The organism is Mycobacterium sp. DBP42 (assembly GCF_005924235.1).
In the GTDB taxonomy this organism is placed as follows: domain Bacteria; phylum Actinomycetota; class Actinomycetes; order Mycobacteriales; family Mycobacteriaceae; genus Mycobacterium; species Mycobacterium syngnathidarum.
The window spans coordinates 1-448,670 of sequence record NZ_VCMY01000001.1; the positions used below are offsets into that span (position 1 = coordinate 1).

Annotated in this window: 435 protein-coding genes, 7 tRNA genes, 1 other RNA gene, 8 pseudogenes and 2 riboswitches (1 of these 453 running past the window's edge); of the genes and pseudogenes, 243 read left to right on the forward strand and 208 right to left on the reverse strand. The window is 66.8% G+C overall.

All coding sequences use genetic code 11. The features are described 5' to 3' along the window. Nucleotides 1–215: MspA family porin (locus tag E0T84_RS00005; protein WP_171054845.1), on the forward strand; the 215-nt coding region annotated here is incomplete at its 5' end. Between the two features lie 97 nt (nt 216–312). Next, the gene (locus E0T84_RS00010; RefSeq protein WP_070187580.1) at nt 313–732 is read left to right on the forward strand and encodes a pyridoxamine 5'-phosphate oxidase family protein; all 420 of its coding nucleotides are present in this window, start codon (nt 313–315) and stop codon (nt 730–732) included. A gap of 4 nt (nt 733–736) precedes the next feature. Here E0T84_RS00010 and E0T84_RS00015 read toward each other — a convergent pair whose 3' ends face one another. From E0T84_RS00015 to E0T84_RS00035, 5 genes are read right to left on the reverse strand one after another with little or no spacing between them, the layout of a single operon-like run. After that, nucleotides 737–1,567, reverse strand: coding sequence for an ABC transporter permease (locus tag E0T84_RS00015; protein ID WP_070187535.1), 831 nt, complete (start codon nt 1,565–1,567; stop codon nt 737–739). Beyond that, nucleotides 1,564–2,460 (reverse strand): glycosyltransferase, encoded by an 897-nt coding sequence (locus E0T84_RS00020; RefSeq protein ID WP_371725678.1) that lies wholly within the window; start codon nt 2,458–2,460, stop codon nt 1,564–1,566. Before E0T84_RS00020 ends, E0T84_RS00015 begins: the two co-directional genes overlap by 4 nt. Beyond that, complete coding sequence (locus E0T84_RS00025; RefSeq protein WP_138743441.1) at nt 2,450–3,247, reverse strand: ABC transporter ATP-binding protein; 798 nt, start codon at nt 3,245–3,247, stop codon at nt 2,450–2,452. The genes E0T84_RS00020 and E0T84_RS00025 overlap by 11 nt, the downstream gene beginning before the upstream one ends. A 6-nt stretch (nt 3,248–3,253) precedes the next feature. Further along, on the reverse strand, nt 3,254–3,769 hold the full coding sequence (locus tag E0T84_RS00030) for a bacterial proteasome activator family protein (RefSeq protein ID WP_070187538.1): 516 nt from the start codon (nt 3,767–3,769) through the stop codon (nt 3,254–3,256). Beyond that, nucleotides 3,747–5,750: a DUF6541 family protein gene (locus tag E0T84_RS00035; protein WP_075909213.1), complete on the reverse strand. Its 2,004-nt coding sequence runs from the start codon at nt 5,748–5,750 to the stop codon at nt 3,747–3,749. The genes E0T84_RS00030 and E0T84_RS00035 overlap by 23 nt, the downstream gene beginning before the upstream one ends. A gap of 123 nt (nt 5,751–5,873) precedes the next feature. Here E0T84_RS00035 and E0T84_RS00040 point away from each other — a divergent pair, with 123 nt between their 5' ends. Further along, nucleotides 5,874–7,070 carry a cysteine desulfurase-like protein gene (locus E0T84_RS00040; RefSeq protein WP_070187540.1) on the forward strand — a complete coding sequence of 399 codons (1,197 nt, stop codon included), beginning with the start codon at nt 5,874–5,876 and terminating at the stop codon, nt 7,068–7,070. 18 nt (nt 7,071–7,088) lie between these two features. Here the strand turns inward: E0T84_RS00040 and E0T84_RS00045 are convergent, their stop codons facing one another. After that, nucleotides 7,089–8,066, reverse strand: coding sequence for an NAD(P)H-quinone oxidoreductase (locus E0T84_RS00045; RefSeq protein WP_070946097.1), 978 nt, complete (start codon nt 8,064–8,066; stop codon nt 7,089–7,091). Between the two features lie 67 nt (nt 8,067–8,133). Here E0T84_RS00045 and E0T84_RS00050 point away from each other — a divergent pair, with 67 nt between their 5' ends. Further along, complete coding sequence (locus E0T84_RS00050) at nt 8,134–8,646, forward strand: MarR family winged helix-turn-helix transcriptional regulator (RefSeq protein WP_070187541.1); 513 nt, start codon at nt 8,134–8,136, stop codon at nt 8,644–8,646. 19 nt (nt 8,647–8,665) lie between these two features. Next, a tRNA-Ser gene (locus tag E0T84_RS00055) sits at nt 8,666–8,755 on the forward strand. A 21-nt stretch (nt 8,756–8,776) separates the two neighbouring features. Here E0T84_RS00055 and E0T84_RS00060 read toward each other — a convergent pair. The 3 genes and pseudogenes from E0T84_RS00060 to E0T84_RS00065 form a co-directional block, all read right to left on the reverse strand. Then, the gene (locus E0T84_RS00060) at nt 8,777–9,769 is read right to left on the reverse strand and encodes a DDE-type integrase/transposase/recombinase (RefSeq protein WP_249383525.1); all 993 of its coding nucleotides are present in this window, start codon (nt 9,767–9,769) and stop codon (nt 8,777–8,779) included. Between the two features lie 103 nt (nt 9,770–9,872). Beyond that, nucleotides 9,873–9,974, reverse strand: a pseudogene (locus tag E0T84_RS32650) (hypothetical protein); the annotation flags it as partial. 130 nt (nt 9,975–10,104) lie between these two features. Next, nucleotides 10,105–10,452 (reverse strand): DUF2200 domain-containing protein, encoded by a 348-nt coding sequence (locus E0T84_RS00065; protein WP_070187546.1) that lies wholly within the window; start codon nt 10,450–10,452, stop codon nt 10,105–10,107. Nucleotides 10,453–10,504: 52 nt separating this feature from the next. Here E0T84_RS00065 and E0T84_RS00070 point away from each other — a divergent pair, with 52 nt between their 5' ends. After that, the gene (locus E0T84_RS00070) at nt 10,505–10,996 is read left to right on the forward strand and encodes a hypothetical protein (RefSeq protein ID WP_131823411.1); all 492 of its coding nucleotides are present in this window, start codon (nt 10,505–10,507) and stop codon (nt 10,994–10,996) included. Between the two features lie 194 nt (nt 10,997–11,190). Here the strand turns inward: E0T84_RS00070 and E0T84_RS32135 are convergent, their stop codons facing one another. Further along, the gene (locus tag E0T84_RS32135) at nt 11,191–11,394 is read right to left on the reverse strand and encodes a hypothetical protein (RefSeq protein ID WP_234998403.1); all 204 of its coding nucleotides are present in this window, start codon (nt 11,392–11,394) and stop codon (nt 11,191–11,193) included. A 140-nt stretch (nt 11,395–11,534) separates the two neighbouring features. Next, on the reverse strand, nt 11,535–12,560 hold the full coding sequence (locus E0T84_RS00080; RefSeq protein ID WP_070946045.1) for a linear amide C-N hydrolase: 1,026 nt from the start codon (nt 12,558–12,560) through the stop codon (nt 11,535–11,537). A gap of 176 nt (nt 12,561–12,736) precedes the next feature. On the opposite strand from E0T84_RS00080, the gene E0T84_RS00085 reads away from it, so the two are divergent. Together E0T84_RS00085 and E0T84_RS00090 are read left to right on the forward strand one after the other, a co-directional pair. Further along, nucleotides 12,737–13,654, forward strand: a complete 918-nt coding sequence (locus tag E0T84_RS00085) for an acyl-ACP desaturase (RefSeq protein ID WP_120770968.1) — start codon at nt 12,737–12,739, stop codon at nt 13,652–13,654. Nucleotides 13,655–13,815: 161 nt separating this feature from the next. Further along, nucleotides 13,816–14,499: a cutinase family protein gene (locus E0T84_RS00090; protein WP_171054859.1), complete on the forward strand. Its 684-nt coding sequence runs from the start codon at nt 13,816–13,818 to the stop codon at nt 14,497–14,499. On the opposite strand, the gene E0T84_RS00095 is transcribed toward E0T84_RS00090, so the two are convergent. Next, nucleotides 14,496–15,899, reverse strand: coding sequence for a PLP-dependent aminotransferase family protein (locus E0T84_RS00095; protein ID WP_070946048.1), 1,404 nt, complete (start codon nt 15,897–15,899; stop codon nt 14,496–14,498). The two genes, E0T84_RS00090 and E0T84_RS00095, sit on opposite strands and share 4 nt — an antisense overlap. 46 nt (nt 15,900–15,945) lie before the next feature. On the opposite strand from E0T84_RS00095, the gene E0T84_RS00100 reads away from it, so the two are divergent. Then, nucleotides 15,946–16,368, forward strand: a complete 423-nt coding sequence (locus E0T84_RS00100) for a hypothetical protein (RefSeq protein ID WP_070946049.1) — start codon at nt 15,946–15,948, stop codon at nt 16,366–16,368. Beyond that, entirely contained in the window at nt 16,369–17,277 is a 909-nt protein-coding gene (locus E0T84_RS00105) for an NAD(P)-dependent oxidoreductase (protein WP_070187553.1), read from the forward strand. Here the strand turns inward: E0T84_RS00105 and E0T84_RS00110 are convergent. Next, complete coding sequence (locus tag E0T84_RS00110; protein ID WP_070187554.1) at nt 17,264–18,079, reverse strand: crotonase/enoyl-CoA hydratase family protein; 816 nt, start codon at nt 18,077–18,079, stop codon at nt 17,264–17,266. The genes E0T84_RS00105 and E0T84_RS00110 overlap by 14 nt on opposite strands. A gap of 19 nt (nt 18,080–18,098) precedes the next feature. Between E0T84_RS00110 and E0T84_RS00115 the strand changes: the two genes are divergently transcribed. After that, nucleotides 18,099–18,644, forward strand: a complete 546-nt coding sequence (locus E0T84_RS00115; RefSeq protein ID WP_138743442.1) for a TIGR03086 family metal-binding protein — start codon at nt 18,099–18,101, stop codon at nt 18,642–18,644. Here the strand turns inward: E0T84_RS00115 and E0T84_RS00120 are convergent. Beyond that, on the reverse strand, nt 18,641–19,102 hold the full coding sequence (locus E0T84_RS00120; protein WP_070187556.1) for a DUF4334 domain-containing protein: 462 nt from the start codon (nt 19,100–19,102) through the stop codon (nt 18,641–18,643). The two genes, E0T84_RS00115 and E0T84_RS00120, sit on opposite strands and share 4 nt — an antisense overlap. Beyond that, nucleotides 19,099–20,169 (reverse strand): histidinol-phosphate transaminase, encoded by a 1,071-nt coding sequence (gene hisC / locus E0T84_RS00125; RefSeq protein WP_070946051.1) that lies wholly within the window; start codon nt 20,167–20,169, stop codon nt 19,099–19,101. Before hisC ends, E0T84_RS00120 begins: the two co-directional genes overlap by 4 nt. Nucleotides 20,170–20,257: 88 nt before the next feature. Between hisC and E0T84_RS00130 the strand changes: the two genes are divergently transcribed. Beyond that, nucleotides 20,258–20,349 (forward strand) — tRNA-Ser (locus E0T84_RS00130). A gap of 37 nt (nt 20,350–20,386) precedes the next feature. Then, a tRNA-Arg gene (locus tag E0T84_RS00135) sits at nt 20,387–20,459 on the forward strand. 81 nt (nt 20,460–20,540) lie between these two features. Here the strand turns inward: E0T84_RS00135 and E0T84_RS00140 are convergent. Beyond that, nucleotides 20,541–20,954, reverse strand: a complete 414-nt coding sequence (locus E0T84_RS00140; protein WP_110765075.1) for a hypothetical protein — start codon at nt 20,952–20,954, stop codon at nt 20,541–20,543. A gap of 101 nt (nt 20,955–21,055) precedes the next feature. Next, nucleotides 21,056–21,412 (reverse strand): Fe-S protein, encoded by a 357-nt coding sequence (locus E0T84_RS00145; RefSeq protein WP_070187559.1) that lies wholly within the window; start codon nt 21,410–21,412, stop codon nt 21,056–21,058. 93 nt (nt 21,413–21,505) lie between these two features. Between E0T84_RS00145 and E0T84_RS00150 the strand changes: the two genes are divergently transcribed. After that, nucleotides 21,506–22,006, forward strand: coding sequence for a metallophosphoesterase (locus E0T84_RS00150; protein WP_070187560.1), 501 nt, complete (start codon nt 21,506–21,508; stop codon nt 22,004–22,006). Nucleotides 22,007–22,014: 8 nt separating this feature from the next. Here E0T84_RS00150 and E0T84_RS00155 read toward each other — a convergent pair whose 3' ends face one another. Beyond that, nucleotides 22,015–22,353, reverse strand: coding sequence for a helix-turn-helix domain-containing protein (locus E0T84_RS00155; protein WP_070187561.1), 339 nt, complete (start codon nt 22,351–22,353; stop codon nt 22,015–22,017). A gap of 103 nt (nt 22,354–22,456) precedes the next feature. Between E0T84_RS00155 and E0T84_RS00160 the strand changes: the two genes are divergently transcribed. The 6 genes from E0T84_RS00160 to E0T84_RS00185 all read left to right on the forward strand — a co-directional run bounded on the left by E0T84_RS00160 (nt 22,457) and on the right by E0T84_RS00185 (nt 29,561). Next, entirely contained in the window at nt 22,457–23,332 is an 876-nt protein-coding gene (locus E0T84_RS00160; protein WP_083284327.1) for an NAD(P)-dependent oxidoreductase, read from the forward strand. After that, complete coding sequence (locus tag E0T84_RS00165; RefSeq protein ID WP_070187562.1) at nt 23,329–24,198, forward strand: NAD(P)-dependent oxidoreductase; 870 nt, start codon at nt 23,329–23,331, stop codon at nt 24,196–24,198. The genes E0T84_RS00160 and E0T84_RS00165 overlap by 4 nt, the downstream gene beginning before the upstream one ends. An 18-nt stretch (nt 24,199–24,216) precedes the next feature. Further along, entirely contained in the window at nt 24,217–26,094 is a 1,878-nt protein-coding gene (locus E0T84_RS00170) for an alkyl/aryl-sulfatase (RefSeq protein ID WP_070187563.1), read from the forward strand. An 89-nt stretch (nt 26,095–26,183) separates the two neighbouring features. Next, on the forward strand, nt 26,184–27,320 hold the full coding sequence (locus E0T84_RS00175) for a TIGR03364 family FAD-dependent oxidoreductase (protein ID WP_138743443.1): 1,137 nt from the start codon (nt 26,184–26,186) through the stop codon (nt 27,318–27,320). A 26-nt stretch (nt 27,321–27,346) separates the two neighbouring features. Next, a complete protein-coding gene (locus E0T84_RS00180; protein WP_070187565.1) occupies nt 27,347–28,045 on the forward strand; it encodes a phosphonatase-like hydrolase in 699 nt (232 codons plus the stop codon). Nucleotides 28,046–28,226: 181 nt separating this feature from the next. After that, nucleotides 28,227–29,561, forward strand: coding sequence for an MFS transporter (locus E0T84_RS00185; RefSeq protein WP_070187566.1), 1,335 nt, complete (start codon nt 28,227–28,229; stop codon nt 29,559–29,561). A gap of 51 nt (nt 29,562–29,612) precedes the next feature. Here E0T84_RS00185 and E0T84_RS00190 read toward each other — a convergent pair whose 3' ends face one another. Together E0T84_RS00190 and E0T84_RS00195 are read right to left on the reverse strand one after the other, a co-directional pair. Continuing rightward, the gene (locus E0T84_RS00190; RefSeq protein WP_070187567.1) at nt 29,613–30,353 is read right to left on the reverse strand and encodes a GntR family transcriptional regulator; all 741 of its coding nucleotides are present in this window, start codon (nt 30,351–30,353) and stop codon (nt 29,613–29,615) included. A gap of 66 nt (nt 30,354–30,419) precedes the next feature. After that, entirely contained in the window at nt 30,420–31,175 is a 756-nt protein-coding gene (locus tag E0T84_RS00195) for an SDR family NAD(P)-dependent oxidoreductase (RefSeq protein ID WP_070187583.1), read from the reverse strand. Between the two features lie 48 nt (nt 31,176–31,223). Between E0T84_RS00195 and E0T84_RS00200 the strand changes: the two genes are divergently transcribed. Together E0T84_RS00200 and E0T84_RS00205 are read left to right on the forward strand one after the other, a co-directional pair. Next, entirely contained in the window at nt 31,224–31,832 is a 609-nt protein-coding gene (locus E0T84_RS00200; protein WP_070187568.1) for a histidine phosphatase family protein, read from the forward strand. A gap of 9 nt (nt 31,833–31,841) precedes the next feature. Beyond that, entirely contained in the window at nt 31,842–32,873 is a 1,032-nt protein-coding gene (locus E0T84_RS00205) for a phosphotransferase family protein (RefSeq protein WP_138743444.1), read from the forward strand. Between the two features lie 4 nt (nt 32,874–32,877). Here the strand turns inward: E0T84_RS00205 and E0T84_RS00210 are convergent, their stop codons facing one another. Further along, the gene (locus E0T84_RS00210; RefSeq protein WP_070187584.1) at nt 32,878–33,273 is read right to left on the reverse strand and encodes a lipopolysaccharide assembly LapA domain-containing protein; all 396 of its coding nucleotides are present in this window, start codon (nt 33,271–33,273) and stop codon (nt 32,878–32,880) included. Between the two features lie 154 nt (nt 33,274–33,427). On the opposite strand from E0T84_RS00210, the gene E0T84_RS00215 reads away from it, so the two are divergent. The 5 genes from E0T84_RS00215 to E0T84_RS00235 are packed head-to-tail and all read left to right on the forward strand — an operon-like array spanning nt 33,428 to nt 37,494. Beyond that, nucleotides 33,428–34,342: an ABC transporter substrate-binding protein gene (locus tag E0T84_RS00215; protein ID WP_070187585.1), complete on the forward strand. Its 915-nt coding sequence runs from the start codon at nt 33,428–33,430 to the stop codon at nt 34,340–34,342. Next, a complete protein-coding gene (locus E0T84_RS00220; RefSeq protein ID WP_070187570.1) occupies nt 34,339–35,451 on the forward strand; it encodes an ABC transporter ATP-binding protein in 1,113 nt (370 codons plus the stop codon). Before E0T84_RS00215 ends, E0T84_RS00220 begins: the two co-directional genes overlap by 4 nt. Continuing rightward, nucleotides 35,451–36,119, forward strand: a complete 669-nt coding sequence (locus tag E0T84_RS00225) for an ABC transporter permease (RefSeq protein WP_070187571.1) — start codon at nt 35,451–35,453, stop codon at nt 36,117–36,119. The genes E0T84_RS00220 and E0T84_RS00225 overlap by 1 nt, the downstream gene beginning before the upstream one ends. Further along, complete coding sequence (locus E0T84_RS00230) at nt 36,116–36,910, forward strand: ABC transporter permease (RefSeq protein WP_070187572.1); 795 nt, start codon at nt 36,116–36,118, stop codon at nt 36,908–36,910. The genes E0T84_RS00225 and E0T84_RS00230 overlap by 4 nt, the downstream gene beginning before the upstream one ends. Beyond that, entirely contained in the window at nt 36,907–37,494 is a 588-nt protein-coding gene (locus E0T84_RS00235) for a putative glycolipid-binding domain-containing protein (protein WP_070187573.1), read from the forward strand. Before E0T84_RS00230 ends, E0T84_RS00235 begins: the two co-directional genes overlap by 4 nt. Here the strand turns inward: E0T84_RS00235 and E0T84_RS00240 are convergent. Next, nucleotides 37,457–38,401 carry a prephenate dehydrogenase gene (locus E0T84_RS00240; RefSeq protein ID WP_070187586.1) on the reverse strand — a complete coding sequence of 315 codons (945 nt, stop codon included), beginning with the start codon at nt 38,399–38,401 and terminating at the stop codon, nt 37,457–37,459. The two genes, E0T84_RS00235 and E0T84_RS00240, sit on opposite strands and share 38 nt — an antisense overlap. A 98-nt stretch (nt 38,402–38,499) precedes the next feature. Between E0T84_RS00240 and E0T84_RS00245 the strand changes: the two genes are divergently transcribed. The 3 genes from E0T84_RS00245 to E0T84_RS00255 all read left to right on the forward strand — a co-directional run bounded on the left by E0T84_RS00245 (nt 38,500) and on the right by E0T84_RS00255 (nt 39,650). Beyond that, nucleotides 38,500–39,006, forward strand: a complete 507-nt coding sequence (locus E0T84_RS00245; protein ID WP_070187574.1) for a tRNA adenosine deaminase-associated protein — start codon at nt 38,500–38,502, stop codon at nt 39,004–39,006. Further along, a complete protein-coding gene (locus tag E0T84_RS00250; RefSeq protein ID WP_070187575.1) occupies nt 39,003–39,467 on the forward strand; it encodes a nucleoside deaminase in 465 nt (154 codons plus the stop codon). Before E0T84_RS00245 ends, E0T84_RS00250 begins: the two co-directional genes overlap by 4 nt. Before the next feature lie 92 nt (nt 39,468–39,559). Beyond that, nucleotides 39,560–39,650 (forward strand) — tRNA-Ser (locus E0T84_RS00255). Between the two features lie 15 nt (nt 39,651–39,665). On the opposite strand, the gene E0T84_RS00260 is transcribed toward E0T84_RS00255, so the two are convergent. The 6 genes from E0T84_RS00260 to E0T84_RS00285 are packed head-to-tail and all read right to left on the reverse strand — an operon-like array spanning nt 39,666 to nt 45,611. Then, the gene (locus tag E0T84_RS00260) at nt 39,666–40,211 is read right to left on the reverse strand and encodes a DoxX family protein (protein ID WP_070946059.1); all 546 of its coding nucleotides are present in this window, start codon (nt 40,209–40,211) and stop codon (nt 39,666–39,668) included. Beyond that, nucleotides 40,208–41,629 (reverse strand): Dyp-type peroxidase, encoded by a 1,422-nt coding sequence (locus E0T84_RS00265; protein WP_070946060.1) that lies wholly within the window; start codon nt 41,627–41,629, stop codon nt 40,208–40,210. Before E0T84_RS00265 ends, E0T84_RS00260 begins: the two co-directional genes overlap by 4 nt. Further along, nucleotides 41,614–42,975 (reverse strand): hypothetical protein, encoded by a 1,362-nt coding sequence (locus tag E0T84_RS00270; RefSeq protein WP_138743445.1) that lies wholly within the window; start codon nt 42,973–42,975, stop codon nt 41,614–41,616. The genes E0T84_RS00265 and E0T84_RS00270 overlap by 16 nt, the downstream gene beginning before the upstream one ends. Nucleotides 42,976–42,980: 5 nt before the next feature. Continuing rightward, a complete protein-coding gene (locus E0T84_RS00275) occupies nt 42,981–43,430 on the reverse strand; it encodes a hypothetical protein (protein WP_070946062.1) in 450 nt (149 codons plus the stop codon). Next, nucleotides 43,427–45,247: a peroxidase family protein gene (locus E0T84_RS00280; protein WP_138743446.1), complete on the reverse strand. Its 1,821-nt coding sequence runs from the start codon at nt 45,245–45,247 to the stop codon at nt 43,427–43,429. The genes E0T84_RS00275 and E0T84_RS00280 overlap by 4 nt, the downstream gene beginning before the upstream one ends. Next, nucleotides 45,207–45,611 carry a hypothetical protein gene (locus E0T84_RS00285; protein ID WP_070946064.1) on the reverse strand — a complete coding sequence of 135 codons (405 nt, stop codon included), beginning with the start codon at nt 45,609–45,611 and terminating at the stop codon, nt 45,207–45,209. The genes E0T84_RS00280 and E0T84_RS00285 overlap by 41 nt, the downstream gene beginning before the upstream one ends. A gap of 101 nt (nt 45,612–45,712) precedes the next feature. Here E0T84_RS00285 and E0T84_RS00290 point away from each other — a divergent pair, with 101 nt between their 5' ends. The 4 genes from E0T84_RS00290 to E0T84_RS00305 all read left to right on the forward strand — a co-directional run bounded on the left by E0T84_RS00290 (nt 45,713) and on the right by E0T84_RS00305 (nt 51,402). Further along, the gene (locus E0T84_RS00290; protein ID WP_171054860.1) at nt 45,713–47,068 is read left to right on the forward strand and encodes a wax ester/triacylglycerol synthase family O-acyltransferase; all 1,356 of its coding nucleotides are present in this window, start codon (nt 45,713–45,715) and stop codon (nt 47,066–47,068) included. 88 nt (nt 47,069–47,156) lie between these two features. Beyond that, a complete protein-coding gene (locus E0T84_RS00295; protein ID WP_138743664.1) occupies nt 47,157–49,376 on the forward strand; it encodes a propanediol/glycerol family dehydratase large subunit in 2,220 nt (739 codons plus the stop codon). Continuing rightward, nucleotides 49,373–49,705 carry a diol dehydratase small subunit gene (locus E0T84_RS00300; RefSeq protein ID WP_070946066.1) on the forward strand — a complete coding sequence of 111 codons (333 nt, stop codon included), beginning with the start codon at nt 49,373–49,375 and terminating at the stop codon, nt 49,703–49,705. Before E0T84_RS00295 ends, E0T84_RS00300 begins: the two co-directional genes overlap by 4 nt. A gap of 2 nt (nt 49,706–49,707) precedes the next feature. Next, complete coding sequence (locus E0T84_RS00305) at nt 49,708–51,402, forward strand: diol dehydratase reactivase ATPase-like domain-containing protein (RefSeq protein ID WP_171054861.1); 1,695 nt, start codon at nt 49,708–49,710, stop codon at nt 51,400–51,402. Here the strand turns inward: E0T84_RS00305 and E0T84_RS00310 are convergent. The 3 genes from E0T84_RS00310 to E0T84_RS00320 form a co-directional block, all read right to left on the reverse strand. Further along, nucleotides 51,399–53,159, reverse strand: coding sequence for a penicillin-binding transpeptidase domain-containing protein (locus tag E0T84_RS00310; RefSeq protein ID WP_138743448.1), 1,761 nt, complete (start codon nt 53,157–53,159; stop codon nt 51,399–51,401). The genes E0T84_RS00305 and E0T84_RS00310 overlap by 4 nt on opposite strands. Nucleotides 53,160–53,182: 23 nt before the next feature. Next, nucleotides 53,183–54,526 (reverse strand): PE-PPE domain-containing protein, encoded by a 1,344-nt coding sequence (locus E0T84_RS00315; RefSeq protein WP_249383526.1) that lies wholly within the window; start codon nt 54,524–54,526, stop codon nt 53,183–53,185. Between the two features lie 105 nt (nt 54,527–54,631). Next, complete coding sequence (locus tag E0T84_RS00320) at nt 54,632–55,132, reverse strand: lipoprotein LpqH (protein ID WP_138743449.1); 501 nt, start codon at nt 55,130–55,132, stop codon at nt 54,632–54,634. Nucleotides 55,133–55,269: 137 nt separating this feature from the next. On the opposite strand from E0T84_RS00320, the gene E0T84_RS00325 reads away from it, so the two are divergent. Beyond that, entirely contained in the window at nt 55,270–56,193 is a 924-nt protein-coding gene (locus tag E0T84_RS00325) for a haloalkane dehalogenase (protein ID WP_138743450.1), read from the forward strand. On the opposite strand, the gene E0T84_RS00330 is transcribed toward E0T84_RS00325, so the two are convergent. Then, nucleotides 56,180–56,617: a lipoprotein LpqH gene (locus E0T84_RS00330; RefSeq protein ID WP_239252418.1), complete on the reverse strand. Its 438-nt coding sequence runs from the start codon at nt 56,615–56,617 to the stop codon at nt 56,180–56,182. The genes E0T84_RS00325 and E0T84_RS00330 overlap by 14 nt on opposite strands. Nucleotides 56,618–56,695: 78 nt before the next feature. On the opposite strand from E0T84_RS00330, the gene tgt reads away from it, so the two are divergent. Next, the gene (gene tgt, locus E0T84_RS00335) at nt 56,696–57,946 is read left to right on the forward strand and encodes a tRNA guanosine(34) transglycosylase Tgt (protein WP_075909183.1); all 1,251 of its coding nucleotides are present in this window, start codon (nt 56,696–56,698) and stop codon (nt 57,944–57,946) included. On the opposite strand, the gene E0T84_RS00340 is transcribed toward tgt, so the two are convergent. Next, on the reverse strand, nt 57,919–59,088 hold the full coding sequence (locus E0T84_RS00340) for an MFS transporter (protein ID WP_249383527.1): 1,170 nt from the start codon (nt 59,086–59,088) through the stop codon (nt 57,919–57,921). The two genes, tgt and E0T84_RS00340, sit on opposite strands and share 28 nt — an antisense overlap. Nucleotides 59,089–59,253: 165 nt before the next feature. Here E0T84_RS00340 and E0T84_RS00345 point away from each other — a divergent pair, with 165 nt between their 5' ends. The 3 genes from E0T84_RS00345 to E0T84_RS00355 all read left to right on the forward strand — a co-directional run bounded on the left by E0T84_RS00345 (nt 59,254) and on the right by E0T84_RS00355 (nt 62,560). Beyond that, complete coding sequence (locus tag E0T84_RS00345; protein WP_138743451.1) at nt 59,254–60,567, forward strand: acetyl-CoA hydrolase/transferase family protein; 1,314 nt, start codon at nt 59,254–59,256, stop codon at nt 60,565–60,567. Nucleotides 60,568–60,629: 62 nt separating this feature from the next. Then, nucleotides 60,630–61,970, forward strand: coding sequence for a hydroxysqualene dehydroxylase HpnE (gene hpnE / locus E0T84_RS00350; protein WP_138743452.1), 1,341 nt, complete (start codon nt 60,630–60,632; stop codon nt 61,968–61,970). Next, nucleotides 61,967–62,560 carry a TetR/AcrR family transcriptional regulator gene (locus tag E0T84_RS00355; protein ID WP_138743453.1) on the forward strand — a complete coding sequence of 198 codons (594 nt, stop codon included), beginning with the start codon at nt 61,967–61,969 and terminating at the stop codon, nt 62,558–62,560. Before hpnE ends, E0T84_RS00355 begins: the two co-directional genes overlap by 4 nt. On the opposite strand, the gene E0T84_RS00360 is transcribed toward E0T84_RS00355, so the two are convergent. The 4 genes from E0T84_RS00360 to E0T84_RS00375 form a co-directional block, all read right to left on the reverse strand. Continuing rightward, the gene (locus E0T84_RS00360) at nt 62,547–63,311 is read right to left on the reverse strand and encodes an amino acid ABC transporter ATP-binding protein (protein ID WP_138743454.1); all 765 of its coding nucleotides are present in this window, start codon (nt 63,309–63,311) and stop codon (nt 62,547–62,549) included. The genes E0T84_RS00355 and E0T84_RS00360 overlap by 14 nt on opposite strands. Then, on the reverse strand, nt 63,308–64,729 hold the full coding sequence (locus E0T84_RS00365) for an ABC transporter permease subunit (protein WP_171054862.1): 1,422 nt from the start codon (nt 64,727–64,729) through the stop codon (nt 63,308–63,310). Before E0T84_RS00365 ends, E0T84_RS00360 begins: the two co-directional genes overlap by 4 nt. 95 nt (nt 64,730–64,824) lie before the next feature. Beyond that, complete coding sequence (gluQRS, locus tag E0T84_RS00370; RefSeq protein ID WP_070946077.1) at nt 64,825–65,706, reverse strand: tRNA glutamyl-Q(34) synthetase GluQRS; 882 nt, start codon at nt 65,704–65,706, stop codon at nt 64,825–64,827. Nucleotides 65,707–65,719: 13 nt separating this feature from the next. Next, a complete protein-coding gene (locus E0T84_RS00375; protein WP_070185049.1) occupies nt 65,720–66,088 on the reverse strand; it encodes a hypothetical protein in 369 nt (122 codons plus the stop codon). A gap of 50 nt (nt 66,089–66,138) precedes the next feature. Between E0T84_RS00375 and E0T84_RS00380 the strand changes: the two genes are divergently transcribed. The 3 genes from E0T84_RS00380 to E0T84_RS00390 all read left to right on the forward strand — a co-directional run bounded on the left by E0T84_RS00380 (nt 66,139) and on the right by E0T84_RS00390 (nt 71,231). After that, entirely contained in the window at nt 66,139–67,440 is a 1,302-nt protein-coding gene (locus tag E0T84_RS00380; protein WP_138743456.1) for a carboxylesterase family protein, read from the forward strand. Nucleotides 67,441–67,514: 74 nt separating this feature from the next. Then, nucleotides 67,515–70,316 carry a LuxR family transcriptional regulator gene (locus E0T84_RS00385; RefSeq protein WP_138743457.1) on the forward strand — a complete coding sequence of 934 codons (2,802 nt, stop codon included), beginning with the start codon at nt 67,515–67,517 and terminating at the stop codon, nt 70,314–70,316. A gap of 60 nt (nt 70,317–70,376) precedes the next feature. After that, on the forward strand, nt 70,377–71,231 hold the full coding sequence (locus tag E0T84_RS00390; protein ID WP_138743458.1) for a hypothetical protein: 855 nt from the start codon (nt 70,377–70,379) through the stop codon (nt 71,229–71,231). Here the strand turns inward: E0T84_RS00390 and E0T84_RS00395 are convergent. After that, nucleotides 71,228–72,301, reverse strand: a complete 1,074-nt coding sequence (locus E0T84_RS00395) for an ATP-dependent DNA ligase (protein ID WP_138743459.1) — start codon at nt 72,299–72,301, stop codon at nt 71,228–71,230. The two genes, E0T84_RS00390 and E0T84_RS00395, sit on opposite strands and share 4 nt — an antisense overlap. 217 nt (nt 72,302–72,518) lie before the next feature. On the opposite strand from E0T84_RS00395, the pseudogene E0T84_RS00400 reads away from it, so the two are divergent. Next, nucleotides 72,519–72,635, forward strand: a pseudogene (locus E0T84_RS00400) (ATP-dependent DNA ligase); the annotation flags it as partial. A gap of 35 nt (nt 72,636–72,670) precedes the next feature. On the opposite strand, the gene E0T84_RS00405 reads toward E0T84_RS00400, so the two are convergent. From E0T84_RS00405 to E0T84_RS00420, 4 genes are all read right to left on the reverse strand, one after another. Continuing rightward, nucleotides 72,671–75,754 (reverse strand): RND family transporter, encoded by a 3,084-nt coding sequence (locus tag E0T84_RS00405; protein ID WP_075909173.1) that lies wholly within the window; start codon nt 75,752–75,754, stop codon nt 72,671–72,673. A gap of 93 nt (nt 75,755–75,847) precedes the next feature. After that, nucleotides 75,848–76,273: a DUF6188 family protein gene (locus E0T84_RS00410; protein WP_069404066.1), complete on the reverse strand. Its 426-nt coding sequence runs from the start codon at nt 76,271–76,273 to the stop codon at nt 75,848–75,850. A 76-nt stretch (nt 76,274–76,349) separates the two neighbouring features. Next, the gene (locus tag E0T84_RS00415; RefSeq protein ID WP_070946083.1) at nt 76,350–77,024 is read right to left on the reverse strand and encodes a TetR family transcriptional regulator; all 675 of its coding nucleotides are present in this window, start codon (nt 77,022–77,024) and stop codon (nt 76,350–76,352) included. Next, entirely contained in the window at nt 77,021–77,470 is a 450-nt protein-coding gene (locus E0T84_RS00420) for a PaaI family thioesterase (RefSeq protein WP_075909172.1), read from the reverse strand. Before E0T84_RS00420 ends, E0T84_RS00415 begins: the two co-directional genes overlap by 4 nt. Nucleotides 77,471–77,626: 156 nt before the next feature. Between E0T84_RS00420 and E0T84_RS00425 the strand changes: the two genes are divergently transcribed. After that, nucleotides 77,627–78,286: a TetR/AcrR family transcriptional regulator gene (locus E0T84_RS00425; protein WP_070946085.1), complete on the forward strand. Its 660-nt coding sequence runs from the start codon at nt 77,627–77,629 to the stop codon at nt 78,284–78,286. A 72-nt stretch (nt 78,287–78,358) separates the two neighbouring features. Here E0T84_RS00425 and E0T84_RS00430 read toward each other — a convergent pair whose 3' ends face one another. Continuing rightward, the gene (locus E0T84_RS00430) at nt 78,359–80,872 is read right to left on the reverse strand and encodes a site-specific integrase (protein WP_242671552.1); all 2,514 of its coding nucleotides are present in this window, start codon (nt 80,870–80,872) and stop codon (nt 78,359–78,361) included. Next, complete coding sequence (locus tag E0T84_RS00435; protein ID WP_070946104.1) at nt 80,869–82,035, reverse strand: tyrosine-type recombinase/integrase; 1,167 nt, start codon at nt 82,033–82,035, stop codon at nt 80,869–80,871. The genes E0T84_RS00430 and E0T84_RS00435 overlap by 4 nt, the downstream gene beginning before the upstream one ends. Here E0T84_RS00435 and E0T84_RS00440 point away from each other — a divergent pair. Next, nucleotides 81,932–83,065, forward strand: a complete 1,134-nt coding sequence (locus E0T84_RS00440; RefSeq protein WP_242671563.1) for an ATP-dependent DNA ligase — start codon at nt 81,932–81,934, stop codon at nt 83,063–83,065. The two genes, E0T84_RS00435 and E0T84_RS00440, sit on opposite strands and share 104 nt — an antisense overlap. A 1-nt stretch (nt 83,066) precedes the next feature. Further along, a complete protein-coding gene (ligD, locus tag E0T84_RS00445) occupies nt 83,067–84,134 on the forward strand; it encodes a non-homologous end-joining DNA ligase (protein WP_138743460.1) in 1,068 nt (355 codons plus the stop codon). A gap of 6 nt (nt 84,135–84,140) precedes the next feature. Here ligD and E0T84_RS00450 read toward each other — a convergent pair. Both E0T84_RS00450 and E0T84_RS00455 read right to left on the reverse strand, forming a co-directional pair. Then, a pseudogene (locus E0T84_RS00450) lies at nt 84,141–85,034 on the reverse strand (permease); the annotation flags it as partial. Between the two features lie 83 nt (nt 85,035–85,117). Next, a complete protein-coding gene (locus E0T84_RS00455) occupies nt 85,118–86,452 on the reverse strand; it encodes a DUF2254 domain-containing protein (protein ID WP_138743462.1) in 1,335 nt (444 codons plus the stop codon). A gap of 216 nt (nt 86,453–86,668) precedes the next feature. Here E0T84_RS00455 and E0T84_RS00460 point away from each other — a divergent pair, with 216 nt between their 5' ends. Next, nucleotides 86,669–87,886 (forward strand): sodium:proton antiporter, encoded by a 1,218-nt coding sequence (locus E0T84_RS00460; RefSeq protein ID WP_138743463.1) that lies wholly within the window; start codon nt 86,669–86,671, stop codon nt 87,884–87,886. A 44-nt stretch (nt 87,887–87,930) separates the two neighbouring features. Here E0T84_RS00460 and E0T84_RS32050 read toward each other — a convergent pair whose 3' ends face one another. Then, nucleotides 87,931–88,584 (reverse strand): hypothetical protein, encoded by a 654-nt coding sequence (locus E0T84_RS32050; protein ID WP_212757687.1) that lies wholly within the window; start codon nt 88,582–88,584, stop codon nt 87,931–87,933. A 130-nt stretch (nt 88,585–88,714) separates the two neighbouring features. After that, nucleotides 88,715–89,281, reverse strand: coding sequence for a TetR/AcrR family transcriptional regulator (locus E0T84_RS00470; protein WP_138743464.1), 567 nt, complete (start codon nt 89,279–89,281; stop codon nt 88,715–88,717). A 40-nt stretch (nt 89,282–89,321) separates the two neighbouring features. Here E0T84_RS00470 and E0T84_RS00475 point away from each other — a divergent pair, with 40 nt between their 5' ends. Further along, nucleotides 89,322–90,401 (forward strand): glycosyltransferase, encoded by a 1,080-nt coding sequence (locus E0T84_RS00475; protein WP_138743465.1) that lies wholly within the window; start codon nt 89,322–89,324, stop codon nt 90,399–90,401. Here E0T84_RS00475 and E0T84_RS00480 read toward each other — a convergent pair. The 6 genes from E0T84_RS00480 to E0T84_RS00505 all read right to left on the reverse strand — a co-directional run bounded on the left by E0T84_RS00480 (nt 90,385) and on the right by E0T84_RS00505 (nt 95,861). Continuing rightward, nucleotides 90,385–90,858, reverse strand: coding sequence for a GreA/GreB family elongation factor (locus E0T84_RS00480; RefSeq protein ID WP_138743466.1), 474 nt, complete (start codon nt 90,856–90,858; stop codon nt 90,385–90,387). The two genes, E0T84_RS00475 and E0T84_RS00480, sit on opposite strands and share 17 nt — an antisense overlap. A gap of 99 nt (nt 90,859–90,957) precedes the next feature. After that, nucleotides 90,958–92,208, reverse strand: coding sequence for an FAD-binding oxidoreductase (locus tag E0T84_RS00485; RefSeq protein ID WP_138743467.1), 1,251 nt, complete (start codon nt 92,206–92,208; stop codon nt 90,958–90,960). Nucleotides 92,209–92,283: 75 nt separating this feature from the next. After that, nucleotides 92,284–93,807 (reverse strand): CdaR family transcriptional regulator, encoded by a 1,524-nt coding sequence (locus E0T84_RS00490; RefSeq protein ID WP_138743468.1) that lies wholly within the window; start codon nt 93,805–93,807, stop codon nt 92,284–92,286. A 3-nt stretch (nt 93,808–93,810) separates the two neighbouring features. Further along, the gene (locus E0T84_RS00495) at nt 93,811–94,833 is read right to left on the reverse strand and encodes a S1C family serine protease (RefSeq protein ID WP_070946090.1); all 1,023 of its coding nucleotides are present in this window, start codon (nt 94,831–94,833) and stop codon (nt 93,811–93,813) included. A gap of 51 nt (nt 94,834–94,884) precedes the next feature. Beyond that, nucleotides 94,885–95,691: a hypothetical protein gene (locus E0T84_RS00500; protein WP_138743469.1), complete on the reverse strand. Its 807-nt coding sequence runs from the start codon at nt 95,689–95,691 to the stop codon at nt 94,885–94,887. A gap of 84 nt (nt 95,692–95,775) precedes the next feature. Continuing rightward, nucleotides 95,776–95,861, reverse strand: a tRNA-Ser gene (locus E0T84_RS00505). 69 nt (nt 95,862–95,930) lie between these two features. On the opposite strand from E0T84_RS00505, the gene ffs reads away from it, so the two are divergent. Both ffs and E0T84_RS00515 read left to right on the forward strand, forming a co-directional pair. After that, nucleotides 95,931–96,025, forward strand: an RNA gene (gene ffs / locus E0T84_RS00510) — signal recognition particle sRNA small type. Nucleotides 96,026–96,060: 35 nt separating this feature from the next. Next, nucleotides 96,061–97,341, forward strand: coding sequence for an aminotransferase class I/II-fold pyridoxal phosphate-dependent enzyme (locus E0T84_RS00515; protein WP_070946092.1), 1,281 nt, complete (start codon nt 96,061–96,063; stop codon nt 97,339–97,341). 51 nt (nt 97,342–97,392) lie between these two features. On the opposite strand, the gene E0T84_RS00520 is transcribed toward E0T84_RS00515, so the two are convergent. Next, the gene (locus E0T84_RS00520; RefSeq protein WP_070946093.1) at nt 97,393–98,289 is read right to left on the reverse strand and encodes a hypothetical protein; all 897 of its coding nucleotides are present in this window, start codon (nt 98,287–98,289) and stop codon (nt 97,393–97,395) included. 198 nt (nt 98,290–98,487) lie between these two features. Between E0T84_RS00520 and E0T84_RS00525 the strand changes: the two genes are divergently transcribed. After that, on the forward strand, nt 98,488–100,530 hold the full coding sequence (locus E0T84_RS00525; RefSeq protein WP_070946094.1) for a DNA polymerase III subunits gamma/tau: 2,043 nt from the start codon (nt 98,488–98,490) through the stop codon (nt 100,528–100,530). A gap of 64 nt (nt 100,531–100,594) precedes the next feature. Here the strand turns inward: E0T84_RS00525 and E0T84_RS00530 are convergent, their stop codons facing one another. Together E0T84_RS00530 and E0T84_RS00535 are read right to left on the reverse strand one after the other, a co-directional pair. Further along, the gene (locus E0T84_RS00530) at nt 100,595–101,908 is read right to left on the reverse strand and encodes a class I SAM-dependent methyltransferase (protein WP_070186464.1); all 1,314 of its coding nucleotides are present in this window, start codon (nt 101,906–101,908) and stop codon (nt 100,595–100,597) included. A gap of 13 nt (nt 101,909–101,921) precedes the next feature. Beyond that, nucleotides 101,922–103,325, reverse strand: a complete 1,404-nt coding sequence (locus tag E0T84_RS00535; protein WP_070186463.1) for an FAD-binding oxidoreductase — start codon at nt 103,323–103,325, stop codon at nt 101,922–101,924. Nucleotides 103,326–103,390: 65 nt separating this feature from the next. Between E0T84_RS00535 and E0T84_RS00540 the strand changes: the two genes are divergently transcribed. Then, complete coding sequence (locus E0T84_RS00540) at nt 103,391–103,831, forward strand: SRPBCC family protein (protein WP_070186462.1); 441 nt, start codon at nt 103,391–103,393, stop codon at nt 103,829–103,831. Nucleotides 103,832–103,854: 23 nt separating this feature from the next. Here E0T84_RS00540 and E0T84_RS00545 read toward each other — a convergent pair whose 3' ends face one another. Further along, a complete protein-coding gene (locus tag E0T84_RS00545) occupies nt 103,855–104,595 on the reverse strand; it encodes an Rv3717 family N-acetylmuramoyl-L-alanine amidase (RefSeq protein ID WP_171054864.1) in 741 nt (246 codons plus the stop codon). 148 nt (nt 104,596–104,743) lie between these two features. Between E0T84_RS00545 and E0T84_RS00550 the strand changes: the two genes are divergently transcribed. From E0T84_RS00550 to E0T84_RS00565, 4 genes are all read left to right on the forward strand, one after another. Beyond that, nucleotides 104,744–105,076 (forward strand): YbaB/EbfC family nucleoid-associated protein, encoded by a 333-nt coding sequence (locus tag E0T84_RS00550; protein WP_036391184.1) that lies wholly within the window; start codon nt 104,744–104,746, stop codon nt 105,074–105,076. Further along, nucleotides 105,077–105,688 carry a recombination mediator RecR gene (recR, locus tag E0T84_RS00555; RefSeq protein WP_003883644.1) on the forward strand — a complete coding sequence of 204 codons (612 nt, stop codon included), beginning with the start codon at nt 105,077–105,079 and terminating at the stop codon, nt 105,686–105,688. It begins immediately after the preceding gene. A gap of 124 nt (nt 105,689–105,812) precedes the next feature. Next, entirely contained in the window at nt 105,813–106,712 is a 900-nt protein-coding gene (locus tag E0T84_RS00560) for a hypothetical protein (protein WP_070186460.1), read from the forward strand. Between the two features lie 46 nt (nt 106,713–106,758). Then, the gene (locus E0T84_RS00565) at nt 106,759–107,469 is read left to right on the forward strand and encodes an MBL fold metallo-hydrolase (RefSeq protein ID WP_070186459.1); all 711 of its coding nucleotides are present in this window, start codon (nt 106,759–106,761) and stop codon (nt 107,467–107,469) included. A gap of 92 nt (nt 107,470–107,561) precedes the next feature. Here E0T84_RS00565 and E0T84_RS00570 read toward each other — a convergent pair whose 3' ends face one another. Beyond that, nucleotides 107,562–108,299 (reverse strand): type 1 glutamine amidotransferase, encoded by a 738-nt coding sequence (locus tag E0T84_RS00570; RefSeq protein ID WP_070186458.1) that lies wholly within the window; start codon nt 108,297–108,299, stop codon nt 107,562–107,564. Beyond that, nucleotides 108,296–109,558, reverse strand: coding sequence for a Mur ligase family protein (locus tag E0T84_RS00575; RefSeq protein WP_070186457.1), 1,263 nt, complete (start codon nt 109,556–109,558; stop codon nt 108,296–108,298). The genes E0T84_RS00570 and E0T84_RS00575 overlap by 4 nt, the downstream gene beginning before the upstream one ends. A 74-nt stretch (nt 109,559–109,632) precedes the next feature. On the opposite strand from E0T84_RS00575, the gene E0T84_RS00580 reads away from it, so the two are divergent. Together E0T84_RS00580 and E0T84_RS00585 are read left to right on the forward strand one after the other, a co-directional pair. Beyond that, nucleotides 109,633–110,622 carry a DEDDh family exonuclease gene (locus E0T84_RS00580; RefSeq protein ID WP_070186456.1) on the forward strand — a complete coding sequence of 330 codons (990 nt, stop codon included), beginning with the start codon at nt 109,633–109,635 and terminating at the stop codon, nt 110,620–110,622. 158 nt (nt 110,623–110,780) lie between these two features. Then, nucleotides 110,781–111,986, forward strand: coding sequence for an ATP-binding protein (locus tag E0T84_RS00585; RefSeq protein WP_234998293.1), 1,206 nt, complete (start codon nt 110,781–110,783; stop codon nt 111,984–111,986). Nucleotides 111,987–112,001: 15 nt separating this feature from the next. On the opposite strand, the gene E0T84_RS00590 is transcribed toward E0T84_RS00585, so the two are convergent. Both E0T84_RS00590 and leuA read right to left on the reverse strand, forming a co-directional pair. Further along, nucleotides 112,002–112,388 (reverse strand): SHOCT domain-containing protein, encoded by a 387-nt coding sequence (locus E0T84_RS00590; protein WP_070186455.1) that lies wholly within the window; start codon nt 112,386–112,388, stop codon nt 112,002–112,004. A gap of 51 nt (nt 112,389–112,439) precedes the next feature. After that, a complete protein-coding gene (gene leuA / locus E0T84_RS00595; protein WP_138743470.1) occupies nt 112,440–114,269 on the reverse strand; it encodes a 2-isopropylmalate synthase in 1,830 nt (609 codons plus the stop codon). A gap of 261 nt (nt 114,270–114,530) precedes the next feature. Between leuA and E0T84_RS00600 the strand changes: the two genes are divergently transcribed. Continuing rightward, nucleotides 114,531–114,809 carry a hypothetical protein gene (locus E0T84_RS00600; protein WP_249383528.1) on the forward strand — a complete coding sequence of 93 codons (279 nt, stop codon included), beginning with the start codon at nt 114,531–114,533 and terminating at the stop codon, nt 114,807–114,809. A gap of 28 nt (nt 114,810–114,837) precedes the next feature. Here the strand turns inward: E0T84_RS00600 and E0T84_RS00605 are convergent, their stop codons facing one another. From E0T84_RS00605 to E0T84_RS00640, 8 genes are all read right to left on the reverse strand, one after another. After that, the gene (locus tag E0T84_RS00605; RefSeq protein WP_138743472.1) at nt 114,838–115,908 is read right to left on the reverse strand and encodes a lytic transglycosylase domain-containing protein; all 1,071 of its coding nucleotides are present in this window, start codon (nt 115,906–115,908) and stop codon (nt 114,838–114,840) included. 95 nt (nt 115,909–116,003) lie between these two features. Then, nucleotides 116,004–116,648, reverse strand: coding sequence for an XRE family transcriptional regulator (locus tag E0T84_RS00610; RefSeq protein ID WP_070186452.1), 645 nt, complete (start codon nt 116,646–116,648; stop codon nt 116,004–116,006). Nucleotides 116,649–116,660: 12 nt separating this feature from the next. Continuing rightward, on the reverse strand, nt 116,661–117,848 hold the full coding sequence (locus tag E0T84_RS00615) for an FAD-binding oxidoreductase (RefSeq protein WP_138743473.1): 1,188 nt from the start codon (nt 117,846–117,848) through the stop codon (nt 116,661–116,663). Further along, the gene (locus E0T84_RS00620) at nt 117,845–119,137 is read right to left on the reverse strand and encodes an FMN-binding glutamate synthase family protein (protein WP_138743474.1); all 1,293 of its coding nucleotides are present in this window, start codon (nt 119,135–119,137) and stop codon (nt 117,845–117,847) included. Before E0T84_RS00620 ends, E0T84_RS00615 begins: the two co-directional genes overlap by 4 nt. Beyond that, complete coding sequence (locus E0T84_RS00625; RefSeq protein WP_138743475.1) at nt 119,137–119,835, reverse strand: protein glxC; 699 nt, start codon at nt 119,833–119,835, stop codon at nt 119,137–119,139. Before E0T84_RS00625 ends, E0T84_RS00620 begins: the two co-directional genes overlap by 1 nt. Further along, the gene (locus E0T84_RS00630; protein ID WP_138743476.1) at nt 119,823–120,692 is read right to left on the reverse strand and encodes a glutamine amidotransferase; all 870 of its coding nucleotides are present in this window, start codon (nt 120,690–120,692) and stop codon (nt 119,823–119,825) included. The genes E0T84_RS00625 and E0T84_RS00630 overlap by 13 nt, the downstream gene beginning before the upstream one ends. A gap of 14 nt (nt 120,693–120,706) precedes the next feature. Further along, nucleotides 120,707–122,011, reverse strand: a complete 1,305-nt coding sequence (gene glnT, locus E0T84_RS00635) for a type III glutamate--ammonia ligase (RefSeq protein ID WP_138743477.1) — start codon at nt 122,009–122,011, stop codon at nt 120,707–120,709. A 133-nt stretch (nt 122,012–122,144) separates the two neighbouring features. Beyond that, nucleotides 122,145–123,398, reverse strand: coding sequence for an ammonium transporter (locus E0T84_RS00640; protein WP_070186475.1), 1,254 nt, complete (start codon nt 123,396–123,398; stop codon nt 122,145–122,147). Between the two features lie 187 nt (nt 123,399–123,585). Here E0T84_RS00640 and E0T84_RS00645 point away from each other — a divergent pair, with 187 nt between their 5' ends. From E0T84_RS00645 to E0T84_RS00655, 3 genes are read left to right on the forward strand one after another with little or no spacing between them, the layout of a single operon-like run. Continuing rightward, nucleotides 123,586–124,881, forward strand: a complete 1,296-nt coding sequence (locus E0T84_RS00645) for a cytosine permease (RefSeq protein ID WP_138743478.1) — start codon at nt 123,586–123,588, stop codon at nt 124,879–124,881. Beyond that, nucleotides 124,878–125,564 carry a cysteine hydrolase family protein gene (locus E0T84_RS00650; RefSeq protein WP_110764999.1) on the forward strand — a complete coding sequence of 229 codons (687 nt, stop codon included), beginning with the start codon at nt 124,878–124,880 and terminating at the stop codon, nt 125,562–125,564. Before E0T84_RS00645 ends, E0T84_RS00650 begins: the two co-directional genes overlap by 4 nt. Further along, nucleotides 125,561–126,283 (forward strand): GntR family transcriptional regulator, encoded by a 723-nt coding sequence (locus E0T84_RS00655; protein WP_070186445.1) that lies wholly within the window; start codon nt 125,561–125,563, stop codon nt 126,281–126,283. The genes E0T84_RS00650 and E0T84_RS00655 overlap by 4 nt, the downstream gene beginning before the upstream one ends. A 7-nt stretch (nt 126,284–126,290) precedes the next feature. Here E0T84_RS00655 and E0T84_RS00660 read toward each other — a convergent pair whose 3' ends face one another. Then, entirely contained in the window at nt 126,291–127,655 is a 1,365-nt protein-coding gene (locus tag E0T84_RS00660; RefSeq protein WP_070186444.1) for an alpha/beta hydrolase family protein, read from the reverse strand. Between the two features lie 255 nt (nt 127,656–127,910). Between E0T84_RS00660 and E0T84_RS00665 the strand changes: the two genes are divergently transcribed. Continuing rightward, nucleotides 127,911–129,419, forward strand: a complete 1,509-nt coding sequence (locus E0T84_RS00665) for a sugar transferase (RefSeq protein WP_083284162.1) — start codon at nt 127,911–127,913, stop codon at nt 129,417–129,419. 7 nt (nt 129,420–129,426) lie between these two features. On the opposite strand, the gene E0T84_RS00670 is transcribed toward E0T84_RS00665, so the two are convergent. Both E0T84_RS00670 and E0T84_RS00675 read right to left on the reverse strand, forming a co-directional pair. Further along, nucleotides 129,427–130,374 (reverse strand): amino acid--[acyl-carrier-protein] ligase, encoded by a 948-nt coding sequence (locus E0T84_RS00670; protein ID WP_070186442.1) that lies wholly within the window; start codon nt 130,372–130,374, stop codon nt 129,427–129,429. Nucleotides 130,375–130,598: 224 nt separating this feature from the next. Next, a complete protein-coding gene (locus E0T84_RS00675; protein WP_070186441.1) occupies nt 130,599–131,792 on the reverse strand; it encodes a lipase family protein in 1,194 nt (397 codons plus the stop codon). Nucleotides 131,793–131,911: 119 nt separating this feature from the next. On the opposite strand from E0T84_RS00675, the gene E0T84_RS00680 reads away from it, so the two are divergent. The 3 genes from E0T84_RS00680 to E0T84_RS00690 all read left to right on the forward strand — a co-directional run bounded on the left by E0T84_RS00680 (nt 131,912) and on the right by E0T84_RS00690 (nt 134,413). Next, nucleotides 131,912–132,148, forward strand: coding sequence for an acyl carrier protein (locus tag E0T84_RS00680; protein ID WP_070186473.1), 237 nt, complete (start codon nt 131,912–131,914; stop codon nt 132,146–132,148). Nucleotides 132,149–132,171: 23 nt separating this feature from the next. Continuing rightward, the gene (locus E0T84_RS00685; protein WP_070186440.1) at nt 132,172–132,576 is read left to right on the forward strand and encodes a 4'-phosphopantetheinyl transferase superfamily protein; all 405 of its coding nucleotides are present in this window, start codon (nt 132,172–132,174) and stop codon (nt 132,574–132,576) included. Nucleotides 132,577–132,682: 106 nt separating this feature from the next. After that, entirely contained in the window at nt 132,683–134,413 is a 1,731-nt protein-coding gene (locus E0T84_RS00690; protein WP_249383529.1) for a serine aminopeptidase domain-containing protein, read from the forward strand. A gap of 10 nt (nt 134,414–134,423) precedes the next feature. Here E0T84_RS00690 and E0T84_RS00695 read toward each other — a convergent pair whose 3' ends face one another. The 7 genes from E0T84_RS00695 to E0T84_RS00725 are packed head-to-tail and all read right to left on the reverse strand — an operon-like array spanning nt 134,424 to nt 142,935. Then, entirely contained in the window at nt 134,424–135,632 is a 1,209-nt protein-coding gene (locus tag E0T84_RS00695) for a glycosyltransferase (protein ID WP_138743479.1), read from the reverse strand. Continuing rightward, on the reverse strand, nt 135,629–136,771 hold the full coding sequence (locus E0T84_RS00700) for a glycosyltransferase (RefSeq protein ID WP_138743480.1): 1,143 nt from the start codon (nt 136,769–136,771) through the stop codon (nt 135,629–135,631). The genes E0T84_RS00695 and E0T84_RS00700 overlap by 4 nt, the downstream gene beginning before the upstream one ends. Continuing rightward, nucleotides 136,768–137,769: a hypothetical protein gene (locus E0T84_RS00705; protein WP_083284160.1), complete on the reverse strand. Its 1,002-nt coding sequence runs from the start codon at nt 137,767–137,769 to the stop codon at nt 136,768–136,770. The genes E0T84_RS00700 and E0T84_RS00705 overlap by 4 nt, the downstream gene beginning before the upstream one ends. A gap of 3 nt (nt 137,770–137,772) precedes the next feature. Further along, nucleotides 137,773–138,966, reverse strand: a complete 1,194-nt coding sequence (locus tag E0T84_RS00710) for a glycosyltransferase family 4 protein (RefSeq protein WP_070186437.1) — start codon at nt 138,964–138,966, stop codon at nt 137,773–137,775. Next, complete coding sequence (locus tag E0T84_RS00715; protein ID WP_070943759.1) at nt 138,963–140,828, reverse strand: O-antigen ligase; 1,866 nt, start codon at nt 140,826–140,828, stop codon at nt 138,963–138,965. Before E0T84_RS00715 ends, E0T84_RS00710 begins: the two co-directional genes overlap by 4 nt. Nucleotides 140,829–140,830: 2 nt before the next feature. Continuing rightward, a complete protein-coding gene (locus E0T84_RS00720; protein ID WP_070186435.1) occupies nt 140,831–141,430 on the reverse strand; it encodes a hypothetical protein in 600 nt (199 codons plus the stop codon). Continuing rightward, nucleotides 141,427–142,935, reverse strand: coding sequence for a lipopolysaccharide biosynthesis protein (locus E0T84_RS00725; protein ID WP_070186434.1), 1,509 nt, complete (start codon nt 142,933–142,935; stop codon nt 141,427–141,429). The genes E0T84_RS00720 and E0T84_RS00725 overlap by 4 nt, the downstream gene beginning before the upstream one ends. Before the next feature lie 288 nt (nt 142,936–143,223). On the opposite strand from E0T84_RS00725, the gene E0T84_RS00730 reads away from it, so the two are divergent. Beyond that, nucleotides 143,224–144,477, forward strand: coding sequence for a glycosyltransferase family 4 protein (locus E0T84_RS00730; RefSeq protein WP_234998289.1), 1,254 nt, complete (start codon nt 143,224–143,226; stop codon nt 144,475–144,477). A 9-nt stretch (nt 144,478–144,486) separates the two neighbouring features. Here E0T84_RS00730 and efeO read toward each other — a convergent pair whose 3' ends face one another. Then, nucleotides 144,487–145,653, reverse strand: coding sequence for an iron uptake system protein EfeO (gene efeO / locus E0T84_RS00735; protein WP_070186432.1), 1,167 nt, complete (start codon nt 145,651–145,653; stop codon nt 144,487–144,489). A gap of 443 nt (nt 145,654–146,096) precedes the next feature. Here efeO and E0T84_RS00740 point away from each other — a divergent pair, with 443 nt between their 5' ends. Further along, on the forward strand, nt 146,097–147,800 hold the full coding sequence (locus E0T84_RS00740) for a hypothetical protein (protein WP_249383530.1): 1,704 nt from the start codon (nt 146,097–146,099) through the stop codon (nt 147,798–147,800). Here E0T84_RS00740 and E0T84_RS00745 read toward each other — a convergent pair. Beyond that, nucleotides 147,774–148,739, reverse strand: a complete 966-nt coding sequence (locus E0T84_RS00745) for a UTP--glucose-1-phosphate uridylyltransferase (RefSeq protein ID WP_070943764.1) — start codon at nt 148,737–148,739, stop codon at nt 147,774–147,776. The genes E0T84_RS00740 and E0T84_RS00745 overlap by 27 nt on opposite strands. Before the next feature lie 114 nt (nt 148,740–148,853). Continuing rightward, nucleotides 148,854–149,468 (reverse strand): nitroreductase family protein, encoded by a 615-nt coding sequence (locus E0T84_RS00750; RefSeq protein WP_249383531.1) that lies wholly within the window; start codon nt 149,466–149,468, stop codon nt 148,854–148,856. An 87-nt stretch (nt 149,469–149,555) separates the two neighbouring features. Between E0T84_RS00750 and E0T84_RS00755 the strand changes: the two genes are divergently transcribed. From E0T84_RS00755 to E0T84_RS00765, 3 genes are read left to right on the forward strand one after another with little or no spacing between them, the layout of a single operon-like run. Further along, nucleotides 149,556–150,821, forward strand: a complete 1,266-nt coding sequence (locus E0T84_RS00755) for an aspartate kinase (RefSeq protein ID WP_070186429.1) — start codon at nt 149,556–149,558, stop codon at nt 150,819–150,821. 1 nt (nt 150,822) lies between these two features. Then, nucleotides 150,823–151,857 (forward strand): aspartate-semialdehyde dehydrogenase, encoded by a 1,035-nt coding sequence (locus E0T84_RS00760; protein ID WP_070186428.1) that lies wholly within the window; start codon nt 150,823–150,825, stop codon nt 151,855–151,857. 8 nt (nt 151,858–151,865) lie between these two features. After that, nucleotides 151,866–152,999, forward strand: coding sequence for a DUF4185 domain-containing protein (locus E0T84_RS00765; protein WP_110764997.1), 1,134 nt, complete (start codon nt 151,866–151,868; stop codon nt 152,997–152,999). Between the two features lie 131 nt (nt 153,000–153,130). Here the strand turns inward: E0T84_RS00765 and E0T84_RS00770 are convergent, their stop codons facing one another. Both E0T84_RS00770 and E0T84_RS00775 read right to left on the reverse strand, forming a co-directional pair. Beyond that, complete coding sequence (locus tag E0T84_RS00770) at nt 153,131–153,346, reverse strand: hypothetical protein (protein WP_070186427.1); 216 nt, start codon at nt 153,344–153,346, stop codon at nt 153,131–153,133. Between the two features lie 14 nt (nt 153,347–153,360). Further along, nucleotides 153,361–154,212, reverse strand: coding sequence for a hypothetical protein (locus tag E0T84_RS00775; RefSeq protein ID WP_070186426.1), 852 nt, complete (start codon nt 154,210–154,212; stop codon nt 153,361–153,363). Nucleotides 154,213–154,432: 220 nt separating this feature from the next. On the opposite strand from E0T84_RS00775, the gene E0T84_RS00780 reads away from it, so the two are divergent. The 10 genes from E0T84_RS00780 to E0T84_RS00825 all read left to right on the forward strand — a co-directional run bounded on the left by E0T84_RS00780 (nt 154,433) and on the right by E0T84_RS00825 (nt 163,637). Further along, the gene (locus tag E0T84_RS00780; protein ID WP_070186425.1) at nt 154,433–154,852 is read left to right on the forward strand and encodes a hypothetical protein; all 420 of its coding nucleotides are present in this window, start codon (nt 154,433–154,435) and stop codon (nt 154,850–154,852) included. 50 nt (nt 154,853–154,902) lie between these two features. Then, nucleotides 154,903–155,340: a Fur family transcriptional regulator gene (locus E0T84_RS00785; protein ID WP_070186424.1), complete on the forward strand. Its 438-nt coding sequence runs from the start codon at nt 154,903–154,905 to the stop codon at nt 155,338–155,340. A 113-nt stretch (nt 155,341–155,453) separates the two neighbouring features. Further along, a complete protein-coding gene (locus E0T84_RS00790; RefSeq protein WP_070186423.1) occupies nt 155,454–155,981 on the forward strand; it encodes a hypothetical protein in 528 nt (175 codons plus the stop codon). Between the two features lie 17 nt (nt 155,982–155,998). Next, complete coding sequence (locus E0T84_RS00795) at nt 155,999–156,640, forward strand: sensor domain-containing protein (protein WP_070186468.1); 642 nt, start codon at nt 155,999–156,001, stop codon at nt 156,638–156,640. Nucleotides 156,641–156,713: 73 nt separating this feature from the next. Beyond that, complete coding sequence (gene egtA / locus E0T84_RS00800) at nt 156,714–157,985, forward strand: ergothioneine biosynthesis glutamate--cysteine ligase EgtA (RefSeq protein WP_138743482.1); 1,272 nt, start codon at nt 156,714–156,716, stop codon at nt 157,983–157,985. Then, nucleotides 157,982–159,256, forward strand: a complete 1,275-nt coding sequence (gene egtB, locus E0T84_RS00805; RefSeq protein ID WP_138743483.1) for an ergothioneine biosynthesis protein EgtB — start codon at nt 157,982–157,984, stop codon at nt 159,254–159,256. Before egtA ends, egtB begins: the two co-directional genes overlap by 4 nt. After that, nucleotides 159,256–159,948, forward strand: a complete 693-nt coding sequence (gene egtC, locus E0T84_RS00810) for an ergothioneine biosynthesis protein EgtC (RefSeq protein ID WP_138743484.1) — start codon at nt 159,256–159,258, stop codon at nt 159,946–159,948. The genes egtB and egtC overlap by 1 nt, the downstream gene beginning before the upstream one ends. Further along, nucleotides 159,945–160,910: an L-histidine N(alpha)-methyltransferase gene (gene egtD, locus E0T84_RS00815; protein WP_138743485.1), complete on the forward strand. Its 966-nt coding sequence runs from the start codon at nt 159,945–159,947 to the stop codon at nt 160,908–160,910. The genes egtC and egtD overlap by 4 nt, the downstream gene beginning before the upstream one ends. Beyond that, the gene (gene egtE / locus E0T84_RS00820; protein ID WP_138743486.1) at nt 160,907–162,022 is read left to right on the forward strand and encodes an ergothioneine biosynthesis PLP-dependent enzyme EgtE; all 1,116 of its coding nucleotides are present in this window, start codon (nt 160,907–160,909) and stop codon (nt 162,020–162,022) included. The genes egtD and egtE overlap by 4 nt, the downstream gene beginning before the upstream one ends. 271 nt (nt 162,023–162,293) lie before the next feature. Beyond that, a complete protein-coding gene (locus tag E0T84_RS00825) occupies nt 162,294–163,637 on the forward strand; it encodes an HNH endonuclease signature motif containing protein (protein ID WP_138743487.1) in 1,344 nt (447 codons plus the stop codon). Between the two features lie 93 nt (nt 163,638–163,730). On the opposite strand, the gene E0T84_RS00830 is transcribed toward E0T84_RS00825, so the two are convergent. Together E0T84_RS00830 and E0T84_RS00835 are read right to left on the reverse strand one after the other, a co-directional pair. Continuing rightward, nucleotides 163,731–164,414: a class I SAM-dependent methyltransferase gene (locus tag E0T84_RS00830; protein WP_070943777.1), complete on the reverse strand. Its 684-nt coding sequence runs from the start codon at nt 164,412–164,414 to the stop codon at nt 163,731–163,733. Nucleotides 164,415–164,432: 18 nt separating this feature from the next. Beyond that, entirely contained in the window at nt 164,433–165,902 is a 1,470-nt protein-coding gene (locus tag E0T84_RS00835) for a glutamate--cysteine ligase (RefSeq protein ID WP_138743670.1), read from the reverse strand. A 48-nt stretch (nt 165,903–165,950) separates the two neighbouring features. Here E0T84_RS00835 and E0T84_RS00840 point away from each other — a divergent pair, with 48 nt between their 5' ends. After that, nucleotides 165,951–167,090, forward strand: a complete 1,140-nt coding sequence (locus E0T84_RS00840; protein WP_138743488.1) for an acyltransferase — start codon at nt 165,951–165,953, stop codon at nt 167,088–167,090. On the opposite strand, the gene E0T84_RS00845 is transcribed toward E0T84_RS00840, so the two are convergent. Next, nucleotides 167,017–167,727, reverse strand: a complete 711-nt coding sequence (locus E0T84_RS00845) for a DUF5336 domain-containing protein (RefSeq protein WP_138743489.1) — start codon at nt 167,725–167,727, stop codon at nt 167,017–167,019. The two genes, E0T84_RS00840 and E0T84_RS00845, sit on opposite strands and share 74 nt — an antisense overlap. A 15-nt stretch (nt 167,728–167,742) precedes the next feature. After that, nucleotides 167,743–169,449, reverse strand: a complete 1,707-nt coding sequence (gene eccE / locus E0T84_RS00850) for a type VII secretion protein EccE (RefSeq protein WP_138743490.1) — start codon at nt 169,447–169,449, stop codon at nt 167,743–167,745. A 62-nt stretch (nt 169,450–169,511) separates the two neighbouring features. Here eccE and eccB point away from each other — a divergent pair, with 62 nt between their 5' ends. Beyond that, nucleotides 169,512–171,017, forward strand: a complete 1,506-nt coding sequence (eccB, locus tag E0T84_RS00855; protein ID WP_138743491.1) for a type VII secretion protein EccB — start codon at nt 169,512–169,514, stop codon at nt 171,015–171,017. On the opposite strand, the gene eccD (E0T84_RS00860) is transcribed toward eccB, so the two are convergent. Continuing rightward, nucleotides 171,018–172,526, reverse strand: a complete 1,509-nt coding sequence (eccD, locus tag E0T84_RS00860) for a type VII secretion integral membrane protein EccD (protein ID WP_249383532.1) — start codon at nt 172,524–172,526, stop codon at nt 171,018–171,020. Between the two features lie 45 nt (nt 172,527–172,571). Between eccD (E0T84_RS00860) and eccCa the strand changes: the two genes are divergently transcribed. The 13 genes and pseudogenes from eccCa (at nt 172,572) to E0T84_RS00925 (ending at nt 202,331) form a co-directional block, all read left to right on the forward strand. Beyond that, nucleotides 172,572–176,618 (forward strand): type VII secretion protein EccCa, encoded by a 4,047-nt coding sequence (gene eccCa / locus E0T84_RS00865; RefSeq protein WP_212757689.1) that lies wholly within the window; start codon nt 172,572–172,574, stop codon nt 176,616–176,618. Next, nucleotides 176,615–178,051 (forward strand): type VII secretion integral membrane protein EccD, encoded by a 1,437-nt coding sequence (gene eccD / locus E0T84_RS00870; protein ID WP_138743493.1) that lies wholly within the window; start codon nt 176,615–176,617, stop codon nt 178,049–178,051. The genes eccCa and eccD (E0T84_RS00870) overlap by 4 nt, the downstream gene beginning before the upstream one ends. Continuing rightward, complete coding sequence (gene mycP / locus E0T84_RS00875; RefSeq protein ID WP_138743494.1) at nt 178,051–179,433, forward strand: type VII secretion-associated serine protease mycosin; 1,383 nt, start codon at nt 178,051–178,053, stop codon at nt 179,431–179,433. The genes eccD (E0T84_RS00870) and mycP overlap by 1 nt, the downstream gene beginning before the upstream one ends. 51 nt (nt 179,434–179,484) lie before the next feature. Beyond that, nucleotides 179,485–180,945, forward strand: a pseudogene (locus tag E0T84_RS32625) (MinD/ParA family protein); the annotation flags it as partial. A gap of 249 nt (nt 180,946–181,194) precedes the next feature. Next, on the forward strand, nt 181,195–181,659 hold the full coding sequence (locus tag E0T84_RS00885) for a YbaB/EbfC family nucleoid-associated protein (protein ID WP_070943785.1): 465 nt from the start codon (nt 181,195–181,197) through the stop codon (nt 181,657–181,659). Nucleotides 181,660–181,663: 4 nt separating this feature from the next. Beyond that, the gene (locus E0T84_RS00890) at nt 181,664–181,960 is read left to right on the forward strand and encodes a WXG100 family type VII secretion target (protein WP_070943786.1); all 297 of its coding nucleotides are present in this window, start codon (nt 181,664–181,666) and stop codon (nt 181,958–181,960) included. 56 nt (nt 181,961–182,016) lie between these two features. After that, nucleotides 182,017–198,489, forward strand: coding sequence for an alpha/beta hydrolase (locus E0T84_RS00895; RefSeq protein ID WP_138743496.1), 16,473 nt, complete (start codon nt 182,017–182,019; stop codon nt 198,487–198,489). Further along, complete coding sequence (locus E0T84_RS00900; RefSeq protein ID WP_070943788.1) at nt 198,486–198,743, forward strand: hypothetical protein; 258 nt, start codon at nt 198,486–198,488, stop codon at nt 198,741–198,743. Before E0T84_RS00895 ends, E0T84_RS00900 begins: the two co-directional genes overlap by 4 nt. A 2-nt stretch (nt 198,744–198,745) precedes the next feature. Continuing rightward, nucleotides 198,746–198,982, forward strand: a complete 237-nt coding sequence (locus E0T84_RS00905) for a hypothetical protein (RefSeq protein WP_138743497.1) — start codon at nt 198,746–198,748, stop codon at nt 198,980–198,982. 5 nt (nt 198,983–198,987) lie between these two features. After that, nucleotides 198,988–200,544 carry a hypothetical protein gene (locus tag E0T84_RS32145; protein ID WP_249383534.1) on the forward strand — a complete coding sequence of 519 codons (1,557 nt, stop codon included), beginning with the start codon at nt 198,988–198,990 and terminating at the stop codon, nt 200,542–200,544. A 94-nt stretch (nt 200,545–200,638) separates the two neighbouring features. Beyond that, nucleotides 200,639–201,595, forward strand: coding sequence for a hypothetical protein (locus E0T84_RS00915; protein ID WP_138743498.1), 957 nt, complete (start codon nt 200,639–200,641; stop codon nt 201,593–201,595). A 2-nt stretch (nt 201,596–201,597) separates the two neighbouring features. After that, complete coding sequence (locus tag E0T84_RS00920) at nt 201,598–202,038, forward strand: YbaB/EbfC family nucleoid-associated protein (RefSeq protein ID WP_070943792.1); 441 nt, start codon at nt 201,598–201,600, stop codon at nt 202,036–202,038. Continuing rightward, on the forward strand, nt 202,035–202,331 hold the full coding sequence (locus E0T84_RS00925; protein ID WP_070943793.1) for a WXG100 family type VII secretion target: 297 nt from the start codon (nt 202,035–202,037) through the stop codon (nt 202,329–202,331). Before E0T84_RS00920 ends, E0T84_RS00925 begins: the two co-directional genes overlap by 4 nt. A gap of 4 nt (nt 202,332–202,335) precedes the next feature. On the opposite strand, the gene E0T84_RS32630 is transcribed toward E0T84_RS00925, so the two are convergent. The 13 genes from E0T84_RS32630 to E0T84_RS01010 form a co-directional block, all read right to left on the reverse strand. Then, nucleotides 202,336–204,114, reverse strand: coding sequence for a hypothetical protein (locus E0T84_RS32630; protein WP_075908998.1), 1,779 nt, complete (start codon nt 204,112–204,114; stop codon nt 202,336–202,338). 31 nt (nt 204,115–204,145) lie between these two features. Continuing rightward, on the reverse strand, nt 204,146–204,466 hold the full coding sequence (locus E0T84_RS00945) for a hypothetical protein (protein WP_070943795.1): 321 nt from the start codon (nt 204,464–204,466) through the stop codon (nt 204,146–204,148). A 39-nt stretch (nt 204,467–204,505) separates the two neighbouring features. Further along, entirely contained in the window at nt 204,506–205,459 is a 954-nt protein-coding gene (locus tag E0T84_RS00950; protein ID WP_165617743.1) for a 3-oxoacyl-[acyl-carrier-protein] synthase III C-terminal domain-containing protein, read from the reverse strand. Nucleotides 205,460–205,508: 49 nt separating this feature from the next. After that, nucleotides 205,509–206,297, reverse strand: coding sequence for an ESX secretion-associated protein EspG (locus E0T84_RS00955; protein WP_070943797.1), 789 nt, complete (start codon nt 206,295–206,297; stop codon nt 205,509–205,511). A gap of 95 nt (nt 206,298–206,392) precedes the next feature. Beyond that, nucleotides 206,393–206,683: a hypothetical protein gene (locus E0T84_RS00960; RefSeq protein WP_070943798.1), complete on the reverse strand. Its 291-nt coding sequence runs from the start codon at nt 206,681–206,683 to the stop codon at nt 206,393–206,395. A gap of 31 nt (nt 206,684–206,714) precedes the next feature. Continuing rightward, nucleotides 206,715–206,984, reverse strand: coding sequence for a WXG100 family type VII secretion target (locus E0T84_RS00965; RefSeq protein ID WP_070943799.1), 270 nt, complete (start codon nt 206,982–206,984; stop codon nt 206,715–206,717). 77 nt (nt 206,985–207,061) lie between these two features. Further along, complete coding sequence (locus E0T84_RS00970) at nt 207,062–207,874, reverse strand: ESX secretion-associated protein EspG (RefSeq protein WP_138743502.1); 813 nt, start codon at nt 207,872–207,874, stop codon at nt 207,062–207,064. Then, on the reverse strand, nt 207,871–208,956 hold the full coding sequence (locus tag E0T84_RS00975; RefSeq protein WP_138743503.1) for a PPE domain-containing protein: 1,086 nt from the start codon (nt 208,954–208,956) through the stop codon (nt 207,871–207,873). Before E0T84_RS00975 ends, E0T84_RS00970 begins: the two co-directional genes overlap by 4 nt. Nucleotides 208,957–209,005: 49 nt before the next feature. Beyond that, on the reverse strand, nt 209,006–209,299 hold the full coding sequence (locus tag E0T84_RS00980; RefSeq protein ID WP_138743504.1) for a PE domain-containing protein: 294 nt from the start codon (nt 209,297–209,299) through the stop codon (nt 209,006–209,008). Between the two features lie 22 nt (nt 209,300–209,321). Continuing rightward, nucleotides 209,322–210,485, reverse strand: a complete 1,164-nt coding sequence (locus tag E0T84_RS31745; RefSeq protein WP_171054846.1) for a hypothetical protein — start codon at nt 210,483–210,485, stop codon at nt 209,322–209,324. Between the two features lie 141 nt (nt 210,486–210,626). Further along, on the reverse strand, nt 210,627–210,911 hold the full coding sequence (locus tag E0T84_RS01000) for a hypothetical protein (RefSeq protein ID WP_138743506.1): 285 nt from the start codon (nt 210,909–210,911) through the stop codon (nt 210,627–210,629). A gap of 472 nt (nt 210,912–211,383) precedes the next feature. Then, on the reverse strand, nt 211,384–211,737 hold the full coding sequence (locus tag E0T84_RS01005) for a YbaB/EbfC family nucleoid-associated protein (RefSeq protein ID WP_138743507.1): 354 nt from the start codon (nt 211,735–211,737) through the stop codon (nt 211,384–211,386). After that, entirely contained in the window at nt 211,734–212,051 is a 318-nt protein-coding gene (locus E0T84_RS01010) for a hypothetical protein (protein WP_070943806.1), read from the reverse strand. The genes E0T84_RS01005 and E0T84_RS01010 overlap by 4 nt, the downstream gene beginning before the upstream one ends. A gap of 69 nt (nt 212,052–212,120) precedes the next feature. Between E0T84_RS01010 and eccA the strand changes: the two genes are divergently transcribed. Together eccA and E0T84_RS01020 are read left to right on the forward strand one after the other, a co-directional pair. Continuing rightward, nucleotides 212,121–213,929: a type VII secretion AAA-ATPase EccA gene (gene eccA / locus E0T84_RS01015; protein ID WP_138743508.1), complete on the forward strand. Its 1,809-nt coding sequence runs from the start codon at nt 212,121–212,123 to the stop codon at nt 213,927–213,929. 129 nt (nt 213,930–214,058) lie between these two features. Further along, nucleotides 214,059–214,973, forward strand: a pseudogene (locus E0T84_RS01020) (AAA family ATPase); the annotation flags it as partial. Nucleotides 214,974–214,979: 6 nt separating this feature from the next. On the opposite strand, the gene E0T84_RS01025 reads toward E0T84_RS01020, so the two are convergent. After that, the gene (locus E0T84_RS01025; RefSeq protein ID WP_070943808.1) at nt 214,980–215,744 is read right to left on the reverse strand and encodes a class I SAM-dependent methyltransferase; all 765 of its coding nucleotides are present in this window, start codon (nt 215,742–215,744) and stop codon (nt 214,980–214,982) included. 101 nt (nt 215,745–215,845) lie between these two features. On the opposite strand from E0T84_RS01025, the gene glpK reads away from it, so the two are divergent. Then, the gene (glpK, locus tag E0T84_RS01030; protein WP_249383548.1) at nt 215,846–217,309 is read left to right on the forward strand and encodes a glycerol kinase GlpK; all 1,464 of its coding nucleotides are present in this window, start codon (nt 215,846–215,848) and stop codon (nt 217,307–217,309) included. Here glpK and E0T84_RS01035 read toward each other — a convergent pair. The 4 genes from E0T84_RS01035 to E0T84_RS01050 form a co-directional block, all read right to left on the reverse strand. Then, complete coding sequence (locus E0T84_RS01035) at nt 217,306–217,989, reverse strand: hypothetical protein (protein WP_138743510.1); 684 nt, start codon at nt 217,987–217,989, stop codon at nt 217,306–217,308. The two genes, glpK and E0T84_RS01035, sit on opposite strands and share 4 nt — an antisense overlap. A gap of 19 nt (nt 217,990–218,008) precedes the next feature. Next, a complete protein-coding gene (locus E0T84_RS01040) occupies nt 218,009–218,731 on the reverse strand; it encodes a PadR family transcriptional regulator (RefSeq protein WP_070186411.1) in 723 nt (240 codons plus the stop codon). Nucleotides 218,732–218,889: 158 nt separating this feature from the next. Next, a complete protein-coding gene (locus E0T84_RS01045; protein WP_070186410.1) occupies nt 218,890–219,816 on the reverse strand; it encodes an AraC family transcriptional regulator in 927 nt (308 codons plus the stop codon). Between the two features lie 16 nt (nt 219,817–219,832). Continuing rightward, complete coding sequence (locus E0T84_RS01050; protein WP_138743511.1) at nt 219,833–220,585, reverse strand: methyltransferase domain-containing protein; 753 nt, start codon at nt 220,583–220,585, stop codon at nt 219,833–219,835. A gap of 99 nt (nt 220,586–220,684) precedes the next feature. Here E0T84_RS01050 and E0T84_RS01055 point away from each other — a divergent pair, with 99 nt between their 5' ends. After that, on the forward strand, nt 220,685–221,164 hold the full coding sequence (locus E0T84_RS01055) for a DUF1772 domain-containing protein (protein WP_138743512.1): 480 nt from the start codon (nt 220,685–220,687) through the stop codon (nt 221,162–221,164). A gap of 82 nt (nt 221,165–221,246) precedes the next feature. Here the strand turns inward: E0T84_RS01055 and lfrA are convergent, their stop codons facing one another. The 3 genes from lfrA to E0T84_RS01070 are packed head-to-tail and all read right to left on the reverse strand — an operon-like array spanning nt 221,247 to nt 224,264. Next, on the reverse strand, nt 221,247–222,776 hold the full coding sequence (lfrA, locus tag E0T84_RS01060) for an efflux MFS transporter LfrA (RefSeq protein WP_138743513.1): 1,530 nt from the start codon (nt 222,774–222,776) through the stop codon (nt 221,247–221,249). Nucleotides 222,777–222,802: 26 nt separating this feature from the next. After that, the gene (locus E0T84_RS01065; protein WP_070186406.1) at nt 222,803–223,378 is read right to left on the reverse strand and encodes a TetR/AcrR family transcriptional regulator; all 576 of its coding nucleotides are present in this window, start codon (nt 223,376–223,378) and stop codon (nt 222,803–222,805) included. A 52-nt stretch (nt 223,379–223,430) separates the two neighbouring features. Continuing rightward, complete coding sequence (locus E0T84_RS01070; RefSeq protein WP_138743514.1) at nt 223,431–224,264, reverse strand: RDD family protein; 834 nt, start codon at nt 224,262–224,264, stop codon at nt 223,431–223,433. Nucleotides 224,265–224,296: 32 nt separating this feature from the next. On the opposite strand from E0T84_RS01070, the gene E0T84_RS01075 reads away from it, so the two are divergent. Then, the gene (locus E0T84_RS01075) at nt 224,297–225,289 is read left to right on the forward strand and encodes a stage II sporulation protein M (RefSeq protein WP_070186404.1); all 993 of its coding nucleotides are present in this window, start codon (nt 224,297–224,299) and stop codon (nt 225,287–225,289) included. Between the two features lie 4 nt (nt 225,290–225,293). Here E0T84_RS01075 and E0T84_RS01080 read toward each other — a convergent pair whose 3' ends face one another. Then, a complete protein-coding gene (locus E0T84_RS01080; protein ID WP_070186466.1) occupies nt 225,294–225,917 on the reverse strand; it encodes a TetR/AcrR family transcriptional regulator in 624 nt (207 codons plus the stop codon). Between the two features lie 108 nt (nt 225,918–226,025). On the opposite strand from E0T84_RS01080, the gene E0T84_RS01085 reads away from it, so the two are divergent. The 3 genes from E0T84_RS01085 to E0T84_RS01095 are packed head-to-tail and all read left to right on the forward strand — an operon-like array spanning nt 226,026 to nt 227,784. Beyond that, on the forward strand, nt 226,026–226,559 hold the full coding sequence (locus tag E0T84_RS01085; RefSeq protein ID WP_138743515.1) for a carboxymuconolactone decarboxylase family protein: 534 nt from the start codon (nt 226,026–226,028) through the stop codon (nt 226,557–226,559). Between the two features lie 33 nt (nt 226,560–226,592). Next, complete coding sequence (locus E0T84_RS01090) at nt 226,593–227,240, forward strand: nitroreductase family protein (protein ID WP_070186402.1); 648 nt, start codon at nt 226,593–226,595, stop codon at nt 227,238–227,240. Between the two features lie 31 nt (nt 227,241–227,271). Next, nucleotides 227,272–227,784, forward strand: coding sequence for a YkgB family protein (locus E0T84_RS01095; protein WP_138743516.1), 513 nt, complete (start codon nt 227,272–227,274; stop codon nt 227,782–227,784). A 31-nt stretch (nt 227,785–227,815) separates the two neighbouring features. Here the strand turns inward: E0T84_RS01095 and E0T84_RS01100 are convergent, their stop codons facing one another. From E0T84_RS01100 to E0T84_RS01120, 5 genes are read right to left on the reverse strand one after another with little or no spacing between them, the layout of a single operon-like run. Continuing rightward, nucleotides 227,816–229,138, reverse strand: a complete 1,323-nt coding sequence (locus E0T84_RS01100; RefSeq protein WP_070186400.1) for a DUF58 domain-containing protein — start codon at nt 229,136–229,138, stop codon at nt 227,816–227,818. Next, entirely contained in the window at nt 229,138–230,097 is a 960-nt protein-coding gene (locus tag E0T84_RS01105; protein ID WP_070186399.1) for a MoxR family ATPase, read from the reverse strand. Before E0T84_RS01105 ends, E0T84_RS01100 begins: the two co-directional genes overlap by 1 nt. Continuing rightward, nucleotides 230,094–231,233: a DUF4350 domain-containing protein gene (locus E0T84_RS01110; protein ID WP_070186398.1), complete on the reverse strand. Its 1,140-nt coding sequence runs from the start codon at nt 231,231–231,233 to the stop codon at nt 230,094–230,096. The genes E0T84_RS01105 and E0T84_RS01110 overlap by 4 nt, the downstream gene beginning before the upstream one ends. Further along, a complete protein-coding gene (locus tag E0T84_RS01115) occupies nt 231,230–231,817 on the reverse strand; it encodes a DUF4129 domain-containing protein (protein ID WP_138743517.1) in 588 nt (195 codons plus the stop codon). The genes E0T84_RS01110 and E0T84_RS01115 overlap by 4 nt, the downstream gene beginning before the upstream one ends. A 1-nt stretch (nt 231,818) precedes the next feature. Next, complete coding sequence (locus tag E0T84_RS01120; RefSeq protein WP_138743518.1) at nt 231,819–232,805, reverse strand: hypothetical protein; 987 nt, start codon at nt 232,803–232,805, stop codon at nt 231,819–231,821. A gap of 50 nt (nt 232,806–232,855) precedes the next feature. Here E0T84_RS01120 and E0T84_RS01125 point away from each other — a divergent pair, with 50 nt between their 5' ends. The 3 genes from E0T84_RS01125 to E0T84_RS31750 are packed head-to-tail and all read left to right on the forward strand — an operon-like array spanning nt 232,856 to nt 234,215. Beyond that, nucleotides 232,856–233,527, forward strand: a complete 672-nt coding sequence (locus tag E0T84_RS01125) for an SIMPL domain-containing protein (RefSeq protein ID WP_138743519.1) — start codon at nt 232,856–232,858, stop codon at nt 233,525–233,527. Nucleotides 233,528–233,556: 29 nt separating this feature from the next. After that, nucleotides 233,557–234,021, forward strand: coding sequence for a GatB/YqeY domain-containing protein (locus E0T84_RS01130; RefSeq protein WP_138743520.1), 465 nt, complete (start codon nt 233,557–233,559; stop codon nt 234,019–234,021). A gap of 47 nt (nt 234,022–234,068) precedes the next feature. After that, nucleotides 234,069–234,215 (forward strand): hypothetical protein, encoded by a 147-nt coding sequence (locus E0T84_RS31750; RefSeq protein WP_171054847.1) that lies wholly within the window; start codon nt 234,069–234,071, stop codon nt 234,213–234,215. Between the two features lie 244 nt (nt 234,216–234,459). Here the strand turns inward: E0T84_RS31750 and E0T84_RS01140 are convergent, their stop codons facing one another. Continuing rightward, on the reverse strand, nt 234,460–235,248 hold the full coding sequence (locus E0T84_RS01140) for an acyl-CoA thioesterase II (RefSeq protein WP_138743521.1): 789 nt from the start codon (nt 235,246–235,248) through the stop codon (nt 234,460–234,462). A 36-nt stretch (nt 235,249–235,284) separates the two neighbouring features. Next, nucleotides 235,285–235,779: an SRPBCC family protein gene (locus E0T84_RS01145; RefSeq protein ID WP_138743522.1), complete on the reverse strand. Its 495-nt coding sequence runs from the start codon at nt 235,777–235,779 to the stop codon at nt 235,285–235,287. A gap of 68 nt (nt 235,780–235,847) precedes the next feature. On the opposite strand from E0T84_RS01145, the gene E0T84_RS01150 reads away from it, so the two are divergent. Together E0T84_RS01150 and E0T84_RS01155 are read left to right on the forward strand one after the other, a co-directional pair. Continuing rightward, the gene (locus tag E0T84_RS01150; protein WP_070185601.1) at nt 235,848–236,990 is read left to right on the forward strand and encodes a serine/threonine-protein kinase; all 1,143 of its coding nucleotides are present in this window, start codon (nt 235,848–235,850) and stop codon (nt 236,988–236,990) included. A gap of 124 nt (nt 236,991–237,114) precedes the next feature. Further along, nucleotides 237,115–237,369, forward strand: coding sequence for a hypothetical protein (locus E0T84_RS01155; RefSeq protein ID WP_131823103.1), 255 nt, complete (start codon nt 237,115–237,117; stop codon nt 237,367–237,369). A 78-nt stretch (nt 237,370–237,447) separates the two neighbouring features. Here the strand turns inward: E0T84_RS01155 and E0T84_RS01160 are convergent. The 4 genes from E0T84_RS01160 to ponA2 form a co-directional block, all read right to left on the reverse strand. Beyond that, nucleotides 237,448–237,521 (reverse strand) — tRNA-Pro (locus tag E0T84_RS01160). Between the two features lie 303 nt (nt 237,522–237,824). Next, complete coding sequence (locus E0T84_RS01165; RefSeq protein WP_138743523.1) at nt 237,825–238,940, reverse strand: PLP-dependent cysteine synthase family protein; 1,116 nt, start codon at nt 238,938–238,940, stop codon at nt 237,825–237,827. Next, complete coding sequence (locus E0T84_RS01170; protein WP_070188789.1) at nt 238,937–239,881, reverse strand: metallophosphoesterase; 945 nt, start codon at nt 239,879–239,881, stop codon at nt 238,937–238,939. Before E0T84_RS01170 ends, E0T84_RS01165 begins: the two co-directional genes overlap by 4 nt. 27 nt (nt 239,882–239,908) lie before the next feature. After that, a complete protein-coding gene (gene ponA2, locus E0T84_RS01175) occupies nt 239,909–242,359 on the reverse strand; it encodes a transglycosylase/D,D-transpeptidase PonA2 (RefSeq protein WP_171054848.1) in 2,451 nt (816 codons plus the stop codon). 327 nt (nt 242,360–242,686) lie between these two features. On the opposite strand from ponA2, the gene E0T84_RS01180 reads away from it, so the two are divergent. Continuing rightward, entirely contained in the window at nt 242,687–243,016 is a 330-nt protein-coding gene (locus E0T84_RS01180) for a WhiB family transcriptional regulator (RefSeq protein WP_070188787.1), read from the forward strand. A 27-nt stretch (nt 243,017–243,043) separates the two neighbouring features. Here the strand turns inward: E0T84_RS01180 and E0T84_RS01185 are convergent, their stop codons facing one another. Further along, entirely contained in the window at nt 243,044–244,174 is a 1,131-nt protein-coding gene (locus tag E0T84_RS01185) for an ArsA family ATPase (RefSeq protein WP_138743524.1), read from the reverse strand. Nucleotides 244,175–244,205: 31 nt separating this feature from the next. Further along, nucleotides 244,206–245,237: an ArsA family ATPase gene (locus E0T84_RS01190; RefSeq protein WP_171054868.1), complete on the reverse strand. Its 1,032-nt coding sequence runs from the start codon at nt 245,235–245,237 to the stop codon at nt 244,206–244,208. A 44-nt stretch (nt 245,238–245,281) separates the two neighbouring features. Between E0T84_RS01190 and E0T84_RS01195 the strand changes: the two genes are divergently transcribed. From E0T84_RS01195 to E0T84_RS01205, 3 genes are read left to right on the forward strand one after another with little or no spacing between them, the layout of a single operon-like run. Continuing rightward, nucleotides 245,282–245,443, forward strand: coding sequence for a DUF4177 domain-containing protein (locus tag E0T84_RS01195; RefSeq protein ID WP_075908995.1), 162 nt, complete (start codon nt 245,282–245,284; stop codon nt 245,441–245,443). After that, nucleotides 245,440–245,895: a RidA family protein gene (locus E0T84_RS01200; protein ID WP_138743525.1), complete on the forward strand. Its 456-nt coding sequence runs from the start codon at nt 245,440–245,442 to the stop codon at nt 245,893–245,895. The genes E0T84_RS01195 and E0T84_RS01200 overlap by 4 nt, the downstream gene beginning before the upstream one ends. Further along, nucleotides 245,892–246,692 carry an MBL fold metallo-hydrolase gene (locus tag E0T84_RS01205; protein WP_138743526.1) on the forward strand — a complete coding sequence of 267 codons (801 nt, stop codon included), beginning with the start codon at nt 245,892–245,894 and terminating at the stop codon, nt 246,690–246,692. Before E0T84_RS01200 ends, E0T84_RS01205 begins: the two co-directional genes overlap by 4 nt. Nucleotides 246,693–246,777: 85 nt before the next feature. Here E0T84_RS01205 and crp read toward each other — a convergent pair whose 3' ends face one another. Next, a complete protein-coding gene (crp, locus tag E0T84_RS01210) occupies nt 246,778–247,452 on the reverse strand; it encodes a cAMP-activated global transcriptional regulator CRP (RefSeq protein ID WP_003883807.1) in 675 nt (224 codons plus the stop codon). Nucleotides 247,453–247,957: 505 nt separating this feature from the next. Here crp and nth point away from each other — a divergent pair. From nth to marP, 4 genes are read left to right on the forward strand one after another with little or no spacing between them, the layout of a single operon-like run. Beyond that, on the forward strand, nt 247,958–248,638 hold the full coding sequence (gene nth / locus E0T84_RS01220) for an endonuclease III (RefSeq protein ID WP_171054870.1): 681 nt from the start codon (nt 247,958–247,960) through the stop codon (nt 248,636–248,638). Nucleotides 248,639–248,640: 2 nt separating this feature from the next. After that, nucleotides 248,641–249,288: a TlpA disulfide reductase family protein gene (locus tag E0T84_RS01225; RefSeq protein ID WP_138743528.1), complete on the forward strand. Its 648-nt coding sequence runs from the start codon at nt 248,641–248,643 to the stop codon at nt 249,286–249,288. Nucleotides 249,289–249,299: 11 nt separating this feature from the next. After that, nucleotides 249,300–250,076 carry a CoA pyrophosphatase gene (locus tag E0T84_RS01230; RefSeq protein WP_138743529.1) on the forward strand — a complete coding sequence of 259 codons (777 nt, stop codon included), beginning with the start codon at nt 249,300–249,302 and terminating at the stop codon, nt 250,074–250,076. 11 nt (nt 250,077–250,087) lie between these two features. Continuing rightward, on the forward strand, nt 250,088–251,278 hold the full coding sequence (gene marP / locus E0T84_RS01235; RefSeq protein ID WP_070188780.1) for an acid resistance serine protease MarP: 1,191 nt from the start codon (nt 250,088–250,090) through the stop codon (nt 251,276–251,278). Between the two features lie 4 nt (nt 251,279–251,282). On the opposite strand, the gene E0T84_RS01240 is transcribed toward marP, so the two are convergent. Further along, entirely contained in the window at nt 251,283–252,224 is a 942-nt protein-coding gene (locus tag E0T84_RS01240) for an alpha/beta fold hydrolase (RefSeq protein WP_138743530.1), read from the reverse strand. Continuing rightward, the gene (locus E0T84_RS01245; RefSeq protein WP_070188791.1) at nt 252,224–252,730 is read right to left on the reverse strand and encodes a phage holin family protein; all 507 of its coding nucleotides are present in this window, start codon (nt 252,728–252,730) and stop codon (nt 252,224–252,226) included. Before E0T84_RS01245 ends, E0T84_RS01240 begins: the two co-directional genes overlap by 1 nt. 174 nt (nt 252,731–252,904) lie before the next feature. Here E0T84_RS01245 and E0T84_RS01250 point away from each other — a divergent pair, with 174 nt between their 5' ends. Then, nucleotides 252,905–253,540 (forward strand): S1 family peptidase, encoded by a 636-nt coding sequence (locus E0T84_RS01250; RefSeq protein ID WP_138743673.1) that lies wholly within the window; start codon nt 252,905–252,907, stop codon nt 253,538–253,540. Between the two features lie 14 nt (nt 253,541–253,554). Here the strand turns inward: E0T84_RS01250 and acs are convergent, their stop codons facing one another. Then, nucleotides 253,555–255,516, reverse strand: a complete 1,962-nt coding sequence (gene acs, locus E0T84_RS01255) for an acetate--CoA ligase (protein WP_138743531.1) — start codon at nt 255,514–255,516, stop codon at nt 253,555–253,557. Nucleotides 255,517–255,642: 126 nt separating this feature from the next. Here acs and E0T84_RS01260 point away from each other — a divergent pair, with 126 nt between their 5' ends. After that, a complete protein-coding gene (locus E0T84_RS01260; protein ID WP_138743532.1) occupies nt 255,643–256,386 on the forward strand; it encodes an oxidoreductase in 744 nt (247 codons plus the stop codon). Between the two features lie 427 nt (nt 256,387–256,813). On the opposite strand, the gene E0T84_RS01270 is transcribed toward E0T84_RS01260, so the two are convergent. After that, nucleotides 256,814–257,671: an HAD-IB family hydrolase gene (locus E0T84_RS01270; RefSeq protein ID WP_371725679.1), complete on the reverse strand. Its 858-nt coding sequence runs from the start codon at nt 257,669–257,671 to the stop codon at nt 256,814–256,816. A 422-nt stretch (nt 257,672–258,093) separates the two neighbouring features. Between E0T84_RS01270 and ssd the strand changes: the two genes are divergently transcribed. Together ssd and E0T84_RS01280 are read left to right on the forward strand one after the other, a co-directional pair. Then, nucleotides 258,094–259,173, forward strand: a complete 1,080-nt coding sequence (gene ssd, locus E0T84_RS01275) for a septum site-determining protein Ssd (protein ID WP_138743534.1) — start codon at nt 258,094–258,096, stop codon at nt 259,171–259,173. Further along, nucleotides 259,170–260,165: pseudogene (locus E0T84_RS01280) on the forward strand (TadA family conjugal transfer-associated ATPase); the annotation flags it as partial. The gene ssd and the pseudogene E0T84_RS01280, both read left to right, overlap by 4 nt. Before the next feature lie 138 nt (nt 260,166–260,303). Here the strand turns inward: E0T84_RS01280 and E0T84_RS01285 are convergent. From E0T84_RS01285 to E0T84_RS01300, 4 genes are all read right to left on the reverse strand, one after another. After that, entirely contained in the window at nt 260,304–260,852 is a 549-nt protein-coding gene (locus E0T84_RS01285; protein ID WP_036432564.1) for a hypothetical protein, read from the reverse strand. A gap of 54 nt (nt 260,853–260,906) precedes the next feature. Further along, on the reverse strand, nt 260,907–261,542 hold the full coding sequence (locus tag E0T84_RS01290; protein WP_036432566.1) for a class I SAM-dependent methyltransferase: 636 nt from the start codon (nt 261,540–261,542) through the stop codon (nt 260,907–260,909). 20 nt (nt 261,543–261,562) lie between these two features. Then, nucleotides 261,563–262,174, reverse strand: coding sequence for an isoprenylcysteine carboxylmethyltransferase family protein (locus E0T84_RS01295; protein WP_036432568.1), 612 nt, complete (start codon nt 262,172–262,174; stop codon nt 261,563–261,565). Between the two features lie 81 nt (nt 262,175–262,255). Beyond that, nucleotides 262,256–262,918 (reverse strand): thioredoxin domain-containing protein, encoded by a 663-nt coding sequence (locus tag E0T84_RS01300; protein ID WP_036432571.1) that lies wholly within the window; start codon nt 262,916–262,918, stop codon nt 262,256–262,258. Nucleotides 262,919–263,013: 95 nt separating this feature from the next. Here E0T84_RS01300 and E0T84_RS01305 point away from each other — a divergent pair, with 95 nt between their 5' ends. Both E0T84_RS01305 and E0T84_RS01310 read left to right on the forward strand, forming a co-directional pair. After that, nucleotides 263,014–263,391 (forward strand): ArsR/SmtB family transcription factor, encoded by a 378-nt coding sequence (locus tag E0T84_RS01305; RefSeq protein ID WP_371725680.1) that lies wholly within the window; start codon nt 263,014–263,016, stop codon nt 263,389–263,391. After that, nucleotides 263,388–265,364 carry a cation-translocating P-type ATPase gene (locus E0T84_RS01310; protein WP_036432573.1) on the forward strand — a complete coding sequence of 659 codons (1,977 nt, stop codon included), beginning with the start codon at nt 263,388–263,390 and terminating at the stop codon, nt 265,362–265,364. Before E0T84_RS01305 ends, E0T84_RS01310 begins: the two co-directional genes overlap by 4 nt. 598 nt (nt 265,365–265,962) lie before the next feature. On the opposite strand, the gene E0T84_RS01320 is transcribed toward E0T84_RS01310, so the two are convergent. The 11 genes and pseudogenes from E0T84_RS01320 to E0T84_RS01370 all read right to left on the reverse strand — a co-directional run bounded on the left by E0T84_RS01320 (nt 265,963) and on the right by E0T84_RS01370 (nt 271,618). Then, nucleotides 265,963–266,328, reverse strand: a complete 366-nt coding sequence (locus E0T84_RS01320) for an STAS/SEC14 domain-containing protein (protein ID WP_036432576.1) — start codon at nt 266,326–266,328, stop codon at nt 265,963–265,965. Nucleotides 266,329–266,351: 23 nt separating this feature from the next. Next, the gene (locus E0T84_RS01325; RefSeq protein ID WP_036432578.1) at nt 266,352–266,684 is read right to left on the reverse strand and encodes a YnfA family protein; all 333 of its coding nucleotides are present in this window, start codon (nt 266,682–266,684) and stop codon (nt 266,352–266,354) included. 10 nt (nt 266,685–266,694) lie between these two features. After that, nucleotides 266,695–267,027 (reverse strand): hypothetical protein, encoded by a 333-nt coding sequence (locus E0T84_RS01330; RefSeq protein ID WP_036432580.1) that lies wholly within the window; start codon nt 267,025–267,027, stop codon nt 266,695–266,697. Beyond that, a complete protein-coding gene (locus E0T84_RS01335) occupies nt 267,014–267,466 on the reverse strand; it encodes a MerR family transcriptional regulator (RefSeq protein ID WP_036432581.1) in 453 nt (150 codons plus the stop codon). Before E0T84_RS01335 ends, E0T84_RS01330 begins: the two co-directional genes overlap by 14 nt. Then, a complete protein-coding gene (locus E0T84_RS01340; RefSeq protein WP_036432584.1) occupies nt 267,463–267,807 on the reverse strand; it encodes a hypothetical protein in 345 nt (114 codons plus the stop codon). Before E0T84_RS01340 ends, E0T84_RS01335 begins: the two co-directional genes overlap by 4 nt. Nucleotides 267,808–267,880: 73 nt before the next feature. Then, nucleotides 267,881–268,339 (reverse strand): low molecular weight phosphatase family protein, encoded by a 459-nt coding sequence (locus tag E0T84_RS01345; protein ID WP_036432587.1) that lies wholly within the window; start codon nt 268,337–268,339, stop codon nt 267,881–267,883. A gap of 27 nt (nt 268,340–268,366) precedes the next feature. Further along, nucleotides 268,367–269,035 (reverse strand): arsenate reductase ArsC, encoded by a 669-nt coding sequence (locus tag E0T84_RS01350; RefSeq protein WP_055119549.1) that lies wholly within the window; start codon nt 269,033–269,035, stop codon nt 268,367–268,369. Nucleotides 269,036–269,092: 57 nt separating this feature from the next. Then, nucleotides 269,093–270,146, reverse strand: a pseudogene (gene arsB / locus E0T84_RS01355) (ACR3 family arsenite efflux transporter); the annotation flags it as partial. After that, nucleotides 270,143–270,523: a metalloregulator ArsR/SmtB family transcription factor gene (locus E0T84_RS01360; RefSeq protein WP_036432596.1), complete on the reverse strand. Its 381-nt coding sequence runs from the start codon at nt 270,521–270,523 to the stop codon at nt 270,143–270,145. The gene E0T84_RS01360 and the pseudogene arsB, both read right to left, overlap by 4 nt. A 42-nt stretch (nt 270,524–270,565) precedes the next feature. Further along, the gene (locus E0T84_RS01365; RefSeq protein ID WP_036432600.1) at nt 270,566–271,078 is read right to left on the reverse strand and encodes a DinB family protein; all 513 of its coding nucleotides are present in this window, start codon (nt 271,076–271,078) and stop codon (nt 270,566–270,568) included. Nucleotides 271,079–271,141: 63 nt separating this feature from the next. Beyond that, nucleotides 271,142–271,618, reverse strand: coding sequence for an ArsI/CadI family heavy metal resistance metalloenzyme (locus tag E0T84_RS01370; protein ID WP_036432603.1), 477 nt, complete (start codon nt 271,616–271,618; stop codon nt 271,142–271,144). Between the two features lie 100 nt (nt 271,619–271,718). Here E0T84_RS01370 and E0T84_RS01375 point away from each other — a divergent pair, with 100 nt between their 5' ends. Next, a complete protein-coding gene (locus E0T84_RS01375) occupies nt 271,719–272,078 on the forward strand; it encodes an Rv2640c family ArsR-like transcriptional regulator (RefSeq protein ID WP_036432606.1) in 360 nt (119 codons plus the stop codon). A gap of 80 nt (nt 272,079–272,158) precedes the next feature. Here E0T84_RS01375 and E0T84_RS01380 read toward each other — a convergent pair whose 3' ends face one another. The 5 genes from E0T84_RS01380 to E0T84_RS01400 form a co-directional block, all read right to left on the reverse strand. Next, complete coding sequence (locus tag E0T84_RS01380; RefSeq protein ID WP_036432609.1) at nt 272,159–272,572, reverse strand: DUF6262 family protein; 414 nt, start codon at nt 272,570–272,572, stop codon at nt 272,159–272,161. Then, entirely contained in the window at nt 272,569–274,809 is a 2,241-nt protein-coding gene (locus E0T84_RS01385; protein ID WP_072279042.1) for a tyrosine-type recombinase/integrase, read from the reverse strand. The genes E0T84_RS01380 and E0T84_RS01385 overlap by 4 nt, the downstream gene beginning before the upstream one ends. Then, nucleotides 274,796–276,001: a tyrosine-type recombinase/integrase gene (locus tag E0T84_RS01390; RefSeq protein WP_036435507.1), complete on the reverse strand. Its 1,206-nt coding sequence runs from the start codon at nt 275,999–276,001 to the stop codon at nt 274,796–274,798. Before E0T84_RS01390 ends, E0T84_RS01385 begins: the two co-directional genes overlap by 14 nt. Before the next feature lie 22 nt (nt 276,002–276,023). Continuing rightward, nucleotides 276,024–277,280, reverse strand: a complete 1,257-nt coding sequence (locus E0T84_RS01395) for an ImmA/IrrE family metallo-endopeptidase (RefSeq protein ID WP_070930154.1) — start codon at nt 277,278–277,280, stop codon at nt 276,024–276,026. Between the two features lie 64 nt (nt 277,281–277,344). Next, nucleotides 277,345–278,058: a hypothetical protein gene (locus E0T84_RS01400; protein ID WP_049234150.1), complete on the reverse strand. Its 714-nt coding sequence runs from the start codon at nt 278,056–278,058 to the stop codon at nt 277,345–277,347. 184 nt (nt 278,059–278,242) lie between these two features. Here E0T84_RS01400 and E0T84_RS01405 point away from each other — a divergent pair, with 184 nt between their 5' ends. From E0T84_RS01405 to E0T84_RS01430, 6 genes are read left to right on the forward strand one after another with little or no spacing between them, the layout of a single operon-like run. After that, nucleotides 278,243–278,407, forward strand: a complete 165-nt coding sequence (locus E0T84_RS01405) for a conjugal transfer protein TrbB (RefSeq protein WP_249383537.1) — start codon at nt 278,243–278,245, stop codon at nt 278,405–278,407. Then, a complete protein-coding gene (locus E0T84_RS01410; RefSeq protein WP_138743536.1) occupies nt 278,404–279,189 on the forward strand; it encodes a type II secretion system F family protein in 786 nt (261 codons plus the stop codon). The genes E0T84_RS01405 and E0T84_RS01410 overlap by 4 nt, the downstream gene beginning before the upstream one ends. Further along, complete coding sequence (locus E0T84_RS01415) at nt 279,186–279,776, forward strand: type II secretion system F family protein (protein WP_138743537.1); 591 nt, start codon at nt 279,186–279,188, stop codon at nt 279,774–279,776. The genes E0T84_RS01410 and E0T84_RS01415 overlap by 4 nt, the downstream gene beginning before the upstream one ends. A gap of 27 nt (nt 279,777–279,803) precedes the next feature. Further along, nucleotides 279,804–280,007, forward strand: a complete 204-nt coding sequence (locus E0T84_RS01420) for a DUF4244 domain-containing protein (RefSeq protein WP_138743538.1) — start codon at nt 279,804–279,806, stop codon at nt 280,005–280,007. A 50-nt stretch (nt 280,008–280,057) separates the two neighbouring features. Next, nucleotides 280,058–280,330, forward strand: coding sequence for a TadE family type IV pilus minor pilin (locus tag E0T84_RS01425; RefSeq protein ID WP_138743539.1), 273 nt, complete (start codon nt 280,058–280,060; stop codon nt 280,328–280,330). A 16-nt stretch (nt 280,331–280,346) separates the two neighbouring features. Continuing rightward, a complete protein-coding gene (locus E0T84_RS01430) occupies nt 280,347–280,667 on the forward strand; it encodes an Rv3654c family TadE-like protein (protein ID WP_249383538.1) in 321 nt (106 codons plus the stop codon). Nucleotide 280,668: 1 nt separating this feature from the next. On the opposite strand, the gene E0T84_RS01435 is transcribed toward E0T84_RS01430, so the two are convergent. Further along, the gene (locus tag E0T84_RS01435; protein WP_070185941.1) at nt 280,669–281,694 is read right to left on the reverse strand and encodes a PAS domain-containing protein; all 1,026 of its coding nucleotides are present in this window, start codon (nt 281,692–281,694) and stop codon (nt 280,669–280,671) included. A gap of 301 nt (nt 281,695–281,995) precedes the next feature. Continuing rightward, on the reverse strand, nt 281,996–284,362 hold the full coding sequence (locus E0T84_RS01440) for a DEAD/DEAH box helicase (protein ID WP_138743541.1): 2,367 nt from the start codon (nt 284,360–284,362) through the stop codon (nt 281,996–281,998). A gap of 297 nt (nt 284,363–284,659) precedes the next feature. Between E0T84_RS01440 and E0T84_RS01445 the strand changes: the two genes are divergently transcribed. The 3 genes from E0T84_RS01445 to topA all read left to right on the forward strand — a co-directional run bounded on the left by E0T84_RS01445 (nt 284,660) and on the right by topA (nt 288,495). After that, nucleotides 284,660–284,863 carry a cold-shock protein gene (locus tag E0T84_RS01445; protein WP_003882601.1) on the forward strand — a complete coding sequence of 68 codons (204 nt, stop codon included), beginning with the start codon at nt 284,660–284,662 and terminating at the stop codon, nt 284,861–284,863. Nucleotides 284,864–284,960: 97 nt separating this feature from the next. After that, the gene (locus E0T84_RS01450) at nt 284,961–285,554 is read left to right on the forward strand and encodes a hypothetical protein (RefSeq protein WP_138743542.1); all 594 of its coding nucleotides are present in this window, start codon (nt 284,961–284,963) and stop codon (nt 285,552–285,554) included. A gap of 103 nt (nt 285,555–285,657) precedes the next feature. Next, on the forward strand, nt 285,658–288,495 hold the full coding sequence (gene topA / locus E0T84_RS01455) for a type I DNA topoisomerase (RefSeq protein WP_138743543.1): 2,838 nt from the start codon (nt 285,658–285,660) through the stop codon (nt 288,493–288,495). A 5-nt stretch (nt 288,496–288,500) separates the two neighbouring features. Here the strand turns inward: topA and E0T84_RS01460 are convergent, their stop codons facing one another. Next, nucleotides 288,501–290,138 carry an adenylate/guanylate cyclase domain-containing protein gene (locus tag E0T84_RS01460; protein WP_171054872.1) on the reverse strand — a complete coding sequence of 546 codons (1,638 nt, stop codon included), beginning with the start codon at nt 290,136–290,138 and terminating at the stop codon, nt 288,501–288,503. 49 nt (nt 290,139–290,187) lie between these two features. On the opposite strand from E0T84_RS01460, the gene E0T84_RS01465 reads away from it, so the two are divergent. Both E0T84_RS01465 and E0T84_RS01470 read left to right on the forward strand, forming a co-directional pair. Beyond that, nucleotides 290,188–291,396, forward strand: a complete 1,209-nt coding sequence (locus E0T84_RS01465; protein WP_138743544.1) for a DNA polymerase III subunit delta' — start codon at nt 290,188–290,190, stop codon at nt 291,394–291,396. A gap of 56 nt (nt 291,397–291,452) precedes the next feature. Then, nucleotides 291,453–291,525 (forward strand) — tRNA-Thr (locus E0T84_RS01470). A gap of 27 nt (nt 291,526–291,552) precedes the next feature. Here E0T84_RS01470 and E0T84_RS01475 read toward each other — a convergent pair. After that, nucleotides 291,553–291,972, reverse strand: coding sequence for a DUF1761 domain-containing protein (locus E0T84_RS01475; RefSeq protein WP_138743545.1), 420 nt, complete (start codon nt 291,970–291,972; stop codon nt 291,553–291,555). Nucleotides 291,973–292,025: 53 nt separating this feature from the next. Between E0T84_RS01475 and E0T84_RS01480 the strand changes: the two genes are divergently transcribed. Beyond that, nucleotides 292,026–292,673, forward strand: coding sequence for a helix-turn-helix domain-containing protein (locus E0T84_RS01480; RefSeq protein ID WP_138743546.1), 648 nt, complete (start codon nt 292,026–292,028; stop codon nt 292,671–292,673). Nucleotides 292,674–292,683: 10 nt separating this feature from the next. Next, nucleotides 292,684–293,214 carry a hypothetical protein gene (locus E0T84_RS01485; protein ID WP_138743547.1) on the forward strand — a complete coding sequence of 177 codons (531 nt, stop codon included), beginning with the start codon at nt 292,684–292,686 and terminating at the stop codon, nt 293,212–293,214. On the opposite strand, the gene E0T84_RS01490 is transcribed toward E0T84_RS01485, so the two are convergent. The 4 genes from E0T84_RS01490 to E0T84_RS01505 all read right to left on the reverse strand — a co-directional run bounded on the left by E0T84_RS01490 (nt 293,211) and on the right by E0T84_RS01505 (nt 297,296). Beyond that, complete coding sequence (locus E0T84_RS01490; RefSeq protein WP_070943838.1) at nt 293,211–293,579, reverse strand: carboxymuconolactone decarboxylase family protein; 369 nt, start codon at nt 293,577–293,579, stop codon at nt 293,211–293,213. The two genes, E0T84_RS01485 and E0T84_RS01490, sit on opposite strands and share 4 nt — an antisense overlap. Before the next feature lie 28 nt (nt 293,580–293,607). Further along, entirely contained in the window at nt 293,608–294,000 is a 393-nt protein-coding gene (locus tag E0T84_RS01495) for a hypothetical protein (protein ID WP_138743548.1), read from the reverse strand. A 119-nt stretch (nt 294,001–294,119) separates the two neighbouring features. Beyond that, nucleotides 294,120–295,487, reverse strand: coding sequence for an EspA/EspE family type VII secretion system effector (locus E0T84_RS32055; protein ID WP_138743549.1), 1,368 nt, complete (start codon nt 295,485–295,487; stop codon nt 294,120–294,122). Nucleotides 295,488–295,544: 57 nt separating this feature from the next. Continuing rightward, nucleotides 295,545–297,296, reverse strand: coding sequence for a hypothetical protein (locus tag E0T84_RS01505; protein ID WP_070185932.1), 1,752 nt, complete (start codon nt 297,294–297,296; stop codon nt 295,545–295,547). A 56-nt stretch (nt 297,297–297,352) separates the two neighbouring features. Between E0T84_RS01505 and E0T84_RS01510 the strand changes: the two genes are divergently transcribed. Genes E0T84_RS01510 through E0T84_RS01520 form a run of 3 tightly spaced genes read left to right on the forward strand, consistent with a single transcriptional unit; the run spans nt 297,353 to nt 300,698 of the window. Next, nucleotides 297,353–298,294, forward strand: a complete 942-nt coding sequence (locus tag E0T84_RS01510; protein ID WP_070185931.1) for a GDP-mannose 4,6-dehydratase — start codon at nt 297,353–297,355, stop codon at nt 298,292–298,294. A 39-nt stretch (nt 298,295–298,333) separates the two neighbouring features. Further along, entirely contained in the window at nt 298,334–300,115 is a 1,782-nt protein-coding gene (locus E0T84_RS01515; RefSeq protein WP_070185930.1) for an amidohydrolase family protein, read from the forward strand. Between the two features lies 1 nt (nt 300,116). Next, a complete protein-coding gene (locus E0T84_RS01520) occupies nt 300,117–300,698 on the forward strand; it encodes a TetR/AcrR family transcriptional regulator (RefSeq protein WP_070185929.1) in 582 nt (193 codons plus the stop codon). Here the strand turns inward: E0T84_RS01520 and E0T84_RS01525 are convergent. The 5 genes from E0T84_RS01525 to E0T84_RS01545 are packed head-to-tail and all read right to left on the reverse strand — an operon-like array spanning nt 300,695 to nt 308,302. Beyond that, complete coding sequence (locus E0T84_RS01525; protein ID WP_070185928.1) at nt 300,695–301,057, reverse strand: DUF2304 domain-containing protein; 363 nt, start codon at nt 301,055–301,057, stop codon at nt 300,695–300,697. The genes E0T84_RS01520 and E0T84_RS01525 overlap by 4 nt on opposite strands. After that, entirely contained in the window at nt 301,054–301,752 is a 699-nt protein-coding gene (locus E0T84_RS01530; protein ID WP_070185927.1) for a glycosyltransferase family 2 protein, read from the reverse strand. Before E0T84_RS01530 ends, E0T84_RS01525 begins: the two co-directional genes overlap by 4 nt. A gap of 24 nt (nt 301,753–301,776) precedes the next feature. Then, entirely contained in the window at nt 301,777–303,030 is a 1,254-nt protein-coding gene (locus E0T84_RS01535) for a hypothetical protein (RefSeq protein ID WP_138743550.1), read from the reverse strand. Then, complete coding sequence (locus tag E0T84_RS01540; protein WP_138743551.1) at nt 303,027–304,364, reverse strand: M1 family metallopeptidase; 1,338 nt, start codon at nt 304,362–304,364, stop codon at nt 303,027–303,029. Before E0T84_RS01540 ends, E0T84_RS01535 begins: the two co-directional genes overlap by 4 nt. Further along, on the reverse strand, nt 304,361–308,302 hold the full coding sequence (locus E0T84_RS01545) for a Pls/PosA family non-ribosomal peptide synthetase (protein WP_138743552.1): 3,942 nt from the start codon (nt 308,300–308,302) through the stop codon (nt 304,361–304,363). Before E0T84_RS01545 ends, E0T84_RS01540 begins: the two co-directional genes overlap by 4 nt. Before the next feature lie 227 nt (nt 308,303–308,529). Here E0T84_RS01545 and E0T84_RS01550 point away from each other — a divergent pair, with 227 nt between their 5' ends. The 4 genes from E0T84_RS01550 (at nt 308,530) to E0T84_RS01565 (ending at nt 312,867) form a co-directional block, all read left to right on the forward strand. Next, complete coding sequence (locus tag E0T84_RS01550) at nt 308,530–309,498, forward strand: TerC family protein (RefSeq protein ID WP_070185954.1); 969 nt, start codon at nt 308,530–308,532, stop codon at nt 309,496–309,498. Nucleotides 309,499–309,641: 143 nt separating this feature from the next. After that, a complete protein-coding gene (locus E0T84_RS01555; RefSeq protein WP_138743553.1) occupies nt 309,642–310,853 on the forward strand; it encodes a PP2C family protein-serine/threonine phosphatase in 1,212 nt (403 codons plus the stop codon). Next, nucleotides 310,850–312,427 (forward strand): CHASE3 domain-containing protein, encoded by a 1,578-nt coding sequence (locus E0T84_RS01560; protein ID WP_138743554.1) that lies wholly within the window; start codon nt 310,850–310,852, stop codon nt 312,425–312,427. Before E0T84_RS01555 ends, E0T84_RS01560 begins: the two co-directional genes overlap by 4 nt. After that, complete coding sequence (locus tag E0T84_RS01565) at nt 312,424–312,867, forward strand: response regulator (protein ID WP_070943849.1); 444 nt, start codon at nt 312,424–312,426, stop codon at nt 312,865–312,867. Before E0T84_RS01560 ends, E0T84_RS01565 begins: the two co-directional genes overlap by 4 nt. On the opposite strand, the gene E0T84_RS01570 is transcribed toward E0T84_RS01565, so the two are convergent. Further along, entirely contained in the window at nt 312,840–313,283 is a 444-nt protein-coding gene (locus E0T84_RS01570; protein WP_070943850.1) for an ATP-binding protein, read from the reverse strand. The two genes, E0T84_RS01565 and E0T84_RS01570, sit on opposite strands and share 28 nt — an antisense overlap. 33 nt (nt 313,284–313,316) lie before the next feature. Next, complete coding sequence (locus E0T84_RS01575; protein ID WP_138743555.1) at nt 313,317–313,679, reverse strand: STAS domain-containing protein; 363 nt, start codon at nt 313,677–313,679, stop codon at nt 313,317–313,319. A gap of 182 nt (nt 313,680–313,861) precedes the next feature. Here E0T84_RS01575 and E0T84_RS01580 point away from each other — a divergent pair, with 182 nt between their 5' ends. From E0T84_RS01580 to E0T84_RS32655, 4 genes and pseudogenes are all read left to right on the forward strand, one after another. After that, nucleotides 313,862–315,460, forward strand: coding sequence for an aldehyde dehydrogenase (NADP(+)) (locus tag E0T84_RS01580; protein WP_138743556.1), 1,599 nt, complete (start codon nt 313,862–313,864; stop codon nt 315,458–315,460). Between the two features lie 23 nt (nt 315,461–315,483). Beyond that, on the forward strand, nt 315,484–316,407 hold the full coding sequence (locus E0T84_RS01585) for a 5-dehydro-4-deoxyglucarate dehydratase (RefSeq protein WP_138743557.1): 924 nt from the start codon (nt 315,484–315,486) through the stop codon (nt 316,405–316,407). Further along, nucleotides 316,407–317,666: a glucarate dehydratase family protein gene (locus E0T84_RS01590; RefSeq protein ID WP_138743558.1), complete on the forward strand. Its 1,260-nt coding sequence runs from the start codon at nt 316,407–316,409 to the stop codon at nt 317,664–317,666. The genes E0T84_RS01585 and E0T84_RS01590 overlap by 1 nt, the downstream gene beginning before the upstream one ends. 79 nt (nt 317,667–317,745) lie before the next feature. Then, a pseudogene (locus E0T84_RS32655) lies at nt 317,746–317,820 on the forward strand (DUF6632 domain-containing protein); the annotation flags it as partial. Nucleotides 317,821–317,904: 84 nt separating this feature from the next. Here the strand turns inward: E0T84_RS32655 and E0T84_RS01595 are convergent. Next, nucleotides 317,905–319,566 (reverse strand): HNH endonuclease signature motif containing protein, encoded by a 1,662-nt coding sequence (locus tag E0T84_RS01595; protein WP_138743559.1) that lies wholly within the window; start codon nt 319,564–319,566, stop codon nt 317,905–317,907. Nucleotides 319,567–319,771: 205 nt separating this feature from the next. Between E0T84_RS01595 and E0T84_RS01600 the strand changes: the two genes are divergently transcribed. Further along, the gene (locus tag E0T84_RS01600) at nt 319,772–320,698 is read left to right on the forward strand and encodes a LysR substrate-binding domain-containing protein (RefSeq protein WP_070943855.1); all 927 of its coding nucleotides are present in this window, start codon (nt 319,772–319,774) and stop codon (nt 320,696–320,698) included. A gap of 221 nt (nt 320,699–320,919) precedes the next feature. On the opposite strand, the gene E0T84_RS01610 is transcribed toward E0T84_RS01600, so the two are convergent. Beyond that, nucleotides 320,920–321,909: a 2-hydroxyacid dehydrogenase gene (locus E0T84_RS01610; RefSeq protein WP_138743560.1), complete on the reverse strand. Its 990-nt coding sequence runs from the start codon at nt 321,907–321,909 to the stop codon at nt 320,920–320,922. Between the two features lie 316 nt (nt 321,910–322,225). Between E0T84_RS01610 and E0T84_RS01615 the strand changes: the two genes are divergently transcribed. The 9 genes from E0T84_RS01615 to E0T84_RS01655 are packed head-to-tail and all read left to right on the forward strand — an operon-like array spanning nt 322,226 to nt 331,594. Then, nucleotides 322,226–323,779, forward strand: a complete 1,554-nt coding sequence (locus tag E0T84_RS01615; protein WP_138743561.1) for an ABC transporter substrate-binding protein — start codon at nt 322,226–322,228, stop codon at nt 323,777–323,779. A 5-nt stretch (nt 323,780–323,784) separates the two neighbouring features. Next, the gene (locus tag E0T84_RS01620) at nt 323,785–324,714 is read left to right on the forward strand and encodes an ABC transporter permease (RefSeq protein WP_138743562.1); all 930 of its coding nucleotides are present in this window, start codon (nt 323,785–323,787) and stop codon (nt 324,712–324,714) included. 11 nt (nt 324,715–324,725) lie between these two features. After that, nucleotides 324,726–325,712 carry an ABC transporter permease gene (locus E0T84_RS01625; RefSeq protein WP_138743563.1) on the forward strand — a complete coding sequence of 329 codons (987 nt, stop codon included), beginning with the start codon at nt 324,726–324,728 and terminating at the stop codon, nt 325,710–325,712. Nucleotides 325,713–325,750: 38 nt separating this feature from the next. Further along, a complete protein-coding gene (locus E0T84_RS01630; protein ID WP_138743674.1) occupies nt 325,751–326,764 on the forward strand; it encodes an ABC transporter ATP-binding protein in 1,014 nt (337 codons plus the stop codon). Beyond that, on the forward strand, nt 326,757–327,740 hold the full coding sequence (locus tag E0T84_RS01635; protein WP_138743564.1) for an ABC transporter ATP-binding protein: 984 nt from the start codon (nt 326,757–326,759) through the stop codon (nt 327,738–327,740). The genes E0T84_RS01630 and E0T84_RS01635 overlap by 8 nt, the downstream gene beginning before the upstream one ends. After that, nucleotides 327,737–328,459 carry a sulfite exporter TauE/SafE family protein gene (locus E0T84_RS01640; RefSeq protein WP_138743565.1) on the forward strand — a complete coding sequence of 241 codons (723 nt, stop codon included), beginning with the start codon at nt 327,737–327,739 and terminating at the stop codon, nt 328,457–328,459. Before E0T84_RS01635 ends, E0T84_RS01640 begins: the two co-directional genes overlap by 4 nt. Nucleotide 328,460: 1 nt before the next feature. After that, nucleotides 328,461–329,261: an IclR family transcriptional regulator gene (locus tag E0T84_RS01645; protein WP_138743566.1), complete on the forward strand. Its 801-nt coding sequence runs from the start codon at nt 328,461–328,463 to the stop codon at nt 329,259–329,261. 25 nt (nt 329,262–329,286) lie between these two features. Continuing rightward, a complete protein-coding gene (locus tag E0T84_RS01650) occupies nt 329,287–330,636 on the forward strand; it encodes an enolase C-terminal domain-like protein (RefSeq protein WP_138743567.1) in 1,350 nt (449 codons plus the stop codon). 1 nt (nt 330,637) lies between these two features. Beyond that, nucleotides 330,638–331,594 (forward strand): 2-hydroxyacid dehydrogenase, encoded by a 957-nt coding sequence (locus E0T84_RS01655; RefSeq protein ID WP_138743568.1) that lies wholly within the window; start codon nt 330,638–330,640, stop codon nt 331,592–331,594. Here the strand turns inward: E0T84_RS01655 and E0T84_RS01660 are convergent. Further along, the gene (locus tag E0T84_RS01660) at nt 331,579–332,094 is read right to left on the reverse strand and encodes a 2-oxo-4-hydroxy-4-carboxy-5-ureidoimidazoline decarboxylase (protein ID WP_171054873.1); all 516 of its coding nucleotides are present in this window, start codon (nt 332,092–332,094) and stop codon (nt 331,579–331,581) included. The two genes, E0T84_RS01655 and E0T84_RS01660, sit on opposite strands and share 16 nt — an antisense overlap. Nucleotides 332,095–332,161: 67 nt before the next feature. Further along, nucleotides 332,162–332,650, reverse strand: coding sequence for an inorganic diphosphatase (locus tag E0T84_RS01665; protein WP_070943865.1), 489 nt, complete (start codon nt 332,648–332,650; stop codon nt 332,162–332,164). Nucleotides 332,651–332,777: 127 nt separating this feature from the next. Here E0T84_RS01665 and dacB point away from each other — a divergent pair, with 127 nt between their 5' ends. From dacB to E0T84_RS01690, 5 genes are read left to right on the forward strand one after another with little or no spacing between them, the layout of a single operon-like run. Beyond that, complete coding sequence (dacB, locus tag E0T84_RS01670) at nt 332,778–334,160, forward strand: D-alanyl-D-alanine carboxypeptidase/D-alanyl-D-alanine-endopeptidase (protein ID WP_138743570.1); 1,383 nt, start codon at nt 332,778–332,780, stop codon at nt 334,158–334,160. After that, nucleotides 334,148–335,224, forward strand: coding sequence for a zinc-dependent metalloprotease (locus tag E0T84_RS01675; RefSeq protein ID WP_138743571.1), 1,077 nt, complete (start codon nt 334,148–334,150; stop codon nt 335,222–335,224). The genes dacB and E0T84_RS01675 overlap by 13 nt, the downstream gene beginning before the upstream one ends. After that, nucleotides 335,203–336,162 carry a tRNA lysidine(34) synthetase TilS gene (gene tilS / locus E0T84_RS01680; protein WP_138743572.1) on the forward strand — a complete coding sequence of 320 codons (960 nt, stop codon included), beginning with the start codon at nt 335,203–335,205 and terminating at the stop codon, nt 336,160–336,162. The genes E0T84_RS01675 and tilS overlap by 22 nt, the downstream gene beginning before the upstream one ends. Nucleotides 336,163–336,199: 37 nt before the next feature. Then, nucleotides 336,200–336,787 carry a hypoxanthine phosphoribosyltransferase gene (gene hpt / locus E0T84_RS01685; protein ID WP_371725682.1) on the forward strand — a complete coding sequence of 196 codons (588 nt, stop codon included), beginning with the start codon at nt 336,200–336,202 and terminating at the stop codon, nt 336,785–336,787. Between the two features lie 46 nt (nt 336,788–336,833). Continuing rightward, nucleotides 336,834–339,059, forward strand: a complete 2,226-nt coding sequence (locus E0T84_RS01690) for a molybdopterin-dependent oxidoreductase (RefSeq protein ID WP_138743573.1) — start codon at nt 336,834–336,836, stop codon at nt 339,057–339,059. 96 nt (nt 339,060–339,155) lie between these two features. On the opposite strand, the gene E0T84_RS01695 is transcribed toward E0T84_RS01690, so the two are convergent. The 4 genes from E0T84_RS01695 to E0T84_RS01710 are packed head-to-tail and all read right to left on the reverse strand — an operon-like array spanning nt 339,156 to nt 343,019. After that, nucleotides 339,156–339,881, reverse strand: a complete 726-nt coding sequence (locus E0T84_RS01695; protein WP_138743574.1) for an SIMPL domain-containing protein — start codon at nt 339,879–339,881, stop codon at nt 339,156–339,158. 20 nt (nt 339,882–339,901) lie between these two features. Beyond that, a complete protein-coding gene (locus tag E0T84_RS01700; RefSeq protein ID WP_138743575.1) occupies nt 339,902–340,912 on the reverse strand; it encodes a zinc-binding dehydrogenase in 1,011 nt (336 codons plus the stop codon). After that, nucleotides 340,912–342,099, reverse strand: a complete 1,188-nt coding sequence (locus E0T84_RS01705) for an LLM class flavin-dependent oxidoreductase (protein WP_138743576.1) — start codon at nt 342,097–342,099, stop codon at nt 340,912–340,914. Before E0T84_RS01705 ends, E0T84_RS01700 begins: the two co-directional genes overlap by 1 nt. Further along, nucleotides 342,096–343,019 (reverse strand): alpha/beta fold hydrolase, encoded by a 924-nt coding sequence (locus tag E0T84_RS01710; protein WP_171054850.1) that lies wholly within the window; start codon nt 343,017–343,019, stop codon nt 342,096–342,098. The genes E0T84_RS01705 and E0T84_RS01710 overlap by 4 nt, the downstream gene beginning before the upstream one ends. A 91-nt stretch (nt 343,020–343,110) precedes the next feature. Here E0T84_RS01710 and E0T84_RS01715 point away from each other — a divergent pair, with 91 nt between their 5' ends. From E0T84_RS01715 to E0T84_RS01780, 14 genes are all read left to right on the forward strand, one after another. Next, a complete protein-coding gene (locus tag E0T84_RS01715; RefSeq protein WP_138743577.1) occupies nt 343,111–344,136 on the forward strand; it encodes a S9 family peptidase in 1,026 nt (341 codons plus the stop codon). After that, the gene (locus E0T84_RS01720) at nt 344,133–345,344 is read left to right on the forward strand and encodes a saccharopine dehydrogenase family protein (RefSeq protein WP_138743578.1); all 1,212 of its coding nucleotides are present in this window, start codon (nt 344,133–344,135) and stop codon (nt 345,342–345,344) included. Before E0T84_RS01715 ends, E0T84_RS01720 begins: the two co-directional genes overlap by 4 nt. Further along, entirely contained in the window at nt 345,341–346,222 is an 882-nt protein-coding gene (locus tag E0T84_RS01725) for a PaaX family transcriptional regulator C-terminal domain-containing protein (RefSeq protein ID WP_138743579.1), read from the forward strand. The genes E0T84_RS01720 and E0T84_RS01725 overlap by 4 nt, the downstream gene beginning before the upstream one ends. 127 nt (nt 346,223–346,349) lie before the next feature. Then, on the forward strand, nt 346,350–348,674 hold the full coding sequence (ftsH, locus tag E0T84_RS01730; RefSeq protein ID WP_138743580.1) for an ATP-dependent zinc metalloprotease FtsH: 2,325 nt from the start codon (nt 346,350–346,352) through the stop codon (nt 348,672–348,674). Between the two features lie 20 nt (nt 348,675–348,694). Continuing rightward, nucleotides 348,695–349,312 (forward strand): GTP cyclohydrolase I FolE, encoded by a 618-nt coding sequence (folE, locus tag E0T84_RS01735; protein ID WP_070185437.1) that lies wholly within the window; start codon nt 348,695–348,697, stop codon nt 349,310–349,312. Beyond that, nucleotides 349,309–350,142: a dihydropteroate synthase gene (gene folP / locus E0T84_RS01740; RefSeq protein ID WP_249383539.1), complete on the forward strand. Its 834-nt coding sequence runs from the start codon at nt 349,309–349,311 to the stop codon at nt 350,140–350,142. The genes folE and folP overlap by 4 nt, the downstream gene beginning before the upstream one ends. After that, the gene (gene folB, locus E0T84_RS01745; protein WP_138743581.1) at nt 350,135–350,536 is read left to right on the forward strand and encodes a dihydroneopterin aldolase; all 402 of its coding nucleotides are present in this window, start codon (nt 350,135–350,137) and stop codon (nt 350,534–350,536) included. The genes folP and folB overlap by 8 nt, the downstream gene beginning before the upstream one ends. Beyond that, nucleotides 350,533–351,072 (forward strand): 2-amino-4-hydroxy-6-hydroxymethyldihydropteridine diphosphokinase, encoded by a 540-nt coding sequence (gene folK, locus E0T84_RS01750; protein WP_138743582.1) that lies wholly within the window; start codon nt 350,533–350,535, stop codon nt 351,070–351,072. The genes folB and folK overlap by 4 nt, the downstream gene beginning before the upstream one ends. Next, nucleotides 351,072–351,548, forward strand: coding sequence for a DUF3180 domain-containing protein (locus E0T84_RS01755; protein ID WP_070943875.1), 477 nt, complete (start codon nt 351,072–351,074; stop codon nt 351,546–351,548). Before folK ends, E0T84_RS01755 begins: the two co-directional genes overlap by 1 nt. A 77-nt stretch (nt 351,549–351,625) precedes the next feature. Further along, the gene (locus E0T84_RS01760; RefSeq protein ID WP_212757690.1) at nt 351,626–353,128 is read left to right on the forward strand and encodes a DUF6779 domain-containing protein; all 1,503 of its coding nucleotides are present in this window, start codon (nt 351,626–351,628) and stop codon (nt 353,126–353,128) included. Between the two features lie 82 nt (nt 353,129–353,210). After that, nucleotides 353,211–354,182 (forward strand): Rossmann-like and DUF2520 domain-containing protein, encoded by a 972-nt coding sequence (locus E0T84_RS01765; protein WP_070943877.1) that lies wholly within the window; start codon nt 353,211–353,213, stop codon nt 354,180–354,182. Next, nucleotides 354,179–355,123, forward strand: coding sequence for a pantoate--beta-alanine ligase (gene panC / locus E0T84_RS01770; protein ID WP_070187728.1), 945 nt, complete (start codon nt 354,179–354,181; stop codon nt 355,121–355,123). The genes E0T84_RS01765 and panC overlap by 4 nt, the downstream gene beginning before the upstream one ends. After that, nucleotides 355,123–355,539: an aspartate 1-decarboxylase gene (panD, locus tag E0T84_RS01775; protein WP_070943878.1), complete on the forward strand. Its 417-nt coding sequence runs from the start codon at nt 355,123–355,125 to the stop codon at nt 355,537–355,539. The genes panC and panD overlap by 1 nt, the downstream gene beginning before the upstream one ends. Further along, complete coding sequence (locus tag E0T84_RS01780) at nt 355,539–356,354, forward strand: type III pantothenate kinase (RefSeq protein ID WP_070187730.1); 816 nt, start codon at nt 355,539–355,541, stop codon at nt 356,352–356,354. The genes panD and E0T84_RS01780 overlap by 1 nt, the downstream gene beginning before the upstream one ends. Here the strand turns inward: E0T84_RS01780 and E0T84_RS01785 are convergent, their stop codons facing one another. Further along, nucleotides 356,355–357,584, reverse strand: a complete 1,230-nt coding sequence (locus E0T84_RS01785) for an alanine racemase (RefSeq protein WP_138743584.1) — start codon at nt 357,582–357,584, stop codon at nt 356,355–356,357. Nucleotides 357,585–357,607: 23 nt separating this feature from the next. Between E0T84_RS01785 and lysS the strand changes: the two genes are divergently transcribed. The 6 genes from lysS to E0T84_RS01815 all read left to right on the forward strand — a co-directional run bounded on the left by lysS (nt 357,608) and on the right by E0T84_RS01815 (nt 364,218). After that, nucleotides 357,608–359,131 carry a lysine--tRNA ligase gene (gene lysS / locus E0T84_RS01790; RefSeq protein WP_070187731.1) on the forward strand — a complete coding sequence of 508 codons (1,524 nt, stop codon included), beginning with the start codon at nt 357,608–357,610 and terminating at the stop codon, nt 359,129–359,131. A gap of 131 nt (nt 359,132–359,262) precedes the next feature. Continuing rightward, on the forward strand, nt 359,263–359,604 hold the full coding sequence (gene lsr2, locus E0T84_RS01795) for a histone-like nucleoid-structuring protein Lsr2 (RefSeq protein WP_036442478.1): 342 nt from the start codon (nt 359,263–359,265) through the stop codon (nt 359,602–359,604). Nucleotides 359,605–359,917: 313 nt separating this feature from the next. Then, complete coding sequence (gene clpC1, locus E0T84_RS01800; protein WP_138743585.1) at nt 359,918–362,446, forward strand: ATP-dependent protease ATP-binding subunit ClpC; 2,529 nt, start codon at nt 359,918–359,920, stop codon at nt 362,444–362,446. Between the two features lie 55 nt (nt 362,447–362,501). Further along, nucleotides 362,502–362,627, forward strand: a riboswitch (cobalamin riboswitch). A gap of 28 nt (nt 362,628–362,655) precedes the next feature. Next, entirely contained in the window at nt 362,656–362,871 is a 216-nt protein-coding gene (locus E0T84_RS01805; RefSeq protein ID WP_070187733.1) for a CbtB-domain containing protein, read from the forward strand. Between the two features lie 24 nt (nt 362,872–362,895). Further along, the gene (locus tag E0T84_RS01810) at nt 362,896–363,660 is read left to right on the forward strand and encodes a CbtA family protein (protein ID WP_138743586.1); all 765 of its coding nucleotides are present in this window, start codon (nt 362,896–362,898) and stop codon (nt 363,658–363,660) included. Between the two features lie 6 nt (nt 363,661–363,666). Further along, a complete protein-coding gene (locus E0T84_RS01815; protein ID WP_070943882.1) occupies nt 363,667–364,218 on the forward strand; it encodes a histidine phosphatase family protein in 552 nt (183 codons plus the stop codon). Nucleotides 364,219–364,225: 7 nt separating this feature from the next. On the opposite strand, the gene E0T84_RS01820 is transcribed toward E0T84_RS01815, so the two are convergent. Together E0T84_RS01820 and mhuD are read right to left on the reverse strand one after the other, a co-directional pair. Continuing rightward, nucleotides 364,226–365,593 (reverse strand): serine hydrolase, encoded by a 1,368-nt coding sequence (locus E0T84_RS01820; protein WP_212757691.1) that lies wholly within the window; start codon nt 365,591–365,593, stop codon nt 364,226–364,228. Beyond that, nucleotides 365,568–365,885, reverse strand: a complete 318-nt coding sequence (gene mhuD / locus E0T84_RS01825; RefSeq protein WP_070187736.1) for a mycobilin-forming heme oxygenase MhuD — start codon at nt 365,883–365,885, stop codon at nt 365,568–365,570. Before mhuD ends, E0T84_RS01820 begins: the two co-directional genes overlap by 26 nt. 39 nt (nt 365,886–365,924) lie before the next feature. Here mhuD and E0T84_RS01830 point away from each other — a divergent pair, with 39 nt between their 5' ends. Next, nucleotides 365,925–366,686 (forward strand): alpha/beta fold hydrolase, encoded by a 762-nt coding sequence (locus E0T84_RS01830; protein ID WP_070943883.1) that lies wholly within the window; start codon nt 365,925–365,927, stop codon nt 366,684–366,686. Here the strand turns inward: E0T84_RS01830 and E0T84_RS01835 are convergent. Next, complete coding sequence (locus tag E0T84_RS01835) at nt 366,669–366,899, reverse strand: hypothetical protein (protein ID WP_070187738.1); 231 nt, start codon at nt 366,897–366,899, stop codon at nt 366,669–366,671. The genes E0T84_RS01830 and E0T84_RS01835 overlap by 18 nt on opposite strands. Nucleotides 366,900–366,970: 71 nt before the next feature. Here E0T84_RS01835 and E0T84_RS01840 point away from each other — a divergent pair, with 71 nt between their 5' ends. After that, nucleotides 366,971–367,942: a GlxA family transcriptional regulator gene (locus tag E0T84_RS01840; protein WP_070187739.1), complete on the forward strand. Its 972-nt coding sequence runs from the start codon at nt 366,971–366,973 to the stop codon at nt 367,940–367,942. Between the two features lie 4 nt (nt 367,943–367,946). Here E0T84_RS01840 and E0T84_RS01845 read toward each other — a convergent pair whose 3' ends face one another. Both E0T84_RS01845 and E0T84_RS01850 read right to left on the reverse strand, forming a co-directional pair. After that, nucleotides 367,947–368,246, reverse strand: a complete 300-nt coding sequence (locus tag E0T84_RS01845; RefSeq protein WP_138743587.1) for a hypothetical protein — start codon at nt 368,244–368,246, stop codon at nt 367,947–367,949. 61 nt (nt 368,247–368,307) lie between these two features. Beyond that, nucleotides 368,308–369,180, reverse strand: coding sequence for an A/G-specific adenine glycosylase (locus E0T84_RS01850; RefSeq protein WP_138743588.1), 873 nt, complete (start codon nt 369,178–369,180; stop codon nt 368,308–368,310). A 25-nt stretch (nt 369,181–369,205) separates the two neighbouring features. Between E0T84_RS01850 and E0T84_RS01855 the strand changes: the two genes are divergently transcribed. Both E0T84_RS01855 and E0T84_RS01860 read left to right on the forward strand, forming a co-directional pair. Further along, nucleotides 369,206–369,826 carry a carbonic anhydrase gene (locus tag E0T84_RS01855; protein WP_070187850.1) on the forward strand — a complete coding sequence of 207 codons (621 nt, stop codon included), beginning with the start codon at nt 369,206–369,208 and terminating at the stop codon, nt 369,824–369,826. Between the two features lie 73 nt (nt 369,827–369,899). Next, nucleotides 369,900–370,670 (forward strand): hypothetical protein, encoded by a 771-nt coding sequence (locus E0T84_RS01860; RefSeq protein WP_083339192.1) that lies wholly within the window; start codon nt 369,900–369,902, stop codon nt 370,668–370,670. A gap of 3 nt (nt 370,671–370,673) precedes the next feature. On the opposite strand, the gene disA is transcribed toward E0T84_RS01860, so the two are convergent. From disA to E0T84_RS01875, 3 genes are all read right to left on the reverse strand, one after another. Beyond that, on the reverse strand, nt 370,674–371,753 hold the full coding sequence (gene disA, locus E0T84_RS01865) for a DNA integrity scanning diadenylate cyclase DisA (RefSeq protein ID WP_171054875.1): 1,080 nt from the start codon (nt 371,751–371,753) through the stop codon (nt 370,674–370,676). A gap of 60 nt (nt 371,754–371,813) precedes the next feature. Beyond that, the gene (gene radA / locus E0T84_RS01870; protein ID WP_138743589.1) at nt 371,814–373,220 is read right to left on the reverse strand and encodes a DNA repair protein RadA; all 1,407 of its coding nucleotides are present in this window, start codon (nt 373,218–373,220) and stop codon (nt 371,814–371,816) included. 80 nt (nt 373,221–373,300) lie between these two features. Further along, complete coding sequence (locus E0T84_RS01875) at nt 373,301–373,879, reverse strand: hypothetical protein (protein ID WP_138743590.1); 579 nt, start codon at nt 373,877–373,879, stop codon at nt 373,301–373,303. A gap of 297 nt (nt 373,880–374,176) precedes the next feature. Here E0T84_RS01875 and carD point away from each other — a divergent pair, with 297 nt between their 5' ends. From carD to rlmB, 5 genes are read left to right on the forward strand one after another with little or no spacing between them, the layout of a single operon-like run. Continuing rightward, on the forward strand, nt 374,177–374,665 hold the full coding sequence (gene carD / locus E0T84_RS01880; protein ID WP_003921720.1) for an RNA polymerase-binding transcription factor CarD: 489 nt from the start codon (nt 374,177–374,179) through the stop codon (nt 374,663–374,665). 6 nt (nt 374,666–374,671) lie between these two features. Beyond that, on the forward strand, nt 374,672–375,340 hold the full coding sequence (gene ispD, locus E0T84_RS01885) for a 2-C-methyl-D-erythritol 4-phosphate cytidylyltransferase (protein ID WP_138743591.1): 669 nt from the start codon (nt 374,672–374,674) through the stop codon (nt 375,338–375,340). After that, entirely contained in the window at nt 375,337–375,813 is a 477-nt protein-coding gene (gene ispF / locus E0T84_RS01890; protein WP_070943887.1) for a 2-C-methyl-D-erythritol 2,4-cyclodiphosphate synthase, read from the forward strand. Before ispD ends, ispF begins: the two co-directional genes overlap by 4 nt. Before the next feature lie 45 nt (nt 375,814–375,858). Further along, the gene (cysS, locus tag E0T84_RS01895; protein ID WP_138743592.1) at nt 375,859–377,259 is read left to right on the forward strand and encodes a cysteine--tRNA ligase; all 1,401 of its coding nucleotides are present in this window, start codon (nt 375,859–375,861) and stop codon (nt 377,257–377,259) included. Then, nucleotides 377,260–378,204 (forward strand): 23S rRNA (guanosine(2251)-2'-O)-methyltransferase RlmB, encoded by a 945-nt coding sequence (gene rlmB / locus E0T84_RS01900; protein ID WP_070187747.1) that lies wholly within the window; start codon nt 377,260–377,262, stop codon nt 378,202–378,204. Between the two features lie 54 nt (nt 378,205–378,258). On the opposite strand, the gene E0T84_RS01905 is transcribed toward rlmB, so the two are convergent. The 4 genes from E0T84_RS01905 to mrf all read right to left on the reverse strand — a co-directional run bounded on the left by E0T84_RS01905 (nt 378,259) and on the right by mrf (nt 382,003). Continuing rightward, nucleotides 378,259–379,524, reverse strand: coding sequence for an SLC13 family permease (locus tag E0T84_RS01905; RefSeq protein WP_138743593.1), 1,266 nt, complete (start codon nt 379,522–379,524; stop codon nt 378,259–378,261). Nucleotides 379,525–379,627: 103 nt separating this feature from the next. Further along, a complete protein-coding gene (locus E0T84_RS01910; protein WP_138743594.1) occupies nt 379,628–380,551 on the reverse strand; it encodes an MBL fold metallo-hydrolase in 924 nt (307 codons plus the stop codon). 16 nt (nt 380,552–380,567) lie between these two features. After that, entirely contained in the window at nt 380,568–380,822 is a 255-nt protein-coding gene (locus tag E0T84_RS01915) for a type B 50S ribosomal protein L31 (RefSeq protein ID WP_138743595.1), read from the reverse strand. After that, a complete protein-coding gene (mrf, locus tag E0T84_RS01920) occupies nt 380,819–382,003 on the reverse strand; it encodes a ribosome hibernation factor-recruiting GTPase MRF (protein ID WP_171054851.1) in 1,185 nt (394 codons plus the stop codon). Before mrf ends, E0T84_RS01915 begins: the two co-directional genes overlap by 4 nt. Nucleotides 382,004–382,078: 75 nt before the next feature. On the opposite strand from mrf, the gene rpmB reads away from it, so the two are divergent. The 8 genes from rpmB to E0T84_RS01960 all read left to right on the forward strand — a co-directional run bounded on the left by rpmB (nt 382,079) and on the right by E0T84_RS01960 (nt 386,644). Continuing rightward, nucleotides 382,079–382,315 carry a 50S ribosomal protein L28 gene (gene rpmB / locus E0T84_RS01925; RefSeq protein ID WP_070187751.1) on the forward strand — a complete coding sequence of 79 codons (237 nt, stop codon included), beginning with the start codon at nt 382,079–382,081 and terminating at the stop codon, nt 382,313–382,315. Continuing rightward, nucleotides 382,315–382,479, forward strand: a complete 165-nt coding sequence (gene rpmG, locus E0T84_RS01930; protein ID WP_138743596.1) for a 50S ribosomal protein L33 — start codon at nt 382,315–382,317, stop codon at nt 382,477–382,479. Before rpmB ends, rpmG begins: the two co-directional genes overlap by 1 nt. Continuing rightward, a complete protein-coding gene (gene rpsN, locus E0T84_RS01935; RefSeq protein ID WP_138743597.1) occupies nt 382,479–382,784 on the forward strand; it encodes a 30S ribosomal protein S14 in 306 nt (101 codons plus the stop codon). Before rpmG ends, rpsN begins: the two co-directional genes overlap by 1 nt. Beyond that, a complete protein-coding gene (gene rpsR / locus E0T84_RS01940) occupies nt 382,784–383,047 on the forward strand; it encodes a 30S ribosomal protein S18 (protein WP_138743598.1) in 264 nt (87 codons plus the stop codon). The genes rpsN and rpsR overlap by 1 nt, the downstream gene beginning before the upstream one ends. Beyond that, a riboswitch (cobalamin riboswitch) is annotated at nt 383,042–383,185 on the forward strand. It overlaps the preceding gene by 6 nt. A gap of 39 nt (nt 383,186–383,224) precedes the next feature. Then, the gene (locus E0T84_RS01945; RefSeq protein WP_138743599.1) at nt 383,225–384,193 is read left to right on the forward strand and encodes an ABC transporter substrate-binding protein; all 969 of its coding nucleotides are present in this window, start codon (nt 383,225–383,227) and stop codon (nt 384,191–384,193) included. Beyond that, nucleotides 384,190–385,209, forward strand: coding sequence for an iron ABC transporter permease (locus E0T84_RS01950; RefSeq protein WP_249383540.1), 1,020 nt, complete (start codon nt 384,190–384,192; stop codon nt 385,207–385,209). Before E0T84_RS01945 ends, E0T84_RS01950 begins: the two co-directional genes overlap by 4 nt. Beyond that, complete coding sequence (locus tag E0T84_RS01955; RefSeq protein ID WP_138743600.1) at nt 385,206–385,988, forward strand: ABC transporter ATP-binding protein; 783 nt, start codon at nt 385,206–385,208, stop codon at nt 385,986–385,988. Before E0T84_RS01950 ends, E0T84_RS01955 begins: the two co-directional genes overlap by 4 nt. After that, nucleotides 385,985–386,644: a (2Fe-2S)-binding protein gene (locus tag E0T84_RS01960; protein ID WP_138743601.1), complete on the forward strand. Its 660-nt coding sequence runs from the start codon at nt 385,985–385,987 to the stop codon at nt 386,642–386,644. The genes E0T84_RS01955 and E0T84_RS01960 overlap by 4 nt, the downstream gene beginning before the upstream one ends. Here the strand turns inward: E0T84_RS01960 and E0T84_RS01965 are convergent. Beyond that, nucleotides 386,641–387,348, reverse strand: a complete 708-nt coding sequence (locus E0T84_RS01965) for a TIGR03943 family protein (protein ID WP_138743602.1) — start codon at nt 387,346–387,348, stop codon at nt 386,641–386,643. The two genes, E0T84_RS01960 and E0T84_RS01965, sit on opposite strands and share 4 nt — an antisense overlap. Continuing rightward, complete coding sequence (locus E0T84_RS01970) at nt 387,345–388,364, reverse strand: permease (protein WP_249383541.1); 1,020 nt, start codon at nt 388,362–388,364, stop codon at nt 387,345–387,347. The genes E0T84_RS01965 and E0T84_RS01970 overlap by 4 nt, the downstream gene beginning before the upstream one ends. Before the next feature lie 79 nt (nt 388,365–388,443). On the opposite strand from E0T84_RS01970, the gene E0T84_RS01975 reads away from it, so the two are divergent. The 25 genes from E0T84_RS01975 to E0T84_RS02095 all read left to right on the forward strand — a co-directional run bounded on the left by E0T84_RS01975 (nt 388,444) and on the right by E0T84_RS02095 (nt 413,924). Further along, on the forward strand, nt 388,444–388,728 hold the full coding sequence (locus E0T84_RS01975) for a DUF1490 family protein (RefSeq protein ID WP_070187760.1): 285 nt from the start codon (nt 388,444–388,446) through the stop codon (nt 388,726–388,728). A 43-nt stretch (nt 388,729–388,771) separates the two neighbouring features. Further along, nucleotides 388,772–390,937, forward strand: coding sequence for a cation-translocating P-type ATPase (locus tag E0T84_RS01980; RefSeq protein ID WP_249383551.1), 2,166 nt, complete (start codon nt 388,772–388,774; stop codon nt 390,935–390,937). Between the two features lie 202 nt (nt 390,938–391,139). Next, entirely contained in the window at nt 391,140–391,265 is a 126-nt protein-coding gene (locus E0T84_RS32555; protein ID WP_255740044.1) for a hypothetical protein, read from the forward strand. A 163-nt stretch (nt 391,266–391,428) separates the two neighbouring features. Beyond that, entirely contained in the window at nt 391,429–392,310 is an 882-nt protein-coding gene (locus E0T84_RS01990; protein ID WP_138743605.1) for a metal-dependent hydrolase, read from the forward strand. A 238-nt stretch (nt 392,311–392,548) separates the two neighbouring features. Continuing rightward, entirely contained in the window at nt 392,549–393,643 is a 1,095-nt protein-coding gene (locus tag E0T84_RS01995; RefSeq protein ID WP_138743681.1) for a hypothetical protein, read from the forward strand. Between the two features lie 121 nt (nt 393,644–393,764). Then, entirely contained in the window at nt 393,765–394,778 is a 1,014-nt protein-coding gene (locus tag E0T84_RS02000; protein ID WP_371725683.1) for an N-acetyltransferase, read from the forward strand. Continuing rightward, nucleotides 394,778–395,758 carry an NAD-dependent epimerase/dehydratase family protein gene (locus E0T84_RS02005; RefSeq protein ID WP_138743607.1) on the forward strand — a complete coding sequence of 327 codons (981 nt, stop codon included), beginning with the start codon at nt 394,778–394,780 and terminating at the stop codon, nt 395,756–395,758. Before E0T84_RS02000 ends, E0T84_RS02005 begins: the two co-directional genes overlap by 1 nt. Further along, nucleotides 395,755–396,840 carry a fatty acid desaturase gene (locus E0T84_RS02010; RefSeq protein WP_138743608.1) on the forward strand — a complete coding sequence of 362 codons (1,086 nt, stop codon included), beginning with the start codon at nt 395,755–395,757 and terminating at the stop codon, nt 396,838–396,840. Before E0T84_RS02005 ends, E0T84_RS02010 begins: the two co-directional genes overlap by 4 nt. Further along, nucleotides 396,840–398,165, forward strand: a complete 1,326-nt coding sequence (locus E0T84_RS02015) for an aminotransferase class III-fold pyridoxal phosphate-dependent enzyme (RefSeq protein ID WP_138743609.1) — start codon at nt 396,840–396,842, stop codon at nt 398,163–398,165. Before E0T84_RS02010 ends, E0T84_RS02015 begins: the two co-directional genes overlap by 1 nt. After that, complete coding sequence (locus E0T84_RS02020) at nt 398,162–399,664, forward strand: aspartate aminotransferase family protein (RefSeq protein ID WP_138743610.1); 1,503 nt, start codon at nt 398,162–398,164, stop codon at nt 399,662–399,664. The genes E0T84_RS02015 and E0T84_RS02020 overlap by 4 nt, the downstream gene beginning before the upstream one ends. Further along, on the forward strand, nt 399,661–400,293 hold the full coding sequence (locus E0T84_RS02025) for a hypothetical protein (RefSeq protein ID WP_070187770.1): 633 nt from the start codon (nt 399,661–399,663) through the stop codon (nt 400,291–400,293). The genes E0T84_RS02020 and E0T84_RS02025 overlap by 4 nt, the downstream gene beginning before the upstream one ends. Nucleotides 400,294–400,303: 10 nt before the next feature. Then, nucleotides 400,304–400,810 (forward strand): hypothetical protein, encoded by a 507-nt coding sequence (locus E0T84_RS02030; RefSeq protein WP_070187771.1) that lies wholly within the window; start codon nt 400,304–400,306, stop codon nt 400,808–400,810. Between the two features lie 8 nt (nt 400,811–400,818). After that, nucleotides 400,819–401,559, forward strand: a complete 741-nt coding sequence (locus tag E0T84_RS02035; protein WP_171054853.1) for a hypothetical protein — start codon at nt 400,819–400,821, stop codon at nt 401,557–401,559. Between the two features lie 7 nt (nt 401,560–401,566). Further along, a complete protein-coding gene (locus E0T84_RS02040) occupies nt 401,567–402,514 on the forward strand; it encodes an ABC transporter ATP-binding protein (protein ID WP_138743612.1) in 948 nt (315 codons plus the stop codon). Beyond that, entirely contained in the window at nt 402,511–403,281 is a 771-nt protein-coding gene (locus E0T84_RS02045) for an ABC transporter permease (RefSeq protein WP_070187773.1), read from the forward strand. The genes E0T84_RS02040 and E0T84_RS02045 overlap by 4 nt, the downstream gene beginning before the upstream one ends. 12 nt (nt 403,282–403,293) lie before the next feature. Then, nucleotides 403,294–403,578, forward strand: coding sequence for an acyl carrier protein (locus E0T84_RS02050; protein WP_070187774.1), 285 nt, complete (start codon nt 403,294–403,296; stop codon nt 403,576–403,578). Further along, nucleotides 403,575–405,242: a fatty acyl-AMP ligase gene (locus E0T84_RS02055; RefSeq protein ID WP_138743613.1), complete on the forward strand. Its 1,668-nt coding sequence runs from the start codon at nt 403,575–403,577 to the stop codon at nt 405,240–405,242. The genes E0T84_RS02050 and E0T84_RS02055 overlap by 4 nt, the downstream gene beginning before the upstream one ends. Continuing rightward, on the forward strand, nt 405,239–406,075 hold the full coding sequence (locus tag E0T84_RS02060) for an ABC transporter permease (RefSeq protein WP_070187776.1): 837 nt from the start codon (nt 405,239–405,241) through the stop codon (nt 406,073–406,075). The genes E0T84_RS02055 and E0T84_RS02060 overlap by 4 nt, the downstream gene beginning before the upstream one ends. 1 nt (nt 406,076) lies before the next feature. Then, complete coding sequence (locus tag E0T84_RS02065) at nt 406,077–406,901, forward strand: ABC transporter permease (RefSeq protein WP_234998426.1); 825 nt, start codon at nt 406,077–406,079, stop codon at nt 406,899–406,901. Between the two features lie 2 nt (nt 406,902–406,903). Beyond that, nucleotides 406,904–408,385, forward strand: coding sequence for an MCE family protein (locus tag E0T84_RS02070; protein WP_171054854.1), 1,482 nt, complete (start codon nt 406,904–406,906; stop codon nt 408,383–408,385). A 9-nt stretch (nt 408,386–408,394) separates the two neighbouring features. Then, nucleotides 408,395–409,480 (forward strand): MlaD family protein, encoded by a 1,086-nt coding sequence (locus E0T84_RS02075; protein WP_138743615.1) that lies wholly within the window; start codon nt 408,395–408,397, stop codon nt 409,478–409,480. Continuing rightward, entirely contained in the window at nt 409,473–410,483 is a 1,011-nt protein-coding gene (locus E0T84_RS02080) for an MlaD family protein (protein ID WP_138743616.1), read from the forward strand. Before E0T84_RS02075 ends, E0T84_RS02080 begins: the two co-directional genes overlap by 8 nt. Then, a complete protein-coding gene (locus tag E0T84_RS02085) occupies nt 410,483–411,595 on the forward strand; it encodes an MCE family protein (RefSeq protein WP_138743682.1) in 1,113 nt (370 codons plus the stop codon). The genes E0T84_RS02080 and E0T84_RS02085 overlap by 1 nt, the downstream gene beginning before the upstream one ends. Continuing rightward, nucleotides 411,592–412,716, forward strand: a complete 1,125-nt coding sequence (locus E0T84_RS02090; protein ID WP_138743617.1) for an MlaD family protein — start codon at nt 411,592–411,594, stop codon at nt 412,714–412,716. The genes E0T84_RS02085 and E0T84_RS02090 overlap by 4 nt, the downstream gene beginning before the upstream one ends. Then, nucleotides 412,713–413,924: an MlaD family protein gene (locus E0T84_RS02095; RefSeq protein WP_138743618.1), complete on the forward strand. Its 1,212-nt coding sequence runs from the start codon at nt 412,713–412,715 to the stop codon at nt 413,922–413,924. The genes E0T84_RS02090 and E0T84_RS02095 overlap by 4 nt, the downstream gene beginning before the upstream one ends. On the opposite strand, the gene E0T84_RS31760 is transcribed toward E0T84_RS02095, so the two are convergent. The 4 genes from E0T84_RS31760 to E0T84_RS02110 form a co-directional block, all read right to left on the reverse strand. Then, nucleotides 413,885–414,061, reverse strand: a complete 177-nt coding sequence (locus tag E0T84_RS31760; protein ID WP_171054855.1) for a hypothetical protein — start codon at nt 414,059–414,061, stop codon at nt 413,885–413,887. The two genes, E0T84_RS02095 and E0T84_RS31760, sit on opposite strands and share 40 nt — an antisense overlap. A gap of 42 nt (nt 414,062–414,103) precedes the next feature. Next, the gene (locus tag E0T84_RS02100) at nt 414,104–414,865 is read right to left on the reverse strand and encodes a LamB/YcsF family protein (RefSeq protein ID WP_138743619.1); all 762 of its coding nucleotides are present in this window, start codon (nt 414,863–414,865) and stop codon (nt 414,104–414,106) included. 9 nt (nt 414,866–414,874) lie between these two features. Further along, the gene (bluB, locus tag E0T84_RS02105) at nt 414,875–415,534 is read right to left on the reverse strand and encodes a 5,6-dimethylbenzimidazole synthase (RefSeq protein ID WP_138743620.1); all 660 of its coding nucleotides are present in this window, start codon (nt 415,532–415,534) and stop codon (nt 414,875–414,877) included. Nucleotides 415,535–415,668: 134 nt separating this feature from the next. Next, nucleotides 415,669–416,832 (reverse strand): GTP-binding protein, encoded by a 1,164-nt coding sequence (locus E0T84_RS02110; RefSeq protein ID WP_138743621.1) that lies wholly within the window; start codon nt 416,830–416,832, stop codon nt 415,669–415,671. Between the two features lie 57 nt (nt 416,833–416,889). Between E0T84_RS02110 and E0T84_RS02115 the strand changes: the two genes are divergently transcribed. Genes E0T84_RS02115 through E0T84_RS02130 form a run of 4 tightly spaced genes read left to right on the forward strand, consistent with a single transcriptional unit; the run spans nt 416,890 to nt 420,666 of the window. Beyond that, nucleotides 416,890–417,897 (forward strand): metal ABC transporter solute-binding protein, Zn/Mn family, encoded by a 1,008-nt coding sequence (locus tag E0T84_RS02115; protein WP_138743683.1) that lies wholly within the window; start codon nt 416,890–416,892, stop codon nt 417,895–417,897. Continuing rightward, a complete protein-coding gene (locus E0T84_RS02120) occupies nt 417,897–418,676 on the forward strand; it encodes a metal ABC transporter ATP-binding protein (RefSeq protein WP_070187786.1) in 780 nt (259 codons plus the stop codon). Before E0T84_RS02115 ends, E0T84_RS02120 begins: the two co-directional genes overlap by 1 nt. Beyond that, nucleotides 418,676–419,554, forward strand: a complete 879-nt coding sequence (locus E0T84_RS02125; protein WP_138743622.1) for a metal ABC transporter permease — start codon at nt 418,676–418,678, stop codon at nt 419,552–419,554. The genes E0T84_RS02120 and E0T84_RS02125 overlap by 1 nt, the downstream gene beginning before the upstream one ends. Nucleotides 419,555–419,565: 11 nt before the next feature. Continuing rightward, nucleotides 419,566–420,666, forward strand: coding sequence for a substrate-binding domain-containing protein (locus E0T84_RS02130; protein WP_070187788.1), 1,101 nt, complete (start codon nt 419,566–419,568; stop codon nt 420,664–420,666). A 12-nt stretch (nt 420,667–420,678) separates the two neighbouring features. On the opposite strand, the gene otsB is transcribed toward E0T84_RS02130, so the two are convergent. Both otsB and kstR read right to left on the reverse strand, forming a co-directional pair. After that, nucleotides 420,679–421,422: a trehalose-phosphatase gene (gene otsB / locus E0T84_RS02135; protein WP_138743623.1), complete on the reverse strand. Its 744-nt coding sequence runs from the start codon at nt 421,420–421,422 to the stop codon at nt 420,679–420,681. 3 nt (nt 421,423–421,425) lie between these two features. Beyond that, a complete protein-coding gene (gene kstR, locus E0T84_RS02140; RefSeq protein WP_165610749.1) occupies nt 421,426–422,031 on the reverse strand; it encodes a cholesterol catabolism transcriptional regulator KstR in 606 nt (201 codons plus the stop codon). Nucleotides 422,032–422,304: 273 nt separating this feature from the next. Between kstR and E0T84_RS02145 the strand changes: the two genes are divergently transcribed. Next, nucleotides 422,305–424,434: an acyl-CoA dehydrogenase gene (locus tag E0T84_RS02145; RefSeq protein ID WP_138743624.1), complete on the forward strand. Its 2,130-nt coding sequence runs from the start codon at nt 422,305–422,307 to the stop codon at nt 424,432–424,434. 40 nt (nt 424,435–424,474) lie between these two features. On the opposite strand, the gene E0T84_RS02150 is transcribed toward E0T84_RS02145, so the two are convergent. Next, nucleotides 424,475–425,140, reverse strand: a complete 666-nt coding sequence (locus E0T84_RS02150) for a TetR/AcrR family transcriptional regulator (protein ID WP_138743625.1) — start codon at nt 425,138–425,140, stop codon at nt 424,475–424,477. 60 nt (nt 425,141–425,200) lie between these two features. Here E0T84_RS02150 and E0T84_RS02155 point away from each other — a divergent pair, with 60 nt between their 5' ends. Further along, nucleotides 425,201–425,716 (forward strand): hypothetical protein, encoded by a 516-nt coding sequence (locus E0T84_RS02155; RefSeq protein ID WP_249383543.1) that lies wholly within the window; start codon nt 425,201–425,203, stop codon nt 425,714–425,716. Here the strand turns inward: E0T84_RS02155 and E0T84_RS02160 are convergent. After that, a complete protein-coding gene (locus E0T84_RS02160) occupies nt 425,645–426,214 on the reverse strand; it encodes a hypothetical protein (protein ID WP_070187857.1) in 570 nt (189 codons plus the stop codon). The two genes, E0T84_RS02155 and E0T84_RS02160, sit on opposite strands and share 72 nt — an antisense overlap. A gap of 28 nt (nt 426,215–426,242) precedes the next feature. Then, the gene (locus E0T84_RS02165) at nt 426,243–427,310 is read right to left on the reverse strand and encodes a ferredoxin--NADP reductase (RefSeq protein WP_070187793.1); all 1,068 of its coding nucleotides are present in this window, start codon (nt 427,308–427,310) and stop codon (nt 426,243–426,245) included. A gap of 168 nt (nt 427,311–427,478) precedes the next feature. Between E0T84_RS02165 and hsaA the strand changes: the two genes are divergently transcribed. From hsaA to E0T84_RS02190, 6 genes are all read left to right on the forward strand, one after another. Next, nucleotides 427,479–428,669 carry a 3-hydroxy-9,10-secoandrosta-1,3,5(10)-triene-9,17-dione monooxygenase oxygenase subunit gene (gene hsaA, locus E0T84_RS02170; RefSeq protein WP_138743626.1) on the forward strand — a complete coding sequence of 397 codons (1,191 nt, stop codon included), beginning with the start codon at nt 427,479–427,481 and terminating at the stop codon, nt 428,667–428,669. Nucleotides 428,670–428,672: 3 nt separating this feature from the next. Then, on the forward strand, nt 428,673–429,548 hold the full coding sequence (gene hsaD, locus E0T84_RS02175; RefSeq protein WP_138743627.1) for a 4,5:9,10-diseco-3-hydroxy-5,9,17-trioxoandrosta-1(10),2-diene-4-oate hydrolase: 876 nt from the start codon (nt 428,673–428,675) through the stop codon (nt 429,546–429,548). A gap of 3 nt (nt 429,549–429,551) precedes the next feature. Then, nucleotides 429,552–430,451, forward strand: coding sequence for an iron-dependent extradiol dioxygenase HsaC (gene hsaC, locus E0T84_RS02180; RefSeq protein WP_070187796.1), 900 nt, complete (start codon nt 429,552–429,554; stop codon nt 430,449–430,451). Nucleotides 430,452–430,464: 13 nt separating this feature from the next. Next, nucleotides 430,465–431,034, forward strand: a complete 570-nt coding sequence (hsaB, locus tag E0T84_RS02185) for a 3-hydroxy-9,10-secoandrosta-1,3,5(10)-triene-9,17-dione monooxygenase reductase subunit (protein ID WP_070187797.1) — start codon at nt 430,465–430,467, stop codon at nt 431,032–431,034. A gap of 172 nt (nt 431,035–431,206) precedes the next feature. Further along, entirely contained in the window at nt 431,207–432,703 is a 1,497-nt protein-coding gene (locus E0T84_RS31765; RefSeq protein ID WP_249383544.1) for a hypothetical protein, read from the forward strand. 176 nt (nt 432,704–432,879) lie between these two features. Beyond that, on the forward strand, nt 432,880–433,719 hold the full coding sequence (locus tag E0T84_RS02190) for a mycofactocin-coupled SDR family oxidoreductase (protein WP_138743628.1): 840 nt from the start codon (nt 432,880–432,882) through the stop codon (nt 433,717–433,719). Here the strand turns inward: E0T84_RS02190 and E0T84_RS02195 are convergent. Further along, nucleotides 433,712–434,305, reverse strand: coding sequence for a TetR/AcrR family transcriptional regulator (locus E0T84_RS02195; RefSeq protein ID WP_138743629.1), 594 nt, complete (start codon nt 434,303–434,305; stop codon nt 433,712–433,714). The two genes, E0T84_RS02190 and E0T84_RS02195, sit on opposite strands and share 8 nt — an antisense overlap. Before the next feature lie 141 nt (nt 434,306–434,446). Here E0T84_RS02195 and E0T84_RS02200 point away from each other — a divergent pair, with 141 nt between their 5' ends. After that, nucleotides 434,447–434,683: a ferredoxin gene (locus E0T84_RS02200; protein WP_070943937.1), complete on the forward strand. Its 237-nt coding sequence runs from the start codon at nt 434,447–434,449 to the stop codon at nt 434,681–434,683. A gap of 3 nt (nt 434,684–434,686) precedes the next feature. Continuing rightward, a complete protein-coding gene (locus E0T84_RS02205; protein WP_138743630.1) occupies nt 434,687–435,967 on the forward strand; it encodes a cytochrome P450 in 1,281 nt (426 codons plus the stop codon). A 77-nt stretch (nt 435,968–436,044) separates the two neighbouring features. On the opposite strand, the gene E0T84_RS02210 is transcribed toward E0T84_RS02205, so the two are convergent. From E0T84_RS02210 to E0T84_RS02225, 4 genes are read right to left on the reverse strand one after another with little or no spacing between them, the layout of a single operon-like run. Next, complete coding sequence (locus E0T84_RS02210; RefSeq protein WP_138743631.1) at nt 436,045–437,430, reverse strand: aldehyde dehydrogenase; 1,386 nt, start codon at nt 437,428–437,430, stop codon at nt 436,045–436,047. Beyond that, nucleotides 437,427–438,224 carry a carboxymuconolactone decarboxylase family protein gene (locus E0T84_RS02215; RefSeq protein ID WP_138743632.1) on the reverse strand — a complete coding sequence of 266 codons (798 nt, stop codon included), beginning with the start codon at nt 438,222–438,224 and terminating at the stop codon, nt 437,427–437,429. Before E0T84_RS02215 ends, E0T84_RS02210 begins: the two co-directional genes overlap by 4 nt. Next, the gene (locus tag E0T84_RS02220; protein ID WP_171054856.1) at nt 438,221–439,021 is read right to left on the reverse strand and encodes a mycofactocin-coupled SDR family oxidoreductase; all 801 of its coding nucleotides are present in this window, start codon (nt 439,019–439,021) and stop codon (nt 438,221–438,223) included. The genes E0T84_RS02215 and E0T84_RS02220 overlap by 4 nt, the downstream gene beginning before the upstream one ends. Continuing rightward, nucleotides 439,021–439,851 carry a mycofactocin-coupled SDR family oxidoreductase gene (locus tag E0T84_RS02225; protein WP_138743633.1) on the reverse strand — a complete coding sequence of 277 codons (831 nt, stop codon included), beginning with the start codon at nt 439,849–439,851 and terminating at the stop codon, nt 439,021–439,023. Before E0T84_RS02225 ends, E0T84_RS02220 begins: the two co-directional genes overlap by 1 nt. 86 nt (nt 439,852–439,937) lie before the next feature. Here E0T84_RS02225 and E0T84_RS02230 point away from each other — a divergent pair, with 86 nt between their 5' ends. Further along, a complete protein-coding gene (locus tag E0T84_RS02230; protein ID WP_138743634.1) occupies nt 439,938–440,498 on the forward strand; it encodes a TetR/AcrR family transcriptional regulator in 561 nt (186 codons plus the stop codon). On the opposite strand, the gene E0T84_RS02235 is transcribed toward E0T84_RS02230, so the two are convergent. From E0T84_RS02235 to E0T84_RS02250, 4 genes are read right to left on the reverse strand one after another with little or no spacing between them, the layout of a single operon-like run. Then, nucleotides 440,495–441,265, reverse strand: coding sequence for an alpha/beta fold hydrolase (locus E0T84_RS02235; RefSeq protein WP_138743635.1), 771 nt, complete (start codon nt 441,263–441,265; stop codon nt 440,495–440,497). The genes E0T84_RS02230 and E0T84_RS02235 overlap by 4 nt on opposite strands. A 15-nt stretch (nt 441,266–441,280) precedes the next feature. Next, complete coding sequence (locus E0T84_RS02240; RefSeq protein WP_138743636.1) at nt 441,281–441,709, reverse strand: type II toxin-antitoxin system VapC family toxin; 429 nt, start codon at nt 441,707–441,709, stop codon at nt 441,281–441,283. Continuing rightward, nucleotides 441,696–441,944: a type II toxin-antitoxin system VapB family antitoxin gene (locus tag E0T84_RS02245; protein WP_070187808.1), complete on the reverse strand. Its 249-nt coding sequence runs from the start codon at nt 441,942–441,944 to the stop codon at nt 441,696–441,698. Before E0T84_RS02245 ends, E0T84_RS02240 begins: the two co-directional genes overlap by 14 nt. 28 nt (nt 441,945–441,972) lie before the next feature. Further along, nucleotides 441,973–442,890, reverse strand: a complete 918-nt coding sequence (locus E0T84_RS02250; protein ID WP_138743637.1) for a LysR family transcriptional regulator — start codon at nt 442,888–442,890, stop codon at nt 441,973–441,975. A gap of 131 nt (nt 442,891–443,021) precedes the next feature. On the opposite strand from E0T84_RS02250, the gene E0T84_RS02255 reads away from it, so the two are divergent. Genes E0T84_RS02255 through E0T84_RS02265 form a run of 3 tightly spaced genes read left to right on the forward strand, consistent with a single transcriptional unit; the run spans nt 443,022 to nt 447,027 of the window. Beyond that, a complete protein-coding gene (locus tag E0T84_RS02255; protein WP_070187810.1) occupies nt 443,022–444,350 on the forward strand; it encodes an MFS transporter in 1,329 nt (442 codons plus the stop codon). Beyond that, nucleotides 444,347–445,093 (forward strand): 3-hydroxybutyrate dehydrogenase, encoded by a 747-nt coding sequence (locus E0T84_RS02260; protein ID WP_138743638.1) that lies wholly within the window; start codon nt 444,347–444,349, stop codon nt 445,091–445,093. Before E0T84_RS02255 ends, E0T84_RS02260 begins: the two co-directional genes overlap by 4 nt. Next, nucleotides 445,090–447,027 (forward strand): acetoacetate--CoA ligase, encoded by a 1,938-nt coding sequence (locus E0T84_RS02265; protein WP_138743639.1) that lies wholly within the window; start codon nt 445,090–445,092, stop codon nt 447,025–447,027. Before E0T84_RS02260 ends, E0T84_RS02265 begins: the two co-directional genes overlap by 4 nt. A gap of 13 nt (nt 447,028–447,040) precedes the next feature. On the opposite strand, the gene E0T84_RS02270 is transcribed toward E0T84_RS02265, so the two are convergent. Both E0T84_RS02270 and E0T84_RS02275 read right to left on the reverse strand, forming a co-directional pair. Next, nucleotides 447,041–448,192: a pyridoxal phosphate-dependent aminotransferase gene (locus E0T84_RS02270; RefSeq protein WP_371725681.1), complete on the reverse strand. Its 1,152-nt coding sequence runs from the start codon at nt 448,190–448,192 to the stop codon at nt 447,041–447,043. A gap of 35 nt (nt 448,193–448,227) precedes the next feature. Then, on the reverse strand, nt 448,228–448,670 hold the 3' end of the coding sequence (locus tag E0T84_RS02275) for an acyl-CoA dehydrogenase family protein (RefSeq protein WP_138743641.1). Its footprint extends 493 nt past the window's final position; the window shows 443 of its 936 coding nt (coding positions 494–936); its start codon lies off the right edge, out of view; the stop codon is at nt 448,228–448,230.

Sequence of the window (448,670 nt, forward strand, 5' to 3'; positions counted from 1 at the left end):
CGATCAGCGCGGATCTGGGCAACGGCCCGGGTATCCAGGAAGTGGCCACCTTCTCGGTGGACGTGGCCGGTCCGGCCGGCGGTGTGGCGGTGTCCAACGCGCACGGCACGGTGACCGGTGCGGCCGGCGGTGTGCTGCTGCGGCCGTTCGCCCGCCTGATCGCCTCCACCGGTGACAGTGTCACCACCTACGGCGAGCCCTGGAACATGAACTGAGGACATGAACGTCCAGTAGTCGTCTGTGATCGGCGCGTCCCCCTCCTGATTGGGAGTGGGACGCGCCGATTGCCTTTTGGGCGGCTACGGTGGCCTCATGGTGCCGCAGAGCCCGGTTTCAGTGCTCAGCGAGGACGAGTGCTGGCAGCTGCTGTCCAGCGTGACGTTGGGTCGCCTGGTGTCGACCATCGGCACCAGGCTGGAGATCTTCCCGGTGAACTTCGTCGTCCAGCGACGCACGGTGCTGTTCCGCACAGCGGAGGGGACCAAATTGGTCAGCACCCTGTTCAACGACCGGGTGTTGTTCGAGGCCGACGATCACAATCTCGTCGAAGGCTGGAGCGTCATCGTCCGGGGCGTACCGCAGCTTCTCGAGACTCCTGACGAGATCGCCGAGGCCGAACGCGCCCAACTGCTTTCCTGGATCGGCACCACGAAACGCCGCTACGTCCGGATCCTGCCGAAGGAGATCTCGGGCCGCAGGTTCGTGTTCGGCTCCGAGCCCGAGGATATGTAGCGGCTCAGACCCAGTAGGGCACGCGGGCACGGTACTGACGCATGGCAATCGCCGCGAACGCCCAGCCGATTCCGGTGAGAACGAGAACCACCACCCAGTGCCGCACCTCTTGGTCAGCGCCCAGCAGCGGTGCACGCACGATGTCCAGATAGTGCAGCAGCGGGTTGATCTCGACGATCTTGGCCCAGGATCCGGCGCCCTGCTGCTGCAGCGTCGACTCGTTCCAGATGATCGGAGTCATGAAGAACAGCAGCTGCACCAGCGAGGCCAGCAGCGGCCCGATGTCGCGGTACCGGGTGGCCAGGATGCCGAAACAGATTGACACCCAAACGCAATTGAGCACGATCAGGCCCAGCGCCGGAATGACCGCGAGGTCCGTCCATTTCCAGGGCTTGGGATAGATGATCGCGATGATCACGAAGATGACGATGTTGTGGCCGAACAGGATCAGCTGCCGCCACACCAGCCGGTAGACGTGGACCGACAACGGCGTCGGAAGTTGTTTGATCAGGCCTTCGTTCGCGATGAACACCTCGGAACCCTCGAGGATGGACGCGTTGATCAGGTTCCAGATGATCAGGCCGAGCGTGACATAGGGCAGGTGTTCTTCGAGCGGCAGCTTGAACAGCTTCGAGTAGAGCAGTCCCATCGCCACCGCGGTGGTACCGGTGGCGATGGTGATCCAGAACGGACCGAGCACGCTGCGCCGGTAGCGCTGTTTGATGTCCTGCCAGCCCAGGTGCAGCCACAGTTCGCGTTTGCCGAAACCTTCGCGTAGGTCACGCACGGCCCGGGCCATCGTCTTGGAATCGGATGCCGCGTCGGTGAAGCTCATCTCTGGAACCTTTCGCGTCTGCCCAGTCGCCGCAGGCGAATCCATTCGCGTAAACCTGCCGGGTCGCGGCGGGACACCAGAAAATACCAGGCGAACCGCACCCATTCCTGTGGCAGTAGTTTGCGCAAACCGGGTTGGGACAGCAGATAACCGCGATTGCGGTAGGTGAAGAACCGCTTGGTCTCGTCGTCGGGGTACTGGGTGTGCATCCGGCCACCGAGGATCGGCTTGAACTCGTCGGTGCCGCATGGGTGCAGATAGCTTGCGGTCAAACAGGTCCCGAACGGAAGGCCGGAGCGGACGAGCCGGCGGTGCAGTTCGACCTCGTCGCCGCGGACGAACAAACGTAGATCCGGCACTCCGACAGACTCCACCGTGGCAGCCCGGAACAGGGCACCGTTGAACAGCGAGGCGATTCCGGGCAGCACGTCTGCCTCACCCTCGGTGCGCAATTCGCTGACCAGACGCCGCCAGACCAGCCCGCGGCGCAGCGGGAACGCCAACCGTTGCGGGTCGTCGAGGTTGCACACCATGGGCGAGACCTCGGCCAGCGTGTACTGCTCGGCGCACGCCAGCAGGGTCGACAACACTGTGTTGTCTGCGGGGCGGCCGTCGTCGTCGGCGAGCCAGATCCAATCGGCGCCCTGGGCCAGGGCGTGCAGCATCCCGAGGGCGAAACCGCCTGCGCCACCGAGGTTTCGGCGTGATCCGAGGTAGGTCGCCGGTACGGGCTGGCTCAGCACCAGCTCGCGGACGGCCTCGTCGTTGTCGTTGTCGACCACGATCAGGTGGTCGGGCCTGCGATCCTGGTTCACCACTGCCGCCAGGGACTGGGCCAGCAACTCACGGCGCCGGTGGGTCACGATCACCGCGATGACGGACTCAGGTGCCACGAGCCGTTTCCTCCAGCACCTCACGCACATGCCGCGCGGCGTCCTCGCCCTCGTAGGCGCGCACCACCTCTTCGATCCCGCCGGTCATCTTGATGGTGCCGTGGTCGATCCACATCGCGGTCTGGCAGAGCCGGGCCAGGAACTCGTTGGAATGGCTTGCGAACACGAGGATTCCAGACCGCTCCACCAGGCTCTGCAGCCGTGACTGCGCCTTCTTGAGGAACTCCGCGTCGACGGCGCCGATGCCTTCGTCGAGCAACAGGATCTCCGGGTCGATGCTGGTGACCACGCCCATCGCCAGACGCACCCGCATGCCGGTCGAATAGGTGCGAAGCGGCATCGACAGGTACTCGCCGAGTTCGGTGAACTCTGCGATCTCGTCGACCTTGGCCAGCATCTGCTTGCGGGTCTGCCCGAGGAACAGCCCGCGGATGATGATGTTCTCGAAACCCGAGATCTCCGGGTCCATCCCGACTCCGAGGTCGAACACCGGGGCCACTCGGCCGTTGACGGTGGCCGAGCCCCTCGTGGGCTCATAGATGCCCGAAAGTAGCCGCAGCAGTGTGGATTTGCCCGCACCGTTGTGGCCCACCAGCCCGACCCGGTCACCCATTTTCAGTGACATGGTGATGTCGCGCAGCGCCTCGATGACGACAACGTTGGACTCGTTGCGCCCGATCGCGCCGCCGGCCTTGCCGAGGAACGCCTTCTTCAACGAGCGTGTCTTGGCGTCGAAGATGGGGAACTCCACCCATGCTTCGCGCGTCGAGATGTACGGATCAGACAACGCGACCTACAGGTACTGGCCGGTGCCGGGGTGCGACGGGCCGCCGCGCTGTCCGCCGGGGACCTGCAGGCCGGGCGGCAGCGCGCCCTGGCGCATCTGCTCGAGCTGGGCGCGGGCGGCCATCTGCTGAGCGAACAATGCCGTCTGGATGCCGTGGAACAGGCCCTCGAGCCAGCCGACCAATTGCGCCTGGGCGATGCGTAGTTCGGCATCGGAGGGGGCGCTGTCCTCGGTGAAGGGCAGCGTCAGCCGCTCGAGCTCTTCGCGCAGCTCGGGCGCCAGGCCGTCCTCGAGTTCGCGGATGCTGGTCCGGTGGATGTCGCGTAGCCGGTTGCGGCTGGCTTCGTCGAGCGGAGCCGCACGCACCTCTTCGAGCAGCTGCTTGATCATCGTCCCGATGCGCATGACCTTCGCCGGTTGCTCGACGAGGTCGGTCAGCGACTTGCCGTCAGCGTCGGCATCGGTGTCGTCGGCCGTGCTGGCCAGGATCTCGATGTTGTCATCGTCGGGGTTGATGGTCATCGCCTTCCCTTGGATCGTTTCGGTTTGTCGCTTTGGTGGCCGCGTTTTCACCGTGCCAGCGGTAGATGCGGGCCTCACCGTTGTCGTAGATCTTCTCCCACGACCGTGAGCTGTCTAGCGACACTAGCCCGTCCGGCATGGCGAACCCGCGGACCACCGGTGTGCTGGTGAGCACGTAGCGGATGTTGAGTGCCTCGACTGCCTCGGCAACGCGGGGGTCGGTGTCCGCGTCGTCGGCATATGCCCAGAAGATGAAGCGGTGATATCCGGGGCCTTGTTGCACCGGGTAGTCGTAGTGCGTCCACAGTGGGTGCAGCCCCGATACCGCATACATCCAGGCGGTGCCGTCGGTGTTGGCGTCGCCGATCAGTGTGGTGCGGGCGTCGGGCAGTTCGGCCAGGTAGGCGAAGGCTTCGAGGTCCTTGGCGCCGATGATCACCGAGTCGTACTTCTGCCCTAACAGGTACTCGTGCCGGGGGAAGTAGTGCCAGGCCAGTCCGACGGAGGTGGCGACGAGGGCGACGGCAGCCGTGGCACGGATCCACGCCGGGCGGGCACCGGCGCGGCGTAGGGCGGCGGCACCCAGCAGGACCAGCGCGCACAGTCCGATCGCGGCCATCGGCGCATAGAGCATCGTCACGACCGCCGACAACCGACGCGGATCGCTGTAGAACAGGTCGCTGAACGTGCCGGTGATGACGCCCAGTGGTCCGCCGAAGGGTGCGCCGGAATGCACGATCGAGGCGATCAGGATCAGCCAGACCACCAGTGGCCACCAGATCTTCTTGACCAGCATGACCAGGCCGCCGATGCCGGCCAGGGCGATGAGCAGGTTCTGGATCGGGAAATCGTTGAGGTGGCGGGTGTGCTGCACGACCGCTGCGAACAGCGAGTGTTTCTTGCCGAGGTGGTTGACGAAGGCGTGGCCCACGATGATGTCGGCTTGCTGAAGGACCCCCAGGAACTGGGGCAGCATGATTGCCAGGGTCGGCACCGCAACGGCGGCCAGCGCCAGAAGGTCGGACAGCCGGCTGCGCACCGGCCGCCACAGCGCCTCGGCCAGCCACCAGACGCCCACCAGCAGCGCGGTCACCACGCCACCGGTGAGGTGCACCGAGAAAACGCCCACTGTCGCCAGCACGGCCAGGCCGATGCGGTCGCGATGTGCCGGTGTCGAGATGATCAATGCGAACGCCGGCACGGCCAGGCCGTATGCGACCAAGTTGGGCATCGCCGCCACATCGAATTCGACGTAGGGCACGGCGGTGAAGGAGGCGGTGATCGCCGCCGCGGTGGCGGATGCGACTGCGGTGCGCATCTCGCAGGTGTGTGGGCGGACCATCTTCCACGTCAGCACCGCCGCGCTCACCGGGAACAGCCAGACTGCCGCGGCGACCGAACTCACGGTGTACGCGGTGGTCGCGGCGGCACCCGTGATCTGGCAGTAGACCGCGGCCAGGGCGTGGAAGGCCGACGGGTAGTAGAGCGCCTCGTGAGTTTCGACGTTGCGCAGCTCGCCCATGTGGGTCGGTGAGGCCTGGCCGGTGTCGAGGATCCAGCGGATGGTGTTGGCGTGCCACACCGAGTCCCAGGTGCTGGGGATCGATTGCCAGTGCGGGAGACCGGCGAACGCCGCGGCAGCAATCAGCGCGGCGCCCAACAGCACGCCCGCCGCAACCACCGCGGCGGGCGGCCAGGAGAGGCCGGACGCCTCGGCGTCGCGGTCACGGAGTCGCGCCAGCGCCTTCCGTACAGCGACCGCAATGGCAGCGACGATCGCGACAGCAAACAAAGCTGCCCACGCGTTCCACGGCACGCCAATCGCCCCGAGCGGGACGATCGTCAACGCAACGGTGCCGTAGGTCAAGGCTGGACCCACCGCAACCGCCGCCGACACGGTCAGTCCGCCCGCCCTGGCTATCAGCGCCCCGGGGATCACCAGCAAAAACAGTGCGATTAGCACTCCGAACCCGAAGCCCACTGGACTAGTATGGCTGCCCAGGTGACCCGGTCCGAGCATGGTCTCGGAAGCGCAAACGTGCGGTCGGGCGCCCCCCAAATCGTGTCGGTTTGTGATATCGGCGGACGCTCTAAGGTGGCTGGCATGGCATACGACGTCGCCCGGGTGCGGGGCCTGCACCCCTCTTTGGGCGATGGGTGGGTTCACTTTGATGCCCAGAACGGCATGCTGGTGCCCGACTCCGTCGCGACGACGGTCTCCACTGCCTTCCGCGGCTCGATGCCCGCCGCTGTCGGGCCGCACCCGTCGGCGCGGCGCAGCGCGGCCGTGCTCACCGCCGCCCGGCAGGCGGTGGCGGACCTGGTCAACGCAGATCCGCGGGGTGTGGTCCTCGGTGCCGACCGTGCCCAACTGCTGAACGCCTTGGCCGAGGCCTCCTCGAGCCGGGTCGGCCTCGGCTACGAGGTGGTGGTCACCCGCCTCGACGACGAGGCGAACATCGCCCCGTGGTTGCGGGCTGCCAATCGCTATGGCGCGAAGGTCAAGTGGGCCGAGGTCGACATCGAGACCGGTGAGCTGCCGTCCTGGCAGTGGGAAGGGCTGATCGACAAGCCGACCCGGCTGGTGGCCATCGCGTCGGCGTCATCGACCCTGGGGACCGTCACCGATCTGGGGGAGGTGACCAAGCTCACCCACGAGGTCGGCGGCATGGTCGTGGTCGACCATTCCGCGGCGGCGCCGTACCGGCTCATCGACATCAATGAGATCGACGCCGACGTGCTGGCGCTCAACGCGGTGCCGTGGGGCGGTCCGCCCATCGGCGCACTCGTCTTCCGCGACCCCTCGACGCTCGATTCGCTGGCCTCGGTGTCGTTGGATCCGCACGCCACCGGACCGGCTCGCCTGGAGGTGGGCGGACACCAGTACGGACTGCTCGGCGGCGTGGTGGCCAGCATCGAGTATCTGTCGAACCTCGATGACACGGCCAGCGGTTCGCGGCGCGAGCGCCTGGCCGTGTCGATGAAGTCGGCGAATGCGTACCTGGACCGGCTGTTCGAGTACCTGGTGGCCTCGTTGCGCTCGTTGCCGTTGGTGATGGTGATCGGCAGGCCGGAGTCGCAGATTCCGGTGCTGAGCTTCGTCGTACGCGACATCCCGGCCGAGCGCGTGGTGCAGCGCCTGGCGGACAACGGCATCCTGGCGATCTCCAACGCCAGCTCGCGTGTGCTCGACGTGATCGGGGTCAACGACATCGGCGGCGCGGTGACGGTCGGGCTGTCGCACTACTCGACCGGTGCCGAGGTCGATCAGCTCGTGCGGGCTCTGGCCTCGCTCGGCTGATCGCGCCTCGAGGCGAAACTAGACCGTCAGCACGATCTTTCCCGACACCTCACCGGAGGCCAGCAGTTCGTGGGCCCGCTGGGCCTCGGCGATGGGCAGTTCGGCGCCGATGATCGGGCGTACCCGGCCATCGGCGATCATCGGCCAGACGTTGTCGCGCACCGCCCGCACGATCTCGCCCTTGCCGCCGGGTCCGTCGACCGGACGCGGCCGCAGTGAGGTCGCGATGACCCCGGCGCGTTTACCCAGCAGCTTGGCGATGTTCAGCTCGGCCTTGATGCCGCCCTGCATACCGATGATCACCAGCCGTCCGCCGGTGGCCAGCGCGTCGACATTGCGATCCAGGTAGGCGGCTCCCATGATGTCGAGGATCACATCGGCTCCGGCGCCGCCGGTTTCGGTCCGGAGCCGCTCCACGAAGTCCTCGTCGCGGTAGTTGATGGTGATGTCGGCGCCCAACTCGCGGCACAGGGCCAGCTTGTCGGCGGAGCCGGCCGTCACCGCAACTCGTACGCCGAGGGCATGGGCCACCTGGGTGGCATGGGTGCCGATCCCGCTGGCTCCACCCTGCAACAGCACGACCTGACCGGCCGCCAAACCCGCGGTCATGATGAGGTTCGACCACACCGTGCAGGCCACCTCGGGAAGCCCGGCGGCCTCGCTGAGAGCAACGCCATCGGGCAACGGCAGCACCTGGGCGGCGGGTACGGCGACGTATTCGGCATAGCCGCCCCCGGCGAGCAATGCGCACACCGGTTGCCCCACTGACCAGTCGGTAACATCCGCGCCGAGCGCGGCGACCGTGCCCGAGACCTCCAAGCCGATGACCTCACTGGCGCCTGGTGGGGGCGGATACTTGCCCGCGGCTTGCAGCAGATCGGCGCGATTGACTCCGGCGGCGTGAACGCGGATCAGAACCTCGTCGTTTGCTACTGCTGGATCAGCGACGTTTTCACAGGTCAGACGGCCCTCGGCGGACGCGGCGATTGCATGCATTTTTTCCACGCTACAAGCACGCTATTTTTCGCGCGCAGCAATACTGACGTCCCTTACGATTGCGCCTATGGCGGGGATGATTGCGGGGCGCACGGCGGGTGACATGCCGGGCCTGGACATCGCCGAGCAGAGGTCATGGCAGAACTACCTCGACTCGGCGTTGCGAATGTATGCGACCTTGAACCGGTCGCTGGTGGACGCGCATCACCTGACCCTCAACGATGTGCGCTTGCTCGACATCTTGGACAAGTCGTCGACCGGGTCCGCCCGGATGGGTGACTTGGCCGAGCGGTTGATGTCTCTGCCCAGCCGGGTTACCCGGCAGATCCGGCGGCTGGAAGTTCAGAACCTGGTGACCAGGTGTGCCAGTCCCGATGACGGGCGTGGGGTGGTCGCCACGATCACCGAAGAGGGCAGGATCGCGGTTCGTGAGGCGATGGTGACGTACGGGCAGGGTGTCCGCTCACACTTTCTCGGTAGGCTCTCGCGTCCGCAGATCGCCGCGATGGGCGAGAACTGTCGCCGGATCAGCGTCGCGCTGAAGAGTGGAGCGCCGCCCGCTCACATCGGCCGCGTGTAAAGCCCGTACTCTTGTCGGCGGTGGCGTGGCAGAGCGGCCTAATGCACTCGCCTTGAAAGCGAGAGACGGCTAACACCGTCCGGGGGTTCAAATCCCTCCGCCACCGCCATGTGGTGAGTCGGGTCATGGGTTACACATGAGTCGAGTCATCGGTTACAGAATTCCCCGGTCTTTTGGCCGGGGTTTTTTGTTGGTTGGGCCAGTAGTTGCGGTCGGGGTTGATCCGGTGGTCGGCGATCAGGTGGTGTCCGGTTTTGCTGATGACGGTGACGTTGGTGGTGGTGACCACGATGAGCACCGGGGTATGGGCATGGCGGCGTCCGATGCCCAGGTGGTGTAGTCGGCTGCCGTGGCGCAGAGTGAGTTTGCCGAATTGATCGACGGTGTCGTGGCGGATGCGGAAGTGTTCGATCATTACGTCCGGGGTGGCTTTGGGTCGGCCGGTGTAGGCCTGAGCCGGTGTGGTGGCGGCCGGCAGGGCTCGGTGGGTGCGTTCGGTGTTGTAGATGATGCGGAATTCGTCGAGCAGGTGTTGCAGGTCGGCCAGGGTCGATGGTCGGGGGCGGGCGGCCAGCCAGCGTTTGAGGGTTTGGTGGAAGCGTTCGATTTTGCCTTGGGTTTGTGGGTGGCCGGGACGTCCATTCTTTTGCGTGATGCCCAGGCTGGCGATAAGTCGTTCGAAATCGTTGTGGCCGTGGGTGAATCGTGAGGTGTAGACCGATCCGTTGTCGGTCAGGGTGGATGCCGGTGGGCCGTAGATGTCGATGAGGGTGGTGAAACTGGCCACGATGTCGGGGCCGCTGACGCGGGTAAATGCGGTGCAGTACAGCAGGTATCGGGAGTGGTCATCGAGCCAGTTGAGGATTTCGATGTCGGTGCCGTCGGCCAGGGTCCAGTGGGTGAAGTCGGACTGCCAGCATTCGTTGGGCTGTTCGGCGGCGAAGCGGTGATAAGAGCTGCGGGGCCGTTTGTGTGGTTGTGGGGTGATCAGGCCATGGTGGTGCAGGATGCGTCGGATGGTGGAGGTCGAGGGCACCGGTAGCTGTTGTTGGGCCAGGTGTTCTTGCAGGGTGATCGGCCCGGCGTCGAGGCCTTGTGCGGTGAGTTTCTCGCGCAGCAGCACGATCGTGGTGATGACCTCGTCGCTGACTGCGCGCGGGTTGCTGGCGGGACGCCGAGCGGGGATCGACGGCTTCCAGACCGCCTTCCCGGAAGCGTTTGAGGAGGCGGTAGATGTGTTGACGGGACATCCCGTAGGTACGGGCCGCGGCGCTGACCGACAGATGACCGGAGACGATTTCCAACACCACCACGCGGGCTCTCGACATGAATCATGACTGTCACCGATGACGCGACTCATCGAGGTGCCATCGCAGGTGTCACCTATGTCCCGACTCATGTGTCACCTATGTCGTGAACTCACACACCTCCGCCACCGCCATCAGGTGCGGTTTCCGGCTACGCCGTGCGCAGCACCTTGTTCATCGGCTTGCCGCGCGCGAGCTCGTCGACGAGCTTGTCGAGGTAGCGGATCTTTCGCATCAGCGGATCCTCGACCTCCTGGACCTTCACCCCGCACACCACGCCGGTAATCAACGACGCGTTCGGGTTCAATGAGGAGCCGGCGAAGAAGTCCGCGAACGTGGTCTGGTCGTCGAGGTGAGCCCGCAGCGTCGTCTCGTCGAACCCGGTCAGCCAGCAGATGGCCTCGTCGAGTTCGGTCTGTGTGCGGCCCTTTCGCTGCATCTTCGCCAGGTAGTGCGGGTACACCGCGGCCACTGCGGTGCCGAAGATCCGGTGCTCCACGCGTCGAGGCTACGGCGCGGTGGCGTCGCGGCCCGCATGCCAGACTGCATTCGTGACCGGCAGTGTGGATCAGATGCCCAAGGCCACCACGGAGTGGACCGCTCAGCCCGGCGACGCGCGCCGGGCAACACTTTCGATTCTGCGGCAACCCGCGCTGTGGAAACGGCTGCTGACATTCACGACGGTGGTCGCCGCGATCGCCGCCGGGGTGTGCGTCGTCGACGGCAGCGGGTGGGTCGTCGGGGCAGTGGTATTCGCGGGAGCGGCTGTGGTGTATGCGGCATTCGCTGTCGTGGTGAGTCTGGTGTGTGCCTACGTCCCGAACCGGCGAGTCCTGCGCGCCGGGTCGCTGTGGGCCGCCGGCGGCGATGAAACCCGAATCCGTATCGACACCCCGGCGTCCACTCTGGTCATCGACCGCAGCAACATCATCTCGGTCCGCCCGGCGGGTGCGCTGATCGTGGTGCGGGTCCGCCCGAAGCAGGTTCTCGGGATCCCGACGGCGCTGTTCGCCGATCCGGCACTGGAGAGCCTCATCGACTGACGTGACCGGCATTGGTTTCACTGGTGTTCGCCGATGCTGTCAAAGAGTGCATCGTCCAGGTTCTCCGGGTCGAGTGTGGTGTGCCGAAACCGCAGTGTCCGCCCGATCTCCGGGCGAGGGTGATTGCCGCCCATGGTGCAGTGCCTGCAGATTCTCAGCTCACCTTCCACCGTGGCGGACACGGTGAGCATGAATTAGGACGAGTTGTCCTCGGAGTTGCGCACTTCGGCGATCGGTGTGATGGCTCCTTCGGAGATGCGTGCGTTCGTGAACGACGCGCGGTACTGCTTGTGGCCGCAGTAGATCGCACCGAGGATGCCCACTGGGATAAGCACGAAGACCGACGCCGTGCCCGCTGTCTGCGGCCAGCCGTAATCACCGAGAACGGCCAGCGGCACAGCGACGAGCACCCCGATGCCCGCGAGTGCGAGGCAGGCGATCCCCCGATCCCCCCACCAGCGGTACGCACGGCCGGGGCCGTCGACGGAGACTCGTGAACGCTCATCGGTAACTGCCCTCGTGCGATTCGTCGTCGACGTCAGGCCCCGTTCTTCTGGGCCGCTTCCAGTTCCTCCATGATTTTCAGGGACAGGAACGTCATGGGGCCCTTGTCGGCGAACTTGTCGGCCACGTTGCCGGCGATGCCGCCTTGTACCGCGAGTTCGCTCATGAGGTCGAGCTTGAGTTGCGGGCTTCCCTCGGAGAAGTCGAGATCGGCCAGGTCCACCCACACGATGTTGGGCCGGGTGGTGGACTCGTAGACGTAGCGCTTGTTGGTGAGGTCGAGTACCACCTGCCAGATGGTCTGGGAGGCATCGGGTTTGCCTGGGTCGGGGATGCGGAAGGGCTGCGCGGCGTTGCGGATCACCGAGAACATGCCGGCGATGGCCTGCACCTGGCCGGCCGGTTTGGGCAGCCGGCCGGCGTAGTAACTGGCCCGGGCGAAGCGGTCGCTGGCCAGGGTGGAGCCGGGCAGTGGCTGGTCCCCGCCGAGTCCGGTGAACGACTTCACCAGCTCCAGCTGTTGATCGAAGGTCGGTGAATTGGTCATCACCCGGTAGTCCTTCGAGTGGTACACCCTCGGGTGGCCGTCGACGTACTCGATGATCGCCGAGTCTCCGGTCGCGTCGTCGAGTGCCAGGTGCAGGCCGGGGCGGACGCCGCCGGTCGGGTCATCCATTTGCACCACCTGCACGTCGGTTTCTGCGATCCAGGCGACGGCCTCGGCGACGGTGGCGAAGTTGTCCAGGAAATACTGCAGCCAGATGGCCTGGCCGAGTTGGGTGCGTGAGGCGTCCGGTTCGCCGTAGGTCGATTCGGCCAGCCACAGGATGTGCCCCGCCAGGCCCGCCTCGTTCATTCCGTCCACGGAAGTGATGTCGAAGGCGGCGGCGATCACGCTGCCGTACTTCGAGGTCCAGGTCAGCTTGCCGGATACGGCGTCGTCGCGTTGGACGCCGCGGGGTTGCTTCCACAGGTTTGTCATCAGGTCCTTGTGGAAATCCATGTTTCTGCCGACCAGGACTGCATCGCCTGCCTCCGGCCAGATGACTCGCGTGCACATTCGAGCGAGCCTACTGACGGACGGTTGCCGCCTGGTGCGCTTCAGCAAACGACCCGCCGCTCGAGGGGCTTTTGTTGCACCCAAAAGTAACCTACGGTTCCGTAACCTACGCTACCGTAGGTTACGACGCGGCACGCTGATGCCGACACCTGCCGAGAATGTTGGGAGGACAACGTATGGATGCCCAGAGCGGACTGCTCCACGAACTCGAACCGGTTGTCGCGAGCAACCTCGACCGCCATCTGTCGATGGCGCGGGAATGGTTTCCGCACGACTACGTGCCCTGGAGCAGGGGTCGTGACTTCGCCTTCCTGGACGGCGAAGACTGGCAGCCCGAGGATTCACCGCTCGACCACGTCGCCAAGGTCGCCATGACGGTCAACCTGCTCACCGAGGACAATCTGCCGTCCTATCACCGCGAGATCGCCACGCGGTTCTCCCGCGACGGCGCATGGGGGACCTGGGTCGGCCAGTGGACGGCGGAAGAAGGTCGCCACAGCATCGCGTTGCGCGATTACCTGGTCGTCACGCGTGGTGTGGATCCCGTTGTGCTGGAACGTCTTCGTATGGCCCATACGGTCGCCGGATATGACTCGGGTGACAAAACGCCGTTGGCGGCGATGGCCTACGTGTCATTCCAGGAGCTGGCCACGCGAGTATCGCACCGCAACACCGGTCGCGCGTCCGGTTGTCCGATCGCCGACCAGTTGCTGGCGCGGATCGCCGCGGACGAGAACCTGCACATGGTGTTCTACCGCAACCTCATGGCCGCAGCGGTGGACATCGCCCCCGATGCCGCGATGATGGCCATCCGCGATGAGGTGGTGAACTTCGCGATGCCGGGCATGGGGATGCCCGACTTCGCGCAGAACGCCATCACCATCGCCAAGGCGGGAATCTACGATCTGCGCGTGCATCACGATGACGTGGTGCAACCGGTGCTGCGCTTCTGGCGGATCTTCGACCGAACCGACTTCGGGCCCGAGGGCGAGAAGGCACGCGAGGAGCTCGCCCAGTTCCTCGCGGCTGTCGACGAGCGGGCTCGCTACTACGACGAGAAGCGCGAGCGTCAGCACGTCGGCGCCGCCTCGTAGTAAACCTGACCACCCTATGCCGACGGTGAGAGTGTCCTAGATCACACTCCCGCAGAGATTCGCGCCGCCTTGATCTTGGGTATCGAGGAATAGTTGGCACGAAAGGGTGTGGGTCGGAAATGAACCGGATCGGTCGTTGGTTGAGTGCGGTGGCGTCGGCGATGTTCGTGGCGGGCGGGTGTATAGCGGCCGCCGGTCAGGCTTCGGCCGATCCTTGCTCGGATGTGCAGGTGATATTCGCGCGGGGCACGTTCGAGCCGCCGGGAGTCGGCGGTGTCGGGGAGGCGTTCGTGGATGCGCTGCGCAGCCGGGCCGGTGACAGGTCGATCGATGTCTACGCAGTGAATTACCCGGCGTCGCTTGACTTTGCGACGGCGGCCGACGGCGTGGCCGATGCGAGCAACAAGGTCCGGGACACGGTGGCGGCCTGCCCTGACACGAAGATTGTGCTGGGCGGTTTCTCGCAGGGGGCGGCGGTGGCTGCCTACATCACCGCAGACGCGGTGCCGCAGGGGTTCGTGTTGCCGCCGAGCATCAGTGGCCCGCTTCCTGCGGAGGCGGCTGACCATGTCGCCGCAGTGGCGCTGTTCGGCAAGCCCTCGAGCGGTTTCCTGCAGATGATCTACACCGGCGCACCGCCGATCACGGTTGGTTCCCGGTACGTCGCCAAGACCGACGACCTGTGCATCCCGGAGGATCCGGTGTGTTCACCTACCGGTGGCGACAACAACGCTCACAACTTGTACGCGGTCAACGGTTTGACGGATCAGGCCGCGGATTACGTGGCCGGCAAACTGGGCGTTAAGCAACCCGAGCAGAGCGTCAATCGAGCCTCGGGAGGTTAGGGTTCCGCCGCGCCCAGTTGGCGCGCGATGCGGCCCAGCTGCTCGACGCCCGCGGCGATCTGGGATTCGGTGACGTTGGCATAGCCGAGGATCAACCCCGGTGGTGCGGTTGCCGGATCGGCGTAACAGGGTGCCAGCGGCTCCAGCCGGATACGTGACTCGGTGGCTCGACGCGTCAGTTTTTCGATGGGGAAGCCGGCCGGGAACCGCACGGTCAGATGCACCCCGGCGGCCGCGCCGAGAACCTCTGCCTGCGGCAGGTGACGCGCGAGCGCGGCCAGCAGGGCCGCGCGCCGGGCCGGGTAGCGGCGTCGCATCTGACGCAGGTGGCGGTCGTAGCCGCCGGAGGCCAGGAACTGGCTGAACGCGATCTGATCCATCACCGAACTACCGGTGTCGGCAAGGCTTTTAGCGGTTCTGAGCCGCTCGATCAGATGTGCCGGCACCACCATCCAGCCGATGCGCAGTCCGGGCGCCAGGGTCTTGCTGGTCGAACCGATGTACACCACCCGGTCGGGTGCGACCCCCTGCAGTGCGCCCACGGGCGCCCGGTCGTAGCGATACTCGGCGTCGTAGTCGTCTTCGATGATCAACCGTCCGGGTTGCGCCCATTCCAGGAGCTCGGTGCGCCGGGCCGCCGAGAGCACCACTCCGGTCGGCGATTGGTGGGCCGGGGTGGTCAGTGCCACGGTGGCCCCGCTGGCGGTCAGCGCGGCGACGTCGATGCCATTGCCGTCCACCGGGACGGGTAGCGGATCGATGCCGTTGTGCCGCAAAACCATTCGGTGCAGCCAGAACCCCGGGTCCTCCGTCGCCAGCGGTCCTTCCAGGCATCGGGCCAGCAGCGCGACGGCTTGCGTTGCGCCCGAGCACAACACGACCAGCCGGGGGTCGGCGACCACGCCCCGGGTGCGCTGCAGATAGTCGGCAACCGCGGCGCGCGCGGCCGGCAGCCCGTACGGGGCCACGTAACCGAGTGCGCTCGACTCGATCTCGGTCAGGCCTTGACGCAGGGCCCGCAGCCAGGCCTGACGCGGGAAGCTGGTGAGATCCGGTGAGCCCGGCGCGAAGTCGATGTCGAAGCGGGGGCGGGCCCGGTCCGGCCGGGTAGCGCTCGAGGGGACTGCGTCGACGGCCGCGACGCGGGTGCGGCCGCCCTGATTGCTGTGCAGGAAACCCTCGGCGGTCAGCTGGCCGTACGCCTCGACCACGAGCCGGCGCGATACCCCGAGGTCGCCGGACAGCACGCGGGTGGACGGCATGTGGGTGCCGGGGGTCAGCCGTCCGGACCGGATGGCGTCGCGCAGTCCGTCGGCGAGTTGACGATGCAACGGCCGCTTGCTGTCCCGGTCCAGTTCGACCAGCAGTTCCGGAGCCGAACTGGTACCCGAAGTTGCCATGAAATTGGAGCCTACTCGGAGACCACTGGAGCGTTAGCGTGATGACATGGCCGACACTGCGGGCCCGGTGACGCAAACCCGGCGCTACCCCGAAGTGGTACTCGCCGTGTTCGGGGTCTACTCGGTGAGCCTCGGTCTGTTCATGATGCTGGCGCCGGGCGTTTTCTACGACACGATCGGCACCTTCGGTGTGCGCAACGATCACTTCATCCTCGACAACGCGTCCTTCGAGTTGCCGCTCGGGTTGATGATGTTGGCGGCGCTCAAATGGCCGCGGTGGCGGGTGCCCGCTCTGGCCTTCGCCACCGCACACTGGGCCCTGCACTCGTTGAGTCACCTGATCGACACGAACCACGCCGCCGGAAACTGGGTCGGGTGGCTGGAAGCCGCGGGCCTGGTGGTGACCACGGTCCTGTTGGCAATTGCCTTACGTATCAGCATGTCCGACGAGAAGGTAGGAGAACCATAGATGCGTGTCCTGGTGGCAGGTGCGACCAGTGTCCCGGGAATCCCACTGCTGCGTGAGCTCAATGCGCGCGGTCACGAGGTGATCGGGGTGACCCGTTCACCGGGCAAGACCGCGCAGATCTCGGCGGCCGGCGCCAAGCCTGTGGTGGCCGATGTGCTCGACGTGGCACAGATCGATGCCGTGCTCGCGGAATTCGCACCGGAGGCGGTGGTGAGCCTGCTGACCACCTTGCCGAAATGGGGGCCCAAGCGGCCCAAGGACTTTCGTCCCGCCACGCAACTGTGGAGCCGTGGCGCCCCGAACCTGGTGGCGGCGGCCCAGCGCGCCGGGGTGCGCCGGGTGGTGGCGGAGTCCGTCGTCTTCGCCTACGGATACGGCGCGGACGGGCCGGCGCGGATCGACGAGAGCGATCCCTACCCCGGGCCGCCACCGCCGCACGGGGCCGAATTCCTGGAGGCGCTGCGGGGCATGGAACGCACCGTGCTGACCTCCGGTGAGCTCAGCGACACCGAGGGAATCGTGTTGCGCTACGGGGTCTTCTACGGCCCCGGCGTCACCCATGACGACTTGTTCCGCCGGCTCGCCAAGTGGTGGGCGCTGCCCGCGCTGACCGGTCCCGGAGTCCTGTCCTGGGTACACATCGACGACGTCGCCCGGGCCACCGCCGACGCCCTCGACAAGGGCCGGGGCGGGCAGATCTACAACATCGTCGACGACCGCCCCCAGTCGTTCGGCGACTACGTCAGGGAGCTGAACCGCACGCTGCGTCGGCCGCCGCCGATGCCGATCTCGCATCGACTCGTCGGACTGGTCGCCTCGTACCCGGCCACCGCGTTCGGGCAGGCCTGGCTTCCGTTGTCGAACGCCAAGGCCAAGGCCGAGCTCGGCTGGACGCCTATTCCCCGGTGAACTGGGGCGGACGCTTCTGGAACATCGCGGTGACAGCCTCGGCCAGATCCTTCGACGGCAGGAAGGCCGAATTCCACGCCGCCACGTAGCGCAGGCTCTCGGCCACCCTGGCGGTGCGCTGCTGGTCGAGCACGTCTTTGACCCCGGCGACGGTCAGCGGCGGGTTGGCGGCGATCTCAGCGGCCGTGGCGTGTGCGGCCGCCAATGAAGCGTCGGCGTCGGCGTACACGTCGTTGACCAGACCGATGCGCTCGGCCCGTGCCGCATCGATGTCCTTACCCGTCAACACGAGCTCGCGCAGGTGTCCGTCGGACAGGATCAGCGGCAGCCGGGCCAGGCTGCCCACGTCGGCGACGATGGCCAGCTTGGTCTCGCGCACCGAGAACTTCGCGTCGGTGCTCGCGTAGCGGATGTCCACGGCGCTGATCAGATCCACGCCTCCGCCGATGCACCAGCCGTGGATCGAGGCGATGGTCGGGGTACGGCAGTCGGCGACGGCGGTGATGGCGCCCTGCATCTTCATCAGACGCTTGTGGAACGCGGCACGGTCACCGGCGCCGGCGTCGAGCCCGGGCATCTCGGCGCCCATGGCCGGCAGGTCCAACCCGTAGCTGAAGTTCTTGCCCGAGCCGGTCAGCACGATCGCACGCACCTCGGGGTCGGCGTCCAGAGTGCCGAACACGTCGGGCATCTCGGCCCAGAACGCCGGGCCCATCGCGTTGCCCTTGCCGGGACCGAGCAGCGTCACCTGGGCGACGTGGTCCTTGATGTCGACGGATGCGGACTCGTACGTGTCGGTCATGGGGTGGACACTACCGACTATGGACGAACTCGAAAGTGCCGAGGCCACCCTCGACGTGCTGCAACGCGTGCTGCGCGGTATCACCGCCGACGATCTGACGCGTCCGACACCATGTCGAGAGTTCGACGTGGCGGGGCTGACGGACCATCTCCTGAACTCGATCACCTTGATCGGCTCGGCGGCGGGTGGGCAGATTCCAGACCGCGAGCCCGACGCCTCGGTCGAGGATCAGGTGCTGGGGGCGGCGCGGCCGGCGGTGGCGGCATGGCGTCGGCGCGGGGTGGACGGCACGGTGCCGTTCGGGGCAGGAGAGATGCCCGCGGCGGTGATGATGCAGATCCTGTCGCTCGAATTCCTGGTGCACGCCTGGGATTACGCCGAGGCGACGGGGCAGCACGTCGAGGTATCGGACGAGGCGCCCGAACAGATCCTGGAATGGTCCCGCGCGGTGCTCACTCCGGAGGGGCGGGTGCGTGCAGGTTTCGACGATCCGGTTGCGGTCGCTGACGACGCCTCGGCACTGGACCGCTTGTTGGCCTTCACGGGCCGCCGGCCGACGGACTAGACGCGCTGCAGGTAGAAGTACAGGTAGCGGCCGTCAACCACCGCGCCCTTGCCGTTCATGATGCCCACCACGGTGTGGTCGTCGACCACTTTGAAGTGATCGTGCACCGGTGCGCCGTCGTAGACCATCGTCGCGGTCACCTCGCCGCGGAACTCCTCCAGCCACAGGCTGGCCTCGCCCTTCATCGCCTCGGTGTTGGAGAACTTGTTGCCGTCGGCGTCCAGACACACCAGCGGCTTGGCATCGGCCGCTGAGTGGAACGTCTTGCCGAACCAGTTGAGCCGCTTCATGAATCCGTTGGCCTTGTGCCCGGTCTGGAATTCGCCGCCCTTCCACTCACCGAGCATGAAGTCGATGCTGGCCGGCCGCAGCAGTGCCCAGAATGCGTCGAGTTCGGTGTCGGGGATCTGCCCGTCACGGCTGACGAACCCGTCGAACGTGCCGCGTGCGTCGCTCACTCGTTATCTCCATTCCAGTGCTGGGCGTACTCGGTGGCAAAGCTTAGGAAGGCGTCGTTCTCGTGCGGGGCCCCGATGGTGACCCGCACGCCGTCCTCACCGTACGGGCGCACGATGATGCGGCTGTCGGCGGCCCTGGCCACGAAGTCCAAGGTGCGTTCGGCCAACGGCAGCCAGACGAAGTTGGCCTGCGAGGGCGGCAGCCGATAGCCGGCCGCGCGCAGGGCGGCGCTGACGCGAACGCGCTCGGCGACGACGGCGTCGGTGCGGGCCATCAGCTCGTCGGCGGCCTCCAGGCTGGCGATGGCCGCGGCCTGCGACACGCTGGTCGCGCTGAACGGCACGTAGACCTTGCCCAGCGCGGTGACGATCTCCGGATCGGCGACGGCGTACCCGACGCGCAGGCCTGCCAGCCCGTAGGCCTTCGAGAAGGTGCGCAGAACAACCACATTCCGGTGCGAGCGGACCAGCCCGAGGCTGTCGGGCACCAAGCCGTCGCGGATGTACTCCACGTAGGCCTCGTCGAGCACGATCAGGATGTCGTCGGGCACCGCCGCCACGAACCGGGCCAACGCCTCGGGCTCGACCACGGTGGAAGTCGGGTTGTTGGGGTTGCAGACGAAGATCAGCCGGGTGCGGTCGGTGATCGCCGCGAGCATCGCGTCGAGATCGTGAGTCTCGTCACGCAGCGGGACTGCGACCCCCGTCGCGCCCGCGGTGCGGATCTGCAGCGGATAGATCTCGAAACTGCGCCATCCGTACATGACTTCGTCGCCGGCCGCGGATGTGATTTGTATCAACTGCTGGCACAGGCTCACCGAACCACAGCCCACGGCGATGTTCTCGGGCGCGAACCCGACATGCTTGGCCAGATGTTCGCGCAGGTCAAGGTAGCCGTTGTCGGGGTAGCGGTTGATGTTCTCGGTGGCTTTCAGGATCGCCTCACGCACGCTGGGAAGCGGCGGGAACACGGTTTCGTTGCTCGCGATCTTGATTGCGCCCGGAACTGTTTTGCCTGGTGTATACGCCGGAAGATCGGCCATTTCCGGGCGCAGACGGATACTCACTTGGCCAGAATAGGGGAGGCTGTGTACTGTGTGCCCTCGGCGGTTTCGGGCGACAGGACGGAGTCCGGTACCCTCACAGAAGTTCAAAGGAGGCGTGCCAGAGCGGCCGAATGGGACTCACTGCTAATGAGTTGTCCCCCTTACCGGGGACCGGAGGTTCAAATCCTCTCGCCTCCGCCACGGTTGACTTGTCAACCACACAACTGAATAACGCCAGGCGCCCGTAGCTCAACGGATAGAGCATCTGACTACGGATCAGAAGGTTAGGGGTTCGAATCCCTTCGGGCGCACTCGAAAAATCGAGGCGTGGTCGTCAAGACCGCGCCTCGATTTTTTTTGTCGAGATCGGCGCATCGAGGCCCAAACGCGGCCTACTCAGAGGCGACGGCTGTCGCGATGTCGAGCGCCATCTCGCGCAGTACGTCGTCGGTGACGAACTGACGCGCGGTCTGGCGGTTCAGCCGCAGCACGGAGACCAAGAGCTCGATGTGGCCGGCCACCTGGACCCGGGCGAGTTCTGGCGGCAGGTGCAGCCCGTGCAACTCGGCCAGGAACCCGCGCAGCACGGTGACGCGATCGTTCATCCACGGTGACCGGCCGGTCACCGTGGATGTCGAATTCTTCAGCTGGCCGGTGTAGCGGCGCTGCCGGGGCTGCTCGAACACGCCGTGGTGAGTTTGACGCGCGGAGGCCGCAGGGCGCGTGCGTGCCCGCACCCGGGTGTCGCTGTCTGGTGAAGGGCATCCGGTGAATGCCGCCGTGCGCATGACCTTGGCGGTTGCCATGGCGTGTCTGTGACCCATCGTTCCCGTACCTGCCGACAATTGTGGTTTGCCAGTTAACTTTACGGGAACGTCTCAGGTTCAGCTCAGGTTCGCGCCGGGCCTCAGTTCCAGAGGACCGCGATCGCGGACGCGAGCAGGGGTAGCACCCCGGCTGCGATGAACAGCGGCATCACCGGTTGGCCGCCGGCGCGACGCTGCCTCACGGTGCCGATGCCCAGCACCGCGCCGAGTGCCACGAGGATGACCAGCTTGGTGCCGATCTTGGGGTAGTTCAGGACGATGCCGGCCGGCCAGGGCGCGGCCAGGGCCAGGCCGGTGATGAGTGACAGCGTCATGCCGTAGGTCATCACGGGGGTGATCAGGAAGCGCCGGGCCGCGGCCTCGGCGACCCAGGAACCGACCATGGCCGCGAAACCGAGGAGATGCGCATAAACAACTACATTGCGTAGTAGATCCATGGTCGGAGTGTAAGCGGTCTCACGGCGCGGGGCGGCCGAACCCGCCGATGTGCTTCCACGGCTCGTCGGTATCGGTCACGTAGGTTCGGCTGGATGCGGCTGCTTCTCATCGCCGACACCCATGTACCCAAGCGCGCCAAGGATCTGCCGGCCGAGGTCTGGGATGAGGTGGATCAGGCCGATGTCGTTGTCCACGCCGGTGATTGGGTCGAGCCCGCCCTGCTCGACGCGCTCAGCTCGCGTGCCGCGCACCTGGTCGGCTGTTGGGGCAACAATGACGGGGCCGAATTGCGCAGGCGGCTGCCCGAGCGGGCCGACGTCACCTTGGACGGTCTGCGGTTCACCGTTGTCCACGAGACCGGTGCGGCCACCGGACGGGAGGCCCGGATGGCCCGGGACTATCCCGGCACCGACGTCCTGGTCTTCGGGCACAGTCACATCCCGTGGGATACCACCGCGAAAACCGGTCTGCGCCTGCTGAATCCGGGATCGCCGACCGACCGCCGGCGCCAGCCCTACTGCACGTACATGACGGCACAGATCACCGCGGGGGTGCTGTCCGATGTCAGCCTGCACACGCTGGACCGGCCCTGACGAAACCGCTAGCCGGCTTCGCCCGCGCAGATCAGTGTGATGTGCCTGGTGGCCCAGTTTCCCAGCGGCTCAAGGGCATCGAGTAGCTCCTCGCCGGCCGGGGTCATGGAGTACTCCACCCGCGGCGGCACTTCGTGGTAGCTCTCCCGATGGACCACGCCGTGCCGCTGAAGCTCCTTGAGGTGCTGGGTCAGCATCTTCTGTGACACCCCGGGCAGGCTGCGATGCAGCGCGTTGAAGCGTTTCGGCCCCCCTTGCAGCTCCCAGAGGATGAGTGGTTTCCATTTCCCGTCCACCACGGCGAACGCCGCATCGAGGCCGCAGGTGTACTTGCCCAGCTGGGTCATGCGAGAATCCTTGCAGTTCAGGGCCAATAGTTTCGAAAAGGTAAGTATCGCACTTATTAGTGGGTACTTGTCGGTTGGTCAGTGCCTCTCCCACGATGATGGCATGACAACCACACACCATTCGGTCAGTTTTCTCGGTCTCGGTGAGATGGGCTCAGTTCTGGCCCGCTCCGCTCTGAGGGCAGGGCACCCGACCATGGTCTGGAACCGCACCGCGACGCGCGCTGCCGCACTCGTCGAGGAGGGCGCCACCGCGACGGCCGATCCGGCCGAGGCTCTCGACGCCGACCTGATCGTGGTCTGCCTGCTCGACCAGACATCGGTGCACGAGGTTCTCGACCCCGTGGCGCACCGACTGGCCGGCCGCCGCCTGGTCAACCTGACCACGACGTCACCCAACGGGGCACGGGAACTGGCTCGGTGGGCCGCCGACCACGGCGCCGAATATCTCGACGGCGGCATCATGGCGACGCCGGAGATGATCGCGACGCCGCAGTCGGCGATCCTCTACAGCGGTTCGGCCGCCATGTTCGAGGAGCACCGCGAACTCTTCGAACTGTGGGGCAGCACTGAGTACTTCGGGGACGATGCCGGCCTGGCGTCGCTGTACGACCTCGCGCTGCTGTCGGCCATGTATGTGATGTTCGCGGGATTCGCCCACGGCGCCGCCATGGTCGGCGCTGCCGGGGTTCCGGCGAAAGAGTTCGCCGCGCGCACCGCCGCGTGGCTGCCGGCCCTCATGCCTGCGATCGCCGAATACGCGACCGTCATCGACGGTGGCGACTACTCCGTGCCCGGCCAGCAGAGCTTGTACTTCTCCGATCTCACCGACATCGTCAACGCCAGCCGGGAACAGGGCATCGGCACCGAAGTCGTCGACATGGTGCAACGGCTGATCCACCGGCAGATCGACGCGGGCCACGGCAACGACGGCTTCGCCCGCATCATCGAGAGCATCAAGAACGCAGCGGCCGCATGACCGCCGTCACCGTGCTCGGTCTCGGACCGATGGGGCAGGCGCTCGCGGGCGCCCTGGTGGCCGCGAAACTTCGTACCACCGTGTGGAACCGGACGCCGGCCAAGGCCGATGCACTGCGCGCCCGCGGTGCACTGTGGGCCGACACTCCAGCCGAGGCCGCTGACGCCAGTGACCTCATCCTGGTCAACGTCGTCGACCAGGCCGCGGTGGACGCGGTCCTGGAAGCCGCCGGCGCCGCGATCTCCGGGCGTGCGGTGGTGGGGTTGTCCTCCGACATCCCCGATTCGGCGCACCGCACCGAGGAACTGGTGGCCGCCCTCGGCGGACGGTATCTGGACGGGGCCATCATGACGCCGACCGACACCATCGGAACCACCAGTGCCAGCATTCTTTTCGCCGGGCCGCGGGATCTCTTCGACGCCCACCGGGAGGTCTTCGGTGCGCTCGCGGCGGTCAGCTGGGTCGGCGCGGATGTGGGCCGCGCCGCGGCATTCGACATGGCCCTGCTCGATGTGTTCTGGACCTCGGTCAGCGGGTTCCTGCACGCACTGGCGGTGGCCGCCGCGCACGGCATCGCACCCACCGAGCTGCTGCCGCATGCGCACAACATCGCCGCCATCCTGCCGCCGATCTTCGGTGAGATCGCCGAACGCGTGGAGGCCGATCGGCACGGCGACGTCAATGCGTCGGTGTCCTCGGCGTCGGCCTCGGTTCGGCACCTGATCGCGGCGTCGGCTGCGGCCGGGTTGGATGCCGGCGCACTGGAAGCGTTCCGGGGTTATGTGGACGCCGCTGTCGGTGCCGGGCACGGGGCCGACGAGATCAGCCGGATCATTCCGACAAGTGTGACCGTGCCGTCACGGTGAAGTGGCAGGCTCGTCGGTATGGAGCAGAAGCCGCCTACCGCCGTCATCGAGGCCGCCCATCGCGCACACCTGACGAGCCTGCCCTTCGACGACACCCGTGATTTCGAGGACACCGACCGCGGTTTCATCGCCGCTCTCGAACCGTGTGTGGTGAGGTCCGCCGACGGAACCGTGGTGTGGGACAACGATGCCTACGCCTTCCTCGACGGGGCTGCGCCGGCATCGGTGCATCCCAGCCTGTGGCGCCAGTCGAAACTGTGCGCCAAACAGGGCCTCTACGAGGTGGTCGAGGGGATCTATCAGGTACGTGGACTGGACATCTCGAACATCACCTTCGTCGAAGGCGACACCGGGGTCATCGTGATCGATCCGTTGATCTCCACCGAGGTGGCCGCGGCGGCCTTCGGTCTGTACCGCGAGCATCGCGGGGACCGGCCGGTGGTCGCCGTGATCTACACGCACAGCCATGGCGACCACTTCGGTGGAGTCCTCGGCGTCACCTCGCAGGCCGATGTCGACGCGGGCAAGGTCGCGGTGCTCGCACCCGAGGGTTTCGTCGAACACGCTGTACAGGAGAACGTCTACGCGGGCACCGCGATGACCAGGCGGGCGAGCTACCAGTACGGCGGACGGTTGGAGCGCGGGCCGCAGGGACAGGTCGGATGCGGCCTGGGGCAGAGCACCTCCACCGGAGAGGTCGCACTCATCGTGCCGACCATCGACATCCGCCGCACCGGTGAGACGCACACGATCGACGGCATCGAGATCGAGTTTCAGATGGCTCCAGGCACCGAAGCGCCCGCCGAGATGCACTTCTACTTCCCCAAGTTCCGTGCGCTGTGCATGGCCGAGAACGCCACCCACAATCTTCACAACCTGCTGACCCTGCGCGGTGCCCTGGTGCGCGACCCGCACGCCTGGGCGGGTTATCTCACCGAGGCCATCGACACCTTTGCCGACCGCGCCGACGTGGTCTTCGCCTCACACCACTGGCCCACCTGGGGCCGCGAGCGGATCGTGGAATTCCTTTCGCTGCAACGGGATCTGTATGCCTATCTGCACGACCAGACGCTGCGGCAGCTGAACCAGGGTTACACCGGGGTCGAGATCGCCGAGCAGTTCCAGCTGCCACCGGCGCTGGAGAAGGCGTGGCACGCCCACGGCTACTACGGCTCGGTCAACCACAACGTCAAGGCCATCTACCAGCGCTACATGGGCTGGTTCGACGGCAACCCTGCCCGGCTGTGGCCGCACCCGCCCGAAGCGCTCGCCCCTCGTTATGTCGAGGCGATGGGTGGTGCCGACCGGGTCGTCGAGCTCGCTCAGCGGGCATTTGATGAGGGCGATTACCGCTGGGCGGCGACGCTTTTGGATCATGTCATGTTCACCGGTGCCGAGCATGCCGCTGCCCGCGCGCTCTATGCGGACACTCTGGAACAGCTGGCCTACGGTGCGGAGAACGCCACGTGGCGCAACTACTTCCTGTCGGGCGCCCGCGAGCTGCGTGAGGGCAAATTCGGGACCGTAGGACAGGTGACCGCTCCGACACTGCTCGCTCGGTTGAGTCCCGAGCAGATGTTCGACGTGCTCGCGATCAGTCTCAACGGACCGCGGGCCTGGGGCCTGGATCTGGCCGTCGACGTGACCTTCCTCGACACTGCCGTCAACTACCGCCTGACCGTGCGCAACGGGGTGCTGGTCTACCGCAAGGCCGACGCCGAGGAGGCGACGGCGGGCGCCACCGTGAAGCTGGCGAACAAGCTGCGCCTGCTGGCTTTCGCGGCGGGGGATGCCACCTCGCCGGGCCTGGAAGTCACCGGCGATGCCGAGGCGCTGCCGGCGCTGCTGGCAGCGCTGGACCGGCCCGATCCGAACTTCGACATCGTGACGCCGTGAGGTGAATGGAAAATTAACGTATATAGACAGGTGGTAAAAACTCCAAACTTGTATTGACAAGTGGTGGTGATGTGGACCACAGTGTCCGCATGGGAAATCACAGCTACGACGTCGTGGTCGTGGGGGCAGGCATCGTCGGCCTGGCGCACGCCTACCACGCGCATCAGCGGGGACTGAGGGTCGCCGTTGTCGATCACGCCGACGGCGTCGTCGGCGCCTCGGTCCAGAACTTCGGTCACGCCTGCATCACCGCGCAGTCGGGCGTCGCTCGGGACTACGCGCGCAACGGCCGTACGCACTGGCTGGACCTGTCCCGCAAGGCGGGGTTCTGGTCGGCCGAGTCGGGCACCTTCTGCGTCGCGCGCCACGACGACGAACTCGCGGTGATGGACGAGTTCGCTGCCACGCGCGAGGCCGGCGAAGTGCGGTTGCTCAGCCGCGATCAGATCCTCGAACTGATCCCCGTGGTGGCGTCCGCAGTCACCGGCGGCATGTACCTGCCCAACGACCTGCAGGTCGACCCGCGCACAGCCGCCCCGTCGATCGCGCGGTGGCTGGAATCCGAAGGTGTCGATTTCCGTTGGCGCACGGCGGCTTCCGGATTCGAACCCGGGGTGGTGCACACCTCACGTGGCCCGCTGCGCGCCGGGACGACGTTCGTCACGGTCAACTACGACGTCGATCGGCTGTTCCCCGCGCTGGCCGAACGCGACGGCCTGCTGCGGTGCCAGCTGCATATGCTGCGCGCCCGGCTGCCGCTGGCCTTCGCGCTGCCCGCGCCCCTGTTCACCGGTTGGTCGCTGCTGAGGTACTCCGGATTCGAGGGGCTGCCGAGCACGGAAGCGGTCGCCGCCCGGTTGCGCGCCGAACACCCCGATTACGTCGCGATCGACCTGCACCAGATGTACACCCCGCAACCCGACGGCTCATTGCTGATCGGCGACACCCACTTCCGGGACATCTCCGCACCGCCGTTCCAGTCCGAAGAAGGATTCGCCGTGCTGATCGAGGAGGCTCGGAAACTGTTCGGGGTCAACGACATCGAGGTCACCGAGCGTTGGCAGGGCGTGTACACCTCCGCACCCGGCCAGGAATTCCTGGTCGAACAGCCCATCGAGGGCGCCCACGTCGTCACCGTCACCACCGGTATCGGCATGACCACCAGCATGGGCCTCGCCCACGCCAGCGTCGGCAACGCGCTGGACCAACTCGTCGCCACCGTCTGAACGAACCAATTCGAAGGGATAAACCAATGGGCACCAAAGCAACTGACCCGATCAGCCTGGTCGTGTTCGACATGGCCGGCACCACCGTCGAGGACAGCGGGCTGGTTCAGCAGTCCTTCCTGGCCGCCGACAGCCACGCCGGCCTGTCGAAGACCGACGCCGACCGAGAGGAAATGCTGCGCTACGTCACCGACACCATGGGCCAGTCCAAGATCGTGGTGTTCCGGCACCTGGCCAAAGGCAACGAGGAGCAGGCGCAGGCCGCGAACAAGGAGTTCGAACGCTGCTACGCCCAGTTGGTCTCAGAGGGCAACTGCAGTCCGATTCCCGGTGCGGAAGGTGTCATTACATCTTTGCGCTCCAGTGGCATCAAAACCGCGCTGACCACCGGATTCGCCAAGGAGACCCAGACGGCGATCATCGAGGCGCTGGGCTGGCAGAACCTGGCCGACCTGGTGCTTTGCCCGGCGCCGAGCATGCGTGGCCGGCCCTATCCGGACATGCCTCTGACCGCGCTGATGCAGACCCAAACCGACTCGGTGCGTTCGATGATCGTCCTGGGTGACACCTCCTCGGACGTCATCAGCGGGCTGCGCGCCGGTGCGCGGGCCTCGATCGGCGTGCTGACCGGTGCCCACAATCGAGCCCAACTGTCCGAGGCGGGCGCCACGCACATCCTCGACAGCGTCGCCGATCTCCCCGCTCTGGTGGCAGCCCTCCGGTAGTCCGCCAACCCCTACCGCCCCGCGGCGGTCGGTCGTAGGCCGTGCCTCCCGACCGCCGCACCTCCTCTGCACCCGTTCTCGTATGAGAAACCTGCCATTGACGTTCGGCCACATCCGCTCGGCAATCTGCCCCGGCCCGTCAACACACCGCCTGCAGCACGCCCACCAGAGGTGCACACTCATGACTCAAACCGCGATTCCCGCCACTGACACAACAATTCCGCGCTACCAGCGGTGGCGTTTCCAGATCTTTGCCGTCACCTGGATCGCCTACGCCGGTTTCTATTTCACCCGCCAGGCCTTTTCCGTGGCCAAGCTCGGCATCCTCGAAGACCCGATCCTGAGCACGCATCTGACCAAGAGCACCCTGGCCAATCTCGACGCCGCCTACCTTGCGGCCTACGCGGTGGGACAGTTCGTCTGGGGGCAGGTTTCGGACCGGTTCGGCCCCCGGGTGGTCATCCTCGGCGGCCTGGCGATATCGGCCATCGCGACGGTATTCATGGGACTGCTGCCCGCGCTGGTGTTTCTGCTGCCACTGATGATCGTGCAGGGGCTGGCCCAGTCCACCGGCTGGTCCCCGACGCTGAGCAACATGGCCCAGTTCTTCTCGATCGGTGAGCGAGGCCGCGTCCTCGGATTGTGGAGCACCAATTACGCATTCGGTGGTTTGGTGGCCGCGCCGATCCTGGGCTGGGCCGCCTACGACGTGTTCGGTTCGTGGCGGGCCGCGTTCTTCACCGGGGCCGCCATCGTGGTCGGGGTGTTCGTGCTCGTGCTGCTGTTTCAGCGCAACCGGCCACAGGATGTCGGGTTGCCGCCCATCGAGGAGTACCGGGCGGCCCAGGATGCGAGAGAAGGTGTCGAGCTCGATGAGTCACCCGAAGCCGAGTCCGTTGCCGAGCCGAAGCCGTCTTGGCGTGAGTCGCTGAAGGTGGTGCTGGGTGACGGCATGGTGAGAACCCTTGGTGCGTCGTACTTTCTGCTCAAGCCGGCACGGTACGCGATCCTGTTGTGGGGCCCGGTGATTGTCGCTGAACGGCTGGCCGACGGTGACAAGTTCCAAGCCGTGACCATCCCGGTGGCATTCGGAGTCGCGGGTGTCCTCGCCCCGATCCTGCTCGGCCGGATCTCCGATCGGGTGTTCAGTGCGCGACGGGTGCCGGCCTGCGTGATCAGCCTCGGGATCCTGGTTGCGGTGCTGGCGCTGTTCGGCCCGCTCACCGCGACCGGCAGCGCGTGGGTCATGGTGGTGGTGCTCGGCCTCATCGGCCTGAGCGTCTACGGCGCGGACGCCATGATCTCGTGTGTTGCCGCAGTGGACTTCGGTACCTCCAAGCATGCCGGCACCGCGGCCGGCTTCATCAACTGCTGCGGTTCGGTGGGCGCGATCCTCGGCGGATTGCTGCCCGGATATCTGAACACGTCCACGTTGTTCTACGGATTCGCCGGTGCGGCACTGCTTTCCATGCTGCTGCTCATCCCGCACTGGAACCGTATGCCTGTCGCCGACTGATCCGCGAGCAGACTCTGAGCTGCTCCCTTTTTCCGCGAAAAGGGGGCAGCTTTATGTCTGCTCGGCGGAGGAAAATTTGGTGCGGGCGTTGACGATGCTGAACGTGACCACGTCAGGTCGATAGCGATCGTCGGCGCACTCGAACACCACGCCGTGCTGATCACGCGACACCCGGCGCTCGCGCAACAACGGGCTGCCCGGCGCGATGCCGAGATTGGCGGCGTCGTCCGGCCCGGCAGCCACCGCGTCGAGCACGTGCTCCATCGAGTCGAAGTACACCCCGCGGCTGGCCAGATAGTCGGTCATCGAGCCGGAATCGGTGTCGAACTCGAAAAGCAGAGAACCCACGGATTCGATGAACGTGCTGCGCTCGATCATCGCCGGTTCACCGTCGAGCAGGCGCACCCGCAGCACTTCGACCACGAAGTCGTCGGCCGTCAAACCCAATGCCTCGATGGCGGTTTCGGACGCGCGGCGGCGAGCCACCTCAATCGTCCGGTTGCCTGCGGTGCGTCCGACACGTTCGGCCCACTGGGTGAACGGGGTGAAGGTGTCCAGCGTCTGGGTGGCGTCATGACTGCGCACCACCGCGGGCTTGCCACGCGAGACGCGGATCAGACCCTCGTTCTTCAACGTGGCCAGGGCCTGCCGGACCGGGCCGCGGGACACGTCGAACTCGGCGCACAACGCGCTCTCGGTGGGCAGCGGCTGGCCGATGGCGTAGTCCCCACGGGTGATGCGCTGACGCAGCTCGGCGGCGACGTGCTCGTGGCGCGAACGGGGCCCCGCCATTCGCATCACCTTCCGGTCAGGTTGTCATGACAAGTTCGCTACGAGCGCCACCTTACCGTGCCGGGCTCAGGGCAGGCCGCCGTCCACCCGCAGGATCGAGCCGGTGGCGAAGCTGGACGCATCCGACATCAGAAACAGTGCGGCGCCGACGATCTCGGGTGGGTTGCCGGGCCGTTGCAGGGCCAGGTGGCCGAACGGGTCGCCGGCCATGTCCCAGGCCTTGCTGACGTCGGTGAGAAACGGCCCGGCCATCAAGGTGTTGACCCGCACGGTCGGCCCGAACGCCTTGGCCAGGCCTTCGGTCATGGCGTTGAGCCCGGCCTTGGCCGCGGCGTAGGGCAGCATGTACTGGTCGGGCCGCAGCGATCCCGACGAGCTGACGTTGATGATGACGCCGCCTCCGTCGGCCACCATCCGCTCACCGAGCAGCGCCGAAAGCCGGAACGGCCCTTTGAGATTCAGGTTGAACACGGAGTCGAAGAGCTTCTCGGTGACCGCGCTCAGCGATTCGTACAGCGGTGACATGCCGGCGTTGTTGACCAATACGTCGACCTTGCCGAACCGCTCGTAGGCGGCCTCGACCAGCCCGTCGAGCTGGTCCCACCGGCCGACGTGCACCCCGAAGGGCAGGGCGGCGCGACCGGTGGCCGCGGTGATCTCCTCGGCCGCGGCCACACAGGAGTCCAGGTTGCGGCTCGCGATCACCACGTCGGCGCCGCACCGCGCGGCGCCCATGGCGATCTCGCGGCCCAGCCCGCGGCTGCCGCCGGTGACCAGTACCACCTTGTCGGTGAGGTCGAACAGTTCGTCGGCATAGCCCATGTCGCAGCCCTCTCCGGCCGTCCGGCACCGCCGCCATATGGTGTCACGGTGCAACTGCTTCTCGTCCGACATGCTCTACCGCTCCGCAGCGAGCCAGGTCAAGGGTCGGATCCCGACCTGTCCGCCGAAGGCATCGCCCAGGCGCAGCGCCTACCCGGTGCGTTGGCCAGGTTCCCGGTCAGCCGGCTGGTCAGCAGCCCGCAGCGGCGTGCGGTCCAGACCGCGGAACCGCTCGCGAAGGAACTGGGGCTGCAGGTAGAGGTCGACGAGCGGCTCGCCGAGTACGACCGCGACATGTCGCACTACGTGCCGATCGAGGAGATCGCGAAGGAGAACCCCGAGGAGCTGGCCCGCCTGGCCTCGGGTCATCTGCCCAGCAGCGTGGACGAAAACGCGTTCCTGGCGCGGATCAGCGCCGCGGTCGAGGACCTGGTGACCATCGGTGAGCACGACGAGACCGTGGCGGTGTTCAGCCACGGCGGCGTGATCAACGTGCTGCTGCACCAGATCCTGGGCACCGAGCGGCTGTTGTCCTTCCACGTCGACTACGCCTCGGTCACCCGGTTGCTGTCGTCGCGGTCGGGCAAGTTGGCCGTCGCCTCGGTCAACGGCACCGAACACGTATGGGATCTGCTGCCGAGAAATGTCCGGTGGTAAACAGTGACGGTGACAAATCTGGAGGGCCTCGACCTCACTGCCCTGGACCGGCATCTGCGTTCTGAGGGCATCGCCCGCAGTGGTGAGCTGCGCGCCGAACTGATCGCCGGTGGCCGTTCCAACCTGACGTTCCGGGTGTGCGACGACGCGTCCGCGTGGGTGTTGCGCCGTCCGCCGCTGCACGGGCTGACGCCGTCCGCCCACGATATGGCCCGCGAGTACAAGGTGGTGGCGGCGCTGGCCGGCACCGCGGTGCCCGTTGCCCGGGCGGTGACCATGAGCAACGACGACTCCGTGCTGGGTGCGCCGTTCCAGATGGTCGAGAACGTCGACGGGCGAGTGGTCCGCAGCGCCTCGGAACTTGAGGAGCTCGCCGCGATGGGCGGCCCCGGCGCCATCAGCAGCAGCGTCGACGCCCTGATCCGGGTGCTGGCCGACCTGCACGCGGTGGACTACGAGGCGGTCGGTCTCGGCGATTTCGGCAAGCCCGCCGGCTACCTGGAACGTCAGGTACGCCGCTGGGGTTCGCAGTGGGATCTGGTGCGCCTGCCCGACGATCCCCGCGACGACGACGTCAAGCGTCTGCATCAGGCCCTGGCCGATTCGGTGCCGGCGCGGAGCCGGAACTCGATCGTGCACGGCGACTATCGGATCGACAACACGATCCTGGACGCCCAGGACCCGACGAAGGTGCTCGCGGTGCTGGACTGGGAGCTGTCCACGCTGGGCGATCCGCTGAGCGACGCGGCGCTGATGTGCGTGTACCGCGATCCGATGTTCAACCTGATCCTGAGCATGGAAGCGGCGTGGAGCTCACCGCAGATGCCGTCGGCCGACGAGCTGGCGAACCGCTATTCGGTGCAGTCCGGTCAGGATCTGGCGCACTGGGACTTCTACATGGCCCTGGCGTACTTCAAGGCAGCCATCATCGCCGCCGGTATCGACTTCCGTGCCCGCCAGGGATCCGAGGCGCCCGGCGGTACCAGTGTCGGCGCGGCGGTGGCCCCGGCGATCGCCTCGGGACTGAGCGCTCTGGGTTGACCGCTCAGCTGCGCTGGGCGGCCTTGAAATTCTTCTTGGCGTTGCGGCGCAGCTGGAAGATCCGCGCAGATCCGGCGGCAACGGTCAGCAGGCCGCCGGCCACCGCCGCGCCCAGGATCGCCACGCCCGTCGGCAGTGACCAGTGCCAGCCCAGGAACGTCATGGGCACGGGGTCGGTGTTCTGCGCGATGAAGATCAGCAAGACGATCAGGACCAGGAAGCCCAGGATCAGCGCTGACCACAGCGCCCCGGCGCGGGTCAGCTTGGGCTCGCTGGCCTTGCCCGGCTTGGCGGGGGATTTGTCGGCATCGGGGGCTTTGCCCGGGTCGGGCGATGGCGTCACCGGCACGTTCGGCGTCGGCTCAGGCAAATCGGGCGATGCGGACGGATCGCTGGTCATATGGACATCTTTGCCCGTCATGGCCGCATTGCAAACCACCATGGGGTAAAGCGCGGCGGCATGTCGGGCGTGCCGTTAGGGTCGGGGAGGTTGATCGTCCCGCCGCTGTCGCCGAAAGGATGCGCCTGTGCAGCGCAGAACCCTGGCAATCGCGATGTTCCTGCTCGCTCTGATCGCGCCGCTGGCGGTGGCCTGCGGAAGCTCCAATCCGCTGGGCGGTGGGCCCATCTCGGGTGACCTGAAATCGATCACGGTCGGATCGGCAGACTTTCCGGAGTCCAAAATCATCGCCGAGATCTATGCCCAGGCTCTGGAGGCCAATGACTTTCAGATCCGCAGGCAGTTCGGAATCGGCAGTCGTGAGACGTATGTGCCTGCGGTGCAGGATCACTCGATCGATCTGATCCCCGAATACACCGGGAATCTGCTGCAGTACTTCGATGCCCGGGCCACCGCCACCACCCCCGACGAGGTGCTGATCGCCCTGTTCAAGGCCTTGCCAGGCGATCTGGCGATCCTGTATCCCTCGCCGGCCGAGGACAAGGACACCCTCGCGGTCACCGCCGAGACCGCCCAGCGGTGGAACCTGAAGACCATCGCCGATCTGGCCGCGCATTCGGCCGAGGTGAAAGTCGGTGCACCGTCTGAATTCCAGACGCGCCAGACCGGGCTGGTGGGTCTGAAGTCCCGGTACGGTCTGGACATCGCGCCGGTCAACTTCGTGGCGATCAGCGACGGGGGCGGGCCCGCCACCGTTCAAGCGCTGAACGGTGGTGCCGTGACTGCGGCGAACATCTTCAGCACGTCCCCGGCCATCGAGCAGCACCATCTCGTGGTCCTGGAGGATCCGAAGAACGCCTTCCTGGCCGCCAATGTCGTTCCGCTGGTGGCCTCGCAGAAGATGTCCGATGAACTCAAGACCGTGCTCGACGCGGTGTCGGCCAAGCTCACCACCGAGGCGCTGATCGAATTGAACACCGTGGTGGAGGGCAACTCCGGCGTCGATCCCGACGAGGCTGCCGAAAAGTGGGTCAGGGACAACGGATTCGACAGGCCGGTCCAGAAGTGATCACGTTCGAGAACGTCACCAAGCAGTACCCGGACGGCACGGTCGCCGTCGACAACCTCAATCTGGAAGTGCCGCAAGGGACCCTGACGGTGTTCGTCGGCCCGTCGGGCTGCGGCAAGACCACCTCGATGCGGATGATCAACCGGATGATCGATCCCACCTCGGGCACCCTCACGGTCAACGGCGAGGACGTCAGCACCGTCGATCCGGTCAAGCTGCGGCTCGGTATCGGCTACGTCATCCAGAGTGCCGGGCTGATGCCTCATCTGCGGGTGGTCGACAACGTCGCAACGGTGCCGGTGTTGCGGGGCGAGTCCCGGCGCAGCGCCCGCAAGGCCGCGATCGGCGTGATGGAACGGGTCGGGCTCGACCCGAAACTGGCCGATCGCTACCCGGCGCAGCTGTCCGGCGGGCAGCAGCAACGTGTCGGCGTGGCCCGCGCATTGGCCGCCGACCCGCCGATCCTGCTGATGGACGAGCCGTTCAGTGCGGTCGACCCGGTGGTTCGGGAGGATCTGCAGGCCGAAATCCTGCGGTTGCAAAGTGAATTGCACAAGACCATCGTCTTCGTCACCCACGATGTCGACGAGGCGATCAAGCTGGCCGACTTGGTCGCGGTGTTCGGCCGTGGCGGCGTGCTGCAACAGTACGACCCACCGGCCCGGCTGCTGTCCAACCCGGCCAACGACCTGGTGGCCGGAATCGTCGGCGCCGACCGCGGCTATCGCGGGCTGCAGTTCTTCCACACGACCGGCCTGCCGGTACACGACATCCGTCATGTCCCTGAGGAACAGCTCGACGGGTTGCAACTCGGCCCCGGGGATTGGGTGTTGATCACCAGACCCGACGGTGCGCCCTACGGTTGGGTCAATGCCGAAGGAGTCGCAGCGCACCGGTCAGGAAAGTCGCTGTACGACAGCACGATTGCCGGTGGTTCGCTGTTCCGCCCGGACGGGACCCTGCGACAGGCGCTGGACGCGGCGCTGTCCTCGCCGTCGGGCCTGGGGGTTGCGGTCGACGCCGACGATCAGGTGATCGGGGGAGTGCGGGCGCAGGACGTGCTGGCCGCGCTGGAAACGCAGCGTCACGTTCCCGCCTTGGGGACGTGATGCGCTATCTGCTGAACCATCTCGACGACCTGTGGGTGCTGACCGTCGTGCACCTGCGGTTGTCGTTGGTGCCGATCCTGCTGGGCCTGCTGATCGCCGTCCCGCTGGGGGCTGCGGTGCAGCGGACCACGGCGCTGCGACGGTTGACCACCTTGACCGCCAGCATCATCTTCACCATTCCGTCGCTGGCGTTGTTCGTGGTGCTGCCGCTGATCATCCCGACCCGCATCCTGGATGAGGCCAATGTGATTGTGGCGCTGACGCTTTACACCACGGCACTGTTGGTGCGGGCGGTGCCCGAAGCACTCGACGCAGTGCCCGAGCAGGTGCGCGATGCCGCGACGGCGGTGGGGTACCGGCCGTGGGTGCGGATGCTCAAGGTGGAACTTCCGCTGGCCATCCCGGTGTTGATCGCCGGGCTGCGGGTTGTCGCGGTCACCAACATCTCGATGGTGTCGGTGGGTTCGGTGATCGGTATCGGCGGCCTGGGCACCTGGTTCACCGAGGGCTACCAGTCGAACAAGAGTGACCAGATCATCGCCGGCATCATCGCGATCTTCGTGCTGGCCATCATCGTCGACACCCTGATCATGTTGGCGGGCAAGGCCCTGACCCCGTGGAATCGCTCGCCCCGAGCGTCGTCTCGGCGTTTAGGGGCGGCGGCATGAACTTCCTGCAGCAGGCGCTGGACTTCATCTTCACGGCCGCCAATTGGGGTGGGCCCGCAGGGCTGGCCGCCCGCATCGTCGAACACCTGCAGTACACCGTGGTCGCGGTGCTGGCGTCGGCGGTGATCGCGATTCCTGTCGGCCTGATCATCGGGCACACCGGGCGCGGTACGTTCCTGGTCGTCACGGGCGTGAACGCGCTGCGTGCCCTGCCGACGCTCGGTGTGTTGTTGCTCGGCGTGCTGTTGTGGGGGCTGGGCCTGGTGCCGCCGACCGTCGCGCTGATGCTGCTGGGCATTCCGCCGCTGTTGGCCGGAACGTATGCCGGGATCGCGAACGTGGATCCCGCCGTCGTCGACGCGGCGCGGTCGATGGGCATGACCGAGCGCCGGGTGTTGTTCGGTGTCGAGGTGCCCAACGCGCTGCCACTGATCGTGGGCGGGCTGCGCACCGCGACGCTTCAGATCGTGGCGACCGCGACCGTCGCCGCCTATGCGAGCCTCGGCGGGCTGGGCCGGTACCTGATCGACGGCATCAAGGTGCGTCAGTTCCACATCGCGCTGGTGGGTGCGCTCATGGTCACGGCGTTGGCCTTGATACTGGACGCCGCGCTGGCCTTCGCGGTGTGGTTGTCGGTGCCCGGAAGTGGCCGGTTGAGAGGTCGGCGCCGGATTCCGCAGCCGTTGCTCGGTGACGAGATGGCACTGGAGTCGCGGGCGGCGTCACCTGCGGCGGGGAGTTCCGGACTCGGCTACGAACGCCGTGCGTCGTCGCATACGGTAGAAGGGTGAGCGACGAGAAGGATCGTGCCTGGCCAGCGGTGTTGACCTGGCGGGCGCACGACGAGCCCCGGATGGAATCCGCTCGGGTTCAGCTGTCGGGCAACAGGATCAAGGCCTACGGCCGGATCGTGGCCGCAGCCACGGAATCCCATCCGGCATTCTCGGCGTCCTATGACCTGGTCACCGACGAGACCGGCGCCACCAAGCGGCTGTCTCTCACCGTCACGCTGGCCGAGCGGGAACGCCAGCTCTCCATCGCGCGCGACGAGGAGAACATGTGGCTGGTGCAGGACCACACCCAGACCAAGCGCTCGGACTTCGGCGGTGCGCTTGATGTGGACCTGGTGTTCAGCCCGTTTTTCAATGCGCTGCCGATCCGGCGGACAGGTCTGCACCAACGCGTGGAGTCCGTGACCCTGCCGGTGGTCTACGTGCGGTTGCCGGACCTGTCGGTGGAGACTGCGAACATCAGCTACAGCAGCCCCGGCCCCGGCTCCGCGGTCAAACTCCGCTCGCCGGTGGCGGACACCACCATCACCGTGGATCCCGACGGCTTCATCCTTGATTACCCAGGATTGGCAGAGCGGATCTGATCACCCCGCCGGCGCGTCCGGCCGCGGCCAGCTCGTCGCGCCAGTTCTCGGTGCCGACCACCGTGGTGATGATTTCGGGGCGGCTGAAGCTGTCGTAGCGCATGCGGGCGGCGTGACCGTTCTCGACCAGCTCGGCCACCGAACCCGTCGCGGCCAGTGCGTCCTTGGCGCGGGTCAGTAGTTCGATGCCGTGTTCGAGCGCGGGCAGCAGCTGGTCGGCGTTGGCCTCGCACATGGCCCGCACCAGGTCAGGCGCGGTGGCCGCCACCCGGGTGCCGTCGCGGAACGACCCGGCGGCCAGCGCGAAGGCCAACGGCACTTCACCGGCGTTCACGGCCAGAGTCTCGGCGAACAGGTGTGGCAGGTGTGAGATGGCGGCCGCCGCGGCGTCGTGCTCGTCGGAGCGGGCCGGCACCACCACCGCGTGGCAGTCCAATGCCAGTTCGGTGACCAGTGACCAGACCCGCGCGTCGACGTGATCGTCCACGCTGACCACCCAGGGAGCACCGGTGAACAGGGCGGCGTCCCCCGCCGACCAGCCCGAGTGGGCGGTGCCCGCCATCGGATGGCCGCCGACGAAGTTCGGCAGCAGGCCGGCCCGCCGCACTTCGTCGAGCACCGCGACCTTGACGCTGGTCACGTCGGTCAGCGGACACCGCGGCGCGGTTTGGCGGATGTGGTCGAGCATCTGCGGCAGGGCCGGCATCGGCACCGCGAGCACGATCAGTGCGTCGCGCTCGGCAGCTCGGCACAGCGCCTCGTCGAGGTTCTCGGTGGCGTCGAACCCGTCGAACTTCGCGGCGGTAACGGCCTCCACCGACCGGTTGTATCCGAAAATCTCGCGGCCGGCTCGGGCGGCGGCACGCATCAGCGAGCCACCGATCAGGCCCAGGCCCACCACGCACACCGGTGTGTTCGTCACGGTTCAAGACTGGCATACCGGCCGCATCGGGGCCGAGGGCGATCCCTGTCAAAATTGCTGGTCGGCGACTACCGTAGGCGGGCATGGAGGCACAGCGTGCGCCGGCAGACCTGCCTGAGGGCTTCGGGGTGGCCGTTGTCCGGGAGGACGGCAAGTGGCGGTGCGCCCCCATGCGTTCGTCCTCGCTGAAGAGCCTGACCGCGGCGGAGACCGAGCTTCGCGAGCTCCGCAGCGCCGGGGCCGTCTTCGGGCTGCTCGATGTGGACGATGAATTCTTCGTGATCGTGCGGCCGGCGCCGGCGGGGACCCGGCTGCTGCTGTCGGATGCCACTGCCGCGCTGGACTATGACATCGCCGCTGAGGCATTGGAGAATCTGGACGCCGACCTCGAAGAAGAGGATCTCGAAGACGCGGACCCGTTCGAGGAGGGCGATCTTTCGGTGCTGTCCGACATCGGTCTGCATGAGGACGTGCTCGGCGTGATCCTGTCCGAGACCGACCTGTACGCCGACGAGCAGATCGGGCGCATCGCCCGCGAGATGGGCTTTGCCGACGAGCTGTCGGCGGTGCTCGACCGGCTCGGGCGGTGAGCGCCTCAGACCAAGCGCTGATCCGCGCGGCGCTGGAGGCTGCCCGGACAGCCGGTCCGCGCGATGTGCCGATCGGCGCGGTGGTGTTCGCCTCAGACGGCACCGAGCTGGCACGGGCGGCCAATGTCCGTGAGGCCACCGGGGACCCGGCCGGCCATGCCGAGATCGTGGCGATGCGCGAGGCCGCCCGGGTGCTCGGCGACGGCTGGCGGCTGGAAGGTGCGACGCTGGCGGTGACCGTCGAGCCGTGCACGATGTGCGCGGGTGCGCTGGTGCTGGCCCGGGTGGCGCGGGTGGTGTTCGGTGCGTGGGAGCCCAAGACCGGGGCGGTCGGCTCGCTGTGGGATGTTGTGCGTGATCGCCGGCTCAACCATCGTCCCGAGGTGGTCGGCGGGGTGCTGGCCGACGAGTGCGCGGCCCTGCTGGAGGAGTTCTTCAGCCCATTCCGGCGCCCAATCTGAACTTCTGTGCGAGTTTGCGCCGGATTCTCGACATCAACCTCAGGCTCGCGACCGATTATGGCTTGGCGCGCTCGCCCGGTAAGCTGCCACACGGTGGCGTGTCCGAGCGGCCTAAGGAGCACGCCTCGAAAGCGTGTGACGGGTAACCCCCGTCCGAGGGTTCAAATCCCTCCGCCACCGCCATAAGCCCGCTTCCTGTCAACGCAGGTGGCGGGCTTTTTTGGCGCTGTGCTCCGCTCCGGCGCACTGTGCCGAGTATGTAGCCTGTTGCGGTCTCGGCCGCGAATCGCGACAACAAGCTGCACGTTCGCCACAGGGTCTGGCGACGCGTTCTGACTTCCCGGTCAGCGCGAGCCGGCCGGGTCCACTGAGCACCAGGCTCACCACGCCCGCCAAGATCAGGAACGCCTCCCTGAATCCGGCCAATGGATCCCCGCCGGGCAGCGGTTCCGGGATTCCGCCCGCGGCCCACCCGAGCACCAGCAGGCCGCTGACGTTGAGCACATTCACCACCGTGGCGAGTCGGAAGAAGACACCGAGCAGGATGCCGATACCGCCGCCGAACTCGACGACGCCCACCAGCCAGCCGGCCGCGTCGGCGAACGGCACCCCGAGCTGGCCGACCAGGTAGGCGATGTTGGCGTGCCCGCCGGAGGCGAACAGTTTGATGCCGCCGTGCAGGATCAGGCCGCCACCGAGAAACAGCCGCAGAGGCAGCGGAGCCCATTCCCGCCAGGTGGTCATGGCAGGGACGCGAGATAGCGCGTGGCGGCCACACCGGGCATGAAGAAGTAGCCGCCGCCGACGGTGTAGACGAAGCGGGGCAGGCCGGTGACGCGCCGGCGAATCGGTTCCCGCTGGATTGTGAACGTCCCGTGCCCGTGCCCGTTGCCGTTTCCACTGCCGCGGGCGCCGGTGATCGGATCGTCGTCGGCGTAGCCACCGTCGAACTTGGTGCTGTTGACCCAGGTGTGCTGGATGAACTCGAACTGCCGTCCGAGCTGAGTGTTGAAACAGATGAAATGCAGGCCGCGTTCGATGCCGTCGTCACTCGCCCCGATCAAGTCGGCGGGGTCCATGGACGGCACCAAAGGCGGTCCGTAGGCCCTGCCCCGGCGAATGATGCGGTGGCGTTTGCCCACATCGATCGACCGATCGGATCCTGGTGTGGGGTCGAGCGCATCGCGTGGATTGGTCCGCCGCAGGTGCGAGCCGATCGGGCATTTCAGGCCGTCGGCATCGTCGGACCGGAAGTACATGAAGTCGTTGTCGTCGGCGAGTGCGGGATCGTCGGCGGTCGGCGCTTTCACCAGCGGCGCACCGCTGGGCCAGCGGCCGACCATCTTGGCCGCCAGCCCGACACACGCAGGCACCTGGTCGAGCACGTCGGCGGATCGCTCGGCCAGGCTGTTCCAGAACCCCGCCACATCCTGTTCGAGCTGCCGGAAGACGAGATAGCTGCCGTCCTTACCGAAGTCGCGCAGTGTCGGGACGTCCGCGGCGGCGGACAGCAAGTTCCGTGGATCGACGGACGGGTCCACCAGCGGCCGGTCGGTGTACTGGCCGTAGGCGTTCGGATAGCCGAGTACGAACTCGCCCGCAGCCACGGTGTTGCCCGCCGGTCCGTCCTCGTCGTAACCGTCGATCAGGGGTTGCGATATCCCGTCGCGAAAACCGAAGTGCTCCTTGCGTCCCGGGAGTGTCAGCGAATCGAGCCTCCTGACGACGCGCATACCGGAACCGGGCAGGTCGTGACTGTTCTCCAGCTCGGTGACCGCGGCGGCGTCACGCGCGTAGAGCAGCAGCAGCGCGTGGATGTCGTCGCCGTTCCATCGCCAGCTGGACGGGGAGCTGGCGCCGTGGTCGCCGAGGATGCGCCGGCGGTGCTCGGTGCCGGACATGCCTTCGCGGAATTCGCCGGCCAGCATTCCGAGGTGTTCGGGTGGCAGCCCCAGCCGGGTCAGTCCCGACGGGGTGAAGGCGATGTTGGTGCAGGTGTCGGTGGCCTCGGGCCGGACGGTGCTGTCGCGCAACACCAGTCGTGCCAGCCAGCGTTTGGCCGCCGCGACGTCGTCGATCGTCAGCATGAGGAACGCCGCGTCGTCCAGCGCACCGTAGCCGTGCAGGATGACGCCCTGGATGTCGTCTAGTTGGAGAGCCATAGCCGGTCCCAGGGAATGCTGTCGAGCTTGCGCGCCGCCCAGTTGGATTCGGGAAGGTCGTTGCCGCAACCGAATCGGCGCAGCCAGCGCCGTGTCTGGGCATCGTCCATCGTGGCCGAGAGACCCTGCCGGATGGCTTCGTTGTTGGCGATGTTCTTGGTAGTCAGATGCGGGTAGGCGCTGTACCAGACGTTGCTCGGAGCCTGCCGGGTGGGCAGCAGCTTCTTGTATGCCTTCTCGTCGGTGATGCCGCCGAAGAACAGGAAGCGGGTGCGCGGGAAGCCGTCACCGTTGCTGAAGATCGCGTTGAGGCCCCAGAACGCCTTGTCGATGAAGTCGTTCATGTAGCTCTCCAGGCTGCCGTCGTAGTTGCTGGAGAAGAACAGGCCGCGGTTGTCGTTCATCCGCACCCACCGGGCGAAATGAATGGTGTTGAGCCCGGACAGGGTCCCGCGGTTGTAGATGTGGCGGGTCGCGTAGTCGGTGAGGAACAGGATTGCCGTCGTCGTCAGCCGGCGGAACAGCCCGGGTTTGAGGAATCCGACGGCGACGATCTGGTTGTGCGCCCAGTAGTCCTCGTCGTCGCGGTAGGCCCGGACCGCATCGGGTGGGGCGCCGCGGGTGTCGGGCTGGTCACGCTTCTCGTGGTAGCGGAGTGCGAGCGTGAACAACCCGAGGCCGAGCACCACGAGCGGCAGGAAAAGCACCGTCACCACGGCCAGCGCGGTGATCCAGAAGTACTGGTGGAAAGCCTCTTTGGCTCGCCACAGGAAGGACGGACCCTCCGCTTCTTTCAAGGCCCAGGACAGATCCTCGCGGTCGCGCACGAAATCCACGATCGCGCCCTTGATCTTCGCGGGATCGAGTGACCCGAAGTCGCCCGCGTCCAGGAACCGGTTGATCTCGCGCTGCAGCAGATCTTCCTGCCGGATCTGACTGACCGAACGGCCGCGCCGGTTGATGTGTGCCGCAGCGGCTTTCACCTGGTGTGCCTGCAGGAACGCCCGCCGGTCCGGCACGGAGGCCGTGCCCGGGTAGCCGACGCAGTGGGAGAACACCGCGTCGAGCCCGGGACCGCAGATCGTCGCGAGTTCGTCCAGATGCCCGCGCAGTGGCGCGTCGACGTCGGTCAGCAGTGCCACCTGGGCCGGCACCGGTCGCCCGTCGAGGTCCTGCGTCGGGTCGAACAACACGAGTCGGGCGAAGTGCACGCCGCTCAACTTCTCGAACGGCAGCACGTCCCAGCGTTCGACGTGCTCGGGGATGCGTCCGAGCAGATCTCGCAGTGATGCCAGCCGGTCGTGGTCGACTTCGGCGAGGACGGTGAACGCTTCCTGGTGTGGCATCGTGATCACCCGGTCGAGCGAATGGTGAACCACCCGACGCGTTTCCGCCACAGCCAGACGACCCCGAGGTAGAGACCGGGACCGACCTGGCGGATCTCGTCGCGCACCATGCGGGCCAGGAACGAGGTCGTGGAGTAGTCGATGAGCACGCAGTCCCCGAAGTCCACCCAGCTCGATGCGATCGAGAGCCGGGCTTTGACGAGCCGCAGGCCGAACGGGGTCACCTTGTTGCGCAGTACCCCCTCGCGACGGTCGAGCACCTTGCCCTGCCAGATGAGGATCCGTACCAGCCAGGCCAGCGGCTTGGCGATCCGCGTGCCCGGCCAGGCCAGCAGCGTGCCGCTGGTGTCGCCGTCCGGGATGGGTCCGGCGAGCGATTGCCGGAACAGGTTGTCCAGCATGCTGTTGCTGTAGCTGAGGAGCGCCGTCTCGTCGATCGGCGCGGTGCGCGTCATGGCTTGGCCTGACCGAGGCGCGGCCACGGTGCGAACGCGTTGCGCTGTTCGCGCAGTACCGGTTCCAGCTCGGGGTAGTGCCGGATCAGCACCGAACACATGTCGTTCTCGTCGATCCAGGCCATGCCCTCCGGGGTGTAAACGCGCGGGGTGAAGTCGACGGTGAAGAAGCGATCGCTCTTGAGCCGGCGGGTCGCCATCAGGACGAAGATGCGGAAAGCGGTGTCGCTGAATCCGAACCCCTTCGGCAGCTTCTCGCCGTACATCCCGACCATGGCGTCGACCTTCTCGATGTCACCGCCGTAGATCTTCTTCATCTTCGCCGCGGTTTCCTTGGAGCCGCCGCTGATCTCGTCGAACGAGGTGGCCGGTTTCAGCCGTAGCTGTCGGCGGAATTCGTTGTAGCGCGGCACCCCACGCTCGCGCGAGCGGATGATGTCGGTCGAGATCAGGTCGATGACGTGGCCGTCGGTGCGGTCGAAGCGGCGCATGAAGTTGGGACTGTTGTGCAAGGTGACCGCACCGGGATGCGCGACGCCGAGGGAGTACAGGCAATTGCCCACGCCCATGCTCTTGAGCACACCGCGGGAGTTCGCCCCGCCGTGGATACTGTCGAACGAGAGTTCCTGCGGCGCAGCGGCTCCGGACACGTTGAGGAATTCGTACTTGTCCGGCACCAGCGGGTGCATGCGGTAGACGGTGACGAAATCCTCGGTGATGGAGTACGGCGCCGAGTGGTGGTCGGTGGCCGATCCGAGGACACCGCTGATCGCCTCGCTCGAGCTCACCCGCCCGATCAGCTCCTTGACCCGCTCGCCGGCCAGGCCGAACCAGTTGGCCCGCATGCCGATCTGCAGCGTCGGGTGCCCCAGGATCGCCGGTGTCCACTCGATGGTGTGGATCTTGGCGATCAGGGCGGCGTTGATCATCCGGGCCTTGTTGAAGATCTGATCGCCCGACCACGCCGGGTAGGCGGCCTTCAGCCGATCGCAGATGGCGTTGTGCTCACGCAGGAAGATCGTGCCCATGAGTTCCAGGCCGAGCCACCAGCCGTCGGCTCCGCCGGACTCGCCGAGCAAGTTCGGGTCGAGGTCGATGAACCCGTCGGCGTCGATGCGCACCTTGCCGTCGTTGGCTTGCTTGGGGGTGCGGATCGCATCCTGGAACTGTTGATTGCTGCCGTAGATCTGAGAGGCGTCCCACCAGTGGGTCTCGGTGTTGAGGAAGGTCGGTGGCTGCTGCCCGGGCGCTGCGGTGGGGTCGGCGGGCGTGGACGGGATCCGGATGGCGGGGCCGTCCCCTTTGACGTCCCAGTCCGCCTCGCCTTCGGGTAGCGGAATCTCGATCATCTTGGTCGGGTCGGTGCCGTGGCTGAACCAGTCGCGGGTCTCGAACTGCAGCCAGGCCGCCGCCAGCACGTTGAGTGTCGTGGCCGGTTTGAACTCGTCTCCGCGTTGCAGCAGCTCGTTGCCGACGAGCCGCGGGTTGGGGTCCATCAGGTGTGGCGGCTGCTCGCCATGTCCCTTGTCCAGCGGTACGTTGCGCCCGAACCGGGTGTTGGCCATGCCCATCGAAGGTGCCGACAGATCGTTGTAGGAGCCGTCGACGGTCCTGACGGTCAGGTAGTCGGCAGGGTCGTGCGTCGGTGCGGCCGGGGGATCACCCCGATAGGTGTCGTAGAGATTGTGCTCGCGCAGCGCGTCGCGAACCCCGATCAGTACCGAGAGCCCGATCCACGGCGGAAGTTTGTCCCACCCGATACGGCGGTCGACGATCTCAGTGGCTTTGATGAACCACCGTGTCAGCAGGGAGGACATCCCGGCCTCCTTTCCATGCGGTGACGGCGAGTGCGGTGTTGATTGCGGAGATGACTATGGCGACCAATCCCGGTTTGCGTGGCAGATCGCCGCGGGCCGCGGTGACGGCGGCCGAGACGGTGTCGCTGGCGTGGATGAGCACCGCGAGTTTCTCGGCGCGACGCAGTTCCGCGCCGCGCAGCATCAGGAGCTCGAGGCCGATGATGACGGTGCGGATACCGAACATGCGGAAGGGATAGGTGCCGGAGCGATCCTGGGCGGTGTCGACGCCGAGGCGGCCCAGCAGCTTCTCGGGTGCGAGCAGTCCCGCCGCACCGTTGACGATTCTGATCAGTGCGAGAATCTTGCGCGCCGTGGTGGCCATGCACAGATCCTGCGTGCTTGTCGGCGGCCGGGAACGCGTAGTCGGCTACTTGTTTTGCCATGCGCAGCGTGGGGTCTGCCGCATCGGCGTTGAATGTGTCCATGGAGCTGATGTCGCCGACCGATTCGATGTTTCTGATCGCCGAGACCCGGGAGCACCCGTTCCACGTCGGCGGCCTCGCGCTCTACGAGCCCCCGGCCGGTGCGGGGCGAGAGTTCGTGCGCGAGCTGTACGACGAGATGGTGGCCCACACCGAGGTCGAGCCCGTGTTCCGCAAGCACCCGGCAACCATTCTGGGCGGTATCGCCAACGTCGGCTGGACGTATGACGAGGACGTCGACCTGGACTATCACCTGCGTCGCTCGGGTTTGCCGTCGCCGGGCCGGGTCCGCGATCTGTTGGAGCTGACCTCGCGACTGCATGGCAGTCTGCTCGACCGGCACCGGCCGCTGTGGGAAGCGCACCTGATCGAAGGCCTGGCCGATGGCCGGTTCGCGGTCTACACCAAGATGCACCATTCGCTGATCGATGGAGTCTCGGCGCTCAAGCTGTTGATGCGCACGCTGTCGGAGGATCCCGACGACACCGAGGTGCGGGTGCCGTGGGCACTGCCGCGCCGCAAGCGCCCGCACCAGGGTTCGTCGGTGATGAAGACGGTCAGCGACACCGTCGGCGCGGTGGCCGGGCTGGCGCCGTCGACGGTCAAGCTGGCCCGTACGGGGCTGCTGGAACAACAGCTCACGCTGCCGTTCGCGGCTCCCAAGACGATGTTCAACGTCAAGATCGGTGGGGCCCGTCGAGTCGCAGCGCAGTCGTGGCCGCTGGAGCGGTTCAAGCGGATTTCGCAGGCCGCCGGGTCCACGGTCAACGACGTGGTGCTGGCGGTGTGTGCCGGTGCGTTGCGCGCGTATCTGTTGGAGCAGGATGCACTGCCGGACCGGCCGTTGATCGCGATGGTCCCGGTGAGCCTGCGCGCTGAGCACGAGGCCGACGCCGGCGGAAATCTGGTCGGTTCGGTGCTGTGCAATTTGGGTACCGATCTGGACGATCCCGCCGGGAGGCTGAAGGTCATCGGTGAGTCGATGCGGGGCAACAAGAAGGTGTTTTCCGAGCTGCCCCGGGTTCAGGCCCTGGCGTTGTCGGCGATGATGATCGCGCCGCTCGGTCTGGCCGCCGTGCCGGGCTTCGTCCGGGCCACCTCGCCGCCGTTCAACCTGGTCATCTCCAATGTGCCGGGCCCGCGACATCCGTTGTACTGGAAGGGTGCTCGGCTCGACGGCAACTATCCGCTGTCGATCGCGCTGGACGGGCAGGCGATGAACATCACCTTGGCCAACAATGCCGACAACCTGGATTTCGGGCTGGTGGGCTGCCGGCGCAGTGTGCCGCATCTGCAGCGCATGCTCGGTCATCTGGAGGACTCGCTGAAGGCGCTGGAGGTTGCGGCCGGCGTCTGACACCAAAAGGCGTAATGGGTAGACCAAATAGGGTTCGTCACGCAAAATGGTCGGCGTGGCGGACGACGGCGGTGCCTACCTCGGCAGGATGCGGATACTCGAAGCGAAGCCGGTGAACCTCGACGGGTTCAGCGTGGCGAATCCGGAGCTGGGCCTGGTCGCGATGCGCAGCCCGCACGATCCAGAACCGTCACTTGTGGTGCGCGACGGGCAGGTCGTCGAGATGGACGGCAAGGCTGCCGCGGATTTCGACGTGATCGACGAGTTCATCGCCCGGTATGGCCTGGACCTCGAGGTCGCGCCCGAGGCGATGGCGATGACCGACGTCGACCTGGCCCGCAAAACCGTCGACCTGAATGTGTCCCGCGCCGAGGTGGTCCGGCTGATCGGCGGCACCACGCCGGCCAAACTGGCCCGGGTCATCGCGCTTTTGACGCCGGTCGAGATGCAGGTGGCGATGGCCAAGATGCGTGCCCGGCGCACCCCGAGCAATCAAGCCCATGTCACCAACCAGCTCGACGATCCGATGCTGATCGCCGCCGACGCGGCCAGCGCGGTGGCCTACGGGTTCCGCGAGGTCGAGACGACGGTGCCGGTGCTCGGCGACGCCCCGTCGAATGCCGTTGCGCTGCTGATCGGTTCGCAGGTGGGCATACCCGGGGCGATGGCTCAATGCTCGATCGAGGAGGCGCTGGAACTGCGGTTGGGCCTGCGCGGGCTGACCAGTTACGCGGAGACCATTTCCATCTACGGCACCGAGCAGGTGTTCGTCGACGGCGATGACACCCCGTTCTCCAAGGCGATCTTGACGAGTGCCTACGCCTCGCGTGGTTTGAAGATGCGGGTCACCAGCGGCGGCGGCGCCGAGGTGCTGATGGGTGCGGCCGAGAAGTGTTCGATCCTCTACCTGGAATCTCGCTGTGTCTCGCTGGCCCGGGCGCTGGGCTCCCAGGGTGTGCAGAACGGCGGCATCGACGGGGTCGGTGTGGTGGCCTCGGTACCCGAGGGCATGAAGGAGTTGCTTGCCGAGAACCTGATGGTGATGATGCGGGATCTGGAGTCGTGCGCGGGCAACGACAACTTGATCTCCGAATCCGACATCCGCCGCAGCGCGCACACCCTGCCGGTGCTGCTGGCCGGCGCGGATTTCATCTTCTCCGGATTCGGCTCCATCCCGCGCTACGACAACGCGTTCGCGCTGTCCAACTTCAACTCCGACGACATGGACGATTTCCTGGTTCTGCAACGGGATTGGGGAGCCGACGGTGGGCTACGCACGGTGTCGCCCGAGCACCTGGCGGCGGTGCGGCGCCGCGCGGCCACCGCCGTGCAGGCCGTGTACCGCGACCTGGGCCTGGCCGATTTCGACGACACCCACATCGAGGAGGTGGTGATCGCCAATGGGTCACGCGATCTGCCACCCGGGGACCCGAAGGCCGTCGCGGAGGCCGCCAATGCCATCGAGGCCAGACAGCTCACGGTGTTCGACGTGGTCGCCTCCCTCAAGCGCACCGGTTACGACGACGAGGCCGAAGCCATCATGCGGCTGACCGTCGAACGGCTGCGCGGCGACCAGCTGCAGACCTCGGCGATCTTCGATGAGCAGTTCCGGGTACTGTCCAAGATCACCGATCCGAACGATTACACCGGTCCGGCAACGGGTTACACGCTCACCGAGCAGCGCCGGGCCGAGATCGACACCATCCGCCAGCAGCGCAGCGCGGCCGAGCTCACCGCCGACCAAACCGAGCATGCCGGCCACATCAGCGTCACCGACCTCGAAACCGCGCGGCAGGGCAGCGATCCGCGGGAGGTGTGCATCGGCCTGTCACCGGCGCTGGGGCGCAGCGTGTGGCTGAGCCTGTGCGGCCTGCCGATCGGCGAGGTGATCCGCCAGCTGTCCGCCGGGCTGGAAGAGGAGGGCTGTGTACCGCGGTTCGTACGGGTGCGCTCGACCATCGACGTCGGCCTGATCGGCCTGACCGCGGCCAAGCTGTCCGGGTCGGGGATCGGAATCGGCTTGCAGGGCAAGGGCACGGCGCTGATTCACCGCCGTGATCTGGCACCGCTGGCCAACCTGGAGCTGTTCAGCGTGGCGCCGTTGTTGACCGCCAAGAACTATCGGGAACTGGGCCGCAACGCGGCCCGCCACGCCAAGGGCATGGCGCCGGTACCGATTCTGACCGGCGGCACCGACGAGTCGATCTCGGCCCGCTACCACGCCCGTGCCGTCGCGTTGGTGGCACTGGAGCGTGAAGCCTGTGAACCGGGACAGGCACCCGTCACGGTGGAGGTGACCCGGAAATGAGTGAGAAATACACGGCCGAAGCCGCCGTCGACGGCAAGCTGGGCCTGTCGGACCTGCGGATGGACCCGGCGGCGCTGGCCCATCAGGCCGTTGTCGCCGAGGAGCACGGCAACCCGCAACTCGCCGAAAACTTCCTTCGCGCAGCTGAATTGGCCACGATCGACGATGACCAGGTGATGGCTCTCTACGAGGCGCTGCGTCCGCACCGCTCCACCGCTGCCGAACTCGATGCGCTGCAGTCGTCGCTGGAAACGCGCGGTGCCGTGCGGTGCGCCGAACTGGTGCGCCAAGCCGCCGCCGTCTATGCCCGCCGGGGTCTGTTGCGGTGAGGGTGATCGCGGGCATCGACGTGGGCAACCACACCACCGAGATTGTCCTGGCCCGCATCACCAACGGCGTCGTCGAGCCGCTCACCCATGGTCAGGCGCCGACCCGGGGCCGCAAGGGATCCCGGGATTCCTTGGAGGGAGCCGCGGCACTGCTGCACCGTATCGAGGTCGACGCCGGCGTGCGGGCAGACGCCTTGGTGCTTTCGAAGATCCGGCCGGTCGACACCGAGACCGCCCCGTTGGCCCCGGCGCCGTCGCCGCGCTCACCGGTGCGCAGCCTGCGTAGGCCCGATGCCAGCACCCCGGCTGGCACGGGCTATGCGGTGGGCCGGCATGTGCCGCTGGGCGAGCTGACGGCCGGACCCCAAGCCGGCCCGGTGATCGTCTCGGTCGACGGCGACACCGATTTCGAGGTGGCTGCCGAGGCGATCACCGCCGCCGCGGGGAACGGCTGGACGATCGCGGGTGTGCTGGCCGCCCAGGACGATGCGGTGCTGATCCGCAACCGGATTCCGCTCGATGTCCCCGTGGTCGATGAGGTGGGCCTCGACGGGCTGGCGTCAGGGGTGCTGGTGGCGGTGGAAGTGGTGGCCGAGGGACGCGCCTACCGGGCGCTGGCGGATCCGATTGCGCTGTGTGCGGCATTGGAACTAGGTCATGATCAGATCCACGACGTCGCCGAGTTCACCCGCGAGCTCGCGGATTCCCCGGCCATCGCGGTCACCGCCCGCACCGAAGCGCCGCAACCTCCCGCCGTGGACGATGACTACGTCGAGTTCCGGATCGACGGCGCGCCCGTGCGGTACTCGCCGGCCCAGGCCCACACCATTCTTCGGCGGGAACTCCCGGGCAGCGTCGTGCGGATCCGGTTGCGCTCCATCCCGACGGCCGACCACGAGATAGCCGTCGACGACGCCTTTTTCACCGAACTCGCCGCGCTGGACAGCGGGACGTGGCTGCGCCGGGGCGTGGCCGACGCGCGGGGCACGGTGGTGGCCTTGCTGGCCGCCGATCACGTCGAGGACGCGGCGGCGACGCTGACCGAGCTGACCGGACGCCCGGCCAGCACCATCGCCACCGAGCCGGAGGCCGCCGGCCGGGGTGCCCGCACCACCCCGGGGTTGCCGCCGGATTCGGTGGTGTGTGACATCGGTGGCGGCACCATCGATTTGATCGGTGCGGAGTGCACGGTCACGGCGGCCGGCGCTGGGGAGACCATCACCGTCGCGGTGGCCGGCATGCTGAACATCCCGCGGGCACTGGCCGAGCGGGTCAAGCGCACCCCGGCGATCCGGGTCGAGGGCCCGCACGTGGCTCACGAGGAGGACGGACGGCGGTTGTTCCTCGATGCCCCGGCCCCGGCCGATGCGATCGGCCGGCTGTGCACGCGCGGCACAGCCGGGTTGGTGCCCTTCTCCACCAAACTGGCCGCCGAGGAATGGCGCAGCCTTCGACTGGCGATCAAGCAGGAAACCGTGGCCGCCAACATTGCTCGCTGCCTGGCCGCGTTCGACAAACCCCCGACCGCGTTGGTGCTGGCCGGTGGCGGCGCGCTCGACGATGAGCTGCTGCGTACGGTTGGTGAGTCGCTGCGCGGCGTGGGGGTTGTGGTGGGGCGAGCCAATATCGACGGTGTGCACGGCCCGCGCTTCGCGGTCGCCTCAGGTCTGGTGCACCTGGCTGCCGGATCGGTCTAGCCGGCCGATTGCAGGAAGTCTCCGGAGATCTTGACCGCGGGCGCCGACGAGTCGCCGCCCACCACCAGGGTGGCGAACGCGATGTCGCCGGCGATCCCGGCGAACCAGCCGTGTGAATGCGTGTTGTCGCCGAACTCCGCCGTCCCCGTCTTGCCGCCCAGGTCGGGGATGTCGCTCAATTGGCTTGCCGTTCCTTCGGTGACGGTTTTGCGCATCATGTCCCGTAGCGCCGCGGTGACGGTGGCAGGCAGGGGCTGCGAGGGGGTATCGGCGGTCACCTTGTCGCCGTCGACCAGGTTGGGCAGGATGGTCGAGCCGTGGGCCAGGCTGGCCTCGGCCACCGCGAGCCCGAACGGGCTGACGGTCACGGTGCCCTGGCCGATACCGTTTTCGACCCGTTGGGCGGCGGTGTCGGCGTTGGGAACCTTGCCGGTCACCGTGGTCAGGCCGGGGATGGTGAAGTCCACCCCGATGCCGAAGGCGCGGGCGGTCTTGGTCAGTGCATCGGCGGGCAGCTTGTCCGACAGTGCCGCCATGCTGGTGTTGCACGAATGGGAGAACGCCGACGTCAACGGCACTGTCCCCAGGTCGAAGTCGTCGTCGTTGGGAATGGTGCGGTTCTCGATGGTCAACCGGCCAGGGCAGGCCACCGGGGATGCCGGGGTCGCAAGGTTGGCCTCCAGCGCGGCAGCCGTGGTGATCGTCTTGAACGTCGACCCTGGCGGATAGAGGCCCGAAAAGGCAATGGCGCCTTGTGGATCGGCGGCGGAGTTCTGCGCGGCGGCCAGGATGCCGCCCGTCGAACCGGAGATCGCCACCACGACGGCGGGCCGGCCCTCCTGGGCCACCGCCTGCTGTGCGAGCAGCTGCAGTCGCAGGTCGATGGTGGTGCGCATCGGCTCGGTGGGGGCCGGTGGTTGTGCGGCCAATCGTTGTGCGGGCGCGCCATCCGCGTCGACCAGATACACCGACCAACCGGCGGCTTCGGTGATCCGGTCGTGCCAGATCTGGGCCAGCCCGCTCATGGCGGGCGAGGACAAAGCCCGGTCCGTGGTCAGCAGCTCACCCTGTTCGGTCACCGCGACGCCGGGAACGTGGCTGAGTTGGTCGCGCACCGTGGCGAGGTCGTCTTCGCGCAGCTTCATCACCGTCACCCGATCATCTGAGTTCGACGCGAACTGTGCGTTGATGGATTCCGCGGTGGTGGTGGCATCGAAGGGCGCGAGCAGTGCGGCGAGCGGGGCCGCCGAATCGAGGTGGGCGCGTTCCAGGGAGATCACGCCCACGGTCTGCCACGTCATCAGCGGCTGACCGGTGCGGTCCAGCACCGGGGTCTGCAGGTCGCTGTCGGTGCTGTATTGAAACCTCAAGCCGTCCCGCAGGTCTCGGTGCAACACAGTCGGTGCCCAGGAGATGCGCCAGTCGTCGCCGGTCTTGGTGGCGGTGCCGGTGGTGTCGTAGGCGAAATCCCGGCCCTCCCCCCAAGACCACTGATACTTCAGTGTTGCGCCGGCTTGATCATCGGGTTCGGTGCTGACCTTGACCGTCGCGGCGTCGCCCATGCCGTCGAACATCGACTTGATTGCCGTCTCGGCCGCTACGGGATCGCTGGTCTCGGCAGCGGCGGCATGAGCGTCTTTGCGCTGCAGCGCATCGGCGAACGCCGCAAAACGATCGGCCGGGTCAGGAGACGACGAACATCCCACGATCGAGAAGAGCAGGCACAGCAACAGGAACCAGGCGCGCCGTTGAGTCATGCTCCCAGCATGACATCAGGGAGTCAGGCGGCCTTGCCTGCGTCTGACTCGGTGGATGACTCGGTCTTGGGCTTGGCCTGGTGTTTCGGCTTGTGCGGTTTGAACGTGTTCCTGACATTCTTCGCGACGTCCGACATGGCATTGCGCACGTCGTCCCGCCGGTGGGTGGGCATGCGCTTGACGGGTTTCTTCGGGACGTCGATCTTGGGCGAGTCGACCGTGGGCGAGCTGACCTTGGGCGAGCTGACCTTGGGGTCCGCCTTCTTCGTAGTGCTGCGATCGGTCGGTCCCGGCGTCGTCGAAGGTGATGTGGTGGACGGCAATCCGTCCTTGACGTTGTCCGCGCCTTCCTGCAAAGCGCCGGGCAACTGTTTGATTGTCTCGGCGATCCGCTTGGGGGGAGTGATCAACGAGAAGCGGGTCGGTGTGGCGGGATCGGAGTAATCCCGATCGGTGTAGCCCATGTCGACTGCGAGCTTGAGCGTCGGTTCGATCGCCCCGAGCACCGGCTCGGTGAACGCCACGGCGTTCAGGGCCAGCGACACGTCCCGGATGGGCTGCAGCAAGGGCAGGTGTTCGGTTTTGACCAGGATGTAGGTGTCGGTGCCGCCACCGGGCTTGGCTATCGGCGTCACGATGATCGCGTCCGGGTCGTTCAGGTCGGTGGTATCCGGCGTCGGGTCACCATGCAGATAGAAGAACCCGGCCGCGGCGTTGGCCAGTGACAGTGGGTTGGCGTAGGCCGGGAAGTCGCCGATCGGGTCGTATTCGACGGTGATGAAGGTCTGGTCGTAGGGCGTGGGGGCCGCGGCCCCGGTGCTGGTGAAGCCGAGCAGTCCGAGCGGACCCAGATTCGGGAAGCGGGCGTAGATGCCGCCGTTGGGCACCGTCGGTGCAGCGATGTACACGAACGCGATGTTTCCGCCGGGGTCGACCGTTCCGGCGTTGAGTTCGCGCTTGTAGTTCTCGGCCACCAGACTTCCCTCGGAGTAGCCGACGATGTAGACCGTCCCGCTCGGACCGACTTCGGTGCGGGCCGCGGTCACTTCGTCGATCAGTGGTTGGCGCCCGTCGGCCACGCTCGTGTCGATCGGCAACGTGGCCGAATATGCGACCGGGTAGTACCGATCCGCCGCCGGTCCGGCATAACCGCCGTTGTACGGCACGTAGTTGCCTTCGAACTTGTTCGGGATCCGCTCACCCAGGGTGTCGCCCCTGCCGCCGATTCCGATGACAGCGTTGTTGCCCGGCAGCGTTGCCGCGAGCGCGTCGGCGACCTGTCCGAAGGTGAGGATCGCGGTCATTCCCGCGGTGGCGCCGACTACGACGGCGGTAGACGTACGTCCGCGTTTCCGGTGATTGGCCACGGTGCACCTCCGGTCGCGATTGAAAACGACTGAGGACGGAGTGTGGGCCCGGGATCAGTCCGGGCCCACACTATGTCAGAGCTTTGCTAGTTGTGAGTGGTTTCGTCAAGGACAGGAGACTTCGAGTTCGAAAGGCTTGGTCACCGGGCTCATCCCGTCCATGCCGGTCGCTTCTCCCTTGATCGTGTACTTGTTGCCATCCTTGGTGGCTTCGGCGCTGCCGCCGGGCACACCCGGGGTGTAGCCGAGGCTGACTCCGTCGATGTTGCCGAGTGCCAGGGCGGTCACCGATGGCTGGTCGCCCTCGCTGAGTGTGGCGCTGACTCCGGACATGCCCTGTCCGACGTTCAGGGTGACATTGCCTGCGACCGTGGCACACATGACCGTGCCCTCGACCTTGTGGTCCTTGCCGTCGATGCTGACCCGGGCGGTGCCCGAGCCGGTCGTGGCGGTCGTGTCGCCGCTCACCACCGACGTCGTCGGCGCAGCCGAGGCGGTGGCCGTTTCCTCGCCGGAGGTGTCGTTCTTGTCGCTCGACGAACAGCCGGACAGGCCGGCGATGACGATCGCGGCGCCGCCGACGGCTACCAGGAACTCACGCTTCACCACTGCTCTCCTCACGGTTGTGCAGCCCGTCGCAGGTGGCGGACTGTCAGGCAGAAGTATGGAGTTCGTGCAGGTGCTCGGCGTGGGTTTGGTGGAATTGTCGGTACCGGTGGCGGTGCGCTCGTAAGTTCGAGGCCATGGAAATACTGCGCACTCCTGACGCTCGCTTCGCTGAGATACCTGAATTTCCGTATGCGCCAGAGTTTTCCGACATCGATGACGGCGACGGCGGTCGGTTGCGGGTGGCCTGGGTGCAGGCCGGGCCGCCGGATGCGGACCCGGTGCTGTTGTTGCATGGGGAACCATCGTGGTCTTTTCTGTACCGGCGGATGATCCCGATCCTGGCCGCGGCCGGGCACCGGGTGATCTGCCCCGACCTCGTCGGGTTCGGCCGGTCGGACAAACCCACCCGCATCGAGGACCACAGTTATGCACGGCACGTCGAATGGATGCGCGCGCTCGCCTTCGACGTTCTCGATCTGCGGCGGGTCACGTTGGTCGGTCAGGATTGGGGCGGGCTGATCGGGTTGCGCCTGGCCGCAGAACACCCTGACCGATTCGCCCATATCGTCGTGGCCAACACCGGACTGCCGACCGGCGACATCCCGATGCCCGAGATCTGGTGGCAGTTTCGCACGGCCATTCAGAGCTTGCCCACGATCGACGTCGGCAGGTTCGTCGCGGCGGGTTGCCGGCGCCCGGTCAGCGATGAGGTCCTGGCGGCCTACGATGCGCCGTTCCCCGATGATTCTTACTGTGCCGGTCCCCGGGCGATGCCGGGCCTGGTCCCCACCGGCCCCGATGATCCGGCCTCGGCTGCCAACCGGTCAGCATGGAAAGTGTTGTCGGCCGGCCAGACCCCGATGCTGGTGGCGTTCAGCGACGGTGACCCGATCACCGGCGGTATGGCGCCGATCTTCAAGCGGGAGATGCGCGGAGCGCAGGGCATCGATCATCCGGTGATCGGTGATGCCGGCCATTTCCTGCAGGAAGACGCCGGCGAGGAACTCGCCCAGGTGATCGTCGAGTTCCTCGCCGACGGCACGGCTAGGGGCAGGTGACGGCGATGTCGAACGGCATGTCCACCGGGGTACCCGGCTCGTTGGGGTCGATGCCCATGCCGGTGCCGGTGATGGTGTAGCCCTTGCCGTCGCGCGCGGCCACCACCGGTGCGCCGGACAGGCCGGACAGGTAGGTCAGCGACGCGCCCTCGCCGTTCACGTCACCGATGTTCACCGACTGCACCGCCGGGGCCTCCCCCTCGGTCAGCACCACCGAGGCCGGCATCTTGCCCTCGATCCCGATCGTGGTCAGCCCGTCTTTGGTCTCACAACTGACGCTGGTCACCGGACCGGCGTCATTGGGACCGAAGGTGACCCGGCCCTGGCCGGACTTCCCGGACGAACCCGATTCCTGCGACGAGCATCCGGCGAGCGCAGCCAGACAGACAGCAAATCCGGTGGCGATGACAATGGGGCGGCTCATGACCAAATTCACGTCCGCAGTATGGTCGCGTCCGCCCCCGTGACGGAAATCGGACGCGCATCCGGTTGAATACCAGGTGTGGACCAGCCGTATTTCACCGTGGAGGCCGAGTTGCCCGGCCGACTCGGCCGGGTCGGGACCATTCACACTCCGCACGGCGATATCCACACCCCGGCCTTCATCGCGGTCGGTACCGCGGCCACCGTGAAATCGGTGTTGCCCGAGGCGATGAAACAGCTTGGTGCCCAAGCCATCCTGGCCAATGCCTACCACCTCTACCTGCAGCCGGGCCCCGACATCGTGGCCGAGGCCGGCGGGCTCGGGGCGTTCATGAACTGGCCGGGGCCCACCTTCACCGACAGCGGCGGCTTCCAGGTGATGTCGTTGGGTGTCGGGTTCAAGAAGGTCCTGGCCATGGACACCGACCGGCTGCAGACCGACGACATCATCGCCAAGGGCAAGGAGCGCCTGGCCGTCGTGGATGACGACGGTGTCACGTTCCGCTCGCATCTGGACGGCTCGAAGCACCGGTTCACCCCCGAGGTCTCGATCGGCATCCAGAACCAGCTCGGCGCCGACATCATCTTCGCGTTCGACGAGCTCACCACCCTGGTCAACACGCGCGGCTATCAGGAGAGCTCGGTGCAGCGCACCCATGAGTGGGCGGTGCGATGCCTGGCCGAGCACCACCGCCTGCAGGGGTTGTCACCGGAGCGGCCGCGGCAGGCGTTGTTCGGTGTGGTGCAGGGCGCCCAGTACGAGGATCTGCGTCGGCAGGCCGCCCGCGGGCTGGCCACGATCGGGCAGGAGGCCGGTGCGGCCGAGGGTCTCGGTTTCGACGGCTACGGCATCGGCGGCGCCCTGGAGAAACAGAACCTGGCCACCATCGTCGGCTGGGTCAGCAGTGAACTGCCCGCCGACAAGCCGCGGCATCTGCTCGGGATCAGTGAGCCCGACGACCTGTTCGACGCGGTGGCCGCCGGGGCTGACACCTTCGATTGCGTGTCGCCGTCGCGGGTGGCGCGCAATGCGGCGGTGTACTCGGCGACGGGGCGGTTCAACATCACCGGTGCGAAGTACAAGCGGGATTTCACCCCGATCGACGCCGAGTGCGATTGCTATACCTGCGCCAACTACTCGCGCGCCTATATCCGGCATCTGTTCAAGGCCAAGGAGATGCTGTCGGCCACGCTGTGCACGATCCACAACGAGCGGTTCGTGATCCGGCTGGTGGACCAGATCCGGGCGTCGATCGTCGCCGGCGAGTTCGACGAGCTGCGCGCCGACGTACTCGGCCGCTACTACGGGGTTGCCCAAGAGCGTCGATAGCGTTGACCCGCCTCCCGCCCGGCGGCTTGCCCGGCGGCGGCCAGCACCATGGCAGCCGCGATCGCCCCGGCGGTGACGGCGGTGGTGGCCGGCCAGCCCAGCCATCCGACGGCGGCTGCGCCGAAGGCCGTGCCCAGGCTGCCGCCCACGAAGTAGACCACCATGTAGGCGCTGTTGAACTGTGCCGGCGCCGTCGGGTCGATCGCCAAAACCACGCTCTGATTGGCGACTTGGGCCGCGAACAGTCCGGCGTCGAACACGGCGAGACCGATGATCGTGGACACCGGGTTCGACAGCCACGCGCCCAGGACGACCGCGCCCAGCGCGGCGACGGCCAGGCCGATCAACATCACTCGTCGCGCGCCGGCGCGGTCGGTCCACGTGCCGGCAATCCGTGTCGCGACGATGCCCAGCAGACCGGCGAGGGCGTACAGGCCGATTCGTTCGGCTGAATAGGAATAGGGCGGCGCGGCCAGCGCGACGGCCAGGCCGGCCCACATTGCACAGAAGGCGAAGAACCATAGCGCGCCACGCACCGCGGCGAAGCGCAGCGACGGGAATCGCAGGTATAGGCCGGGCAGGCCCCGAAGCGTCGCGAGATAGCCGCTCGTGGCCGAACCTGCCGTGGCGGGCAGTGCCCGTAAGGCCACCAGCGCGGCAACGGCGCATGCGAGCGCGAACGCGAGCAGGCCGCCCCGCCACCCGACCGCATCCGTCAGCCAGCCACCGGCGATGCGGCCGCCGATGATGCCGGCCGAGATGCCCGCCGTCACAATTCCCAGCGCAGTGGCCCGATATCCGTTCGGGACGAAGCGCGCGGTGATCGAGCTCAACTGTGCGCCGACGGTGGAACAGGCGCCGATCACCCCGACGGTGAACCCCAGGGTCCACGGGGTGCCTGCGGTGGCGTTGACGGCCAAGGCCACGGCCAGCGCGCCGAACTGCGCAGCGAGTACGTGATTTGGCGGAAACCGGTCGACCAGCGGGACCAGCATCGCCAGCCCGAGCAGGTAGCCGACGGGACCGCACGCTAGCGCGATACCAACCTGGGCGATCGAGATGTCAAGGCTCTCAGCCACACCGGATATCGCGGGCTGCAGCGGATAGATCGCGGCCGTGCCAAGGGCGGCGGCAATCGCCATGAACCACATGGTAATTCGATGAAGGCCAGGCTGTGATGTCATGCCGGTGACGTTATGAGCACCCCCATCGGGGCGCTGGCGGAAATCGGACCACGCGGTGCACCGCAGCCTGCGAACGGTTCGGGGCGGGTGTACAAACGAGTCCGCTCGCGAAAGAGTGACGCCATGCCGGAAGAGCTCACCGCCCAACAGGCCGCTGCACGCCTGGAGACCACCGACACGCTCGGGATCCCGTTGGGGCCCGGCCAGCCTCCAGGGTTCCTGCGCGCGCTGGGCGAACGTACGGATTGGGTGGACCTGCGCGTCTACGGTGCGCTGCTCGGGGTGGGCACCGAACTGTTCACCCAGGCGGGTGTGCATTTTCTGTCGGGCTTCTTCGGTCCCTTCGAGCGGGCGTTGCGGGACATGGGTGCCGATGTGGAATTCATGCCTGCGGATTTTCGTCGGTTCGCCCCGTTGCTCAAGCGCCAGGCGCCGCGCGTGATGACGACCGTTGTTTCGCCGCCCGACGCGGGTGGCTGGTGCTCGCTGTCGCTGCATGCGGGTGGCACCGTGGGCGAACTGCGCCGCGCGGGGGCCGATCCGCAGCGGCTGCTCGTCGCCGAGGCATCGGATGCCTATCCACGGACATTCGGGCTCGACGATTACCGTCATGCGCTGCACATCGATGAGATCGACATTCTGGTGCACTCGACCGACGCACCACTTGCACTGCCCGCGGCATCGCCCACCGATGTCGACAGAGCGATCGCGGGGCACGCTGTCGAGTACATCCCGTCGGGCGCGACGCTGCAGACGGGCATCGGCTCGATCCCCAGCCAGATCGCCGCGCTGCTCGCCGAGGGGGACGGGGGAGACTACGGGCTGCACAGTGAGATGTTCACCGATGGGTGCATGCAGTTGCACCGGGCCGGCAAGGTCACCAATGGTGGCAAGGGACTGTACGACGGTGTGAGCGTGACGACGTTCGCGTTCGGCTCGACCGATCTCTATGAGTGGCTCGACGGCAACACCGATGTCGCGTTCCTCCCCGTGGAGATCGTCAACGCACCCGAGGTGATCGGTGCGAACAACGACATGATCACGATCAACGGTGCGCTCGGTGTCGACATCCACGGCCAGGTGGTCGCCGACACCATCGCCGGCGATCAATTCAGCGGGATCGGCGGCGCCGAGGATTTCGTGGCCGGGGCCGGCCTTGAGTTGTCGGACCGCTCATTGATTTGTCTGCCCTCGACGTTCGAGAAGGACGGTGTGCTCCAGTCACGCATCGTGCCGTGGTTCGGCCCCGGCGCGGTCATCACGACACCTCGGCATCAGGTGGACGTGATCGTCACCGAGTACGGCGCAGCCGAATTGGAGGGCCGGACGGTCCGTGAGCGCGGCGAGGCGTTGGCCGCGATCGCCCACCCGCAGTTCCGTGACGCATTGCTGGCGGCTGCGCAGCGTGCGGCGCAGGGCCGCTCGCCCGTCCAATAGCACCCGCGCACCCCCACGGCTAACTTACAATTTGCAAGTTGGTCGACGGAGGGAGCTGCAACATGGGTGATCGCTACGTGGTGATCGGCGGCGGGCTGGCCGGCCTGGCCGCCGCGGTATGGCTGAGTGAAGCGGGCAAGAACGTCACCCTGCTGGAGCGCCGGGGCCAACTCGGCGGACGCACGCATGCGATGCGCGCCGAGACTGTCGACGACATCCCGGACAACGGCCAGCACGTGATCGCCAGCGGCTATCAGCACCTCTACCGCTATCTGACGAGCGTGGGCACCCGGCAGCACATCGCGTTCCCGAAATCGTCCACGCTGCGCTGGCCCGACGGGCGCAAGGTCACCATGCAGACCACGGGCGTCGGCGCGATCCGGACCCTGTTCGGGGTGCACCCCGACGCGAGCTGGGCTGACCGGCTGCGGGCAGCCCGCGCGACCCTGCGGTTGGGTTGGCAGGCGTTGCATCAACCGGCCGACCTGGCGGACCTGACCACCGAGCAATGGTTCGAGCGGGTCGGCATGCCGGCGCCGGCGCGGGAAGCCTTGTGGGACTGGCTGGCTCTCGGTATCGCCGCCGAGCCGGTGGCCCGCGAATCCGCCAAGGTGTTCGCCAACGTGATGGCCACCGGGTTCCGACTCGGGGTGAAACACCGCACCCCGGTCACCATCGGTTACCCCACCGTCGACCTCGACACGCTCTACATCGCCGGGGCGCTGAAAGTGTTCGCCGAACGCGGCGTCGACGTCCGTTACCGCGCCGTCGCGCGAAAGATCCGTATCGAAAACGGTTCCGTCACCGCGGTGTTGCTCGCCGACGGCACCGAGGTTCCTGCCGACGCGGTGGTGTGTGCGGTCCCGAACTCCAATATCGGCGGGCTGCTCGACGACCTCCCCGAGCACCCCGAGATCTATGCGGCTGCCGACAAACTGGGTTATACCCCTATCGTCAGCACCAATCTCTACCTCGACCGGCCGTTGGGCACCGAATCCGCATTCGAGGGACTCATCGGCGGCACCGGGGTGATCGATGAGGTCTTCGACCGCCAGCTCATGCACGGCCGCAACACCGACCGCGCTTGGTTGTACTGCCTGACCACGAGCGGCGCGTACGAGCAGATCCACAAGAGCAACGACGACATTGTCGACGAGCAGATGGCGCTGCTGCGTCGCTACTATCCGGCGGCGCGGGACGCGAAAGTGGTTCAGGCGCAGGTGGTCAAGATGCCCAAGGCCACCTTCTCCCAGGTGGTGGGGACCGATGCGCTGCGCCCACCGCAACAGACCTCGGTGCCCTCGCTCGTCCTGGCCGGCGACTGGACCGCGACGGACTGGTCGGCCACCATGGAGAGCGCCGTGCAGAGCGCGGCCAAGGCCGTGGATCTCTTGCTGAAATGACGCGGCGCCGGCTCAGTGGTGCAGAGCGCCGGGCCCAACTGCTCGACGTGGCCCGCGACATCGTCGCCGACGGTGGCTATCCCGCACTGACCATCGAGCAGGTGGCCGGGCGGTCGGGAGTCACCAGGACCGTTGTCTACCAACAGTTCACCGACCTGCCGGGTCTGACCACGGCCCTGCTGGACCGGGAGTCGGCGATCGCGTTCGCGGGGATGGGCTCCGTGGACCAGCCCGACCTCGACCCGGAGCAACTGGGCAGGGGAATTCTGGCCTACCTGCACGCGGCGCCGACGAGCTGGCGCATCATCCTGCGGCCACCCGACGGCGCGCCCCCGCAGGTGGCCGAGCGCATCGAGCTCGGGCGCCGGTATGCCAGGAAAGTCGCCGCCCGGCCGCTGTCGGCTGCGGTGGGCGCGGACGTGGATCCTGACGGTGCCACCGTACGAATCCTGTTGTCGGCCATCGAGGAGCTGGCCCGCCTGCACCTGGAGGACCCGGCCGGCCAGCCCGACGACACGGTGCTCGCATATCTGCGTTCGCTGGTTGCCTGGGCGGTGGGCATCGAGCGGTCGGTGTCTACAGCGGGTTGAGGATCCGCTGCAGGAACTGGCGGGTGCGTTCTTCTTTCGGGTCACCGATTACCGCCGCCGGCGGCCCCTGCTCGAGGATGACGCCACCGTCGGTGAACAGCACCTGATCGGAAACTTGTCGGGCGAACTGGATTTCGTGTGTGACGATCACCAGTGTCCAGCCTTCCACGGCCAGGTCCCGGATCACCGCGAGCACTTCGCCGACCAGTTCCGGGTCCAGTGCCGAGGTCGGTTCGTCGAACAGCACCACTTTGGGTTTGAGTGCCAGTGCCCGCGCGATACCGACGCGCTGCTGCTGACCGCCCGAGAGCTGATACGGATACTTGTCCCGCTGGTCGGCCAGCCCCACCTGGCCCAGGAGTTCGGAGGCCTCGGCCAGCACTTCCTCACGTGGGCGCTTCTGCACCACGAGCGGGCCTTCGGTGACGTTTTGCAGCACGGTCTTGTGCGGAAAGAGGTTGTGGGACTGGAACACAAAGCCGCTTTGCGCCCGATAACGGCGCAGCTGGTCTTTGGGTACGGGCTGGGAGAAGTCCAGCTCGGTATCGCCGACCCGGATCACCCCGGAGTCGGCGACATCGAGGGCATTGAGCGTGCGCAGCATCGTCGTCTTGCCCGAACCGGACGGGCCGATGACGGTGGTCGCGGTACCGCGCGGCACGGTGAACGAGACGCCCTTGAGCACCTGGACGTCGCCGAAGGCCTTGTGTACATCGGAGGCGACGATCCGGTCTTCGCGTGGTGTGGTCATCGCGCAACGTGCCTTTCCAGTCGGCGTTCGAGGCGACTCTGGCCGAACGACAGCACCAGGCAGATCACCCAGTAGTAGATCGCGGCCGTGCCGTAGAGGGCGAAGAACTCGAATGTCGGGGCCGCGACGATCTGAGCCTGCCGGAGCAGCTCGGTGACCAGGATCGTCGATGCCAGGGATGTGTCTTTGACCAGTGAGATCAAGGTGTTCGACAACGGGGGGACCGCTACTCGGGCGGCCTGCGGCAGGATGATGCGCCGCAGGGTTCCGGCATAATTGAGCCCGATCGTCTCGGCCGCCTCCCACTGCCCCTTCGGGATGCTCTGGATGGCCGAGCGAATGATCTCCGCCGCATAGCCGCCGACGTTGAGGCTGAAGGCGATCACCGCGGCGGGAAACGGGTCGATCTTCACACCGAACTCGGGCAGCGCGAAGAACACGATGAACAGCTGAACCAACAGCGGTGTCCCGCGGATGATCGAGATGTAGAACCGGGCCAGGTTGCTCAGCAGCACATTTGGCGACAACCGGGCCAGTGCCACGGCCAAGGCGATCACCAGGCCGATCGTGAAGCTGATGATCGTCAACGGAATGGTCATGGTCAGGGCGGCTTTGGCCAGCGGCCACAGGTTGTCGGCGATGAGCTGCCATGTCGATCGCGCGGGCGGGGGTTCGTCTGCCGTAGGCGCACCGGAGGCGTCGGCCCTGAGATATTTCTGCGAGATGTCCGCCAGGGTGCCGTCGGCCCGCAGTTGGTCGAGCGCGGTGTTGAGTTCGGGCAGCAGTCCGCTGTCCTTGCGTGCGGCGAAGCCCTGCTCGCTCTTCTCGCCCACGGTGCCCGCGATCTTCACCGACTTGTCGTTCGTCTCGGCCAGATAGGCGTAGACGGCGATGCTGTCGTTGACCACGACGTCCACTCGGCCCTGGTTGAGGAGCTTGATGGCCTGGGTGAAACCTTCGACCGCTTCCACCCGGGCGCCGGCCGCCCGCGCGATCTCCGACCAGTTGCTGGTGGCGTTCTCGGCGGCCACCTTGCCCTTCAGATCCGCGAGGGTCTTGATCGAATTGTCGTCTGTGCGGGTGACGATGACGCCCTCGCCGATCGAATACGGCTGGGAGAGGTCATATTTGGCTTGCCGTTCCGGCGTGATCGTGACCTCGTTGGCCACCACGTCGAACCGGTTGGCCTCGAGTGCGGCGAAGATCGAATCCCATGGGGTTTCGATGAATTCGACTCTGACACCGAGCTTGTCGCCGACTGCGCGTGCCACGTCGACGTCATAGCCGACGAGTTGACCGGTGGCGGTGTCGTGGTAGCTGAATGGGGAGTACACACCTTCGGTGCCGACGCGCAGCACACCGGCCGACTTGAGCGGCTCGTCGGATTCACCGGCTTTCCCTCCGCACGCGGCAATCATCACCGCGAGGATCACCAGGAGCCCCAGCAGCGAAATTCGTCGGGAACGCACCGCCGGACGCTAACAGGGGCGCGCGGTGTTCTGCAGGCTTCTGCTCAGCCGGGCTGATATATCCACGGGTGCCGGGGCAGAGCGGCCGGGTCGAATCGGTCCAGCATTCCGGGCAGATCGAGTGGGGGCCACCCGAGCGAGGCACTGATCTGTTCGAGCGCCCGCTCGACGCCGATCTCGGCGAGATTGACTGCCCCGTCGCGTTTGGCCAGCCGGGCGCCGTCTTCGTTGAGTACCAGGGGAACGTGGGCGTAGGTGGGTTCGGGGTAGTCCAGCAGTCGTGCCAGGTAGGCCTGGCGTGGGGAGGAGCTCAGCAGATCGTCGCCCCGCACCACCTGGTCGACTCCGCCGGCGGCGTCATCGACCACTACGGCCAGGTTGTAGGCGGGCACGCCGTCACCGCGGCGCACCACGAAGTCGTCGATGATCCCGGTGTAGCTGCCGTGCAGCAGGTCGGCGACGGTGCCGACGAAGGTGTCGGTGCGCAGCCGCAGCGCGGGCGGGCGGCCGGTTTCGGCGCGGCGCGAAGCGCGTTCGGCCGCGGTCAGGTCGCGGCAGGTGCCGGGGTAGGCACCTTCGGGGGCGTGGGGGGCACGTGGCGCCTGGGCGATATCCTTTCGGCTGCAATAGCATTCGTACAGCAGGCCGCGCTCGAACAGCTCGGCGATCACCGCGTCGTAGCGTTCCTGGTGGTCTGTCTGCCATTGCACCGGCTCGTCCCAGGTCAGCCCGATCGCGGCCAGGTCGGTCACCTGGCGGTGCCCGATTTCGGGAAAGGTGCGGTCATCGAGATCCTCGACCCGCACCAAGAACCGCCGCCCGGTGGACCGGGCGAACAGCCAGGCCAGCACCGCGGTGCGGAGGTTGCCGATGTGCAGGTCGGCCGACGGGCTCGGCGCGAACCGCCCGGCGGGGGTTGGGCTCACGCCCGCAATCTAGCTAATCGCGGTCCCAGGGCGCGGTCTCGCCCATCTTCTCGTAGTACTTCGCCAGGTGGCTTTTCACCCGGTCGATGTCGCCCTTCGGGAGGTCGACGCCGCCGCGGGCGCCGTCCATGACCCCGCCGGCGGCCATCACCCCACGCGGCACGGCTTCCAGCTTCCCGCCGATCACGTCGGCGATCAAAAGCTTGTACGCGGTGAAGTTGTCTTTCTCGTCCTTGTCGTACCAGACATGCGCGTCGCGGTACTTCTGGTTGGGTTCGTCCTGCGCACCGGCCCATTTGCGGACTCGTTTCTCGGCGGCGTCGCCGTCCCACTCGCGGTCCCGGTCAGCCAGTGGCAGGTCCTGAAATGCGGTTACAGACATGCTGTTGGCATGCCCGCCTGCCGGCGGCGGTAAACGCTAGCGTTGGGCGGGTGCGGGAGCGACACGTCACCGGCGGCACGATCCAGGTTGAGCATCAGGACGGACTGGTACGCGCGAGAGGGGTGCGCTACGGCACCGCCAAACGATTCGCGGTCGCCGAACCGCCTCCGGCCTGGTCGGGGGTCAGGGACGCGGCGCAGTCGGGCCCGGCCTGCCCGCAGCGGCCTTCTCGCCTGGGCTGGGTGACGGGCAACGTCCTCGAGGGTCTGTCGACCGACGAGAACTGCCTGATGCTGACCGTGACGGCCCCGGCCGATGCGTATCGACTACCGGTGATGGTGTGGTTCCACGGCGGTGCCTATGTCGCCGGCAGTGGCGAGTCGGCCAAGTACGACGCCGGCGCACTGGCCCGGGCCGGCAACGTGGTGGTGGTCAACGTCAGTTACCGGCTCGGTATTTTCGGTTATCTGCCGCCACCGGGGATCGCTGCGGACAATCTCGGCCTGCGTGATCAGATCCTGGCGTTGCGATGGGTGCAGGAAAACATCGCCGCGTTCGGCGGCGATGCGGCCAACGTGACCGCGTTCGGTCAATCAGCCGGTGCGCATTCCGTCTGGTCGTTGATGTTGTGCCAGGACGCGGCCGGGTTGTTCCACCGCGCGATCCTGCAGAGCGCCCCGCTGGAGTTGGACCACGGGCGCGACGACATGGCGCAGAACATGGGCTCGGCGATGGCCACATCGCTGGCCGGGGCTGATCCCTCCGAGGTCAGTGTCGAGCGGTTGCTCGCGGCCGAAGGTGCCGCCGTGGCCGCCGCGCAGGGCTTCGGCCTGCTGAGCGCCCTGGCCTTCGCGCCGCGGCTGGGCCGGGGGCCGTTGCCGGCACCCGCAGACGTGCCCGACGCCATCGCGGCCGCAGCCGGCCGCATCGAGCTGCTTGTCGGCTACACCAAGGACGACGCCGCGCCGTTCGTGGCGATGGACCCCCGGGTGGCCAGGCTCAACCGGGTGCCGGTCCTCGGCAGGTTGGCGGTTCGGGCGGGTTCGACGGCGGTTACCAAGCAAGCGTTCTCGGGTCCGGCCGTTCGCCTGGCGCAGGCCTGGCGAACCCACGGCGGCCGGGTCGGCACCTATCGCTTCGACTGGACGCCGGCCAATGCTCCGCTGGGCGCCTGCCACTGTATGGAGTTGCCGTTCCTGTTCGGCTCACCGCAAACCTGGGCGGACGCCCCGATGCTCGGTCCGCAGCGCACGATCGACAATCAGCTTTCCGCCGAGATGCGCACCCGGTGGGCGCAATTCGCCCACCACGGCGTCGAGTCGCTGCCCGGGCCGTCACTGCGGTTCGGCTGAACAGAACCTCGTCCGAACAGCTTTACCCGGGCTCGCTTGGTACAGTTTCGGCAAAATTCGGACGCGGTGGAGTGATGGCGATTATGGGCTCTGGTCCGTCTCTACGGGGCCGCGTCAGCGAATGTTCGACACTCCGGAAGTTGGTCTCGGACGCAGGCTCCGGCGGCAGCGCGGTGCTGGTGGTGCGCGGCGAGGCCGGTGTCGGGAAGACGGCGCTGCTCGACTATGTCGTCGAGCAGGCTGCGGGTTTCCGGGTGACCCAGGTGGCCGGGGTCGAGTCCGACATGGAACTGGCTTTCGCCGGCTTGCATCATCTGTGCGCGCCGCTGCTGGATCATCTCGACGAGCTTCCCGAGCCGCAGCGTGACGCCCTGTCGGTGGCGTTCGGGCGTGGTGTCGGACCGGCGCCGGACCGCTTTCTGGTCGGTCTGGCTGTGCTGAGTCTGCTGGCCTCCGCTGCCGACGACAAGCCGCTGTTGTGCGTGATCGACGACGCTCAATGGCTCGATCAGGTCTCCGTGCAGACGCTGGGTTTCGTCGCGCGGCGGCTGCTGGCCGAGCCGGTGGTCCTGGTGTTCGCCGTCCGGGACGATCGTGACGGTACCGCCGTGGATGTCCTGCCCGGCCTGCCCGAACTGCGGCTCGAAGGCCTTTCGGACAGTGCTGCCAGGGAGCTGCTGGACTCGGTGGTTGTGGGGCGGCTCGATGAGCGGGTCCGTGACCGGCTCATCGCCGAGAGCCGCGGCAATCCATTGGCGCTTTTGGAAGTGCCGCGCAATGTCTCGGCCGCGGAGCGCGCCGGTGGCTTCTGGATCGTCGGGACGCGGCCATCGGTCGGGCAGGTGGAGGAGGGGTTCGTCCGCCGAATCCAGTCGCTGCCCGCGGACACTCGTCGGTTGGCGCTGCTCGCGGCGGCGGATCCGGTCGGTGATCCCGTGGTGTTCTCGCGTGCCGCAGGGTATTTGGGCATCGGAATGGATGCGCTGGCCCCGGCCGAGGCCGCCGGGGTGATCGAGTTCGGTCCCCGCATGCGGTTCCATCACCCGCTGGTCCGGTCGGCGGCCTATCGGGCGGCGGACGTGGCTGACCGACGGGAAGTGCACCGCGCCTTGGCCGTTGCCACCGATCCCGAACTCGATCCCGACCGCCGGGCCTGGCATGCGGCAAACGCCGCGGCCGGTCCCGACGACGCGGTGGCCGCCGATCTGGAGGCCTCGGCCTGGCGGGCCCAGAGCCGGGGCGGGATCGCCGCCGCGGCGACCTTCCTCGAGCGGTCGGCGATCCTGTCCGCCGATCCGGCCCTGCGCAGCTCTCGGGCTATCGCGGCTGCGGCGGCCAAACGTGAGGCAGCCGCTCCAGAATCTGCCTACGAGTTACTGTCCCTGGCTGAACTGAATCCGCTGACCGAGTTGCAGCGGGCTCAGGTGGGGCGGCTGCGGGCACAGATGGAATTCACCCGCAGCCGCGGCGGCCTGCCCGGCGCGCCGCCGGTCCGCCATGCCGCTGCGCTACTGATCGAGGCTGCCCGACGGCTGGAGACCCTCGACGACGAGCTGGCTCGGGAAACCTACATCGAGGCGCTGGCCGCGGCGATGTTCGCCTCACGCAGCCAGCCGGATGCCCTGGTGATCGCGGCCCGGGCGGCCCGCGATGCGGTCGCCCGGATCGACACGCCGACGCGGCCCATCGACCTCCTGTTGATCGGCATGGCGACGTTGGTCACCGACGGCCTGCCCGCGGCTGCCGAGCATGTGCGCGCGGCGCTTCAGTTGTGGTGTGAGCACGCCCGCCGTCATGACGGCAGGGCGGTGCACTGGCTGGCGTCGGCCTTCCCGATCATGCAGGAGTCGCTCGCAGACGAGCTGTGGGACGACGACCTGAACGCACGGCTCGCCGGCGAGATGATCGGCTATGCGCGCGCCACCGGGGCGTTGGCGCTGCTTGCACCGGCGATCGCCTACCAGGCCGGCGTACACGTGTTGGAAGGCGAATTCGTTGCCGCAGAAAGGCTTTTGGCGGAGGCCGACACGATCGCGGAGGACATCGGTTATCACCCGATGAAGTACCACAAGGTGGAGTTGGCGGCCTGGCGCGGTGATGTGAACGAGGCGGGTGACCTGATCGAGGCCGGCCGGGCCGAAGGCATAGCCAAGGGGGAGGGGCGGCTGCTGGGGGTCACCGGGTACGTGGCCGCGGTGCTCTACAACGGTCTCGGCAGGTGCGACGAGGCATTGGCCGCAGTCCAGCAGGCCTGTGAATACCGTGATCTCGGCTTCCACGGCTGGTGTTTGTTCGAGCTGACCGAGGCCGCAGTGCGCGTCGGCAAGATGGATGTGGCCGAGGACGCGGTGCGCAGGCTGGAAGCTGGTGCAGGCGTCAGTGGAACTGATTGGGGGCTGGGCGTATTCGCCGGTGCGCGGGCGCTGGTAGCCGACGACGCGGACGCCGATGCCCTGTTCGAGGAGTCTCTGGAGCGGCTGGGCCGCACCCGGGTCCGGGTGCAGTTGGCCCGGATGCATCTGTGCTACGGGGAGTGGTTGCGGCGCCAGAAGCAGCGCACCAGTGCGCGCCAACACCTCAACACCGCCTACGACATGTTCTCCAAGATGGGTGCGCACGCGTTCGCCGAACGGGCCCGCCGTGAACTGATCGCCACCGGGGAGAAGGTGCGCAAGCAGCCGTTGGCCTCGGGCGATGAGTTGACCGCGCAGGAGGCGCAGATCGCCCAATTGGCTAGAGACGGGCTGACCAATCAGGAGATCGGCGCACAGTTGTTCATCAGCACACACACCGTCGAATGGCACCTGCGCAAGGTCTTCGTGAAGCTCGGCGTCCGGTCACGCAGGCAACTGCGTTCCGTCTCGTGGAGCAGCTAGCGTCGGCGACCACGGGTTTTCAAGGGTCCCAAGCGTCGCCGTCCGGCTCAGGCTCATCGCATGGCGACAATCTTGTTGCAGACCACGATCGCGGAGAACCCCGACGACTGGGATGTCAGCCGGTTCTCTCTACTGGCCGGCGAGCTGCGTGCGGACGGGCACGATGTGCTGGCCCGCAACCGGGCCGACCATGCTGGGGAGGACCCGGTGCTCAGCCACCTCGACGAGCTCGGGTTCGACCAGCTCTGGTTGATGGCCGTCGACGTCGGCGACGGTCTGACGCCCGACGAATGCGCGGCGATCGGCCGATTTCGTGGGCTCGGTGGCGGCGTGCTCACCGCACGTGACCATCAAAACCTCGGCAGCTGCCTGCGCGGGCTGGGCTCGCTGGGACAGGTCAATGAGTTTCACGAGGCCGGCCTGGATCCCGTGCCACGGTGCGATGACCAGGACAACCCGGACATCTCGTGGCCCAACTATCACTCGGGTGCCAACGGCGACTATCAGCCGGTGCTGGCCGAGGAGCCCGTGCATCAGCTGCTGCGCACGTCCCGGACCGCCGGCGGACGCATCGAGTGGTTCCCAGCTCATCCCCACGAGGGGCTGGTTTCGGCGCAGGTGCCGTTCGCGACGGTAGTGGCCCGGGGGCGCAGCACCGCAACCGGCAGATTGTTCAATCTCGCGGTGGCACTGGACGGTGAGCGCACGCCGGAGGGCAGGCCGATGGGCCGGGCCGTGGCCGAGTCGACCTTCCACCATTTCGCCGACTACAACTGGGATCTTGCGCACGGGGCGCCGTCGTTCGTGACCGACCGGCCCGGCTGGCAGATCGGGGCCGATCCGTCACTTCTGGGTGTGTACAAGGATTACGTCCGCAACCTGGCCACCTGGCTGCAGCCACCGGATCGCCACTAGCGGGGGAGCAGGCCCGGAACGATGTCGTCGAGCCGGAAGGTCACCGGCTGCTCCAGTTGGGCGTAGGTGCACGACCGTGGGTCGCGGTCGGGTCGCCAGCGGTTGAACTGGGCGGTGTGCCGGAAGCGTCTGCCCTCCATGTGGTCGTAGCGGACCTCGACAACACGTTCGGGTCGTAGCGGCACGAAGGACAGGTCCTTGCCGGCGTTCCAGCGTGAGCCACCGCCGTATCGTCGGGCCAGGTCCGGGTCGGCGGCTACCTGTGCGGCCCAGTTCCACGGGTGGTTTTCGAAACTGGTGACCAGGGGCTGTAATTCGGTGAACAGGGCCCGGCGTCTCTCCATCGGGAAGGCGCCGATGACGCCGACGGAGGCCAGTTCGCCGTCATCGGAGTAGAGCCCGAGCAGCAGCGAGCCGACCGCATCCGGTCCCGACTTGTGTACCCGGTAACCGGCCACCACACAGTCGGCGGTCCGCTGATGTTTGATCTTCACCATGACCCGTTTGTCGGGTTGATAGGTCAGGGCGAGCGGCTTGGCGATGAGCCCGTCGAGCCCGGCTCCCTCGAACTCGTCGAACCAGCGGCGCGCGGTCGGCAGATCGGTGGTGGCCGGGGTGACATGGAACGACGGACCCGAACCCATCGCATCGACCAGGGCGGCGCGCCGTTCACTGAACGGCCGGCCCGTGAGATCGTCGTCTCCCAGCGCGAGCAGGTCGAAGGCGATGAAGCGGGCTGGGGTCTGCTCGGCCAGCAGGCGTACCCGCGACGCCGCCGGATGCAGGCGCAGTTGCAGGGCTTCGAAATCCAGGCCCCGTTCGGTGGGCAGGACGATCTCGCCGTCGACGACGCAGCGGGGCGGGAGTTCGGCTTTCGCGGCGTCGACGAGTTCGGGGAAGTACCGGGTCATCGGCCGCTCGTTGCGGCTGCCGAGCTCAACTTCGTCGCCGTCGCGGAACACCAGGGCCCGGAAGCCGTCCCACTTCGGTTCGTAGGACGCGTCCGGTGGGATCGCCGTCGCCGGCTTGGCCAGCATCGGCGAGACGGGCGGCATCACAGGTAGCAGCATGGGTCCGGATCTGGTGTGGATTGTGGGGTTTGTGGCTACCCAGTATGCGCGACACAGTCCGGCCGAGTCGCGAGACAAGAGCGGGAGTACCGGGTTTCAGGCGGCCCATCGGGTATGCGTCAAGCAGAGCACGGCTGGTCCCACCCGCCGCCGGTGGCCGCGCGATGAGTTTGCGGCGGCGCGGCGGTCTAGAACCATGACGCCCCGATGAACCAGGATGGAGCCCGTGGACCTACCCGTAGTGCCGCCGATCGAACCGATGCTCGCCAAGGCCCAGGTCAAGGTGCCCGACGAGGCGGGGGTGTGGTCTTACGAGCCCAAGTGGGACGGGTTCCTTCACTGAACTTGTCAATTCCGGCAGGCCCGCTATCAGGGGGAGGTGACTGCCGTTGGGTGTTGGTTTCGTGGCGCGCGGTGGGGCCACCAGCTGGCTTCGCGGAGGAGTGTGGCGATGGCGGGCACGGTGAGGGTGCGTACGAGGAAGGTGTCGAGGAGGAGTCCGAAGCCGATGATGAGGCCGGCTTGGATCATGATGGCGACGGAGCCGACCATGAGGCCGAACATGCTGGCGGCGAAGATGAGGCCGGCGGAGGTGATGACGGCGCCGGTGTTGGCGACGGTGCGTAGCACTCCGACGCGGATGCTGGGTCCGGATTCTTCGCGTAGTCGGGAGACGAGCAGCATGTTGTAGTCGGCGCCGACGGCGACGAGGATGATGAATGCCAATAGTGGTACGGGCCAAGCGATTTCGTGTCCGAGTATCCATTGGAAGACTAGGACGCCGAATCCGATGGAGGCGAGGTAGTTGAGCAGGACGGTGCCCAGTAGGTAGATCGGTGCCAGTAGTGCTCGTAGTAGCAGCACCAGGATGAGGCCGACGATGACGGTGGTGGCCAGGGCTAGTTGGGCGAAGTCTGCCCAGAGGAATCGTTGGATGTCGGAGTTGACGGCGGGGAAGCCGGCGACCGAGACGGTGGCCTCAGCCAGGGAGGTGTTGGGGCGTGCGGCGTTGGCGACGTCGGTGATCTGGTGGGCGAGGTTCATGGCCTCGACGCTGTAGGGGTCGTAGCTGGTTTCGATCATGAACCGTGCTGTTTTGCCGTCTGGGGAGAGGAATTGTTTGGCGACGTCGGTGAATTGGCGGTTCTCGAAGGCGTTGGCCGGCAGATAGAAACCGCTTGCTGAGTCGGAGTCCTGGGCGGCGCGTGAAGAGTTCTGGAGTTGAGTGGCGATTTGGCTCATCCCGGAGAGCATTTCGATGTTGCTGTCGGCCAGGGTGCGCACACCGGTGGCCAACGCTTGGGCTCCGGAGGCGAGTTGGCCGATCCCGTCTTGGAGGCGGCGCAGGTTGCTGGCCAGGTCAGCGGGGTTTCCCAGCGCCCCGAAAGCCTTGTCCAGTGAGGTGACGGCGTTTTGGACGGTGGTGAGAGTGCCGGCGACGGTGGCGTTGCTGGCGGGGTTGTAGCGGTCGCCGAGGTCGGCGATCTGGGTGAAGAATCCGTTGTTGCGCAGGGTGGTCAGGATCTGTACTTGGTCGCGGATCTGGGCGCATTGGGGTGTGGTGGCACACCACGGCGAGGTGTTGAGGGCACCGACGAGCGGGTCCAAGGTGGTGATGGCGTGTTGTGCTTGGTCGGCCAGGGGACGTAGGCCGGGGCCGGCTTGGATGGCCTGATCGACTGCAGGGGCGGTCGCTGAGAGTTGTTGCAGCAGTGGTCGGAACTGGTTGACCTGAGCGCCGGCGGATTGGGCTTGCGTGAGGATGCCCGCCAGGGGGGATAGGGCGGTGCGCACGGTGGTGTCGAGTTGGGCCAGTCCGCCGGCGAGTTGATCGGCGCCGTCGGTGAGTTTGGTGAGGTCGTCTCGGCGGGCGTTGCCGTCGGCGACCGCGCCGGCCATCTTGTCTCCGATCTGACCGTTCTGCCAGGCCAGTTGCGCTTGATCGAGGCGCTCCCCGGTGGGGCGGGTGACGCCGGAGACTTTGGTGACACCGGGAATCTGGGAGACGCGGGAGGCCATTTCGTCGAGGTCGGCCAGTCCTCTGCCGGTGCGCATGTCGGTGGGGTTCTCGACGACGAGGAATTCGGTGATGACGATGTCTTTGCGGAAGTGGCGGTCCAACAGTTGGTAGCCCTGGTTGCTGGCGGTGGTGGCGGGTTGGCCTTTGCGGTCGTCGTAGCTGATTTTGATGGTCGCGGCCACCGCGGACAGTGCGAGCAGGATGACGAGGCTGACGATCAGCAGTGGCACCGGGCGGCGCACCACCGCGACGGCGACACTGTTCCAATACCGGCGGGTGCGATCGGATTTGGGTTCACCGATGCCCCGTTTCGCTGCCAGTGCCAGCACGGGCGGGAGCAGGGTGACGGTGGCCAGGAAACCGAACAGGACCGCGATGGCGCATGCGGGGCCTAGGGCGGCGAACACGCTCAAGCGGGCGAACACCATGGCCAGGAAGGCCAGGGCCACGGTGGCGGCGGAGGCCAGGATGACGCGGCCGATGCTGGCGGTGGCGTGAATGATGGCCTGCTCGGCCGGTACCTGTGCGCGGCGCTGTTCGTGGTAGCGGCTGATCAGGAACACGGTGTAGTCGGTGCCGGCGCCGAGCAGGATCGCGGTCATGAACGCGACGGTGAATTGTGAGACCGGCATGCCCATCTCGCCCAGCGCGGACAGGACGCCGCGCCCGACGGCCAAGCTCAGCCCGATGACCAGCAGCGGCAGCAGCGCGGTGAACACCGATCGGTAGACGATCAGCAGGATCAGCGCGATCATGGCGGCGGTGGCGATCGAGATCAACAGCAGATCATGCTCGGCGGCGGCGATCATGTCACTGAACGTCGCCGGCGGCCCGGTCACCTGCGCGGTGGCGGACGAACCGGCGAACACTTCTGCAGTGATGTCCCGCACCGCCTGGACGGATTCGGCGGCGGTGGGGTCACCCAGCGTGCCGGTCACTCCCACCGGCAGATACCAGGATGTGCCGTCGGCGCTGACGGCCTGGGCTCGGGTGACCGGATCGGCCAGCAGATCCTGCACCAGCAGGACGTGCTCACTGTCTGCGCGCAGTCGTTCCAGAAGGCGGTCGTAGCGCTGTTGGGTCGCCGGGGTCAGCCCGGCAGGGTCTTCCATGGCCACGAACAGCATGGTTTTCGACCCCTGCTCGTTGAAGGCGGTACTCAGCCGCTCCACCGTTTGCAGCGACGGGGCGTCGCGCGGAATCAAATCCACCGACTGCTGGCGCACCACCGTTTCCAGCTGCGGGAACAGCAGCGCCAAGACGATCGCGGCGCCGATCCACACACCGATGGTCAAGGCTTTGTGCCGCACAGTGAATCGTCCCAACGCTGCGAGCCGGGCGCTGTATTCGCGGCTGCGTGCGGGATCGACGGGAGTCTCGCGCCGGGCAGCGCGGGCCGGTGTTACCGAAGAGCCTGCCGTGCGGTCGGTCACCGAACCCCCTAGGTCTACGATACTACCGGTATCGCTACGCTACATTATGTAGCGAACATCGGATAGTCGATGGGGTCTGCGCCCGGTGGGGGCTTATCGGTTCACGATGTTGGCGTCGTCGCTTTCGGGGATGTCGTGTCGGACCACGCGGACACGCCCGTGCGGTAGACAGGCCATGTAGCCGTGCCGCTTGCCGTACAGCTCCCACGCGGTGAACTGCTCGTCGGGGTCGACGTCGATGCGGTGACCACGGGAGAAGCCCAGGTGCAACCCTCCGTCGTCACCCGACCAGGCCTGGGTGCACACTGCGCCGGCCAGGTTCAGCAGCGGGCGCTCGTAGACCGAGATCTGCAAGGGATTGATGAGGACTGCCTCGGCGGGAAAGCGATCTGCTGCGGGCAGAGTGAGCAGCAGGGGACGCGAGATGACGACTTCGTTGTAGTCGTCCAGGTCGAGCACCAAGCCGTCGCGCACCGAAACCCGTTGCACGACACAATCTTCGATCCACTGGGTGTACATGGCGTTCTCCTTCGACGCATCATCGAGTCGCACCCCCAAGAGTACGGCAGGTATCGCTGCGATACTAGGAGTATCGTTACGGTTCCTCGGAGTGCGCGGCGGCGCTGTCGAGTAGCCGATGAACGGCCCGGTCGATGCGGTCACGGGTCTCCTCGGCGGACACCCGCCCGCTGATGAAGGCGAGCAGGTTGGCCAACCAGATGTCGGAGATGATGCCGGCGACAACCAGATGTGTCGGTGTCGGCTCGCCCGCGCTGAGGGTGCGGGCCAGCAGCGTGTGGATCGTCGCGGCGGCAGAATCGAGTTCCGCGGCGGCGCGGGTGTCGGCCGCGGCGAAGGCCCGGGTCATGGCGTCGGTCAGCAGCGGCTCGCGCTGCCACCGGTCGTGGAGGTGGGTGGTCAGCCGCTCCAATCGCTGCCGCGGTGTGCCGGCACCGCTTGTCCAGTTGCCGGCGACGTCGAGACGCTGAAATTCTCGACTCAGCGCCGCGACCAGCAGATGGGTTTTGGCCGGGAAATAGCGGTACAGCGTGCCCACGGCCATGCCGACGTGCTCGGCGACCAATCGCATGTGCACCGCGTCGTAACCGCCGGTGGTAGCTATAGCCAGGGCGGCATCCATGATGGCCTCGCGACGACGGGCCGAGACGCGCGAACGTGGCACCCCGGCTGTGTGAACCTGATCGGCAACCGAATGCTCCTCGTCGAGCCTGGTGGGCGTGTCGCTCGCTCGGGCGCTGGCGACGGTCATGGTGTGTGATCGCCGCCGCGGCGCGAGAACTGCTCGAGGATCTCCCCGAAACCGCTGATATCGCCGTGGGCGGCGAAATGTGAGGTATCAACCACGATGAATACGGCCGTCGCGGTGAACCGGGTGGCCCCTTCGCAGGTGCCGGTCGCCGCGACGTGCAACGCCCGGCCCTCGCGGGCGCTGACATGCGCGATGATCCGGTGGGGCCGGTGCAGCGGCACTGGTTGCAGATACTCCACCGTCAGACTGCGCGTCACCGCAGGCGTGCCGGCGATCCACAGCGTGAAGCCCAGCACGTCATCGCAGGCGGCGGCGACGGCCCCACCGTGCGCCAGGCCGGGGGCTCCGATGTGGCGCTCGTCGAATGTGACATCGGCATACACCGAATCCGCACTGCGGTAGACCTCCAAGAGCAGGCCGTGCGGATTGTCCGGGCCACACCCCATACAGGTCGGGGTATGTGAAGGCAGCCGTTCCGACGGCACCGCACGATCTGACACAGAAACACTCCCGCTACTTCAAGTTTCGCTGCGATACTGGTAGTACCACAACTGCTAGACTTCCGGGTGCGACATCGCCGAAATCGACCGCCGAGGTGACCCGTGAGCGACAGCAATCAGCCCTCCCTGCCCGATGATGACGACATCGATCCGCGGCGGATCCGGTCACGGAATCGACTATTGGATGCTGCGGCAACACTGTTGAGCACCGGAGGGGTCGAGGCCGTCACCATCGATGCCGTCACCAAAGCGTCCAAGGTGGCCCGTACCACGCTGTATCGGCATTTTCAGAGCTCGTCGCATCTGCTGGCCGCCACCTTCGAGCGGCTACTACCGCAGGTAAGCACACCAGCACCGACCAGCGGTTCCCTACGCGATCAACTGATCGAGCTGCTCAGCCGCCAAGCCGCCCTGTTCAACGACGCCCCGCTGCACGTCACCACCCTGGCATGGCTCTCACTCGGCCCCACCGGCGCCAAAGACGAGACCGACAACAGTCACGCATCCGGCGCGCTGCGGGCCCGCGTCGTCGACCAGTACCGCCAACCGTTCGACACGATCCTCACCAGCTCGAAAGCCCACACCGAACTCGGCAACATCGACCGCGACCTCGCGATCTGCCAACTCGTCGGACCCCTCGCATTCGCACGCATGACCGGCCTGCGCACCATCACGCGCGAGGACTGCACAACCCTCATCGACAACTTCCTCGCAACCCACCGCCGAGCCGCCACCCCCGCAGACGAACGCGAAGTCGTCTGAAGGACCAGCGACATCGCCGGCGGAAGCTCACGACGGTCGCGTCAACCGCGAGGTACAGCACAAGACATCGCCTCATTGCGGTCGCTGATCGGCGAACGGGTTGTTGCCATGCGAAAGCCGTTGACGCGCTTCGGATTGTCGAAAGCGGAGGTGCTTGATGCTTTCCTCCAGCGCGGCGACCTCGCCGAGCCAAGCGCGGTCCTTCGCCTCTGCGAGGCGCAGTTCGGCATTCTCGGTCATCTCGTCGATGCGGCCCAGTTGGGCGGGGTCAACGCGCAGAAACCGGCATCGGGTGCAGGCGTGCTCGTGAACGCAGGGTGTGCCGTAGGGACGGTGACACTCCCCGAGCGCTACCCGGCGCAGCAAGAAGTGTTCTTCGAAGTCGGCCCACTCGTCGTCGTCGGCGACCTTGGCCTCCTCGAATGGCCGCAATTGCCGGCGGCGTTCGATGAACGCCTGATGGGCGGTGACGATGTGCTCGGGAAACACCGCGGTGTAGCCGCGGGTGGTGTCGAGGTTGAGGTGGCCGAGCAACGCGGCGGCAATGTGCAGAGGCAGGCCGTTGTTGACCGCATCGGTGGCGAACAGGCGACGGAAATCGTGTGGCGTGAAGTGCACGGGACGGCCAGCATCGTTCAGCCCGGCGATGGTGGCGAGGTGGGTCAGGATCTGGCGCACATAGTGCCGTCCCAGCACCTCGTGGCGGGTGCCCAGGGGGCGCGCGAACAGATGCGGGAACGGTTCGCTGTGGACCTTGTCATTGGTGTCGTAGGCGATCGACAGCGGCACGTGATCCTTACCGGCCTTTGCGCGACGCAGCACCTCCAGAAGCACCCCCACCAGTTCCGGGGTCATGGGGATGAGTCGTTCGCAGTCGGTCTTGGACGGCACAATGTGCAGCAACGGCACCAGAGTGGCAGTGGTGGAAGCGGTGTAGTGCCGCAGCGACAGCTGGGTCAGCTCAAGAAGTTCTTCGATGCGAATACCTGTGTGACGCAGGGTCTCCACGACCGCCCAGCCCCAGAAGCCCTCCTCTTCAAGCGCGGTTACGTCGATGCGCTGAGCGCGACCACGGATCCAGCTCGGTCGTTGCTGCCCGGGCGCCAAGTACGCCCAAATCCGCGCGTGGACATCCGCCTTCCGTCGTTCCGGCGGGCTGTGCCGCACGAAGGTGGAGCCGTCGATGACGAACTCTTCGTCGTGCACGCAGGCCAGGGCGCGCTGCAGTAGCGTCGCGGTGCGGTCCTTATGCGAGGTGGCTGTGGTCAGTAGGGCCGGCAGCAGCGGTGTCAACATGCGGGTGCGGTCCTGCATCGTGGCCTTCTGACGGCGTTTCTCCTTGGCCGCGGCCCGGCTGAGTGCACGCGGCACCGGGCACGGCGCCACCCACACACCCCAGCGGACCGGGTCATCGTGCGACCACTCGGCCAAGTCGCGATACATCCCGCGGACCGCGAACAGGATCGAATGCACTTCGCGTCGCGGCCGGCCGTCCAGCGTCACCGACAAGCGTTCCCGCCACGCCGTCACCACCTCCGCCGATATCGCCAGGTCGGCCTGACCGGGGTTGATCTGCAGAATCTCCCACCAGAACAGCCTGGCCAATCGATAGGCCAAGCCTTCCAAAGAGCTGTAATCCATGTTGGGCTGAAGCTCTTCGAGGTAGCTCACCAGAACATCGCGCACACCGGAGGCAGGGATGCCGTATCGGTCGACCAGCGTCGCGGCGCTGTGCTGGCGTGAGTTGCCCCGCGCCGACCACGTCGCCCTCAGCGTGGGTGCCTCCCCCGCCAAAGGGCCCAACGCGACCAACAGCTCCCAGATGAGGTGTTCGCCTCGCTGCCGTCCCGAGGTACGGACAACGTCGGCGTAAAACAGCAGATCGTCACCACACACCTCGGCGATGGCCTTTCCGGTGCGAATCATCACCCGCGCCAACGCCTTTTCGGCGTCTGCCTGATACTTGGGCACCGCTTCCTGGTAAGCGGGCAGCGTGCGTAACCGTTCCAAATCCGGCCCGCCGTTGTAGTCGAGAAACCGCCACAGGTTGGCTCGCTGCTTGGAGTCCAACAGCCAACTATATGAAGGCCGTAGTGCCCGAACCCGCAGCAGCGCATTGATTCCCATGAGCGTGGGCGACCAGTGATCGTAGCGCGGCAAAGCGTCATGCTCGAACCAGGTGCGAGGCGCGGCATCGTAACCACTGGCCAGCCACCGCTGCTCCCACGTCCGCCCGGGATACCGAGCCAGCACGCCAAGCACTGCTCGCGTTCCTCGAACGATCGGCTGCAGCTGCTGGGGCGCCAGGGCTTGGTGAAACTCGGCCACGAAATCGCACAACTCCGTGACAGTCAGCGACTGTATCGCCGCACCGCGGGCATGATCGGGCAGGGGCGGGGGCGCATGGTTGGCGTCATACCCCCACAGGGGACGTACCAGGCCCGCGGGGCCGAATCGGCTGTCCGCCGGGATCGCTTGCAAGTGCGGAGAATCGGGGCGCGACAGCAGCTGGACCTGCGGGCTCATCGCGCGCCGCGTCGCGGCCGCCTGCTGACGTGCCGGTGACCGAGTGTCCTCGGCGCTCAACGCGGCAGTCCCAATAATTCTCGGACCGCCGCGGCGTCATAGGCCGGTTCGATGGTCGCCGCGTCGACCTTCGGTCTGGCGTGATGCTCCAAGACCTTGCCGATCAGATCTTCCAACCGCGGCTGCGTGTAGATCTGTGTCGTCGTCACGCTTGCGTGGCGCAATACGGTCTGCACGTCGACCAGCGTGAACGCGGGGTCAGCCAGCATCCGCGCAGCGGCGGTATGGCGGAAGTCGTGCAATGACCAGTTCGCGCCCAAGCTGGCATTGGCGCGGCGCAGCACCGCGCGCATGGCGTGGTAGTTCAGCGGTGCTGGGCGGGAGCGTCGGGTCCACCACACCGGGGCGCCAGGCTCGATGAGCGGTTGCTCGGCCAGATAGAGCGCCAGCCACACGAACGAATCCACCGACGCCGGAACCGTCTCCCGCGCGCGGCTACCCTTACTGGTCACCGTGATCGTGTATCGGCCGGCATCCAGATCGCCGTGACGCAGGCCCAACAGCTCCGACGCGCGGACGCCTGAGGACAGATAGAAACTCACCAACGCTCGGTCGCGGTGACTGCGCAGCGCGTTGAACAGAGCTGCGGCAGCGTCATCAGGGATCGCCCGCCACACCGGCCGGGGTGTCTTCTGCCGATAGTTCGCGCGTCGGAAGATCGCAAAGTCTTCCATCGGGTTGTGGTGAGCATGCGGCCGACCACCATGCCTAGCGCGCTGTGCAGGAACGGGATTCACCAACGGACCCAGGCCGGCGGCACAGGCGTGCTCGTAGAACCCGAACAGCACCGACAGCTGATGATTGATGGTGCGGGGCGCGTACTTGCCCGACAACTCCGTCTTGCCGGTCACGGGGTTCACCGACCCCGGCGGCGGCCCATCTGGACGTCGGCGCAACCGCTGCGGATTAGGCGCCGCCCGAAGGTGCTCGACGAACGCCCGGACATCGACCCGCTCGGCACGCTCCCAACTGATCAGGCGCTCGTGCAGAAACCGAAACCACCGCAGCAGGTCGAACGCGTAACTTCGAACTGTGAGTGGACTGCAATCCGACGCCGCCATCTCCCGCAGATACGACATCGCCCCGAGGTGCTCGGTGTCGGGAAAGATCACCCGCCACGGCAGGCCGGACTCGGCTGACTCCACCCGACCCACTTCGCCCATCCCCGGATCCTCCGCCCGCTGCACCCACCCCACCGGCAGGCTCGCCGAAGTTCAGTCAACTAGACGGGCCCTGGTGTTCCGCGATGGCGACGACGTGGTGCTGCAGTCGCGCAGCGGCAAGGAACTCGGCCGCTACTTCCCCGAACTGCTCGACGCGCTGCGCGACGAGCTTGCCGAGCGCTGTGTGCTCGACGGTGAGGTGGTGGTGCCCCGCGAGTTCGCCGCGGACGGGAGGAGCAATTCGGCCAGAGCCCGGGTACGTCTGGACTGGGAGTCGCTGTCGCAGCGCATCCATCCCGCCGAGTCGCGGGTACGGATGCTCGCCGAACAGACCCCGGCGCACTTCATCGGGTTCGACGCGCTGGCCGCTGGTGACCGGTCACTGCTCGGCGAGCCCTTCGAGGTGCGCCGTGAGGCACTGGTCGAAACCGTCAAGGCCACGCAGTGGTGCCACGTCACCCGCACCACCACCGATCCCGAACTCGGTGCGCAATGGTTGCACACTTTCGAAGGGGCGGGGCTCGACGGCGTGATCGCCAAGCGGCTCGACGGCCCCTACCTGCCGGGGAAGCGGGAGATGGTCAAGGTCAAGCATCACCGCGACACTGATTGTGTGGCCATGGGTTACCGGATCCACAAGAGTGGCGAAGGCATCGGGTCGATTCTGCTCGGGCTGTACCGTGCCGACGGCGAGTTGCAGATGGTCGGTGGCGCAGCCTCGTTCACCGCCAAAGATCGGGTCAAGCTGCTGGCCGAATTGGAACCGTTGCGGGCAGGCGATATTCGCGATGGCGATCCCAGCCGGTGGAATTCCGCGGCCGACAAGCGTTGGATTCCGGTGCGTCCGGAACGGGTGTGTGAGGTGGCGTATGACCAGATGGAGGGCAACTCCGCTGATGGCCGGCGTTTCCGGCACGCGGTGAAGTTCCTGCGTTGGCGCCCGGACCGGGAGCCGTCGAGCTGCACCTTCGACCAGCTCGATGTGCCGCTGCACTACGACCTGCACGACGTGCTGGCGAAAGAAGGTTGAGATGGCTGAAAAAGCCGGAGGAGCAACCGAACTCGATGTGGACGGAGTCAAGGTCCGGTTCACCAACCCGGACAAGGTGTACTACCCGAAGCTGGGCAAGGACGGCACCAAGGGCAAGCTGATGGAGTACTACCTCAGCGTCGCCGATCGGATGGTGGCGCTGCTGAAAGACCGGCCCACCCACCTGCAGCGTTTCCCCGACGGCATCGAGGGTGAGGAGATCTACCAGAAGCGGGTGCCGCAGAAGCATCCCGACTACCTGGAGACCTGCGTCGTCACCTTCCCGTCCGGCCGCACTGCCGACGCGCTGAAGGTGACTCACCCGGCGGCGATCGCGTGGGCGGCGCAGATGGGCACGATCACGTTGCACCCCTGGCAGGTTCGCTGCCCGGACACCGAGCATCCCGATGAACTGCGTATCGACCTGGACCCGCAGCCGGGCACCGGGTTCGCCGAGGCCGCCGCGGTGGCCTGCGATGTGCTCAAGCCGCTTCTGGACGAGCTGGGCCTGGTCGGCTATCCGAAGACGTCAGGCGGCCGTGGCGTGCACGTCTTCCTGCGAATCAAGACCGACTGGGATTTCATCGCGGTCCGCCGGGCCGGGATCGCGTTGGCCCGCGAGGTGGAACGTCGCGCCCCCGACGAGGTGACCACATCATGGTGGAAGGAAGAGCGGGGCGAGCGGCTGTTCATCGACTACAACCAGAACGCCCGCGACCGCACCTTCGCCTCGGCCTATTCGGCCCGTAAGACACCGATCGCCACCGTGTCGACGCCGTTGTCCTGGGACGAGCTCCGCGATGCCAACCCCGACGATTACACGATCGCCACCGTGCCGGATTTCCTTGCCGGACGGGTTGATCCGTGGGCCGGCATCGACGACGAGAAGCAGTCCCTGCAGCCGTTGCTGGACCTGGCTGCTGCCGATGAGGAACGTGGTCTGGGTGATCTGCCGTACCCGCCGAGCTATCCCAAGATGCCCGGCGAGCCACCGCGGGTACAGCCGAGCAAGAAGGTCGCCGAGCACTGGGACGAGCAGGGCAATCGTCGCCCGGGTTGGCGAAAGTAGTCACGTTCACTGCGGTGCCCCGCCCATCATGGCCAGCATCTTCACACCGCCGGTGCGCACGAATCGCCATACCAACAACGCCGCGAGTGCCAGCGCGAGGATGTTGAGCCAGGTGGTGTAGTTCCATCGGATGCCTTCATCGGGCAGGTGTGCCGCGGACCGGTCCGGGGTGAGTCCGGTCAGCCCGAAGAGCAGTTCCACGACGTAGCCCGCAACGACCATGGCCACATAGAACGCCCCGAGAATGCGCCACATCATGGCCCAGCCGTAGTACTTCCGGTAGATGTTGAGAATCGGCAGGATGAGCAGGTCCGCGAAGATGAACGCGATGACGCCGCCGAAGCTCATGCCGCCGGTCCACAGCACCACCGCCATTGGAACGTTGCCCACCGAGCACACGAAGGTCAGGATCGCGACCACGGGTCCGATGATGGGCCCCCATACAGCGGACAGCACGGGGTGTCCGTCCAGGAACAGGCCTTGCCAGAACGTGTCCGGCACCCAGGCGCCCACCGCTCCGGCGACCAGGAGGCCGATCAACAGGTCGCGGTAGATTGCGGCCCACTCCATGACGAACACGTGCGAGACTGCGGTGGCGCCGCCGGCCGACAGCAGTCGGTGCCAAAAGCCGGCATCGCTGCGCACCGACATGTCCATCGCGGCGTGCCCTTCCATCGAACCGGACAGCCCTCTGTCGGCTTGCTCGCGCGCGTGTTGAATCACTTTCTGTCGTAGAGCGATTCGAAAGATCACTGCGACGGTGACGATGATGACCGGACCGCCGATGAACTCGGCGGCAGTGAACTGCCAGCCCATGAGCAATGCCAGGATGACACCCAGTTCGATCACCAGGTTGGTCGACGCAATCTCGAACGCCATCGCCGCGGTGAAGTTGGCGCCTACGCTCTACCGACATCGCGGGGAGGGGACACACCCGGGCGGGTTCCCGCGGGCCGACGGAATCAAACCGTTCTGAGCGGAGCTCAGGGGACGCTGCGACCGAGACGGTGGGTGAGGGCGTGCTCGACCTGTATCGCGGCGTGCTCCAGTTGGGCTCGTTCGGCATCGTCGAAGTCTGACCGTGCAACCGTGTTTCGCAGTCGTCCGAGCTGCTCACGGATGACTGAATGGTCATGGGTGTGCCAGGCAAGCTCCTCGAGAAGCCGGAACAACCGCTGCATCACCTGCGGGTCCGAAGACCCGTAACGACGCGGCTGGGTGATGGCGACATCGACCACCTCGGCGAAGCCGGGCCGGTGCAATAGGACCCGCACCTGATCGTCGTCGTCGCGGAGCGCGACGGGGCCCAGATCGCGGCCGGCGAGCTGGCAGAGGATCGCCGAAATGTGGCCCAGTGCGTGGATCGCCGTCGTCGGATCGTTGATTCCCGGTGACAGCGCTTTGTTTGCGACATCGGTCAGTTGGCGCAACCCGTAGCCGATATCTTGAGCTGCGGTTCGCTCGTGGCCCACCTTGATCGCCCCGCAGACCGCGTCTCGGAGCCGGTCGAAGGTGTCGTCGTCGATTCCGTCGGCTGCCGACCAGGCGACTCCGATCGGGACGCCCTCGATGATGGAGCTGCCCGGGTAGCAATCGATGATCAAAAAGGCGTCCGCTGCCATTGCCGCAGAGCACAACTCGGCATTGTCGATCCTGGTCAGGAAGCCCGACGACGGCGCAGTGATCTGGAGTGCGCCGGCCGGAGGCGTGGGCATCGCCGGCCGCGGGCGGGCTTCCGCGAGCGGGCTCGTCGCACTCAGGACCGTGATGCCGGCGTCGTCGTGGACGTCGCGCATCATCGTCTCGACTCGGATCTGGCGGGCGAGGTGGGCCAGGAACAGCACCAGGCCCAGCACGCTGACGATGCCGAGCGCAAAGGCGATGGTCACCGATATTCGCGGTACGAACGTGGTGCCCGCGTTGTCGCTGCGGACTGCGCGCAGCACGGTCAGGGAGTAGGTGAACGTCGACAGGAACATCGCCAGCGTCGCTTGGACGAAGATGTCACTCGTGAACGTGCGAAGCAGCCGTGGTGAGAATTGGCTGCTCGCCAGCTGCAGCGTGACCACGGTGAGCGAGAAGGTCAGTGAAGTGACGGTGATGAGCGAACTGGCGATCGCGTCGAGCAGGGTCTGGGCGGCACCGGCGTCGCCGCCGAAGAACAGCGTGATCGACCAGCCCGGCAAGCTTTCGTCCACGTAGGCGTCCAGGTGCGGAAGTGCTATTCCTGCCACCACTGCCAGCACCACGCCGAGCACCGGCAGTGGCCACAACTGGGTCCGCACCTTCTCCCGTGCGGCCGCAAGAGCTGGGTTCATCCGGTGGCCGTATCGGTATCGCCCGTAGGGTTTCGGTGCAGTGCCCGCTGAGCGCGGTATCGTCGCGTAGCAGCCATGTCGCCACTCACGGAAACACCACGCGACCTGCTTGTCAATCACCAGCGCCGCGCGGCAGGGTTGGGGCCGGCGCGCGCCGGGAAGCCTTCTCGGCAGTCGCACCGCCGGCGACGCGAACGATGAACCTGGGAGTCTGACGTGGCGCTTGTTCTGGCATTCGGCCTGGTATTGCTGATCAGTGTCTCCTTGTCGGGTGTCGCCGCCAGAACGGTGCTTTCGACCGCGCTGATGTTTCTGGTTGCCGGCGCACTGATCGGACCCGGGGGTTTCGGGATCGTCGAGATCGGATCGGATGACCCGATCGTCTCGCTGCTCGCCGACGTCGCGTTGTTCACTGTGCTGTTCACCGATGGCCAACGCGCCAATATGTCTGCGTTGAAGCAGAACTGGACCCTGTCCGGTCGGGCGTTGGGTCTCGGGATGCCACTGACGATGGTGGGTATTGCCGTTCCGGCGCACTTCCTCGCGGGCCTGGACTGGCCGACGGCGTTCCTGATCGGCGCGATCTTGTCTCCGACCGATCCGGTGTTCGCCGCTGCCTTGGTCGGCCGAGCCGACGTGCCGCTGCGGCTGCGCCGGCTGCTCAATGTCGAGTCCGGTCTCAATGACGGACTCGCCCTGCCATTCGTACTGATCTTTCTCGCCACCGCCCAGCACGAGCACTCCGATCTGGGCGAGGTCATCGCCGAGTTGCTGCTCGGCCTCCTACTCGGCGGCGCGGTCGCGGCGATGGTGACGTTGGCGTGGCGAACGAAGATTCTCACCGCCGAGCCGCGCCTCCAGGCGCTGGGGCCGATGGCCGTCGCCATCGTGGTGTACGCGGCATGCCACCTCACCCACGCCAACCCCTATCTGGCGGCGTTCGCCGCGGGTTCGACGCTGGCGACTCTGGATTGCACCGCAGCGGAGCGCTTCGAGCCTTTCGGCGAATTACTCTCGGAACTGACCAAATTCGCCGCCCTTCTGGTCTTCGGGGCGCTGATCACGCCAGAGCGGTTGTCCCATCTCGGTTGGCAGGAGTGGCTGTTCGCCGCGGTGGCCATAGTCCTGGTGCGTCCGGCGGCGATGCTGTTGTCACTGTGGCGCACCTCCCTGCCGCGAAGCGAGCTGTACACCGCAGCCTGGTTCGGGCCCAAGGGGTTCGCCTCGGTGGTCTACGGGTTGCTGGCGTTGCAGTCGGGGATCGCCGAGCACCAGCTGGTCTTCGACCTGGTCGCGGTCACCATTGCATTGTCGATCGTGCTGCATTCGTCGACTGATGTGCCGGTTGCCCGGATGTTGCGGATCGAACCGCCGGACAATCTGCCGACGGGACAACCTGACGTCGACGAGTCGGAGGAGCGAACGCGATCCTGAGTGGGCCGCACGTTGGCCCTTCAAGGCAGCGTCCGCACTTCTTCTCAGGCAAGCAGGGCGATCGACGGTCGGGGCCCGACCAGGGCGGTGGCAAGCATCGGCTGAAATTCGGTGGTCACCAGCGCCGGGGCGGATCCGCCGATCACTACCGCGCTGGTGGGTCCGGCCGGAGTCGGCAGGTCGAGCGTCTGCCCCGGCGCGCCGTAGATGCCCGAGCAGTCAGCACCTTCGCAGGCTCCGGTGGACGCATCGATCCGGCCTGCGAACATGTCGTCCACCCAGCCGGTGATGAGGGTCTGGGAGGCCGCCTTGTTCGGTGCCGTCGAAAACCCGTAGAACAGGTATGACAGCAGCTGGATGACCGGGCTCCCGCCCTGCATGGCATCCAGGTGCTGACCGTCGGCCAGCACCACGCCGGCCAGATGGCTTTCTGCCCCTGTCGATTTGATCGCGTCGGCGTAGTAGCCCGCGGCTCCGGCCACCACGCCCGCACCCAGAGAATGCCCTACCAGGACGAACGTCTCCGGTAGGGGAACGTCGGCACCGTACCTCGCAGCGTATCCGGCTGCCTGCGCGCTGGCCGTCAATGCCTCGCGCTCGCCGAGGAAGAGCTCGGCGGTGGCGCGATAGACCTGGTCATCGCCCAACCAGAACCCTTCGCGGACAAAACGATTCGACGAATAGGTCGGTACCACCACGACACTGTTGGTGCGCTCTGCCAGGTTTGCCGCGGTGTAGCAAACGTCGATTCTCGAACGTCAATTTAAGACATGCACGTGCCGCGGTAGACAGTTTTCGCAATCTGCCCACGGATGGGCGGAAAGACGCTCACTTTCCCAGCATCAGGTCTAGAAACCGCTCGTAGCGGTCGGCGTCGGTGAGAGCGGCGGCGGAATCCATGAGGTGCAGCACCCCGATTCCCGTGGCGAAGGTGGCCTGGCCGCGCAGGGCCGCGTCCTCGGGGCTGAACCCGTAGTCGAGGTAGGCCTTGGTGACGGCGACCAGCACCCGGTGATCGGCTGCCCGCACGTTTGCCGCGGCGATGTCGTCGGTGCGCGCCCACTCCCGCATCGCACGTTCCAACGTCCAGTGCCGCGGGCTCAGCAGCTGCTTCATCATTTGTGACAGCCGTTCGCGCGGCGGCAGATCCTCGAGTTCGGCCAGTGCGCGACGGTCCTGCTCCAGGAATGCGTTCCACGACGCCACCAGGGCGGCCCGGTAGCCCTTCATGTCGGTGAAGTGCCAGTAGAAGCTGCCCCGGGTGGCGCCGATCTGCTCGCAGAGTCGCTCGATCTTCAGCGCCCGCACCCCGTCTGAGGCGAGCAGGGTGTACCCGGCCTGGACCCAGTCGTCGGCGGTCAAGTTGCCTGGCGTGCCGTTGCCTTTGCCTGCCATTCGAACAGGGTAGGTTGCGGCTCGGGGGAGACGTGACGCGATGAACGTTCTGTTTGTGACGATGGACGGCGGCGGCAACGTGCCGCCGATGATGGGTGTGGCCCGGGCGGTGGCAGACCGAGGAGACCGGGTCCGCGTCGTGGGGCATGAGTGTCTGCGTCACCAGGTCGAGCGGGCAGGCCTCCCGTTCTTGGCGTTCCCCACTGCGCGGCCCTGGGACTCCTGCCGCGAGCAAAGCCCGCTTCGGTGGGTGCCGATGTTCAACGATGCCAACATCGGCGCTGATGTTCGGCAGTTGTGTGAACGGGACAGGCCGGACGCTGCCGTTGTCGACTGCATGCTGCTTCCGGCGTTACAGGCTGTGCAAGATGCCGCGGTCCCTCATGCGGTGTTCAGCCACACGCTGCGTGGCTACCTGAACGGCGGGCACCGGCTCGGAGCCGGCACTGCGGCACGGCTGTACGGACATCGAATCAGCAGACTGTGGAACTCCGCGGACCTCAATATCGTCGCCACGGTGGCGCATCTCGATCCGGAATCTCTTCGACCGCAGCCGGACAATGTGCGGTGGGTGGGTGCGGTAGTCGATGCGCGCGAGCCCGACCGGCCGGCCGGTCCGGCGCAGGTGCTTGTCAGCATGTCTACCAACGGTTTTCGAGGTCAGCGCCGCACCCTGGCTCGCGTGATCGAGGCGCTGGCGACCCTGCCGGTGGATGCGGTCGTGACGACCGGCGGGGTGATCAATCCAGCTACACTGCCCAGTGCGCCGAACGTCGATGTCCGGGAATATGTAGACCACGGCGAACTGATGCCGGCATGTTCGCTGCTCGTCGGCCACGGCGGGCACGCGACGACGTTCCGGGCGCTCGCCCATGGGATCCCTACGCTGATCGTGCCGGCCAGCGGCTTGTCGGACCAACCGCTGATCGGGCGTTCGATCGCTGACGCCGGTGCCGGGTTGACGCTGCGCAGATCGGCTTCGGCCGAGTCCATTCGACGTGCGATCATCACGCTGCTCGTCGAACCGGGGTGGGCTGACGCCGCGGCAACCATCGGTGCAGAGATCAGGGCGACCGATGCCGCAAGCAGGGCGGCTCAGCTGGTCACTCGACTCGCGTGACCATCGGCAGGTGCATCCCGAAGGGCACCGCGCTGATCAGGGTGACCGGCACGGCCTGGCCGCTGGGTACCGGGCAGTGGCGCTGCTCGCCCGGGCGTGCGCCGACGATGGCCTCGCCCAGAGGTGAGTTCACCGAGTAGACCTCGAGGTCGCCGTATTCGGCACCGCGGATGCCCAGTAGGAACGTCTCGATCTCGTCGGTCTGGTCGTAGCGCACGGTCAGCACCATGCCCGGCTCGGCCACCCCGTCGTCGGGCGGATCCTCACCGACGACGGCGTTGAGCAGCAGGTCGTGGATCTGCTGGATGCGGGTCTGGCGAGCCCGCTGGACGGCCACCTCGTTTTCGTCGGAATCCGAGGCGGCTTCGGTGGAGATGAGCTCGCGCAGCGTCGACAGCTCGGTCTGGAGCCGCTCGTATGCCTGTGGCGATAACCAAACGCGTTGGCTGACAGTCATTGTCGTTTCCTTCCGATGATGCGCCAGATGCCGTCAGGGGCGGGTGTGATGCGCCGCCCCTGACGGCTTGTTGGCCCGTCAGGGCGATGTCGTGGATCCTCAGCGCAGCGGGTCGAACTCCCGCAGCGTCTCGGGTTGCTTTCCGGTGGTGATGTATTCGGCCAGCAGCCGCCCGGTGACCGGGCCGTGGGCCAGGCCCCACATGCCGTGGCCGCCCGCCACGTAAATGCCTTGTGCCACTTCACCGATCAGGGGGCGGCCGTCCGGAGTGACCGGTCGCGGGCCGACCCACACATCGGTACGGTCGTCCCAATCCACGCCGTCGAGCAGCGGGGCCGCGGAAGCGATGATCGTCTCGACACGAGCCGGCTGGGGCGGATCGTCGGGGGAACGGAACTCCATGGTTCCGGCCACCCGCAGCCCGCCTTGGTACGGCGTGCAGGCCACGCGGGCGTCGGGCAGATAGATCGGCCCGAGCAGAGGGCGTCGCACCGGCACGGTGAAGGAATAGCCGCGTCCGGCCTGCACCGGCGTGTGAACCCACGGCTTGGCCAGTTTCGACAGCCACGCCCCGGTGGCGATCACTGCGGTGTCGGCGTTCAGGGAACCCGTGGCCAGATCCACGGTGACAGCGGCGCCCTGGGGCCGAATGTCGGTCACTTCGCCGATGACCAAATCCGCACCCCGAGCGACCACGGCTTCGCCGAGCGCCTGTACGAACCGGCCCGGGTCCACGAACCGCTGACCCTCCACGCTGATGCCCGCGGTGATGGCCGCCGACGCCAGCGGCACGTGCTCACGCAGCGTCTCACCGGACAGTCCCGTCACCGTCACGGTCTGACCGACGGCGGCCATCCGGCGCAGTTCGGTCATCAGGTGTTCGGCCTGCTGCTGGGTTTGGAACAGCGCCGTGATCGGTCCGTCGGTGGTGGGCACCGCAACCCCGTTGGCGGTGAGTACGTCGTAGGCCTCGAGGCACTCCTCGTTGAGTGGCACGTTGGCCTTGGCGGCCCGCGTCCACGTCGAGAGTCTGCAGTTGAGTGCGAACCGGGCCAGGAATGCCAACAGGCGCGGCCCCGAGGTCATCGGGATGTGCAGCGGCGCGGCCGCGTCGAAGAGTGACCGCAGGCCGTACCGCAGCACTGCCGGGTCGTTGAGCGGGATGGTCAGCGTCGGCGAAACCCAGCCGGCGTTGCCCCACGATGCGCCCGCCGCCACTCCTCGGCGGTCGACCACGGTGACCTCGACCCCGCGCTCTTGGAGAAACCATGCCGTGGACAGGCCGACGATGCCTGCACCCACGACCACCGCTGACCGCGGTCCGCCGTCCATGCGCTCGACACCATCCATGTCTCTCATGGTGAGTCCGGTCAGACGCCCGGTGTTTGAAGGATCTCGACAATACGAAGGTGTGTAATTGTCGGTCTACGACAACTCTTCGGTGGCGGCCAGTTCGATCATCATCGCCAGCCGCTTGCGGGCATCGGCCAGGTCGAGCTGGGTCAGCTCGACCATCTTGCGCAGCCGGTATCGCACGGTGTTCTCGTGCACGCCGAGCGCACGCCCGGCCCCGGCCAGATCGCCCTGGGCCTCCAACCAGGCGCGCAGAGTTGCCGCGTACTGCGTGCCGTTGGCCTGGTCGTGGGCCCGCAACTCGGCGACCGGGCCGCGCTGCGGGGCACGGCCGGAGCGGGCCGCGATCCGGAGCCGTTGCAGCAGGATCTCGTCCCACGCCTCGTCGTACACCGGGGCCGGGCCCTCCCGCCGTACCTCGTGCAGCGCCAGGCATTCGTCGGCCTCACGGCGGGCCAGCGCCAGTTCGGCGGCGGCGGCCGGACCACTGATCCCGGCCAATACGGCCACGTGTTCGGGCAGCGCGGCACGTAGTCCCGTCACCCAGCTGCCGGCGGCCTCGGCCTCGGCGCCGGGCAGCACGGTGTAGACGGTGTTGCCGGTCAGGGCGCTGCGGCCGGGACGGGACCAGCCGAATCCGGCGGTCGCCCGCTCGAACGCCAGCAGCAGCGCGGCGTGCCGCTCGTCGGTGGTCTGGGCCCGCAATGCGATGACTCGCAGCGGCGTCTGGGGAAGGCCGAGCCGGCTTGCCGTAGTGGTGGCGTCGGCGGCGCCCTCGAGCAGGCGGATGACGAGTTCGGATTCCACCTGGCGCTCCAGATCGGCGCTGGCCCGTGAGCGCAGCAGGTGCAGCGCGACCATACGGGCACCGTCGGCCAGCGCGGCCCGGCGGGCGTCGGGCAACGGCTCGGCGCACGTCACCCAGATCGAACCGAGCAACTCACGACCGGCTCGGGCGGCCACGACCATCCGCCCGGTCAGGCCGCCCTCGTCGTCGCCTTCGACGAACACCGGCTCGTCCGACTCGGCCAGATGCCGAAAAACCCCGCGAGCTTCGAACAGGGCGCGGAGCCGTTCCGGCGCGCCGCGGCTCAGGATCGTCTCGACGCGAGCCGGGTCGGCGTGCTGTTGCAGGCGCGAATACGCCAAGACGGCGCTGCGCCGGTCCTCGATGGTGACCGAGCCGCCCACCGCGTCGGCGAGGCTGTCGGCCAACGCGAACAAATCGGTCGGGCCGCGCCCGGATTCGGTCTCCCGGCCCTCCAGCACCACGCCGTAGACCACGGCTGCCAGCGCACTCCAGGAGACTTCGGGGTCGACCGTCATCACTGCGATGGCGTCGTCGGCCGCCGGCCCGTCATCGGGACCGCGCACCAGCACCACCACGGCGCGCGCCGCCGCGGCCCACCGCACTGCCTCGGCCAACGATCGGGCCCCGACCGCCAACAGGACGTCGCCGATCACCTGCCCGGGTTCGTGCATGACGACGCTGCGCAACTCGGTCGATCGCGGCACCGGCCGGGATCCCTGGGCCGGGGCACGCAGCCGCACACCGTAGCCGCCCAGAACATTGATCAGGCGGTCTAGCGTGACCACGGACTACGGCCCGGCGGCCAGCGTCGCCTTACCGATGCGCTGCTGGCCGGCCTGGTCCAGCCAGGTCAGGCCGACGACGTCACCGGGGTAGTGCCGATCAAGCACCAGGGTCAGGGTGCGTGCCGAATCCAGCGGGGTGCCCTCGATCGTGGTGAGCAGATCGCCGGGTGCCAGGCCGGCGGCTTCGGCCGGTCCGCCGGGAATGACGTCTTGGACGATCACGCCGCGGCTCTGGCGCTGTGCGGTGCGCACTCCGACGCCGAGCATCGTCGGCGGTCCGATGTGGACCGTCGGCGACGGGGTGCGGGCACGGATCTGACCGGCGATGCCCATCGCATCGTTGATCGGGATCGCGAATCCCTTGCCGCCGGGACCCATCCGGAAGTTCACCGAGGCGGCCGTCGTCATGCCGACGACTTGGCCTGCATCGTTGACCACGGGGCCGCCGGAATCGCCGGCCCGCACCGGTGCGGCGAACTCGAACAGTCCGTTGATCTCATCGCTGGTGCCCGTCAGCTCGTCCTCGGCGTTGACGGTCCGGTTGAACGCGCTGACCGTGCCGATCTCACGGGTCAGCGGTGCCCCGCTGCCCGCGGCGTTGCCGAGTGCGATCACGGGTTGTCCCGGTGCCAGCGCCCGCGAATCGCCGATCGGTGCCGGTACCAGGCCTGCGGCGCCGTGCAGTTGCAGCACCGCGATGTCGCGCTGGCGGTCGTAGCCGACCAGGTCCGCGGCGAAGCTCTGGCCGCCGACGGTGGCGCTGATCGAGTTGGCCCCTTGCACGACGTGGTAGTTGGTCAGCACCTCACCGCCGGGCGACAGCACGATGCCGGTGCCGATGCCGTACGCCTGCTGGTAGTCGACCCGGGTGTCGATGCGCGCCACCGATGGTTCGATCTGGAGGGCCACCGCCTCCGGGTCGCCGGGCGCGGCCGCGGCAGGCGCGGACGGGACGACGACAGCAGCGGCGGCGGTCAGCGCCGCCGCGAGAATCACTTTGAACGGTCGCGAGCCCACTTTGCTCATATACCCATCTTGGCTGGGCAAGAACCCGATGTCGACGCGGTCGCCGTTGCGTCAGTCTTCGGTGGCGACTTCGCCGCGCGAGCGCCGGCCCCGCCGCTTGGTGCCGCTCTTGCTGGACGGTCGGCGGTTGCGCAGTGAGGTGCCCGCCGCTTTCGCGTCTTTCTCGGCCTCTGCTTCTTCAGGCTGTTCGGCCTCGTCAGCCTCTTCGGCCTCTTCGACGTCGGCCTTTTCGGCGTCGGCCCCGGTGGTCTCCTCGGCTTCTTCAGCGTCGCCCTCGGCGGTGTCGGCATCGGCCTCGGAGGTTTCTGCCACGGCCTCTTCGTCGGTTTCTTCCGCTTCGGCGGGCTCTTCTGTGGCCTCCTCTGCGGCAGCCTTCTTGCGCCCGCGGCGGCGCTCGGCCTTCTCTCGGGGCTTGACCGGCTTGGGCGGTGGGGGCGGCAGTTCGGCGATGAAGGCCAGGTAGAAGGCGAAAATGCCGAGCAGGGCGATCGCGGCGGCTGCGCCGTAGATCCCGAACAACCACGGCCCGACGCTGTCCAACGACAACCAGATCTCCGAGATCGCGGTGCCGACGATCAGCACCGCCGCCACCACGTGCAGCGAGATCGAGGCCGTCCTCAACCGCAGTGCCAGCTCCGGCGTGGACAGCTCGGGACGCTTGGTCCGCTGCAGGGTGAGCACCACCGGCAGGGCCGCGAGGCCGATCAGCACACCGGTGACGATGCGCAGGACCAGGCCTAGCGTCTGTGGGGTGTCGCCCATGAGTTCGGGCCATCTGGGGAGGACGAAAAAGAAGTAGAGGCCGGCGGCCACGATCGAAAGCGACACGTGCCAGATCACCGCGACGGTGCGGCCCATACTCCTCCTCGGGTACTGAAATTGGGCCGGGGTGCGAACCGCTGATCAGGGTTGATTCAGCAGGTCGCACCCCGGACCCGAGCGCGGAGGATAGGGGATTTGAACCCCTGAGGGCTGTTAACCCAACCCGCGTTCCAGGCGAGCGCCATAGGCCACTAGGCGAATCCTCCGTCGGCAATCCTAACCGACGCCCGAACCAGTCCCGAAACGCCGGGGATACAGCCGGGTATTACACTCGCTGTGGACCCCGCGCGGCGTCCATCCTGTGAACTCCCCCAGGGCCGGAAGGCAGCAAGGGTCAACGGGCTCTGGCGGGTGCGCGGGGTCCCCTTACGTTCCAGCACATTCAGCTTCCGTGAAAGGCGCGCGGTGTCGTTCCAGTCTCTCGGCCGCGACGATCTGCTCGCGCAGCACGAAGTCCAACAGCGCAACTATGCGGAGTTGCAGGCCAAGAAGCTGAGCCTGGATCTGACCCGCGGCAAGCCGGCTCCCGAGCAGTTGGATCTGTCCAACGCGCTGTTGTCGCTGCCCGGCTCGGACCCGAACGCTTTCCGCGACCGCGAGGGCACCGACACCCGTAACTACGGGGGCCTGCACGGGCTACCCGAGCTGCGGGAGATCTTCGGTGAGCTGCTCGGCATCCCGGTGCAGAACCTCATCGCCGGCAACAACGCGAGCCTGGAGATGATGCACGACGTCATCGTGTTCTCGCTGTTGCACGGAGGGGTGGACTCGGTGCGGCCCTGGGTGAGGGAAGACAAAGTCAAGTTCCTGTGCCCCGCCCCCGGCTATGACCGCCACTTCGCGATCACCGAGTCCCTGGGAATCGAGATGATCGCGGTACCGATGCGCGAGGACGGGCCCGACGTCGACCTGATCGAGGAGCTCGTCGCGGCCGACCCGGCGATCAAGGGCATGTGGTGCGTTCCGGTGTACGGCAACCCGACCGGGGTCACCTATTCCTGGGAAGTCGTCCGGCGTCTCGTTCAAATGCGCACGGCGGCAAACGATTTCCGGTTGATGTGGGACAACGCCTACGCGGTCCACACTCTCACCGACGAGTTCATCCGCCAGGTCGACGTGCTGGGCCTGGCCGAGGCGGCCGGTAACCCGAACCGTCCGCTGGTGTTCGCATCGACCTCGAAGATCACCTTCGCCGGTGCCGGGGTGAGCTTCCTGGGCGGGTCCCTGGGCAACATCGCCTGGTATCTGCAGCACGCGGGCAAGAAGACGATCGGCCCGGACAAGGTCAACCAGTTGCGGCACAGTCGGTTTTTCGGCGACGCCGACGGTGTGCGGCTGCAGATGCAGCGGCACCGGCAGTTGATCGCCCCCAAGTTCGCCCTGGTCGCCGAGATTCTCGAGGACCGGCTGGGGGAGTCCAAGATCGCGTCGTGGACCGACCCCAAGGGCGGCTATTTCGTCAGCCTCGACGTGTGGCCCGGCAGCGCCAAGCGCACGGTCGCCCTGGCCAAGGACGCCGGGATCGCGGTCACCGAGGCCGGTTCGGCCTTCCCGTACCGCAAGGATCCCGAGGACAAGAACATTCGCATCGCGCCGACGTTCCCGTCGCTGTCCGATGTGCGTGAAGCGATCGACGGCCTCGCCACCTGCGCTCTGCTGGCGGCCACCGAGCAGCTTTTGCGTTGACTTTGAGCTGACGCTGAATTTGTGCGGGTAGCGGTGTGCGTGGTTTCAAAGTCAACAGCCAAGTTCCAGCGGGGGACCGGCCAGCGGCGGCCGACGCGGCGTGATCCCGAGCCCTGGCCGCCAAAGTCGATCCCATTCGCGCCCCACCCGGGAGATGATGGCGGGCCGTCGCTGTCCCGCGGCCACTCTCACGTGGGTCCAGCCGACCTGCGTGATGTAGTCGGCACGCGCGATGTCATAGGCGAGCTGATCGGTGTGCTGAACACCCTCGTATTCGACCGCCAGCATCAGTTCCTCCCAACCCATGTCGAGGAAGTGCCTCGGGTAGCCGTCCGGCCCGAGCACCGGTATCTGTGTCTGCGGCCGCGGGAAACCCGCGTCGATGAGCATCAGCCGCAGCCAGGTTTCTTTCGGGGACTGGCCGCCGGGGTCGAATAGATCCAGCGCCCATTCGAGTTGCCGCAGGCCACGGGCGTGGCGGTGGTGCGCGGCGAGCGTCAGCACCTCGTCCGCCTCTAGCCCGGTGGCTCGAGCAAGTGCGTCGAGGCGCGCGACGGCCTGACCGATCAACCCGCGGCGCCCAAGGTCAAAAGCCGTGCGCTCGATGCTCGTGACCGAAAGTCCATCGATGCACGTGACCTCTCGGTCGTAGATCAGGTCCTGTCGCGTGATCACCCGCGCGGGTGGCTTGGTCTTGGCGCTGATCAACTCGATCGGAACGTCGTCGGCCACCCACTTCGCGCCATGGAGTGCCGATGCGGCGGTTCCCGCGATCACCGCGTTTCGGCCCGACCACAACCACGCCGCCGTCGTGCGTTGGCGCAGCGACACAGCAGTTCGCTTGTCCACGTAGATGTTCGGCAGGATTGTGTGGTGGTAGCGGTTGAGCTGGTAGCGGTTGACGAGGCCGGCCGCCAGGGCTTCGGTGCCGATGAAGGGCTCACTCATTCGGCGAGAGTCGCCAGTCGCAGCGACAAAGATGGGTCCGGGCCGGTCTCGGCGTCGCCACCTGTGGATGAATCGCGCTCTGTGCAGAACACTGCGTTGACTTTGAGCTGACGCTGAATTTGTGCGGGTAGCGGTGTGCGTGGTTTCAAAGTCAATGGGCACCGGCGCGTCGTCAGATGCAGTCGGTAGCCTTCTTGCGTGGCTCTCTACCGCAAATACCGGCCGGCAACCTTCGCGGAAGTCGTTGGCCAGGAACATGTCACCGAGCCGCTATCGACTGCGCTGTCCGCGGGCCGGATCAACCACGCCTACCTGTTCTCCGGGCCGCGCGGCTGCGGTAAGACGTCCTCGGCGCGCATCCTGGCCCGCTCGCTCAACTGTGAGCAGGGGCCCACGCCGACACCGTGTGGAGTGTGCGATTCGTGTGTCGCGCTGGCCCCGAACGGCCCCGGCAACGTCGACGTCGTGGAACTCGACGCGGCCAGCCACGGCGGTGTGGACGACACCCGTGAATTGCGTGACCGAGCGTTCTACGCGCCGGCCCAGTCGCGGTACCGCATCTTCATCGTCGACGAAGCGCACATGGTCACCACGGCCGGTTTCAACGCGCTGCTCAAGATCGTCGAGGAGCCGCCCGAGCACCTGATCTTCGTGTTCGCCACCACCGAACCGGAAAAGGTGCTGCCGACCATCCGATCGCGCACCCACCACTACCCGTTCCGGTTGCTGGCCCCGCGCACCATGCGCCCGCTGCTCGAGCGCATCTGCGCCGAGGAGACCGTCCACGTCGATGACGCGGTGTACCCGCTGGTCATCCGGGCCGGCGGTGGTTCGCCCCGTGACACGCTCTCGGTGCTCGACCAGCTGCTGGCCGGCTCGGAGCAGGGCGACGGCGGCAATCACATCACCTATCAGCGGGCGCTGGCCCTGCTCGGTGCCACCGACATGGCGCTCATCGACGACGCGGTCGAGGCATTGGCAGCCGGGGACGCGGCCGCATTGTTCGGCGCGGTCGAGGCAGTGATCGACGCCGGTCACGATCCGCGACGGTTCGCCACCGACCTGCTCGAGCGCTTCCGCGATCTGATCGTGCTGCAGGCCGTGCCCGATGCGGTCACCCGCGGTGTCGTCGACGCACCGGCCGATGTGCTCGAGAGGATGCGGGAACAGGCCGCCAAGTTGGGTGCGGGCACGCTGACTCGCTATGCCGAGGTGGTGCATGCCGGGCTCGGTGAGATGCGAGGGGCGACCGCGCCGCGGCTGTTGCTGGAGGTGGTCTGCGCGCGGCTGTTGCTGCCCTCGGCGCATGACACCGAGTCAGCGCTGCTGCAGCGCATCGAACGCATCGAGACCAGGCTGGACCTGTCGATCCCGGCCGGGGAGGCCGCGGCGTCGACGGCCACCCGTCCTGCCGTCGAGCCGGCCAAGACGTTCGTGCGGCGCAGCCAGGCTGCTCCGGCCGCAGCGGAGGCTTCCGCCCCGGCACCTGCGCCTGCGCCGCCTCCTGCTCCCGAACCACAGACTGCGCCGGTGACCGCACCCCAGCCCGTCGCCGCACCCGAGCCGGTGGCCACGCCCGAACCGGCATCCGCCCCGCCACCGCCACCACCGCCACCACCGGCGTCCGCTCCGGCAGCCGAGCCGGAGCCGCCGCTCCCGCCGGAGCCCGACTTCGAACCCGAACCCGAGCCCGCTCAGGAGCCCGAGCCGGCGCGGGCATCGCTGACCCCCGGCGGTGAGCCCAACGCGGCCGCCGTGCGGTCGATGTGGTCGACGGTGCGGGAGAAGGTGCGTGAGCGCAGCCGCACCACCGAGGTCATGCTGTCCGGTGCGATCGTCCGCGCGGTCGAGGACAAAACGCTTGTGCTGTCCCATGATTCGCCACCGTTGGCCAAGCGGCTGACAGAGTCGCGCAATGCCGACGTTATCCGGGAAGCGTTGAAGGATGCGCTCGGGGTGGATTGGCAGATCCGGTGTGAGGTCGGCACAGCAGAGGCGGCCCCACCGCCCCCGCCGAAGGCCGCGAAGCCGCCGCCACGGGTACCCGCCCGCCCTGGCCGCGTCATTCCCGAGCCTGAACCGGAACCTCCTGCTCCGGAGCCGCCCTCGTCGCCGGAACAGGAAGAGGCAGAGATGCTCGCCGAGGCTTCGCAGAGCGAGGCCGGGCCGCGTCGTGACCCCGAAGAGGTCGCCCTGGAACTGCTGCAGAACGAACTGGGCGCGCGCAAGATCGACAGCTGAATGCGGCGGATTACTGCTTGATACTGACCGTAATCCGCCGCGTGAGCGCCACTGCTTCGCGGCTCTAGGGCGTCCACCACGGCCGCAGCGGCAGACCGCCGTCTTTGCCCTGTTCATCGAGCTTGACGGCCAGAACCTGGTGCAGCTGAATCACATTCGTCTCGAAACCGAGCCGGGATCCGGCCATGTACAGGCCCCACACCTTCGCCGTCGGCAACCCGACCTCGGCCACGGCCTCGTCCCAGTGCTCGACGAGGTTGGCGCACCAATCACGCAGCGTCATCGCATAGTGGTTGCGCAGGTTCTCCTCGTGCATGACCTCCAGGCCGACGTCCTGGATCTCGGTGATGATGCGTCCCGATCCGGTCAGCTCCCCGTCGGGGAACACATAACGGTCGATGAATCCACCCGCGGCCGCGCCGGTTCGATTGTCGTGGCGGGTGATGCAGTGGTTGAGCAGCAGCGCGCCGGGACGCATCTTCGACTTGAGGAAACCGAAGTACGAGGGGTAGTTGTGCACCCCGATGTGCTCGGTCAGCCCGATCGAGGACACCGCGTCGAACCCGTCTTCGACGATGTCGCGATAGTCGCCGTGGCGCACCTCGGCCAGGTCGCTGAGGCCTTCCTTGGCGATGGCGTCTCGCGCCCAGCGGGCCTGCTCGGCCGACAGCGTCACCCCGAGCGCATTGACGCCGTGGCGGGCGGCGTAACGCACCATGCCGCCCCAGCCACAGCCGACGTCGAGCAACCGGTCGCCCGGTTGCAGCCGCAGCTTCTCGAACACCAGCCGGTACTTGTTGTCCTGCGCGGTTTCCAGACTGGCATCCGCGTCCGGGTAGCACGCGCAGGTATAGGTCATCGACGGCCCGAGCACCCATTCGTAGAAGGTGTTGGACACGTCGTAGTGATGGTGGATCGCGTCGGCGTCGCGAGACTTGCTGTGCCGCAGGCCCTCCATCATCCGGCGCCACCGCGGCAGCGCCTCCTGGGGTGGCGGCGCGATCGGCCGGAGATGCTCGATGCCGATGGAGCGGACGATGTTGGCCAGCACCCGGGCCGGCGGACGCTTGAACGCCATCTTCTCGGCCAGCGCGCACAACAGCAGGTACGGATCGCCCGGATGTACTCCGAGCGGTTCCAGGTCGCCGGACACGTAGGCGCGGGCCAGTCCCAGATCCCCGGGAGCGGTCGCCAGAAAGGTGGTGCCGCGCGGGGTCTTGAGGTCCAGTCCGAGTGTGGCGCCGCTGGGGCCGGCGGAGCTGCCGTCGTAGGCGGTGAATCTCAGTGGCTGCGAGCCCGAAGTGAAGATCTCAAGGATCTCGGAAAGGGTCAGCTTGTGATCGGTCGCGGGCGTCGAGTGCTCTTTGAAGGTGGTCATCGCTGTTCTCCGTTCATCGGCGCAAGACGGCTTTCGAGTACAGATCAAACAGGCGCGAATCGGGGTCGTAGGACTTCTTGACGGTCTTGTACGTCTCACCGCCGTAGAGCTCGTCGAAATCCTCACGCGGGTAGTAGGAATCGGAATACAGGGACTTGTGCCCGTCGAGTTCGCCGACCTTGGCCTCGATCAGCTTGTTGGTGTGCCCTTCGACCGGGCCGACGGGCACCGACGACCAGAACCCGATGTTGACGTAGGTGTGGTTGGAGCGGAGGGGGTAGAGGGGCCAGCCTCCCGACAAGCCTGCGTCGTGGTGACGATTCTCCCTCAACCGCAGCGGGCACAGCCAGATCGGTTCGATCGGAACGTTCTCCAGGAACCAGTCCAGGAACTGCGCGCACCGTTGGATGGGCACCTCGACGTCCTGCACCACGCGCTCGCGGGGCGGGCGCCCGTTGCGCTTTTCGATCCGGTCGGCGATGTTGAATCTCTGGTCGTAGCCGACGAGTTTCCAGTAGAAGCTGCTGCGGCGCAGCCGGCGCGGCCAGAACCGCCGGATGGTGGGGTTCTGCGCCCCGAATGCCCGCGAACACCAGAACCAGTCGGTGTCCCAGCGCCACAGGTAGTCGTGAATCGTCAGCCGGTCGTGCTTCTCTCCGTCAGCGTGCTGGATCGAGCGGTAGTAGATGTCCTGGCCGGTGTAATCGCTGACCGGGCCCGGGGTCGTCGTCTTGAAACCGACGCACAGGTAGCTCTCGTCGGCGCTGAACACCACGCCGTCGAGGTAATCGACCGGCGTGCCGTCGAGCCCGCCGGTCTCGATGATGCGGTCCATCGCCGCGACGAGATCGGCCAACGAGTGAAAACGCAGGTGCCGCAATGCGACAAAGGGGGTGACGGGCTCCAACTCGATCCGCAGCCGGGTCGAATAACCGAGCGTGCCATAGGAATTGGGGAAAGTTCGATACAGGTCGGCATGCTGCTCGGGCGATGCGGTGACGATTTCACCTGCCCCGGTGAGAATGTCCATCTCCAGCACTGATTCGTGTGGCAGGCCGTTACGGAACGAGGTGGATTCGATGCCGAGCCCGGTGACGGCTCCGCCCAAGGTAATGGTCTTGAGCTGCGGCACCACCAGGGGCGCCAACGCGTGCGGAAGCGTCGCGGCGACCAGATCCTCATAGGTGCACATGCCCGCAACGTCGGCGGTGCGGGCTTCGGCGTCGACCGCGATCACATTGGTCAGCCCCGAGACGTCCAGACCTTTGACATCGCTGCGATCTCGCGCACGAAACAGGTTCGACGTGGGCTTGGCAAGCCGCACCGTCGAATTGGGCGGTATGGCGCGGTAACTGTCTAGGAGGCGCCGTACGCCCGCAGCGTGGACAGCTTGTGCGTCAGTCGCAGCAACAGACACACATATACGCTAGTCGGAGGTTGCCGACGATGCGACCGTAGACACGAGTTGAAGGAGTTTGAGTAATGGGACAGGTCAGTGCGGTCAGCACGGTTCTGATCAACGCCGAGCCGGCCGCTGTGTTCGCCGCGATCGCGGACTACCAGACCGTGCGCCCGAAGATCCTCTCCTCGCACTACCGCGATTACCAGGTCCTCGAGGGCGGTCAGGGCGCCGGCACGGTGGCCAGCTGGAAGCTGCAGGCCACCGAGTCCCGTGTGCGTGACGTCAAGGCCTCGGTCGACGTGGCCGGCCACACGGTGATCGAGAAGGACGCGAACTCCAGCCTGGTGACCAACTGGACCGTCGCCCCGGCGGGCACCGGGTCCTCGGTGAACCTCAAGACCAGCTGGACCGGCGCCGGCGGGATCAAGGGCTTCTTCGAGAAGACCTTCGCGCCGCTGGGTCTGCGCAAGATCCAGGGCGAGGTGCTGGCCAACCTGAAGAAGGAAGTGGAGGGCGCCTAGCGCCCACCATCAAGAACGGCGAGTTACCGTTGCTGGCCGCCACCCTGGCTGCCCAGGTAGGCGGTGACACCCCGGACGATGGCCTCGGCGTACTTCTGCCTACCTTCCGGGGCCTTCATCAGCGATGAGTCGACCGGGTTCTTCATGTTGCCGCACTCGACGAGGATCGACGGGAACTGCGCCAGGTTGAGCCCGGCGATGTCCGAGCGGGCGTCCAGACCACCCGAACCGATGTAGGTGGCCGGCGGGATCCCCGAGGCGGAAAGCTGATCGCGCATGGTCTTGGCGAATTGCACCGATGGCCCTGCTTGGACGTTGTTCAGCGGCGGTGACGAATAGAGCACGTGGAAGCCGCGGCCGTTGGCCGGCCCGCCGTCGGCGTGGATGGACACGACGGCATTGGGCCGCAGGGCGTTGGCCATCGCGGCCCGCTCGTCGACGCAGGGTCCGAGGGCGTTGTCGTTGCCGCGCGACATGGCCGTCCGGACGCCCATCTGGTTCAGGAGGGCGCGAACCCGCAGCGTGGTGTCCCAGGTGAAGGTGTGCTCGGGGAAGCCGTCCGCGGTGGAGGTGCCGCTGGCCTGGCAGTCCTTCGTGCCGCCGCGGCCGGTGGGCACCTGCCGGCTGATCGACGCGTCGTTGGCGCCGTTGTGTCCGGGGTCGAGGAACACGATCATGCCGGCGATGTTCGAGGGAGCGGCGGTGGCGTGGGGAGCGTCGACGACGGCCGGGACGGCGGCGGCGATGAACACGCTGCTGACCATGGCGGTGCCGACACGCACGCAGGCTGGGACTCGCACGGGCGCCACGCTAGCCCGCACGCCGACTAGGCTGAAAGTCCGAATCGCCGCCGACAGGCGAGAGCAACCAAGTCGAGACCAAGACTTAATCAACACGGCAAGGGGACTACTCATGCAACCCGGAGGCACGCCCGATATGTCCGCCCTGCTGGCGCAGGCGCAACAGGTACAGCAGCAGCTCATGGAGGCGCAGGAGGCGCTGGCCAATTCCGAGGTGCACGGCCAGGCCGGCGGCGGGCTGGTGCAGGTGACGGTGAAGGGCAGCGGTGAGGTGGTCGCGGTGGCGATCGATCCGAAAGTCGTCGATCCCGAGGACGTCGAGACTCTCCAGGACCTCATCGTCGGAGCCCTTGCCGATGCCTCCAACCAGGTGACCACTCTGGCGCAGAGCCGTCTGGGTCCGCTGGCCGGCGGGTTGAGCGGGTTCGGACTTCCGGGGGTCTGAGTGTTTGAAGGCCCGGTTCAGGATCTGATCGACGAGCTCGGCAAGCTCCCCGGGATCGGGCCCAAGAGCGCGCAGCGGATCGCGTTTCACCTACTGAGCGTCGAGCCGCCGGACATCGATCGGCTGACCGCGGTGCTGGGCCGCATCCGTGACGGCGTCACGTTCTGTGCGGTGTGCGGCAACGTCTCCGACGAGGAACGCTGCCGGATTTGTAAGGACCCCCGCCGGGACGCGTCATTGGTGTGCGTGGTGGAGGAGCCCAAGGATGTGCAGGCGGTCGAGCGCACCCGCGAGTTCCGCGGTCGTTACCACGTGCTGGGCGGTGCGCTGGATCCGTTGTCCGGCGTAGGTCCCGACCAGTTGCGTATCCGGGAGTTGCTCAACCGGATCGGCGAACGTGTCGACGGTGTCGATGTGGCCGAGGTGATCATCGCGACCGACCCCAACACCGAGGGTGAGGCGACCGCCACCTATCTGGTGCGGATGCTCCGCGACATCCCCGGCCTGACCGTCACGCGCATCGCCTCGGGCCTGCCGATGGGCGGTGACCTCGAGTTCGCCGACGAGCTCACCCTGGGCCGAGCGTTGGCCGGCCGCCGCGCCATGGCCTGATACTTTTCGCCTACCTTCCGCCGAAACGGTATTCCAGCAGAAAAAGTACGAGTAGAGGCCTGCTGGATTACAGCCTCGACATGCTGGTCTCGGGCTTGTCGCACCCCCGCGCCAGTATCGGCGCATGGGGGATATATTCGTCGGCACAGAGGCCGTCGCGAACCGCGTCGTCACTCGATACGAGCTGCAACGCTGGTATCGGCCGCTGTACCCGAACGTCCACATCCCTCGAGATTGCGTGCCCTCCTTGCGGGACAGAACGACGGGGGCGTGGCTGTGGTCCCATCGCGAAAGTGTCGTGACGGGCGTGGCGGCCTCCGCATTGCACGGGGCCGAATGGATTGACGCCGACATCCCGATCGAACTCATCTGGGACTGCACGCGTCCGCCGCGTGGTGTGATTGTCCGGAAGGAGCGGATCGCGGACGACGAGATCACTTGCATCGCAGGCATGCCGGTGGCGACACCCGCGCGCACGGCCTTCGACCTTGGGCGGTACCTGCCACGCAAGAAGGCACTCGAGCGGTTGGACGCACTTATGCACGCATGTCCGTTCTCCACAGAGGACGTGCTCATGCTGACCAAGCGGTACCGCGGCGCCCGCGGGGTGGCGAAGCTCAAAGCCGTGCTCCCATTGGTCGACGGCGGCGCGGCGTCACCTCCGGAGACCCGGCTGCGTCTGCTCTACATCGACGCCGGGCTGCCTCGGCCGACCACTCAGATCGCCATTGCCGATGAGTGGGGACGCGTAATTCGCACGGTCGACATGGGTTGGGAAGACTTTCAGGTCGCCTCGGAGTACGACGGTGGTCAGCACCAGACTGATCGTGCGCAATACATCAAGGATCTGAAGGTGTTGCCGAAGCTTCGTCAGCTTGGTTGGGACGTCATGCAGGTGATCAAGGAGGACCGGGAGCATGAGGTCATCCAGCGCGCCTACACCGCATTGAAAGCACGTGGTTGGGGCGGCACGCTTCGCCCCGCAGCCCGCGAAACCGCATTCCAGCATCGAAAGTTCGAGTAGCGACCTGCCGGAATGCGGTTTCGGCGGACGACGGTAGCGTCGAATCATGTCCGACCTTCTCCAGATGGCGCCCTCGCTCTATCGTCTGCGCATCCCCGGCGGCCAAGCCCACCTGCTCAACAGTTATCTCTGGACCGAGCCGGACGGCGTGACGCTGATCGACACCGGATGGGCGGACAGTGCCGAGTTGATTGCCGACGCGCTGACCGAACTGGGTCTGCGGCGCATTCATGTCAAGCGCATCGTGCTCACGCACTTCCACGAAGACCACAGCGGTGCGGCCGCTGAGATCGCGGACTGGTCCGACGTGGAGGTCATCGCCGGCGCGGGCGACGCCGGCTACGTGCGCGGCGAGCCGGGTCCGATACCGCTACTGACCGATTCGGAGCGGACCCTTCGCCCCGACCTAGTGGAGCCGCCCAACGGGCCGCCGTGTGCGGTGGACCGGGTGGTCGGTGACGGCGATGTGCTCGATTTCGCCGGGGGCGCCCGGGTGATCGGCGTGCCCGGCCACACCCCGGGCGGCATCGCGCTGTATCTCCCGACGGCGGACGCGGTGCTCACCGGCGACGTGGTTGCGGAGTTCAACGGCCAGGTGATCGTCGGTGTCTTCAACACCAACCGGAGCGAACTCGCGGACTCGGTGGCAAAGCTTGCCAACACGGGTGCGCAGCGTGCCGGTTTCGGCCATGGTGAGCCGGTTCTCGAAGATGCTGCGGCCCGTATCGCCGGGGCCGCGGACCCTTTCGCCGCCTGACTCCCGCCGAACTCCGCCCGACTCCCGCCGAAACGGTATTCCAGCAGGAAATGTTCGAGTAACGGCATGCTGGAATACCGTTTCGGCGAAAATTACACCCGGCGCGGCGCGGCCAGCCGTTCGCGGCGCAGCAGCTCGACCTCGCGAAGCTCCAGCGGCGGCAGTTCACCCACCACCTGTGAGAGCAGATGGTCGGCCAGTTCGGGATTGCGAGCCAGGCACGGGCCGTGTAGATAGGTGGCCACCACGCTGCCTTGCACCGCGCCGTCGTAGCCGTCACCCATGCGGTTGCCCGCGCCCTTGGTGACCGCGGCCAGCGGTTTGGCGTCCGGGCCCAGAACCGTTCCGCCACGGTGGTTTTCGAAACCGGTGAGCGGCTGCGAAAGCCCATCGATCAAGGGTCTGGACGCGACCTCGCCGATGGTGCGGGCCTGCTGTGGTGAGGTCGTGGCGTCGAGCAGCCCGACGCCTTCCACTCGCTCACCGGCCGAGGTCTCGTACCAGTGGCCGAGCACCTGGATCGCCGCACAGATTGCGAGCACCGGTGCACCCCGCGAAACCGCTTGTTGCAGACCGGGATACCGGATGAGGTGTTTGGTGGCCAGCCGTTGCGCGTAGTCCTCGGCGCCGCCGAGGGTGTACAGGTCCAGCGAGGCGGGCACCGGGTCGGCCAGGGTGATCTCCACGATCTCGGCGTCGATACCGCGCAACCGCAAGCGCTGCTGCAGCACCACGGCGTTGCCGCTGTCGCCGTAGGTTCCCATCACGTCGGGCAGTACCAGCCCGATCTGCACCGGGGTCTTTCTGCTCCTCGCGTGCGCGCCACTCATGAGATCCGCCGATTCAGTTGCAGGAAGGCCGTGTAGTTGGCGATCACCTCGACGTGCCCGGGCGGGCAGCTCTCGATCGCGGCGACGGTGTCGTGCACCAGGGAATGTTCGACGCCGGCGTAGCCGAGCCGTACCGCCAGATCAGTCCCGCGCTCGCCGGCGGCGACGACGACAGTGTCGGAGCCTGTTTCTCTTCGCGCGAGCGGCTCATCGGCGAAGTGCTCGAAGCTCACGTCCCACAACCAGGACAGGTCTTCTCCGTCGGGCACCTGCCCGTTGACCGAGATGACCACCCCCGCACCGTGCTTGTCCACCATCGACAGGGCCTCCTGCCACCCGGCCGGGTTCTTGGCCAGCAGGATCCGCGCGGTGTGCGAGCCGATCTGAACCGTACGGTAGCGACCGGCGACCTCGTCGACCCTGGAGACGGCGGCCACCGCGGCGGCCGGGTCGGCGCCCAGCGCGACGGCGGCGGCGACCGCCTGGGTGGCGTTGCCGCGGTTGACGGCGCCCGGCAGCGACAGCGTCATCGGCAGCGAGAGGCCGTCCGGGCCGTAGATGTGGGTGTCGTCGAACCACCACTGCGGGCTGGGACGTTTGAAATCTGCACCGGTGGAATGCCAGCCCGGGCTTCCTCCGCCGTCGCGCTCGATGATCTCGCCGGAACGCGGGCAGCTCACCGAGTCGCCCGCCCAGCCGCCGCCGGCGGCTACCCACACCACATGGGGGCTGTCGTAGGCGGCCGACGTCATCAGTACGTCGTCACAGTTGGCCACGACCACCGCGTCAGGGTGCCGGGCCAGCCCGGCTCGCAGGGTGCGTTCGATGTGGTTGATCTCACCGACCCGGTCCAGCTGGTCGCGGGACAGGTTGAGCAGGACGATCACCGATGGGTTCACCGCATCCGACACGTGCGGCACGTGCATCTCGTCGACTTCCAGGGCGGCCAGCGTGGCCTCGCGCGCCGAGGCCAGCGCCGCCACCAGGCCGGCGTCCATGTTGGCGCCCTCGGAGTTGCTGGCCACCGGACCGAGCGTGGCCAGGGCCGCCGCGGTCATCCGGGTGGTGGTCGATTTGCCGTTCGTGCCGGTCACGACGACGCTGCGGCGGTCCTGGCCCAGCTGGCGCAGGATCGAGCGGTCCAGCGTCATTGCCACCAGGCCGCCGATCATCGCGCCGGCGCCGCGCCCGGTGACCCGCGACGCCCAGCGCGCGGTTGATCCGGCGGCCAGTGCGGCACGCCCTCGAAGGGTCAGCATTCCGGCGATTTTAAGGGCACGACACGCTGCCGCGTCGCCTGAGGTTGTCGGGCTCGCGTGCCATCCTGGCGAATATGAGCAGCGCGTGGGGCAGGCCGGCCGAAGAGCCGGGCACGGGCTGGGCCGTCGTCGACGTGGAAACCACGGGGTTCCGGCCCGGGCAGGCACGCATCGTCAGCGTCGCCGCCCTCGCCGTCGGGGACGACGGCAATGTGGAGCGCAGTGTGGCCACCTTGCTGAACCCGGGGGTCGATCCCGGGCCCACCCATGTGCACGGGCTGACGGCCGAGATGCTGGAGGGCCAGCCGACCTTCGGCGACGTGGTCGACGACGTGAGTGACGTCCTGCGGGGGCGCACCTTGGTGGCCCACAACGTGGGTTTCGACTACAGCTTCCTGGCCGCCGAGGCGGAGTTGGTCGGCGCCGAACTGCCGGTCGACAGTGTGATGTGCACCGTTGAGCTGGCCCGCCGGCTGGCGCTGGGCACCGAGAATCTGCGGCTGGAGACGCTGGCCGCGCACTGGGGTGTGAGCCAGATGAAGCCCCACGACGCCCTCGACGACGCGTTGGTGCTGGCACAGATCCTCAAACCCACTTTGGCCCGGGCCCGTGACCGCAAGGTCTGGCTGCCGCTGCGGGAGGTGAGCCGGCGCCGCTGGCCCAATGGCCATGTCACCCATGACGAGTTACGGCCGCTGAAGGTTCTGGCCTCGCGGCTGCCGTGTGAATACGCCAATCCGGGCATCTACGTGCCGGGCAGGCCGCTCGTGCAGGGCATGCGGGTGGCGCTGTCGGCGGAGGTGGCCCGCACCCACGAGGAGCTCATCGAGCGCATTCTGCACGCCGGGCTGGGCTATACCGATCTGGTGGATCAGCAGACCTCACTGGTGCTCTGCAACGAGCCCGCACCCGACCAGGGCAAGGGTTACCAAGCCCTGGAACTCGGGGTGCCGCTGCTCGATGACGAGACGTTCATGGGGCTGCTGGGCCATGTCGTCGGCGGGGCCAACATCGAGGAGTTCATCGACATCCCCGCCGAAAGCGATCAGTACACGCTGTTCTGATCCCGACTCGGTGAATCGGCGACATAGAGACCGCGAATCGGCGAAACGCACACCGCGAATCGGCGAGTGATTGATATGGTTTCTAAGTGAACCCGCGGTCTAGCATCGCTAGAAACCTGCTTCCGAGGGTTGAGGAGGCACTGTCTGACACACGGATCGTGGTCGTTCAGGGCGCGCGCCAGGTCGGCAAGTCAACCCTCGCTGCCGAGATTACGCGTCGCCGCGGCGGTCGGCTGGTCACGCTCGACGATGACGTGACCCGAACAGCTGCGGCTGCCGATCCCCTCAGTTTCGTCCGCCAGTTCCCCGATGGGCTACTCACGATCGACGAGGTGCAACGGGCTCCAGAATTGATTCTTGCGCTCAAGAGCACCGTTGATTCAACCCATCGGCCAGGGCAGTATCTGCTCACCGGGTCGGCCAATCTTTTGCAACTCCCAGCGACCGAAGACAGCCTGGCTGGTAGGGCGGAAAGCCTGGAGCTCTTCGGATTCAGTCAAGGTGAACTCGAAGGCGCCACTGAAACCTTCATCGACCGCTTGCTCGCCGGCGAACTATTCCTCGGTCACGAAAGTAGTCTGACGCGTAGCGACTATCTCGCCCGCGCCTGCACTGGCAGCTACCCCGAGGCCGTCAGCCGAGAGTCAGCCAGGCGCCGAAATGCATGGCTGGATAACTACGTCGACCGCATCGTCAAACGTGACGCGAAGGATGTCTCCAATCTCCAACGCATCGCCGACCTGCCGCGGCTGATCCGGCTCCTTGCCGCACGCAGCGCATCCGAGCTCAACCTGAGCTCCGTAGCTGCTGACGCTGAAATCCCCGTACGTACACTGCCGCCGTACCTCGCCCTCCTCGAGACCCTGTATCTGATTGGCCGCGTCCCCGCGTGGTCGACGAATCTTTCTAAGCGCGTTGTCGATCGGCCGAAAGTTCTCCTCCTCGACTCCGGGTTGGCCGCTCGTCTCGTCAACGTGTCGCCCACCGGAGCCGGACCCAACGCCAATCCTGACGCGGCGGGAGCGATCATCGAAACGTTCGTTATCACAGAACTCCGACGACAACTCGGATGGGCTGAACAGGCACCGCGGTTGTTTCACTACCGCGATCGAGACGGGGCCGAAGTGGACCTCATTTTGGAGACGGCAGACGGCCTCATTGCCGCTATCGAAATCAAATCGGCAGCAACGCTTCGCGGCAGGGACACCCGCTGGATCACGAAACTCCGCGACAAAGTCGGTACTCGTTTTGTCGGCGGCCTTATCCTCCACACCGGGCCACAAGCTCAGCCATTGGGCGACCGCCTCGCCGCTGTCCCAATCGATGTTCTCTGGTCCGCACGGGGACAGCTCCGAGACCCATAGCCAACTTGTGGTGGCTCAGCCCAGCGCCTTGGCCTTCAGCCCGTCGAACTCAGCCTGGCTGATCGTGCCGGCATCCAGCAGCGCCTTGGCATCGGCGATTTCCTGTGCCGGAGACCGGCCCGCAGCCTGACGGATGTAGTCGTCGGTCTCTTTCTTGGCGTCCAGCGCCGCCGCCTGGGCACGCTCGGACATGCCCTGGCCCCTGGCGATCAGATACACCAGCGCGGTGAGCCACGGCAGCAGGATCAGGAACACCACCCACACGGCCTTGATCCAGCCGGAGGTCTTGTGATCGCGCCAGAACAGGTCCGTGAGGATCTGGAACAGGACCAGCAGGTAGGCGATCCAGGCGAAGATGATCAGGAAGTGCCACAGGAAATCCCAAGTCGGACCCCAGTCCATGGGTTGCTCCTTGTAGTCGACGTCAGGCGCAGTGATCTACGCCGACGTCAGCTAACCACGCGCGGCGCGGTTGACGGCAGACACGACTGCGCGAAGTGATGCAGTTGTGATCGAAGTGGCGATCCCGACGCCCCACACGGTCCGACCGCCGATCGACGCCTCGACATAGGCCGCGGCCTGGGCTTCTTCACCCGAGGACATGGCGTGCTCGGAGTAGTCGAGCACATTGATGTCGTAGCCGATTGCGCCCAGCGCGTCGACGAACGCCGCCAGCGGGCCGTTACCGGCGCCGATGATCTCGCGTTCGGCACCGTCGATCTTCACGATCGCGGTGATGGTGTCGGTGCCGCCATCGACCTCGGAGGCCACGACCTTCTGCCGGATGCGTTCCAGTGGGCTGATCGGGGCCAGGTATTCCTCGGAGAACGCGTCCCAGATCTCCTTGGGTGACACCTCGCCGCCCTCACCGTCGGTGATTTGCTGGATGGCCTTGGAGAACTCCATCTGCAGCCGCCGCGGCAGCACCAACCCGTGGTCGGCCTTCATGATGTAGGCCACGCCGCCCTTGCCGGACTGCGAGTTCACCCGGATCACGGCCTCATACGTCCGGCCGACGTCCTTGGGGTCGATCGGCAGATACGGCACCTGCCACAGGATGTCGTCCATATCCCTGTCGGCGGCGTCGGCATCGAACTTCATCTGGTCCAGGCCCTTGTTGATGGCGTCCTGGTGGCTGCCGGAGAAGGCGGTGTAGACCAGGTCGCCGCCATAGGGATGACGCTCGTGTACGGGCAGCTGGTTGCAGTACTCGACCGTGCGGCGGATCTCGTCGATGTTGGAGAAGTCGATCTGCGGGTCGACGCCGCGGCTGAACATGTTCAGGCCCAGGGTCACCAGGCAGACGTTGCCGGTGCGCTCGCCGTTGCCGAACAGGCAGCCCTCGATGCGGTCGGCGCCGGCCTGGTAGCCCAATTCGGCTGCGGCGACACCGGTTCCGCGGTCGTTGTGTGGGTGCAGGCTCAGGATGATCGAGTCGCGCGGGGTCAGGTGCCGGCTCATCCACTCGATCGAATCGGCGTAGACGTTCGGGGTGGCCATCTCGACGGTGGCAGGCAGGTTGACGATCAACGGCCACTCGGGCGTGGGCTTGACGATGTCCGCGACGGCGTTGCAGACGTCGACGGCGTACTCCAGCTCGGTGCCCGTGTAGGACTCGGGGGAGTACTCGAAGCGCCACCGCGTCTGCGGATACTTCTTGGCCTCCTCGACACACATCTGGGCGCCGTCGGTGGCGATCTTCTTCACGGCGTCGCGGTCGGCGCGGAACACCACGCGGCGCTGCAGGATCGACGTCGAGTTGTAGAAGTGCACGATGGCCTGCGGAGCTCCGGCGCAGGCCTCGAAGGTGCGCTCGATCAGCTCGGGCCGGCATTGCGTCAGCACCTGGATGGTGACGTCGTCGGGGATGGCGCCGTCGGTGATGATCTCGCGGACGAAGTCGTAGTCGGTCTGGCTGGCCGAGGGGAAGCCGACCTCGATCTCCTTGTAACCCATCCGGACCAGCAGGTCGAACATGCGGCGCTTGCGCGCCGGGCTCATGGGATCGATCAGGGCCTGGTTACCGTCGCGCAGGTCGACTGCACACCACATCGGTGCCTTGTCGATGACGCGGTCGGGCCAGGTGCGGTCGAACGGGACGCCGGTGCCGAAGGCCGGGCTGCCGCCGGGAACCTCTTCGGCGAAGCTGCGGTAGCGACTGACCGGCATCGATGAGCCGCGCTGGGTGTTCCAGACGGGTTGTCCGGGGTTGGGGGTGCCGGCCGGCGTCTTGATCTCGCGAACCGAACTGAAGGCATCTACAGACATGTCGGGGGTGGTCATGATTCTTGCTCCGGGAGTTTGAGTGGGGGACTCGACCGGCGCATCGCAAAAACCCGCGACGGGAAGCCGGTCTGGTCAGACCCCGTCGCGGCGTCCGAGAAGGAGCACCCGCTGCACGCGCTCAACTGTACTCCGCGGCAATCCCAGGCCAAAACCCACGGTTGACGTGCACTTCCTCCGATCGGGGGAACGCATCTTCACCAGGCTCATCGCCTGATCGCCGGACAGACCGGAAGCCGTCTGGATCGCATTCTTGTCTCAGTGGCCGAACAAGCCGCAATGGAAGACGAAAAGCCAACTGAGACAGAAGGATTCACGATCATGACCAAGTTCACCAAGGCCCTGGCGCTGCCCATCCTGTCCGCGGGCGTGTTCGGCGCCGTCGCGCTCGGCCTGGCGGGCACGGCCGCCGCGCAGGAGCCCCACGGCCCGGGTAACCAGTTCAGCCCGGATACCTACGCCACCCCGGCACCGGGCATGAAGCCCGGCTGGCACAACCATCACGGCCCGCAGCGCCACCTGATCGTTTATGGCCAGTAGTTGCCGGCCGGGCTGCTATGCCATCGCGTCAGCGGGCCCCTCCCGAACGGCCGTTGCCGAACTTGACCTTGGGTGTGCCGGTGCTGTGCCGGGACCCGCTCGTCGTGCTCGTGCTCGTCCTCGTGTTGGTGGAGCCCGTGCGCGTCGTCGAAGATCCCGGCCGGGGTGTCGCCGAACGGGTGTCACCGTCGTCTCGACGCACAGCCTTGTCCGGCGTGGCGGTGTCGCTTTCAGCCGACCCGCCGGTTGATGCTGCGGGGCCGTCGACCGCGCGAACGGCGACGTTCGGCGGGCGCGGCGCGGTGAGCGGCGGCAGGTTCACCGGAGCCACACCGGTGGCGTAGGCCCGCGCCCAGCCCAGCACGTTGGCGACGTAGGCCATGGAGTGGTTGTAGCGAAGCACCGCGGCGACCAGCTGCGCCTCGTCGCGCAGTTTCGCGCCCTCGCTGCAGAGGTAGCGGGCCGCAGCCAGGGTGGCATCGAACAGGTTGTGCGGATCGGCCTGACCGTCAGCGTCACCGTCGGCGCCGTGCAGCAGCCACGTGCTCGGCAGGAACTGCATGGGCCCCAGCGCGCGGGCGTAGGTCGTGCCGCCGCCGAAGCTGCCGGCAACGATGATCTCGTTGCCCGGCAATGAGCCGTCGAGGGCGGGGCCATAGATGGGACGGACCGGGTCACCGCGCTCGTCGGCGGCGCCGCCGAACGCATGCGTGGACTCGACGTACCCGATCCCGGCGAGCAGGTTCCAGGTCACCCCGCAATCGGGTTGGCTCTGTGCCATCGCGGCGTCCGCGTTCCGGTAGGCCGCCAGTGCGATCGCCGGGATGTGCACGGCGCCCGGTGCCCGAACCGCCGGGGGTGGCGGTGATCCCGTCGTAGTCGGTGTCGCGGCAATTGGACGCGCCGTCGGCGTTGCCGCCAAGGGCTGGCCGGCGAGGTCGGGCAACGCCCGGACCGCGGCCAGCGTCCGTACCCGGTGCTCCTGGACCAGGCCGACCAGGCTGGGCGCGACGGCGACCGCGCTGGTCAACGCCATCCGAACGATCACGGCGAGGCAGGTGGAGGCGTCGCGGACCGCTCGACGAACACGGTGGCGCATCCCTCCACAGTGACACCCTCGTCGTTGTGTGCCAACTCCCGACACTCCGGGGCCAGTCGGCGGTCAGGGGCCCGCGAACTGCGGCGGGTGTCGGCTCACACCTGGGAATCGGGGAAGGCGATCACCGACAGGAACCGGATCGGCAGCTCGATGAGGTCAACCGGTCCGTGAGCGCCTTCCCCGTCGATCTGTAGCGAGTCGCCGGGATGCAGCCGGTAGACCGAGCGGCTGTGGCTGTAATCCATGACCCCTTCGAGCATGTAGAGGAACTCGGTGCCGGGGTGCTGGAACAGCGGGTAGGTCTGACTCGTCTCGGTCAAGGTGACGTGCAGGCATTCCAGGCGCTTGTGCTCCCCGCGCAGCGAGCTCAGCAGTTGGTACTCGTGACCCTGCTTGGTGCCGTTGCGCACGATCTCCGGGCCGGTGCCCGCCTTGACGAAGGCGGCCGGGCGTTCGACGTCGGCCCCGCGGAACAGGCTGGTCACCGGAACGTCGAGACCCTTGGCCAACAGCGCCAGGGTGGACAGGCTGCATGAGGTCTGGGCGTTCTCGATCTTGGAGAGCATCGCTTTGGAGATACCGACCCGGGAGGCCATGTCGGCGACGGTGAGCCCGCGCTGCTGCCGCAGTTGACGCACGTTGCGCCCGATCGCGGCCTCGAACTCCAGTGCTTCGACCGGTTCGTGCGGATCGCGTTCGCGGGCCGTGCCGGAATTACGCAGCAGAGGCTGGTCGCTCACGGCACTCCTGACCTATCGCATCTCCCCGGCACCGACGTACGGGTACCGGCTGGTGAGCAGATTGTCCTCTGCGAACCGGGCGAGCCGGAAATCCGACTCGGGTATCCGCGGGTCGCAGCTGTGCCCCTCGGTCACCAGGTCGGCGACCAGCTTGCCGACCGCCGGGGCGATCTTGAAGCCGTGCCCGCTGAATCCGGCCGCCACGATCAGCCCGTCGATGCCGGTCGGAGAGATGATCGGGTTCCAGTCCGGTGTGACGTCGTAGCAGCCGGCGTAGCTGCCGGTGATCGCCGCGTCGTCGAATCCGGGAAACCGGGTGCCCACCTTGTCGACGGTGAGGTCGATGAAGCCGTCGGTGGCCCGGTTCAGGTAGTCGTCGGGGTCGGCGAGCTCCAGCTCGGTCAGATCGGAATTTCCGAACAGCAACTCTCCGTTGGGTTCTGGCCGGATGTACTGCAGCGATACTAGGTCGGAGAAGACCGGGACCGGCCCGGTCCGTAGCCCGGGTTTGATCGTCACGATCTGCTCGCGGTGCACCCGGATCGGTACGTCGACGCCGTAGGGCGCCAAGAACGGTCGGGTCCACACCCCGGTGGTGACGACGACGGTGCCTGCCGAGATGTGGGTGCCGTCGGCCAGTTCGACGCCGATGACCCGGCACCCGTCGAGCGTCAGCCCGGTCACGTTGGTGCCCTGGTGGATTCGGACCCCGGTTGCCCTGGCCGTCACCGCGAAGGCCTGCGCGGTCTGGTAGGCGTCGCCGTGGCCGCCGCGCGGCTCCCAGCCGAAGGCCGCGAACGGTTCCAGGTCGGCCCACGGCCACAGCTTTGCCACGTCGGTGGCGTCGATCTCCTCGGTCTGCACGCCGACCTCGCGTTGGGCGGCCAGGCTCTTGCGCAGGTTGTCGACGTTCGGTTCACCGACGCCGACGACATAGCCGGTCTGCCGGAACCCGATGTCGGTGCCGAAGTACTGCTCGGCTTTCTCGAACACCTCCAGGCCGACCGTGGCCATCGCGGCCAGGGAGCTGACTCCGTAGTGGCAGCGCACGATGCCGCTGGATTTCCCGGTCATCCCGGAGCCGACGGTATTGCGTTCCAGGACAGTCACATCGGTGACGTCGCGCTGGCTGAGCGCCCAGGCCACCGCCGTGCCCTCCAGCCCGCCGCCGACGATGACGACGTCCGCGGTGGCGTTCACTGGCCCGGGATCCAGTTCGTGCCGGCCAGCGGAACCCGGGCCATCGCGGCCGCCTCGATGGTCACTGCCACCAGGTCCTCGGGCTCCAGGTGGCACACGTGGGCCTTGCCGCAGGCCCGGGCGATGGTCTGGGCCTCCATGGTGAGCACCCGCAAATAGTTGGCCAGCCGTCGCCCGCCTTCGATGGGGTCGAAGCGCGCCGCCAGGTCGGGGTCCTGGGTGGTGATACCGGCCGGATCGCGGCCGTCCTGGAAGTCGTCGTAGAAACCGGCTGCGCTGCCGAGCTTCTCGTACTCGGTGGCGTAGCGGGGGTGGTTGTCGCCCAGCGCGATCAGCGCGGCAGTCCCGATTGCGACGGCGTCGGCACCGAGCGCCAGCGCCTTGGCCACGTCGGCGCCGGTACGGATGCCGCCGGACACGATCAGCTGGACCTGTCGGTGAACCCCCAGCTCCTGCAATGCCTGTACGGCTTGGGGCACCGCAGCCAGGGTCGGGATGCCGACGTGCTCGATGAATACCTCCTGGGTGGCGGCCGTGCCGCCCTGCATCCCGTCGACCACCACCACGTCGGCGCCGGCGTGCACGGCGAGCTTCACGTCGTAGTAGGTGCGGGTGGCGCCGACCTTGACGTAGATCGGCTTCTCCCAGTCGGTGATCTCCCGCAGCTCGTTGATCTTGATGGTCAGGTCGTCGGGCCCGGTCCAGTCCGGGTGCCGGCACGCGCTGCGCTGGTCGATACCCTCGGGCAAGGTGCGCATCTGGGCTACCCGCGGGGAGATCTTCTGCCCCAACAACATTCCACCGCCGCCTGGTTTGGCGCCTTGACCGAGCACCACCTCGATGGCGTCGGCCTTGCGTAGATCGTCGGGATTCATCCCATAGCGCGAGGGCAGGTACTGGTACACCAGGTGCTTGCTCTGCCCGCGTTCCTCGGGCGTCATGCCGCCGTCGCCGGTGGTGGTCGAGGTGCCCGCCTCGCTGGCCCCACGGCCCAGGGCCTCCTTGGCCGGTCCGGACAGCGCGCCGAAGCTCATACCGGCGATGGTGACCGGGATATCCAGGTGCAGAGGGTGTTTGGCGTACCGGTCGCCGAGCACCACGTCAGTGCCGCAGCGTTCCCGGTAGCCTTCCAAGGGGTAGCGCGACATGGATGCGCCAAGGAACAGCAGATCGTCGAAGTGGGGCAGGCGGCGTTTGGCGCCCCAGCCGCGGATGTCGTAGATGCCGGTCTCGGCGGCGCGTTGGATGTCTGCGATGGTGGATCGGTCGAAGGTGGCGGATTCTCGCATCAGTAGGCACTCGCATTGTCGACGTGGAAGTGGTAGAGGTTTCGGGCCGAGCCGTAGCGGGTGTAGGCCGCGGTGTCGTCGTCGCTGAAGCCACTGGCCGCCAGCAACTCCGCGAGTTCGGCATGGTGCTCGGGCCGCATCGGCTTGGCGATGCAGTCCGCACCGAGTGAGGCCACCTCGCCGCGCACGTAGATGCGCGCCTCGTAGATCGAATCGCCCAGCGCTTCACCGGCGTGACCGCGCACCACGAGCCGCCCGGCCTGGGCCATGAACGCGCTCATGTGGCCGATGCTGCCGCCGACCACGATGTCCACGCCCTTCATCGAGATGCCGCAGCGCGCGGCGGCGTCCCCCTCGATGATCAGCAGCCCGCCGTGTGCGGTCGCGCCCGCGGACTGCGAGGCATTGCCTGTGACGCGCACGGTGCCGCTCATCATGTTCTCGGCCACCCCGGTTCCGGCGTTGCCGTTGATGGTCACCTCGGCGAGCTGGTTCATCCCTGCGGCGTAGTAGCCGACGTGGCCTTCGACGGTGACGCGCGCCGGGGCGTGGAGGCCGACGGCGACGTTGTGCGCGCCGTCGGGGTGGGCGATGACGTGGTCGCCTTCGATATCCGGCTGGTGCAGCGCGGCGTTGACCTCACGCAACGGTGTTGTGCGCAGGTCGAATCCAACGAGCGTGGCTGCTATCTGGTCCATGCGTAGACCACCTCCGGTTCCGGTTCCCAAATGCGTGCCTGTTCGACCCCGGGTAGCCCAGCCAGGGCGCGGTACTCGCTGGCCATCGCCACCCAGTCGGCGGTTTCGGCGATCACCGCGGGCTTGCAGGCGATGGCGTCGCGCACCACCGCGAACGAGTCGTGATCGGAGACCAGCAGGGTGTAGAAGCCGTCAAACGTCGCGCACAGTTCCTTGAGTGCCGTGGCCACGTCACGGCCGGCAGCCAGTTGTTCGGCCACGAACCGGGCGCCCACCTCGGTGTCGTTCTCGCTGTCGAACTCCACCCCGGCTCGGCGTAGTTCGCGGCGGATGGTGGCGTGGTTGGCGAAAGATCCGTTGTGTATCAGGCACTGTCCGGGGCCGACGGTGTAGGGGTGGCAGCCCGATGGGGTCACCGCCGATTCGGTGGCCATTCGGGTATGTCCGACACCTTGCCACCCCTGGGCTTTGGCCAGGCCCCACGCCTCGGTCAGGGCGCGGGGGTGGCCCACCCCTTTGAGGACTGCCAGATCGGGACCGAACCCGGAGATCAGTGCGGTGGGGCAGGCCGCCCGCACCAGGTCCAGCAGTTCCTCGGATTCCATGTCGGCGGACAGCAGGTAGGTCGAATCGACTTGCACCACATCCACATCCGGGCCCAGGTCGGGCCTGCCAGGGACATCGGTCACCGACACACAGCCCTGCCCGTAGGGTGACCATTCCGGGTCTCCGTAAACCGCGATGCCCGCCGAGTCGGCGCCGCGGTCGGACATCTCGCCCAACATCGCGGCGAGTAGTTCACCAAGGCGCGGGTACAGCTCAGGTGTGCGCAGGTGTAGGCCCACGATCCCGCACATGTGTTGTCTCCCTTCTAGAACGCCGTCAGATAGTGGTCGATCTCCCACGGCGTGACGGTGCCGTGGTAGGCGAAGAACTCCTCGCGTTTGACGTCGGCGAAGTAGGAGGCGACACCGTCGCCGGCCACGTCGAGCACGCCGGTGACGATCGGATCGGTCTCCAGCGATTCGATCGCGTGCAGCAGGGTGGGTGGCAGCGCCGCCGGTCCCTGGGCGCCCACCGCTCCCGGATCGAGGCTGCGTTTGACGCCGTCGAGCCCGGCGCCAAGGGCCACGGCGATCGCCAGATACGGATTGGCCGAGCCGTCGCCGCCGCGCAACTCGATACGTTGACTGTCGGGCACCCGGATGTAGTGGGTGCGGTCGTTGCCGCCGTAGCTGGGTTTGCGCGGTGCCCACGACGCGCCCGACGCGGTCGAGGTAGCACCGGTTCGCTTGTAGGAGTTGACGGTTGGGGCGACGACGGACTGCAGCGCGCAGGCGTGGTCGAGGATGCCGCCGATGAACGCGTACGCGGTTTCGGACAGTCCGAGGCCTCGCTCATCGGCATCGCCGGGAAACACCGGCGTCCCGGCGCTGGTCAGCGACAGGTGCAGGTGCAGGCCGCTGCCGGTGCGGTCGCTGAACGGCTTGGGCATGAAGGTGGCCACCATGTTGCGTTCGGCGGCGATCATCGACAGCAGGTAGCGCAGGGTGATCACCCGGTCGGCGGTGGTCAACGCGTCGGAGAACTCGAAGTTCTGCTCGAACTGGCCGTTGCCGTCCTCGTGATCGTTGGCGTAGTTGGACCATCCCAGCGTGTTCATCGCGGTGGAGATCGCGGTCAGGTGGTCGTACATCCGGGTCACGCCGCGCGCGTCGTAGCAGGGTTGAGCGGCCGTGTCGGCCGTATCGGCGGTGGCCAGTGCGCCATCGGCGTTGCGCCGCAGCAGGAAGTATTCGACTTCGGCGCCCACCCAGGGCTCGAATCCGGCGTCGGCGGCACGCTGGATCAGGCCCTTGAGGATGACCCGAGGCGCATAGGGCCACGGTGTGCCACCGACGTGGGGATCGCAGTGCACCAGCGCCAGGCCCTCTTTGATGAACGGGATGGGCGTGAAGGAGGCCGGATCGGGGATCGCGATCAAGTCGGGGTCTTTGGGTTCCTGGCCCATGGCGCCGACGGCATAGCCGGCGAAGCCGACGCCATCGGTGGCCAAGAGCTCGACTGATTCAACGGGAACCAGCTTGGCGCAGGGCTTTCCGCGCAGGTCTACGAACAGCGCGAGGATGAACTTGGTGCCGGCTTGGTCGGCAAGGGTGGCGAGATCGGAGGGCATGGCACCAACACTTTCGTCTCTTGATGAGAATCAAGGTATCACTACAGGAAACTTCGGCAAGTCGAGGAAACCCCGGTCACCGGCTGCCGAGAGAACGGGTCTCGGCAGCCGGGCCGGGGAATCGTGGTTCAGGTCAGGCGAATTCGAGCTCGTAGGCCGAATCCCGGTGGAACGTGGTGTCGATACCCCTCTCCTCTTCCTCGGCGGAGATGCGGATGCCCATGGTCTTCTTGAGCACGTACGCGATGGCGAATGCCACGGCGAAGGAGTAGAGCATCACCGCCCCGGCCGCGACGGCCTGACGCCACAACTGGTCGATGCCGCCGCCGTAGAGCAGGCCGTTGGTGGCATTCGGCATGCTTTCGCTGGCGAAGAAGCCGACGAGCAGGGTGCCGACCACGCCGCCGACGAGGTGCACGCCGACCACGTCGAGTGAGTCGTCGTAGCCGAGCTTCTCCTTGAAGCCCACGGCGTAGACGCAGATCGCCCCGGCGATGCCACCGACGAAGATCGCGCCGATCGGCGTGACCGCACCGCAGGCCGGAGTGATGGCGACCAGCCCGGTGATCGCACCCGACGCCGCGCCCACACCGGTGACGTGGCCGGTCTTGTACTTCTCGACTGCCAGCCAGGCCAGCACCGCTGCGCAGGTGGCGACGAAGGTGGTGACCATGACGATGGCCGCGGAATTGCCTGCGGCCAGGGCGGACCCGCCGTTGAAGGCGTACCAGCCGGCCCACAGCATGCCCGCGCCCAGCAGGGTCAGCGGAACGTTGTGCGGCTTGCGCAGCTGGCCGAACATGGCCGACTTGCCCAGCACGATGGCGACGGCCAGGGCAGCGGCTCCGGCGTTGATGTGCACCGCGGTGCCGCCGGCGAAGTCGATCGCGTGCAGTTTGTTGGCGATCCAGCCACCGACCGAGTTCTCGGTGACCACGCCGTCGAAGGCGAACACCCAGTGCGCGACGGGGAAGTACACCAGCACCGCCCAGACGGCGGCGAAGATCATCCAGGCGCCGAACTTCATCCGGTCGGCGACCGCGCCCGAGATCAGTGCCACGGTGATGGCCGCGAACAGGGCCTGGAATATGGAGAACAAACTGATCGGCAGCCCGGCGACGGTGGTCATCGGCTCCATCAGGTCTTTCATGCCGGCGAATTCGGTGATGCTGCCGACGAATCCGCCGTAGGACGTACCGAACACCATGGAGAACCCGAACAGCACCCACAGCACACCGACCAGGGCGACTGCGCCGAACGTCATCATCATCATGTTCGTCGAGCTCTTGACCGAGACCATGCCGCCGTAGAACAGGGCAAGACCCGGGATCATCAGCGTGAGGCCGATGATGCAACACAGCATGAATGCCGTGGTTCCTGTATCCATCAACATCTCCTGGGGGTGGCGGCCCGGACGGGCCGATCACCGGCAGTAGATGATGTTTCTGTTACGTGGACCCACTTGTCGCGTTGCGGTGCCGTTAACCTCACCGCCGGGGCCGGTGAGAACCTCGTAACCGGAGCTTTATGTGCCGAAACGCCAGAGAAATCCGTATACCGCACCGTATACAGCCATGGATACAGCGCCATCCGCCCTCGGCGAGGAATACGAGAACCAGCCCGTCCCGGAGTCCGCCCGCAAGTCGCTGTTCGCGGTGTCGGCAGTGTGGGTCGGGTTCCCGATGATCATGACCTCGGCGGTATTCGCCGGCATCGTCGTCTACAACCTCGGCTTCGTCACCGGGATGGCGGCAATCCTCGTCGGCGACCTCATCCTGATGGGCTACGTGGGCACGCTCAGCTACCTGGCCGGGCGCTCCGGCAAGAACTTCGCGCTCACCGCGGCGGACACCTTCGGTGCCAAGGGTTTCCGGATCGTCTCGGCATTCCTGTCCGCGTTGGTGATCGGCTGGTTCGCCTTCCAGACCGGCATGGTGGGTTCCACGCTGAACTTGTCGATGGGATGGAGCGCAGCGTGGATCACCCTCCTGGCCGGGGTGTTGTTCGTGGCGCTGACCTTCGTCGGCATCCGGGCGATCTCGTGGATCGGGGTGGTGGCGTCGGCGCTGTTCATCCCGCTCGGCGTGGTCGCCGTGGTGTTGGCGGCGGCCGACGGCGGCATCGGTTCCGCACTGTCCTACGGCGGTGGAGCCGGTGCGAGCGCGTTCAGTTTCGGCGTCGCCGTGACGATGGTCTTCGCGTGCTTCGCCGACTCGGGCACCATGACGGCCGATTTCACGCGGTGGGCTCGCAACGGCAGAGAAGGAGCGTTGGCGGCGTTCGCGGCATTTCCCGTCGCGTATCTGATCGCCCAGCTGGCCGGTGCACTCGTGGTGGCGCTGGGTGCTGCCGTCGCAGCGGGCACCGCCGGTGGCGACTTCCTGCATGTCCTGGTCAGCGCCGGGGGAATCTTGGTGCCGTTGGCAATCGTGTTCGTCTTCGTCAACCTGGGCAGTGTGTGCGCGCACTGCCTGTACAACGGCGCCGTGGGCTTCGGCAATATCACCGGAAAGACGATGCGCCAGTTGACCATCGTGCTCGGCATCGTCGGTACCGCAGCCGCCGTCGCCGGCATCTGGTCGTACTTCGCGACGTGGCTGAACATCCTCGGCGTGCTGGTACCCCCGATCGGCATCGTGCTGATCCTCGATCAGCTGGTGTTCGCCCACCGTCGAGCCACCGCGGCGCTGGCGTGGAAACCGTTCGCGGCGTGGGCAATCGGGGCCGGCGGAGCGATGCTGACGCACTTCTACGCGCCGCAGCTGTCCGACGCCGTGGTGGCGATGGTGGTGGGCGGCCTGGCCTTCACCGCCCTGGCATACCTGCCGGTGCGCGCCGCGCAGCCCGTCCTGGTGGGAGAGACCGCATGATCACGATTGAGGCCAACCCCTACGTCTGGCCGTACGACGGTGACATCCCCGCCCGGCGCACCGCATTGATCAACATCGACTGGCAGGTCGACTTCTGCGGCGAAGGCGGCTACGTCGACACCATGGGGTACGACCTGTCACTGGTGCGGACCCCGCTCGGACCCGCCCAGGAGGTGCTCACCGCGGCCCGCGCGGCCGGGCTGTTCATCGTTCACACCCGCGAAGGGCACCGGCCCGATTTATCGGACCTGCCGGCGAACAAGCGCTGGCGCTCGGCCCAGATCGGGGCCGAGATCGGTTCGCCCGGCCCATGCGGACGGATTCTCACCCGCGGTGAGCCAGGTTGGGAACTCGTGCCCGAGATGGCTGCTTTGCCAGGAGAACCCGTCATCGACAAGCCGGGGAAGGGCAGCTTCTACGCCACCGATCTGGACCTGGTATTACGCAACCGGGGCATCACGCACATCATCTTCACCGGCATCACCACCGATGTGTGCGTGCACACCACGATGCGGGACGCGAACGACCGCGGCTACGAGTGTCTGGTCGTCTCCGATGCCACCGGTGCCACCGAATACGCCAATCACGTTGCGGCGCTGAACATGATCACCATGCAGGGCGGAGTGTTCGGGGCCCATGCCACCAGCTCCGATGTGGTGGCCGCGCTCAAGGAACTGCAATGACCACGGTGCGGGTCGCCGAGCCGGTCTCCCTGCGCGACCGGGTCTACCTCGACCTCGGCAAAAGACTCATGGCCGGTGAGATCGACCATCGCACCCGGCTGGTCGAGTCCCGGCTGTGCGAGACGCTGGAGGTCAGCCGGACGCCACTGCGCGAGGCGCTGGTCCGGCTGCATGCGGACGGCATGCTCGAACGCAGGGCCGACGGGTACTACCCGGTCGCGCTGGACATCCCGGGCGTGCGCGATCTCTACGAGCTGCGCATCACCATCGAGCTACGCGGTATCAGCCGGATCCTCGAAACCGACGAGCTGCACTACGACAAGGACCGGCTCACGGCGTTGCGCACGGAGTGGTCAGAACTGAAGGCCAGCCCACCTCCGCCGGACGGTGACATGGTGCTGCGCGACGAGTCCTTCCACGTCGAACTGTGCGCGGCGTCCGGCAACCTGGCGATGGTCGCCACCCTCGACAACATCAACCGGCGGATCCGGTTGATCCGGATGTATGACTTCGTCACCGAAGAGCGGGTGATCGCCACCATCGATGAGCACCTCGGAATCGTGGACCTGCTGCTCGACGATGAGCTCGACGCCGGCCGCACGGCCTTGCACGAACATGTCGGGGCAAGCTTCGAGGTGGTCGAACGGCGTGCGTTGCGCGCGCTGAGCGCGCGGGCGTTGGGTCAATCGGTGACGTCGCTTGAGGCGATGTGGAAGTAGCTGGCAGTTACTCTTCGTCTGCGCCGGGCAGAGTACGTTGTCGCATACCAGGGGTGCCGAGTGTGCTGGCAAGCCACGGCAGGGCGGCGGCAAACGCCGCCCCGGCAGAGTCGAAGCTGTGCGTGCCTTTGTATCCGACCACTGAGCATTCGACGTTGTAACCGCTCAGCAGGGCGCACAGCTTGTTCGCGTTGGCGGCGTGCTCCTCGGAGAAGGTGTCCCAGTCGCCGATCGTCTCCTCGGAGGGCGGCGTCATGCTGGGGTCGCGATGGACGGTCGGGGTGTCTTCCGCGACACCGAGCCACGCAGCCATGTCTTTGTACGGGCCGTGCCGGGTGATGATCGTCCGGGGATCGAAGGCTTCCCACGCTGCTTGGTCGCCGCCGAACAACCTCGCGACGGTTTGGTCTTTCGTACCCGCATTGGGGCCTAGGGTCCCGTCGAGCCAGACGATGGCGCTGAACATCTCGGGGTTGCGAACCGCGGTGGTCAGCGAGCAGGTAGCGCCAGAGGACCAGCCGGCCAGCCCCCAGTTCTCGGCTTTCGGGCTGACTCCGAAGCGGGAGATCATGTACGGCACCACATCTTTGGTCAGATGGGCGGCGGCATTGCCGCGTAGGCCGTCGACGCACTCTGTGTCGTTGTTGAATTTCCCTGAGGTGTCCGGGAATACGATGATCGGCGCGTTGCCGTGATGTAGTGCCGCAAAGCTGTCCAACGTCTCCAGCGCATCGGTCGACTGCAACCAGTCGTTCGGGTGATTGAACTCGCCGCCCATCATGATGACCGCGGGCAGTTTGGGGGGAGGGCTGCTGGAGAACCATGCGGGTGGCAGATAAACGGTCTCGGTCCGGTGCGCGAAACCCGATGCATCCCCAGGGATGTTCACTCGCACCACGGTGCCGCGGGTTGGCACCTCACCTGTTTGTTGAAGTGCCGCAAGCTGGGCTTCATCGATCCATTGGTCGGGTTCCGAGTGCGTCAACCGGAGCCAGGCTGCACGTACTGTCGGGAAATAGCCGGTCGCTGTGTTGAGGGCCGCTAAGCCGCAGACGACCACCATCACCACGGCGAGCACAGAGATCGACCGGCGCCACCATGGGCTGCCGGACCAACCGGCGATCAACACCGTCGCGGCGAAGCCGAACATCGCCGTCCAGAACACGGCACCGAACGAAATTGCTTCTGCGGACCAGCCCTGGTCCCTCACGAACAGCCGGGCTGCTGCGGCGAGACCCACACCTACGAGCACTGCGGCGAGCAGCCACCGCCGCATCCACTCCTGGGATCGTCCGCGACCGATTGCGACCACGATCGTGACCAGTGCCACCAGTTGCAGAGTGATCGGGATCAGACCGCTGGTCAGTGACATGGGTAATCCGAATTGGGTGAGGTCGATTCATTTGCCGGATTCACGATTCTCCAACTTTCGGACCTGAGTATGCGGAAAACCGCACTGGCATCGGACTATACCGATGGGTGGCTTCGCTAGTGGGTCAGGTGAAATCACATTGAGACGGTCGCAACGGGTGTTCCCGGCTGAAAACGCTGTTCGAGCAGTACCTACGCGCAATAATCACGGGGGCATAGTTGAGGATGGGAACGTCCCCTTGGAGTTGATTACGTCGTGAATGAGCCTCGGATTACGTCGGTTGGCGCGAAAACAGGTACCTTCGCCGACCCGGGCGCCGCACCCGCGGCGGTGCAGGCGCAAGCTCAGCGGTGGAGATCCTCATATCGTCGTCGTGTCCTGCTCGTCGACGCGTTCGTCCTCGCGGTGGTTGTCGCGTTCGCCGAATGGATCGGAACGGCTCAGGCACATCGCCATTTCGCCAGCTTTACCACCGCAACTGCTTTTTCAGTCGGAATATATATCGGTTGGTTGATCGCGCTCGGATATGTGCATTCGCGCGATCTCACGCTGGTGGGGCAGGAGGCCGAGGAATACCGGCTCGTTGCCGCGGCGACCGGATGGACATTCGCGATTGCCGCGGCCGCCGAAGTCTTCCTCGACATGCCGATTTCGCGTATCCAATTCGGGGTCACCTTCGGCCTCGGGTTCATCGGCCTGTTCGTGGCTCGGCATCTGCTGCGCGCGGACGTGCGTCGCCGTCGAAAGCGGGGAAAATACCTCTCCCGAGTCGTCGCATTGGGCGGTCTCGATGCCGCGCGCATCTTGTCCGAGTATTTTCAGCGTTCGCCCAGCGCGGGATACCAGCTCGTCGGCGTCCTCATGCCGGATGCCGGCGACATGATCGGGCAGGACGTCGAGATGCCCACCGGCCCCGTTCCCGTCCTCGGGTTCAACCATGACAGCGAGATCGAGGCGGCCGTGCAAGCGGCCGGCGCGGACTCACTGGCGGCGGTGTATGCGGGGGACTTCGGGCCTGAGAAGGTCAAATTCCTCGCGTGGCGTATGCAGGCGATCAACACCGGACTCATCGTCGTCCCGGGTTTGACAGAGGTCGCGACGCACCGGCTGCAGCTGCGCCCGCTGGAGAATCTGCCGCTCTTCGTGATCGAAGCACCAACCCACGACAGAGTCTCGACGATCACCAAACGAATCCTCGATCTCACCCTCGGCGTGATCGGAACCATCATCGCGCTTCCGGTTATCGCATTGGCCGGGCTGGCGATCAAGCTCGATGACCGGGGCCCGGTGTTCTATCGGCAGGAGCGAGTCGGCCTCGACCAGAAGACGTTCAGGATCTTCAAGCTGAGAACCATGCATGTCGGCACCGACAAATTGCCGAAAACCAATGAGCAGCATGCCGAGAGCATGTTCAACAAGCGTTCGTCTTCGTCCAGCGTCACCAAGGTCGGAAAATTCCTGCGAGCCACCAGCATCGACGAGTTGCCCCAGTTGTTCAACGTGCTGGGCGGTTCGATGAGCGTCGTGGGCCCGCGGCCACTTGTGCCGGGCGAAGCCGGGACGGACGCCGCATTCCTGGAACACAGAGAGCACGTCAAGCCCGGCATGACGGGGTTGTGGCAGGTGTCTGGGCGTTCTGATCTCGAGGACAAAGACCGAGTTCGGCTCGATCGGTCCTATGCCGGCAACTGGTCGGTTATCGGGGACCTGGTGATCATCTGGCGTACGATCGGTGCGGTTCTCAAGCGCAAGGGCGCGTACTGACGCGCAGCTACCAGCCCATCGCGGTACGCACCTGGCCCGGCCACGAGGACGGATCCAATCCGTGAGTTCGCAGTAGTCCCAGGGCAATTCGCTCCATACCGAAGCCGACGCAGGCGCTGTGCGCCGTGCCGCCTTCGGAGGTACGCAGGGCGAACGCCTCGCCGAAGTGATCACGGTGGCAATTGGCCGAGACCAGTGCGGTGCCCTCATGCAGGTCTCCGTAGAGTCGCACCAGTAGTTCGGTCTTCAGGCCCTCGTCTCGCTGGTTGGCGGCCAGCATCTTGCCGACGCGGCCGAAGAACGGGTCGTTTGCCGCCTCAGGTCGGGCATTGAGGCCGAGTCCGGTCAGTACCGCCATGCCGTGGTCCACCCAGCTGTCGCGATGTGTCTGCGCCTGATCAGGTGTTCCGACCAGCACATACTCGTGCATGCGGAAGGCCTGCATCCTCGCCGGGTCGATGGCTGGTTCGTGACGGAAACAGTACCCATAGATGTCCATCACCACGCCCCCGTCGGGCAGGTTCGACGGCAACGTGGCGTAGCTGGGGTGGCAGGCCGCCGTGACCAGCATGGTCCCCGACGGGCTCAGATGCCCGTCCCACGGCACGCCGGCATCTCGATCGGCCAACAGTGCCCGGTGCTCGGCGTTTCCGCCAGTGAACGTCGAGATGGCCCCGGTGAGATCAGGGAAAGACGCGATGTAGTCGGTCTTCTCGAACTGATCGCGCGGATACACCGGCGGGAACCGCAATACCTTGGCGTGATCGCCGTGGACCTCGGCGCCCTTGGCACGGACCGCGTGGTCGATGCCGTCGACGATGCTCTCGAAAACCGCTCCACGGCCGTACAGGCCGTCGATGCCCATAGGCACGAGCAGGCCGGTGGCGACGAGTTCATCGCGGAACTGCCGGCGTGCGGATTCGAGTTGTGTATCCACGTCGCGAGCTTCGGTCATCCGCCAACCCTATCGTCGGCAGGCCGGTACCGGACCTACTTCTCGCCGGTCCCCGGCAGTGAGCGTTCCCGCACCTCGGGCGTGCCCAAGCGCACTGGCGAGCCAGGGGAGCGCTACGGCGAACGCGGTGCCTGCAGATTGGAAGACGTGCTTGCCCTTGTACCCGACCACCGAGCATTCGACGTTGTAGCCGCTTGGGATCAGTCCATCGGTCAGTGACAGGTTCATCTGGGTCGGCCCTCGCAGTCGTTGGGTGCCGGCACCGATCTGAATCGATCGTTGATCCACGCCAGCGTCGCGGCTGAATCGGGTCGAGGCTGTGGTTGCCGTTGGACGGTGATCGTGTCGCCCATCTTGCAGGCGGCCTCTACCGCGCGATCGGTCCAGGCGGCCGGGCTGAGCGGCTCGTCACCGCTGTAGCTGACCAGCATCGGCGCCTGCGCCGGCCCCTGCGGCAGGTTGGTCTTCTGGATGAAACCCCGCAGGGTGTTCATCGCATCCGCGTCGGCAGGCCGCAGGTCGCCGGCCGGAACTTGTGCTGCCACCTGCCGGGCAGTGGGGGCCGGTTGACAGCCGAGCAGGGTATTCCATTGTTGGGTCGCGGCACCGCGTCGGTACTCGTCGAGGTTGACGACTTCGGGGTACTCGGCGTGGAGGGCCGCTACGAAGCGGGCAATTGCCACCTTCTGGTCGTCGTTCAATGTGCCGTTCTGGGCGGCGTCGGCAAGCCCGTTGAGATCGGAAATCGGTGAGATGCTCACCGAACCCACGAAATTGCCATCGAAGTTGTTGTAGTCGACGGCAAGTTCGTTTGCGGCCCATGCGGCCTGACCACCCTCGTTGATCCCGATTGCCAGCCATGACGTCGATGACTGGGGCTCCTCGGTATGGGCCGCCTGTGCAGCGTCGATCATGTTGTATCCGCCGGTCGTGGAGTCGAGATACGGGTGATAGGTGTCGTCGTAGTTAGTGTCGGCCGTCGGCTTGCCGAGACCTTGGAAATCCGGAACCGCCACGACGTAACCCGCCTTCAGCAACGCCACAACCGTCGGTGCCAGGTCGAGCAGGGTGGGTGAGAGGGAAGGGGCGCAGTCCGCGGTTGTGCCGGTGACCGGACGACCCACCACTACGATCGGGAATCCGTCCTCGGGGGCCTCGGTCTTCGGTGTGAAAACCGATGTATTGAAATGGGTTTCACCGTCGTAGATACCTGATCGGGAAATGTGGGTGACGAGGTTCATGGCCGCGGCGGCATCACGGACGGAATCGGCAACGTTCGTCAGCGGAACGGAGCCGAGATGGTGGGGGTCGGCTGCGTCACCCGAACCGGCCTTCTCGGCGTCGGTCTCGGCGTGCGATCCGCAACCGGTGAGTGCCAGCATGGCTGCGGTGATCATTGCCAGACTGCGACGCATCATCAACTTCCCCTCGGGTCGTGTGCGGTTTTAGCCTAGTCAGGCCGGCGGCTGCGCTTCGCCGAATTCCTCATGGGAAATCGCCGGCACATTGCCTTCGGCCGCGTCTTATGCTGGCGAGCATGCGGGAAGCAATTCAGAAGGCATTGGCGGATCACGGAAGAATGTCGGTCGATCCGACCGGTGTCGATGCCGACGCTGACCTCTACGAACTCGGCCTGACCTCTCATGCGTCGGTCAACGTCATGCTGGCCTTAGAGGACGAGTTCGACATCGAATTCCCGGACGAGGCGCTGAAAAAATCGACTTTTGCTTCGATCAACAACATCGAAGCCGCCATCAACGGCCTTACCAAGTAGCACGTGTCGGTGCCGGAAGGCCCATGAACCCGCCTGAGGTCCAGCTACCAGGTCACCGCGTCCGCGTCGGGTGCGATGTGGTGGCCCTCGACGACATCGCGAACTCGCTGTCGTCTTTCGGAGACCGGTTTCTGACCAGGATCTACACCGCTGACGAGGTCGCTACCTGCAGCGGCACGAATCGGCTGGCACGGTTGGCCGCGCGCTTCGCCGCCAAAGAGGCGGCCATAAAGGCGTTCGCACAGCCGGACTCCTCATTTGTCCCGAATGAGATCGAGGTCGTCACCTCGGATCACCTCCCAACTTTGCGGTTTACCGGTTCGGCGGCGCGGTTGGCGGCCGAGCAACGGTGGCTGCAGGTCTCTGTCTCGCTCACCCACGCCGATTGTCACGCGGCGGCCGTGGTGGTGGTGGTTTGCGCAGGGTAGAAGTGGCGGGTATGCGATTTAGCTAAAATGGCGGTTTCTATTTGTAACAGTCGTGCGCCGAGATGCGAATCTGGTAGAGCGTCGAGCGTTACTGATGGATGACGGGATGGGCACACAGATGGCGGCGGAATCGGGTATGCAAGGCGTGCCGACGTGGTTCGGTCCCGAGCAATCGCGTCTTTTCGGCGTTGTGCATGTGCCGGATGGCGGAATTGCCCGGGCCGGCGTGGTCATCTGCCCGCCGCTCGGCCGCCAGCATCTGGATACCTACCGCGGATTGAAATTGTTGGCGCAACAGTTGTGTGCGAGGGGGTTTGCGGTTCTGCGGTTCGATTACCGGGGAACTGGGGATTCCACTGGAGCCCAGTGTCTGGACAGCGCCGTGGATGACTACGTAGAGAGCATTCGGACGGCCGTGGGCTATTTGCGGGCTTCCGGGCTGCAGAGTGTCTCACTGGTGGGCCTGCGGGCCGGCGCGCTGTTGGCAGCGACGGCGGCGCCCTCGATCGACGGCCTGGAAGGCCTGGTCATGTGGGACCCGGTCACCGATGGTCGCAGGTACCTGCGCGAACAAAAGGTTCTCTACCAGATGACCGTCGGGGGACAAGAATCCGCCGAGCTGCCGCCCGAAGCGGACTCGGTGCCACTTCTCGGCCTCACACTCTCGGCGACAGCTGCTGCCGACCTTGGTGCGTTGAAGGTACCGGACGAGGTCGGGGCGACGTCGATACTCGTGTTGAGCCGGCCGGAACTCGCTGGCGACCGCAGGCTGGCCGGCCTGCGCGCGGCGAATAACTGCACAATTCAGGAAATCGCCGGCCAGCCCGAGTTCGTTGAACCGCCCAGCATCGTGGTCAAGATTCCGATGGATACCCTGGCGATGATCGAGAAATGGCTCGATGCGAATCTCACGTCGGAGACAGTCGCTTTCCAACCGGCGTTCTCCGACCTTGCAGTGGTCGATGAAATGTCGGACGGCCGAAAGGTCATGGAATCGATCACCGAACTCGGTCCGAGCCGACTGTTCGCCATCCGAACTGAGCTCGCCGGCGATGGTGCGGGTGGCCCGACCGTGTTGTTCCACAACACCGCGTGCGAGCATCGGGTCGGCTCTGGGCGAATCTGGCCGGATACGGCCCGGGATCTGGCCGCTCTTGGCGTGACTGCGGTCCGCTACGACCGTCGGGGGGTTGGCGACACCGGCGTCGCTACCGAGGATTTCCCGTGGATGCACTCGCCGGTGGCCAAAGCCGATGTGACTGACGCGGTCGACGCCCTGGCGGTACCGGCAGAGCGGTTGATCATGACCGGAATATGTTCGGGCGCTTGGAATTCCGCCTATGGGGGTTTGGAGTGCGGAGCGAAATTGGTGATCCTGCTGAACATTCTGCTGTATTCATTGCGGCGTTCCGAAGGTGGATCGGAACGAATCGCGCAGGTGACTGACGCCGTTTCTGGCGATGAGGGCACCGGCGATGAAGACACTGAGACGAGGCGGGTTTGGGGCCTGGTCAAGCAGGGGCTGCGAAACTGGCTGCCGTATAGGGGTTGGTTGCTCCTCGGCCGGCTCGGTTATACGCAGGCACCGGAGGTGCTCCTGAGGGCGCTCGGCAAGAGCCGGGTGCCGACTGAACTCGTGCTGTCACCGATGGATTTCGATTGGTACGTCGGACATCGTGGCCCGATCGGGGCCAAACGGTTGGCACGTCGCGGGTGGGCTCCGAAGCTGACGCAGGCACCTGCCGGCGACCATGCAGTGCTCCATCGCGGTTTGCAGAACTTCATCCGCGAGTACCTGCTGGAGGCTACGCGACGGGAGTTCGCCGACCAGCTGTAATGGCCGGCTCTCAGATCGTCGTGAACAGGGCACACATCGCTGCGGTCGTCGCCGTGATGTCGAACTCCCGCTCGACCAGTTCGCGTCCCGCCTGGGCGTAGTCATCCAGTGCGGGGCCCGCAGATATCAGTTGTTCCAATGTGTCACGCAGGCTCTGTGCGTCCGCCGGAATAGCCAAAAGGCCTGTCCGCCTGGGAATCACCAATTCGGGGATCCCCGACAGATCCGTTGACACGGTCGGTATCCCGCTCGCCAGCGACTCCATCAGGGCGACCGGAAGACCCTCCATCTGACCGTCGGCGGCGATGACGCTCGGCAACACGAACAGATCGGCCTCGGCCAGGGCCTGCTTGACCACTGTTTCAGACTGTCCCCCATGAAACCGGATCCGCGAACCCAGCCCGAGTTCCACCGCCAGGTCCTGTAATTCATCACGCAGCGGCCCGTTGCCGATCAGGTCCAGCTCGATCCGGTCGACGCCGGGGCCGCCGAGGGCCAATGCCCGAAGTAACACCTCGTGTCCCTTGTACTCCTGGAGCGAGGCCACACACAGTCCGCGGATGGGCCCGTTGTCGGGAATTCGCCTGGGGTGGAACGGATATACGTTGGTATCGATTCCGCAGTGGATCACGTGCACCGGCGTCATGGTGTAGCTCTCGAGCAGTCGGCGGTTGTACTCCGATACTGTGACGACGAAATCGGCGCCGTCGAGTTTAGGGCCCAGCATCGACTGGTCCACGTACAGATCATGCGCGTGAATGGTCACGCTGTAACTGGTGCCCGCCAGTCGTGAGCAGATCCACGCAGCCAACGCGGGGTACGTAGCGTAATGCGCGTGGATGTGCCGGGTGCGGCCTGAGGGGTGTAGATCGCGGGCGTGAGCGGCGGCGATCGGAACCGTGGCCAGCGCACGGACCAGTAGACCAGGCCGGGCGGCGTATCCGCGGACCACGTCGACCAAGATCGACAGAGTAACCAGCGGGTGCCGAAACAGTGCCCACAGTAGCGCGACCGCACTCGCACCGGCGCCGGGACGCACCAACTTGGCCACCCATGGCCGGGCAACCTCGTGGACCTGCGGATCTGGTGACGGGAACAACGAACGCAGCCCGATGTCCAAACCTGTTGTTCTCGACAGGGCATCGAGTTCCCTGACAATGAAGGTTTCAGAGGTAACCGGGAACCTGGACACCAGATAGTCGATCTGCTTGCCGCTCACCGTTTGCGCTCGATCAGTTCTGTGTAGAGGTCTTGGAGTCGGTGGGCCCAGGTTCTTGCCGAGAACTCGCTGTGGGCACGCTCGATGGCAGGCGGTCCCAGCGCAGCCCGAAGCCGTGGTTCGTCCAGCAGCCGGGTGACGGCTTCGGCCAATGCGGTGGGGTTGTTGGGTTCGAACAGTAACCCGGTCGAACCATCGAGGATGATGTCGGGGATACCGCCGATCCGGGACGCGGCGATGGCCTTGCCCGACGCCGATGCTTCGATCAACACCGTGGGCAGGTTCTCACCGTAGATCGAGGGGAGGAGTACCACGTCGGCGGCCCGGTATACCTGCGGCATGTCGGAGCGAACCCCGGCGAAGATCACTGAGTTGGTCAAGCGCGATTCGCTGACCAGCCTGCGGTATTCACCCTCCTCGTCGCCGCCCCCGACCAGGGAAAGGATGGCATCAGGGTGTTTTTGCAACACCAGCGGCCAGGCCTCGATCGCTACGGGGATGCCCTTGAAGTCGCGGAAGGCGGCCGGTAGCACGACCAATGGTCCAGGGCCCCCGCCGAGTTCGCCACGCACTGTCGGATCTGGCTCGCCAGGGTGGAAGTTGCTGACGTCGATTCCGTTGTGCAGCACATCCCAGTTGGGCGCGACCCGGCCCCTGCGATGCACCTGCGCCCACGACACTCGGCTGGCTTCAGAGACGAACAGCACGCGGTCGCCGAGCGTGGCGGCCTTGGTGGCGACATGCTCGCGCCAGTATTCGAGGCCGGGCCACCGTTCGGTCACATGGTGAAACGTGCAAACCACCGGCCGACCGGTGAGCTTCGCCGCGGGCACCGCGAAGCTGGCTGACATCTCCAGATGCGTGTGCACCAGGTCGTATCCGCCGCTACGGATCTCTCCGGCCAGACGGGGGATGCCGGTGGGGTCCAGCAGTCGAGTGATTCCGAGCGATCGTGGGTGTACGCCTGCTTCGGCCAGAATGCTCATGGTTTTGTCGGAGTTGACCGATGCACTGTCGAGGCCGACGAACTCCATGTCGACGTCGGTGCCGCGCATAGCTACGGCCAACGGGGCCAATAGCGTTTCGGCACCACCCATCCGAAACCCGTCGATCAGGGTGAGCACCCGAATCGGTTTCATTTGAGAACCCTCAATTTCTTCCAAGGGATGTCCGTCATCCCGTCATAGTCCCATCGGACTCCGGCATCGCTGTACGTTTGCCCGACGGTTCCGGGGGGCGCCGTGTTGTCCCGTTCGACACTGATGCTCAATGGTGACCCGCTGACATCCGTGATGTATCCGCCGAAGCGCTGTAACGCTTCTGCCAGGTAGCGCTCGGCCGGTGCGAGTCCCAAGGAGTCGATGTCCAGGCTCGGGTCCAGTTGTATACGTGCACCTTCGGGGATGCAGTCGGGTCTCGTCGATCGGCCGTCGGTCTTGAGAGCCGGTGGCCGAAACACATTGGCACACACGTTGTTGCTCTCCATCGCCAATGCGTGCGGAATCGAGCCTTGCGCTATCTCCGCCACCCGGACGACACCGGCTAGTCGGGATGCACCTGAACCCGTGCTCGACCCACCCCAACCAGAGCCGTCGAGGTCGTTGACTGCGGCCCATTGGGTTGTCCAAGAACCGTAATCATGCTTGGCGCCCCAGAACTCGTATATCTTCCGGTTTTCGGGGTCAATGACCACCATCGCGGCGTCGGAGCCGTACTGCGGCCGCGCGTCGTCGGGAATCGGTACCTGCTGTCCCCTGAAAGGGCAGCGGCCCCATGTGGTGATGACGCACGACACTGAATGGCGGGGGGTGTCCGCGTCCGCGGTGTAGATCGGGAGTCCGAATTCGATAGTCGATACGTAGGCGCTGTTGTCCCAGCCCACGGCGCCGATCATCGCAGCGCTGTTCGGGTCGACTTCGGCGTCCGCTGGGATCGGTGTCCGGAAAGGGCTGTTCTCGGCGAACGGTTGGGGTAGGGCAGGCAGTTGGGGAGCGGTAGATATCAGGGGGAGTCGAGATGTTTGGGATGGCTCTACCGACTGCGGGCTATCTGTGGCGCTCCTCGTGACCGCGATGATCGCGACGGGCACGACGACGGCGGTGATGGCGATCTGCCAGAGGGCTCGTCGGGTCGCCATAGCTCACTGCTCCGGGCTGACCCGATTGGTAGCGGCGGTCACTGCATCGCTGATCGAGGCTGCTGCAACGCTCCAGGAGCGCTGCACCGCGGTTCGCCCAGCCTCCCCCAGTCTTGCGGCCAGCTCTGGGTCCTGTAGCAGTCGAAGCATCGCGTCGGCCAGCTTCGCGGCGTCGTTCGGCGGGACCAGCAGCCCGGTGATGCCGTCTTCGATGGCGGCGGGTAGATCGCCGACCGTGGTGCCGATGACCGGACGGCCGAATGTGTAGGCCAGGTGTGCCACACCGCTGGCACTGGCGCGGATATACGGGGTGACCACGACTCGGGCGGATTCGATAAGGCCCGGGACCTCGTCCATCTCAAGGTAGCCGGGCCGGGCGTCCACTCCGTTGGCGGCGGCCTGCGCCAGAAGTTCCGTGGCATCCACATCGGCACTGACAGCACCCGCGACGATCAGGTGGGCTGTTGGCATCTCGGCTTTGACAATTGCGAAGGCGTCGATCAGGACATCGATGCCTTTGTAGGTGGTCCAGGTGCCGAAGAACAGGGCGACCGGTTCGGTTTGGGTGACCGGTGCTGGTGGTCGACCGCGATGCATGGCGCCCGAGTCGCCGTGTGGAATCACCACGACGTCGCAGTTGGGCTGCCAGTGGTCGAGCACGATCTGACGGGTTTGCGGTCCCAGCACGAAGACGACGTCCATCTCTCGCCACGCCGCCGCGAACGAGGCCTGCAGGAGCCGACCTTCCTTGGGTTTGCTGGTGTCCCTGGCGTCGGATCGGGGCAGCGGTTCATGGGCTATGATGCCGAACACTGTGTGCGGCAACAGCTTACAAATGGCAACGACGAACCAGGGCTCGAAGGTGAAGCGCCATTGAGAGAACAGTACCGCGCGCGGCGGTCGACGACGCAGTTGATATGCCAGCACCAGCCAAGCCAGTACCAACTGGCCGGCGCGTCGGCCGCGGCGCAGCAGATACCCGGCGTAGCCGCTGTCGGGGTTGTCATTGGGGTGCCAGGTGGGAAACACTGGCCGGACGGTGAATCCTGCCTCTGCAGAAGCGATTTCGGGGTCCGGTCCGGTCCACAATTCAACTTCGCCACCGTGCTTCGTCAACGCGCTGCCGAGTTGAGCGGCGAACTGGAACAGTCCCCCAGAGGGTGAGAACTCAACCAGGACTGTGCGATTGTCCGTCATGCTGCGGCTCCGACGGGGTCTGGTGAGGCAGGCTGACGTGGCGGCCAGAATCGGTTCGCGAGGCGGCCTGCCAGCAAACGGGTCGCCACCATGGTGAGCAGGCCCCAAGCGGCCGCGTACAGCAGTGCCGACTTGGACCGCACGGAGGTGCGTTCCAGTTCCACACCGGTGATGGTCTCGACCGTGTACTGCATTGGCCCAATGTTGTCATTAATTCGCGTGCGAGACACCGCTAATGCGTTGGCCAGACGCCTTTGGGCACTTTCGGCGTCAGACGCGGTGACCCTGAACGTAGCGATACCGCGGATCGAGTCGGAGTCGATCTCCGCGGGTGCGTCGGTGTTGTACATGACTTCGACCATGGTTGGCAGGAACGCTTCTCGGGCGCGGACATTCATCGCGTACGAGGCCCAGCCATCGAGCGGACCGACCGGCATCATGATGACCTTCTGGCTGGCGCGCACCGCAGGGGTGCTTGCCGCCAACATGCTGACCGTGGCGACTGCGACGCCGGCCACGACAGCCACGACCCACAGCGCAGTGATCCGCACCATGCTGCGGATCACCTCCGGGCGTACTGCTTCTGGAGGTCCGAGGGCGCAGGCCAAGGCGAGCACGATCGCGAACGAGCGGAAATAGGCCAGGTGCAGAAATACGCTCGCTGCCGACCAGGTGATGATGCCGGTGAGCGTAGCGGCGGCGAGTGCGCGATCAACCGACTTGGGATCAGCGGCAATTCGCAGCGCCACGATCGTCAGGACGCCGCCGACCATGATCCCCCAGGTCAGCAACCCGGTGATCCCAGTCTCGGCAAGGAGTTGGGCGTAAAGATTGTGTGGGGCGACCAGTCCTTCGTTGACGGCCGTCTTCACCCGGTCGGTGAAGTACGGCACCTCGGCGCCGAACGCCCCGGGACCGAACCCGAAGGCGGGCCGATGTTGGAACATCTGCCACGCCATCTCCTGGGAAGCCTCGCGGCCCAGAACCGAAGGGTCGATGTCATAGCTGCGTTGGCCACCCGACCCGCCGAGTACGTCATTCACCAGCGCCACCATCCGGTCACCGATGCCGGGGACCGCGAGCATCACCAGCGCGACCGGCGGGACCAGCGCCAGCTTTTTCGGTTGTCCGGACGCGATGAACCACACCACCGCGGCGAGCCCGGCCGACAGCTGTGTCCCTCGGGACTGAGTCAGGTAGGCGCCGATCAATATGGCCACGCCGGCCAGCAGCCAGAGCAGAGCCTGCCGTTGCTGCGCGGCGCGCCGTGCTCGATAAGCCAGGGCCCAGGCCATCGGCAGGCCCATTACGAGTACCCGACCCCAGAAATTGGAGTCGTTGTAGGGTCCGCTGTACCGCTGAGTGGTGATCAACTCGCCCTGGGCGGCGGAAATCTGTGCCAGCCCGCCGAAAGTCTGGACTCCACCCGTCAGATAGCTGGCCAGAGTCAACAGTGAGAGGACTGCCAAGGTGGCGGCCACAGCCGCGGCGACCGCCCATGGCCGCCCCGTGATCTGGGTGAACATCAGGATGATGAACAGGTACACCAGGTCGACCGAGGAGCGATACATGACGCCCGACGAGGCGGCGAGGTCGACGGAGCCGGCCATGGCGATCGCCTGTCCTGCGACGTAGACACCGATCAGGGCAGCGCCGGCCACTGTCCAGCGGTTCAACCGGGCACGTGCGGCAGGGTCGCGCAGCGTCAACATCAAGGCGATGGTGGCAACGCCGACACCGGCTTTGAGCAGTGGCGCCGAGGTATAAGCGCTGGCTACCTCCGACAGGTTGGCAATTTCGACGACCACCATGACGACGAGGACGCCGACGATCCACCTGCTGGAGCGGGCCACCTCGGACACGGTTATTCGTTGTTTCGGTGCGAGGCGTCGTTTCGGCGTGAGCGCAGCCAGGTGACGCCTATTCCGACCACGGCGCCGAACATCAGTCCGCCCAGCGCACCAGCCAGGATCAGCTGGCTCCGTGGCGTCGACATCGCGTACGCACCGTCGGGCGGTGAGACCACACGGACCTGGAACGGAGCGGAGACTGCCGCGACTTCAGGCGTGGCTTTGGCGAGAAGATCTGCCACGGCGGCCTCTGCCGCGTGCGCCGACGGTGCGTCAGCCGTGATCGACACCATGGTGGTGTCGGGCACCGCGCCGGCCGTCAAGACAACGCTCGATTCGTCGACTTCGGCAGCCTGTGCGGCGCTGGCTGCCCACCGTGGATCAGCGAAGACGGCGGCCGCGGTGCGCGAAACTTGTCCTTGGGTGAGTACTTCCCAGTAGGCCGACGCGTCCGCTGTGGTCAGGTTGGGGCCCGGAACCAGGGCCACCTGCGCGGTCGCCCGATAGGTCGTCGACACCGGGAAGAGGAATCCGGCGAGCGCACCCACGACGAGTCCGAGGACCGCGCAAGTCGCGACGACTGGGTTCAGCCATAGGCGCCTTGGGCTACTCATCTTCGCAACCTTCCCGCCAACCGACCGGCGACCGGCCTCGCCAACTGCGGCGCAGTGACGCACAGCGCCGCCGCATAGATCACCATGCCCAACGGGATCAACAGTATGAGTTGGACCGGTGCCGGCCAGTGAGCAACCACCAAGCCGATACCAAACAGGATGGCGGCCATGGGGATTGCTGCCACGACCGGCCGCCCGACCACCGAGAGGATCTGTTGCCACCGGATCGGGATGACCCGGCGGACCACGGTCATCCGAATGACGAAATGAATCAGCTCCACACTGAGAAGGGCTACCGCAACCAGCGTCGCGCTGTGCCCTGCAGCCCACCAGATGGGGGCGACCAGTAGTGCGAGTTTGGCCGCATTGATCGCGGTGAGCAGACCAGGCCGGCCCGTCGCTTTGAACACATCGCCCGCGTGGAACGAAGCCGAATAGATGGCGGTGTACAAGGCCAGCACCACCAAGATGTTCTTGGCGTCGTCGTACTGGGTGCCGTACAGGGTGTGCAGCAAGGGCCCGGCGACAACTGCCAAGCCGACACCGGCCGGCACGGTCAACGCCAGAACGATGCCCAAGGCCTTCTGGTACTGCAGGGACATGGCCGCGCGGTCGTGCTGCAGCCGCGACATCGAACTGAACAGGACGTCGCTGATGACGCTACACAGATTGAGTACGACGAGCTCGGGAACCCGGTATGCCAGGGTGTACAGGCCGAGTTCAGTGGTGCCGAGCCGGGTTCCGACGGCCAGGTAGTCCACGTTGTAGATGGCGTACGCGAGCAGCGTTACCCCGGTGACCGGGATGCCGAACCGCAGCAGTGCTTTGGCTTCGTCCAGTTGAAAGCGCGGCCACATGAATGTAGGGGCGGCCCACCAGTACATGATCGCGGTGATCAGCACCCCGGCAAGTTGGCCGTAGACCAGGCTCCACACCCCGTGGCCGGTGGCGGCAAGCCATATCGTGAGTGCGGTCTTGACCACTGCGCCGACGAATTCAGGCAACAGTCGGCGCCGGAAGTTCAGGTCACGGCGCAACCAGGACAACGGCACGACACTGAAGGCCGAGATCATCAACGCGATTGCCAGGACCCGGATCAGCGGCGCAAGGTCGGGGTGATGCAGCAGCTTGGCCGCGATGCCGGCCGTGGATGCCAGCACCGCTCCGGCGATGACTCCGAACCCGATGGACAGGGTCAATCCCGTTGGGGCGATGCGATTCCAAGGTCGGTGACTTTGGATCAGTGACTCTGCAACGCCGAGGTCCTTGACGTAATCGAACAAGTTGACCAGCAACAACGCCAGGGCGAAGATGCCGAATTCGGCTGGGGTGAGCAGCCGCGCGACCACGACGGTCATCAAGAGCGTCGAACTCTTGCTTATCGCAAAGACGGTGTAGTTCCAGAGTGTCTGCTTGCCGAGGTTTGCCGACTTGTGCGGCGGCGGATCTTGGACCGCTCGGCCTGGAGTTTCGATCGGTCGGTCAGTGGGATCGATCGGCGTCATGTAGCCCGCATCTTCCCCGGCCCCGGCGCCTGTCCGCGCATGTCCGCTACTGAGATGCGGTTCGGTGAAGAAGTGTGTCTCACCACCGAATCGCTCCTGTCGACTTTGCTGTAGTGGTATTGATACGTGAGTTCGGTCAATGCCCGCGCGCGGGTCAGTGTATGTCAGCGGGGCTGAGCTCAGAGAAAAACCGCGACGTCAGCAGGCGATCGTAGGTGCAATTGTGATGCAATTGCGGCCAGAGATTGAACGGGCGACTGAAGAAATCGAGGCAGGTGTGCAGTGTCCGTGACGTTCGTGAGCGCGGTTGATCCATATCCCACGGACGCCGGCAAGAAGGTGGTGCTGGCCGGATTTCTTGAGTACTTCCGCGATCGGCTTGGCCCGCAACACGTCCATTACCTGCTTGTCGGTGGTCGGCCGCAGCCGGAGTTTCCCGTCACGTTGCATCCGCTGCCCAAACCGGCCCGAAAAGCAACATTGGCCACGGTGGCCAGCCGCGTTCCGACTGGGCGCGCATCCCTCCAGGAATCCTTGTTGTACTCGCCCGAAGTCAGCCGTGCGGTGCGCGCGGTGCTGGAGGAAATCGACCCGGATCTGGAGATATACGACACCATTCGGATGGCGCAATACGCGGACCAGGCCCACGCCGACCGACAGCTTTGCTACCTCGATGATCTATTCTCTGAGCGTTATGCGGCCATGCTCGACGCGGCGGCGCGTTTTCCCGATGTGACGATGCGCCCGCTCGGCAATTTCGCCGAACACGTGCCCAGCCTATTGAGGCCCTTGGCTGATGCCAAGCTTCCGCAGCGGGCGCTCCTGCGTATGGAGGCGGCGCTCGTCCGGCGCAGCGAAAACCGTGCGGCATTGAGATTCCGGCGGAACCTGTTGGTGAATGCAGGGGAGGCGCTCAGGCTGACCGCCCGGGTTGCCGACCGTGGATCCGCAGACGTGATCGCGGTACCTCCTCTGGTCCAGCCGCCGCCGTTCCGGCAGCGTCAATACGACGGAGCTCCCGACTTCGTCTTCATCGGATTGTTGTCGTTGCCACACAACGAGGACGGCGTGCGGTCGTTCCTGGCCGACGTGTGGCCGCTGGTGCTGAAGCGGATGCCGAAGGCCCGTTTGCGCATCATTGGTCGGGAATGCGGCAGGGAACTTGCCGAGTTGGCGGGGCGGTTCGGCACTTCGGTGACTTTGGAGGGCTATGTCGACGATCTCACCGGGGCGTTGACTTCGGCGGCCGGGTTGATCAACCATCTGCGATTCGGTTCGGGGATCAAGCTGAAAGTAATCGAGGCGCTGGGACGGGGGCTCCCTGTGGTCTCGACGAGTGTGGGAGCCGATGGATTCGCTGTTGGTCGCGAGCACGGGGTGTTGATCGCCGATCAGCCCGCCCAGTTCGTCGAGGCGATGGGTGAGTTGACTGATCCCAGCCGCAACCGCGAGATATCTGACGGTGCCCGTGGGCAATTCGGTGCGACGTTCGCCAAGGATGCCGTGTTCGCTTGTTATGACAAGGCTTTCACGCTGCGTTGATCACGGTCGTCATGGTTGGGCAACCATGTCCCGCACCTGCGCGACCACGGCACTCAATGCTTGGACGGCTTGTGAGAGTTCTTGGCGCTCGGGTTCGGTTACCGAGTCGTAGTAGACGAATCCATCGTTCCAGTGGTGACTGTCCAGCACGCCCTCTACCGTGGCGAAGGCCTGGTCTATCTGCACGCCAAATCCGGGACGACGTTCATCGACGATCGGGCGGACTGAGCCGACTGCGATGCGGGACCCATCGAGGTTGGCCTGGAAGTCCCACAGGTCGGTGTGGCTGAAAATATCCTCCTGGCCGGTGATCGCATTCGCGGCCATTTCGTCGAGTACGCGTTGCGCTCCACCGATGAGCTCGGCTGGGTCGATCGTCCACTTCGGGTCCTTGAAGGCCGCGTCGAGTTCCTTGACGTCGGCCACCAACAGATTGGCGATCGCATTGGTGTCCGGCGGCGGCTTGCTCATCCAGAGGTTTTTCTCCAGGTGATGGAAGCCTGTCCATTTCTCACCCGGGCGCAAATCTGCTTCGCGTAGGTCGATGCGCCGGCCCAGATCGTTGGGGAACGATGCCGAGACCGGCTCGATGCGCTCGTAGTACGCGCGCGCCTTTGCGTACAGGGGCTGGGCGCCCTCGACATCCCCCTTCTTGATCGTGCCGACGAATGCTTCGGTGGCAGTGACCAGTTCGCTGGTCTGCGTGGTGACGTAATTCCTGTAGTCCTCTGCGGCGGCATCGAACTTGCTCTGGGTGGATGGGACGGCGTTTCCGGTTACCTTGAAGTTGGCCCGGATCCCGTCGCCGACCATTGCAGGTCTACACGCCGTGTAGTACTTGCCAGGCGCAGCGAGTTGCACGATCAGCTTGCGCTGCAAGCCGGGAGCGATGTTTTCCACCGCGCCTACAACGCGGTCGCCTGCGGCGTACACGTAGAACTCGGTGACCAGGGTGCCATTGTTGGTGACGACGAAGGCGGTCGTGCCGGTATCCGCGGATGTCCTTGACAGTTGGCAGAAATCGTCGGAGGCGGACACGGTGATCTCGTTGCTCGCGGGCCTACCGTCATCGAAGGTTTGCTTGGGGGCGCACCCGGATATGGATATCCCGGTGAGGACGGCGAGTAGGAGGGCCGTTGTCAGGCCGGTCGTCGCATAGTGGGCACCGTATGCCATGTGATCGACTTTTCCAGTCCTCCGATGGATTAGCCAAGACAACAGAAGAATTGCAACATTCGAAGGTCCGACGGTCGGCTATTCCCGCCGGTATAGTCCGATTTCGGTTGGACTCAAAGGCTTGGATATCCGAAAGCAGGTCGAACAGCGTGCATCCGGTGAGGTCCGTTCCATCAGCGAATACGCATCGGTTCCTGGCACGTGCCCTATTGTCGGCGGCGCTCGTGATCGTCTCGGCGGTATCCGTCGGACCTGCCATCGCTCCTGCATATGCGGACCCCGTCCCTCCGCCGCCACCAGACCAGCCGAGCCTGACTCTGCCCGGTCCTGAGCTTGGAACGAAATCCGAAATCTACGTCGCTCCAGAGAACCCAGAAAAACTGACAGTGCCGGTACCGGCTGGATTGAATGCGGTTCGGCTGCGCGGCACCATCAAGGCGCCCGTGAATTTCGATGCTGGCACCCTCGAAATCAGCGACGACGGTGGCAAGCTGCTCGCAGCGATCGATCTGCCACCCGGAGCATCCAGTCGGCCCACAACACCGCTGGATGTGGATATTTCAGCGGCACGGCGCGGTTCGCCGATCGGGCTGACCTTCGCTCTGCGGCCACGGTTCGACCCACAGATGTACACCAGTTCATATTGCTGGCCTCGTCAGCAGCTAGTCGTCAGTGATCTGTCGATCATGTTCACGGGCTCAGAAGCACCGGCGACGACCGTCGCGGACTTCTTTCCACCGGTGCTTCAGCGGGCGACGATCTATACCCCAGTCGATGCCGACACCGATGAGCAGCAAGCGGTGTTGACGCTGGTATCCACACTGGCGCGTTTGTACAGCAATCAGCCGACGGTGATTACAGTCGTCACCCAACCTCGCGGATCGGTACCGCCGCCGGCGGGCGAACTGACGCGGGCGGTTCTCGTCGAACACAGTGACAAACCCGGCCTGCAGGTCGAAAACCCCGGCGCACCCGATGTATTCCTTCGCGTCTCCGGTCAAGGTGGTCAGCTGTCGACTCAGCTGTCACTCCTTGTCAACAAGCTTCAGTCGCTGGCGCAGGTAGAAACGGTCCGAGTCGACCAGGCAGGCTCGTCGGATCCTGGCCCGCGCGGTGACACGTTGACGTTCGACGAGTTGAGCATGACCGGCAGCACCGACGTCATCCGCAGTGCCACCATGTCGGTCGGCGTCGAACGTGCATCGTTCGGGGCCGATCGTGTCGATGGTGTGCAGGTGCATCTGCTCGCAGACTATGCGCCGGTGGCCAGAGATGACGCGGCAGCGGTGGTGATTCGCTCCGGTGGTGTGGTGGTCTATCGAGCGGCACTCGACAACACTGGCCGCCTCGACGCGACATTCGATCTGGACAGCAAGAAGATTGGCCAGTACATCACCCTCGATATGGCCCTCACCTACACGCCGCATGAGACCTGCGGGCTCCTCATTCCGCTGACCTTCGAAGTGAATCCGCAATCGACATTGAGCGTGCACCGCGGCGGCCCCCCGCTCGACGGTTTCGGCGCCATACCGTCGGAGTTCAGTCCCAAATTCATGGTGGCGATGGACGGGAGCGCCCCCAATCAACTCGCCACCGCCGCGCGGATGGTGGTGTCGATCGCGCGCTTCGCCGGTACGCCTGTGACACCAGAGGTAGTCGATCTCAATACTGCCGCTGGCGCCAACACCGGAGCAGTGATCTTGGCCAATTCCGCAGCGCTGAAAGAGACTTCGCTCAAACCACCCATCGGTGGTGACGGGACGGCGATCGACTTCGAGCTTCCGACTGTGCTTCGCGCAAGCATCAAGGGCGGCCTCGGATCGATCCAGGCGTTCGCCGATCGGCCCCGCGACCGTGCGGTTCTCCTCGTGACCACTACTGGCCCGTGGACACTGGTCGACCCCGTGTTCAGCTACCTCGAGGGCGTCGGCGGCGATTTCTCCAAGCTCACCGGAGATGTGCTCGCGGCCGGTGTGGGCGGTGAGCCGGTGAATCTCGCGATCCGAGCCACTCAAAACGCCGCCGGTGCCGACGGATCGTCGGCACAGTCCAGTTCGCGGAATACCCTCGTCGGCGCCGCGGTGGCGGTTGCGGCGCTCATCGGGTTGGTCGGGGCCGTCCTATGGAGAAGGCGTCGTACCACCTGAGTTAGGACTATCTATCTCCTGCGCAATTGTGTGCAGCAGCGGGCCCTCCAGCTGGGATGCGAGATCTCGCAGTACCGGGCCGTACTCAGGATGTGCCAGCGCGAAAGCGAACTGCGCGACCAGGTAGTCGGACGGATTTCCGGTGTCACACCAATGTCCTTGGATTACCTGGCCGTAAACGGCATGGTCTTTGGCATAGGCGTTGATGGCGTCGGTCAGGTAGATCTCACCGGCCTGGGTGCCCTCGTACCAGCGTTTGGTCTGTTCGCGCAGCTCATCGATGACGCCGGGGGTGATGACGTAACCGCCGATGGCGGCATAGGAGGATGGAGCCTCGGAGGGTCGGGGCTTTTCGACGATTCCGGTGATCCGTAGGAGCCCGTCGTCAAGGTCCTCTTTCACGATGGGTACGCCGTAGCGGTACGACTGCTCGGGAGCCATCGGCATCAACGCCAGCACCGGGGACGACGTCTGCTCGTATGCCCGGATCAATTGCTGGGCGCGCGGAACCTCGGCGACGAAGACGTCGTCGGGCCACAGCACCAGAATTGGCTCGTCGCCGAACGATCGGGATGCATTGAGGACCGGGGTGCCGTTGCCGTAGGGGCCGTGCTGATGAAGATAGGTGATGTGGCCGCGGGCGGACAGCTCGCCGACCTCCTCGACCGCGTCGGCGTAGGCATCTTTCCCATCTTTGCGCAGCTGCGCGATGAGCTGCTCATTCGGTCGAAAGTGCTCCTCTATCAGAGTTTTCCCGCCGGATACCACGATCGTGATGTCAGTGATGCCGGAACTGACCAGTTCACGCACAGTATGTTCGATGACTGGCTTGTCGCCGACCGGCAGCATCTCCTTGGGGATGGCCTTCGTCAGCGGTAACAGACGTGAACCGATACCGGCAGCGGGGATGACGGCCTTGCGGATGGCCTGTCGTGACATGTGATCCTCTCCCTCAGGCCTAGAAGGTTCCCTAGTGGGTTTACCACCAAGGCGGGTTTCGCGAAGCCATCCGAAAGGCAGCTGGCGGCAATTCCGGAATTTATGTTTCCGCAGCTAATCCGAATTGGGTGAGGCAATGGGAAATCCCCAACGCCCGACGAATGCGATCTCCTCAAGCGGCATCCGTTCCCGGGCCCGGCTGTCGCGCTCGACAACTGCCGGATCGGCCGCCGAGTAGTCCCCGAGCGTGCCGACGGCCACCACCGCCAGAGCCCGCACCCCGTCCGGGATGCCGAACGCCGACCGGGCACCGTCGACGTCGAAGCCGGCCATCGGATGGGCGATCAGCCCGCGTGACACCGCCTCGACGGTCAATTGCGCGATCGCCGCGCCGGCGTCGACCGCCGCGTACAAGGCCGTGCGCTCGTCTTCTCCCTGGTCGGCGCACACCAGGATCAGCGCGGAGGCCGCATGGGCATAACTGTTGCCGCGTTTGAGCAGACCGGCCAGTGTGGTGAATGTCTCGTCGCCTCTGATCCCGACGATGAACCGGACCGGTTGGCGGTGGCCCCAGCTGGCCGCCCAGCGCGCCGCTTCTAGAACTGCGGTGAGCTGGTCAGCGGTAATGACGGCATCGGGATCGAACGCCCGGGGGCTCCAGCGGGCTGCGAGGTCCGGATGAATGGGCACGCTGGTGCTGGCCAGCCTGCCTTTCGGCGTGTCAGGCACGCCCGCCAAGCTACCGGCGGGGAAAATCCCGTGCGCGTCTCCCTTATCCTTGGTTCGACTCATTCCAGCGTTCTGAAGGGTTAGATTGTGGCGCTCGTCGTACAGAAGTACGGCGGATCCTCGGTATCGGATGCCGATCGGATCCGTCGCGTGGCCGAGCGCATCGTCGAGACGAAGAAGGCAGGCAACGACGTCGTCGTCGTGGTCTCGGCGATGGGCGACACCACCGACGACCTGCTCGACCTGGCCCGTCAGGTCTCCCCGGCCCCGCCCGCGCGCGAGATGGACATGCTGCTGACCGCCGGTGAGCGCATCTCCAACGCCCTGGTCGCGATGGCCATCGAGTCGCTCGGTGCGCAGGCCCGCTCATTCACCGGGTCACAGGCCGGCATCGTCACCACCGGCATCCACGGCAACGCCAAGATCATCGACGTCACCCCCGGGCGCCTGCGCGACGCGCTGGACGAGGGCGTCATCGTGCTGGTCGCCGGATTCCAGGGCGTCAGCCAGGACAGCAAGGACGTCACCACCATGGGCCGCGGCGGCTCGGACACCACCGCCGTCGCCTTGGCGGCCGCGCTGAAGGCCGACGTCTGCGAGATCTACACCGACGTCGACGGCATTTTCACCGCCGACCCGCGCATCGTGCCCAACGCCCGCCACCTCGACACCGTCTCCTTCGAGGAGATGCTCGAGATGGCCGCCTGCGGCGCCAAGGTGCTGATGTTGCGCTGCGTCGAATACGCCCGCCGCTACAACGTGCCGATTCACGTTCGTTCGTCGTACACGGACAAGCCCGGCACCATCGTCAAAGGATCGATCGAGGACATCCCCATGGAAGACGCCCTGCTGACCGGAGTAGCCCACGACCGCGGGGAGGCCAAGGTCACCGTCGTCGGTGTCCCGGACGTCCCCGGCTATGCCGCCCGGGTGTTCCGCGCGGTCGCCGAGGCCGATGTGAACATCGACATGGTGCTGCAGAACATCTCGAAGGTGGAGGACGGCAAGACCGACATCACCTTCACCTGCCCGATGGACAACGGCCCGACGGCCGTGGAGAAGCTGACCGGGCTGAAGGACGAGATCGGGTTCAGCCAGGTGCTCTACGACGACCACATCGGCAAGGTGTCGCTGGTCGGCGCGGGCATGCGCAGCCACCCGGGCGTCACCGCGAAGTTCTGCGAGTCGCTGGCCGAGGCGGGTGTCAACATCGACCTGATCTCGACGTCGGAGATCCGCATCTCGGTGCTGGTCAAGGACACCGAGTTGGATACCGCCGTCGCGGCGCTGCACGAGGCATTCGACCTCGGTGGCGAAGACGAGGCCGTGGTCTACGGCGGAACGGGGCGCTGAGATGGTCAACATTGGTGTCGTCGGTGCGACCGGCCAGGTCGGCCAGGTCATGCGCACCTTGCTGGAAGAGCGCGACTTCCCCGCCAGCTCGGTCCGGTTCTTCGCCTCGGCCCGCTCCGAGGGCAAGAAGCTGACGTTCCGCGGCGAGGAGATCGAGGTCGAGAACAGCGAGACGGCCGATCCGTCCGGTCTGGACATCGCGTTGTTCTCCGCCGGTGCGACGATGTCGCGCGTGCAGGCCCCGCGGTTCGCCGCGGCCGGCGCCGTCGTCGTCGACAACTCGTCGGCTTGGCGCAAGGACCCTGACGTGCCTCTCGTCGTCAGTGAGGTGAACTTCAAGCGAGACGGCAGAATTCGCCCGAAAGGCATCATCGCCAACCCGAACTGCACCACCATGGCTGCGATGCCGGTGCTCAAGCCTCTGCACGAGGAAGCCGGGCTGACCCGCCTGATCGTGTCGAGCTACCAAGCCGTGTCGGGCAGTGGCCTGGCCGGTGTCGAGGAGCTCGCCTCGCAGACGCGCGCGGTGGTCGACGGTGCCGAACAGCTGGTGCACGACGGCTCGGCACTCACCTTTCCGGAGCCGGTGAAATACGTTGCTCCCATTGCCTTCAACGTGATCCCGTTGGCCGGCTCACTGGTCGACGACGGCTCCGGTGAGACCGACGAAGACCAGAAGCTGCGCAACGAGAGCCGCAAGATCCTGGGCATCCCCGAACTGTTCGTGAGCGGCACCTGCGTGCGTGTTCCGGTGTTCACCGGTCACTCGTTGTCGATCAATGCCGAGTTCGCTCAACCGATTTCGGTCGAGCGTGCCCAGGAGCTGCTCGCGGGCGCGCCCGGTGTGAAGCTGGTCGACGTGCCGACTCCGCTGGCCGCCGCCGGTGTCGACGAGTCTCTGGTCGGCCGGATCCGCCAGGATCCCGGTGTGCCCGACGGGCGTGGTCTCGCCCTGTTCGTGTCCGGCGACAACCTGCGAAAAGGTGCCGCGCTGAACACGATCCAAATCGCCGAGCTGCTGGCCGCCGAGCTCTAAACACCCCCTTGCGCCGAAACCGCATTCCAGCAGGCGTTGTCTCGATCTTTCTCTGCTGGAATGCCGTTTCGGCGTTACCGGTGGCGGGCGCCAACCCGGGCTTCGGCGATCCGGTGGTGCCCCCGCTGGCTCCCGGCCAGGTGCTGCGCATCGGCCCCAGCGCCGGAACCGGTACGCCCACCCGCGATTACGGAATCGGTGCCACCGACCTGTGCGAGTTCATGGAGTTCCCCAGCCGGGTGCTGCAGGTCTGCGGTGACAGCTTCGCGGGCCAGGCGGTGGGCTTCGGGGGCTGGCACTCGCCGGTGGCATTGCACGTCGACGCCGACTCCATCGAGGGCGCGGGCGGTGTGCGCTACCGGGGCGTGACCGGGGTGGACAAGCCGCTGCTGGCCGACGCGACGCCACCTGGTTCGTCGCAGTTGCCTGCCGGCGTGATCTCCATCAACCGCGAGAACTACATGTTGGTGACCACCACCAAAGATCTGCGGCCGCAGAGCTCTCGGTTGGTGAAAGCCGATGCGGCCCGGCCTCTTTGGCCGACGGTGCCGGGTTCGGTGCGGGAGGCCGAGTATCAGGGCGGCGCGCAGTCGCAGATCACCGGCTACTACGACCCGGTGCCGGCGCCGGATTCGCCGAGCGGGTGGGTGTACATCCTGGCCAACAATTTCGACCGCAGCAGCTCGCCGTTCCTGTACCGGGCCGGCCCGAAGACCTTCACCGACCGGGCCACCTGGCAGGGCTGGTCGTCGTCGGGTGGTTGGGGAAAGGCTCCGACGGCCTTGTTCGCCGACCGGGTGGGTGAGATGAGCATCCGGCAGATCGACGGTAAGCCCGTGCTGTCGTACTTCAACGCCACCACCGGAAACATGGAGGTGCGGGTCGCCTACGACCCCACCGGTCTGGGCGCCGCGCCGGTGACCACGGTGGTGTTCGCCAGTGCCTGGCCGGACCCGGCCGACGCGCTGCCGCCGCCGGAGGTCAACCAGCTGGCCCAGCCCTACGGCGGTTACATCTCACCGGGCTCGACGCTGGATCAAGTCCGGGTCTTCATCAGCCAGTGGAACACCATGGCCCGTGGCGGCACCCCGTACCGGGTGATCCAGTACGCGGTGAACCCGTTCAAGCCGTGGGAGCAGTAGCTTCTGAGCGCCGATCCCATCACGCCTCTGCGCCGCTTTCCACCGTAGGGCTGTGGTTCGCGTGTGCGAGCAACCCCTGGGCAGAAAACGCCGTCGACCGCCGGGCAGCGCCTGGGTGCCCCGCAGGAAATCTAGATTGCGGTGAGTTCTTTGCCGGTGAAGTACCGTGAATGCGTGCGCTGCAGAGTCTCCAAAGACTTGCTGGTCAGAGCGGCGATTTCGATATCCCCATCAACGCGTTCAGACTCCAATTGAAGGCGCATCCGCATCGCGTCACCAGGGTCGTCAAACTCACGCACACGCCGTTCGCGGGTGCGCCGGTTGAACTCGACTACGAATCCAGGCATATGTCCCTCAACTCCTAATACCTGTCGAGCATACGTCGCACCTCGGTGAGCGTGCCCAGATACTCGGCCTGTGCAGCGTCTTGTCCGTCCCGCATATCCTGAGCCCGTTGCTCTAGCTCTTCAAGAAGGGCGACTGTCTCCAGATATTGCCTTGTCACCTTCTTCGCCACGGGCATCCGTTGTAGCGATTCCCGTGCAATCCTCATCTCCGCTTGAGTCTTCACAAGTTTGACCTTGGACCGCTCGTTGCGTGCCAGGGTGTCGGCCAGCTGGTGCATCAACTCAACTATTTCGCGGGCGTCTTGATCCTCAGGCATTTCGTTGTAACGGATACCCCGGCCGAGGAGATCGCCGATCCGCTCGTAGGTGTTGGCCCAGGCGCTCTGGCCAACCGTGCGAATCTGAACCTCTACGCGGCCGCCTGGCAATCGCAGCCAGACGTGGACGGCGCGGTAGCCGCTGTGGGGATTGTCGCGTAGATCCCGCACCCGGGAGCGTTCGCCGAAGTGTGCGGCGATTTCTTCTGCAAGCGCTGTCTGCACATCAAGGGTGATATCAGCGTCAATACGTACGCCGGCGAGATCTTGGACCTGGTCGAGCGTCAATCTCGGTTCCCGCTGCAGCTTCTGCACCAGTGTGTCGACGGTCTTGGGTCGAGCGGTGATGTCGAATCGGTCGGGCGGGCAGGCTTGCCAGTTGGTGATGTACAACGTGGTGGCCACCTCGGCCGCCAGATCGTTGTGCCAGAGCATCACGGCGTTGTACCGATCGTGCACTTCGGTGGTCGTGCCACCGGCCGCCAGCGCGTCGCCCAGCCGCCTGAGGTCGCCATTGGTCCACTGGGGAGTGCTGTTGAGAATGCTCAATGGCCAGCTTTCATGGGTCGTGAGTCGTCCAGTAGTAGATTCTGCGCGCCGCTTTCTACCGCATGGCTGTGGTTCGCGTATGCGAGCAGCCCCTGGGCAGAAAACGGCGTCAACCGAGCGTCAAACGGCGGCCTGGCCAAGGAAGCGCCCGCAGCGCTTTCAAAGCTGATTCACAGCCAATTCTTGATCGGCACCTCAACAGTGCTCGCATGCTCGTGTCATGACTGAAACACCCCGTGAACCTGTGACGCAGCCTGTCGCCACGACCGAGCCGGCGCCTGCCCCCGTCGCGCCCACCGAGAACAAGCCGAGCCGTCTCATGCAGGCGCTGGCCTGGGTCGGCATCGCGGCCGGCACCGTCTTCATCGTCGCCGTGGTCTTCGGCACCGGGTTCTTCCTCGGTGCGCATTCCGGCGACGGTTACGGCCATCACCATCGCGGAGGCCACGACCGCGGCGGCATGATGATGTTCCATCGCGGCGGCCCCGACGGCGGGCCGGGTCGGATGGGACCGCCGCACGGCATGATGCCGCCGTGGGGTCCCGGCCCCGGCCCCGGCTCGTTCGGCCCAGGTGGCCCGGGCAGTGGTTCAGAGCGGTCTGAGACCCCGGCGACACCGGCACCGCCTGCGCGACCATAATCACAGCCCGCTCTTTTTGACTGACTCCAAAGAGCGCGCATACTGGAGCCGTGACCACGGTGCATGTCCACGACCCCAAGGCCCTGTTGCGGGCCGCTGGGTTGCGCGTGACTGCACCGCGGGTCGCGGTTCTGCAGGCTCTGGCCGAACATCCGCATTCGACTGCAGACGATGTGGCCGGTCTGGCGCGTGAGAACCTCGGCTCGGTGTCCACCCAGGCGGTTTACGACGTCCTGCGGGCCTGCGTGAACGCCGGTCTGGTCCGTCGTATCGAACCTGCCGGTTCCTCTGCGCGCTATGAGACCCGCGCCGGCGACAATCACCATCACCTGGTCTGCCGGGTGTGCGGTGCAGTTGCCGACGTCGATTGCGCGGTCGGGGAGACCCCGTGTCTGGAACCCTCTGACCTGGCCGGTTTCGCGGTTGACGAAGCCGAAGTCGTGTTCTGGGGAGTCTGCGCGGATTGCCAGACAGCCGCCCCAAACTAGACCACTCTGCAGCCCAACGGACGCCCCGGCCACTTCCCCTTGGTGGCCGGGGCGCCTTGGTTTTCGCCCAAGCGTTGGGTGGGGTCGGCCGAATCGTGAGATTCTCGCTAACCATGACCCGCAATCGGCTTCTGGTCGCCGCGCTGCTCGCAGCGCCGGTGCTGGCCGCCGGGTGTAGCGCGGGCACCGAACCCGGGCGCGGTGCGGCCATGGTCTTCGCGGTCGGCGATTGCGTGAGCGTCCCGGCCGCCACACCCGATGCCCCGCAAGTCACGCGGGCCGGCGAGGTCTCCTGCGACGTCGACCCCAGCTACACCGTCGGGGCCATCGCCGACGCCAACGGCGCGTGTCCGAGCACCGAATATCAGCACCTGCCCGCCCAGCTCGCCGATCCGTCGACCACGCGCTTGTGCCTGGTGCCGAATCTGGTCGCCAACCACTGTTACGAACTCGGCATGCCCGCGGGCATGGTCGAACGTGCCGACTGCACCGCACGCAGCGTCCGGGGCCCGGGCGTCATGGTTCAGGTGACCCAACGGCTGGACGTGCGGGACGGGTCGGCCTGCCCTGCCGAAACCGGGCACTACGCCTGGCCGTACCCGTCGCCGGCGCGAACCTATTGCACGCGGACGGTTCACTAACTGGCATGATCGAGGCCATGCGTGCCCTGACTGTCGGTTTCGGGCTGGCCGGTCTCGCGCTGGCATTGGCTGCACCTGCTGGTGCGCGTCCCTCAGATCCCGGTGTCGTGTCCTATGCCGTCATGCCCAAAGGTTCGGTGGGCAACATCATCGGTGCCCCGATGACGTGGGAGTCCCAGTTCACCTCGCCGTTCCAAGGTTTTTCGGTGGAGAACCCGGTGTGCAACAACTGGGCCGACATCGGCCTCCCCGAGGTGTTCAACGACCCGGATCTCGCGTCGTTCAACGGAGCCACCACCCAGACCGCCGCCAACGACCAGAGCCATTACGTCAAGCAGGCGATCGGCGTCTTCGCGACGGCCGAGGCCGCCGACCGTGCCTTCCACCGCGTGGTGGACCGCACCAACGGCTGCTCGGGGCAGACCACCGCGATGCACCTCGACAACTTCGTGACGCAGGTGTGGACCTTCACCGGCGGCCCGGCGAGCGCCACCGACGCGGACTGGGTGAAGCAGGAGGCCGGCACGGACCGGCGCTGTTTCAACACCACCCGCAAACGCGAAAACGTGCTGCTGCAAGCCAAGGTGTGCCAGTCCGGCAACGCGGGCCCAGCTGTCAATGTCCTGGCGGGTGCCATGCAGAACACGTTGGGTCAGTAGAACTTGTCGGTCCTATCTGGATGATGGAACAGAACCGAGCCGTTTGATCCGGTGAGGACCGGGAGGGGGTGCCATGGCAGTACCCGTCAAGGCTGATGCGGCCCGTCTACGTCCCGTCGAGTTCACCAGCGCCGAGGATGCCGCGGCGTTCATCGAAGCCCGCTGTTTGGATGACGGGCCGGTGGGGCAGGTGGGCCTGGAGATCGAGGCGCATTGTTTCGACCTCGCGGATCCGTTGCGACGCCCGGGCTGGGATGAAATCTCCGAGATCATCGCCTCGGTGCCTGCGCTGCCGGGCGGCAGCCGGATCACCGTCGAGCCCGGCGGTGCGGTCGAGCTCTCCGGCCCACCGGCCGAGGGATCGTCGGCGGCGATCACCGCACTGCTGGCCGATCGGGCCGTGTTGCGTGCGGAGTTCGAGCGACGTGGCCTGGGCCTGGTGCTGTTGGGCGCCGATCCGGTGCGGCCCACCGAGCGGGTCAATCCGGGCCCGCGCTACCAGGCCATGGAAACGTTCTTCGCGGCCAGCGGTTCTGCCGGGCCCGGTGCGGCGATGATGACGTCGACCGCTTCGGTTCAGGTGAACCTCGACGCCGGCCCACGCGACGACTGGTCCCGGCGGGTCCGGCTGGCACACGCCCTGGGGCCGACGATGATTGCCATCACCGCGAATTCGCCGATGCTGGGCGCACGATTCACCGGTTGGAAGTCTTCGCGGCAACGGGTTTGGGGTCAGCTGGATTCCGCCCGCTGCGGCCCGATTCTGGGGGCCGACGGAGATGATCCGGCCAGTGACTGGGCGCGCTATGCGCTGCGGGCACCGGTCATGCTCGTCAACACCCCGGACGCGGTCCCCGTGACCAACTGGGTCCCGTTCGCCGACTGGGCCGACGGGCGTGCGGTACTGGGCGGCCGTCGCCCCACCGAAGCCGACCTCGAATACCACCTCACCACGCTGTTCCCGCCCGTGCGGCCGCGGCGCTGGCTGGAGATCCGCTATCTCGACAGCGTGCCCGACGCCCTGTGGCCCGCAGTGGTATTCACACTGACCACGCTCCTGGATGATCCCGAGGCTGCCGCGATCGCCACCGAGGCCACGGCACCGGTGGCCACCGCATGGGACCGGGCCGCCCGGATCGGACTCACCGATCGGCGGCTACAGGATTCGGCGATCACATGTGTGGCGGCCGCGGCGGAACGGGCCCCGGTGGCGTTGGCGGAATCGATGGAGCAGCTGACGCGTTCGGTCCAGGAGGGACGCTGCCCGGCCGACGGCTTCGCCGACCAGGTCGTAGGTCATGGAATCGCTTCTGCGATGAGCCAACTGGTGAAGGGCGAGCTTTGATCAACCGCGAGGCGCTGGCACTGCAGCTCACCCGGGCGCGGGAACGTACCCTGCGTCTGGTCGACTTCGACGACGCCGAATTGCACCGCCAGTACAGCCCGTTGATGAGCCCGCTGGTCTGGGATCTCGCCCATATTGGTCAGCAGGAGGAACTGTGGCTGCTACGGGGTGGTAATCCAGACCGCCCCGGCATGCTCGATCCCGAGGTGGACCGGCTCTACGACGCCTTCGTACATTCCCGCGCCAGCCGCGTCGAGCTTCCCCTGCTGCCGCCGGCCGACGCCCGCACCTACTGCGCCACGGTGCGGTCGCGCGCGCTCGACGCCCTCGATTCCCTTGACACCGACGACTCCGGCTTCAACTTCGGGCTGATCGTCAGCCACGAGAATCAGCACGACGAAACCATGCTGCAGGCGCTCAATCTGCGGTCCGGGCCGCCACTGCTCGACACCGGCAGTGCCTTGCCTGCCGGCCGTCCCGGCGTGGCCGGCACCTCGGTGCTGATCCCGGGCGGGCCGTTCGTGCTCGGGGTCGACGAACTCACCGAACCGCATTCCCTGGACAACGAGCGTCCCGCGCACTCTGTCGACGTGGCCCCTTTCCGCATCGGCCGGGTACCGGTCACCAACGCCGAATGGCGCGAATTCATCGACGACGGCGGCTATCAGCAGCCGCGGTGGTGGTCTCCGCAGGGGTGGGCGCATCGTCAGGAGGCGGGCCTGACGGCGCCCCAGTTCTGGGGGCCCGACGGCACCCGCACCCGGTTCGGCCACCTCGAGACGATCCCGACCGACGAACCGGTCCAGCACGTCACGTTCTTCGAAGCCGAGGCCTACGCCGCCTGGGCCGGGGCCCGGCTGCCCACCGAGATCGAATGGGAAAAGGCCTGCGCGTGGGATCCGGTGGCCGGGGCCCGCCGTCGATTCCCCTGGGGCACTTCCGAACCCACCGAGGCGCTGGTCAACCTCGGCGGCGAGGCGCGTCGGCCGGCCCCGGTCGGGGCGTATCCGTCCGGTGCGTCCGCCTACGGGGTCGAGCAGATGTTGGGCGACGTCTGGGAATGGACCACCTCGCCGCTGCGGCCGTGGCCCGGCTTCACCCCCATGGTGTACGACCGCTACACCGAGCCCTTCTTCGACGGGGACTACCGGGTCCTGCGCGGCGGGTCGTGGGCGGTGTCCGCCGACATCCTGCGGCCCAGCTTCCGCAATTGGGACCATCCGATCCGGCGGCAGATCTTCTCCGGTGTCCGTCTGGCCTGGGACGTCTGATGTGCCGTCACATCGGGTGGCTCGGAGCACCGCGATCGGTGGCCGCCCTGGTACTGGATCCGCCGCAGGGCCTGCTGGTGCAGTCCTACGCGCCCCGTCGGCAGAAGCACGGGTTGATGAACGCCGATGGTTGGGGCGCAGGTTTTTTCGACGGCGGTGTCCCGCGTCGGTGGCGCAGCGACAAGCCGCTGTGGGGTGATGCCTCGTTCGCGTCGGTTGCGCCCGCGCTGCGCAGCGGGTGCGTGGTCGCCGCCGTGCGTTCGGCGACCATCGGCATGCCGATCGAGCCGTCGGCCTCGGCGCCGTTCACCGACGGACAGTGGCTGCTCTCGCACAACGGGATCGTGGACCGGGCGGTGTTGCCGTTGACCGGGGTCGCCGAATCCACCGTGGACAGCGCCGTGCTGGCCGCGCTGATCTTCTCCCGAGGCCTGGACGCGCTAGGGTCTACGATCGCCGAGGTCGGCGCGTTGGATGGAAATGCCCGGCTGAACATCTTGGCCGCCAACGGTTCTCGTATGATGGCCACCACCTGGGGTGACACGTTGTCGATGCTGCGGCTGCCGGACGGCGTCGTGCTCGCCAGTGAACCCTACGACGACGATCCCGGCTGGACCGACATTCCCGACCGCCATCTGGTAGACGTCTCAGACTCGCGCGTCGAGCTCACCCCACTGAAAGGTTCGGTATGACGCTCACCCTGTCCAACTATCTGGCCGCCGATTCGGCTGCCACCGCGTTGCGCCGCGATGTGCGCGAAGGGCTGGCGCAATCGCCGAAGATGCTGCCGCCCAAGTGGTTCTATGATTCGGTGGGCAGTGATCTGTTCGACCAGATCACCCGGCTGCCCGAGTACTACCCCACGCGCACCGAGGCGCAGATCCTGCGCGATCGCTCGCCGGAGGTCGTCGCGGCCGCCGGTGCCGACACGCTCGTCGAGCTGGGCAGCGGCACCTCGGAGAAGACCAGGATGCTGCTTGACGCCATGCGCGACGGTGCGCAGTTGCGTCGGTTCGTCCCGTTCGACGTCGATGCCGGGGTGCTGCGGGCTGCAGGCGCGGCGATCGGCCAGGAGTATCCGGGCATCGAGATCGACGCGGTGTGTGGTGATTTCGAGGAGCACCTGGGCAAGATCCCTTCGGTGGGGCGCCGCCTGGTGGCCTTCCTCGGTTCGACGATCGGCAATCTGACACCCGGTCCACGCGCGGAGTTCTTGGCCTCGCTGGCCGAGACCCTGCAGCCCGGTGACAGCGTGCTTTTGGGCACCGATCTGGTCAAAGACGCCGACCGGCTGGTCCGTGCCTACGCCGACAGTGCCGGTGTGACAGCAGCGTTCAACCGCAACGTGCTCTCGGTGGTGAACCGCGAGCTCGGCGCTGATTTCGATCTCGACGCCTTCGAACATGTGGCGAAGTGGAATGCCGACGAAGAGCGAATCGAGATGTGGCTGCGGGCAGAGTCGCCGCAGCGGGTGCGGGTGGCGGCGCTGGATCTCGACGTCGATTTCGGCGCCGGCGAGGAGATGCTGACCGAGGTCTCCTGCAAGTTCCGGCCCGATGGGGTGGCCGATGAACTGGCGAAGGCCGGTCTGCGGCAAACACATTGGTGGACCGACGAATCCGGTGACTTTGGCTTGTCGCTGGCGGTGAAATGAGCCTCGCGCAGCAGTGGGCCGACGCCCGCCCGAAGGTGGCCGGGCTACACCTCGACAGCGGTGCCTGCTCGCGGCAGAGCAACGCGGTCATCGATGCCGTCGCCGCACATGCCCGCCATGAGGCCGAAGTCGGCGGCTACGTGGCTGCCGAGGCGGCAGCGCCGGTGCTCGCGGCAGGTCGGGCGGCCGTGGCCGCACTCACTGGGCTCGACGCCGCCAACGTGGTCTACACCTCGGGCTCCAACGATTCCCTGGATCTGTTGCTCGGCAGTTGGGCGGGGGAGCGCACCCTGGCCTGCCCGTCCGGCGAGTACGGGCCGAACTTGGCGATCATGGCCGCCAACGGTTTTCAGGTGCGCGCGTTGCCGGTTGACCGGGATGGCCGGGTCGTGGTCGAGGAGGCGTTGCGTGCCCTGGCGGCGAATCCTCCGGCGCTGGTGCACCTGACCGCGCTGGCCAGCCATCGTGGAGTGGCTCAGCCATTGGCCGAGATGGTCGCGGCGTGCCGCGAGGCGGGCGTTCCGATCGTGGTCGACGCTGCGCAGGCCTTCGGGCATCTGGACTGTAGCGTCGGCGCCGACGCGCTTTACTCGTCGTCGCGCAAATGGCTGGCCGGGCCACGCGGCGTGGGGTTCCTTGCGGTACAGCCCGGATTGGTGGCGCAACTGCAACGGCGGGTGCCGCCGGCCGACTGGGATGTGCCGGTGACGGTGCTGCAGAGTTTCGAGCACGGTGAGCACAATGCCGCGACCCGCGTCGGATACTCGGTCGCGCTGGGTGAACACCTTGCCGCTGGACCGGAAGTCGTCCGGGAGCGGCTCGCCGAGGTGGGCCGCACAGCGCGGCAGGTGTTGGCCGGCGTCCCCGGATGGCGGGTGGTGGAACCCGTCGACGAGCCCACCGCGATCACCACGCTGGAACCCACCGATGGCGCCGATCCGGCCGGGGTGCGCGCCTGGTTGATCGTCGAACGCGGAATCGTCACCACCGCATGTGAACTCGCGCGGGCGCCGTTCGAGATGGCCAAGCCGGTGCTGCGGGTTTCACCCCACGTCGACACGACGGCCGAGGACCTGGAGCAGTTCGCGGAGGCGTTGCGGGACGTGCCGTAGTCGACGGCGGTCACCCAACTCGTAGAACGACTTTCGGGTGATGTCGTCCCCGGTGTCCTCCGGATGTGACCCCTTGCGGTAGGTCATCACGAGGCGTAGGATCGAACACAAGTTCGAATAGAAGTTCTCCCCCCGGAAGGGCAACTGAGAGCTTCGCCCGCGCCACTGGCTCGACACGTTCCTGGGACGCCAGGATCTGCCGGAGTCGATGTTTGTCGACCGCACCGCACGCCCGCGTGCCACCGTTTTGTTGAAAGCTTGGGTATCTGTCATGGACGCCACCTATCTGGACACCGTCATCGATGTGCTCATCGATGACCTCACCCCGTCACCGACTCCCGACGAGGACGCTGATCGCCGGTTGTTTCATCTACTCGATAGTCCCCGGCGGGTGGTTGATGACCAGCCGCTGCTGGCGGTCCTCGCGGCTGCGGTCATCGCCGGCAATCTGTTCGATTTTGTGATCGCCCAGGCAGTCGCAGCGGCTGAACGCGCCGGGATCCCGGCCCGCCAACATCTACGCACCGGGGCGGACCTGTTGACTGGGCTGGGTGTGGCCCCTGCGGCGGCGTATCGGGCAGCACGAGTCGGACGCGTCGCGCACACCTTGCCCGCGGTGACTCGGCAGCAACGTCTCGGGGCGTTGGGCATCGACTTCGCAGATGCGGTCGGGAAGGGCGTCAAACACATCCACGACCGTGTCGAGCTATCCGACGAGGACAGGGCCCAGGTGGTGCGGGCCCTGATGATCCAGAACACGCCGTCGGCAGTGAACGCGAAGGCTCGCGAGATTGCGATCAGCCGGGCGTCGGCCCAACCAGCGCAGGAGGCGGTGGTGCCGGTCGCCGAGAACACCGACCTCAACGAGATGACCCTGAACCAGAACGACGACGGCCGCATCAGCGCCACCCTTGACCTCGATGCGCTCACCGGTGAAGAACTGTTCGCCGCATTGGACCCGCTGTGCCGGCCCGTCCCACTGCCGGATGGATCGCCCGATGCCCGCTCGACCACCCGGCGGCGTGCCGACGCGTTCGGGCAACTGGTCCGTGATTACCTGTCCCACTCGGGCCGCCCCAGCTCCGGCGGAGTGCTCCCGCACGTCACGCTCATCCGGCCCACCCACCCGACGACGCCTGCGGAGGCGGGGGTGTTCGGTCAGCGGCGCGTGGACAGGCTCGGCTTCACCGGGCCGATCAGCACCGCGACCGCGGACCTGATCGCGTGCGACTGCACGGCCGAGTCGGTCCTCATCGACGAGAACCAGGCGCCCCTGGACGTGGGCCGCGCTGAGCGACTGTTCCCGCCCCGCATCCGCAAGGCCTTGGCCGTACGGGACCACGGGTGCGCCTTCCCCGGCTGCGGCAGACCCGTGTCCTGGTGCGACGCCCACCACATAAACCCGTGGGGCACAGGAGGAATCACCAGCCTCGACAACGGTGTCCTACTCTGCCGCCACCACCACACATTGATTCACCACAGCGGCTGGCAGATCTACCTCGGACCTGACCGCCATCCCTGGTTTATCCCACCACACGACCCGGCAGGCCCCGAACCATCACACCTGCGCTCACACGCACGCCGCACCCTCACCGCCATGCCGACCGCCGCATAGCGAACTTCTCGACGTTGTTTGACACCTACACAGTGAAAGCCGCAGGAATGCGGCGGGTTCGGCGGTAGCTGGGCAGGATCGCAGGGCCCGCCGTTACCCCGCCTTGTGCGCGGTCAGCAAGAAGGCCGGGAACTTGATGCGGCCCTTCTCGTCGAAGTCGTGTTCGGGCAATTCGAACGGAACATCGGCCGGCATCGCGACAGCATTGGCGTGGATGAACGCGGGTCGGATCTCGTCGATCTCCCAGTACTTCGACACCGCTGCGCGCAGCTCGTCCTCGTCGACTTCGTTGGGCTTGGTCTCCAACTCCGCCGGGAACGCGCCCTTGGCGAACACCAGCACGTAGTAGTGCGCACCCGGGGCCGACGCGCGGTGGATGGAGCGCAGGTACCCGTCGCGGCCTTCGACCGGCAGGGAGTGGAACAGGGTCGAATCGATCACGGTGTTGAACCGGCCGTCATAACCGGTGAACGACGTGATGTCGGCCTGGGCGAAGCTGGCTGTCGACAGGCCGCGCACCTGCGCGGCGTTGTTGGCCGCGGCGATCGCCGTCGGGCTCAGATCCAGCCCCACGACGGTGAGGCCGTCGGCGGCCAGCGCCAGCGACAACTCGGCATGGCCGCAGCCCGCGTCGAGCACATCGCTCTCGAACTTCCCGGCCTGGTGCAGCGCGGCGAGCTCGGGCTGTGGCTCACCGATATTCCACGGCGGTTGGCCCTCGAAACCTGCTTCCCCCTTGTATGCGCCATCCCAGTCCAAGACCTGTCCAGATGTCATGGTTCCAACGTACGCGCCTCAATCCCAGGTATGGACGGGCTCATTGCTGTGCATCCGCTGGATGTACAGCCGCAGCATCTCCGCCAGCGCCTTGGGCCGGGCCAAACCTTGTGACTGCAGCTTGTGCACGGTTGCCACCTGCCACGTCGCCCCCGTCCGGCCGGTCTTGGCGCGACCTTCGATCACCCCGAGGTAGCGATCGCACACCTCAGCGGCCACCCCCCAGCGGCGCAACCCGTCGTGTGCCATCGGGAGCAGCTTGCGCAGCACCAACTCATCGGGGGTCACCTCGCCCAGGCCGGGCCAGTACAGCCGGGCGTCCACGCCGTGCTGAGCGCCCTCCACGAAATTGTGGTGGGCCGCCGCGAAGCTCATCTTGGTCCACAGCGGCCGGTCTTCTTCGGACAGCGTTCGCAGCAGGCCGTAGTAGAACGCCGCATTCGCCAGCATGTCCACCACGGTCGGCCCGGCCGGCAGCACGCGGTTCTCCACCCGCAGGTGGGGCACGCCGTCCACCACGTCGTACACCGGACGGTTCCACCGGTAGATGGTCCCGTTGTGCAGCCTCAGCTCGGCCAGCTGGGGTGCCCGGCCCGCCGCGAGCTCGGCGACCGGATCCTCGTCGGACAGCTCGGGCAGCAGGGACGGGAAGTACCGCACGTTTTCTTCGAACAGGTCGAAGATCGAGGTGATCCAGCGCTCCCCGAACCAGACCCGCGGCCGCACGCCCTGGGCCTTGAGTTCGTCGGGACGAGTGTCGGTGGACTGTGTGAACAGTTCGATGCGGGTCTCGGCCCACAGCTGATGCCCGAAGAAATACGGCGAATTCGCCCCGACCGCGAGCTGCGGGCCGGCCAGCACCTGGGCGGCGTTCCAGTTGCGGGCGAAGTCGGCGGGGGAGACCTGCAGGTGCAGCTGCATGCTGGTACAGGCCGACTCGGGCGCGATGGACGCCGACTGCAGGCTCAGCCGTTCCGGCCCGGAGATGTCGATGGGCATGTCCTCGCCGCGCGCGGTGAAGATCGAGTCGTTGAGCGCCTGATATCGGGTCGACTGGCTCATCCAGCCGTCGGAAAGATGCTCGGGCATCAGCGTCGGCAGGATGCCCACCATCACGATGTGCGCGCCGTCCTCGCTGGCCTTGATCTCGGCGGCGTTGAGGCTGCGCCGCACCTCCTCCTCGAGGTCCAGCGCGGCGCGGCCGGGCAGTGGCCGCGGCGGAACGTTGAATTCGATGTTGTAGGCGCCTAATTCGGTCTGATAGGCCGGGTCGGCAATGGATGCGAGCACTTCCTGGTTGGCCATGGCGGGCTGGTACTCGTCGTCGACGAGGTTGCATTCGATCTCCATGCCGGTGAGCGGACGCTCGAACTCGAAACCCGACTGCGCCAGCATGGTTTCGAACACGTCCAGACACAGCTGGACCTTGCGCCGGTACTCCTGCCGGTGCGCGCGGCTGAACTCGGTGTTCTTGACCTCTTCACCCACACCGCGATGCAACAACGCCAGCGGTCGTGCGCGCAGCAGAATGGCCAAATGACCTCACGGGCCGACGACGATCAGGGTGGCCTCGAGCAGATTGCCCACCCTGATCGCGTCGCCTCGCTGACCGGGGTGCGCGCCGTGGCCGCGATGACCGTGATGGGGACGCACGCCGCCTATGGCACCGGCCTGCTTTCCCAGGGCTATCTGGGTCTGATGAGCGCCCGCCTCGAAGTCGGGGTGGCGATCTTCTTCGTGCTCTCCGGGCTGCTGCTGTTTCGCCCGTGGGTGCGGGCCGCTGCCACAGGAGTCGACGCGCCGAGCACCTCGCGCTATGCGCGAAACCGGTTCCGCCGCATCATGCCCGCCTATGTCGTCACCGTCCTGATCGTCTACGGCATCTATGAGCTGCGGCCAGTGCAACCCAATCCCGGGCACACGTGGACCGGCCTGCTCCGCAACCTCACCCTCACCCAGATCTACAGCGACAACTACTTCACGGACTACCTGCACCAAGGGCTGAGCCAAATGTGGAGCCTGGCGGTGGAGGTCGTTTTCTACGCTGTGCTGCCGCTGCTGGCATATCTGCTGTTGGTGATGTTGTGCCGCAGGCGTTTTCGGCCCATACCGTTGCTGGCCGGTCTGGCGGCCCTGGCCGTGGTGAGCCCGTTGTGGCTGGTGCTGCTGCACAACGCCGAATGGATGCCGGTGGGCGGCGGCACCTGGCTACCGCACTACCTGATCTGGTTCGTCGGAGGGATGACGCTGGCAGTGCTGGGGGCGATGGGGATGCGGGTCTATGCGCTGGCGGCGCTACCGCTGGCGCTGGCCTGCTATCTGGTGGTCTCCACGCCGATCGCGGGCCTGGTCACTTCGCCGGTCCTCGACCTGTCCGCGGACCTGGCGAAAACCCTGTTCTATGCGGTCATCGCGACTCTGGTGGTGGCCCCGCTGGCGCTCGGTGGGGACGGCCTCTACGCCCGGGTCATGGGCAGTCGACCGATGGTGTGGCTGGGCGAGATCTCCTATGAGATCTTCCTGCTGCATGTGGTCGCCATGGACCTGGTCATGGAGTTCGTACTGGGCTGGAACGTCTACACCGGTTCGGCCACCGTGTTGTTCATCGTGACGTTGGTGGCCACGGTGCCTGCGGCGTGGCTGCTACATCGGGTGACCCGGCCCCGCGGTTGGTGACCGGCCCGGCGCCCGCGCGCCCGGGCGGGGCCGCCAAGCCGTCGGAATGAGCGGGCGGGGAGTCGGTGGGCCGGCCGTAATCCTGTTGCGGCGAAAGCAGATCGGCGTAGTCGCCGTATTGGGGCGCTTGGTGGGTGGCTTGAGACTGTGCGTAGCCCTGGGCATGAGCCTGACCGTATGCGGAGCGTTGTGACGAATCGGGTTGGGCCACCGCGCTCTGCTGGTAGTACTGCTGCACCGCCTGGTTGTAATAGTCGAGGTAGGCCTCGTAGCCGCCGGCGACGGTGGCCGCAACCGGCGCTTCCGGTGCCAGCCACAGCGCCGCGACGGCCGCCGCGGTCTGCAGTCCGTTGAGCACCGCGATCGTGGTCAGAACCCATCCAGAGGCTTCTGGGGAGGCCAGGGCACTCGACAGGGCATCGAGGAAACCCGCGCCGGCCAGAAGGGCGGGGAGCCAGAGGCGGGCAGACTGCCTGGGTAGCAGGCCGATTGCCGCGGCCAAGCCGGCCAGCACGGCGAACCTGACGTGCCAGTCATTGCCGCCGCCATCGGCGGCCGGGCCGAAACTCACGCCATAGGCCACCAGCCCCAGCACGACCACCGCGATCGACAGGTTGCGGTGAAGCGGATTGGCCATGATCACTCCTTCACGTCAGTCAGTGCTGTTCGCGGATGCTCGCAGATAACGCATCTCATCGTCGGTGGCGACCATCGTGACCACCGCCGAGCCGGCCTGGGTGCTCACCTTGACGGTGTCGTGTTCCAGTGAGATCAGGTCCAGGACCACGTCGGCCTGCTCCGATGGCCGGCTGTTCGGTGGGGCGAGCACCATGCTGGTCACCCCGATCCGGACGGATTGCTCGGGAACCCCGTCGAACATCTCGACGGTGTAATTGCGCTCCGCGCCGGCCTGGATCGCGCGCCGGTTGAAGTCCGCAACCCAGAGCAGGTCATGGCGCCCGACCACCTCGACCATGTCACGCCAGAACGCCGGACGGCGGCTGTGCACCAGCACCCGGGCGCCCAGGGCCAGTGCGCGCAGCACCACCTGCTGGGCCAGATGCAGCGTGCCCACGATCTCCACCCGGCGGATCTGGGGGCCGAACACCGGGAGGGCGACGGCCCGTCCCTGCTCGTCGGCGCCGATCACCTGGCCGCAGCCCGAGGCGGGCAGCGCCAGATCACTCAACGCATCGCCGCGAAGGCCCGACGCCCAGTGCTCGACATGGCCGCCCCCGGGGACCGTCGGGATCGGAAGTGTCGCAGCGAGCGCGGAAAACTGCTGACCGTGAAGCGGAATGAGACCGCGCAGCTGGGTGGGGACGCGCACATCGCTGTCGAAGCGGACCAGACCGCGAACCTGGACCACATCTTCTTGGCTGCCGTGATTCGGGTCCTCGCGCAGTGACAGGCACACCGTGGTGGAGTAGCTGGGCACCGTCCACAGCAGTCCGAGTCCCGCGGTGGTCAGCATGTCCGGCTCCACGGCGAAGCTGGACAACCGGAAGTGGCCTTCGCGGCAGTCCTCCCAGGTTTCTTCGACGGTGCCGAGATTGACGCCGTCGCTGAGCTCATTGGTGGCCGCCGCGATGCCGCTCGCAGACAGGAACTGAGGCTGAAGGCCCGCCTCGGCGAGCCGGTTGGCGACGCGGCGGGTGGCGGTGGTGGCCGCGCGCAGGATGCCGTGGCGGTCCCCGCCGCGGCGGCGGACCGCCTCGGCGCAGCGTGACGGATTGAACCGCACGGCAATCCACACCGTGCGCTGGGCGATCGCGGGCAACGGTCCCAGCACTGAGTCGTAGACGGCGGCGACGTCGGTGTGGCCGGCCGAGCGGGCGCCCTGACTGATGATGTCGATGGACTCGAGCGTGATGTCGAACTGTCGCAGGCAGTCCAGCAGGGCCTGGACGGGAACCATCTCACCCGACACCGTGACCCCTGGCTCCAAAACGGTCAGCGCCCTGGGGTTTTCGTCGATCTTCAGCAAGGACAGCAAAGTTGTCCCGTTCCAACGGAATCCGACCTGCAGACCGTCGGGGGTCGGTACGTCGAACGGCTCGGCGGGCAGCGAGCTCGGCCCGCCCTTACCCGTGCGACGTCGCCTGTTGCGGACAAACCTCGCGCGTAGTGCGAGCGACCGCGGCGCAGTCGTGCCCGAGACGACCGGAGCTACCAGCAGCAACCCCACCACCAAGCCCGCCGCCGCACCCTGCCAGCCGGGCCGGTGCAGTAGCTGGGCAACGACGATGCCGACGGCGACGACAATTTGCAGGGCGACCAGGTCGACCAACGGGACGAGCCGCTGCGGGCCGGTATCGCCGGCGGTGGTCAGCTTTGCTGCGAAAGTCAATGGACGCATCGCTTTTCAAATAGGAGCTCGGACGTCGTGTCGAGGTGGTGCGGACGTGCTAAACACTACGCATGCCAGCGCAAGTTACCACTCGCGCACAGGTGAACGGCTACCGTTTCCTGATCCGCCGCCTTGAGCACGCGCTCATCCGGGGCGACTCGCGGATGATCCACGATCCGATGCGCGGTCAGATGCGCGCCCTGATCGTGGGGGTGGTGATCGCTGTCCTGATCACCGGGGCCTCCGCGGTGATGGCGTTCTTCAAGCCCGCACCCAATATCGGCGACGCGCAGATCGTGCTGAGCAAGTCCAGCGGTGCGCCGTTCGTACGGATCGGTGACCAGATCCACCCGGTGCTGAATCTGGCTTCGGCGCGGCTGATCATCGGTAAGAACGACAGCCCCAAGCAGGTCGACGACAAATTCCTCGACGTCGTGCCGCGCGGGCCCATGGTGGGCATCGTCGGCGCGCCGGCCAGCATCGACCGCGGTGACGACCTGGCGATGTCGTCGTGGACGGTCTGCGACAACCTGTTGATGCCGGCCGTCACCGAAACCACCGGCATGCCCAGCCTGCAGACCACGGTGCTGGCCAACGACCCGGTGCTCGACGGCGGCATCCGCCCGGCCGACCCGGCCGAGGCGATCCTCACCGAATCCGGCGGCACCACCTATCTGATCTACCGCGGTGTGCGGGCGCCGATCGATGTGTCAGATCCGGTGCTGGTCAACGGGCTTCACCTGCAGGGCGCGGCCACCCGGCCGATGTCGTTGTCCGTGCTCAACACCTTCCCGCTGGTCGCCCCGATCACGCCGGTGGCCATCCAGGGCTCGGGGGAGCCGGGTCCGCTCGGGCCCGACCACCCGGTGGGCGCCATCGTCAAGTCCGTGGACTCGCGCGGCGAACAGCTCTATGTTGTGCTGCGCGACGGTCTGCAGCCGGTGTCGCAGGCCGCCGCCGACGTGATCCGCTACGGCGCATCAGGCGAGGTGGCCACCGGGCAGGCTGCCGAGATCCCCCCGGCGACGCTGGCGGAAGTGCCGACCGTGCATCGGTTGGCGGTCGACCATTACCCGCTGGAGTCACCGAGGATCGTGCCGCCCGACCCTGATCGAGTGGTGTGTATGGGCTGGCAGCGGTCCAACACCGACGCCCGCGCGAACGTGCGACTGTTGGTCGGGCACCGGTTGCCGACCGCCGAGGGCGCGCAGATGGTCCGGCTGGCCAGCGCCGACGGCAGCGGGTCAGGTGCCGATTCGGTGTACCTGACGCCCGGTGCCGGGGAATACGTGCAGGCCACCGGCGGTGATCCGGACAGCCGCTCGACGGGGCAGCTGTTTTACGTGTCCGACACCGGAGTGCGTTACCACATCAAGGATCTGCCGACGGCCGACGTGCTCGGGGTCAGCGGGGTCAAGGTGCCCGACGGCCCGGCCAACGCCCCGCAGTGGGCGCCGTGGCCGGTGCTGTCGCTGTTGCCGGCCGGACCGGAGCTGTCCCAGGAAGCGGCCCTGGTCGCCCACGACGGCATGGCTGCCGACCCGGACAGCAGCAAGGTGTCGACGGGCAAGCCTTAGTCAGAGGCGCATCTCCCGGAAGAACGCGTACACCCGGATGATCCAGAAGCACAGCGGGAACAGCGAACCCACGGCGATGTATTCGAGTATCTCGACCTGCCGCCGTGCCACCGGGGAGAACTCGCGTAGCGGTGCCACCAGCCCGCAGGCCAGGATCAGCACCATCAGGGCGAGCAGCACCACCACGGCGCGGACCTGCCACCCCTCGACGTACAGCGCGGTCTTGAGGATCACGGCCACCGCGATGATCAGCCCGCTGCCGATGAGTGTGGCCGACTGCACCAGGTCGTGGTGGCCACGACCGCGCAGGCACAGCACCGTCGCCACCATGAGGGCGAAAACTGTTCCTTGCCAATAGAACCCGTTGGTGATATCCGCCGCCAGGTAACAGCCGACCGGGGCTGCCAGGGCCGCCGCGACAAGAATCCCGGTGAGGTGCTGATTGGCCCGCCGCACCCGGCTGATCAGATTCTCCTCGGTGGGGATGATCTGCTTGCCGATCGCGTTGACGCCCTCGACCGTGGGGCCACCCTGGGTCTCGATGTCGTCGAGCGGTTCACCTGCCGTCGGCACCCGGGGTATCGGGAGTTTCGACAGCCCGATGGTCACCCGGGGGGCGAGATAGACGACGATAACGGCCGCTGTCGCGAGCAAAGCCCCGACCGTCCGAATGGGCGGCTGCCACAGCAACATTGCCGTCGAACTGACGCCGCCGAAAACGCACGTCGCGATGATCGCGGTGTACACCGCCGATCCGCTGCCGGAGATGAGGAGCACCAGCAGCGCGCCGAACGCGGTCAGGGCGAAGGCCATCGGCAGCGATGTCACACCGGAACCGCCGGGCACCAGGTACAGCGAGCCCGCGAACAACAGCGGTGTCGACACCGCGGTGATCCAGCCCGTAGCCGCTGTCGCCGCCGGCCGGTGCGCCACCAGGCAGGCCAGCAGCAGCCCCATCGCACCGAGGGTCAGCACCGCCGCGGGCACCGCCGGCTGGGCGGCCCAACGCGGCAACACACCGGCAAGCGTGACGGCGGCGGCTGCGGTGACACCGAAACCGGCCAGTGCATGCGCGTTGCCGGTCAGCCAACTCCGGACGGTGCCGGGGCCCTCATCTGCGCGGGTGTCGTCGACGTCGTCGAACAGCAGGGGGCTGACCGGCTGGCCGACCGAGCAGATCATCAACAGGTCGCCGTCGCAGACCCCTGCTTCGGCGAGGGACAGGTGCGGGGCGATCGGAGTTCCGCCCAGCGGGGCCAGTGTCCATCGCCCGTCGGCGGCGTCGAACTCGACGATCGCGTCCTGCGTGGTGATCTGTTCATTCGCGATATCGATGACATCGGGAATGTACTGGGCGATGCTGACGTGTGCGGGCAACCCGACGTCGATGTTCAATTCGCCGACGACCAGGGTCAGTCGGCTGAGTTCGGGTTCAGCTTCGGGTTCGAGCTCTGACTCAAGTAGGGTCACAATCCAGTCGGCCTCCTGCGCAATGGGATTGCTCGACACGAACAATACCCAGCATCCGGTGCCAGCAGCTTCGGGGAGGGAAGGTTGAGTACCCAGGGGTTTGTCCGCCGCCTACGGGTGGCGCCGCCGCGGATGCCCGGCGGCGAGGTCAACCTGGCTCCACCGCCCGAGGTGCCGCGGGCCATCCCGGGCAATCTGATGATGCGCCTGATGCCGTTCGTGATGGTGGTCGCGGTGATCGGCATGATCGCGCTGATGGTCACGGTCGGCGGCCGGGACATGGCCAGAAACCCGATGTTCCTGCTCTTTCCGATGATGATGATCATGTCGATGGTCGGCATGTTCATGGGCGGCGGAAACCGCAATGGCAAAGCCGCCGCCGAGCTCAACGAAGAACGCAAGGACTACTTCAGCTATCTGGCGAACCTTCGCGAGGAAGCCGACACCACGGGTGCCGAACAACGCACGGCGCTGGAATGGAGCCATCCCGATCCGCGGGCACTCGGCGACGTCGTGGGTACCCGGCGCATGTGGGAGCGGCGGCCCAGCGACGCCGACTACTGCCACATCCGGGTCGGTATCGGGACCCACCGGCTGGCGACGCGGTTGATGGCGCCCGAGACCGGCCCGCCCGAGGACCTGGAGCCGGTGTCCACGGTGGCGCTGCGCCGGTTCGTCAAGACCCATTCGGTGGTACATGCGTTGCCGACAGCGGTGTCCCTACGGGCGTTTCCCACCATCACCTTCGAAGGGGAGCGCAAGCTGGCTCAGCAGCTGGTGCGCTCGATGGTGTTGGAACTGTGTACCTTTCACGGACCCGACCATGTCCAGGTGGCAGTCGTCACGGCCAATCCCGACGGTGAGAACTGGAGCTGGGTCAAATGGCTGCCACACGCACAGCATGCCTCGACCCGCGACGGCATGGGGTCGATGCGGCTGCTGTTCCCCACCCTGGAGTTGATGGAGACCGCGATGTCTGCGGAGCTGGCCGAGCGCGGCCGGTTCACCCGCAACGCGCAGCCGACGCAGGGCCTCAAACAACTTGTCGTCGTACTGGACGACGGATTCGTCACCGGAGATGAGCAGCTCATCACCGATGCGGGCCTGGACAGTGTGACGCTGCTGGACCTCAACGGCCTGCGTGCCGGGGCCTCGGCTCGGCGCAGCCTGCAGCTGGTCCTCGACGGTGACGACGTGGCCGCCCGTACCGCGGTGGGGGTGGAGCGGTTCGCCACCCCGGACACGATCACGATCCCCGAGGCCGAGACCACCGCTCGGCGGATCGGCCGCTACCGTCCGGCGAACGCCGCGCACATCGTCAGCCTGGAAGCCGATTCGCGGGCAGTCGATCCAGGACTGATGGCGCTGCTGAAGATTCCCGATGCGGCCGGCATCGTGCCCGAACAGGTGTGGCGGCAGCGGTCCCCGCGCGAGCGGCTGCGGGTGCCGATCGGCATCACTCCCAACGGTCAGCCCATCGAACTCGACATCAAGGAGGCTGCCGAAGGCGGCATGGGCCCGCACGGGCTGTGCATCGGGGCCACCGGCTCGGGCAAGTCGGAGTTCCTGCGCACCCTGGTGTTGTCCATGATCACGTCGCACTCACCTGAGCAGCTCAACCTGGTACTGGTCGACTTCAAGGGCGGGGCGACGTTCCTCGGCCTCGACGGGATCGCCCACATCGCGGCCATCATCACCAACCTCGAAGACGAGCTGACCATGGTGGACCGCATGCGCGACGCGCTGGCCGGTGAGATGAACCGCCGCCAGGAGTTGCTGCGCGCCTCCGGAAACTTCCCGAACGTCACCGAATACGAACGGGCCCGCGCGGCCGGGGCCGACCTCGAGCCGCTGCCCGCGCTGTTCGTCGTGGTCGACGAGTTCTCCGAATTGCTTTCGCAGAAACCGGACTTCGCCGAGCTGTTCGTGATGATCGGCCGGCTGGGCCGCTCGCTGCACATGCACCTGCTGTTGGCCTCGCAGCGGTTGGAGGAGGGCAAGCTGCGTGGCCTCGACTCGCACCTGTCCTACCGGATCGGCCTCAAGACGTTCTCCGCGGGTGAGTCGCGCAGCGTCCTGGGCGTGCCCGACGCCTATCACCTGCCCAGTGTGCCGGGTTCGGCATTTCTGAAATGCGATGCCTCCGAACCGATCCGGTTCAATGCCTGCTATGTCTCCGGTGACTACGTCAAACCACGGATCTCGGCACGCACCGGGCGGGTGACCCAGTTGGGGGCGCTGGCGCCGAAGCTGTTCACCGCCACACCGGTCAAGAAGGATCCGGTCCCCGAGCGGGTGCCGCTGCCGCACGAGATGCCCGAGGCCGAGCCGAACGGGATTGTCGCCGGCCCGGCTGGACCTGTGAAGACCACGCTGCTCGACATGGTGGTCAGCCGGTTGCGCGGCCACGGCAGGCCCGCCCACGAGGTGTGGCTGCCGCCGCTGGATGACAGCCCCGCGGTCAACGAGCTCCTGCCCGAATCGGATTGGTCGGCACCGCAGAATCTCAACGGCCGGCTGTGGATGCCCATGGGTGTCGTGGACCGGCCCTACGATCAGCGTCGCGACGTGCTCATGGTCGACTTGTCCGGCGCGCAGGGCAACGTCGCGGTGGTCGGCGGTCCGCAGTCGGGCAAGTCCACCACGCTGCGCACGCTCATCATGTCCGCGGCCGCCACCCACACTCCCGAGCAGCTTCAGTTCTACTGCCTGGACTTCGGCGGCGGCACGCTGACCAGCCTGGCGAAGTTGCCCCATGTCGGTGGAGTGGCGGGCCGGATGGACGCCGACGCCATCCGCCGCACCGTGGCCGAGGTGGCCGGGGTGTTGCGCAGCCGTGAGCAGCTGTTCCGCGAACTCGGCATCGAATCCATGCGCGACTTCCGCCAGCGCAAGGCCCGCTTGGCCGCGCTGCCCCCGGAAGAGGCTGCGCAAGATCCGTTGAGCCAGGACAATTTCGGCGACGTGGTGCTGGTCGTCGACGGGTGGGCGTCCATCAAGAGCGATTTCGAGCAGCTCGACCCGGTGATTCAGTCACTGGCCATCCAGGGCTTGTCCTACGGCGTACACCTGGCGATCACCGCCTCGCGCTGGATGGAGATCCGGCCGGCGGTCAAAGACATGCTCGGCACCCGTGTCGAGCTGCGCCTGGGCGATCCGATCGACAGCGAGGTGGCCCGCCGGTCGGCCGAACTTGTCCCGATCGGACGTCCCGGTCGCGGTATCAACTCCGAGCGTCTGCACATCCTGATCGGGCTGCCGCGGCTGGACTCCAGTTCCGGGGTGGAGGATCTGCCTGCCGGGGTGGCCGAGGCCGTCGAGGCGGTGCGTGCCCATTATCAGGACCGCGAGGCGCCGAGGGTGCGGATGCTGCCGCACGACGTGAATCGCGAGGATGTCGTACGGGTCGCCCGCGAGGCCGGACAACTCAGCAAGGCCCGCATCGCGATCGGCATCAACGAGGAAGAACTCGCCCCGGTGGTGCTGGATTTCGATGCGCAACCACACCTGGTGGCGTTCGCCGATACCGAATGCGGAAAGACCGGCCTGCTGCGCAACATCGCCGCCGGCGTGATGGAGAACGCCACTCCGGTCGAGGCCAAGATCATTCTGGTCGACTTCCGTCGCTCGATGCTGGGTGTCATCCCCGACGAATACCTCGGCGGCTATGCCACGGCGCCGCAGTCCTGCACGGACCTGATGACGGCGCTGGCCGGTGCGCTCAAGGATCGGCTGCCGCCCAACGACATCACCCAGCAGCAACTCAAGGAACGGTCCTGGTGGTCGGGCCCGGACCTGTTCGTGATGATCGACGATTACGACCTGATCCCAGGTGGCTCGCTGAGCCATCCGCTGGGACCGCTGGTCGAATATCTGCCGCAGGCCCGCGACATCGGGCTGCGCGTCGTGGTCACGCGCCGCAGCGGCGGCGCCGGGCGGGCGATGATGGACCCGATCGTCGGACGTCTGAAAGACCTGTCCTGCAACGGTTTGGTGATGAGCGGAAGTAGAGACGAGGGCGGGCTGTTCGGCGGGTACAAGGCCGGCCCGATGCCTCCCGGCCGCGGCATGCTGGTCTCGCGGACCACTCGTAGCGGCGTGGTGCAGTTGTCGAGGATGCCCGACCTGTGACCGGGATCGAGGAGCTTCGCGCGGTGCACGTGGTGTCCGCGGCACCCGAGACGATCCGGGTGTCCGTGGTCGGCGGGCGGACCCAGCTCGACGTCGCGCTGCCTGCCGACGTTTCGGTGGCGGCTTTTCTTCCTGAGCTGGCCCGGTTGATCAAGTCGCGGGACGAAGAACGCAGTGACGACTTGACCGATCGCGACGAGCGGCGGACGTTCTGGGTGCTCAGTCGTGAAGGTCAGGCCGGCGCAGGTGCGCTCGAGCCCGACCGGAGCTTGCGCCAGGCCGGGGTGAAAAACGGCGAACTGTTGCGACTTTCGGCTCGGCAGGCACTGTCCCCGCCCGCGCTGTACGACGATGTCGTGGACGCCGCTGCTCGGCTGAATCGCGCTTCGTATGCGGCATGGGACGCCACCGCCGCGCGGATGACAGCGTTCGCCGGGCTGTGGCTGTGCTCGGCGGTATGGGTCGGGCTGCTGCTGGCGCCCGCCCTGGCGGCCCACCGGACGGTGATCATGGTGGCCGCCGCGCTGATGCTGGTGGCTCTGGTGGCCGGCGGGGCGCTCGTGCGCCGGGTGCTGGGCCGCGCCGACATCGCTGCAGCGGTGGGGCCGTCGGTGATCGCGATCGGCACCGCGGCAGTCTGGGTGGTGGCCGCCCCGCGGGGTGCGGTCGGGCTGGCTGTTGGTTGCGCAATATTGTTGGGGCTCACGGTGTTCTGTTACCGGCTGATTTCTGCCGGGCACTGGACCTACGTCGCCGCGGCCGTGTTGCTGAGTTTCGGTGTCGCGGCATTCGCTGCCCGGGCGTTGGGCGCACCGGTGACAGTGGTGGCCACCCTGACCGCCGTGATCGCGGTGTTCGGGTGCCTGGCGGTGCCGGTGCTGACGGCACGCCTGGGCCGATACCCGGTGCCGTCGGCCGCCACATCGCACACCGAGGACCCGTTCGCGACGTCGGCGGGGCAGACCCCGCCGACGGGCACTCCGATGCCCAGCGCGGAACAGGTGTGGGATCGGGTGCATTCAGCGGTGTTGACCCGCTCCGGCCTGCTGGCCGGTGCGGCAACCACCGCGCTGATCGGCTCCACCGTGCTGATGCGGGTCGACACGGGTTGGGCGGCATTCGCTTTCGCTGTGGTCTGCGCTGCGGTGCCGGCCTTGCTCAGCCGGAGAGCGGAGACCTGGCCGGAGCGGGCAGCGCTTGCCGTGCCCGGCTGTGCGCTCGCGCTGGTGGTCTGCGTGCAAGCCCAGGCCGGGGCGTGGCCGTTGCAACTGACCGGTGTCGGCCTGCTCGCGGCGCTGGCCGTCGGCGGTGTCGCGGCCCCGTACGTTCGCCGAATCCGAACCGTTGCGCCCTATCTCGAATATGTGGCCGTGGCCGCGGTGATCCCGCTGGCACTGTGGCCGCTCGGACTGTACGAACGGCTGGGCGGCTAATGAGCGCCCGGCGGTGTGCGGCGGTGGCGACCGTCGTGCTCACGGTGGTGCTGTCGGGCTTCGGTGCGCCACCGGCCGGTGCGGTCACACCCCCGGTCGTCGAACCCGGACCGCCGCCGAGCGGCCCCGTCGCACCCGCAGAGCCCACCGAACAGAAGTCGATCTGCGGCGTCCCCACCGGCGTACTCCCCGGCACCGACTTCACCAAGCAGACCAGCGCGGAAGCCATGCTCGAGTACCGCAAGGCCTGGCGCTTTTCGCGCGGCGCCGGGCAGAAGGTGGCGGTGATCGACACCGGCGTCAACCGTCATCCGCGCCTTCCCGCGCTGGAAGCGGGTGGCGACTATGTGTCGAACAGCGACGGACTCGTCGATTGCGATGCCCACGGCACCCTGGTAGCCGGCATCATCGGGGCGGCGCCGGCCGAGGGCGACAGCTTCGCCGGGGTCGCGCCCGAGGCGGCGATCCTGTCGATCCGGCAGAACAGTGGTGCCTACAGTGTCGCGGGCACCAGCAGCACCCAGAACGACGACCCCAACGCGACATCGGTGGGCTACGGGAACACGCACACGCTGGCACTTGCGATCGTCCGGGCGGTGGACCTCGGTGCCACGGTGATCAACCTGTCGGAGGTGGCCTGCGCTCCGGTTGCGGCCGGCATGGATGATCGGGAGCTCGGCCTGGCCGTGCGCTACGCCTATGAACGCAATGTGGTGGTGGTGGCTGCGGCCGGAAATTTCAACTCCCAGAGCATGTGCAACTCGCAGAACAACATGAACGATCCGAACCAGCCGTTGCACACCGGATGGCACAGTGTCAGCACCATTGCCAGTCCGGCCTGGTTCTCCGACTATGTGCTGGCCGTCGGCGCCGTGACCACGTCGGCCACCCCGGCCGACTTCAGCCTGCATGGGCCGTGGTTGGCGGTGGCCGCCCCCGGCGAGCGGGTCACCTCGCTGGATGCCGGCGGGCCCGGCCTGAGCAACGCCCAGTTGGGCCAGCAGGGCCTGGCACCGTTGAACGGCACGAGCTTCGCGGCACCGTTCGTCTCTGGTGTGGTGGCGTTGATCCGCTCGCGCTACCCCGGCCTGACCGCCGGTGAGGTGATGGATCTGGTCGAGCGGACAGCCCGCACGCCGGGGAATGGACCCAACCAGGCCACGGGTTATGGAGTCGTGGACCCCGTCGCCGCACTGACCTATCAGCTCCCGCCCGAGCCCGCCGAGCGCGACGTCACCGCCGCTTCACCGATCAGCGGCCCGCCGCAACCTGATGCGGGTAATGTGCGGGCGCGCAGGATCGTCTTCACCGTCACCGCGGCGTGTCTTGCGTTGATGGTGGCGGCGGTGGCGGTGTCTGCTGCCCGGCGGCGGACCAAGTGAGTTAGGGGGAAAATGCCGGACGAGAACCGACCGATCGGCGAGCCCACATCGCTCGACGACTTGGCTCCTGGCGAATTGGACGAGGTGGAGGCACGGGCTGCCGCGCTGCTGGAACAGATTGCGGCGCAACGTACTGCTCGGCAGAGTCATACGGCCACCTCGCCCGCCGACGACACCACCGATGCGTTCGTGGTGTCTCCGCCTCCTGAGCCGGCTCCCGCTGCGCCGGCGCGCCGGCTCGCCCCGCCACCGTGGCAGATGCACAGCACGATCGGGTCCAGGGAGTTCGCCGAACGATTCGAGCTCGATGAGCCGCAACCGCAGCGTAACCCCGAGCCGGCAGCTGCACCTGAACCTGCGCCTGAGCCTGAGCCGCCGACCGGTTTGATCCCGATTCCGCCACTGCCGCCAAGGCATGCCGCGCCGCCGGAGGCAGGCCCGCAGCTGCCTGCGCCGCCACCACCGCCACCTCCCCCTCCGCCGCTACCTCCGCTGCCGTTTCCGCCGCCGGGTTTCATGCCACCGCTGCCGCCACCTCCGGCGGGCATGGCCCAGCCGCCGCAGTATTCGCCGGTGCCACCCTCACTCGATGACGCCGGAATCATCAACCGCGCCCGCAGCGCGCCCCACTCCGGGTGGCGCCGAGCTGTGCATCTGGCGAGCGCCGGCCGCTTGAATCCCGGCGAATCGCGCAAAGAGCGAGAGCGCGAAGACCTGCTGGCCCAGATCCGGCAGCCGATCGCCGGGGACTTCCGGATCGCGGTGCTGTCGATCAAGGGCGGTGTCGGCAAGACCACCACCACGCTGGGGCTGGGCTCGGCGCTGTCGATGATGCGTCATGACCGGGTGATCGCGGTGGACGCCAATCCGGACCGCGGCACTCTGGCCGAGCGGGTCAGGGACGCGTCGAGCCAATCCACGGTACGAGATCTCTTGTCGGATACTGATATTCAGCGCTATTCCGACGTCCGTAGCCACACCCGGATGGCGGGCAGCCGACTGGAGGTGCTGGCCAGCGAGCAGGAACCGGCAGTGTCGGAGGTGTTCGGCGAATCGGACTACCGCCGCACCATCAGCATCCTGCGTCGCTACTACAACATCATCCTGACCGACTGCGGCACCGGCATCATGCATTCCGCGATGGCCGGTGTGCTCGATCTCGCGCACGCGATCGTGCTGGTCAGCTCGCCGGCGATCGATGCCGCGCGCAGTGCCTCGGCGACGCTGGACTGGCTCATGCAACACGGTCACTCCGCGCTGGTCCGCGAAGCGCACGTAGTGCTCAGCGCCTCGCGACCCGGATCGGCAAAGCTCAAGCTGGACAAGGTCTACGAGCACTTCGAAGCCAGGTGCCGCTCGGTGCACATGATCCCGTTCGATCCACACCTGGCCGAGGGCGCCGACGTGGACTTCGACCTGCTGGACCCGGCAACGCTCCAGGCGTATCTGGAACTGGCAGCCGCCGTGGCGGAAAAGTTTCCTCGGCTGCGCGGTGCGCCCCAGTACCGCTGACCACCGCCGTCGGCGACCGAGGCAAATAAGATCCGGGCCGGCTACGGGTGTGGGAGCTATCGGTGGGTGACGTGGACTGTCGAGTTGGCCCCGGTTATCTACGCGGTAGTGGCAAATTGCGGTGCGAGTGGCATTGCGGCGATGGCAATTTCGCAAACCTAATTGTCCGCGCCCTCAAATACGGTAAGCCGTAATCGAATTCGGGAAAGGGCGTGGCGGCGTCTTTGCGATTCTGGAACACTGACCGGAATGAGCAACGATGCCCTCCGGCATCAGATGACCGAGGTGCTGGCCTTGGTCTCCGAGCAGATGGCCGATATTGCTGCGGTGCAGCGCGAGCAGGCGCAGCTCACCGCGAGTGCTGAGGAAGCCGATGGCTTGGTCGAGGTGACGGTCGACGCCCGCGGCCACGTCATCGAGACCGTCATCGACGAGTCGTATCTCGAAGAGTACGAACTCGAAGAACTCGGTGGCCACGTCACCGCGGCAGCGCAGTCCGCGGCGCAACTCGTCGCGCAGCGGGCGGCTGCCCTGATGATGCCGATCGAAGAACGGCGCCGGATGATGCCGGGGCTGTCCGACATCGCCGACGGTGCGCCCGATCTGCGCGACCTGACCAGAGCTGTGTTCGGCGGCGACGATGCAGGCGTCCAGCCGAGCGAGCCGGACGACGACGACCGGGACGAATCCGCATTCCCCACCGTGAGGAGCTGAATCGATGGCTGACGAGCTCGGTGTCGGACCTTCTGACCTGCGCGCAACCTCGAGGAACCTGAACGATGTCAGTGTCAGGATGAAGAACGTTCTGTCCACCCTGCAAGCGAATCTGGCTGCCGAAGGTGCCGCCTGGGGCGACGACAAGATGGGTGACGGCTTCGCGAAAGGCGGCCAAGGATATCTGGCGCAAAAGGATTGGGTCGACGGCTCCGTGGCAGTCAAGACCGATCTGCTCGATTACTACTCGGACGGTTTGAAGGGTTCAGCGGACTCCTTCGAACAGCAAGATCAGCCGTAGCGGTCAACGCCATGAGGTGGTGCGCCGTGTAGGCCGGTCGCCACACCGATTCCCTTATGGACATTCAGATCCCACCCGAGCTCCAATGGGTGTCGTATCTCGCGGGCGGTGAGTGGCCGCAAGGCAGCGAAACCCGCACGCGCCGGATCGGCGAGCACTATCAAGCTGCGGCCGAAGCGCTGCAGGAGCTCATCCCGGACTTGAACCGGGTCCGCGGAGAAACGATGTCGGTGCTGACCGGCGACACCGCCGACGCCGCGGATCGACAGTTCGCCATGCTCTTCGACGGTGATTACACGGTGGACAAACTCGCCGAGGGCATCTCGGGAATGGGTGAGGGCGCCACCAATTTCAGCTCCGAGATCGAGTACAGCAAGTTGTCGATCATTGTCGGACTGGCGCTTGCCGCCGCTGAGATTTCCTACAGCCTGGCCATGGCGGGTCCCACTTACGGCGCGTCGACGGCCGCGATCCCCGTCATCGAGACAACGACCATCGCGTGGATACGTGCGCTCGTCATGTGGGCGATCCGGCGTCTCGGCGCGAAGATGGCCGAACTGCTGACCAAGACGATGATGAAGCGGCTCCTGGTGGCAGGCGGGTGGGAATCCTTGGAGGAGCTGGGGCAGGGGCTGCTGCAAGAGGGGATCGTCCAGGGCATCCAGAAGAACAACGGACACGCCGAGTTTCGGTGGGACCGGTTCAAGCAGACCGCGATTGCCTCGACCGTCGGTGGTGGCGCCGGCGGTATCACCGCCGTCCCGGTCGCGCACGGTCTCGGGCCCGCTCGCAACCGGTTCACCGCGGCGCTCAAGGGTGGAACCACCATGTTCTCCGCCGGGGTATCGGGGAACGTGGCCGGCACCTGGTCCGTCGGGGGCGAATTCGACACGATAGCGATCCTCGCCAGTTCCACCAGCACCAGCATCGGTGGTCTGAAAGGCATCGGCGGTGGCCACACACCTCAGCAGAACAACCAGACGAATCCGGCCGGTCCGGTGGGGCCCGAGCCCCCGAACGTCGGCCTGCGGGGCAACGAACCGGATGGCGAACTCGACAGCGGCCGGCAGGACAGCGACGACCACGGTGAGACCGACACCAACCGAACCCCACAGAACGGTCCTTCGGGGCAGGCGGCCGTCCCTGCCAAGTCGAGTCCGGGGCGCGCCGGCGCCGGGCAGACGAATAACACTGCACCGCAACCGGATTCCAAGTCCGCATCCCGCAACGGGGAACAGCACGGCGCGGCCGACAAGTCGACAGGCCAGGACTCCGACGAGACAGTCGATGACGAGGCGCCCAACCAGGTTGACGCCGAACCGGACACGACGACCGAACCCGACGAGCAGCCTTCGGCGGAGCCTCAGCAGGACGCCGACGATACCGCTGACGGGCCCACGGATGAGCCCGCGCACACCGCCACGCTCAGCCCGGACCAGGACGTCGCCGGTCCGGCGGCGAATGTTGCGACGACCGACGTGCCGCAGGCTGCAGTGGCCCCCGAGCCGGTGTCGGTCGATCCGGGACAGGTCGGCGACGGGCAGACCGACGTCACTCAGGATGTCGAAGGCGCCCAGGTCGCAGACGTCGTCGCACAGACACCTGCTGATCCGGCGCAGCAGACCTCCGTGCCGGACGCGCCCGGGCAGCAGGCCCCGGCCCTCGGAGCCCCTGCCCAACCGTCGCCGACCAGCACCGTGCCACCGGCGCCCACCTCGCAGACGGCGGTCACCACCACGCCGGCAACCCCTGAGCAGAACGCCAAACCGACTGCAGCTAAACCTGATTCGAAACCCGTCGATCCCAAGCCGCAGGCTCCGGCAGCGCGGTCCACCGCATCGGAGTCGCAGGTTGCCGGGGTGCCGGCCGCGCGTCTGCAGGACACTGCCGTCGACGTCACGCCGGCGAATGTGACGCCCGAGGTCACCGACACCGGCGGTCCGCCGCAGGGCGGCCAAAACTGCCTGCTCGACGCGGCCGATGATCTGTCTCGGCACTTCCGCAAGCCATACCAGGTGGCCGGGGAGCCGACGTCCACCGGAATGCCCGCGCAGGCTCTGTACCAGGCCATCGGGTCCCGGGCCGATTTCGCCACCTACCGCCAGATCGAGGCCAGGCTTAGGAGCATGGCGCCCGGCTCGGCCGCGGTCATCACCTCGGCGTGGGCCGGCGACGGGCAGCGCCAGGGCGGGCATGCCTATGTGGCGATCTTCGACGGCAAGGACGTCTATCTGCTCCACCGCGGTGAGCGCACGGGCTGGCCACCGTACTGGGGGCAGAGCGCGGTGTCGACGACCGCCGTCGGTTTCCTTGATTCAGAAGGTGTTCCGGTCGACAAGCTCGGGCGGCTGCCCGATGATCTCGACGCCGCGATCGCAGTGGGCGACGTGCAGGGCACTGCTGAACAGCCGTCGGGCGACCAGTGGCGCGACGTCACACCGCAGAGTCAGATCGCTGACGCGGCGCTGGCCAAGCGCGTGCCTCCGGTAGATGCCGGTGACCTGCGGAACCCGTTGGGGTTGATGGAGTCGGCCGACGCACGGGCCCGCGCGAACGCCACCTGGTGGGCCGGGTTGAACGGTGATGAGCAGCGTGCCCTGATCGACACGTACCCGCAGCACATCGGTAATGCTGAGGGCATTCCGCCGACCGCCCGCCACGAGGCGAACACTCGCCAACTCGACGCCGAACGCCGGCAGTTGCACTCCTGGCGGGACAGCGGTCACCGGCTGAGCCGCAGCCAGAGCCGCATGCTGGCCCGGCTGGACCGGATCGACAGCGCACTCGCCGACGCACAAGCCCGCGCCCAGGACGCCGGAGTCGGCCCGCCGATGGTGCTGGCCTTCGATGCCTCGGCCTTCGGTGGTGACGGTCGGGCGATCGTCAGCTTCGGCGCCGATCCGTATCAAGCTGATTCGGTGTCGTGGCACGTGCCCGGGCAAGGCACCACGATCGACTCGATCGGCGCCGGTATGAACGACGCGCTCAACCACCTGCAGACTACCCAGCAGGCGAATCCGGGATCCTCGGCAGCGTCGATCGCGTGGCTGGGCTACGACGCACCCAGCGGCTGGAGCGGCTGGCGGGCAGCCGGACACCAGTCCGCCCGCGACGGCGGTGCGGTCCTCTACAGCGACATCCGGTCGTTCAACGCGGCGCGCGACACCTGGGCCGGCGACGGTAGCCACTTCACCGACAACCACATCTTCGCCCGCGCCTACGGGACGACAGCGGTCGGCTATGCCGGGCGAGATGGGCGGCTGGCCAACGATATTCGCGCCATCACCCTCACCGACTCGTCAGGGGCAGGCCCGGTGCGCCGTGCCGGCGAGTTCGGAATCGGGGCCGACAACGTCTACGTCGCCGCCACAGCTCGGGACCTGCCCACCGCTCTGGCCGGGCGAACACCGATCGTCGACGTCAGTCTCGGCGTCGATCCGTGGGCGGACGCCTTCGGGGCCAATCGGGGAACCGACAGCGCACAACTCGACTCGCCGAACGAGACCGACGTCCCGGCCGTGGATCCGGCGCCCGCCACGGTCCAGAGCACCCGGGAGATCGCGGATGAGGCTCTGGCGCAGCGGGATCCACCCGTCAGTGCCCGCGATATGGCCAACCCGCTGGGTGAGGCCGAGGCTGCCCGAACCCGGGCCGAGGCCAACGTGCACTGGTGGTCCGGATTGTCGGAGGATCAGCGCCAGGCGTTGATCGAGACGTACCCCGCCCAGATCGGAAATTCCGAGGGTATTCCGCCGGCTGCCCGCGACGTCGCGAACCGGACTGCCTTGCAGCGCGCCCGGGATCATGTGCGGAGCAAGCTCGATCGCGGTGAGAAGCTGAGCAAGTCGGAGCAGAAGTTCCTGCTACGGATGAACCGGTTGAATGCCTCGTTGCAGCAGATGGGCCGCGAAGCGGCAGACGCTGGTCTTGATGCGCCGCTGGTCCTGGCCTTCGATCCGCCGGCTTTCGGCGGCGACGGCCGGGCGGTGGTGAGCTTCGGTGCGGACCCGTATCAGGCGGATTCGGTGTCGTGGTTGGTGCCGGGATTGGGCACGACGATCGACAAGCTCGAAGGGAACATGCGCGCTGCGCTGAACCACCTGCAGTCGACGCGTGAGGAGAACCCGACGCTGTCGGCGACGTCGATCACCTGGATCGGCTATGACGCACCGAACGATATGGCCACCCCCCGAGTTGCCGGCTCCGCGCTCGCTCGCCGGGGAGCCGAGATCCTGTACAGCGACATCAGGGCGTTCAACGCGTCGCGCGACACCGTCGCCGGCGACGGCAGCCATTTCCGTGACAACCACATCTTCGCGCACTCGTACGGCTCGACCACCGCGAGTTACGCGGGTCGGGACCAGCGGCTGGCCAACGACATCCGCACGGTCACCCTGCTCGGTTCGCCGGGGGCGGGCCCGATGCAGCAGGCCAGTGAGTGGGGTATCGGCGCAAACAACGTGTTCGTCGCATCCTCCTCACTGGACCCGGTCGCCGGATTGGGCGGACGCGAGCGCGGCGAGAACGGCCGGTTCCTGGGCCGCGGTCTCGGCGTGGATCCGGCGATGGATACCTTTGGGGCGGTCCGGATTACCGCGCAATTCCCGGCGTCGATGAACGACGGTGGCAGCGTCGGAACGCATAGACACTATTACCGGTACATGGACGGCGACGCCGATCCGCGGGTGCGTACCGAATCGTTGGCCAACTTCGGCCGGATCGCGGGTGGGCACTCCGAAAGAGTTCACCGCGAGGAGCCTCGCCGCGCGGTCGACGGGCGCACGGTGGAACCGGCGGCCGGACGGCCGCTGCGGCTGGACGGCGACACCGAGACCGACCAGTCTCCTGATCGGCGGCTGTGGAATCCGCGCTGGCATCCGGCCGAGGTCGAGCCGTCGGCGGCGCAGGTGGCGGCGGACCAGGCGCTGGCACAACGGATCCCGCCGGTGGGTATCGACGACCTGGTCACTCCGCTGGGAGACGAGCCCCAGGCGGCGGACCGGGCCCGCGACAATGCGTCGTGGTGGTCGGGATTGGACGACCAGCAGCGCGCCGCGCTGCTGGAGGCGTACCCTTATCAGATCGGCAATGCCGAAGGTATTCCGGCGGTCGATCGCGATACCGCCAATCGCCGTGTGGTGCAACGCTATCTGGACCGGGCCGCCGGTATCCAGGCCCAGATCGATGCCGGCACCAGGCCCACCGATACGCAACTCGATTTCCTGCTGCGGGTGAATCGCCTGGAAAGTGCCCTGCAGCGGGCCGAGGCGGCCGCTGTGCAGGCCGGCGTGGGGGAACCGCTGATCCTCGCGTTCGACCCGCCGGCATTCGGCGGCGACGGGCGCGTGCTGGTGAGCTTCGGCGCCGACCCGTATGTCGCGGACTCGGTGTCGTGGTACGTGCCCGGCATGGGGGCTCAGATCAACAAGCTCGACTACCTCATGCACTGTGCGTTGAACATCCTGCAGTCCACGCGCGCCGAGAACCTCACCTTGTCCGCGGCCTCGATCGCCTGGCTGGGCTATGACGCACCCAACGACTCGGGGACCGTGCGGGTCGGTCGTTCGACCCTGGCGGAGGCCGGCGGCGACATCCTGCACGCCGACATCAGTGCGTTCAACGCGACGCGGAACGCATTCGCCGGGGACGGCAGCCGTTTCCGCGGCAACCACATCTTCGGGCATTCGTACGGGTCGACGACCACCAGTTTCGCGGGACGCGACGGCCGACTGGCCGAGCACGTCAGCACCATCACGCTGATCGGTTCGCCCGGTGCGGGTCCGCTGCAGCATGCGGGTGATTTCGGACTCGATGACGGCAATGTGTTCGTCGCCTCGTCGTCGCGCGATTTCGTGACCGGACTCGGGGGGCGGACCTCGGACTCGATGGGCCGCCTGGGCAGGGGTCTGGGTACCGATCCGGCGATGGACACCTTCGGCGCGCAACGGGTGCGTGCGGAGTTCCCGGCGTCGATGGACCGCAAGGACACCACCGCGACCCACAACGCGTATTTCGACTTCCAGGAGACCGACGGACCCGGTACCCGGCAGTGGCTGGTCACTCCTGCGAACGCAATCCCATCCGAATCGCTGGCGAACCTGGGCCGTATCGCTTCTGGGCACACCGGTCGGCTCGACCTCGAAAACCCGCGCACCATGCAGGAGCGGCCCGGGCGAATATTCGGAACCCGCAGGGAGACAGTTGAACCCGCGGCCGGACGGAACAACACCCAGGGGCGCCACTGGTGGAATCCGCGGTGGCGGGATGCCGACATCGAAGTCGATCCGGACCAGGCCGTCACCGAACCCAACTGGTCCGCGGACCCGAGCGGTCACCAGCCACAGCACGCGGCGACCCGGGCGGTCGCGGATACGGCTTTGGCACAGCGGATTCCGCCGGTCGCTGTCGACGGCCTGGTCAATCCTCTGGGCAGGGGCGGGAATGCCACGGCGCGGGCCGAAGCGAATGCGCTGTGGTGGTCGGGGCTGACGGAAGATCAACGCCAAGCATTGATCGAGTCGTATCCGTCACGGATCGGCAACGCCGAAGGCATCCCGCCGGTGGCCCGTGACGTCGCGAATCGTCTTGCCATCAAGCGTTTCCAGGAGCACGTGCAGTCGATGATCGACCGTGGTGTGCGACCGGGAAAGAAAGACCTCGCCAATCTGCTACGCGTGAATCGGCTGGACGCCGCCTTGCAGGCCGCCGCCCAGAATGCAGCGCAGGCCGGAATCGGCGGCCCGACGGTGCTTTCGCTCGACCCGTTCGAGTTCGGTGGCGACGGCCGCGCGGTGGTGAGTTTCGGTGCCGATCCCTATCAGGCGGACTCGGTGTCGTGGCTGGTTCCCGGCTTCGCGACCACGGTCGACAAGCTTGAAGGGAATATGCACAATGCGCTGAACCACGTTCAGTCCACGATGCACGAGAACCCGACGCTGGCGGCCACCTCGATCGCCTGGATCGGCTATGACGCACCGAACGGCATGGCCAGCGGCCGGGTGCTGAGCCCGAAGTTGGCGCGCCAGGGTGCCGAGATCCTCTACGACGACATCCGGGCGTTCAACGTCGGCCGCAACACCCTGGCCGGTGACGGCAGCACGTTCACCGGCAACCACGTCTTCGGCCACTCCTACGGTTCGACGACCGTGAGCTACGCGGGCCGTGGCGGCCGGCTCAAGGCTGACATCCGCACCGTGACGCTGCTGGGCTCTCCGGGCGCCGGACCGTTGCACCACGCCGGCCAGTTCGGGCTCGACGACGGCAATGTGTTCGTCGCGTCGTCGTCACTGGATCCGGTCACCGGGTTCGGTGGGCGGCGAGCCGAGCAGAACGGCCGCTTCGCCGGACGTGGCCTGGGCATGGATCCGGCCATGGATGAATTCGGGGCGGTCCGGGTGGCCGCCGAGTTCCCGGGCTCGATGAACACCGCCGGTACGTTCGGAACTCACAAGAACTACCACCACCTCGTGGATCGGGGCGACGGAACACAGGTACGTTCTGAATCTCTGGCCAACTCCGGGCGGATTGCTGCCGGCCGCACCGACAGGGTGGACCACGAAGACGGCCCCCGCCGGGTTGTCGACGGGCGCACGGTGGATCCAGCCGCCGGACGGGCGCTGCGACTGGACGGCGATACCCAGATCGACCGAGGCGAGCCTCGGCGCTGGAATCCACGATGGCATCCGGGTGAGCCGGTGTCGACTGCGACGCGCTCGCTGGCGGATCAGGCCCTCGGGCAACGGATTCCACCGCTGTCCGCCGACGATCTGAGGCATCCGCTCGGGTCGGAACCGCAGGCGGTGGTCAAGGCTCGCAACAATGCCGGCTGGTGGTCGGGATTGTCGGAGGAACAACAACACGCGTTGGTCCGCGCGTATCCGCAGCAGATCGGCAACGCCGAAGGCATCCCCGCCGCTGTTCGTGACACCGCAAACCGGGAGATGATGCGGCATTATGCCGCTCGGGCCGCGGCGGTGCAGGCCAGATTCGATGCCGGTGAGAAACTCACCAAGCAGGAGCTCGACTTCGTGCGGCGGGTCAACCGACTCGAAACCACCATGCAGCGAGCGGAAGTGGCGGCCCAGCAGGCCGGGGTGGGGCATCCGCTGCTGTTGGCACTGGATCCGGGGGCCTTCGGCGGTGACGGCCGTGCGCTGGTGAGCTTTGGAGTGGATCCGTACACGGCCGATTCGGTGTCGTGGTACGTGCCGGGTCTGGGTTCGCAGCTGGACAAACTCGACTACATCATGCACTGCGCGTTGAACATCCTGCAGTCGACGCGCGCCGAAAACCCTTCGCTGGCAGCAGCGTCCATTGCCTGGCTGGGATACGACGCGCCGAACGATTCGGCATCGGCGCGAGTGGCGCGTCCGGGCCTCGCCCGCGCCGGTGGCGAGATGCTGTACACCGACATCAGCACCTTCAACGCGGTGCACGACGCTGTGACCGGCGACGGTAGCCGGTTCACCGGCAACCATGTGTTCGGGCACTCGTACGGGTCGACCACCACGGCCTACGCGGGGGTGAACGGCCGGCTGGCTCCGCACATCAGCACTGTCACGCTGATCGGCTCACCGGGGGCGGGTCCGCTTCAGCAGGCCAGTGACTTCGGAATCGACACCCGCAACGTATTCGTTGCCTCGTCGTCGCGGGACTTCGTCACCGGACTCGGCGGTCGGACCTCGGATTCGCGGGGCCGGCTGGGGATCGGCCTGGGTACCGATCCGGCGATGGATACGTTCGGTGGGCAGCGGATCAGCGCCGAGTTCCCGGCATCGATGGACCGCAAGGACACCCTGACCACTCACAACGCCTATTTCGACTTCCTGGAGACCGATGGTCCGGGCACGCGGCAGTGGCTGGTCACTCCGACCCATGCGGTCCGTACCGAAGCACTGACCAACATCGGCCGTATCGCCGCCGGACACCCCGAGCGGGTCCACCTCGAACCACACCGGACCGTCGCCGACGGAAACGCTTCCCGCACTGTCGAACCCGCGGCCGCCCGGCCGGTCATGCGGCTCGACGACGATCCCGGTGTCTTTCACCCGACCGACACCCACAACCGAAACCGCGTTCCGCGCTGGACCCAGGGCAACGATTGCGCCCAGGTTCTGGCCGAAGAAGTGCGGGCCCGCACCGGCCGGAAGGTCCAGCTCGACGCGCCCTCACGGCGCGGAACACCGGCGCGGGCGATGTTCAAGGCGTTCGGGTCCAGCGCGAATTTCGCGACGTACGCCGAGATCGAGCAGGAGTTGCTGGGCAGGCCGTCGGGCACGATGGCGGTGATGGCGTCGCGCTGGAGTGGCGGACAGCCGGTCGGCCACGCGTACCTGGCGGTCAACGTCGACGGCCGTGTGCGTCTCTACGACCCGCACACGCGCCAGTATTCGGGTTGGCCACCGCACTGGGGGCAGGACGCGGTAACTCAGACCGCCGTCGGTTATCTGGACGAGAACGGTGTCCCGTTGAAACGCGGGCGGTGGTACAACCAATTCGCCGCCTCTGCCATCGGCACCGTGCAGGGGATGCCCGACGGTGTGGACCACGGAAACATCGACGGCAGAACGGCCGCCGAGCGCGACACCGCGAATCGTGCTGCACTACAGCATTATCGGGAACGAGCTGACCACATCCGAACCAAGCTCGACCAGTTCGGCCCGGCCACCCGCGAAGAACGTGCCTTCCTGGAGCGCATCGACCGGCTCGACCTCGCGGTGCGCAAGGCCGATGCCGACGCTGCCCGCGCCGGTCTCGATGCACCACTGGTGCTCGCCTTGGACACCTCGGCATTCAACGGCGGCGGTCACGCTGTGATCAGCTTCGGTGCCGACCCGTATCACGCCTCGCACGTGACGTGGCAGACCGCGCGAGGGTCGATCGACCAGCTGGGCACCGCGACGGCCCGTGCCCTCGACGGGCTGCAAGGAACCCGGCAGCAGGATTCGGCGGCCATCGCGTGGATCGGCGCGGACACCGGGGCATTGCACCAGGAACTGGCAGCCTTCCGCGCGACCCGGCAGTCTTTGGGAGAGCCCGGACTGTTCACCGGCAATCACGTTGTCACCCAGGCCGACTCGCGGACTCCCGCCGAGCGTCCCGCGACCCAGGTGGTCGCGCACCGGGGCGCCTCCCACGACTTCCCGGAGCAGACCAGGGCGGCGTACGTCGAAGCGTTGCGACAGGGCGCGGATGCCCTCGAGTGCGATGTCCGGCTCACCAAGGATGGTGAGCTGGTACTGATCCACGACAAGACCGTGGACCGGACGTCGAGCGGCACCGGCCGGGTCGGCGACATGACGCTGGCCGAGCTGCAGGCGCTCGACTACAACGGTCACGGCATCCTGACCCTCGATGAGTTCATTCAGCTCGCCCAGGACGCCGACCGTCCGGTGACATTGTTCATCGAGACCAAACATCCTGCCCAGCAGGGCTTGAAGATCGAACGCGAGGTCGTCGCCGCGCTGGAACGGCACGGACTGACGAATCCGGGGCCGGACCAGTTGGTCAAGGCGGCGGTCATCTCGTTCTACCCTGATGCACTGGTACGGGTCCGAATGGCCGCCCCGAACGTCCCCACCGTTCTGTTGGGCCCGTCGGCCCGGTATCTGGCCGGCATCGTGGGCGCCACGGCGATCGGCCCGTCGATCGACATGCTGCGCAACAACCCCGAGCTCGTCGGGGCAGCGGCCGCACGAGGGCTGGCCACCTACTGCTGGACGGTCAACAACGAAGCCGACGTGCAATTCGCGCGAGATCTGGGCGTGGACTGGATCGCCACCGATCATCCGGGCCGGACCGACACCATGCTCGGGGAGCCGGCAATCCAGCAAGAGGCCGACGCGGTCCGGCAAGAAGCCGGTACCGCAACGGAACCCGCTCGCCACGACCTGGTTCGGCAGGTGGCAGACGACGCGTTGTCGCAGCGCATACCGCCGGTGCGCCCCGACGAACTGCGTAATCCGCGGGGGCCGGCAGAGGAGGCTTCGGCACGTGCGGCCAACAACGCCCGCTGGTGGTCCGGGCTGACCGACGAGCAACGCAGCGCCGTCATCGAGACCTATCCGCAGCACATCGGCAATGCCGAGGGCATCAACGCGGCCGACCGTGACCGCGCGAACCGCCATGTCCTGCAGCAGATGCGCCAACGGGCAGACGCGCTCCAGTCCAAGGCGGATCGCGGAGAACGGCTGAGCAGCGCCGAGCGCAAGTTCCTCCGCCGGATGGACAAACTCGACCTCGCACTGCGTAAGGCTGCCGTGGACGCCGCACAGGCCGGGGTGGCCGGACCGCTGCTGTTGGCTTTCGACGCAACAGAATTCGGCGGCGACGGCCGCGCCGTGCTCAGCTACGGCGCCGACCCGTACACCGCCGACTCGGTGTCCTGGCACGTGCCGGGGGTCGGCACCACGGCGGACGCGCTGCTCGGCTTCAACACCACGACCGCACTGAATCACCTGCAGGCCGTGCAGCAGCAGAATCCGGGATTGTCGGCGGCCTCGATCGCCTGGATCGGCTACGACGCCCCGAGCGGTTGGAGCGTCCTACGCGCCGCGGGGCACGGCATGGCCCGCACCGGCGGTGACATCCTCTACAGCGACATCCGGGCATTCAACACCGCCCGGGACACCCTCGCCGGCGATGGCAGCCACTTCACCGGCAATCATGTTTTCGGCTACTCCTACGGATCGACCACCACCGGATACGCCGGTCAGAACGGGAGATTCGCCGGGCAGGTCCGCAGCGTGTCCCTGGTCGGCTCGCCTGGGACCGGCCCGGTGCGTACCGCGGGTGAGTTCGGGATCGGCGCCGACAACGTTTTCGTCGCCTCCTCGTCGCGCGACGTGATCACCGCGTTGGGTGGGCGCACCGCCGGCTCCAACGGCCGCATCCTCGGGATCGGTCTCGGCACCGACCCCGCCATGGATTCCTTTGGCGCCGTGCGGGTCACCGCCGAACCGCCGTCTTCCATGAACCGCGTGCCGACCGGCGGCACCCACCACACCTATTTCCTGAACACGGAGGCGACGACAAACCTGGGTCGTGTCGCCGCCGGGCGTACCGACGCCGTCACCACTGAACAGCACCGCACCGAGCTGGGCCGGAGTCGGCGCGCGCCGGTGTTGCGCACGGTCGAACCCGCCGGGGATCGGGTTGGGGGCCGGAGATTCTGGAATGCGCTGTGGCGCCGGCCGCCCAACTGCGCCGTCACGGTCACCGAAGAGTTGTCCTCGCTGTTCGAAGGCCGCAAGTTCGGTCTCGACGTCAGGCCGTCGCGGCGCGGCGTGCCGGCCCGGGCGCTGTTTCAGGCGATCCGATCCGATGCCCGGTTCGCGACGTACGACGAGGTCGAAGCGGCCCTGCTGGGAGATCCGTCGCTGCGGGCCGCGGTGCTGACCTCGCAGTGGGCCGGTGGGCGGCAGGGCGGTCACGCCTACCTGGCCGTCAAGGTCGACGGTCAGGTGCAGCTGTACGACCCGCACACCCGTAAGTACTCGCCGTGGCCTCCGCACTGGGGCCGGCATGCGGTGACGCAAACCGCCGTCGGCTATCTGCGCACCAACGGCGATCCGGTCGGCCCGATGACCCTCGACGTCCCACTGCAGCTCGACGCAGCCGATGCCGTCGGCAACGTGCAAGGCCCGCAGAGTGATTCAGACTTCCTTCAGGGCCAGGCGGAGTACCGTGCGCAGGATCCGGCCACCCGGCTCGTGGACGCCCGCTACGCCGAACCGCTCGGTGACGTGGTCGACAACGCCACCGACCGGGCCCGGGTTCGCCAGCTCGCCCGGGACCTGTCCGGGAGATACGGCCCGTACCGCATTGAGTTCACCGCCGAGAACCTGACCAACTCGGTCCAGCTGACCGGCGACATCTTCGACGGTGACACGAAGATCGGCACCATCATCCGGGAGTTCTCACGGGACCCTGACGGCACCCTCGTCGCAGCCCACACCGGCCTGCACATCGATGACAAGCAGTTGCGCGGCCAAGGGTTCTCCAAGGCCGTGACCTACGAGCTGGAACGTTTGTATGTGCGCTCCGGCTTCGACCGGATCGAGCTGACCACCCACGACAAGGGCAGCTTCGCCTTCGCCAGGCGAGGTTACGCCTGGGACCCCAGGCCGCGTCAGCTGCAGGAATCGCTCGACCGGGTGAAGATGTCGGCCGGCAAGCTGCGTGAGTCCGTCAGCGAGGAAGCCAAGGATGTTCTCGATCGGGTTGTGCAACAGCTGGATCCGGGCAATCCACGGCTGCCGGAGCCCATCGATCTGGCGAACCTCGCCACTCGCGAGGAACCGGATCTGGGCCAACGACTGCTGGACGGCGCCGCTGGGAAACACACCAACGCCGTGCACTACGTCAAATACCTGGACCCGGAGTCGGTTGCTCCGGCCCGCAGCGGTCTGAAGGGGTGGCTACAGAACTTGTTCGGGCGCGACTCCGCTTCGCGCCCGGCCGACGACAACTGCGCCTACGGCGTGGCCGGCGAGTTGTCGACGATCTACCGCAGGCCCTTCGACATTCGCATCGCGCCCTCGCGCACCGGGGTACCGGCCTGGGCACTGTTCCAGGCGGCGCAGTCCCGCTCCCAGTTCGCCACCTACGACGACATCGAGACCGAGCTGCTGGGCCGGCCGGCGCGGTCGTCGGCAATCGTGGTGTCCCGCTGGGCAGCTGACGGCAGCCGTCAGGGCGGGCACGCCTACCTCGCGGTGACCGATGGCACGCGGGTGCAGCTCTACGACCCGAAGACCAGGGAATACTCGCCGTGGCCACCGTACTGGGGCGAGGCCGCGGTGGACCGCGTCGCCGTCGGCTACCTCGACCACAACGGCGACCCGGTGGACCGGCTCAGCGATGATGTGCCGCTGCAGATCTCGCTTCAGGCTGCCGATGCCGTCGGCGATGTCAAGGGCCCTCCGGGTGGCTCCGATTTCGGGGCAAGACAACAGAATTACCGCGACCAGGACACGACCACCCGTCGTGTCGATGCCCGCTATGCACAACCATTGGGGCAGGTCGTCGACAACCTCGACACCGCACAGGTGCGGCAACTGGCCGCGGATCTGTCCGGCGTTTACGGCCCATACCGGGTCGAGATGTTCCGGGCGATCGCCGACGACCGCAGTGGCGAGGTCATCGTCGGCGGCCTGATCCTCAACGGCGATGACGAAGTCGGGTTCATACAGCAGACCTACGTCCGCGACAGCGCGGGAAATCTGGTTGTGCATCAGAACGTGATCGAGATTCCTGACCAGGGCTTTCGTGGCCAGGGCTTTTCGAAAGCCGTACGAGCCCAGCTGGAAAGTTATTACGTAGCATCGGGCGTCGACCGCATCGAGCTGCGCACCGAACAAGACGGCGGCTACGCCTGGGCGCGCCAGGGCTTCACCTGGAACCCTGACCCGGAGAAGTTGCGGGCATCTGTCGAGGACGTCAAGCAGTCTGCCGTGCGGCTGCGCGCCGAGGTCAGCGCCGAGGGGAGAGCGGTCCTCGATGAGATTGTGCGGCGGCTGGATCCTCGGCGGGCGGATCTTCCCGAGCCGATCGACATCGCGGCGTTGGCCACGGTCGAGGAACCGCACCTCGGGCGCGACCTGCTGACCGGGACGCACTGGAGCGGGGTCAAGTATCTCGGGGCTGCCGATGCGATGGCACAACAGGACTACCGAGCTGAGGATCCCGCCACGCGACGTGTGGACACGCGCTGTGCCGACCCGCTCGGCGAGGCAGTGGACAGCACCGACCTGGGACCGGCCCGCCGGCTCGCGAGGGACCTGTCCGGAAGGTATGGGCCATACCAGGTCGAGTTCGAAGCCGCACCGAACTTCGACGGCCGGGGTTTCGATCTTCATGGCACGATCCGCAGCGGCGACACCGAAATCGGCCTCATCACGCGGCACTTCTATCGCGACGGCGACGGCAACCTAGTGGTCGAGAACATCCTCGTGGAAATCACGAACACCGACTACCGCGGAAAAGGTTTCTCGAAAGCGCTCGTGTCGGAACTCGAGCAGTACTACGTGCGATCAGGTGTCGACCGCATCGAGTTGATGTCCGACGAGCAGGGCAGCAATGCATGGGCGCGTAGGGGGTTCACCTGGAATCCCGACCCGGATCTCTTGCAAGAGTCACTCGACGGTGTCAAAGAAGCCGTGCGCCAACTGCGTGACGAGGTCAGTCCCGAGGCTCAGGCGGTGCTCGACGAGATCGTGACACGACTCGAAGTCGATCACCCGCGGTTGCCCGAGCCGATCGAGCTCGCGCTGCTGGCCACCATCGCCGAACCGACGCTCGGCCGCCAACTGCTCGACGACACCTCGCTCTACTACGTGAAGTATCTGCCCGCCCCGGCGGGCCACGTCGAGGTCGACCACGACACGGGATATCCGGCTGACGACGTCCCGCTGCGGTTGGGCACTTCCACGGACGTCGTGGATCCGCTCGGCCGCCTCGGTCTGCCCGACCATCAGCCGGGCACACTGTCGACATCCGAGGCCATCACGTTGTTCAGCGATGGCGAACTCCGGATGCGCGAGCTCAACGAACAACTCACCCGCGAAGGTGTCAGCGCCGAAGACCGTGCCAGGCAGTTGACTGAGCTTCGAAACGCCTTGCGGGCTCGGGCATATGAGTTGATGGAAAACCGCGTTGCGGCCGAGTGGTTGTCGGCCAACACGACCAACCCGACGTTCGCCGACCTGGTCGACCGTCGCGAGGAGAGCGGGCTCGTCGGTGACGCCGCCTTCGAGGCCATCATCGACAGCGCCACCCACAGCCGGCTCGAACCGGGCAGCCTGTCCGACATCGAGACCGGCGCGGTGTACTCGCAATTCGAACTCGGCCTGCGCGCACTCAACGAGCAGATGATCCGCGACGGCCTCAGCGCCGAGGAGCGGGCCAGGACGCTGTCCGGCCTGCGAAGCTCGTTGCGGTCCTGGACGCGCGAACTGATGGAGAACCGCTCCGCCGCGGACTGGATGTCGGCCAACGAGAGCAACCCCAGCTTCGAAGACCTCGTCTCCCGGTACGAACGCAAGGGCCTTGCCGGTGACGACGTGTACAACGCCATCATCGACGCCGCCACCCACAGTCACTATTCGGCGGGAACCTTGACCAACGAGGAGACCCGCACCGTCTACACCAACTACGAGCTGCGGATGCGGGAACTGCGGGACCAACTTCTGCGCGACGGAGTGAGCGTCGAGGAACGGGCCAGGACCATGTACGGGATGCGAGCGACGATCCGCAGCTGGACTCGGTCCCTGATGGCAGACCGCGCGACCGCCGACTGGCTGAACGAGAACGAACAGAATCCGACGTTCGAGGACCTCGTGGAACGAAACCGCGCCAAGGGACGTGTCGGCGATGAGATCTATGAGGCCATCATTGCCAGCTCCACCCGCAGCCGTGGCAGTGTGAACGCAGATCTCGGTATCGATCCGGAGAACCCGCCCGATCTGCCGCCCATGCGGGGGCCCGATGACGGCAGACCGGATCAGGATCAGGAAGAGGACAGCACATGACCAGCCAGAAGCGCACACCGCTGCGCTACGACCAGTCCGGGCTGCGCGGTAAGCGCGCGCACGTCCTCGTCGACGAGCCCACCGACGAGATCGACTGGCCGGCGAACCTGCCCGCAGGCATCAAAACCGTTGTGATCGTGGATGACACCCCGAACCCGCATCACACCCTGCGGGTGCATCCGGTCGACGATCCCGATCGGGTCGCCCTCGTAGTGTTCGACCAGCTGGCGCTATGTCAGGAGGGTGGGGAGTAGGCATGGACCCACGAAGAATCGAGCTCAACCGCAGGCACAGCCGGGAGATGAGTGCGCTGTTCACGCAGTTCCACGAAGCTCATCCCGACATCGAATCCGAGGTCAACGGTGCGCAGATGACTCCGGAACAGGATGCCGAGTGGACGGCATTCAGCGCAGCCCTACTGGCCAAACACCAGGCCGAGCGCGCTGCGTTCGCCGATGTGATCGAAGCCGAGCAGAAGAACACGGGAAGGTAGACGCGATGGAGGCGGCACAGGCAATCTCGTTGGTCGCAGACTGGATCAGGTCGCGTGGACTCGACTACCCGACCGCCGGCCTGGCGGCCGATCGCTTCGACAGGGGCTGGAGCGTGTACGCACCGGTCGAGGTCGACGACAGTGATCCGATGGCGTTCCTGGACATCCCGGTCGGTCGGTCGATCTTCCTGGTGGGCGACTCCGGCCGCATCGAAGAGGTGTCGTCGTCGGTTCCGCCTCAGCAGGCGCGCGACGAGTTCAGCGCTCAGGAGCCCGCGCCCCGGCCCAGTGGTGTCGCGGCCCCCAACGGTGCAGCGCAATCGAACGGTGAGGTCTCCGACGAAGCGGCCTTCATGGCAGAGTTCGAGAAGCAGTTCCGGCTCGCGGCCGCGGAGGACCCGTCGGCGGTAGCCGACTTCACCATCGTCGATGAGCCGCCCGCACCGGTCGACGCGCCGAGCAGCGCGGATGCCGCGGCCGCCGAGGAGGCTTCCCGGCTCATCGACGCGATCGTGCAGCAGCTGGCTCAGCTCGGCCCGGAAGGGTGGGACGAGTTCTCCGCGGTGTTCGCCTTCACCGTCACCTCCCAGATAGCCCAACTGCAATTCTGGGCCCAGGACCGTACCGGCCTGGTCCCGGTGCCGCAGTCGATCGCCGACCTGGTGCGCCAACACCGAGAGGTCTCGGCCCGCATGGGTGCCGGGCCGTGGTGGCGGCTGCTGTTGAACGTCACCAACACCGGCCAGGCAACCGTCGACTACGACTACGGTGACGAGCCGTTCCCGGACGACCAGATCGTGGCGGCCGAGCATTACCGCAACGACCTCGACACCTATCCGCGCAGCCAGGTGCCGGTGTGGTTGGCCGGCTACACCGCCGGGCCCGACGCCCAGGGACGCGACGCCGCTCGGGCTGCTGACGCGGCGGCCGTGGACCAGGCCGCCGGCCGCACCGCTGTGGTCACCGACCAGATCCCGCCGCTTTCCGACCTGTTGGCCCGCTGGGCAGTGCTCTCGGCCGCCTATGCCGGCGTCGGATCGGGTTGGGGTCCACGGATCTACCCCGGCTACGCCTGGTTCGAGAGCGATGCCCGCAGCGGGTCGACACTGTTTCTGCTTCCGGGCGACCGCGCCGTGCTCTCCGGCGGGAAATGGAATTCCGAGTTGCTCGAGGCTGCCTACAACGGCGGTGGCCCACTGCCCGATCTCTACGGGGGAGCGCCCGCATGGGTCAACGACTCGGTGCTGAACACCCGAAATCGGAATGGGCTGCTGAGTTTCTGCTACTGGTGGGCCAACGGTCAGTGGTATCGCGGCGGCACCGACACTTCCGGCGAACTCGATCTGACCGTGCCAGACATCTGGAGTCCCGACGCCACGGTCACCGCAATGGCAACCCAGACCGGGCCTGGCACGGTGGATCGCTGCCGGGCCCTGTTGGAGGTCGCCACCGAGCGCACCGCCACGGTCGACGACGTCGCGGCAGTATTCGGCGATCGTGACGACGCACAGGTCTATACCGCGGCCAACCAGCTGAGCCTGGCGGGACTGTTGGCTCAATAGCAGCTGAACTCTCGGCGAACAAGGCCGTCTGGCATGGCGGTCTGCGGTAGCGCGCAATAGCGTGAATTGCGATGCTGCATAGAATGTTTCACCGATGGGGGATCGGGTGACCCTGCAGATCCCCGGCCCCCTGCAATGGGTGTCGTACCTGGTCGGATCGCAATGGCCGAAGGGCGACGAAGACGCCATGTTCCGCATCGGCGGTGAATGGGGTGACCGCGCCGAACAGTTGAGAGATCTCATCCCCGAACTGAATCGGATGCGGGCCAGCACCAGGGCCGTCCTGCAGGGCGTCACCGCAGGCACCGCCGACCAGCAGTTCGCGTTGCTGTTCGACGGTGACGCCACCGTCGACAAACTCGCCGATGCGATGGCGGCGCTCGGTGAGCTCGCCGAGAGTACCGGCAAGAACATCGAATACACGAAGTTGCAGATTCTGACATCGCTGGCCATCGCGGCGTTCGAGATCACCTGGGCACTGGCTCAAACCTCGGTGACCTTCGGCGCATCGGCGGCCCAGATCCCGCTCATCGAAGTGAGCACGTCCGCGGCGATCCAGCGCATGGTGATGGTGCTGATGAAGGACGTCATGACCGACCTCGGCAAGGCGATGACGAAGACAACCGTGCACCGGATCATCAAGAAATCCGGAGTCGAGGCGGCCGAAGCCCTCGGGCAGGAACTGTTCATCCAGAACATCCAGCAATCCAAAGGTCATCAGAACGGCTACGACTGGAACCGGCTGGGAACCGTCGCCGTGGCCAACTCCGTCGGCGGTGCCGCCCAGGGCACGGTCAGCATTTATGGCCAGCGCGCACTGGGCGTTTCGGCCGTCAAGGGTGCGGCCGTCGGATACGTCGCCGGCATGTCCAAGAAGGTGACCGGAGCACTGGCCACCGGCGGCGAGATCGACCCGGTTTCCGTCCTCGGATCGGTGCCCACCGCCGTCACCGGCGGAGTGCGGGGCCGAGCCGCGGCACACAGCACCAAGGCTGCGACAGCAGACGGGGGCGGTGCTTCGGCGGCGAGTAGCGGGGGAGACGGGGACTAGACATGGACAACGATGCGGCACGGCATGAACTCATCGATGCGCTGGCACTCGTTCAGGAACAGTTCGCCGATCTCGCCGTGGTCGAGGCGCAGCGGTCAGCTCTGTCCTCGGCGGCCACTCGTGCTGATGGCACTGTCACGGTAACCGTGGACTGCGACGGCGTCGTCATCCACACGGCGGTCAGCGAAACCTATTTGGATGACCACGATCTGGCCGATCTCGGACGACACATCACCGACGCGGCCCAGGATGCCGCCCGCGACATCGAACAGCAGGTGGCGGAATTACTAGCCCCACTGGCCCAGCGGCGTGAGCAGATGCCTTCGCTGTCCGACATCGTCGAGGGTGCTCCCGACATCAGAGATCTGCTGTCGACCCGGGTGGCGGGCCCGCAGGGCCACGACGAACCCGACGACTTCCCCACCGTGAGGAGTGCGCGATGACCGTACCGCTCGGCATCACGCCCGCTGACCTACGAGGGACTGCGCGGTACCTCGCCTACGTCAGCAACGACATGAAAGCAGTGCATTCAGCGCTGATGCAGATGCTCGCCGGAGAAGGCGAAGCCTGGGGGCACGACAAGATCGGCAAGCAGTTCGCCGACGGGGCGAAAGGCTATAAAGCGCAGTTGGATTGGGTCGATGGGTCGATCACCGCGAAGACCGACCTGCTCGACTACTACGCCGACGGCCTCCACACCACCGCTGACGCCCTGGAACAACAAGACAAGCCCTGACGCCTCACTCTGAGCGACCCGGCGTGAACTGCTGCCCAGGGGCCGGACGCACCGGTCCGGGTTGGACAGCCGAGTCGGGCTGCCAGGTGTTACCGCGCTGTGGAATACGGCGCCGGGGCTCAGCCTGGTCGGCCGGTGATCTCTCCTGCTGCTCGGCTTCCTCGTCGGCGCCGACCACCGGAACCGACGCGTCAGCGCCACCGATGACGTCCTTGCCGTTCTTCTTCCGTCGCAAGGCCTTGTTGACCTGGTGGCCCTTCCCGTTCTGATCGCCGGCGCGCTGACCCGCTGCCGGGGCACCTGCTCCGGGGCTGCCCGCGCCCGCACCGAGACCGGCACCGGCCCCGGCCGCCCCAGCGGGCATCTTCGCCGCGGCGGTTGCGGGCGCGCTGCTCGGCAGGCCACTCGGCATGCCGCGCAACGGAACTCCGCCCCCGGCACCTCCTGCGCCCTTGCCGGCCCCGGCGCCGGCGCCGCCGAGCCCTTGGGGCCCCAGGCCGAGGACACCCTCGGGCGGGCCTCCCATCCCTTGCCCCAGCGGGTTCTGGGTGGCGTTCTTGGCGGCATCCATCGCCTGGCCGATCGCGTCCTTGGCGGCGTTGGTCGCGGTATCCATTGCCGACTTGGCGGGATCGGTCAGACTGTCGAGAGCGTCCTTGGTCGGATCAGTGGTGAGATCCTTTTGATCGATCGGCTTTTGGTCGATGGGTTTGAGCTTGTCGAGGTCTGTCGGTTTGGTGGCGTTCAGTTTGTCGAGAGCCGATTTGTCGAAAGGCTTGATGCCGCTGGGGCCTCCGGGGCCGCCGGGGCTTGGTATGTTGGGGCTGCCCGGACCACCGGGGCTGCCCGGACCGCCCGGGCCACCGGGGGCCGTCGGATCTCCGTACGTTATCGGCGGCAGTGCCGGAAGTTGGGGAAAGTTCTGCGTTGCCGCTTCCACAGCCGGGTTGTACACGTTTTTAAACAGCTGGACGGCTTGTTGGTAGGCATCGATGGAGTTGTTGATTTCTTCGAGTTCTTTGAGGGCATCGGCCGCGGTCACGTAACCGTCATCGTTGTTCCGCAGGTAACCACTACCATCGATGTGGTACCTGGCATTGAAACTATCGATGGCCGAGTTGAGTTCACTCTTGTTGAACTTGCCGTCGTCCAGCAACTGGTCGTTTGGGTGATCGTCCGGGAAATCTCTCTTGATTTGTTCGAACGCCTCCTTCAACACCGTCAGCCGGTTGGCTATGGCGTCTGAAGCTGGCTTGAAATCATTGATCGAACTCGCCGTGACCTGGTGGGATGCCGCTTCGGCCGCCGCGGCACTCTCACCCGACCATTTTCCGGCTATTTCATTGCGGACTGTCTCCTTGAAATCCTCGGAATCCTTCTTCAAGCTGTCCCCACTGGTCTTCCAGTTCGCGGCCAGATTGCTGATCTGTTCGGGGTTGAGCGAATTCTTCTCCCCCTGCATCATGACGAATTCTTTGTCCTCCCAGTTCAGCTTCTGAGGACCCGTGAGTTCGTCTTGGACCTCACGATACGTGCTGTTGTCGGATAACACCTGGTCGAGGTCGCCGAGAAGCTCGCTCCTGGGCTGATATTCGGCGAACTTGTTTTCTTCCCTCAGACCCTTCGACACTTGGACGAAGCCGCCGTCATCGCCGATCAGGGCAGCGCGCTTGGGGTAATTGGAATTCTCGACGAACGCGTTGTCATAGACGGCACCACTGCGGCCCTCTTCGTTGGTGCTCGTGCCCATCGTTGCACCGAGATAATTTCCGAAGCCGCTCATGATGTCCTCAACCCGTTCGTTCGTGCGGTAACTAGTCGTTCTGGTTGGAGCGCATCGCTTCCGCCGCGTGCCGGGCGGTCTCGATGAATGCTGTCGACTGCGTCAACTGGTCGGTCACGTAATCCGTCAACTGCTTGCCGCGACCATCGAAGAGTTTCTCGACGAGACTCGCGAGTGGGTTGGCCGGTGTCCCGAAATAACCAGTGGTTTCGTCGAGGGCGTGCCCCTGGAGAGTTTGGAGGCTTTCCTCGTATGGCTCGAACGCCCGGTTGAGCGTCGAGATCACGGCCGGGTCGAGGTAGAGTTTCTTGTTCGCGGTGTCGGCGTTGAGTCCGGCCCAAGGGTTGGTCATGATGCTCCTCCGTACTGGTCGGTTATGCGGATCCCGATGTCACGCAGTGAGGTTGAATGGCACGGTCACCTCTTTCTCGACGCGAAGGAGGACCGCTGCCGAGTTGACGAAGTTACCGGCGGCGTACAGCAGCACCAGGTCGCCCACCTTGGCGATCTTGTTGTTCATCAGATAGGCGAGGTTGACGCCGAAATCTGAGACGGTCAGATGCCCGAACTGTCCTGCGAAGTCGTAGAGGCCTGGCGCGGGTTGCAGGTGAGTCTGTTTGGCAAGCATGTCCGTGACGTAGCTCGGCTCGATGAAGGACGGGGCGAACCAATCGACGTCATCGGGCTTCAGGCCTGCGCGTTGATAGCACTCCGTCACGGTTCCGACGGCGACCCGAAAGCTGGCTATTGCGTTGTCCCTCACCGTGCCCGGCCCGCGCCGGTCATAGTTCTCCCACCGGTCGATCCAATCCGCCAACGTCGGGAACGTCGGATCATCGATGGCGCCGTCAGCTCTCCCGTGCATCATTCCTTCAGATGGATTGTGTGACCGGGCCGCGACGGAAACGATTCGGGCGAAACCATGATTGCGGTTGAGAAGCGCGCAAAAGCCGCTGTCGCCCAGCAACGAACCCTCGGTCGCCGGGCTGGCGGCATACTCATGCCGGTCGAAGTAGAAGATGCTGTCGCCACCGGTCACCATCGCGTAATCGCCGGCCCAACCTGCCTGCAGCACCGCGTCGGCAAGCATCAAGCCGTACAGGCCGCCGGAACAGAACTGCCGGATCTCCGTCGCGGAACCCGCGGACGTCCTGCCCAGCACGGACTGTTGGATCGAGTTCTGTATCGGCCAGAAGTGTTCGCCCTGATACAGGGTGCCGCAATGGAATGAGGCCGCCAAGCTTTCGGCTGCCGCGGACAGCGCGGCACCGTCGATCTGACGCCCGGCGGCCTCCACCATTTCGTGAACCGACTGCATCTCCGCTGCCGCGGTCGCGAGATGCATGGGGCGACCTGCGCTGTCCGTGCCCTCGGGCACGTACACGGAAACGGTGTCAAGGTAGGGCATCGAATTCCCGGTCCGCTCTCTCGGCAGACAGCTTCTCTGCCAACGCCTCTGACTGTCGCTTCTCGATCTTCTTGAAGACCTGCATCAGATTGGGCACGGTCGCCGGAATGATCTGGAACGAGTTGGTGCCCTCGTTGACCACATAAGCACCGTCGTCGGCGATGTTGATCAGCGTCAGGTGGGTGGCGTCGCGCAGCTGGTAATCCCTGGTGAACTCGGCGGATCCGCTGAGCAGAATCGATCCGGTGATCTTCGCGTCTCGAAGCGCCGAGGTCGGTGTCTGGTCCTCGAGCAGCTCCTCCTTACGAGGACGGGTCCCAGGGTGGTATGCCGGCAGCGCTTCGAGGACCACCTGCGGAAAATCGACGTTCACGCATCCGATGATCTGGACGTCTTCACCGAAGATGAGTTGCTCGCTGGGGTCCTGCGTGATCACCGCGCAATAGCCGGTCGTGCCGATCAATCCGAGCAGACGATAGATCTGCTGCCCCGCGCCGGACTCGATCTGGCCGAATCCCTGCAGAATATAAGCCGGGTAGCGCAAAGCCTCAAGAATGCGAACACGATTCGGGTTCAGGCTCTCGCGTAGCCGTGTCAGCGCCGCTGCGCGGTCGGCTTCGACCTCCGACATGTACGTGCGTCCGCGATGGCGGTAGGACAGCGGGGACGGCAAGCGGTCGAGGCCGAGTGCCTCCCATACGCAACGGAACTCGAGACCGCTCATGAACCACGGTTCGACGCCATGGCGCAGCGGGGCCACCTCATCGGTGATCACGTTGAGCCCCTTTCACTCTCGCTGCCGCGAACGGGATGTGCAAGCGGGCTCGGTGGCGAGATGCCGCCAACCGAGCCCGCTGACGGAGTGCCGCGCTAAAAGCCGCCGGCCAGGTGCCTGTCGAGTGCCGCCGCGTCTTCCTGCGACTGATTGCCACCGGACCGGGTCTGGGTGATCTCGTTGAGGATCGCATCCATCTGCTGCAGGATCTGAGTCTGCTTCTGATGCAGGGTTGCTGCTGCGTCGCCCTCATACACGCCCTGCAGCGCGGCGAATACCTGGCTGACTTCCTCCCGCATCGCGTGCGCGTTGTTGGTCGCTCCCTGGATGTCGTCCAGGGATGCGTAGTTGGCTCCGTACTGGTACCGAATGCTGTCTGTATCCATTGATCAAACCTTTCCTGTGTCCGGGCAGCTGCTAGTCGGCGTCGTGGGTGACAAGCGCGTTGATGTCAGACTTGCCCTTGTCGACGATCTGCTGCAGGTTGTTGATGACGTAGTTGAAGTCCTCGTGGTGCTGGGTCATGATTCCGCGGAACTTGGCGGCCTTGCCGCCCGTCCACGAGCTGGCCGTCATGGCCTCGGTCTGGTCGAGGATCTGGGAAGCCAGCCGCCGGACATCCATCATCTGTTTGTCGATGTTTTCGATCTTGCTCTGAGCTTCCGCAGGCGTCAGATGGAGCGTCATGCTTTACCTCTCTTTGTCATACCCGGCACGAATTGCCGGAGGTCTGTTGAGAACTCGCTGGTGAACACGGAGCGGATCTAGCAGTCCCCCCATCTGTAGCCGGACAGCTCGACAAGCTGGCCGATGGCCTGCTTGATCGTGTGGTCCGACCCCGGCTTCAGGGTGGTCCACAACTGGCCAGTGGGCGAGGCGCTCGGTGCGGCCACGATCCGTCCACGCTTGGTGTAGAAAATCCCGACCGCCCCGGGCGTGCGCGAGATCCGGTCGAGGTCGTCGTCAAGCGCTTGGTAGACGATCTCGGCGAACGCCAAGCGTGACGCGAGCGCCGCTCCCAACGTCATCGCGGAGCGCGTGTCGGCTCCCAGCGCCCGGACCTGGTCGGACAACTCGGTGCAATCATGCGTGTCCGACAGGGCCTGGGCGGCCTCGGTGAGCGGGGCACCGACCGGAGAGAAATCGGCGGGAGTGGATGCCGGGAGCCGCCGGAGCAATGAACTACCGGCACCGGACAGGCTCGCGCCGTCGTCGATCAGGTCCAGGGTGATCTCGTCACGGACTCGACAAGCCGAGACGCATTGCGCTCCATACCGAACCACCGCGACGCGAGCCAGGCCATCGGGGGTCACCAGGCGCATCGCGAGCTCGCGGTCGGGCCGTTGCAGTGACTGCACCACTGCGGCGAGTTCCGTTCCGACTTCGCCGGCCGACAGCAGGCCGCGCTCGGTCAGGCTCCGGGTGGCCTCGCCCATGGCCTCGGCCCGTGCCGTCTGTGTGGGGTGGCGTGACCGCAGGTTCAGCACCACCGGCAGCGCCTGGACACCGAGACAGGCTGCCAGAACGTGCAGTTCGTCATCGGTGACGACAAACTGCGGAGCGAGCGAGGCCGTCATATGTTGAGCCCCCGGTCGACACCGATCACCGGGGGAGTGACCCAACCGTTGTCCACCGCTTCGAGCGTGCGCTCCGGTTCATCGGCGAAGCCCTCGCCTGCGGGTGCCTCGGGGGCGGCGAACTCGTCGAACACCGCGGTGTCAGGACCCCAACTGACATTCGACACCATGAACGGTGCGTCGTTCTGCTGCGCGGCTGGAAGCCAGGATTGTCCGGCGTCGGAAACTCCCGCCCCCGGCTCGCCCGCACCGTCCAAGGTCGCCGCGGGTTGCACCGATTCGTACTCGCGTTGCTGATCACCGCGCCCCATGGCACCCATCGGCGCATAGGGCGCCCCATGCATCCCGCCCGCTCCCGCGGCTCCACCTGACCCGGCGAATCCGGTCTTCTGCAGAGCCTTTGGATCAGCGCTGGACTTGATGCCGGGTGCGAACATCGGGGCAAGGGGTGGTGGAGGCACCGCTGCAGCACCCCCGGCGGATCCACCGCCCCCGCCGGCGCCGCCTTCGCCACCCTGTTCGGCCTTGAGCGCATTGCCTTTTGACACCTGCGGGGGTAGGGGTTGTTCCCACGGCTGGGCCAGGGGAGCAGCCGCCTCCTCGTACTGTTGCATGACGGCCGCCGCGTTGGCCTGGTCAGCGGTGGCGGCCGCGTCGAACTCGGCGAACGACCCGGTCAGCACGGCCCCGTTGTACGCGGCCAGCGAGGCCATCATGTCCTGGGCGGTCTTCGCCTCGACGGCCTCTGACACACTGGGCATCGCCAGAACCGCCACGGTGTTGGCGACTGCGGCTTCCTCGGCGCGTTGACCGTTGCCCGCGGCGCTGAGGCTGATTGCCTGTAGCCACCGACCGAACTCCTCCAGGCGCCGTGCCGCCGCGTCGGAGGCCTGGCTGTCCCAGGCAGTCCGCAGGCGTGCCACCAGTTTGTCGAAATCGACGGAGATGTTTGCCAATTCGTTGGCCACGCGGATCCAGGCGGCACCGGCTCCGCCGACCGACGCCGGGCCGGGTCCCTCGGTGAGGTCGCGAGCAAGCTGCTCGGTGCTGCGCGACTCCCACGCAACGTCGGTGAACCCCACGCCCGGAAACCTCCCCTCGTCGACAGAAATCAGATGGTCGTGTGGATGATCAGCCGGCGAAGTCCTCGGAAGCGGCGATGTTGGACGAGTGGCCGCGCAGCGTGGCTGCCACTTCGTGAATCTCGGTCATTCCCTGATCGGCGGAGGTACCGAACGAAGCGTGGACCTCGTTGAGGGTCTGGGCAATTCGTTGCGAGACCTCGTCGCGGGCCGACGGTGTCACCGTGAGGTTGGGTGCCTCGTCGATCATCACCCGCTGGACGCGGTTGGCGAGCTCGTCGAGCTGATTGCTGATCTCCTGGACCTCGGCGGGCTGAATGGACATACCGGCGTTGTCGGCCATGACGGTTCTCCTAACGGGCTGGCTAGATCCGGAGTTCGACGTCCGGGGTCTGATACGGGTCGGCCTCCCCGAGGACCGGGGGCGCCGCGGTGCCGAGATCGCCGACGATCTCGCTGCCTTGGTCGGTGGTGTGCAGGAACGATGCCGATGTGTGGTTGTTGCTCGATGAGGCATTCGCGCCCTGGCCGGCGCCCATCGCCCCCATGGGTGCGCCTCCCATCATGCCCGGCCCTGCACCACTCATCCGCGGTGCAGCTGATTGCGCTGGGGCACTGGTACTTTCCGCTTGCAGCATGGATGACATCGGTAGCGAGCGAGGCACTGCTGCGCCGCCGATCCCTCCGCCGGCACCGCCGACGCCCATTCCTGCTCCCCCGATCGCGGGGCCGCCCTCGGCGTCGGCGGCTTCGGCAGCGTCCGGTTCCATCGGGTCGATCGCCGGATTCGCGGCGGCCTGACTGGCCGCCGACGCTGCGCCGGTCCCCGCCTGAACGCCTGCCTCGGCACCTTTCATCGCCATCGGCATCAGCGAGGCCAGCCCGGCCAGTGACGAGGCACCCTCAGGTGCGGCGGTGATGCCGACCGGCGCACCGGCCGCGGTGACCTGGGCGGCCTGTGTCGCCAACGAAGCCTGCAGTTCGGTCATCACCTCGGCCGTGGTGGCAATTGCCTTGTTGGCCGCGGCGATTGCCGCTGCCCAGCCCCACGGAAAGATGATCATGGGCCCGATGGCCGCGATCGTCGCGGCGAATTCGGTGATGATCTCGATGAGCCTGACCCTGGCCTGGCCGACGTTGGCGGCGGCCGCGGTCAGGCTGCTGCCGAGGGCATCGGATTGGGCGCTGACCTCGGCCCCATCGGTGATCGCGGACGTGGTCTTGGCTGCAGCGGCCGTGCCGGACGCCCCCTGCCAGGCATCGCCCACTGAACTGACCGACTTCGACATGGAGCCACCGGTCGACTGGAGCATCTTGGAGATGGCCGGTAGCACCGTCGTCGGGTCGACCCCTTCGAACATGCCGCTGCCCAACGTGCTGAGTGCGTCGGTGACGGGGCTGATCAGTGCGCTCGGGTCCATGGGATTGGCGGGCGGCTGCTGATCGGGCTGGCCTTCGGGTGGCGGTTCTTCTGCCGGCTTTTGATCTGCAATTGGCGGCAAACCCAGGCGCTCGAGAATCTGCCGCACTGGCAAATTCAGAAAGTCTTGCAGGTTCAGTTCTTGAGCAGCGATAACCGGTGTGGCGTCGTAGCCGGGAACGTGTTGAGCTAGCTGGCCAACCGGGGTTACCGGCTGGGGAGGCAACACTGTGGGCATATGGCGTCGGGCCTAGGCGTTGTCGTTCGACAGGACGGCGGACCGGGCGCCTTCGGTGGCGGCGCCGGTAGCGGCATGTATCCCGCCCACCAGCAGCGTGCCGGCCAGATTATGAGCCTGAGCTGGTCCGAATGCCGCCAGATAGACCGCTCCGATGGGACCGAGCGCAGCCGCCGCTGACATCAGCATGGCCGCGGAGTCGGCCGAACCGGCGGTGGTGATCGCGGCTCCGGCCGCTTCGTTGGCAGCGGAAAAGGCGGCCATGCCCGAAGGTTGGGCGGCGAAAATGTCGCTCATCGTGCTAATACCTTTCCAGCTGGAAGCGGAGCTGTGTGGGCACGAGACCAATAAACTATAGCGGCGCGAACCGCTTGCAGCTATTTGTATTTCGGGCCGAATAACGGTGCGTGAATCGTTCGTTTTGGTAATTAGAAGAACTGAGAGAATTGCTGGTCGCGGTGATTTCGGCGGGAGCGTTGGGTGCCTGGCGGTGGTACCGCGCAGGCCAGGCCCGGCCCGTTGGTCACAGTGGCGGAGGCGGCCCTGTTTGCCCGCGCGGTCGGCAATGGGGCGCGAGTGGAATGTGGTGTGCCGGCAACGGATCCGCACTCGTATCCGATCGACCTTGAGAAACGCCATGTGCCGTAACCGGTTTCGAATATCGGCAGCGAACGTCAATTAGTGCCGTCCATGCTGGGCTGGCAGGGGGGAACCCGGCGTGGTCTCGAATGAGCGAACTTCGGCCGGCTATCGTGGTGGCAACGAGCCGCTAATCCTCCGGTTCGAAAGTGCTGCCATCCCAACGTGTCAGCGGCGCCTGCTGGAGCTCCTGCATCCGCTGCGCGAACTCCTGGGACAGAAACTGCTGGCGGGAAGTGGCCACCTGCGCGGCGGCACCGGCGGTTTCGACGATCAGTTTGGCCAGTGCGTCGGCACCCAACTTGTGCGCAGCGGGTCCGAGCCACAGCCCGGTCATCGCACCCAAGCCGTCGACCTCGGCACTGACGTTGCCGTCACGGCTGGTGACGCGCGCCGAAATCGATTGGCAGTGCTCATCCATGGCCTGCACGAGATCACGCTGCTTGCGGATGCGGCCGATCAGCGAGTCGGCAAGACCGCTCATACCGACCTGCCCCAGGTCGTCGGAAGGCCGTCCTCGTCGCCGAGTACCTCGTCCTCTGCGCGGGCCAACTCGTCTTCGGTCGCCAGCTTCAGCGGATCGATCACCGAAGCGCTGTAACCCTTTTCGACCAGCTCACGCCTGCGCTCGACCTGAGCGCGGGCCGCCGACAACCGGCACAGTGCCACGATCTCGTCGGCCAACTGCGCAGGCGGCTTCTGCAACTCGACGGGGTCGAGGCGGAGTGCGACGGGCAGACCGCGTTCGGTGGTGCGCACCGAAATCGTTCCGCCAGCTGACTGCACCGGCTGTGCCATTCTGCTCAACTTAGTACACTCACGGGCGAATCGCGGCTGACCGTGTAGTGAGGAGATGTGTCACCTCCGATGAGTGGATCCACCGATGCGCAGCGGGTTTTCGATGCCGGAGTGCTGTCGCTCGGCATTCCCATCGACGGGCTGGAGACTGAGCGCGACCTGCCGTACGCCGCGCTGGCGTTCCGGCGGGCAACAGAATACGACCCGGATATGTGCGACGCGTGGCTCGGCCGCGCGGCCACCGGCGACACCAGCCCCGAGGTCGTCTACCACCTGTACCGAACCAGCACACTCTCGTTGTTCCGCGAGCAGCGCCGACTCGGCCTACCGCAACGAGCGCTGAGCGGGCGCTTCCAGACCGGGCTGTACCTCGACTATCCGTTGAGTACCAAAACCGAGATGTGGCTTGCCTACGCGGCCAGCATGATTGGCGCCAAAGATTTCGACGAGGCTGAGCAGGTGCTCGACAAGCTGGAACAGGTCACGACGGCGCACGACGGCGACACCGGTGAGATCCGGGCCTACATTCGCGGCGTACTGCACTTCACCACCCAGCGCTGGCCGGACGTCCTCAGCGCGCTGAGCAAGTCGGGATCGTTCACCGACAGCTACATCGGCGCAGGCGCCGATCTGATGGTCGGATCGGCCTGCGCGCAGATGGGCCTGTTCGGGGAGGGCATCCGCCGGCTCGACCGGGCAATCGAAGGTCCGGTCCCCGGAGCGCGACGGGCAGCGGAGTTCTGCAAAGGGCTGACCCTGCGGGAGATGGGCGAAGAGCAGGACGCCCGGGTGATCTTCGAACGGATCTACAGCGAGGATCCCGGATTCGAGGCGAACGCAGCGGCCCTGGCCGATCCGAAGTACCGCCTGGTGATCACGTCGAAAGAGATCGTCGACTCGCGCTCCGACCGCTGGGACCCGGCCAGCGTGCCGTCCGCGGAAGACCTGATGGCCGAGGACCTGTCAGAGCGTGGCAACGAATACCTGCGGGCAGCGCAAGAGGAACTGGACCGGCAGATCGGCTTGTCGGAGGTCAAACTTCAAGTCGCCAAACTGAAATCGGCGGCGATGCTGGCAAAGGTCCGTGGTGACAAGGGTCTCAGTTCCGCAGCGCGCAGCCTGCACCTGGCGTTCACCGGACCGCCGGGAACCGGCAAGACCACGATCGCCCGGGTGGTGGCGCAGACGTACTGCGGGCTGGGATTGCTGCGCACGCCGAACATCGTGGAGGCCAAACGGCACGACTTCGTCGGCCAGCATCTCGGCAGCACCGCGATCAAGACGACCGCGCTGATCGACTCGGCGATGGACGGGGTGCTGTTCATCGACGAGGCCTACACATTGATCCAGACCGGGCTGTCCGGCGGCGACGCCTTCGGCCGGGAAGCGGTCGACACCCTGCTGGCCCGGATGGAGAACGACCGTGATCGCCTGGTCGTGATCATCGCCGGTTATGACGCCGAGATCGATCGCTTCCTGGCTTCCAACGACGGTCTGGCGTCACGGTTCACCAAGCGAATCCGGTTCGGCTCGTACGGTCCTCATGAACTCGGAGACATCGGAAAGCTGGTCGCCCGCACCAGGGACTCGGAACTTTCGGAGGCCGCCTACGAAGAGCTGGTCAGTTCGTGTGTCGCGCTGTGCCAGAGCGAGGCCCTCGACCAATCGGGGCAGCTGCGCCCCGGGATCGATCTGGCCGGCAACGGCCGCTTCGTGCGCAACGTGATCGAGGCGGCCGAAGAGGAACGCGAATACCGGCTCAGCGAGGTCCACGGTACGAACCTGTCGGAGCTGGACGAGTCGCAGTTGATGCGGATCGAATTGCCCGATATGCAGGCGGCGCTCAAACAGGTACTCGGCATGACGGCATCGAGCTGACGGAGGGAAGCAGCCATGAACGACCGCGATGACGAGCGGCTCACGCTCGGCCCGCCGGAGCAGACCCCGTTCACGTCCATCACGCCGGAAAGCGCCGCCGGCCAACGACCCTCGGTGGTGGTGAGCAATGGCGACCTCGGCCTGATCCGTGCGGCACCCACGCCGAAGTCGGGTTGGCGTAAAGCCGTGTACCGGGCCACCGGCATCAACCCGGGAGTATCCGAGCAGGAAGCCAGCCGGAAGTCACTCATCGACCGGGTCAACCAGCCGGTGGTCGGCGGGCCGTTCAACATCGCCCTGCTGTCCCAGAAGGGTGGGGTGGGCAAGACCACCACCACGGTCGGGCTGGGGGCCACCCTGGCGGCGACCCGCGGGGATCGGGTGATCGCCGTGGACGCCAACCCCGATTTCGGCACCCTCGCCCAGCGCGGACCCAATGAATGCGAGTCCACGGTGCGGGACGTGCTTCTCGACGACGGAATCTCGCGGTACTCCGACATTCGGCGTCACACCTCGCAAAGCACTAGCCGGTTGGAGATTTTGGCGTCCGAGCGCGACCCGGCCACCTCGGAAGCCTTCTCGGAGTACGACTATCGCGGAGTGCTGAGCGTGTTGCAGCGCTTCTACAACATCATTCTGACCGACTGCGGCACCGGGCTGGTGCACTCGGCGATGGCCGGAGTGCTCGACGCCGCGGACGCGATCGTGATCGTGGCCTCGCCTGCCATCGATTCGGCACGCAGTGCCCTCGCCACATTGGATTGGCTTGAGCGCAATGGCTATTCACACCTGGTGCCCAAGGCGGTGGTGGTGGTCAGCGCCTCCCGACCGGGTGCGCTCGGTCTCGACATGGGGCAGTTGTCGAGCCATTTTCTGCCAAGGGTGCGCGCCCTGCACGTGATCCCGTTCGACGATCACCTGGCCGAAGGCGCCGAGGTGGACCTCGGTTTCCTCAGTGGCCCGACCCGCCAGGCCTTCCTGGAGCTGGCTTCCAGCGTGGCCGACCTGTTCTCGGTGGCGCCGCAGGTCAAAAAGCGCGCCTGACCCGATTCACCGTGCGCGCCTGGCGATCACGATCTGCGGCAGGCTCAGCCCGTTGCGCAGGGTGACTTCGATCGACGGATCGGCGTGGCGGGCCAGGGCCCGCAATGCCGACGGGCTGTAGCTGCGCAGCGAGCTGATGACGCCGTCGTGGGCGAACGGAAGCACCAGGGCCGCGGGCAGCATCGTGGCCAGGCGCAGCAGGTGCAGTGGCGCCGGCGGTCGCGGTAGGTCGATGATCAGCAGGGTGTCGGCGACCCGCGTGCCCTCGGCGAACACCTGCGCGGCCTGCGCCGGGGGCAGGTGATGGAAGGACAAGGCGAACAACACCAGGTCGTAACTGCCGTCGGCGGCGTCGATCGCGGTGGCGTCCATCTGGCGGACCTCGGCCCGGGGATGGCTGCCGAGGTCGCCCGCAGCGATCCGGGCCACCGATTCCGGGTCGAGGTCGGTGACGGTGACATGCGCGGACGGATGGTCGGCCAGCAGTTGGCGCGACACTCCGCCGTGCCCGGCTCCCAACTCCAGGATCCGCGGATCGGGCACATCGGCTACCAGATCGAGCGCGATCGCCGCGAACCGCTGATGGTTCTTGAAGAACCGGCCGGTCCAGTCCAGGGCGCCGATCACCTGTCGTTTGGTCGAATCATCGACATCGTCGCGGTCGAGGTACTCCAGCCGGTCGGTCTCCAACAGCCGGTCAAGGCACGAGGCGTCCGGCCCGCCACGGGGCATGCGATCGATATCGGTGGAGTCGGTGGCCATGTAAGCCATGATGGACGTTTCGGCGGGCAGGAGCGACAGCGACCCGGGAAAGGGGAACAGTGGCCGACTTCGTAGCTGCAATCGACCAGGGCACCACCAGCACTCGGTGCATGATCTTCGACCACGACGGCGCCGAGGTGGGTCGCCACCAGCTCGAACATCAGCAGATCATGCCGAGGGCCGGCTGGGTGGAACACAATCCGGTCGAGATCTGGGAACGCACCGCCTCGGTGATCATGACCGCGCTGAACAGGACGAACCTGGTGGCCGAGGATCTGGCCGCGCTCGGCATCACCAACCAGCGCGAGACCACGCTGGTGTGGAACAAACACACCGGCCGGCCGTACCACAACGCCATCGTCTGGCAGGACACCCGCACCGACCGGATCGCGGCCGCTCTCGACCGTGACGGGCGGGGCGACGTGATCCGGCGCAAGGCCGGGCTGCCCCCGGCGACCTATTTCTCGGCCGGCAAGATCCAATGGATCTTGGAGAACGTCGACGGGGTGCGGCGCGACGCGGAGAACGGCGACGCGATCTTCGGCACCGCCGATTCCTGGGTGACGTGGAACCTCACCGGCGGCTATCGCGGCGGTAGCCACGTCACCGACGTCACCAACGCCAGTCGCACCATGTTGATGAACCTGGAGACCCTGGACTGGGACGACGAACTGCTGTCCTTCTTCTCGATTCCGCGGCAGATGCTTCCCGAGATCAAACCGTCGTCGTATCCGGAGTCCTTCGGGATCACCCGCGACGATGGGCCGCTGGCCGGACAGGTGCCGGTGACGGGGGTGCTCGGTGATCAACAGGCCGCCATGGTCGGGCAGGTGTGTCTGGAGCCAGGTGAGGCCAAGAACACGTACGGCACAGGAAATTTTCTGCTTCTCAATACCGGCGAGAAGATCGTGCGCTCGGACAACGGGCTGCTGACCACGGTCTGCTACCAGTTCGGCGACGCGAAACCCGTTTATGCGCTTGAGGGTTCGATTGCGGTGACCGGGTCGGCGGTGCAGTGGCTGCGCGATCAGCTGGGCATCATCAGCGGTGCGGCGCAGAGCGAGGCGCTGGCCCGGCAGGTGACCGACAACGGTGGCGTCTACTTCGTCCCGGCGTTCTCCGGCCTGTTCGCGCCGTACTGGCGTTCGGATGCCCGAGGCGCGATCGTCGGGCTGTCGCGCTACAACACCAACGCGCACCTGGCGCGGGCGACACTGGAGGCGATCTGTTACCAGAGCCGCGATGTGGTCGACGCCATGGACGCCGATTCCGGTGTGCACCTTGAGGTTCTGAAGGTCGACGGCGGCATCACCGCCAATGCGCTGTGCATGCAGATCCAGGCCGACGTGCTCGGGGTCGATGTGGTCAAACCCGTCGTCGCCGAGACCACTGCCCTGGGTGCGGCCTATGCCGCCGGTTTGGCGGTCGGGTTCTGGGAGAACGCCGACGACCTACGGGCCAACTGGCAGGAAGGGCAACGCTGGAGCCCGCAGTGGGATGACGAGGCGCGACAGTCCGGTTACGCGGGTTGGCGCAAAGCCGTTGAGCGCACGTTGAACTGGGTCGACGTCTAGCGACCCACTGAGATCTCGCACTTCTTGAGGATGGGCCGAAGTTCGTCTTCGTACTGCTTGCCGAGCAACACGTGCTGGGCCTTGTCGTTGTTGCGGACGGATTCGGCGATCTGCCCGGCCAGCTCACCCATGCGGTGCGCGTGCTGAGCGACCTCGCCGTCGGTCACCTGATCGGCCTGCTCGCGGATGATCTTGGCCCAGTCGGCGAAATCGCCCACTGTCGGTCCCTGGTTGCCCTGCATGGTCGGCATGAGTGCGCCCCAGCTGTCGAGGCTGGCCTGGACCAGCGGGTCGACCTGACGGCAGCCCTTGTTGCCGGTGTAGGTCAGCGCGGTCATCCCGACGATCACCAAGACCGCGCAGGCGGCCGCGGCAGTCGCGATGGCCTGGATCCGGGGCTCGGCGTCGGGGACGCGTCGGCGCCACATCACATGGGCGAGCACCACGGCGGCCACGCCGACCACCGTCATCACGGTGGCTTCCACCCAGCTGCCGACACCGGACGCCGAGCCGATGGCGCCCAGCGTCGCGGCGGCGGCGAGCAGGACCAGAAGCCACTGCCAGATGCCGCGCCGACGCTCGTAGGCGTCGGCGTCACGGAATTCGAGTCCGATCACCGCGCCGGCCGCGGTCAACACTGCAACGACGGCCGGCGCGAGGGTTGTGACGAGGCTGCTCACGAGGGCAGCCTACGGGCTGCTAATCCTCGCCGAGGATCTGGTAGATCTCGCGGCGGGCGTTGTTGACCACATCGAGGATGCGTTGCTGCTGGTCCTCGCCGGCGGCGAAGGCGGACTGGCCGACCGCAGCCATCAACTGGCTGACGGCGGTGTGCAGGTTGACCGCGGCGGGATCGGCGTCATCGGTGATCTGCGCCCACGGCGGGGTCTGGATCTGTTCTGCGGCCTGCCGACCCTCTTCGGTCAGCTCGAACGTCTTCTTGCTGCCCTCGGATTCGGTCGGGACGATCAGGCCCTCGTCGACCAGCAATTGCAGCGTCGGATACACCGAGCCGGGGCTGGGCTTCCACAGGTTGTTGCTGCGGCTCGCGATTTCCTGCGTCATCTCGTAGCCGTGCATGGGCCGTTCGGCCAGCAGGGTCAGGATGGCGGCACGGACGTCGCCGCGTCGCCCGCGTCGTCCGCCGCGGCCACGATGGCCGCCGAACGGTCCGCCCATGGGGCCGCCGAGCGGTCCCGGTCCGAAACCGAAGCCGAATCCTCGCGCGCCGCGCGGATCGAAGTTGAAGCCGGTCTGGCAATTGGGGTCGATGCTCTGCTCGCGGACCGCTTCTGCCTGTGCGCGCATCTGCTCGCGCAGGTCGCGGCGCGCGGCGCGGGCCTGGCGGAACATCGTGCGGGCTTCTTCGCGTCCGAGAGGTACGAAACCGAAGCCGCTTGGTGAATTGAATGGGTTGGTCATCGGGGTGATTCCTTCGTTGTCGTAGAGGTGCGCTGTCCGCGCTTCCGATGCGTCAACGATATATCGGAATCTATCGCTTGTCGATAGCCTGCCCACCGCTAGAGCGGCGCTGCGGTCGTTGTGCGTTGCCAATCGCGACCGCAGCGTCACTTTCGCGATCAAACCGCCCGATGCTCATTCGGGCTGATCCCATATGAGCGTTTGAACGCGCTGCTCAACGCAAACGGTGTGGAGTAGCCGACCTGCCGGGCCACGGCGGCGATCGTTGCCCCGCTGTCGCGCAACAGGTCGGCCGCCAGCGCCAGGCGCCACCCGGTGAGAAACGCGATGGGCGGCTCGCCGACCTGCTCGGTGAACCGCCGCGCGAACACCGCGCGCGAACAGCCCACTGCTGCCGCCAGATTCGAAACCGTCCACGGGTGGGACGGATTGTTGTAGATCAACTTGAGTGCGGGGCCGACCACCGGATCCCGCTCGGCCTGCCACCACGCGGGCGCATTGCCGTCCCGGTCGAACCAGGTCCGCAGCACGCCCATCAGCAGCAGGTCGAGTAGGCGATCGAGGTAGGCCTCCTGCCCGGCGCCGTCGCGACCGGCCTCGATCGACAGCACATCGATCAGGGGCGTGTCCCACTCGGCGGCGCGCAGCACCAGCACGGCGGGCAAGGCATCGAGTAGGCGCGCGCTGACCTCGCTGCGGCCCTCGTAGGCGCAGACGATCGACTCCGATGATCCGATCGCGCTGTTGCCCCAGCTGCGCAGGCCCAGCGACATCTCGAAATGCAGGTCTTCACCGGACCGGGTGGTGCAGCGCTGACCGGGATTGATGACGATGCTCGGGGGAGTGGCCGGATCGTCTGCGAACACATAGTTTTCGGTACCGCGCGTGAGTGCTACGTCGCCCTCGCCCAACCGGAAGGTGCCGCTGCGCTCGGCGACGATGACGGCTTCACCGCGGGTTTGGCAGATCAGCGCCAGCGGTGCCTCGTCGCGGATGGCGAGCGACCACGGTGGATCCATGCGCAGCCGCAACACGAACGCGCCGCGCGCGCGTACGCCGTCGAGCAGTCCGACGAGGGCGTCCACGACCGTAGGGTAACGCTCAGCCCGGTTTGCGGGCCTCGATCAGGTGCCGCGACGAGTGCGTGACGAACACGCCGTCGGCCTGGATCTGGCGATGCAACGCGGCGAGTTCGTCTCGATAGGCCGCGACGGTGAAGCCGGGCACGATCCAGATGACCTTGCGCAGGAAATACACCACGGCGCCGATGTCGAAGAACTCCATCCGCAGCCGCTCGGCACGCAGGTCGACGATGTCGAGGCCGGCATCACGGGCGGCGGCGCACTCGACATCGGGGTCGCGAGCCCGCCGCGCCTGCGGCTGCGGGCCGAGAAAGAACTCGGTGAGCTCGAAAACGCTTGCCGGACCCACATGTTGGGCCAGGTAGGTGCCGCCGGGGGATAGCACTCGGGCGATCTCGCCCCACCACACGGTGGCCGGGTGCCGACTGAGGACCAGTTCGAACGCCGCATCGGCAAAGGGCAGCGGAGGCTCGTCGGGGTCGGCGACCACGACGACACCGCGCGACCCCAGCAGCCGTGTCGCACGCGCGAGGTTGGGCGGCCAGGACTCGGTGGCCGCCATGGTCGGTGGAAACATTGCGGCTCCGGCGAGCACCTCACCGCCACCGGTCTGGATGTCCAGCGCCGAGGACACCGTCGCCAACCGATCGCTCATCAACCGCTGATAACCCCAGGACGGCCGGGCTTCGGTGGCTCGGCCGTCCAGCCACGAGAAGTCCCAGCCGTCCACGGAGGCCGCGTCGGCCTCGGTCACCAACTCGTCGAACGTCATCAGCCCATCCTGGCAGGGGCCGACTGGGCGAGACGATCACGTATGAGATCGGGAGTCTCGACCATGGAACGTCTCGCCCCAGCGTCGTTGACTCAAGCCATGACCATCAACCCAGTCGTCGTCCTCGCCGCCGCAGCAGCCATCGGCAGCGCCGCCGCCGGTGGAATCTTCTACGCGTTCTCCACCTTCGTGATGCGCGGCCTCGACCGCACCGGTCCGGTTGACGCCGTCACCGCCATGCGCGGCATGAACGCCGAAGCGAATGCCAACGCGCCCTTCCTGCTGTTCCTGCTCGGTTCGGCGCTGCTGTCGCTGATCGTCGGGGTGACCGCGGTCGCCCAGATCGGCCGGCCGGGCAGTTGGCTCTTGTTGGCCGGCGCGATCTTCGGCGTCCTCGGCGTACTCGTCACGATGTTGTTCAACGTGCCGCTCAACAACCACCTCGACCAGATCGATCTGGCCGACGCGGCCGCCGAATGGCAGACCTACTTCACCAACTGGACCGCCTGGAACCACGTGCGCACCGCTTCGGGGTTCATCAGCGCTGTGCTGTTGCTCGGCGGGCTGGTTCACCGTTGAACGCTGGTCAACCCGCGCCAGCCGAATGGCCAGTTTTCACACGCGATTTTGCCGATCACGCGCCATAACTGGCCACCGGGCGTCAACTCCGGTGAGCCTGCCTGCGGAACGCCGCCGCCACGATCGCGGCCGCCGTCAGCGCCAGTGTCGCCGCGATGACCGCGGTCGGGGCGATGCCGGAGTCGAACGCCGTGCGGGCCGAATCCAGCAGGTGCTGCCCGATTTCCGCGGGAAGATCCGCGGCCACCGAGGTGGCACCGCCGATGCTCTCTCCGGCGTCGGCGGCCTGCGTGGGAGTCAACCCGACGGGCACCCGGATGTTGTTGCGGTAGAACGCCGTGAAGATCGTACCCAGCGTGGCGGTGCCCACCACCGCGCCCAACTCATACGCGGTCTCCGAAACCGCCGACGCCGCACCGGCTTTCGCCGCTGGCACCGAAGCGACGATGGTGTCGTTGGACACCGTCTGCGAGACGCCGACACCGAGCTCGAGCACCACGAACGACGCGATCACCGCGGCCACCGACAAATCGTGACGGAAAGCCAGGATCAAGACGAATCCGGCCGCGACGAACACCAGGCCGAAGATCATCAGCTTGTCCGGGGCAAACCGCTTGGCGGCCTTGACCACCGCCAGACCGGCGATCATCGACACCGCCGCACCGGGCAGCGTCACCAGGCCCGCCGCCAGCGGCGACAGGCCGAGCACCAACTGCAGATGCTGCGAGATGAAGAAGATGAACCCGATCAGGCCGACGATCGACAGGAAGTTCGCCAGGATCGAGGCGCTGAACGGAGCATACGAGAACAGCCCCATGTCGAGCATCGGCGTGGCACTGCGGTTCTGCCGGCGCACGAAGAGCACGCCGGAGGCGATGCCGATCACGAACGCCGCCACGACGCCGCCCGAGAACCCGTCGTGGGCCGCGGTCTTGATCGCCCATACGAACGGCAGCATCGCGGCGAACGAGAGCGTGACGCTCAGCAGGTCCAGCGGGCCCGGGTTCGGGTCACGAGATTCCGGCACCAGCCGGGGCCCCAACACGAGCAGCGGCAACAGAATCGGCACCGCCACGAGGAATACCGAGCCCCAATGGAAATGCTGCAGCAGCGCGCCGCCGACGATCGGCCCCAGCGTCGAGCCTGCCGTGAAGCACGAGGCCCAGATCGCGATCGCGAGCCGGCGTGACGACGCCTCGGTGAAGATGTTGCGGATCAGCGACAGTGTCGACGGCATCAGCATCGCGCCGAAGACGCCGAGCGCCGCGCGGGCCGCGACGAGGTAGGCCGCGCTGGGCGCGAAAGCCGCGGCGGCCGATACGACGGCGAAACCGCTGGCGCCGATGAGCAGCAGGCGGCGCCGTCCGAACCGGTCACCGAGGCCGCCCATGGCGACCAGCAGCGCGGCCAGCACCAGCGAGTAGACGTCGACGATCCACAGCTGGGTGGATGCCGCGGGACGGAAATCTTCGGCGATCGCCGGCAGCGCGAACGCCAGCACGGTGTTGTCGATCGCGATCAGCAGCACCGGCAGCATCAAGACCGCGAGCGCCATCCAGGCGCGTTTCGGGGTCGGCGTCACCGCCGGGCCGCCGTCGAGGCAGGTAGACATTTGGGGTTCTCCAGGCGAGAGAGGGATCAGCCGCGCGGGAGTTGGATGGTGCCCGCGGTCAGGCTGGTCATGATGGCGTCGACGATTTGGTGGCGGGGGGTGCCGTCCTGCTTGGCAGCTTCATAGCCGGCCAGCAGCAGCGCCCAGAACACCCGCCGGGCCCATCCTGGGGGGTATTCGGGCCTGTCGACCGAGGCTCGGTTGAGCACCTCGACTATCGCCTCATCGCCGGTGTCCAGGTAGGCCGCCAGCTCGGGGTCGGCCAGGATCGTCGGCTCGCTGTAGACGAACAGCACGATCGGGCCGAGGTCGAGCTGGCTTTCCACCACCCGGCGCAGTGCCGCATCGACGGGACCGTGCATCGGGTCCGCGCGGTCGATTTCGGCATTGCTGAGCTCGTGGACGTGCCGGGCCAGGGCGCGCAACAGGTCGGTGCGCTCCGGGTAGTACCGGTGCACGGTGCTGCGGCCGACATCGGCGGCGGTCGCGATATCGCTGAGCGAGGCCGTTGCATTGTCGGCCAGGACCGTCATCGCGGCATCGAGGATCGCCTTGCGGGTGCGCTCCCGCGGCCCGCTGTGCGTCGATGCCGAACTGGTCATGGATCAAAATGTAGCACGAGCGGGCCAAAATGAGACAGTGATGTCCCACACGCTAGCTGGGTGGAGTGAACCCGCTGCTCGGAGGTGGTGGCGCGTAATTCGGGTAGGGCGCCGGATACGCCACAGCGGCGGCGTGTGGCATCAGCCGGGCCAATGCGCGACGGTGCCGTTCGGCCAACACCGCGGCCAACACGTATTCGGCCGGCGCGCCGGGCGGAGGCGGGGGTGAGATGCACGAGGCGACCTCACCGAAGATCCGCTGTCCCATCTCCTGGCGTATCCGCGGATCGAGCTGCGCCGACCGCGACAGGAATTGCCTGGCCAGCTCGGTCCGGTCCGGGCCAAGGCCAGACAGCTCCAGCGACGCGGCCCACCACGCCAGCGCCGGCGGCATGACCGGCGGCGGTTTCAGCTTGGGACCGCGCTCACTGATCACCACGGTGCCCGCGAAGATGTCGCCGAGCCGCTTGCCCTTGGCCGACAACAGGCTGCAGATCACCGCGGGGCCACCGGTGAGCATCCAGATCTCGACGAATCCGGCCAGCCCGCGAAACAGGGCCTGGCGAAATCGTTCCGGCCCGCCGTCGTCGGCCACCACCCGCAGGCCCAACGCCATCTTGCCCAGCGACCGGCCCCGGGTGGCGGTCTCCATCACCACCGGATAGCCCACCAGGGTCAGCACCGTGAAGATGATCAGGATCGCCGCCGACAGCGCGTCGTCGAACTGGGTCAGGGTGATCGACCACAACAGCACCCCGACCACGTACCCGACGGCGATCACCACGATGTCGATCAGGGCGGCCAGCGTGCGTACCGGCAACTGGGCGATCGCCACATCGAGGACGACGGCGTCCCCGGTGACCACCGGCGCGGGCTGCCAAACCATACCGACACACGCTACCCACTACGCTTTGCCAGGTGGATGTCGATGCGTTCGTCGTGGCCCATCGCCCCACCTGGGACCGGTTGGAGCAGTTGGTGAAACGGCGCCGACGGTTGACCGGCGCCGAGGTCGACGAGCTCGTCGACCTCTATCAAAGGGTCTCCACCCATCTGTCCATGGTGCGATCGGCCTCCCAGGATTCGGTCCTGGTCGGGCGCCTGTCGGGCCTGGTCGCCCGGGCTCGCGCCGCGGTGACCGGTGCGCACGCCCCGCTGTGGCGGGAATTCGTCCGCTTCTGGACGGTGTCCTTCCCCGTGGTGGCCTACCGTTCCTGGCGCTGGTGGCTCGGCTCGGCGGTGGCCTTCTTCATCGTCGCCGTGGCGGTGGCGCTGTGGATATCGGGCAACCCCGCCGTGCATTCCGCCATCGGAACCCCCAGCGAGATCGACGAATTGGTCAACCACGACTTCGAGTCGTATTACAGCGAGCACCCGGCCGCGTCATTTGCCTTGCAGGTCTGGGTGAACAACTCCTGGGTGGCTGCGCAGTGCATCGCCTTCGCGATCCTGCTCGGACTACCCATTCCCTACGTGTTGTTCCAGAACGCGGCCAACCTCGGGGTGAACGCAGGGCTGATGTTCAGCGCGGGCAAGGGCGATCTGTTCCTCGGCCTGATCACCCCGCACGGTCTGCTCGAGCTGACCGCGGTGTTCCTGGCCGGCGCGGTGGGGATGCGGCTCGGCTGGACGGTGATCGCCCCCGGCGACCGGCCACGCGGGCAGGTGCTGGCCGAACAGGGCCGGGCAGTGGTCGCGGCCGCGATCGGACTGGCCGTGGTGCTGCTGGTGTCCGGTCTGATCGAGGCATTGGTGACGCCGTCGCCGCTGCCGACCTGGATGCGGATCGGCATCGGCATCCTCGCCGAACTGGCCTTCCTGGGCTACGTGATCCATTTCGGGCGCAAGGCCGTGCGGGCCGGCGAGACCGGCGACCTCGACGACGGCCCCGACGTGCTCCCCGTGGCGTAGCCCGTTAGTTCGCGAACGACTCCACGTGGTCGATGGCCGCGGTCAAGGCGTTCTTCAGTGGGGTGACGTCTCGCCGGGCTTGAGTGAGCAGCATTCCGCCCTGGAACGCGGCCAGTAGGAGATCCGCCAGCTGCATGGGGTCCGCGTCCGCGTTGATGCGACCGAGGTCCCGCATGCGTTGCAGTCCATCACGGAAGATGTCGCGCCACCGATCGAACGCGCGGGACAACTCATCGTGAACGTCCAAGTCCGACTTGATGATTTGGCTTGCGAGGGATCCCAGCGTGCAGCCGTCCCGATAGGCGCCTTCATGGCCGACGTAATAGTCCACCCAGGCGCGAAGTGCGTCGATGTTGTCGAAGCCGGCGAACTGTTCACTGCCGTAGAAATTCATCACCCGCTCGGCCTGCCATTCGATCACAGCCAGGACGAGGCTCTCCTTGGTCGGGAAATAGTGATTGAGCTGTGAGCCGCTGATGCCCGAGATGCGGCGAAGTTGTTCGTTGTTGGTCGCAGCGACTCCGTTGGCGTGGATGAGTTCCGCAGCGTTCTCGAGGATGCGCGCCCGGGTCGCCAGCCCCTTGCTGGTGAGTTTTTTCGGCTCCTGCGCTGCGGTTTCCGCTCTCATGGGCACGATCATACCAAAAATGGGCTTGACAGCCCACTATTGCTTGCTGTTCACTCCAGAAGTGGGCTGAGCAGCCCAAAAAAATCATCCATTGGAGGTTGATCTGCCATGACACGTCTGACCACTCCCGCCCCCGAAGACATCACCGCTGCCGCGCAGAGCACCCTGGACAGGGTCGGCAAGCAGTTCGGCTTCGTCCCGAACATGTTCGAGATGCTGGCGTCGAATCCCGCGGTCCTGGAGGTCGTCACCACGCTGCAGGGTGCTCTGGGGCGGGTTCTGGACGCCAAGACCCGGCACACCATCGCGCTGGCCGTGTCCGAGGCCAACGGCTGCGAGTACTGCCTGGCCGTGCACTCGTACATGTCCGCCGAACTCGGCGGACTGTCGAGCGACGACATCGCTCTGGCTCGCTCCGGCGGCTCGGTCGATCCCAACCGTGCCGCCGTCGCCCGGTTCGCGCAGCGGCTGATCGAGACCCGCGGTCGGGTTGCCGACATCGACCTGACCGCCGTGCGAGGTGCCGGGTACAGCGACTCCCAGATTCTGGCAATCGTGGCCGTGACCGTGCAGACCCTGCTGACCAACTACATCAACAACGTCAACCAGACCGTCATCGACATCCCGACAGCCGCCGCCTGACTCCCAAACCCTGTGCGCAGAAAGCGAATAAACATGAACCTCGACAACCTGATGGGCAAGCACCTCACGCGGTACTTCGACAACAGCAGGACCATCCCCGACGAATCACTGCAACAGCTGCTGAAGTTCCTGCGCTCTACGCCGTCATCGGTGAACATCCAGGCCAGCCGGTACCTGGTACTGGCCACGTCCGAGGCCAAGGAGTTGCTCGCGAACAATCTCGGTGAGCGATTCAAGGACAACGGCGAGAAGATCACCAGCGCTTCGCACGTCATTGTCTTCACCACCAAGGCCGACACCTCCGACGGCCACCTGGAGGAAGTGTTCGCCAAAGAGAAGGCCGACGGCCGATTCGCCGACCCGGCAAAGCAGGCGCAGTGGGAATCGATGACCCGCGACTTCCTCAACCTACGCACCTACGGCTACAAGGATCTGAGCCACTGGATGGAGAAACAGGCCTACCTGGCGCTGGGTATGACGATGATGGCGGCCGCCGAACTCGGCTTCGACGCGACGCCGATGGAAGGGTTCGATCCGGCCAGCGTGGACACCGCATTCAAGATCCGCGAATCCGGATACACCACCACGGTACTGCTGGCGCTGGGCTACCCGGACCCGGCGAAGGCGTACTCCAATGCGATATCGCGCCTTGGTGCCGACCGCATCTTCACCTTCCTCTGAGCCATACCCCTTCCCCCGAAAGGAATCTGAAATGACCGCCAAAACCGACGCCTTGACCACCTTGTGCCAGAACAATGTCCCGATCGTCAGGGCGACCGCACACATCGTCGCCCGCTACGGACTGGCCATCGTCATCGGCTGGATCGGAATCTTCAAATTCTGTTCGTACGAAGCACTCAACATCCAACCGCTGGTCGCCAACAGTCCCTTCATGGGTTGGCTCTACAACGTGTTCAGTGTTCAGACGTTCTCATCCATCCTCGGTGTCGTGGAGATTGCCACCGCCATCCTGCTGATCGTCAAACCGTGGTATCCGAGGATTTCCCTGCTGGGGAGCGCGCTGGCGATTGTGCTCTTCGTGACTACGTTGTCGTTCGTACTCACCACGCCGGGCGTGGGCGAAGGGTCGGCCGGAGGCTTCCCGCTGTTGTCCATGACCGGGCAGTTTCTGATCAAGGACACTGTGCTGCTGGGAGTTTCGATCTTCACCCTGGCAGATACCATGGAGGCGATATCCCGGCGTGCGGTACGCGCCGGACGGTGAGGAATCGAGCGATGAGGGCGTCCCGGCAAGCCTAGAGCTTGCCGGCCGCTTTCATCGCCAGATAGTGGTCGGCCAGGGCCGGCGCCAGATCCTCGGGACGGGCATCGACCACGTCGACGCCGTGTCCGCGAAGCCGCGACGCGATCGCCCTGCGGTCATTGCGGGCCCGCTCGGCAGCGGCGGCGTCATACACCTGCGCGGCGTCGGAACGGCCGGCCGCCAACTGATCCACCCGCGGATCGGCGACCGCGGCCAGCAGCACCTGATGACGCGCCGACAGTTGTGGCAGCACCGTCATCAACCCCTCATCGAGAGCCGAGGCATTGAGATCGGTCAGCAGCACCACCAGCGCCCGGCCCCGCACCCGTCGCAACAACGTCGAAACCATCGCGGTGGCATCGGATTCCACCAGCGCCGGCTGCAACGGTGCCATCGCCGCGACGAGCGAGGCCAGCAGCTCGGTGCGTGACGCGCCCCAGACCCCGGCGCGGGCCGCCCGGTCGATGGCCAGGAAATCGACATGGTCCCCCGCCCGCGAGGCCAGCGCCGCCAACAGCAGCGCCGCGTCCATCGACCAGTCCAGTCGCGGCCACCCGCCCGGATCCAGTGCCGTCGGGTCCACCCCGACCCGGCCGGCCGAGGTACGGCCGGTGTCGAGCACGATCACCACGCGCCGGTCTCGTTCCGGGCGCCAGGTGCGTACCACCACGTCGGCACGCCGCGCGGTAGCCCTCCAGTCAATCGATCGGACGTCGTCGCCGACGACATACTCACGCAGCGAATCGAATTCAGTGCCCTGGCCACGGATCAGCACCGGGATCGCCCCGTCCAGCTGCCGCAGCCTGGCCAGCCGCGACGGCAGATGCTTACGCGACAGGAACGGCGGCAGGATACGTATCTGCGCGGGCAGCGGCTGCGAACGTTGACGGCCGGCCAGGCCCAGCGGGCCGACCGAACGCACCGTGACCAGCTCGCTGCGTTGGTCGCCGCGGCGGGCCGGGCGCAGCCGGGTGGACAGGGAAAGCTGCTGCCCGGCACCGATGTCCACCTGATGCGCGCGGGGCTGCGCCGTCGCGCTGGGCGGCCAGCCGTCGCGAATCGCGCCGCGCAGTGTCCGCCGTCCGGTGTTGTGCACGGTGAGCACGGCATCGACGGTCTGCCCCAGGCGTGCGGTCGAATCACCGCCACGGGCCAGCTGCAGTCCCCCGATCCGGCCGGCCAGCGCCACATCGGCAGCCACGGCTGCGGCCAACAGTGCCGCCAGTGCCGCGAAAGCGGTTGCCGGCCATGGGGCCAACGCGATCGGCAGCACACAGATCAGTGCCACCAGACCAGCGCGGCCGGTGAGAACCATCAGCGCGGCACCGGAACGGCGGCCAGGATGCCGTCCAGCACCCCGTCGGCGGTAGCGCCCTCCAACTCGGCCTCCGGGCGCAGCGCCACCCGGTGGCGCAGCGTGGACCGCGCCATGGCCTTGACGTCATCGGGGGTGACGTAGTTGCGTCCGGACAGCCACGCCCACGACCGTGATGTGCCCAGCAGCGCGGTCGCGCCGCGCGGTGACACACCGAGCTGCAGCGACGGGGAATGCCGGGTGGCCCCGACGATGTCGACGATGTAGCCCAGCACCTCGTCGCCGGCCAGCACCTGGCGTACCGCATCGCGACCGGCCGCCAGTTCGGCGGCGCCGGCCACCGGCTGAACGGCCGACAGGTCACGCGGATCGAACCCGTGCGCGTGCCGGCCCAGGATCGCGATCTCCTGATCCCGCGGCGGCAGCGGCACCGTGAGTTTGAGCAGGAAGCGGTCGAGCTGCGCCTCGGGCAACTGGTAGGTGCCCTCGTACTCGATCGGGTTCTGGGTGGCCGCCACGATGAACGGGTCGGGCAGTGGCCGCGGGGCGCCGTCGACGCTGACCTGACGTTCCTCCATGGCCTCCAGAAGCGCCGCTTGGGTTTTCGGTGGCGTCCGGTTGATCTCGTCGGCCAGCAGCAGGTTGGTGAACACCGGCCCGGAGCGGAATTCGAACTCCGCGGTCCGCGCGTCGTACACCAGCGACCCCGTGACGTCGCCGGGCATCAGGTCCGGGGTGAACTGCACCCGCTTGAACTCCAGCTGCAGGGCCGCGGCCAACGTGCGCACCAGCAGGGTCTTGGCCACACCGGGCACCCCCTCCAACAACACGTGCCCGCGGCACAGCAACGCCACCACCAGGCCGCTGATCACCGCGTCCTGGCCGACCACCACCTTGGCGATCTCGTTGCGCAGGGCCAGCAGGGCTTCACGGGCATTCTCGGAGGTGGGCTGAGTCACGAGTGGGCGACCTGCCTTTCGATGTCGTCGAGTTGGTTTGCGAGATGGACGAGTTCGGCATCGGTCGCCGGTGGCGGGCCGAACAGGATGTGGCCGGCCGAGCCGGCAGACGTACCGGAGCCGGCTGAGCCGGCGGGCGTGCCGCAGCGCGCGGCGACGGCAGCTGCGACGGCGTGCGGCGGCGCCGCCGTGTTCAAGCCGAGCCTCGGCAGCAGTCGGCCCAGCGTCGCGGTGCGCAGCGCGTCGGCGGCCCGGCCACGTGCCCGCCGTGAGCGGTACAGCCGCCCACGGCCCTCGACAGTCTCCGAGGCGCGGACCACGACCGGCAGGGATTCGGCGACCAGCGGACCGAGGCGCCGGGACTGCGCCACCGCCAGCAACGCCACCACCAGACACAGCTGCAGGACGATCCACCTGACCTGCGGCGGAACCAGATCCGACAGCGTGCCGTCACTGCTTGAGCTGGACTCGAAATGCTGGGGTGCGTACCAGACCACCCGCGGCGCGGCGCCGGCCAGATTCATCGCCAGAGCGGCATTGCCCTCTTTGAGCAGGCGCGAGTTCGTCATGAAATCACCCGTGCCGACCACCGTGACGGTCCGGGACCCATCGTGGTAGCGGGCCAGCGCGCCGCCGTAGCAGAGGGTCACCGGGGTATCGCCGGCCGCTTCGTAGGTATCGGTGGTGCCCAGCTGCGTCCTGCCGGCCCGGTTTGCCTCGGGCAGTTCACAATCCGGCTCGCCGCCGCCGAATTGCGATGGCGTGCCTGCCCGCAGTCGCGGGGCCAGTTTCTCCCGAGTGAGTCCGATGGGCGCCACGAGCAGCAGGTCACCGGGCAGATGAGTCAACCTGCTGACGGTCTTGTCGCTGGCCAAAAACATCGTCTGCACCACCACCAGCAGGGTGTCGGGCCGGGCGGCACGCTGCACCTCGTCGACGTCGTCGGCGACGATCACGTCGACACCCTGGTCGCGCAACAGGCTGACCAACGCGTGCGTCCCCTCCGGTGAGGTGGACTCGGGATCCATCGCCCCGCCCGGGCGCGGTGCGGTCAGGTACACCGTCGCAACGGCCACCGCGACGACCACGGCCAAGGCCAGCAGCACCCAGCGCACGGTGCGGAAGTGCCCCCTCATGCGGGTACGACCTCGTCAAGGGTCGCGATCGCCCGATAGGCCGATTCGGTTCCCGGCTGCTCACCGTACGTGACGTCGTTGAAAGTGGTTGCCGCGCTGTGCAGTTCGGACGACAGAGCAGGTAGCGCGGTCGCGGCGTCGCGGGCGAGTTCGGTGGCGGTGCGACCCGGAACCGCGTTGAGTACTCCGGTCTCCTCAAGGTGGCGGGCCAGCGCACGGACCCGGTGCCGAATCGCGGCGGACCAATCACCTTGTGCGGCATGTCGTTCAGCGATCGCACGATGCTGTCCAGCGCTGAGTTCCTGGTCGCCGAACAAGGCGGGATCCGCGGTGCGGGAGGTGTGCATCGTGCGCCGAGCGATCCGCACCGCGACCACCACGGCCACCACGGCCAGGATCACCAACACCGAGATGGTGAACCAGCCACCGGGAATCGTGGAGCCGGCGGCCGTGATCCGGTACAGCAAGTCGTTGAGCCACTCACCGATCTGATCGGTCGGCGAAGCCCGAGGGTAGATCGGCTTGGCCAATTCGTTCTGCGCGGCGTCGTGTGCGGCGTCACGGTCGATGTCGATGCTCATCACCTCAGATGTACCGCGGTAGCCACAGTTGATCGGCGGTCTCGGCCGGTGCATCCGCGCCCGTCTGCAGCATCAGATCGAACGCCTCGGCCCGGAACCGGCGGTCGGCGTACAGCAGCACCACCACGCCCGCGCTGAACGGTGCGGTGACGATCTGACCGATCGCGGCGCCGACGGCACTCAGGATCAGGGCCGGCAGCGTTGGGCCGTCGGCAACCATCGTGATGATCTGCCCCGCCACGTTGAACGGCGCGCCGACCCCCCACCCGATCACCGCGGCCACGATCGTGGCCAGCACCCAGATGCCGAACACTCGCCAGAAATCCTTGTTCACCAACGTGAACGAGCGCTTGATCGCCGCGACGATACCGAGATGCTCCAACACGATCACCGCTGGGGCGAACAGCAGAACCGTCGACACATAGAGCACGCCGAGCAACGCCAGCGGCAGCGACACCGCGCCCACCGCGAACGCGGCGAGGCCACCGACGAGGGTGCCCGCCCCAGCGATCGCGATGACGACGCCGGTGATGACGACGCCCAACGCCAGGGCCTGCAACGCGGTCAGCCCGATCAGTGTGGGCAACCGGCCGCGCAGCCGGCGCCAGGCCTCACCCACGGTGATGCTCGCACCGAACACCGAACGGCCGATCACCACCGTGAGCATGCCGCTGAGCAGCAATGAGGCCAGCGTCGTCACCACGATGCCGCTGAACGCAGCGGCGGCGAACACCGCGATGCTTCCGGCCGACGGGGACTCACCCTGCAACGTGGAGTCGAATTCGCCGAGCGCCGACAGTGGCCCGACTTGCAATGCGAGCGTGACGATCTGCGATGCGAGCACGACCACGGTCGCCAGCCCCAGCGTGGCCTTTGGGTTGGTGCGGATATAGGCGACCGCGCCGTTGAAGATGTCGGTCAGGCTCAACGGACGTAGCGGGATGACGCTCCCTGCCGAAAAGTGCGCAAGGTGTGGCCGACCGCTCGTCATGCGCTCCATCCTGTCCTCCCACGTCGCCGGTCAGCAACTACGGTGAGGACATGCCGACCGAGATCATCGTTCGTGGATCGTTCTCCGCCTACCGGCCCCCCGAGCGTGCCACGGTCCACGCCACCCTCGGCTACGAAGGGCCGGCCATCGAGCCGGTGTACGAGCGGGTGGTCCGCGACCTGGACACGGTGAAATCCTCGATCACCCCGCTGCACGACCCCGACGCCGGGCCGGTCACCAGATGGTCGACCGGCCAGGTCCGCACCTGGGCCAACCGACCCTGGAACAACGAGGGCAAGCAGCTGCCGCTGGTGCACCACGCCAGCGTCGACATCGAGGTCAGATTCAGCGATTTCACCGCGCTGTCGCAGTGGGTGGGAGGCCATGTCACCGAGACCGGCGGGTTTGCGTTGTCACGGATCGAGTGGGCACTCACGGCCAAACACCGAGACGAACTCGTCGCCGAGGTCCACACGGCGGCCGTGGCCGACGCCGTGACCCGCGCCCAGCGCTACTCCGATGCCTTGGGCCTCGGACAGGTCCGGCCGGTGGCGATCGGCGATGCCGGCATGCTGGCCCGCCCACCCGAGGATGCGTCGTCCCCGCGGGCCCTGCGTGCGATGGCAACTCGGGGCGGCGGCGCCCCCGAACTCGACTTCGCACCCGCCGATATCGAGGTCGCGATGTCTGTCGACGCGAAATTCGTGGCGGGCGAGGGCTGATCACGGCGATCACGGCGTAGGTTGACGCTATGGCCGAGCTCAAGGACAAGCTGCGCGCGGATCTGACCGGCGCGATGAAGTCGCAGGACAAGCTGCGTACCGCGACGCTGCGGATGCTGTTGGCCGCGATCCAGGCCGAGGAGGTCTCGGGTAAGCAGGCCCGAGAGCTGTCCGACACCGAGGTGATCGCGGTACTGGCTCGCGAATCGAAGAAGCGCGGCGACGCGGCCGAGATCTACACCCAGAACGGTCGAGGCGAGCTTGCGGCCAACGAGCACGCGGAAGCCCGTGTCATCGACGAGTACCTGCCCACCCCGCTGACCGACGCCGAACTCGCCGATGTCGCCGACACTGCCATCGCACAGGTCGCCGATCAGCTCGGGGAGCGCCCGGGCATGCGTCAGATGGGCCAGGTGATGAAGGCCGCCACGGCCATTGCGGCGGGCAAGGCCGACGGCGCGCGGTTGTCGGCCGCGGTAAAAGCGCGCCTCTGACGGACTCCGGGGAGTTTGAGGCGGTCGGCGGCGGGTATCTCAGGCGTATGCCTACCGGTAAGGGGATCTACGACGAAGAGCACCGCAAGAACAGCGGTGACGGCACCGACAAGCACGATCGGGTCAAGAACGTGCCGGAAGACACGCCGGACGTCGACGCCACCGACAGCACCACCCAGGAACCGCCCGATTGAGCGCTACACAAAGGACGGTCACTCGGCATCGCGCCCGATGCGGCTGCTGTGATAGGCGGCGCGACGGACGTCGGCCAGCCAATGAGGTACCAGCTGCACCCCGTCAGCCTCGTGCCAGCACGCCACTCGGGTGGAACAGGCGCCGGTGCCGAACCGCAGCACCGAGCTCGACCGGCAAGGACGCAATATCGGAGAATCTCATGCCACCGGCTGCCCGCGATGGCGGAGTTGCAAACGCGGCGGACTAGATTCGCCAGAGCGCTTCCTGGGTGACGCTGGCGATCAACGTGCCCGCGGCGTCGTAGAGCGAGCCACGCGCCAGGCCGCGGGAATCGTTGTGGTTCGCCGGCTGCAATTCGTAGCGGTGCCAGCCATGGGGTGAGAACGGCCGGTGGAACCAGATCGAGTGGTCCAGGCTGGCGGCGAAACCGAGATCGGACCGCAGTGCCACCGTGGGCGGAAGCGCCGAGGGAACCGGTCCGAGATCGGACAGGAACGTCAGGGTGCAGGCCCGGATCAGCGGGTCGTCCTCGATCTCGGCCTGCGTGCGGATCCAGAACGGTGAGATCGCGAACTCGGAGTCATCGGAGGGCATGGTGCGCAGGTCGAACTTGTCACCGAAATCCATGATGTCGTGCTTGGGGGCGGCGGCGTCGAACTCCAGGACCGGCGGGGCGTCGGGGGACCAGTCCAGGCCCGGCTCGGGCTGATGGAATGACGCCATCATGTCCAGGATGACCTTGCCGTCCTGGCTGGCGGTGACGTGGCGGGTGGCGAACGCGCGGCCGTCGCGGGTGCGGTCGACGTGGAACTCGACGTCGGCGTCGTAGCTGCCGCCCCGGACGAAGTACGCGTGCAGCGACTGCGGCAGCTTGCCGTCGTCCACGGTGGCGCCGGCCACCGCCAGCGACTGCGCCGCGATCAGGCCGCCGAACAGCCGCCCAGTCGCGCCCCTGCGCGGTTCCCGAATGCAGAAGTCATCGCCGTCACGTTTGTACTGCAACAGTTCGGCGATCCAGCTCAGCGCGGCCATCGGCCGACGCTATCAACTGCTTGGTTGGGAGCTCGATCACACTCGGGCAAAATAGCGTTGGCCGTCCGATGCGAGCCGCCCGAACGCTGCCTTGACCACCGGTGCCAGGCCCTTGAACGGGATCGCGAGCAGCGGCTTCGGCTCGATCGCCACGATCCAGGTGAACTGCGTCTGCCCGTCACCGGCGGGCTCCACCAGGTAGTCCTCGGCGAACCGGCGCAGCGACGGAATGTTCGCGTGATCAACGGCGAACGAATAGCGACGGCCCTCCTCCCAGCGGAAGAAGGTCTCATGCACTCGGACCAGGCCGGGCGCCAGCGTCACCTCACGGGAGCTGCCGACGCCGAACGGCCTCGGGGTCACCCAGTTCACCTTGGTGACCGACGGACCCCACGCGGCCAGGGACTCGTCGGATACCAGCGACTCCCACACCTTCTCGGGCGGTGCGGCGAAGCGCTTGTGATAGGCGAAGATGTGCGGGGCAGTCGTGAAGAAATCGGCGTCGGCGGTTTCCAACGTGAACCGGGGCATGGTGTCAGCATGCCTCAGCACGGCACTGCGGGATACTAGGTTGCAAGCCCATTCCGGAGAGGGGACCTATGACGGCGGCGCTCGGCGGCCGCTACGAGCTACGCGGCGTGCTCGGCCGCGGCGGCATGGCCGAGGTGCACGATGGCTGGGACACCCGGCTGTCGCGTCCGGTCGCGGTCAAGTTGCTCAACCCGGCCCTGGCCGCCGACGAGGTGACGCGTCGGCGCTTCGAGAACGAGGCGCGGGCCGCCGCGTCACTGAACCACCCGAACATCGTCGCGATCCACGACAGCGGCGAAGACCGCGGGACGCCCTACATCGTCATGGAGCGACTGCCCGGCCCCACCCTCGCCGAGGAGATCGCTGCCGGACCGCTCTCGGCCGAGCGCGTGCGCTGGGTGCTGAACGACCTGCTCAGTGCATTGTCGGCCGCGCACGGCGCAGGCATCCTTCACCGCGACATCAAGCCCGGCAATGTCCTGATCACCACGTCCGGCGCCGCCAAACTCGCCGACTTCGGCATCGCCAAGACCGACGGCGCCGCCCACACCCGCGTCGGGATGGTCTTCGGCACCGCGAATTATCTGAGCCCACAACGGATCACCGGCCGGCCGGCGTCGCCGTCAGACGATCTGTACGCCCTCGGTGTCCTGGGGTACGAGGCACTGACCAGGCGGCTTCCATTCGAGCGTGACAACCCGGTGGCCACCATGCGGGCAGTACTCGACGAGCCGCTGACACCGATCAGCGTGCTGCGACCCGATGTCGATCCGGCGCTGGTCCACGTGATCGAACGCGCGATGGTGCGGGACCCGGCGTACCGCTTCGCCACCGCCGCCCAGATGCGGGCCGCGTTGCAGGCGGCGCAGCCAGTGCCGGCCGTACCGCCACCTCCGCCGACGCGACCGGCGACCCTGATGCTGCCCCCGCCACCAGAGCCCCGCCGGTCCCGCGCCCGGATGGCACTGCTGACCGGAGGCCTGCTGGCCGGTGTCGTCTTGGCCGCACTGCTGTTGATCTCCGATCCGCCGCCACAGCGCACACCCGTCACCCCGGTGATCACCTCGGTTGAGCCCACGGCGCCGGCCACCAGTGTCCCGACCTTCTCACCGCCGACCGGGCCCGAGGATGAGTGGGATCAGGGCCCTGGCATCGGCAACGGCCATGGAAAAGGCAAGGGCCATGGGAAGAAAGGCCATCCGCACGACTGAGGCGGTTCTGCCGGTTCGGCGTTGCGGTTCAGGTCGGGGATAAGCCGCGGGTTGGAATAGATGCCGAAGCCGCAACGTTTTCCATTGCATAGAGATCCTATGTTTTCAATGGATGGGTTTTGATATGAGCAATTTTGGCATCAAGTTGTCGGCCGCGGTCGGTGGATGCGCCGCTGTTGCATTGGGTGTGCTCGGGGCCGTCGGAGGTCAGCAGAATGGTCCCGTCTCGCTTCTCGGGTTCCAGCCGTCGTCCCCGATGCAGACCGGGATAACCATCACGCCGTCCAACCCGGCGCACGCACCCGAGGTCCCCATGGCTACTCCGGGTATCAAGGGGCCTGCCCCGCTGCCTCTGGAAGAACAAGGGCTACCGGGATAGGCAAGCGGTACCAGCTGTCGAGCGGAACGGGTAAGGCCCAGACCGGATTTCTCAGGTCTGGGCCTTACTCACATATTGTCGGGGTGGCGGGATTCGAACCCACGACCTCTTCGTCCCGAACGAAGCGCGCTACCAAGCTGCGCCACACCCCGCGTGAAGCTTCGACAGCCTATCGCACCGGGTACCTCGAAAGCCAAACGGCCACCTCTGCGTCTGCAACACCATGGATCTGCGTCGATTTCCACCGCTGGGTTGTGCCGCGGCGAGGATCACAGCCCATGTGTGGAAAACGGCGCGCTGGTTTTGGCGGCCGAAAACGCTACCGCGGGAAGCAATCGGTGCGTCGGTGGCGTTATACGACGCATGACCGTACTGGGCGCCTCCGTCTACTTGGGCTTCTTCGCCCTCGCGGCGTTGTGGCTGTTCCTGACGGCCGAGACAGATGTCGAAGCGGATCAGGACCAGCTGCCCGAGCGCTCGAACTCCGAGAGCACCTCCGCGGATGCCGAGGTGTCCAGCCCCTGGGCGTTGAGCCAGTCCGTATCGAAGTAGGTGTCTGCGTAGCGGTCACCGCTGTCGGCCAGCAGGGTCACCACCGACCCGCTGCGGCCGTGCGCGATCATCTCGGCCAGTAACTGGAACGCGCCCCACAGATTGGTTCCGGTCGACGGCCCGACCCGACGGCCCAGCACCCGGCTCGCGTGATGCGCGGCGGCCACCGACCCGCAGTCGGGCACGGCGATCATGCGATCGACCACACCGGGCAGGAACGACGGCTCCACCCGCGGCCTGCCGATGCCCTCGATACGTGAGGACGCGGCGGTCACGACGTCATCGCGACCCTGCTCGTAGCCCGGGAAGAACGCCGAATTCTCCGGGTCGACGACGCACAGCTGCGTGGCATGCCTGCGGTAGCGGATGTAGCGGCCGATCGTCGCGCTGGTACCCCCGGTGCCCGCCCCCACCACGATCCACTCCGGCACCGGATGCGGTTCCAGTCGCATCTGTTCATAGATCGACTCGGCGATGTTGTTGTTGCCGCGCCAGTCGGTGGCCCGCTCGGCGTTAGTGAACTGGTCCAGATAGTGCCCGCCGGTCTCCTCGGCCAACCGGTGCGCCTCGGCATACACCTGCGACGACTCGGTGACGAAATGGCAACGGCCACCCTGGGCTTCGATCAGTGCGATCTTCGAGCCGCTGGTCGAGGCCGGCATCACCGCGATGAACGGCAGACCCAGCAGCGCCGCGAAGTAGGCCTCGGACACCGCTGTGGAGCCCGACGACGCCTCGATGATCGTGGTGCCCTCGCCGATCCAGCCGTTGCACAAGCCGTACAGGAACAGCGAACGGGCCAGCCGGTGTTTGAGGCTGCCGGTGATGTGGGTGGACTCGTCTTTGAGATACAGCTGCACGTCGATGTCGCTGCACCAGGCCGTCGGCAGCGGATAACGCAACAAATGCGTGTCGGCGCTGCGTTTGGAATCGGCCTCGATCAGCCGCACCGCATTGTCGACCCACCGGCGCGGCCGGGGATGCGCGGCAGTACCGGCAGTACTGGCCGGCCGGCTCACCGGGCCGAGACGGCCGGGCTGGATTGTCCGGCCCTCGTCCCGACGTGCCCGCCACCGGTCGGTGCCGCGACGAGCGTGAGCAGGGTGGCTTCCGGGCGGCAGCAGAACCGCACGGGCGCGAACGGCGACGTGCCGATACCGGCCGACACATGCAGCTGCATGTGCGAACCCCACTTCGAGGCGCCCTTGGCGCGGGACCGGTCCAGCTCGCAGTTGGTCACGATGGCCCCGTAGAACGGCAGGCACAACTGCCCGCCGTGGGTGTGCCCGGCCAGCACCAGCTGATAGCCGTCGGCGGCGAAACGGTCCAACACCCGGGGTTCGGGGGAGTGGGTGAGCCCCAGCGTCAGATTCGCCGCGCCGTTGGCCCGCCCGGCGACAGTGTCGTAGCGATCGCGCTTGAGATGCGGATCGTCGACGCCGGCCACAGCGATGTGAAGCCCGGCCACCTCGACGTCGCGACGGATGTGGGTCATGTCCAGCCAGCCACGCTCGGTGAATGCCGCGCGCAGGTCCTGCCAGGGCAGCGGCTCACCGTGTGTCCGGTGCTGCGGGTTGGTGATGTAGTTCAGCGGGTTCTTCAGCCGCGGCGCGAAATAGTCGTTGCTGCCGAACACGAACAGGCCGGGTGCCGAGAGCAGGTCACTCAGGGACTGCACGACGGCGGGCACGGCCTTCGGATGAGCCAGATTGTCGCCGGTGTTGACCACCAGATCTGGCTCGAGGCGTGCCAGGTCCCGTAGCCAGGCCTGCTTGCGGCGCTGGTTGGGGCGCATGTGCAGATCGGACAGGTGCAGCACCCGCAGGGGTGAGGAGCCCGGGGCGAGCACCGGCATCGTCGCCTCCCGCAGCACGAACGCATTGCGCTCGATCAGGGACGCGTAGCCGATCCCGGCAACCAACGAACCGGCGGTGACGGCAGCTGCCTTGTTCACTGACATGCAGGCAAGCCTACTGCGAACCGGTCCTCACGGGGGTGGTGGAGGCCCGAGCACCGGGACGGTGATCGGCGGCAGGCCCGGGATCTCGACCACAGTCTGGCCGATCTCGGGCGGTGGCCCACCCGGCATCGGGAACGCGACGGGGGGCGGCGGCGGGGCCGGCGGGATCCCGTTGCTCACCTGGATCGTGATGATCGAGCCCGGAATCGTCTGGCCGCTGGGCGTGGTGCCGACTACGGTGCCGGATTTGGAACTGCTGTTGACCCAGGCGGCGCCGTCGGCCACCTGGAATCCGGACTCCTTGAGCCGCAGGCGCGCGGCTTGCTCATCGAGTCCGTTGACAGTCGGCACCACCGAGCCGGGGCCGCCGTCGACGTAACGCGGATCGGTCGGGGGCAACGCGACGGGGCCGAAGTTGTTGGCGATCGGCTTCAGTGCGGTGAACCAGGTGCGCGCCGGTTCGTTGCCGCCGAACAGGTTGCCGTCTCCGCACTGGCGCAGCGGGAACGAGCACAGCTCACCGGGGCTGCTCGAATCGTCGTAGATGTAATTGGCCGCGGCGTACTGGTTGGTGAAGCCCAGGAAGCCCGACGAACGGTGCGCCTCGGTGGTGCCGGTCTTGCCCGACATCGGCAGATCCCAGCCCACCGAACCGGCCGATCCGGAGGCGGTACCGCCGGCCTGGTCGTCCTTGCTCATCGCATTGGCCAGGGTGTTGGCCAGGCCTTCGGGCACTGCCTGATCGCAGGTCTCGGTGGTCACCGACACCTCGTTGCCGTGCCGGTCGAGTACCTGCGCGATCGGGTTGGGTGGGCACCAGGTGCCGCCGGAGGCCAGCGTGGCCGCCACATTCGACAACTCCAGCGCGTTGACCTCGATGGGGCCCAGGGTGAAGGAGCCGATGTTCTGCCGCTTGATGAAGTCGGCCAGGCTCTCGTTGCTGTCCGGGTCGTAGTCGCGGGCGGTGCCGGGCAACGCATAGGACCGCAGCCCCAGCCTGACCGCCATGTCCACCGACCGCTGCACACCGATCTGCGAAATCAACTTGGCGAACGCGGTATTGGGCGAGGTGGCCAACGCGTCGGTCACACTCATCGACCCCCGGTAGCCACCGGCGTTCTTCACACACCAGGTCTCCTTCGGGCACCCCGGGGTGTCGCTGCTGCCCAGCCCCTTGGCTTGAAAGAACCCCGGCACCGGCAGCTGGGTGTTGATGCCCATCCCCATGTCCATGGCCGCGGCCGTGGTGAAGATCTTGAAGATCGACCCGGCGCCGTCACCGACGAGTGAGAACGGCTGCGGCTGCATGGTTTCGCCGGCGTCGGTGTTCAGGCCGTAGGTGCGGTTGCTGCCCATGGCCAGGACGGGATGAGACTCCTTACCCGGCTTGATCACACTCATTACACTGGCGATCCCGGGTGCGTCCGGTCGGGCGATGCTGTCGATCGCCGACTTCACCGAGCCCTGCACGTCCGGATCCAGTGTGGTCTTGATCAGATAGCCGCCCTTGGCCACCTGATCCTTGGACAGTCCCGCGCGGGCCAGATACTCCAGCGCGTAATCGCAGAAGAACGCCCGGTCGCCGGCGGCGATGCAGCCCCGGGGCAGCTCGTTGGGCTGCGGCAGGACGCCCAGCGGCTGTTGTTTGGCGGCCCGCAGTGCCTCGGCCTCCTGCGGGATGTTGTCGATCATGGTGTCCAGCACCAGGTTCCGCCGGGCCAGGGCGCCGTCGGGATTGGTGTACGGATTGAGCGCGCTGGTCGATTGCACCATGCCGGCCAGCAGGGCGGCCTGCTGCCAGTTCAGCTCCGAGGCGTTGATGCCGAAATAGGTCTGGGCGGCGTCCTGAACGCCGAAGGCGCCGTTGCCGAACGACACCAGGTTCAGATAGCGGGTCAGGATCTCGGGCTTGGTGAACGTCTTGTCCAGCGTGAGCGCCATCCGGATCTCACGTAGCTTGCGGGCAGGCGTGGTCTCGATCGCTGCGCGGCGCTCGGCATCGGTCTGGGCGACGACCAGCAACTGGTAGTTCTTCACATACTGCTGCTCGATCGTCGAACCGCCGCGGGTGTCCGTGTCGCCGCGCATGTAGCCGGTCAACCCGGTGAGTGTGCCCTGCCAGTCCACGCCGTTGTGTTCGGCGAACCGCTTGTCCTCGATCGAGACGATGGCGAGCTTCATGGTGTTGGCGATCTGATCGCTGGGCACCTCGAAGCGGCGTTGCGAATACAACCATGCGATGGTGTTGCCCTTGGCGTCGACCATGGTCGAGACCTGCGGAACCTCGCCCTCCACCAGGGCGGCCGAACCGTTGGCCACCACGTCGGAGGCCCGGTTGGACATCAACCCGAAACCACCCACGACCGGGAACATGAACGCGGCCGCCAACACGCTGGCCAGCAGGCAGCACCAGGCGAGTTTGATGATGGTGACCGCTTGGGGTGGCTGCGCGGGCGGTCGAGTCGGCTGCTCCGGCATGGGTACAGAGTAGCTATCTCGTTCTTGCCCGCTTCCTGCGAGCGGGGCTCACCGTCACAACCCGCTTGCCTGCAGAAATACCGCATTGCGTCAATAAGACGGTCAGACGGCACGGCCGTCCCAAAAAAGTGGCTCGCAAACTGTTGCGTTAATACCCTCTGACCACCTAGCTTGGACACACAGTGCGATCCAGGTAACACCCGCTGGCGCAATGTGGCGTAGATCGCAACGGCGTTCTACACCGGAAGGTTTCAACGCCCGCCATCTGGGGAGATGGCTGGAACGAAGGGATCGCTGGTGTCAGGTACACGAACTGTCGCAGACAAGATGAACGCTTCCGCCCCAGCCACCAACTTGGTCCACCGAGGCGAGGGCGAAGCCCGGATCGCCTGGGTATCCCAGGCGCGATGCCGTCAGACGGATCCGGATGAGCTGTTCGTCCGCGGCGCTGCACAACGCAAGGCCGCCGTGATCTGCAGGCACTGCCCGGTGATCCTCGAATGCGGCGCCGACGCTCTCGACAATCGCGTGGAGTTCGGGGTGTGGGGCGGAATGACCGAACGTCAGCGTCGTGCGCTGCTCAAGCAGCATCCGGAAGTCATCTCCTGGGCTGAGTTCTTCGCCGCCCAGCGCAAGCACCACCGCAGCGCCGTCTGAGCCTGCGCTCATCATCCGCAGGCCTGGCTAGACAGGTTCCCCGACGCCGGTGATCTGATCGGCGATGGCGCGTAACGCTTCCAGGTCGGATACATCGAACGGTAGCGACGGCACGCCGACGATCGCCACATGCGGGTTGGCGCCCGTGAATCGGGACAGCAGCCGTACCTCGCGCTTGGCGGTTTGTGCCCGGTCGGCATGGACGCGCAGCACCGCCGCGGTCAGCGAATCCGGATCCTCGGCCGCCAGTTCGTCGGCGGCCTCCTCGGCCTTCTCGGCGTGCAGATCGCACAGCGTGGGATGGGTGCGGTTCAGGATCAGCCCGGCCAGCGGCATGCGCTCGTTCGACAGCCGGTCGACGAAGAACGACGCCTCACGCAAGGCATCGGGCTCGGCCGCCGAGACCACCACGAACTGGGTGCCGCGCCGCTTGAGCAATTCGTACGTCCGGTCCGCCTTCTCGCGGAACCCCCCGAAGGTGGCATCCAGCGATTGCACGAAACCTGCTGCGTCGGAAAGCATTTGCGATCCCAACACGGTGGACAATGCCTTCATCGCCAACCCGACGGCGCCCGTGACCAACCGTCCGATGCCGCGGCCCGGCGCCAGCAGCATCCGCCACAGCCGGCTGTCCATGAAGCTGCCCAACCGTTTTGGCGCGTCGAGGAAATCCAGGGCGTTGCGCGACGGCGGGGTGTCCACCACCACCAGATCCCACTTGTCCTCGGCCAGCAGCTGGCCGAGTTTCTCCATGGCCATGTACTCCTGCGTGCCCGCCAACGAGGTGGCCACTGTTTGGTAGAACTGGTTCTCCAGGATGGCATCGGCGCGGCCTTCCCCGGAGTACTGCACCACCATCTCGTCGAACGTGCGGCGCATGTCCAGCATCATCGCGTGCAGTTCACCGGTGACCTCGGGGGCCAAGGGAACCCGCTGCGGGGTGTTGCCCAGATCTTTGATGCCCAGCGCCTGGGCCAGTCGCTTGGCCGGGTCGATGGTGAGCACCACGACGGTGCGGCCGTATTCGGCGGCCCGCAGTGCCATCGCAGCCGCGGTGGTGGTCTTGCCGACTCCGCCTGCGCCGCAACAGACTACGACGCGGTTGGCGGTGTCGGACAGGATCGCTTCCATGTCGAGGGCGGGCGGTTTGGCGCTCATGATTGTCTCCTCTTCGCGCAAGCGCTCATCGCTAACGCACCCCTTGCGCTTCGAGTGCTTCGGCAAGTTCATACAGGCTGCCCAGATCGACACCGTCGGTCAACGCCGGCAACTCGAGGCGGGGGATGTCGATGGCGTCGAGCAGTTCGGCGCTTTCGGCGCGGGCCGCGATTCGGGTGGCGTGCTGGATCGACTCGGTGAGCAAACCGGCGAAATCGTTGTCCGTCAACGTGATTCCTACCTTGGCCAGGCCCGCGCGGACGGTGTCGGCGTCGATGTCGCCCTCGGCGGCCTTGGACAGATCCTCGGCGGGCAGGTATGCCGGGATGTTGCGGTTGACGATGACGCTTCCGATCGGCAGCCCCATCTCGGTGAGCTCGTCGATCGCCTCCAGCGTCTCCTGGATCGGCAGGGCTTCCAGCAGGGTCACCAGGTGGATGGCGGTCTGCTCGGAATGCAGCAGCTTGACCACGCCATCGGCCTGCGAGTGCACCGGCCCGCCCTTGGCCAGGTCGGAGACCGCCTTGGTGACATCCAGGAAACGCGGAATACGGCCCGTGGGAGGAGAATCCACCACCACGGCGTCGTAGACACCACGCTTGCCCTTGGCGTCCTTTTTCTCGCGGGTCACGATCTCTTTGATCTTGCCGGTGAGCAACACGTCACGCAGACCGGGTGCGATGGTGGTGGCGAACTCGATGGCGCCGATGCGGCGCATGGCCCGTCCGGCGATGCCGAGGTTGTAGAACATGTCGAGGTATTCGAGGAACGCGGCCTCGATGTCGATCGCGAGCGCGTTGACCTGACCGCCACCGTCGGCGGTGGCGACCTTGACTTCTTCGTACGGCAGTGGCGGCACGTCGAACAGCTGGGCGATGCCCTGGCGTTCCTCCACTTCGACCAGCAGCACCTTGCGGCCCCCGGCGGCCAAGGCCAGGGCCAGTGCTGCGGCGACGGTGGACTTGCCGGTGCCGCCCTTTCCGGAAACGAAGTGCAGCCGGGCTTTGGTCAGCCGCGACGGCCAGCCGACGTGTTTGGCGCCGCTCTCAGTGGTTGCCACCAGTGCATGCTAACCAAGCCTGAGTGTTCGACCGATAGGCTCGGGCCATGAGTGAACCAACCCGGTGGGAATACGCCACGGTGCCGTTGTTGACCCACGCCACCAAACAGATTCTCGACCAGTGGGGACAGGACGGCTGGGAGCTGGTCTCCGTGCTTCCCGGGCCGACCGGCGAGCAGCACGTCGCGTACCTGAAGCGGCCGAAATGACCGTAAGCGCACGGCTGACCGAACTCGGCATCGAATTGCCCGACGTGGTCGCGCCGCTGGCGGCCTATGTGCCCGCGGTCCGGACCGGCAACTTGGTTTACACCGCTGGTCAACTGCCGATCCAGGGCGGCGAGTTGCAGGCCGCGGGCAAGGTCGGCGCCGAGATCAGCCCGGAGCAGGGCAAGGAACTCGCCCGGATCTGCGGTCTCAACGCGCTGGCCGCAGTGCACGCGTTGGTGGGCATCGACTCGGTCGTCAGGGTGGTCAAGGTGGTCGGGTTCGTGGCGTCGGCCTCTGGATTCAGCGGGCAACCCGGCGTCATCAACGGCGCCTCGGAATTGTTCGGTGAGATCTTCGGTGACGCGGGTGCTCACGCCCGTTCGGCCGTCGGCGTGTCGGAGCTGCCGCGCAACGCGCCGGTCGAAGTCGAGATCATCGTCGAGGTTTCGTGACCTCTGGGGCGAGCCTGCAGCACCCGGCGTACGGGCTGCTGCGGTCCGTCGTCGAAACAGACACGGTTTCGGCCTCGGTGCTCCTGTGCGACAACCCGGGGCTGATGACGCTCGAGGGCACCAACACCTGGATCCTGCGCGCCCCGAACAGCAACGAGATCGTCGTCGTGGACCCCGGACCCGATGACGAGGCGCACATCGCCCGCATCGCCGACCTGGGCACCGTGGCGTTGGTCTTGATCAGCCACAAGCACGAGGACCACACCGGCGGAATCGACAAGCTGGTCGATGCCACCGGCGCGGTGGTGCGGTCGGTAGGCAGCGGATTCCTGCGCGGCCTCGGCGGCCCGTTGACCGACGGCGAGTTGATCGATGCCGCCGGCTTACGGATCAAGGTGATGGCCACTCCAGGGCACACCGTCGATTCGTTGTCGTTCGTGGTCGACGAGGCGGTACTGACCGCAGACACCGTGCTGGGCCGCGGCACCACCGTCATCGACACCGAGGACGGCAGCCTGCGTGACTATCTGGAATCGCTGCGCCGGCTGCAAGGCCTCGGCCCCCGTGTGGTGCTACCCGGGCACGGACCGGACCTTCCCGATCTGCGCGCAGTGACCGCGATGTATCTGGCCCACCGCGAGGAGCGGTTGGATCAGGTGCGGGCGGCGCTGGCCGAACTAGGGGACGACGCCGGGGCGCGGCAGGTGGTCGAGCATGTCTATACCGACGTCGACCAGAAACTCTGGGATGCCGCCGAAAAGAGCGTTCAAGCTCAACTGGACTACCTGCGGGCCTGACCCGGAAACGCCGAAACGGCATTCCGGCAGCTGGTTACTCGAACAACCGCTGCCGGAATGCCGTTTTCGGCGTAGTTGGCGGGCGCTATCGTGCGCGGCGCGCCAGACGCTCCGAGTCGCTGATCAACACGCTCTTGCCCTCCAGCCGGATCCAGCCGCGGTGGGCGAAATCGGCCAGCGCCTTGTTGACGGTCTCGCGGGACGCGCCGACGAGCTGGGCGATCTCTTCCTGCGTCAGATCGTGCGTGACCCGCAGCGCCCCGCCCTCCTGGGTTCCGAACCGCTGGGCCAGCTGCAGCAGCTGCTTGGCAACCCGGCCGGGAACGTCGGTGAAGATCAGGTCGGCCAGGTTGTTGTTGGTGCGACGCAGACGGCGAGCGAGCACGCGCAGCAGCTGTTCGGCGATCTCCGGACGGTCGGCGATCCACGCGCGCAACGCGTCACGGTCCATCGACACCGCGCGCACCTCGGTGATGGTGGTGGCGCTCGAGGTGCGGGGCCCCGGGTCGAAGATCGACAGCTCGCCGAACATGTCCGAAGGACCCATGATGGTCAGCAGGTTCTCGCGGCCGTCAGGCGAACGGCGGCCGATCTTCACCTTGCCGGAAATGATGATGTACAGGCGGTCGCCGGGCTCGCCTTCGGCGAAGACCGTATGCCCGCGCGGGAAGTCGACGGGCTGCAACTGCTTCGTCAGCGCCGAAACGGCGGTCGGTTCGACGCCCTGGAAGATTCCGGCCCTGGCCAGGATCTCGTCCACGTTGCCCCTTAAGCTATTGGGTGGTGTTGTCCTCTTACTGGTACTTCCTGCTCAGTCTAGAGGTACGCGGTTTCGCGACTAGCTCACGCTACACACGATTGACAGGTCGAGACGCAGGAAACCCGGTATTTATGGCCTGCGGTTCGTAGTAGCGCGTCGGCAAACGCTCACTATCGAGGTCGATCGTCACCGGCTTGACCCTCGGTGGGAGGGCGGCCGGGGCGGGCTCTCGGGCCAAACCCGATTCGAGTCGCTCGAGCCCAACCGCCGCCAGCATGAGCAACCCCGGGATGAGTGCTACCAGCAACCACGACACAACGCAGTAGTTAACACGGCGTAGGTCTCAGTGGGGTCACGAATCATCACCGGTCCGCGCAGGAGATTGTCTGTCGAGGTCAGTACGCTGATTGTCGTGACTGAGGCTGCCGCCCCGACAGGGAAGACGCGCCGGTCCAAGAAGTGGGACTCCGAAACCCACCTGGGCCTGGTCCGTCGGGCTCGACGGATGAATCGTGAACTGGCCCGGGCTTTTCCGCACGTGTACTGCGAACTCGACTTCACCAACCCGCTCGAGCTCACGGTGGCGACCATCCTGTCGGCGCAGAGCACCGACAAGCGGGTGAACCTGACCACGCCCGCGCTGTTTCTCAAATACCGCTCCGCGCTGGACTACGCGCAGGCCGATCGCACCGAGATGGAGGAGCTGATCCGGCCGACCGGGTTCTACCGGAACAAGACCAACTCGCTGATCCGGCTGGGCCAGGAACTGGTCGCCCGGTTCGACGGCGAGGTGCCCGCGACCCTCGACGACCTGGTCACGCTTCCCGGGGTGGGGCGCAAGACCGCCAACGTCATCCTCGGCAATGCCTTCGACATCCCGGGCATCACCGTCGACACGCACTTCGGGCGGCTGGTGCGGCGCTGGCGGTGGACGGCCGAGGAGGATCCGGTCAAGGTCGAGTTCGCCGTCGGCGAGCTGATCGAACGCAAAGAGTGGACCCTGCTCAGCCACCGGGTGATCTTCCACGGCCGCCGCGTCTGCCATGCCCGCAAGCCCGCCTGCGGGGTGTGTGTGCTGGCCAAGGACTGCCCGTCGTTCGGGCTCGGGCCCACCGACCCGGAGACCGCTGCCGCCCTGGTCAAAGGCCCCGAGACCGAGCATCTGCTGGCGCTGGCCGGCCTGTGAAGGTGAGCGTTTCCGCGCGCTGGACCGTGGTGGTCCTGGTGATCCTGGTGGCGCTGGGCACCGCGTTCTGGATGGAGCTGCGCGACGAGCCGGAACTGCAGGCCGAGGCGGGGCAGTCCACATCGCGCGACCACCGCGACGCCGACACCCCAGAGGCATTGGCCGGCCCCCGGGCCCGGGCCGATCTGCCGCCGTGCCCCGCGCCCGGGAAAGGAGAAGGTCCCGCGGCGTTGCGTGGCATCACCCTGGACTGCGCGGGCGACGGAAAACCCGTCGACGTGGCATCCGCGCTCGCCGGCCGGACTGTCGTGCTCAATCTCTGGGCATACTGGTGTGGGCCGTGCGCCGACGAGCTGCCGGCGATGGCCGAGTACCAACGCCGGGTCGGTGACGACGTGCTGGTGGTGACCGTGCATCAGGACGAGAACGAGACGGCGGCGCTGGTGCGGCTGGCCGAACTCGGAGTGCGGCTGCCGACGCTGCAGGACGGTCGGCGGCTGGTCGCGGCCGCGCTCAAGGTGCCCAACGTCATGCCTGCGACGGTGGTCCTGCGCGCGGACGGTAGCGTGGCCGGGACCCTGCCCCGCTCGTTCGTCAGCGCCGACGAGATCGCGGCGGCGGTCGACGAGAAGATCCGCTCTAGCCGATAGGAGCATCCGGGGTGAGATCGACGCGCGACGGGCTGTTCCCGGATGCCGCCCCGGCCTGGCTCAAGCCACTGGTCGACAACCTAGACCGGGTACCGGACGCTTACCGTCGGCGGGTACCCCCCGAGGTGCTGGCCGCCATCGTCGAAGCCAACAATCAGGCCGCCGTCGCGGGCGCCCGGCGCGACGCCGCAGTCCTCGTGTTGTTCTCGGGTCCGACCGACGGTGCACCCCCGACCCCGCCCGAGGAGACCGACCTGCTGGTGACGGTCCGCGCCTCGTCCCTGCGCCACCATGCCGGCCAGGCCGCGTTCCCCGGCGGCGCCGCCGATCCCGGTGACGAAGGGCCGGTCGGCACGGCCTTCCGCGAGGCGTGGGAGGAGACCGGTATCGACACCAGCCGGCTGTACCCGCTGGCCACCATGGAGAAGATGTTCATCCCGCCCTCGGGGTTCCACGTCGTCCCCGTGCTGGCGTATTCGCCGGACCCGGGCCCGGTGGCCGTCGTCAACGAATCCGAGACCGCCGTCGTGGCGCGAGTTCCGGTGCGGGCCTTCATCAACCCGGAGAACCGCCTCATGGTCTACCGGGAGGCCAACACCAGCCGATTCGCCGGCCCGGCCTTCCTGCTCAACGAGATGCTGGTGTGGGGTTTCACCGGCCAGGTCATCTCGGCGATCCTCGACGTCGCGGGCTGGGCCAAGCCGTGGAACACCGAGGACGTCCGCGGACTCGATGACGCAATGGCCCTCGTCGGGCATGACAACGGTTACGGTGAAGCCCCATGTTGAAGTGGATATAGATGACACCCTCGGTCTGGCTCGATTTCGCAATCCTCGGCATCGGCTTCGTCGCAGCCATCTCAGGCTGGCGCTCGGGCGCGCTCGGCTCCCTGCTGTCGTTCATCGGTGTGGTGCTCGGCGCTGTCGCGGGCGTGCTGTTGGCGCCGCACGTCATCCCGCACATCAGTGGTGACCGCACCAAGCTGTTCGCGACGCTGTTCCTGATCCTCGCGCTCGTGGTGATCGGTGAGATCGCCGGTGTGGTGCTGGGCCGTGCCGTCCGCGGCACCATCCGCAACCCGCTGTTCCGCGCGCTGGACTCGGTGGTCGGAGTCAGCCTGATGCTGGTCGCCGTGCTGGTCGCGTCCTGGCTGTTGGGCAGCCTGCTGACCTCCGCTGATCAGCCGAACCTTGCTGCCGCAGTAAAGAATTCGCGTGTATTGACCGAAGTCGACAAGGTGGCGCCGGACTGGATGCGCTCGGTGCCCAATCGGTTGTCGACCCTGCTGGACACCTCGGGGCTGCCCGATGTGCTCGAACCCTTCGGTCGCACCCCGATCGTCAACGTCGACGCCCCGGATGCCTCGCTGGCCATCGATCCCGTGGTGACGACGAGCCGCGCGAGCGTGGTCAAGATCCGTGGCGTCGCGCCGAGCTGCCAGAAGGTGTTGGAGGGCAGCGGGTTCGTGATCGCGCCCAACCGCGTGATGTCCAATGCCCACGTGGTGGCCGGTGCAGACAGCGTGACCATCGAAGCCGACGGCCAGACCTACGACGCGGGCGTGGTGTCGTACGACCCCAACGCCGACATCTCGATCCTCGACGTGCCGGACCTGCCGATCACCCCGCTGCAGTTTGCCGAACAACCGGCGCCGAAGGGCACCGACGCGGTGGTGATGGGCTACCCGGGCGGCGGTGACTTCCTTGCCACCCCGGCGCGCGTGCGCGAGATCATCGAGCTCAACGGGCCTGACATCTACCGGACCGCCACCGTCACCCGCGAGGTTTACACGGTGAGGGGCACGGTGCGGCAAGGCAATTCCGGTGGGCCGATGATCAACCGGGCCGGCAAGGTGCTCGGCGTGGTGTTCGGCGCGGCAGTCGACGACGCCGATACCGGGTTCGTGCTGACCGCCAAGGAAGTCGAGCACCAGTTGGCCAAGGTCGGCAACACCCAGCGGGTGGCGACCGGAACCTGCATCAACTCCTGATCAGCTAGGCATTCAGCTGGGCCAAGAACCGGTTCAGCTGCTCATTGACCGCCCCGGGCTGTTCTTCGTGGCCGAAATGCCCTGCACCCGTGATCGATACGTAGCGGCCGTGCGGCACATAGCGTTGCGTCCGGTGTACCGGATCGGTGAGCACGTAAGGGTCGGCGTCGCCACGCATGTGTAACACCGGCACGCTGATCGGACGCTTCATCGAACGCATGAACCGCAGGCCCTCACTGCGTAGCTGGCTGCGCACCGCCCACCGCTGGTATTCGAGGGCGCAGTGCGCGGCTCCGGGAATCTGGATGGCCTGACGCAGATGGCCCATGGTTTCGGAGAAGTCTTGAGTGCCCTGCCATTCGGCCCCCGCCCGGCTCCGGACCAGGCGTTCCAACTCAGCGCCGTCGTGGCGGGTCAGCGCGTGCTCGGGCCAGACGGGCAACTGGTAGCGCAACATCGACGGCAACAAGGCTCGACCCTGGTCACGGCGGCTCAAGGTGGCGGACCGCAGCGCCACCGGATGCGGTGAGCTGACAAGGGCGATCGCGTTGACCACACGAGGGTGCAGGACCGCCGTCGCCCAACACACCAGGCCGCCGTCGGCATGACCGACCAGCGTCGCGGTCTTGTGGCCCAACGCGCGCACCAGTCCGGCGGTGTCCCCGGCCAGGGTCCAGCCGTCATAACCTCGCGGTGGTTTGTCGCTGTCGCCATAGCCGCGCAGGTCGACTGCCACGACCCGGGCGCCGGTCAGCGCGGTGAGTTGGTGACGCCACGACCACCAGAACGAGCCGAACCCGTGCAGCAGGATGACCAGCGGCCGATCCGCCGGCTCGGGCTGCGAGCTCTCACCCTCGGTCACATGGAAGCGGATGCCGTTGGCATGCACCTGCAGATGCCGCCATGGCCCCTCGATCCTGGTGATCGACGGGGCGGGTGGGGGCATTACCAGCCTGACGGATCGGTGGCCGGCCGGACCGGGACCGCAGGCAAGGCGCCCTTGTCGTGGCCGGGTGTCAGCGCCTCGCGGGTCTCCTTGACCGATTCGATGGTCTGCTGCGGACCCTTGATGCGTCGCACCTTCAGGAAGCCGAACAACGCCAGCGCCCCCGTGGTCAGCACCATGAGGCCGAACACGATCAGGAAGGCCACCCAGCGCCAGAGCCAGGTGTCGAGCAGCTCGGCCAGGAAGAAGAAGAAAAAGAAGGTCGAGTAGAACAGGACCACCAGCGCGGCGATGAAGAACACGCTGCCGGTCAGGCCCTTCTTCACATCCCGGGTGATCTCGGCCTTGGCCAGCTCCACCTCGGCCCGCAGCAGCGTGGAGACCTGCGCGGTGGCGTCCTTGACCAGGTCGCCGATCGAGGGGTCCGGCTTGGGGGCATGCGGGTCGACGAGCGGAATCGAGGTCACCGTCGTCGGAACGCCGTCCCTGCGGTCGCCTGTGCTCATGGCGTTCATGTTGCCATGCGGCGAACCCGTTAACGATCCCGGCCGACATCCGCGCCTTAGTAGACTGACCGCATTCTTGAGTTGCGCGGGTCGGGCGCGTCGATTGGAGGACACTTGACGAGCAGACGCCGCTGGCAGTGGCTCATCGGCGCACCGGTCATCGCCCTGGTGGCGATGCTGACTCCGGCTCCGGCGCATGCCGATCCACCGGTGGTCCTCGGCGGCGGATCAGGCATCGTGGTCAACGGCGATGCGTTCTGCACGCTCACCACGATCGGGCACGACAATGCCGGCCGTCTGATCGGATTCACCTCGGCGCACTGCGGCGGGCCAGGTGCCACGGTGTCGGCTGAAGGCGCCAACGGTGCCGGGGTGCTGGGCACGATGGTGGCCGGCAACGACAACCTGGACTACGCCGTGATCCAGTTCGACCCGGCCAAGGTGACTCCGACCAACAACGTCAACGGGTTTCAGATCGACGGGCTCGGCCCGGACCCGGCATTCGGCGAGATCGCCTGCAAGCTGGGGCGCACCACAGGTTATTCGTGCGGCGTCACCTGGGGGCCCGGACAAGACCCCGGCACCATCGTCAACCAGGTGTGCGGTCAGCCCGGTGACTCCGGGGCGCCGGTCACCGTGAACAACCGGCTGGTCGGCATGATCCACGGCGCGTACACCGAGGAACTGCCGACCTGTGTGGTCAAGTTCGTGCCGCTGCACACCCCGGCCGTGACGATGTCGTTCAACACGCAGTTGGCCGACATCACCGCCAAGAACCGGCCGGGAACGGGTTTCGTGCCCGTCCGTTGATCCGCTCGGCGGAACTACTTGCTGGCGCGGATCGCCTCGAACACGCTGGGGTCGACCAGGGTTGAGGTGTCACCCAGCTCGCGGCCCTCGGCCACGTCGCGCAGCAACCGGCGCATGATCTTGCCGCTGCGGGTCTTGGGCAGCTCGGGCACCACGTGGATCTCGCGCGGCTTGGCGATCGGGGAGATCTCGGTGGCCACTTGGGCGCGCAGTTCGTCGATCATGGTGGCGGCACCGCCGTGCGCGCTGGCCTTGAGGATGACGAACGCGCAGATGGCCTGACCCGTGGTGTCGTCACTGGCACCGACCACGGCAGCCTCGGCCACCCCGGAGTGCCCGACCAGGGCGGACTCCACCTCGGCGGTGGAAATACGGTGTCCGGAGATGTTCATGACGTCGTCGATGCGACCCAGCACCCAGATGTTGCCGTCCGAGTCGTAGCGGGCGCCGTCACCGGCGAAGTACCAGCCCTGCTCGGCGAAGCGCGACCAGTAGGTGTCTTTGAACCGCTGCGGGTCGCCCCAGATGCCGCGCAGCATCGACGGCCACGGCTGGTCCAGCACCAGGTAACCGGTGACGTGCTCGGCCTCATCGGCACCGGGCACCAGTTCGTTGCCGTCGTCGTCGACGATTTTGGCCGAGATGCCGGGCAGCGGGGTCATCGCCGAGCCCGGCTTGGCCGCGGTGACACCGGGCAGCGGGGAAATCATGATGGCCCCGGTTTCGGTCTGCCACCAGGTGTCCACGATCGGAGTCTTGCCCGCGCCGATGGCTTCCCGGTACCAGCGCCAGGCCTCGGGGTTGATCGGCTCGCCCACCGAGCCCAGCAGCCGCAGGCTGGACAGGTTGTGCTCGGCGGGGATCTGCCGGCCCAGCTTCATGAAGGTGCGGATCAGCGTGGGCGCCGTGTAATAGATTGTGACACCGTACTTTTCGATGATCTCGAAGTGGCGGTGTTCGGTGGGCGAGGTGGGAGTGCCTTCGTAGACCACCTGGGTGGCGCCGTTGGCCAGCGGGCCGTAGACGATGTAGGTGTGCCCGGTCACCCAGCCGATGTCGGCGGTGCACCAGTACACATCGGTCTCGGGCTTGAGGTCGAAGACGTTGTAGTGCGTGTAGGCCGACTGGGTGAGGTAGCCGCCCGAGGTGTGCACGATGCCCTTGGGCTTTCCGGTGGTGCCCGAGGTATAAAGCAGGAACAGGGGCTGCTCGGAGTCGAACGCCTCGGGAATGTGCTCGGTCGACGCCTTGTCGACGGTCTCGTGCCACCACAGGTCGCGGCCGTCGGTCCAGTTCACGTCGATTCCGGTGCGCCGGACCACCAGCACGTGCTCGACCGACGGCTGATCGGCGACCGCTTCGTCGACGGCGTCTTTCAATGAGGCGGCCTTGCCGCGGCGGTACTGGCCGTCGGTGGTGATGACGAGCTTGGCCGCTGCATCCTCGACGCGGGCCTTGAGTGCGCTGGCCGAGAACCCGGCGAACACAACACTGTGCATGGCGCCCAAACGGGCGCAGGCCAGCATGGCCACAATGGCCTCGGGCACCATCGGCATGTAGATGGCGACCCGGTCGCCGGCGGTCAGGCCGAGTGCGCTCAGCGCGTTGGCGGCTTGGGAGACCTCGTCTTTGAGCTGGGCGTAGGTGATATCCCGGGCGTCGCCGACGGGCTCACCCTCCCAGTGAATCGCGACCCGGTCGCCGTTGCCGGCCTCGACGTGGCGGTCGACGCAGTTGTAGGCAACGTTGAGCTTGCCGCCCACGAACCACTTCGCGAACGGTGCCTCCGACCAGTCGAGTACCTCGGTGAACGGGGCCTGCCAGCTCAGGCGGTCGGCCTGGGCGGACCAGAACGCCAGCCGGTCTTTCTCGGCCTCGGCGTACAACTCGCCCGTCGCGTTGGCGTTGGCCGCGAAATCGGCAGGCGGCGGATAGGCTGACGGAACTTCGGTAGGCGTCGATGGCGCGTTTGACATGGGTGTGAGCCTAGTCACCAAAGGTTGCAGCGGCGTTGGGAGCTCACAAGAGGTTGCCGGGCGGCGGTCCAGATGCGCCCAACGGTCGGCGAGAAGACGTTCAGCGGTCGGCTAGCGTTCTGGGGTATGACGACCGATCCACTCGCACCGCTGGTCGATCTGCCCGGTGTTTCCGCGGCCAGCGACGAGGCGCGTGAGGCCCTGGGCCGGGCGCATCGACACAAGTTCAATCTGCGGGGCTGGCCGCAGACCGCGGCCGAAGCCGCCCTGCGTGCGGCACGGGCCTCGGCGGTGCTCGACGGCGGCGCCGTGCAGTGGTCTGCCGACGGTGAACCGGATCCGGTGACCGCCGGTGCCATCCGGGTGGCCGAGGCGCTCGACGGCGGCGCCACCTCGCTGGTCGCGGTATGGCAGCGAGCCCCGATGCAGGCATTGGCCCGGCTGCACGCTCTGGCCGCTGCCGATCTCACCGACGACGAGCACCTGGGCCGGCCACGCACCGATCCCGACGTCGGTCGCCGCCTCGAGCTGCTGACCGAGATATTGGCCGGGGGCTCCAAGGTTCCGGCCCCGGTACTGGCCGCCGTCGGGCACGGCGAACTACTCAGCCTGGCTCCGTTCGGCACTGCTGACGGCGTCGTCGCCCGCGCGGTCTCGCGTCTCGTGACGATCGCCAGCGGCCTGGACCCGCACGGCCTCGGGGTCCCCGAGGTGCATTGGATGCGCAAGTCGGGGGAGTACCGGGCTGCGGCACGGGGATTCGCCTCGGGCACGCCCGACGGGCTCACCGCCTGGCTGCTGTTCAGCAGTGAAGGCCTCAAGGGCGGCGCGCGGGAAGCCCTGCAGATCGCCCAGTCCGCGGCAGGATGAGGCTCCCGGTCGAAACGCATTCAGCAAACGAAAGCGGGCGACGGTCCGAAACGTGTTCGGCTCGTCGCCCGCTAGCACGGATACCGGTTACCAAGCGTGCCAATGTGGGTTGCGTGGGTGGCCTCGGCGTCCTTGCGATGCGCTTCGGCTGCAACCCCACCCAAAGGGCCGTCGTGGCCGTCCGCTCTTCGCAATCACGCAGGCCCGCAACACTTTTGCCTATTCCGCGGCATGTGCTCCGCGTGGGTGCCGGGACCCGTGCTGGGGAGCCTGGTTCGGGAGATTTAGCCTTCTCTTCCGGCTAAGCCTTGGCCTCATCCAAGCTTCCGTGGTTCCTTTGTACTACGTGACCACGGTCACAGCAAGGGTGAAATGTGCCCCGACTTCTGATCGTTACGCCGCAGCGTCAGCTACTACGTGCGGTAGGTCAGGACGTAAAGCGGCGCAGGAGTGAATACGTCAGTGCACCCGCCGCCAACGCGCTGATTCCGACGGCTGCGGTGGTGGCCACCGCAGCCCCGGAGGGCGCGGGAATCCGGTTCCGCAGCGACACCGGCCTGGTGAAGGTCAACACGGGCCAGCTGCGGGAGGCGGCTTCCTTGCGGAGACCGCGATCAGGGTTGACCGCGGTGGGGTGCCCCACGGATTCGAGCATCGGAATGTCGGTGATCGAGTCCGAATAGGCGTAGCAGTGGTCCAGGGCGTAGCCCTCACGTGCGGCCAGGGCGCGGATCGCGGCGACCTTGCCCTCGCCGTAGCAGTAGAAGGCGATCTCGCCGGTGTAGCGGCCCTCTTCGACCACCATCCGGGTGGCCATGGCGTGGGTGGCTCCCAGCGCTCTGGCGATCGGCGCCACGATCTCCTCGCCCGAGGCCGACACCACCACGACGTCGCGGCCGCACAGTTTGTGGTCGGCGATCAGCTCGGCCGCCTCGGCGAACACGAGCGGGTCGACGATGTCGTGCAAGGTCTCGCCGACGATCGACTTGACCTGTTCGACATCCCAGCCGGTGCACATGTTCGTGATATAGCTGCGCATCCGGTCCATCTGGTCGTGGTCGGCACCCGACATCAAGAACAAGAACTGGGCATAGGTCGACTTGAGGACGGTGCGCCGGTTCAGCAATCCCTGGTCGAAGAAGGGTTTGCTGAAAGCGAGGGTGCTGGACTTGGCGATGACGGTTTTGTCGAGGTCGAAGAAGGCCGCGGTGCGCACTGGCCGACCGTCCTGCGGCCCGGATTGCTGTGCGCTCAACTCCCCGGCAGCCCGATCGGATGCGGTCACAAGCGCCAGCATAGAGGCAGGTGCATCGCCATATCCGACTGCCAACCCAAAATGGCAGTTCAAGACACAATCTCCCGAGGGCGTCGCCGGGGGCCCGCGCGGTAGCCCGCACAGGCGTCTCTTGCATGTTTTGGCAGTTCCGTGTGTATAGTGAGCATTACTCGGCTTATGCCGAGGGTGTATCAGCCCGACCCCCCGGGGCTGATACACGACGACCTCCGCCTCCTCCCCCCCTGGCGGGGGTCGTCCCTTTTCTGGGGGGAAGAATCCTCGGCGGCCGGACTTCGTTGGTTGCGGAACCGTATTTTCACTCGAGCTGTGCGGTACGTTCGCGGACCGCCGTTCATCCACAGCGCGCGGTTCATCCACAATCTGCGAATTGGTGATGGCGGGGGCCCAGCGGTTGCCCGCAGGGTGAAGACATGGCTGCCCCGAACTCCACCGCCACCGGCACGGTGCTGGCGCTGATCGGTGATCCACTGCTGCGTGAAGACGTGTCGCGGGTGGCGGCAGCGGCCGGGGTCGGCCTCGTCATCGTCGACGACTCCGCTGGGCGGAAAGCGTGGATCGCGGCGTCGGCGGTGCTGCTCGATGCCGCGGCCGCACAGCGTTGCGCCGCCCGGACGCTACCCCGGCGCCCCCGTGTCATCCTGGTCGGTCACCAGGACCCGCGGCCCCGCGATTGGCAGGCCGCGATCTCCGTCGGCGCGCAACATGTCGTGACTCTTCCCGCCCAGGACGCCGATCTGGTGGCGGCCCTGTCCGAAGCCGCCTGGCACGACGACGCCGGCCGTGGCCCGGTAGTGGCGGTGGTCGGTGCCCGTGGGGGAGCGGGCGCATCGGTGTTCGCGGTGGCGCTGGCGCAATCGGCGCCGACCGCGCTGTTGGTCGAGGCGGATCCGTGGAGCGGCGGGATCGACCTGGTCGCGGGCAGTGAGGACCTGCCCGGCTTGCGCTGGCCGGACTTGGCGCTGCAGGACGGCCGGTTGGGTTATCCGGCGCTGCGCGACGCGCTGCCCCGTCGGGACGGGGTCAGCGTGCTCTCCAGCGGGCGTTCGGGCACCGATATCGAAGCGGGGCCGCTGGGCGCCGTCATCGACGCCGGGTGCCGCGGGGGTGTCACGGTCGTGTGCGATGTGCCGCGTCACAGTACCCCGGCAGCCGAAACCGCTTTGGATGCAGCTGATCTGGTGGTCGTGGTGACACCCGCCGATGTGCGGTCATGTACCGCGGCGGTGGCCGCACGGCCATGGGTGCTGGCCTGCAACCCGAATGCCGGTGTCGTCGTGCGGGGCCCGTCGCCCGGTGGACTGCGGGCAACCGAGGTGGCCCGCATCGTGGACCTGCCGCTGCTGGCCGCGATGCGACCGCAGGGCGGCATCGCCGAGGTGTTGGAGCGCGGCGGGTTGCGGGTGCGGTCCCGGTCGCCACTGGGTTCGGCGGCGCAGCGGGTGCTTTCGGTGCTGGCGGCCCATCCTGCGCAGGACGCGGGGGCCGCATGAGCGCATCGCTGATCGACCGGGTACGGGAACGTCTCGTGGCCGAGATATCGGCGTCCACCCACGGTGCCCTGAGTCCCGGTGTGGTGGCCGCGGCGATCCGCGCCGAGTCCGGCGGCCTGCTCGGCGACACCGAGGTGCTGAGCAATCTGCGGCTGCTGGAGACCGAACTGACCGGAGCGGGCATCCTCGAGCCGCTGCTGTGCGCGCCGACCACCACCGACGTTCTGGTGACCGCCCCTGACGCAGTGTGGGTGGACGACGCCAGCGGGTTACACCGCAGCACAGTCTGTTTCCCCGATGAAGGCGCGGTCCGCCGGCTGGCCCAGCGGTTGGCACTGCTGGCCGGACGTCGGCTGGACGAGGCGCAGCCGTGGGCGGATGGTCAGCTCACCGGCGTCGGACCGTGCGCCGTCCGATTGCACGCCGTGCTGCCGCCGGTCGCTGCCGCGGGTACCTGCCTGTCCCTGCGGGTGTTGCGTCCGGCCACCCAGAATCTCGATACCCTCACGCGGTCCGGGGCCATTCCACCGCCAGCTGCCGACCTCGTGCACGCGATCATCCGGGCCCGGCTGGCGTTCCTGATCTCAGGCGGCACGGGGTGCGGGAAAACCACCCTGCTGGCTGCGGCGCTGGGCGCGGTCCCGGGACATGAACGCATCGTGTGCGTCGAGGACGCCGCCGAACTGGCGCCGCCGCACCCACATCTGGTCAAGCTCGTGGCTCGGGGTGCCAACGTCGAAGGCGTCGGCGAGGTGACTGTGCGCGATCTGGTGCGTCAGGCATTGCGGATGCGTCCGGACCGGATCGTCGTCGGTGAGGTTCGTGGGGCCGAGGTGGTGGACCTGCTGGCGGCGCTGAACACCGGGCACGACGGCGGGGCCGGTACCGTGCACGCCAACAGCCCGGCGGAGGTGCCAGCCCGGCTGGAGGCCCTTGGCGCGCTCGGCGGCTTGGACCGCTCCGCGCTGGTCAGCCAACTGGCCGCGGCCGTGTTATCTGGGGTCAGATTCTGATGTTTACTGTTGTTCCCGCTGAGGCGATCTGATCTAGTCGGGCCTGATCGGAAACAGGTTAGGCTGTTGGTGTTTCCGGTTAGGGGTTGGTTGGTGCGTTCTGGTTGACGCGACGATTCAGGAGCCCATCATTCCGCGGCCGCCCATCATCGGGCCCATCATGGCGGGCATGCCGTCGGTGACGAAGCCGGTGACTTCGTGTGCGTGGGCGCGGATGGTGTTGGTGAGCTCGGGGTCGGAGGAGGTCTCGGTGGCGATAACTCCGTTAGGTGTCAGTGTGATTCGCCGCTGGTAGTCGGTTGCATGGCGGAACAGGGTGGGCAGGCTTTGACTCATGCAGCTCACTTCGGCGCCTTGGTCGAGATGCTGATACATCGAGGAGACGTGGGCGTGCAGTTGCGCGACGAGATCGGGGGCGTCGGATTCGGTGGTGGTACGGATGCCTCCGGGGATGTTTTCCACGGTGCGGCGCAGTTCGGTGTGGCGGGCGAACATGGTCATGTAGCGATCCATGTCGGTGCCGGAGACTCCGCCCATCATGCCGGGACCGTTGGCGTTCCCGGTGGGCATGCGAATACTGTTGGTGCGCAACAGGTATCCCAGTGCGGCGATCGCCCCTGCCCCACTGAGTAGGGCAAGTGCGGCGCGTCTGGTGAATTCGGTCATGTGCGGCTGCTTTCGTGATGGTGTCCCGCTCGGACCCCTTGGCTGCAGGGCAGGTCAGGTGGCAGGGGTTTTGTGGGCGACGACGCGTTCGACGAGGCCGAGTGTGAACCGCTCACGATGGTCGATCGCGAGGTCGGTCGCGGCCCGCAGGTGCTCTAGGGGGCGACGTAGGAAGTGTTCGCCGCCGAGGGGAATGGTGAATAGTTCGAGGCCCCGCTGCACGGCTCGGACTGGGGCGGTGCTGCTGCGGATGTGGTCGACGAGGATGAGTTTTCCGCCGGGGCGCAGGACTCGGGTCATTTCGGTGAGGGCTTGGGTGTGGTCGGGGATGGCGCAGAGCCCGAAGGTGCAGACGACGGTGTCGAAGCTGGCATCGTCGAACGGCAGGTGATGCGCGTCGGCTTGTTGCAGGGTGGCGGGGTGACCGAGGTCGGCGGCGCGTTGGCGGGCGATGTCGAGCATCTGCTGGCTCCAGTCGATCCCGGTCAGGGTGACGTTCTCGGGGTAGAAGGCAAGGTTGAGTCCGGTGCCGATCGCGACCTCCAGGACGTCGCCGGTGGCTTGGCTGCAGACCCATTGGCGGGAGTCGCCGAACAGGTGGCGGTCGAAGAACCCGATCTCACGGTCATAGGTGCGAGATTTCTTGTCCCAGTACCGGTTCCAGCGGGCGGTGCGATCATCGGTGGGCATGGTTCACCTCGCGTCGGCGGTCAGACGGTCAGGCGGCGTCCGATGTAGGGAACGAACCGGCCGACAGCCCCACAGTAGTCCCGGTAGGCCTGGCCGTGGATGGTGTTGAGGTAGGGCTCTTCGACCACTCGTACCTGCAGTTCGATCGTGGCCCACAAGACGGCGAAGGCGGCCAGGGCAAGCGGGTTTGGGGTGATCAGGGTGATGCCGGCGGCGAAGATCAGCATGGCGGTGAAGATGGGGTTGCGTACCAGCGCGAACACGCCGTGGCGCACCAATGTGGTTGTTTCGCTGGGGTCCACTCCGATGCGCCACGATGGGCCCATGTCGCGTTGGGCGTGGACGGTGGCGGCGATCCCGGCGACGGCCAGCACTATGCCGGTGGTCTGGATCCACGGCGCATCAAGCACGGCCATCGGGGTGAGGATGTCGAGCAGTTGCAGCAGGGGCGCGGCCGCCCCGGCGAGGATGGCGGCGATGAATCCGACACCGGCCAACCATTGCAGCGACCCGGGCCGACCGTGGATGCCGCGGAATCCGGTGGATCCGGTGTGGCGGTATTGGGTCCAACTGCGCCAGCCGAACCCTAAGACGGCAAAGATCACGTAGAAGATGAGCGCGGTGGCGGGCATGGGTGAAACCTCCTGGCCGGGACTGGGATAGGTGCCGATGTGGAGATGGGCGTTAAAGCCGATGGACGTGGGACGGCGCGGTTAGTTCTCGGCGAGCGCTTGATCAAGGGCCTTGGCGAGGTCTTCATAGCTGTGCGGTTGGATGCGGGTGCCGTTGAGGAAAAACGTCGGCGTGCCCTGCACCCCCAAGGCCCGGCCGTCGGCCATGTCGAGCCGGATGCGCTCCAGCGTGGCGGGATCGGCGTAGGCCGCGTCGAAAGCGGCCATATCCAGGCCGAGTTCTGCTGCGAATCCACGGAATACGTCATCGGCCGGGGTTTGCTTTTCACCCCACTGAGCCTGGGTGTCATACATTTTGCGATACACCGCCTCCAGCTGGCCCTGCTGGGCGGCGGCTTCCACGGCCCGGGCGGCCCGCTCGGCGTTGACGTGCGCTGGCAGCGGGAAGTGGCGGATCACGAAATTCACCCGGTCCCCGTATTCAGCCCGCAACTTTTCGATCTCCGGGTAAACCGCGCGGCAACCCTCACATTCGAAGTCGAGAAACTCCACGAACGTCACCTTGCTCTCAGGCACCGAGTTGAGCCGGTGACTGTTCTCCCGCACCACCTGCCCGATCTCGCTGGTATCGGACTGCGCTGGGGCGGTCGAGTCACGGTCGCGCACCGACAGGTAGACCAGCGCACCGATCGCCATCGCGGCGATGACGAACGCGGTGAGCAACATGCGGCTGGCGCGCGCCATTCAGATACCTCTTTCGTGGGATCGGCGGCTATATCGCATGGCATCGATGTTGGCGAGGTTGACCGATCAATAGCATTGGACGCTATCATCGTTATGTGGCGATGAAAAGTGGTTCGGTCGATCCCGCGGTGTGCGGGAATGTGGATGCGGCGACGGCGTTGTTTCACAGCCTCTCGGATGCGACCCGGTTGGCGATCCTGCGCCGCCTGGCGGGTGGTGAGGCCCGGGTGGTGGATCTGACGGGCGAGTTGGGGTTGGCGCAGTCGACGGTGTCGGCGCATCTGGCCTGCCTGCGTGACTGCGGGTTGGTGGATTTCCGGCCGCAGGGCCGCGCCTCGGTGTATCGGCTGGCCCGCCCGGAGCTGCTGGAGATGTTGCGCGCGGCCGAGGCGGTGCTGGAGGCCACCGGCAACGCGGTGGCGTTGTGCCCCAACTACGGCCTCCCCGATCAGCGGAAGAAGGTTGCTCGATGAGTGAGGCGTGTGGCTGCGGCAGCGACGAACGTAGCGACGACGAGCACGAACCCGAACGGCTCTGGGAGATCACCGAACTGCGCGCCGCCGCGGTGGCGGGTGTGGTGCTGCTGGCCGGGTATGTGGTCGGCGGGGCCGGCGGGCCCCGCCCGGTCGAAATCGGGTTGTATGCGCTGGCGTTGGCGATCGGGGCCTACACGTTCGTGCCCTCGACGCTGCGCCGGCTGACCCAAGGCAAGATCGGGGTCGGCACGCTGATGACGATCGCCGCGGTCGGCGCAGTGATCCTCGGCGAGGTCGGCGAGGCCGCCATGCTGGCGTTCCTGTTCTCCATCAGCGAAGGTCTCGAAGAATACTCGCTGGCCCGCACCCGCCGCGGCCTGCGCGCCCTGTTGTCGCTGGTGCCCGATGAGGCCACCGTCCTGCGCGACGGCGCCGAAACCATCATCCCGCCAAGCGAATTGCGGGTGGGTGACCGGATGCTGGTCAAACCCGGTGAACGCGTCGCCACCGACGGGGTCATCGTCTCAGGCCGTACCGCGCTGGATGTTTCGGCGATCACCGGCGAATCCGTGCCGGTGGAGGCCGGGCCCGGTGATGAGGTGTTCGCCGGGTCGATCAACGGCACCGGGGTGCTCGAGGTCGAGGTCACCAGCAGCGCCGCCGACAACTCGCTGGCCCGCATTGTGGCCATCGTGGAGGCCGAGCAGTCCCGCAAGGGCGAAGCCCAGCGCCTGGCCGACCGCATCGCCAAACCCCTGGTCCCGACGATCATGATCGCCGGCGTCCTCATCGCGGCCATCGGCAGCGTGTTGGGTGATCCGCTGGTGTGGATCGAACGCGCCCTGGTGGTGCTGGTGGCGGCCTCCCCATGCGCGCTGGCGATCTCGGTGCCGGTCACCGTGGTCGCCGCGATCGGCGCGGCCAGCAAGCTCGGCGTCCTGGTCAAGGGCGGCGCGGCGCTGGAAGCCCTGGGCGCGGTCCGCACCGTGGCGCTGGATAAGACCGGCACATTGACTGCCAACAAGCCCACCGTCATCGACGTCGCCACCACCAACGGCGCCACCCGCGAGCATGTGCTGGAGGTCGCGGCGGCGTTGGAGGCCCGCAGCGAACACCCCCTGGCTGCAGCGATCCTCGCCGCCGCCGAGGGCCCGGTCCGACCCGCCGAGGAGGTGGAGGCGGTCACCGGCGCCGGCCTCACCGGGTATCGCGACGGCCGCCGGTTGCGGCTCGGTCGGCCCGGCTGGCTCGATCCCGGCCCGCTGGCCGAACAGGTCGCCAAGATGCAGGCCGCCGGGGCGACCGCGGTGCTGGTCGAAGACAACGGTCAGGTCATTGGGGCGGTCGCGGTGCGTGACGAACTACGGCCCGAAGCCGCCCGGGTCGTCGAGGCGTTACGCCGTGGGGGTTATCAGGTGGCGATGCTGACCGGTGACAACCAAGCGACCGCGACCGCCCTGGCCAAGCAGGTGGGGATCGATACGGTGCATGCTGATCTGCGGCCCGAAGACAAGGCCGCGCTGATTAGTCAACTGCGCCAACATTCCTCGACGGCCATGGTCGGTGACGGCGTCAACGACGCCCCCGCCCTGGCCACCGCAGACCTCGGCATCGCCATGGGCGCAATGGGCACCGACGTGGCGATCGAAACCGCCGACGTCGCCCTCATGGGTGAAGACCTGCGCCACCTCACCCAAGCCTTCGCCCACGCCCGCCGTGCCCGGCGCATCATGCTGCAAAACGTCGGCCTCTCACTGGGCCTGATCACGGTACTCATTCCGCTCGCCCTCACCGGGATGCTGGGGTTGGCCGCGGTCGTCGCCGTGCACGAACTCGCCGAAATCGTCGTCATCGCCAACGGGGTCCGCGCCGGACGCACCAAACCCCTCCGGGGCGCCATCATCGAAACCGGAACCGACTCCCACCGGCTGGCACACACCCGCACCCAGGAAACCACGACAGCCAGTTGAACTCGGGGCGCAACAGGATCACGTCACAGCCAAGAGGGGTCGGCCGAGCAACGGGGTGAAACCCCGGATCGATCAGGTCAACGGTGTCGCACTCCGCAGCGCCGCCAGCACGCGATCCCTGGTCGGAAGGTCCAATCGGCATGCATCAGCTGCCAACTCAGTGCCCGGCTTCATGATATCCACACCATCAACGAGCACCGTCGGCGATGGATATGCACCGACCCTTTCCACCACCACATCGTCAGCGATACCCACCTCAGACAGACACTCGGCGAGCAAGCGCCGAGCCGCCGCCGCATTCGGACACCCCGGGCTCGTGAGAAGCTCCACACGCATACATCCAGCTTCGCTCAACCCGCGCGAGTTCTGCACGCCTCCAGGCGGGGCCAACTGACACCGCCCAGGCGGAGCCAATTTAGGTTGACATAGGCACGGTGCACGAAATCGTCGTCATCGCCAACGGTGTGCGCGCCGGACGCACCACACCACTGGCCGCTGGTGCCACGACCGAAGCGCCGACGGCGGCTGCAACGCACACATAGGCCCACCACCAGTGGTGGCGCTGCTGGCTGACGCTGGCCTGACCGCTCAGCGGGCGCTATGCGCGAAGCCAGTCCCATGCGGGTTCGAGTTGATCGCGTGGAAACGTCTTCAGTTGACCGCGGATGAGCAGTGCCGCGGGTATTTTGACGCACCATTCTTCCCATTTCGGGGCGCCCAGCATGGCGATCTTGTCGAAGTGACGTCGATGTTTGAGGTCGAAGATCGTGTTGGCCCAGGCCGCGGGAAGGGTCCAGCCTTCAAAGGATTCGTCGATCAGGATCAGCACCCGCAACGTGGTGTACTGCTCCAGAAGGGAGTCGATTCGTGGGCCGAGCACGTCGCGGTAGGTTTGCCGGTTCAGCTTGCCGCTGAACCGGATTCCGACGACATTGCCGGTGCTGCAGGACAGGAACTCGATCACAGCATGCCCCTCCTGGGGAAGTGTCAGTGCGCGCGTGGGCCGTACATGATCACGGCGACGCCGGCCAGGCAGACCAGGGCGCCGATGATGTCCCAGCGGTCGGGTCGAAACCCGTCCAGCGCCATGCCCCAGGCCAGTGAGCCGGCGACGAACACGCCGCCGTAGGCGGCCAGGATCCGGCCGAAATGCGCATCCGGCTGCAGGGTGGCGACAAACCCGTAGATTCCGAGTGCGATGACGCCGAGCCCGGCCCATAGCCAGCCGCGTTGCTCGCGCACACCTTGCCAGATCAGCCACGCGCCTCCGATTTCGGCGACCGCGGCCAACACGAACAACAGGATTGAACGGATCACCATGGTGATGACCCTAGGAGACCTGGCCGGGCACTGGGGCCGCTGCCGGCTGTGATCGTCGGCACCGGCAACTGGTGTTCGTGTTCGGACGAGTGCACTGGCAGGTGTCGGCTCCGCGTCGGCGGTAGGCGCGGATCTGTGACACGACCACCCCGACGACTCCGACGGCGATGAGCGCGAATCCGAGTGGCTCTAGCCACCGGGAACCGACGAGCAGCATGCCACCGCCGGCGATGCCGGCCGCGGCCAGCAGTGGCACGACCACACAGCAGCCCACACATGCCAGCGCCCCGACGCCGATCGATGCCCACCACGCCTTGCGGGCGCGGTCGTCAGCAGCAGCCACCGGTGCCGCCTTTCGTCTCGTTGTCGGGTTCTGCGGTGAATGGTAGTGGGCAGCAGGGGCTTTCGGCGCAGGCGAGGAGGTCGTCACAGCCCGCGGCGAGCGCAGCACGCAGCGTGTCGCGCACGGCGGTAAGTTCGGCGAGCTTCTGGTCGACCTCGGCCAGTTTGGTGGCCGCCCGGGTGTGTAGTCCGGCCTCGGAGCGGCTACCGAGTCGGGTGGCGGCCAACAGGTCGGCGACTTCGTCGAGGGTGAAGCCCAACCGTTGCGCGGCCTTGATCACCCGCATCATGGTCACGGTTTCCGGTGGGTATAGGCGGTGTCCACCCAGTGATCGCTGCGGCTGGCGCAGCAGGCCGCGTCGCTCGTAGTAGCGCAGCGTCTCGGTGTTGACCCCGGCTGCGGCCGCGACCTGCCCGCTGCGCAATCCGCTGTCGCTCACCGCGTCTGCCCCGTCGTCATGTCACCGATCCGCTGTGCGAGGGCGTCGAGCACGTCGGTGTGCGACGGGGGAACGCCGATGCTTATCACCACATCCGAACCGGCCGTGTCGAAGTCGAAGCGGAAAAACGAGCAGCAGCCGACTTCGCGTGCCGCCAGGTCGCGGGCAGCGGCCTCGGCGTCGGCGGCCAGCACAAGATCCAACCGTGTGGCACTCACCCGTACCGACCGCAGCACCGATTGACCGAATAGCCCGTCGAACTCGGCCACCCGCAACGGCCGATCAACCGTGGGTAACGAGCACGAATCGGGCACCCAACCCGTAGTTTCCTCGCTGGCCATACGTCGACGATAAACCCGTACCTAGGTACGGAATGCAACCCTCAATCGGTGGCGAACGGCAGCGGGGTGGCCCTCAACCGTCTCGGCGGTCGGATTGTGTTGACTGGCCGGCGGGTGGTGCGGCCGCGGTGGACAAGTTGGCGGCCAGGGCCTGGACGCGCGTGGTGATGTCGTCGCGGATGATTCGCATGCGGTCGATGCCGTCGATGCCGCGCAGGGAGGGTTCGTCGGTGTCCCACCGTTGGATGGTGGTGCCGGGATGGTCCTCGAGTTGGGCTTGGGTGCCGACGATGACGACCAGATCGGCCTCGTCGAGCATCTGCTCGGTGAGTTGGGTGGGCTGATGGTCGCTGATGTCGACGCCGACTTCGGCCAATGCCTGCACCGATTGTTGGTTGACTGCACCCTTGGCGTGGGTGCCCGCCGAGGTCACGCGGATGTGCGGGCCGGCGATCTGCCGCATGAGCCCGGCGGCCATCACCGACTTGCCGGCGTTACTGACGCAGACGAACAACACGGATCTGTCGGCCATATCGGTGTTTTCCTTGGGTTTTCGCGATTAGCGGGTGATGGGCACGTTCAGATCGGTCAGGAGTCGGTGGATGCGTTCTTCGATGTCGTCGCGGATCGGGCGGACCGCGTAGAGGCCTTGGCCGGCGGGGTCGGGGAGTTCCCAGTTTTCGTAGCGTTTTCCGGGGAAGATGGGGCAGGCGTCGCCGCAGCCCATGGTGATGACGACGTCGGCGGCTTGCACGATTTCGTCGGTCCAGGGTTTGGGGTATTCGCCGGTGATGTCGATCCCGACTTCGTGCATGGCCTCGATGGCGGCGGGGTTGATCTCGTTGCCGGGTTCTGACCCTCCGGACCAGGCGATCGCGTTGTCGCCGGCCAGGTGGGTGAAGAAGCCGAGGGCCATCTGGGAGCGGCCGGCGTTGTGGGTGCATAGGAACAGGACGGTCGGTTTGCCGTCGCTGATCTTGCCTTCCACCCGGGCCAGGGCGTGGAGGCGCTGGCGGGCGAACCGTTCGGCCAGCAGCGGCAGGAAGTTGGGAATGGTGGCGCGGCCGGCGAACTGGTCGTAGGACGAGCAGAGGAACCGTTCGATGGTTTCGGTGCCGAAGGTGCCGTCGAACTCGCCGTGCAGACGGCTCGCCGCGGTTTTCAGGGCGAGTTGTTGGTCGATGGAGAGGTCGTGGCGCAGTTGGTGGGTGACGGGGCTGTCAGTCATCGGCTGGTTCCGTTCTCGTCGTCGAGCCGGTGGGCAGGTGTTGGGAGGTGTGGTGGCTGAACCGATTACGTAGCGCCAGCGAGACGTAGACCAATCCGACCAGGACCGGGACTTCGATGAGCGGGCCGACGACCCCGGCCAGCGCTTGGCCGGAGGTGGCGCCGTAGGTGGCGATCGCCACGGCGATGGCCAGTTCGAAGTTGTTGCCGGCGGCGGTGAACGCCAGGGTGGTGGTGCGCTCATAACCCAGATCCAACAGCGTGCCGAGCAGGTAGCCCCCGCCCCACATGACGGCGAAGTACGCCAACAGAGGTAGGGCGATGCGGGCGACGTCCCAGGGTTGGTGGGTGATCTGATCGCCTTGCAGGGCAAAGAGAATCACGATGGTGAACAGCAGACCGTAGAGGGCCCATGGGCCGATCGTCGGTAGGAACTTGGCCTCATACCAGTCGCGGCCCTTGGTTTTCTCGCCGATGCGGCGGGACAGGTAGCCGGCCAATAGCGGGATGCCGAGGAAGATGAGTACGGATTTGGCGATCTGCCACGGTGAGGTGTCGATGGTGGTTTGTTCCAGGCCGAGCCAGCCGGGCAACACCGACAAGTAGAACCAGCCCAGCACGGCGAACATGATGACTTGGAAGATCGAGTTGAGCGCGACGAGGACGGCGGCGGCTTCGCGGTCTCCGCAGGCCAGGTCGTTCCAGATGATGACCATGGCGATGCAGCGGGCCAGTCCGACGATGATCAGGCCGGTGCGGTATTCGGGCAGGTCGGGCAGTAGCAGCCAGGCGAGTGCGAACATCAGCGCGGGTCCGAGCACCCAGTTCAGGACCAGTGAGGAGAGCAGGAGTTTGCGGTCGCCGGTGACGGTGTCGAGGCGGTCGTAGCGGACTTTCGCCAGCACCGGATACATCATGATCAACAGGCCCAGGGCGATCGGCAGCGAAATCCCGTCGATCTGAACCTTTTCCAGAGCGGTGTTCAGGCCGGGGATCCAGCGGCCCAGCAGCAGCCCTGCGACCATGGCCGCGCCGATCCATAAGGGCAGGAACCGGTCGAGGGTGGAGAGCTTGCCGACGACCGCTGGAGGGGATGTGGTGGTGTCGGTCATGCCGATACTCCCGCCACGGTGTGGGCGGTGGTCGCGCCGAGGAGCACGGCCAGGCTGGCCAGCGCTTCGGGCACCACGGCGTAATACACCCACGACGCCCGGCGCTGCGAGGTCAGCAATCCAGCGTCCCGCAGCACTTTGAGGTGATGGCTGATGGTCGGCTGGGAGACTTCCAGCCCGGGTGAGATGTCACAGACGCAGGCCTCGCTGCCGGCGTGGCTGGCGATCGCCGAGAACAGCTGCAGCCGCACCGGATCGGCCAGCGCCTTGAGCTTGACCGCCATATCCGCCGCCACCGCCGCCGATATGGGTTCGTGCAGCAGGGCGCCCGGAGGGCAACACACTTGATCGGCCAACATCTCCCGGGACTTCGACATACATCGATATTGACAGCTATCGAATCAGATGGCAAATGAACGTCAGGTGAAGATGAGCTGGGCCGCGTGGAAGTCGAAATGGCGCCCTGGGTAGCGGTAGACGTCTTCGAGCGTCATGTAATCGGAGAAGAACGGATCCCATCCCGGCGGGAAGTGCATGCCGCGGCGCAGGGAGTCGTCGGTTTCTCGGGCGAGTCGTTGTTGCAGCGCGGCGATGACCCGGTCGAGTTTGGCGCCCATCCTGACCCGGTTGTAAACCAGGGCGGCGGCACACGATCCGTAGTAGTTGACGTGATGAAACGGCGTGGTCGCGGCGTTGAGCACCCGGGCGTAGGTGACGCTGACGCGGTCAGGCAGTCGGCCCATCACCCGCACCAGGGGCAGCAGTCGCTGCACGACCATGTAGCCGAACACCATGTGGAACAGCAATTGCTCGTTGGTCCAACGGGTTCCGCGCGTCGGGGCGCCCCAGTCGTCGGGACCGGCGGCCGCCAGTAGCTGGTGAAACGTGACACGCGCGCGCTCCAGATCGGCAGCGATGGCGTCGCGGTCCATGCCCCGATCATGCGCCTACCGCGGCCCGTGTGGCCACGGCCGCGGCAGGTCGCGAACGGTCGGCTAGCAGCAGGATGCTGCGGCTTGATCTGACTCCTTGGATGCGCCGCCGCAGCACACATCACCGTCACCCTCACTGGATTCGTCGAGGTGCTGTGGGCTGGCGCCGAATGTGTCGGAGTCGGCCAGCACGGTGTAGACCTCCCATTTCTCCCCGGCCGGGCCGGTCACCCAGACCTTGTCCTGGGTGGCGAAGCAACAGGTGGTGCCGATCTCCTCGTCGGTGAACAGCCCCTCGCCGGTCAGCCGGGCGATCTCGGCATGGACGGCTTCCCTGGACTCCACCTCGACGCCGAGGTGGTTGATGGTGCCGCCCTTACCGGGGTTTTCCAGCAGCACCAGCTTCAGCGGCGGCTCGGTGACGGCGAAGTTGGCATAGCCCGGCTTCACCTTCGCCGGAGTGGTGTTGAACAGCTTGGAGTAGAACGTGATCGCCTCATCGAGATCATCAACATTGAGGGCGAGTTGAACACGGGACATAATCCGCCTCCTCTAGGGCTGAGACATATATCGAATTGACGCGTCGACCTCAGGATGCCACCTTTTTGATATATGTCAAGATTGGTGGCAGGATGGGGTCATGCCCAAAGCGCTGCCCGTGATCGACATGTCCGCGCCGGTATGCTGCGCCCCGGTAGCCGCGGGCCCGATCAGCGACGACGACGCCCTGGCGGTGGCGATGCGCCTGAAGGCGCTCGCCGACCCGATGCGGGTCAAAATCATGTCTCTACTGTTCAGTTCGCGCCCCGGCGAGGAGACCAGCGGGGAACTGGCCGGGGCGCTCGACTTGAGCGAATCCACCGTCAGCCACCACCTGGGCCAACTCCGCAAAGCCGGGCTGGTGATCTCCGACCGTCGCGGCATGAACGTCTTTCACCGCGTCAAACCCGAAGCGCTCCAAGCACTCTGCGTGGTGCTCGACCCCGACTGCTGCACTTAGCCGACAGGTGAGCTGGACACCGTCGCCGCGCGCGCGGGTCAGCTGGGATGCTCCGGAATGACCGCCCCACGGTGAGATGATCAGGTGATCTGTTCGTGAAGGGTGTCGAGTTGGCCGTAGAGCAGCTCGATCGTTGATTGTTGTTCTGCCACGGTGGCTTTGAGTGCGGCGATCTCTTTGTCTTTGGCGGCGAGCCGGTGGCGCAGCGCAGCGTCGATGCTGGTTTCGCGGCCGGCCGGTGCTGGCTGGCGGGCGGCGGGGCGGTCGCGGTACTGCTTGATGAGGGCCACCAGGTCGTCGTGTTTGTAGATGGTCTTGCGGGACACCTTGGCGCGGCGGGACACGGTGGAGAAGTTGATGTCGGCGTTGGTCTTGCGCAGGTAGGCGATCGCTTTTTCGACGGCACGCCGCTTCTCATCGCTGCGGCCGTCGCGGTATTCGGCCAGCGCATTCAGTGCTTTCTGGGTGGGTGGCGGCGGCTTGGGGCGACTCATCGCGGCGTGTCCGGGTCAGCCTTGCGCAACACTGATTCGTGGCTTCCGCGGGCAGCAGTCTGCATCGTGGGTGCCCGGTTGGCGGTACCCGCACCGGCGACGCTGTTTGCGCCGTCATCGGTCACGTCGTCGCGGTGGAGCCGGTCGAGGATGGCGTCCAGGGAGGCGATTTCGCGTCGACGCTCATGGATCCACACGTTGTCGTCGGTGAGCTCGCGCCCGGTGCGGGCACGGTACTGTTCGCGGCGGACGTCGATCAGTTTCAGGGTCCTGGCGCGTTGGTCGACCAGTTCGTCGAGGTGGGTGGCGTCGGTGGCGAAATGCCCGCATGACAAGCAGGCGTTGCCTTTGTCGCAGGTGGCTACCGGTGGCAGCAGGCATACCCCGTTGGGCAGCACCCGGTCGGTGCGGGCCGAGAGCTGGGTCATGTCGTAGATGTCGGACGGGCTGATGGTGATATCGGTGCCATGGGCGCCGATCTTTTTGTGCCGCAGGAACTCCGCTTCGGCGGTCGCTTGCAGGGTGGCGGCATAGCGCAGGGTCATCGCCGGGGAGGCGTGTCCGAGATAGCGCTGCACCACATGGATCGGGACGCCGTCGTTGAGCAGCTCGGTGGCCCGGGTGTGGCGCAGCCGGTGGGTCTGGGAGAACCGCAGCGGGTGGCCGGCGGTGTCGGTGAGACCGTGGATGTTGTCGAGCCGATTGAGGATCCGGCTGTAGGAGTCATAGCTGCGTGGTCGTTGGCCCTGGTGCTGGTAGCGCACCCCGAGGAACAGGTACTTCGTCTCCAAATCCGGGTAACGCCGCCGGATCCAGTCTTGCTGTTCGCTGATCACGTTGACCACGGCCTGCTCGACCAGAATGGTGGGCACCACCCCGTCGACTTTGGTCTGCTGGTAACGCAGTTTGGCCACGAACCCATCGGGAACGTCGGTGGCTCCCGCGGGGCGGTCATGCCCCGGGATCGGCTGCAGCGGGTCGAAATCGAGCATCAGAATCTCCGAGGCCCGGCGCCCGGTCAACGCTTGCAGCAGCCAGATCCGGGCCGCTTGCGGATCGCCGAGACCAGCCACGACCGAGATGGTGGAATCGGGATGGGTGATGACCACCGGTTTGCCCGCATCGGCGGCCAGCACGTCGAGATAGCACAGCATCCGCTGCAGCTCGGCGGTCGAAAACCAGGTCAGCTCCCGGCCGCCGGTAGGGCGTCGGCTGCGAAACGCCGCACCCCACAACCGGGTATGGGTGTCGGTCAACCGGCTCCAGCGAGGATCTCCGGTCGCTGCCGCGGCTTCCTCGGCATGGTCCACCATGAACGTGTAGAACATCTGAATCTTGGACTGGACGACCGCGATCGTCGCCGCCGACAGCGGACGCTCCGGTTTGGCCCGCGCGGCAGGTGATTTGAGGTATTCGGTGAACTCGGTGAACACCAGCCGCAGCGCCGCCCGGTCGGTGCTGATCACCGGATCATCGATCCCGCGTTCGACCAAGAATGGACCCAGATGGCGGGTGATGCCGCGGGTGCGGCCGATCACCGACGACCAGCGCAGCAGTTCAGCCGTCAAACAGGTGCGCAGCCAGAACCGCACCCCTTCACGCAGCCAGACCGGTTCGATCCCTCCGAGGCGGGCAACCTGGTCATGGCAGGGTTCGTGCTCACGCTGCGGGATGCGGGGATCAGCGTCCAGATCCCAGATGTCATGAGCCCACCATGGCCGGTCGGTGCAGCGGACCGACACGTACAGGTGCAGGTGCTCGATGAAACTGGCCACGTTGCGCCGAAACCCGGCCGAGGGCAGCCGACCGGTGCGGCGCTCGAACTCGCGTACCCCGTGACGCACGATGGCCTCGGCGCTCAGATCAGCGACACTGACCGGGTAACGCCGGTGCCGTTGGTGGTAGTCGGCGGCGGCGATGCTCAGTGCACCGCTGGTCCATTTCAGCAGCGACGGTTCGATCTTGCGACGTTCTTCGTGTCCACACAGCCACACCCACCACGCGAGCTCCTCGCACAACCGTTGCGGCACACCCTGCGGGGTGAAGTCGTGGCCGTCCGGGGTGGGCCGGTAGCGCGGGTTGCGCTGAAAGACCGTGTTGGCCGGGCCGGTATCCAGGTGATAGACCAGCCTGCGCCACTGCGGCGGCACTTGTTGCCACTGCTGTGTCCACCGATCCCCGGCGGCACCGCGCGTCGGTGGGGTATGCGCTGGTGCAGGACTGTCATTGCCCGTCACGGTTCACCTTCCACCCAGCGACATAGTTCTTCCATTCGGCCAGCGTGCGCATCTCGGCGTCGGCGGTCACCCACCCGTAGGTCGACAACGTGGTCTGCACGTCGGCGTGACCGAGACGACGCATCACCACATGCACATCCACCCCAGCCAGCAACAACGCGGTGGCGTGGGTGTGGCGCAGCCAGTGCGGCGTCCACTGCTCAGGCAGCACGCCGGTTCGGCGCGCGGTGATCAGATCCACCTTGTCGTAGATGGTTTCCGGTCGCAGCGGGGCATAGCGCACGCCTCGCACCAGGTTGACAAACACGAAACACGACGCCAGATCGCCGACCGTGACATCCGCGCCGGCGGCCACCAACTGCCACACGTACTCGGTGTAGAGGGCGACCAGATCGTCGCCGATGTAAATCCGGCGCGGGCCCGATTTCGCGCGCACCCCGTGCGGATGATCATCACGGCCCGCCACCATCACCGATGGGGTACCGCCACCGGCAATATCAAAATCACTGTGGCGCAACGACAACGCCTCACCGAGCCGCATCCCGGTTTCGGCCAACACCGCGAAGAACAACCGGTCACGCAGCCCCGCCCCGCCGCCCGACCATTCACCCGAGACCGTCTGGACACTGCACGCATCCAAGATGGCGTTGACCTGCACCGGCAGCAGCACCGGTGTTTCGGCGCGCTGCAGGCCGCGGAGCCGGTGAATCGGCCCGTCCTGCTCGCGTTTCGGGCCGACCCCGGCCAGAAACGGTGCATAGCGGCCCCGCCGGGACGTACGAGCATGACTGGCGTACAACCGCCGGTAGGGGCGCACCAGGTCATGGGCATTGGCGAAATACCGGTACATCGACAACACCGCCGCACTGCGCGGCAGCAGCGAGGATTCGGCCAATCTCTGCTCCGGTTCACCGATACGGGCCACCCCAGGCAGATCCCCGGTGCGCAGATAAGCCAGGAACTGGCCAAACAGACTGGTGGGGAAGTCATCCCACGCGGTACCGGTACCCTCCAGCACCGTCCACCACGCCGCCAGCCCATAGGCATAGGCGCGCAGCGTGTTCGGTGAGCCCCCTTGGTTGCGCAGAAACGTCAGGTACTCGCGCGCCGGGGCCACGGGCAGCTTGTCGACGCCGACCACCGTGTAGGTGGGTGGCCGGTCCTCAAAGCGCACCCGCTGCACCTGTGCCACCGTCAGCCGCACCCCACCACATTCACGATGGCCTGCCCTTACGGAAATCGTCCAACCGGATCACCTGGGAGCCGCCATCGGCCGGTGGGGCCGCGGTGCGGCCATGGCCGACACTGGCCGCGACCGGATTATGCTCGGCCGCCGGCGCCGGCCGCTGCGTGGCCAAAAACCAATCCAGCACATCAGCGGGATAGATCATCGAATCCCGGGCGCTCAGCATCCGCACCGACGCGCCGCCGTAGCAGCGCTCCACCCACTTACGCAGCAGCCGGGGCCGCTCCGGGACGCGGTCAGCCCACCCCGGTTCCGTCATACCCCACGTGTGCCCGGTATCCGGGTTGATCCGTGAATGCAGCTGGGTGGTCAACATTTTCGCCCGATCCGGCGCGATCAGCCCCGAATCCCGCAGATGCATGATCAACGACCCCAACGACAGACCCCACTTGGCTTTGAGCGGACGCAGATTCAACAGCGACATCACCCGCGGCAACTCACCGGCGATGACCCCTGCCGGGGCCAACAACTCGGTCGCGAACCGGTTTGCCTCCAACTCGTCGGCGGCACTGACCGAGCAATAGGCGTGACTGTGCAACACCAAATGACCGAGCTCATGGGCGACCGTGAACCGGGTCCGCTCCCACGAGTCGCTATCCCTCAACACCAGCAGCGGCCGGTCCCGTAACCGGCCCACCCAACTCGAATACCCCAAATGCCGCTCATCACGAGAACGCCCACCGGTAGCGGCGAATTCGCTTTCCCATTCACCGGCGACCCGGCGCCGGACAATCACCGGAGCACCCAGCCGCTCGGCCTCATACATCAAATCGTCAAGCGGCTCATCGGGTTCCAGTCCCATCGCCTCACGCAGACGTGCTGCGGCCACCGTGATCGAACTGTGTGCCAGCTCATCGGGACTGACCGTCGGAACCTTCACCGGAGGCAGCTTCGACCGGCCATCGAGCTCACCGAGAAAATCGCCTGCCAACGACGCGAACGTCGCCAGAAACTCCTGCTCACCCAACGTCATTGACTTCGGCGCCCGAAACAGCAACTCGTTCGCGGTGATCCGTGTCCGCGGCTCCGAGCTGAAAAACGCTGCAGGAAACCGGAACAACCCCGCCAGCAACGCAACATCGCCGTCGTCGAGCCGCACCGTCAGCGACTTCTCAATCTGGGACTGCCGTGACGTACTCCAGCCTGTGGCTTCCACCACCGACCGTGCCGTCATCCGCCTCAACAACCGGGCCTGCCGGACCCGTGCACCAAAAACCTCAATCATCGTGCGCTCAATTCAACGTCACCGGGTTGGGAAACCCACATGCACCCAACACTGTGCACGATGGCTACGACGATTTCGGCGGACCGTCCTCCTCGTCCTGATCGCTCGCAGCGTCCTCGTCGACCTCGGCGAAGTCGTCGTCGCGGCGCCGTGTCCCGAAAGTCCCCGGTCCCGCGCCCTCCCGACGGCTCCCGCCGAGACCAACATTGAATGAGCGGTCCTCCATGATCGGCGGCGGCAACGGTGTCCGACCGTAAAGAACCTCCACATTGTCGAGGAGTAGTCCCGCCGCGAGGACCGCGCCGCCGAAAAACCCGCGACCGTCCGGCCACCACAACAGGTATTCCCGATACTTCTGCGGCTCGGGAATACCCTCTTCGCCACCGATCGGGTGACCCAGCACCTCCTCGATGCTGTACTGCTCCCCACCCGGCACAAACGGCACAGTCTCGATCAGCTGACCAGTCCGCCGATTGCGCGGATGCTTGCGCACATAAATCCGCGAGCCCTTCCCGTCGAGCAGAAGAACTCCCATCCCGTTGCCCGCCTTGACTTTTAGAGTCGAATCGGGAGTCTCCCGCCGTAACCGCGATAGCAGAAACGTTTCCAACACCGAGCACGACACCGTGATCGGTCGCACATTGCTGCCCTGATCGACAAAACGATCTGGGACTTCCGGATGCCGCGCAGCCAGATCCCCATGCGCCTCGCCCAAAACCTGAGCATGCTGCCGGACGAGTTCCTCCACCAACTGCTGAGGATCGTCGTGTAGTTCCATGGGGTAAACATTTACCCCGGTATCCCACACTCAACCTCGCGCCACGCCGCTGCCGGTCGGCAAAATTTTGGCTGCTCATACCTAATAGGTTACATGTATGCGTGGATAAAACTGCACTTCAACACACCTTTAAGGCGTGTTTTGAGAATTTAACGCCTGATAAGAGCAGCAGGTCCTGTTGCACGTGGGCCGTGACGGCGCCGGGCAGCGCAGGCTCGCTGAGATCGCCGTGCTGCGCCGGGGCAACCGCGGGGATCTGGAGGTCGTGACGGCCTGGCATGCCGATACCGGATTGGGTTGTGGCGCAGACGCTCTCAACGCGCTCGTCGACCGGCGCGGGGCATCGTGACGGTGAGCACCCTGGCATTGGCAGCCGCACTTGTGCTCTGGCCGGCCACACCCAGGCGGACCGCAGCACTGCGGCGGATGGATTCACCGGTCCGGCGACGGGCGCGGGCGGCACCGGCGGTGGTGCTCGTTGGTGTCGTTCTGGCCTGGTTGATGCCGCTGCCGGTCGCGCTGGCGGGGGTGGTCGTGGCGGGCACCGTGGCGATACGCCGCCGGCGCCGTGTCGCCCGGCGGCTACGACAGCGGGAATCCGCGGCACTACAGGCCGCCCTCGACGTGTTGGTCGGTGAGTTGCGTACCGGAGTGCACCCGGTCACCGCTTTCGCGACCGCCGCCGGCGAAGTTTCCGGCCCGGTGCGCCACGGCATGGGCGCGGTGGCGGCCCGGGCCCGTCTGGGAGCCGACGTCGCTGCCGGTTTGGACGACGTCGCGCAATCCTCACAACTTCCGATGCACTGGGAACGGCTCGCTGCCTGCTGGCGCTTGGCGCACGCGCATGGACTCTCGATCGCCACCCTGATGCGCACGGCCCAGCGCGACATCGTCGAGCGCGAACGCTTTTCCGCACACGTCGACGCGGCGATGGCGGGGCCACGGGCAACGGCGGCAGTGCTCGCCGGACTGCCGGTCGCCGGGATAGCGCTGGGCCAGCTGATCGGTGCGCGGCCCCTGGCGTTCCTCTTCAGCACGGATGTCGGCGGCGCGCTTCTGGTGGTTGGAGTCCTGCTGGCCTGCGCCGGTTTGATGTGGTCGGACCGGATCACCGAACGGGCGCTGAGATGAGTTGGGCAGCATTGTTTCTCGCCGCTGCTCTCTTGGTCGGATCCGATCCCGTCCGGGTGCGCAACCGTGCTGCGCCAACGCCACGCCGGCGCTCTGACCTCCGGCGGGTACCGGCAGACGGGCCGCTCGCGGCCGCCTCGACGTTCGATCTGTTCGCCGCGTGTCTGTCCGCGGGCCTGGCTGTGTCCACGGCAGCTGCGGCGGTCACCGCGTCGGCTCCGCAGTCCCTGGCGCCGTTGCTGCGCCGGGCGGCTGAACTGCTGGCGCTCGGGGCCGATCCCGCACGAGCTTGGGCCGGCGGTCAACACGGGAATGCTCTTGTGCCCCAGGACAAGAACGCCGAGGCGCTGTTGCGTCTGGCCCGCCGGTCCGCCGCTTCCGGCAGCGCCTTGGCCGACGGCGTGGCGGAGCTGGCCGCCCAGACGCGACACGAGGCCGCCACGTCCGCCGATGCGGCGGCAGAACGTGCCTCGGTTCTGGTCGCCGGTCCGCTCGGGCTGTGCTACCTGCCGGCATTTCTGTGTCTGGGTGTCATACCTGTGGTCGTCGGTCTGGCCGGCGACGTACTGGGCTCAGGACTGATGTGAATACACACCGCAAAGGAAGGAAAGATCATGGCAGGAAACATGATTCAGCGTGCGAACGCCAGGGCGGCACTGCTGATGCTCGACGAATCAGGGATGAGTACCGTCGAGTACGCGATCGGCACCGTCGCCGCCGCGGCGTTCGGGGCGATCCTGTACACCGTGGTCACCGGGGACTCGATCGTCACGGCGCTGACCAACATCATCAGCCGGGCGTTGAACACCAACGTCTAGATGACCGGGGTGCGGTCACCGTCGAGGCTGCGTTTGCGCTCGTATCGCTGGTGGCGGTCCTGGGGTTGTGCGTCGGCGGCCTCAGCGCGGTGGGCACGCAGATTCGCTGTATCGACGCGGCACGTGAAGCGGCCCGGCTGGCCGCACGTGGGGAGGGCGAAGTGGCCACCGCCACGGCTCGCCGGGTCGCACCATCGGGTGCGGTGGTGCATGTCGGCCGGGACGGCGATTTGGTGGTGGCCCGGGTCAGCGCAGGCACGATGTTGCCGAGACTCACGCTGTCCGCCGAGGCGGCAGCGGTTCCCGAGCCCGGCGTCGGGTGAGCGAGGATCGGCCACCGTGCCGGCCGCGGCCATGGTCGCGATGCTGATCGCGTTCGCCACGGGCGCTGCATACCTGGGCGCTGCGGTGACGGCCCGGCACCGGGCTCAGGCCGCGGCGGACCTGGCCGCCCTGGGTGCTGCAGGCGCTGTGGTTTCCGGCCCGGATGCGGCGTGCCGGCAGGCCACCGAAATCGCGGCTCGAATGCGGTCGGTCGTCGCGAGCTGCCGGATCGAGGGGCTGGATGTGGTGCTCGAGGTGACGGTCCCGGTGCATCTCGGGCGCTGGGGAGCCGGGCCGGCCCGAGCATCGGCCCGGGCTGGGCCGGTGGATCCGTGATCTAGTCGATGGGGTCGAGGGCTGCCGCGGCAACCTCGTCGTCGGTGGGCAGCCGCATCGATATCAGCCCCGCGAAGACGTTCTCGTCGAGCTCGACCCGGTTGATCGTCATGTGTACGGGTCGCCAGTCGCCACCCTCGGCACGCATCCGCAACACGGCGGTGGTGGTTCCGCCCGAGAACTCCGTGGTCATCCGGGCCATGTGGCGGGCGTCGGCCGGGTGGACGCGGGCCTGCCCGCCGTCGCGGTTGCGCCAGTCGAAGAACGGTGCGGGCTCGTCGAGCCACTTCAACAATTTCCAGTTGGCCAGATCGACCAGGGCCCGGTGTACGCCGGGTTGCGCCAGCCCGTTGAGGATGCGCTGGGCCAGGCTGTCGGGCTGTTCGACGGGCGCTTCCCGTTCACTGCGCCAGTTCATCGCCCGGGAGAGCAGTTTCTCGGAGCCGTCTTCCTGTGGTTCCAGCAGGACGCGGGCCACGAATCCGACGGTGATGGGTTCCCCGTGGTGGTCGGTGACGTCCCAGGTGGTGCACAAGGTGTGGCCGACGACGGGCTTGATCGTCATCGCCAGGACCCTGGCCTCGGTGCCGTTGAGGTACTTCGCCGGTAGGTCGTCGGCGAACGTCCGGTCGTGGGTGGCTTCGGTTTCCGGATTCATGCCGCTGTTGAGCAGCGATTCAGGGGTATCGGTGGCCACGCCTGCGGTCAGATCCCAGACCAGCGGGCCCGGAACGGGGCGTTGCGGCGGTTCGGCGTCGCGCGGCCCGATCCAGATGTGCACGCCGTGGATGTGTCCGTCGGACATCCGCACCACCTCGGTGCGGATTACGCGGTCATTCTTGGGTGTGATGGTGCTGAGGCCCTGGCCGGCCTGCACGGTTTCCCTGATGGCGCTCTGTATTGCCATCAGGTGCGGATTTCGGCGCAGAAACACACTGATCGGGACGAGGTTCTTTGTCTGAAGACCTCGTGCGACGACCACAGGCTCGCTCCCCAGTGTCTCCACGAGCAGCCAGTCGTGGTTCATGTGCGGCATTTTACCGGCGGAGTGCCCACCTACCTGCACACCCGACGGCGCAGCCGACGACGAGCTGACGACGACGGAATCCGTACCGCAAACTGCGGATCACGGTCGCGGGTGGGCGAACCTTGCCGCCGTCGGGTTGCAAACATGGGTGAGTTCACGTAATTTGCCACTGCGCCCGGCCTCCGGGATTGGGAACGGATCGCGTTGTCCGACCGTTCGTCGCAACGTCTGTGTGTTCGGCGTGGCGGAATGCAGCCACGTGGTTGTCGATCCGCGGAGTCGGCCGTCGAGGGGTCGGTCGTCAACGCGGTCGGGGGATGGACGCTGAGGACGTACTCAGCGCGCCGAGCACCAGGCGGAGCACCTTCACCGCGCCCGATTTGTCCAACGGATCATTGCCGTTGCCGCACTTCGGCGACTGCACACACGAGGGGCAGCCCTGCGGGCAGTCGCACGCCTCGATCGCATCGGCTGTCGCGCCCCACCAGGTGCTGAGATTGCGGAATCCGCGGTCGGCGAAGCCGGCACCACCTGGATATCCGTCGTAGACGAAGATCGACGGCAAACCGTCCACCGGGCCGACGGCCGTCGACACCCCGCCGATGTCCCCGCGGTCGCAGCTGGCCACCAGCGGCAACAGTCCGATCGACGCGTGTTCGGCGGCATGCAGGCTCCCCGGCACCGAAAGTGGGTCAATACCGCTGTCCTGTAAGGCTTCCGGAGTGATCGTGCACATCACGGCCATGGTGTCCAGGGTGCTCGGCGGCATGTCCAGTTCCACGAAATCGATGACTTCACCGTCGAGGCGGCGGCGCAGGTAGCCGACCACGGTGTTGGTGACGGTCACCGGAACCAGGCCGACGGTGACCGGACCGAACGTGGCGCGCTCGCCGGGACCGGTGACCGATATGTCGGTCAGCTCCCTGGCGAATGTGCTGTAACCGGGGTCCGCGGCGTACACGAACGCGACACCGTCCTCGAACGACAACGAGTCGACCAGATATGTCTCGCCCTGGTGCAGGTACACCGCACCGGGGTGCAGCGAGGCTGCCGCCCGGCCGGCGCCGGTGCTTCCCAGCATCCGTCCGGTATCGACTTCCAGGATCGCGATCTGGCCGCCGCTTGAGCCGCGGATGTCGACCGCGGGATGCGGATCCACCCCGGGGGCGGGGAAGTAGCCGCCCGGACGTTTGCGCAACAATCCGTCGTCGACGAGGGTGGCGGCCACCGACTCGGCGTCCCACAGCCGCACCTCGGCCTCGGTGAGCGGCAGCTCTGCTGCGGCACAAAGCAATTGCGGGCCGAGAACGTGCGGATTCGTCGGGTCGATCACCACCCGCTCGATCGGCTTGTCCAACAAGGCCGCCGGGTGGTGCACCAGGTAGGTGTCCAGCGGATCGTCCCGGGCGATCAACACGATCAGCGCACCCTGCCCGCGCCGGCCCGACCGGCCCGCCTGCTGCCAGAACGAGGTGACGGTGCCGGGAAACCCGGCCAGCACCACCGCATCCAGCCCGGCGATGTCGATGCCGAGTTCGAGCGCATTGGTGGTGGCCAGCCCGCGCAGCTGTCCGTCGGTCAGGGCGTGTTCCAGCTCGCGGCGGTCCTCGGCGAGATAGCCGGCTCGGTAGGAGGCCACCTGGTGGGCGATTTCGGGTGCGGTGTCCTCCAGCCGGGCTCGGGTTCCCAGCGCAGTCAGTTCTGCGCCGCGCCGGGACCGGACGAACGTCAAAGTGCGTGCGCCCTCGGTCATCAGATCGGCCATCACCCGGGCCGCTTCGGAACCGGCCGAACGGCGCACCGGCGCCCCGTTCTCCCCGGTGAGATCCTCCAGCAGCGCCGGCTCCCACAGTGCGATCGTCCGCGCCCCCTGCGGGGAGCCGTCTTCGGTCACCTCGGCCACGGTCTGCCCGATCAACTCGGCCGCGGTCTCGGCCGGCGATGCCGTGGTGGCACTGGCGAAGATCACCGTCGGCGTGGAAGGGTCAGCGCCGTCGGCCGAATATCTCGCACACAGCCGCAGCAGTCGGCGCAGCACCATCGCCACGTTGGAACCGAAAATGCCGCGGTAGTAATGGCATTCGTCGACCACGATGTACCGCAGGTGGCGCAGGAACACCGCCCAGCGGGCATGGTTGCGCAGCAGCGACAGATGGATCATGTCGGGGTTGGAGAAGATCCAGCGGGAGCGCTCCCTGGCGAACCGGCGCACCTCGGTTGCGCTGTCACCGTCGTACGGTGCGGGTGCCACATCGCGCAGCGCGGCCACGGTCTCGGTCAGATTCTGTGCCGTGCGCAACTGGTCGTGGCCAAGCGCTTTCGTCGGCGACAGGTAGAGCACCCGGGCCTGCCGGTCCTCGGCCAATGCAGACAGGATGGGTAGTTGGTAGGCCAGAGACTTGCCCGACGCGGTTCCGGTGGAGACGACGACGTGGCGTCCGTCGTGGGCCAGCTCGGCGGCGGCCAGTTGATGTGACCACGGTGCGGTGATTCCGCGGTCGGTCAACGCCTGAACGACCTCCTGATGGGCCCATTGTGGCCACTGTTGCGGTTTGCCGTGTCGCGGAGGGATATCCGCAACATGGCGTAGCGGATCTTCGCCGGCCGGGGTGCCCTCGACAGCGCAAGCGAGCAGCTCACGGCCGAAATCTGACCCCTGATCCAGCACTGTTTGTCCTCCTGCGATCTACCCCGCCGACGGCGGCCCGGATTTATAAACGAATTGTTCACCACGCGCCGCACGCCAAGACTGTCGCAGTCGACCCGAACATGGTTGACTGATCACGGTCGCAGCTTCTGTGTTTGTACTCGCACTCGCAGGATCGTCGTTGCGATCGCGGTTCCTGCGAGGGTTGTAGGTCGGGTCAGTTCCGGGCGACTCCACGAAGGATGGCGGTCGGAACGGGCCCGGTACATCGGAAGTCGGTGGACCGCACCCGGTTGAAAGAGAAGGAAAGAACAAAAGATGCCACAGGGAACTGTGAAGTGGTTCAACGCGGAGAAGGGCTTCGGCTTCATTGCTCCGGAGGACGGCTCTGCCGACGTGTTTGTCCACTACACGGAAATTCAGGGCAGCGGATTCCGCACCCTGGAGGAGAACCAGAAGGTTGAGTTCGAGGTCGGCCAGAGCCCCAAGGGGCCGCAGGCCACGGGTGTTCGGGCCATCTGAGCCAAGCAAACCCAACGGGACACCCCCGCGAGAGTCCACATCGGACACCGCGGGGGTGTTCTCGTTTTTGCGGCTCGAGCTGGCCTAGTGTCGATTTGTGAGCCAGCTGTCCTTCTTCTCGGCTGAGTCGGTGCCGCCCGCGGTGGCCGACCTGACCGGGGTTCTCGCCGGCCCGGGGCAGGTGGTGCTGGCGAGCGTCGGCGGCCGGCAAGCGGCCCGGATTTCGGTAGTCGTCGACGAACTCTGGCGCGCCCACGGCCTGGCCGAGATGATCAGCGACGCCGGGTTGGTACCAGAAATCTCCCGGACCGACGAGGACAACCCGCTGGTGCGAACCGCACTGGATCCCCAGTTGATGCTGATCGCACGGGCGTGGACCAGGGGGGCGGTCAAAACAGTCCCGGCCGGCTGGCTACCCGGTTCCCGTGAGCTGCGGGCCTGGACGCTGGCTGCCGGCACGTTCGAGGCGGACGACCGCTATCTGCTCGGGTTGGACCCGCACGCGCCTGACACCCACGCGGCGCTGGCCGAGGCGATGATGCGGGTGGGGATTGCGCCGACATTGATCGGGACCCGAGGCTCGCATCCCGCGCTGCGGATCAGTGGGCGCCGACGCCTATCACGCCTGGTGGAGAACGTCGGGGAACCGCCCGGGGACGCCGCGGCGGTGGCGCACTGGCCTCGTATTTAATGATGCACACGCGGAGAGCCGGTTTGCGTAGGCTCGCGCGTAATGCGAAATTGTCAGTTGCCGGGCTTGGCGCGGCGACTAAAGAAGTGGAGCGTAGGCACAGTTGGCTGGCGATAGCGGCAGCGGTAGCAAGGGCAATGTCCGGCGACTCGTGATTGTGGAGTCGCCGACGAAAGCGCGCAAGATTGCCGGCTACCTGGGCTCCGATTATGTGGTGGAATCTTCCCGCGGGCACATTCGTGACCTGCCGCGCAATGCCGCTGACGTGCCCGCGAAGTACAAATCCGAGCCGTGGGCGCGCCTCGGGGTCAATGTCGACGACAACTTCGAACCGCTCTACATCGTCAGCCCGGACAAGAAGAGCACCGTCACCGAACTCAAAGACCTGCTCAAAGGTGTCGACGAGCTCTATCTCGCGACGGACGGTGACCGCGAGGGCGAGGCGATCGCCTGGCATCTGCTGGAGACCCTGAAGCCGAAGGTGCCGGTGCGGCGGATGGTGTTCCACGAGATCACCGAGCCGGCCATCCGGGCTGCCGCCGAAAACCCGCGTGACCTGGACATCGCTCTGGTCGACGCGCAGGAAACCCGCCGCATCCTCGACCGGCTCTACGGCTACGAAGTGTCGCCGGTGCTGTGGAAGAAGGTGGCACCGAAGCTGTCGGCGGGCCGGGTGCAGTCGGTGGCCACGCGCATCATCGTGCAGCGCGAGCGGGAGCGCATGGCGTTCCGCAGCGCCGGCTACTGGGATGTCAGCGCCGAGCTGGACGCATCGGTCTCCGATCCGCAGGCCACTCCGCCGCGGTTCACCGCCAAGCTCAACACCGTCGACGGCCGCCGGGTCGCCGCCGGTCGTGATTTCGACTCGCTGGGGCAGCTGAAGAAGCCCGACGAGGTGCTGGTGCTCGACGAGGCCAGTGCCGGAGCGCTGGCTGCGGGGCTGCGCGGCGCCCAGTTGGCCGTCAGCTCCGTCGAGCAGAAGCCGTACACGCGCCGCCCCTACGCGCCCTTCATGACGTCGACGCTGCAGCAGGAGGCCGCTCGCAAGCTGCGGTTCTCCTCCGAGCGCACCATGAGTATCGCGCAGCGGCTGTACGAGAACGGCTACATCACCTACATGCGTACCGACTCGACGACGCTGTCGGAGTCGGCGATCAACGCGGCGCGTAACCAGGCTCGGCAGCTCTACGGCGACGAGTATGTGCATCCGTCGCCGCGGCAGTACACCCGCAAGGTCAAGAACGCCCAGGAGGCACACGAGGCGATTCGTCCCTCCGGTGACGTGTTCCAGACCCCGGGCCAGTTGCACGCGCAGCTCGAGACCGACGAGTTCCGGCTCTACGAGCTGATCTGGCAGCGCACCGTGGCCTCACAGATGGCCGACGCCCGCGGCACGACGCTCTCGTTGCGGATCGCCGGAGCCGCTGCCGGTGGCGAGCAGGTTGTGTTCAACGCGTCCGGCCGCACGATCACCTTCCCCGGCTTCCTCAAGGCCTACGTCGAGAGCATCGACGAGCTGGCCGGCGGTGAGTCCGACGATGCCGAGAGCCGGCTGCCGAACCTGACCCAGGGGCAGCGCGTCGACGCCGCCGACCTGACCGCCGACGGCCACCAGACCAGCCCGCCGGCCCGCTACACCGAGGCCTCGCTGATCAAGGCCCTCGAAGAGCTGGGTATCGGCCGCCCGTCGACGTACAGCTCGATCATCAAGACCATCCAGGACCGCGGCTATGTGGCCAAGAAGGGCAGCGCTCTGGTGCCGTCCTGGGTTGCCTTCGCCGTCGTCGGCCTGCTGGAGCAGCACTTCGGCCGGCTGGTCGACTACGACTTCACCGCGGCCATGGAGGACGAGCTCGACGAGATCGCCACGGGTCAGGAGCAGCGCACCAACTGGCTGTCGAACTTCTACTTCGGTGGTGAGCACGGTGTCGAGGGCTCGATCGCCCGTTCCGGTGGGCTCAAGCATCTCGTGGGGGGCAACCTCGAGGGCATCGACGCACGAGAAGTCAACTCCATCAAGCTTTTCGACGATGACGAGGGTCGCGCGATCGTGGTTCGGGTGGGCCGCAACGGGCCGTACCTGGAGCGCATGGTCATTGATCCTGAAGCTCCGGACGGCGCCTTGAAGCCGCAGCGCGCCAACCTCAAGGATGCTCTGACACCCGATGAGCTGACCCTTGAGCTGGCTGAAAAGGCTTTCGCCACACCGCAAGAGGGACGGGTGCTCGGTGTCGACCCGGCAACCGGACACGAAATCGTGGCCAAGGACGGGCGATTCGGCCCCTACGTCACCGAGATCCTCCCGGCGCCTGAGGAGGGCCCCGACGACGGCACAGCGGGGACTCCGGCCAAGAAGGGCAAGAAGCCGACCGGGCCCAAGCCGCGCACCGGATCACTTTTGCGCACAATGGATCTGGAGACGGTGACGCTCGACGACGCGCTCAAGCTGCTGTCGTTGCCCCGCGTGGTGGGGGTGGACCCGTCGAACAACGAGGAGATCACCGCGCAGAACGGGCGCTACGGCCCATACCTCAAGCGCGGCACCGACTCTCGCTCACTGGCCACCGAGGAACAGATGTTCACCATCACCCTCGACGAGGCGCTGAAGATCTACGCCGAGCCGAAACGCCGTGGGCGCCAGGCTGCTGCGGCCCCGCCGCTGCGTGAGCTGGGCACCGACCCGGCCTCGGGCAAGCCGATGGTGATCAAGGACGGTCGATTCGGCCCGTACGTCACCGACGGTGAGACCAACGCCAGCCTGCGCAAGGGCGACGACGTGCAGTCGATCACCGACGAGCGGGCTTCGGAACTGCTGGCCGATCGCCGGGCCCGCGGGCCGGCGAAGAAGGCCGCCAAGAAGGCACCTGCGAAGAAGGCTGCAGCCAAAAAGACCGCAGCCAAGAAGGCCCCGGCGAAGAAGGCTGCCGCCAAGAAGGCGTGAGGCCGCTAGCTGGAGACGTCGCTTTCGGTTTCGCGTTCCAGATCACGCGGCAGCACCAGATTCATCGGGCGGGCCAGCTGAGTGGGCACGGTGCGTCCGCGTAGTTCGACGATCTCGCCGACGTCCCAGCTCAGCGCCTCGGCGTCGAGTGCGCCGCTCACCGCGATGGCGGAGGCCAGCACGTGGCCCTCCTCGAGTTTGGCCAGCTCGGTCAGGCGGGCGGCCTCGTTCACCGGGTCACCGATCACGGTGTATTCGAAGCGGGCCTGAGCGCCGATGTGCCCGGCGATCGCACGCCCGGCTGAGACACCGATACCGAACTCGATATCGCTGCCCAGCACGCTGAGCAGCTCGTCGTGCAGCTCGCGGGACGCGGCCAGCGCGCCACCGGAGGCGTCGGGATGCTCGATGGGGGCACCGAAGATGGCCAGCGCCGCGTCGCCCTGGAACTTGTTGACGAACCCGCCGTGACGGTTGACGGTGTCGACGATGACGCGGAAGAACTCGTTGAGCAGGTTCACCACGTCGCCGGCCGGGATCGTCGATGCCAGGTGTGTCGAACCGACCAGGTCCACGAACAGCACCGCCACGTCGCGTTCCTGCCCGCCCAGCTCGGTGCCGCGCTCCAAGGCGCGACGGGCCACGTCCTCGCCGACGTAGCGGCCGAACAGGTCACGCAACCGTTGCCGCTCGGCCAGCTCGCGCACCATGTCGTTGAAGCCGGCCTGCAACAGACCGAGCTCGCTGGCGTCGTAGATCTGCATGTGGGCGTTGTAGTTGCCGCGCTGCACCTCGCCCAGCGCCCAGCGCAGCTGGCGCAGCGGGTCGGCGATCGACATCGCGACCAGCACAGTGCTGGACAATCCGATCACCAACGCGGCGATGGCCAGCAGTAGCAGCGGCGTGATCAGCCGGTCCGCCGATGCGGTGAGGATCGAGAACTTGCTGGCCACCAGGGCCAGCACGATGGCCAGGACCGGAACACCCGTCGACAGCACCCAGGTGAGCACCTGGCGCAGGATCACCCCGGGGGCACGGAAGTTCTCCGGCACCCCGCCGCGCAGCGCGGCCACCGCGACCGGCCGCAACACCCGCTCGGACTGTAGGTAGCCGATGATCGCGGTGGCGGTCGCGCCCAGTGCGGTGGCGACCAGGACAACGGGCGCGGACTTACTGGCCACCGGCCAGCTGGCCACGATGAACACGATCGAGCCGAGGAACCAGTTGGTGACGCTGATCAGGGTGCGGTAGAAGGGCATCTTCAGCGCGCGCACGCGGGCCAACTCGGTGATGGCCGGGTCCGACTTGGACAGCAGGGTGTCGCGGCGCTGCCAGCGGATCACCGGGATGAGCAGCCGCAGCGCCAGGTAGGCGCCGATGGTGAACGAGATGAACAGGTAGCCCAGGAAGATCGCCAGGTTGAACACCGGCAGGTCCTGGAGCTGGATGCGGTCCTCGGGCGGCAGGCCGAAGCGCAGGAAGCCCAGCACGAACAACGCGCCGATGATGTCGGCCTGCAACATGCCCAGCGTGAACACCGGCCACGGGGTGCGCGCCACCCATCGCGCGAATGCACCGATTCGCGCGATGGGGATGGGCTCCGTGGTCACCCGTTCACCGTATCGGGCCGCGGGGACGTTCAGCGCCTGCTGTGACGCGGTTGTGTCGGCTTGACCACTACTGTTGGGGACGATGAGCGGGGTGTTTTCGCGGCTGGTGGGTCAGCATGCGGTGGAACAGGAGCTGGTGGCGGCCGCATTGGCGGCCCGGGGTGATTCGCCACACAGTGGTACCACCGTCGGGACCATGACGCATGCCTGGCTGGTCACCGGCCCGCCGGGCTCCGGGCGTTCGGTGGCGGCGCTGTGTTTCGCGGCGGCCCTGCAGTGCACGTCAGAGGGGACACCGGGGTGCGGTGAGTGCCGCGCGTGTACGACGACGATGGCCGGTACCCATGCCGATGTACGCCGCATCGTGCCCGAGGGCCTGTCGATCGCGGTCAAGGAGATGCGCGAGATCGTTCAGATCGCGTCCCGGCGGCCCGGGACCGGCCGTTGGCAGGTGGTGGTGATCGAGGACGCCGACCGGCTCACCGAAGGCGCCGCGAATGCCCTGCTCAAGGTGGTGGAGGAGCCGCCGGCCTCGACAGTTTTCCTGCTGTGCGCGCCGTCGGTGGATCCCGAGGACATCGCGATCACCCTGCGCTCGCGCTGCCGGCACATCGCGTTGACCACGCCGTCGGTGGATGCGATCGCCGACGTGCTGATTTCCGGCGACGGGCTGCCCGCCGACGAGGCCCGCTGGGCAGCGTCCGTCAGCGGCGGCCATGTGGGCCGGGCCCGACGACTGGCCACCGACCCTGAGGCCCGGGAGCGCCGTAAACGCGCGTTGGGGCTGGCCCGGGATGCCGCGACACCGGCGCGGGCCTTTGCGGCCGCCGAGGAGATGGTCGCGGTCGCCGAGGCCGAAGCGCTGGCCTTGACCGCCGGACGCAACGAGACCGAGACCGAGGAACTCAAGACCGCGCTGGGGGCCGGTGGCACCGGGAAAGGCACCGCGGCCACCACCCGCGGGACCGCCGGCGCGCTCAAAGAGCTGGAGCGGCGGCAGAAGTCCCGTCAGACCCGGGCCTCACGTGACGCGCTGGACCGGGCGCTGATCGACCTGGCCACCTATTTCCGTGATGCGCTTTTGGTGTCATCCGGAGCGTCGTCGGTGACCGCGAATCACCCGGACATGGCCGAGAAAGTGCAGGCCATGGCCGACCACGTGCCCCCGGACCGGCTGCTGCGCTGCATCGAGGCGGTGCTGGAATGCCGTGAAGCGCTGGCCATCAACGTCAAACCGAAGTTCGCGGTCGACGCCATGGTGGCCACCGTCGGGCAGGCGCTGCGAGGGTGACTTTGGAGGCTCGGGCACGGCTGTCGTAGACTCGTGCCGCCCGGTTCGCCGAGCGTGCCACCTTAGCTCAGTCGGTAGAGCAATTCACTCGTAATGAATAGGTCAGGAGTTCGATTCTCCTAGGTGGCTCTCTTTTTTGGCGTACGTCTGTGCCCGCTACGCCAGCAGGCCGACGGCAAGAGTCATGCCGACGAACAGCACCAGCTGATACGCGCTGTTGATCACGGTGAGCTGAGCAGGCTTCAACTCGAACGCGTTGTGCTGTGCCAGCGTGGACAGCGACAACCCGAGCCAGGCCGCAATTCCGACGGCTACTGCGAGCCAGAGCGAATCACTGCCGAAGAATCCGAACGTGATCGCGCAGGCGACGGCGAGCGCGAGCGCCGTGACGACCAGTGACGCCAGCAGAATTGCGAAGGGGCGCTTGCCGACTCGCTCCGAGTCAGCCTTGGTCACCCCGGTCAATTTCCGCCAGGCGCTGCCGGCCAGGCCCCAGTCGCTGTACCAGACGAACGCGATCGCCATTCCGACTGCGGTTGCGACGACCACCGCCCACCAATTGATGCTCAATTCCATCCGGATCGTTCTCCTTGTTCGGCATCTACGCAGTGAAGTTGATAAAATCAAGTATGGTTGAAAATATCAATCAAGGTGGCAAGATTCCCCGTTCCTACGGGCAGTTCTGTGCTCTCGCCCGGTCGCTCGATGTCGTGGGCGATCGTTGGACGCTTCTGATCGTGCGAGAGCTGCTTCCTGGGCCGATGCGCTACGGCGAGTTGAAGACCTCGCTCGCGGGGATCGCCACCAACCTCCTGGCGGACCGGCTTCGCACCATGGAGGCGAACGGAATCGTCGAACGCCGCCTTGACGACACCGGGGTCGTTTACGGACTCACGCCTTGGGGGGCAGCCCTCCGTGAGCCGATGGAAGCTCTGGGACGGTGGGGCGTTCCACTGCTGGAGTCGGGGCGCGGCGACGACGCGTTCCGGCCTCGCTGGCTCACGCTCGCTCTGCCTGCGCTGCTTCGCGGTGTCACGGCCGCACCGGCCGTCGAGCTCGGGATCGAGACCGACGGCTTCCTCATGACCTTGCGCATCGATGAAGACGGCCCGAGCGCGTATGTCCCAATGGAGCGGCCCGGCACGGTCCTGACCGCCTCGCCCGATGGCGTCGTCGCACTCGCAGTCGGAGCGATCACCGTGGACCAAGTGCTCGCCGACGGCGCCTTCCATGGGGACGTGAAAATCCTGCGTTCGGCGTTCCCGCCGGGCCGTTAGGCTCACCGCTATGGCGCGGATCGTGGTGGGCGCGGCCCTCGTGGCAGCGGTTTCGCTGACATCCCCGGCGGCGGCGGCCGACCCGGGGCACATCCCGGATCTGAGCGGCTACACCGCCGTCGATGTCCACGACTACAACACGTACTACAACTACCCGACGACGAACGGCGCGCAGTTCGTCACTCCGGGCGGGTACCGATGCCGGATCACCTATACCGGCCGTGCCAATCCGCCCATGAAGCAAGCCTTTTGCTGGGGTGAGCTGCCCGGTACTTCAAGCAACTCGGTCAACGTATTCGCGGCCATGGACCTCGATCCGGCGACCTTTTCCACCGTCGATCTCGCGGCCATGGAGAAGTACATGGACTACAAAGAGCCGCGGGACCGCACGGTCGACCCCGCCGATTACAAGTTGCTTTCCGCCGGCAGCAAGCTCGACCACCCCGATACTGGGACGTGCGCGGTCACCGAAGTGAGCACAGTGTGCGTGATCGGTGACCACGGCTTCGAGCTCTCGGCGAAGGGCAGCCGCGTCTTCTAGTCCTTGCTCAGCGCTTCACGCGCCACGTTGCGGGCGGTGTTCGCGGCAGGGAATCCCGCATACCCGCTGGCGTGGTAGATCACCTCGGCGATCTCGTCCTCGGTGAGGCCGTTTCGGAGGCCGATCCTGACGTGCGACTCGAACTCATCGGTGGCCCGCAGGGCGATCAGAATGCCCATGGTCACCAGGCTGCGATCACGTCGGCTCAGCCCGTCACGGCTCCACAACCGGCCGAAGACATTGTCGACGCCGATGGCCATCAGCTCGTCGCCGAATCTTCCGTCGGGTTCGACAACATTCGACGGCAGGTGCGGCACCATCTCTTGCAGGACCCGTAGACCTTGTTCACGTACGTCGTCAGTCATGCCTGCCAGCTTGGCATGAGGTTCGGGCCTACTCCCCGGCGGCGGTGATGACGATGATCGGTGCGTCCTCAGCCAGGAATGCCTTGGATTTGATCTTGGAGCTGGTGAATGCCGCATCGAGTTGATCACTGGCAAGGAAGCCGCCTTGCGGCAGCGAATCGTGCAACGACTCCCAGACCCCGGGCCGGTTGGTAGTCGGAATCGGACGGTACCTCGTCTTCAGATCCTCGGCGACGGACGGAGTCAGCTCGACGATGCTGTCGATCCAGTATAGGGACGGCCCAGGTACTTCGGGATCGCCCATGTCTCCGCTGACCCACGATGCGGCGACAGGCGACCCGAGCGCGGGGAACCGTTTGGTCAGCGGCTCCAGCTCATGTCGGACTGGATTGGACGTGGTCTTGGCGGCGGGAGCGGTCACGGTTCTCTCCATCTGTTGCCCATTGTTTGAACTGGCGGCACATGCTGAAAGCGCGAAGACGGCGGCCAATGTCAGCGGCAGGGCCACAGCGCTTATCCTTCTCATCCCAACAGAATTCGTCACGGCAGTGTCACTCCTCCGGTGTTGCGATTGTTGTCGGGCGGCCGTACGCCGCCTGGACTGCCTCTGCCGTCCACACGGTCCTCACGGCCGGGATTAAACTGTGGCTGGCCTCCCTGATCAGCGCTTGGCGCACTGCCCAATTCCCAGGTGATGGTTCGGGTGACTTCCCCGTGGGAGTCGAATGGCTTGGCCCATCCCAGTTCGGTGAACCTACCGTTTTCGTTGTCAGATGCTCCGGTGCCGATGTCCGCCTGGCCTCGATTGAAGTTGTAGTGGTCTTCGGCGTGCACCGTGACTGTCATCGTGACTTTGTTGCCGTCAACCTTGACGTCCGCGCTGCTCCACTGTTGGTATCCACCAACGGCTTTTTGCCAGTTTTCTGTGGTGGGGTAGTTCGTCGTCGGATTCGGATCGCCGGTCATCGAGAACGATGTGTTGCCTGCCCGGATCAACTCCTCGGCTCCGCGCTGCGCTCGGCTGATCTGATCGTCGACGTTGGCGCGGATGCCCGGATCCTCGCGGTAGGCCTCCTCGTAGTCGAATTCGATTGGCTTACCGTCGTTATCCCAATAATGCCGGTACATTTGGGTTGCGTCATCGAGGTCCCCACGCAGCAATCTGCCGCCTGCGAGCTTTGCCTCCCATTCGGCCCGCTTCAGGTAATCATGTAGACCGGGCTCTGCGGAGTTGTACTCGAAGTCCTCGTCCCAACTGATATCGGGTTTCGTAGGGGGGCCGATAACAAACTCTGGTCCGCCGGGCTCTCCCGGTCCAGACCCTGGCTCGCCCGGCTTGTCATTGGGTTTCTTCTCATCCTCGGGCTTGTCCTGCGGTGAGTTGTCCTCCCCGTCCCGCGCGAACTTTTGATTTGTCAGACCCTCGTACTCGTTCTTTATCCCACTGACGCGCAGGCCGATCTTGAGCATGTCCCCATTGGCGGTGCTGACGGTGTTGTTGACCTGCGTGATGCCTTCTTTGGCTATCGGGATCAGGCTTTTCTCGCGGGTTTGGGCGCTGAGTGAGCTGGGCAGGGAGTTGACCGCGCTATCCACCCAGGACTTCGTGTTGTCGAGTTGCGTGCGTCCGTTGGTGACGATGTTGGCCGCGTTCGTGATCTCGGCAGACATCTTCTTGTCGAGTTCAGCAAGCTTGCCGTACACCGCGGCATGTTGTTGGTTGGCTGCGGCGTAAGCCTCGGCGCCCTTGCCTTGCCAGCCATCATGCTGGGCGGCCGATTCGACCATGCCCTTCATCTTCAGCAACTGGGAGCTGCCGTCATGTTGGCTGCCGTCGGTAGGTGTGCCGACTCCGAAGGTTTCCCGCGCTTTGTTCCACGTCGAATAGAAGCCATCCAGCGCGCTCACAGAACGTCCCCCTCGGCAGGATCCCGACAGTCGACGTTCAGTATCTCAGCACCTGAACTACCTGGGTGCCAGGAATCCCACAGGCCCGGGGGAGATACACACCGACAGGGCGGCGGTGTTGGCCTGCACGGAGATCGACTGCCCGGCTCCGGGTAGCCGGACGAAGACGCGGTTGAGTCCGGGCCGTACCGGCACTTTCACCTCGGGGCCTTCGGCGAGAGCCATGGTCAGTGAGCCGTCGCTGTTGGCCAGGTAGTTGATCTCTGCGGTCCAGTCGGCCGGCAGGAGTGGCCCGTCCAGTGGCATCACGGAGGGTTCGTCGGGCTGCACCAGGAATCCGCATTGGGGTGCGGGACCCTCGACGATGGTGCGCACCCAAGTCACCTTGGCGTCGACCAATTTCCCGGACCGGTCGAACATGCGCAGATCGGTTGTCGCCGAGGCGAACTCGGGGCGCGGTGACGCCAGCGCGAACATGTGGCTGGCCAGGTTCTCCGGGGCGGCCACGCGTTGCAGGATCAGCGGGTCGACCTCTTGATCCAGCAGGGGAGCGGCCGAGGAGGTAGACGCCAGTGACGCGCGGGCGTTGTTCAGATAGGCCGGCACGGGATTGTCTTGCCACACCTTGAGGAAGGTAAAGGTCGAGTACAGGCTGCTTGCCACGAAAAGCGCTGCGACACTGACACATACAACCGACCGCGTGGGGGATGCGGAAAAACGCGAACTTCGGTTCGGCGCACAGAATCCCACCGCCGCCAGCAGCGCCAGCACCACCACCAGGTCCGGCAGATAGCGCAGCGTCTGTGCCAACTCCAATGCGGTGAACCGCGACGAGCGCATCAGGTAGATGGGGATCTGGCAGGCCACCGCGTAGCCCAACGCCACGACCAGCACCGGCCAGATGCGGGTCTTGCGCACCAGCACCACCGCCACGGCGACAGCAAGCACCACCCAGCCCAGCACCATCACGGAGAGAGGAGGCGTGGCCCACGGCGAGGCCGGCGCCCAGCGCTGCCAGGACCACGGACCGCCGACGATGCCCGGCACGATGCCGTGAGTGAACGAGCGGCTCAGCAGGTCCCAGGTCATCGACACGTCGAAGCTCCACCGCTTCTGATCCACGACCAGCAGGTACACGCCGATCCAGGCCACCAACAGCGCCAGAGACCCCACCCACAGCTGAAGACCCCGTCGCCACACGTCGCGCACGGAAAAAGTCCCCGTCACGTACCCCAGGAGAGCCACCACCGCGAAGGCCACGAACGGGATCACCGCGGCCTTCTCGAAGAACAGCAGCCCGCCCAGAAAGACGAGCACACCAACAACCGCGTGCCGCGATGACCCGGTCCGCACCAGCAACACGGCCTCGCCAGCCACCCAGGCCAGGGCTGCTTGCATCGGCAGTGTGTTCAGCCCTGCCGCCCACCAGGCGAACCCGGGTAGGGCCAGGGGGGTGAACAACGCGAAGGTCAGCGGGATCAACAAGACCGGGCGCCAGCCGAGGATCACCCACAAGGCCCGCAGCAAGGCAAGCGAGGCCAGTAGCTGCATCACCACCAGGCTCACGGCAGCCAGCACCCAGGAGAACGGGGCAAGTCGGGTCACCGCGCCAGATACCAAGAACGCCGCGGGCATGACGTGACCGTCGTGGTCGTCGAACAGGAAGGACGGCGACAGCAGATTCTGCGTTCCGGCCCGGCCGATCAGGATCAGATCGTCCCAGTAGAAATAGCCGCCGAATGCGAGTATCGCCCGGATCACCAGGTGCAGCGCGATGAGCGCGGCGGCAATGCGGGCGATCTTGTTCACTCTTGCCGACTGTACGGACCCAGCGGCGGGCAACCCGCCGTCGGTATGGTGAGGCAGTGCGAACACTGGTGACAGGAGCGGCAGGTTTCATCGGATCGACGCTGGTCGATCGGCTGCTGGCCGACGGGCACAGCGTTGTCGGGCTCGACGACCTGAGCTCCGGACGGGCAGAGAACCTCAGTAGCGCCGAGAACAGCACGGACTTCGAGTTCGTCAAGGCCGACATCGTCGACGCGGATCTGCTGGGCCTGTTCAAGGACACCCAGCCGGAGGTGATCTTCCACCTGGCCGCCCAGATCTCGGTGAAGCGTTCGGTCGATGATCCGCAGCTGGACTCCACGGTGAACGTGGTGGGCGTGGTCCGGTTGGCCGAAGCGGCGCGTCAGGCCGGTGTGCGCAAGGTGGTGCACACGTCCTCGGGTGGTTCGGTGTACGGCACCCCGCCGTCCTATCCGACCGGCGAGGACACCCCGACCAATCCGGCGTCGCCGTATGCGGCGAGCAAGGTGGCCGGCGAGGTCTACTTCAACATGTTCCGCAATCTGTACAACCTGGATTGCTCGCACATCGCCCCGGCCAACGTCTACGGGCCGCGTCAGGATCCGCACGGCGAGGCCGGTGTGGTGGCGATCTTCGCCCAGGCGCTGCTGGCCGGGCGACCCACCAAGATCTTCGGCGACGGCACCGACACCCGCGATTACGTGTACGTCGATGACGTGGTCGACGCCTTCGTGAAGGCGTCCGGGACAGCCGGCGGGGGCCAGCGATTCAACGTCGGTACCGGAGTGGAGACCTCGACCCGCGAGATGCACACCGCGATCGCGCTGGCCGTCGGTGCGGCCGATGAGCCGGAGATGCACCCCGCGCGGCTGGGTGACCTGCGTCGTTCCCAGCTCGACATCAGCCGGGCCCGAGACGTGCTGGGTTGGCGGCCACAGGTGGACCTGGCCGCGGGCATTCCCCAGACGGTCGAATTCTTCCGGGGTAATTCGCACTAAAAGATTGTGAGTACTCACTTTCTGCTCTAGCGTTGCGTCATGTCCTACGACGTCATCGTTCGCAACGGCTTGTGGTTCGACGGCACCGGCGCCCCGCCGCAGGTCCGTACCCTGGGGATTCGCGACGGGGTGGTGGTCGCGGTATCGCCCACCCCGCTTGACGAGACCGACTGCCCGGATGTCATCGACGCCGGCGGCAAGTGGGTGCTGCCGGGTTTCGTCGACGTGCACACGCACTACGACGCCGAGGTATTGCTGGATCCGGGTCTGCGGGAATCGGTGCGTCACGGCGTGACCACCGTGCTGCTAGGCATGTGCTCGTTGTCGACGGTCTACTCCGACACCGAGGACGCAGCCGATCTGTTCAGTCGCGTCGAGGCGGTTCCGCGTCAGTTCGTGCTGGGCGCCCTGGAACAACACAAGACCTGGTCGGGTCCGGCCGAGTATGTGAAGGTCATCGACGACCTGCCGTTGGGGCCGAATGTCGCCTCGCTGCTGGGGCATTCGGACTTGCGGGCTTCGGTGCTGGGCTTGGACCGGGCCACCACACGCGGGGTCACCCCGACCGACGCCGAGCTGGAGACCATGGCGGCCAAGCTCGATGAGGCCCTCGATGCCGGGATGCTCGGCCTGTCCGGGATGGACGCGGCGATCGACAAGCTCGACGGGGACCGCTTCCGGTCCCGTGCCCTGCCGTCGACGTTCGCGACCTGGCGTGAGCGCCGACGTCTGATCAAGGTGCTGCGCAATCGCGGCCGGATGCTGCAGAGTGCGCCCAGCACCGCCAAAGCCTATGAGGCACTGAACTTCTTCCTGGAGAGCAGTGGCCTGTTCGGCCGGCGCAAGGGCGTTCGGATGAGTCTGCTGGTCTCGGCCGACGCCAAGTCTGCGCCCGGCGCGGTGCACGTGCTGGGGCCGGGTGTCCGGTTGCTCAACCGGATCCTGGGCGCCAAGGTGCGCTTCCAGCACCTGCCGGTGCCGTTCGAATTGTATTCGGACGGAATCGATCTGCCGGTGTTCGAGGAATTCGGTGCGGGCACCGCAGCCCTGCACCTCAAAGACCAGTTCGAGCGCAACAAGCTGCTCGCCGACCCAGAGTACCGCCGCCGGTTCCGTAAGTCCTTCGACCGGCGCGTTCTCGGACCGACGCTGTGGCACCGTGACTTCCACGACGCCACGATCGTCGAATGTCCCGACAAGACGTTGATCGGCAAGAGCTTCGGGCAGATCGCCGACGAGCGCGGTATCCACCCGCTCGACGCCTTCCTCGACGTGCTCGTCGACAACGGCGAGAGAAATGTGCGATGGACGACCATCGTTGCCAACAACCGGCCCAGGTACCTCGACCGGCTGGCCAAGGATCCTTCAGTGCACATGGGCTTCTCGGATGCCGGTGCGCACTTGCGCAACATGGCATTCTACAACTACCCGGTGAAGCTGCTCAAGCGGGTGCGCGACGCGCAGCTGACGGGCCGGCCGTTCATGACCACCGAGCACGCCGTGCACCGTCTCACCGGCGAGGTGGCCGATTGGTTCGGCGTTTCCGCCGGAACCCTGCGGCAAGGCGATCGGGCCGACTTCGTGGTGATCGACCCGGCCGGCCTCAACGACACCGTGGAGGCCTACCACGAAGAGTCGGTGCCGTTCTACGGCGGGCTGAGCCGCATGGTGAACCGCAGCGACGAGGCCGTGGTCGCCACCGCCGTCAACGGTGCAGTGGTCTTCCGCAACGGCCAATTCCGTGACGGCTACGGTGAATCGGTGAAATCGGGGCGCTACCTGCGGGCCGGTGCTGAGAAGCTGGCCCAAACGCCGGTCTGAGATGGCCAGGACTCAACAGCAGCGCCGCGCGGAAACCGTCGCACGCTTACTCGATGCCGCGATCGACACCATCATCGAGGTCGGCTACGCCAAGGCCTCGGCGGCAGTGATCGCCAAACGGGCAAGGGTTTCCGACGGCGCGCTGTTCCGGCATTTCCCGACGATGAGCGACTTCATGGCTGCCACAGCCCACGAGGTGGCACGCCGTCAGCTGGAGTTGGGCAGCAAGCTGGTCGCGGAGATCCCTGCCGAGCAGCCACCGCTACCGGCGGTGCTGACGATCCTGCGTGACATCGCCGGCAGTGAAACCAACACCGTGTGGCACGAGCTGATGATGGCGGCCCGCACCGACGAGAAGCTGCGGGGCCCATTGCAGACCGTGCTCGCCGAATACATCGACAACATCTACGAAACGGCCAAGAGCGCGCCGGGGGCGGACCAGATTCCCGAGGATGTGTTCGCCGTGCTGCTGACCATCGTGATCAACACGTTCGACGGCGCGGCGATGGTGCGACGCGTGCTGCCCCTGCCGGAACTCGAGGACGCCCGGATCGCCATGCTGGCGGGGCTGCTCAGCCGTTAGGTGGTCCCCTCGACCGGATTGTCCTGACCGGGGACCCGCACGTTCTGTAGTGCTACGGCTCGGGCCAGCCGGGCGTAGCGCAGCTCAATGTCCTTGAGGCGCAAGTAAGTCGACAGGGTCACGAACACGAACGCGATGATGAGCACATACTCCATCAGGTCCGTACCGCGATCCACCCCAAGCCAATTGGCCACCACGGTGGTGTCGTCGGGACGCAGGATCGCATAGATGCCTGCCGCCACGAACAACACGAAGCCGACCTTGACCCACGCCTTGGACCGTGCACTGCGGCGTGACCCCAGCAGGTAGGCCAGCAGCACCAGCACCGAGATGATCAGCAGCGCCTGAATCCAGTTCATCGGGACAGCCTCCTGCGTAACAACCCGTCGAAGACGATGTTCACCCCGTTGAGCAGCGGTTGCCCTTTCGACTTCGAATAGTCGGTGTAGAGGATCTCGACCGGCTCCTCGACCACACGCCAACGGCTTTCGTACGCCAGGTCGATGAACTCACCGGCGTGGCTCATGCCGTTCATAGTGAGGTCCAGCTGGTCGGCCACCGTCTTGTTGAACACCCGCAGGCCGTTGTGCGCGTCGGTGAGTCCGAGAGCCCGGCTCTGCGGGCTCAGAAACGCCGCGGCGCGCAGGATGATCCGCTTCAGCGGCGGGGTGTGCGTCACCGCGTGTGCGTCGCGGCTGGCGAACCTGGTGCCCACCACAAGATCGGCGCCGTCGGCGTCGAGGCGGTCGATCATCCGCACCACGTCCTTGACCTGATGCTGACCGTCGGCATCGAAGGTGGCGAAGACGCGGGCCCCGGGGCGGCTACGCGCATACTCGACGCCGGTCTGGATCGCCGCACCTTGACCGAGATTCACCGGGTGCGGGACGACGCGTGCGCCGGCCTGCAACGCCAGCTCGGCGGTAGCGTCGCGGCTGCCGTCGTCGACGCAGATCACGTTAGGAAAAACCGAGCGCACGTCGGAGATGACGTCGCCGATGATGCTCGCCTCGTTGAAGGCGGGGACGATGATCCAAACGTCCTGAAAGCGCATGTCGATGGGCACTAAACTACACGGTCATCGCAGGGCCAGTTTGGCCAGAGCCACCAGGTGAACTGCGATTCCCACCAGCGGTCCGCACAGCAGTGCGACGATGGTGCGCTCCTCCAAACCCATCGGCAGCAACAGCAGCGCCACCGCGGCCACCGTCGCGATGATCCAGCCCAGCGCGTAGGCCCGGTGCTGGGCCGCTGCGACAGTCGCAGCGCCGGTCAGCGTGAGCATCGCAATGGCGACGGCCGCAGCGGTCAGCCAGGCCAGCAGGGCGCCACCGGCCCGGTACTCCTCGCCGAACCCCACCCGCAGGAGCCAGGGGCCGAGCCACCCGGCCGCGGCTACGCCGACGGCGCCCAGCCCTGCTACCGCGGCGGCCGGCGCCAGCAGTGCCCGCAACCGTCTGTCGCGCTGATCGACGAAATGCGCGATCAGATTGCCCTGCATCGCGGTGAGCGGAACCAGCAGTGGGGCACGGGTCAGCGTGACGGCCAGGATCACCACACCGCCGGCCGCGCCCAGATCGCCCGAGGTGGCCTTGAGCAGCACCGGGAAACCCATCACCAGAACGGCGCTGGCCCCGGCCGCGGCGATCGAGTGGGCGGCCCCCCGCAGGAACGTCGAGGGACTGCCCGCCGTCAGCAGTCCGGCAGCCATGCGCGCAGCCGGTGCGGCGATCAGCATGATCAGCCAGGCCACCGCACCGGCCACGGTGGCCCACAGGAACCCGGCCAGGCCCCAGCCGATGACGAACGTCGCGGCGGCGACAGCCACCCGGATACCGGCGTCGGTGACCATCAGTGCCCCGTACTCGGTCCACCGATTCACACCGGCGAGCATGCCGAGCAGCGTGGCGTGCAGACAGAATCCGGCCAGCCCCACGCTGAGCAGGACCACGCTCAAGGCGCGGGACTCGGCGAACACGTGCGCGCTCCACAGCGGTGAGGTGGCCGCGATGACCACGGCGGCGGCGACGCCGACGAGCCCGGCGATGCGCATCGGGTGGGTGGTGGCCCGGCCGGTGAGGTCGACGTGTCGAGACGATCGCACCTCGCGGGTGGCCTCTTGCAACAGACCGTTGGCGGCCCCGGTCACCAGGCCGAATGCCCCCCAGAACACGCTGAACACCGAGAACCCGGCGGGTTCGAGGTCGCGGGCGGCCAGGTACAGCACGGCATAGCCGCACAGCGCGCTGATCGCCGTCGCCAGGCCGACGCGGGCGACGCTGCTGCGCGTGATGGGTCCTGTCGCGGGGGCGCCGCCGCCGGCGTCGGTCACAGCTCCGGCAACTCTTTGGAATACAGCCAGGCCTGCCACAGCGGCTGCAGCGGTTCCTCGGTGTAGCCGGCGGCCAGCCCGGTGAAATCGCCGGTGAAGGCCGTGCTGTGACGGTAGCGGGCCGTCCAATCCCTCAGTAGCGCAAAGAAACTCCTGTCACCGATCCGATTGCGTAACGCGTGCAGGGTCAGGGCGCCGCGCTTGTACACCCGGTCGTCGAACATGTCCTGCGGTCCCGGATCGGACAGCAGAAGATCCTGGGGCTTGTCGCGCAGCCGCGCGTGGTAGTGCTCTGCCCACTCCGCGGCGCTGCGGCCGCCGCTGTGTTCGGACCACAACCATTCAGCATAGCAGGCGAATCCCTCGTGCAGCCAGATGTCGCGCCAGCGCCGCGCGGTCACCGAGTTGCCGAACCATTGGTGGGCCAATTCGTGAGCGATGAGCCGTTCGGCACTGCGATGCCCGTCGCAGTGGTTGGCCCCGAAGATCGAGATGCCTTGGGCTTCCAGCGGTATCTCGAGATCGTCATCGGTGACCACCACGGTGTAGCCGGTGGCCAACGGATACGGGCCGAACAACTTGATGAACAACTTCATCATCTGCGGCTGGTGCTCGAAGTCATGGTCGAAATTGCGTCGCAACCGGGCGGGCAACACCGCGTGCATCGCTACCGGTGTCTTGGTCAGCCGCTGGCTCTCGTACTGGCCGATCTGCAGGGTGATCAGGTAGCTCGACGTCGGCTCGGACTGCTCGTAGGTCCACACGGTGTGTCCGGCGCGGGCTTTGCGAGAGATCAACTCACCGTTGGCCAGCGCGTAGTACGGGCTGTCGGTGCTGATCTGGATCCGGTAGCTGGCCTTGGAGCTGGGATGGTCGTCGCACGGGAACCACGAGGCCGCTCCGTTGGGCTGACCGGCCACCAGAGCCCCATTGGTCAGTTCTTCGAAACCGACTTCTCCCCAATAGGATTCGATCGGGCGCGGGGTTCCGCTGTAGCGGACGACGATGGTCATCGCGGCGCCGGCCGGCAATGCCGAGGGCAGGGTAACCGACAGCTTTCCACCCGAACATCGGTACTGGGCCGGACGGCGGCCGTTCACCGAGACCCGCGACACCGTCAGGGCGTCGGACAAGTCGAGGGTGAAGTTGCGCAGCGCCGCCAACGTCACCGCGGTGATCGTGGCTGTCCCGGCCAGCCGGTTGATCGCCACCTTGTACTCGAGGTCGAGTTCGTAGCGCGACACCCGATACCCGAAGTTGCCGTTGCGCGGCAGGTACGGGTCGATGGCGGGTGGGGAGACCAACTTCTTTGCGGCTTTCTTCGATCGCGTCACGCGGCAGGGTCTTCTGTCTTCTTGGTGGCGTTGGCGGACTTTTCGGGGGATTTCTCGGACGCGCGCTTCTTGCCGAACATGTTCCACGGCGCGATCGGGTTGCCCTGCCAGCGTGTCGACGGCGGTACTTCGTCACCGCGCATCACCAGCGAGCCGGGGCCGACGGTGGCGCCGGTGCCCAGCCGGGCCGCGGGCAGCGCCACGCAGTGCGGGCCCAGCGTCGAACCTTCTTCGAGCACAACGCTGTCCAAGCGCATGATGCGGTCGTGGAACAGGTGCGTCTGTACGACACAGCCGCGGTTGACGGTGGCGGCGGCGCCCAGTGTCACCAGATCGGCTTCGGGTAGCCAGTAGGTTTCGCACCACACGCCGCGGCCGATCGAAGCCCCCAGCCCGCGCAGCCACAGGTTCATCACCGGGGTGCCGCTGGCGGCCCGGGCGAACCAGGGTGCCGCGACGGTTTCGACGAAGGTGTCCGACACTTCGTTGCGCCAGACGAACGACGACCACAGCGGGTGTTCAACCGCACGAATCCTGCCGACCACCAACCACTTCGCGATCACCGCGATGGTGCCGGCCACCAGTCCGGCGGTCAGCAGCACCACGCCTCCGGACAGCACGGCCCACAGGAAGCCGAACCGGATCGTCACGGCCTGCAGTGCTCCCAATACCGCGACGCCGGTCGCGAAGGTGACGATCACCGGGATCAACCGGCAGGTCTCGACCGCCGAGCGCATGATCTTGAGCCGCAGCGACGGATGGAAGGTACGCAACGCGTCGGCGGCGGTGGCGTTGCGGCGCAACCGAACCGGTGGGCTGCCCAGCCACGACGAGCCGGCCTTGGCCTTGTGCGGCGTGGCCGACAGCACGGCCACCAGGCCGTCGTTGGGAACCTTGCGACCGGGTTGGGTGATGCCCGAGTTGCCGAGGAATGCACGCTTGCCGATGGTGGCCTTGGCGACGTGGATCCAGCCGCCGCCCAGTTCGTAGGACGCCACCATGGTGTCGTCGGCCAGGAACGCGCCGTCCTGGACCTCGGTGAACTTCGGGGTGAACAGCGCTGTCGAGATCTCGGTGTCTTTGCCGACTTTCGCGCCGAGAAGCCGCAGCCACCATGGGGTGAGCAAGCTGGCATAGATCGGGAACAGGTAGTTGCGGGCGGCGTCCATCAGGCGTTCGGTGGTCCACAATTGCCAACCCACCCGGCTGCGGACGGGGTGGTAGCCCTCCGACAGGCGCACGGACAAGGCGCGTACGCCGATCACGGTGAGCGCGGCGTAGGTCAGCAGCGCCACCGCGGCGGCGGCCGGAGTCCACGCGAGCGCGGGCAACAACGCGTCGGCGGGGGTGGCGCTGCCGTGCACGGCCCAGACGATCACCGCGAGGCCGGCGGCCAGTGCCACCAGCGGCAGCCCGGCCAGCAACAGCGAGGACACGCCGTAGACGGCGACCCACAGCGGGGCGCGGGGTGGGCGGTGGTCGGGCCACGGGTGGCGGGCCTTGCCGGACTTCACGGCGGGAGAGCCCTTCCAGTACTGACCGTTCTTGACCTTGCCGGTCACGGCCGAGCCAGGTGCGACGTCGGCGTTCTTGCCGACGCTTGCGCCGGGGAGCAGGGTGGTGCGGGCGCCGATCGTGGCGTCGTTGCCGATGGACACCGGCCCGACATGGAACAGGTCGCCGTCGATCCAGTGCCCGGTCAGATCCACCTCGGGTTCGACGGAGGCGCGGTGGCCGATCTTGAGCATGCCGGTGACCGGTGGAGCCGAGTGCATGTCGACGCCTTTGCCGACGCTGTTGCCCAGGGCGCGGGCGTAGTAGACCATCCACGGCGCCCCGGCCAGGTTCTCGGCGCCGCTGGCGGCGGCCAACCGCTCGGCGATCCAGACCCGCAGATGGACCAGGCCGCCGCGGCGGTAGGTGCCGGGTTCCAGCCCGGTCAGCAGCATCCGGGCGAACAACACCGCGATGCCCATGCGGCCCAGTGGCGTGACGAACAGCAGGAACCCGGCCAGCACCCACCACCAGCTGAGCGGGTGGGCCCAGGACACGATCCCGGTCTGGGCGGCGACGTTGTTCAGCAGGGCCAGCCAGACCACCCACTGCATGCCGGTCAGGGTGGCCAACGGCAGCGACAACGCGACCTGTGCGGCCTGGGTGAGCAGCGGTGTCGGTTTGACCTCGCGGGATTGGATCTGCGGCGGTGGCTTGAGTTCGTCGAGGTAGCCGGCGAGCGAGCCGAGGCGAGGATGATCGTAAAGGTCGGCGACGGTCACCAGCGGATAGCGCCGGCGCAGCGCGGCCACCAGTTGTGCAGCGGACAGCGAACCGCCGCCCAGCGCGATGAAATCGGCCTCCGGCCCGTCGACCGGTGTGCCGAGCACGTCGCGCCACAATCCGGCGAGCCAGCCCATCGTGCCGTCGAGTTGTGGTGCGTCCTGATCGGAGTCTCCGGGCGGGGGCCACGGCAGTGCATTGCGGTCCACCTTGCCCGACGTGCGGGTCGGGAGCTCGTCGAGCAGCACCAGCCGGGGTACCAGCGCGGCCGGCAGCGACTCCGACAACGCGGCCCGTGCCGCGGCCAGATCGAAGCCGGGATCCGTGCTGGCGATGTAGCCGACCAGCAGCGGGGTGCCGCTGGCCGTCTTGCGTACCGCGGCGGCGCCGCCGCTCACGCCGGGCAGGTGCACGAGCGCGTTGTCCACCTCGCCAAGCTCGATACGGCGCCCGCCGACTTTGACCTGATCGTCGGCCCGGCCCTGGAAATACAGGCCGTCTGCCTCCAGACGCACCAGGTCACCGCTGCGATAGGCACGGTTCCAGCCCAGCGTCGGCATCGGGGCGTACTTCTCGGCGTCCTTTTCCGGATCGAGGTAGCGGGCCAGGCCCACCCCGCCGATCACGAGCTCGCCGACTTCGCCCAAGGAGACCGGCTGGCCGTCTTTGTCCACTACCGCCAGGTCCCAGCCGGCCAGCGGCAGGCCGATGCTGACCGGGCCTTGCCCGTCCAGCTGTGCGGCGCAGGCCACGACCGTCGCCTCGGTGGGGCCGTAGGTGTTCCACACCTCGCGGCCATCCACCGCCAGGCGCGCCGCCAGTTCAGGCGGGCACGCCTCGCCCCCGAAGATCAGCAGCCGCACCGCTTCCAGCGCCTCGGCCGGCCAGAGCGCGGCCAGCGTGGGCACGGTGGACACGACGGTGATGTCGCGGCTCACCAGCCAGGGGCCCAGGTCCATGCCGCTGCGCACCAGTGACCGTGGGGCGGGCACCAGGCAGGCGCCGTGCCGCCAGGCCAGCCACATCTCCTCGCACGACGCGTCGAAGGCCACCGAAAGCCCGGCCAGGACTCGGTCGCCTGGTCCAATCGGGTTGTCCTGCAAGAACATTTGCGCTTCAGCATCGACGAATGCCGCGGCGCTGCGATGGGTGACGGCCACCCCTTTCGGGGTGCCGGTCGAGCCCGAGGTGAAGATGATCCACGCGTCATCGCGCCCGAGCGGGGCGGCGGCGCGCCAGCCCCGCGACGAACCCGGCCCGCGGATGAGTCCTTGCTCGGTGATCACTCCGACCACGTTGGCTTCGCCGAAAACCAGCTCGGCACGCTCGTCGGGGTCGTCGGCGTCAACCGGGACGTAGGCTGCCCCGCAGGCCAGGACCGACAGGATCGCCACGTACAGCGCATAACTGCCCGAGGGCATCCGGATTCCGAGCTTGTCCCCGCGGCCGATACCGCGGGCGGCCAGCCACGCCACGCTGTCGGAGACGTCGGCGATCAGCTCGGCGTAGGTGAGCTGGACGGTGCCGTCGTCGAGGGCGGGGGCGTCGGGAAAACGCCTGGCCGTGTCGTTCAGGATGTCGACGAGGGTGCGCGGCTCGGGTGCCAGTGGGGATAACGCGTACTGCGGGGGGATCTCGTGCGGACTGGCGGGAGCTGTCACGAGTACAAACTACTAAGCCCCCGCCGGGACGGCTCGGTGGTCCGAGCGGCGTGCCGGTTCGATTTCGATTCGCGGGGCCGGTCAGGCAGACTGGTCGGCGGAGGGGAGTATTCCTTCGCTGCGACGTCGTCATCACGTCGGTCGTCAATCGATCGATCGGTGTCGCGGGCCGGTGCGTGTTTCCGGTGGAAGAGACCTCCGGCGTTGTGACGACCGGAGGATTCTCGATGCAGGTAAGCCAGCTGGAATGGATCATCACCCTGGCGGTGACGATCGCCGTTCTGCTGTTCGACGTCGTCGTGATCGGGCGGCGCCCGCACGAACCCAGCACCCGCGAGACCGCGACCGCACTATCGGTCTACATCGGCCTGGCCGTCGCGTTCGGCGTGTTCGTGTGGATGTTCCACGGCAGCCAGTTCGGGCTGGAGTTCTTTGCCGGCTGGCTCACCGAATATTCACTCTCGGTGGACAACCTGTTCATCTTCTTGATCATCATGGCCAGCTTCAAGGTGCCCAGGGTTTACCAGCAGCAGGCCCTGCTGGTCGGCATCATCCTGGCGCTGATCTTCCGCGGCATCTTCATCGCACTGGGCGCGGTGGCCATCAACCAGTTCTCCTGGGTCTTCTACATCTTCGGCGCCTTCCTGGTCTACACGGCGATCAACCTGGTTCGCGATACCGACCACGACGACGACGGCGACAACGGGGTGGTGCGCTTCGCCCGCAAGCACCTGCGCACCACCGACAAATGGGATGGCCTGAAGCTGTGGATTCACGAGAACGGCACGCGGCTGATGACGCCGATGTTCCTGGTGATCGTGGCTCTGGGCACCACCGACCTGCTGTTCGCGCTGGACTCGATCCCCGCGATCTACGGGCTGACCCAGGAGCCGTACCTGGTGTTCACCGCCAACGTGTTCGCGCTGATGGGTCTGCGTCAGCTCTACTTCCTGCTGGGAGACCTGCTCAAGCGGCTCGTCTACCTGTCGCAGGGGCTGGCGTTCATCCTGGCCTTCATCGGTGTGAAGTTGGTGCTGCACGCGTTGCACGAGAACGAGTTGCCGTTCATCAACGGTGGCGAACCGGTGCACGTTCCGGAGATCCCGACGCTGGCCAGCCTCGGCGTGATCGTCGTGACCCTGGCCGTCACCACCGTCGCGAGTCTGTACAAGACCCGGGTGCGTGACGCCCGGTAGGCCGTTGGCTTTCGGGACCAGTGCTGGATTGATCGGTCGCGGGAGTATTGACGCGTACGCATAGGTAGTCTCAAGGACGTCGTCACTAAAGCAGAGGGTCAGCGCGACCGGGGTGGCTTCAGTTGAGTGAAGGACGTGATCCCATGCGCGCGGAGCAACCGTATCCCTCTGCCACCCTCGCCGGCCCGGCGTTGGGGCGACGCTTGTCTTTGTTGCTGGTCGAGGACGACCGCGGTGACGCGCTGCTGGTCGAAGAACAGATCGCCGACGTAGCCGACACTGCCGATATCGACCTGGTGTGGGTGCAGTCCATGGCGGCTGCCGAGCGCGCGTTGATCGACGATCACCCCGACTGCGTCCTGCTCGACCTGAATCTTCCCGACGCCCAAGGCATTGATGCGCTGCACCGGTTGGGCCGGCTGGATCCCGCTGTTCCGGTGATCGTGCTCACCGGTTTGAACGACGAGCATTTCGGCGTTTCCGCGGTCGCTTCGGGCGCACAGGACTACCTCGTCAAGGGGCGGGTCGAGCCGGAGATGCTGCGGCGTGCGGTGGTCTATTCCATCGAGCGCAAACGCGCCGAGCTGACGGCGGTGGACCTGCATGCCAGCAAGCTGCGTGAACGGGAGAACGCGCGCCTGGAGCGCGGTCTGCTTCCGTCCCCGCTGCTGTTGGACGATCCGGGTGTCGAGATCGTCACCAAGTCGCTGCCGAGTCGGCGGGAAGCGCTGCTCGGCGGGGATTTCTACGACATCGTGCAGACACCCGATCGGACCGTGCACGTGATGATGGGCGATGTCGCGGGTCACGGTCCCGACGAGGCCGCGCTCGGAGTGGCGCTGCGGATCGGTTGGCGTGCACTGACATTCGCCGGCCTGCGGGGAAACGAGCGGATGCGTCAGCTGGATCGCATCCTGACCACCGAACGTCATGGACCGGGCATCTTCGCGACCCTGCTCAGCGTGGCGCTCGACCCCGACAGTGGGCAGTTCGACGTGGTCCGCGCCGGGCATCCGGGTCTGCTGGTACACGGTGACAATGCGGTGCGCTGGATCGAGCCCACCGCGGGCGCCGCGCTCGGCCTGGGGGCCTCCGAGTGGCCGGTCAACAGACTGGATTTGCCCGAAGGACACGGGTTGCTCCTGCTCACCGATGGCTTGTTCGAGGGGTATGCGGGGCACGGTGGCGAGCGCCTGGGCGAAGAGGGCCTGCTCCAGCTGGCCAACTCCGTTGCGGCCCTGCCGGGGCGCGACTTCGTCGCCGCACTCATCGACGACGTGGAATCCCGAGCGCGTCCGCACGGTGGTCTGAGCGACGACATCGCGCTGATCAGGGTGGAGCGGTCCGCGGGATGAAGCTCACGGTCCAAGGCTGGCAGAACCTGCTGGTGTCGGTGATGTGCGTGATCGTGCTGACCGGCGCGATCGCCGGCATCGCCCTGGTGGGCCGGACTGACGCGGTGACCCGTGAGCTGATCGACGACGTGCAACCGGCCCGGGTGGCCGCCTATCAGCTTCAAGGGGCGCTGCGCGACCAAGAGACGGCCGTTCGCGGCTATGCGATCGCCGCAGACCCCCGGTTCCTCGAGCCCTATCGTGCCGGCCGGCGTGCCGAAGCGGCTGCGGCCGAAGAGCTCCGCAGCTCTCTGGCCGGGCACACCGGTCTGTTGTCCGACCTTGACGCGATCGAGAACGCCGCCGCGGCATGGCGATCCACCTACGTCGAACCTCTCATCGACAGCGTCACGGTGCGCCGGCCGGCGATCCTCGACGCCGGAACCGCGGATCGCGACAAAGACGAGTTCAACCGTCTGCGTGAGCTTTTCGACGTACAGAATGCCCATCTCAGCCAGGCCAGGCAGGGTGTTGTCGACGCACTGGCCGACGTTCGGAGGTGGCGCGATGGCGTGGTGATGGCGATGATCGTGGCCTTCTTCGCCATGGCGGTGTTGATGACGGTTCTGGTGCGTAGTGCCGTCACCCGCCCGCTGGCCACCCTCGCGGCATCGTGCCGCAAGATCACAGAGGGCAACTTCGCCGAACGAATCGTTCCTAAGGGGCCCAAGGACATTCGGGCTATCGCCACCGATGTCGAGGACATGCGCCAACGCGTCGTCGAGGAACTCGACGCATCGCGATCGGCCGAGGCGGCTCTCGACCAGCAGGCCGAGGAGCTACGCCGCTCCAACGCCGAGCTCGAGCAGTTCGCCTACGTGGCATCGCACGACCTTCAGGAGCCGCTGCGGAAGGTCGCCTCGTTCTGCCAGCTGCTGGAGAGACGCTACGGCGACAAACTCGACGAGCGCGGTATCGAGTACATCGGCTTCGCGGTCGACGGCGCCAAGCGCATGCAGGTACTGATCAACGACCTGCTGACCTTCTCCCGGGTGGGGCGGCTCAACGCCACTCACACCGAGGTGGACCTCAATGGTGCACTCGACGTCGCGCTGAACAACCTGTCCACCGCGATCGCCGAATCGGGTGCCGAGATCCAGCGGCCCGATGAACCGTTGCCTTCCATCGACGGAGATCCCACGCTGATGGCGATGGTGTGGCAGAACCTGATCGGCAATGCCGTGAAGTTCCGCCGTGACGGTGTGGCGCCCCGCATCGTGATCGACTGCCGGGACGGGACGGATGAACTGGCCGACAACTGGGTATTCAGCGTCTCGGACAACGGCATCGGGATCGGCGAGGAGTTCGTGGACAAGGTTTTCGTCATATTTCAGCGCTTGCACGGTCGCGATGCCTTCAGCGGAACGGGTATCGGCTTGGCGTTGTGCAAGAAGATCGTCGAACACCACGGCGGTTCGATCTGGATCGACACGACCTATACCAGCGGTACCCGGTTCATCTTCACCCTGCCCGCCACCCCCAGCACCGTGCCCAACGGTGTCCCAGAAGCGCAGTTGGAAGGAATGTCTGAATGACCTCATCGGAGAGCCGAGCGATTGACATCCTGTTGGTCGAGGACGATCCCGGTGACGAGCTCATCACCCGGGAAGCGTTCGAACACAACAAGATCAAGAACAACTTGCACGTGGCCCGGGACGGTGAGGAAGGCCTGGACTTTCTGTACCGGCGCGGCGCCTTCGAAGGTGCGCCGCGGCCGGACCTGATCCTGCTCGACCTCAACCTGCCGAAGTACGACGGCAGGCAGCTGCTGGAGAAGATCAAGTCGGACGATGACCTGTGCCACATTCCGATCGTGGTGCTGACCACCTCGTCGGCCGAAGAGGACATCCTGCGCAGCTACAAGCTGCACGCCAATGCCTACGTCACCAAACCCGTTGACCTGGACCAGTTCATGAGTGCGGTCCGTCAGATCGACGAGTTCTTCGTTCAGGTGGTGCGGCTCCCGCAGTTCTGATCGATGTGGTCCCACTGCAGGCGGACTTCGGTGCCCGCGTGGTTCGAGTCGATGACGGCCCGGTCCGTGAGTGCCCGCATCAGCGGGATCCCACGGCCACGGGCCGGGTTCTTGTGGTCGGTCTGGGCGATCCGCCACGCGCCCTCATCGGTGACGGTGACCGTCAGTACCGCTGCGTCGCTGTCGTAATCGGCGCTCAGGTGCATCACCCCGGGCGCCGGGGCATCCACGTAGGCGAACTCCGCGGCGTTTGCCAATGCTTCGTTCACGGCCAGCACGACATCGCTGGCCTTGGTCGAGTCGAGGGTGAGGTGCGTGCTCAGCCAACTGGTGAACTCACGGCGCATCTGCGCCGCCTCTTCGGGGGCAGCGGTGACATGCTTCGTGAAGTGAGCTGACTGGCCTGCGTTCGTCATGTCGACCCGTTGGCTACCCCGTCGTCGCCGGTGTTATGTCTTCAGTGCGGCCAATGCCTCGTCGAGTGTCGCAAACAACTCGACGATTTCGGTGATCCCCACCAGCTTGAGCGGCCGGCTGGTCGCCGGTCCGTCGGCGACCACCGCGAACCGCGCCGCGTCGCCCAGCTGTTCCCGTGCCGCCACCAGCACACCCATTCCGGCCGACGCCAGGAACTCCACCGCGCTCAAGTCGACAACCACGGCCGCCGGCGAGCTCTTGACGGCCGAGTTGATTGCCTCTTCGAGTTTCGGTGCGGTGAGCATGTCGACCGTTCCGGTCACTGTCACCAGGCCGATGTCACCGACACGGCTCTCTTCCGCCGAGCAGCTTGCCGGGTCCGGTTGGCTAGTCATCGTCACCTCCGACGTGATTCGTGCGCCTATGGAGACGTCGACAAATGATAACGGTGTAAACCGCGATCGCTTGGGGCGCCCTGTGTTGGAGATCCATGTCGGCCCAACTGATACCGATAGTGCATCAGTGTGCCGCAAACTTGACTTGGACATGTATTTATCGATGACCGTACGGTGCCAGTATGGCAACCACGGTGCAGACAACAGACCTAACCGGGCAGATGTTGATCGCGGGCGCACCGGTACGCGGCGCCGGTAACGAGATTCGGGGCATCGACCCGCAAACCGGCAGCCCCATCGAACCCGCGTATGCATACGGCGACCGCTCCCATGTCGAGGACGCTTGCGCCGCCGCCGCCGACGCCTTCTCGCCGTACCGGTCGGCCCCGATCGAGACACGGGCACAGTTCCTGGAGGCGATCGCGACCAACCTCGAGTCGCTCGGTGACGCCCTGGTGGACCGGGCACATCTCGAGACCGGCCTGCCCCGGCCGCGGCTGACCGGCGAGGTCGGGCGTACCGCCGGCCAACTGCGGTTGTTCGCCGCAGTACTGCGCGAGGGCAGCTGGAACCAGGCCCGGATCGACCCCGCGCAGCCGGACCGCACCCCACTGCCACGACCCGACATCCGTCAGCGCAGCGTGCCACTCGGCCCCGTCGCGGTGTTCGGTGCCAGTAACTTCCCGCTGGCCTTCTCGGTGGCCGGCGGCGATACCGCATCCGCGCTGGCTGCCGGTTGTCCCGTCGTGGTCAAGGCCCACGATGCCCACCCCGGCACCTCCGAACTCGTCGGGCGTGCCATCACCGAGGCCGTCGCGTCGTCCGGGCTGCCGGCCGGGATCTTCTCCCTGCTGTACGGCTTCGGCCCGGAACTGGGCACCGCGCTGGTCGCCGATCCCCGGATCAAGGCGGTCGGATTCACCGGTTCCCGTGCAGGCGGCATGGCATTGGTCGCAGCCGCTTCAGCTCGTCCCGAGCCGATCCCGGTGTATGCCGAGATGAGTGCCGTCAACCCGGTGTTCCTACTCGGCGGTGCACTGGCTGACCGCGGTGCCGAGTTGGCCCGGGACTTCGTCGGATCGCTGACGCTGGGCTCCGGACAGTTCTGCACCAACCCCGGTCTGGTCATCGGGGTCGATGGGCCCGAGCTGGAAACCTTCGTCGCCGCGGCACGCGAAGCGGTCACGGCCAGTACCCCGACCGTGATGCTGACCACGGGCATCGCCGACAACTTCCGCGGTGGAGTTGCGGCGCTGGAGGCCGAGGCGGCGCTGATCGCCCGCGGCTCGGAGGCCGACGCCCCGGCGGCACCGTGCCGTGCCGCACTGTTCGCCACGGACGCTCCCACCTTCCTGGGCTCGGCGGCGTTGCGGTCCGAGGTGTTCGGCGCCTCCGGCGTTGTCGTCAGGTGCTTGGACGCCGCCGAGATGCTGCGGCTCGCCGACAGCCTGGAGGGCCAGCTGACCGCCACCATCCACGCCGACGAGTCCGACCACGGTCAGGCAGGTGAACTGCTGGACGTCCTCGAGCTCAAGGCGGGACGAATCCTGTTCAACGGCTGGCCCACCGGCGTCGAGGTCGGCCATGCCATGGTGCACGGCGGGCCGTTCCCCTCCACTTCGGATTCGCGCACCACCTCGGTGGGGGCGCGTGCCATCGAGCGATTCCTGCGGCCGGTGTGCTACCAGGACGCCCCGAAATCCCTGCTGCCCAGTGCCATTGCCGACGGAAACCCGGACGGCCTGTGGCGCCGTATCGACGGCAATCTCACCCAAGACTGACCTGATCCAATCAAGGAGTACACATGCTTGACGGTGTCCTGTTCTTCCCGGTAACCCCACTCACCGTTGCCGGTGAGGTCGATGTGGACCTGCTCGCGCAGCACGTAGCCAAGGGCGTCGACGCCGGACCCGGTGGCGTGTTCATCGGCTGCGGCACTGGAGAATTCCATGCCCTGGACCCCGAGGAAATGCGCACCGTGGTGCGTACCGCCGTCGAGACCGTCGGCGGCCGGGTCCCGGTGTACGCCGGAGCGGGCGGCTCGATCGCAGCGGCCAAGGCCTTCGCCCAGGTGGCCGCCGAAGCAGGCGCCGACGGACTGTTGCTGCTGCCGCCGTACCTGGTCGAGATGCCACAGGCCGGACTCGTGGCCTACACCCGTGAGGTCAGCGCGGTCACCGACCTTCCCGTCGTGGTCTACAACCGCAACAACGCCCGCTACACCGAGGTGTCGGCCGTCGAGGTCGCCCAGCTGCCCAACGTCGTCGGATTCAAGGACGGCACAGGCGATCTCGATCAAGTGTCGCGTATCGTGCGCGTGGTCACCGATGCGTTGGAGCCGTTGGGCAAGCCGTTCCAGTTCTTCAACGGGTTGCCCACCGCCGAGGTGTCGCAGCAGGCTTACCGCGCAATCGGCGTCACGCTGTACTCGTCGGCCACTTTCGCATTCGCGCCCGACGTCGCACTCGCCTTCTATCAAGCTCTGGAGACCGGCAACGCGCCGTTGATCGCGGCCCTGACGCGCGAGTTCTTCCATCCGCTGGTGCGCCTGCGGGACACCGTTCCCGGCTACGCGGTCTCGTTGATCAAGGCCGGGGTCACCATGGAGGGGATTCCCGCCGGGCCGGTACGCCCCCCGTTGGTCGATGCCACGCCCGACGATATCGCTGAGCTGCAACGCATCCTGGCGGCCGGTCGCGCGGTGCTGGCCGACGCCCTGGTGCACTGATGCCGGCGGTCCGCATCACCGGCGCGCGCATCACGCCGGTCGCGTTCGCCGACCCGCCGTTGCTCAACACCGTCGGCGTGCACCAGCCGTTCGCGCTGCGGGCGATCATTCAACTGGACACCGATGCGGGCCTGACCGGACTCGGCGAGACGTACGCCGACACCCGGCACCTGGAGCGCCTCCGCGCCGCCGCCGATGCGATAGTCGGGCAGGATGTGTTTGCGCTCAACGCTATTCGTGCGGCCATTGCCCGGGTACTGCAAGGTGACACCGCAGCGGTCGGGACCGCCGGCATGATCACCACCGCCAGTGCGGTCGACCAGGTGTTCTCGCCGTTCGAGGTGGCGTGCCTCGACGTCGCGGGCCAGGCCACCGGCCGGCCGGTGTCGGATCTGCTCGGCGGTGCGGTGCGTGATGCGGTGCCGTTCAGCGCCTATCTGTTCTACAAGTGGGCCGGTCACCCCGGTGCTGGGCCCGACGGCTGGGGCGAGGCGCTCGACCCGGACGGCATCGTGGCCCAGGCTCGCCGCATCGTGGACGAATACGGTTTCACCGCTATCAAGCTCAAGGGCGGAGTGTTCCGGCCGGAGGAAGAGGCCGCCGCGATCGAGGCACTGCGGGCCGCGTTCCCCGACCATCCGCTGCGGCTGGATCCGAATGCCGCTTGGACTCCCGAGACGTCGTTGAAGGTGGCAGCGCGACTGTCCGGGGTGGTGGAGTACCTGGAGGATCCGACTCCGGGGTTGGACGGTATGGCCGACGTGGCTGCACAGGCGTCGATGCCGTTGGCCACCAACATGTGCGTGGTGGCGTTCGACCAGCTCGCGCCTGCCGTGGCGAAAGGCTCGGTGCGCGTGGTGCTTTCCGATCACCACTACTGGGGCGGGCTGCAGCGCTCCCGGCTGCTGGCCGGCATCTGCGACACCTTCGGGCTGGGGTTGTCCATGCACTCCAATTCGCATCTGGGCATCAGCCTGGCCGCGATGGTGCATCTGGCCGGCGCCACGCCGAATCTCACCTACGCCTGTGACACCCACTGGCCGTGGAAGACCGAAGACGTGGTGCGACCCGGCGCTCTCGAATTCCGCGCCGGATCGGTGCCGGTGCCGACCGGCCCCGGACTCGGCGTGCAGATCGACGACGACGCGTTGGCTGCGCTGCACGAGCAGTACGTGCGCTGCGGGATCACCGACCGCGACGACACCGGCTACATGCGCACGGTCGATCCGTCATTCGAGGCCGTCAGCCCGCGCTGGTAGTGCGATCCTGGAGATCCAACCATCCGGGAGCGCGCCATTGGAACCTTCACGCAGCTACCGCCTACTCCAGATCGCCCTCGTGGTCTCCAGCGTCGTGCACGCGGCGATCATGGCTGTGCAGTCGTTCGGGGACGGCCATCACTTGGGGCATCTGTGAGGTGACGTTCCCACTCTGCTCATCGCCGCCGTCGTATTGGCGGCAACAGGTCCGGGCTGCCGGAATCGGACACGAGCCCGCCTAAAAGGGCGGAGGCTTGTCGAGTTCGGTGTTGAGTCTGCGTTCGGTATTGATGCGTTGGGTGCGGGTTTGTTGGCGGGTTTGTTGGCGGAGCGGCATTTTGAGGTGCCGGTCGGTGGTGGTTGTGGTTGGTGTGGATGCTGTGGGTGGGGCTGGACTGTGGGTGGCCCAGTCGGGGAACAGGATTTGGCTGAAGGGTGTGGTGTGGTAGGTGTGGCCGGTGGGTGAGGTCCAGGTGTGGCTGCCGTCGGGGTGTTGGATGTCGGTCCAGCCGTTTTCGCCAGTGTGAAAAGTTTTGAGCAGGTGGTGGGTTCGGCATTTCGGGCCGAGGTTGCCGGGGTGGGTGGCTCCGGCCGGCCACGGGGTGGAGTGGTCGAGGTCGCAGTTGGTGGCGGAGACCCCGCAGCCGGGGAACATACATACGAGGTCGCGCATTTGGATGAAGGCGGCCAGTTTTGCTGAGGGTCGGTAGCGGGTTTCGGTGGTGAGGTCGTCGGACCCGGAGATGGGTTTGACGGCGGCGCCGGTGGCTATGAGCTCGGCGAGCAGGGGTGCGGGCACGATTCCGCCGCCGAGGATGACTGCGGGAGGTCCGGTTACGGCGGGTGTGCGGTCTTTGCGGTAGTCGCCGAGGGGAGGTGCATCGTGGATGCGCGGGTCCCGGGGTGGTTGCATCGGGTTTGTGGGTGTCGCCTTGGGTGGTTCCACGGCGGTTTCAGGCTCGGTGTTGTCGTCGACTTCATGCCCGAGTGAGTGGTCGGCAGCGTCGTTTCTGTTTTCGCTACTGTCGCGGTCCTCGAGACCGTTGTCGTCCTCGGTGTCGGTTGTGGTTTCAGCGGCCGGCTCGGGCAGGGTTTGTGCGAGGAGGTGGATGACGACGGCGCGGGAGCGGGGGTCGACTCCGGCGGCTTGGCAGTCCGGGTTGCCGCATTGGCAAGTGAGGTAGTTGGCTCCGGCACCGATGGCGCCCAGCGCGTCGGAGCGGCGCTGTCCCACGGTGCGGGGATCGTCGTCGCAGACGCCTCGGGCCATGTGGGTTAGCAGGTTTTTGAGTAGGGCGGCGTCGGTGGCCAGCAGTCGTCCCCAGATCGAGACGGTGCCGTTGGGGTCGTCGGGGTCGCCGAAGTGGATGTCGCGATCGCGGGCGGCGGTGCGGGTTCTGCGCACGGCGGCGGGGTCGAACTTCTCCACCCAGACATCGATGGCTTGTTCGGTTTTGGTGGCGGTCAGGGCACCATACGTCGTTGCGGCGCCGGCCAGGGCGGCGTCGACGAGTTGCAGCGCTTCGTCGTCGTTGATGAGTTGGGTGCGCCAGGTGATGGTAGAGATGATTTTTGCCGAGATGTCGCCGCGGGCGAAGACTGCGGCGACTTTGGGGAGGCGTTCGCGCAAGGCTTGGGCGATGCGCATCTGGGCGGAGGCGGCGCCGCGGCTGAGGTTGCAGGCGGCGCTGATGGCGGCGGCCGCGGTTTCCCAGCCGTCGATAGCGCGGTAGGCGGAGGCGTCGTCTTCGTCGTCGCAGTGCCGGGCCACGACCTCGGCGATGACGGACAGGCGTGCGGCGGCTTCGATGGCTTCGGCGCGGGTGTGGTGTTCGAGGGTGTCGATCAGCGCGGCGTCGGTGAATACACCGAGCGCCGGCCGATCAAGCAATTCGAACATATGTTCTATAATAGTCCTGAACAAACAGGCGGGCAACGTTTTCCGGGTTGTCGCTGAATTGTCGCTCACTAGGCGGGCAAATCTTGGCGGCGTCCTCGGGGTGGTCACAGGATGGTCATGCAATTAAATGCGCAGCTAAGTAATCTGTCGGGCATATTCATGCGGTTCGGGCATTTATCACGACATTGGCCGATAGGCTGCACCGGTGTTCTCGCTGTCGAGGCTGTCGTGCTTCATCGCCGTCGCCGAGGAACTGCACTTCGGCCGGGCCGCCGAACGGCTGCACATGACCCAACCGCCCCTGAGCCGCCAGATTCAGCAGTTGGAGAGCGAACTCGGGGTGAGTCTGATCGACCGCACCACCCGGTCGGTCACGCTGACGCCCGCGGGCGTGGCATTCCTGCCCGATGCCCGCCGTATCCTGCAGTTGGCCGAGGGGGCGGCACTCAATGTAAAACGTGTTCCCGCAGGCGATCTCGGGACCGTGGTGATTGGATTCACCGCGGCGTCGGCGCACCCGGTGTTGCCCAGGCTGTTCGATGCTGCACGGCAACAGATGCCCGACGTAACACTCGAGTTGCGGGAGATGGTGACGGCCGCCCAGATCGAAGCGCTCATGACGGGCGAACTGGATCTCGGTATGGCGCGGCCACCGCTCAAACGTCCCGGCCTGGTATCCCGGCCGCTGCTGCATGAACAGCTCATCGCCGCATTGCCGGCCGCGCATCCGCTGGTCGAGGTGCGCCGTCAGCTCACGCTCAACGATCTCGACGGCCAGGACATGGTGATGTATTCCCCGGTGCAGGCCCGCTACTTCAACGAACTGTTGATCAGCACGTTCACCATCGCCGGCGCCACACCGCGCTACGTCCAGTACGTCACCCAGGTGCACACCATGCTGGTACTGGTGCGCTCCGGGATCGGCATCGCCCTGGTGCCCGCATCGACGGCCACCATGCATCCCGAGGGAGTGGTGTTCCGGTCGATCGGCGCATTCCGGGAACGGCCGGTCGAATTGGATGCGGTCTGGCGTGGGGACAGTACTAATCCTGCGTTGCTGCGACTACTGCGCGACGTGCTGCCGCCACGGGAGTGGACCACCGACGATCTCATCGAGGATTTCGTCGGTTGAACGGTCCATCCGGGCATAGCCTGATGTGCAGACGACGCTGACCTCGAGGAGGTCCTCACCATGCCACGACGCGACCGCCCGAACAGGGACCGAGATCGGGACATCTACTATCCGCCGCAACCAGTGGTGAGACCACAGGCCAAGATCGCCTGCGGGTGCCATTGCGGCTCATGCGGTTCCGGCGCGCACTGTCACAACATGAGCACCGGCTGTAACGTCCGCTAGGCCCTTTGACCTGACCCGGCCGGAGTCGGCATGGGCACCGGAGTGACGAGGTCGCCCGTCTCCAGGAACTTGTCCAGGTTGGCCAGGGTGAGGGCCTCCATCGCGGCACGAGTCTCGACGGTGCCACTCCCGACGTGCGGCAACAGCACCACGTTGTCCAACGACAGCAGTGCCTCGGGCGCATTCGGTTCGTCGGTGAACACGTCGAGTCCGGCGCCCGCGAGTCGGCCCTCGGTGAGTGCGTCGACGAGGGCTTGTTCGTCCACGACGCTGCCGCGGGCGATGTTCACCAGGTAGCCGTCGGGACCGAGCGCGTCCAACACATCCCGGTCGACGAGGTGCCGCGTCCCGCTGCCGCCGGCCGCCGCGACGATCAGGGCATCGACCTGCCGGGCGAGCTCGACGGCCGACGTGACGTAGGTGTACGGACTACCCGCGACCTCACGCCGATTGTGGTAGCTGATGGGGCAGCCGAATGCGACGAGCCGGGTGGCGATCGCCTGGCCGATCCGGCCCAGCCCGATGAAGCCGACGCGCGCTCCCGAAACCTTATGGGTCAGTGGGTAGTTGCCGTCGCTGATCCAGCGGCCGGCCCGTAGGTAACGATCGGCGGCCGAGAACTGCCGCATGGTGTCGATCAACAATCCGACGGCGGTGTCGGCCACGCAGTCACTGAGTACATCCGGGGTGTTGCTGACCATGACGTTTCGGGCGGCAGCAGCTTCGACGTCGGTGGTGTCGTAGCCGACCCCGAAGTTCACCACCGCGCCCAGATTGGGCAGTGCGGACATCAGCTCGGCGTCGACACCGGTGCGGCCCGAGGTCACCACCGCGGCGATCGCGGCGCCATGTTCGGCGAGGAAAGCCGCGCGTTCGGGGCCGTCGGGCAACGCGAAGGCGTCATAGCTGGTCCGCAGCGTTTCCGCGAGCGACGGCTTGAGCGGACCCACCTGCAGGACACGGCGGCTGGAATCGGATTCGGGCACACGTACTCCTCGGTCGGGATGCAGCTACGGTAAGCCTGCCTGCAAATACCCATCCAACACGGAAATAGCATGGGTTGATACGCAAGCTGCATAATTGTCTCTGCGGCATTGCTGCAGGCGTATCGATGGCTTGCCCTACTCGCCAAATTCGCAGCTCAGTCTCCCTTTTCACCGTCCCCGCCATGTGGCGCGCACCCCCGATGCGAACCGCTTCCGCCGATTTCAGTGGGTTGACGAGCGTCTCGGGCCGTTCTTAGCGTGTGTCTGCGGTCACAACCGACATCCACATACGTGGACATCACACCCTGGAGGATCCATGAGGCGAGCCATCGCCGCTTCGGCAGTCGCCCTGGCCGCCTGCACCTTTACCGCGGGGTGCGCCGTCGCCAACACCGCGCACGGCGGCTACGACCCCGACACCCTACGGATCGTCATCCCCCAGGAGCCGCCGACTCTGGAGCCGTGCGAGAGCTCGCTGACGTCCACCGGCATCGTGGTGCGGTCCAACATCACCGAACCGCTCATCGAGCGTGATCCCGACACCGGCGACCTGCAACCGCTGCTGGCCACCGCTTGGCGGCAAACCGCGCCCGACCAATGGACTTTCGACATCCGCAAAGGGGTCGCCTTCTCCGACGGTGCGCCGTTCACCGCCGGGGACGCTGCCTATTCGATCGACCGGGCGGTGAACTCCGATCTGCAGTGCAACGTCGACGGCTACGTGTTCGGTGACGACTTGCTCGACGTCACGGCCCCAGACGAGAACACCGTGGTGATCGGCACCCCGAAACCGGATCCGATTCTGCCGCTACGTATCTCGTTCGTGGAGATTGTGCCGTCGGGAACCAGCCTCACCGAGAAGGTGCGCGAGCCCATCGGCACCGGGCCGTATGCGATCGAGGACTGGGAGTACGGCCAGAAGCTGCTGCTCAAGCGCAACGACCGCTACTGGGGTGCCAAGCCGGCGTTCGCCCGCGCCGAGTATCAGTGGCGCAGCGAGGGCAGTGTGCGGGCCGCGATGATCACCAACGACGAGGCCGACATCGCCACCTCGCTCGGGCCCGAGGACGGGGCAGGCGATCGGGGGGTGCCTTTCCAGAACAACGAGACCACCGCATTGCGCATGCAGGCAACGGAGGCGCCGCTCAACGACATCCGTGTCCGGCAGGCCATCAACTTCTCGGTCAACCGGACCGGCATCGTCAAGGCACTGTTCCGCGGGCTGGGGGAGCCGGCGTCGCAGCTCATCCCGTCCGGTGTCGTCGGGTACAACGATCACCTGCCGTTGTGGCCGCACGACCTCGACAAGGCCAAGGAGCTGATCGCCGAGGCCAAGGCGGACGGAGTGCCGGTGGACCGCCAGATCCGGCTGATCGGCCGCACCGCGCAGTTCCCGAAGATCTCGGAGACCATCGAGGTGCTGCAGAGTGAATTCGCCGAGATCGGTCTCAACGTCAAGATCGAGATGATGGACACCGCCGGCCAGTTGCAGTACCAGCTGCGTCCGTTCCCGGCAGATACCGGTCCCTACCTGCTGATGATCATGCACGGGAACCAGGCCGGTGACGCCGCGTTCACCCTGGACCAGTACATGCTGTCCGAAGGGCCGCAGAGCGCCTACGGCACAACGGAATTCGATGCCAAGATCCGCGCCGCGGAAGCCCTCACCGGTCACGCCCGCCAGGATGCGTTCGCCACACTGTTCGCCGAGGAGCCGCAGCAGATCATGCAGTTCGCCTATATCGCCCACATGAAGGGCATTCTCGGCAAGTCGCCGCGCGTGGACTACACGCCCAACTCAGCCACCGGCGACGAAATGCGGCTTTCGGAGATGACGCCCGCTGCGACCGACCGCACCGACAGGAGCTGAGCCCGATGTTCCCCTTCCTCCGTCGCCGGATGTACACCAGCGCCATCCCGTTGATCATCGTGCTGCTCGGCGTGTTCCTGCTCGCCCGGCTCACCGGTGATCCGACCAACTTGTACCTGCCCGAATCCGCCACCGCCGACCAGCGTGAAGCGTTCGCCCATCAGCACGGATTCGACCAACCGCTCGTCGTCCAGCTGCTCGACTACTTCAAGGGAGTGATCCACCTCGACTTCGGAACCTCGCTGCGCACAGGTGAATCCGCATCGGCAATGGCACTGCGCGCCTTCCCGGCAACGCTGCAGCTGGCCGTCACCACCATGCTTCTGGCGATCATCGGCGCCGTCATCGTGGGATGCTGGGCGGCCTACCGGCCCAACTCGCTGGCCGACCGGTTCTCCAGTCTCCTGTCGATGACCGCCGCCAGCATTCCCGATTTCTGGTTCGCCATCACCGGGGTGTGGCTGTTCTCCGTGCTGATGGGATGGCTGCCCACCTCGGGCACCGACGATGGCATGCTGTCCTGGATCCTGCCGATCGCCACCCTGATGATCCGGCCGCTGGGCGTACTAACCCAGGTGGTCCGAGGCGCCATGGTCTCGGCACTTTCGGCGCCTTACATCAGGCTGGCCCGCAGCAAGGGCGCCGGCGATCTGCGAGTGGTCAGCCACCACGCGCTGCGCAACGCGGCAGCACCCGCGCTGACGGTCGCAGGAGATCTCGCGGTCGGCCTGATCAACGGGGCGGTCGTGGTCGAGGCCATCTTCGGCTGGCCCGGCATCGGCAAGCTCATGATCGACGCCATCCTGCAGCGTGACTTCGCCGTCCTACAGGCGGCCGTCCTGCTCACCGCGGTGAGCATCTTCGTGCTGAACATCATCATCGACGCCTGCTACGCCCTGCTGGATGCACGCGTACGGGAACCGGAAAAGGTCTAGGGGTACATCTCGTGAGCGCTCAAATCGACCTGGTACCAGTCAAACCCACCACCGCTATCGTTGGCGAACCGGAAACCGAACCGACCCGCAGACGCTCGGTGTGGTTCCGGCTGCTGGCCAATGACCGGGTGGCCGCCGCCGCTGTCGTGGTGCTGGGCCTGGTGATCCTCACCGCGGTGTTCGGGCCGATGCTGGTCGGCAACCTCGCGACCCGGATCGACCTCGACAATTCGAACCAGGCGCCGTTCACGCTTGCGCACGGCTGGGTCAACATACTCGGCACCGACCCCCTGGGCCGCAGCATGCTGGCCCGGCTCATCGTCGCCTGCCGCACCACGCTGTCGGTGGCCATCCCCGCCGTGGTGATCTCGGCGGTCGTCGGATCGCTGATCGGGATGTGGGCCGGCTACTTCCGCGGCTGGCGGGAAACGCTGGCGATGCGGGTGGCCGACGTCATCATGAGCTTCCCCTCGTTGCTGCTGGCCGTGGTGGTGCTCTACGTGTTCTCCCCGAGTGCGGCCAATATCGTTGCGGTGCTCGCGATCACCCGCATTCCGGTGTACCTGCGCACCGCCCGCGCCGAGTCGGCCGAACTGTCCAGCCGGGTGTTCGTCGATGCCGCCCGCACCTTCGGGGCCAGTGGACGGTCCATCATCGTCCGGCACGTGGTGCCGATCGTGCTGCCCACCCTGCTCACCGTGGCCACACTGGACTTCTGCTACGTCATGCTGGCCGAATCCTCGCTCAGCTTCCTGGGTATCGGCATCCAGCCGCCGGATGTCAGCTGGGGCCTGATGGTTTCGCAGGGCCGCACCTACCTCCACACCGCGTGGTGGCTCTCGTTCTTCCCCGGGCTGGCCATCGTCATCACCACGGTCTCGGCCACCATCCTGGCCGCCTGGGCCCGGATCGCCACCGATCCCGGCCAGCGCTGGCGGCTCACCGTCCCGCAGAAACGCCTGTCGCGCTTCACCAAATCCGGAAGGGCCCTCGGATGACTTCCCAGTTGAGCAGCAGTGTGGCGGAACCATCGACGATGTCCGTGCCCGTCGGCGCCGACCCCGCACTCGCGGTGGACGGGCTCACCGTCGACATCCGTACCATCGCCGGAACGGTACGCGCCGTCGATCACGTCAGCTTCACGGCGCACCGCGGCCAGACCCTTGCCCTGCTGGGTGAATCCGGTTGCGGTAAATCGATGACCGCCACCGCGCTGGTCGGATTGCTGGACCCGGTCGCCGAGGTGGTCGAAGGTACCGCGACCTTGGCCGACGTCGACATCCTCGCCGCCGACCGCAAGACCCGGCGCAAGCTGGCCGGTCCGGAACTGGCCATCGTGTTCCAGGATGCGCTGACCGCTCTCAACCCGCTGTACACCGTCGGTACTCAGTTGGCCGAGCCGTTCCGCATCCACCACGGCATGAACGCGAAGGACGCCAAGCACCGAGCGGTGGAACTGATGGCGCGGGTGGGTATTCCGCAGCCGGAGGAGCGGATGAAGTCCTACCCGCACCAGCTCTCCGGCGGTATGCGGCAGCGGCTGCTGATCGCGATGGCCGTCGCGCTGAACCCGCGGGTGCTGATCGCCGACGAACCGACCACCGCCCTCGACGTCACCGTGCAGGCGCAGATCATGGCCTTGCTGAAAAGCCTGCGCAGTGAATACGACATGGCCGTCGTGCTGATCACCCACGATCTGGCGCTGGTGGCCGAGGAAGCGGATCAGGTCGCGGTGATGTACGCCGGCCAGGTCGTCGAAACCGGCCCGGTGGCAGAGGTTTTCGCCAATCCCCGACACCCTTATACGAAGGGGCTGCTCGACTCCGTCCCGGTGAGCGCGGTCCGCGGCGAGACGCTCAAGTCCATCGGCGGTGCCCCGCCCGACCTGCACTCGATCCCGGCCGGCTGCGTTTACCAGGACCGCTGCCCGTTGGCCCGCGACCTCTGCGTCACCACCAGGCCCGTGCTCGAGGGCGACGTACGGCGCAGCGCCTGCCACTTCGCCGACGAGGTCGACGCCCGCTCGCGAGGAGATGTAACAGATGTCTGAAAACCTGCTCACCGTCCGTGATCTGCGCAAGTCGTTCCGCGTGGGCAAGAACCAGCTGGCCGCCCTCGACGGCATCAACCTCGACCTCGGCCGCGGTGAAACGCTCGGGCTGGTCGGCGAATCCGGGTGCGGCAAGTCCACTTTGGCGCGGACCCTGATGATGCTCGAGCGCCCGGATTCGGGCACCGTGACCTTCGACGGCATTGACCCGTTTCGCCTGGGCGGAGCCGAGCTGCTCAAGTTCCGGCGCCGTGTCCAGATGGTGTTTCAGGATCCCTATGCGTCGCTGAACTCCCGTATGACCGCGGGCGACATCATCGCCGAGCCTTGGCGCACCCACAGGACCCTGCACCCCAACCGCAAGGACCGGGAGATGCGGGTGCGTGGCCTGCTCGACATGGTCGGTCTGGGCGCCAAAGCCGCGGGCAAGTACCCGCAGGAGTTCTCCGGCGGACAGCGGCAACGCATCGGCATCGCCCGGGCCTTGGCGCTCAACCCCGATGTCATCATCTGCGATGAGCCCGTCTCGGCGCTCGACCTCTCGGTGCAGGCCCAGGTGCTCAACCTGCTCAATGACCTGCAGCAGGAACTGGGTATCTCCTACATCTTCATCTCCCACGACCTGTCGGTCGTCCGCCACGTCGCCGACCGGGTCACCGTGATGTACCTGGGCCACATGATCGAGAGCGGCCGCACCGAGGATGTCTACCGGAATCCGCGGCATCCGTATACCTCGGCATTGATGTCGGCCGCGCCGAAACTCGATGCGGCCCAGCGCAAGGACCGGATCCTGCTCAAAGGTGAGGTGCCCTCGCCGCTGAATCCACCGTCGGGCTGCCGGTTCCGGACGCGATGCTGGAAGGCCACCGACATCTGCGCGACGCAGGCGCCGACACCGACCGCGGACCCGGAGGTCGGCGGCCATATCTCCGAGTGCCACCACCCGTTGGAGCCGGCCGTGCCGGTATCGGCGTGAGCCTCGCCGGCTACGGGATCGTCGCCGCCGCCATCGTGCTGGCGTCCTGCATGCAGGCCTCCATCGGATTCGGCATGGGCATGCTGGCGGCGCCGATCGTGGCGATCGTGGATCCCGGGTTGATCCCGGGCACGCTCATCATGCTCGCCACCATCGTGACGCTCATGGTGGTGATCCGCGAGCGTGAGGATGTCGATCTCGCCGGAACCGGATGGGCCTTGGCGGGACGGCTTCCCGGCACCGTGGCCGGGGCACTGCTACTGATGGTGATGCCCAAGCAGGTGTTGGCGTATGCGCTGGCGGCAGTGGTTCTGGGCGGCGTGGCGCTGACGAGTATGGGCTGGATCCCCGCGCCGCACCGGCGCAATCTGGTGCTGGCCGGCGCCACCTCGGGCCTGCTCGGCACCGCGACTTCCATCGGTGGGCCGCCGATGGCGCTGGTGTGGCAGAACAACACCGGTGCCCGGTTGCGCGGCACGATGAGCGGGTTCTTTCTCGTCGGCTCGGCCCTGTCGCTCGCGGTGCTCGCGCTCACCGGTTCCGTCGACCACCACACCGTCGTGGTGTTCGCGATGCTGGTCCCGGCGTGCATCGTCGGATATGCGCTGTCGCGGTGGGTCAACCGGCACTTGGATCGGCAGCGTCAGCGGTGGACGGCCATCGCGATATCCACCATCGGGGCCGTGGTGTTGATCGTCCGTCAGTTGATAGGAGGGTGAATTGACCGGCGATGACAGTGTTTCGGTACGCAAGGTCAAATCGGCCGTGCGCACGGTCGAGCTGCTGGAGTTCCTGGCGGCGCGCCCTGACGAGCCCACTCGCATCCGGGAAATCTGCGCCGCACTTGAGATGCCGCGCAGCTCGGCCCATGCCCTGCTGCGGACTCTGGTGGCCCAGGGCTGGGTGCGGTCCGACGATGCGGGCACGCAGTACAGCATCGGCATGCGGGCGCTGCTGGTGGGCACCAGCTACCTCGATGCCGACCCGTACCTGCCGATGATCGCGCCCTTCCTCGAAGACCTGCGTGGCCAGCTCGACGAGACTTTCCACCTCGCCCGCCTCGACGGCCACGACATCGTGTACCTGGTCACCCGCGAGTCCCGCCAGTACGTGCGAACCCACAACAAGGTGGGCCGCCGGTTGCCGGCCTACGCCACCGCACTCGGCAAGGCACTGCTCGCCGAGCGGCACGGCGCCGAACTCGATTCGCACATCCCGGACACGCTGACACCGCTGACCCACCGGACGCTCACCGACCGGGCAGGTCTGGAAGCCGCCCTCGACGAGGTCCGGGTTCGGGGCTATGCCACCGATGACGAGGAGAACACCTCGGGAATCAGGTGCTTCGCGGTGACGCTGCGCTACCGGCATCCCGCCCAGGATGCGATCAGCGCATCGGTCCCGCTGTCGAGACTGAATCCGGAGCGAGAACGCGAGATCGTCGAGGCGCTACGCATGTTGTGCGACAAGGTGTCCCGGGTCGTCCGCCCCCTTGCCAACGGAGACAAATGGTTCGCCTGAGTTTGCCCACGAGATTGGAGTACCGATGAGTGCACGCAACACGACGCCTGTGGTGACCGAGTTGACCGTGATCCCGATCGCGGGACACGACAGCATGCTGCTCAACCTCAGCGGCGCGCACGGACCGTTCTTCACCAGAAACCTGTTGATACTCAGGGATTCCGACGGCAACACCGGGGTCGGGGAGGTGCCGGGCGGTGAGGCGATCCGGCGGACCCTCGACGATGCCAGGCCGCTGGTGGTCGGCCGGTCCCTGGGCGGGTATCACGCCATCTTGGCGAGCATCCGCCGCGAGTTCGCCGGCCGCGACAGCGCAGGCCGGGGCGCGCAGACCTTCGATCTGCGGGTCATGGTGCACGCCGTCACCGCCGTGGAGTCGGCGCTGCTGGACCTGCTGGGCAAGCACCTGGGCGTGCCGGTCGCTGCGCTGCTGGGCGACGGCCAGCAGCGCAAGCGCGTTCAGGCATTGGGCTATCTGTTCTTCGTGGGCGATCGCAACCGTACCGACCTGGAGTACCAGTCCGCGGCCGATGAGCCGGACGGCGCCGATGAATGGCAGCGCATCCGCCACGACGAGGCGCTTTCGCCCGAGGGTGTGGTCCGGCTCGCCGAAGCTGCCCGCGCCCGCTACGGCTTCCGCGACTTCAAACTCAAGGGCGGCGTGTTGCCCGCGGCCGACGAGGCCAAGGCGGTCACCGCGCTGGCCGAACAGTTCCCCGATGCACGGATAACGTTGGACCCCAACGGCGGCTGGCTGCTGGCCGACGCCATCGACACCTGCCGTCAGCTCACCGACGTGCTGGCCTATGCCGAGGATCCGGTCGGACCCGAAGGCACGTTCTCCGGGCGTGAGGTGATGGCGGAGTTCAAACGGGCCACCGGACTCCCGACAGCGACCAACATGATCGCCACCGACTGGCGGGAGATGGGGCATGCGATCCGGGCCGGCGCCGTCGACATCCCCCTGGCCGATCCGCACTTCTGGACCATGAGCGGCTCGGTCCGGGTCGCTCAGCTCTGCGATGCCTGGGGTTTGACGTGGGGGTCGCACTCCAACAACCACTTCGACGTTTCCCTGGCCTTGTTCACCCACGTGGCGGCGGCCGCGCCGGGCGACATCACGGCCATCGATACCCATTGGATCTGGCAGGACGGTCAGCGGATCACCAAGGCGCCCTACCGAATTGTCGACGGCTATCTCGATGTGCCTGAAGCGCCGGGGCTGGGTGTCGAGCTCGATGAAGAGCGGGTCGCCGCGGCGCACGAGCTGTACCTGGCCAAGGGGCTGGGCGCCCGGGACGACGCGGTGGCCATGCAGTACCTGATCCCCGGTTGGAAGTTCGACAGCAAGCGACCTGCGCTGCAGCGGGATTGACATGTTGATCGTCGTCATGGAACCCAACCTGCTGGCTCACCGCGAGCGCTTCGAAGCCGCGCTGCCGCCGGGGGCCGAGGTGATCTGGAACGGCAGCATCGATGACCTGCGGGACGCCGACGTGTTCGTGGGCGGCCGGTTCACCGCCGAGATGGCGGCCGCGGCCGAGAAACTGCGCCTCGTGCACGTCGCGGGGGCCGGCACCGACAAGATCGACTTCTCCGCGTTGCAGCCAGAGACATTGGTGGCCAACACCTTCCACCATGAACGGTCCATCGCGGAGTATGTGCTCGCGGCTGCGGTGTTGCTGCGCCGCGACTTCCTGGCGCAGGACAGGGCACTGCGCCGAGGGATATGGGCCAGCTCGGTCTACGACTCCGACCTGCCGCAGTTGCCTGCCATCGGTGCGGCCCGTGTCGGTCTGGTCGGGTTCGGCCACATCGGCCGACGCGTCTGGGAATTGTTCCGGAGCCTCGGCTCGACCGGGGCCGCGGTGACCGGATCGGGGCGGGTCGACGCCGTGGCGAACGGCCTGTCTTGGGCGGGCGACACGGCCGCGCTGAACCGGCTCATGACGGAGTCCGATGTGGTCGTGGTGTCGGCGCCGCTCACCGCACAGACCGAGGGGATGATCGGCGCCGAGGAGCTTCGAGCACTGGGCTCTGACGGCGTGCTGGTCAATGTCGCGCGCGGGCCCCTGGTGGCCGAGCGCCCGCTCTACGACGCGCTTTTGGAGGGCCGGATCCGGGCTGCCGCAATCGACGTCTGGTACCGCTATCCCGGTCCGGGCGGCCAAGGGGTGCCGAGTGAGCTGCCGTTCGGCGAACTGGCCAACGTCTTGATGACACCGCATTCGTCGGGCGTCACCACCGACACGTTCGGCGGGCGAGCCGAGGAGATCGCCGCCAACATCGGCAGGCTCGACCGCGGTGAGCCGCTCACTCACCAGTTGTCGTAGCCGCCCTCGGGGCCGAGCATGCGTTCGAGCCGGGCCCGGTTGATGCGGGCCAGTTCGTTGCGGACCACCTTGCGTTCGGTGTCGAGGTCGTTGTGCAGCCGGTCGGTGATCCCGGCCAGGGCTCGTTGTGCGCAGCAGTTCTCGACGAACATCACGAAGCCGAACCCGAAGCGCTGGGTGTAGTGCTGCACCTCGGTGTTGAGCGCAGCCATCACGGCCGGGTCGTCGTCCCAGACCGAGCACTGCTCGCACACCGACTTCGGGCTGCGCGGACGCCTGCCGATATGCGGATAGGCCTGCAGCACGCGGTCGATGGAATCCTCACCGAGGCTGAACAACAGGGCGTCTGCCTGCCGGAACAGTGAGTTGTGGTCGGCGAACGGGCGCCCGCCGGCCAGGTCGGTCGCCAGCACCACGCTGTAGCAGCATTCGTACACAGCGTGCACCGCACGGCGCGTGGGCAATGCGTTGTACGCCTCAAGTCCCATGCCCTGATGCATCAACACCTGGTCAATCATGGAAGGCGCATGGGACGCCCGCGTTACCCCCTGTTACAGGTAGGCAAAATCAGTGATCTGAGCTCTTGAACCGCTCGACCGAACGCTGCAACTCGGCCTCGGCCTCTTCGCGTCCCACCCAGTCGGCGGTCTTGACGAACTTGCCCGGCTCCAGGTCCTTGTAGTGCACGAAGAAGTGCTTGATCGCGTCGAGTTCGAACTGTGACACGTCACCGAGGTCCTGGATGTGGTCCCAGCGCGGGTCACCGGCAGGCACACACAGCAACTTGTCGTCGCCGCCGGCCTCGTCGGTCATCTTGAACATGGCGACCGGGCGGGCCTCGACGGTGCAACCGGGGAACACCGACTCGGGCAGCAGGACCAGCGCATCCAGCGGGTCGCCGTCCTCGCCGAGGGTGTCCTCGAAGAAGCCGTAATCGGCGGGGTAGCCCATCGGGGTGTAGAGGTAGCGGTCGAGCTTGACCCGGCCGGTCTCGTGGTCAACCTCGTACTTGTTGCGCGAACCCTTCGGGATCTCGATGACGACGTCGAACTTCACCGTCGTGGCTCCTTCGCATGTGCGGTCGGTCTTGGGTCGTCGGGCGACGACGCGGGTCAACCCTAATGGAGCGTTAGTCTGGCCTAAACGGGTGGCTCGTCCCCACCACCGGCAGAGCAGGAGAAATATGCGGCCCACACGGTGGCGGCAGTCCACCCATGTGGCGGTTGGCGTCGTGGTCCTGGTGCTGGTCGCCGCCGTCGTCGCGGTTGCTGCCGTGTTCACCGGGCACCGGTCCAGCGACGCCGAGGCGGCCCCGCCCGCACCCCCGCCGGCGACCGCCAGCCCGGGGGTTGTCCCGGTGGACATGTCCGCGCCGACGCCGACCGTGAGTGGCCTGGCGTCCGCGTTGGCGCCGGCCCTGGCCAATCCAGACCTCGGCGAGGTGACCGGCCGGATCACCGACGCCGAAACCGGCGCCGAACTCTGGGAACAGAATTCCGGGGTGCCGATGCAGCCGGCCTCGGTCAACAAGGTGCTGACCACCGCGGCCGCTCTGCTCACGCTCGACCGCAATGCCCGGTTGGCCACCACGGTCCTGGCCGTCGATTCGCAGCCCGGTCTGGTGGTGCTCAAGGGCGGCGGCGACACCACGCTCTCGGCGGCGCCTGAGGACACCGACACCTGGTACAAGGGTGCGGCCCGGATCAGTGACCTGGCCGAGCAGGTGCGCAACACCGGCATGACCGTCACCGCGGTCCGGGTCGACACCAGCGCCTACAGCGGTCCGGCGATGGCGCCGGGCTGGGATCCGGCCGACATCGAAGGCGGTGACATCGCACCGATGGAACCGGTGATGCTCGACGGCGGGCGGATCCAGCCGACGACGGTGGAATCCAGGCGGTCGACCACGCCGGCCCTCGATGCGGGCCGCGCGCTGGCCACCGCGCTCCAGGTGGATCCCGCGTCGGTGACGGTGCTGGCCAGCGCGGTCCCGGGCGCCAGGCAGATCGCCGCGGTGCAGTCCGCGCCGCTGATCGAGCGGTTGCGCCAGATGATGAACGAGTCCGACAACGTGATGGCCGAGTCGATCGCCCGTGAGGTTGCCGCCCAACTGAACCGGTCGCAGAGCTTCGACGGCGGAGTCGACGCGGTGCTGAGCCAACTGAAGGGCATCGGCATCGACGTGTCGGCCGCCAGGCTGGTGGATTCCAGCGGCCTGTCGACCGAAGACCGGTTGACCGCGCGGATCCTCGACGATGTGGTCAACATCGCGGCGGGCAACACCGAACCGGCCGTCCGTCCGCTGGTGGATCTGCTGCCCATCGCCGGCGGCAGCGGCACGTTGTCCAACCGGTACCTCGACACCGATTCCGGGCGTGACGCCGCGGGCTGGCTGCGGGCCAAGACCGGATCGCTGACCGGCACCAATGCCCTGGCCGGGATCGTCACCGACGACAGCGGGCGGGTGCTGACATTTGCGCTGATCTCCAACGACGCCGGGCCCACCGGGCGCACCGCGATCGATGCGCTGGCCGCGGTGCTGCGGTCGTGCGGATGTGGCACGTGAGCGAGCGGGTCGCCGTCACCGCGGGCCGCGCCGTCGACTGGGATTTCGCCGCGACGGTCGGGATGAAGCTGGCCCGGCCGGCCCCGCTGTCCACCGACTACACCCGCGACCAGGTGATCGAGCAGCTGTCGGAGAGTTCCAAGGCTGCCGAGCTGCCCGTCCGGGAGCTGACGGGCCTGATCGAGGGCGCCGTGGTGCCCGACGCCCGGGTGGTGGACCGGCCGGCCTGGATCCGCGCGGCCACCCGATCGATGCGGGTGATGACCACCGGCGCCCACCCTGGCGACGAAAGTGATACGCAGAAGCCGGGATTCATCACCGGCAAGGTGACCGGCGCGCAAACCGGCGCGGTGCTGGCCTTCATCTCCTCGGGCATTCTCGGCCAGTACGATCCGTTCGGTCCCGACGGCGGCGAGCTGTTGCTGGTGTATCCGAACGTGATCGCGGTGGAACGTCAGTTGCGGGTCCCCCCAGCCGATTTCCGGCTCTGGGTGTGCCTGCACGAGGTCACCCACCGGGTGCAGTTCCGGGCCAACCCCTGGCTGACCGACCACATGTCGCAGGCGCTGGCCGTGCTTACGCAGGACGCCGGCGACGATGTCAACGAGATGGTGGGCCGGCTCGCCGAGTTCGTCCGCAACCAGCGCAACGGGTCCACGCCCGACCCGAACGCGTCCGGTGTGCTTGGGCTGATGCGCGCCGTTCAGGCCGAGCCGCAGCGCCGCGCGCTCGACCAGCTGTTGGTGCTGGGCACCCTGCTGGAAGGGCATGCCGATCATGTGATGGATGCCGTCGGCCCGGCGGTGGTTCCCACGGTCTCGACCATCCGGCGTCGCTTCGATGAACGCAGGCAGCGCAAGCAACCCCCACTGCAGCGCGTGGTCCGCGCGCTGCTGGGCTTCGACGCCAAGATCAGCCAGTACACCCGGGGCAAGGCGTTCGTCGACCAGGTGGTGTCGAGGGTCGGGATGGCCCGGTTCAACACGATCTGGACGAGCCCCGACACCCTGCCGCAACCCGACGAGATCGACGAACCGCAACGATGGATCGAACGGGTGCTGTAGCCGCGCTGCGGCAAGCAGTGGCGGTCGCGGGGGAGCGGATCGACGGTGAGAGCTGGTGTGTGGCGCTCTCGGGTGGCCCGGACTCGGTGGCGCTTACCGCGGTCGCGGCGGCGCTGCGGCCCACCACCGCACTGATCGTCGACCATCGGCTGCAAGCCGGATCGGATACCATCGCCGATGCGGCGCGCCGGCAGGCTCTGGAATTTGGATGCGTTGGGGCGCAGGTTCTTTCGGTTGAGGTGGGTCGCGCCGGTGGTCCGGAGGCGGCGGCACGTCAGGCCCGCTACCAGGCACTCGATTCGGCCCGCGACGGCGCGCCGGTACTGCTCGGCCATACGCTCGACGACCAGGCCGAGACGGTGCTGCTGGGACTCGGCCGCGGATCGGGCGCCCGCTCGATCGCGGGGATGCGTCCTCACGACCCGCCGTGGCACCGGCCTCTGCTGGGTGTGCGTCGTGCGCTGACACACGCGGTCTGCGACGAACTCGGCCTCCACCCGTGGCAGGACCCACACAATGCCGACCGCCGGTTCACCCGGGTTCGGCTGCGGCAGGAAGTGCTGCCGGTTTTGGAGGACGTGCTCGGCGGCGGGGTGGCCGAGGCGCTGGCGCGCACCGCGACCGCGCTGCGCGAGGACGTCGACACGCTCGACGCGATGGCCGCCGAAGCGTTGGCCGGGGCGCGTACCGAGGCCAGTTGTCTGGACACCGCTCGGTTGGCCCCGTTGCCCGATGCGTTGCGGCGCCGGGTGGTCCGGGCCTGGTTGCTGGCCGGCGGCGCATGTGATCTGACCGACATCCAGATCCGCGGGGTGGATCGGCTGGTGACGGCTTGGCGCGGGCAGGGCGGTGTGGCCGTCGCGTCCGGGCTGCGCAAACAGCGGTTGTTCGCGGTACGGCGCGGCGGAGTGCTGACGATGCACACCGAACCGGTCTAGCGATCCGCGTTGGAATGCGGCCGCCTCCCGTGGCACGCTGTTCGGTGTGGCTGTCGACTCTGCCGAGCTGTACGCGGGAGACATCAAATCGGTGCTGTTGTCCGAGGAGCAGATCCGGACCCGCACCGTCGAACTCGCCGAGATGATCGCCGAAGAGTATCGAGACAATCTGGGTAACGACGACCTGCTGTTGGTGACCGTGCTCAAGGGCGCGGTCATGTTCGTCACCGATCTGGCGCGCACCATCCCGCTGCCCACGCAGCTGGAGTTCATGGCGGTCAGCTCGTACGGCTCGTCCACCTCGTCCTCGGGTGTGGTGCGCATCCTCAAAGACCTCGACCGCGACATCAACGACCGCGACGTGCTGATCGTCGAGGACATCATCGACTCGGGGCTCACCCTGTCCTGGTTGCTGCGCAACCTGGCCACCCGCCACCCGCGTTCGCTGCGGGTCTGCACGCTGCTGCGCAAGCCCGAGGCCGTCAAGACCGAACTCGACGTCGCCTACGTCGGTTTCGACATTCCCAACGAGTTCGTCGTCGGCTACGGTCTGGACTTCGCCGAGCGCTACCGCGACCTGCCCTACATCGGCACCCTCGAACCGAAGGTGTACGAAATGCCCTGAGCCGGAGGCTTACAAAAGGCGGGTGTCCGGCGCAGAATCTTGAGGCATGGCTGATACCTGCACGGCCCTTCGGATCTGCCCCTTCTGCGAGGCTACCTGCGGCCTGACGCTCACGATCTCCGACGGTCGGGTGACCGGCGCACGCGGCGACCACGACGACGTGTTCAGCGCGGGATTCATCTGCCCCAAAGGGGCCAGCTTCGGCGAACTCGACAACGATCCCGACCGGCTGTCACAGCCCCTGATCCGGCGAGACGGCGTGCTGAGCGAGGCCACCTGGGACGAGGCCTACGCCGTCATCACCGAGCGCCTCGGCGCGGTGATCGCCGAGCACGGCGGCGCCTCGGTCGGGGTGTATCTCGGCAACCCGAATGCCCATACCATCGCCGGCAGCCTGTACGCGCCGCTGATCGTCAAGGGCCTGGGCACCCGTCAGGTGTTCAGCGCCAGCACGCTGGACCAGATGCCCAAGCACGTCGCGCTGGGCCTGATGTTCGGCAGCCCGGTCGCGTTCACCGTGCCCGACCTCGACCGCACCGACTACCTGGTGATCATCGGCGCCAATCCGATGGTGTCCAACGGCAGCCTGGCCACCGCCGCCGACTTCGGAGGCAAGCTGCGCGCGTTGCGTAAACGCGGCGGCAAGCTCGTCGTCATCGACCCGGCCCGCACCCAGACGGCCAAACTCGCCGACCGGCACCTCGCACCGCGGCCCGGCACCGACGCGGCACTGCTGTTCGCGCTGGTGCATGTGCTGTTCGAGGAGGAACTGGTCGACCTCGGGCGGCTCGGTGAGCACGTCACCGGTGTCGAGGATGTCCGCACCCTGGCCGACGAGTTCTCACCCGCAGCGGTAGAGGCGGCATGCGGCGTGGATGCCGACGAGATCCGGGAACTGGCCCGCGAACTCGCTGCGGCCCCCACCGCCGCCGTCTACGGCCGGATCGGAACGTCGACGGTCGAGTTCGGGACCGTCGGTAGCTGGCTGGTCGATGTGATCAATGTGCTCACCGGCAACCTCGATCGCCCCGGCGGGGCGATGTTCGCACTCGGAGCCGCCGCACCCGCACCGCGCCCGCCGAAACCTGGACGCGGCTTCAGGACCGGGCGGTGGGCCAGCCGAGTCTCGGGCTATCCCGAAGTGCTCTCCGAGCTGCCTGCGGCCGCCCTCGCCGAGGAGATCGACACCGCCGGCGCGGGGCAGATCAAGGCGATGATCACCATCGCCGGTAACCCGGTGCTGTCCGCACCCGACGGCGACCGCCTGGACAAGGCGCTCGACCGCGTCGACTTCATGCTTTCTGTCGACCCGTACCTCAACGAGACCACCCGGCACGCCGACGTCATCCTGCCGCCGCCTCCGCCGTCGCGCAGCGCGCACTTCGACGTCGCACTCAACAACCTCGCGGTGCGCAACAACGCGCGGTACTCGTCGCCGGCGCTGCCGCTGGACGGACGGCCCGACGAACCCGAGATCCTGTCCCGGCTCGCGCTGATTCTCTACGGTGTCGGAGCCGCCGGTGACCCCGCGCTCGTCGACGCCCAGGTGATCGCGACGACCTTGGCCAAGGAGATCGCCAACCCCGATTCGCCGGTGGCGGGACGCAACGCCGACGAGCTCACCGCCATGCTGTATGACGGCCCCGGCTATGAACGCCGCCTGGACCTGATGCTGCGGCTGGGCCCCTACGGCGACGCCTTCGGCGCGAAGCCCGACGGGCTCACCATGGAGCGGTTGAAGTCCAACCCACATGGCATCGACCTCGGACCGCTGCAGCCGAGGATCCCCGAGATCCTGCGAACCCCAAGCGGGCGAATCGAACTCGCACCCGAGCCTATCGTCGCCGATGTGGCACGACTGCGCGACGCACTCGACCGCGCGGCCGGCGGGTTCTTGCTGATCGGGCGGCGCCACCTGCGGTCCAACAACAGCTGGATGCACAACCTGCCTGCGCTGTCGGGCGGCTCCAACCAGTGCACGCTGCAGATCCATCCCGACGATGCCGCCGATCTGGGGCTCACCGACATCGCGGTGGTCAAGGGACCCGGCGGCGAACTGCTGGCCCCGATCGAGGTGAACGACGGCATGCGACGCGGCGTGGTCTCGCTACCCCACGGCTGGGGCCATGACCGCGACGGCACCGGGCAGCGGCTGGCGGCCAGCCGCCCCGGCGCGAACGTCAACCAACTCAACGACGGCACACATCTGGATCCGCTGTCGGGCACTGCGGTGCTCAACGGCATTCCCGTCGACATCGCGCCGGCGGGCTGAGGCCGGCCGCGGTCTCGTCGTTGACTTTGAGCTGAGGCCGGATTTTTGCGGGTAGCGGTGTGCGTGGTTTCAAAGTCAATGGGAACCCCGCTGCGGTTAGGTCAGCTCCCAGACCACCGTGACCGAGAAGTCCACGGTCTGCTGACCGGGCTCCAATGGAACGGCCTGCATCGTCGCTCGCGGCATCGGTGTAGGCGGGGGTGGGGTCGAGCCGCCGGACTGCTCGGAAATCGAGATCACCTTGCCCAGGTGCAGCCCGGACAACCCGGCGTACTGCTCGGCGCGGTTCTTGGCATCGTCGAAAGCGCGGGCGCGGGCGTCGCGCACCAGGTCCGAGTCGTCTTCGATCGAGTAGTCGACCGAGTTGATGCGGGTGGCGTCGCCTCCGGTGCTCGCGATCAACGCCAGGGTCTGCGAAGCCTTGGCGGTGTCGCGGATCTTGACCTTGATGGCATTGCTGGCCCGGTAGCCGGAGATGGTGTTGTCGGTGAACTGCGGCTGCACGCTGACCTGCGTGGTGCTGATGTCTTTGCGGTCGACACCCGATCCGACCACCGCGTCGATCACGGCCTGCTGCCGTTGGCTGGACTGGTTGAGCGCACCCGAGACGTCCGGGGCGGTGAACTCCATGGCCACATCGGCGGTCAAGGTGTCCGGCACGCCCTGGACCTGGCCGGATCCGACCACGGTCACCTCGCGGGCGCCGTCGGGCGCGCCCCCGGCGGGACCGGAGGTGGTGTCGCACGCGCTGGCGCTGACGGCGATCAATCCCGCCGCGGCAACGCCGAGGACCCGCAATTTCGCATTCCCAGCGATCGGCATGACCGCACCCTACCGGGACATCACGGCCTCACCAGGACTTTGCAGTGCCGATCCGGCGAGGCGAGTTCGTCGAACGCGGAGGCCACGCCGGCCAGGCCCACGGTCCCGGTGATCATCGGTGCCACGTCGATGTCGCCCTCGGCGATCGCACGCAGCGAGTTCGCGAATTCGCCCGGGTCGTAGCCGAAGACGAACTGGATGTTGATCTGTTTGGTGATCGCGTAGAACGGATGCACGGTGTCGGGTTGCATGCATACCCCGGCCACCACCAACCGGACGCCAGCGGGTGCACAGCGCAGCACGTCGTCGATGATCCCGGGGGCGCCGACCGCCTCGAACACCACCGCGGGTTGGCACTGATGGAACGGAGAATCCGCGGCCGGATCCAGTGTGGTGTGGGCGCCCATGGTCGCGGCCAGTTCGCGCCGGATGGCCGAGAAGTCCGACGCCACAATGGTTTCCACGCCACGTAGTTTCAGGGCGGCGATGATGGCGATGCCGACGGGTCCGCAGCCCACGACGAGTGCGGCCTCGCCCGGTTCGATGCGCGACGCGTTGACCGCGTGCAGGCCGACGGCCATCGGTTCGGTGAGCGCGGCGTGCTCGGCACTCAGCCCGTTGGGCACCGGCAGCAGCAACGGAGCCGAGAGCAGCATCTTCTCGGCGTAGCCGCCGACGGTGGTGTTGCTGTACACGATCGGCGCGATCCCGTCGGCCGAGATCAGCACCGGGACCGAGGTCACCAGGGTCCCGGCGGCGGGGGCTTCGGTTCCCGGTCCGGCGTCGAGGATCTCGGCGCTGAACTCGTGGCCCATGTAGACGTCACCGGCCAGGTCGATGTCCATGTCGGGCACGCCCTCCATATCGGCGCCGGCCGCCAGCATGTCCGCACCGTGGCTGGCGAAATGCAGGTCGGACCCGCAGATCCCGCAGGCTTTCACCTCCACCAGAACCTGCCCCGGACCGGGCACCGGTTCGGGCACGTCGTCGCGGACGATCATGCGTCCCTCGCGCAGGACCGCGGCGCGCATCAGCCCTTTCCCTCGGTGGAGTTCTCGGCGGTGGCTTCGGTGATGGCGTTGACGATCGCCTGCCCGGCCCGGCCCAGCAGTTGATCCCGCATGCCTTTGGCCCATTCGTGTGAGGCCCGAGCCGCGGTGAGCTGCCCCTTGAAATGCGGGATCACCTCGCGGGCGAACAGTTCATAGGAATGGAAGGTGGCGGCCGGTGACGCCCAGTCGTGGCCCAGGAGTAGCAGGGTGCCGAATCCGCCGGAGCGGTCCAGCAGATCCTGAATATATGCGATCGCGTCGGCCGTGGTGCCGATGCAGCAATTGCCCTTGGAGGCATAGTTTTCCACGAACTCGTATGCGGAGCCGGTGTCCTCGGTCTTCTCCGACAGCGGCACGAATCCGGCGGCGCCGAAGTAGTTGGCGAAATCCTGCAGGCCGTAGGTGCAGTCCTCGATCGCCTGTTCGCGCGTGTCGGCGAGGTGGATGACGCCCAGCACTCGCCAGTTCTGCCGGTCCGGTTCTTCCCGGCCGGATTTGGCGGCCTGATCACGGACGGTGTCCCAGGTGGTCTCGATCGCCGCGTAGCCGCCGGGCACCGACATCGACAGAGACAGCAACGAGGTGCCCAACGCCCCGGCCAAGCGCGGTCCGGACGGGGAAACCATTGCCGCGGTCGAGATCTCGGGATACGGCCAGGTGTAGGGGCGGATGTGCAGTGCGGCGTCGCGCAGGGTGAACCAGTCGGTCTTGCGGTCGATCCGCTCGTCGGGGGCGGCGCGGAACAGGGCCAGGATCGCCTCGAGGGACTCCTGCATCATCGGCCGCTGGTCCACCGGGTCGATGCCCATCATGTAGGCATCCGAGGGCAGCGCGCCCGGTCCGGTACCGAACATCACCCGGCCGCGGGTGAGGTGGTCGAGCAGCACCCACCGATCGGCCACCATGAGCGGGTGGTGATACGGCAGCGACACCACACCGGTGCCCAGCCGGATGTGTCTGGTCCGTTCGGCCGCGGCGGCGATGAACACCTCCGGGCAGGCGATGAGTTCGTAGCCGCCCGAATGATGTTCGCCGAACCAGGCCTCGTCATAGCCCAGCCGGTCCAGTGCCTCCACTCGATCCATGTCGTATTGCAGTGCGGTGGTGGGTGATTGGCCGACCGGATGGAACGGCGTGATGAAAACGCCGAAATTCAATGGATTCACTTGAGCCCTCCCAGGAATTCGAGCAGTGCCGCATTCACCTCGTCGGGCCGCTCCTGCTGTACCCAGTGGCCGGCGCCGTCGATCAGGATTTCGCGGTAGTCGCCGGTGACCACGTCGCGCACCCGGTCGCGCGGGGTGAAGCCCAGCACCGGATCTGCGGTGCCGGCCAGGAACAGGGTGGGCACGGTGATGGTCGGCGCGGGAGTGCTCTCGGTCAGCTCCCAGTTCCGGTCGAAGTTGCGATACCAGTTCAGCGGCCCGGTGAACCCGGTCTCGGTGAACGCCTGCACGTAGTGCTCGAACTCGTCGGCGCTGATCCAGTCCGGCAGCGGGGGCAGCGGCCGCGCCCTCAGCTCGTCCGGTGGCGCACTGACACCTTCCATCGTCATCATCCGCCGCATCGATTCCCTGACATCGGCGCCCAGCGCATCGTCGGCCACACCGGGTTCCTGGAAGTACAGGATGTAGAAGAAGTTGTCGCCGGCCATCCGGCGCCAGATCTGGGTCGGCGGTCCCGAGGCCCGCGGCACCGGCGGCACACTCAGCGCTGCGACCGCGGCGACCCGGTCGGGGAAGAGCAACGGAAAGTTGGTGGCGACGGGCGAGCCCCAGTCGTGGCCGATGAGGATGGCGCGCTCGGCGCCGACGTCGTCGAGCAATCCGGCGATGTCGGCGGTCAGCTCGACGATGTTGTAGGCGTCGATGGCCGCGGGCCGCGACGAGCCGCCGTAGCCGCGTTGGTCAGGGGCGAGGACGTGGTAGCCGGCCGCCGCCAGTGCCGGGATCTGGTGTCGCCACGAATAGGCCAGTTCGGGGAACCCGTGGGTCAGCACCACCACCGGATTTCCGCGCTCACCCGCTTCCAGCACCTTCAGCGTCACGCCATTTGTATCGACTAACCGTTCGGTTGGTATGGGCACGGTCTCAGCCAAGCACAGGATCGGCGGCACTGTAAGCCTGGATCAGCAGAACTATCGAAATATAAACGACCGTCGTGTGTACGATAGATTTATGCCTCGTCTCTGGCTCCGGGTGATCGCCGTCTGCTGCCTTGTCGCGGCCGCGCTCGGCGGAGTGGTGCTCTATCAGAACGACTTCGACATCACCGAGGAGCGCGTGCAGGTGCCCGGCTCGGCGCAGCCGCTCGACGCGATTCTGGCTGTGCCCGCTGGTGGCGAGAAGCCATACGGGCTGGTGGTTTTCGTGCACGGCGACGGCCCGGCCGACGCGTCCCGCGACTCGTTCTACCGGCCGCTGTGGGAGTCGTTCGCCCGGGCCGGTTATGCCTCGGTCTCCTGGAACAAGCCCGGTGTGCAGGGGGCGCAGGGTAATTGGCTGCAGCAGAGCATGCATGACCGCGCCGTCGAGACCGAGGCCGTGCTGACCTGGGCGCGCGGCCGCGGTGACATCGATCCTCGCCGCATCGGGGTGTGGGGCATCAGCCAGGCCGGCTGGGTGCTGCCCGAGGTGGCCGTGAACCACCCCGAGTTGCAGTTCATGATCCTGGTCGGACCGGCGATCAACTGGCTGCGCCAAGGCGAATACAACCTGCTGGCCGAATTGCGGGCACGGCGGGCGGGCGAAGGCGAAATCGCCGTCGCGCTACGGCGCCGGGCCGAATCCATTCGGCTGCTGCGTGCCCACGCCGACTACCACCAGTACGTCGCGAGCGGAATCGACGATCCGCCGATGTCCGCTGACCGGTGGCGGTTCGCGCTCACCAATTACACGTCCGACGTGACGAACCGGCTGGCCCAGCTCAAGATCCCGGTCCTGCTGATCCTCGGTGGGGACGACCGCAACGTCGACGTGGCCGAAACCGAGCGGGTCTATCGTGCGCAGCTGCCGCCGAACCAACTGACGGTCCAGACATTCGCCGATGCCTCACACAGCCTGGCGAAGGCACCGCTGGACCACGATCAAGGCATCCGGTCCTTCCTGGTGGCGGTTTTCGCCCCGCGGTCGCTGTATGCGCCCGGCTACCTCGATTCCCTGCGGACATTCGTAGCAGGCCAACCCGAAAGGACCGTGTCATGAGAGTTCTCGCGCTTGGCGGCGCCGGAGCGATGGGTGCCGCCGCCGTACGGACCGCCGCGTCCGGCGACGGTATCGAGCACATCGTCATCGCCGACCGTGATCTGGCGGCCGCCGAGGGCCTCGCCCGAGAATTGGCCGACGCATCCGTACCCGTCAGCGCTCGCCGGGTCGATGTCACCGACGGCGCAGGATTGTTCGATGCGCTCGGCGAGGCCGACCTGGTGCTCAACACCGTCGGCCCGTATTACCGATTCGGTCTGACGGTGTTGCGGGCCGCGATCGATACCGGCACCCATTATCTCGACATCTGCGACGACTGGGAGCCGACATTGCAGATGCTCGAACTCGATGCATCGGCCCGTACGGCCGGCGTGACCGCCGTCATCGGCATGGGTGCGAGCCCTGGTGTGAGCAACCTGCTCGCCGCCACGGCAGCGGCGCCATTCGACTCGGTGCGCGACCTGTACACCGCCTGGCCGGTCGACGTGACGGCCGGCGGTGATGAGGCGAACCGTGATCAACTGGTCGGTCCCGACGGATCACCCACCGCCGCCGCGGTGCATTGGATGCAGCAGATCAGCGGCACCATCACGGCGGTACGGACCGGCGCACTGACCGAACAACGGCCGCTGCGTCCGACGATGCTCGAACTGCCGGGCGGACGTCGCGGCACTGCCTACACCGTCGGTCACCCCGAACCCGTCACGCTGCACCGCACCCTCAAGCCCACCGGAGAATCGGCCAACCTCATGGTGATCAGTCCGTCGGCGCTCGCCTACCTCGACGTGCTGCGGCACGACATAGACTGTGGCAGGCTCACCAACGAGGCCGCGGCCCGCCGCGTCGACCGGCCCGATCTCCTCGGCGTAATCCGGTCGCTGCCGCGTGCCCTGACCAACAAAGGCCCGGGCACATTGCCACCCTTCTTCGCCGTCGCATTCGGTCACCGGCAGGGCCGTGACGGGGCCGTGCTGGCCCACCTCAATCCTGCGGCCGGCATCGACCCGCTGTTGACGGATATGGCCCGCGCCACCGGAATTCCCTTGGCGCTCGGCATGTCCCAGATCGCCGACGGCACCGTGTGCCAGGCAGGCGTGCACCCGCCCGAGGCGGTGATCGACCGCGACCGGTTTTTCGCCGACCTCGATCGAGAACTCGGGCGTACCGGTTCCCCGCCACTGATCGTGGTGGACCATGAGTACCGATGAGCCCTGAGGCACGCACTGAAACCGACCAGGCCGTCCCGACCCGCATCCTGGTCGAGAGCATGCTGCGAGCGGACGCCACGGTCGACGCGGGCGAGCTGTACGACGTCGCCAACACCCTCGGTATGAGCGACCAGCAGGTGCGCTTGTGCATCAAACGTCTGGTCGCCGAAGGACAGTTCGTCCAGGACGGCCGCGGGCGCAAGGCGGTGTTGCGGGCGACGCCGGAGGTGCGCAGCACCATCGAGCCGGATCTGGAGTTCGTCCGCTTCATGTACGCCCAGGACCGCGGGCAGGCCGACTGGGACGGCCGCTGGCATGTGGTGGCCTTCGCCATCGGCGAGTCCGCGCGATCGGCCCGCGACTCGATGCGCGACGCCGTCCTGCGCCTGGGCGGTGCTCCCGTGCAGGGCGGCCTGTACCTCTCACCCAACGAATGGGAGCCGTACGTGCAGGCTGCGGCCGACCGTTTCGGCGTGGCCGATCGCGTCACCATCCTCACCACGACCGACCTGACGGTCGGCGGTGTCACCGAGGCCCGGGCACTCGCCGAAGCCCTGTGGCCGCTCGATCGCATCGCTGAGGGTCATCGTCGCCTCCTGGCGACGGCGCAACGAGCGACGCAGGAGTTGCGCGGCGCCGCCCGGGCGACCCGGCTCAGCCTCGCGATCGAGCTGGCCGCGGAGTTCACCCGGGCCGTGGAGCCGGATCCGCTGCTGCCGCCCCAACTGTTGCCGCAGCCGTGGATCGGCACGGCCGCCCGGGCCGCGGTCGCGGATTGCTGGTCGGACCTGCTGCAAGACGATCAGCCCGAGCCCTTGAAACTCTTCCGCTGGTACGGCGACGTCATCGCGGAGGTGGCGGGCATCGCGCGTGAGTAAGGGCACTTCAGGTGCGGGTAGTAACGCTGGATACCGTCGGGAACTGCTGGACGTTGGTCTAGCGGTAGCCTTGAATGTCTCAACTGCGCACGTTGGAAGGACCGGGCCGAACTCGGCCGAGTGATCGATGAACCGCAAAAATGTGATCCGTACGCTGACCGTGATCGCGGTCGTGCTGTTGCTGGGCTGGTCGTTTTTCTATTTCAGCGACGACACCCGTGGCTACAAACCCGTCGACACCTCGGTGGCGGTGGCGCAGATCAGCGCCGACAACGTCAACAGTGCCCAGATCGACGACCGCGAACAGCAGCTGCGTCTCGATCTGAAGAGCGGCAAGGAAGAGACCGAGAACTCCGACAAGGTCATCACGAAGTTCCCGACCGGTTATGCCCTCAAGCTCGCCGATCAGTTGGACGCCAAGAACATCAAGTTCGGCACCACCGTCAACCAGGGCAGCCTCCTCGGTTCGATGTTGATCTACATGCTGCCGCTGCTGTTGCTGGTTGCGCTGTTCGTGATGTTCTCCCGCATGCAGGGCGGCGGCCGGATGGGCTTCGGCTTCGGCAAGTCCAAGGCCAAGCAGCTGGGCAAGGACATGCCCAAGACCACGTTCGCCGACGTCGCCGGTGTCGACGAGGCGGTCGAAGAGCTCTACGAGATCAAAGACTTCCTGCAGAACCCCAGCCGGTACCAGGCCCTGGGCGCCAAGATCCCCAAGGGCGTGCTGCTGTACGGCCCGCCCGGAACCGGTAAAACCCTGCTGGCCCGCGCCGTCGCCGGCGAGGCCGGGGTGCCGTTCTTCACGATTTCCGGCTCGGACTTCGTCGAGATGTTCGTCGGTGTCGGCGCCTCCCGTGTCCGCGACATGTTCGAGCAGGCCAAGGCCAACAGCCCGTGCATCATCTTCGTCGACGAGATCGACGCCGTCGGCCGCCAGCGCGGCGCAGGCATGGGCGGCGGCCACGACGAGCGTGAGCAGACGCTGAACCAGCTGCTCGTCGAGATGGACGGCTTCGGCGACCGCCAGGGCGTCATCCTCATCGCCGCCACCAACCGGCCCGACATCCTCGACCCGGCGCTGCTGCGCCCGGGCCGGTTCGACCGCCAGATCCCGGTGTCCAACCCCGACCTGGCCGGCCGTCGCGCGGTGCTCAAGGTGCACTCGGCGGGCAAGCCGATCGCCCCCGACGCCGACCTGGACGGGCTGGCCAAGCGCACCGTCGGCATGTCCGGCGCCGACCTGGCCAACGTCATCAACGAGGCCGCGCTGCTCACCGCCCGCGAGAACGGCACCGTGGTCACCAGCGCGGCGCTGGAAGAGGCCGTCGACCGGGTTGTGGGTGGCCCGCGCCGCAAGGGCCGCATCATCAGCGAGCAGGAAAAGAAGATCACCGCCTACCACGAGGGCGGGCACACCCTGGCCGCGTGGGCGATGCCCGACATCGAGCCGATCTACAAGGTGACGATCCTGGCCCGAGGCCGTACGGGCGGGCATGCCGTCGCGGTGCCCGAGGACGACAAGGGCCTGATGACCCGCTCGGAGATGATCGCCCGACTGGTCTTCGCCATGGGTGGCCGCGCCGCCGAGGAACTGGTCTTCCGGGAGCCCACCACGGGTGCGGTGTCCGACATCGAGCAGGCCACCAAGATCGCCCGCGCCATGGTCACCGAGTACGGCATGAGCTCCAAGCTGGGCGCCGTGCGCTACGGCACCGAACACGGCGACCCCTTCCTGGGCCGCACCATGGGCACCCAGGCCGACTTCGGTCACGAGGTGGCCCGAGACATCGACGACGAGGTGCGCAAGCTCATCGAGGCCGCGCACACCGAGGCGTGGGAGATCCTCACCGAATACCGCGACGTGCTGGACACGTTGGCCGGCGAGCTCCTGGAGAAGGAGACGCTGCACCGGGCCGAGCTGGAGGCCATCTTCGGTGACGTGAAGAAGCGTCCCCGGCTCACCATGTTCGACGACTTCGGCGGCCGGGTGCCGTCGGACAAGCCGCCGATCAAGACACCGGGCGAGATCGCCATCGAGCGTGGCGAGCCGTGGCCGCCGCCGGTACCGGAGCCAGCGTTCAAGGCCGCCATCGCCGCTGCCAGTGCCGAAGCCGCCGAGCGCGCAGCCAAGGAGACCAACGGTGCCGGGACCAACGGCGCGCCGCCCAACGGTTCGAACCAGAACGGCACGACCCAGCCCGACTACGGCGCACCGGCAGGTTGGCACGCCCCGGGCTGGCCGCCCGCGCCGTCGCAGCCGGGATACCAGCCCCCGCCCCAGCAGCAGCAGGGCTACTGGTACCCGCCGCCGCATCCGTCGGGATGGCAGCAGCCCCAGCCGTACCCGTATCAGCCTTATCCACATCCCGGCCAGCCGAATCCGAGCGGCGAGGCAGGCAAGGACGGCGGTAACGAGAGCGCCGACCGGTCCAACCCCCCGGCCCACGGCTGATCGGAAGAACGGAGGCTTTGATGTCGCAGTCGCTGCGCGAGCATCACAACAACACCGATACGGCCGCGCGGGTGTTCGATCAGCCGCGGGCCGAGGCGGCAGTGCGTGAGCTGCTCATCGCCATCGGTGAGGACCCTGAACGCCAGGGGCTGCTCGACACCCCGGCCCGCGTAGCGCGTGCGTACAAGGAGCTGATGGCCGGCCTGTACACCGATCCGGACGCGGTGCTCAACACCACCTTCGACGAAGAGCACGACGAGCTCGTGCTGGTCAAAGAAATCCCGATGTACTCCACCTGCGAGCATCACCTGGTGTCGTTCCACGGGGTGGCCCATGTCGGATACATCCCAGGGGTCGACGGCCGGGTGACCGGTCTGTCGAAGATCGCCCGCCTGGTGGACCTGTACTCGAAGCGCCCGCAGGTGCAGGAGCGCCTGACCGCCCAGATCGCCGATGCGCTCATGCGCAAGCTCGATCCACGCGGGGCCATCGTGGTGATCGAGGCCGAGCACCTCTGCATGGCCATGCGCGGAGTCCGTAAGCCCGGGGCGGTCACCACCACCTCCGCGGTGCGCGGGCAGTTCAAGACCGACAAGGCATCCCGGGCCGAGGCGCTGGAACTTATCCTGCGGAAGTGAACCCCACCCTGGTGCAGATCATGGGAGTTGTGAACGTCACCGACGACTCCTTCTCCGACGGTGGCAGGTTCGTCGACCGCGAACGCGCCATCGACCACGGGTTGGAGCTCGCCGCAGCGGGGGCCGCGATCGTCGACGTGGGCGGCGAATCGACGCGACCCGGGGCGGTGCGCATCGACCCCGCGGTGGAGGCGGCCCGCGTCGCTCCGGTGATCGAAGCGCTTGCCTCCCAAGGCATCACGGTCAGCATCGACACCATGCACGCCGATGTGGCGAAGGTGGCCCTGGACAGCGGAGCGCAGATCGTCAACGACGTGTCCGGTGGTCTGGCCGATCCGAACATGGCGCCCTTGCTCGCCGACGCCAAAGTGCCGTGGATTCTGATGCACTGGCGGTCGGTCAGCGCAGAGCATCCTCACCGTGCGCCGAGTTACGGCGACGTGGTGGCCGAGGTGCGGGACGAACTGCTCGGTGCCGTCGACGCCGCGGTCGCCGCGGGCGTCGAAGCATCGCGGCTGATCATCGACCCGGGTCTGGGATTTGCCAAGACCGCCCAGGACAATTGGGCCCTGCTGCATGCGCTGCCCGAGTTCGTCGCCACCGGGATCCCGGTGCTGGTGGGTGCCTCACGCAAGCGATTTCTCGGTGCGCTGCTGGCCGGCGCGGACGGCGCGCCGCGGCCGCCGGACGGCCGCGAGACCGCAACCGCCGCGATCTCGATGCTGGCCGCCCAACACGGAGCCTGGGGAGTTCGGGTGCACGATGTGTTGGCCTCCGTCGACGCACTCGCCGTGCTGGAAGCCTGGGGATCTGGAGGTCGGATTGACTGATCGAATTGAGTTGCGCGGCTTGCGAGTTCGTGGCAACCACGGTGTGTTCGACCATGAGCGCCGCGACGGCCAGGAGTTCGTCGTCGACATCACGGCGTGGCTGGACCTGCGCCGGGCGGCGGCCACCGACGATCTGGCCGACACGCTCGATTACGGCGCGCTGGCGGCGCGTGCCGCGCAGATCGTCGCGGGCCCGCCGCGCAATTTGATCGAGACGGTCTCGGCAGAGATCGCCGACGCCATCATGGTCGATGAACGACTGCACGCCGTCGAGGTCGTCGTACACAAGCCCAGCGCTCCGATTCCGCTGACCTTCGACGATGTGGCGGTGGTAGCCAGGCGATCGCGCCGCGGGCGTGCGGAGCGAATCAGCGACAGCGGGGGTGCGCCATGACGTCCACCGTGTTGTCGATCGGGTCCAACATCGGCGACCGGTTGGCGCGGCTGCAGTCGGTGGTCGACGGCCTCGGGGCCGCGGTGCGGGCGGTGTCGCCGGTGTTCGAGACTGATGCCTGGGGTGGGGTCGAGCAGGCTCCGTTCCTGAATGCGGTGCTGATCGCCGATGATCCGGGCCTGGACTGTCACGGCTGGTTGCGCCGCGGCCAGCGACTCGAGCAGGACGCAGAACGCGTCCGCGAGCGGAAATGGGGCCCGCGCACCCTCGACGTCGACCTGGTCACCTGCCATGACGACGGCGGCGTCGAGGTGCTTTCGCGTGACGAGGACCTGACATTGCCGCACCCGCTGGCTCACCTGCGCGCGTTCGTCCTGATCCCGTGGCTGGCGGTGGACCCCGATGCGACGTTGACAGTGGTCGGCCGAACCCGGCGGGTGGCGCACCTGCTGGAAGAGATCGACCCGGTCGAACGGGCCGGCGTGCGGCGCACCGACGCGGCCCTCGATTTCGGCACCCAACCGGCGGCGGACTGATGGGCCCAACCCGCAAGCGCGACCTGGCCGGCACAGTCGTGGTGGTCGCTGTCGTCGGCTATGTGCTGATCGGGGTGCTCTACCGGTGGTTCCCGCCGCTGACGCTGTGGACCGGGCTCTCCCTGCTCGCGGTCGCGCTCGCCGAGGCGGGCTGGGCGTTCTACGTGCGCACCAAGATCACCGACGGGCAGATCGGGGTCGGCGCGGGCCGGTTGCACCCGCTCACGGTGGCCCGGTCGGTCGTGATCGCCAAGGCCTCGGCCTGGGTCGGCGCCATCGTCGCGGGCTGGTGGATCGGGGTACTGGTGTACCTGTTGCCCCGGCGCGGCGAACTGCGCGTGGCCGGTGAGGACACCCCCGGCGCGGTCGTGGCCGCGCTCAGCGCCCTGGCGCTGGCGGCTGCGGCGGTGTGGCTGCAGCATTGCTGCAAGTCGCCCGAGGAACCGCCGGACAACGGGGACACAGCGCCTGAGTGACGGATTAGCTGCGGTAGTTGGCCGAATCGCCGAGGTGGTCGCCAGGCTAGATGAGCTGTGCCAGGTACAGTCGGCCCATGACCGTTCTGCCCCGCGGTGGTCGGCCACGGCGCGGCGGCCGAAGGCCGGGCTGGCTGCTCTTAACGGTATTGCTGGTGCTTGCCATTCTGGCCAGCTCCGCATTGGTGTTCACCGATCGCGTCGAGTTGCTGAAGCTCGCCGTCATCCTGGCTCTGTGGGCTGCCGTGGTGGCCGCCTTCGTTTCCGTCATCTACCGGCGCCAGAGCGACCTGGACCAGGCCAAGGCCCGGGATCTGAAGTTCGTCTACGACCTGCAGCTGGATCGCGAGATCTCGGCGCGACGGGAGTACGAGCTGACCGTCGAGACCCAGCTGCGCCGCGAGCTGGCCTCCGAGTTGCGTGCCCAGGCCGCCGACGAGGTGGCCGCACTGCGCTCCGAGCTGGCCGCACTGCGGGCGAACCTGGAGATCTTGTTCGACACCGACCTGGTGCACCGCCCCGCCATCGAGACCGACAAGAGTGCGGTGCGTACCGCGGGCCGGGTGACCGCCAGCCGGCTGGATGTGCCGCCCGTCGAGGTCACCGACATCCGCTCATCGCGGACCGAGGAAAGCCCGATCATCGACGTTCCGGCCGAGCCGCACCCGCCGGAGAACGACTGGGCCACCTCGGGTGGAGCGCATCGCCTGCCGTCGCGGCCGATGCCCGCCGGTGAACCGCCGCGTCGCCGACGGCGCCAGCAGGAGCCCGCACGCCAGCAGCCGGAACCCCCGCGCCAGCAGCCGGACAGCCCGCGCCAGCCAGAGCCCAAGCCTGCCCCGCGGCCCGAGCCGCAGCCTGTGTCCCGGCCGGAGCCGGCGCCGCGGCCGGAGCCTCGTCCGGAACCCCAACCACAACCCGTGCCTCGCCCGGAACCGCAACCCCGGCCCGAGCAACCGGCGGCGAGCAGGTCACCCGAGCCGCCGTCCACCTGGGCGCCGCCCCCACCGCCGCCGGCCATGCCGCCGATGCAGCCCTCACCCACCATCGAAGCCACCGAACCCGAGCCTCCGAGCGCGCCGGTCGCCGAGCCCGCAGCACCGGGTTGGCAACCGGCCCCCGCCGAGGGCCAGTGGATTCCCGCCGGCGCCCCCGGCAGCAACTGGTCTGCACCGGCGCCGCCGCAGAACGGCGCCGCGACCGAGTACGTCGGCAGGCGCCGCGCCCCGGAGACACCACCGGCGGCACCCGCCGCGCCGGCGAGCGAACCGGCACCTGAACCGACGCCGGCTCCGGCGATGTCGGCAGGTCAGGCCCCCGAGCCGCCCCGGGGCCGTCACTCCGCGGCAGCTGAGGTCGTTGATCCGGGCGCGTCGGCGTCGGCTCCGGCTACTCCGGCGCTGGCCACCGAATCGTCACAACCGCCTGAGCCGCCCCCGCGGGCGTCACGGCACCGCAGCGACGCGGAGCCCGAGCCGCAAAACGGGCATCACGCCGACGGGCAGTCGGTGAGCGAGCTGCTGGCACGGTTCCAGTCCACCCGGACCGAAGGCGGGCGTCGCAGGCGTCGCGAGGAGTGAGCTAGTCTCGTGACGACCGTCCGGTACCCGCAACGCGGGACTGGAACGACTGAAACCTATTCAACCTGTGAGGTCTCCTGCGATGGAGCAACCCCCTGCAAATGGGTGGTCCCCTCCTGAGGGATTACGCCCTGCCAGGCTCAGTGTCGGCATCATCTCGGCCGGCCGGGTGGGCACTGCGCTGGGCTATGCCCTGGAACGCGTCGAGCATGTGGTGGTGGCGTGCAGCGCGATCTCCGGGGAGTCGCGGCTGCGGGCCGCACGCCGGCTGCCCGAGACGACGATCCTGCCGGTCCCCGACGTGGCCCAGCGGGCCGAGTTGCTGCTGCTGACCGTTCCGGACGCCGAGTTGCCGTCGTTGGTGTCGGGGTTGGCGGCCACCGGTGTGGTGCGGCCGGGCACGATCGTGGTGCACACTTCCGGGGCCAACGGGGTGGCGGTGCTGGCGCCGTTGACCGAGCTGGGCTGCATTCCGCTGGCCATCCATCCGGCGATGACGTTCACCGGCTCAGACGAGGACATCACCCGGCTACCCGATGCGTGCTTCGGTGTCACCGCGGCCGACGAAGTCGGTTACGCGATCGGGCAGTCACTCGTGCTGGAAATCGGCGGCGAGCCGTTTCGGGTGCCCGAGCACGCGCGGACGCAGTATCACGCGGCGCTGGCCCATGCCAGCAACCACCTGGTCACACTGGTGCTCGACGCCGTCGACACGCTGCGGGCGTCCTTGCGCGGCCAGGAACTGCTCGGCCAGGAACTCGTCGGCGATGCACCCGGCGGTCTGCCCGAACGGGTGGTGGGTCCGCTGGCCCGGGCCGCGTTGGAGAACGCGCTGCAGCGCGGCCAGGCCGCGTTGACCGGACCGGTGGCGCGCGGTGACGCGGCCGCGGTGGCGGCGCATCTGAACTCCCTGCAGGCATTGGATTCTCAACTGGCCCAGGCATATCGGGCCGACTCACTGCGTACGGCCCAACGTGCCCACGCGCCCATGGAAGTCTTTGCCGTGCTCTCAGACACAGGCCCGGAAACCAGCCCCGAAACGAGTCAAGGATGACGACAAGCAACCTTCCCAAGTTCGTCGCCGGCGAACTGAACGTCTACTCGGCACCGGCCGACGTCGCAGCGCTCACCCGGGCCCTGCGTACCAGCGGCCGCCGCGTCACGCTCGTGCCCACCATGGGTGCGCTGCACGAAGGTCACCTGACGCTGATCCGCGCGGCCAAGCGTGTTCCCGGCGCGGTCGTGGTGGTGTCGATATTCGTCAACCCGCTGCAGTTCGGTGCGGGGGAGGACCTCGACGCCTACCCGCGGACCCTCGATGAGGATCTGGCCGCGCTGCGCGCCGAAGGTGTCGAGATAGCTTTCACGCCAACCGGTTCGGCAATGTACCCGGACGGGCCGCGGACCAGTGTGCAACCGGGCCCGGCCGGGGGTGAGCTGGAAGGGGCCTCGCGTCCCGGCCATTTCGCGGGTGTGCTGACCGTCGTGCTCAAGCTGCTGCAGATCGTCCGGCCGGACCGGGCGTTCTTCGGTGAGAAGGACTATCAGCAGCTGGCCTTGATCAGGCAGATGGTCGCCGATCTCAACATCGACGTGCAGATCGTCGGAGTGCCCATCGTCCGCGAATCCGACGGCCTGGCGATGTCGTCGCGCAACCGCTACCTCGACGCCGACGAGCGTGAGCAGGCCGGAGCATTGTCGGCAGCCCTGCTGGCCGGTAAGTACGCCGCCGCCGGCGGGGCGCCGGCCGCCGTCGACGCGGCCCGGGCCGTGCTCGACGAGGTACCCGCCATCGACGTCGACTACCTGGAAGTACGCGACCCGATGCTGGGGGCGGCCCCGAGTGAAGGTCAGGCCCGGCTGCTGGTCGCCGCCCGGCTGGGCCGAACCCGACTGCTGGACAACATTTCCGTAGACATCGGAGCGTCCGCCGGAATCGACGGGCACCCCCGCGTCGGCGACGGCGACAATCACGAACTGCCCTGGAGGAACTGATGCAGCGCACCATGCTGAAATCCAAGATTCACCGCGCCACGGTCACACAGGCCGACCTGCACTATGTGGGCTCGGTGACCATCGACGCCGATCTGATGGAGGCCGCCGACCTGCTCGAAGGTGAGCAGGTGACGATCGTCGACATCGATAACGGTGCCCGCCTGGTGACATACGCCATCACCGGCGAGCGTGGCACCGGGGTGATCGGGATCAACGGCGCCGCAGCACATCTCATTCACCCAGGCGATCTGGTCATCCTGATCGCCTACGGAGTCATGGAAGACGCCGAGGCCCGCGAGTACCGGCCGCGGATCGTGTTCGTCGATTCCGACAACAAGCAGATCGACCTCGGTGAGCACAGTCACGACCCCGCCTACGTCCCCGAGGACGCATCCGAACTGATGTCGCCGCGCTGATGCTGCTCGCCATCGATGTCCGCAACACCCACACCATCGTCGGGCTGCTCTCCGGTTCGGGAGATCACGCGAAGGTGGTGCAGCAGTGGCGGATCCGGACCGAAGCCGAGGTGACCGCCGACGAGCTGGCGCTCACCATCGACGGCCTGATCGGTGATGACTCCGAGCGGCTCACCGGGGCTGCCGGTTTGTCCACGGTGCCCTCGGTGCTGCACGAGGTTCGGTTGATGCTCGAGCAGTACTGGCCCGCGGTGCCGCATGTGCTGATCGAGCCCGGGGTGCGGACCGGCATACCGCTGTTGGTGGACAACCCGAAGGAAGTCGGCGCCGACCGCATCGTGAATTGCCTTGCCGCCTACCACAAGTACGGCACCGCCGCGATCATCGTCGACTTCGGCTCGTCGATCTGTGTCGATGTGGTGTCGGCCAAGGGCGAGTTCCTCGGCGGGGCCATCGCACCCGGTGTGCAGGTGTCCTCGGACGCCGCGGCCGCCCGCTCGGCTGCACTGCGCCGCGTCGAGCTGACCCGCCCGCGTTCGGTGATCGGCAAGAACACCGTCGAATGCATGCAGGCCGGTGCGGTGTTCGGGTTCGCCGGGCTGGTCGACGGGCTGGTCAACCGGATCCGCGAGGACGTCGACGGGTTCTCCGGCAGCGATGTCGCGGTGGTGGCGACCGGCTACACCGCCCCGCTGGTGCTGCCGGATCTGCGGACCGTCGAGCACTACGACCGCCATCTCACCCTCGACGGACTGCGGCTGGTTTTCGAGCGCAACCGCGACAGCCAGCGGGGAAGGCTCAAGCCGGCCAGGTGATCAGAAGAATGTCCGTACCAGTGCGGTGACCCGATTCTCGTCATCGAGCACCGGGATCAGCGGCCATTTGTCGAATGTGGTGCACGGGTGCGAGATGCCGAACGGCAGCCACGATCCGACCGGCGCGTCATCGGCGGCGGCCAATTGCAGATATGCGTGCTGGTCGTTGAGTTCGACCACGCGAGCACCGGGCAGGCTCAGCGGCAGCGGGAGCCCGGCGTCGAAGGATACGTCTCGACGGCCCATCGTCACCAGGGCCAACTCCGGTTCGGGTCGCGACACCACCTGCGCCCACACCTGCAGCGCAGGCCGTAGCGGCAGTGGTGAGGTACGCGCGTACAGCCCGTGGTCATGCGTCAGATAGCACCCGCTGCGCAGGATCGTCCGCACCGTCATCCGGGCGGGCCAGTCACCGGCAAGCTCGTCGGCGACCGCGTCGGGATAGGTGCTGCCCCCGGCCGTGACGATCACGGTGTCGGTCTCGAACAACCCGGCCAGTCGCCCCGTCGTGGCGCGCAGGCCGCGCAGATACGCCCGCACGCCGTCAACGGTCTCGGGAGTCACCTGCTGTCCGGCTGAGGCCTCGTAGCCGGAGACGCCCACCAACCGCAGGCGGGGGCTGGCCGCCGCGGCCCGGGCCACGTCATCGACCTCGGCGTCCGTGCGGCATCCCGTGCGCCCGTCCGGCATCCCGACCTCGACGCACACGTCGAGCCGTCGTTGTGCCCCGGCCAGACCGGTGGTCATGAGTTCCACCCCGGCCACCGAATCCACCCAGCAGACCACGTGGAAGTCCGGGTCGGCGTCGATTTCGGCGGCCAGCCAGGCCAGTCCGGCGAGGTCGACGACCTCGTTGGCCAGCAGGACCCGGTCCACGCCGAATGCCCGGTAGACCCGGACCTGACTGACGGTGGCCGCGGTGACGGCAGTCGCGCCCACCCGGAATTGGCGGGCCAACAGCTGCGGGGCCATATGGGTCTTGCCGTGCGGTGCCAGTTCGACCTCGCGGTCCGCGCACCACTTCGACATGGTTGTGAGGTTGTGCACAAGCGCGGATTCCCGAAGGACGCAAACCGGACCGGACGGCCCGTCGTCGAAGAATGCCGGACGCAGTGAGCTGACCTGGGCCGCAGTCCGTCCCCACCAGGACGCGGGAAGGCCCTTGAACCGCCAGTCCAGCGGCTCGTCGTCGAGGGCGGCCAGACGGTCGGCGTGAAGTTGCGCGGTCATGTGTTCATTTAAGCTGGCATTTTGTGAGCCCAGCCGATCGCGACGACGCGTCCCAGTCCCAGGCCGACCTTCCCGAACAGTTCCGGATTCGTCAGGCCAAGCGGGAGCGGCTGCTGGCAGAGGGCCGCGAGCCCTACCCGGTGACCGTGCCCCGTACGCATACGTTGGCCGAACTGCGAACCGCATATCCGGAACTGGCCGCTGACACCCAGACCGGCCAGGTCGTCGGTGTCTCAGGTCGGGTGGTGTTCGCCCGGAATTCCGGCAAGTTGTGCTTCGCGACGCTGCAGGAGGGTGACGGCACGCAGCTGCAGGCGATGATCAGCCTGGCCCAGGTGGGGCAGGAGTCGCTGGATGCGTGGAAGGCCGACGTCGATCTGGGCGACATCGTGTTCGTGCACGGCGAGGTGATCAGCTCCAAGCGCGGCGAGCTCTCGGTGCTGGCCGACTCCTGGCAGATGGCCGCCAAGGCGTTGCGGCCCCTCCCGGTTGCTCACAAGGAGATGAGCGAAGAGGCCCGCGTGCGCCAGCGCTATGTCGATCTCATCGTGCGCCCGGACGCGCGCAACATCGCGCGGCAGCGAGTCGCGGTGGTACGGGCGGTGCGTTCGGCGTTGGAACGGCGGGGCTTCCTCGAGGTCGAGACGCCGATGCTGCAGACGCTGGCCGGCGGGGCGGCGGCCCGGCCGTTCATCACCCACTCCAATGCGCTCGATGTCGATCTCTACTTGAGGATTGCGCCGGAACTGTTCCTGAAACGCTGTATCGTCGGCGGTTTTGACCGGGTTTTCGAGTTGAATCGGAACTTTCGCAACGAAGGTGTCGATTCCACCCACTCGCCGGAATTCTCGATGCTGGAGACATATCAGGCCTACGGTGACTACAACGATTCTGCGGTAGTCACGCGTGAACTTATTCAAGAGGTTGCCGACGAGGCCATCGGTACCCGTCAGGTGCCATTGCCTGATGGCACTATCTACGATCTCGACGGGCAATGGGACACATTGGAAATGTATCCCTCACTGTCGGAAGCGTTGGGTGAGGAGATCACCCCCGACACATCCGTTGAGTACTTGTGGCGTATTGCCGACGGGCTCGAGCTTGAGATTCCACGTGACCGTGGCTACGGGCACGGAAAATTGGTCGAGGAACTCTGGGAACACACCGTGGGGGAGAAGCTGTGGGCCCCTACGTTCGTACGCGACTTCCCGGTGGAGACATCGCCGCTGACCCGGGCTCACCGCAGCATCCCCGGGGTGACCGAGAAATGGGATCTCTACGTGCGCCGTTTCGAACTCGCCACCGGCTATTCCGAACTCGTCGACCCGGTGATCCAGCGGCAACGGTTCGAAGCCCAGGCCCGTGCCGCGGCCGCCGGTGACGACGAGGCAATGGTTCTCGACGACGATTTTCTCGCCGCATTGGAGTATGCGATGCCACCCACAACGGGCACCGGAATGGGTATCGATCGCTTGTTGATGGCACTGACGGGCTTGTCTATTCGGGAGACGGTTTTGTTCCCGATTGTTCGCCGGCACACTAACTGAGCCCGAGTGCCGATCCGCTGCGATCGTCTCGCTGTTGGAAATATGTGCGTTTCTGTGGCACATTAGGGCACGGGTGCAGGATACTCAGGCGTAGTCACCAATGCGTATGCAGAAGGGTTCGGTGCGGGGTAATGGCGAAAAAAGTGACCGTCACGTTGGTCGACGATTTCGACGGTGAGGCCACCGCCGATGAGACTGTCGAATTCGGCCTCGACGGCGTCACGTATGAGATCGACCTTTCGTCCAAGAATGCCACGAAGCTCCGTAACGATCTGAAGCAGTGGGTGGAGGCCGGACGCCGAGTCGGCGGACGCCGGCGCGGACGCGCAGCGGGCCCGGCCCGTGGCCGCGGCGCGATCGATCGTGAGCAGAGTGCCGCCATCCGTGAATGGGCCCGCCGCAACGGGCACAACGTGTCCACCCGCGGCCGGATCCCCGCGGACGTCATCGACGCCTTCCACGCCGCAACATAAACGACCGCAACTTGACCGACAGTTGCCAGCTCCGGACCGGTGAGATTTCCCGGTCCGGAGTTTTTCGCTAGTGGCGAACCCGTTGGGACCGGAATTCGGAAACGATTCGCCGACCGGCGGCGTTGCTCATCTGCAGCACTAGATGTGGACAGCTCGTACCGGGTACCGCCCCTGCGGAACGGACCGCCAACCTCCGCGCCCGGGACGGCCGCCCATTAGAGTGGACGGTAGGTACTACGTGCGGGCTATGAGAAAACCGACAGAACGCAGCCGTACGCGGGTACCGCTAGCGATGGAGAGCAGGTAACCACCGATGTTTGAGAGATTTACCGACCGTGCCCGCAGGGTCGTCGTCCTGGCGCAAGAAGAAGCCCGGATGCTCAACCACAACTACATCGGGACCGAGCACATCCTGTTGGGTCTGATTCACGAGGGCGAAGGCGTCGCCGCCAAGTCGCTGGAGTCGTTGGGCATCTCGCTGGAAGGCGTGCGCAGCCAGGTCGAGGAGATCATCGGCCAGGGTCAGCAGGCCCCGTCCGGGCACATCCCGTTCACGCCGCGCGCCAAGAAGGTGCTGGAGCTGTCCTTGCGCGAGGCGCTGCAGCTCGGCCACAACTACATCGGCACCGAGCACATCCTGCTCGGTCTGATCCGCGAAGGTGAAGGCGTCGCCGCCCAGGTGCTGGTCAAGCTCGGCGCCGAGCTGACCCGCGTGCGCCAGCAGGTCATCCAGCTGCTGAGCGGTTACCAGGGCAAGGAGGCCGCCGAGGCCGGCACCGGTGGCCGTGGGGGCGAGTCGGGCAACCCGTCGACGTCTCTGGTGCTCGACCAGTTCGGCCGTAACCTGACCGCCGCCGCCATGGAGGGCAAGCTCGATCCGGTCATCGGCCGCGAGAAGGAAATCGAGCGCGTCATGCAGGTGCTGAGCCGCCGCACCAAGAACAACCCGGTGCTGATCGGCGAGCCCGGCGTCGGCAAGACCGCCGTTGTCGAGGGCCTGGCACAGGCCATCGTTCACGGCGAGGTTCCCGAGACGCTCAAGGACAAGCAGCTCTACACGCTCGACCTGGGTTCGCTGGTCGCGGGCAGCCGCTACCGCGGTGACTTCGAGGAACGCCTCAAGAAGGTGCTCAAGGAGATCAACACCCGCGGCGACATCATCCTGTTCATCGACGAGCTGCACACGCTCGTCGGCGCGGGTGCCGCCGAGGGCGCCATCGACGCCGCGTCGATCCTGAAGCCCAAGCTGGCCCGCGGCGAGCTGCAGACCATCGGTGCCACCACCCTCGACGAGTACCGCAAGTACATCGAGAAGGACGCCGCCCTGGAGCGCCGGTTCCAGCCGGTCCAGGTGGGTGAGCCGACGGTCGAGCACACCATCGAGATCCTCAAGGGTCTGCGTGATCGTTACGAGGCGCACCACCGCGTCTCGATCACCGACGGCGCGCTGGTGGCCGCCGCCACTCTGGCCGACCGCTACATCAACGACCGGTTCCTGCCGGACAAGGCGATCGACCTGATCGACGAGGCCGGCGCCCGGATGCGTATCCGCCGGATGACCGCTCCGCCAGACCTGCGCGAGTTCGACGAGAAGATCGCCGACGCGCGCCGGGAGAAGGAGTCCGCGATCGACGCGCAGGACTTCGAGAAGGCGGCGAGCCTGCGCGATCGGGAGAAGACTCTGGTCGCCCAGCGCGGTGAGCGTGAGAAGCAGTGGCGCTCAGGCGATCTCGACGTTGTCGCCGAGGTCGACGACGAGCAGATCGCCGAGGTGCTGGGCAACTGGACCGGTATCCCGGTGTTCAAGCTGACCGAGGCCGAGACCACGCGCCTGCTGCGCATGGAGGACGAGCTGCACAAGCGGATCATCGGCCAGGAGGATGCCGTCAAGGCCGTCTCGAAGGCGATCCGCCGTACCCGCGCCGGTCTGAAGGACCCGAAGCGCCCGTCCGGTTCGTTCATCTTCGCCGGCCCGTCCGGTGTCGGTAAGACCGAGCTGTCCAAGGCGCTGGCCAACTTCCTGTTCGGCGACGACGACGCGCTCATCCAGATCGACATGGGCGAGTTCCACGACCGCTTCACCGCGTCGCGGCTGTTCGGTGCCCCTCCGGGCTACGTCGGCTACGAAGAGGGCGGCCAGCTCACCGAGAAGGTGCGCCGCAAGCCGTTCTCGGTCGTGCTGTTCGACGAGATCGAGAAGGCCCACCAGGAGATCTACAACAGCCTGTTGCAGGTCCTGGAGGACGGACGTCTCACCGACGGACAGGGCCGCACGGTCGACTTCAAGAACACGGTGTTGATCTTCACCTCGAACCTGGGCACCTCCGACATCAGCAAGGCGGTCGGACTGGGCTTCAGCCAGGGCGGCGGGGAGAACAACTACGAGCGGATGAAGCAGAAGGTCAACGACGAGCTCAAGAAGCACTTCCGGCCGGAGTTCCTCAACCGCATCGATGACATCATCGTGTTCCACCAGCTGACGCAGGACGAGATCATCCAGATGGTCGACCTGATGATCGGCCGGGTCGGCAACCAGCTCAAGACCAAGGACATGGCCATGGAGCTGACCGACAAGGCCAAGGCCCTGCTGGCCAAGCGAGGCTTCGACCCCGTGCTCGGTGCCCGGCCCCTGCGCCGCACCATCCAGCGCGAGATCGAGGATCAACTGTCCGAGAAGATCCTGTTCGAGGAGCTCGGGCCCGGCCAGTTGGTCACGGTCGACGTCGAGGGCTGGGACGGCGAAGGTGCCGGCGAGGACGCGAAGTTCACGTTCTCGGGCGCGCCCAAGGCGGCCGGCTCCGATGGTCCGGACCTGGCCAAGGCCGGAGCCACTGCGGAATAACTGCACATGAGAAACGCCCCCACCCATCGGTGGGGGCGTTTTTCGTCCTGCCGATGGGTCGATCGCCTGCGCCGGTAGTTACGATGCTGATGTAATCGACAGGAACAGGAATCTGGTGAGAGTCCAGAGCGGCCGCGCCACTGTTAACAGTCAGACCCTGACCTGTCGCGACACGGACTGGGACGCGAATTCCCGGAAAGGACCACCCGATGGCTTCCACTGACGCACGCGCCAGCCACGCTCGGCCGATCGACCTGTCGGCCACCAAGGCGGTGCTCTGGCTGACCCTGACGGCGTTCGTGGCGCTGCTGGCCCTCTATTTCGTCGGAATGGACCAGGGCGCAACGTCGGTGTTCGGTAACAACACCTACGTGCACGAGTTCGTGCACGACGCCCGCCACCTGCTCGGTTTCCCCTGCCACTGACCCGCGGGCGAGATAACCGAGCCAATGGAAAGACAGATCATCGGGCGCGGCATCTTGGCCGGCGCCCTGGCAGGTGTGCTTGCTTTCGGATGGGCGAAGCTGCTGATCGAACCGATCATCGGCAGGGCGATCGACTTCGAGAACGGTGTCGGCGCAGCGGATGAAGCCGCGGAGCATTCACACGGCGCCGGTGGGCATTCCCACGGCGGTGAGAGCGTCGAGGTGTTCACCCGCGGCGTGCAATCCAACGTCGGCATGGGCCTCGGCGTCCTGATCTTCAGCGTCGCGATGGGCGCCCTGCTGGCCGTCGTGTTCTGCGCGGTCTACGGCAGGGCCAACCTGTCGGCGCGCGCGTTGGCTGCATTGACGGCCGGCGGCATGCTCGTCAGCCTGTGGATCGTCCCGGCGCTCAAATACCCGCCGAACCCGCCGGCGGTCAGCCTCGACGAGACCATCCAGCAGCGCACCCTGCTGTACCTGCTATTGGTGGTGCTCTCGGCAGGGTTGTTCGTCGGTTCGGTACTGCTGGCGCGCCGGCTGACACCGAAGCTGGGGGTGTGGAATGCGTGCCTGGTAGGCGTCGCGGACTATGTGGTCTCGATGGCCGTGGTCTTCCTGATCCTGCCGGGCATCCACGAGACCCCGTCGACGTTCCCGGCCGACGATCTCTACCAGTTCCGCCTGTTCTCGCTGGGCACGCAGGTGGTGATATGGGCGACGATCGGTCTGGTGTTCGGGGCGATGGCGTCGAGGTTGTTGGAAGGTAAGCGGGAGTCAGTGTCGGCGTGAGTCCCAGTGAGTGAGGTCGTCCGGCTGACGTTGGTGTCTCACGCCATGACCGACGCCACGGCAGCCGGCCGGTTTCCCACCGACGAGCCGCTGAATGCGCTGGGGCATCGTCAGGCTGATGCGGCCGTTGAACTCGGTGTCATCGACGCCGCGTATTGCGGGCCGGAGAAGCGGGCCCGCCAGACCGCCGAACTGCTGGGGCTCTCGGCGGCGGTCGAGCCGCAACTGGCCGATCTGGATTTCGGCGGCTGGCGCGGCAGTGTGCTCGGCGGCCTGCCGCCGGCCGACCTGGCGGTCTGGCTGACTGATCCGGCCCGGGCACCGCACGGCGGTGAAACGGTGGTCGGTCTCGTCAACCGGGTGCACCGTTGGCTGGACAGCCTGGCGCCGGTGCGTGGCCGGCTGGTTGCGGTGACACATCCGGCGGTGGTCCGGGCCGCCATCCTGGTGGCGTTGGACGCACCGCCGAGGTCTTTCTGGCGCATCGATGTTGCACCGATGAGCCGTACGGTCATGCATTTCCGCGGCCAGGCTTGGACGCTGCGAAGCGGCAGCTAGCCCGGTCCTAGTGCGCCACCGGAGCCATCGCGAATGCCCGCTTGGCGATTTGCAGCAGCCAGCCCGCGGCGGTAGGGCTGCGGAACTTCGGCCAGTTCAGCTGGAAACTGAACACCCACGGCTGTCCGGTGTGGTCCACCGCGTACCAGCTGAAGGTCAGGTCGCCGGGTAGGTTTCCGCCCTTGGCGCCGATGTATTTCCATTTCGCCGGATCCGGGTCGATGCCGGGCAGCGCGGACAGGATGTCCTTCACGGGCGCGGCAGGGCCGACGGCAGAGGCCTGCAGGGCGGCGTGCACCCGGCAGATGTCGGCGGCGCTGGCGAACCACTCCAGCCCGTCGTTGGAGGCCGGGGTGTGCGTGCGGTATGGATCTGGTTCGTAGGGACGGGAATTGGTCTGTTGCAGCAGTGCCACCCGCCCGGCGGGGGACGCGCTGTTCCACTCGTCGCGAAGGTTGGGCTTACCCCAGCCGACGGAGAAAACCTCGTGCATGGTCGGGAACGGGGTCATGCTGGCCGGGTCGTGGTGGCCGGCGGTCACCAGCGCGCGTTCCACGGCCGACGGGCCCACCCGTCCGATGAGCAGGTCGGTGGCCATGTTGTCGCTGGCCGAGATCATCTGCTGGGCTGCGGTTCGCACAGTGATCTCGGCACCGGGGGGAAGCTTGTCCAGGCCGGCCGAACCGAGCTTCTTGCCCTCCTTGGTGATTGTGAGGTGATCGTCCCAACGCAGGGTCCCGGCTTTGACCGCATCCGAAACTGCAAGCAGCACATAGAGTTTGAAGATCGAAGCCAGGGGCAGCGACAGCTCGGTGTTGGTGCCTGCGACCTGCTCGCACTTACCGTTGTTCACCTTGGACACCCGGTAGGAGTAGCGCGCGCCCGATTTGGTCAGCTCGGTGTCGATATCGGACCAGGTTTCGATCTTCGGCGGCACCAGCGTGACGTCGAAACGGTCGACCAGACCCGCGTCGTTGGTCCTCAGTTCGATGTCTTGGGCCACGTTGTAGGAAGTGAGTACGTGCAACGTGGCCTGCGCGGCCCCGATGTCCACCGAGGTGACCTTGAACGGGCGATCCCACCAGATGGAGTCCATCTTGGTGCCGACCAGATCGACCTTCTCGGGTGCGGCCAGGGTGCGCACGCCGATCGGACCGATCGGCCAGTCGGAGTTGAGCATGTCCATGGTCTGCTTGGCCCGCAGACCCGGAGGGGTGATGGTGTCGATGTGCGCGCCGTAGGACACTTCTGCCGCGGGCGCGACATTGGGCGAACAGCCACAAGCCAGGGCCGCGGCGACCGCCGTGATGGCCGTCAGGCCAACCGTGCGGCGCAGCGTCCGGCCGCGGCTACGCCTGGGCAGCCGGCCCTGCAACGTCCAACACAACCTCGAACTCCAGCAGCGATGCGCCGGTCGCCACAGGCTTTGCCTGCTGGCCCTTGTGTGCCTCGACCGCCGGGCCCGAAGCCCAGGCCTGGAAGGCCTCTTCGGATTCCCACTGGGTCACCACGAAGTAGCGGTCTTCGCCCTTGACGGGGCGGAGCAACTGGAAGCCGAGGAAACCTGGCTGACTGTCGACGGCATGTGCACGGTTCGCGAACCGCTTCTCCAGTTCCGGGCCGGCGTTGGGCGGGACCTCGATGGCGTTGATCTTCACGACGGGCATGGTGTCAAGGCTACCGCGGCGGCCCGGCAAGATAACGGGATGGTCACAGATCTACTCACCCATCGAGGAGGCCGCGGCGAGCCCATCGTCCTGGTGCACGGTCTGATGGGCCGTGGCAGCACCTGGTCACGTCAATTGCCGTGGCTGACGAACCTGGGTGAGGTCTACACCTATGACGCGCCGTGGCACCGTGGCCGCGAGGTGGTCGACCCCCATCCGATCAGCACCGAGCGGTTTGTGGCAGATCTCGGTGATGCCGTGGCCGGGCTCGGGAGGCCGGCGATACTGGTCGGCCATTCCATGGGAGCGTTGCATTCCTGGTGTCTGGCGGCGGCCCGCCCGGAACTGGCGCGGGCCGTGGTGGTGGAGGACATGGCCCCTGATTTCCGGGGCCGAACCACCGGGCCGTGGGAGCCGTGGGTACACGCGCTTCCGGTTGAATTCGGTTCGGCACAAGAGGTTTACGACGAGTTCGGTCCGGTCGCGGGCCAGTACTTCCTGGAGGCGTTCGACCGGACGGAGACAGGTTGGCGGTTGCACGGGTATCCGCAGTGGTGGCTGGACATCGCTGCCCAGTGGGGGACGCGCGACTATTGGCAGCAGTGGCAGGACGTGCGGGTGCCGACCCTGCTGATGGAGGCGGGCAATTCGGTCGCACCGCCCGGGCAGATGCGGCGGATGGCCGAGATCGGGCGGGACGCAAGGTATTTGTATGTCCGGGGCGCGGGCCATCTGATCCACGACGATGCGCCCGGGGTGTATCGCGAAGCGGTGACCAGCTTTCTAGCGGCGCTCGCCTAAGACGCCCGGCCTGGGCCAGGCCGGCTGGTGCTCGAACCGGCTGCGGATCGCGTCGAGATCCTGGCCCGCGCGGTATGTCTCGTAGTCGGGTTGGTGGATGTCGAACAGATCGAGGCGGAACCGCAGGACATTGCTGCGCCGTGCCGCCCAGCCCACCGCCGCGGCGACCGCGAATGGCGAGATCAGGATGATCAGAGCGAGTGCAACAGTCATGGCAGTAATTGTTGTCAGGTAAATATGCAGCCAACAGTGGCAGCGCTGACACCTTACGATAAAATGCTGCCATGCTGAGAAGCGTCTCCACGCTGGTGCTCGACGGCCTGGCCGTTTTCGAGTTCGGGGTCATCTGTGAGGTTTTCGGGATCGACCGGTCCACTGAGGGGGTGCCGAACTTCGACTTCAAAGTGTGCGGCCCCGAACCGGGCAAGCCGGTGCGGACGTCCGTGGGGGCGACGCTGACGCCTGAGCACGGCCTCGACGCTCTGCAGGGCGTCGACTTGGTGGCGATCCCGGCGATCGGGACGTCCGACTACCTGCCCGAGGCATTGGAGGCCGTACGGGCTGCCGCCGACGCGGGCTCGATCATCCTGACCGTGTGCTCGGGCGCGTTCCTCGCCGGCGCGGCCGGTCTGTTGGACGGTCGGCCGTGCACCACGCATTGGATGCACGCCGACGCCCTGGCCCGCAAATATCCGACCGCCAAGGTGGACCGCAACGTCCTGTTCGTCGACGACGGCAACCTGATCACCAGTGCCGGCACTGCAGCGGGTATCGATGCGTGCCTGCACCTGGTGCGCCGGGAACTCGGCAGCGAGGTGACCAACAAGATCGCCCGGCGGATGGTGGTCCCCCCGCAGCGCGACGGCGGGCAACGCCAGTTCATCGACCAGCCGATCCCGGTCCGATGTTCGGAAGGCTTTGCCCCGCATCTGGATTGGATCATGACCAATCTCGACAAGCCGCATACGGTGACCTCGCTGGCCAGGCGATCGGCGATGTCCACCCGCACGTTCGCCCGCCGGTTCGTCGAGGAGACCGGCACCACGCCGATGCAGTGGATCACCGATCAGCGGGTGTTGTACGCACGCAGGCTGCTCGAGGAGTCCGACCTCGACATCGACCGGATCGCCGGGCGGGCCGGATTCGGCACCGCAACGCTGCTGCGTCACCACTTTCGCCGCGTCATCGGTGTGACGCCCTCGGATTATCGACGTCAATTCGCCTGTGGTGCAGACGAAGAGGCCGTCACAGCCTGACGGGTCAGCCGTCGGGCTGGCAGGCCACATTGACGTAGACCGTGGTGTGTTGCGACGGATCGACCCGATACCCACTCGCGTCGATGTTGGAATCGGCCAGCCCGTGCACCCCGGTCAGCCGGCAGTTCGACAGTGCCGTATTGCTGTTGGAGTTGATCTGCACGTGGTAGCCACGGTTCTGCAGGTCCTGCACGGTGTCTGCGGCAGAGCCGGTGCCCGCGGGTGCGGCATCGGCCGGCGCCGCGAGGCCCAGCCCGACGGCCACCGCCGTACACCCCAAGGTTGCTAAAAGTTTGCTTGACATGACTCCGTTCTATGTGGCAAGGCGTCTATATGGCGCGCTGCGACGGGAATTCATGCCGATCTCATGTAATTTCGCCTTCACCGGCCAGTGCGAACCGGCCGTCGTTTGTTTGCTCGACCAGTCCGTCGACCAGTAGTGAGTCCAGTGCCCGATCCCGTTGCGCGGTGTCGGTGAGCCAGGCCACGTCCAGCTGCGCGCGAGTGACCGGAGAGCTGCTGCCGCGCAGCACGTCCAAGAGCCTGCCGCGGGCCTGGCGATCGGTTCCGGCGTACCGCTGGACGCGCTTGACTGTCGTTGCGGCCGGGTAACCCGCACTGCGCCAGCGGCATCGGCTCAATGGGCAACTGCGGCATACCGGCGCGCGGGCTGTGCACACCACCGCGCCCAGCTCCATCAATGCGGCAGAGAACGTCGGCGCGGTGGCGTCGTCGGGCAGCAGTGCGGCCACGTCATCGAGGTCGCGGGCCCGGGCGGGGGCGTCGGCCTGCCCGTGCAGGACTCTGGTGACGACCCGGCGCACATTGGTGTCGACCACCGGAACGCCGGCCGAATATGCGAAACAGGCCACCGCCCGGGCCGTGTATGCGCCCACGCCGGGCAGCGTCAGCAGAGTGTCGACGTCCCTGGGGACCTCGTCGCCGTACTCGGAGGCGATCACCACCGCACATTCGTGCAGGCGTTTGGCCCGGCGGGGGTAACCCAGCTTGCCCCAGGCGCGCAGCACCTCGGCCGAACCCGCGGCGGCCGTGGCAGAGGGGGTCGGCCACCGGTCGATCCAGGCCAGCCAGATCGGCTCCACCCGGGACACCGGCGTTTGCTGCAGCATGAATTCACTCACCAGGATCTGCCACGCGCTCACCCCGGGCCGCCGCCACGGCAGGTCCCGTTGGGCCTGCTCGTACCAGCTCACAAGCTCACCTGCGTCGATGTTCATCGGCGACTCATGCAGAATGGCTTACATGCCCAATTCGAATCCGGTGTCCGCGTGGAAGGCACTCAAGGACGGTAACGCTCGCTTCGTAGCGGGCGAACCGCAGCATCCCAGCCAGGACATCGCGCGCCGTGCCAGCCTGGCGAACGGCCAGAAGCCCACCGCGGTGGTGTTCGGATGCGGCGACAGCCGTGTCGCCGCGGAGTTGCTGTTCGACCAGGGCCTCGGCGACATGTTCGTGGTGCGTACCGCGGGCCACGTCATCGACAACGCGGTGCTGGGCTCGATCGAGTACGCGGTGTCGGTTCTGAACGTTCCGCTGATCGTGGTCCTGGGCCATGACAGCTGCGGTGCGGTCAAGGCCGCCATCAACGCCCTCGACGAGGGGCAGGTGCCCGGCGGCTACGTGCGGGACATCGTGGAGCGGGTGACTCCGTCGATCCTGATGGGTCGCCATTCCGGGTTGACCCGCGTCGACGAGTTCGAGGCCTTCCACGTCAAGGAGACGGTCAATCAGCTGCAGATGCGGTCGGCCGCGATCTCCAATGGGCTGGCCGCCGGCACGCAGGCCATCGTGGGTGCCACCTACCACCTGTCCGACGGTCACGTGGAGCTTCGTAGCCACCTCGGCAACATCGGCGAAGCCTGAGAATTTCGGCACCGGGCCGACACGCCGGGGCGCCTCGGTCAACTGCGCATGACCTGGGCTTACCGTGAAAGCCGTGTTGGATCTCGAACCTCATGGGCCACTGCCCTCGCAGATTTACTGGCGGCGCCGCGCGCTGGCCATCGGAATCGCGGTGGTGGTCGTGGGGATCATCGCCGCGATCGTCGCGGTCATCATGACCAGCGGGTCCGGAGCCGAGACCAAATCTGCTGACGAGGCCACCGCCGAGGCCGCCCCGCCGACGCCGCTGCCCGGCGAGAACCCCGAGGTCAAGACCCCGGTGGTGCCGCCGGTTCAGCATGCGCCGCCGCCGACGGCCACGCCGACGGCGGCTGTCACGCCGCCGCCGTTGCTCAGAGAGGGTGACGACTGCCCGGATTCCACCCTCGCGGTCAAGGGCATCACCAGCCAGCCCGAGTATGTCGTGGGCGATCAGCCGAAGTTCACCATGGTGGTGACCAACATCGGCTTGGTGGCCTGCAAGCGCGATGTGGGGGCGGCGGTGCTGGCCGCCTACGTGTACTCGCTGGACAACAACCGGCTGTGGTCGAATCTGGACTGCGCACCGTCCAACGAGACCCTGGTGAAGACCTTCAACCCCGGTGAGCAGGTCACCACGGAGGTGACCTGGACCGGCATGGGCTCGGCGCCGCAGTGTCCGATGCCCCGCCAGCCGATCGGGCCGGGCACCTACAACCTGATGGTTCAGTTGGGCAATCTGAGATCGGCGCCGGTGCCGTTCATCCTGGCCCAGGCCAACGCGCAGCAGCCGGTGCCACCCGCCGAGGGCGTGCCGCCGGGCCCCCTGCCGGGACCGGGCAACTGAGGCTCAGGCCAGCCGGTCGGCGATAGTCGACTCGGCCAGTAGTGACAGGCCTTCCCGAATATGTCGGGCCCACATCGATCCGATGCCGTCGACGGATTGCAGATCGTCGGCGCTGGCGGCCAGCAGCCCCTGCAGGGACCCGAACGAGCGGACCAGCAGATCGACATGGGCGAACTGCAGGCGCGGTATCCCCGCCATCGCGCGGTAGCCGCGTGAGCTCATCGCCGAATCCTGCGCCTCGGCCGTCGATGGGTATCCGAAAACCCTTGCCAGCGTGGTGAAGTCGAGAAGTTCACTGTCGGTGAGGGCGTCCAGCTCATCGAGGGTGGCGTGGACCTGTGCGGCGGTCGGCGGGTCCGGCAGGGCGTGGTAATCCCGCACGATCAGCTCGCGCGCGGCCTCGTTGTCGCCGACGAGTTCGTCGAGTTGCAACTTGAGCTGGCGCCCGTCGGTGCCCAGTTCCACGACGTCGGCATCGATCTCAAGGCTGATGCGCCGCACCATCTCCAGGCGCTGCACCACGGTCATGACGTCACGCAGGGTCACGAAATCTTCGATCTCGGCGGTGGACAGCTGCTTGCTCACCTCGTCGAGCCGGCCCTTGTAGCGCTCCAGCGTGGCGATGGTCTGGTTCGCGCGCGACAGGATGGTCGCCGAATCGGGCACCACGTGGCGTTCCCCGGCGACGTAGACCGTCACGATGCTCATCGAGTGGCTGACCGAGATCACCGGGTAACCGGTCTGGATGGCGGTGCGCTCGGCCGAGCGGTGGCGGGTGCCGGACTCGTCGGTGGGGATCGACGGATCCGGCACCAGTTGGACGTTGGCCCGCACTATCCGGCTGCCGTCACTGGACAGCACCACCGCGCCGTCCATCTTCGACAGCTCACGTAACCGGGTCGGGGCGTACCGCACGTCCAGGGCGAATCCGCCGTCGCAGATGGCTTCCACGCTGTCGTCGTAGCCCAGCACGATCAGCGCGCCCGTCTTGCCGCGCAGGATGCGCTCCAGGCCGTCGCGTAACGGGGTTCCGGGTGCCAGCCGGCCGAGGGTCTCTCGTAGCGTCGGCCGAGCCAGATGCACAACGGTGCGGCTGGTCCTGGCGCCGGAGTTCACGGCCATCAGCTCTCCTCGGGTCGGCCGCTATTGTCCGTGATGAGATTGATTGCTGGCAATCGCGATGTCTTTGAGTGCCCGTAGTGCCGCCCCGATGTGATCGACGGTGATGACGCGCAGCCCCGCGGGCACGCTGGTGACCCCGGGCGGCACCACGGCAATGTTGAACCCCAGCCGGGCGGCCTCTGCCAGCCTGCGGTCCATGCCGGTGACCCGGCGCAGATCGCCGACCAGCCCAACCTCACCGATCGCCACCGCGTTCATCGGCAACGCGACGTCGAGATAGGCCGATGCCACGGCCACCGCCACGGCCAGGTCCGAGGACGGGTCGGTCAGCCGCATACCGCCGACGGTGGACAGGTAGATGTCGTTGTTGCCGATCGGCAGGCCGCAGCGGGTCTGCAGCACCGCGCCGATCATGGCAGCGCGGGCCGAATCTATCCCGCTGACGACCCGCCGCGGTGGCCCCACGGGCGGGGCGACGAGTGCCTGCACCTCGCCGATCATCGGGCGCTTGCCGTCGAGGGTGACCGTGATGGCGGTGCCCGGTACCGCGGCCGGGCGCTGATCCAGGAAGAGCCCGGAGGGATCGCTGACGCACTCGATTCCGTTGTCGTGCATCTGGAAACAGCCGACCTCGTCGGCGGCGCCGAACCGGTTCTTGACGCCGCGCACCATGCGCAGGGTCGACGCGTGATCGCCTTCGAAGTGCAGCACCACGTCGACAAGATGCTCCAGCGAACGCGGGCCTGCGATGGCACCGTCCTTGGTCACATGGCCCACCAGGATCATGGCTACAGCCGGGTCGCCGACAGCGGTCTTGGCGTGCCCGGTCAGCGCCGTCGTCACCGCACGCACCTGGGTGACCCCGCCGGTCACGCCGTCGGCCTCGGTGGTCGACATGGTTTGCACCGAATCGACGATGACCAGACTGGGCTTGACCTCGTCGATGTGGCCGAGAGCGATCTGTAGATCGGATTCGCCTGCCAGATAGACGTTGTCGTGCGTGCAGCCGGTGCGTTCGGCACGCAGCCTGATCTGGCCCGCGGACTCCTCACCGGACAGGTACAGCGCGCGGCGGCCGGTGTGCGCCCAGCGGTTGGCCACCTCCAGGAGAAGCGTCGACTTGCCGACGCCGGGTTCGCCGGCCAGCAGCGTGACCGAACCGGCCACGAGGCCACCGCCGAGGACCCGGTCCAGTTCACTGACCCCGGTCGCATGATGCCGGGTGACGCCGGGGTCGATCGAGGTGATCGGCAGCGCGGGGGAGGTCGGGGCCACCGAGCGGCGGACCGACCCGCCCACCGACGACAGGGTGGCTACTTCGTCGACGGTTCCCCAGGTGCCGCAGTTGGCGCAGCGACCTACCCATTTGGGGGTGGTGTGCTGACATTCCGAGCAGCGGTATTGCGAACGTACTTTCGAAGCGGCCACGCCGTGACACTAACGGGTACCCCCGACATCGGCGGTTCGCACGCGCCGGTGGGGGTCCGGAGGGTCAGAGATCTTTCAGGTCAGTGATGGCCACCGGCGGCGGCGCCCTCGCCGGGCTCCTCGCCTGCCTTGTTGCGCCGGGGCGCCTCGCCCGCCGAAATCGGCACGGCCACTGTCGTTTCGCCGTTCTCGAACTTGAACGTGAAGTCGTAGAGCAGCCCGTTGGTGACCGGCTTGGTCAAGGTCACCTTCGCGGTGACAGCGTCGGCGGCCTCGGTCTTCTCCAGCGGTTTGGTCTGGCCGTCGGGCTCGCCCACCACGAGCACGCCGCCCGCCGGGATGGTCTGGTCCCCGGTCAGTGCCACGTCGCCGACGGTGGTCTTGATGGAGACGAGCTTGTTGGGCGCCTCGGTGGAACCGTTGGCTGCGACGAACAGCAGCTCGGCCTCGGAGCCGGGCTCGACATAGTCCTTCTGCTGCGGAGCGCGCAGGTGCACGTTGCGCAGGGCGATCGAGCCGGCCTGGGCGTTGACGCCGTTGACGGCGGGTTCCTGGGTCGCCGTCTGGGAGACCTGCCCGGCACTGCAACCGGTGAGAACGGCTGCGGTCAGGCCACATGCGGCCAGACCGGCCGAGGCACGCATTGCGAAGCGGTTCACTCAAGCCTCCTGAGCTGGGTCGGCGTACTTCGACTATGCACAGTAGTAGGTGGCCTCGGCGGGTGGAATGTGAGGGCGTGGCAGCGGGGTCGAAACGGCGTACCGCACCGGGTGGTTCGGCCTCGCAACCGCTTTGCGGCGGCACCCCTTTCGCACCTCCGGACGGCACTGCAGTTGCACGCTTTCGTCACCGTGTCAACCCCTGTTCTTCACCTGCAGTGCCCCTGACCTGCGCAGTTGGTGCGCATGTGATCTGGGCCCGTGTTACGATGGACTAGCGAAAGGGGCTCGAATCAGATGATTTTCAAGGTCGGAGACACCGTCGTCTATCCACACCACGGTGCTGCGTTGATCGAGGCGATCGAAACCCGGACCATCAAAGGCGAGCAGAAGGAATATCTCGTACTGAAGGTCGCCCAGGGGGATCTGACCGTTCGAGTGCCCGCAGAGAACGCCGAGTACGTCGGAGTCCGCGACGTCGTGGGCCAGGAAGGCCTCGACAAGGTTTTCCAGGTGTTGCGCGCGCCGCACACCGAAGAGCCGACCAACTGGTCGCGCCGCTACAAGGCCAATCTCGAGAAGCTGGCCTCCGGTGACGTGAACAAGGTTGCCGAGGTGGTCCGCGATCTGTGGCGTCGGGATCAGGAACGCGGCCTGTCCGCGGGTGAGAAGCGAATGCTGGCCAAGGCCCGGCAGATTCTGGTCGGCGAGCTCGCGCTGGCCGAGAACACCGATGACGCCAAGGCCGAGACCATTCTCGACGAGGTTCTGGCCGCCGCGTCCTGACGCGTGGTGGCAACAACTGTCGCGGTCGTCCCGGCCGCCGGCTCTGGTGAGCGGCTAGGCGCGGGCAGACCCAAGGCGTTCGTCAGTTTGGGGGACAAACCCCTGTTGGAGTATGCCCTGGATGGGTTGCTGGCTTCAGGGGTGATCGACACGGTCGTGGTCGCGGTGCCGCCCGCGCTCACCGACGAGGCCATCTTGGTGTTCGGGGAACGCGCGCAGATCGTGGCCGGGGGAGCCGACCGGACAGAGTCGGTGGCGCTGGCTCTCGCCGCCGCCGGCGACCCCGATTTCATCCTCGTGCACGATGCTGCCCGGGCATTGACTCCGCCTTCGCTCATCGCCCGGGTGGTTGCCGCGCTGGGCGACGGGCACGCCGCCGTCGTTCCCGGCCTCCCGTTGGCCGACACCATCAAGGCGGTCGACGCCAACGGTGCAGTGCTGGGGACGCCTGAGCGGGCCGGCCTGCGGGCCGTACAGACTCCTCAGGGCTTCCGCGCCGACGTGTTGCGCCGTGCCTACCAGCGGGCCGGCGCTGGAGCGGTCACCGATGACGCCTCGCTGGTCGAACAGATCGGTACGCCGGTGCAGATCGTCGAGGGCGACCCGCTGGCTTTCAAGATCACCACACCCCTGGACCTGTTGCTCGCCGAGGCTGTCATGGTGCGTGGGGCGTGAGGATTCCCAGGGTCGGTCTCGGCACCGACGTCCATCCGATCGAGCAGGGACGCCCCTGCTGGTTGTTGGGTCTGCACTTCGACGGTGCCGACGGCTGCGCCGGACACTCCGACGGCGACGTCGCCGCGCACGCATTGTGCGACGCGCTGCTCAGTGCGGCCGGCCTCGGTGACCTCGGCACGGTCTTCGGTACCGACCGGCCGGAATGGCGCGGGGTGACCGGCGCCGACATGTTGCGGCACGTCCGCGAACTGGTGCAGGCGGCCGGCTTCGAGATCGGCAATGCCACCGTGCAGGTGATCGGAAACCGGCCCAAGATCGGGCCGCGCCGCGAGGAGGCCCAGCGCCTGCTGACCGAGCTGGTCGGGGCGCCGGTATCGGTGTCGGCCACCACCACCGACGGGCTCGGGCTGACCGGCCGGGGCGAGGGATTGGCCGCGATGGCCAGCGCATTGGTGGTTCCTGCCGAATAGGCCGGTAAGCTGGGCCGTCGTGAGCGGAGCGAACGGACAGCCGAAGTGACTGATTTGCGGCTGTACGACACCATGGCGGGTGCCGTACGAGACTTCGTACCGCTGCGGCCGGGGCATGCTTCGATCTATCTGTGCGGTGCCACCGTCCAGGGCTTGCCGCATATCGGTCATGTCCGTAGCGGAGTCGCGTTCGACGTGTTGCGCCGCTGGCTGACCGCCAATGGGTACGACGTTGCCTTCATCCGCAACGTCACCGATATCGACGACAAGATCCTCAACAAGGCGGCCGACGCCGGCCGGCCGTGGTGGGAGTGGGCCGCGACGTATGAGCGGGCGTTCAGCGCCGCCTACGACGCGCTGGGTGTGCTTCCGCCGTCGGCTGAGCCGCGGGCCACCGGCCACATCACCCAGATGGTCGAGCTCATCGACCGGCTGATCGAGAAGGGCCACGCCTACGCCCAAGGTGGCGACGTCTACTTCGATGTGCTCAGCCTGCCCGATTACGGTGCGCTGTCCGGGCACCGTATCGATGACGTGCACCAGGGCGAAGGGGTGGCGACAGGCAAGCGCGATCAGCGCGATTTCACGCTGTGGAAGGGCGCCAAGCCGGGTGAACCGTCGTGGCCGACACCCTGGGGCCGGGGCCGGCCCGGTTGGCACACCGAGTGCGTGGCGATGTGCGAGGCGTATCTGGGCGCGGAGTTCGACATCCACGCCGGGGGTATGGATCTGGTCTTCCCGCACCACGAGAACGAGATCGCCCAGGCGCAGGCCGCGGGCGACGGCTTCGCCCGGTACTGGCTGCACAACGGCTGGGTCACCATGGGCGGCGAGAAGATGAGCAAGTCGCTGGGCAATGTGCTGTCGATTCCCGCTGTGCTGCAACGGGTTCGGGCAGCAGAGCTGCGCTACTACCTGGGCAGCGCGCACTACCGGTCCATGCTGGAGTTCTCCGAGACGGCGCTGCAGGACGCGGTGAAGGCCTACAGCGGTATTGAAGATTTCCTGCACCGGGTGCGCAACCGCGTCGGTGCCGTCGCCGTCGGTGCCTGGACGCCGAAATTCGCGGCCGCACTCGACGACGACCTCGCGGTGCCGATGGCGCTGGCCGAGGTGCACGCTGCCCGCGCCGAGGGCAACCGCGCACTGGACGCCGGTGATCACGCGGGGGCGATGGCGCAGGCCACCTCGATCAGGGCGATGATGGGCATCCTGGGCTGCGATCCGCTCGATGAGCGTTGGGAGTCCCGCGACGAGACGTCGGCCGCGCTGGCTGCCGTGGATGAATTGGTGCAGTGGGCCCTGGCCGGCCGGGCCGAGGCCCGGGCCAACCGGGACTGGGCGGCGGCAGACGCCATCCGGGACCGGCTCAAGGCGGCCGGCATCGAGGTCACCGACACTGCCGACGGCCCGCAATGGGCGCTGGTGGACGGGAACGGAGCGTAGATGGCCGGGAATTCGCAGCGGCGTGGCGCGGTGCGCAAGCCGGGGACCAAGAAGGGGCCGACGGTTGGGTCCGGTGGCGTGCGTCGCCGCGGCCTGGAAGGCCGTGGGGCCACACCGCGCGCGGACCAGCGTCCGCATCATCCGGCCGCCAAGAAGGCCGCCAAGGCGGCGCGTCAGGCGCAGGGCCGGCATCGCAAGACCGACGACACCGAATTGGTGCTGGGGCGCAACCCGGTCGTGGAGTGTCTGCGGGCCAAGGTTCCGGCCACCGCCCTGTATGTGGCGCTGGGCACCGAGGCCGATGAGCGGTTGACCGAATCCGTGCAGATCGCCGCCGACCGCGGCATCTCGATCCTCGAGGTGCAGCGCCACGATCTGGACCGGATGAGCAACAACGGGTTGCACCAGGGCATGGCGCTGCAGGTGCCGCCGTACAACTACGCCCATCCCGACGACCTGTTGAAGGCCGCCCGGGATTCCGGGGAGCCGGCGCTGATGGTGGCGCTGGACAACATCTCCGATCCGCGCAACCTGGGTGCCATCGTGCGTTCGGTGGCTGCCTTCGGCGGGCACGGTGTGTTGATCCCGCAGCGGCGCTCGGCTTCGGTGACCGCGGTGGCGTGGCGCACCAGCGCCGGGGCCGCGGCCCGCACACCCGTAGCTCGGGCGACGAATCTGACTCGCGCGCTGAAGAGTTGGGCCGACGCCGGCCTGCAGGTGGTCGGCTTGGATGCCGGTGGTGACACCACGCTCGACGAGCTCGAGGGCAGCGGCCCGATGGTCGTGGTGGTCGGCTCGGAGGGCAAGGGCCTGTCGCGGCTGGTGCGGGAGAACTGCGATGCGGTGGTGTCGATCCCGATGGCCGGGCCTACGGAGTCGTTGAACGCCTCGGTGGCCGCCGGAGTGGTGCTGGCTGAGATTGCCCGTCAGCGCCGCACTTCCTGATTCGCCGTTCGTTCTGCGGCTGCGGCGCAGAAGTGTGAGTGAGGCCCGCTGCGGCTAGCCTCCGAGGACGCGAAGGCTGACCCACAGCGCCACCACACCGGCCACCAGGGTGAACGGCACCGTCGCCAGCCCTACCCGACTGAACTCGGTGAACTTCGCGGGTAAGCCTTCGCGACGAACCACATTGCGCCACAGCAGGTTTGACAAGGAGCCGACGTAGGTCAGGTTGGGGCCGACATTGACCCCGATCAGCACGGCCAGCACCGCGCCCGGTCCGGCTCCGGCCACCAGCGGCAGCAGCACCAGCACGGCCGGAAGATTGTTGACCAGATTGGCCAGCACGGCCGCGACGGCCGCCAGACCCAACAACGCGGGTAGTGAATCACCGACCGGAAGCACGCCACGCATGCCCTCGCCGAGACCGTTTTGGACCACCGCGTCCACCACCACGCCAAGGCACAGCACAAACGCCAGGAACGGCACGTTGACCGCGCGCACGATCCCGCCGATGGTGCTGCGCCGCTGGGCCAGACTGCGCACGCCGAGCACCACCGCACCGGCCAGCGCCGCCCAGGCGGGCGACGCATCGAACACCGAGGTGACGACGAAACCTGCCAGGGTCAAACCCAGCACCACGAGCACGAACACCGGCACCTCGGGTGGCGGGGGAGTAACGTCGGCGGCCGGGGGTTTCAATTCGTGGCGGAAAAGCCAACGCAGGATGACGAATTCGACAGAGATGACGGCCAGCCAGGGCAGCGCCATCACCGCGCTGAACTGAGTGAAGGACAATCCCGCCACGGCGAATGCCAACAGATTCGTCAGGTTCGACACCGGAAACAGCAAGGACGCGGAGTTGGCCAGATGTGCGCTGGCATAGGCATGTGGCCGCGGCGGCACCGACAGGGTGCGGGCGGTGGCCAGCAGCACCGGCGTCAACAACACCACGGTCGCGTCCAGGCTCAGCACAGCCGTCGTCGTCGCCCCGATCAGGAAGACCCGGGTCAGCAGCCGCTGAGAGTCTCCCCGGCTGGCCCGGGCCATCAGCGTGCCCGCAGCGTGGAACAGGCCCTCGTCGTCGCACAGGTGGGCCAGAACCAGCACGGCCGCCAGGAATCCGACCACCGGCAGCAGGCGACCCGCCTCGGCCAGGGCGTCGTCCGGTGAGATCACGTCGCATGCGATCAACAGGCCGGCGGCCGGGATCGCGACAACGGCCTCGGGCCAGCCCTCGGGGCGCGCCAGTGCGAACACCAGGACCACGGCCAGCAGCACCAGGGCCAGAATCAACGGCGTGGATCCTTTCGGCCGGTCGGACATTCGATTTCACAACGAGCGTGACGCAGGGGCCGCCCCGTCGCGGTGCCCTGCGCCATTTCCGTCACTCTCGGCGCGGTGTGGCTGCCGCAAGCGGTTCAGCGGCTCAGCTGATCCACGGATCGGCACGTTCCCACAGTGTGGGCAGATGCAGGCTGACCCCGTCGCGTTCGGCCAGCCTGGTCAGCACGCGCATCGACACGTCCAGGTCGTCGCCGGCAAAAGGCAAGGCCCGCAACGGTTTGTGCAGCGGCCGGAAGAAGTCGTCCCAATGGATCAGAACCACGCGGCGCGCACCGACGGTGCGGACGGTTTCGGCCCAGTAGTTTTCGAAATACCGTTCGGGCTGCAGCCCGAGTTGGCCGACACCCAGGTAGACCACCTCGGCGCGCTGCCCGGCCAACGCGCCCGGCACCGCGCCGGCGCTGCCGACGATCAGCAGGGTGCGGTCGCTGGGCCGATGGTGCACCAGCGTCGACCAGGCTTCGCCGCACTTGTACGCCGAAGCTTTGACCGGCGGTACGACGGGGGTGGTGATCGTGCCGGGAAAACGATCCGGCGGGCAGTGTTCGGACTCGAACAGCGTCACGTCGAAGGCGCCCAGGGTGAGGGCTTCGCCCGGAGCGACCGTGACGATCCGTTCGGGGGCGAGGCCGCCGCCCACCCCCACCTGGGCCGTCGAGGTGCCGCCCACCAACCGGGCGCCGGTCCGCTCGGCCACCACGGCCGAGTCCATGGCGTGGTCGAAGTGGGTGTGAACCGGCAGCACCGCCTCGAGCTTGTCGATGCCGAGGCGGGCCAGGCTGCCGTCGATGCGGGGCAGTGACGGCTTCAGCTTGCGCAGCACGACGCTGGGCAGTGCGGGCCGCGAGAAGAAACCGTCGGTCAAGACCGCCGACGAGCCGTCGTCCACCAGCAGCGTGCTGACCCCCGCCCAGGTGAGGGTGACCGGGGATTGTGCTGTGCTCGACGGCACGTCGAAGAACCGCGCATAGGAGGCCAGGTCGGGCCTGCCGGGCTTGGGCCGCATGGGCCCACCCTAGGACTTAGATGTGTCCGTAGCGGCGCCGGAACTTCTCCACCTGCCCGGCTGCGTCGAGATGGCGGGCAGTGCCGGTCCAGAACGGGTGTGAGTCGCTGGTGACGTCGACGACGATCAGCGGGTAGGTCTGGGGTCCGTCCGGCGTGGCCCATTCGATGGTGCGCTCACTGGTGGCTGTGGACCGGGTCAGGAACTGGGTGCCGGTGGCGGCGTCCTGGAACACCACTGGGTGATAGTCGGGGTGGATGTTGGGTCTCACGGTTGTCCTCCTTCGTGGTGGCCGCGCGTCGCGGCTTCGTCGGCGCCGGCCTGGTCATCGCATGGGTCTTCGTGCCAGTCGCCGAACGGGTCGGGGTAGCGCGCCCACTCGCCGGGCCGGGTGAGTTCGTCGTCGGTGAGCAGCGCGCCGTGCAGCGCGTCGCTGATCTCGTCCGGGCGGGCGCCGCAGACCAGGACGGTCAGGGACACATGGCGGTCCCCGAACGTGTTGTCCCAGTCGATCGCGGCCATCGCCAGCCGTTCGGGGTCGGTGTAGGCACGCTCGGTGGAATCCATTGCTGCCAGCCATTTCCCGGCGCTGCTGAAATGCAGTCCGCCGCCGGCGGACTCGATCCACATCACCTCGGCCGGGCGGTTGGCCAGCCAGGCTCGGCCGCGGGTGCGTACGACGCCCTCGAGCAGTGGATCGATGGCGGCGTGCAGGCGCAACGGATGAAACGGCCGTCGCGCGGTGAACTCGACGATGCCGACCTCACCGTCTTGGTCCAGCGGTGGTTGTCCGTCGAGCAGCGGATCGTGCGGTGAGCCGACGCGGCCACGCCGGGTCCCGGGGTCCAGGTGTGCCAGCGCCGTCTCGACGCGTTGGGTGCCGACGGTGATGCGGGCTCGGGGCGCGAGCCGGCGCAGCACGGACAGGGTGGTGGCCTCGGGCTCGGTCAGCACCAGCGCATCGGCGAACTCGGCCTGGCCGACCACCACCTGGGCGACAGTGCGGCCGTCGCCCAGCTCGTCGTCGCCAACCGCTTGCCGCAGCCAGTCCTGGGTGTCGATGCAGGTGGTGACCGCCGCGATGCTGACGTCGCGGGCGGCGGGCCCATCGATGTAGCCCGGCCCCACCTGCACGTGGATGTTCTCGATGGCCCAGCACACCGGTTCGGGTTCGAGCCAGCCCATCAGGGCCACGACGATGCGGGTGACATCGCTGCGCCGGTGCAGCCGCCGCAGCAGGATCAGCAGGTCGTCGCGCACTGTGCAGGTCACGCAGCCGTGCGCCAGCTCGAGGGCCATCTCCGACGAGCCGTTCTGATCGGTGACGTTCCTCAGCACCACCTGCCCGTCGTAGGTATGACGGACCAGCACGGTCCCCGGACAGCGGCTCAACTGATCGGCCACACCTTCGACGTCGCCCTGACCGGCGACCAGCACAACAGGGGTGCGCACCTGGCCTCCCAACTAGCTATTGAAAATGATTATCATTACGCTTAAGCCAGGCTACCCCACGAGTGAGGAGATTCAATGTCGGCCCATTGCCAGGTCACCGGGCGCTCGCCCGGGTTCGGCAACACGGTGTCGCATTCGCACAAGCGAAATCGCAGGCGCTGGAATCCGAACATCCAGAACAAGACGTACTACCTGCCGTCGGAAGGGCGCCGGATCCGACTTCGGGTGAGCGCCAAGGGAATCAAGGTGATCGACCGCGACGGCATCGAAGCCGTGGTGGCACGGCTTCGTAGCGCAGGGGAGAAGATCTGATGGCCAGTACCGAGGTTCGCCCGATCGTGAAACTGAAGTCGACGGCCGGGACCGGCTACACCTACGTCACCCGCAAGAACCGCCGCAACGATCCCGACCGCATCGTGCTGCGCAAGTACGACCCGGTGATCCGCAAGCACGTCGACTTCCGCGAGGAGCGCTGATGGCGAAGAAATCCAAGATCGTCAAGAACGATCGGCGCCGTGAGCTGGTGGCGCGCTATGCCGAACGGCGGGCCGAGCTCAAAGAGACCATCCGCAACCCGGCCGGCACGCGTGAGCAGAAGGCCGCGGCGGTCTCGGCGCTGCAGCGGCTGCCGCGCGATTCGAGCCCGGTGCGGCTGCGGAATCGAGATTCGGTCGACGGCCGGCCGCGCGGGCATCTGCGCAAGTTCGGCCTGTCGCGGGTGCGGGTGCGCGAACTTGCCCACCGGGGAGAGCTTCCCGGCGTGCGGAAGTCGAGTTGGTGATGGCGACCAAGACCCGGAAGAACGCGCGGAAACGTCCGCCGGCAACGGAATTGAAGAAGCCTCGGCGTAACCAGCTGGCCGCCCTGGGCATCACCGAAGTCGACTACAAGGATGTCCAGCTGCTTCGCACCTTCATCAGCGAGCGGGGCAAGATCAGGTCCCGCCGGGTCACCGGACTGACCCCGCAGCAGCAGCGCCAGGTCGCCACCGCGATCAAGAACGCCAGGGAGATGGCGCTGTTGCCGGTGGTCGGCCCGGCTTGATTTACCATCGACGGTGATAGAGCGACTGCGGATCGTGGAAGCCGGTGTGAATCCGGCGCGGTCCCGCCACTGTGATCGATGGATCGGCATCAGTTGATCCACGAGAGCCAGATACGCACCGCAGTCGCCACCTCGCACGTACTGGGGCGGATCTCCCCGGAGAGGATGGGTGCGCCCATGGCTGTTCGTTGGTTGTTCGCCGGTCTGGCGTCGGTGCTACTGGTATCGGGATGCGCCTCGACCCCCGCACCCGACACCGATGCGGCAGCGGCCGGATATCCGGTGACCGTCGACAACTGCGGTGTGACGACGACCTATGACCGTCCGCCGGCCAGGGCGGTGGCCCTCAACCAGCATGCGATCGAGACGCTACTGGCGCTCGGCCTGGAAAACTCCATGGTCGGTACGTCTTATCTCGATGACCGCATCCTGCCCGAGTATCAGGCTGCGTACGACAGCGTGCCGGTGCTGGCCGAGGAGTACCCGTCCTATGAATCCCTGCTGGCCGTGGAACCCGATTTCGTCTACGGCGGGTGGGAAAGTGCCTTCGACGAAAAGGAGGGGCGCGGCAGGCAACGGCTGGCCGATGCCGGGATTCCCACCCGGCTCAACATCGAGGACTGCCTGGACCACCCGGTCAGCCTGACGACCGTGGATGACGAAATCCGCGACGTCGGAACGATCTTCGGTGTCCAGGACCGCGCCGAGCGGCAGATCGAGAAGCTGCACCGCGAGCTCGCGCTGTCCGGCGACAAGGTGCGCGGAGTCCGACCGGTTCGGGTGGCCGTCTATGACAGCGGTGAGGCGACGGTTTTCACCTCTGGCGGCAAGGGCATCGGCAACTTGATGATCGAGGCGGCCGGTGCAGTCAACCTGTTTGCCGATGTTCCCAAGGTGTGGGGCGACGTGTCGTTCGAGCAGTTCGCCGAACGCGCACCCGAAGCCATCTTGATCTACGACTACGGCGATCAACCCGTCGCGGACAAGAAGCGATTCCTGACCGAACATCCTCTGCTGCAGCATGTTCCGGCAGTGCAACAGCAGCGGTTCGCGGTCCTTCCGTTGTCCTCGGTCGTGGTCGGGGTGCGGGTCGGTCAGGCGGTGGACGCCCTGGCCAGGCAGCTGCACCCGGACCGGTTCTGGTGACCCGCTACCGCTTGGTCATCGCATCGCTCGTGGCACTGCTGTTGGCGTCGATGACCGCCGGCGTCGCGGCCGGGTCGGTGTCGATCCCGCCGCAGCAGGTCTGGGCCATCGTCGTGCACGCCATCCACCCGGTACTGGCCGAACAGAGCTGGCCCGCGGTGCGCGAGTCGATCGTGATCGACGCCCGGCTGCCCCGGGTGGTGCTGGGTGCGGTGGTCGGTGCGGGCCTGGCGGCCTGCGGCATGGCCCTGCAGGCAGTGGTGCGCAACCCGCTCGCCGACCCCATGCTGCTGGGCGTCTCCTCGGGAGCATCGGTCGGGGCGGTCGCGATACTGGTTCTCGGCGCGGGCGCACTCCAGGTGGTCACCTTGCCGCTGGCGGCTTTCGTCGGAGGGTTCCTCGCGCTCGTCGCGGTGTACTTCTTGGCCCGTTCGGGCGGGCGGATGACCACGGTGCGGCTCATCTTGGCCGGCGTCGCGGTGGCCGAGGTGCTGTCGGCATTGGCCAGCCTGGTGATCGTCACCTCCGATGATCCACACAAGGCGCAGTCGGCCGTCCGGTGGATGCTCGGAGGCCTGGGCGGAACCACCTGGCGCATGGTCTGGATTCCTGCGCTGGCCGTATTCGTCGGTGTTCTGGTGCTTTTGGCGGCCAGCAGACCGCTGAACCTGCTCTACACCGGTGAAGAGGCGGCCGCGTCGCTCGGGCTGGAGGTGCACCGGTTCCGGGCGGCGATGTTCGTCGTCGTGGCCCTGATGGTGGGGGCGATGGTGGCGGTTAGCGGCACCATCGGCTTTGTCGGGCTGATCATGCCGCACGTGGTGCGTCTGGTGGTCGGCGCCGATCACCGCAGGGCGTTGCCCGCCGTCGTATTGCTGGGCGCGGCGTTTCTCGTACTCTGCGACATCGTGGCCCGTACCGTGGCCGCACCCGAGGAACTGCCGGTCGGGATTCTCACCGCGCTCGTCGGCGGACCGTTCTTCCTATGGTTGATGCGGCGGAAGGCACAGGCATGACGCCAGTTTCGTTCGAGTCGGTCTCGGTGTCCGTGCGCGCCAAGTCCTTGATCACCGATGTCTCGTTGTCGGTCGGTTCGGGGGAGATGCTGGCCGTGGTCGGCCCCAACGGAGCGGGCAAAACCACCCTGCTGCGCACGCTGTACCGGGCTCAGCGGCCCAGTGCCGGACGCGTCCTGGTCGGCGACGCCGACATCTGGACGCTGCCGGGAAAGCGGGCCGCCCGTCGGGTCGCGGCGGTATTGCAGGAAGCCACCGGCGATTTCGAGCTCACCGTGTTCGACATGGTGGCGATGGGTCGCACACCGTACAAACGATCGTTCGAGGCCGACAACTCCGAGGACGTCGAGATCATCGACGCGGCGCTGGCCGCACTGGACATCGCCGAGCTGAGCGGCGCCGACTACAGCCGGCTGTCGGGAGGACAGAAGCAACGGGTGCTCATCGCCCGTGCCCTGGCGCAACGCACCGGTGTGATCGTGCTCGACGAACCGACCAACCACCTGGACCTGCGGCACCAGCACGAGGCTCTGCAGTTGCTGAGGGATACCGGCGCCACGGTGGTCGCCGCTTTGCATGACCTGAACCTCGCCGCGGCGTATTGCGATCGGATCTGTGTCCTCGACAAGGGCCGGCTGGTCACGGTGGGCGAGCCCGGGCAGGTTCTCACCGTCGATCTGCTCGGCGACGTGTATGGCGTCGAGGCCCGGATCGATGCCGATGCCGATACCGGCAGGCCACGCGTCACCGTCGCCCCCAGAGCGGTGGCCCGGCTGTGAACATCGAGACCCAGCTTGCCGAGATCACCTCATACGGAGGGTTTTTCGCGATCACCGTGGGTGGGAATCCGGCCGGCTGGGTTCCGGTGCAGCGCTGTTATGACGAGGGTTGCGCCGATCTCGTCGCCAAGACCAGCGCCGGGTACGGCACGCCGGATCTGCGCATCGGTGCCTCTCTGGTCCAGTTCAGCCATGCTTCACGGCTTTGGTCACCGCTGCTGGCCGGTGCGCTGGTGTACCGGGTACTTCCCGATCTCACCGACCTGCAGCGTCATGCCTCCCGTACCGATCTCCGGTTGCCTGGCCCGGTGGGCGCTCCTGTCGAGGGCCCACTGCCACTGCAGTTGTACCAGCGGGTGATCACCGACCACCTCGAGCCGCTGGCGGCCGGACTGCGGGTCAAGATGTCGCCGCGACTGCTGTACGGCAATGCCGCGGCGGCGTTGGTCGCCGCGGCCCACGAGCTGTCCCGGATCCGGCCGGAATTGCGCGACGAGGCCCGCGATCTCACCGAAACCCTCTTGACCACCGGGGAGCTCGCGGGGACGGGGGAGTTGGCCGGCCTGACCTTTCGTCGCCGCAGTTGCTGCCTGTACTACCGGGTGCCAGGCGGGTCGAACTGTGGTGACTGCGCGCTGACGAGGCCACGAGGCTAGGCGTAGGGCTGCTTCGGCGGGTCGGTGCGCACGGCGCTCAGTGCCGTCATCGTCGGAATGCTGCCTCTGCTCGAATCGCTTTGTCCCGCAGGGATCGTGCCCTCGACTTTGATCCAGGTGTTCTCCGGATATCCGGCCAGCTGGGCGGCGGCCGGCCCGGCGAGGTGGATACGGGCGAGTTGGGCGTCGGCGGCGCAACAGATGATCACCACGCGGGCCAGATCTGTGCGGTCACCGTCACGCATCGTGAACCCGGAGACGGTCACGGTGCGGCCATCGAGGGTGCCCGCGCTGTCTTGCGCGATCCGGGTAAGCACGTCGGGCAGTGAGATTTCCGGAGCCCGGCCGTCGGGCAGCGGCGGAAACGCGCGCCGCAGCACATCGGTGGACACCTCGGACACCGAGGCGGCCTGAGGGCGGATCGCCGGTGGCACGACGAACGCCAGGAGGGCGATCGGTACGAGCAGCAGCCAGGTTGTGCCCCGGCGGTGGGCGTGGTCGTGGTGGGCGTGTTCCTCGCCGCCGCCGTGGCGGATGTCGGCGACGATCGATGCCAGGGCGAGCCCGATCAGCAGCACCGACGTGGCAGCCAGGTACGGGAGCAGGGACGGTTTGACGTACCGGGTGAAGGCGCCGGTCACGGTGATGATCGCGGTGCTGACCCCGATCAGCAGTAGCAGGGCGTTCTCGGTTTCCCGGCTCACTGCGGTCCCAGGATCAGTAGTCCGACACCGGTCGCCACCATGGTGGCAACCAGGAACGTCGCGGGTGCGAAGCGGACGGCGAACGCCCGGCCGAACATGCCGGCCTGCATGGCGAACAGCTTGATGTCCACCGCGGGGCCGACCACCAGGAACACCAGCCGCGGCAGCAGCGGCAGCATGGTGAGGCTGGCTGCCACGAAAGCGTCGGCCTCCGAGCACAATGCGAGCACCACGGCCAGCACGGCCATCGTGATCACGCCGAGGATCAACTGGCCGGCCAGATGCTCGTACACCCAGCCCGGGACGACTACGTGCAGGGCTGCCGCGGCCGCGGCCCCGACAACCAGATATGAGCAGGCGGACAGGAAGTCGTGACGGGCCGCTTCGGTGAACACCAGCCACTTCGAACCGTCACTGTGATGCGGCCGCGGCAGTCGGCGGGTGATCCATTCCGGGCGGCCGAACCGGGCCCACGCGAGCCCCATGATCAGCGCGGTGCACAGCGATGCCACACAGCGGGCAGCCACCATCTGCGGGTGGCCGGGGAAGGCGACGGCCGTCGCCACCAGGACCACAGGGTTGATCGCCGGTGCGGCGAGCATGAAGGTCAGGGCCGCCGCGCCGACGGCGTCGTCGCGAGTCCCATCCCCGAAGAGCCTGCGCGCCACCGGAACCGACCCGCATTCGCACCCGGGTAGGGCCGCACCACCGATACCCGCGGTCACAATGGCGGCGCCGGTGCGCTGCGGCAGCCATCTGGCCAGGCGGTCCGGTGTGGCGAACACAGCGATGAGTCCGCTGATGATCACGCCGAGCGCCAAGAAAGGCAGCGCCTGCACGAACACCCCGCAGAACACCGTCGCGGCCGTCGCGGCCGTCGCGACATCGGGCGTGCCATCGACGAAGCTGCGCATGGCGTTGCCCGCCAGGGCCAATGCGATGATGCCGACCACCAGCACCTGCATCGATGTCGGCCGCCGGCGCAATGCTGCCGATGTCATGGCCACGGCGGCCATGATGCCAGCCACGGTTGGGGCTCAGCCGGGCGGGATGCGAATGACTATCATTTTCAATCGGTGGGGCTAGGCTGGGCAGATGGTGTGGCATGGCTTGCTGGCAAAGGCAGCGACAACGGTCGTCACCGGTGCTGTTGGGGCCGCGGCGTACGAAGGTTTGCGCAAGGCGGTCGCGAAAGCGCCGGTTCGGGAAGCTGCGGTGACCACGACCGCGTGGGCATTGCGGGGTGCGCGAAAAGCCGAGGAAGGCGCTGAGGCGGCCCGGCTGAAAGTCGCCGACGTGATGGCCGAGGCCCGGGAGCGGGTCGGCGAGGAAGTGCCGCCACCAGCCGTTGCCGACGCCGGCCATTCGCACGACCACTGAGCACGTGAGCACGCTCGCGGTCGTATCCGACGCTGCGGGGCGGATGCGCGTGCATGCGCCGTGGTTCCGCGGTGATGCCGTGCGCGCGGTTGCCATCGAGGACGCGGTCGACCAGGTGCCGGGGGTGCGGGCGGTCCACGCCTATCCGCGGACGGCGTCGGTGGTGGTGTGGTACTCGCCGAAACGTTGCGACCGGGACGAGGTGATCGCGGCGATATCGACGGCCGCCGAGGTGGCCCGGCACCTGGTCCCGGTTCGAACGCCCCGATCGGCGGACATCCACAACGGCGACATCCTGCGAATGACGCTCGGCGCTCTGGCGCTGGCGCTGCTGGGGGTGCGGCGATACGTCTTCGCCAGGCCGCCATTGCTCGGGCCGACGAGCCGGATGTTCGCGACCGGAGCGACGATCGTGACCGGCTATCCGTTCTTGCGTGGCGCGTTGCGGACTCTGGCCGGAAACCGCAGTGCGGGCACTGACGTTCTGGTCTCGGCCGCCACGGTGGCCAGTCTCGTCCTCCGGGAAAACGTCGTGGCGCTCACGGTCTTGTGGTTGCTCAACATCGGTGAGTATCTGCAAGATCTGACCTTGCGCCGCACCCGCCGGGCGATCGCCAACTTGTTACAGGGCACTCAAGACACGGTGTGGTTGCGGCTGGCCGATGGCACCGAGGTCGAGGTGCCGATCGACGGACTCCGGGTCGGGGACGAGGTGGTGGTCCACGAGCAGGTGGCGATCGCGGTCGACGGAGTCGTGAGCGACGGAGAGGCCATCGTCGACCAGTCGGCGATCACCGGTGAGAACCTGCCGGTGGCGGCAACGATCGGGAGCAAGGTCTATGCGGGTTCGGTGGTTGTCCGCGGCAGGTTGGTGATCACCGCGGAGGCGGTCGGAAGTCACACCACGATCGGCCGGATCATCAGCCGCGTCGAGGAGGCCCAGCAGCATCGGGCCCCCATTCAGACTGTCGGCGAGAACTTTTCGCGCCGCTTCGTACCTGCATCCTTCCTGTTGTCGGCGCTGACCTTGGTGGTCACCCGCGACGTGCGTCGTGCGATGACGATGCTGCTGGTGGCCTGCCCCTGCGCGGTCGGTCTGGCGACGCCGACGGCGATCAGCGCAGCCATCGGCAACGGGGCCCGGCGCGGCATCCTGATCAAGGGCGGCTCACACCTCGAGGAGGCCGGCCGGGTCGACGCGATGGTGTTCGACAAGACCGGCACGCTTACCGTCGGCCGCCCGATCGTCACCAATGTGGTTGCCTTCCACAAGGACTGGGAGCCCGAACAGGTCCTGGCCTACGCAGCCAGCTCGGAGATCCATGCCCGTCATCCGCTGGCCGAGGCCGTACTGAGATCGACCAAGGAACGACACATCGAGATACCGCCCCACCAGGAGTGTGAGGTGCTCGTCGGGCTGGGTATGCGCACCCGGGCCGACGGGCGGACACTGCTGCTCGGCAGTCCGTCGCTGCTGGCGCAAGAGAAGGTCCGCGTGACGAAGCGGGCGTCGGAATGGGTGGACAAGCTTCGCCGGAGTGCCGAGACACCCCTGTTGCTGGCCGTCGACGGAAAACTCGTCGGCCTCATCGGGTTGCGGGACGAAATTCGGCCCGAAGCCCTCGCGGTGCTGCAGACGTTGCGTGCCAACGGTATCCGCCGGATGGTGATGCTGACCGGTGATCATCCCGATGCTGCGGCCGCCGTCGCCGATGAGCTCGGGATCACCGAATGGCGCGCCGAGGTGATGCCTGAGGACAAGCTCTCAGTGGTGCGAGAACTACACGGCGAGGGTCACACCGTCGCGGTCATCGGCGACGGGGTCAACGACGCACCCGCACTTGCCGCGGCCGACATCGGCATCGCGATGGGCCTCGGTGGCACCGATGTCGCGGTCGAGACCGCGGATGTGGCATTGGCCAGCGATGATCTGCGGCGACTGATCGATGTGCGGGCGCTCGGTGGTCGGGCGGTGGACGTGATCCAGCAGAACTACGCGATGTCGATCGCCGTGAATGCCATCGGTCTGCTCGTCGGGGCCGGTGGCGCGCTCTCGCCGGTTCTCGCGGCGTTGCTGCACAACGCGTCATCGGTTGCCGTGGTGGCCAACAGTGCCCGGCTGATCCGTTATGAACTCGACCAGCAGGCGCCGCGGGAAGGTGCCTCAGTTGTGAGCGCTCACCCGGACCAGGCTCCGATCGGCTCGTAGGCGCTCGGGCAGGTTTGCCCGGTCCCACTGGCCGGCTGCGATCCATCCGCACGCATCTCGTGCGTCGGCTTCGTTGCCTATCGGCCCGATCCAGATGGCGGCCGCACTCGGGACGCGCTCTGCCGAGCAAGGCTGCAGCACGAGCACCGGGTTGAGGCCGGCGCCCCTGGTCGCGCAGGTGAACGTGCCCAAAAGACATTGTGTGCTCACCAGGACCCCGTGCGGACAGCTCCGGACCACGTTCCTCAACATGGGCAACAGTGGCGATCGGGAAGCGGACGACGAGCAGTGCGCGCAGATGGCGACGGTGAACGGTTCGCAGGTGTAGACCTGCTGCGACATGCGGACACCTTCCCGTGGCGGCCGGTGCGGCCTGGAGTTTTTGAAAATCATTTTCAACTTGGCGGTTCCACGCTACAGTGCCGATCACGGCGTGTCGAAAATCATTTTCAATAAGACCTGAGTGGCGCTCGTCTTCCGAAGGAGATCGCATGGGAAATGGCCGTATCGACCCCGCGGCGAAAGCGGTTGCTACTCGCCGGATCTCGTTCACCTTCAACGCCGCATCACCGTCACGCAGACATTTCGTCGCCGACGACATCGCGATGAGCCACCTGGTTGCGCTGCTGTCCGGTTTCTTTCCGTCGGGGGAGGAGTTCTTCATCCACTCCGTGCGCCGCTACCGCGACCAGATCGACGACCCGTGGCTCAGGGTGCAGGTCGCGGGCTTCATCGGCCAGGAGACAACCCACGGTGTGCAGCATCGCGCGTTGAACAGCGAACTGATCGGGATGGGTTACTGGGCCACGGGAGGCATCGATCGGCTCGGCACCAAGCTGGTCAAGAGCTTTGGGCGACAACGAGACAGGCTGCCCAGCGGTATCGCGAGGTTCGCATTGGCGTGTACCGCTGCCGTGGAGCACTTGACCGCGGTGCTCGGCGCCCAGGTGTTGGAAACGCCGTGGATCCAGCGGCAACTGACCGACCCGGAGGTCCGGGCCATGCTGAATTGGCACGCGATCGAGGAGATGGAGCACAAGGCGGTCGCTTTCGACGTGTACCGGCACATCGGTGGAACCGAGCGGATGCGCCGGGCCGCCATGGCCACGGTGCTGTTCTTGTTTCTCACCAGAGCTGCGGTGCTGCTGTTCTCGGTGGCGTCGGACAGCTGGGCCTGGCGGCATCCCGTCCGCGCCCTGCGCAGTATGGCCGCCCTACCTCGCACCCCGCTGTTCGCCGGAGTCTTCCCCTCGATCCGGCGGTACTTCGCCGTCGGGTTCCATCCGGATGACATCGATCACGGCGAATTGCTCGAGCGGTGGCGCGACGACTACTTCGGCAGTGAGGGCGCCCTTTTGGATCACATGAAATAGTGCCGACCGGCAGGGTTCGTCGTCACCGGTCGTTGCCGTCACGCTGTGTTTCCTCGTCGAATCTCGGTTTCGGGCAGGCGTTTACCGCGCCCGTGTGGCGGCCACCACATTTTGTCAGCGCCGGTGGAATCGGCGTTGACAGCAGCTGTCGCCCACCCTACGTTATGTCGATAACGATAACCATTTTCATTAGAAGGTCGCAGTCGGGCCGCGAGGAGGGGTTGGGATGGCCGCTGGAATGTCCACCGGGACGGCCGGAGTCGCCGCAGACGCTCGTCGGCCGCGACCGAAAGACGGCGAACACCAACCGGGCTGGTTCGTCAGTCGCCGGGTCGACATCTACTTCGTCTTCGGTCTGGGCGCCCTGCTGTCGGCGATCCTGTTCGCAGCCGAAAGCCACAAGGGAGTGTTTCTGGTTGGAGCAGTGGCCTTTTCGCTGCTTTCTGACCTGCCGCACGTGCTGACCACGACCGTTCGGGTATGGCTCGATCCCCGGGAGCGATCGCGGTACCGCGTGCACTATCTGCTGAGCTTCGCCGTCGTCGCGACGATCGTCGGAGTGCTCTGGTTCGGTGGCTGGCTGGTGCCGTTGTTGGCAATCTGGGCGTACTGGCAGGTCTTTCACGTCCTCAAGCAGCACTTCGGGATCATGAACATCTACGCATCGAAGAACGGGTACAAGGGACCGCGAAACCGGCTGAAGTACGCGCTGTATGCGACCTGCCTGGCGCCGGTTCTCTACCGGGCCAGCCACGGGCTGCACTTCTCGGAGTACGAAGTGTTCGGCCACCGGTTGCCGTTTTCGAACCTGAGTGTGCCGGTGCCGCCGATTCCCGGCGTGCTCATCGTGATCGCGTACGCGGTCGCCGCCGTGCTCCTGGCCCTGGCGGTCGCCGAACAGGTCAAGCTGCGCCGCGACGGGCAGACCACGCTGCCTGCCATGGCGGTGGCCACCTTCATCATCGCGACGCTGTCCTACAACCTGTCCTACCTGCTGGTGTCGGACCTGTTCGCGCTCATCCTGATCGCCACCACCACGCACAGCCTGCAGTACCACCTGATCAACTGGACCCGGAACAACACCCGGTTCGCGGCGTCGGAGGACCCCAGCGAGAAGAAGCTGCTGCTGGCCCGGCTCTCGACGCGCAAGGCGCTTCCGTTCTACGTGGCAGGTCTGGCCCTGCTGGGCATCCTCGCCGGGCAGTTGGACACCGTCATCTTCGCCGTGCCGCTGATGTTCGTGCTGCATCACTTCTACATGGACGGCGCGCTCTGGAAGAGCAAGGGCAACCCGGAACTCGCATATGACCTGGGAATCGTTCGTGCCAAGTGACTTGAAAACCTCGCTGGACGTCCGTGAGGTCACCTCACCCGCGGAGGCCAGACGGTTCGTGGACCTTCCGTGGCACCTCTACCGAGGTGACGCCCGGTGGCGTCCGACGCTGCGCCGGGCCATGCGGCACAAGATGGATGCCAGGAAGAACCCGCTGCACCGCGAGGTCACGGTCGCCAACTTCGTTGCCTACCAGGGAGAAAAACCAGTCGGGCGGGTATCGGCGAGCGTTGACTCCGAGTACGTCAAGCGGTACGGCGACTGCGCGTTCTTCGGGCATTTCGAGAGTGTCGCTGACGAGGCCGTAGCCGACGCACTGCTGGAAACCGCGGAGAACTGGGCACGCCGCCGCGGTATGGACAAGATGATCGGGCCCTATAGCTATTCGACTCGCGAGGAGGTAGGGCTGCTCGCCGAGGGTTACGACACCCCGCCAACCCTCATGCAGCCCTACAACCCGCCGCATTACCTGCAACTCGTCGAGTCTGCCGGCTACCGAAAGAAATTCGACAGCGCCTCCTACCGCTGGACCACGGGGTCCGGCAGCACCGTCCAACGCCGACTGGTCCGGCGGGCCGACGCGGTGATGGACGCGCAGGGCGCGACCGTGCGGTCCGTTCGGATGAAGGACTTCGACAACGAGCTGGAGACTCTCCGGGTCCTCTACAACGACTCCTTCGCCCGCCATCCCGAGAACGTCCCGCTGAGCAGGGCAGTGTTCGCCGGCATGGCCGCCGAGATGCGGCCGTTGATCGACCCCCGCCTCGTCCGGATCGTCGAGTCCGCCGGGACACCGGTCGGGTTCTTGTTGATGCTGCCCGACGTGAACGAGATCGCCGCACAATCCGGGAGGCTCACTCCGTCGATGGTGGCGCGCATCGTAGCCAAGCGCCGAGGACGCATCCGTGGGGTCGACACCGCGGTCGTCGTCCTCATCGGTGCCGTCGAAACCCAGTTCGGGGCGGGTATCGGCCGGATCCTGGCCGGCGAGATCGTCCGGGCCAGTACCGGAAGCGGTTACTCAGCGGTGGCGACCACCTGGGTGCACGAAGACAACGTGTGGTCGAATTCCCTGGCCGCGCAGATGAAGACCGAGCCGGACAAACGGCACCGCGTCTACCAGAAGGCACTGTGATGGGCGGCCGAATCCTGGTCACCGGGGGTGCCGGGTACCTGGGTGGTGCGCTGGTCGCCGAGCTGGTCGGCAACGGCGAGGCGGTCACCGTCATGGCTGGGCCCGACGACCCTGCGCCCCAACCGGGGGGTTGGGGCCGTGATGTCGAAGTGGTCCGGGCCGATGTCACCGCCGCGGCCAGTGTCGACGCGGCCATGCGTGGCATTTCGCACGTGTATCACCTGGCCGGCATCGCCTCACCGAATTCCCGTCTGGCCCACTCCATCTGGAATGTCAACGTCCTGGGCGCCTACCACGTGGCGCAGAGTGCGCTGCGCCATGGAGTCCAGCGCGTCGTACATGTGTCCTCGACGGCCGCCATTGGCTATCCGCCTGACGACGTGGTGGCCGACGAGCAGTTCGATGTCCGGAACTCCGTGCTCGACAACGTCTATGCCGCGACCAAACGCACCGGCGAGCGGGTCATGCTCGATTTCGGCCAAGATGGGCTCGACGTCGTGGTGGTCAATCCCGCAGCGGTTTTCGCGCCGGCTTCCGGCCCGACACGATCCTGGCAGGGCCTGTTGGTGGCCGCGCGACGCGGGCTGCTGCGGGCGGTACCCTCCGGTGGGACTGCGGTCTGCTCGGCCCGCGACTTCGTCATCGGAGCTACCGCGGCCATGGTCAAGGGCGGCTCCGGTGAGCGCTACATCCTGTCCAGTGCCAACCTGAGCTACCGCCGGATCGCAGAGCTGCTCGTCGAGGCCGTTGGGCGGAAACATCGCGTTCGTACCCTGCCCATGGGTTTGTTCCGGGCTGCCGGAGCCGGGAATCGGGTCGTGCGCGACCTGACCGCCACTGCGCGTCACGACGATGCGCTGGTGCCCGAGAACGTCGAGTTGATGGCCCGCCATGTGTATTACACCTCCGGCAAGGCCGAGCGAGAGCTCGGCATTCCGCAGATGTCCGCGTCTGAATTGATCACGGAGTTCACCCGATGACCAGTGATGTCCGTCAGACACCCGTCGGGACGGGTTCCAGGGACGTGCTCGGTATCTCGATGGCCGAGGCTCGATCTCTGGTCGCCGATCTGGCCGCACGCCGGCAGTGGATCTACTGGGTTGACCTCACCGTATGCGTGGCGATCGGCTATACCGCGTTCTTCCTGTGTCCCGTTGACCGTCTGGCCTCGCCGATGGCCATCGGCTGCATGGTGCTCGCCGCGTTGGCGTTCTACCGCGCAGTGCTCTTCGTCCACGAAATCGTCCATGCGCCCGAGGAATTGCGGTGGTTCTCGGTGGCATGGCATGTGGTGTGCGGAATTCCGTTGCTGGTCCCGCAATTCACCTACGAGTTCCACCAGGACCATCACGGGTCGCGGACCTACGGCACTGCCGAGGACGGTGAGTACGTCCCCTACGCGGTCGAGCCTCGCTGGCGGGTGATCGCGCTGCCGTTCACCGCGCTGCTGGGTCCGCTGGTCTTCGTGCTGCGGTTTCTGGTGTTGGCTCCGTTGAGTTGGTTGGTCCCGGGTATCCGGTCCTATGTGCTGACCCGGGCCTCGGCGCTGATGATCGACGCGGACTTTGTCCGCAAGCTGCCCGAGGGCCGGACGCCGCGGTCCTGGCTGGTGCAGGAGGTCGCCTGCTTCGCCTACCTCGCGGTGATGCTGGCGCTGGCGGTGGGCGGAGCGTATTCGCCCAAGCGTCTCCTCGAGGCCTACCTGATCGTCGCGGCGGTGCTGTTCGTCAACTGGGTCCGGGTGCTGGCTGCGCATCGCTACGAGAGCCGCAACGAGCGGATGACGTTCCCAGAACAGATTCTCGATTCCATCGACCACCCGTCGATGCCGATCGTCGGAGAGCTGTGGGCGCCGCTCGGGCTGCGGTTTCATGCAGTGCACCACTTGTTCCCCAAACTGCCCTACCACCAGCTCGGAAAGGCCCGCCGCCGCCTGGCCGGGGCGATCCCGAGCGACGGCGGCTTCTGGCAGACCGAGGATCGGTCACTCACGACGTCGCTGAGAAGGCTTCTGGCGCAACCACGTACGGACAGTTCACGGCCGGCCGGGGGGGTGCTGTGATGCGGGATTCGGCTGCGGCAACCTACTCGCGACGGTTGCCGATCCGGCCCGTCGAGGCGGCCGGTTCGCGGCTGCGTGACGCCGGCGGTCGCTGGTACGTCGACTGCCTGGCCGCGGCCGGCGCGATGTCCCTGGGATGGAATCATCCGGCGGTCAGGGAGGCCGTGGCCAAGACCCTCGAATCGGGCGAACCTTGGCAGTCACTCGACTTCCACACCCCGACCCGCGAGCGATTCGTCGAGGATCTGCTGTCCATCCTGCCGCCCGGGCTGGCGCGTGAGGGACGGGTGCACCTGTGCTCACCGAGCGGTGCCGGCGCGATCGAGGCCGCCCTGATGCTCGCCGAGATCTCCACCGGCGGACGCGAACACATCGCCGTGCAAGGCGGCTTCCACGGGTGTACCCGGGCGGCGCGGGCGGCCAGCTCGGGCGGTGGGCTGCGCCGCCAGCCTGTGGTGCTGGCTCCGCGGGCCACGTTCGTGCCGTATCCCCAGGACTACCGGTGCCCGTTCGGGGTTGGCGGGGAGGGTGGAATCGACCTGGCGGTGGCGGCCGTCGAGAACCTGACTCGACCCCACTCGGGTGTCACCGCGCCGGCCTCGGTCCTCGCGGAGTTCGTGCTGGGCGAGGGCGGAGTGATCCCGGCCCCGTACCGGTGGGGTAAGGCATTGCGGGACATGGCGAGCCGACTGGATGTTCCGCTGATCGCCGACGAGGTGCAGGCGGGGATGTTCCGGACCGGGCCGGCCTGGGCTTTTCAGCGCTGCGACATCGAACCGGACATGATGGTGATCTCGAAAGGCCTCGGTTCCGGCCTGCCCATCGCGGTGCTGGTGATCCGGGAGCGCTATGACGCGTGGGAGCCCGGGGCCTTCACCGGTACGTTCCGCGGGAACGCGATGGCGTTCGCCGCGGCCAGCGCGGTGATCCGCTTCGCTGTCGAGACCGGCCTGTCCGAGCGCGTACAGGCGATGGGTGCTGACTTCCTCGAAGGATTGAAATCGGTTGCGGCGCAATCCGAGATCGTGGGCGACGTCCGGGGTGCCGGGCTGATGCTGGCTGCCGAGATCGTCGAGCCGACGCTTCCGCGGCGACACGGTGCCGCGGCACCGGACGCGGAACTGGCGCGACAGATACAACTGGCCTGCCTTGAGCACGGTTTGATCGTCGAAACCGGGGGACAGTACGGGAATGTGGTGCGCTTCCTGCCGCCGCTGACCATCGATGAAGCCGATATGTCGGCCGCGCTGACCGCGTTCGACTCCGCGGTGCGCCAAGTCCAGCGGCAACGGCCTGCCGGCAGCATCCTGATGGGGGCCCAGTGACCACCGATTCGAGCCCGTTCGCGGGCGACTTTCTCACCCCCGCCGGACTGAGCGGCTATCGCGAAGCACTGACCTTGGCAGCGATCTGGACCGGGACCGAGCTGCGGGACCCGGCGCGGCCGGGACTGGTGGCCGGTTACGCCGAGATAGGCAAGTCCGTCGACGAATTCAGTCTCGACAGCCCGGCGGGAATCGGGCTGCCACGTGCGCTGGGCGAGGCGGCCGGTTTGCTCTCCGGGCGGTCGGCCGTGGTCACCCATCCCGGCTATCTGGCGCATCTGCACTGCCCGCCGACACTGTCGTCGCTGGCGGCCGAGGTCCTGGTCAGCGCCTTCAACCAGTCGCTGGATTCGTTCGATCAGGCGCCCGCGGCCACGGCTGTCGAACAGAAGGTCATCGCTGACCTGTGCGTCACGCTCGGTTACGACGACGGCGCCGACGGAACGTTCACCAGCGGGGGGACCCAGTCCAACCTGCAGGCACTGCTGATGGCCCGAGACCTGTTCGCCCGCGATCGATTCGGATCCGATGTGTCCGGGGGGCTACCGGTCGAGGCGGGTTCCTGGCGGGTGTTGTGCACTCGTCAGACGCACTTCTCGGTGCGGCAGGCGCTGCGAATCCTCGGACTGTCGGGTGCAGCGGTCGAGGTACCGACCGACGCCGACGGCCGCATGCGAGTCGACGGTCTCGTCGGCTGTATCGATCGGGCCGCAGCGGACGGCACGGCGATCATCGCGCTGGTACTCACCGCAGGTACTACGGACTTCGGCGCGATCGACCCGTTGCCAGAGGCGATCACCATTGCGCGCGAGCACGGGATCTGGACCCATGTCGACGCCTGCGCGGGCGGTTGCCTGGCGTTCAGCGACACCCACCGGCACCTGCTTCGTGGAATCGAGATGGCCGACTCCGTGGCAGTCGACTTTCACAAGCTGCTGTTCCAGGCCATCAGCTGCAGCGCGCTGCTGGTACGTCGCAGCGAATCGTTCGACATCCTGGCCGACCACGCCGATTACCTGAATCCGCTGCAGGATTCGGCCGAGGACGTGGTCAATCTGGTCGGGAAATCCCTTCAGACGACGCGCCGGTTCGATGCGCTGAAGGTGTTCGTGACCCTGCGGGCCCTCGGCAGGCAGCGGATCGGCGAGATGATCGACGCCACGTGTGCGGCCGCAGCCGCGGCCGCCGGCGCGGTCGGGGGTCAGCCAGGGCTGACCCTGGTGGCTCCGGTCGCGACGAACACCGTCGTGGTCCGCTGGCAGCATCCCGACCTGACCGAGGCCGAATGCGACGACGTGAACCAGGAAATCCGGATCGCCCTCGCTGATTCGGGGCGTGCCGTGATCGGCCGCTCCACCGCGGGCGGCACCCAGGCGCTCAAGCTGACTTTCGTCAACCCTCTCGTCGGTCGTGAGGCGGCCGCAGAGGTGATCGCTGCCATTGCCACCGAGGGCAACCGGATCTTGCAGGCCCGCAGAAGGGAATTCACGAACGCATGAGTACGAGTCTGCTTCGCGTCGACCGGGTACGTCCGGGTGACGAGAGATTCAACTGGGCGAAGGGCGTGGAATACCGCATCTTCGGGCTGGAGAACGACTACGCGAGCGAGTCGGATATCGCAGCCGGTGAGATGGTGCATTACCGGCCGTGGGAGCGGTCTTCGGAGTTCTTCGTTGGATTCGGCGAGGACTCCGGGGATGCACCGGTCGCAGTGCTGCGAGGTCTGCGGGTGGACGCCGAACTGGGCTTGGACAGTTTCAGCACGCTGCGTGACGGTCGCAACATTCTGTACCCGCAGTGGAATTCGTTCTTCGAAGACATCGCGCCTGAGCGCATCGCCGAGCTGGCCACCCAGGGAGTACTCAAGAAACACCGGAGGGTCGGCATGATCGAGCAGATCTGGCAGGCCTTCTTCGGCGATCTGGCCGCCGACGGTGTCGACTACGTCACCGTCGCGCTCGTGGTGCCGCTGTTCGAGTGGTACAGCCAGCTGCTGCCGACACGTATCCACCAGATCGGCGAGATCATGCCCGACTACATCGGAGCCGACAGCGTGCCGGCCGTCGTCGACATCAGTGGGTCCTTCGTCGCAGATGCCGCCAGAGACCTTTCCCCGTCAAGCAATTAGAGGAACCGACATGCGATCAATTCACACGCAGGAACACGTCTTCCGCAAGGTCAGCGAGATCGACTGCCCCGTGGATCAGGTGTGGGAGCGCGTCACCACCCAGGAAGGCATCAACGACGAGATGGGCCCCTATCTCAAGATGACGATGCCGCGTCAGTTCCGGGGGCGCTCGATCGCCGACGTCACGCCGGGCACCCGCATCGGCAAGAGCTTTCTGCTGTTGTTCGGCATCCTGCCGTTCGGGTTCGACGACATCACGATCGCCAGGATCGATCCCGGCCGGATGTTCCGTGAAGAGTCGATCATGACCGGCATGCGCATCTGGGTGCATCACCGCACCCTGGAACCCTTGGGGGACAAGACGATCGTCACCGACGAGATCACGCTGGCGCCCCAGGCGCCGATGGGTCTGATCCCGGGCTGGGGCAAGGTGATGAGCCGGGTGCTGTCTGCATTCTTCAGCCATCGGCACCGCAGGCTGAACCGGACCCTCGCCGGGGCGGGCGCAGCACGGTGAACGGATTCGTGACGGCTGCCGGTGCGTGTGTGCTCGGGTCCGCTCTGCTGGCCGGCTGCGCTTCGGTGAACGAAGAGGCCGGAAGGCCGGTGGGACACGCCTACGCGTTGCTGAAGTATCCCGATGCCGCGGCCGGACCAGCCGCCGAACCACGCGCCGATTCGCCCTACGGGACCTATCCACTGGAGATTTCGGGTTCGGTGACCTATCTCGACGAGACCACCTCGCTGCCCACCTCAGGGGTGCTGACCATCGGTCCCGGGCCGCGCCGCGGCGAGTTGCAGGTCGAGCAGTACTACTCCGGTGATCGGTTCCCGTACGAGACCGGCATGGTGTCCACCGGCCCCAGCGACTCCGCGGCCGGCACCCTGGACGCCATCACGATCGTCAATCCGCTCGATTCCCGTGTCTCACTGCAGTGCGCGGTGAACGGCGGAATCGACCTGGGCGGCACCGGTGAGCCGCGTGAGCTGACCGGCTCGTGCGGTGGCGGCGCCTCGGTGAGCGGCAATGTGCGTTCGGAGGGAACCCGGAAAGCCACCTGGCGCGGCAAACCCGTCGAACTGGTCCGGACCGTGGTCGATCTCGACGTGACGGGGGTGAGCACCGGAACCATCCACCAGGTCAACGAGACGCCCAAGGGCGGGAGCTTCCCGCTCTACACCGCTCTCGACGTGGATCTCACCGCACAGGGGATCCACCTGACCGAACAGCTGGAACGCCACGTCCTCCCCAGAGTCGGAGATTGAACGACCCATGCCTGAAGCCAAACAAGACAATTCGTCACCGGCATTGCTCGCTGACGACGTCACCAAGTCGTATCCGGGTGCGGAGACCAGTGCGGTCGACGGCCTCAGTCTGACGGTGCCCCGCGGGGTGGTCTACTGCCTGCTCGGCCGAAACGGGGCGGGCAAGACCACCACCATCCGCATGGCCACGACACTGCTCGCACCGACGAGTGGGCGGCTGGAGGTGCTGGGCATCCCGGTGGCCGAAACCGATGCACTCCGGCCGCTGATCGGCGTGGCGCTGCAGGAGGTGGCGCTCGACCTCTGGATGTCGCCGGTCGAACAGATCCGGATGAGCCTGGCGATGGCCGGTTGGCCGAAAGACCAACGGCGTCAACGGGAGGACGAACTGGTCGAGCAATTCGGCCTCGGCAAGTACCTCAACCGCAAGGTGGGTGCGTTGTCGGGTGGTATGCGACGCCGGGTCGACGTGGCGCTGGCGGTGGCGCACGACCCGAAGATGCTCTTCCTCGACGAGCCGTCCAGCGGCCTCGACATCGAGGGCAAGCAAGAGGTCTGGAACGCCATCCGGTCCCTGCGTTCTCAGGGCCGCACGGTGGTTTTGACCACCCACGACATGGACGAGGCGGTCTCACTGGCCGACGAAGTCGGAATCATCAAGGACGGCACATTGGTCGCATCCGGATCGACCCAGGAATTCACCAGAAGCCACGGATTCGTCGCGGCGATCTCGTCGGACGTGGCGATACCCGACGACTCGGTGCAGGCATTGGCCGTCGCCGGCTATGCGGTCGAGCGCACCACCGACACCGCGCTGACGACCACACTCGACTCGGCGTCGGCCTCGGCGCTCGGCAAGCTCAGCGCCGAACTGGAACGAATCGGACTGGACCAGGCCGACATCGAAGTGCGGTCGACCTCGCTGCGCGACGCGTTTCTGGAGGCCACCCGATGAACTCTGTGTCGAACACCCTGCGGCTGTTCCGTCGCTATGTCGTGGTGGGCCTGCGCCAGCCCGTCTTCGGATTCATCTTCCCGATCGTGTTTCCCGTTGTCCTGGTGATCTTCGTGCGCTCGATGTTCCAGCGGGTCGCCGATCTTCCCGGATTCCCGCTGTCGTCGTATACCGCCTACATCGCACCCGGCCTGATCATGCTGATCCCGATGCTCGGGGCGGGGTATGGAGCGGGCACGCTGATCGACGAGATCCGGTCCGGTTTCACCGATCGACTCCGTCTCTACGGTGTGTCGACCGGTCAGATCATGGCGGCCAAGTTCGGTTTCGAGATGTTCCGGATCCTGCCGGCGGCGGTCATCGTGATCACCCTGCTGGCCTTCCTCGATGCTCCACTGCGGGCCGGGATCCTCACCGGCGCAATGCTGGTCGTACTGATGTTCCTGTGGTCGGCGGCTTACAGCTCGTTGTTCTATCTGGTGGCGCTGCGCACACTCAACCCGCAGGCCCCGGTGGCGATGCTGCCGCTGGCGCTGCCGGTGCTGTTCATCAGCCAGGCCCTCATGCCGTCGGTGTTCCTGTCGGACTGGCTGCGGTTCAGCATCAACCTCAACCCGTTCTCCCACATCGTGGCGGCCGCGTCGACCATCATGTACGGCGAGTTCGACGTCCGCCTCGTCATCACGGGATGCCTTGTCGCCGTGGGCATGTTCGCCCTCCTCCAGATACCCATTCACATGGTGATTCGCCGCAAGATCGGAAAGTAAGGTAGCCAGGCCGTGTCAGAAGTACGCGAATTCCTCATCGAGTTCATCACCGACGAACTCGAATTGCCCGCCGAAGACGTCAACGATTTCTCGGAGCTGGTCGGGGATCTGGGGTTCGACTCGTTGTCGTTCGCCCTCGGGGTGTCGGAGATCAAGAACCGATTCGGTGTGGTCCTCAACAAGGACGACGTGTTCGAGTGCAAGACCGTCGGTGCCCTGGTCGAACTCGTGGAGAACCGCAGGCTGGCGGGCTCCGGTGCGATGAGCGCGGTGGGCAACCCGCCGGGACAGCCGTGAACCGCGTCCTGTCCAGACTGCACGCCGGGACGCAGATCACCTCGCGGGGCCTCAGCACGGCACCGGTCGACACCGACGGTCGGTCGCTGCTCGACCAGCTGACGACGGCCACCTGGGCACAGGTGCACCAGGCCGGCCGCGACATCGCCGGAGGGCTGCAGCGCGCCGGGGTGCTCCCCGGGGACTCGGTGGCCGTACTTGCCGGTGCGCCAGGCGAAATCGCCCCGCTGGTGCAGGGCATCTGGATGTCCGGTGCGGCCGTGACCATGCTGCACCATCCGACCCACCGCACCGACATCGCGGAGTGGGCCGCCGAGCTGGTCCCGACGCTGTCGGCGATCGGCGCCTCCACCGTGGTGGTCGGCAACCCGTTCCTGTCGGCCGTCGAGGCATTGGCCGGCGCCGGGGTACATGCCGTGCTGCTGCCCGCTCTGCTCGACGGGCCACCGGGACAGATCGTGGAGTCGGATGAGGACGCGATCGCCTTCCAGCAATTGACCTCAGGCTCGACCGGCCGGCCCAAGGCCGCCGCCATCAGCTACCGCAACATCGAGGCCAACCTGGTCGCGATGGCGGCCGCCTCGGCAGCCGACGCCGAAACCGATGTGGTGGTGAGCTGGCTGCCGCTGTTTCACGACATGGGCATGATGGGTTACCTGATCACGCCGATGTGCCTGGGCATCGCGACCGTGAAGGTCACCCCGGTCGACTTCCTCGCCGATCCGCTGCTGTGGGCCGAGCTGATCACCAGGTATCGCGGAACCATGACCGCGGCACCGAATTTCGCCTACTCGGTCTTGGCCCGCCGGCTCCGCAAAGCTGCCGACGGCGCTTACGATCTGTCGACGCTGCGGTTTGCACTCAGTGGCGCCGAGGCGATCGACGTCGCGACGCTGGACCGGTTGACCACCGAGGGGGCCCGCTTCGGCCTGCGTAAACATGCCATCGTTCCGGCCTACGGGATGGCCGAGGCGACGCTGGGAGTATCGTTCGTCCGCCCCGGCGACGGATACCGGGTGTGCGCACCGCATCCTGATCTGGTCGCCGGACAAGGCGATGCGGCGCAACGGGTGGCGCTCGGGCCGCCGCTGCCGGGTTGTGAGATCCGGGTGGTGGCCGAAGACGGCTCGGTGGTGGAGCCGCCCGGCATCGGGGAATTGGAGATCCGTGGCGACAACGTGACCCGCGGATACCGCACCGCCGACGGCATCGAGACCGTCACCGACTCCGACGGATGGTTTCGCACCGGCGACATCGGTTACCTGACCGACGACGGCCAACCGGTCATCTGTGGCCGCAAGAAGGACGTCTTGATCATCTCGGGCCGCAACGTCCATCCTGAGGACATCGAGCGAAGCGTGTCCGGGGTGGCCGGCGTACGCTCCGGAGGTGTTGCCGCAGTGCGGCTTTCCACCGCGGCCGCGGGAGAGGGGTTCTCGATGGTGGCCGAGTCGGCGCTGCATTCCGACAGCGCCGAGACCGCGCGGATCCGTGCCGAGATAGCCGATCGCGTCTATCGGCAGCTCGGGATCAGTCCACGGGCGGTGCACGTGGTCCCGGCCGGCTGGCTTCCCAAGACCTCGTCGGGCAAGTTGCGCCGGCTGGAGACGACGGCGCGGCTGGACCGGTTGGGACGTTCCGGGGAGCGTGAACTCGTCAGATGACAGTGCGGGGCACCAGTTCCCGTGTTGTCCAAGTAGGTGCGGGATACCTGCGGCGTCATCCGGTGGCGGCCTTGGCCACCGTTGGCGAGCAGGTGGTACTCGGGTTGACGACGATCCGTTTCTGCGTCACCGACCTGATGACCGGGCGATTTCAATGGGCCGAGTTCGTTCGGCAGGCCGCGTTCATGGCCGGTGCGGCTGTGATGCCGACCGTCTTGGTGGCGTTGCCGATCGGGGTCACCCTGTCGATCCAATTCGCGCTGCTGGCCGGGCAGGTCGGGGCGACCTCACTGGCCGGTGCCGCCAGCGGGCTGGCGGTGGTGCGGCAGGCGGCCTCGCTGGTCGCGGCGCTGTTGCTGGCCGCGGCGGTCGGCGCGGCGATGACCTCGGACCTGGGCTGCCGGACCATGCGTGAGGAGACGGCAGCGATGGAGGTGATGGGCGTCTCGGTGGTCCGGCGATTGGTCGTACCCCGGTTCGCGGCCGCGATCGTCATCGGTATCGCCCTGACCGGGGTGGTGTGCTTCGTCGGCTTCCTGTCCAGCTATCTGTTCAACGTCTATGTACAGGGCGGTGCGCCAGGCAGTTTCATCGCTACCTTCGCGTCGTTCGCCACCACCGGTGACATGCTGCTGGCGCTGTTCAAGTCGGCGGTCTACGGCGCGATCGTCGCGGTGGTGTCCTGCCAGAAAGGCCTCGCTGCCACCCAGGGTCCGGCCGGCGTGGCCAACGCCGTCAACGCGGCCGTCGTGGAATCGGTTCTGGTCTTGATGACGGTCAATGTCGCCGTGAGCCAGCTCTACACCATGCTCTTCCCTCGGACGGGGTTGTGAGATGACCCAGGAGATGACTCAGCCCGTGATGACGCGGCCGGTGGCGCGCTTCGGTCATTTCGTCGCTTTCTCGTCACACGCCCTCACCGGCGCACCGCTGGCCCTTCGCCGGTACCGGCGTGAGTTCCTTCGGCTGGTCTCCGACATCACCTGGGGTAACGGGTCGATCGTGGTGGGCGGCGGGACCGCCGGAGTGATCCTGGTTCTCGGCATCACCACCGGTGCCCTGATCGCCGTCGAGGGTTACGACTTCCTGAACCTGCTCGGGCTCGGCCCGGCAACCGGGATCATCTCCTCGCTGGTCACCACCCGCGAGCTGGCCCCGATCATGGCGGCCCTGGCTTTCGCCGTCCAGGCCGGCTGCCGGTTCACCACCCAGATCGGCTCGATGCGGATCTCCGAGGAGATCGACGCCATGAACTCGCTTGCCATCAGGCCGATCCCGTACCTCATCACGACCCGGCTGTTGGCCTCGGTCGTCGCGATCATCCCGCTGTACGCCGCGTGCCTCGGCATCTGCTACCTGTCGTGCCAGATCATGGTGGGGTTGATCAGCGGCGGATCGCTCGGGCCGTACCTGCATTACTTCACCTTGCTGATCAGTGGCACCGACATCCTGTATTCGACGGTGAAGGCGGTCGTGTTCGTCTGGATCGCGGCGACAGTGCAGTGCTACTACGGTTTCTGCGCCGGCGGCGGCCCCGAGGGCGTCGGTATCGCCGCAGGACATGCGATGCGGGCGAGCATCACCGCGGTGATCATCGTCAACATGCTGCTGACCATGGCCCTGTGGAGCGTGAATTCCGGTGCAAGGCTGGGTGGTTGACCATGCCGGACATGGTTGATCTGGACGGAAACCATCTCACCGGAAGGCAGCTGCTCCGGCGTGGTGCGGCCACGCTGGTGGTGGTCGGAGTAGTGGTCTCGGCGTTGCTGGTCAAGTCGACCGGGCTGTTCGACCGCAACCTGCATGTGGTGGCCGAATTGCGCAACATCGGTGACGGTCTGCCTACCCGGTCGGATGTGAAATTCCGCGGCGTCCTTGTCGGCGCCGTGGAAAGTGTCGTGCCCGGCACCGGGGAAGCGCCCAACCGTGTGCACATCCGATTGAATTCCGCTTATGCACAGGGCATCCCGTCTGGCGTCACCGCCCGTGTGGTGCCCAGTAATGCCTTCGCGGTGTCGTCGTTGCAGTTGGTTCAGACCGCGGCCGACTCGTCGGGTCCGATCCGCGACGGCCAGCGGATCACCGAGGACACGGCGCTGCCGACGGTGTTGTTCCAGACCACCATCTCCAAACTGCGCGACGTCCTGGCCGCGGCCGGCCGCGGACGTGACGACCACACCATCGGCCTGCTGGCCGCGGTGGCAGCAGCCACCAACAACCGCCGCGGGCAACTGCTGACCTCGGCCGCCGAACTCAACCGGCTCATCGACGAGTTGAATGCCGTCGTCGCCACAGATGAAGGGCCGTCGACGGTTTCGGCGTTGTCCGCCGCTGCGCGCGGGCTGTCGCAGACGGCTCCAGAACTGGTCGATGCTTTGCATGAAGCGGTCGGCCCGATGCGCACCCTCGTCGAGCAGCGACGCAGCCTCGAGGATTTTCTGGCGGCGTCCGCGCATACCACCGGCACCAGCATGGAGGCCTTGCACAATCAGACCGACCGGCTGGTCCACATCACCACGGACCTGACCCCGGTGCTCGGGGTACTGGCACAGAACGCCCAGCACTTCGTGCCGATCAGCCAGCGGATGACCCGGTTCTCCGACGCGTTCTTCGCCCAGGTCTGGGATTCCGAACTGGATACCCCACGAGGCCGGGTGAACTTGTCGTTCACGCCGTCCTACACCTACACCCGTGCCGATTGCCCGCGCTACGGCGCGCTGGCCGGACCGAGCTGCGTCACCGCACCCGAGGTCCCTGTCCGGTCTGAGCTCCCGGAAGTCCTGCTGCCGCAGAACTACCAGCCGCCACCGGATCTGGCGCCACCGCCGGGGACGGTCATCGGGGAGAACGGCAACCTGATCGCGGCCGGGCCGCCGCTGCCCACCGGGCCGACGTTGCCGCCGACCGATCCGTATCCGCCGCTCCCGCCTGGCGTCACCCCGTCGCCGCCGGTCCCCGGCAGTGCGGCACCCGCCTCGTTCGGCGGCAACGTCGGCCCGGTGGGCAGCGGTCTCGAGCGCGACCGGTTGGGCGAGATCACCGGACAACCCGCGACGGTGGCCACGCAACTGATCCTCGGTCCGGTGGCGCGCGGGATGGTCGTCACGCAAACCGCTTCGGCCACAGGCCAAAACACGCCGTAGGAGAATTCGATGTTCAGTTTTTCCCCGAGGGCCGACTCGATACGGCGCCGTGGCTCGCTGCTGGGCCTGTGCCTGTTCCTGGTGGTGGCCACCGTGCTGACGTGGCTGGTCTACGTCACGCTGCGACGCGATGTCGGCGGCCCCGCCACGTCGTACTCCGCGGTGTTCACCGACGTCTTCGGGCTGCGCGAGGGTGACGACGTCCGGGTGGCCGGTGTGCGGGTCGGGCGGGTGCAGACGATCGAGCTGCAGGGAACCCTGGCGAAGGTGTCGTTCCTCGTGCAGGACGGCCACCGGCTCACCACCGGCACCGTGGCGGCCGTCGACTATCAGAACATCGTCGGGCAGCGGTATCTTGCGCTGGACCGGGGGCGTGCCGAAGCGGCCACGGTGTTGCCGGCCGGATCGGTGATCGGGATCGATCGGACCGAGCCGTCCTTCGACATCGGCACCCTGCTCAATGGCTATGAGCCCCTGTTCGCCGTCCTGGATCCCGACCAGGTGAACAACCTCACCAACGCCGTCGTCGGATCGTTGCAGGGCGATACTGCCTCGATCACCCAGCTCGTCGATCAGACGTCAGTGCTCACCGAGACTTTCGTCGGCCAGGACCGCGCGCTGGACCGCGTCATCGCGGGGATGGACGGTGTGGTCGGCAATCTGGCCGGACAGAACGACCATTTCGAGCGCACGATCACCGCAGCGCGAAAGGCCGTGACGGCCTTCGACAATCGTCGCGACAGCCTGGTGTCATCGCTGGGGACGATGACGGCGGTGGCCGGCAATCTGTCGCGGATCGGGCGTGACGTGCAACCGACCGTCCGCGACATGCTCAACCGGCAGCCCGGCTACACCCGGCACATGCTCGACATCGAACCGCAGATCGCTTACACGGGCCTGAACACGCCGCTGCTGTTGAAGGGGTTGTCCCGGGTCTTCGGGGAAGGGGCCTACATGAACGCCTATGCCTGTGACGTCAACGTGTACGGGTTTTTCCCAGGGCTCAACGACGTAGTGCCCATCATCGTCGATGCCGCGACGCCGGGCGGAACCGCCAAACACACCCCCAAGTGCCGGAACATGGCCGATGGCTGACCGGGTCGCCAGGAAAGCCTGGCTCGGACTGCTGGCCGTCGCCACCGTCGGAACCCTGATCGCGGCAATGCTGCTCGTCAAGGAGGCCGGCATCGGATACCAGCGTTACACGGCGAAATTCCTTCAGGCGGCGGCCTTGCGTGCCGACGACATCGTGGCGGTGGCGGGTATCCCGGTGGGAACGGTGACCGCCGTACGCCTGGCCGGCGATCACGTGGAGGCCGAGATCCGTGTCCGCGACGACATACCCGTGGGCCGCGACACCCGCGCCGCGATCAAGGTGACGACATTGTTCGGTTCCCGCTATCTCGACTTGCGCCCGGCTGGGGACAGCGCTCCCGAGAAGCACACGATCGACCTGGCGCACACCGAGGTGCCCTACGATCTGCAAGCCGCCCTGGCCGATTCGACCAGGACCTTTGAGCAGGTGGACGCCGACCGCATCGCGGAGTCCCTCGATGTGCTGAGCCGGCAGATGGACGGGTTGCCCGCAGTGGTGCCCCAGGCGATGGACAATGTGCGGGCCCTGTCATCGGTGATCGCGCAGCGACGGGATCAACTGGGCAGTCTTCTGGCGAACACCGAACACGTCACCAGCATGCTGCGGCGCCAACAGTCCGAGATCGGCAACTTCATTCGCCAGGGGCAGGAACTGGTGGGTGAGTTCGTCGCGCGCTCAGCGGCCTTCCATGCATTGATGCAGTCTCTACGGTCGGTCGTCGACTCGCTGCGCACCATCGCGGTGCACGACCGGACCGCGGTCGACGACGTGCTGTCGACGATGCAACAGCTGAGCGAGAAGTTCGCCGAACAAGATGCGCTCTTCCGAAATCTGCTGCAGATCGCGCCCGTTCCGATCCGCCAGATCGCGAACGCCACCGGATTCGGCAACGCGATCGAGACCAATGCCCCCGCAGGCGCTCTGATCGATTCCTGGATGTGCGCCATCAGTGGCCGGGCCGAACAGTTCGGCATGGTCCCGTATCTCAAGGACTGCAAGTGATGAATGGACACCGGCGCCTGGTGGTCGCCGCCGTGCTGATCACCGTGCTGGCGATCGTCGGCGCTGTGGGCTGGAAGCTGCTGGCCCACCGTGACCGCAGCATCACCGTGACCGCGCAGTTCGACAGCGCGGCGGGCCTGTACGTCGGCAATGTGGTGGCAGTGCTGGGGATTCCGGTTGGGCAGGTCACGCGGGTGACGGCGCGGGGAAGCTACGCCGAGGTGGACTTCACCGTCGACGAGGGTGTCGCGATACCTGCTGACGTGGAGGCCGTCACCTTGTCGACGTCGATCCTCACCGACCGCCAGATCGAGCTGTCTCCGCCGTACCGTGGGGGCCCGACGCTGCGCAACGGCGACATTATCGGCCTGCATCGCACCAAGACACCGGTCGAGTTCGACCGCGTGCTCGGCATGCTCGACAAGCTGTCCACGTCATTGCGGGGGAATGGCATGGGAGGAGGGCCCGTTGCGGACCTGCAGAATGCCGGCGACGGTGTGATCGCCGGACACGGTGAGCAGATCAAGGGTGCCCTCGACGAACTGTCGCGAGCCCTGCGGCTGAGCTCCGACGGTGGGGCCCGCACCCGCCAACAGGTGACCACCATCATCACCAACCTCGATTCTCTGCTGGACGCCGCGGCGGGAAACGACGCGAAGCTACGCGAATTCGGCTCCGTGGTACGCCAGCTCAGCGCCGTCCTGGCCGCCGAGGATTTCGGGTCGGGGACCACCGGTAGACAACTCAACGAGGTCGTCGAACAGACCGGACAAATCCTCTCGGCCAACCGTGAGGTGATCAAGCAGGGAATCGCCAATGGCGACACCAGCGTCCAAACGCTTCACGACCGGCAACGGGAGCTCGCGGAATTCTTCGATGTGCTTCCGCTGATGGCCGACAACCTCTACAACGCGATCGATCAACGAAACGGAGCGATCCGTGCACATTTCCTGGCCGACCGGATGGTGTTCGACGGCCAGATGGCCAAGGAGGTCTGCAACATGATGGGTCTGCGCCAGCTCGGATGCAGCACCGGGACACTGCAGGACTACGGACCCGACTTCGGCTTGACCAGCATGCTGGAGGGGCTCGCGGCGATGGGGCAGAAATGATTTCGGTACAACGGCTTCGGATACGGACGCTGGTAGCCCTGGCCGCGGCCCTGCTGACCGCAGGCTGCGCCACGAACGGGCTGGCCGACCTGCCGCTACCCGCACCGGGGCTCGGGTCGGGCGGCTACCGGCTGACTGTGGTGTTCGCCAACGCGCTCAACCTGCCCGAGCACGCCAAGGTCAAGCGCGCAGGCGCCGATATCGGTCAGGTCGAGGACATGGTGGCGCGCGATTTCACCGCGGTGACCACGCTGCGGATCAACGACGACGTCCGACTCCCGGCGGGCAGTACAGCCGAACTCCGTTCGGCCACACCGTTGGGCGACGTCTTCGTCTCGATCAGTCCGCCGCGTGCTCCGCAGCCGGGGGCCCGCCTGCTCTCCGACGGCGACACGATCGACCTGGACTCCACAACCGCGGCCGCCACGGTCGAGTCGGTGTTGAGTTCAGCGGCCGTCTTGGTCAACGGTGGCGCCGTGCACAACCTGACCAACATCGTCAACGGAATGGGCAAGGCCGCCGGGCCCGACGGCCGGGCCTTCGGTGATCTGGTGGCCAAGTCGAACCAATTGCTCGGCACGGTGAATGCTCGTTCGGCACAGCTCGATTCCGCGATGTCCGAGACGACGCGGCTGGCTGAGCTGCTCGACGCCAAGAATCAGGAGGTCGGCGAGATCCTGCGGGCCGCCGCACCGGCGACCGAGACGCTGGCCGGCAACACCGGCCGGATGACCGACTTGGCCCTCACCCTCGGCGACATCTCGCAGAACTTGGCCAAGTTCCCGTCCATCGCCGGGACGGACACCAGCGGTCGCAGCGTGATCGCCGACGCGGACGCCATCGCACGAGCATTCAACGACGTCGTGGTGGACCCGCAGACCAGCTTGGCCTCGCTGAACCGGCTGTACGCCCCGTTCGTCAAGATGACCGCGGGCACGTCGATGGCGGGAGCGGCCGGGATCGACCGGCTGGTCCTCGGATCCATTCCCGACGCCGGGTTCGGCGGGGATCCCGGCCTCCACGGCCCCAAACGGGCCGATTGGCACCAGCTCGTCGGATCGCTCAAATTCGTGCTCTGGCGGTTACAGGAGCGGGTGGTCGGTCGGGGGCCTCAGCCGTGAGCGGTGATCGCCGCAGCGCCTGGACCGCGCTGGTGGCCTTGGCGCTCACGCTGGTCGTTTCGGTCTACTACCTGATGACCGGCGTGTTGCAGGTGCGCCCGCTGGCCGCGACATACCTTGTGACGGTGCAGCTTTCGGAGTCTGGAGGACTGCTGCCCAATCAGGATGTGACCATGCGCGGGGTTCGCGTGGGCAAGGTCGAAAGGCTCGCGTTCACCCCGGGTGGTGTCGAGGCGGTCCTGCGGGTATCCGAGGATGCGCGGATCCCGGCGGCCAGCTCGGTGCGGGTTTCGGCGCTCTCGGCGGCCGGCGAACAGTACGTCGACTTCGCCGCGACCTCCGATAGCGGCCCGTATCTCTCGGATGGCGCCGTGATCACCCGTGACCGGACCGCGGTGCCGGTATCGATGGCCGAGCTGTTGGCCAACGCGGACGGGGTACTGGCGCAGGTGGATCCACAGAAGCTGGAGCGGATGAAGGCCGAGCTGAGCCTGAGCAGTGCCGGCCCGCAGAAGCTCGCGGCGATCGTCGACGGCGGGACGTTTCTGCTGTCGACTCTGGATTCCGTGCTGCCCGAAACGGTGGGCGTGATCCGCAGCAGCCGGGTCGTGCTGTCGTCGGCGGTGGATGTCAACAACGGAATCGGCGCCACGGCAACCAATCTGCGCCATACGATGGCCGGCGTGGCCGGCATGCAGGACGGCTACCGCAGGCTGCTCGGCCAGTCCCCGGCGGCCCTGGGCGCCATCGACAACCTGTTCGCCGACAATTCGGACACCATGGTTCAACTGCTGGGAAATCTGGCCACGGTGGCGCGGCTGTCCTATGTACGGGTGCCTGCCCTGGATGCACTGTTCCCCGACTACCGCGGTTCGGCGCTGGAGGCCTTCATCAGCACGATGCACGAGCATGGACTGTGGGTGACTGCCGACATCTATCCGAGGTATGCCTGTGACTACGGCACACCTCGGCGGCCTCCTTCGGCGGCGGACTATCCGGAGCCGAATTTGTATACCTACTGCCACGATGACGATCCGAGCCTGCTGGTTCGCGGTGCCCGCAACGCTCCGCGACCTGCCGGCGATGACACCGCCGGCCCGCCGGCGGGGGCGGACCTGGCCACGACGGCCGATCCGACGCCGTCGGGCCGCTACACCATCCCGACGCCTTACGGCGGACCCACGCTGCCGATCGAGCCGCCCCGTTGATCGTCGTGGCGGGCCGGCTTGTTCGGTGACGGAGTGGGCCACCACTCGGCGACGACGACGATCAACCGCAGCAGTCGGACGAACCAGGTCATCGCGGCGACTTTCAGCCGATCGCGGATACGGGAGAACCGAGTCATATGGAAATGGTAATCATTACCAATAAAGCGCAGGCGGCCTGGTCAGCTGAACGGTGACAGCTCGGTTCCCCCGGCTCTCAGGCGGTCGCGTACCGCCGCTGCGATCTCCACCGCGCCCGGTGAATCGCCGTGTACGCAAATCGATTCCACGACGATGGGCACGGTGGTGCCGTCGACGGCGGTGACCCGGCCCGTCGTCACCATCGTGGCCACCCGTTCGGCGATGGCCACGGGGTCGTGCAGCACTGCGCCCGGTTCGCGACGTGACACCAGCGTTCCGTCGGCCTGGTAGGCGCGGTCGGCGAAGGCCTCGGCTACGGTGCGGAGTCCGAGTTGCCGGGCCTGTTCGAAGAACACCGAACCGGACAACCCCAGCACCGGAAGGCCGGCATCGACGGCGCGCACCGCTGCGGCCACCGCCTCTGCCTGTTCGCGGTGACGGACAATCGTGTTGTACAGCGCGCCATGGGGTTTCACGTATGTCACGGCGGTGCCCGCGGCCTGGGCAATACCCTGCAGCGCGGAGATCTGGTAGATCACGTCGGCCGTCAGCTCCTCGGGCGTGACGTCGATGAAGCGTCTGCCGAAGCCGACCAGGTCCCGGTAGCTGACCTGGGCGCCGACGCGCACGCCCCGCGCCGCGGCCTCCCGGCAGGTCTGTAGCAACACCGACGGATCCCCAGCGTGGAATCCGCAGGCGACGTTGGCGCTGGTGACCAGGCCCAGCATGGCCTCGTCGTCGCCGAGCTTCCAGGCGCCGAAGCTCTCCCCGAGGTCAGCGTTGAGGTCGACGGATGCAGCCACCTCACCAGCCTAAGGCGCCGCCGCGGCCGGCCAGCCGTTCTCGGACACGAATTCGGGCAGGGGGCGACCGACTGTCCAGTGCTCGATCTCCAGCACCGGCCGGTCCGGAAACTCGGGCACCGGTCCCAGGCACAGGATCGCCACCGGCTCGGCATCGGCGGGCATGCCCATGAGTTGTGCCAGCGGCAGTGGCTCGAAGATCGACACCCACCCCATGCCGAGGCCCTCGGCCCGGGCGGCCAGCCACATGTTCTGGATCGCGCAGGACACCGAGGCCAGGTCCATCTGCGGTAGCGTGCGACGGCCGAAGACATGCCGGTCGCGGTTCTCGCCGAGGGCGACGACGAACAGTTCTGCGCAGTCGAGAATGCCCTCCACCTTGAGCGCCAGGAATTCCTCCCCGCGGGACCCCAGCGCGTCCGCGGTGTGGATGCGCTCCTCGTCGACCAGCGCGTGGATCTTGCCGCGCAGCTCCTCATCGGTGACCCGGATGAACCGCCACGGCTGCATCAGGCCGACGCTGGGTGCCGCGTGGGCGGCCTGCAACAGCCGGCCGAGCACCTCGGGCGCGACGGCGCTGCCGGGGACGAACCGGCGCATGTCGCGGCGTTCGGCGATGGCGCGGTACACGGCGCGTCGCTCGTCGGGGCTGAAGGCGTGCTCGGACACAGCGTCGAGCTTAGGCGGGGTCCTCGGCCGTGCGGAGCGCCAGTTGGGGTATTCGTGCTCGCGGGTGGCCACCTATGGCACACGTTTGACCAAATTGCGTGTCATAAGTGGCCTTTCGGCCTGACGCACTCCGGTCAATGCGCGTGGGTGACGTTCCAGGCCGGTAGCGGGTCCGGGTAGCCGGCCCAGGCCTGCTCGCCCTCGGCCAGTTCGGCGTCGGTCAGCAGGGCCCCGTCGAGTAGCCGGTGGACCTTGTCACGGTCGAGCTTTATCCCGATGAACACGATCTCCTGACCCGGCGCGATCTCGGTGCCCGACCAGTACTGCGCCGGCTCGATCACCAGGTTCGGGCCGGCCTGTGACCAGATGGCGGCGATTGTCGGGCGGCTGGCGATCCAACAGAATCCCTTGCTGCGCAACACCCTTGTCACCTGACCGAGCGCTTCGCCGAGGCGCTGTGGGTGAAACGGCCGGTCGGAGCGGAAGGTCATCGAGCTGATGCCGTACTCCTCGGTCTCGGGTGTGTGTCCGGCAGTGGTCGTCTGCTCCTCGCGCGAGCGCTCGTCGGCGATCTCCTCGTCCCAGCCCGGGGTCTGGGCGGCGGCCTCCGGATCGAACAGCCCGGTGCCCAGTACCTCGCCGATATCGACGACGCCGTGGTCGGTCCGGATCAGCTTGGCGGTCGGATTCAGCCTGCGCAGCAGCGTTCCGACGGTGTCGAGGGTCGCCGGGCTCACCAGGTCGGTCTTGTTGAGCAGGATGACGTCGGCGAACTCCACCTGGTCGGTGAGCAGGTCGGCGATGCTGCGGGCGTCGCCGTCGCCGACGGCCAGATCCCGGTCGGCCAGGCCGTCACCGCGGACGACCTCGGTCAAGAACGTGGACGCGTCGACGACCGTCACCAGGGTGTCCAGTTTCGCGAGCCGGCCGAGCTGGAACCCGTCCTCGAACTCCCACTCGAACGTCGCGGCGACCGGCATGGGCTCGGAGATCCCGGTCGACTCGATGACCAGGTTGTCGAACCGGTTCTGCCGGGCCAGTGCGCCGACGGCCTCCACCAGGTCCTCGCGCAGCGTGCAGCAGATGCAGCCGTTGGTCAGCTCGACGAGCTTCTCCTCGGTGCGGTCGAGGTGCCCCTGCCCGGCGATGAGCGCCGCGTCGATGTTGACCTCACTCATGTCGTTGACGATCACGGCGACGCGCCTGCCCTCCCGGTTCGCCAGGATGTGGTTCAAGAGCGTGGTCTTGCCGGCGCCGAGGAAGCCGGACAGGACGGTGACGGGTAGCAGGTCGGACATCGCACTCCTTAATGAAAACGATTTTCAATAAATCATCATCCGGGCGTGCGTCTCCTAATGCAAACGGTTATCGTTATCGCCGTGCTCTCACCTCTGAACCTCCGCGCCGTGGCCACCGCGTTGATGCTGGCCACACCACTCGCCGCCGTTTCCTGCGGCTCCGAACAGACCCAGCAGTCCGCCTCCCCGGGCAACTGCGTGACCACACCGGTCAACGTCGTCGTCAGCGTCGACCAGTGGGGTGACATCGTGTCCGCATTGGGCGGCGACTGCGCGAAGGTGACCACCGTGCTGGCCGGCTCCTCGGTCGACCCGCATGACTTCGAACCATCGCCCGCGGACGCGGCCAAGTTCCAGGGCGCGCAGTTGGTGGTCATGAACGGCGGGCACTACGACGAATGGGCGGCCAAGCTGGCCCAGAGCACGGCGCCCAACGCCGTCGTCGTCTCCGCCACCGGGACCGGGACCGGCGATGACAACCATGACCATGACCATGGCAATGGGGACGGCGGTGCACATGCTGACGAGCGGTCGGCCAACCCGCACGCCTGGTACGACCCGGCCGCGGTGACCGGCGTCGCCGACACGATCACCGAGGAGCTGAGCCAGCTGGCACCCGACGCGCACGACTACTTTGCGCAGCGCCGCGCCGAGTTCACCACCTCGATGCAGCCTTACCAGCAGCTGACCACCGACATCAAGACCAAGGCCGCCGGTAAGCGCTACGCCGCCACCGAGACGGTGTTCGACAACATGGCAACGGCGCTCGGCCTGGTCAACCAGACGCCTCCGGGCTATCAGGCGGCCACGTCCAACGAGTCCGACCCGTCACCGGCCGACCTGGATGCATTCCTGCGCCTACTCGCCGATCACGGGGTCGATGTGCTGATCTACAACACCCAGACCGAGGGCTCGCTGCCCAAACAGATCCGGTCCGCGGCCGAGAGTGCCGGAATTCCGGTTGTCGATGTCACCGAAACGGTGGCGCCGGGAGCGGATTCGTTCGAGGCTTGGCAGGTGAATCAACTGACCGCGCTTGCCGAAGCGCTCGGAATTCAGACCTAGTGTCCAGCGAGACCACACCTTCACCGGCCCTCGTCTTCGACGACGTCAGTGCCGTACGCGGGGGCCGGTTGATCTGGTCGGAGGGCACCTTCGAGATCCCGGCCGGCGGCATCGTCGCGCTGATCGGATCCAACGGATCGGGCAAGTCCACAATGCTGCAGGTGATCTTGGGCCTACTGCCCGCAGCCTCGGGTTCGGTGCGGGTGCTCGGCGGCGCACCGGGTGAGCACAACGACCTGATCGGTTACGTCCCGCAGGATTATGCCGACGGCGCGGGCGAGGCCATCCGGGCCCGCGGCGCGGTGACCCTGGGCCTCACCGGGCGGCGCTGGGGCTTCTCCCGGACCTCGGCTGCCGAGAAGGCCCGGGTCGACGAGGCCCTGGCGTGGGTCGAGGCCACCGGCTTCGCCACCATGCGACTGTCGGAACTGTCCGGCGGTCAGCGGCAGCGCATCGCGTTGGCCAATGCCCTTGTCGGACATCCGAAGATGCTCATCCTCGACGAACCCCTGGCCGCGCTCGATTTGCGCAACCAGCACGAGATCGTGCAGTTGCTGGCCCGGCTCAACGCCGACCTCGGCGTCACCATTCTCGTTGTCGCCCATGACCTCAACCCGCTGCTGAGCGTGCTCGACAGTGCCATCTATCTGCTCGACGGCCACGCCCACCACGCGGCCATCGACGAGGTGGTGGACGATGACCTGCTGACCCACCTCTACGGGACCAAGGTGCAGGTGGCCCACACCCCGCTGGGACAGATGTACATGAGGAGCGGGTGATGTCGGCGAGCCTGATTGCTGCAACGTTCGCCCAAGGGAATCTGGCACTGGGCTACCAGTACAACTGGTGGCAGATCCTGACCTCGGCCTTCATGCGCAACGCGTTGATCGGCGGCACGTTGGTGGCGTTGGCTGCCGGGCTGATCGGCTACTTCGTCATCGTGCGTAACACCGCATTCGCCGCCCACGCACTGGCCCACATCGGCCTGCCCGGCGCCACCGGAGCGGCGCTGCTGGGGCTTCCGGTCGGGTTTGGCCTTTTGGCGTTCTGCGTCGGTGGGGCCCTGGTGATCGGGGCGCTGGGCAGTCGCGCGCATGATCGCGAGGTGGCCACCGGCACGGTGCTGGCCCTGGCCACCGGCTTCGGGTTGTTCTTCAACTCGTTGGCCACCAAGAATTCGTCCACCCTGACCAACGTGTTGTTCGGCAATCTGCTGGCCATCACGCATCAGCAGTTGCTGACCTTCACTGCGCTGCTGCTCCTGTTGGCCGCCACTGTCGTATTCGTTTTCCGCCCACTGCTGTTCGCATCGGTCAACGCGCAGGTGGCCGAGGCCAAAGGGGTGCCGGTACGGGCATTGTCGGTGCTGTTCATGGTCCTGCTGGGGGTGGCGGTGACGATGGCGGTGCTGGCCGTGGGCACGTTGCTGTTGTTCGCGCTCGTCGTCACCCCGGCCGCGACGGCGATCATGGTGACCGCGCGACCGGTTGTGGCGATGATGATCTCGACCGGGATCAGCGTCGTGTCGGTGTGGGCGGGTTTGGCGGTGTCGGCGATCTTCAACATGCCGCCGAGCTTCGTGATCGTGACGATTGCGTGCGGGATCTGGCTGGCGGTGTGGACGGTTGACCGGGTGAGGTATTCGACGATCCACTAGCCTCAGACAGCATGCCAAGGAGTCCGCACCCGCCGCGGCGGGCCACCCTGGCGTCGTTGGCGGCCGAGCTGAAGGTGTCGCGGACTACCATCTCCAACGCGTACAACCGTCCGGACCAGTTGTCCGCCGAGCTCCGCGACAGAATCTTCGATGCGGCCAAGCGGCTGGGCTATGCCGGGCCCGATCCGGTGGCACGCTCCCTGCGCACCCGCAAGGCCGGTGCCGTCGGGTTGCTCATCACCGAGCCGCTCAACTACTCGTTCAGCGACCCGGCCGCACTGGATTTCGTTGCCGGGCTTGCCGAATCCTGCGAGGCGGTGGGGCAGGGGTTGCTGCTGGTGGCCATCGGACCCAACCGCAGTTTCGAGGACGGCGCCGCGGCGGTGCTCGCGGCCGGCGTCGACGGATTCGTGGTGTATTCGGCCTCCGACGACGATCCGTATCTGCCGGTGGTGCGCCAGCGCCAATTGCCGGTCGTGGTGGTGGATCAGCCCAAAGACGTGCCCGGGGTGTCGCGGGTCGGCATCGACGATCGCGGTGGGATGCGGCTGCTGGCCGAGCATGTGATGGAGCTGGGGCACCGCGACATCGGACTGCTGACCATGCGGCTGGGCCGCGACTGGCCCCGCGAAAGCGCGAAACCCGCACTGGCCGATCCGGATCGGGTGTTGTCTCCGCATTTCCACGTGCAGCGCGAACGCATTCACGGTGTGTATGACGCGATGACGGCCGCCGGCCTGGCGCCGGGCACCCTCACCGTGGTGGAGAGCTACGACCATCTGCCGACCTCCGGGGGCTTGGCCGCCGAGGTGGCCCTGGATGCCAATCCTCGCATCACCGCACTGATGTGCACCGCCGACGTACTGGCCTTGTCCGCCATGGACTATCTGCGTTCGCGGGGCATCTACGTGCCGGGTGAGATGACGGTGACCGGGTTCGACGGGGTGCCGGAGGCATTGCGCCGCGGCCTGTCCACGGTGGTGCAGCCCAGCGTGGCCAAAGGGCGGCGGGCCGGGGAGTTGCTGCACAATCCGCCGCGCGACGGGCTGCCGGTGATCGACGTGCTTCCCACCGAGGTGGTGCGCGGCCGGACCTCGGGCCCACCTGCCTAGTCGCCTCCGGCGTCAGCGGCGCGCGGCCAGCAGGAACTTCAGCGCGGCCACGACATCGTCGGGCTCGTCGACGCGGTAGCCGGCCAGTGTGTCTCCCGGCCCCACCTTGACGCCGACGTCGCCGTCACGCAGCCGGCGGAACGCCTTCTCGTCGGTGACGTCGTCGCCGAAGTAGACCACCGCCGACGCCTGCTGCTCGTCACGCAAGATGTCGATCGCCTCGCCCTTGTCGGTGGTGATCACCGCGAACTCGAGCACGGCCTTGCCCTTGGTCAGCTGCGCATCCCAGGCTTGGGCGGCCTCGAGTGCCTGCGCGCTCGCGGCTTCGGCATCGGCGGGTTCGGCATTGCGGACGTGCAAAGCCACGCTCGCCGGTTTGAGTTCGACGGTCACCCCCGGCCGGGTGGCGGCGATCGCGGTGAGCTCGGCGGCGATCCGAGCCAGCAGGTCGCGGTCGATGGGATGGGAGAACCCGGAGTCGAACTCGGCGCCGTGGCTGCCGACCATGTGCACGGTTGTGGGCATCCCGGACAGTTCCCGCAGTACCTCCAGCGCACGGCCGGAGATCAGGGCGGTCCAGGTGTGTGGACACTGCGCCAGTGCCACAAGGGCTTCGGCGCCGTCGCGCAGTGGGCGCGCGTCGGCCGGATTGTTGACGATCGGGGCCAGGGTGCCGTCGAAATCGGAGGTGATGAGCAGCCTGTCGGCGCGGGCCGCGGCCGTCAGCGCTTCGGTCAGTTCGGCGGGAAGGCTCACCCGCTAGATCTTAGGTTTGTCCTCTGCGCCGATCAGCAGCCGCACGGCCAGGTCCAGTCGCTTGCTGACGTCGGTGGCCGAGGCCCGGCGGGTCAGCCAGGCCAGCAGGTTGGACAGCCACACATCCGAGATGACCCGGGCAATGTGGTACTGGTCCTCGGTCGGCTCGCCGTCGCTCATGGCCCGAGCGAACATCGAGTCCATCAACTTGCCGACGTGGTCGACCTCACCGGCGGCGGAGGCGTCGGCGAAGACGAACGCCCGTGTCATGGCCTCGGTGAGCAGCGGGTTGCGCTGCATGGCCCGGTTCAGCTTGCCGACCATGAAGCTCAGCCGCTGATACGGGGTGCCGCCGGAGAGGGCAGCCCGGTCGGTCTTGGCGTCGATGCGTTCGAATTCCCGTCCGAGGGCCGAGACCAGGAGATGGACTTTGGAGGGGAAGTAGCGGTAGAGCGTGCCGACGGCGACATCGGCACGTTCGGCCACGGCGCGCATCTGGACGGCCTCGTAGCCGCCCTTGGAGGCGATGGCCAGGGTGGCGTCCAGGATGCGCTTGCGACGCTCCCGCTGTGCTTCTGATCCCAGTTCGGATTCGGCGAGGACAGCCACGTTTAGAACCTCACGCGGTCGGGTGTCCGACCCGGACGATTCGCTGCCTGCCTGCTGTGGTGCGCTGGACATGCGGTGTGTGGCCCCCTCTCGGCGCGTACCTGGTCGAAAACGATACGCACGGCAATCTCCTTCTACGCACCTCCGCGCCGGTAAACACACGGACGTGTCCTGCTGTGATGCGGGTCGACTTGACGGTCGAACACTGTCACCATTAGAACACGTTCTAGTGGGAAGCACGGACTTCTCGCGTTAGGGGCTAGGAGGTCCACCATGTCCGGCGCGTCTGCGACCATCACCGACGAGCAGTTTGCCGCCCGTGACCTGGTTAGGAGCTGGGCCGGTGCGACCGACACCGCCGCGGCCGTCCGATCCGCTGAACACGATGCCGATGCCTGGCGCGGGCCGTTTCAGGGTCTCGCCGAACTAGGGATCTTCAGCGTTGCGGTCCCCGAGGAACAGGGTGGGGCCGGCGGCACGGTCGAGGATCTGTGCGCGATGGTCGACGAGGCCGCCGCCGCGCTGGTGCCCGGTCCGGTGGCCACGACGGCGCTGGCCACCCTGATCGTCACCGACGAGGCCGTGCTGGAGGCGCTGGTATCGGGTGAGCGGACGGCCGGAGCCGCCCTGAGCGCAGACGTGACGTTCGAAACCGGCAAGGTGTCCGGTACCGCTGACTACGTCCTGGGCGCCGACGTTGCCGGGGTGTTGCTGCTGCCCGCCGGGGACCAGGTGGTGCTGGTCGACGGGAACGCCGCGGGTGTGAGCATCGAACTGCTGACCGCCACCGACTTCTCGCTGCCGCTGGCCCGCGTCGTGTTCGATTCCGCGCCCGCTCAGGTCCTCGACGTCTCGCGACAGCGGTTCACCGACATCACCGCGGCCGTGTTGGCCGCCGAGGCAGCCGGGTTGGCCCGCTGGACCCTGCAGACCGCCACCGAGTACGCGAAGGTGCGCGAGCAGTTCGGCAAGCCGATCGGCAGCTTCCAAGCCGTCAAGCACATGTGTGCCGAGATGCTGCTGCGCTCTGAGCAGATCTCGGTGTCGGCAGCCGACGCGGCGCGTGCGGTGTCGGAGTCCGACGATTCCCAGTTGTCGATCGCTGCCGCGGTCGCGGCCGCCGCGGGCGTGGACGCGGCCGAGGCCAACGCCAAGGACTGCATCCAGGTGCTGGGCGGCATCGGCATCACCTGGGAGCACGAGGCGCATCTGTATCTGCGTCGCGCATACGGGATTTCGCACGCGCTCGGTGGCCGGCGTCGCTGGATCCGCCGCGTGTCTGCTCTGACCCAGCAGGGTGTGCGGCGTGAGCTGCGGATCGATCTGGAGTCGGTGGCCGACCTGCGTCCGGAGATCAGCGCCGCGGTCGCCGAGGTGGCCGCGCAGCCGGTGGAAAAGCGGCAGGTGGCCCTGGCGGAGTCGGGGCTGCTGGCCCCGCACTGGCCACGCCCCTACGGCCGCAACGCCTCTCCGGCCGAGCAGCTGCTGATCGACCAGGAGCTGGCCGCGGCCGAGGTGGAGCGTCCGGATCTGGTGATCGGCTGGTGGGCGGTGCCGACGATCCTGGAGCACGGCAGCGGTGAGCAGATCGATCAGTTCGTGCCGGCCACCCTGCGCGGTGACCTGGCCTGGTGCCAGCTGTTCTCCGAGCCCGGCGCCGGCTCTGACCTGGCCGCGCTGCGCATGAAAGCTGTTCGCGCAGAAGGCCCCAACGGTGAGCCGGGCTGGAAGCTGACCGGTCAGAAGGTGTGGACCTCGGCGGCGCAGAAGGCGCACTGGGGCGTGTGCCTGGCGCGCACCGACGCCGACGCTCCAAAACATAAGGGCATCACCTACTTCCTGATCGACATGAAGACGCCGGGCATCGTGATCCGTCCGCTGCGCGAGATCACCGGTGACGAGCTGTTCAACGAGGTGTTCTTCGACGACGTCTTCGTGCCCGACGCGATGGTGGTGGGCACCGTCAACGACGGCTGGCGGCTGGCCCGCACCACGCTGGCCAACGAGCGGGTGGCGATGGCCGGCGGTACCGCGCTGGGCAATCCGATGGAGGAACTGCTGCGCACCCTCGGTGCCCAGCCGGATGTGGACCCGGCCGATCTGGACCGGCTCGGCGGGTTGATCCTGACCGCGCAGGTGGGTTCGCTGCTGGATCAGCGGATCGCCCAGCTGGCGGTCAGTGGTCAGGACACCGGCGCGCAGGCCAGTGCCCGCAAGCTGATCGGGGTTCGCTACCGCCAGGCGCTGGCCGAGTTCCGGCTGGAACTGTCCGATGGCGGGGGTGCGGTGCGCAACCAGGAGGTGCACGACTTCCTCAACACCCGCTGCCTGACGATCGCCGGGGGAACCGAGCAGATCCTGCTGACCGTCGCCGGTGAGCGTCTCCTCGGCCTGCCGCGGTAGATCACTTTCCCTCGCCGAGCAGACACAGAATCGCCCAAAATCATGGGTTTTGGTGCGACTCTGTGTCTGCTCGCGCAGGTGGGTGAGTACTTAGACCCCGCAGGTAGCCCGCCAGCATCGTGACGATGCCGTCCTCGAGCTGCTCGGTATCGGCGGGCTTGTCACAGGCCAGCAACCGGTGGGTCAGCGATTCGACGGTCGCGACCACCATGCGGGCCGCGAATGCGGTGTCGGCCACCGTCACGTCGGAATGACTGTCCAGCAAGGCTTTTGCCGCACCGACGGCGCCTTCTTCGGCCCGGTGTAGCCGATCCAGCAGGACCGGTGACCGCGGAGCCTCTTCGAACAGCACGCGGTGCAGACGGGTGTCGTCGCGGTGGTTGTCGATCGCCGTCCGGACGAACAGCCGTAGCAGCTCCTCCAATGATTCGGGCAGACCGGCCGCGGTGCGGTCGCGCAGCAGCGCCGCTCCGGCGTCGACGTGTGCATCGGTGAGCGCCGACAGGATCGAGTCCTTGTTCGGGAAGTACTGATACAGCGAGCCGATCGACAGATCCGCGGCTTCGGCAATGCGGTTGGTGGTGCCCGCGGCATAGCCGTACTCGGCGAAAACGCGAGCCGCCGCTTCGAGGATGGCCTGCCGGGTTTCCACGGCGCGCTGCTGTCTGGGCTGTTTGCGGGCCCGGAACCGGTCTGTCGGCGTCATCGCCACCTCCGCACGAAAAGCGAGTAGTCAGCCGGTGCGCAGCTCTCGAAAATTGATGACATGCAGCGCATCCATGCCGAAACGATTTTGCCCGCCGACACCGGACGAGTGTGGCAGGCCATGCAGCAGGTCCCGACGTTTCTCTACGTCTGCCGCGGCTTGTTCGGGGTGCCGGCCCTGGCCGGGCGCACCGAGAAGTTCGAGGCCGGCGAGCGCGGAACTGGTTGGCTGATGGCCTTTCACGTCATCCCAGCCTACCGGCACACCATCGAGGTCCTTGAGGTCGACGACACCACACGCACCATCCGCACTCACGAGTACGGCGGGGTGCTGCGGACCTGGGACCACACGTTGCACGTCGAACCGGTCACCGATCGGTCGTGCCGCTACAGCGACACCGTGGAGATCGACGCAGGCCGGCTCACCCCAGCGGTGGCAGTGCTTGCCCGCGGCATCTACGCCTACCGGCACCGCCGGTGGCGCAAGCTCGTGGACAAGCACATGTCAGAAGCGCGTCGTGGTGCAGGCCGTGGGTGTGGTCAGGTTGACCCCCCCGAACACCACCTGGATGACTGAGCAGATGATGAAGTCGTCCTTGGTGTTCGGCTGACCGGTCCGCCACTCGGTCGGGGTTGACACGCCCTCGATGCGGAAGCGTTCGATGGGCCCGCCACCGAAGTACGTCGCCGAGATCTCCACTTTGTTGACCGAGCGGTACAGCTTCGACAGCACGTTGTCGTGGTTGGATCCCTTGATTTCTCGCGGCATGCCGGCCGGGGCGCCGTAGGAGGCCTCCTGCCAGGTGTCCTTGTTCGAGCTGCGCAGGGTGATGGTCTGACGTGCCCACGCGTCACCGGGGAATCCGATGGGGCCGCTCGGCGTGAGCAGGTTGGCTTGCGTGTTGAACGTGCACTGCGTGCCTGCGCAGTCCGCGCTGACGTGCATCTCGATGTCGCCCTGTGGGCTGGGGATCGAGGTGACCGACGAGTTTGCGGCCGCGGAGGCCGACGCGGGAAACGCCAGCGCTGCCGCGGTCAGCACTGTTGCCGCGCTCGCTGCGGAGAGCCTGTTGATCGTCATCGTCAAGAAAGGTATCCGCTCGTTACTCGTCGTAGGTGACTTCGACAGAATCTGACACCGGTGTGGCCTGGCATCCCAGGATCAGGCCCTCGTCGAGGTCGGAGGGTTCCAGCACGTCGTTGATCTTCATCTCGACGTCGCCGGACTTCTTGAGCACCGCGCACGCACCGCAGTGGCCTTCTCGGCAGGAAAACGGCGCATCCAGGCCCTTGTCCAGCAGGACGTCGAGCAGTGTGGCCGAACGCGGCCAGCGGACCTCGTGAGTGGTGCCGTCAAGGGTGACCACCGCGGTGGCCGGCCCCTGATCGCTGTCATCTTCCTCGATGACCACCGCGGCGAACGGGTCGGAGTCCAGCGACTTGAACACCTCGATGTGGATGCGTTCGTCGGCGGCGCCGGCCTGCTGCAGTGCCTGCTCGGCTGCCGCCATGAACGGCCCGGGTCCGCAGATGAACGCCTCGCGCGAGGCGTAGGGCGCGACGACGCCGGCCAGCGCTGCCGGGCTGGGCAACCCCTGCACGGTCTCCAGCCAGTGCACGACGGTGAACCGGTCGGGGTATTTGGCGGCCAGCTCGCGCAGGGTCGCGCCGAAGATGACCGAGTTCTCGTCGCGGTTGGCGTAGACGAGGACGACGTTGCCGCTGCCCTGAGCGAGGGCCGACTTGCAGATCGCCATCATCGGCGTGATGCCGCTGCCCGCGGCCAGAAGCAGGAAGTCGGTGTCGAGATCCTTTGGCACGAAATTGCCCGACGGGGCCAGCACGTGCATCTTCATCCCGGCGTGGGCGTTGTCGCACAACCAATTTGACGCGTAGCCGTCGGCGGTCCGCTTGACCGTGACGGTCAGCTGATCGTCGGTCACCGGGGAACTGGACAGCGAGTAGCAGCGGGCCACCGAGCCGGTTCGCTCGCTGGGTACCCGCAGGGTCAGGAACTGGCCCGGGGAGTAGCGGAGTCTCTCGGAAGGGATGACCGGATCTCCTGGCCCATCAGGCACACAGAACACCAGGGACCGCGCGTCGGCCGTCTCCTCGATGACCGCGCTCACCTGCAGTTCGAGCACATGGCTGCCCAGTGGCTCATCAGTCACGGCTGGACCCTTTCTTCACTCATAACTAGAACATGTTACAAAAACGTACTTGCCCTGGTCCAGCCCACCATTACAAGGCGCTACTCGACACAAATCGTAACGTGTTCTAATCTCTGTCTAGGCGGTCAGCTCGCGCTCATCGCAGTCCGAATCTTGGGAGGCATTTCCGTGACATCCATTGAACAGCGTGACGTGCAGGCGGTTCTGGCCGGCATCGATGAACTGCTGCCGACGCTGCGTGAGCGCGCTCAGGAGACCGAGGATCTGCGCAAGTTGCCCGACGCGAACGTGAAGGCGCTGGAGGACGTCGGTTTCTTCAAGCTGCTGCAGCCCGAGCAGTGGGGTGGCCTGCAGTGCGACCCGACGGTCTTCTACGAGGCCGTCCGGCGACTGGCCAGCGCCTGTGGTTCCACCGGATGGGTGGCCGGCATCATCGGCGTGCACAACTGGCACCTCGCGCTGTTCGATCAGCAGGCCCAGGAGGACGTCTGGGGTGAGGACACCTCGGTTCGGATCTCCTCCTCCTACGCCCCGATGGGTGCAGGCACCGTGACCGAGGCCGGCGACGGCTACATCGTCAACGGCGCCTGGAACTGGTCGTCGGGTTGCGATCACGCCACCTGGGCCTTCCTCGGTGGCCCGGTCATCAAGGACGGCCGCCCTGTCGACTTCGGCAGCTTCCTGATCCCGCGGACCGACTACCAGATCGACGACGTCTGGAATGTGGTCGGCCTGCGCGGCACCGGCAGCAACACGGTCGTGGTCAAGGACGTGTTCGTGCCCAAGCACCGCTTCCTGTCCTACAAGGCGATGAACGACGGCACCGCCGGCGGGTATGAGACCAACGCCGCTCCGGTGTACAAGATGCCTTGGGGCACAATTCATCCCACTACCATCTCGGCCCCGATCGTGGGCATGGCCTACGGTGCCTACGACGCCCACGTCGAGCACCAGGGCAAGCGGGTACGCGCGGCGTTCGCCGGCGAGAAGGCCAAGGACGATCCGTTCGCCAAGATCCGCATCGCCGAGGCGGCCAGCGACATCGACGCCGCCTGGCGCCAGCTGTCGGGCAACGTCGCCGACGAGTACGCACTGCTGGTGGCCGGCGAGGAGATCCCGTTCGAGCTGCGGGCCCGAGCCCGTCGCGATCAGGTCCGTGCCACCGGCCGCGCCATCGCCTCGATCGACCGGCTCTTCGAGGCATCGGGTGCCACCGCGCTGTCCAATGACGCTCCGGTGCAACGGTTCTGGCGTGACGCGCACGCCGGCCGGGTGCACGCCGCAAACGATCCCGAGCGCGCCTACCTGATCTTCGGCAACAACGAGTTCGGCCTGCCCCCGGCCGACACGATGGTCTGATAAATGACTGCCACCCAAGAGATCACGTTCGAGTCCACCTCCCGCTACGCCGACGTGCAGGCCGGCGAGCTGGCCATGCGGCTGCACTACCACGAGGCGGGCGATCCCAACGCGCAGACCATCGTGCTGTTGCACGGCGGCGGGCCCGGTGCGTCGAGCTGGTCGAACTTCGGCCGCAACATCGCGGTGCTGGCCGAGCACTACCACGTGCTGGCGGTCGACCAGCCCGGCTACGGGTTCTCCGACAAGCACACCGAGCACGAGCAGTACAACCGCTACAGCGCCAAGGCGCTGCTCGGACTGTTCGACCACCTCGGTCTGCAGGGCCGGATCCCGCTGCTGGGCAACTCGCTCGGTGGCGGCACCGCGGTGCGTTTCGCGCTGGACTACCCGGACCGGGCGGGCAAGCTGGTGCTGATGGGCCCCGGTGGCCTCAGTGTCAACCTGTTCGCGCCCGACCCGACCGAGGGCGTCAAGGCGCTGGCCAAGTTCAACTTCGAGCCGACGCGCGAGAACCTCGAAGCCTTCATCCGGATCATGGTGTTCGACCAGAAGCTGGTCACCCCGGAGCTGGTCGACGAGCGGTTCGCGATTGCCAGCACGCCGGAGTCGCTGGCCGCCACCCGGGCGATGGGTAAGTCGTTCGCCGGTGCGGACTTCGAACTCGGCATGATGTGGCGCGAGGTCTACAAGCTGCGCCAGCCGGTGCTGCTGATCTGGGGCCGCGAGGACCGGGTCAATCCGCTCGACGGCGCACTGGTCGCGCTCAAGCAGATTCCGCGGGTGCAGCTGCACGTCTTCGGGCAATGTGGACACTGGGCTCAGGTCGAGAAGTTCGACGAGTTCAACAAGCTCACCATCGATTTCCTTGGGAGTTAGCAGATGAGCATCAAGGCACTCGGCTATATGCGCATCGAGGCCACCGATGTGGCGGCCTGGCGCGAGTTCGGGCTGAAGGTTCTGGGCATGGTCGAGGGGGACGGTGCCATCCCCGGCGCGCTCTACCTGAGGATGGACGATTTCGCGGCCCGCCTGGTGATCGTGCCCGGCGAACAGGACCGGTTGCTGATCTCCGGCTGGGAGGTTGCCGACGCTGCCGCCCTGCAGAACCTGCGGGAGACCTTGTCCAAGGCGGGTGTCGATTTCGTCGAAGGCACCCGCGACGAGATCCGCGAGCGCCGGGTCGAGGGCCTGATCCGCTTCTCCGATCCGTCCGGCAACGTGCTCGAGGCGTTCTACGGTGCGCAGTACCTGGGCCGCAGGTTCGTCAGCCCGTATGGCCACAAGTTCGTCACCGCCGAGCAGGGTCTGGGGCATGTGGTGCTGACCTGTGACGACGACGCCGCAGCTCAGGCGTTCTACCAGGACGTGCTCGGCTTCCGGCTGCGCGACTCGATGAGCCTGCCCCCGCAGCTCGCGGGCCGGCCGGCCGACGGCGATCCGGTCTGGCTGCGCTTCTACGGCTGCAATCCGCGGCACCACGCGCTGGCCTTCATGCCGATGCCCAACCCGACAGGCATCGTGCACCTGATGGTCGAGGTGGAGAACTCCGACGACGTCGGCCTGTGCCTGGACCGCGCCGACCGCCGGAAGGTCAAGATGTCGGCCACGCTCGGCCGGCACATCAACGACAAGATGCTGTCGTTCTACATGAAGACCCCCGGTGGGTTCGACATGGAATTCGGTTGTGAAGGATTGGAAGTCGAGGACGAGAGCTGGATCGCCCGCGAGAGCGTGGGCATCAGCCTCTGGGGCCACGACTTCTCCGTCGGATTCAAGTAACGCAGGCGTTCAGATGACACAGGCTCAGCCGATTGACCCGCGTACGTTCCGAAATGTGCTCGGCCAGTTCTGTACTGGCGTCACGGTCATCACGACACTGCACGACGACGTGCCGATCGGCTTTGCCTGTCAGTCGTTCGCCGCGCTCTCGCTCGACCCGCCGCTGGTGTTGTTCTGCCCCACCAAGCAGTCACGGGCGTGGCAGGCCATCGAGGCCAGCGGGAAGTTCTGTGTGAACATGCTGCACGAGAAGCAGCAGCATGTGTCCGCGCAGTTCGGCTCCAAGGCGCCGGACAAATTCGCCGGAATCGATTGGACGCCATCAGAACTCGGCTCTCCGGTGCTCGACGGCAGCCTCGCTCACATCGACTGCAACGTGCACTCCGTGCACGACGGTGGCGACCACTTCGTGGTGTTCGGTTCGGTGCATTCGCTGTCGGAAGTTCCCAAGCGCAAGCCTCGTCCGCTGTTGTTCTACCGTGGCGAGTACACCGGGATCGAGCCGGACAAGAACACCCCGGCGCAGTGGCGTGACGACCTGGATGCATTCCTGACAGCTACGACGTCCGACACCTGGCTCTGACCTTTCACAGCTGACGCGAACTGGGCCCCCTCCTCACGGAGGGGGCCCAGTTCGTGCGCTCAGCACATATTTACCTAGACGAAAGTCAGGTTAGGCATACCTATTGATATTTAGGGAAAGCTAAGCTAATTTTTGGTCGTTCCTCAGTCAACTATCAGTTTCAGGAGATTTCGTGCCCCAACCTGCTCTTGCCTCCTCCGGTGCCGCTCCGGCGGCCAGTCGGAGGGACAAGTTCCTTCTCGCCGGCGTCGCCATGATGAGCGCCAGCGCCATCGCGGTGACCCCGGTCGCTCAGAACAACACGGTCATCCAGCAGGCAAAGTCGCTTGCCTACGACCTGACCGCGACGATGGACGCGACCGCGTCTCCGGTCGACGTCTACGGGTCGTTGTTCGAAGCAACGTTCGACAACCTCCAGTCCCTGGGCGGAGCCGTTGCCGCCAACCCGGCACCGTTGCTGAGCCAGGTGATGGAGAACCAGCTGGGCTACGCCGAGAAGTTCGGTGCGGCGTTCGAGGCCATCCCCACCTCCCTGCAGAACTGGTACGACGGTCGCAACGGCAAGATCAAGTTGGATGCGGCGCAGGCCGCGCTCCAGAACGGCGACGTGGCCGGCGCGTACGAGTTGTTCAACGCCTCAATGCTGTACGCGTTCCAGGGCGCCTTTGGTCCGTTGATCGCTCCTGGGTTCATCCTCTCGGGCATCCCGCGCGGTGGCAGCGAGTACATGGTCGGGATCCCAGAGCAGATCGCCCAGAACTTCACGAACCTGGTCGCCGCGACCTTTACCTCCAGCGTCGTCGTGAGTGCCCTCTTCCAGGGCGGCTTCGCGATGGTCAGTGGCCCGGCATTCGAGCTTGCACGCGTTGCCGAGGCGATCAGCACCAGCGTGTCCACCGGAGATATGGAGGGTGCCTTCAACGCCGTGGTGAACACGCCGGGCATCCTCGTCAACGCGGCGCTCAACGGATTCGACTATGCCGACCCCGATGAGTCGGGCGCCGGTGGCTACACGGAATGGCCGGCGCTGCTCACCTGGGCCGAGCCCGGCGAGCAGGGCGGCTCGCGGGTCGTCGCTGGTCTGCTGCAGAACCTGCTGGTCAACATCCCCAAGAGCCTCGCCGATGCCATCGACAACACCCCGGAGGTCGCCGCTCCGTCGGCGGTGCCGACGAGCGCCTCTGCCCAGCTGGTTTCCGCGCTTACTCCCAAGGCCGCCTCGACCGAATCGGCCGCCGAGTCGGTCAAGGAAGCGGCGCCTGCCGTCGAGTCGCCGAAGGTCGAGACCCCGGCCGTGGAAACCCCGAAGGTCGAAACCCCGGCCGCCGAGACTCCGAAGGTCGAAACCCCGGTTGCTGAGGCCGTGAAGGTTGAGACGCCGGTTGCCGATGCTGTTCCGGACGCAACGGAGGAGGCTGCTGCCGATTCCGCCACCGCACCGACGGTCTCCAAGTCGGTTGCTGCCGAGACCAAGGTCAAGGCCAAGGTCGCCGACCGGATCAAGGCCAAGATCAGCGAGGCCAGGCAGGCCCGGCAGGCCAAGGCCAAGGAGGCCAAGGAATCCAAGGCGGCCACGGCAAAGGCCAAGCCGGCCAAGACCAAGGCCGGCGGAGCCGACAAGTCGAAGGGTTCCAGTGACTCCAAGAAGAGCTCGGGCTCTGACTCGTAACAACTAGCGCGGTATGTAGCTGGGCCCCATCCGTCTGGGTGGGGCCCAGTTTCGTATGTTCAGCCCTGCTGTCGGCGGCCCTCGATGCTGACCAACTGATCAAAAAAGTCATTGACAACCGACCTTTGAAATGTGACGGTTTGATCGACCGATCAAAATTAATCGAGAGGGTGGCTATGGTAGGCAGAGTTGAGGGCAAGGTTGCCCTCGTCACCGGGGCGGCACGCGGGCAGGGGCGCAGCCATGCGCTGCGATTGGCTCAAGAAGGTGCCGACATCATCGCCGTCGACGTCTGCGGCCCGATCACCGACACCAGCGCGATCCCGGCGTCGACCCCGGACGATCTGGCCGAGACGGCGGATCTGGTCAAAGGGCTGGATCGCCGGATCGTCACGGCCGAGCTGGACGTGCGTGACTTCGCCGCGCTCAAGGAGGCGGTCGAAAGCGGTGTCGAGCAGCTCGGCCGCCTCGACATCGTGGTGGCCAACGCGGGCATCGGCAACGGCGGCGACGTCTTGCACGAGACCAAGGAATCCGACTGGGACGACATGATCGGCGTCAACCTCTCGGGTGTCTGGAAGACTGTGAAAGCCGCAGTGCCGCATATTCTTTCCGGCGGTCAGGGTGGATCGATCGTCCTGACCAGCTCGGTCGGCGGGCTGAAGGCCTACCCCAACACCGGGCACTACATCGCGGCCAAGCACGGGGTGATCGGCTTGATGCGCAGCTTCGCGGTGGAGTTGGGGCAGCATTCGATCCGGGTGAACTCGGTGTGTCCGACGAACGTCAACACCCCGATGTTCATGAACAAGGGCACGATGAAGCTCTTCCGCCCGGATCTGGAGAACCCGGGCCCCGACGACATGGCGGTGGTCGCCCAGCTCATGCACGTGCTTCCGGTCGGGTGGGTCGAGCCCGTCGACATCAGCAATGCGGTGCTGTTTCTGGCCTCCGACGAGGCCCGCTACATCACCGGCCTGCCGGTCACCGTCGATGCGGGCAGCATGCTCAAGTAGCGGTCGCCTCGCTGCCGAACCGGCGCAGGAACCGTTCGACGAAGGCGCGGAACTCGGCGTGGCCTTCGGTCACGCCGACCGCCTCTTCGTTGCACAGGCTGCGGGCGGACTGGGTGAGCAGCATCGACATCACCACCGGCGGAAACTCCTCCATGTCCACACCGTGGGCCCGCAGGACGCCGGCCATGGCGGTCGCCTCGATGTCGCGGACCCGTTCGGAGTAGGCCTTGAGTTCCACGCCGATCGCCTTGCGGTGATTGGCCAGCGCCATGAACTCGGTGTTGAGGCCGGTCACCCGCGAATCGGAGTTGATCAGCCACAGGGCCCGCAGCGGATCCTCGGTGGTGATGGCCTCGCGCAGCCGGGCCAGGGCGGCGTCGCCGCCACTGCGCAGTACCGCGATGTAGAGGTCGTCGAGAGTGTCGAAGTAGTAGTAGACCAGCGCCGAGCGCACACCGGCGACAGCCGCGATGCGGCGGGTGGTGGCCGCAGCGTAGCCCTCGTCGCGGATAACCTGGGCGGTCGCCTCGATCAGACGCTTGCGGGTGCCCGCGTCCTTTTCCTTCGCCGCACGTGCCGCCGCCATCAGTGCAGCTCCCCAAAGTCATTGCCCGGCAACATGTATTTCGCACCAGCCGGGAACCTTGACCGACGAATGCCGGGGGTGGTAAGCATGAGCCATCCTAACGGTTTGATCGACTGATCAAATTTGGAACTGAGGAAACAGATGCCCGAAGACATCAGCGCGGCCCGGGTCCAGGTGGACGCCGGCCTGTGCGAAGGCCATGCACTGTGCATCCAACTTGCCCCTGAGGTATTCGACCTGTCCGACGACGAGGTGGCCGGCGCTGCCCCGGTGGACGGGCAGTGGGATCAAGGTACCTGGGACAACGTCAAATCCGCCGTCGACGCCTGCCCGCGCCAGGCGATCAGCCTGCTCAACACCAGCACGAAAGGCCAGTGAGCCATGACCGATCTCGCCTCCGTCGACTACTTCGCCGACCCGGCTGTTGCCCAAGCTCCTTACGAGTACTACGAATACCTGCGCAGCAATGGCCCGGTGTTCGCCGAACCGCACCACGGCGTGGTGGCGGTGACGGGCTACCAGGAGGTCATGGCGGCCTTCAAAGACCATGGCTCGTTCTCGGCCGTCAACGCGATCGGCGGGCTGTTCCCACCGCTGCCCTTCGAGCCCGAGGGCGACGACATCACGGAGCAGATCGAGGCTCACCGCCACTTGTTCCCCATCCACGAGCACATGGTGGTGATGGACCCACCGCAACATGAGCGGGCCCGCTCATTGCTGAGCAAGCTGCTCACGCCGCGGCGGCTCAAGGAGAACGAGGACTACATGTGGCAGCTGGTCGATCGCCAGCTCGATCGATTCATCGACAACGGAAAGTGCGAGTTCCTCTCCGAGTACGCCAAGCCGTTTGCCACCTCGGCGATCATCGACCTGCTGGGTGTCCCGCAGGAGGACCGCCCGGAATTCCTTGCCGCACTGGGTGCCGAGCGGCCGGACGGCAACCGCGTCGGTGCACTCGACGGCGAGCCGGTAGGACTGGACCCCCTGCAGTACCTGGACGACAAGTTCGCCGGCTACCTCGCCGAACGCCGGCGCGAGCCCCGCGGGGACGTGCTCTCCGGTATGGCCACCGCCACCTATCCCGACGGCTCGACCCCTGAGCTGTTGGAGGTGGTCAAGCCGGCGACATTCCTGTTCGCTGCCGGCCAGGAGACTGTTACCAAGCTGCTCACCGCCGCGGTGCAGGTGTTGGGCGACCACCCCGAGTATCAGCAGAAATTGCGCGAAAACCCAGACGGTATACCGACTTTCATCGAGGAAGCACTGCGGATGCATTCTCCGACGAAGGTCGACTTCCGGCTGGTCCGCAAGACCACCACCCTCGGCGGCGTGCGTCTGAAGGCCGGAACCATCGTCATGCTCTGCCTGGGTGCGGCCAACCGTGACCCACGCAAATTCGACGATCCGCACGAGTTCCGTCCGGATCGCAAGAACGTCCGCGAACACATCGCGTTCGGCCGCGGCATCCACACCTGCGCGGGGGCCCCGCTGGCCCGCGCAGAAGGGCAGATCACCGTCCGCCGGCTGCTGGACCGCATGCGGGACATCGGAATCGATGAATCCGCACACGGTCCGGCTGGGCGGCGCAACTACACCTATGAGCCGACGTTCCTGCTCCGGGGGCTGACCGAACTGAACATCACCTTCACCCCGGCCGGATAACACTCGGCCGAACAGACACATATGTCCCCGAAATCGATGGATTTCGGGGACATATGTGTCTGCTCGCGGCAGGAAAATCAGCGCACTGCGATCCGGATGTTCTTCACCTGCTGGAACTCGTTGAGGCCCTCGATGCCGCCGGTGCGCCCCGCGCCGCTCTGTTTGTAACCGCCGTACGGACCTTGCGGTGAGATGTCGCTGAACTGGTTGATCCACACGGATCCGGATTCGAGTCGCCGGGCCACGCGGTGTGCGCGGTTGAGGTCCGTCGTCTGGACGAACGCGTTCAATCCGAAGGGGGTGTCGTTGGCGATCCGCACGGCCTCGTCTTCGTCACGGAATCTCATCACCGAGACCACCGGCCCGAAGGTTTCCAGCTGCGCGAGTTCCGAGGCGTTGTCCACACCGCCGAACACGGTGGGCTCGATGTAGTAGCCCTCGGCGAGCTGCCCGCCGATCCGCCTGCCGCCCAACAACAATTCACCTGCACCGCCGGAAACGGCAGTGTCGACCGCGGTCAGGATCCGGTCGGCCGCGGCCTGGCTGATCACCGGCCCGAACGTGGTCGCCGGATCCATCGGGTCGCCGATGCATGCCGTGCCGACCACGTCGAGGAACTTCTGAACGAATTCGTCGTAGACCTTGTCTTGGACCAAGATCCGGCTCGCGCAAGCGCAGCTCTGCCCGGATTGCATGAGCGGGCCCTGATGCGCCGACAGGGACGCGGCCAGGTCAAGGTCGGCGTCGGCGAAGATGAGGTTGGCCGATTTGCCACCCAACTCGGTGACCACCGGCGTGAGATTCGTTGCGGCGGACTGCAATACCTTGCGTGCGGTGGCGCCGCCGCCGGTGAAGGCGATCTTGCCGATCTCGGGATGACGCACCAACGCATCGCCGCCCTTGGCGTCGGCGGGGACGACGGTGACCAGCCCCTCGGGTAGTCCGGCCTCGAGGCACAGCTCGCCGAAGCGCAGCGCCGCGAACGGCGCGAGCTCGGAGGGCTTGAGGACGACGGCGTTGCCGGCGGCCAGTGCCGGTGCGACGCATGATCCCGTGACCACCAGGGCGCCGTTCCACGGAGTGATGACGCCGACGACGCCGTACGGCTCACGCTCGACGAGGTTGATGTCAAAGGATCCGTTGACCGGAGTGGTCACCCCGTGTGGCTTGTCGGCATAGCCCGCGAAATGCCGGAGGAACCGTTCAAGAAGCATTGCGGTGCCCGCGAACGAGATCGGCACCGCGTAATCGTCCACGTTCAGCTTTGCGAGCTCTCCGAGGTGCTCGTGCACCACGTCGGCCAGGCCGATCAGCAGGTCCCGGCGCCGGTCGACTGTCAGTGAGACCCATTCACGCTGCGCCTTCGCGGCCGTTTGGACTGCCTCGTCGATCTCGGCAGGACCGGCCAGCGTCACAATGCCGTTCGGCCGGCCGGTGGCCGGATAGATGTGCTCGACCTTCATGCCTCGGCTTTCCACTCGCCAAGCACCCGCTGCTTCTGCTCGCCGATCACCTGATTGAGGTTCGCGGCCTTGGGCCATCCGTAATAGGCGGCGAAATGCAGTGCCAGCTCGTCCATTTCCTCGAAGGAGACGTCGCGGCTCTTGAGCGCGGCATAGACGTGGCTGAGGATCGGCAGCGGCGCGTCCTGGAACGCCACACAGGCCACCGTCACCAGGCGACGCTCCTTCATGCCGAGTCCGGGCCGCAGCCACATCTCCCCGAACACGAAATTGAGGATGCCGGCCCCGGAGTACGGATTGTCGCGGGTCGGGGCGAACGGTATGCAGTTGATGTCCCGGAAGGACTGCTCGCCGCAGACCAGCCGTTCCTCGGGATCGCTGGGCGTGGGCAGCGGCAGCAGCGGTTCCGGTGGGGGTGGTGTCAATCCCCGTTCGCGGTGAATGCGGTCCCACTGCTCGTCGACCACGATGTTGAACCGCGAGGCCTTGGGCCAGCCGGCGTACACCGCGAAATGCAGGACAGTTTCCCGCATTTCGACGATGGATACGTCGCCGCTGTTCAGCGCGGCATAGACGTGATCGCGCAAGGGCCCTTCGGCGTCGGCCGCCGCGACGCACGGCAGCGTGACGAATCGTCGGTCCCGACGGCTCAGAGCGGAGCGCGGCCACACTTCGGCGAACACGAAGTCGATGAGATTGGTGGTTGCCGGGGAATCATCCGGAGGTGCCTCGAATGTCATCACCTCGGCGAACTCGCGTCTGCCTCGCTCGGTCCGGGTATCGGAGGCTGTCATCGGACCGTCGCCCCCGCGTCGATCTTGAATTCCAGCCCGGTGACGTGCCGGGCCTCGTCGGAGATAAGGAACAGCACCGCGTTGCTGATGTCCCGCGCGTCGGTCATCTGGATCGGCAGTGCGTTCTGGAAAATCGGCCCCAGGTCTTGACGAGACTCGTGGATCAAGGTGTGCAACGTGTCGGGCCGGAGCCCCGTGGCGACACCGGTGGGGTGCACCGTGTTGACCCGAACATTCACCGCGGCAAGCTCATTGGCCAGGGCACGGCTGAGGCCCACCACACCGTGTTTGGATGCCGTGTACGGCGTGTGCAGAGGTGAGCCCTTGATCCCCGCCACCGAACTGACGTTGATCAGGCTGCCGCCGCGTCCCACCAGGTGGGGCAGCGCGGCCGCGCAGGTGTTCCAGGTGCCGATCAGGTTGACATCGACGACGGTGCGCCATTGCTCCGCGGTGGTGGTATCCCAGGTGCCCGCGGTCAGCACTCCGGCGTTGGCGATCGAAGCCTCCAGGCCGCCGAGCTTTGCCACGCCCTCGGCCACCGCGGAGCTCAGTGCCGCACCGTCGCGCACGTCGACCACGTATGTCAGTGCCTTCCGGCCGAGTTCCCGCACCTGGCGGGCAGTTTCGTCCAGATCCTCGCGGGTGGCCAGCGGGTATTCCACCTTTGGCAGCGACTCGCAGATGTCGACGAGGATGACGTCGGCGCCTTCCTCGGCCAGGCGTACGGCGTGGCTTCGACCCATTCCGCGTGCTGCGCCGGTGATCAGCACGCGCTTGCCGGTGACGCGTCCCATCAGAGTTTGTTCGTGAAGCCGGCGTCGACGGGGAGGGTGACCCCGGTGACGTACTTGGCGGCATCGGAGACCAGATAGCTGATGGCCGCGGTGATGTCCTGCGGTTCCAGCAGCGACACCGGCATCGGGTTCTGCAGATGTGGGCCGCCGTCGGGGTAGTTCTCCAGGAATGCCGTCATCGCCGGGTTGACCGCCATCATGGTGTTGACCGCGGTGGGATGCACCGTGTTGACCCGGATGCTGTGTGGGGCAAGGGCATTGGCCAGGGTGCGCATGAGCCCGACGATGCCGTGCTTGGACGCCGCGTAACCCAGGCCGCCGCCCTGCAGTCCACCGAACCCGCGGAGCCCGGCGGTGGAGGAGGTGAAGACGATCGACCCGCCGCGACCGCCTTCGATCAGATGGGGGATTGCGGCCTTGGCGGTATGGAAGGAGCCGACGAGGTTGACGTCGAGCACGTCGGTCCACATCTCGAGGTCTTCTTCGATGGTCAGCTCGCGGAACGCCATCGTGGCGATGCCCGCGTTGGCGAGCACGATGTCGAGCCGTCCGAACCGTTCGACGCCCGCGTCGAGCGCGGCTTTCAGTTCGTGGAAATCGCGGACGTCGGCGACCGCGGCCACCATCTTGCCGCCGGCCGCCTCGACGAGGGCGACCGTTTCGTCGAGCTCCTCGCGGCTGGCCATCGGGTAGCCGTTCGATGGGATGTCGGCGCAGATGTCCACGCCGATGATGTCCGCGCCGTCACCTGCCAGTGCCACCGCGTGACTGCGGCCCTGGCCTCGGGCTACCCCGGTGATGAAGGCAACTTTTCCGTCCAGATTTCCCATTGATCCTCACTTCGCCGAATGGCTGTAACCGTGTTACAGCGGTACGGTAACGTGGTTACTCTCCGGCGGCAAGGGTGTTCTCAACAGTGGCAGAAGAGCGTGATCGGATCCTCGACATTGTCGTCGAGCTCCTCGAAACCGAGGGCTACGAGGCGGTGCAGTTGCGTGAGGTGGCGCGGAGGGCCAAGACCTCACTGGCCACCATCTACAAGCGCTACTCCACCCGCGACGAGTTGATCCTCACCGCGCTGGATTCCTGGATGGCCGAGAATCGGTACTCCGGCGTTGCGGGGCAGACGCGTGAACCGGGGGAGTCCCTCTATGAGGCGATGATGCGGATGTTCCGCACGATCTTCGAGCCGTGGGAGAAGCACCCCGACATGCTCAGGGCCTACTCCCGGGCCAGGGCGGCTCCCGGTGGTGACCGTCTGGTGCGCCGCGGGCTGGACGCGGTGGTTCCCGCCGGCCTGTCCATCCTGGCCGGGATCGACGAAGACTTCGTGCACGACCTCGACACCATCATCACCAGCCTGGTGTTCGGTTTGGTCGGCCGGTTCACCGCGGGCGAGATCGCCATCACCGAGATCCTGCCCAGCCTCGACCGCACCATCTACTGGCTCAGCGCGGGGTACGAGGCGCGTCGTTAGCCAAGGTGTGCGCCGATGAACTCGACGATGTCCGCGGCGACCTCGCGGTGCACCGACTCGTTGAGGATGTCGTGACGCCCGCCCGGAAACTCCTTGAACTGCAACGGCTCTACCTGTTCGGCATAGGCCCTGACGGCGCCGGCCGGGGCGATCACGTCGGCCGCGCCGTGCAGGGCCAGGGTGGGCACCGTGAGCTTGGGAAGTTCGGCGCCGAATCGGTCCCAGGCCCGGTCAAGCTCGCGGGTGAGCGAGGTCCCGTCGGCGTCGACGAAGGCCAACGGGTCGTTCTCCAGGGCGTCGAGGTAGAACGGGTCGGAAGACAGCCAGTTCGGGTCCAGCTCCAATTCGGTGTTCCTGTCGAGCATTTCGGGGATCGGGACCAACGGGGCGCCGGAGATGACGCCGGCCCGGTACCGGTCGGGTTCGCGAAGCAACCGGAACAGGGTGACAACCGAACCGAATGAATGTCCCTGTGCCACCAGCGGAATACCTGGGGTTTCGTGCTCGGCGAGGCCGGTCAGGGATTCGGCCAGTGATGAGCTGTCCTCGATACTGCCGAAGTCGCCCCGGGTGCCCGGGGTCAGGCCGTGACCGAACTGATCGACCGCCCACAGGTCGATCCCCGCGGCGTTGAGGGCGAAGCCGTAGCGGTGGTAGACGCCGGTGTGCTCACCGAACCCGTGCAGGAAGATGACGGCGGCGCGGGGCTGGGGTGCGGCCCAGTGCCGGTAGTAGGCCCGCCCGCGGTCGTGGTCGATGAATGGCATGCCTGCCAGTCAACGTCAGTCGAATGGTGGTCGCCAGCGCAATCCGGGAAATCGCGCGAATGCTCGATCGGTGGTGATCCAGGTCGCGCTGTTTTCGATGGCAAGCGCGGCGTGGTACGCATCAGGCACGGCGTTGGCTTTTGCTCCGGTGTCGGTGCACAGCGAGGCGAAGATGGCCCAGTGGCGGGGCCCGGGCCGAATGGGCACTGCCGCCGGTGCCGATCGGATCGCCCGGCACGCGTCGAGCGCCTGGGACGTCGAACTGGGCTCCCGGAAGACCCGGTGGTTGGTCAACAGTCGGATCACGCCGGACAGCACCAGGTCGCTGACGCCGACGGGCTCGTCCGCGTTGAGCGCGCCCGAAAACCATGCGGCGTACTTTTCATGGTCGACGCTGTCCTGGCGAATGGCGTAGATCAGAACGTTGACGTCAGGGAGAAGCATTGTCGCCCAACAGTTCGGCGAGTGCTTCCTTGTCGTCGAGGTCGACGCCCGGGCGCAGGCCGCCGCTTCCGTGTGTCGGCAATCGGAACTCGGGTGCTGCGGTCTCGCCGGCGACGCGACTCAACATCTCGCGCAGTGCATCCTCGACCACAGAGCCGAGGGAACGCGACGTGCGGGCCGCCACAACCTTGGCCTCGGCCAGCAGCGCGTCGTCGATGTTGACAGTGGTGCGCACTGTTGCATCATAGCATCAGGCATGTGCATCATGATGCGTCGGTGCCCAACAGCACGTCCTGCTGGTCGGCCATCCGGTCGTGGATCGCTTCGACCACCGCGGCCACCACCGGGCGCCGCAGCGTCTCGGCCCGCGCCACCAGCCAGTAGCTCAGTTGAACGGTCAGTTCTGCGGGCAGCACCCGGACCAGGTCCTCATGCCGGTCGGCCATGAAGCAGGGCAACAGGCCCAGCCCGGCCGCGGCGCGGGTGGCCTCGACGTGGACGAAGACGTTGGTGGAGGTCACCGATTCGCGCATGGCCGGCGCGAAACTGGTCGCCATGTCGAGGTCGTCCACCTGCAGCATCGAGTCGATGAAGTAGACCAGCGGAAAGCGCGCCAGATCCCCGATGTCGGACGGGGTGCCGTGCTCGGCGAGGTAGTCGCGGGCGCCGTAGAGACCGAGGCAATAGTCACCGAGGCGGATGGCCTCGGCCCGTCTCACCTGGGGCGTGCCCACGACGATCTCGAGGTCCAGGCTCGAACGCTGTTGGGACGCGCGCCGCGTGGCGGTGACGATCTCGACCGCCAGTCGTGGGTGACGACGCTGCACCTGGGCCGCCGCGGGTGCGGCGATGTAGGCACTGAAGCCGTCCGTCGCCGAGACCCGCACCACGCCTTCGAGTTGCCGCGTGCCGGTGCTGCCAAGGGTCGACACCGCGGACTCGACGGCTTCGGCGGCTGCCAACGCTTCGCGGCCGAGGTCGGTCAGTTCCCATCCCCCGCCGGCCCGGGTCAGTACCCGGCCGCCGAGGGCCTGCTCCAGTGCGGCGATGCGCCGCGAGATCGTGGTGTGGTTGATGCCGAGTTCGTCGGCCGCGGCGGTGTAGCGACCGGAACGGCCGACGGCCAGGAGAACGAGGAGATCGTCCGCGCTGGGACGCCCGGGCGTTTGCGCACCGTCCATTTCTGCATTTTTGCAGACTGCTGGTGCGGTTTTACCCATTGCGGACGGTTGGGCGTGCATGAATACTCACGAATGCTGTCAGGGGCGTCACAGTGCCCTCGAAGGATGGTTCAAGTCATAAGGAGCCGCGGATGAGCGTGCCCAATGCGACCGGTCTGCGCCGCGTCGTCGCCGCCTCGATGGCAGGCACGGTGGTCGAGTGGTACGAGTTCTTTCTCTACGGAACCGCCGCCACCCTGGTCTTCAACAAGTTGTTCTTCCCGCAGGGCGGCAACGAACTGGACGCCATCATGGCCGCCTTCGGCACGTACGCCATCGGCTTCCTGGCTCGTCCGCTCGGCGGCATCGTGTTCGGTCACTACGGCGACAAGTTCGGCCGTAAGAAGTTGCTGCAGTTCAGCCTGATCCTCGTCGGCCTGGCCACGTTCCTGATGGGCTGCCTGCCGACCTTCGGTCAGATCGGTTATCTGGCTCCCATGCTGCTGGTGGTCCTGCGATTCCTGCAGGGCTTCGCCGTCGGCGGCGAGTGGGGTGGCGCGGTGCTGTTGGTGGCCGAGCACAGCCCGAACCATTCGCGTGGATTCTGGGCCAGCTGGCCACAGGCCGGTGTTCCGGTGGGCAACATGCTGGCCACCGTCGTGCTGCTGCTGCTCAACGGGCTGCTCACCCCTGACGCGTTCCTCTCCTGGGGTTGGCGCGTGGCGTTCTGGCTGTCGGCGGTGGTGGTGTTGATCGGCTACTACATCCGCACCAAGGTCACCGATGCGCCGATTTTCGTTGCGGCCCAACAGGAGGCCGAACAGATCAAGGCCAGCTCGTTCAGCGCGATCGAGGTACTCAAGCGTTACCCGCGCGGGGTGTTCACCGCGATGGGTCTGCGGTTCGGCGAGAACATCATGTACTACCTGGTGGTCACGTTCTCGATCACCTATCTCAAGGAGCACGTGCACTCCGACACCAGCGACATCCTCTGGTGGCTGCTCATCGCGCACACGGTGCACCTGGTGGCCATCCCGACGGTCGGGGCGCTGTCGGACCGGTACGGCCGTCGCCCGGTGTACTTCGTGGGTGCCGTCGGCGCGGCCTGCTGGGGCTTCTTCGCCTACCCGATGATGGACAGTGGCCAGTACCTTCCGGTGATCGCGGCCATCACGCTGGGGCTGGTGATCCATGCCCTGATGTACGCGCCGCAGCCCGCACTGATGTCCGAGATGTTCCCGACCCGGATGCGCTATTCCGGTGTCTCCCTTGGCTATCAGGTCACCTCGATTGCCGCTGGATCGCTGGCCCCGATCATCGCAGTGTGGTTGTTGAAGACCTACTCCTCCTCGGTGCCGATCGCGTTGTATCTGGCGGCAGCCGCGTTGGTGACGTTGATCGCGTTGGCGTTCACCCGCGAGACCAAGGGCGCGGACCTGGCCGAGATCGATGCCGCCGACCTGCAACGAGCCGCGGTATGAGTGATCTGGCCGGCCGCACCGCGCTGGTCACCGGCGCCGCCGGCGGGATCGGAGCGGCGTGCGCCCGCGAACTCGCGTCCCGCGGGGCCGTGGTCACGGTGGCCGACGTCGATGGAGCCGGGGCCGAAGCCGTCGCCAGAGATATCGGCGGAAAGCCTTGGGCGGTCGACCTTCTCGATGTGTCGGCGCTGGAGACACTGACGTTGGACTGCGACATCCTGGTCAACAACGCCGGGGTGCAGAGCATCCACCCGATCCAGGAGTTCCCGCCCGAGCGGTTCCGAATGCTGCTGGCGTTGATGGTCGAGGTGCCGTTTCTGTTGATCCGCGCCGCACTGCCGCACATGTACGCCCAGGGGTTCGGTCGCGTCGTCAACATCTCGTCGGTGCACGGCCTGCGCGCCTCGGAGTTCAAGTCTGGCTACGTCACCGCCAAGCATGCGCTGGAGGGTCTGTCGAAGGTGACCGCGCTGGAGGGCGGGGCCCACGGGGTGACCAGCAACTGCGTCAACCCGGGCTATGTACGGACGCCACTGGTCACCAAGCAGATCGCCGACCAAGCCCGTATCCACGGCATTCCCGAGCAGGACGTACTGACTGAGGTGCTGCTGAAGGAGAGCGCGGTCAAGCAACTGGTGGAACCGGAAGAGGTCGGCGCGTTGGTAGGTTGGCTGGCGTCGCCGGGCGCCCGGATGGTGACCGGGGCGTCGTACACGATGGATGGTGGGTGGAGCGCACGATGACGACAACTGCTCAGTGGGAGCCGACGCCGGAAGGCATCGAGGCCGCCCGGGTTACCGACTTCGCCCGGTTCGTCGAGTCGGGCCTCGGGGTCAGCGCTGCCGACTATCGGAGCTTGTGGCAGTGGTCGGTCGATGATCCGGCGGCGTTCTGGGGCGCAGTCTGGGATTACTTCGACCTGGGTGAGCGGCCGGAGCGGGTGCTCGTCGGCGATGAGATGCCGGGTGTGCAGTGGTTTCCCGGTGCCCGGCTGAACTACGTCGACCAGGTGGCCCGTCAGGCCCGGACCGATCGTCCGGCGATCCTCAACGTGGCCGAAGGCGGCGCGATCACCGAGCTGTCCTGGGCTGAATTGCTGCGCCGTACCGGTGCTTTCGCGCACACATTGCGGTCACTCGGGGTGCAGCCGGGCGATCGGGTCGTCGGCTACCTGCCCAACATCGCCGAGGCCATCATCGCGTTTCTGGCCACCGCGAGCCTCGGTGCGATCTGGAGTGCCTGCGGGCAGGACTACACCGCCAAGGCGGCCCTGGACCGGCTCGGCCAGTTGGAGCCCACCGTGTTGGTGACTGCCGACGGATACCACTTCGGCGGCAAGGCCCACGACAAGAGCGCCGACATCGCCGCGGTGCGCGACGGCCTGCCCACGCTGAAGGCCTCGGTGCTGGTGTCGCGTTTGGGGGGCGCCCGGGAGGACTGGCTGGACTGGGAGTCCGCGACGGCCGGCAGGGCCGAATTGACCACCACACCGGTCGATTTCGCCCACCCACTGTGGGTGCTGTACTCGTCGGGAACCACCGGCCTGCCCAAAGGGATCATGCACGGCCACGGCGGGGTGCTGCTCGAACACCTCAAGGCAGTGTCGCTGCAGTCCGACATCGGTCCCGACGACACGTTCTTCTGGTACACCAGCCCCAGCTGGATGATGTGGAACTTCCAGGTGGCCGGCCTGCTGGTCGGGGCTACCATCGTCTGTTACGAGGGCAGCCCCACCTATCCGACGGCCGATGCCCTGTGGCACATCGCGGCGACCGTCCATGCGACCGTGCTGGGTACCAGCCCGGGCTATGTGCTGGCCTGCGCCAAGGCCGGTGCCGTGCCCCGTGAAGAACACGACCTGTCCGCACTGAAAACCGTTGGTATCACCGGATCTTCGCTGCCGCCGTCATCGGCGCTGTGGTTGCGCGACAACATCGGCGAGCGGGTGCAGGTGTCGTCACTCAGTGGCGGCACCGACGTGGTGTCGGCGTTCATCGGCGGTGCGCCGACCGTGCCGGTGTGGCCGGGCGAGCTGTCCACCCGTTATCTCGGGGCGGCGGTGGACGCCTGGGATGAAAGCGGCAAGCCGGTGCGCGGCGAGGTCGGCGAGCTGGTGATCACCAAGCCGTTGCCCTCGATGCCCATCGCGTTTTGGAACGACGCTGACGGATCCCGGTACCGGGCGGCCTACTTCGAGATGTTTCCGGGAGTCTGGCGGCACGGTGACTGGATCACCATCACCGACCACGACAGCATCGTCGTGCACGGCCGGTCGGACTCCACCCTGAACCGCAACGGAATACGCATGGGCAGTGCCGACATCTACCAGTCGGTGGAGCGATTGCCCGAGGTCGCCGAGGCGCTGGTGATCGGGGCCGAACAGCCCGACGGCGGATACTGGATGCCGTTGTTCGTGGTGCCGGCCGAGGGCGTTGAACTCACGGACTCGGTGCGGGACAAGATCATTCAGACCATCCGCACCGAAGTGTCGCCGCGGCACGTGCCCGACGACATTCTGGTCGCGCCGGGCATACCGCATACCCGCACCGGCAAGAAGCTCGAAGTCCCGATCAAGAAGCTGTTCCAGGGCGCGGATGCGGCCAAGGTGGTCGAGCGCAGCGCCGTAGACAACCCGGACCTGCTCGATTGGTACGCCTCGCAGCGTCCGAAGCGCTGACCGCGGAGTCGATCTACCGCAACCAGGCACCGATGCGGCGCAACGCCTCTTCGATGTCACTGGTCGGCCCGGCGAACGACAGCCGTACATAGGAGTTTCCGTGCACGGTGTCGAAGTCGATGCCGGGAGCGATGGCCACACCGGTGTCGGCCAACAGCTTCGAGCACCAGGCCAATGAGTCATCCGTGTACTGGCTGACATCGGCGTACACGTAGAAAGCGCCGTCGGTCGGAGCCAGCCGGTCGATGCCGATGCCGCGCAGCCCGTCGAGCAGCAGCGTGCGGTTGTCGGCGTAATGCGACAGCAGCCCGTCGGCCTCGGCAAGGGATTCCGGGGTGAACGCGGCCACCGCGGCGTGCTGGGCCAACGCGGGCGGGCAGATGGTGAAGTTTCCGGTGAGCCGGTCCACCGCGCGCTGCAACCCGGTGGGCACCAGCAGCCAGCCCAGCCGCCATCCGGTCATCGCGAAATACTTCGAGAAGCTGTTGACCACCACGGCATTCCGCGAGGTCTCCCAGGCGCAGCTGGTTTCGGGGGCGCCGGGGTAGACCAGGCCGTGGTAGACCTCGTCGCTGATCAGCCGCACGCCCGCGGTGTCGCACCAGCGCGCGATCGCGGCCAGCTCGGCGGGCGGGATGACGGTGCCGGTCGGGTTGGCCGGGCTGGCGACGATCACGCCGGCCACCGGGGGATCCAGCGCGTCGAGCATGGCGACAGTCGGCTGGAACCGGGTCTCGGGGCCGCAGGGGATCTCGACCACCTCACAGCCCAGCGCGCTGAGGATGTTGCGGTAGCAGGGATAACCCGGGCTGGCGATCGCCACCCGGTCGCCGACGTCGAAACAGGCCAGGAAGGTCAGCAGGAATCCACCCGAGGATCCGGTGGTGAGCACCACCTCGTCGACACCGACCTCCACGCCATACTTCCGGTACGACGCGGCGATCTCGGCGCGCAACTCAGGGAGGCCGAGCGCGACGGTGTAGCCGAGCGAGCCCTGGTTGAGCGCGGCGACGGCGGCCTCCCGCACCGCCGTGGGTGCCCCGGCACTGGGCTGCCCGGCCGAGAGGTTGACCAGGTCGCCGTGCGTGCGCTGGCGTTCGGCCGCGGCCAGCCACACGTCCATGACGTGAAAGGGCGGAATTCCCGCTCGCAGTGCGACGTCCATCAAAGCCACGTTAGAACACCACGGCGGCGAGCCGCCTAGAAGACCTGAGCTTCGAGCCGGCGAAGATGCTCGCGCGGCGGACCGAGCAGCTGCGCACTGCCGTGGGCACGCTTGAAGTACAGCTGGATGTCGCTCTCCCAGGTGATCGCGATACCGCCGTGCAGCTGGATGGCTTCGGCGGTTACCGCGGACAGCGCCTCGCTGGCGAAGTAGCGGGCCAGCGAGGCCGACGTGGGAGACGGATCGGTGATGGCGTCATTGACCACGGCACGGGCGGCAGACACCTTGACGTACAAGTCGGCCATCCGGTGCTTGAGCGCCTGGAAGCTGCCGATCGCGCGGCCGAACTGCACCCGGTCTTTGGTGTAGGCGACGGTGAGGTCGAGGCAGCGCGACGCGGCGCCGATCTGCTCGGCGGCCATCAGCAGGGCAGCAGTGTCGGCCAGGCCGGGGTCGGCGCCCAGGACGGTCGTGTCGC

What these genes read in the sequence shown, in the direction of transcription:
- E0T84_RS00010 (WP_070187580.1), top strand. Translation starts at nt 313, where the DNA reads ATGGTGCCGCAGAGCCCGGTTTCAGTGCTCAGCGAGGACGAGTGCTGG.
- E0T84_RS00015 (WP_070187535.1), bottom strand. Translation starts at nt 1,567, where the DNA reads ATGAGCTTCACCGACGCGGCATCCGATTCCAAGACGATGGCCCGGGCC.
- E0T84_RS00030 (WP_070187538.1), bottom strand. Translation starts at nt 3,769, where the DNA reads ATGACCATCAACCCCGACGATGACAACATCGAGATCCTGGCCAGCACG.
- E0T84_RS00040 (WP_070187540.1), top strand. Translation starts at nt 5,874, where the DNA reads ATGGCATACGACGTCGCCCGGGTGCGGGGCCTGCACCCCTCTTTGGGC.
- E0T84_RS00045 (WP_070946097.1), bottom strand. Translation starts at nt 8,066, where the DNA reads ATGCATGCAATCGCCGCGTCCGCCGAGGGCCGTCTGACCTGTGAAAAC.
- E0T84_RS00050 (WP_070187541.1), top strand. Translation starts at nt 8,134, where the DNA reads ATGGCGGGGATGATTGCGGGGCGCACGGCGGGTGACATGCCGGGCCTG.
- E0T84_RS00080 (WP_070946045.1), bottom strand. Translation starts at nt 12,560, where the DNA reads ATGTGCACGCGAGTCATCTGGCCGGAGGCAGGCGATGCAGTCCTGGTC.
- E0T84_RS00085 (WP_120770968.1), top strand. Translation starts at nt 12,737, where the DNA reads ATGGATGCCCAGAGCGGACTGCTCCACGAACTCGAACCGGTTGTCGCG.
- E0T84_RS00090 (WP_171054859.1), top strand. Translation starts at nt 13,816, where the DNA reads ATGTTCGTGGCGGGCGGGTGTATAGCGGCCGCCGGTCAGGCTTCGGCC.
- E0T84_RS00095 (WP_070946048.1), bottom strand. Translation starts at nt 15,899, where the DNA reads ATGGCAACTTCGGGTACCAGTTCGGCTCCGGAACTGCTGGTCGAACTG.
- E0T84_RS00100 (WP_070946049.1), top strand. Translation starts at nt 15,946, where the DNA reads ATGGCCGACACTGCGGGCCCGGTGACGCAAACCCGGCGCTACCCCGAA.
- E0T84_RS00105 (WP_070187553.1), top strand. Translation starts at nt 16,369, where the DNA reads ATGCGTGTCCTGGTGGCAGGTGCGACCAGTGTCCCGGGAATCCCACTG.
- E0T84_RS00110 (WP_070187554.1), bottom strand. Translation starts at nt 18,079, where the DNA reads ATGACCGACACGTACGAGTCCGCATCCGTCGACATCAAGGACCACGTC.
- E0T84_RS00115 (WP_138743442.1), top strand. Translation starts at nt 18,099, where the DNA reads ATGGACGAACTCGAAAGTGCCGAGGCCACCCTCGACGTGCTGCAACGC.
- E0T84_RS00140 (WP_110765075.1), bottom strand. Translation starts at nt 20,954, where the DNA reads ATGGCAACCGCCAAGGTCATGCGCACGGCGGCATTCACCGGATGCCCT.
- E0T84_RS00145 (WP_070187559.1), bottom strand. Translation starts at nt 21,412, where the DNA reads ATGGATCTACTACGCAATGTAGTTGTTTATGCGCATCTCCTCGGTTTC.
- E0T84_RS00150 (WP_070187560.1), top strand. Translation starts at nt 21,506, where the DNA reads ATGCGGCTGCTTCTCATCGCCGACACCCATGTACCCAAGCGCGCCAAG.
- E0T84_RS00155 (WP_070187561.1), bottom strand. Translation starts at nt 22,353, where the DNA reads ATGACCCAGCTGGGCAAGTACACCTGCGGCCTCGATGCGGCGTTCGCC.
- E0T84_RS00160 (WP_083284327.1), top strand. Translation starts at nt 22,457, where the DNA reads ATGACAACCACACACCATTCGGTCAGTTTTCTCGGTCTCGGTGAGATG.
- E0T84_RS00165 (WP_070187562.1), top strand. Translation starts at nt 23,329, where the DNA reads ATGACCGCCGTCACCGTGCTCGGTCTCGGACCGATGGGGCAGGCGCTC.
- E0T84_RS00170 (WP_070187563.1), top strand. Translation starts at nt 24,217, where the DNA reads ATGGAGCAGAAGCCGCCTACCGCCGTCATCGAGGCCGCCCATCGCGCA.
- E0T84_RS00175 (WP_138743443.1), top strand. Translation starts at nt 26,184, where the DNA reads ATGGGAAATCACAGCTACGACGTCGTGGTCGTGGGGGCAGGCATCGTC.
- E0T84_RS00180 (WP_070187565.1), top strand. Translation starts at nt 27,347, where the DNA reads ATGGGCACCAAAGCAACTGACCCGATCAGCCTGGTCGTGTTCGACATG.
- E0T84_RS00185 (WP_070187566.1), top strand. Translation starts at nt 28,227, where the DNA reads ATGACTCAAACCGCGATTCCCGCCACTGACACAACAATTCCGCGCTAC.
- E0T84_RS00190 (WP_070187567.1), bottom strand. Translation starts at nt 30,353, where the DNA reads ATGGCGGGGCCCCGTTCGCGCCACGAGCACGTCGCCGCCGAGCTGCGT.
- E0T84_RS00195 (WP_070187583.1), bottom strand. Translation starts at nt 31,175, where the DNA reads ATGGGCTATGCCGACGAACTGTTCGACCTCACCGACAAGGTGGTACTG.
- E0T84_RS00210 (WP_070187584.1), bottom strand. Translation starts at nt 33,273, where the DNA reads ATGACCAGCGATCCGTCCGCATCGCCCGATTTGCCTGAGCCGACGCCG.
- E0T84_RS00215 (WP_070187585.1), top strand. Translation starts at nt 33,428, where the DNA reads ATGTTCCTGCTCGCTCTGATCGCGCCGCTGGCGGTGGCCTGCGGAAGC.
- E0T84_RS00225 (WP_070187571.1), top strand. Translation starts at nt 35,451, where the DNA reads ATGCGCTATCTGCTGAACCATCTCGACGACCTGTGGGTGCTGACCGTC.
- E0T84_RS00230 (WP_070187572.1), top strand. Translation starts at nt 36,116, where the DNA reads ATGAACTTCCTGCAGCAGGCGCTGGACTTCATCTTCACGGCCGCCAAT.
- E0T84_RS00245 (WP_070187574.1), top strand. Translation starts at nt 38,500, where the DNA reads ATGGAGGCACAGCGTGCGCCGGCAGACCTGCCTGAGGGCTTCGGGGTG.
- E0T84_RS00260 (WP_070946059.1), bottom strand. Translation starts at nt 40,211, where the DNA reads ATGACCACCTGGCGGGAATGGGCTCCGCTGCCTCTGCGGCTGTTTCTC.
- E0T84_RS00265 (WP_070946060.1), bottom strand. Translation starts at nt 41,629, where the DNA reads ATGGCTCTCCAACTAGACGACATCCAGGGCGTCATCCTGCACGGCTAC.
- E0T84_RS00270 (WP_138743445.1), bottom strand. Translation starts at nt 42,975, where the DNA reads ATGCCACACCAGGAAGCGTTCACCGTCCTCGCCGAAGTCGACCACGAC.
- E0T84_RS00275 (WP_070946062.1), bottom strand. Translation starts at nt 43,430, where the DNA reads ATGACGCGCACCGCGCCGATCGACGAGACGGCGCTCCTCAGCTACAGC.
- E0T84_RS00280 (WP_138743446.1), bottom strand. Translation starts at nt 45,247, where the DNA reads ATGTCCTCCCTGCTGACACGGTGGTTCATCAAAGCCACTGAGATCGTC.
- E0T84_RS00285 (WP_070946064.1), bottom strand. Translation starts at nt 45,611, where the DNA reads ATGGCCACCACGGCGCGCAAGATTCTCGCACTGATCAGAATCGTCAAC.
- E0T84_RS00290 (WP_171054860.1), top strand. Translation starts at nt 45,713, where the DNA reads ATGGAGCTGATGTCGCCGACCGATTCGATGTTTCTGATCGCCGAGACC.
- E0T84_RS00295 (WP_138743664.1), top strand. Translation starts at nt 47,157, where the DNA reads ATGCGGATACTCGAAGCGAAGCCGGTGAACCTCGACGGGTTCAGCGTG.
- E0T84_RS00300 (WP_070946066.1), top strand. Translation starts at nt 49,373, where the DNA reads ATGAGTGAGAAATACACGGCCGAAGCCGCCGTCGACGGCAAGCTGGGC.
- E0T84_RS00310 (WP_138743448.1), bottom strand. Translation starts at nt 53,159, where the DNA reads ATGACTCAACGGCGCGCCTGGTTCCTGTTGCTGTGCCTGCTCTTCTCG.
- E0T84_RS00325 (WP_138743450.1), top strand. Translation starts at nt 55,270, where the DNA reads ATGGAAATACTGCGCACTCCTGACGCTCGCTTCGCTGAGATACCTGAA.
- E0T84_RS00330 (WP_239252418.1), bottom strand. Translation starts at nt 56,617, where the DNA reads ATGAGCCGCCCCATTGTCATCGCCACCGGATTTGCTGTCTGTCTGGCT.
- E0T84_RS00340 (WP_249383527.1), bottom strand. Translation starts at nt 59,088, where the DNA reads ATGGCGATTGCCGCCGCCCTTGGCACGGCCGCGATCTATCCGCTGCAG.
- E0T84_RS00345 (WP_138743451.1), top strand. Translation starts at nt 59,254, where the DNA reads ATGCCGGAAGAGCTCACCGCCCAACAGGCCGCTGCACGCCTGGAGACC.
- hpnE (WP_138743452.1), top strand. Translation starts at nt 60,630, where the DNA reads ATGGGTGATCGCTACGTGGTGATCGGCGGCGGGCTGGCCGGCCTGGCC.
- E0T84_RS00355 (WP_138743453.1), top strand. Translation starts at nt 61,967, where the DNA reads ATGACGCGGCGCCGGCTCAGTGGTGCAGAGCGCCGGGCCCAACTGCTC.
- E0T84_RS00360 (WP_138743454.1), bottom strand. Translation starts at nt 63,311, where the DNA reads ATGACCACACCACGCGAAGACCGGATCGTCGCCTCCGATGTACACAAG.
- E0T84_RS00365 (WP_171054862.1), bottom strand. Translation starts at nt 64,729, where the DNA reads ATGATTGCCGCGTGCGGAGGGAAAGCCGGTGAATCCGACGAGCCGCTC.
- E0T84_RS00375 (WP_070185049.1), bottom strand. Translation starts at nt 66,088, where the DNA reads ATGTCTGTAACCGCATTTCAGGACCTGCCACTGGCTGACCGGGACCGC.
- E0T84_RS00385 (WP_138743457.1), top strand. Translation starts at nt 67,515, where the DNA reads ATGGCGATTATGGGCTCTGGTCCGTCTCTACGGGGCCGCGTCAGCGAA.
- E0T84_RS00390 (WP_138743458.1), top strand. Translation starts at nt 70,377, where the DNA reads ATGGCGACAATCTTGTTGCAGACCACGATCGCGGAGAACCCCGACGAC.
- E0T84_RS00395 (WP_138743459.1), bottom strand. Translation starts at nt 72,301, where the DNA reads ATGCTGCTACCTGTGATGCCGCCCGTCTCGCCGATGCTGGCCAAGCCG.
- E0T84_RS00410 (WP_069404066.1), bottom strand. Translation starts at nt 76,273, where the DNA reads ATGTACACCCAGTGGATCGAAGATTGTGTCGTGCAACGGGTTTCGGTG.
- E0T84_RS00415 (WP_070946083.1), bottom strand. Translation starts at nt 77,024, where the DNA reads ATGACCGTCGCCAGCGCCCGAGCGAGCGACACGCCCACCAGGCTCGAC.
- E0T84_RS00420 (WP_075909172.1), bottom strand. Translation starts at nt 77,470, where the DNA reads ATGGGGTGTGGCCCGGACAATCCGCACGGCCTGCTCTTGGAGGTCTAC.
- E0T84_RS00435 (WP_070946104.1), bottom strand. Translation starts at nt 82,035, where the DNA reads ATGGGCGAAGTGGGTCGGGTGGAGTCAGCCGAGTCCGGCCTGCCGTGG.
- ligD (WP_138743460.1), top strand. Translation starts at nt 83,067, where the DNA reads ATGGCTGAAAAAGCCGGAGGAGCAACCGAACTCGATGTGGACGGAGTC.
- E0T84_RS00455 (WP_138743462.1), bottom strand. Translation starts at nt 86,452, where the DNA reads ATGAACCCAGCTCTTGCGGCCGCACGGGAGAAGGTGCGGACCCAGTTG.
- E0T84_RS00470 (WP_138743464.1), bottom strand. Translation starts at nt 89,281, where the DNA reads ATGGCAGGCAAAGGCAACGGCACGCCAGGCAACTTGACCGCCGACGAC.
- E0T84_RS00475 (WP_138743465.1), top strand. Translation starts at nt 89,322, where the DNA reads ATGAACGTTCTGTTTGTGACGATGGACGGCGGCGGCAACGTGCCGCCG.
- E0T84_RS00480 (WP_138743466.1), bottom strand. Translation starts at nt 90,858, where the DNA reads ATGACTGTCAGCCAACGCGTTTGGTTATCGCCACAGGCATACGAGCGG.
- E0T84_RS00485 (WP_138743467.1), bottom strand. Translation starts at nt 92,208, where the DNA reads ATGGATGGTGTCGAGCGCATGGACGGCGGACCGCGGTCAGCGGTGGTC.
- E0T84_RS00495 (WP_070946090.1), bottom strand. Translation starts at nt 94,833, where the DNA reads ATGAGCAAAGTGGGCTCGCGACCGTTCAAAGTGATTCTCGCGGCGGCG.
- E0T84_RS00500 (WP_138743469.1), bottom strand. Translation starts at nt 95,691, where the DNA reads ATGGGCCGCACCGTCGCGGTGATCTGGCACGTGTCGCTTTCGATCGTG.
- E0T84_RS00520 (WP_070946093.1), bottom strand. Translation starts at nt 98,289, where the DNA reads ATGAGTGAGCCCTTCATCGGCACCGAAGCCCTGGCGGCCGGCCTCGTC.
- E0T84_RS00530 (WP_070186464.1), bottom strand. Translation starts at nt 101,908, where the DNA reads ATGACCACCTTCAAAGAGCACTCGACGCCCGCGACCGATCACAAGCTG.
- E0T84_RS00540 (WP_070186462.1), top strand. Translation starts at nt 103,391, where the DNA reads ATGGGACAGGTCAGTGCGGTCAGCACGGTTCTGATCAACGCCGAGCCG.
- E0T84_RS00545 (WP_171054864.1), bottom strand. Translation starts at nt 104,595, where the DNA reads ATGGTCAGCAGCGTGTTCATCGCCGCCGCCGTCCCGGCCGTCGTCGAC.
- E0T84_RS00550 (WP_036391184.1), top strand. Translation starts at nt 104,744, where the DNA reads ATGCAACCCGGAGGCACGCCCGATATGTCCGCCCTGCTGGCGCAGGCG.
- E0T84_RS00560 (WP_070186460.1), top strand. Translation starts at nt 105,813, where the DNA reads ATGGGGGATATATTCGTCGGCACAGAGGCCGTCGCGAACCGCGTCGTC.
- E0T84_RS00565 (WP_070186459.1), top strand. Translation starts at nt 106,759, where the DNA reads ATGTCCGACCTTCTCCAGATGGCGCCCTCGCTCTATCGTCTGCGCATC.
- E0T84_RS00570 (WP_070186458.1), bottom strand. Translation starts at nt 108,299, where the DNA reads ATGAGTGGCGCGCACGCGAGGAGCAGAAAGACCCCGGTGCAGATCGGG.
- E0T84_RS00575 (WP_070186457.1), bottom strand. Translation starts at nt 109,558, where the DNA reads ATGCTGACCCTTCGAGGGCGTGCCGCACTGGCCGCCGGATCAACCGCG.
- E0T84_RS00580 (WP_070186456.1), top strand. Translation starts at nt 109,633, where the DNA reads ATGAGCAGCGCGTGGGGCAGGCCGGCCGAAGAGCCGGGCACGGGCTGG.
- E0T84_RS00590 (WP_070186455.1), bottom strand. Translation starts at nt 112,388, where the DNA reads ATGGACTGGGGTCCGACTTGGGATTTCCTGTGGCACTTCCTGATCATC.
- leuA (WP_138743470.1), bottom strand. Translation starts at nt 114,269, where the DNA reads ATGACCACCCCCGACATGTCTGTAGATGCCTTCAGTTCGGTTCGCGAG.
- E0T84_RS00605 (WP_138743472.1), bottom strand. Translation starts at nt 115,908, where the DNA reads ATGCGCCACCGTGTTCGTCGAGCGGTCCGCGACGCCTCCACCTGCCTC.
- E0T84_RS00620 (WP_138743474.1), bottom strand. Translation starts at nt 119,137, where the DNA reads ATGCGAGAATCCGCCACCTTCGACCGATCCACCATCGCAGACATCCAA.
- E0T84_RS00625 (WP_138743475.1), bottom strand. Translation starts at nt 119,835, where the DNA reads ATGGACCAGATAGCAGCCACGCTCGTTGGATTCGACCTGCGCACAACA.
- E0T84_RS00630 (WP_138743476.1), bottom strand. Translation starts at nt 120,692, where the DNA reads ATGTGCGGGATCGTGGGCCTACACCTGCGCACACCTGAGCTGTACCCG.
- glnT (WP_138743477.1), bottom strand. Translation starts at nt 122,011, where the DNA reads ATGCCCTCCGATCTCGCCACCCTTGCCGACCAAGCCGGCACCAAGTTC.
- E0T84_RS00640 (WP_070186475.1), bottom strand. Translation starts at nt 123,398, where the DNA reads ATGGATACAGGAACCACGGCATTCATGCTGTGTTGCATCATCGGCCTC.
- E0T84_RS00645 (WP_138743478.1), top strand. Translation starts at nt 123,586, where the DNA reads ATGGATACAGCGCCATCCGCCCTCGGCGAGGAATACGAGAACCAGCCC.
- E0T84_RS00650 (WP_110764999.1), top strand. Translation starts at nt 124,878, where the DNA reads ATGATCACGATTGAGGCCAACCCCTACGTCTGGCCGTACGACGGTGAC.
- E0T84_RS00655 (WP_070186445.1), top strand. Translation starts at nt 125,561, where the DNA reads ATGACCACGGTGCGGGTCGCCGAGCCGGTCTCCCTGCGCGACCGGGTC.
- E0T84_RS00660 (WP_070186444.1), bottom strand. Translation starts at nt 127,655, where the DNA reads ATGTCACTGACCAGCGGTCTGATCCCGATCACTCTGCAACTGGTGGCA.
- E0T84_RS00670 (WP_070186442.1), bottom strand. Translation starts at nt 130,374, where the DNA reads ATGACCGAAGCTCGCGACGTGGATACACAACTCGAATCCGCACGCCGG.
- E0T84_RS00675 (WP_070186441.1), bottom strand. Translation starts at nt 131,792, where the DNA reads ATGATGCGTCGCAGTCTGGCAATGATCACCGCAGCCATGCTGGCACTC.
- E0T84_RS00680 (WP_070186473.1), top strand. Translation starts at nt 131,912, where the DNA reads ATGCGGGAAGCAATTCAGAAGGCATTGGCGGATCACGGAAGAATGTCG.
- E0T84_RS00685 (WP_070186440.1), top strand. Translation starts at nt 132,172, where the DNA reads ATGAACCCGCCTGAGGTCCAGCTACCAGGTCACCGCGTCCGCGTCGGG.
- E0T84_RS00690 (WP_249383529.1), top strand. Translation starts at nt 132,683, where the DNA reads ATGGGCACACAGATGGCGGCGGAATCGGGTATGCAAGGCGTGCCGACG.
- E0T84_RS00700 (WP_138743480.1), bottom strand. Translation starts at nt 136,771, where the DNA reads ATGAAACCGATTCGGGTGCTCACCCTGATCGACGGGTTTCGGATGGGT.
- E0T84_RS00705 (WP_083284160.1), bottom strand. Translation starts at nt 137,769, where the DNA reads ATGGCGACCCGACGAGCCCTCTGGCAGATCGCCATCACCGCCGTCGTC.
- E0T84_RS00710 (WP_070186437.1), bottom strand. Translation starts at nt 138,966, where the DNA reads ATGACGGACAATCGCACAGTCCTGGTTGAGTTCTCACCCTCTGGGGGA.
- E0T84_RS00720 (WP_070186435.1), bottom strand. Translation starts at nt 141,430, where the DNA reads ATGAGTAGCCCAAGGCGCCTATGGCTGAACCCAGTCGTCGCGACTTGC.
- E0T84_RS00725 (WP_070186434.1), bottom strand. Translation starts at nt 142,935, where the DNA reads ATGACGCCGATCGATCCCACTGACCGACCGATCGAAACTCCAGGCCGA.
- efeO (WP_070186432.1), bottom strand. Translation starts at nt 145,653, where the DNA reads ATGGCATACGGTGCCCACTATGCGACGACCGGCCTGACAACGGCCCTC.
- E0T84_RS00745 (WP_070943764.1), bottom strand. Translation starts at nt 148,739, where the DNA reads ATGTCACGACAGGCCATCCGCAAGGCCGTCATCCCCGCTGCCGGTATC.
- E0T84_RS00760 (WP_070186428.1), top strand. Translation starts at nt 150,823, where the DNA reads ATGGTCAACATTGGTGTCGTCGGTGCGACCGGCCAGGTCGGCCAGGTC.
- E0T84_RS00770 (WP_070186427.1), bottom strand. Translation starts at nt 153,346, where the DNA reads ATGCCTGGATTCGTAGTCGAGTTCAACCGGCGCACCCGCGAACGGCGT.
- E0T84_RS00780 (WP_070186425.1), top strand. Translation starts at nt 154,433, where the DNA reads ATGACTGAAACACCCCGTGAACCTGTGACGCAGCCTGTCGCCACGACC.
- E0T84_RS00790 (WP_070186423.1), top strand. Translation starts at nt 155,454, where the DNA reads ATGACCCGCAATCGGCTTCTGGTCGCCGCGCTGCTCGCAGCGCCGGTG.
- E0T84_RS00795 (WP_070186468.1), top strand. Translation starts at nt 155,999, where the DNA reads ATGCGTGCCCTGACTGTCGGTTTCGGGCTGGCCGGTCTCGCGCTGGCA.
- egtA (WP_138743482.1), top strand. Translation starts at nt 156,714, where the DNA reads ATGGCAGTACCCGTCAAGGCTGATGCGGCCCGTCTACGTCCCGTCGAG.
- egtC (WP_138743484.1), top strand. Translation starts at nt 159,256, where the DNA reads ATGTGCCGTCACATCGGGTGGCTCGGAGCACCGCGATCGGTGGCCGCC.
- egtD (WP_138743485.1), top strand. Translation starts at nt 159,945, where the DNA reads ATGACGCTCACCCTGTCCAACTATCTGGCCGCCGATTCGGCTGCCACC.
- egtE (WP_138743486.1), top strand. Translation starts at nt 160,907, where the DNA reads ATGAGCCTCGCGCAGCAGTGGGCCGACGCCCGCCCGAAGGTGGCCGGG.
- E0T84_RS00825 (WP_138743487.1), top strand. Translation starts at nt 162,294, where the DNA reads ATGGACGCCACCTATCTGGACACCGTCATCGATGTGCTCATCGATGAC.
- E0T84_RS00830 (WP_070943777.1), bottom strand. Translation starts at nt 164,414, where the DNA reads ATGACATCTGGACAGGTCTTGGACTGGGATGGCGCATACAAGGGGGAA.
- E0T84_RS00840 (WP_138743488.1), top strand. Translation starts at nt 165,951, where the DNA reads ATGACCTCACGGGCCGACGACGATCAGGGTGGCCTCGAGCAGATTGCC.
- E0T84_RS00845 (WP_138743489.1), bottom strand. Translation starts at nt 167,727, where the DNA reads ATGGCCAATCCGCTTCACCGCAACCTGTCGATCGCGGTGGTCGTGCTG.
- eccE (WP_138743490.1), bottom strand. Translation starts at nt 169,449, where the DNA reads ATGCGTCCATTGACTTTCGCAGCAAAGCTGACCACCGCCGGCGATACC.
- eccB (WP_138743491.1), top strand. Translation starts at nt 169,512, where the DNA reads ATGCCAGCGCAAGTTACCACTCGCGCACAGGTGAACGGCTACCGTTTC.
- mycP (WP_138743494.1), top strand. Translation starts at nt 178,051, where the DNA reads ATGAGCGCCCGGCGGTGTGCGGCGGTGGCGACCGTCGTGCTCACGGTG.
- E0T84_RS00885 (WP_070943785.1), top strand. Translation starts at nt 181,195, where the DNA reads ATGAGCAACGATGCCCTCCGGCATCAGATGACCGAGGTGCTGGCCTTG.
- E0T84_RS00890 (WP_070943786.1), top strand. Translation starts at nt 181,664, where the DNA reads ATGGCTGACGAGCTCGGTGTCGGACCTTCTGACCTGCGCGCAACCTCG.
- E0T84_RS00895 (WP_138743496.1), top strand. Translation starts at nt 182,017, where the DNA reads ATGGACATTCAGATCCCACCCGAGCTCCAATGGGTGTCGTATCTCGCG.
- E0T84_RS00900 (WP_070943788.1), top strand. Translation starts at nt 198,486, where the DNA reads ATGACCAGCCAGAAGCGCACACCGCTGCGCTACGACCAGTCCGGGCTG.
- E0T84_RS00905 (WP_138743497.1), top strand. Translation starts at nt 198,746, where the DNA reads ATGGACCCACGAAGAATCGAGCTCAACCGCAGGCACAGCCGGGAGATG.
- E0T84_RS32145 (WP_249383534.1), top strand. Translation starts at nt 198,988, where the DNA reads ATGGAGGCGGCACAGGCAATCTCGTTGGTCGCAGACTGGATCAGGTCG.
- E0T84_RS00915 (WP_138743498.1), top strand. Translation starts at nt 200,639, where the DNA reads ATGGGGGATCGGGTGACCCTGCAGATCCCCGGCCCCCTGCAATGGGTG.
- E0T84_RS00920 (WP_070943792.1), top strand. Translation starts at nt 201,598, where the DNA reads ATGGACAACGATGCGGCACGGCATGAACTCATCGATGCGCTGGCACTC.
- E0T84_RS00925 (WP_070943793.1), top strand. Translation starts at nt 202,035, where the DNA reads ATGACCGTACCGCTCGGCATCACGCCCGCTGACCTACGAGGGACTGCG.
- E0T84_RS32630 (WP_075908998.1), bottom strand. Translation starts at nt 204,114, where the DNA reads ATGAGCGGCTTCGGAAATTATCTCGGTGCAACGATGGGCACGAGCACC.
- E0T84_RS00945 (WP_070943795.1), bottom strand. Translation starts at nt 204,466, where the DNA reads ATGACCAACCCTTGGGCCGGACTCAACGCCGACACCGCGAACAAGAAA.
- E0T84_RS00950 (WP_165617743.1), bottom strand. Translation starts at nt 205,459, where the DNA reads ATGCATCTCGCGACCGCGGCAGCGGAGATGCAGTCGGTTCACGAAATG.
- E0T84_RS00960 (WP_070943798.1), bottom strand. Translation starts at nt 206,683, where the DNA reads ATGGATACAGACAGCATTCGGTACCAGTACGGAGCCAACTACGCATCC.
- E0T84_RS00965 (WP_070943799.1), bottom strand. Translation starts at nt 206,984, where the DNA reads ATGACGCTCCATCTGACGCCTGCGGAAGCTCAGAGCAAGATCGAAAAC.
- E0T84_RS00970 (WP_138743502.1), bottom strand. Translation starts at nt 207,874, where the DNA reads ATGACGGCCTCGCTCGCTCCGCAGTTTGTCGTCACCGATGACGAACTG.
- E0T84_RS00980 (WP_138743504.1), bottom strand. Translation starts at nt 209,299, where the DNA reads ATGGCCGACAACGCCGGTATGTCCATTCAGCCCGCCGAGGTCCAGGAG.
- E0T84_RS01000 (WP_138743506.1), bottom strand. Translation starts at nt 210,911, where the DNA reads ATGAGCGACATTTTCGCCGCCCAACCTTCGGGCATGGCCGCCTTTTCC.
- E0T84_RS01005 (WP_138743507.1), bottom strand. Translation starts at nt 211,737, where the DNA reads ATGAGCGGTCTTGCCGACTCGCTGATCGGCCGCATCCGCAAGCAGCGT.
- E0T84_RS01010 (WP_070943806.1), bottom strand. Translation starts at nt 212,051, where the DNA reads ATGGCACAGCCGGTGCAGTCAGCTGGCGGAACGATTTCGGTGCGCACC.
- eccA (WP_138743508.1), top strand. Translation starts at nt 212,121, where the DNA reads ATGAGTGGATCCACCGATGCGCAGCGGGTTTTCGATGCCGGAGTGCTG.
- E0T84_RS01025 (WP_070943808.1), bottom strand. Translation starts at nt 215,744, where the DNA reads ATGGCTTACATGGCCACCGACTCCACCGATATCGATCGCATGCCCCGT.
- glpK (WP_249383548.1), top strand. Translation starts at nt 215,846, where the DNA reads ATGATCTTCGACCACGACGGCGCCGAGGTGGGTCGCCACCAGCTCGAA.
- E0T84_RS01040 (WP_070186411.1), bottom strand. Translation starts at nt 218,731, where the DNA reads ATGACCAACCCATTCAATTCACCAAGCGGCTTCGGTTTCGTACCTCTC.
- E0T84_RS01050 (WP_138743511.1), bottom strand. Translation starts at nt 220,585, where the DNA reads ATGACGTTCGACGAGTTGGTGACCGAGGCCGACGCGGCCTCCGTGGAC.
- E0T84_RS01055 (WP_138743512.1), top strand. Translation starts at nt 220,685, where the DNA reads ATGACCATCAACCCAGTCGTCGTCCTCGCCGCCGCAGCAGCCATCGGC.
- lfrA (WP_138743513.1), bottom strand. Translation starts at nt 222,776, where the DNA reads ATGTCTACCTGCCTCGACGGCGGCCCGGCGGTGACGCCGACCCCGAAA.
- E0T84_RS01065 (WP_070186406.1), bottom strand. Translation starts at nt 223,378, where the DNA reads ATGACCAGTTCGGCATCGACGCACAGCGGGCCGCGGGAGCGCACCCGC.
- E0T84_RS01070 (WP_138743514.1), bottom strand. Translation starts at nt 224,264, where the DNA reads ATGGTTTGGCAGCCCGCGCCGGTGGTCACCGGGGACGCCGTCGTCCTC.
- E0T84_RS01080 (WP_070186466.1), bottom strand. Translation starts at nt 225,917, where the DNA reads ATGAGAGCGGAAACCGCAGCGCAGGAGCCGAAAAAACTCACCAGCAAG.
- E0T84_RS01085 (WP_138743515.1), top strand. Translation starts at nt 226,026, where the DNA reads ATGACACGTCTGACCACTCCCGCCCCCGAAGACATCACCGCTGCCGCG.
- E0T84_RS01090 (WP_070186402.1), top strand. Translation starts at nt 226,593, where the DNA reads ATGAACCTCGACAACCTGATGGGCAAGCACCTCACGCGGTACTTCGAC.
- E0T84_RS01095 (WP_138743516.1), top strand. Translation starts at nt 227,272, where the DNA reads ATGACCGCCAAAACCGACGCCTTGACCACCTTGTGCCAGAACAATGTC.
- E0T84_RS01100 (WP_070186400.1), bottom strand. Translation starts at nt 229,138, where the DNA reads ATGGTTCTCACCGGCCGCGCTGGTCTGGTGGCACTGATCTGTGTGCTG.
- E0T84_RS01110 (WP_070186398.1), bottom strand. Translation starts at nt 231,233, where the DNA reads ATGAGGGGGCACTTCCGCACCGTGCGCTGGGTGCTGCTGGCCTTGGCC.
- E0T84_RS01120 (WP_138743518.1), bottom strand. Translation starts at nt 232,805, where the DNA reads ATGACGAGCGGTCGGCCACACCTTGCGCACTTTTCGGCAGGGAGCGTC.
- E0T84_RS01125 (WP_138743519.1), top strand. Translation starts at nt 232,856, where the DNA reads ATGCCGACCGAGATCATCGTTCGTGGATCGTTCTCCGCCTACCGGCCC.
- E0T84_RS01130 (WP_138743520.1), top strand. Translation starts at nt 233,557, where the DNA reads ATGGCCGAGCTCAAGGACAAGCTGCGCGCGGATCTGACCGGCGCGATG.
- E0T84_RS31750 (WP_171054847.1), top strand. Translation starts at nt 234,069, where the DNA reads ATGCCTACCGGTAAGGGGATCTACGACGAAGAGCACCGCAAGAACAGC.
- E0T84_RS01140 (WP_138743521.1), bottom strand. Translation starts at nt 235,248, where the DNA reads ATGGCCGCGCTGAGCTGGATCGCCGAACTGTTGCAGTACAAACGTGAC.
- E0T84_RS01145 (WP_138743522.1), bottom strand. Translation starts at nt 235,779, where the DNA reads ATGCCCCGGTTCACGTTGGAAACCGCCGACGCCGATTTCTTCACGACT.
- E0T84_RS01150 (WP_070185601.1), top strand. Translation starts at nt 235,848, where the DNA reads ATGACGGCGGCGCTCGGCGGCCGCTACGAGCTACGCGGCGTGCTCGGC.
- E0T84_RS01155 (WP_131823103.1), top strand. Translation starts at nt 237,115, where the DNA reads ATGAGCAATTTTGGCATCAAGTTGTCGGCCGCGGTCGGTGGATGCGCC.
- E0T84_RS01170 (WP_070188789.1), bottom strand. Translation starts at nt 239,881, where the DNA reads ATGTCAGTGAACAAGGCAGCTGCCGTCACCGCCGGTTCGTTGGTTGCC.
- ponA2 (WP_171054848.1), bottom strand. Translation starts at nt 242,359, where the DNA reads ATGCCGGAGCAGCCGACTCGACCGCCCGCGCAGCCACCCCAAGCGGTC.
- E0T84_RS01180 (WP_070188787.1), top strand. Translation starts at nt 242,687, where the DNA reads ATGAACGCTTCCGCCCCAGCCACCAACTTGGTCCACCGAGGCGAGGGC.
- E0T84_RS01185 (WP_138743524.1), bottom strand. Translation starts at nt 244,174, where the DNA reads ATGAGCGCCAAACCGCCCGCCCTCGACATGGAAGCGATCCTGTCCGAC.
- E0T84_RS01195 (WP_075908995.1), top strand. Translation starts at nt 245,282, where the DNA reads ATGAGTGAACCAACCCGGTGGGAATACGCCACGGTGCCGTTGTTGACC.
- E0T84_RS01200 (WP_138743525.1), top strand. Translation starts at nt 245,440, where the DNA reads ATGACCGTAAGCGCACGGCTGACCGAACTCGGCATCGAATTGCCCGAC.
- nth (WP_171054870.1), top strand. Translation starts at nt 247,958, where the DNA reads ATGAATCGTGAACTGGCCCGGGCTTTTCCGCACGTGTACTGCGAACTC.
- marP (WP_070188780.1), top strand. Translation starts at nt 250,088, where the DNA reads ATGACACCCTCGGTCTGGCTCGATTTCGCAATCCTCGGCATCGGCTTC.
- E0T84_RS01240 (WP_138743530.1), bottom strand. Translation starts at nt 252,224, where the DNA reads ATGCCCCCACCCGCCCCGTCGATCACCAGGATCGAGGGGCCATGGCGG.
- E0T84_RS01245 (WP_070188791.1), bottom strand. Translation starts at nt 252,730, where the DNA reads ATGAGCACAGGCGACCGCAGGGACGGCGTTCCGACGACGGTGACCTCG.
- E0T84_RS01250 (WP_138743673.1), top strand. Translation starts at nt 252,905, where the DNA reads ATGCTGACTCCGGCTCCGGCGCATGCCGATCCACCGGTGGTCCTCGGC.
- acs (WP_138743531.1), bottom strand. Translation starts at nt 255,516, where the DNA reads ATGTCAAACGCGCCATCGACGCCTACCGAAGTTCCGTCAGCCTATCCG.
- E0T84_RS01260 (WP_138743532.1), top strand. Translation starts at nt 255,643, where the DNA reads ATGACGACCGATCCACTCGCACCGCTGGTCGATCTGCCCGGTGTTTCC.
- ssd (WP_138743534.1), top strand. Translation starts at nt 258,094, where the DNA reads ATGGCTGCCCCGAACTCCACCGCCACCGGCACGGTGCTGGCGCTGATC.
- E0T84_RS01285 (WP_036432564.1), bottom strand. Translation starts at nt 260,852, where the DNA reads ATGACCGAATTCACCAGACGCGCCGCACTTGCCCTACTCAGTGGGGCA.
- E0T84_RS01290 (WP_036432566.1), bottom strand. Translation starts at nt 261,542, where the DNA reads ATGCCCACCGATGATCGCACCGCCCGCTGGAACCGGTACTGGGACAAG.
- E0T84_RS01295 (WP_036432568.1), bottom strand. Translation starts at nt 262,174, where the DNA reads ATGCCCGCCACCGCGCTCATCTTCTACGTGATCTTTGCCGTCTTAGGG.
- E0T84_RS01300 (WP_036432571.1), bottom strand. Translation starts at nt 262,918, where the DNA reads ATGGCGCGCGCCAGCCGCATGTTGCTCACCGCGTTCGTCATCGCCGCG.
- E0T84_RS01310 (WP_036432573.1), top strand. Translation starts at nt 263,388, where the DNA reads ATGAGTGAGGCGTGTGGCTGCGGCAGCGACGAACGTAGCGACGACGAG.
- E0T84_RS01325 (WP_036432578.1), bottom strand. Translation starts at nt 266,684, where the DNA reads ATGGTGATCCGTTCAATCCTGTTGTTCGTGTTGGCCGCGGTCGCCGAA.
- E0T84_RS01340 (WP_036432584.1), bottom strand. Translation starts at nt 267,807, where the DNA reads ATGGCCAGCGAGGAAACTACGGGTTGGGTGCCCGATTCGTGCTCGTTA.
- E0T84_RS01345 (WP_036432587.1), bottom strand. Translation starts at nt 268,339, where the DNA reads ATGGCCGACAGATCCGTGTTGTTCGTCTGCGTCAGTAACGCCGGCAAG.
- E0T84_RS01350 (WP_055119549.1), bottom strand. Translation starts at nt 269,035, where the DNA reads ATGACTGACAGCCCCGTCACCCACCAACTGCGCCACGACCTCTCCATC.
- E0T84_RS01360 (WP_036432596.1), bottom strand. Translation starts at nt 270,523, where the DNA reads ATGTCGAAGTCCCGGGAGATGTTGGCCGATCAAGTGTGTTGCCCTCCG.
- E0T84_RS01365 (WP_036432600.1), bottom strand. Translation starts at nt 271,078, where the DNA reads ATGGACCGCGACGCCATCGCTGCCGATCTGGAGCGCGCGCGTGTCACG.
- E0T84_RS01370 (WP_036432603.1), bottom strand. Translation starts at nt 271,618, where the DNA reads ATGTCCCGTGTTCAACTCGCCCTCAATGTTGATGATCTCGATGAGGCG.
- E0T84_RS01375 (WP_036432606.1), top strand. Translation starts at nt 271,719, where the DNA reads ATGCCCAAAGCGCTGCCCGTGATCGACATGTCCGCGCCGGTATGCTGC.
- E0T84_RS01380 (WP_036432609.1), bottom strand. Translation starts at nt 272,572, where the DNA reads ATGAGTCGCCCCAAGCCGCCGCCACCCACCCAGAAAGCACTGAATGCG.
- E0T84_RS01395 (WP_070930154.1), bottom strand. Translation starts at nt 277,280, where the DNA reads ATGATTGAGGTTTTTGGTGCACGGGTCCGGCAGGCCCGGTTGTTGAGG.
- E0T84_RS01400 (WP_049234150.1), bottom strand. Translation starts at nt 278,058, where the DNA reads ATGGAACTACACGACGATCCTCAGCAGTTGGTGGAGGAACTCGTCCGG.
- E0T84_RS01415 (WP_138743537.1), top strand. Translation starts at nt 279,186, where the DNA reads ATGAGTTGGGCAGCATTGTTTCTCGCCGCTGCTCTCTTGGTCGGATCC.
- E0T84_RS01420 (WP_138743538.1), top strand. Translation starts at nt 279,804, where the DNA reads ATGGCAGGAAACATGATTCAGCGTGCGAACGCCAGGGCGGCACTGCTG.
- E0T84_RS01435 (WP_070185941.1), bottom strand. Translation starts at nt 281,694, where the DNA reads ATGAACCACGACTGGCTGCTCGTGGAGACACTGGGGAGCGAGCCTGTG.
- E0T84_RS01445 (WP_003882601.1), top strand. Translation starts at nt 284,660, where the DNA reads ATGCCACAGGGAACTGTGAAGTGGTTCAACGCGGAGAAGGGCTTCGGC.
- E0T84_RS01465 (WP_138743544.1), top strand. Translation starts at nt 290,188, where the DNA reads ATGAGCGGGGTGTTTTCGCGGCTGGTGGGTCAGCATGCGGTGGAACAG.
- E0T84_RS01475 (WP_138743545.1), bottom strand. Translation starts at nt 291,972, where the DNA reads ATGGAATTGAGCATCAATTGGTGGGCGGTGGTCGTCGCAACCGCAGTC.
- E0T84_RS01480 (WP_138743546.1), top strand. Translation starts at nt 292,026, where the DNA reads ATGGTTGAAAATATCAATCAAGGTGGCAAGATTCCCCGTTCCTACGGG.
- E0T84_RS01485 (WP_138743547.1), top strand. Translation starts at nt 292,684, where the DNA reads ATGGCGCGGATCGTGGTGGGCGCGGCCCTCGTGGCAGCGGTTTCGCTG.
- E0T84_RS01490 (WP_070943838.1), bottom strand. Translation starts at nt 293,579, where the DNA reads ATGACTGACGACGTACGTGAACAAGGTCTACGGGTCCTGCAAGAGATG.
- E0T84_RS01515 (WP_070185930.1), top strand. Translation starts at nt 298,334, where the DNA reads ATGTCCTACGACGTCATCGTTCGCAACGGCTTGTGGTTCGACGGCACC.
- E0T84_RS01520 (WP_070185929.1), top strand. Translation starts at nt 300,117, where the DNA reads ATGGCCAGGACTCAACAGCAGCGCCGCGCGGAAACCGTCGCACGCTTA.
- E0T84_RS01525 (WP_070185928.1), bottom strand. Translation starts at nt 301,057, where the DNA reads ATGAACTGGATTCAGGCGCTGCTGATCATCTCGGTGCTGGTGCTGCTG.
- E0T84_RS01530 (WP_070185927.1), bottom strand. Translation starts at nt 301,752, where the DNA reads ATGCGCTTTCAGGACGTTTGGATCATCGTCCCCGCCTTCAACGAGGCG.
- E0T84_RS01550 (WP_070185954.1), top strand. Translation starts at nt 308,530, where the DNA reads ATGCAGGTAAGCCAGCTGGAATGGATCATCACCCTGGCGGTGACGATC.
- E0T84_RS01555 (WP_138743553.1), top strand. Translation starts at nt 309,642, where the DNA reads ATGCGCGCGGAGCAACCGTATCCCTCTGCCACCCTCGCCGGCCCGGCG.
- E0T84_RS01560 (WP_138743554.1), top strand. Translation starts at nt 310,850, where the DNA reads ATGAAGCTCACGGTCCAAGGCTGGCAGAACCTGCTGGTGTCGGTGATG.
- E0T84_RS01565 (WP_070943849.1), top strand. Translation starts at nt 312,424, where the DNA reads ATGACCTCATCGGAGAGCCGAGCGATTGACATCCTGTTGGTCGAGGAC.
- E0T84_RS01570 (WP_070943850.1), bottom strand. Translation starts at nt 313,283, where the DNA reads ATGACGAACGCAGGCCAGTCAGCTCACTTCACGAAGCATGTCACCGCT.
- E0T84_RS01575 (WP_138743555.1), bottom strand. Translation starts at nt 313,679, where the DNA reads ATGACTAGCCAACCGGACCCGGCAAGCTGCTCGGCGGAAGAGAGCCGT.
- E0T84_RS01580 (WP_138743556.1), top strand. Translation starts at nt 313,862, where the DNA reads ATGGCAACCACGGTGCAGACAACAGACCTAACCGGGCAGATGTTGATC.
- E0T84_RS01585 (WP_138743557.1), top strand. Translation starts at nt 315,484, where the DNA reads ATGCTTGACGGTGTCCTGTTCTTCCCGGTAACCCCACTCACCGTTGCC.
- E0T84_RS01590 (WP_138743558.1), top strand. Translation starts at nt 316,407, where the DNA reads ATGCCGGCGGTCCGCATCACCGGCGCGCGCATCACGCCGGTCGCGTTC.
- E0T84_RS01595 (WP_138743559.1), bottom strand. Translation starts at nt 319,566, where the DNA reads ATGTTCGAATTGCTTGATCGGCCGGCGCTCGGTGTATTCACCGACGCC.
- E0T84_RS01615 (WP_138743561.1), top strand. Translation starts at nt 322,226, where the DNA reads ATGAGGCGAGCCATCGCCGCTTCGGCAGTCGCCCTGGCCGCCTGCACC.
- E0T84_RS01620 (WP_138743562.1), top strand. Translation starts at nt 323,785, where the DNA reads ATGTTCCCCTTCCTCCGTCGCCGGATGTACACCAGCGCCATCCCGTTG.
- E0T84_RS01630 (WP_138743674.1), top strand. Translation starts at nt 325,751, where the DNA reads ATGTCCGTGCCCGTCGGCGCCGACCCCGCACTCGCGGTGGACGGGCTC.
- E0T84_RS01635 (WP_138743564.1), top strand. Translation starts at nt 326,757, where the DNA reads ATGTCTGAAAACCTGCTCACCGTCCGTGATCTGCGCAAGTCGTTCCGC.
- E0T84_RS01650 (WP_138743567.1), top strand. Translation starts at nt 329,287, where the DNA reads ATGAGTGCACGCAACACGACGCCTGTGGTGACCGAGTTGACCGTGATC.
- E0T84_RS01655 (WP_138743568.1), top strand. Translation starts at nt 330,638, where the DNA reads ATGTTGATCGTCGTCATGGAACCCAACCTGCTGGCTCACCGCGAGCGC.
- E0T84_RS01660 (WP_171054873.1), bottom strand. Translation starts at nt 332,094, where the DNA reads ATGCATCAGGGCATGGGACTTGAGGCGTACAACGCATTGCCCACGCGC.
- dacB (WP_138743570.1), top strand. Translation starts at nt 332,778, where the DNA reads ATGCGGCCCACACGGTGGCGGCAGTCCACCCATGTGGCGGTTGGCGTC.
- E0T84_RS01675 (WP_138743571.1), top strand. Translation starts at nt 334,148, where the DNA reads ATGTGGCACGTGAGCGAGCGGGTCGCCGTCACCGCGGGCCGCGCCGTC.
- tilS (WP_138743572.1), top strand. Translation starts at nt 335,203, where the DNA reads ATGGATCGAACGGGTGCTGTAGCCGCGCTGCGGCAAGCAGTGGCGGTC.
- E0T84_RS01690 (WP_138743573.1), top strand. Translation starts at nt 336,834, where the DNA reads ATGGCTGATACCTGCACGGCCCTTCGGATCTGCCCCTTCTGCGAGGCT.
- E0T84_RS01695 (WP_138743574.1), bottom strand. Translation starts at nt 339,881, where the DNA reads ATGCCGATCGCTGGGAATGCGAAATTGCGGGTCCTCGGCGTTGCCGCG.
- E0T84_RS01700 (WP_138743575.1), bottom strand. Translation starts at nt 340,912, where the DNA reads ATGCGCGCCGCGGTCCTGCGCGAGGGACGCATGATCGTCCGCGACGAC.
- E0T84_RS01715 (WP_138743577.1), top strand. Translation starts at nt 343,111, where the DNA reads ATGCCTCGTCTCTGGCTCCGGGTGATCGCCGTCTGCTGCCTTGTCGCG.
- E0T84_RS01720 (WP_138743578.1), top strand. Translation starts at nt 344,133, where the DNA reads ATGAGAGTTCTCGCGCTTGGCGGCGCCGGAGCGATGGGTGCCGCCGCC.
- E0T84_RS01725 (WP_138743579.1), top strand. Translation starts at nt 345,341, where the DNA reads ATGAGCCCTGAGGCACGCACTGAAACCGACCAGGCCGTCCCGACCCGC.
- ftsH (WP_138743580.1), top strand. Translation starts at nt 346,350, where the DNA reads ATGAACCGCAAAAATGTGATCCGTACGCTGACCGTGATCGCGGTCGTG.
- folE (WP_070185437.1), top strand. Translation starts at nt 348,695, where the DNA reads ATGTCGCAGTCGCTGCGCGAGCATCACAACAACACCGATACGGCCGCG.
- folK (WP_138743582.1), top strand. Translation starts at nt 350,533, where the DNA reads ATGACGTCCACCGTGTTGTCGATCGGGTCCAACATCGGCGACCGGTTG.
- E0T84_RS01755 (WP_070943875.1), top strand. Translation starts at nt 351,072, where the DNA reads ATGGGCCCAACCCGCAAGCGCGACCTGGCCGGCACAGTCGTGGTGGTC.
- E0T84_RS01760 (WP_212757690.1), top strand. Translation starts at nt 351,626, where the DNA reads ATGACCGTTCTGCCCCGCGGTGGTCGGCCACGGCGCGGCGGCCGAAGG.
- E0T84_RS01765 (WP_070943877.1), top strand. Translation starts at nt 353,211, where the DNA reads ATGGAGCAACCCCCTGCAAATGGGTGGTCCCCTCCTGAGGGATTACGC.
- panC (WP_070187728.1), top strand. Translation starts at nt 354,179, where the DNA reads ATGACGACAAGCAACCTTCCCAAGTTCGTCGCCGGCGAACTGAACGTC.
- panD (WP_070943878.1), top strand. Translation starts at nt 355,123, where the DNA reads ATGCAGCGCACCATGCTGAAATCCAAGATTCACCGCGCCACGGTCACA.
- E0T84_RS01780 (WP_070187730.1), top strand. Translation starts at nt 355,539, where the DNA reads ATGCTGCTCGCCATCGATGTCCGCAACACCCACACCATCGTCGGGCTG.
- E0T84_RS01785 (WP_138743584.1), bottom strand. Translation starts at nt 357,584, where the DNA reads ATGACCGCGCAACTTCACGCCGACCGTCTGGCCGCCCTCGACGACGAG.
- lsr2 (WP_036442478.1), top strand. Translation starts at nt 359,263, where the DNA reads ATGGCGAAAAAAGTGACCGTCACGTTGGTCGACGATTTCGACGGTGAG.
- clpC1 (WP_138743585.1), top strand. Translation starts at nt 359,918, where the DNA reads ATGTTTGAGAGATTTACCGACCGTGCCCGCAGGGTCGTCGTCCTGGCG.
- E0T84_RS01805 (WP_070187733.1), top strand. Translation starts at nt 362,656, where the DNA reads ATGGCTTCCACTGACGCACGCGCCAGCCACGCTCGGCCGATCGACCTG.
- E0T84_RS01810 (WP_138743586.1), top strand. Translation starts at nt 362,896, where the DNA reads ATGGAAAGACAGATCATCGGGCGCGGCATCTTGGCCGGCGCCCTGGCA.
- mhuD (WP_070187736.1), bottom strand. Translation starts at nt 365,885, where the DNA reads ATGCCCGTCGTGAAGATCAACGCCATCGAGGTCCCGCCCAACGCCGGC.
- E0T84_RS01830 (WP_070943883.1), top strand. Translation starts at nt 365,925, where the DNA reads ATGGTCACAGATCTACTCACCCATCGAGGAGGCCGCGGCGAGCCCATC.
- E0T84_RS01835 (WP_070187738.1), bottom strand. Translation starts at nt 366,899, where the DNA reads ATGACTGTTGCACTCGCTCTGATCATCCTGATCTCGCCATTCGCGGTC.
- E0T84_RS01840 (WP_070187739.1), top strand. Translation starts at nt 366,971, where the DNA reads ATGCTGAGAAGCGTCTCCACGCTGGTGCTCGACGGCCTGGCCGTTTTC.
- E0T84_RS01845 (WP_138743587.1), bottom strand. Translation starts at nt 368,246, where the DNA reads ATGTCAAGCAAACTTTTAGCAACCTTGGGGTGTACGGCGGTGGCCGTC.
- E0T84_RS01850 (WP_138743588.1), bottom strand. Translation starts at nt 369,180, where the DNA reads ATGAACATCGACGCAGGTGAGCTTGTGAGCTGGTACGAGCAGGCCCAA.
- E0T84_RS01855 (WP_070187850.1), top strand. Translation starts at nt 369,206, where the DNA reads ATGCCCAATTCGAATCCGGTGTCCGCGTGGAAGGCACTCAAGGACGGT.
- carD (WP_003921720.1), top strand. Translation starts at nt 374,177, where the DNA reads ATGATTTTCAAGGTCGGAGACACCGTCGTCTATCCACACCACGGTGCT.
- rlmB (WP_070187747.1), top strand. Translation starts at nt 377,260, where the DNA reads ATGGCCGGGAATTCGCAGCGGCGTGGCGCGGTGCGCAAGCCGGGGACC.
- E0T84_RS01905 (WP_138743593.1), bottom strand. Translation starts at nt 379,524, where the DNA reads ATGTCCGACCGGCCGAAAGGATCCACGCCGTTGATTCTGGCCCTGGTG.
- E0T84_RS01910 (WP_138743594.1), bottom strand. Translation starts at nt 380,551, where the DNA reads ATGCGGCCCAAGCCCGGCAGGCCCGACCTGGCCTCCTATGCGCGGTTC.
- rpmB (WP_070187751.1), top strand. Translation starts at nt 382,079, where the DNA reads ATGTCGGCCCATTGCCAGGTCACCGGGCGCTCGCCCGGGTTCGGCAAC.
- rpmG (WP_138743596.1), top strand. Translation starts at nt 382,315, where the DNA reads ATGGCCAGTACCGAGGTTCGCCCGATCGTGAAACTGAAGTCGACGGCC.
- rpsN (WP_138743597.1), top strand. Translation starts at nt 382,479, where the DNA reads ATGGCGAAGAAATCCAAGATCGTCAAGAACGATCGGCGCCGTGAGCTG.
- rpsR (WP_138743598.1), top strand. Translation starts at nt 382,784, where the DNA reads ATGGCGACCAAGACCCGGAAGAACGCGCGGAAACGTCCGCCGGCAACG.
- E0T84_RS01945 (WP_138743599.1), top strand. Translation starts at nt 383,225, where the DNA reads ATGGCTGTTCGTTGGTTGTTCGCCGGTCTGGCGTCGGTGCTACTGGTA.
- E0T84_RS01955 (WP_138743600.1), top strand. Translation starts at nt 385,206, where the DNA reads ATGACGCCAGTTTCGTTCGAGTCGGTCTCGGTGTCCGTGCGCGCCAAG.
- E0T84_RS01970 (WP_249383541.1), bottom strand. Translation starts at nt 388,364, where the DNA reads ATGGCCGCCGTGGCCATGACATCGGCAGCATTGCGCCGGCGGCCGACA.
- E0T84_RS01975 (WP_070187760.1), top strand. Translation starts at nt 388,444, where the DNA reads ATGGTGTGGCATGGCTTGCTGGCAAAGGCAGCGACAACGGTCGTCACC.
- E0T84_RS01980 (WP_249383551.1), top strand. Translation starts at nt 388,772, where the DNA reads ATGCGCGTGCATGCGCCGTGGTTCCGCGGTGATGCCGTGCGCGCGGTT.
- E0T84_RS01990 (WP_138743605.1), top strand. Translation starts at nt 391,429, where the DNA reads ATGGGAAATGGCCGTATCGACCCCGCGGCGAAAGCGGTTGCTACTCGC.
- E0T84_RS01995 (WP_138743681.1), top strand. Translation starts at nt 392,549, where the DNA reads ATGTCCACCGGGACGGCCGGAGTCGCCGCAGACGCTCGTCGGCCGCGA.
- E0T84_RS02000 (WP_371725683.1), top strand. Translation starts at nt 393,765, where the DNA reads ATGCGGCACAAGATGGATGCCAGGAAGAACCCGCTGCACCGCGAGGTC.
- E0T84_RS02005 (WP_138743607.1), top strand. Translation starts at nt 394,778, where the DNA reads ATGGGCGGCCGAATCCTGGTCACCGGGGGTGCCGGGTACCTGGGTGGT.
- E0T84_RS02010 (WP_138743608.1), top strand. Translation starts at nt 395,755, where the DNA reads ATGACCAGTGATGTCCGTCAGACACCCGTCGGGACGGGTTCCAGGGAC.
- E0T84_RS02015 (WP_138743609.1), top strand. Translation starts at nt 396,840, where the DNA reads ATGCGGGATTCGGCTGCGGCAACCTACTCGCGACGGTTGCCGATCCGG.
- E0T84_RS02025 (WP_070187770.1), top strand. Translation starts at nt 399,661, where the DNA reads ATGAGTACGAGTCTGCTTCGCGTCGACCGGGTACGTCCGGGTGACGAG.
- E0T84_RS02030 (WP_070187771.1), top strand. Translation starts at nt 400,304, where the DNA reads ATGCGATCAATTCACACGCAGGAACACGTCTTCCGCAAGGTCAGCGAG.
- E0T84_RS02040 (WP_138743612.1), top strand. Translation starts at nt 401,567, where the DNA reads ATGCCTGAAGCCAAACAAGACAATTCGTCACCGGCATTGCTCGCTGAC.
- E0T84_RS02045 (WP_070187773.1), top strand. Translation starts at nt 402,511, where the DNA reads ATGAACTCTGTGTCGAACACCCTGCGGCTGTTCCGTCGCTATGTCGTG.
- E0T84_RS02060 (WP_070187776.1), top strand. Translation starts at nt 405,239, where the DNA reads ATGACAGTGCGGGGCACCAGTTCCCGTGTTGTCCAAGTAGGTGCGGGA.
- E0T84_RS02065 (WP_234998426.1), top strand. Translation starts at nt 406,077, where the DNA reads ATGACCCAGGAGATGACTCAGCCCGTGATGACGCGGCCGGTGGCGCGC.
- E0T84_RS02070 (WP_171054854.1), top strand. Translation starts at nt 406,904, where the DNA reads ATGCCGGACATGGTTGATCTGGACGGAAACCATCTCACCGGAAGGCAG.
- E0T84_RS02075 (WP_138743615.1), top strand. Translation starts at nt 408,395, where the DNA reads ATGTTCAGTTTTTCCCCGAGGGCCGACTCGATACGGCGCCGTGGCTCG.
- E0T84_RS02080 (WP_138743616.1), top strand. Translation starts at nt 409,473, where the DNA reads ATGGCTGACCGGGTCGCCAGGAAAGCCTGGCTCGGACTGCTGGCCGTC.
- E0T84_RS02085 (WP_138743682.1), top strand. Translation starts at nt 410,483, where the DNA reads ATGAATGGACACCGGCGCCTGGTGGTCGCCGCCGTGCTGATCACCGTG.
- E0T84_RS02090 (WP_138743617.1), top strand. Translation starts at nt 411,592, where the DNA reads ATGATTTCGGTACAACGGCTTCGGATACGGACGCTGGTAGCCCTGGCC.
- E0T84_RS31760 (WP_171054855.1), bottom strand. Translation starts at nt 414,061, where the DNA reads ATGACTCGGTTCTCCCGTATCCGCGATCGGCTGAAAGTCGCCGCGATG.
- E0T84_RS02110 (WP_138743621.1), bottom strand. Translation starts at nt 416,832, where the DNA reads ATGTCCGACCTGCTACCCGTCACCGTCCTGTCCGGCTTCCTCGGCGCC.
- E0T84_RS02115 (WP_138743683.1), top strand. Translation starts at nt 416,890, where the DNA reads ATGCAAACGGTTATCGTTATCGCCGTGCTCTCACCTCTGAACCTCCGC.
- E0T84_RS02125 (WP_138743622.1), top strand. Translation starts at nt 418,676, where the DNA reads ATGTCGGCGAGCCTGATTGCTGCAACGTTCGCCCAAGGGAATCTGGCA.
- E0T84_RS02130 (WP_070187788.1), top strand. Translation starts at nt 419,566, where the DNA reads ATGCCAAGGAGTCCGCACCCGCCGCGGCGGGCCACCCTGGCGTCGTTG.
- E0T84_RS02145 (WP_138743624.1), top strand. Translation starts at nt 422,305, where the DNA reads ATGTCCGGCGCGTCTGCGACCATCACCGACGAGCAGTTTGCCGCCCGT.
- E0T84_RS02150 (WP_138743625.1), bottom strand. Translation starts at nt 425,140, where the DNA reads ATGACGCCGACAGACCGGTTCCGGGCCCGCAAACAGCCCAGACAGCAG.
- E0T84_RS02155 (WP_249383543.1), top strand. Translation starts at nt 425,201, where the DNA reads ATGCAGCGCATCCATGCCGAAACGATTTTGCCCGCCGACACCGGACGA.
- hsaD (WP_138743627.1), top strand. Translation starts at nt 428,673, where the DNA reads ATGACTGCCACCCAAGAGATCACGTTCGAGTCCACCTCCCGCTACGCC.
- hsaC (WP_070187796.1), top strand. Translation starts at nt 429,552, where the DNA reads ATGAGCATCAAGGCACTCGGCTATATGCGCATCGAGGCCACCGATGTG.
- hsaB (WP_070187797.1), top strand. Translation starts at nt 430,465, where the DNA reads ATGACACAGGCTCAGCCGATTGACCCGCGTACGTTCCGAAATGTGCTC.
- E0T84_RS02190 (WP_138743628.1), top strand. Translation starts at nt 432,880, where the DNA reads ATGGTAGGCAGAGTTGAGGGCAAGGTTGCCCTCGTCACCGGGGCGGCA.
- E0T84_RS02195 (WP_138743629.1), bottom strand. Translation starts at nt 434,305, where the DNA reads ATGGCGGCGGCACGTGCGGCGAAGGAAAAGGACGCGGGCACCCGCAAG.
- E0T84_RS02200 (WP_070943937.1), top strand. Translation starts at nt 434,447, where the DNA reads ATGCCCGAAGACATCAGCGCGGCCCGGGTCCAGGTGGACGCCGGCCTG.
- E0T84_RS02205 (WP_138743630.1), top strand. Translation starts at nt 434,687, where the DNA reads ATGACCGATCTCGCCTCCGTCGACTACTTCGCCGACCCGGCTGTTGCC.
- E0T84_RS02210 (WP_138743631.1), bottom strand. Translation starts at nt 437,430, where the DNA reads ATGAAGGTCGAGCACATCTATCCGGCCACCGGCCGGCCGAACGGCATT.
- E0T84_RS02215 (WP_138743632.1), bottom strand. Translation starts at nt 438,224, where the DNA reads ATGACAGCCTCCGATACCCGGACCGAGCGAGGCAGACGCGAGTTCGCC.
- E0T84_RS02220 (WP_171054856.1), bottom strand. Translation starts at nt 439,021, where the DNA reads ATGGGACGCGTCACCGGCAAGCGCGTGCTGATCACCGGCGCAGCACGC.
- E0T84_RS02225 (WP_138743633.1), bottom strand. Translation starts at nt 439,851, where the DNA reads ATGGGAAATCTGGACGGAAAAGTTGCCTTCATCACCGGGGTAGCCCGA.
- E0T84_RS02235 (WP_138743635.1), bottom strand. Translation starts at nt 441,265, where the DNA reads ATGCCATTCATCGACCACGACCGCGGGCGGGCCTACTACCGGCACTGG.
- E0T84_RS02240 (WP_138743636.1), bottom strand. Translation starts at nt 441,709, where the DNA reads ATGCTTCTCCCTGACGTCAACGTTCTGATCTACGCCATTCGCCAGGAC.
- E0T84_RS02250 (WP_138743637.1), bottom strand. Translation starts at nt 442,890, where the DNA reads ATGGACGGTGCGCAAACGCCCGGGCGTCCCAGCGCGGACGATCTCCTC.
- E0T84_RS02255 (WP_070187810.1), top strand. Translation starts at nt 443,022, where the DNA reads ATGAGCGTGCCCAATGCGACCGGTCTGCGCCGCGTCGTCGCCGCCTCG.
- E0T84_RS02260 (WP_138743638.1), top strand. Translation starts at nt 444,347, where the DNA reads ATGAGTGATCTGGCCGGCCGCACCGCGCTGGTCACCGGCGCCGCCGGC.
- E0T84_RS02265 (WP_138743639.1), top strand. Translation starts at nt 445,090, where the DNA reads ATGACGACAACTGCTCAGTGGGAGCCGACGCCGGAAGGCATCGAGGCC.
- E0T84_RS02270 (WP_371725681.1), bottom strand. Translation starts at nt 448,192, where the DNA reads ATGGACGTCGCACTGCGAGCGGGAATTCCGCCCTTTCACGTCATGGAC.